This is a genomic window from Azospirillum sp. TSH100 (genome assembly GCF_004923295.1).
Lineage (GTDB): Bacteria > Pseudomonadota > Alphaproteobacteria > Azospirillales > Azospirillaceae > Azospirillum.
On record NZ_CP039634.1, the window covers coordinates 335324 to 787957 of the forward strand.

Below are 452634 nucleotides of genomic sequence, written 5' to 3' on the forward strand. Positions count from 1 at the left end.
GCACGGCGAAGGCGGAGTTCATCGCCATGACCGCCGCCCCCCACCGCTACGACCTGCCCGACGATTTGCTGGGCAAGGTGTGGAAAGGCCGCTGGCGCGGACAGGAGCAGATGTGGATGCTGGCCCGCTTCACCGGCACCGAATCCGACATCCGGCTCGACACCGAGCATCCGGAATTCGATGCCTGGAAATGGATCGACGCCGAGGAGCTGCCGGGCCTGATCGTCGCCTTCAAGCGTCCGGTCTATGAATCCGTCCTGGCCGAATTCCGCCCGCTGATCGCGCCGTCGAAGGGCTGACCGCTCCTGCCGGGCACCGGCCATTCCGCCATGTCCCATTTTTGATTGCGGTTATCCCCAACTTACGGCCGCCCCTTCTCCGTCCGAAGCTTGCGGCTTAACGAATCCTTGAGACGCAATCTGGCAACGTCGCTGCTGCAACCGCAATGCGCAAGAATGTGCCTGCCGTAGACGGAGGGGTGGCGTGTCGCTGATCAAATGGACGGAGGAGGATGACGGCCGGCTCCGTCTGGGCCTGCCGAGCGACCTCGATTTGCCCATGGCGCAACCTCTGCTGGACAGCCTGCGCGCCGCCTTCAAGGCGTCGGTCGACGTCACCGTCCAGGCGGAGGCGGTGGAGCGCATCAGTGCAGCCTGCATCCAGGCGCTGGTCGTCGCCGCCCGCGATGCGGCCGACCGCGGGGCCGCCTTTGCCGTCGCCGCCCCGTCCGTAGTCCTGTCCGAAGCGTGCGAGGATCTGGGACTCGCCGCCTGGCTGAAGCAATGGAGCCGAGCGTGAAGAAGAAAGTGATGACGGTGGATGACTCGCGCACCATGCGCGACATGGTGTCCTTCACCCTGCGCGGCGCCGGCTATGACGTGGTGGAGGCCGCCGACGGCCAGCAGGCGATGAGCGCCATCGCCGTCACCAAGGTGGATCTGGTCATCACCGACCTGAACATGCCGGTGATGGACGGGCTGACCCTGATCCGCAGGCTGCGCGCCATTCCAGCCCACCGCACCCTGCCGATCCTGATGCTGACCACCGAGGCGGACGAGAGCAAGAAGGCCGAGGGCCGCGCCGCCGGCGCCACCGGCTGGATCGTGAAGCCCTTCAACCCCGACAAGCTGGTGTCGGTGGTGCAGAAGGTCTGCGGCTGACCGCAAGCCGTCAGGGTTAAGGAGGGCGACAGCCGTGGACGATCTCAGCCGCTTCAAGCAGACCTACTTCGACGAGAGCGCCGAACTCCTGGCCGTCGCCGAGACCGGGCTGCTGCGCCTCGCCCCCGGCGAAATCGACATGGACGAGGTCAACGCGATCTTCCGCGCCGTCCATTCGATCAAGGGCGGCGGCGGCGCCTTCGGCTTCAACGACCTCGTCGCCTTCGCGCACGAGTTCGAAACGGTGATGGACGGCGTGCGCAACGCCGAAATCCCGGTCACCACCGAACTGGTCGACACGCTGATCCGCGCCAACGACGTGCTGGCCCGCCTGCTGGCGCACGCCGCCGACGAAAGCGATGCTCCGGCCGGCACAACCGACGAGTCCGTCGCTTCCCTGCGCCGCTTTCTCGCCAAGGCCGGTGAGCCGGCGATTGACGCGGTCCCAGCCGCCCCATCTCCGGTCGTCTCGCCCGCCGCCACGCTCTACCCCGACGATGAGGATGACGAGGCCGGCATCTTCGGCGACGCGCTGGCCGCGATCCAGGCCGCGCGCGACGACCAGCCGACACCCGCCCCCGCCGGCCCGGTCCCCGCGGGCAAGGTGCGCTGGACCATCGTCTTCCGTCCGAAGGCGGAACTGCTGCTGTCCGGCAACGAGCCGACCTACATGCTGCGCGCGCTGCGCCGGCTGGGCGAGGCGGAGGTCGTCTGCCATCTCGACAAGCTGCCGTCGCTGCGCGACCTCGACGCCGAACTGCTGCACCTGTCCTGGACGGTGACGCTGCTGGCCGACCCGCAGGTCGACCGCGCCCAGATCGACGACGTGTTCGAATTCGTCGCCGACGACTGCGACATCCGCATCAGTGCCGAAGCCCCCCCACCGGCGATCATCCCGCCCGCCATCATCCCGCCGGCGGAACCGGCCGCCACCGCTCCACCACCCGCACCCACCACCCCGGCCGCCACCACGTCAGGCTCGGCGAAGCCAGGTGACGGCGCCAAGCGGACCAATGGCGGCACGGGCGGGGGCGACCATTCCGGACCGACCACCCACACCATCCGCGTCGATCTCGACAAGATCGACCGGCTGGTCAACATGGTTGGTGAGATGGTCATCACCCAGGCGATGATCGCGGAACATCTGCGCGACCTGCCGCCGGGCCAGTTCCAGGAACTGCTGGAGGGGCTGGAAGGCCTCGCCCAGCATACCCGCGAACTGCGCGAAAGCGTGATGTCGATCCGCGCCCAGCCGGTCTCCAGCGTCTTCTCCCGCATGCCGCGGCTGGTGCGCGAATGCGCGGCGATGACCGGCAAGGAGGTGATGCTGGTCACGTCGGGCGAGACGACGGAGGTCGACAAGACGGTGGTCGAGAACCTCGTCGATCCGCTGACCCACATGATCCGCAACTCCATCGACCATGGGCTGGAAGGCCCGGACGAGCGCGAGCGCATCGGCAAGCCGCGTGCCGGCACCGTGCATCTGTCCGCTGCCCACCGGTCGGGCCGCATCGTGATCGAGGTGACCGACGACGGCCGCGGCATCAACCGCGCCAAGGTGCTGTCCAAGGCGATCGAGAAGGGGCTGGTCCAGCCCGGAGCCAGCCTGTCGGACGAGGAGATCGACAACCTGATCTTCCTGCCCGGCTTCTCCACCGCCGATCAGGTGTCGAACCTGTCCGGCCGCGGCGTCGGCATGGACGTGGTGCGGCGGAACATCTCCAGCCTGGGCGGGCGCATCGGGGTCTATTCGACGCCGGGCGAGGGCTCGCGCTTCGTCCTGTCGCTGCCGCTGACGCTGGCGGTGCTGGACGGCATGGTGATCTCGGTGGGGGAGGAGCGCTTCGTCCTGCCGCTGACCAACATCGTCGAAAGTCTTCGCCCGAAGCCCGCCGACCTGCACGGGCTGGTCAACAAGTGCGACGTCATGATGGCGCGCGGCGAATATGTCCGGCTCGTCCATCTGCACCGGCTGTTCGGCATCCCCAAGGCCATCGACGATGCCACCAAGGGGCTGGTCGTGCTGGTGGAGACGGAGGACGGCTCCCGTCTCGGCCTCGTGGTGGACGAGGTGCTGGGCCAGCAGCAGGTCGTCATCAAGAGCCTTGAAGCCAACTTCCGCCGGCTGGACGGCGTCGCCGCCGCCACCATCCTGGGCGACGGCCGGGTCGCCCTGATCCTGGACGTGGCGGGCCTGCGCGAGATGAGCCGCCACGGTTCCGGCGCCGGAAGCTTCGGCAACGCGAACTCCTCCGGCGGCACCCCCCCGTCTTCCCCGTCCCTGCCCGCCCCGGCGGACAGCACCGACCAGCGTCAACGCCAAACGGTTTGAGGTCCAGCGATGAGCAGCTCCACCGCAATCGCCCCCGTCGGCTCCCGCACCGATCTCCAGTCCGCCGGCATCGCGAACGGAATCGAGGAGCAGTATGTCACCTTCACGGTCGGCAGCGAGGAATATGGCATCAACATCCTTGCCGTGCGCGAAATCCGCGGCTGGACGCCGGAGAGCCGCCTGCCGAACCTGCCCGACTATGTCCGCGGCGTCATCAACCTGCGCGGCATCATCATCCCGATCTTCGACCTGCGCGCCCGCTTCGGCGGCGGGCCGACCCAGGTGACCAAGCGCCATGTCGTGGTGGTGATGCAGGTGGGCGAGCGGACCCGCGGCATCCTGGTCGACGCCATTTCCGACATCCTGGCGATCGGCCATGACGCCATCAAGCCGCCGCCCGACGTCGACAGCGGACTGATCGACGCCGAATATCTCAGCGGCCTCTACACTGCCGAAAACCGCATGGTGACGTTGCTGAACGTCGGCAAGCTGTTCGCCGGCGAGCATGTCGACCAGGACGCCGCCGCCCGCGCCGCGCTGGAGCCGACCTGATCCCGGCTGCGCGAGATCGCGCCGGCCACCCCGGTTACGCAAACCGCAACGAGAAGCCATAAGAACGAGGGAACGTCACCGATGGCCACCGACGGAACGATCGCAAAAGCCGGCAGCTTCCTCAGCAACATGCGCATCGCCAAGCGGCTGTGGCTGGTCTTCGGCCTGCTGCTGGTTCTGATCGCCACCCAGTCAGGCACCGGCATCTATGGCCTGGACGGGCTGAACCGCCGCATCGACAGCGTCATCGCGTCGGGCGATCTCGCCGTCTTCGCCAAGGATCTGGAAAGCCGCCTGGGCGCGCAGCGGCTGCAGACCCGCGAATACATCAATCTCGGCTCGACCGAGTCTCTGGACCGGCTGCGCGTCCTGCGCGGGGAATTTGAAACGGCGATGGCCGAGCGGCAGGCGAAGCTGAGGACCTCCCCCCAGGCCGCCGCCTTCGCCGACCTCAACAATCTTCACGCTGCCTACCACGAGAAATTCGACGCAGTGCGGACCGTGCGCGAGCGCGCCGACCGGGCGCTGCGCGAACGCATGGACCCGCTGGGCGCCCAGGTGACCAAGCGGCTGGAGGAGGTTGTTGCCGCGGCCGACTCCTCGGGCGACAAGGACGTCGCCTTCGGCGCGCAGGAGGTGGAGAAGCGCTGGCTGCTGACCCGCTTCTACGCCAACCGCGCCATCGGCCTGCGCGACGCCGCCGCCGTCGGCCAGGTCGAGGCGGAAGGCAAGGCGATGGGTGAGGGCATCGCCCGCCTGTCCGCCCTGCTGTCCAACACCGCGCTGTCCCAGTCCCTGCGCGAGGTCGATGCCCGTGCCGCCGAGTACCGGGCCGCCTTCCGCGAGGCCGTCGCCGCCAACGACGAGGCGAGGCGCCGCACCGACGACCTCGCCGCCGCCGCCACGGCGGTCAACCACGCCATCGACGGGATCGTCGCCGCCATCGCCGCCGGTTCCAAGGCGATCGAGCAGGAGGCCGGCAGCGAGGCCACCTTCACCATCCGCCTGACGGTGGGCCTGGGCCTGCTGTCGCTGGTGATCGGCATCGTCGCCGCCAACCGCATCGCCGCCTCGATCATCGGGCCGGTCACCGGCATCCGCCGGGTGATGACCGAACTGACCGAGGGCAAGCTGTCGGTCAGCGTTCCCCACACCGGCCAGCAGGACGAGCTGGGCGACATGGCCCGCGCCGTCGCCGCCTTCAAGGACGAGGCGGTGGAAGCCCTGCGTTCCCGCATCGCCTTGGAACGGGTTTCAGCCAACATCATGATGGCCGATGTCGACGGCCGCATCCTCTACGCCAACGATGCGATCATGGGCATGTTCCGCCACGCGGAGGCGGACCTGCGCATCTCGCTGCCCGGCTTCGATCCCAACCGGCTGGTCGGGCAGAACTTCGACGTCTTCCACCGCGACCCCAGCCACCAGCGCCGCCTGCTGGCCGACCTGACCCAGACCCACCGCGGCTGGGCGAGGACGGGCGGCCGCACCTTCCAGGTCATCGCCAACCCGGTGGTCAGCCGCCAGGGCGAGCGGCTGGGCACCGTCATCGAATGGCGCGACCTGACCGAGGAGCTGGCGATCGAGGAGGAGATCGGCGCGATGGTGGAGAATGCCGTGCGCGGCGACTTCACCCACCGCATCGCGCTGGACGGCAAGACCGGCTTCTTCCGGCTGGTCAGCGAAGGCATCAACCGCCTGTCGGAAAACATCGCCGGCGTTACCGAGGAACTGGCTTCGGTGCTGGAGGCGCTGTCACGCGGCGACCTGACCAGCCGCATCGACAAGCAGTACGAAGGGGTGTTCCAGCGGCTGAAGGACGATTTCAACGGCACGGTCGGCCGTTTGTCGGAGATCGTGCAGCGAATCGACCGGGCCGCGGGCGCCATCGCCGTGTCCAGCCGCGAGGTGGCGGAAGGCAGCATGGACCTGTCGGAACGGACCGAACAGCAGGCCTCCTCGCTGGAGGAGACCGCGGCCAGCATGGAACAGCTCGCCGCCACCGTCCGCTCCAACGCCGACAACGCCCAGCAGGTCAACGGCTATGCCACCGAGGCGCGTGCCGCGGCCTCGCGCGGCGGACAGGTGGCGACCAGCGCGGTGGAGGCGATGCGCCGGATCGAACAGTCGTCCCAGAAAATTTCCGACATCATCGGGGTGATCGACGAGATCGCCTTCCAGACCAACCTGCTGGCATTGAACGCGGCGGTCGAGGCGGCGCGGGCCGGCGACGCCGGGCGCGGCTTCGCCGTGGTGGCGCAGGAGGTGCGGCAGCTTGCCCAGCGCTCCGCCCAGGCATCGAAGGAGATCAAGGCGCTGATCCTCGACAGCGGCGGGCAGGTGCGCGAGGGCGTCGACCTCGTGCGGTCGGCCGGCAGCTCGCTGACCGAGATCGTGTCGGGGATCGGCCGCGTCGCCGATCTGGTGTCGGAGATCGCGCGGGCGACCGCAGAACAGGCGTCGGGCCTCGACGAGGTCAACATCGCCATCGCCCAGATGGACGAGATGACCCAGAAGAACGCCGCCCTGGTGGAGGAAAGCACCGCCGCCGCCCGCTCGCTGGAGGAGCAGGCCGACCAGCTGCGCCATCAGATGACCTTCTTCACCCTGGACCGCAAGTCCGCCTCCCGCAAGTCCGCCTGAGGATTCCACCGGTGCCGCGATGACCGACCGCTCGCCCGCCTCGACGACCGAACCGGAGACACTCGAACCGGAGACACTGCGGCGCGGCGCGGCCGCCGCGGTCTTCGGCGGCGCGCGCGAGTTCCACTTCGAGCGGCACCATTTCGACCTGATCGCCGGCCTGCTCTATCAACTGGCCGGCATCGCGCTGGCGCCCCACAAGGCCGAGATGGTCTATGCCCGGCTGGCCCGGCGGCTGCGCGAGCTGCGGCTGCCCGACTTCGACGCCTATTGCGCCCTGCTGCAGAGCGACGAGGTGGCGGACGAGATCGGTTTCCTGGTCAATGCCCTGACCACCAACCTGACCAGCTTCTATCGCGAATCGCACCATTTCGACTTCCTCGCCACCACGGTCCTGCCGGAGCTGCGGGCCCGGACCGCCAACCAGTCGAAACCGCGGCTGAGGCTGTGGTCGGCCGGCTGCTCCTCGGGACCGGAGCCCTACACCATGGCGATGGTGCTGGTCTCCACCATGGGGGCGGAGCTGCGGCACTGGGACGCCCGCATCCTCGCCACCGACATCGACACCCACATGGTCGAGACCGCCCGGCGCGGCATCTATCCGCTGTCGGGCGCCACTGGCATCCCGCCGTCGATCCGCCAGCGCTTCACCACCGACACCCGGCTGGATGGCGAGCCGGCGGTGGCTATGGGCGAGGAGCTGAAGCGCCTCGTCACCGTCAAGCCCCTGAACCTGCTGGAACATTGGCCGATGTCCGGCCCGTTCGACGCGATCTTCTGTCGCAATGTCCTGATTTATTTCGACCGCCGTGGCCGGACGCAGGTGATAGAAAACTTTGCCAGGATGCTCCGCCCTGGCGGGTATCTGTTCCTCGGCCACTCGGAGAGCCTGTATGGCGTGTCGAACCTGTTCCGGCAGGCCGGTCCGACCATCTACCGGAGGGATTGAGCGATGAACGCCGCTCCCCTCCCCCGTGACGAGTCGGCCCCCGCCGGGTCCTCCCGCCGTATGGGCAGCGGGCGCTATTTCAACCGGGAATTCAACGCCGACACCATCAAGATCGGCCTCGGCCAGCAGGCGGTCAGCGACCGCCCCGATCTGATGATCGCGACGACGCTGGGGTCCTGCGTGGCGGCCTGCATCCACGATCCCGTCAGGGGAATCGGCGGCATGAACCATTTCATGCTGCCCGACCTGCCGGAAAGCGAACTGGAGGGCGCCGGCATGGCGGCGCGCTACGGCTCCGTCGCGATGGAACGGCTGATCAACGCCCTGCTCGCTGCGGGCGCCGAACGGCGGCGGTTGCAGGTCAAGCTGTTCGGCGGCGGCCGCGTCATCGACTCGAGCTATGACATCGGCGGCCTCAACAGCCGCTTCGCCCTGGACTATGTGCGAAGGGAGGGGCTGACCCTGACCGGCCATGATCTGGGCGGCGGCTCCGCCCGGCGTCTGCATTACTTTCCGCACAGCGGCCGTGCGTTGCGCCGCCTGCTGCGGCCGGAGGCGGCTGCCGAAACCGTGACCCGCGAACAGCGCTTCATCACCCACCTGAGCCAGACCCCCGAGGAGGGCGAGGTCGAACTGTTCACGCCCGCCGATCCGGGAGGGAGCTGACCGATGCCCAGACCGATCCGTGTCGTCATCGTCGACGACAGCGCCCTGATGCGCGAAATGCTGAAGGACATCCTGAGCCACGAGGCGGGGATGGAGGTGGCCGGCGTCGCGCGCGATCCGTTCGAGGCGCGCGAGGTCATCAAAGCCACGAACCCCGACGTCATCACGCTGGACGTCGAGATGCCGAAGATGGACGGGCTGTCCTTCCTGGAAAAGATCATGACCCTGCGGCCGACGCCGGTCATCATGGTCTCCTCCCTGACCCGCGAGGGCTCCGACGCCGCCATCCGGGCGCTGGAACTGGGCGCGGTGGACTGCGTCGCCAAACCCGGCGGTTCCGACGGCCACGGGTTCGAGGCGACGGCGATGGAACTGGTCTCCAAGATCCGCGTCGCCGCCACCGCGCGGCTGACCATGCGCCGACCGGCCGCCGTCCATGGCGTGCTGCCGACGCCGCGGCGCGCCGGATCGGGCAAGCGGCTGATCGCCATCGGCGCCTCGACCGGCGGGGTGGAGCGCATCCGCGACGTTCTGGCCGCGATGCCGGCCGACTGTCCGCCCATCGTCATCACCCAGCATATGGGGCCGAGCTACGTCCCCAGCTTCGCCGCCCGGCTCGACCGGCTGTCGGCCCCGACCGTGCGGGTGGCCGCCCATGGCGACCGGCCGGCCCAGGGGCTGGTGCTGATCGCCCCCGGCGACCGCCATCTTGCCATCGTCCGCGACACCGCCGGCTTCGTCTGCCACATCCAGGACACACCGGCGGTCAGCGGCCACCGTCCGTCCGTCGACGTGCTGTTCGCCTCCGTCGCCAAGGCGGCCGGCAACAACGCCGTCGGCGTCATCCTGTCCGGCATGGGCCGCGATGGCGCCATCGGCATGAAGGCGATGCATGAAGCCGGCGCCTTCACCATCGGCGAACAGGAATCGAGCTGCGTCGTCTATGGAATGCCGCGCGCCGCCAGGGAGGCCGGCGCGGTCGCGGTCGAACTGCCGCTCGCCCAAATCCCCGCCGAAATGCTGCGCGCCTTCGACGCTGTCGGCGAACGCCCCCGCACCGCCCCGACCTGAGCGGGCATCCGGACCCAGTTTCCCCGGGTCCAGTCTTTGCTGGGCAGAGTTTCCCCGGGGGAGAGTTTCCAAGGAGCACCAGTATGTTCAACCCCGCCACCCACGACGCCGTCCAGACCGGCCCCAAGAATGCCGCGCCCCGGGACGTCTCCGCGATGCCGGACGGCGCCGACAAGGTCGCGGTCACCGCGGAGCTTCTGTCGACCTGGCTGGGCTTCGCCGACGTTCAGCGTCGAACGCTCGACGTCGTGCAGGGAGAACTGACGCGCACCTCGGAGCATGTGGAGACCTCCACCCTCGACCTGTCGGAACGCTTCCGCGAACTGGCGCAGAAAGCGCTGGAACAGTCGGAACGGGTGGCCCAGATCGTCGCCATGGCCGGGACGGTCGATATCGATGGCGAACGGGTTCCGCTCGACACGCTGGTCGTCGGCATGCAGGACGTGATCACCGACATGGTGACCAACATCGTCACCCTCTCGCGCCATGCCATGAGCATGGTCTATCTGCTGGACGACGTGCAGAAGGATGTGGCCGAGCTGGAAAAGTCGATCGGAGACATCGACGGCATCAACCGGCAGACCAACTTCCTGGCGCTGAACGCCACCATCGAGGCCAGCCGTGCCGGCGAGGCCGGGCGGACCTTCGCCGTGGTGGCGCAGGAGGTGCGGCACCTCTCCCGCTCCACCGGCGAACTGGCGGAGCGCATGCGCAGCAAGGTCACGGCCGTGGTGAAGGGCGTGCGCAACGGTCACGACATCCTGCGCCAGATCGCCAACACCGACATGTCGCCGCAGATGCTGGCCAAGGAGCGCGTCGACAAGACAATGGACAGCCTGGTGTCGCAGACCACCCATTTCCAGTCAGTGCTTGAGACGGCGGCGTCGGTGTCGTCCGACATGTCCTCCACCATTGCCCATGTCATCACCGGCATGCAGTTCCAGGATCTGACCAAGCAGCGGATCGAGGCGATCAACGACAGCCTCGCCATCATGAGCGCCGGGCTGGGAGAGCTGGAAACCCGAATCCGCGCCCAGGTTCCCCCCGCCATCGGCGCGCGCGAGCCGCAGGAATGGCTGAACCAGCTGATGGGCCGCTTCACGCTGAGCGAGATGCGCGAGCGTTTCGTGCGCAAGCTGCTGCTGGAAGGCACGGCGCTGGATGAAAATGGCGTGCTCGACCTCGATGCCGCAGGGGGAGGCAGCGCGGGCGGTGATATTGAACTCTTCTAGAGTCCGTCCGGTGCTTCAACAAACACCAGACGGACTCCGGCTTTTGGATTTTTTCGTGTGATTCACGCTTCAAGCGATTCCGCTTGAAGCGATCACACTCTGGCGCGGTTTGCCTGCCGCCTGTACAATAATCCACCTTTGCGGAAAGACGGGCCTATGGATTACGGCATAGAAGTGCGCGATCAGGAGGCGGTCGTCCGCCTGCGCGGCCGCCTGACCTTCAACGACCACGCGAAGTTGCGGATCTTGATTGGCGAAATGGGGCAGAACAAGCTCAAGCGTCAGGTGCTTGACCTGTCGTCGCTCGAATTCGTCGATTCCGCCGGCATCGGCATGCTGCTGATCGCACGGGAGGAGATGGACCGCGTCGCCAAGCAGTTCATCCTGCGCGGTGCCGCCGGACAGGTCAAACGGGTGCTGACCGTCGCACAGATCGCCAAGATCGTCCCGATCGAGGACTGATCCCGGTGACGGACGGGACAGCCCAGGACACGGCGCCGGCCTCCAGCTGCCGCACCCGTTTCGCCGGCCTTCTGGCCCCGGGATTGCCGGCCGGGCCGCTGGACGGGCTGGCGCAGGCGCTGCGGCTGCCTGCGGCTGCGGAACCCGCCGGATCGGCGCCTCTGGTCGCCCTGCTCAGCGGACGTGCGACGGTCGCCGGCCCGGCCCCCGACGCGCTGTGGCTTCCCCCCGTCACGGCCTGGATCGAGCCGCCGGCCGGCATGGCTGCATCCGAACCGGTCCTCCAGTCGACCGCCCGGTTGGCCGGGATGCTGACGGAAGCGGCCGGCAACGACCTTTACCTGAACCTGACAACGGCCACAGCGCACGACCTCCAGCTTGGCGGACGGCTGCTGGCCGCGCTGAGCGCCCGCCACCCACTGATCGGCGACCGCCGCGACGATATGGAACTGGCTCTGCACGAGGCGGTCAGCAACGCGTTGGTCCATGGCAACCTGGGCGTCGACGGCATGAAGGAGCTGAGCGCGCAGGAGCTGGCACGCTTTTCCCGCGATCTGGGCGACCGGCTGGCCGACCCGGCGCTGGCGGCCCGCCGCATCGTCATCGCGATCCGGATCGACCCGGCGGAGGATGGCGGGCCGCTGGCAACGGTCGAGATCACCGACGAGGGTGCCGGCTTCACCCCGGGACCGCGCACCAACGCCGGCGCATCGGGACGCGGCCTGGACCTGATCGCCCACATCGCCGAAGGTCTGGAGATCGAGGACGGCGGCCGCCGCATTCGCATGAGGTTCCGGCTGTGACCGCAACGGACCTGCATGTCACCGAAACCGGGAGCTGGGAGCCGGTCCTTCCCGACTGCACCGTTCTGGACTGCCCGATCCTGGTGGTGGACGACACCGCCTTCAACCGCACGCTGATCGGCGCCTTCCTGGCCGAGGCCGGCTTCCGCCGGGTTTCCTTCGCCGCCGGCGGGCAGGAAGCGCTGGCGATGATCGAGGCCGCCCTCCCCGACCTGCTGATCCTCGACATCATGATGCCGGGAATGGACGGGTTCGAGGTCTGCCGCCGCCTGCGCGCCATGCCGGAGACGGCCGATTTGCCGATTCTGGTGCAGACCGCGCTGTCGTCGGGCGAGGACCGCAACCGCGCCTTCGCCGCCGGCACCACCGATCTGGTGTCGAAGCCGCTGGAACGCACGGAGCTGCTGGCCCGCGTGCGCATTCACCTGGAAGACCGGGTGCTGATCCGTCGCCTGCAGGCCTATCGCGCGCGGGTGGAGGCGGAGCTGTCGATCGCCCGGTCGATGCACGAACATCTGCTGCCGACCCCGGCGCAATGCGCCATCGTGGCCGCCGCCGCCGGCTGCCGGCTACGCGCCCACAGCGTGATCTCCCCCCATCTCGGCGGCGATCTGTGGGGGCTGCTGCCGCTGGGGGGGCGGCGCTTCGGCGTCTATCTGCTGAACGTTGCCGGCCGCGGCGTCTCGGCGGCGTTGAACGCCTTCCGGCTGCACACCCTTCTGCAGGAACTGGGTCCCGTCCACGGCGAGGATGCCGCCGCCCTGCTGACCGCGCTCAACGACCGCGCTGCCGGGCTGCTGGCACCGGGCGAGAAGGCAACCATGACCTATGGGGTGGTCGATGGCGCGGCCGGGCGTTTCATCCACGCCTCGGCCGACGGGGCGCCGCCGATGATCCTGAGCTGTGACGGCGGGCCGGCGTTCGGTTCGGCCACCGGCCTGCCGATCGGCATCGCGCCCGGTACCCGCTATCGCAGCGAAGTGATGACTCTGCCACCGGGCGGCGTTCTGGCGCTCTATTCCGTCGCGGTGCTGGAAGCGCTCGACGCCGGCGGGACCGGAATCGGGCTCGGCTGGATGATCGCCCGCGCGGTGGCGGAGGGCGAAGGCTTCGACGCCGTGGTCCGCTCGCTGGGCTTCGCTCTCGGTCAGGTCAGCGGCGACGACCACACGCTGCTGTGGATCGAACGGGAAGCGGCGGAATGAGCGGTTCCCCCTCGCCCGGCCTGCTGCCGATGGAGACGCGCCACGCCTTCGACGGGCTGGCCGGCGCCCGCGTGCTGATCGTCGACGACAACCGGATCAACCGGAATCTTCTGCTGGCCCTGCTGGAACGCGGCGGCATCTCCCTGATCGAACAGGCGGAGGACGGGCAGGACGCGCTGGACCTGATGGAACAGTTCAAGCCTGATCTCGTGCTGCTCGACCTGATGATGCCGCAGATGGACGGGTTCGAGATGTGCCGGCGCCTGCGCGCCGACCCGCGCTGGAAATCGCTGCCGGTCCTGGTGCAGTCCAGCCTGAACCGGGCGGAGGATCGCGCCCGTGCCTTCGCCGCCGGGGCGACCGACTATGTCGCCAAGCCGGTAAACGCGGTGGAGCTGCTGGCGCGCGTGCGTATCCAGCTTCGCAAGCGCGCCATGCTGCGCGATCTGGAACAGTATCACAGCCGTACGGAAAGCGAACTGGAGCTGGCCCGTGCCATGCAGGCCCGGATGTTGCCCGGTCCCGACCGGCTGGCGGAACTGGAGGAGGCGACCGGCATCGCCGTCCAGGCCCACTTCGCGCCCTCCTCCGAACTGGGCGGCGACTTCTGGGGGGTCGAGCGGCTGCCCGACGGTCGGGTCGCCGTCTATCTGGTCGATTTCTCCGGTCATGGCGTCGGCGCTGCGCTGAACACCTTCAGGCTGGATGCCATCTGCCGCCAGATCGGCAGCACGGACCTGACACCGGCGGAATTTCTGGGAGCGGTGAACCGCCGGCTCTGCAGCCTGCTGCCCAGCGGCCAGTTCGCCACCATGCTGACCGGCCTGATCGACCCGGCGGCCGGACTGTTCCATTACGCCTCGGCCGGATCGACGGCGCCGATGATGTGGTGTCCCGGAGACGAGGCGCCCTGCCTGGGCGACGGCAGCGGCCTGCCGCTCGGCCTTCTGCCGGCGGCCGCTTACGACAGCCGGCGGCTGCCGATGCCGCCCGGCGCCAGGCTGTTCCTCTATTCCGACGCTGCCATCGAAATCCCGATCGGCGGCGGGGAGAGCCACGAGGTTCTCGACGAATACGGCCTTGCCACCCTGCTCGCCCGCCGCCTGCACGAGCCTGACGATGCAGACCTGCTGTCCGGCCTGCTCGACGACCTGAGCGCGACCGGGCCCATTGACGACGATCTGACGGCACTGCTGCTGACGCGGCGGCGGTGAGGGATCGGGGCGGCGGGTCCGACACTTGGAAAATACCGCACTCCTGAAAGCAAAAAGGCCGCCCCCCGAGGGAGCGGCCTTTCGCGTTCGGCAGGAGCCGACCGATCAGCGCGAGTAGAACTCGATGACCAGGTTCGGTTCCATCTGGACCGGGTACGGAACGTCGGCCAGCAGCGGGGCGCGGACGAAGCGGCCCTTCAGGGCGCTGCCGTCGACTTCCAGGTAGTCGGGGATGTCACGCTCGCCGGAAGCGGAAGCTTCCAGGATCAGCGCCATCTGCTTGGACTTGGCGCGCACCTCGACGGTGTCGTTGTCCTTGATGCGGGCCGACGCGATGTTCAGGCGGCGGCCGTTGACCAGGATGTGGCCGTGGTTGATCAGCTGACGCGCGGCGAACGGCGTCGGCGCGAACTTCATGCGGTAGACCACGGCGTCCAGACGACGCTCCAGCAGGCCGATCAGGTTCTCGCCGGTGTCGCCCTTGCGGCGGACGGCCTCGGCATAGATGCGGCGGAACTGCTTCTCGCCGATGTTGCCGTAGTAGCCCTTCAGCTTCTGCTTGGCCATCAGCTGCAGACCGTAGTCCGACGGCTTCTTGCGGCGCTGGCCATGCTGGCCCGGGCCATACTCGCGCTTGTTCAGCGGGCTCTTGGCACGGCCCCACAGGTTGACGCCAAGGCGGCGGTCGATCTTGTACTTGGACTCTTGACGCTTGCTCATAACTCTCACGCCTCGTTGGACACGAGTTGATGTTGTCCCGGTAGTTCCGTCCGCCCTGTTCAGGCGGCGGACGGGGCGTCAAAGATTGCGCGCGCCCGCTTTCCCAGGAGGTGAAGGCGCGCACAATACCCATTAGCGCGGCCGAGTCAAGCCCAACGGCATATCCGGAGCCCCCTTGCATGCTCCACCCTTTTGCGGTCCCCTTCCCGGCAGCGCGGGCAGCAGGCGGGAATGACGCGATGGAAAGGGTTGAGTGCGTGGTCGTCGGGGCAGGCGTGGTCGGGCTGGCGGTGGCGCGCCGGCTGGCGCGGGCCGGGCGCGAGGTGATTGTTCTGGAGGCGGCCGACGCCGTCGGGACCGGCACCAGCTCGCGCAACTCCGAAGTCATCCATGCCGGCATCTACTACCCCACCGGCAGCCTGCGCGCCCGGCTGTGCGTGCCCGGCCGCGATGCCCTCTATGAATACTGCGCCGCCCATGGGGTGGAGCATCGCCGCGTCGGCAAGCTGATCGTCGCGACGGAGGAGTCCCACTTGCCGAGGCTTGCGGCGATCCGCGCCCAGGCCGCCGCCAACGGCGTGATCGACCTGACGGAGGTCGACGCCGCCACCGCGCAAGGCTGGGAACCCAACCTGCGCACCGTCGGCGCCCTGCTGTCGCCCTCCACCGGCATCGTCGACAGCCACGGGCTGATGCTGGCCCTGCTGGGGGACGCGGAGGCGGCCGGGGCGATGCTGGCGCTGCTCAGCCCGCTGCTGCGCTCCCACCGCGGCGCCGGCGGTTTCGAGCTGGAGGTTGGTGGGGTGGAACCGATGCGCATCGCCTGCACCACGCTGGTCAATGCCGCCGGCCTGGGCGCCTGGGCCGTTGCCCGCGGGTTGGAGGGGCTGGATGCCACCCATGTGCCGCCACGCGTGCTGGCGAAGGGCAACTACTATGCGCTGGCCGCCGGCCGCTCGCCCTTCTCGCGGCTGGTCTATCCGGTGCCGGTGGAGGGCGGGCTGGGCGTCCACCTGACGCTGGACCTCGCCGGACAGGCCCGCTTCGGTCCCGACGTGGAGTGGCTGGGCGATCCGGAGGGTGCTATCGATTATGCCGTCGATCCCGCCCGTGCCGACTCCTTCTATAGCGCCGTGCGCGCCTACTGGCCGGGACTGCCGGACGGCGCGCTGGTGCCGGCCTATTCCGGCGTCCGCCCGAAGCTGAGCGGGCCGGGACAGCCGCAGGCCGACTTCCTGATCCAGGGGCCGGGCACCCATGGGGTAGACGGTCTGGTCAACCTGTTCGGCATTGAATCGCCGGGCCTGACCTCCTGCCTCGCCATCGCCGACGCGGTGGCGGTGGAGCTTGGCGAAATGCCCGAGATACTTGCCTGAGATCATTAACCAATCCTGAGACGCACAGGGTTCTTGACCGCGGCCGCGGCTCTCCCAATCTATAGACATGGCGGCGCCGGCCGATGCTGGGCCGCCGATCCGCCGGGCGCCGGAAACGGGCCCATCTTCCGCAACTCGCTCCCGTCGTGAGGAGGATGCGTCGTGACGACTCGCCTTTCGCTCTTCAACAGCCCGCTGCTGCTCGGCTTCGACCAATTCGAGCGGACGCTCGACCGGATCGCCAAGAATTCGGCCGAAGGCTACCCCCCCTACAACATCGAGCAGATCGGCGATGACGGCCTGCGCATCACGCTCGCCGTTGCCGGCTTCACCTCCGAGGACCTGTCGGTCCAGATCGAGGACAACCAGCTCGTCATCCGCGGCCGCCAGACCGATGACAAGTCGCGCGTCTACCTGCACCGCGGCATCGCCGCGCGGCAGTTCCAGCGCAGCTTCGTCCTGGCCGAAGGGATAGAGGTGGTTGGCTGCTCGCTCGACAACGGGCTGCTGAACATCGACCTGACCCGCCCGATGCCGGAGCCGAAGGTCCGCACAATCAAGATCGAGCAGCCGAAGAAGACCGCCGCCGGCGCGATGCCCCGCACCATCGACGTGTCCGCCGACGGCCGGGACGACTGATCCCTCTCCTTTTCCTTCCCAAGAGAGTCCGCACACGCGGCCGCCCATGACGGGGAGCCGCCGGGAGACCATGACCATGATGAACGACACCCACAGCCAGCTGCGCCAGCTGTCGACCCAGGATTTCGCCAGCTTCGGCCTGGGCGACGTCGCCTATGTCCGTCCGGTCGAGATGGACGGCACCACCGCCTTCGCCATTCATGCCGCCGACGGCACGCCGCTGAGCGTCGTTGCCGACCGCGAACTGGCCTTCGCCGCCATCGTGCAGAACGACATGGAGCCGGTCAGCGTGCATTGACCGCCCGCCGCGGCCTGCCATGCGGCAATCCGCCACATCTCACTCCTTGTCAGCCCTGACTCCTGTTGTAAGGTGCGCTCTGCGATAATCGGCGGCACAGGACGCGAAGAAAGCATTGGGAGACGGTCGGTTGGACGGTGGGGCAAGCGATACGGCGGCGGATGCGAAATCCGCCGCCGACACGGAACAGCGCAAGGCTTGGGACGACGAGGCACGCGACTCCCTTCACATCCTGCCCCTGTCGGCGATCCCGCTGGAAACGCCCGGTCTTCAGCACGCCCGCCTGATCAAGAATGTCCGGCTGCAGACGGTGGTGGAGATGTTCCGCGACGCCCAGGCCGGCAGCGGCCAGGTGTCCCCCCGCCACATCCCCTCCTATTTCGAGTCCTACAAGGACGAGGTCGAGCGCGACCTCGTCAAGCTGGAGAAGATCGGCGCCGCCTCCAGCTTCGACGTCTATTCCTCGCGGATCGAGCTGCGGCGGCTGAACATCGACGTCAACAACGTCGAATCGTTGACCCTGTCCGACCGCAAGAAGGCCGAGCTGACCAGCTACATGCGGGTCTTCACCCGGCCGCTGATGGAATATGTCTATGGCACGGAGGAGCTTCAGGTCTCAGACGTGACCGACATCATCCAGCTGTTCGCCAACCCAAACCGGGACGAGGCCCTGCGCAACCTGCGCATGATGGCCGACCGGTTGGACATCGGCCTGAACGAAATCCCGAAATTCCTTGAGGAATATGGCGACATCTTCCTGTCGCTGGCCTATTTCCGCAAATGCCTGGACGAGATCGTGCCGGAGGTCCAGCGCTTCGTCGGCTGGATGGGCGAAATCCGCAGCTCCGCCGAGGTCAAGCGCGATTCCCGCCAGATGCGCCTGCTCGACGAGATCGCCCGCGACCTGACCGACATCTCGACCTCCATCACCGGACGGTTCGAGAGCTTCGACAACCGGTCGAAGGATTTCTGGAGCGACATCAACGCCGACACCTTCCGCTCGATCCGCGAACTGATCTCGTCCCACCATGTCACCATCGGCGGAGTGCTGTGCGGTCTGGCGGTGAAGATGAACCTGTGGAAGCACCGCTTCGCCCGCGGCGGCGGCGGTCCCAACCGCCGCATGGAATTCGTTAAGTCGGAGATCCTGCCCGGCCTGTCGCACATCAAGGCGCTGGAACAGTCGGCGCGGACGGGACACCTATAGGCGCGCCCCCTGTTCACCAAACGCCCGTCAATCCATCGACAGCATCTTGCCCACGCCGTTGTCCAGCAGGATGGTGGCGAACAGCGTCAGGATCGGGACCAGGAACATCAGTCCGATAACGCAGCGGACGACCAGATCCTTGCGCCGGGCGGAGCGGCAGAGTGGGCAGTCGTTGGGGCCATGCCCGTAATCGGACCCACAATAGGGACAGGCGGTGGTGTCGACCATGGCAGACGGGCTTTCAGAACGGGCCGGCGGCCCAGGAACCGACCTTATTCTGCTCCCGGCCATAGCCGAACCGTCATGAAATCCCTGTCATAATTAAGGCTTTTTTCCGGCCGTTCATTTTGTCGGCCGCTCAGGCCGCCCGTTCCAGCGCGACCAGCCCGGCAACGCTTTGGCCGAACTGCCCGACAAAGCGCTCGCGGTCGGCGCCGGCCAGGGTGAATGTGACATGCAGGCGGCCGGCACCGCCGCGGTCCAGCGCCCGCACCACGGCAGGCACCGGCTCCACCCCCGGCAGGGCGATGCGCAGCGCGGCCCCTTCCGCCAACCCGGCCCATGCCTCCTGCGGAATGGCGCTCAGCTGGGCGCCGCCTTCGGAGGCATTGTCGACCGTCACCGGCAGGTCACGCCCGCCGACCATCAGCCGGCCGGGACGGTTCAGAGGATAGCGCGGCGCGGAGCGACGATTCACCTCCGGCGTCGCCGTACGGATCGCCTCGATCAGCACGCGGCGGAGCTGGTCGATGCTGGCGGCGACGCGGACGGACAGGGCATTGACCTCGCTGGCGCGCTCGCCGGTGGCGGTCGCCTCCTGCGAGACGGCGGCGATGCGGGTCGCCACCTCCTGTGCAGCGTTGGAAGTCTGGACGACGTTGCGGGCGATCTCGCCGGTCGCCGCCTCCTGCTCCTCGATGGCGGCGGCGACGGTGGCCGACACGGTTTCGACGCCGCGCACCCGATCGGCGATGGCACGCACCGCGTTCACCGCTTCCGCCGTGGTCGCCTGGATGGCGGCGATCTGGCTTTCGATCTCGTCGGTGGCCCGCGCGGTCTGACCGGCCAGCTGCTTCACCTCGCTCGCCACGACGGCAAAGCCCTTCCCCGCTTCGCCGGCACGGGCCGCCTCGATCGTGGCGTTCAACGCCAGCAGGTTGGTTTGGCCGGCGACGTCATTGATCAGGTTGGTCACTTCGCCGATGCGGGTCACCGCCTCGGCAAGACGCTGGATGGTCTCCTCCGCCCGGACCGAGGCGTCGACGGCATCGCCGGTCATCGTGGTGGCGGTGCCGATCTGGGTCGCGATCTCGCGGATGGAGGCGCTGAGCTGTTCCGACGCGGCGGCCACGGTCTGGGCGTTCGACAACGCCTGGGTGGCGGCGGCGGCGACATTCTGGCTGTTGTCGCTGACAGCCTGCGCCGATTCGGCCATGCGGGTGGCGTTGCCGGCCATCTGGCTGGTCTGGCTGGCCACCACGTCGACGGCGTTCGACGCCTCGGTCTCCACCGTTTCGGCCATGCGCAGCAGGGCGGCCTGCTTCTCGCGCTCCGACCGTTCGCGCTCCTCGTCGCGCAGGCGGCGCAGGCGCTCGGCCTCCTCCGCATTCTCCTTGAAGACGCGCAGGGCCTGCGCCATCGCCCCGATCTCGTCGCCACGGTCGGCACTGGGGATGGCGACGGTCAGGTCGCCCTGCGCCAGCGTCCGCATCGCCACCGTCAGTTCGCCCACTGGCCTGACCACCCGGCGCCGGATGCCGAAGACGCCCAGAACCACCACCACCAGAACCAGGGCGGAAACGCCCCATACGGCGGTCATGAACAGGGTCTCGCGGCCGGCGGCATAAACCTCCGTCTCGCTGTTGTAGCGGTTGGCGTCCTCGACGATGCGGTCGACGACGGCGCGGTGCGCTGCATAGGCCTCGGCGATGACCGCGTAGGAGGCACGGGCCGCCGCTTCGTCCTTGCGGGCCAGCGCCGGCAGGAACTTCGTCTCCACCTCGGTCCAGAAGCGCATCACCGGAGCGTGCGAGGTCCGGGTCAACTCGGCGAGAAGGGACGGCTCGAAGCTCTCCTTCAGCCAGTATTCATGGCGATCGTCATAGTCCTTGCGCAATTGCGCCAGCCGCGCCCGGCGCTGATCGGCCGATGCGGGGTCGTTCATCGCCAGCGTCGCCTCCAGATAGGCTTCGATCACATATTCCGGCGGCGGCAGGATATCGGCGATCAGATCCTTGCCCAATACGATACGCTGGTAGATCGGTCCACCCACCTTCAGCTCGCGGATCGCCAGCGCCCCGGTGATGACCACCGCCAGGAAACCCAGCGTCACCAGCACACCGAAAAGGTTGGTGAGCGCGGCGATCCGGAGGTTTTTCAGCATCGTGCAACCCCTTGCGCAAAGACGACAGCATAAGGTTGCTTCTCAAAATAAGGCTAATATGACAAGCAAAAAAATTGCCTGATTATCGGCCGAAACATAAATGATGTTTCGTTATGCGCCTTGCTCGCGAAATGGGCAGAGTCTGCGCAAGGACCAACCAAAGTGCCGGAGCCGATCTCAGGTCAAGACCAAGGTGCCGACCCAGCCGACCAGGGCCAAAATCACCAGCATCACCAGCAACGCGACGATGACCGCGTTGGTGCGGCGAATCGACCGGCAGCGCGGGCATCCTTCCTCGGCGGCGGGATAGCGGTGGGCACAACGATCGCAGCGGACGGTCTGTCCGGTTGCCGTCTGGCCGGTTGCTGTATGGTCAGTCATCGGCGGGTTCCATCTGATCAACAAGGCTTTCAGACGGCATGGATAGCACGCCGGGGCCCCTGCATCCATCGGCCGGCGGCGCGTCAATCCGCTGCGGTCGTCTCGACCGGCGGCACCGCGCGCAGTTCGGTGGCCTGCAGGCGTCGCGGGCTGTGGTCCAGGGGTTCCAGCAGCGGCATCTCCGCCCCGTCGGGCGCGGCGTGCAGGTCGCGGAAGCGGCGGGCGCTGACCAGCACCCGCGATTCCAGCGTGCCGACCGCGCTGTTGTAACAGCCCACCGCCTTGTCCAGCTGCCCGCCCAGCCTCTCCATATGGCCGCCCAGGTCGGACAGCCGCTTGTAAAGTTCGGCGCCCAGCGCACTGATTTCGCGGGCATTGTCGGCCAGCCGCTCCTGCCGCCAGCCATAGGCGACGGCGCGCAGCAGCGCGATCAGCGTGGTCGGGGTCGCCAGGATCACGCGATGGTCGATGCCGGCCTCGATCAGCGCCGGATCCTGCTCAAGCGCCGCCGAGAAGAAGTTCTCGCCGGGCAGGAACAGCACGACGAATTCCGGGCTGTCGTCGAACTGGTCCCAATAGCCCTTGGTGCCGAGCTGCTTCATGTGATCGCGCACATGGCGGGCATGGCGGGCCATGCCGTCGCGTCGCGCCCCGTCGTCGGCCGCCTGGACGCCGTCCAGATAGCCTTCCAGCGGCGTCTTGGCATCGACCACGATGGTCTTGCCGCCGGGCAGCGTGACGATCAGGTCGGGCCGCAGGCGTCCGGCATCCACCGACACCTGCTCGACGAAGTCGCAATGGTCGAGCATGCCCGCTATCTCGCAGACCCGGCGCAGCTGGATTTCGCCCCAGCGTCCGCGTGCCGCCGGGGTGCGCAGCGCGCGGACGAGGTTGCCGGTTTCCGCCCTCAGCGCGCTTTGGGTCTCCACCAGCGACAGCACCTGCTGCTTCAGCCCCTCGTAGGCGCCGGCCCGCGTGCTCTCCAACTCACGGATCTGGCGGTCCATCGCTTCCAGCGTCAGACGCACCGGGTCGACGATGGCGGCGATGGCGGTCTGGCGCTTGTCCAGATCCCCCTTCGCCTGCTCCTGGAAGCCGGCCAGCGTCTCCCGCGCCAGATCGAGGAAGCTGCGGTTGTTCTGGTGCAGCGCTTCCGCCGACAGGGCCTTGAAGCTGTCGGCCAGCGCCGCCTGGGCGCGTTCCAGCAGTGCCATCTTCTCGGCCGCCGCCGTCCGCTCGGCCTCCAGCCGGGTGGACAGCTGGGCGTGACGTTCGCGGGCGTCGGCGACCTCGCCATGCAGGCGGGCGATCTGATGGTCGCGCGCCTCGATCTCGTCACGCAGGTCGTCCTCGGTCCGTTCGGCGAGGTCGAGGCGGGTGGCGAACTCGGCATGCAGGGCGGCTGCCGCAGCCTCCGTCCGGCCGGCGGCTGCACGCAGCACAGCCCAGGCGACGGCGGCGCCCAGCAGCAGCCCGGCCGCAAGCCCGATCCCCAGCGATGCGCCGTCCACCACCATCCCGTTGACCAGGAACTGCGTCACCCCAAATCCCCTCATCGCTGGAATGGGCACAGCCTATCGGAACGAATCAAGAATTGGAACAGGGCGCGAACGCTCGAAGGCGAACGGCGGGCAGCCCGGCTCGCGCTTTCTCCGCTTGCCCAACCAAGGATACGGCGCCATATCGGAGGCTATGCCGAACGACACGCTCCCCGACGACAAGTCCCCCGATTGCGGCCCGAACTGCGGCGGCCCGCGCATTCGCGCCATCCCGCCGGGCGAGGACCGCGAACGGCTGCTATGCCCCGATTGCGGCTATATCGCCTATCAGAACCCGCTGATCGTGGTGGGGGCGGTGGCGACCTGGGAAGATGGCCGCATCCTGCTCTGCCGCCGCGCCATCGAGCCGCGCAAGGGCTATTGGACCCTGCCCGCCGGCTATATGGAGGAGCGCGAAAGCACCCGCGAGGGCGCCGCCCGCGAAGCCTGGGAGGAGGCGCGGGCGCGCATCGACATCGACCATCTGCTGGCGATCTACGACATCCCGCGCATCAGCCAGGTGCAGATGATTTTCCGCGCCCGCCTGCTGTCCCCCGACGTGGAGCCCGGCCCGGAAAGCCTGGAGGTCGGTCTGTTCGCCTGGAAGGACATTCCCTGGGCCGAACTGGCCTTCCCCACCGTCGTCTGGGCGCTGCGCGAACATCACGAGCGGTTGGGTCGCTCCGACTGCGCCCCGGCGGTCAACCCGACGCCCGATGCGTTGGCGCGGTGGGAAAAGATGCTCTAAGGGGCAAGACTTACCTCCCCTCCACCGGAAACTTCGCCACCAACTCCTGCTCCGCCCCGTCGCGCCGGATGGTCAGCGGCAGCCAGGTGCCCGGGGCCTGACGGCGGATCACCGCCACCAGATCGGCGGGTGCGCGGACCGGCGTGCCGGCGGCGACCAGGATGCGGTCGCCGGTGCGCAGGCCAGCCACCGCAGCCACGCTGCCGCTGCTGACCGTCCCCACCGTGATGCCCTCCGGCCCGGGCTCCAGCTGCACGCCCAGTTTCGGCCGCTGCGGCTCCGCATCCTCCCGCGCCAGCCCCAGCCCGAACACGGCGTCGGCGATGCGGCCGTCCAGGTCATCGCAATCACGGTCGGCATCCCAGGGCAGCAGAATGGCGGAGTCAACGATGCCGAGATCGGCCAACTGGTGCGGGACGCCGTCGCGGCGGGCGACATGCCCCTCCCCCAGGATGCCAACCACGCTGCGGCCGGTGGTGCGGCGGGTCTCGGCGATCTTCTCCGCCATCGCACGGTCCCAGACGCCCTGCGCCTCGATGAAGCGCTTGGCCGCACTGTCGGGAGAATCGGCGGGAGCGGTGGAACGGGCCTCGGAGCGGTCGTGTGCCGCCAGCGTCTCGGTCAGGCGGTTGCGGTAGGCCTCCGTCGGAGCGGCCGGATTGCCGACGCCCTCGCGCTCGGCCTCCGGGATTGCGGCCCAGCCGTTGCGGGCGGTGCGGCCGATCAGCGAGCGCTCCACATTCAGCGCCACCACCGGCAGCCGGTGCAGACGGGCGAATTGCAGGATCGGCAGGTAGAATTGCGGGTCGAAGCCCCAGACCGTGCGCCAGTCCGTCGCTTTCAGGAACTCGCCCTCCGTCATCTCCCCCGCCACCCAGCGGTCGAGCACCGGCTGCAACCGGCGCGGCAGCATTTCCATGCCGACGGCAAGCTCGGGGTTCAACGCATGCAGGCCAGCCAGGGTGTGGAGTTGCCAGCGATGATGGTCCGCCCTGTCATGCTGCTCCCCCAGCAGGATCACCGGCGCGTCCGCAACACGGCGCAGCAGCGGGACCGGCTCCACCGCGGCACCGGTGCCGTCTGCCCAGACACCGGGCGGCACGCAGGCGACGCGCTCGGGCTCCGCCGCCCAACCGGCCGAGGTGGCCAGGGACAGCGCGGCGAAAGTCAGCAGGGTGAAGCGGCGGCGAAGACGCGGCGTGACGGGACGGAAGGGCTGGCGCGGCAAGGGCTGGCTCCGTCGGTACGGGGATTCGCCAAGGTTGGCGCTGCCGGGCGCAACGTCAATGGACAAGGCCGGCTATTGCGTCGTTCGGCCGCGGCACAGACCGTTCCCGGGTGCCGACCGCTGGCTCGATATACTGCCGGATGACAGGCGGTGCCGCGCCGGTTAGGATCGCCACAGGCGGTGGACCAGCGGCGGACGAGGGGCCTTCGATGCCCCCGCCCGGAACTCCCGAGGCCGCTCCCAGGGCATCCGCTTTCCCCGCCGACCGCAATCATTCGTGAAGCGCAGCCCCATGCCGCACCGCAAAGTCGTCATTCTCACCGGCGCCAGCCGGGGTATCGGCCACGCCACCGTCACCCGGTTCAGCAACGAAGGCTGGCGCGTGATCTCCTGCTCGCGGGAGGATGTGCCGGCCCATTGCCGCCGCGATCCCAACTGGACGCACCACATCCCGGCCGACCTGTCGGATCCCGCCAGCCGCGCCGCCTTCGTCGAGGAGGCGAACAAGGCGCTGGACGGCGCGCCGCTGCACGCCCTGATCAACAACGCCGGCATCTCGCCCAAGACGCCGATCAAGGAGCGGCTCGGCTGCCTGAACGGCTCCATCGAGGGCTGGCACCGGGTGTTCGAGCTGAATTTCTTCGCCGCCCTGGTCCTGGCGCGCGGCTTCGCCGCCCCGCTGTCGCGGGCGAAGGGGGCGATCGTCAACGTCACCTCCATCGCCGGCCATTCGGTGCATCCCTTCGCCGGCTCGGCCTATTCGACCTCGAAGGCTGCACTGTCCGGCCTGACCCGCGAAATGGCGGTGGAATTCGCGGAGATCGGCGTCCGCGTCAACGCCGTCGCCCCAGGCGAGATCGAAACCGCCATGACCGGCCCGGAATACGACGTGCTGATCCCGCGCATCCCGCTGAAGCGGATGGGCACGCCGGAGGATGTCGCGGCGGTGATCTTCTACCTGTGCGGCCCGGACTCGGCCTATGTGACGGGGACCGAAACCTTCATCACCGGCGGGCAGCATCTGTTCTGAAGGAAATCTGTTCTCAAGACAATCGGGAGCGGGGTGCAGCAAAGCCCCGCTCCCGGTTGCCCGCCTATTTCCCTGCCCGCCAGGCGATCAGCCGCCGCGCGGCCTCGGCGATCGTCGCCTCCGACCCGGCGAAGCTGAAGCGCAGGAAGCGCCGTCCGCGGGCGGTGTCGAAATCGATGCCGGGGGTGCAGGCGATGCCCGTTTCCTCCAGGATCCGCTTCGCCAGCGCCTCGCTGTCGTCGGTCATCTCCGACACGTCGGCATAGATGTAGAAGGCGCCATCGGCCGGGGCCATTTTGGTGAAGCCGGCCTTCGGCAGCTCCTCCAGCAGCAGCGCCCGGTTGCGGGCATAGCGGGCGACATGGCCGTCCAGCTCCTCGGTGCAGTCGAAGGCGGCGACCGCCGAGACCTGACTGAGGGTCGGGGCCGAGATGAACAGGTTCTGCGCCAGACATTCGACCGAGCGCAGCAAATCGTCCGGCACGATCATCCAGCCCAGCCGCCAGCCGGTCATCGAGAAATATTTGGAGAAGCTGTTGACCACCAGCGCCTGATCATTCACTTCGGCCGCGGTGACCGCGTCGGTGCCATAGGTCAGGCCGTGGTAGATCTCGTCCGACACCATACGCACGCCGTTGGCCCGGCACCAGTCGGACAGGGCGGTCAACTCCTCCCGGCTCAGCATCGTGCCGGTCGGGTTGGCCGGGCTGGCGACGATCAGCCCCTGCACCGGCTCGTCCAACGCCTCCAGCAGTTGGATGGTCGGCTGGAAGCGATGCTCCGGCCCGGTCGGCAGCTCAACCGGGACCACCCCGGCGGCGGTCAGCGTGTGGCGATAGGCCGGATAGCTGGGCGACGCCATCGCCACCCGGTCGCCCGGATCAAACGCGGCGAGGAAACCCAGCTGGAAGGCGCCCGACGACCCGGTGGTGACGACCACGCGGCGCTCCGGCACCTCGACGCCATAGCGGTCCTTGTACCATTTGGCGATGGCCGCGCGCAGCGGCGGGATGCCGAGCGCGCCGGTGTAGCCCAGCGGGTCCGTCCCGACCACCGCGGTGGCCGCCGCCTGCACCACGCCCTTCGGCGCCCCGCTGGAGGGCTGGCCCACCTCCATATGCAGGACCTCCAGACCGGCGGCCTCGCGCTCGGCGGCGGCGCGCATCACCTCCATCACGAAGAAGGGCGGGATGGCCCCCCGCTTGGAAACCTTGGGCTGCTTGCTCATGATCGTCCGTCTCTGACTCAATCTTCTGGGCGGGCCGCTCTCGCAGCTCACTCCCGCTGGCGTTCGCTTTCCACGGTCAGCGCAAGGCCGCTGGAGCGCTGGTCGCTCGCCGTCTGGCAATAGCGGATCCCGTTCTCGGTCGACACCCGGCAACCGACGAAGCTGACTCGGCCGGGAATGGATTGCGGACGGGCGGCCAGAATCTGCGGGGCGGTGGACGTCTCCTCCAGACCGGACGGAAGCGCCACCGACAGCAGCGCCGCCGGGCCGGCGGCCGGGCCGTCGTCGCCGTTGGCGGTGCCGACTCCCGCGAACAGGGTACGGCCGATGATGGAGTTGGCGATCAGCGCCGGCGCGCCGAAACCGCCGCGGTCCACGCCCTGGGCCACCAGCATGCCGGTGCCGGGGATGCCGCGGCCGGTGCCGAAAGGCGCACCCTGGGTGAAGGCACAGGCAGCGCCATTCTCGTCCGGATCGATCACCATCACCCCGGCACCGGCGGCCGTCGGACCCTTGCCGGTGGCGCCCAGCAGCTGGGCGGCGCGGGTGGCCCGCTCGGCCGGCGGCAGCGACGCCACCGCCTTCCAGGCCTGGACCAGGGCGGCGCCGGCTTCCGGCTCGCCCAGGTCGGGCACATGCAGGTCGGTGATGTCGAAGGGCACGGTCAGCGTGCCGCCGACGCGCGGCTGGTAAGCGCGCAGCTGCGCCGGGTCGATGCCGGTGCCCTGGGCGACCGTCGCGGCGAGCGGCCCGCTGTAGAAGGCGCCCACCCCCTGGCGGCGCAGCACCGACAGGGTCGCCGCCAGTTCCGGCTGGCCGACCACCGCGCCGACAGTTGGGGTGCCACTGCCAAGGAAGCGGCGGCGCGTGTCCGAGTCGGGCGCCAGCCGGCCGCCGAAGGCGCCAAAATCCTGCACCAGCGCACGGCTGAGGCCGGGGGAGAACTGGGCCAGCTGTTCGGCCGGAGCGACGACTTGTTCCCACCGCATCTTGCCGGTGGCTGACTGGACGGCATACAGGCCACGCGCCATCGCTGGCATGGCGACCCCGCCGGCACCGGCCGGGCGCGGCAGGAAATCGACGGTGCGGGCCTTCTTCGACGCGGCGTCGAAAAGCACGCAGACGCCGCCGCCGGCCAGCCCGACGCGTGACGGCAGGCTGGCGGTCATCGCCAGCGCCATCGCCGCGACCGCGTCGCCGGCCTTGCCACCCTGGGCGATGATGTCGCGCCCGACGCCGGCGGCATAGGGTTCGTCGGCGACAACGAAGCTCTGCACGGTGGCGTCGGTCTTGAACTTGGTGTTGACGCAGCCCGGCAGCAGTGATGCAGCTATGGCAACCGCGCCCAACCGTCGCCAGATTTGCAAGCGAGTGTGTCGCGGCCCGGAGTTCCGCCGGTCGTGCGCGGAGGTCCGCTGTTCAAAGCCGGAGGTCGTCACGGTGCGCAAGCCCAGCAGGCTGGTTTCGGTCGTCGCCATCATGTCCGTATGTCTGATGTCGCTGGTGTGGGGAGCGCCACCGGCGAGCGCGCAGCGCCGGTCGGAGATGCAAATCCTCAGCGACGCCGAGACGGACCATATCATCCGCAAGATGGCCCGGCCAATCTTCCAGGCGGCCGGCATCGATCCGGAATCGGTACAGATTCTGCTGATCAACGATCCGACGGTGAACGCCTTCGTCGCCGGCGGACAGAATATCTTCATCCACACCGGGCTGCTGCTGGACGTCGACAATGCCGACCAGCTGCTGGGCGTCATCGCCCACGAAACCGGCCACATCGCCGGCGGCCATCTGATCCGCGGGGCCGATGCGATGGACAACGCCTTCCTCACCTCGCTGCTCGGCATGGGACTGGGCATCGCCGGCGGGCTGGCGTCGCGCAATGCCGGCGCCGGGGCGGCCGGTGTCATGCTGGGCCAGCATCTGGCGGAGCGGAACCTGCTGTCCTTCTCCCGCACGCAGGAGGCGTCGGCCGACCAGGCCGGCCTGTCCTTCCTGGAGCGGTCGGGCATCTCCGCGATGGGGATGGAAACCTTCCTGGAGAAGCTGGGCGTCAATGATCCGCTGATGACCGACCGCGACGCCGGCTATCGCCTGACCCACCCGCTGACGCGCGAGCGCATCGACGCGGTGAAGGCCTTCGTCGCGCGCTCCCGCTATGCCAATGCCCAGCTGCCGGCGGCGACGGAGGCCGACCTCCAGCGCATCAAGGCCAAGCTTTACGGCTACATCGACCCGCGCGGCGCCCTCCAGCGCTACAAGGCGAACGACCCGTCTCCGGCCGCCCGCTATGGCCGCGCCTATGCCTATTTCCGCCAGGGCGACGTCAAGCAGGCGACGCCGCTGGTCGACGGTCTGATCGCCGACGAGCCGAAGAACCCCTACCTCTACGAGATGAAGGGCGACCTGATGCTGCAGACCGGCCGGGCGCCGGACGCGGTGGCCCCCTATCGGAAGGCGGTGGAGATGGCTGGTTCCGAAGCCGGAACGATCCGTGTCTCCCTCGCGCACGCGCTGCTTGAGCAGCGTGACCCCCGTCTGGCCGACGAGGCGCTGAAGAACCTCCAGATCGCGGCCAAGGGCAAGGCGCAGTCGGCCTTCCTGTGGCGGCTGACGGCGCAGGCCTGGAGCATGAAGAAGAATGACGGCATGGTCGCCTACGCCACGGCGGAGGAGGCGTTGGCGCGCGGCGACATGCCGATGGCCAAGGCACAGGCGGAACGGGCGGAAAAGCTGCTTCCGGCCGGCTCTCCCGGCTGGCTGCGGGCCCAGGACATCCGCGGCCAGACCGGTGGAGCCGACAAGGAGCCGCGCTGACCGGCAAGCTCATATGACCAAAGCGTCCTTCCAGTAACGCAACAGTCATTCAATCGTCCCGGCACCGTCATCGCCGCTTGCTATTCCGCGGACATCAAGCGCGCTCCACTCGATCAGGGCGCGCGATTCCGTCCACGGAGCACATCACATGCCGTCCGCCCGTCTGCCGTCCTGGGGTGGCACCCTGCTCGCCACCGCCGCTCTCCTGTCCGCCAGCCTGACCATTGGCGCGGCCCACGCGCAGGATCAGCAGGCCCAAAGCCCGCAGGCCAAGCGTTATACCGCCACGCTCGCCGGCCATGCCGTGCTGCCGGCCGACACGCTGGTGCAGGCGCCGGCCGATGCCGGACCGCTGTTCGCGACATCCGGCAAATTCACCAATGCCGACCGCAAACGCGTGGACGCCGTAGGCACCATCCGCGCCACTTCCTTCGCTTCCGACCCCAAGATTCCGCGCCAGACCGAGATCATGCTGCCGGTCGCGGGTCAGGCGGTGCAGGGCTTCTCCGCCGTCGTGCCCCAGCCCAATGGCGAGTTCCTGGCGCTGACCGACAACGGATTCGGCAGCAAGGTGAACTCGGTCGATGCGCTGCTGATGGTCCATCGCGTCAAGCCGGACTGGCAGAGCGGTGCCATGCAGCGGCTGGAGACCATCTTCCTGCGTGATCCCGACCGCAAGGTTCCCTTCGCCATCGTCAACGAGAACACCACCAGCCGCTATCTGACCGGTGCCGACTTCGACCCCGAATCGCTGGTGGTCCAGCCCGACCGCCTGTTCATCGGCGACGAGTTCGGCCCCTATATCCTGGAACTGAGCCGCGACGGCGTGGTGATCGCGGTGCACGAGACGGTGGTCGACGGCAAGCCGGCCCGCTCGCCCGACCATTACCGCAACAACGGCCTGCCGGCGGTACCGGGCACGGTCAGCTTCGAGGTCCGCCGTTCCCGCGGGTTCGAACCGATGGGCGTGTCGCCGGACGGCAGGACGCTGTACCCGTCGCTGGAAGGCCCGCTGTGGAACGCCGCTGCCAACGCCTTCGAGGCCAAGGACGGCCGCGCCTACACCCGCATCCTGGAGTTCGACGTCGCCAACCGCACGTACACCGGCAAGTCGTGGAAGTACAGGCTGGAAGACAACGCCAACGTCGTCGCCGACATGGCGATGATCGACGCCGGCAGCGCCCTGGTGATCGAGCGCGACGACACCACCGAAGGGGCCAGGACCCAGGCCTGCCAGGGCGAAGCCAAGCCCGACTGCTTCAACGCCCCGGCCGCCTTCAAACGCGTCTACAAGATCGACATCGCAGGGGCCGACGTCGAGGGCTTCGTCCGCAAGGTCGGCTACATCGATCTGACCGACATCGCCGATCCCGACCACAAGGCCCGCGCCGGTCAGGCCCCGGAGGGCCGGTTCGTCATGCCCCATCTCGGGCCGGAGGGGCTGAACATCGTCGATGCCGACCACATCGTCGTCGTCAACGACAACAACCTGCCCTATTCCACCGGCCGGACCATCGGCAAGGCCGACGGCGACGAGATGGCGCTGCTGTCGGTCGGCGAGTTGCTGCGCGCCCGCTGACGGCTGATCGCGCAAAGGTCCCGATCGCGCAAAGGTGAAGTCCGGACGAGCGCTTTGCACTTGTCCGGACCTGATTGTCGGTCCAGTGTGGGCGGCCTTCGGCCCAATGTCCTTCGTGTTTCGGAGACCGCCCCTCATGCGCCCCGCCCTGCCGTTCCTGCGTTCCGCCCTGCTCGCCCTGCCCGTCGCGGCGCTGGCGCTGTCCGCCACCGCCCCGGCCCATGCGCAATCGGCCAGCTTCGACACCAACCAGAAGGCGGCGATAGAGAGGATCGTCCGCGACTATCTGATGGAGCATCCGGAGGTGATCCTCCAGGCCGTCGAGGCCATGCAGGAACGCCAGAAGACCGCCGAGGCAGAACAGGCCCGCAAGGCGCTGGTGGAGAACAGGCAGGAGTTGCTCCGCAGCCCCGCCGACGTCGTCATCGGCAACCCGCAGGGCGATGTAACGGTGGTGGAGTTCTTCGACTACCAATGCGGCTACTGCAAGGCGGTGCAGGCCGACACCCAGTCGCTGATCAAGGGCGATCCCAAGCTGCGTTTCGTGCTGAAGGAATTCCCGATCCTGGGGCCGGCATCGCTGGTCGCCTCCAAGGCGGCGCTCGCCTCGCGCGGTCAGGGCAAGTACGTCGAATTCCACAATGCCCTGATGGCCCAGCGCGGCCAGCTGGACGAGGCGGTCATCATGCGGTTGGCCAAGTCGGTCGGTCTCGACACCGACCGGCTGAAGAAGGACATGGACTCGCCGGACGTGCTGAAGGTGATCGCCGCCAACCAGGCGCTGGCCGAGAAGCTGAACATCCGCGGCACCCCCGCCTTCGTCTTCGGTGACGAGCTGGTGCCCGGCGCCATCAAGCTGGACGACATGAAGCGGCTGACCGACGCCGCCCGCGCCAAGGGCTGAGGTGGATCGTTTCATGACCGGAATGACCGAGCGGGCCAAGCCGTCCATCGTTGTCTTCGATGTCGGGCAGGTGCTGATCGAATGGGATCCGCGTCATCTCTACCGCGAGCTGTTCGATGGCTATGAAGACCTGATGGAGGATTTCCTCGACCGGGTCTGCACCCCGGCCTGGAACCTGGAGCAGGATCGCGGCCGCCCTTGGAAGGACGCGGTCACCCTGCTGACCGAGGAACATCCGGACTGCGCCGAGCTGATCCGTGCCTATGACGACATGTGGGAACGCATGGTTCCCGGCCCGATCCCCGGCACCCCTGACATCCTGGCGGAGCTGAAGAGCCGCGGCGTACCCGTCTATGCCATCACCAATTTCTCGGTCGACAAATTCGAGCTGACGCGCAAGCGTTTCGACTTCCTGAACGGCTTCGACGGCATCATCGTTTCGGGTCAGGAACGGCTGGTGAAGCCTGATCCGGCGATCTATCGGCTGCTGATGGACCGTTACGGTCTCGAACCGAAGGACTGCTACTTCATCGACGACAACCCCGACAATGTCGAGGCGGCCAAGTCGGTGGGCATGTCGGCGCACCTGTTCCTGGGCGCCGAGGCTCTGCGGCGCGATCTGGAGGCGCTGGGGCTGCTGTGACGCGGTCCCCTACTCCGCCGCCGCCTCGCGGTCGGTGGCGGAGTTGAACGCGTAGGTCTTCCAGGTCGGCTCATAGCTGTCGTCAGCCTGGTTGCCCCAGACCGACCAGTTGGGCCGGGCGCCGCGGGCGAACATCTCAAGATAGGGGCCGGGGCTGCACGCCTCGATCAGTTCATACTGTTCGTCGGGCTTGCGGCTGTGCTCGCGCTTGCGGCTCTCGATCAGATTGACCTGGCTGCGGCCGGGCGGCAGCGTCCGGGCCTTCTTGCCGCGGACACCGAACAGGATCAGTTCGGTCACGTTGCGGAAGTAGAACCCCACCCCGCGTCCGTCGGACCCGCCATCCTTGCGCACCTTGTGCCAGATCAGGTTGGTCTTGTACTCGAAACCCCAGTTGCGCATCACCTGCAAGCCTTCCGGCAGCAGCGCGTTGGGCACCCAAAGATACAGATGGGCGGTCGGAGCGGCGATGTCGGCGACCGGCAGGGCGCAGATGTCCTCCACCGTCATGGTGCCGTAGCGGGACAAGCGGCGATGCTCCGGCGCCATCTTGCCGGTGCGGTTGACGAAGCGCCAGGGCGGGTCCGCCATCACGGTGGCGAAGCGCCGGTCACCAGCGAAGGCCACCAGATCCTGCGCCGGATCCGATGCCGCCGCCACCGTCTTGCTGTCGCCCATCGCTGCCTCGAAATCCTGAACAAATAGGGTACCGGGAGGGGTGCAAACTCGCACGGGGGGACAGCGCCGTCAATCCGGTCTGAACCGCCGCGGCGATGCTGCCACAGCCACCGGCGCCACGATCCCCGTCACTCCTCCTCGCCGGCCTCGGCCATGGCGCGCAGGGACGCGCGTTCGGCGACGCTGACGGTCAGCCCCTGGGTTTCCACGCCGACGGCGCGCAGCTTGGCGAGCGCCCGCGACAGGGTTTCCGGCTGCATGCCCAGGCGGCGGGCGATCAGCGCCTTGTCGAAGGGAAGCTGGAACTGCGCCGGCCCGTCGCCCGGCGGGCAGACGCGCATCAGGAAGGCGGCGACCCGCTGCGGCGCCGGTTGGACCTGAAGCTGTTCGATCTGCGTCACCAGATGGCGCAGGCGGACCGAGAGCGATCCCAGCATGCCGAACGCGATGCGGTCGTCCTCGCGCAGGCAGCGGGCGAATCCGTCAGCGGTCAGGGTCATCACGCGCGCGTCGGTTACCGCCTCCGCACAGACCGGGAACTTGCCGTCGGCGAACATGGCGGCCTCGGCAAAACTCTCCGCCGGGCCGATGACATGCACGACCGCCTCCGTTCCGTCGCGGGTCAGGCGGTAAAGCTTCACCCAGCCATCGAGCAGCACGAAGAAACGGTCGGCCGGCTCGTCCTGGAGAAACAGCGTGGTGCCGCGTGACACCGGCCGCACGATGGCGACGCCGCCGAGCAGTGACACCGCACGGTCGGTCAGCTTGGCGAACAGCGGGATTGCGCGCAGTGCGGCAGCGTCTTCCGACGACAGATTCGAATGCGACAGGTTCGAATGGTTGACGGTCATGACAGCTTCGCCTCCCCGTTCGCCGACGGAATTGGTGTTGCCAAGGGTGCCGGTTGCGGGGGCGCCATCCCGGTGCCGCGCAGCAGCATCCAGGCGTTGACGACGATCCCGGTCAGGTCCGAGATCATCCCCGGCACCGATCCCACCAGACTGTTGTGCACGAACCAGCAGGGCAAAGCCACCAGCATGGTGCCGCGAAATCGCGCAACCTGTGTTTGGTAGCGGGCAAGGCTGATCAGTGCCATTCCCGCCGCGGCGAAGGCCGACGGCAGACCGGTCCATGTGAGCGCCATCACAACGGCGATCACCGGCAGAATCAGCAGATAGGCGATTCGGAAAGCCGCCCGGCCGCCGACCGCCAGCGCCGCCAAAACCTGAATCGCCGCAAGTCCGTTCAGCGCCGCCGCAGTCGGGGCGTCGACCAGGGCGAAATGCAGGGCAAAACACAAGCAGGGCACAAGCTGCACCAGCAGCATGGCGGTTCGACTGTGGAAGAAGGGCCAGAGCATGCCGCCGATCGTGCCGCAAAAACCGAGCAGCTGCGCCACCGACCATCCACCATCCTCAACCGCCTGAAGCAGGTCGGTCAGCAGCTCGCTCATGCCGGATCGCGCCTTACGACAGCTTGGAACAGCGGGTTAAACAACGGGAGGCCGGTCTGAAACAGCGCCAGCCGCCCCGGAGGGCGGCGCCAAAGAGCAGACGGAGAAAGAAGGAAGAAAGAGCGGAAGACACACGCAACGAACAGCCGGGCCATACTGGAGCCACGGCCGGATCACTCACGAGCCAGGACCGCAAATGCAGCAGAACAAAAGACAGGAACGCACGGCGCGCCCCCTGTGAAGGGGGGCACCGTGCGTTGAAAGTCCGGACTCTCACCGGGAAATCCGGGGCCGATTCGGCCCGGGATTTCGTCAGGCTTTTCAGCCAAGCGGAGCCGGCCGGTACGGCGCGCGTCCGGAGAGGACGAACGCCGTGCGGCCGAGGCCCGGGTAACCCGGAGCCTTACAGGTACTCGACCTTGCCCGCTTCCGGACCCTTCTGGCCCTGGCGAACGGTGACGCGCACCTGATCGCCTTCCTGAAGGGTCTGCATGCCCGAACGGCGCAGCACGTTGACATGGACGAAGACGTCCTTGCCACCGGTGCTGGGCGTGATGAAGCCAAAGCCCTTGTCGGCATTGAACCACTTCACGGTGCCGTCGACCTCTTCGCCACCGGCGCCGCCGGCATCGTAGCCGCCGCGGTCATAGCCGCCACGGTCGAAGCCACCGGTCGTCCGCGGACGGGCCGAACGCTGAGCGGTCGACGTATCGACCGTGTGGATGGAGGCCACCTGCGGACCCTTCGGCCCACGGGCCAGATCACAGGTGATGGTGGTGCCTTCGTCCAGCGCGTCGTAGCCGGCGGCCTGAACCGCGGAGACGTGCAGGAAGGCATCGGGCGAACCGTCCTCAGGCGACACGAAGCCGAACCCCTTGGTGGGGTTGAACCACTTCACGGTGGCGGTAACGTTGGACTTGGTGATCTCGGGAGCGCGGAAGCCCTGGCGGGGCGGGCGATCGAACATGTGTCTTCAAGCTCATAGAGTGTGCCGAATGTCTTTTGTCACAGGGATCCGGTCCCAGGTCAAGCCTTCCAAAGGAAAGATGGCCGAATCGCCGCTAATTGCCCCACCCCAGGCTCACGCTTGTCGGTCCCCTCCTGGCGATATCAGGCGGAAGCGGCACCGAAGTGCCGCCCTGCCTGCCGGTTCCGGCACCCCTGTACCGCGCCCCTTGATGCGACTCGGAAGGTTTTGCACGCGCTCCGTGCGCCGCCGGTTCAGGCCGCCGACTGGTTCAACGTGGGATAGTCGGTGTAGCCGTGACGGTCCCCGCCATAGAAGGTCTTCTGGTCCGGTTCGGCCAGCGGAGCATCGATGCGCAGCCGCTCCACCAGATCGGGGTTGGCGATGAAGGGTCGGCCAAAGGCGATCATGTCGGCATGGCCGCTGGCCGCCGCCTGGATCGCCATCGCGCGGTCATAAACGTTGTTGGCCATGTAACGGCCCTTGTAGAGCCCGCGCAGTTCGGCGAGATCGCCGCCGAATCCGGGATGCGGGCCGCGGGTCACGCCCTCGATCATATGCAGATAGGCGAGGCCATAGTCGTTCAGGCGGCGGATCACCGGGCTGAAAGTGCCGACCGGGTCGCTTTCCCGGGCGTCGTTGGCCGGGCTGAGCGGCGACAGGCGGATGCCGACGCGGTCGGCCCCGGCTTCCGCCACCACGGCATCCAGCACCTCGAACAGGAAGCGGGCACGATTCTCCACCGAACCGCCATAGGCGTCGGTCCGCCTGTTGGTGCCGTCGCGCAGGAACTGGTCGATCAGATAGCCGTTGGCGGCGTGCACCTCCACCATGTCGAAGCCGGCGGCCAGCGCATTCCGGGTGGCGCGGCGGTAATCCTCGACGATGCCCGGAAGCTCTTCCACGTCGAGCGCCCGCGGAGTCGGGATGTCCTTGAAGCCATCGACGGTGAAGGCCTTCATCTCCGGCCTGACCGCGGAGGGCGCCACCGGCAGGGCGCCGCCGGGCTGCAGATCGGGGTGGGAGATGCGGCCGACATGCCAGAGTTGGAGGCACATGTGCCCGCCCTTGGCATGCACGGCATCGGTGACCAGCCTCCAGCCCGCCACCTGTGCGTCGCTGTGGATGCCGGGGGTATAGGCATAGCCCTTGCCCTGCGGCGAGATCTGCGTCGCCTCGGCGATGATCAGGCCGGCGCTGGCGCGCTGGGCATAATAGTCGGCGTTCATCGCGGTCGGCACGCCGGTGGCGTTGTCGGTGCGGCTGCGGGTCAGCGGCGCCATGGCGATGCGGTTGGGCAGGGTGTAGCGCCCGATCGTCACCGGCTGGAACAGGGGGGCCGCGTCCTGGCTGTCCGTCATGTCCGATCCATTCTGATGGTTGGGAACTGGACAGGAAAGAGTGGCCCGCCACAAGCGCCCGGCAAGGCTTCGCCGCACCGCAGCAACCCAACGGGCGGCATGGCTGCCATACCGTGCCGGGCCTCCCGGAGGGACCTTTCGCGGGCTCCGGCGGTTATTCCCGGCACAACCCTCCACCGGAAAACGGGACCGTCGATGCAGCACGCGCCGATTCAGCACCCTTGGCCCGAGCGCCTCTGGATCGTCCGCCATGGGGAGAGCGCCGGGAACGTCGCCCGCGACGCCGCGCATGCCGCCGGGCTCGGCCGGATCGACATTGCCGAGCGCGACGTGGATGTTCCGCTCAGCCCGCTGGGCGAGCGGCAGTCCGACGCGCTCGGCCGCTGGTTCGCCGCCATGCCGGCGGTGGAACGGCCGGACGTGGTGCTGACCTCGCCCTACCGGCGGGCGATGCGCACGGCGGAGCGGCTGCACCAGTCCGGCGGGCTGCCCGTCCATCCCAACGACTTCGTCATCGACGAGCGGCTGCGCGAGAAGGAGTTCGGCGTGCTCGACCGGCTGACCACCGCCGGCATCCGCCGGGAATTCCCCGAACAGGCCGAATTCCGCCGCCTGCTGGGCAAATTCTATCACCGCCCGCCGGGGGGCGAGAGCTGGTGCGACGTGATCCTGCGGCTGCGCAGCGCGCTCGACACCGTCAGCCTGCATCATGGTGGCCGGCGGGTGCTGATCGTCGGACATCAGGTGGTGGTGCTGTGCCTGCGCTATCTGCTGGAGAGCCTGACGGAGGAGGAGATCCTCGCCATCGACGCGGCCGGCGACGTCGCCAACTGCTCCATCACCGAGTACCGCTTCGACGCCCAGGCCGGGCCACGGGGCGGGCTGCTGCTGCACCGCTACAACGTCGTCGCCCCGCTGGAGGAGGCCGGCGCCCCGGTCACCGCCGAGCCGGATGCGGCGGTTGCAGCCCGCTGAGGAGACGCGATTGGACGCCCCCATAGACGAGATCCCCGTCACAGCCGGGCTCCTGCGCGGCATGCCCCTGCCCCAGCCGGACGGCGACGGCGACAAGGAAACCCGCGGCCGTGTGCTGGTGGTGGCGGGCAGCGTTCCGGTTCCGGGCGGCGCCCTGCTGGCCGGGATCGGCGTGTTGCGGGCCGGGGCCGGCAAGCTGCAGATCGCCACCGCCGCCAGCATCGCGCCCCATCTGGGTCTGGCTCTGCCGGAAGCCCTGGTCATCGGACTTCCCGAAACCGCCGACGGTGGAATCGCTCCGGAGGCGGCCGAGACGCTGGTCGGGCGCGCCTTACGCTGCGACACCGTGCTGATCGGCCCTGGCATGATGGATGAGGCGGCCGCCGCGGAACTGACCGCGGCGCTGTTGACCCGTCTGGAAACTGACGAGAACGGGCCGCGATTCGTGCTGGACGCCGGTGCATTGGCCGGGCTGGGGCGCGACCCGGCGCCGCTGCACCGGCATGACGGCCGCATGGTCGTCACCCCCCATGCCGGCGAGATGGCCGGGCTGCTCGGCTGCTCGCGCGACCGGGTGGAGGCCGACCCGCTGGGCTGCGCCCGGGCGGCGGCGGCGGTGCTGAAGGCGGTGGTGGCGCTCAAGGGGGGATGCACCCGCATCGTCGCCCCCGATGGCCGCGCCTGGGCCTACCGCGGCGGGACGGTGGGGCTGGCAACCTCCGGTTCCGGCGACACGCTGGCGGGCATCGTCGCCGGCCTGCTGGCCCGCGGCGCCAGTCCGGAACAGGCCGCCATCTGGGGCGTCTTCCTGCATGGCGAGGCCGGCAACCGCCTGAGTCGCCGCATCGGCCCGCTGGGTTTCCTTGCACGCGAATTGCTTGCGGAGATCCCGGCGGTAATGGCGACGCTGGCCAGCGAATCGGACATCGAGCCGGATTGCCGCTGAGCCTTACCGCACCGGGGCGCCGACGCTGGCTGGAGCCGGAGCCGGCGGCAGGGCCGGGGTGGCCGGGGGCGTGGTGCGACGCGGTTGCGACGGCGCCACATCGGCCGCCAGCGCGGCGTCACGGTCGCGGCAGCGGTCGACAACCTTCTGGCCGCAGGCGACGAAGCCCAGATCCTTGTTCAGGCAGATCCGCACCTCCGACACGTCGCGGCGGGAGCAGACGACCGCCACCCCTTCCGCCGTCAGGCCGGGATTGGCATCCAGGAACAGCCGCTCCACCTGGGTCGCCTGCACGGTCGGGCCGGGGGACTTCAGCTGCTCCGGGATCGCCACCTTGGATGCCGCACCGCGCAGCTTGGCGAAATAGTCGGTGGCGTTCAGGCCGGAGCAGGTCCCGTGCTTGCGCCATTCATGCATCATCAGCCCGACGCTGGGCATCACCGACATGGTCTGGTCCACCACCGCCTTCGGCAGGTTGCGGTCGCGGGTGCAGGTGGCCGGATAGCTGCCGTCATTGTATTGCGGCCACAGGCCGTGGACGACGAAGCCGAGCTTCCGGTCACCGCACTGGTCAGGATCGGGGCCGTTCCTGTCGCGGGCGCAATAGGTCGGCGTCCAGGACAGCGACAGGATGTAATAGTCGAAGTTGCCCGGCTCCGCCCGCCTCTGCGCCCAGGAGGGGCTTGCGGCGAACAGTCCAGCAACCAGAACGGACAGGATGACGGCAGCAGCGCTTCTCATGACGGTCTTCCCCAGGGATATGCTTCCCTGCGTTGCATACCATGGAAGGATGTTTGTGTCGCGGGGTCTCGACACCGGCACCACCCGGTCAAATCTCTGTCTGCCGAAGGTTTGCGCGTTCCGTCCCGCCAGAGGGTATAGTGACCGGCATGTTCACCCTGTCCGCCCCGCTTCTGCTGCGCGCCTATGCCGCCGGCATCTTCCCGATGGCCGAGAGCGCCGAATCGCGTGAGCTTCACTGGTTCGACCCGGAACGGCGCGGCATCCTGCCGCTGGATGGTTTCCATGTGGCGCGCAGCCTGCGCAAGACGCTACGCCGCTGCCCGTTCGAGCTGCGGTTCGACAGCGCCTTCCGCGCGGTGATCGAAGGCTGCGCCGAAGCGACGGAGGATCGGCCGAAGACCTGGATCAACGACGACATCGTCCGCCTCTACGGCGACCTGTTCGACACCGGATTCGCCCACAGCGTGGAATGCTGGCGCGACGGCCGGCTGGTGGGCGGGCTGTACGGGGTGGCGATCGGCGGTGCCTATTTCGGCGAGAGCATGTTCAGCCGCGAGACCGGGGCCAGCAAGGTGGCGCTGGTCCACTTGGTCGCCCGCCTGCGCGCCGCCGGCTTCGCCCTGCTCGACACCCAGTTCGTGACCGAGCATCTGAGCCGGTTCGGCGCCATCGAGATCCCGCGCACCGAGTATCGCCGGCGTCTTGCCGCCGCGATGGAGCGCAAGACCGACTTCCGCGGTGTCGACCAGCAGGCGGCGCTGGCCGACCTGCTGGAGTCGGCCGGCATGCCACCCTCCTAGCCGGAAGCGTCGCCCCGCCCTCCCCCTCTACCACGCCCGATCCGTTGTGCGTTGCAACGGGGGCGGCCATCCTCCGCGCATCCACCGCCATGGCTGGAAGGCGCCCATGCGCTTTTGGAACAAGTCCTCGGTTCTGCCCACCCTGACCATCATCCTGGCAGGCCTCCTGATCGGCGCACCGCTGCTGGTGCTGAACGGTTTCCCGCTGACCTTCGACGACACGCCGGGTTATCTGGAGCCGGCCTTCAACATCCTGCACCGCGCAGCCCAGCCGGCCTGGACGCCGCCGCCGGATCTGTCGCCGCACGGTCCCTCCTCGGCCAACATCTTCTTCCTGCGACCCTTCGGCTACATGCTGTTCCTGCTGCCCTTCGCCAGCGGCTGGGGCGTGTGGCTGATCCCGCTGGGCCAGGGGATTCTGGCGGCGGCGGTCCTGCGGGCGGCCCTGACCGCGGCAGGGGTGCCGGAGCGGCCCGGACTGTTCCTCGGCATCGCCGCGCTGCTGGGACTGACGACCAGCCTGTCGCTGCACGCCGCGACGATCATGCCGGACTTCCTCACCGGGCTGGTGATCCTGCTTGTTTATGTCGTCGTCATGCGTGGGCCGGCACTGACCATCCCGCAGCGGCTGCTGACCGTTGCGGCGCTCACCGGCATGATCGTCTCCCATCTCAGCCATCTGGCGATCCTGGGCGGGATGATCGTCCTGCTCGGGCTCTGGGCGCTGTGGCAGGACCGCGCGATGCTGCGGTCGCTGGCCTGGGGGGTGCTGCTGCCGATGGCGCTGGGGGGCGGGTTGCTGGCCGCCTCCAACCTGCTGACCGCCGGCCGGCCGGTGCTGTCCGAAAGTTCCCCCGTCTTCCTGCTGGCCCGGCTGATCGGCGATGGTCCGGCGCGCGACTATCTGACCGAGGCCTGCCGCAGCCGCGATTACCTGCTGTGCGGCAGCCTGGATACGCTGGACCGCAGCGCGCCCGGCTACGTCACCTCCGACTATTTTCTCTGGCATCCCGACGGCGCCCGCCGCCGCTTCGGCGACCAGCCACGCTTCGTGGCCGAGGCGGCGGAGATCGCCCACAACACCATCGCCAGCCACCCGGCCGCGGTCGCCGAACATGGGCTGGCGAATGCCGCCGGCCAATTCGTCGAGATCCAGCCGGACGACACGCTGAACGATCCGGTCAAGCCGCTGACCCGCCGTCTGTTCAGCCGCTTTCCCCCACCGGTCTATGCCGCCTTCGACCAATCGCTGCAGACGCAGGGGCGCTTCCCCCGCGATGGGCTGGCGCTGGTCCAGGATCTGTCGCTGTCGCTCGGCGTGCTGGGGCTCGCCACGCTCGGGCTGGGGCGCTGGCGGCGGGTCGACGGGCGGGTTCGGATGCTGCTTCTGGTGATCGGGCTGGGGCTGACGCTGAACGCCATCGCCACCGGCGGGTTGTCGGCCGTCCATGACCGCTATCAGAACCGCGTGATCTGGCTGGTGCCCTTCGCAGCCCTGGTTCTCCTGGCGTCGGCCCGCAGCCGCGACGCAAGCCGCGACGTCCTGGCAGCCGACCGGGAAAATCAGGCGACGGGATGGAACAGGCCGCCACGCATGGGCGCCGGCACCCCGGTGGTCGCCGGCAAGCTGAGCGGCAGACCAAGCCTGCTGCGCACGGCGAGATAGCCGAAGGCCTGCGCCTCCAGCGCGTCGCCATCCCAGCCGACGAGGTCCGCCGGTTCGACCGGAACGCCCAGCCGGTCGGCCAGCATCGCCATCAGCGTGGCGTTGTGCCGACCGCCGCCGCAGACCAACCAGCGCACCGGCGGCGAAGGCAGGTGTGAGACGACACGGGCGACCGACTCGGCAGTGAAGGCTGTCAGGGTGGCGGCCCCGTCCTGCGGGGACAAGGCCGCCACCGGCGCCGGATCGAAGGCGTCACGGTCCAGCGACTTGGGCGCCGGACGGCCGAAATAGGGATGGGCCATCAGAGTGGCCAGAGCCGCAGCGTCCACCCGGCCCGCCGCCGCCAGCGCCCCGCCGGCATCGAAACGGCCGAGCCCATGGCGCAGCACCCAATCGTCGATCAACGCATTGCCTGGCCCGGTGTCGCAGGCGACCACCTCGGCCTCCCCCTTCGCCGCCTCGGGTCCGATCCAGCTGACATTGGCGACGCCGCCGATGTTGAGGACGGCGAGCGGACGAGGCAGCCCATGGGCCAGCGCCCGGTGGAACAGCGGAACCAGCGGCGCCCCCTGCCCGCCCGCGCACACATCGGCACTGCGGAAATCATCGACCACGGCGATGCCGGTCGCGGCGGCCAGCCGGGCACCGTCGCCGATCTGGCGGGTGATCCGCCGATCCGGGTCATGGTGGATGGTGTGGCCGTGGAAACCGATCAGTTCAACCTCTGCGGCAGCGACGCCGGCCTTGTCGAGCAGGCGGTGCACCGCATCGGCATGGGCGTCGGTCAGGTCACGCTCGACCTCCGCCACCGGACCGTCGCGGTCCGACCTGCCCAGACCGGTTTGGCCGAGACAGCCACGAAGACGGGCACGGAAGCCGTCGTCATAGGGGATGGTCAGGAAGTCCAGCGCCTCCACCCGGTCGCGGCCATCGGTGCGCAGCAGGGCGGCGTCGATGCCGTCCATCGACGTGCCGCTCATCAGGCCGACGACCGTGCGCAGCCCTTCCTTCGCTTCCATCATCCGTTCCGCATCCCCTGTGACGATGCGGGGCAGTCTAGCTCAGCTGATCCAGAGCTGCAGCATCAGCCGCTCGCGGCTGGCCGGCGGGGTGGCGCGGTGGTAGCAGGACGTGTCCTCGATGAAGCCGGTGCCGGCCGGCCCCTCCACCACCAGGATGCGGTCGCGGGCGAAGTGGGTGAACAGCTGCTCGTCGCTGGCGTTGGCCGATCCCATCAGCATGCGCAGCGACTTGCCGTGATGGCTGCCGCGGACCAGCGCATGCTCCCCGGCGCCCGGCCCGACATCGGTCAGGTAGAACTGGGCCGAGCAGAAATGGAAGTCGTGGACGTCGAAATGCCAGTCGATGGTCTGGCCCAGCTGGCGGCGCTCGTCGTCGGTGGCGTCGGTGACGAAGCTCCAGAACAGGCGCGGAATGATCTTGGTGGCGGGGAAGCCGAGGAAAGCCCCGGCACACTCCATCAGCAGCGGGTCGCGGCAGACCCGTCGTACCGCCGGGCAGTCCAGCGGATCGGGGACGATGCCCATCACCGCAGGCGACCCATCCTCCAGCCGGCCGTTGCGGACAGTGTGGCGATAGAACATGCGGTCGTCGCGCAACCGCCGCTGCAACGGGGAGTGGGTGGCGAACTCCACCATCTCCTCCACCATCGACCAGGGCAGGTCGAAACCGAGCGCGATGGAATCGCGCCGCAGATCGGCCAGCGCGCGGTCCACGGTCTGACCGGCGAACAGGGTGGCCGGCAGCGGAGGCAGGGCGATGGGCGGGCCGGCCGGCGCCCGCTGGCGCGACCGCGGAGACAGGCGGCGCAGGGCACTGTAGCCGCGCCGCACCGATTCGAACCGGCCCAGCGCATAGTGAAGCTCTCCGGCGACGAGGCGCCGGGCAATGTTCGCAACGTTCATGGCGTGTGCATCCCTGGGGGCAGCCGAAGGACCAAAACCGCGGTGGGTTGCGCGGCCTCTGGTGCCGGAATGCACGAAGTGTAGGCAGGTTTGGGGCGTTTCTAAAAATACCCTTGTGGCGTACGCCCACACGCCGGGGGAATAGCCGGGCAGGCAGAGCGTCCTTCCCCTACGGTCCATGCCGGGAGAAAAAGGCGCCCTGCCCTCCCGCTTAAGATTAGAGCGCCTGCACGGCCTTCAGCACGGCGGCGACATGGCCGGTGACCTTCACCTTGCGCCAGACGTTGCGCACCACGCCATCCTTGTCGATCAGGAAGGTGGCGCGGTCGATGCCCATGTACTTGCGGCCGTACATGCTCTTCTCGACCCAGGTACCGTAAGCTTCGCAGACGGCGCCGTCGGTGTCCGAGGCCAGGGTGAAGGTCAGCTCATGCTTCGCCTTGAACTTGTCATGGCTTGCGACGCTGTCCTTGGAGACGCCGATCACCACCGCATCGATGGCGGAGAAGTCGGGCAGCTGGTCGCGGAAGCCGCAGGCCTCCGACGTGCAGCCCGACGTGTCGTCCTTCGGGTAGAAATACAGAACCACCGGCTTGCCGCGCAGGGCCGACAGCGTGACGCTGCCCCCGCCGTCGGTCGGCATGGTGAAATCCGGGGCGGGCGTTCCGACGTCTACGGTCATGGCTGCTTGACTATCCTTCTTCTTGCCGGCTGGGGAAACGAGTCCTCAAGCCGGAGGCGTGGTGGTGGGTGGGGCCAGACGGCTCGCCGGTTCCTCGACCAGGGCCTTGAAATGACCATGGGCGCGGGCGGCGACGGCACGGATTCTGTGGTCCAGTTCGGGGAAGTCAACAGCGCCAGGCTCACGCTCGCCCTGAAAGTCGGCAGGAAAGGCGGCGCGGACCAGCCCGGCCAGCAGGCTGGGCGACACCTGGTTGGGGTCGAGCACCCCGGCGGTGGTCAGCCGCAGGAAGCCCTGCACCCGCCGCCAAAGCCGCAGCGTCGATTCCAGCTCTTCCGCCACGTCCCCAGTCAGCGCCCCCGTCCGGGCGGCGCATCCCAGCGCCTTGGCGGTGCCGATATGCAGGATGTCCGGCCTCTCATGGCCGAAGCGCAGTTGCAGGTACTGGGCGATGAACTCGATGTCGATCAGGCCGCCGCGGGCGTATTTGACGTCCCAGACATTGGTGGTCCCGAACTCCTTCTCGATCCGACGCCGCATGTCGGCGACGTCCCACAGCAGCCGGTCGGCATCGCGCGGCGCGGTCAGCACCGACCGGATCGCCGCCGACACCCGCCCGGCCAGCTCGGGATCGCCGCCGATAACCCGGGCCCGGGTCAGGGCCATGTGCTCCCAGGTCCAGGCGTCGGTGGCCTGATACTTGACGAAGGCATCCAGCGAGGTGGCGAGCGGCCCGGCATTGCCCGACGGGCGCAGCCGCATGTCCACTTCGTAAAGCCGCCCGTCGCCCATCGGCGCGGTGATGGCGTTGGTCAGGCGCTGGGTCAGCTTGATGTAATACTCGTTGGGCGACAGCGGTTTGGCGCCATCCGAAAGGCGCGGCCTATCGCCCGGCGCCACGTCGTAGATGACGATCAGATCGATGTCCGACGTGATGGTCAGCTGCCGGCTGCCAAGCTTGCCCATCGCCACCACCACCCAGGCGCCGCCGGGAATATGGCCATGGCGCTGGGCGAATTCCTCCTCCACCCGGCGGGCGAGGTCGGGGACGACGATGTCGGCCAGATCGGCCAGGAAGGCGCCGCAGCGGTCGCCGTCGGTGATGCCGCGCAGGATATGCACCCCGGCGCGGAAGCGCTGGTCGTTGGTCCAGCGCCGCGACAGGGTCAGCGCGTCCTCGAAATCGCGGGCCGCCGCCATCACGCGGGCATGGTCGTCGGCCAGCCCGTCATCCCGGCCCGGCAGCGGATCGAAGAAGTCCGGCGACAGCACGGCGTCGAGCAGCGACGGGTTGCGCGACAGGGTGTGCGCCATCTGCGGCGCGATGCCCATGATCTCCGCCACCAGCTCCAGCAGCCAGGGATTGGCGACGAACAGCGAGAACAGCCCGACGCCGGCCGGCAGCTTGCCGAGGAAATCGTCGAAGTTCATCAGCGCCGAATCGGGCGCCGGCGTCTTGGCCAGCGCGCTCAGCAGGGCCGGCGTCAGTTCCGTGAGCAGTTCCCGCGCGCGGCCCGACCGGGTGGCGCGGTAGCGGCCGCGATGCCAGGCCGACACCACGCTGATGACGCGGGCCGGATCGGCGAAGCCCATGCCTGTCAGCGTCTCCACCGTTCCGGGATCGGGGTCGGTTCCGGTGAAGACCAGATTGCCGGGGCCGGAGAGCGACGGCGCCTCCTCGAACAGTTCGGCATAGCGGTCCTCGACCTGCCCCAGCGTCGCCAGCAGCTCCGCCCGGAAGGCGGCGGGGTCGTCATAGCCGAGGAAGGTCGCCAGATGCGCAACCCCGGCATCGTCGGCGGGAATACGGTGGGTCTGCTGGTCGTCGATCATCTGGATCCGATGTTCGACACGGCGCAGGAAATGATAGGCCCCGGCAAGCTCCTCCACCGTCTGCGGCGGCACCCGGCCGACGTCGCGCAGCGCCTCGTTCGCCATCAGGGTCGGGGCGATGCGCACGCGCGGGTCGCGCCCGCCGAAGATCAGCTGCTGGGTCTGGGCGAAGAACTCGATCTCCCGGATGCCGCCGCGGCCGACCTTGATGTCATGGCCGTTGACCGTCACCTCGCGGTGGCCCTTGTGGGCGTTGATCTGGCGCTTGATCGAATGGATGTCCTGGATGGCGGCGAAATCCAGGTTGCGGCGCCAGACGAAGGGCTCCAGGAAGCGCAGGAAGGAGGCCCCCGCTTCCGGATCGCCGGCGATGGGGCGGGCCTTGATCATGGCCGCGCGCTCCCAGTTCTGGCCGACGCTGCCGTAATAAATTTCGGCCGCGGAGACGGAAACCGCCAGCGGCGTGGCGCCCGGATCCGGCCTAAGCCGAAGGTCGGTACGGAAGACGTAGCCGTCCTTGGTCCGTTCATCCATAATGCGGACAAGATCGCGTGCGAGCCTGATGAAGGTTCGCGCGAGGTTGTCCGGCTGGGGCGTCTGCACAACAGCGTCGTCGTACAGGACGATCAGGTCGATGTCGCTGGAATAGTTGAGTTCGCGCCCGCCAAGCTTACCCATGCCCAAAACGATCAGGCCCGAACCGACCCACGGTCGCTGCGGATCCGGCAGCGTCAGCGTCCCCGCCTCTCCGGCGCGGCGCAGCAGGAAATTCGCGGCCAGCTGGACCCCCGTCTCCGCCAGCTCCGACAGGGCGCCGGTGACGCGGAACAGCGGCCACGCCCCGGCGATGTCGGCCAGCGCGATCAGCAGCGCCGCCCGCCGCTTCGCCACCCGCAGGCCGGCCATCAGCCGGTCCATCGACGTCTCCTCGCCGTGCTCGGCATGGAGCGAGGCGATCAGCGCGGCAAAGGTGGCATCGAAACCGTCCCGCACCGTCCGCGCGACGAAGGGCAGCTCCCGCGTCAGGCTGTGGCCGAGATACGGGCTGTTGCCGCACACCGCCTCGATCAGCGCCCGGCCCGCTCCCGAATCGGCGAAGGCCTCCGCCCAGGCGCGGGCCTCCGGCTCGGCCGCGGCAGCCTGCTGGCGCCAGCGCTCCATCCCCAGCGCCGCCTGCGCGCTGTCGAAGGGCTTCGGCAAAGGGCCTGAGAACGCGATGGGGCCGGGGGCGGGGCTGGACATGTCGGCGATCTTTCCTGCTCAAAACATGAGCAGAAAGCTGCACGTCTCAGGCGATAAGGTCAATCGAGCCGATTCGCGCGCATCCCACGATGGTGCCCGATGATCCGGCGCACCGCGAGGATTCTCGGCCTGTCATTGACCGGGGTCGGCGCCGTGGCTCTGGCGGCCGGTGGGCTGTTCGCGTGGCGGCTGTCGCAGGGACCGGTCGCGCTCGATCCGCTGATCCCCTATGTCGAACGGGCGCTGAGCGACCGCGACGGGCGGTTCCACGTCGGCATCGGTGAACTGGTGCTGTCGCTGGAGGACGAGGACGGGCTTGAGGGAGCCGGCCGCCGTCTCGACCTGCGCGCCCGGCGGGTGCAGGCGCTGAACGCCGATGGGGCGGAACTGGCGGCGGTGCCCGAGATGGGCATCGGCTTCTCCATCCCGGCCCTGTTCCGCGGCACGCTGTCGCCGACGCGCCTCGATCTGGTCAGGCCCCGCCTGTCGATCCTGCGCCGGGCCGACGGCAGCCTCGCCTTCGACGTGCGGTCCGACACGCAGTCCGCCCGCAAGCCCGATGCCCAAACTCCCGATGGCGGCAGCCCCGACCTGATGGACGAGGCGCTGGACAGCCTGCGCCGCCCGCCCGACATCGACCGGCCGCTGGGCCTGCTGCGCCGGCTGTCGGTGACCGGCGCCGACTTGCGGGTCGAGAACCGCATGCTCGATCTGGCCTGGCACGCCACCCGCGCCGACGTGGTGCTGACCCGCGACGCCCAGGGCGCCCAGGGCCGTGCCCGCGTGACGTTGGACCTGGGCAACGCCGGTGGAGCACCGCAGGCGCGCGCCGTGACCATCACCGCCGCCGGCCGCTACAACATCGCCGACACCACCAGCGACCTGTCCATGTCCGTCGACGGGCTGGAACCGGCGGCGCTGGCGGATTTCGGGCCGGCCCTGGCACCGCTGTCGGCGGTGAAGCTGCCGCTGTCCGGAACGGTCTCGGCGCGACTCGACGATCGCCTGGAACCCCTGAGCGTCGACCTCAAGCTGCGCGGCGGTGCCGGCACCGTCGCCCTGCCCGCCCTGCGGCCGGAACCGGTCGCCGTGCAGAGCCTGGAACTGCATGGCGGACTGGATGTGCCGGGCCGGCGGCTGCGGGTCGACGGACTGTCGCTGACGGCGGCCGCCCCGGACGGCGGCGAGCCGCTGGCGCTGAGCGGCCAGGGCCAGCTGGCCGAGACCGACCGGGGCCGCGATCTCCAGGCCCGCCTGTCGCTGACCGCCGGCGGCCGCACCGCCGGATTGGAGCTTTCGGGGTGGCAAGGACCGGACAAGGCCGGCCAGGCGACCGCAAGGCTGTCCGGCTTCACCCCCGCCGCCATCGCCAATCTCGCCCCGTCGCTGAAGCCGCTGAAGACGGCGGAGCTGCCGCTGTCGGGAACGGTCGAGATGGCCTTCGACCCGCTGCTTCAGCCGACCGCCGGCAAGCTGGACATCGCCGCCGACCGCGGCCGGCTGCTGCGGCCCGATCTGTTCGAGGGGCCGGTGCCGGTGGAGTCGGCCCGGCTGCGCCTGCACGGCGACCGCGACCGCATCGAGTTGGACGGGTTCAGCGCCGTGCTGGGCGAAGCCGGCAGGCCGCAGCCGCGGCTGGAGGCCACCGCCAGCGCCCAGCGCCAGGGCGACCGCATGTTGGTGGAGACGCAGGCGACCGCCCTCGGCGTTGCCCTGGACGAGCTGCGCCGCTATTGGCCGACCTTCGCCAGTCCGAACGCGCGCGAATGGGTGACCAAGAACCTGTCGCATGGAACGGTGACGCAGGCGCGGGCCGAGGCGGCGCTGTCCGTGCCGCTCGACACGCAAGGGAAGCCGGCGGGAGAGCCGGACCTGACCCGCTTCCTCGCCACCATCGCCGGCGAGGACGTCAACGTCCGCTATTTCCACAACCTGACGCCCGTCACCGGCGCGGCCCTGGAGGCGACCACAGACGGCAAGACCTTCACCGTCCTGACCAGGGGCGGCCGGATCGCCGATGCCAAATCGGGCGACATCGAAATCGGCGACGGCAAGGTGGTGATCGGCGGGCTGGACATCGGCAAGGAGACGATGGACATCCGCCTGCCGGTCCAGGGGCCGGTGCGGTCCATCCTGACCCTGATCGACATGCCGCCGCTGGGCTATCCCACCAAGCTGGAGATGGACCCGAAACGCACCCAGGGCACGGCCGAGGCGCAGCTGCATTTCGCCTTCCCGCTGCTGGCCGACCTGAAGGTGGAGCAGCTCGACCTCGACGTGACCGGCAAGCTGCACAAGGTCGGGGTGGAGAAGGTGGCGGCCGGGATGAACGCCACCGATGGTGAACTGTCGCTGGCGCTCGACCTGAAGGCGATGCAGATCAAGGGTGCCACCAAGCTGGACGGCATCCCGGTCACCATCGACTGGAACGAGTCCTTCGACAGCGCGGCCAAGGGACCTCGCACCCGCATCGCAGTGAAGGGCGACGCCACCGCCGACGATCTGCGCGCCCACGGCATCGATCTGGAAGACCGGGTGCAGGGCCCCTTCGGCGCCGACATCCTGTTCACCGTGGACCGCAAGCACAAGCTGCTGCTGACCGCCGGCCTCAATCTGGAGAGGACCCGGCTGTCGATCGAGGAACTGGGCTGGGCCAAGCCGCCCGGCAAGCCCGGCACCGGCAAGCTGACGCTGGAGTTCGACAAGGACCGCCCGACCCGGATCAGCAACCTGACCGTCGACGCCGGCGGGCTGAAATCCGTCACCAACCTGGAACTCGCCGATGGCGGCAAGCGGGTGGCGCGGGTGCAGACCCCCAGCTTCAAGCTGGGCCAGACCGACCTGCGCGCCGACCTGACCGTGCTGCCGCCGGCCAAGCCCGGCGGACCAGCTGGAGGCCCATCATCCGGCGGCTATGCCGGCACCATCACCGGCACCAGCCTTGATGCCCGCGGCCTGACCGGCAAGACACCCTCGGGCGAGGGCGCGATGACGCCGCCGCCCAAGAAGGCGCCGACACCTGCCGACGACGGCCGCAAGACCCCGCTGGACATCGCCATCAAGTTCGACTCGGTGGTGTTCGGCGACGGCCGGCGGCTGCGGCAGGTCGCCGGAGCCATGAAGCGGGACGCCACCGCCTGGACCCTGCTGGACCTCACCGGACGCAGCGAAGGCGGCGGCGTTTCGCTGAAATGGCGGCCGGGGCCGCAGGGCGTCTACGATCTCGCCATCACTGCCGAGGATCTGGGATCGGCCTTGCAGGCGATGGACCTGAACGACCGCATGCGCGGCGGCCGGTTGACCCTGACCGGCCGGTCGGCCGCACCTCGCGCCGATGCCGCCATCGTCGGCAAGGCGGAAATCCGCGACTACACGCTGATCGACGTTCCGGCCCTGGCCCGCATCCTGAACGCCATCTCGCCGTCCGGCTTCGCCGAGCTGCTGGGCGGCGGCAAGGGCATCGCCTTCGGCCGCATGTCGGCGGATTTCCGCAAGGAAGGCCGGCTGCTGACCCTGAAGGATCTGCGCACCTCCGGTTCGGCGCTCGGCCTGACGCTGGAGGGCCAGATCGACCTGGAGACGGAAACCGCCAATCTCCAGGGCACTATCGTGCCGGTCTATGGCCTCAACCGTCTGATCGGCCAGATTCCGCTGCTGGGCGACGTTCTGAGCGGCGGCGAGGGCCAGGGCATCTTCTCCGCCACCTGGCATGTCCAGGGACCGCTGTCCGACCCCGACGTGTCGGTCAACCCGCTGGCGGTGCTGGCCCCCGGCTTCCTGCGCAACCTTTTCTTCCTCGGCGGCGAAGGCTCTCCGGCGCCGGACACAAAGCCGTCGCCGGAGTCGCACATGCGGTGAGGAGCCGCTGCGCCTCCCACCCGCCTCTGTCTTACGCCACCTTCACCAGCGCATGACGCTTCTTGCCAGCGCTGAGCTTCACCACGCCATCGGCGTTCAGGTCCGCCACGGTCGCTTTCGCAGTTTCATCCGCGATCGGCCCGTCGTTGAGCTTGGCGCCGCCGCCCTTGATCAGGCGCCGCGCCTCACCCTTCGACGCGGCAAGACCGGCCGACACCAGCAGGTCGACCACCGGCAGGCCGGCCTCCAGATCAGCGCGGGCCACCTCGATGCTGGGCAGCCCCTCGGCCGCGGCCCCTTCCTCGAAGGCGCGGCGCGCGGTCTCGGCGGCCTCCAGCGCGGCGGCCTCGCCATGGGCGAGCTTGGTCACCTCGTTGGCCAGGATCTTCTTGGCCTCGTTGATCTCCGCACCTTGCAGGCTTTCCAGCCGGGCGACCTCGTCCAGCGGCAGCTCGGTGTAGAGGCGCAGGAAGCGGCCGACATCGGCATCCTCGGTGTTGCGCCAATACTGCCAGAAATCATAGCTGCTGAGCTTGTCGGCGGTCAGCCACACCGCGCCGGCCGCCGTCTTGCCCATCTTGGCGCCCGACGAGGTGGTCAGCAGCGGCGTGGTCAGGCCGAACAGCTCCGCCCCGTCGGTGCGGCGGCCGAGTTCGACGCCGTTGACGATGTTACCCCACTGGTCCGACCCGCCCATCTGCAAGGTGCAGCCGTAGCGCCGCTTCAGCTCCACGAAATCATAGGCCTGGAGGATCATGTAATTGAATTCCAGGAAGGTCAGCGGCTGCTCGCGCTCCAGCCGCAGCTTGACCGATTCGAAGGTCATCATGCGGTTGATGGTGAAATGCCGGCCGATGTCGCGCAGCAGCGGGATGTATTTCAGCTCGTCCAGCCAGTCGGCGTTGTTCGCCATCACCGCGTCGGTCGGACCATCCCCGAAAGTCAGGTAACGGCCGAAGATGCGCTTGATGCCCGCCATGTTGTTGGCGATGACCTCGTCGGTCAGCAGCTGGCGAGCCTCGTCCTTGCCGGAGGGGTCGCCGATCTTGGTGGTGCCGCCACCCATCAGCACGATCGGCTTGTGGCCGGTCTTCTGCAGCCAGCGCAGCATCATGATCGGCAGCAGGCTGCCGACATGCAGGCTGTCGGCGGTGCAGTCGAAGCCGATATAGGCGACGATCGGCCCCTTCTGCGCACGCTCGTCCAGCGTGGCGAGATCGGTGCACTGGTGGATGAATCCGCGCTCCTGAAGGGTGCGCAGGAACTCCGAGGCGGGAGCCGAGGGGGTGGTCGTCGTCATGGCCGCAATCCGGCTGTCGTTGGAATGAAGGGCGGAAAAATCCCGCGGTCTGTTAGCACGGAACGGCCCCTGCCTCAATCCGGCGCCCCCGATCGGCGTGATCGGAACCGGCAAACCGGTCGGCCTGTTGCCGCCTTCAAGCATCGCTGCACCGCCGCAAGTCTAAAACCGCAATCCAAGCCGGGGAATTCGCTGAAATCCTCCATTGCCGCAATTGACATTGATTCGCAAAGCAGGGATGGGACCATGACTGTATTTTAGGCGACCCTCATCAGCCGCCAAATGATAGTGACTATCAACTACATCTTTGTTTCAATTGGAGATTTTTATTGTGCGAGTCCTTCAGCTGTGCCAAGGTGCGACAAATCGTCTATTTCGGAGTATCGCATCATGCAAGGCGATCAAGGGGTCCTTGACCGTTTGAACACGCTGCTCACCGGCGAGCTGAGCGCGGCCGACCAGTATCTGTCCCATGCGCGCTCCATGGAGGACATGGGCCTCAAGGCGCTGAGCGAACGCATCTCGCACGAGCGGATGGAAGAGCTGGAGCATGCCGACAAGCTGATCCGCCGCATCCTGTTCCTGGAAGGCACGCCCGACGTCGCCAGCCGCGACCCGCTGCACATCGGCAAGACCGTGCCGGAGATGCTGCGCAACGACCTGAACCTCGAATATGAGGTGGTGGCCGCCCTGAAGGAGGCAATAGCCTATTGCGAGCAGGTGAAGGATTACGACACCCGCCGCATCCTGCTGGAACTGCTGGTCGACACCGAGGAAGACCATGCCCACTGGCTGGAACAGCAGCTTGGCCTGATCGACATGCTCGGCCTGCAGAATTACCTGCAGTCGGCCATGGGCGGCTTCCCGAGCTGAGCGGAGGACGGATCATGAAGGGCAACAGCGACGTCATCGCCCAGCTGCAGATCGTCCTGAAGGACCAGCTGACGCAGATCAACCAGTATTTCCTGCACGCCCGCATGCTGAAGAACTGGGGTGTCAAGGCGCTCGGCAAGTGGGAATATCACGCCTCCATCGAGGTGATGAAGAGCGCGGACGAGATCATCGAACGCATCCTGTTCATCGAGGCGATCCCCAACCTCCAGGATCTCGGCAAGCTGCGCATCGGAGAGGATGTGCCGGAGATCCTGGCCAGCGACCTCGCCGCCGAGCAGGAGGCCCGCGACCGCATCGCCCATGCCATCGCCGTGTGCGAGGAGAAGGCCGATTACGTGTCGCGCGACGAGCTGTCCGAACTGCTGGAAGAGTCGGAGGAGCGCATCGACTATCTGGAAACCCAGCTGAGCCTGATCGACGACATCGGCCTGCCCAACTACATCCAGTCGGCGATGGGTGAGGTCAAGGACTGAATGGTTCGGGGGGCGAGTGCAGCTTGCCCCCTCAAACCCGCCGCAGAATCTCTTCCGCCAGCGCCTGCATCTCGGCCGCCGCCTGGGTCTTGCGCGCGGCCTCCGTCACCGACAGGCCGGTCATCAGCGTTCCGGCATAGGCGGTGCGATTTCCCACCTGGGCCGTCGCCAGTTCCACCGCAGGCGGGGCGACCAGTTCATGGACCTTGGCGACCAGCTCATCGGCGATACGGGCGCGCGGCGGCACGCGGTTCAGCACCAGCAGCAGGCGGCGCTTCTCCTGCGCCGCCAGATCGATGGTCGGATGCACCGCCCACAAATCCATCGGGCTCGGCTGCACCGGCGCCACCACCAGCGTGGCGGCGCGGACGGCGATACGGGCCTCGGTCTGGGCATGGGGCGGGCTGTCGACCACGACGATGTCGTGGCTGCGCGCCAGCTTCTCCACCTCCGCCTGGGTACGCCAGCCGGTGATCTGCACATGGGTGAAGCCGGGCTCGCCGCTGGTGGCTTCCGACCGCACGGCGTGCCAGCGGGTCAGGCTGCCCTGCGGATCGATGTCGACGGTGGCGACCTTGTGGCCGAGCTGCGCCCAGGCGATGGCGAGATGCGCGGCCAGCGTGGTCTTGCCGGCGCCGCCTTTCTGCTGCGCCACGGTGAAGACCTTGCCCGTCATGCCCGCACCCATCATGTTGTGTTGGTTGATTGCGCACTCCCCCTCATAACCTTGGGCATGGCACCGGTGCAACCGCGCGAATTGACACCGGGGCTGCACGGGCTAGAAAGACGCCGTGACCGACCATTCCGCACCCGATACCGGTGAGAAGCGCCCGACGCTGATCCCGGCCACCCCGACCGGCATCGCCCGCGCGGCCGAACTGTTGCGCGCCGGCCGTCTGGTCGCCTTCCCGACCGAAACGGTCTATGGGCTGGGCGCCGACGCCACCGACGACCGCGCCGTGGCCGCCATCTTCGCCGCCAAGGGCCGGCCGCAGTTCAACCCGCTGATCGCCCATGTCCCCGATCTGGTCGCCGCCCACTCCTGGGGCCTGTTCGACGATCGCGCCCACGATCTGGCGACGCAATTCTGGCCCGGTCCGCTGACCATGGTCGTGCCGCGCCCGGCCAACTCCGCCCTGTCGCTGCTGGTCAGCGCCGGGCTGGACAGCATCGCCATCCGCGTGCCCAACCACCCGGTGGCCCAGGCCATCCTGCGCGCCGCCGGCAAGCCGATCGCCGCGCCCAGCGCCAACCGCTCCGGCGCCGTCAGCCCGACAACGCCGCACCATGTGCTGGAAAGCCTGGGCGACCGGGTGGACGGCATCGTCACCGGCGGCAAGTGCATGGTCGGCCTTGAATCCACCGTCATCGACCTGACCGGCCCCGAGGCGGTGCTCCTGCGTCCCGGCGCCGTGCTGCCCGACGAGATGGAGCGGCTGATCGGCCCGGTCCGCCTGTCGGCCGGCGACCCGACCGCGCCGAAGTCGCCCGGCCAGCTGGAAAGCCACTACGCCCCCAACGCCGCGGTGCGCCTGAACGCCTCCTCGGCGGAGGAGGACGAGGCGTTCCTGACCTTCGGTCCCGACCGCTTCGTCTTCGGCGGCACCACGCGGCTGAACCTGAGCCTGGAAGGCGACCTGAACGAGGCGGCGGCCAACCTGTTCTCCCACCTGCGCAGCCTCGACCAGAGCGGAGCCCGGCGCATCGCCGTGATGCCGATCCCTGAGGTCGGGCTTGGCATGGCGATCAACGACCGCCTGCGCCGCGCCGCCGCCCCGCGCAGCTAAATCCTGGGGTGGCGGCTGGTCTGCGCAACAGGTGCATGGAAATGGGGGCGGCTAGATTGTAGAAGTGTCGCGCTTCACTGCGCCAACCTTCTGCCGGACTCCGCGCCATGACCACCATCGCCGCTGCCCTCGACCAGATCCGCGCCATCGTCGGCCCGTCCGGCATCCTCACCGACGCCGCCGACATGGCTCCCTACCTCGCGGAGTGGCGCGGGCGCTTCAAGGGCAACAGCCCGGCGGTGGTCCGTCCGGCCAGCACCGGGGAAGTGGCGGCGGTCGTCAAAATCTGCGCCGAGGCCGGGATCCCCATCGTGCCCCAGGGCGGCAACACCAGCCTCGTCGGCGGCTCCATCCCGTACGAGGAGGGGCGCGAGATCGTGCTCAGCCTGTCGCGCCTGAACCGCATCCGCGACATCGACACGCTGAACTACACCATGACGGTGGAGGCCGGCGTCGTGCTGACCAGCGTGCAGGAGGCCGCGGCCGACGCCGACCGCCTGTTCCCGCTGAGCCTGGGCGCCGAGGGCACGGCGCAGATCGGCGGCCTGATCTCCACCAACGCCGGCGGCATCAACGTCCTGCGCTACGGCAACACCCGCGATCTGGTGCTGGGGCTGGAGGTGGTGCTGGCCGACGGTCGCGTCTGGGACGGCATGCGCCGGCTGCGCAAGAACAACACCGGCTACGACCTGAAGAACCTGTTCATCGGCGCCGAGGGCACGCTGGGCATCGTCACCGCCGCCGTGCTGAAGCTGTTCCCGCGCCCGCGCCAGTCGATCACCGCCTTCGTCGCCGTGCCCAGCCCGGCCGCCGCCATCGAGCTGCTGGCCCGCCTGCGCGCCGCCTCCGGCGACGCCGTGTCTGCCTTCGAGCTGATGTCGCGCCGCTGCCTGGACTTCGCGCTGAAGCATGTCGCCGGCACAATCGACCCGCTGTCGGAGCCGTCGCCCTGGTATGTGCTGACCGAGCTGACCGCCGGCACCCAGTCCGATGCCTTCCAGGAGACGGTGGAGACCGCGCTGGGCGAGGCGTTCGAGGCGGATCTCGCGACCGACGCCACGCTGGCCCAGTCGGATGCCCAGGCCAAGCAGCTGTGGTTCATCCGTGAAGCCATCGTCGAGGCGCAAAAGTTCGAGGGTGGCTCGATCAAGAACGACGTGTCGATCCCGGTCTCCCGCGTCGCCGAGTTCATCGAACTGGCGGAAGCGGCGGTGGCGCAGGCCTGCCCCGGCATCCGTCCGACCCCCTTCGGCCATGTCGGCGACGGCAACATCCACTTCAACCTCAGCCAGCCCGAGGGCGCGGATACCAAGGCCTATCTCGACCGCTGGGACGAGATCTGCCACGTCGTGAACGAGGTGATCTTCAAGCTCGACGGCTCGATCTCCGCCGAACATGGCGTCGGCCGCTTCAAGAAGGACGAGATGCCGGCAATCAAGGGGCCGGTGGAGTTCGACATGCTGCGCGCCATCAAGGCGACGCTCGACCCCAAGGGCCTGCTGAACCCCGGCAAGATGCTGCCCTGACCGCCCTCACCGGCCGCCCCTCATCGGCCGCCAGTGTCATAATATTGCGGGGGACAGGCTTGCGACGACAGACGTAGCGCGATGCTTGTCCCCGGCACGACACAAGGCTATGGTGCGGCCTCCGTTTCTTCTGCGCCTGTCGTACCGCGAGAGAGAGTTTTTCCGATGTCCAAGCCGCGCACTCTGTTCGACAAGATCTGGGACAGCCACGTCGTGCATCGCCAGGACGACGGCACCTGCATCCTCTACATCGACCGCCATCTGGTCCATGAAGTGACCAGCCCGCAGGCGTTCGAAGGACTGCGCGTCGCCGGCCGCAAGGTGCGGCGTCCGGAAGCCACTCTCGCCGTTCCCGACCACAACGTCCCCACCACCGACCGCTCCAAGGGCATCACCGAGGAGGAGAGCCGGATCCAGGTGGAGACGCTGGACAAGAACGCCCGCGACTTCGGCGTCCGCTATTTCCCGATGGACGACGTCCGCCAGGGCATCGTGCACATCGTCGGCCCGGAACAGGGCTTCACCCTGCCCGGCGCCACCATCGTCTGCGGCGACAGCCACACCGCCACGCATGGTGCCTTCGGCGCGCTGGCCTTCGGCATCGGCACGTCGGAGGTGGAGCATGTGCTGGCCACCCAGACCCTGCTGCAGAAGCCGGCCAAGAACATGCTGATCCGCGTGGACGGCAAGGTGAACCCGGGCGTCACCGCCAAGGACATCGTGCTGGCCATCATCGGCAGGATCGGCACCGCCGGCGGCACCGGCTACGTCATCGAGTTCGCGGGCGAAGCCATCCGCGACCTGTCGATGGAAGGCCGCATGACGGTCTGCAACATGGCGATCGAAGGCGGCGCCCGCGCCGGCCTGATCGCCCCGGACGAGAAGACCTTCGAGTATGTGAAGGGCCGTGCCCTGGCGCCGAAGGCCGGCGCCTGGGAGCAGGCCGTCCAGTACTGGAAGACGCTGCCGTCGGACGAGGGCGCGGTCTATGACGCCACCGTCGTGCTGAACGCCGCCGACATCGCCCCGCAGGTCACCTGGGGCACCAGCCCGGAAGACGTGCTGCCGATCACCGCGACCGTGCCGAATCCGGCCGAGATCGCCGATGCCGGCAAGCGCGCTGCCGTCGAGCGTTCGCTCGCCTACATGGGCCTGACCCCCGGCCAGCCGTTGACCGAGGTGAAGGTCGACACCGTCTTCATCGGCTCCTGCACCAACGGCCGCATCGAGGACCTGCGCGCCGCCGCCGAGGTCGCCAAGGGCCGCAAGGTCGCCGAGGGCGTGCGTGCCCTGGTGGTTCCCGGTTCGGGTCTGGTCAAGGAGCAAGCCGAAGAAGAGGGTCTGGACAAGATCTTCACCGAGGCCGGCTTCGAGTGGCGCGAGCCGGGCTGCTCCATGTGCCTGGCGATGAACGCCGACCGTCTGGCTCCCGGCGAGCGCAGCGCGTCCACCTCCAACCGCAACTTCGAGGGTCGTCAGGGCCGCGGCGGCCGCACCCACCTCGTCAGCCCGGCGATGGCCGTGGCCGCGGCGGTGACGGGGCATCTGGCCGACGTGCGCGCTCTGGCATAAGCGGGTTCGGTCTTTCGGACCGGGTGCTGTCGTAACGCGGGCGGGAGTGCTGACACTCCCGCCCGTTTTTTGTCCGGCCTCGACCCGCCATGACGACAGTGATCATCGAGGCAAGTGAAGGAGACGAGCCGATCATGCGGGTGCTTGCGATCTCCGGCAGCCTGCGCGCCGCCTCCACCAACAGCGCGTTGCTGCGGGCCGCAGCTGTTGCGGCACCGGAAGATGTGACCGTCACGATCTTTGCCGGGTCGGATGGACGTGGCGTCGGCAGCCTGCCGCCGTTCAACCCGGATGAGGACGGCGACCCCGCCCTGCCGGCGGTGAAGGACTTTCGTGATGCGCTGACCGCAGCGGATGCGGTCGTGATCGCCTGCCCGGAATACGCCCATGGCGTACCCGGAGCCTTGAAGAACGCCTTGGATTGGGTGGTGGCCAGCGGCGAGATGGTGGACAAGCCCGTTGCGCTGCTGCACGCCTCGTCGCGTTCGACCTACGCACGGGAAGCATTGACCGAGATTCTGACGGTCATTTCAGCCCGATTGATCGAGGAAGCCAGCGTCACCGTGCCTCTGACGGGAAAAACCTTGGACGAAGCCGAAGTGATTCTTGAACGCCCCGAAAGCCTGGCGGTATTGCGGAGCGCTCTTGCCGCTATCGAGGCCGTTGTGGCTGTCAGCACAACGCAATAGGAATCCGTCCGTTTTCCTAGCCGCTCAGTCGCCCCTGCCCCGCGCCTGCCCCAGCAGCCCCTGCGGCCGGTAGATCAGGAACAGCGTCAGCAGCCCGAACGCCACGATGTCCTTGTAGGCGAGCGCGAAATAGGCCGACCAGAAGGTCTCGACCAGCCCCAGCAGGGCCCCGCCCAGCATAGCACCCGGCACCGAGCCGATGCCGCCGACCACCGCTGCGGCCAGCGCCTTGAAGCCGATCAGGTAGCCGGTGAAGAAGTTCACCCCGCCGTAATAGAGCGCGATCACCGCCCCCGCCGCCGCGGCCAGCCCGCCGCCGATGGCGAAGGTCGCCGCCACCGTGCGGTTGACGTCCACCCCGACCAGTTCCGCCGCCGCGATATCGTCGGTGCAGGCCCGATGTGCCCGGCCGAAGGCGGTGCGCTGCATGATCCCCCACAAGCCCGCATAGAGCCCGCCGGTCAGCGCCAGAATCGCCAGTTGGGCCATCAGCGCGGTGACGGTGAAGGCACCATCGCTCGCCAGAGTGAAGCGCTCGGTCAGCACCGGCGTCGGCCACCAGTCGCGCGCGCCATGCAGCAGCCGCACCCCCTCCTGATAGGCGATGGACAGCCCGACCGCGACGATCAGCGGCGTGTGGCTGCGCACCCCGCGCAGGCGGCGGAAGACGAGACGATCCATCGTCCAGCCCTGTACCGCGGTGAAGCCGATCACCAGCACCAGCACGCCCAGCAGGGCCGGCGGCCATGTCGCCCAGCCGGCCATGCCGAGCCCGGCCGCCGCCATCGCCGTCAGCATGGCGCCGACCATGGTCAGCTCGCCCATCGCGAGATTGATCTGGCCGAGGATGGCATAGACCAGCGTGTAACCGAGGGCGAGCAGCCCATAGACGCAGGCGACGGTGGCGGCGTTGATGATTTGCTGGGCCAGGAAGAGGAAAGGCGTCCAGCGGGTCGGCTGCGGCCGATCAGCCTCCACCACGCCGCCGACGGCATCGCGCGGCGGCTTGATGCGCAGCCATTGCTGCAGCATCGCGAAGCGGATGTCGGTCAGCCAGCCATTGCGGTCGGTCGCCACCCCAACCAGGGTCCGCCGCCCCTCCTCCATCGAGGTGCCGGCGAAGCGGCAGGCGATCCAATGGGATTGGCCGCCGCTGCGGTAATCGACGCGCAGCACCCGCTTATCTTCGGCATAACTTCGGGTGGACAGGTCGGTGACGCGGCCGGAGTCGAAGGCTGGGATCAGCTTCCGGCACAGCACATCCTGGTCGGCATCGACGCCGCACCCGGTGAGCATCAGCAGAACGAGGCACAACAGCGGCAGGATGCGGAGCACGGAACCGCCCGGTCAGGTGGGATGGTTCAGCCTACCGACAATTTGGAAGGGTGGGAAGCACCGCCGATCCGCCCCCACCCGCTCCCTCACTCCACCATGTAATCGCGCACCAGAAGCTCGGCGATCTGCACCGCGTTCAGCGCGGCACCCTTGCGCAGGTTGTCGGCGACGCACCAGAAGGACAGCCCGTTCTCCACCGTGATGTCGTCGCGGATGCGGCTGACGAAGACCGGGTTGTCGCCGGCGACCTCCACCGGGGTGACATAACCGTCGCCGGTCTGCTGGTCGACCACCGACACGCCGGGGGCGGCGCGCAGGATGATGCGGGCCTCCTCGGCGCTGATCGGTTCCTCAGTCTCGATGTTGATCGATTCAGCGTGGCCGATGAAGGTCGGCACGCGGACGCAGGTGGCGGCGACCTTGATCTTCGGATCGAGAATCTTCTTGGTCTCCACCGTCATCTTCCACTCCTCCTTGGTGGAGCCGTCCTCCATGAAGGCGTCGATGTGGGGGATGACGTTGAAGGCGATCTGCTTGGGGAAGACGCTCTTGGCGATGGGATCGTTGACGAAGATGGCGCGGGTCTGGGTGAACAGCTCGTCCATCGCCTCCTTGCCGGCGCCCGACACCGACTGGTAGGTCGACACCACGACGCGGCGGATCTTGAAGCGGTCGTGCAGCGGCTTCAGCGCCACCACCATCTGAATGGTGGAGCAGTTGGGGTTGGCGATGATGCCGCGCTTGCGATAGCCGACCACCGCCTCCGGGTTCACTTCCGGCACCACCAGCGGCACGTCGGGGTCCATGCGGAAGTGGGAGGTGTTGTCGATCACCACGGCCCCGGCGGCGGCCGCACGCGGCACATGGACGGCCGAAACCTTGGCGCCGGGCGACGACAGCACGATGTCGACGCCGTGGAAGTCGAACTTGTTGAGATCCTGGACCTTGAGGATGTCGTCCTCGCCATAGGACACCTCCTGGCCGATCGACTTCTCGGAGGCCAGGGCGATGACCTTGTCGGCCGGGAACTTCCGCTCGGCCAGCGTTTGCAGGATCTCGCGCCCGACATTGCCGGTGGCGCCGATGACCGCGACGGTATAGCCCATGACGGTGGTTTCCTTCTGCCGAATATCCGCGAAAACAAGAATGGTGCCGGAGGGCGTTAGGAGCTAGGCACTTTCCCCGCGAATTGCAACCCGTCCAACATCAAAGCTGCCCTCCGGCTGGGTTGACATACCGGGGAAGGCGGCGGGAAGATTCCATCCCTCAACAGTGCCCCGAACGGGCCTCCAGGGAGACTTCACGGATGACCAGCTTCAAGCGCGGCCTTATTGCGCAGACTGTTCTTGGTGCCGCCGCTCTCGCCCTCGCCGGTTTCGCCGCCCCCGCTCTCGCCGACACGCCGAAGGACGCGCTGGTGATGGCGTGGCAGTTCGACGACATCGTCAGCCTCGACCCCGGCGAGATCTTCGAGCTGTCGGGTGCCGAGTACAGCGCCCAGGTCTATGACCGCCTGATCCATTTCGACGTCAACGACGTCAGCAGGATCGAGGGCGAGGCCGCCGAAAGCTGGACCGTGTCGCCCGACGGCAAGACCTTCACCTTCAAGATGCGCGACGGCATCGCCTTCCATTCCGGCAACCCGATGACGGCCGAGGATGTGGCGTGGTCCTTCTCCCGCGCGGTGAAGATGAACAAGGGTCCGGCCTTCATCCTGACCCAGTTCGGCCTGACGCCCGAGACTGTCGACCAGATGGTGCGCGCCACCGACCCGAAGACGCTGGTCTTCACCACCGACAAGGTCTATGCGCCGACCTTCGTGCTCTACTGCCTGACCGCCGACGTCGCCTCCATCGTCGATTCCAAGCTGGTGAAGAGCAAAGAGAAGGACGGCGATTTCGGTGCCGGCTGGCTGAAGACCAACTCCGCCGGCTCCGGCCCCTTTATCCTGAAGCAGTGGAAGGCGAGCGAATTGCTGACCTTCGACGCCAACCCGAAATACTGGCGCGGGGCGCCGAAGCTGAAGCGCGTGCTGATCCGTCATATCCCGGAACCGGCGACGCAGCGCCTGCTGCTGGAGAAGGGCGACGTCGATGTCGCACGCAACCTGAAGCCGGAACAGTTCGAGCCGCTGAAGTCGAGCGACGCCATCCGCCTGGTCCAGGCGCCGAAGGGCACTCTGTGGTATCTCAGCCTGAACCAGAAGAACGCCGCCCTGGCCAAGCCCGAGGTGCGCGAGGCCTTCAAGTATCTGGTCGATTACGACGCCATGGCCGGATCCATCATGAACGGCATCGGCGCCGTTCATCAGGCCTTCCTGCCCAAGGGCTTCCTGGGTGCCGTCAACGACAACCCGTACAAGTACGATCCGGCCAAAGCGAAGGAACTGCTGGCGAAGGCCGGCTATCCCGACGGCTTCACCGTCAGCATGGACGTGCGCAACACCAACCCGACACAGGACATGGCCCAGGCGATCCAGGCCAGCGCCGCCAAGGCCGGCGTGAAGATCGAGATCATCCCCGGCGACGGCAAGCAGGTGCTGACCAAGTATCGTGCCCGCAACCACGAGCTGATGATCCAGCAGTGGGGCGCCGATTACCAGGATCCGCATTCCAACGCCGAGACCTTCGCCTCCAACCCGGACAACAGCGACAACGCCAAGTCCAAGACACTGGCCTGGCGCAACGCCTGGGACATTCCGGAGCTGACGAAGAAGACCGCCGCCGCCGTGGAGGAGCGCGACAGCGCCAAGCGCGCCCAAACCTACGAGGAGCTGCAACGCTCGGTCCTGTCCGATTCGCCCTTCGTCGTCATGTTCCAGCAAACGGAAATGATCGCCGAGCGGAAGAGCGTCAACGGCCTCGTCTGGGGTCCGAGCTTCGACACCAACTACTATTGGAAGGCCGAGAAGAAGTAAGGATGCGGGGGGCTCGTCGCCCCCCTCTCCCTCAACCCCAGGCTCTCACGTCCTCCACCACCACGGCGAGGCTGTCGGACAGGCCTGTCAGCACGCCGCGCTGGACGTCGGCCGCCGGCACCACGCCGCCCTTGCCGTCCGGCAGGTCGCGGGTGGCGGTGGCCGACGCCACGACCGTCACCCGCCAGCCATGATCGACCGCCGACCGCGCGGTGCTGCTGACGCAGTTGTGGGTCATGAAGCCGGCGATGATCATTTCCGTCCGCCCGCTGTCGCGCGCCACCGCCTGCAAGTCGGTCCCGGCGAAGGCGTTGGCGAGCTTCTTGACGATCACCGGCTCGCCCTCGCGGGGTGCCACCTCCGGGATGATCTCCGCCATCGGCCCGCTGGGGTCGAACACCGGCGCGCCCGCCGCGGTGTGGTGGACGATGTGGATCACCGGCACGCCGTTGGCGCGGGCAAGGGCCAGCAGTTCCGCCGCCCGCTCCACCGCCGCATCGACTCCCGACAGGCGCAGGGCGCCGTCGGTGTATTCGCGCTGAAGGTCGATCAGCACCAGAACCGCCTTGTCCAGAGGGGCGGGAGTGACCGGCGCGCCGACGATCTGGCGCAGGGTCCGGGCAGTTTGGGTCGTCATCGGGAGATACTCCGCTGTCGCTCAAGGTTGATGCAGGTGATGTTGCTCTGTTCACCGATGCGCGGCCATCCGCTATCCTCGCACGATGACTGTTCAAAAACTCACAGGCCCGCCCGACTGGGACGACCTGCGCGTCTTCCTGGAACTGGCGCGCGCCGGCAGCCTGTCGGCGGCGGCGCGTGCCCTGCGGCTGAGCCATGCCACGGTGGGACGCCGGCTGGCAGCACTGGAAGCCACCCTCGGCCGCAGCCTGATGGAGCGGCGGCCCGACGGCTATCTGCTGACCGAGGAGGGCGAAAGCGTCCGCGCGCTCGCCGAGGCGATGGACGAGCGGGCGCAGGCGATCCGCCGCCGCGAGGGCGATTCAGCCGGCCTCAGCGGCACCGTGCGGCTGACCATGACCCAGGCGCTTGCCGACGTCTTCCTGATCCCGCGGCTTGGCCCGCTGCGGGCCGCCAATCCGGCGCTCGATCTGGAAATCATCGTCGACAACCGCACCCTCAGCCTCGCCCGGCGGGAAGCCGATCTGGCGATCCGGCTGGCACGCCCGCAGCGCGGCGATCTGGTCGGGCGGCGGCTGGCGACGCTGGGCTATGGGCTCTATGCCGCGCCGGACGCACCCGACACGCTGATCGCCTATGACGAGTCGATGGCGGAGTTGCCGGAAGCCTTGTGGCTGGACCGTCATGGCGGCGGCCGGCGCGTCGCCTTCCGGTCCAACAGCGTGCAGGGTCAGCTTGCGGCGGCGGTCGCCGGCTTCGGCATCGCCTTCCTGCCCGTCATGCTGGCGGACGGCGTGCCGGGACTGGAGCGCCTCCCCCTCCCCGGCCCGCGGCTGACCCGTGAGGCGTGGCTGCTGGTCCACCGCGACCGCCGCGAGGTGCCGCGGGTGCGGGCAGTTATCGAGCATCTGGTGACGGTCTTCACCACTGAACGAGCGCGGCTGGAGGGAACCGCGCCGCTCAGTACCGCGCCGCCATGAAATAGAGCCCGTCCGGCGGGCAGGTCGGCCCGGCCTTGGCGCGGTCGCGGGCTTCCAACGCGCGGCGGACATCGTCCGCCGTCCATTTGCCGGAGCCCACCAGTTCCAGCGTGCCGACCATGTTGCGGACCTGATGGTGCAGGAAGGACCGCGCGGCGGCATGGACGCGAATCTCGTCGCCCTGCCGCTCCACCGCCAGCCGGTCCAGCGTCTTCACCGGCGACTTGGCCTGGCACAGCGCGGCGCGGAAGCTGGAGAAGTCATGCTGGCCGACCAGCACCTGCGCCGCCGCGTGCATCGCTTCGGCATCCAGCGGGCGGGTGACGTGCCATGCCCGGCCGGCGTCGAGCGCCAGCGGCGCCCGGCGGTTGACGATGCGGTAGACATAGGCGCGGCCGGTCGAGGTCAGCCGAGCGTGGAAGTCCTCGGTCACCGCCTCCACCTCCAGCACGGCGATCGGCGCCGGCTTCAGGTGGAAGTTCAGGGCGTCGCGCAGCTTCAGCCCGGTGAAGGGCTTTTCCAGGTCGAAATGGCAGACCTGCCCCAGCGCATGCACCCCGGCATCGGTGCGGCCCGAGCCGTGAACCCGCACAACCTCGCCCGACAGGCGCTGCACCGCCTCCTCCAGGCTCTGCTGGACGGAGGGGCCGTTGTCCTGCCGTTGCCAGCCGACGAAGGGACGGCCGTCATACTCGACGGTCAGTTTCCAGCGCTGCACGACGGTCAGTCCGCCACTGCTTCAGAGGAGGTGGGGGCGGAGACCGGTTGTCCGACCGCCAGCGCGAAGCCGCGCAGGAAGGCCGCCCCATCGACCGGCGCCTTGCCCGGACGCTGCACCTTGGTCAAGCGCACCGCGCCATCGGCGCAGGCGACCGTCAGCCGGTCGTCCAGCAAGGTGCCGGGGGTGCCGGTGCCGGTCGCCGGTTCGGCGGCCAGAACCTTGATGCGCTCACCATTCGCTGCATCGAACCAGCAGCCGGGCCAGGGGGTCAGGGCGCGGACCTGCCGCTCGACGTAAGCGGCGGGCTGCGTCCAGTCGAGCCGCCCGTCCTCGCGCGTCAGCTTGGCGGCGTAGGTGACGCCCTCTTCCGGCTGCGGCACGGCGGCCAGCGTGCCGGCGGCAAGACCGTCCAGCGCCGGGACGATCATGCGGGCGCCGAGCGCCGCCAGCTCGTCATGCAGGCTGCTGGCGGTGGTGGCCGGGGTGATCGCCACCGCCTCTTTCGACAGCATGGCGCCGGTGTCGAGCCCGATGTCCATCTGCATGATGGTGATGCCGGTCTCGGCATCACCCGCCAGGATGGAGCGCTGGATCGGCGCCGCACCGCGCCAGCGCGGCAGCAGCGAGCCATGCACGTTGACGCAGCCCAGCTGCGGCGCGGCGAGGATCGGCTGCGGCAGGATCAGGCCGTAGGCGGCGACCACGGCGACATCGGCCTTGAGGTCGGCGAATTCCGCCTGAGCCTCGGCAGTGCGCAGGCTTTTCGGCGTGCGCACAGGGATGCCGTGCTCCTCGGCGAAGCGGTGGACGGGCGATTTCTGCACCTGCTGGCCGCGGCCGGCCGGGCGGGGCGGCTGGCTGTAGGCGCAGACGACCTGATGCCCCGCCTCGATCAGCGCGGCAAGGCTGGGCACGGCGAAATCCGGCGTGCCCATGAAGACGAGACGAAGCGGGGTCATCATTGAATCGAGGCTGGTCAGGCCGTCGCCTTCTGCATCTTCTGGACCTTCTTCAGCAGGATGTTCCGCTTCAGCATCGACAGATAATCGACGAAGAGGACACCGTTCAGATGGTCGATCTCATGCTGGAGGCAGGTGGCGAGCATGCCGTCCGCCTCAAGCTCCTGCTGCTGGTTCTTTTCGTCCAGATAGCGGACGCGGATGCGCACCGGCCGGGTGACCTCGGCATACTGCTCCGGCACCGACAGGCAGCCTTCCTCGCACACCGCCTTTTCATCGGAAGACCAGACGATTTCCGGGTTGGCGAGGCGGATCGGGTTTGCCGGCTCGCCCTTCTCATGGACGTCGACGACGATGACGCGGTCGAGCACGCCGACCTGCGGAGCGGCCAGACCGATGCCGTTGGCGTCGTACATGGTCTCCACCATGTCGTCCATCAACTTGACGACGCGCGCATCCACTTCGGCGACGGGTTGCGCCTTGCGCTTCAGGATCGGATGCGGGGCGACGAGGATCGGAAGACGGGCCATGGGTGCTCGATGCTGATAGGGGGAGTTCAAACGGACAAAGTAGGCGGACCGGGTGTTCCGGTCAAGGAATCGGACCTGTGCAAACGGTGCGGAACCGCCCGCCGTGTAGGGTTGCGCCGGACGCCGGTTGGGCGTAGTCGATGCCGATCATGCCCGATGCCACGACCGTTCCTCCCCCTCCGCCGCGCTGGACCCAGGACGCCGCCCTGGCGCTGGTGTTCCTGACCCGCCTGCCCCTTCCTCCCATCGGTCCACTGAATGGTCCGCTGGCCGAGGGTGCCTCGGCGCGGGCGATGGGATGGTTTCCGCTGGTCGGCGCGCTGGTCGGATTGACGGGCGGCGTGGTGTTCGCCATGGCGGCTCTGCTGCATCTGCCGCCTCTGGCGGGCGCGCTGCTGGCGCTGGCGGCGACGGTGCGGCTGACCGGCGGCCTGCACGAGGATGGCGCGGCCGACGTCGCCGACGGCTTCGGCGGCGGACGCGATCTGGCACGCAAGCTGGAGATCATGCGCGACAGCCGGGCCGGCAGCTATGGCGTGCTGGCGCTGGTCTTCTCGGTCGGCATCCGCGCCGCGGCACTGGCCGCCCTGCCGGTGCCGGCGGCGGTCTCGGCTCTGGTGGCGGCCGGGGCCCTGTCGCGCTGCGGGCTGGCGATGATGGCTCGCGTCCTGTCCCCGGCCCGCCGCGACGGGCTGGCGGCGGCACAGGGTCGGCCGGCGATGGCGACGGTGCTGCTGGCTCTGGCGTTCGGCATCGCCATTGCCGTGGCGGCGCTCGGTGGGCTGGCCCTGCCGGCGCTGGCGGCCTCGCTTCTGGCGGTGATCGCGGTGTCCGCGCTCGCCCGCAAGCAGATCGGCGGGCACACCGGCGACGTCTTCGGCGCGGCGCAGCAGGTGGCGGAAACGGCGGTGCTGCTGACCCTCTCCGCCCTCATGGGAGCATCGGCATGAGCGCGGTAAGCCTCACCCCCCTGACCGTCACCCGCTGGTGGCTGATCCGCCACGCGCCGGTCCACAACCCCGACGCCGTCATCTGCGGATCGAGCGACCGCGAGGCAGACACCGGTAACCGCGCCGCAGCCGCGGCCCTGGCGGCAAGCCTGCCCGCCGACGCCCTGTGGCTGACCAGCCCGCTCCGCCGCAGCCGTCAGACCGCCCAGGCGCTTTGGAGCCGCAATCCCCGGCTTGCCGGCACCGCCGTGGTGGAACCGGCGCTGGCCGAGCAGGATTTCGGCGACTGGGAGGGGATCAGCCACGATACCGCGGCGCTGCGCGACCCCGAAGCGGCGGCGCGCTTCTGGCGCGACCCCGCCCGCCATGCCCCGCCAAACGGCGAGAGCTTCGCCATGGTGATGGAACGCACGGCTGACGCGCTGCGGCGGTTGACCGACCTCCATGCCGGACGCGATCTGGTTGCGGTGATCCATGCCGGCAGCATCCGCGGCGCACTGGCGCTGGCGCTGGATCTGACGCCGGAGGCGGCGCTGCGGCTGCGGATCGACCCCTGGTCGCTGAGCCGGATCGACCACCACCACGCCGGGACCGGGGCCTGGTCGGTCGGTGGAGTGAATCTGCAGTGCGGAACTTTCTGACCGCTGCCGGCGTTCCCCAGTCTCCGTTGGGCTACCGAACGAGAGGCAGACCATGGTCCATAGCACCACCGCCGGCCACAGCCCCGACCAGGGCGAAATCAAGAAGCTCTGGGAGATGATGAAGGGCGTCCAGGTCGCGATGATGACGACGCTGGACGACAACGGCCGGCTGAACTCCCGTCCGATGGCGACGCTGTCCCATGCGGGGTTCGAAGACGGCACCTTGTGGTTCTTCACCCGTGCCCATTCCGAAAAGGTGGCGGAGATCGACCGCCACTGGCGCGTCAACCTCGCCTATTCCAATCCGGACAAGCAGGATTACGTGTCGGTTTCCGGCATCGCCGAGGTCGTGCGCGACCGCGACAAGATCCGCTTCCTGTGGCGCGACATCATGAGCACCTGGTTCCCCCAGGGGCCGGACGACCCCGAGGTCGCCCTGCTGAAGGTGTCGGTCGATCAGGCGGAATATTGGGACAGCCCGTCCAGCACCATGGTCTACGCCTATGGCTATGTGAAGGCGAAGCTGACCGGCCAGTCACCGGATCCGGGCGACAACGCCAAGATTGCGTTCCAGTAAAGGACCGGCCGAAGCAGGCCGTCCCGACATGAAAAAGCCCTCCCTGCCGACCGCGAGGCCAGCAGGGAGGGCTTTTTCGTTCAAGGCGCGGAAGCGTCAGGGACGCTGCTGGTTACCAGCTCTTCGCACGGGCCGCGGGCTTGCCGTTGCCGTGGGCTTCGCGGCGGGCATGACCATGGTCCGGGCGGGCGTCGCCGCGGTGGTTGTCGTTGCGGGCATAGTCCGGACGCGGACCACGCGGAGCGTGCGGGCCCTTCGACTCGCCGTTGCGGTGCCACGGCTTGCCGCCGCCACCCGGACGGCCGTTGCGCCCGGCCGGACGGCCGGCACCGCCGGTGGTGAAGGGGCGCGTCGGCTCCAGGCCGGGCACCACATGCACCTCAAGCGTCGCCTTCGTGTAGCGCTCGATGCGGACCAGGGTCTCGCGGTCGGCGCGGGCGGCGAAGGAGATCGCAACGCCCGAGGCGCCGGCACGGCCGGTGCGGCCGATGCGGTGGACGTAATCCTCCGCCGAGCGCGGCAGGTCGAAGTTGATGACATGAGTGATGTCGCGCACGTCGATGCCGCGGGCGGCGACGTCGGTGGCGACCAGCAGGCGGACCTGGCCGGTGCGCAGGCGCTGGAGCGTGCGGTTGCGCTTGGTCTGATCCATGTCGCCGTGCAGGGCGGCGGCGGCATGGCCGGCGGCGCTCAGCTCCTCGGCCAGCGTGTCGGCATCACGCTTGGTGGCGGCGAAGATGATCGCCTTGCCGACCTCTTCCTGGGCGGCGAAATGCTGCAGCAGGCGGCGCTTGTGGTCAAGGTCGTCGGCATGGTGCAGGCGCTGCTCGACATTCACCGAAGTGGCTTGGCTTTCGACGGCCACGCGCTCCGGGTTGCGCAGCAGGTTGCCGGCGAGCTGCGCCATGCGGCGGTCCAGCGTGGCGGTGAACAGCATGGTCTGGCGCGTCGGCGGGCAGCACTTGGCGATGGTCTCGACATCGTCGAGGAAGCCCATGTCCAGCATGCGGTCAGCCTCGTCGAGGATCAGCACCTCGACCTCGTCCAGGGCGATGCGGCGGCGGGCGACATGGTCCAGCAGGCGGCCCGGAGTACAGACGAGCACGTCGACCGGACGCGACAGCAGGCGCAGCTGCTCGCGGTAGGGCATGCCACCGACCACGTCCACGATGTTCAGCTTCATGAACTTCGCGTATTTGCGGGCGGCGTCGGTGACCTGCTTGGCCAGCTCGCGGGTCGGGGCCAGCACCAGCACGCGCGGGGTGGCGGCGCCGTTCAGCGGCAGCTCGGCGGTGCGGGTCAGCGCCGGCAGCATGAAGGCGGCGGTCTTGCCGGTGCCGGTCTCGGCGGTGGCAAGGATGTCGCGACCCTGCAGCGCCGGCGGAATGGCGGCGAGCTGGACCGGGGTCGGGGTGGTGTATTCGAACGCCTCGAGGGCCTTCAGGACGAGCGGGTGCAGGCCGAGTTCGGAAAACGTCAAGTCGGAACAACCTTCTCAAAGCAACACGGCACGACCCCGCGCGCCCCGATGGCGGGCGTGGGACATACCGGCGGACTCGCCGGGAGGAGGTCGATAGAGGGAGAGGCGTCTATCCGATGCAGCGGCCAGAGCGTCCCTAGAACACCGGGACGTTTACCCCCTAGGGGGTTGCCGTTGCGCAATCACAGCGCGTCTCGCTCAAGAGACGCGCGAGCCTCCAGCGATCAAGACGCCCTACATAGGCTATTGCGCCGCACAAAACAAGACTCATCGCAGGACGAGCCCCGCGTCGATCACTTGACGACCATGCGTTCGATGTAGATGTCGCGGAACAGGCCGGTCCCGGCCTCGCGGTTCACGGCCTCCTTGATGCGTGCCTTCAGAACCTCGGCGGAGCCGGGGCCGGTCAGGGTTTCGCTGTCAATCCGGCTTACGGTCTGGAACAGCCGGTCGGCGATGCGGTCCTGGTAGCGCAGGATGCGGTCGGGCTCCACCTTCGGTGCCAGCACCAGCGAGACCTGCATCTCCACTGCCCGTACCCCGCCCAGCGGAACCTCGATCGCCGGCAGCTGCGCCAGCCGCGGCTTCGGCCCCATCCGCGCTTCGATCCGCCGCTGGTCCAGGATGCGATCGAGAGCGACACCGCCGCCATAGGCAAGCCCGGCCAGAGTGAACAGAGCGATCAGGACGATGATCAGAAGCCGGGTGGGATGCGCCGGTTCCGGCTGAGCTTCATGATGGGGCGCCAACTCCTCACGCAATGGATCGGGAGGCGGGGTCGAAAACAGCGGTCCGTGAAGCGTACGATGCGTGGCCATGATCGGCCTCCTGCGGGCCGGGCGGCGGGAGCGGGATCGAGTGTAGCGCGGTAGCGGTTAAGATTCCGTGGAAGGCGCCGTCCCTTGCCGCCTCACCGCACGCACTCGGCCAGCCCGTCCCGTCGCACCAACGCCATCCGCCGCTCGATCACCCCGGCCCGGCGGGCGACATAGGCGCTGGGCCGGGTCGGCGACCAGTTGCGCGGACTGGGCAGCACCACCGCCAGCAGCGCCGCCTCGCGCCGGGTCAGCGCCGCGGCGGACTTGCCGAAATGGCGACGCGCCGCCGCCTCCGCGCCATAGACGCCGTCGTCCCACTCCACGATGTTCAGATAGACCTCCAGGATGCGGCGCTTGCTCCACAGGCTTTCGATCAGCAGGGTGAACCAGGCCTCCGCCCCCTTGCGGGTCCAGCTGCGGTCGGGCCAGAGAAAGGCGTTCTTGGCGGTCTGCTGGCTGATGGTGCTGCCGCCGCGCAGCCTCCTGCCGTCCTCATTCTCCTCGAAGGCGTCCTCGATGGCCGCCCAGTCGAAGCCGCCATGGCCGCAGAAGCCAGTATCCTCAGAGGCGATGACCGCCTCCACCAGGGCCGGCGAGATACGCTCCAGCGGTTCCCAGTCGCGCGACAGGCCGGAGCCGCCCAACGCCCGGATCAGCATCAGCGGGGTGGCCGGCGGCGGCACGACCCGGTAGATCGCCGCCCACAGGATGGTGAAGGCAACCAGCCCCGCCACCCCGATCAGCGCCCAGCGCAGCAGTCTTCGCATAAGGCCCCGTCTCCGCTCGGCTCCCCAGGACTTCCCTCAATGGGGGGGAAGCGGCGGGCCGTCAACATCCCGCGCTCGCTTTGAGGCGGCCGGCCACCATATAGTGCCGCCGATGGACCTGACCGCCGATCCCACCCCGCTCCACAGTCTCGACGACGCGCCCGCCATGGTGGCCGGCGCGCGCCGCGTCGTGTCGCTGACGCTCGACGGCGAGGTGGAGGAGCTGTCGCTGGCTGCCGCCGCCTCGAAGGTGCGCCGGCAGCCGCCGCTGGTCTGCCATGCCCGCGCCTTCGCCCGCCGACTGGGAATCGACGGCTTTCCGGCCTTCGACGTGCTGGAACTGTTCGCCTTCGTCCACCCCGCCCGCTTCTGCGTCCCCACCCCGCGCGGCATCGCCGAGGCGCTCGACCTGCCCACCCCTGAGGGGCATGAGGCGGAGGCGCTGGCCCTGCAACGCGCCGTGCGCCGGCTGCTGGGCGATCTGGGGGCTCCCCAAACCCCTGGCGGACGCGAGGAGTCCTCCGACCCCGTCGCCTTCGCCTGGGAGATGGGGCGCGCCGGCTGGCCGTGGGCGCCGGCGGTGCTGGCCGCACTCGGCAAGCCCGATGGACCGGAAAAGGGTGCCGCCCGTTCGGGCCTGCGCGTCTGGACCCGCATCAAGGAGTGGGAAGAGGGGGCTCCCCCGCCGCCACCCGCGCAGAATCCGGTGGAGCCGGAAGAGGCGCGCCGCCGCCTCGCCGCCATGCTGTCGGCCAACGTGCTGGGCAAGGTGGCGGAGCCGCGGCCGCAGCAGGCCGATTACTCCAGCGCGGTGTCCGCCGCCTTCGCCCCGCGCCAGCTTCCCGACACGCCGAACGTGGTGCTGGCGGAGGCCGGGACCGGCGTCGGCAAGACGCTGGGCTATCTGGCGCCGGCCACGGTGTGGGCGGAGAAGAATGGCGGAACGGTGTGGATTTCCACCTACACCCGCAACCTCCAGCACCAGATCGATGCCGAACTGGACCGGCTCTACGCCGACCCGGCGACCAAGGCGCGCAAGGTGGTGCTGCGCAAGGGCCGCGAGAACTATCTGTGCCTGCTGAACCTGGAAGAGGCGGTGCGCGCCATGCCCTTCCAGCCGCACAACGCCATCGGCGTCGGGCTGATGGCGCGCTGGGCGGCGGCGACGCGCGACGGCGACATGACCGGCGGCGACTTCCCCGGCTGGCTGGTCGACATCGCCGGGCGCGGGCCGACCATGGGGCTGGCCGACCGCCGCGGCGAATGCATCTATTCCGCCTGTGACCATTACGCCCGCTGCTACATCGAGAAGAGCGTGCGCCGCGCCCGCCGGGCCGACATCGTCATCGCCAACCACGCGCTGGTGATGGTGCAGGCGGCTCTCGGCGGCGGCGAGGAGCCGACGCTGCCCAGCCGCTACGTCTTCGACGAGGGGCACCATGTCTTCGACGCCGCCGACAGCGCCTTCGCCGGCCATCTGACCTGCCGCGAGACGCAGGAGCTGCGGCGCTGGCTGCTCGGTGCCGAGGAGACCGGACGCAGCCGCGCCCGCGGCCTGAAGCGCCGGCTGGAGGACATCGTCGCCAACGACGAGGAGGCTCTGCGCCATCTCGACGACATCCTGATCGGCGCCCGCGTGCTGCCCGCCGACGGCTGGTCGGCGCGGCTGGCCGCCGACAACCCGCAGGGGCCGACCGAGCGCTTCCTGCTGCTCGCCCGCCAGCAGGTCTATGCCCGCACCGCCGGTCAGGGCGGCCCCTACAGCCTGGAGGCCGACAAGGCCTATCCGGTCGATGGGTTGCTGGAGGCGGCGGCGGAGTTGGAGCAGTCCCTGGTCCGCCTGTCCGAACCGGTGGAGGCGCTGGCCCGCCGGCTGGCCCAGCGGCTGGAGGATGAGAGCGCCGAACTGGATTCCGACCAGCGCCGCCGCATCGACGCATTGTCGCGCAGCCTGCACCGCCGCGGCACCCTGACGGTGGAGGCGTGGCGCGCCATGCTGCGCACCCTGCCAACCGAAACACCCTCCCACTTCGTCGACTGGTTCGCGGTGGAGCGGATCGACGGTCGCGATGTCGATGTCGGGCTGTACCGCCATTGGGTCGATCCGACGGTTCCCTTCGCCGAGGCGCTGGCCGGCCCCGCCCATGGGCTGGTGGTGACCTCCGCCACGTTGACGGACGGCACCGGCGATGTCGGACAGGACTGGCGCGCGGCGGAGGACCGTTGCGGCGCCAGCCATCTGCCGGCCCCGGCGATCCGCGCCCAGGTCCCCTCCCCCTTCGACTATCCCAACCGCACCCGCGTCTTCGTCGTCAACGATGTACGCAAGGACGATCTGGGGCAGGTCTCGGCGGCCTACAAGTCGCTGTTCCTGGCGGCGGGTGGCGGCGGACTCGGCCTGTTCACCGCGATCAGCCGGCTGCGCGCCGTGCGCGACCGCATCGCCGAACCGCTGGATCAGGTCGGCATCCCGCTCTATGCCCAGCATGTCGATCCGCTGGATGTTTCGACCCTGATCGACATCTTCCGCAACGAGGAACACGCCTGCCTGCTGGGCACCGACGCGGTGCGCGACGGGGTGGACGTGCCGGGCCGCTCGCTGCGCCTGATCGTGTTCGATCGCGTGCCCTGGCCGCGGCCCGACATCCTCCACCGCGCCCGGCGCGACGCCTTCGGCCGCCGCCGCTACGAGGACATGATCACCCGCCTGCGCCTGAAGCAGGCCTTCGGTCGGCTGGTGCGCCGCGCCGACGACACCGGCGTCTTCGTCCTGCTCGACCCGATGATGCCGAGCCGGCTTGCCGGCGCCTTCCCGGACGGGGTGGAGATGCGGCGGGTCGGGTTGAAGCAGGCGGTGGAAGAGACGGCGGAGTTCCTACGGGGCTGGTGATGGCGCGGGGGGTGGGACGAGCCCGCCCCCCGCTCTTCCCCGCTCTTGTTAGGCCGCGCGGACGGACGCCAGGAAATCCTGGACTTCCCGGCTCAGGCGTTCGGCGTTCTGCGACAGCTGACCTGCGGCGTCGAGAACTTGGCCGGCGGCGTTTCCGGTCGCCTCTGCGCTCTGCGTCACGCTGCCGATGTTGCCGCTGACCTGCTGGGTGCCCTGGGCCGCCTGCTGGACGTTGCGGGAGATTTCCCTGGTAGCGCTTCCCTGCTCCTCGACCGCCGAGGAGATGGTGGTGGAGATGCCCTGGATCTGCTCGATGATGTTGGAGATGCTCTGGATGGCGGAGACGGTGTTGCGGGTCTCCTCCTGAACGGCAGCGATCTGCTGGCTGATGTCCTCTGTGGCGCGGGCCGTCTGGTTGGCCAGGCTCTTGACCTCGCTGGCGACGACGGCGAAGCCCTTGCCGGCCTCCCCGGCACGGGCCGCTTCGATGGTTGCGTTCAGGGCCAGCAGGTTGGTCTGGCCGGCGATGGAGTTGATCAGGCTCACCACCTCGCCGATGCGGTCGGCCGCCGCCGTCAGCTTGCGCACCAGTTCGTTGGTGTTGGCGGCTTCGACCGACGCCGTGTTGGCGACGCGGGCGGATTCGGCGACCTGCCGGGCGATCTCGCCGATCGAGGAGGACAGCTCCTCCGTGGCGGCGGCGACGGTCTGGACGTTGGCCGAAGTCTGCTCGGCGGCAGCGGCGACGGTGGAGGCGGCTGCCGTCGATTCGTCGGCAACCGACGACATGGTCTTCGCGGTGCTCTGCAACTGACCCGACGACGACGAGACCGCCGTCACCATACCCATGACCTTCTGCTCGAAGCTGTCGGCCATCCGGTTCATGGCGCGCTTCTGCTCCTCGGCGGCCTGGACCTTCTGCGCCTCCTGCTCCTGGCGCAGGCGCTCGACCTCCAGGGCGTTGGTCTTGAACACCTCGACCGTCCGGGCCATCGCGCCGATCTCGTCATGGCGGGCGGTTCCCGGGACCTCGACGGCCAGTTCGTTGCCGGCCAGCCGTTCCATCACCCCGCACAGGGCGTTGACCGGCCCGGTGATGCCGCGCCCGATCAGCCACGCGGTCAACGCGCCCAGCAGCGTTCCGGCCACGCCGGCGATGATCGCGGCAGAAGAGGCCCAATCGATGCGGCTGCTGATGTCCTTCGCCGTGTCGGTATTGAGACGCTCGACATAGGCGCTGGCGGTGTTGTTGGCATCGGCATAGCGCTTGGCGGCGGCATTCACCTCGGCGATGGCCTTCTGATAGTCGGGCGAGGCGCCATCGACGCCCTTGGCCTTCAGGTCGTTGAAGCTGCGGGCCTTCGCCTCGAAATCGACGATCGACTCCTCGAACGCCCTGACCAGCCTGTGGCCCTCGTCGGTGACGATCAGGTTCTGAACGGCCTGCAGCTGGGCGCGGGCCTGGGCGAACGCCTCGTCACGGCTCTTGAGATAGCCGGCGTCGCCGGTGGCCGCATAGCTCCAGGCCATGACGCGCCCCTGCCTGACGCTCAGGTAGGAGTCCTTCATGCCGATCACGACCGCGGATCGGTTCTGCGACAACGCGGCATAGTCCCCGAGACTCTCGAACTGGGACATTGCGAAGGCCGCGAGGGCGATGATCAAGGCAACTAGAAGCCCAAATCCCACCATCAGACGAGCGGAGATGTTCAACCTAGCGAGCACCGTTCTTCTCCACGTTCAGAGAGCTTGTCATTTTTCGCGGCAGGCCAAGGGAAACCAAAGTCACCGAGAGCCTCCATGCGCATCCGCAAGTTGGAGGTGCTGGAAATGCGGATTCCTAAAGAGCACGGACACCATACCGGAAATATATTAATGTACGGATAAGCGCAGAAACTCCTGCCACGCTCATAATGCAACGCTGCAATAAATTTAAGTCCATATTTATTGATATAAAGTTGCAAATATTCTAGATTTGCCTTTTGGAAAATAACAACGCCGCAAATCATTACACTCCTGTGTCGCCAGCAATCTCAAATCGGATTGTTGGGATTTCTTCTTTCAGCAGGACAGCCCGTTCCTCCGGACCGAGATGAGCGGCACCGCCGAGCTTTCCTGTCAACTTTCACAATCGCCTGCTCGTCGAAGAATGGCCTCTTGAACGGCATGGCGGTAAGACCGGGAAAGTCCGCGTCAGCACGTCCCGGCAGGATCGAAGCCGGTCCCGGCGATCCGTTTCAGGCATTTCCGCAAATGCGTCGGGACGGCGTCCGCGCGAAAGCGCGGCCGCGATGTCGGCAGGCGGCACCCGACAGGCAAGCCGATAGCCCTCAGGTCGAAGCCTCCGGATTGCAGAACGAGGACCGGTATTATGCCCCGGTGAACGCGAACTCCGGATCGGTCCATTGTCGGCTGCGCAGGAAGGCGGCGGCCTCGTCGATCGGGACGGGCCTGCCCACCAGATAACCTTGCAACAGATCGCACCCGTTGGCCTTCAGGAACTGGCGCTGTTCTTCGGTCTCCACGCCCTCGGCGATGGTTTCCAGCTTCAGGCCCCGCGCCAGCAGGATGATGGTCTCCACCAGACGGGCCGCCGCCTCGTTGCTGCCGGCATCCACGATGAAGGAGCGGTCGATCTTCAGCGTGTCGAACGGATAGCGCTGCAGATAGCTCAGCGACGAATAGCCGGTGCCGAAATCGTCGATGGACAGCCGGACGCCGAGCCCGCACAGCGCGCTCAGGGTGTTGGCGATCTCCGGAGCCTCATCCATGATGACGCCCTCGGTGATCTCCAGGTCCAGGCGCTCCGGCGGCAGACCGCTGGCCGCCAGCGCCCGCGTCACCTTGGCCTTGAAGGACGGGACGCGCAATTGGCGCGGCGACACGTTCACCGCGATTCGGGGAGTGCAACCGGGCACCGTGAGGATCGACGCCGCCTCGCGCACTGCGGTCTCGATCACCCAGTCGCCGATCTCGCCGATCAGGCCGATTTCTTCGGCCACGGTGATGAACTGACCCGGCGCGATCAGGCTGCCGTCAGGCTGGCGCCAGCGCAGCAGGGCCTCGAACGCGACCGGCGCGCCGGTGTCCGTCGCCACGACGGGCTGATAGTGCAGCACGAATTCGCCGCGCTGAACGGCACCGCGCAACCTGTTTTCCAGGGTCAGGCGACGCTGCACCCGTTCGTTGATCGCAGCGGTGTAGAATTCGTAGCGGCTGCGCCCCTGCTCCTTCGCCCGGTACAGGGCGAGGTCGGCGTTGCGCAGAAGCTCCGGCCCGTCATCCCCGTCGGTCGGATACAGGGCGATGCCGATGCTGGCGGTCACGAAATGGTCGTGGCCGTTGATCGTGAAGGGAATGGAGAAGGCCCTCACCACCCGTTCGGCCACCTCGCGGGCGGCACCGTTGCTGGCGATGCACGGCAGAATGACGAGGAACTCGTCACCGCCCATGCGCGCCAGGGTGTCGCCCTGCCGGATGGACGCCTTGAGGCGTTGCGCCGCCTCGCGCAGCAGCGCGTCGCCGGCCTCGTGGCCGAGGGTGTCGTTCACGTTCTTGAAATGGTCGAGATCGATGAACAGCAGCGCGCTCGGCACCTTGTTGCGGCGGGAGTTCACGATCGCCTGTTCCAGACGGTCGCGCGTCAGGAGCCGGTTGGCCAGACCCGTCAGTTCATCGTAATGTGCCTGCCGGTACAGTTGCTCCTCGAAAGCCTGACGCAGGGCCATGTCGCGCTCCAAAGCCTCGTTGGCGCCCGCCAACTCGCGATTGGCGGCATAGAGATCGCCGGACATGTCGTTGAACGAGCGCACGAGCTGATCGAGTTCGTCGGGATGCTCCCGCTTCGGACGGTCAAGGGTCAGCAGCGGCGGGGCCGCCCGGACGTCGTGCCGCCGCATATAGTCGGCCATCGCCATCAGATGGCGCGTCACCAGACGGTGGAAGATGAAGAGGATGAAGGCCGAAACCAGGAAAGTCTTGATCCCCTGGCTGACCAGGATCACTTCCGCCGTTCCGAGCAGGCGGCTATAGACACCGGTCAGGGTGGCTTCCACCCGCAGGATGCCGATCACCTGCGGTCCGTTCGCGGTCATGCGCGTCAGCGGCATCTCCGCAGCCAGGACGGATTGGACCTGAGGCTGGCCAAGCTTGATCACCAACGGTTTCCTGACACCCGTGACGACCTCCCGAACCTCCGCCATCCTGACGTCGGGCAGCCGCATGATGCCGTCGAGCACCAGGGTCAACTGATCGCTGTCGAACTGCCACAGACTGCCGCCAAGGCTCGGAACGGTGCTGAGTTCGATGTCGCGGAAACGGGCGTGGATGCCGTCGACCTCACGGCGGAAATCGAAATAGAGCTGCACCAGTGTCGAAATCAGGGTGACCAGGGAGCTGAACAGAACGATCGACGCCAGCACGCGCGTGGCGATCCCGGCGCGCAACGGTGTCGAGCCGAAGCGATCCCCCGGCGCCGCGGCAGCCGATCCGGCATGGAACGGGCCGGAATCCGATGGGCTCGTTTCCGATCGGGACGATGCCACACCGACCTGCTCCACTCCCTCCGCCATAGACGTCCCCCGTCTGCACCATGGAACAGGCTACTCCAAGCGGATGGGCGGGGGAATAAGGGACGAGACTGAGTTGCATCGGCCGTCGACAGGCACAATGACACACAAGATTCACATGTTCACTACAGACTGAATTTCAGAGCTTTGCCAGAAGCAAAAAGCCGGATTTCCGAAGATTGCTTGTTCCGACAAGAATTTTTTAAACACCTGCGCAATTCCCGCACGGCGCGGCTTGGAAACATTCGCGGTATTGTGAAACTTTATCAACCTGCAGGGGCATATACCGCAAGCAATCCTGAAAGCGTCACCACGCTCAGCACGGTCGAAACCAGGATCGCCGAAGAGGTGCGCTCCACATAGGTCTGGTACTGGGTCGCGACCACGAAGGTCAGGGCGCCGGTCGGCAAGGCGGCCAGGATCACCGCACTGCCGGTCCAGAAGGGGTCCATCGGAAACAGGGTCTGCGTCAGCACCCAGGCCAGGGCGGGATGGACCAGCAGCTTCAAGGCGCTGATCCACCCGGCCTCCGCCAGCCCGGCGGTCAACCGCTGCGAGGCCAGGAACAGACCGATGGCGAACAGCGCGCAAGGGCCGGCTGGGGAGCCCATCAGTTCGCAGAAGGTGGCGATCGGCTTCGGTACCGCCACGCCAGGCAGAAGCGCCGACCAGGCGAGGCCGGCGGCTGTGGACAGGATCAGCGGGTTCCTGGCCAGCGCCCGGCCGACATCGCGCAATGCCTTGCCCAGCCCATTGCCGTGGCTGTTGGCGAACTCCATCCAGATCACGGCGATGCCGACCATGATGGCGCTCATGATGACGGTCGCCAGGATGGTGGGGGCGAGACGGTCCGGACCGAAGGCAGCAAGGAACAGCGGAATTCCCATGTAGCCGGTGTTGGAGAAGGCGGAGTTCAGCCCCTGCATGCACTGGACCTGGGTGCGCTCGCGATGGACGAGGCGGCCGATCACCGCCCCCAGCGCATAGACCAGCAGCATCGACCCCAGAAAGGCGCCGATGAAGGGGCCGTTGAAGATTTCCGGGATGGAACGCCGGGCGGTGCCCAGGAACAGCACCGGTGGCAGAGCCATCCAATAAACGAACTTGTTCAGCGCCTCCGACGAGGCGGCCCCCAGCAGCTTCGACTTCCCGGACAGGAAGCCGGCCAGGATGATGGCGAATACGGGAAAAGCGACATTGAGGACGACGTTCATGGTGCGCGACAATAGGCAACGCCAACCGTCGCGTCGAGCAGCCGACCCCTCCGCTCCCGGCATGGCACCCTTGACGCCGCCTTCGCGGCGTCAGACGCCAAGCTTGACGCCGCGATGGCGGCGTTCGAGATTGCCGACCTTACACGCGACCACTCCTTAACGGGAGACCGCCCCCATGAGAAAGCCGACCGATTCCATGATCGACCACCACAGCGCACTCATCTACGTCATGGTCCTGGTGTCCGCCTGTGACGGCGACATGACCGACCTCGAACTGGAAGCCATCGGCGAGAATGTGCGCTACCTGCCGATCTTCAAGGATTACAGCGGCGATCAGGTGATGGCCGCCACCCGCGAATGCACCGCGATGCTGGCCGACAGCGACGGGCTGGACACCGTGCTGACCATCATCGAACAGGCGTTGCCGTCCAAGCTGCGCGAGACCGCCTATGCGGTGGCCTGCGACATCGCCGCCGCCGATCCCAAGGCCTCGCAGGAGGAACTGCGCATGCTGGAACTGATCCGCCACCGGCTGGGGGTCGACCGGCTGTGCGCCGCCGCCATCGAACGCGGCGCCCGCGCCCGCCACATGCGCCTGTGACCGCCTCAATAGCTGATTGAAAGCACCGCCATGACCGAAGACACCACGCGCCCCGATCTCGCCGGCCAGCGCATCGGCTTCATCGGGCTCGGCCTGATGGGCAAGCCGATGGCCCGTGCGCTCGCCCGTGCCGGCGCGGAGCTGGTGGTGACCAGCCGCAGCCCGGGCCCCGTCGCCGAACTGACGGCCGAAGGCATGATCGCCGCCACCGGCCCCGCCGCCGTCGCCGGACAGGCGGAGACCATCATCCTGATGCTGACCGACACCGCGGCGGTGGAAACGGTGGCCGGGGCGCTGCTGCCGGTCCTGCGGCCCGGCCATCTGGTGATCGACATGGGCACGACCGCCGTCGCCGCGACGCGCGCGCTGGCGGAGCGCATCGCCGCCACCGGGGCGGCGTGGCTGGACGCGCCCGTCTCCGGCGGGACCGTGGCGGCCGAGAGTGCCGTTCTGACCATCATGGCCGGCGGGTCCGAGACCGCCTTCATCCGTGCCCTGCCGGTGCTGCAGGCCATGGGCCGGCGCATCACCCATGTCGGGACCAGCGGTGCCGGCCAGATCGCCAAATCAGCCAATCAGGTCATCGTCGCCCTGACGATCGGCGCGGTGGCGGAGGCGCTGGCGCTGGCCAAAGCGGCCGGCGCCGACCCGGCGAAGGTGCGCGACGCCATCCGCGGCGGTTTTGCCGAATCCCGCATCCTCGACCTGCATGGCGGCCGGATGGTCAGCGGCGACTTCACCCCCGGCGGCCGGGTCACCACCCAGGTCAAGGATCTGCGGCAGGCGGAGGAGCTGGCCCAGCAGTCCGGCATCGACCTGCCGACGCTCGGCCTGTCGCTGGAGCTGTTCGAGATGCTGGTCGACCAGGGTGACGGTGGGCTGGACCATTCCGCGCTCTACCGACTGTTCGCCCGCTGATGCCGCAACCGCCAAGGGCCTGCCACACTCCCATAATCCTTTAGCATGAGAGACAATACTTAAGGGCCGCCCCTGATTGCCGCCTCTTGGTGCATAACCGCATATTCGCTGAGCTTGTGACAATACAATGACAGCGGAAGCGGAGACGGCGAATGACGATAACCCTGCGGGCCACCTTGATCGGGGCTTTCGTCATTCTGGGAGCCATGCTCGGGCTCGAAGCCCTGAACTCGGTGACGACCCTGAGGTCGGCGAACGAACGGATGAAATCGGTCTACGAGGACCGCGTGGTGCCCTTGCGCGATCTCAAGATCATCTCCGACGCCTATGCCGTCCTGATCGTCGATACGTCCCACAAGCTGCGGTCAGGCGCACTGCCCTGGCCGGACGGCGCCGCTTCGGTGCGCAAGGCGCAGGCAACGGTGCGGGAGCGTTGGACCGCCTATACCGCCACCAGCCTGACCGCCGATGAGGTGAGGCTGGTGGCCCTGGCCCGTTCGGCGATGGACAGGGCCGACGCCGCGGTGGCGACCCTGCTGCGGATTCTCGATGCCCAGGACAAGGCGGCGCTCGACCGCTTCGTTGTCCAGGATCTCTATCGGAACATCGATCCGGTGACCGATCAGGTGAGCGCCTTGATCGACCTTCAGGTCACGGTCGCCGCCGAGGACTTCAAGGGCTCCCAGCAGCTCTACCTGCAGGAAGCCCGGCAGTCCTGGCTTCTGCTGGCCGCGGCGGCGGTTCTGCTGGCCGCCGGTATCGGAGTCGTGGTCCGTCGTGTCATCGCCCCGCTTCGTCAGATGACCGAAGCGATGGATCGCCTGGCGGCGGGCGACGTGTCGGTCACTGTGCCGGCGGCCGGGCGCCGGGACGAGATCGGCCAGATGGGCCGCGCTGTCGCCGTCTTCAAGGACAACGCCATCGCCAAGCAGCGCATGGAGATGGAACAGGAGCAGGCCAAGCAAGCCATCGAGATCGAACGCCGCCGCATGATGGCCGAACTGGCAGACCGGTTCGAGCTGGCGGTGCAGGGCGTTGTCGCGCAGGTTGGATCGGCCGCCGGGCAGCTGACCGCCAACGCGCAGTCGCTGTCGGGACTGGCGGAGCAGAGCCGTGCGCAGGCCTCGGCGGTGGCGGGTGCCACCGAGCAGACCTCCGCCAACGTGCAGACCGTCGCCGCCTCGGCCGAGGAGATGGCCACCTCCATCGGCGAGATCACCGGGCAGGTCGGCAACACCGCCGACGTCGCCCGCCAAGCCGCCGAACGGGCCGGCCGGACCGACGCCACCATCCGCCAGCTGGCCGACCATGCCAAGGCGATCGGCGACGTCGTCCAGCTGATCAACGCCATCGCCAGCCAGACCAACCTGCTGGCCCTGAACGCCACCATCGAGGCGGCGCGCGCCGGCGAGGCCGGCAAGGGCTTCGCCGTGGTGGCCGGCGAGGTGAAGAACCTCGCCACCCAGACCGCCAGGGCCACCGAGGAGATCGCCAGCCAGATCGCCAACATGCAGGGGGTCACCGGCGAGGCGGTGGAAGCCATCTCCGAGATCGGCCGGACCATCGACGACATCAACCGCATCGCCGCCTCCGTCGCCGCCGCCATCGAACAGCAGGACGCCGCCGCGCGCGAGATCGCCCGCAACGTCCAGCAGGCCGCGGTGGGGACGGAGGAGATTTCCACCAACATCGTGTTGGTGCGCCATGCGGCCGAGGACACCGGTGTCGCCGCCGAGGACGTGCTGGGTGCCGCGCGGACGTTGTCGGGTGATGCCGACCGGCTGTCGGCGGAGGTCGAGCGCTTCATCCGGCAGGTGCGCGCCGCCTGATCGGCGGCCCGCCTCCGGCCGCAAATCCCGTCCGTTGCGGCAAAGCTCCGCTTTCCGCAAGTTTCTTGTCAAAACGGTTGAGGATAAGCGCCGCATCGTCCATTCTCGCGGCTTTCCACAGGATGGCAAAGCACTGCCGATCCCAATGTCCACAGGGCACTCGACAGGTCAGGCGGCGATGACGGGCGAACGCATCTATCTCTACGACACCACGCTGCGCGACGGGGCGCAGACCCAGGATGTGGATTTCTCGGTCGCCGACAAGATCGCGATTGCCAAGGACCTCGACCGTCTGGGCATCGATTACATCGAAGGCGGCTGGCCGGGCGCCAATCCGACCGACGACCAGTTCTTCGCCGAGGCGCCGGAACTGAGCCGCGCCACCTTCACCGCCTTCGGCATGACCCGCCGCCCCGGCCGCAGCGCCGCCAACGACCCGCAGCTGACCGCGCTGGCGCAGTCGCGCGCCAAGGCGGTCTGCATGGTCGGCAAGAGCTGGGACTTCCATGTCGACGTCGCGCTGAACATCCCGCGCGAGGAGAATCTCGACCTGATCCGCGACAGCATCGCCGCCCTCCATGCCGCCAAGGGCGAGGCGCTGTTCGATGCCGAGCATTTCTTCGACGGCTACAAGCGCAACCCGGCCTATGCGGTGTCCTGCATCAAGGCCGCCTTCGAGGCTGGTGCGCGCTGGATCGTGCTGTGCGACACCAACGGCGGCACCCTGCCGCACGAGGTCGACGCCATCGTCCGCGAGGTGGTGGAGACGCACGGTATCCCCGGCGACCGTCTGGGCATCCACTGCCACAACGACACCGAGAACGCGGTCGCCAACTCGCTGGCCGCGGTGCGGGCCGGTGCCCGCATGATCCAGGGGACCATCAACGGGCTGGGCGAGCGCTGCGGCAATGCCAACCTCGTCTCGCTGATCCCGACGCTGATGCTGAAGATGGGCTACGAGACCGGCATCCGGCGCGAGGATCTGCCGCTGCTGACCCAGCTGAGCCGCGCCTTCGACGACCGGCTGAACCGCGCCCCCAACCGCCACGCCCCTTACGTCGGAGCCAGCGCCTTCGCGCACAAGGGCGGGCTGCATGTCTCGGCGGTGGAGAAGGATCCGGCCTCCTACGAGCATGTCGCCCCCGACGCCGTCGGGAACAGGCGCCAGATCGTCATGTCGGATCAGGCCGGCCGCTCCAACCTGATCGTGCGGCTGCGCGACATCGGCATGGCGGTGGACGCGAAGGACGACCGCCTTGCCGGCCTGCTCGACCTGGTGAAGCAGCGCGACAGCGACGGCTACGCCTACGACACGGCGGAGGCCAGCTTCGAGCTGCTGGTCCGTCGTGAACTGGGCGAGGTGCCGCGCTTCTTTGAACTGCTGCGCTTCCACGTCACCGACGAGCGCCGCTACAACGCGGTCGGCAAGCTGGTGGTGGAATCGGAGGCGGTGGTGCGCGTGCGCGTCGGCGACGCCGTGCGGATGGAGGTGGCGGACGGCAACGGCCCGGTGCATGCGCTCGACGTCGCCATGCGAAAGGCGCTGGAACCGGCCTATCCGGCGCTGACCAAGGTCAGCCTGTCCGACTACCGCGTCCGCATCCTGGCGGCCAAGGACGGCACCGGCGCCATGCCGCGCGTGCTGATCCGCAGCGCCCGGACCGACGGCGCCGAATGGTCGACGCTGGGCGTGTCGACCAACATCATCGAAGCGTCGATGGAAGCGCTGGTCGACAGCTACACCTACGCGCTGATGAAGGGCGACGCGACTCCGGTGTGACGGACCGGGGGAAGGACCACGCGGCACCTTCCCAGCATGGCCATGTTCTGTTAGCTAGAGCGGTTTCTCGGGGCGCTCGCATTCACGCGGGGACGGCTCCGGTCATCAGCGCCCGTATTGCCGCGGGTCCGCTCTCGGAGGATCATCGCCATGCTCTGGCTCGCCGCCTATATCGGCAGCATTCTTGCCATCAACTTCGCCTTCAGCCTGTATCCGCACTTGGATCTGGTCTGGTCCTGCTGGGCCGGTCTGATCTTCATCCTGCGCGACATGGTGCAGGTGCGTTTCGGCCATTGGGCGCTCGCCGCCATGCTTGGCGGCACCGTGCTGTCCTATCTGCTGACCGATCCCTTCGTCGCCACCGCCAGCGTCGTCGCCTTCGCCGTGTCGGAAATGATCGACTGGGCGGTCTTCACCATCACCCGCCGCCCGCTGCGCGACCGGCTGTGGATCAGCGCCGCCCTGTCGGTGCCGGTCGACACCGCCATCTTCTTCGGCATGCTGGACGTCTGGGATCCCGCCGTCTGGGCCGCCAGCTTCGCCTCGAAGCTGCTGGGCGTCTCGGCGGTCTGGCTGCTGATGCGCGCCCGCGACGGGCGCATGGCGGTCGCGGCATAATCAAGCCTTCAGGTTCCGCCACCCTCTCCCTCTCCGGCATGCCGCCGGGGGAGAGGGTGGCGCGCTTCCTCAGAACCTCTTCACGAACCGGTTGAACAACCGCCCCAGCGGCCCGGTCATCCGCAGCCCGCCGATGGTCGTGGCAAGGCACAGGCAGCCTTCCGGGTCGGACACCGGACGGTGGACCAGCGACGGGTCGCCGATGGCGATGTCGCCGGGCAGGAAGGCGCCGAGTTCGTCGGAGAAGCCGCCCTCCAGAACCACGGTCAGTTCGATGCCGCCATGGGTGTGCTTCGGCACGCCGACACCGCCCTTCATACGGATCAGCCGGGTGGTCCCCTCCGGGCCGGACAACAGATCCAGGCTGCGCATGCCCGGCTGGAGGAAGCGCCAGCCGCTGTCGCCGATGCACCCGTCGCGGTCCAGGCGTCCGCGCAGATAGCTGCGCAACGGTTCCGGATAGCGCGACTGCTCAGCCGACGGCTTGGCAGCCGGGCGGCAGGGCGCCGGCCGCTCATGGTCCAGGCGGGCCATCAGCGCCTCCAGACAGCCGGCGGACAACGGTTCCGGCTCCAGATCGTCCAGCATTGCGCCGCCGATCGCCTCCATCTCGGCCACGGCATGGCGGCAGGCGGGGCAGAAGGCCATGTGGGTGGCGACAGCCAGCGACGCGCCCTCGCACAGGGCGCCGCCGGCATAGTCGATCAGCAGGGTGTCGCCGGGGTGGTGGCTCGGCCGGTTCATCGGAAATGCCTCATCCGATATCCTTCAGCGACCGGCGCAGGCGTTCCATCGCCAGACGCAGGCGCGATTTGACGGTGCCGAGCGGGATGCCGTGCTCAGCGGAAATGACGCTGTGCGGCTTGTCCTCGAAATAGGCCATGCGAAGAAGCTCGGCCTGTTCCGGCGGCAAATCCTTCAGCGCCGCCCGCAGGCGACCGCTGCTCTCCTTCGCCTCGATTCGGCGGTCGGCGGCCTCGTCGGGTTCCGGCACCAGGGCGGGATCGTCGGGGTCGATCTCCGGACGCTGTTCGCGGCGCAACACATCGATTCGCTTGTTGCGGGCGATGGTGAACACCCAGGTTCCGGCCGAGGCGTGGATCGGATCATAGGTTTCGGCACGACGCCAGACCAACAGCATGACCTCCTGAGCAAGCTCTTCCGCCGCACCGGAGTCGCATCCCAACCGGCGCAGATACGTCTTCAGCCGCGGCGCGAAGTGGCCGAACAGTATCCCGAACGCCTGTTTATCCCGCTCGCGCCCAACGGCGACGAGCAGGTCTTCCAGGCTGGGGGCCATATCGGCCGCGGGGGTGTGCTGGTCCTGCATCGGCCCATTCAAGGGGAACATCGGCCGTCGCACAAGCCGGGGATGGCACCCAGTCCCGGATTTCGCGGCAGCATCCCCTTTTTCAAGGCCCCTGCGTCAATCCTGCACCCTGATCTACACCGTGTCCTGCACGCCTCCGGCCTTCACGCCGGGCTGTATGTCGCATCGTGATCCCCGATACGCAACCGCCCGGCCGTTGGATCACGAAAAAACCGGGCCCGCGGCATTTTGTCGGGGCTTGCCGGAGGATTGGGTGTGGCGCTATCGGATGAACCCCATGGAGCGCAGGGCTTCCGCCACCTCCGGCATCTCCAGCGCCTCGACGAAGCGGCGGACGGCCGGACGGTCGCGCCGGGCGGCGGGAATGACGAAGTCGTAATGCTCCTCCTGCAACGGCAGGAAGCCAAGCCCATAGAGGTTCGCCGCGGTTTCGATGGCGACGCCCCAGTCGGCGCGGTTCTGCGCCACCGCGACGGCGACGGCATTGTGCGACTTGGCCTGCGTCCAGTATCCGGTCGGCCGCGCCGCCCCGAGCAGCCGGTCGGTCAGGATCCTGGTGCCGCTGCCGGCATTGCGGTTGATCAGGATGCAGTCGGCCTCACCGGCGACCGCGCCGACCGCCTCTTCCGCCGTCCTGCCCTCGAAGCGCGGGTCGCCGCGGCGGAAGACGATGCCCTGCATGCGGCGGTAGCCGGTGACAAGCTCCAGTCCCGGCGCCAGGAAGGGCGTGTTGTAGATGCCGGTGGCGGGGTCCATCAGGTGGACGGGGGCGATGTCGCACTCCCCGCGCCGCGCCGCCGCCAGCCCACCCATCGAGCCGACATTCAGCGCCTTGACCGTCATCCCGTCGCCGATCAGGCGGCCGAGCACGGCGTTCAGGCCGATGCATTGGCTACCCACCACGATCAGGTCGGCGGGCGTCAGCGAACGGCCGAGCAGCTGGACCGACACTGGCGTGCCGGCCTCCACCGCCTCGGCCTGGGCGTCGATGGCGAGGAAGCCGTCGGCATGGCTGAAGGCGGTGACGGCACCCGATCCCTTGGACAGCGGATAGGCGACCAGTTCGTCCTCGTTGGCGCCCCCACCGGCACCCCCACCGGCACCATGGACCAGCGAGACCATGACATATTCGGTGCGCCCGCGCTCCGACCCCAGCCGCACCGGCAGGGTGGCCGCCACCTCCTCCGCCAGCGCCGGCGGCAGGCCGGCCATGGCGCGGATCACCGGGGCGACGAAGCTGTGGAAGGTGAACATGGCCGAGGTCGGGAAGCCCGGCAGGATCACCACCGGCTTGCCGCCGGTCACCGCGAGACACAGCGGCTTGCCCGGCTTCAGCGCCACGCCATGGGCGACGATGCCGGGATCGGACAGCTGCGCCACGATGCGGTGGGAGCGGTCGCCCGCCCCCTTCGAAGTGCCGCCCGACAGCAGCAGCGCATCGCACTCCAACCCCTGGGCGACCAGCCGTTCCAGCGCATCGTCCTCGTCCGGGGCGATGCCCAGGGCCACCGGCTCGCCGCCCAGTTCGGACACCGCGGCGGCCAGGATGGCGCCGTTGCTGTCATAGACCGCCCCGGTGCGGATCGGCTGGCCCGGCGCCACGATCTCGTCGCCGGTGGACAGGATGGCGATGCGTGGCCGGCGCACCACCGGCACCTCGGCCAGCCCGATGGCGGCGAGCACGCCGATCTCACGCGAGGTCAGGGCCTGGCCCCGGCGCAGCACCACCTCACCCCGGCCGATGTCGGAGCCGGCGGCGGCGACGAAGGCGCCGGGCGTGGCCGGACGGGTCAGCATGACGAACAGGCCGTCAGGCCGCTCCACCGCCTCGGTCGTCTCCACCATCACCACGGCGTCGGCGCCGCGCGGCAGCATGCCGCCGGTGGCGATCACCGTGGCGGTGCCGGGCTCCACCGTCAGTTCAGGGGCATGGCCGGCGGTCAGCACCTCGTCGTTCAGGCGCAGGGCAACCGGCCCGTCCTCCGCGGCGCCACCCGTGTCGGCGGCGCGCACAGCGAAACCATCGACCACCGAGCGGTCGAAGCCCGGCACATCCACCTCCGCCACCACGTCGGCGGACAGCACGCGGCCGAGCGCGGCCGACAGCGGCACCCGCTCCTCCCCCCGTGGAGAGAGGTCGAGATGGCGGTGGAAGCGGGCCCGCGCCTCCTCGCCGCTGACCACCTCCAGGAACTGGTCCTGGCGGGCGGCCTGGGCGACGAAACGGCGGATGTCCTCTCGGCTGCGGTCGGAGCTGTGCACGCGGCAAACCCTTGCTGAATAGGATCAGTCGAACCTGTACATGGTGACGGGTACGCCGTCCGGCACGCCTTCGCTGTCCGCCCCGATCAGGACGAAGCCGTCGGCCCGCGCCGCCGCCGCCAGCCCCGGCCAGCCGGGCGAGGCCACCGGCTCCACCCTGCCGTCCTCATCCAGCCGGACCCGGTGCAGGTCGAGACAGCCGATCTCCGACACCAGCTTGCGCGCCGTCACCGCCTGGACGGTCGCATGGGGCAGACCGGCCGGCAAGCCGGCAGCACGCCGCACCGCGCGCCCGGCCAGCAGTTCGTACGCCGCCAGCACCGCCATCGGCTCGCCCGGCAGCAGCAGGACCGGAATGCCGCCGGCGAGGCCCGCCCCGGCGCTGCCGCCCGGCCGCATCGCGATGCCATGCAGGTCGAGGCTGCCGGCCCGCGCCAGGGCGGGCGGCGCCACATCGTCCGGGCCGGCGCCGGTGCGCCCGGCGGACAGGATCAGATCGGCGCCGGGCCGAACAAGGGCCTCGGCGAGAACGTCGATCCCGGCCGCCGGCGTCTCGACCGCCGCAACCACGCCACCGTCACGCCGGACCAGCGCCGCCAGCATGGCGCCGAGCTGCTCCGGCGCGCCGGCCTTCGGGCCGCCGGCCAGCAGAATGCGCACCCGCGGCGCCGGAAGGACCGGCACGGCGTCATGGCCGGCGGCGGCGAGCAGGCCGAGATCGGCGGGACGCAGGCGCCGCCCGGCCGGCAGAAGCGGACGTCCGGCTGCGGTCCAGGCCCCCCGCCGCTCCACCCCGCTGCCGGGCGCCACCGCGTCGATGGCCTCTATGAAGGGACCGACGGCCTGCGCCGCCTCATAGGGGATCACCGCGTCGCAGCCCGGCGGCAGCGCATCGCCGGCGCTCACCGCCACCGCCGCGGTCAGGGGAACCGGATTGTAGGAGCCGGCACCCAGCGTATCGGCCGCCGCCACGGCATAACCGTCAAGTGCGGCACGGTCGGCCGGCGGCCAATCACCGACCGCCGCGACCGCGTCGGCCAGCCGCAACCCGGCACAGTCCGACAGCGGCAAAAGCCTTACGGCGGGTGCGGCGACCCGGTCGTCGATCCAGGCCCAGCCCTCGGTCAACGGCGACCGGCGGGCAAAGCCGCGGCCGCGGACATCATGCAGAGGCGAAGCGGGCTCCCGCACGGTCACAGCGCCGGCACCGTGGCGTCCTGCACGCGGTTGCGGCCGCCGCGCTTGGCTCGGTAAAGCAGCTGGTCGGCCATCTCCGCCAACTGGTCGGGGCTGCCCTCGGACGACGGGATCACGGTGGCGACGCCAAGGCTGATGGTGACATGGGGGGCGACCGGCGACTGGGCGTGCGGGATCCCGCGGTCGGCGACGCCGGCCCGGAAGCCTTCCGCGACGCGGGTGGCGCCGGGCCCATCGGTCTCCGGCAGCAGGCAGACGAATTCCTCGCCGCCATAGCGGGCGACGAGGTCGCTCGGCCGCCTTGCGCGATCCGACAACACCTCGGCCACCACGCGCAGGCATTCGTCGCCGGCCTGATGACCGTAATGGTCGTTGTAGGCCTTGAAATGGTCGACATCGAGGATGACCAGCGACAGAGGCAGATGCGACCGGGCGCAACGCCGCCACTCCCGCGTCATCGTGTCGTCGAAGCGGCGGCGGTTGGCGATCCCGGTCAGCCCGTCGAGGAAGGACAGGCTGCGCAGCAGGTCGGTCTGCCGTTTCAGCAGCAGATGGTTGCGCACCCGCGCCTTGACGATGGGCGGGCTGATCGGCTTGGTGATGAAGTCGATGGCGCCGACCTCCAGCCCGCGGGTCTCGTCCTCCACCTCGCTCTTGGCGGAGATGAAGATGACGGGGATATCGTGGGTGGCGGGGTCGGACTTGATGCGGCGGCAGACTTCGTACCCGTCCATTCCCGGCATCATGATGTCCAGCAGGACGAGGTCGGGCATCCGCGCCTGGACCAGATCCATCGCCTTTTCGCCGTCGGTGGCGAAATAGATGTCGTAATCGTCCTTCAGGATGCGGCTCAGCACATGGACGTTGGACGGGATATCGTCCACCACCAGGATTTTCGGGCGGGGGTCGGCCATGGGCGCGTTCAGACCGTCGGTAACGTAAGGCCGAGGTCGCGTGCGATCCGCCGCACGATCCCCAGCGCCTTGGTGAAGTCCAGACCATCGATGGCGGCGGACAGCCCCTTCATCGTCGAAGGCTCGATCCAGTCCGCCAGCAACGGCGCCAGCATAGCGAACTCTTCCGCCGCTGCGAAGTTGCTCTCGTGCAACAAGGTCGCGAATTGCGGCAGGCGGTCGGCCAGCGCCGCCCGGCTCTCCGCCGAAGGGCCGGAGGTCGCCGCCTCATCCGCCGCTCCCGCCGCCCTGCCCGCGGTGTTGGCCCGCAGCCGCTGCGCACTGTCCAGCACCTGCGCCAGTTCGGAGCGCAGCACCGGCACCTCGGCCGCCGCCGCCGCCACGTCGCCACGATAGGCGGCGATCTGCACCGCGTCGGCGGCGGCCGACAGGCGGCGCGCGCCGACATTGCCGGCGACGCTTTTCAGCTCATGCGCGATGGACTTGGCTGTCACCAGATCGTTGCCCTCCAACGCGTCGGCGATCCGTTCGACGATGTCGCCATAGCCGTCGGCGAACTGGCCGATGAAGCGGCGGAACAGGCCGGCATCGCCGTCCAGCCGGTTGAGCGCGTCGGCAAGGTCGATGCCCGGCAGATGATGGGGCAGATCGTCGGATGGACCAGCCGGCCGGCTGAGCGGCAGCAGCGGAGCAGCGGCCGTCAGCATGGCTTCGCCCTGCGGCGGGATGGGCCCGGCGCCGCAGGGTGCGCAGGGGCGAACCGCCACCAGCGGCGGACCGATCCAGCGGGCCAGCGTGGCGAACAGCCGCGGCAGGTCGAGCGGCTTCGGCACATGATCGTCCATTCCGTTGTCAAGGCAGCGCTGGCGGTCCTCCGGCAGGGCACTCGCGGTCATGGCGATGATCGGCAGCCGCCTTGCACCCGGCAACGCACGGATCGCGGCGGTCGCGGCGAAGCCGTCCATGTCCGGCATATGCAGGTCGAGCAGCACGGCGTCGAACGGCCGGTCGGCCACGCGCACGCACTCCACCGCCTGCCGCCCCGTCGTTGCCGCGGTGACCGACGCGCCGGCCCGTTCCAGGATTTCGCAGGCGACCTGCCGGCTGATGGCATTGTCGTCGGCCAGCAACAGCCGGCGGCCATGCAACGCCCGGCTGACGTCCCAGGCGGGTCCGCTCAGGCCGCCGGCCGGCGCGGGAACCGGAGATGGCAGAGGATACACGGCAAGAGGATTCACGGCGTCCGGGCCGGATCCCCCATGGCCGGCCCCATCAAATCCGGCGCCGCCGAACCTGTCTTTCGCATAGGCGATGGTGACGGCGTCGAGCAGGGTCGAGGCGGTGACCGGCTTCATCAGGAAGCCCGAAATCCCGTCCTCCTCGAAGCGGGCGCCCACCCGATCGCGGCCATAGCCGCTGATGACGATGATCATCGGGGTGCCGGCACGGGCATCGGCACGGATGCGGCGCGCCGCCTCGATGCCGTCCATCCCCGGCATCTTCCAGTCCATCAGCACCACGTCATAGGCATGGCCGGCGGTGGCGGCACGTTCCAGCTCGGCGATGGCGCTCCGCCCGTCGGCGCAGGCGGTGACGGTCCAGCCGAAGGCGGTGACGATCGCGCCCAGCACCTCGCGCGCGGTCGGATTGTCGTCAACCACCAGCACCTTGAGGTCGCGCGGCACCGGCCGCAGCCGGGAGCCGGGCCAGCCGGTACCCGCTTCTCCGCCGGATTGCCTGCCGGCCGCGGCGGGATGGCGGCCGAACTCCGCCTGGAAGCGGAAGACGCTGCCCTTGCCCGGGTCGCTGTCCACCTCCATGGTGCCATTCATCAGCCGGACCAGCCGGGCGCAGATCGCCAGCCCGAGCCCGGTGCCGCCGAACCGCCGGGTGGTGGAGCTGTCGCCCTGGCTGAAGGCCTGGAAAATCCGGTCGCGCTGTTCCGGCGGGATGCCGATGCCGGTGTCGCGCACGGCGAAGTCGAGCACGGCGCCCCCGGCGCTCAGCGACCGCACCCCGACCGACACCACCACCTCGCCGGCCTCGGTGAATTTGATGGCGTTGCCGGCCAGATTGATCAGGACCTGCTGCAGGCGCAGCGGATCGCCGATCAGATCCAGCGGCACATCCGGCGCGACGGAGAACAGGACGTCGATGTCCTTTTCCTGCGCCGCCGACCCGACGATCACCGCCAGCGTCTGCAACAGGTCGTCCAGCCGGAAATCGACCCGCTCCAGCTCCAGCTTGCCGGCCTCCACCTTGGAGAAGTCGAGGATGTCGTTCAGAATGCCGAGCAGCGACTGCGCCGAAACCCGCACCTTCTGCACATAGTCCGCCTGCCGGTCGGTCAGGTCGGTCTGTTGCAGCAGATGGATCAGCCCGAGGATCGCGTTCATCGGCGTCCGGATCTCGTGGCTCATATTGGCCAGGAATTCGCTTTTGGCCCGGCTCGCCGCCTCCGCCGCCAACCGGGCGCGCTGCATCGCCGCCTCCGCCCGCTTGCGTTCCGCGATCTCGTGGAAGACCAGCACGGCGCCCTCGACCTTGCCGTCGGCCAGCATGGGCGAGGCCGTGTATTCGACCAGGAACGGCTTCCCCGCCTTGTTCCAGTAGGTGTCCTCCAGCCCGCGCCGGCTCTCGCCGCTCAGCAGCACCTCCGTCACCGGGCATTCCAGCGCCGGGAAATGGCTGCCGTCGGGCCGGCGGGAATGGATCAGCGCATGCAGGTTGCCGCCCAGCAACTGCTCGTTGGAATAGCCGGTCAGCGCCGAGGTCGCCGGGTTGGCGAAGGTGATCAGCCCGTCGCGGTCGACGCCGCAGATGCTGTCGGATGCCGAATGCAGGATCAGGTTCAGCCGGCGATTGGCGCTGGCGAAAGCCTCGTTGGCCGTTTCAAGCTCGCGTTTCTTGGTGTCGAGTTCGGCATTGGTGTCGGCCAGCCGGCGACGGCCTGCCACCTCGCGCTCAAGGCTGCGCAGCGCCGCATAGGCCAGTCCGGCGCAGGCCAGAACCGCCAGCCCGACCAGGATGCTGCCACGGATCGTGCGTTCCCGCCAGGCGGCCAGCTCCGTCCGCTCAGACAGGGCGACGAAGACGACCAGCGGCAGCGTCGGCACCCTCTGGTAGGACAGGATGCGCTTCTCGCCCGGGACCGGTCCATCGGCCAGGAAGGTTTCGGTCGCGGCTTCAGCCGCATGACGCAGCACGTCCGCCCCGTCGGGACCGTCCAGCGGCTCGCTGGCGGGGAAACGCAGCACGGGCTTTCCGTCGCTGCGGTAAACCGCAATCGCCGAACCACCCCCGAGATCCAGGCCATCGTACAGCTGCCTGTAATAGTCGAGATCGACATTGGCATGGACGACGCCCTGGAAGCGGCCTTCCAGCATGATTGAGCGGCTGACGGTGAAGAATTCCGTTCCCGTGACCCTGCCGGTGATGCGCTCGCCGACATGGAATTCGGTACCGTCAAGATGCACCTTGAAAAAGCTGCGGTCCGCGGCGGTGACCCGGGGGGTCGGGAACTGCCGGCTGGTCAGCACGGCGTCGCCGGCCGGACCATCAACCCACAGCGCCGCGATCTCCGGCAGACTTTCCACCATGTCACGGATGGTGATCCAGGCATCGCGGTTGGTGGCCAGGCCGGGCATGCCGTAATGGCGGATGAGATCCTGCGCCCGGTTGATGGCAAGGTCGGCGGTCGCCACCGTCCGCCGCACATGCTCCTGCAGCAGGCGGGCGGTGGACTGCGCCTGTTCCCGGCCGTGGCGCAGCGTCTCTTCCCGGTCGGCCCAGACGACATAGCCCCAGAATCCGGCGCCGAGCAGAGCGATCAGGGCAAAGGCTGCAGCCAACAGCAGGCGGGTGCGCGTGGGCGAGAGCGTCAGGGCCGCTGCGTCGATCGGGTGTCTGTCCATCATTGCCGAGTTGTCGCCGCACTGCCGCCATCAACCGCCGCCGGCAGCCGGCGACACCCGGCGGCCCTTCCGCCTAGATCGGTCGGAGTATGGGCTCCCGCCGGTAGCGACCGCAAGCAACTTGATATGCGCAAGAGCGATGTTCGCGACGCCCGGCACTTGCGGGGAACCCCTACGGTACAGCCCCCCTTGCCCCGCCTGCCTTTGTCCCCCGGCTGCGGCATCGTCCCCATATTCACGTCCAATATCTGTCATGCGCGCTCCGTACCCGCCTCCCTCGCCCCCGCCCGTGAAAGCGCCCGTCCGATGGCCGACCGCCGCCTCCTGTCGCACAAACCTGCCCGGCTCGCCAAACTGCTGGTGCTGACCGTCGGCGCCGCCCAGTCCCAGCTGGTTCTGTCCCAACTGGTCCTGCCCCGATCGGCCCTGGCCCAGGCGGCGCTGACTGGCCCGGTGCGGTCCGACCCGATGCAGACGGTCGGCGCCGAGGTCCATGTGCGGATCGAGACCTTGCCGAAGCCCTACGCCACCCCCGCCGTCGCCAACGAGGCGGTGCTGGTGCCGCGCCCCGGCGACCAGCCCCTGCGCGCCCCGCGCGGCTTCACCGTCACCCTGTTCCGCGACCATGTGGAGAATGCGCGCAACCTGCTGGTCCTGCCCAACGGCGACGTGCTGGTGGCGCGGGAACGGCCGGGCACCCTGACCCTGCTGCGCGACGCCGACGGCGACGGACGGGCGGAGATGGCGCAGGTCTGGGCCGAGGGCTTCGACCACCCCTTCGGTCTCGCCTTCCAGGACGGGGCGGTGCTGGTCGGCGATCTGGCCGGGGTGTGGCGGCTGCCCTGGACCGCCGGGACCGTCCAGGCGGGCGAGCGGCGGCGGCTGACGGCGGAGGGCGCCTTCGGCAAGCGCGGCGGCCATGCCACGCGCTCCATCGCGGTGGCGCCGGACGGGCGGCATTTCTATGTCGGGATCGGATCGGAAGGAAACATCGGGGTGGAGCCGGAACCGCGCGCCACCATCCAGGAGTTCCGCAGCGACGGCAGCGGCCAGCGCACCTATGCCGCCGGCCTGCGCAACCCGGTCGGCCTCGCCTTCAAGCCCGGAACCGGCGACCTCTATGCCGTGGTGAACGAGCGCGACGGGCTGGGCGACCAGCTGGTACCCGATTTCCTGACGGCGGTGAAGCCGGGCGGCTTCTATGGCTGGCCCTATTCCTACATCGGCGACAACCCGCAGCCGGACCTTGCCGGGCGGCGCCCCGATCTGGTCAAGGCGGCACTGACGCCGGGCCTGCTGTTCCAGGCCCATTCGGCGCCGATCGGGCTGGTGTTCGGCGACGCCACCCACTTCCCGGAACGCTACCGCATGGGCGCCTTCGTCTCGCTGCACGGATCCTGGAACCGCTCGCGCCCGACCGGCTACGCCATCGCCTTCGTGCCTTTCGACACCGCCCCCTTCGACAAGAGCAAGCCGACCGGCACCTACGAGACCTTCGTCACCGGCTTCCGCGTGACCGGCCCCGCCGGGACCGCAACGGGAAGCGCCGCGGAGGGCGACGAGACCCCGAAGGTCTGGGGCCGGCCGAGCGGTCTGGCGGTGACCGCCGACGGCGCCCTGCTGATCGCCGAGGACGCCTCCGGCAGCATCTGGCGCGTCGCTTACGCCGCGGCGGACAAGGACGCCGAGAAAGAGCCGGCGACAAAGCCGTGACGGCTCAACAGCACTCGTCCTCCAGCTGACGCAGCATCGCCAGCCCGTCCTCGTCGTCATGTTCCTCGAACAGGTCGGCGATGTAATAGATGTTGGCGCAGAGCAGGCACAGCCCGTCGGCCTGCCGCTTCAGCGGGTCCTCGGCGACCGCCAGCTTGGCACGGAACCGCTCCCAGAAGGCGTTTGTCTTGGCGGGATCGTCGATGTGCATGTACAGCCGTTCGATGATGCGGCGGCTGTTGCCCTCGCAGTCGATTCCCTTGAACGAAACATAGCGGTCGGGCGCGTCGATGCTGTCCACGGAGGCGGTCTCCTCTTGCCGGTTGCCGGAGGTGGGGGAACATTGCGCCGATGCTCTCCGTCCGCGCCCCTGTCATCAAGCCGCACTGCACCAGCGGCAGTCCGCCCGCGCGAATGGCGGGATCGCTGCATGAATGGCGGCGGTTACAGCGCCAATCGCTTCTTCAGCGCATCGGCCCGGTTGCGGCTGACCGGCACGCGGGGGGCGCCGGGGGCGGCCATGACGAAGGCGGCGCGGCCGTCCTGCCGCTCCACCGCGCGGGCATGGCGCAGGTTGACGATGTAGCCGCGATGGGTGCGCACGAAGGACCGGGCGTCGAGCCGCGCCTCCAGTTCCGACAAGGGAAGGCCACAGAAGAAGGCGCCGTCGGCGGTGTGGACCGTGGTGTAGTGGCCGTCGGCCTGGAGATAGACGGCATCCGCCGGGTCGAGCAGCACGATTCCCTGCCCCTTTTCCACCGGCAGCTTGACCAGCGGTTCAGGTGACTGCGATGCGGGAACCGGTGATGTGGGGATTTGCGCATCGGCCGCCGCAGGCCGCGCCGCCTCCATCAGCATCAGGGCGGTGACGGCACTCCCCTCCCCCACCGCCGTGGCGGGCGCCAGCGCGGTCGCCTTCACCACCAGCACCCGGCCGGGCAGCGCCACCATCATCGAACAGGCCGAGGCCGGCGCGGCGGGCTCGCCGGCCGCGGCCAGCAGCAGTTCCACCTTGGCGCGGTGCGAGGGCGGGTGCAGGTCGTGCAGATAGGCGCCGACCAGCCCGGCGGCACGCTCGCCAAGCAGCCGCACCGCCGCCGGATTCAGGGCCAGCACCCGCCGCGCGCTGTCCAGCAGCACCAGCCCGACGTCCATGTTCTGCAACGCATAGTCCATGGACGCCCACTATAGCGGCAATTCCCGCCTTAGCTCCCGCCTTTCCGCTTGTCGCCCTGAACCAGGGCGGCGACGACGCCGTGGAGGGTGCGGACCTCCTGCTCGGTCATCTCCATCCGCTCGAAGGCGTTGCGGAGCGTGCGGACCATCGAAGGGCGCTTTTCCTCGCTGGTGAAGAAGCCGGTGCGGTCCAGCGCCGCTTCCAGCCGTTCGAAGAAGTTCACCCGCTCCGCCATCGTCGCCGGGCGGGTCTGTCCGGTGTGCAGGAAGCGGTCGGGCGTGCGGTCGCCGGCCTGGAACCATTCATAGCCGATCAACAGCACCGCCTGGGCCAGATTGAGCGAGGAGAAGGCCGGGTTCAGCGGCACCGTCACCAGCGTCTGGGCGAGGGTCAAATCGTCGTTGAACAGTCCGGTGCGTTCCGGCCCGAACATCACGCCGACCTTCTGCCCGGCGGCATAGCGTTCCCGCATCTCACCGGCCGCGACACGCGGGGTGACGAAGCGCTGGATCATGTCGCGGGTGCGCACCGTGGTGGCATAGACCGCCTCCAGATCGGCGACCGCCTCGGCCGTCGTCTCGAAGATCCTCGCATTGTCGATGACGAGGTCGGCGCCCGAGGCGGCGGCATTCGCCTTCGGGTTCGGCCAGCCGTCCCGCGGCTTGACGAGCCGCAGGTCGGTCAGCCCGCAATTCAGCATCGCGCGCGCGCAGGCGCCGATGTTCTCGCCGAGCTGCGGCTGCACCAGGATGACGGCCGGGCCGCCAAGGATGGATTCACGGGTGGGGTTCTGGCCGGAGGTCATGGGAAGGATTGTGGTTGAACGATGACGGGCGAAGACGGCCGGATCGCCGCCTATTCCTGCTGCTCCGCCGGCTCCGCCTCGGCCTTCGCCGGCCCGCCGTCGATGGCGGTCAGGCGCTTCTTCAGGTCGGAAACGTCGGCATACAGGCGCTTCAGGCGGGCGAGGCCCTTGTATTGCTCGAAGGCGCGGGCGCGCGGCACGGCGGGATAGCCCATCCACACCGATTTCGGCGGGATGTCCATGCCGACGCCGGAATTGGCGGCCACCACCGCGTCGCTGCCGATCTTTACATGGTCTGCGACGCCGACCTTGCCGGCGAGAACCACGCGGTCGCCGATCACCGTGCTGCCGGCGATGCCGACATGGCCGCACAGCATGCAGTTGGTGCCGACCTGGACGTTGTGGCCGATCTGGACAAGGTTGTCGATCTTGGTGCCGTTGCCGATGCGGGTTGCCGTCACCGTGCCGCGGTCGATGGTGGCGCCGGCGCCGACCTCGACATCGTCGCCCAGCACCACCGTGCCGATGGAGTTGACGCGGCGGATCAGCACGTTGGTGCCGACGACGCGGCCGGTGGTCTTGGCCGATTCGACGCTGCCCGGCTCCGGCGTGACGAAGCTGAAGCCGTCATTGCCGATGGCGGCGTTGGGATGAACGATGCAGCGCGCGCCCATCTCCACCCGCTCGCCGATGCGGGCACCGGGATGCAGCAGGCTGCCGTCGCCGATCACCGCGTCGGCACCGACCGTGACATGCGGCAGGATGACCACCCCGGCCCCGATGCGGGCACGCGGACCGACATAGGCGAAGGGGGCGATGGAGGCATCGGGCGCCACCACCGCGTCTGGCGCCACATAGGCCTGCGGCGACACCCCCGGCTCGGCATGGACCGGCTTCTCGAACAGATCCAGCATCCCGGCCATGGCGTAGCGCGGGCGCTTGACCACGATGCGGCCCTTGACCGTGTCGGGCACCTCGACTCCTTCGGCGACCACGGCGGCGATCGCCTTGCTGCCGGGCAGCAGGGCCAGCAGGTCCTTGTCCATCGCCAGCGCCAGATCCTCCGGCCCCTCCGCTTCCGACGGATGGACGGCGCGGCGGATGGTGAGGGAGCCGTCGCCTTCGACCGCGGCGCCCAGCGCTTCGGCGATCTCGGTGAGGGTACGGGGGGCCTGGGTGATGGCCTGGGTCATGGAGCGCACCAGCATCAGAGTCTTGCACGGAGGCCGTCCCGACGGACGGCGCGGCGGACCCTAACACGGGCGTCCGGCGGATGGCGAGGTGTCAGAACGCGGTGCCGGGCCGCGCACGGCCCGTCTGCCCGTTCGCCATCTCCCCATTCGCCTTATCGGGCCGCAGCCAGCCCTTCACCCGCGCCTTCATCCGGCGCAGCAGCGGCTGGCGCGCCTGGACCGCATAGTATTTCCGCACCGTCTCCAGGATCTCCCAGGTGCCGGTGAAGCCCATCGGCAGCACCAGCGCGTCACCCGCCTTGTATTCCCGCGGGCTTCCGCCGTCGGGGGTGATGATGACCCGGCCCGACAGCAAGACGCAGAACTCGTGATAGGGCCAGTCCTTCATCGCCACGAGCCCCGGCGTGCATTGCCACACCCCCGACCGGAAGCGGCTGTAGTCGCCTTCAAAGATGTTGCGGTGAATCTCCAGCGGCTCGCCGGACAAGATGTCGCCGAAGACCGCCGGCTTCCCGACCTCGTCGTCGGCGATGCGGTTGCTGTCGATGGGGATGGGGGTGTGGTCCGGCATCGGCTCTCCCGGCGGGATGTTGGAGGGTCGGTGGGCGTGAAGGGCACAGCCCCATGGCGCTCCTGCGCAACACCCCATGCCGGCGAAGGTTCCCGGCGGATCCGAAAAATTTCAGCCGCCCAGATTGACGATCTCCACCCGCCGGTTGGCCGCCGCCTTCGGCTGGTCGGGCAGCAGCAGCTCCCGTGCGCCCATGCCCGAGGCTTCCAGCCGGTCGGCGCGGATGTGGTGGCGCGACACCAGATACTCGACCACCGCCGCCGCCCGCCGTTTGGACAGGGCGAGGTTGGCCGCGTCGCCGCCGACCGCGTCGGTGTGGCCGACGATGCGGAAGCGGGTGGTGCCGGCAGCTCCCATCACCGCCGCCACCTTGTCCAAAATTGGTCGCGAGTCCGGTCGGATGACGGCGGAGTTGAAATCGAACTCCACCCGGAAGGCGGCCCGCAATTCCGGCGCCTGCATGGCGGTCGGCCCGGGCAGCGGCGGCACCGTCACCGGCCCCGGCCGATCCGCCGGAGGCGTGGCCGGCGGCGGGGCGGCGGGGCGCTGCATCGCCACAGGCGGGCAGTTGGGTCCGGTGGTGCCGAGCAGCGCCGCCTGGATCTCGCACTCGCTGGGATTCGGCCCCATCGGAGTCGCCGGGCCGGGCAACCCCTGGGCCAAGGCCGCTGCAGGCAGCGCCAGCCAGACACAGGCGCCCAGCGTCAGGCCCAGCCGCATGGCCGCATTGTTCGGACCGCGGACGGTCGCTTCAAATTGCGCGTGGAACAGTCCTGCGTGCATCTGTACGATCCCGGTCCGTATCTTTCGTATAGGGCGCTTGGGAGGAAACAAGCATGAAATCGCTGAAGGCTCTGCTCGCCGGCATCGCGCTGGCCGCGCTGACGGTTCCCGCCGTGCTGGCCGGTGCTGCGAACGCTGCCGACTACAAGGCGGAGTACAAGCTTTCGACCGTTCTGGGCAAGCCCTTCCCCTGGGGTGTCGGCGGCGACCGCTGGGCCGAGCTGGTCAAGGAGAAGACCGGCGGGCGCATCACCATCAAGATGTATCCCGGCACCTCGCTGGTGAACGGCGACCAGACCAAGGAATTCACGGCACTCCGCCAGGGCACCATCGACATGGCGGTCGGCTCCACCATCAACTGGTCGCCGCAGGTGAAGGAGCTGAACCTCTTCTCCCTGCCCTTCCTGATGCCCGACCACAAGGCGCTCGACGCCCTGACCCAGGGCGAGGTCGGCAAGAAGCTGTTCGACCTGCTCGCCACCAAGGATGTCGTGCCGCTGGCCTGGGGCGAGAACGGCTTCCGCGAGATCTCCAACTCCAAGCACCCGATCCGCACGCCGGCCGACCTGAAGGGCCTGAAGATCCGCGTCGTCGGCTCGCCGCTCTATCTCGACACCTTCACCGCACTCGGCGCCAACCCGACGCAGATGAGCTGGGCCGACGCGCAGCCGGCGCTGTCCACCGGCGCCGTCGACGGGCAGGAAAACCCGCTGGCGATCTTCGTCGCGGCCAAGCTGGCGACGCTGGGCCAGAAGAACCTGACCCTGTGGGGCTATGTCGCCGACCCACTGATCTTCGTGGTCAACAAGGAGGTTTGGGCCAGCTGGTCGAAGGAAGACCAGGAGGCGGTGCGCGCCGCCGCCGTCCAGGCCGCCGCGGAAGAGGTCGCGATCTCCCGCAAGGGCATCACCGCCGAGGACGACAGCCTGCTGAAGGAGATCACCGCCCAGGGCGTCGAGGTGGTGCGCCTGACGGCCGACCAGCAGAAGGCCTTCCAGACCGCCACCCAGCCGGTCTTCGACAAGTGGGCCAAGCAGATCGGCCCCGATCTGGTGAAGTCCGCCCAGACCGCCATCGCCGAGCGGAAGTGATCGTCCGTTCGCTTTACCGATGAGTGACGGCGCCCTTCGGGGCGCCGTTTTTTTCAGGCCCGGCCCTTTTAAGTCCGCAAGACACTTGCTTGTGATGCGTGCCAGTGCGGATTGCGCTACAACTCCTCCAACTTGGCCGGATGGTTTGCGGAGCGGGCGCGTATGACGTCGGAAATGCTGCTGGCGCTGTTCAGCATCGGCGCCACCCTGCTGTTCCTGGGGATCCGCCGCGGACTGCTCCTGCGGACGGAGCGGGAGATTCGACGCTGCGGCGCGACCCTGGCCGCCGAACGCGACGCACTGGAGGCCCAGGCCAACGAGCTGGAGGCCATGCAGGCCGAGATCGAAGCGATGAAGACAAGGCTGGCGGAGCTGTCGACCGACAAGCTGGTCCTCAGCCGCCGCAGCGGCAAACGCATTGCCGCCACCCGCCGGTTCATCCACGAGATCGGCCGGCATGAGCCCGGGCGCAACCATTTCACCTTCCGTCTGGCGATGGCTCCCGGCTTCACCGCACGGCCCGATGCCAAGGCGGTGGTCCACCCCGCCATCTGGCGTTTCGCCAACGAGGCGCAGGTCTGGGCCTCCGATTTTGCCGCTGCCCAGATGCTGACCCGCAACATCTTCCACGACGGGGTGGGCGTCACCGTCTCCGGCGAGGATGCCGACGACAAGGCTCCCACCGGATTGGAGGCCGGAGCCGGGGCCGGAGTTGGCGCGCCATGAACAGCATCTGGGTTCTGGGAGCCGTCGCCAGCCTTGTGATCGGCCTGCTCGGCGAACGGATCCTCGGCGCCCGCGCCCGCCGTCAGACGGAAAAGCTGACCGCGATGAAGGAGCGGCTGGACGTCTACGCCAACTACGCCAAGCTCGCCTCCCTCCGCCGGGCGGAGACGGAGGAGACGCTGGCCGGCCTGCACCGCGAGGCGGCGGAGATGGAGGGAGACATCCAATCCCTGCAATCGGCCGTCACCGACGATGCCGCGCTGACGCCGATGGAATTCTACTGCGTCGACCGGGTCGCCCGCCCCGGCGGCCCGCTGTGGTATGTCGCGGTGGAGGCGCTGGACGCCAGCGCTCCCTGGACCGGCATCCGCACCTATGCCGTCGCCGCGGAGAGTGCCGAGGACGCCCGCAAGCGGATCACCGAACGCCACCCCTCCCCGACCTCCTTCGCCATCTCGCCCGCTGTCCCGCTGGTGCTGCCGGAACGCTGAGGAAAGCCCGTTTCCGGCCAGGGAAGGCAAAAGCCGACAAAGAAAAGGGGGCGCTCCCGCCGGAGCGCCCCCTTTTGCATCAACCCGCCAATCAGGCGTTGTTCATGCGGTTGTCGATCAGGTCGGTCACCACGCCCGGATCGGCGAGCGTCGAGGTGTCGCCCAGGCTGTCATGCTCGTTCGCGGCGATCTTGCGCAGGATGCGGCGCATGATCTTGCCGGACCGGGTCTTCGGCAGGCCGGGCGCCCACTGGATCAGGTCGGGCGAGGCGATCGGGCCGATCTCCTTGCGGACCCAGGCGACCAGCTCCTTGCGCAGCTCTTCCGTCGGGGTCTCGCCGGCATTCAGCGTGACGTAGGCGTAGATGCCCTGGCCCTTCAGATCGTGCGGATAGCCGACGACCGCGGCCTCGGCGACCTTCGGGTGGGCGACCAGCGCGCTTTCGACCTCGGCGGTGCCCATGCGGTGGCCGGACACGTTGATGACGTCGTCGACGCGGCCGGTGATCCAGTAATAACCGTCGGCGTCGCGGCGGCAGCCGTCACCGGTGAAGTACTTGCCCGGGAAGGTCGAGAAGTAGGTCTGGACGAAGCGCTCGTGGTCGCCATAGACCGTGCGCATCATGCCGGGCCAGGCGTCGGCGATGCAGAGGTTGCCTTCGGTCTCGCCGTCCAGGATCTGGCCTTCATTGTCGACGACGACCGGCTGGACGCCGAAGAAGGGCTTGGTCGCCGAGCCCGGCTTCTGGCCGATGGCGCCGACCAGCGGGGTGATCAGGATGCCGCCCGTCTCCGTCTGCCACCAGGTGTCGACGATCGGGCAGCGGGCATCGCCGACCACGTTGTAGTACCACAGCCACGCTTCCGGATTGATCGGCTCGCCGACCGAGCCCAGCACGCGGAGCGAGGCGCGCGAGGTGTTCTTCACCGGGCCCTCGCCTTCACGCATCAGCGAGCGGATCGCGGTCGGGGCGGTGTAGAAGATGTTGACCTTGTGCTTGTCGATCACCTGCCAGAAGCGCGAGACGTCCGGGTAGGTCGGGATGCCTTCGAACATCAGCGTGGTGGCGCCGTTGGCGAGCGGGCCGTAGACGATGTAGCTGTGGCCCGTGACCCAGCCCACGTCGGCGGTGCACCAGTAGACCTCGCCGTCCTTGTAGTCGAAGACATACTGGTGGGTCATCGACGCATAGACGAGATAGCCGCCGGTGGTGTGCAGCACACCCTTCGGCTTGCCGGTGGAACCGGAGGTGTAGAGGATGAACAGCGGATCCTCGGCGCTCATCTCCTCCGGCGGGCAGTCGGCGGAGACGCTCTCCATCTCCTCGTGGTACCAGAGGTCGCGGCCCTCGGTCCAGGCGACGTTGCCGCCGGTGTGCTTGACGACCAGCACATGCTTGACCATCGGCGCGCCGGCCACCGCCTTGTCGGCGTTGGCCTTCAGCGGCACCTTGCGGCCGCCGCGCAGGCCCTCGTCCGAAGTGATGACGAAGTGGCTGTCGCAGTCGACGATGCGGTCCTTCAGGCTGTCGGGCGAGAAGCCGCCGAAGACGATGGAGTGGATGGCGCCGATGCGGGTGCAGGCCAGCATCGCGTAGGCGGCCTCCGGGATCATCGGCAGATAGATGGTGACGCGGTCGCCCTTCTTGACGCCGTTCTTCTTCAGCACGTTGGCCAGCCGGCTGACCTTCTCGTGCAGTTCCTTGTAGGTGATGGCCTTGGAAACGCCGGGGTCGTCGCCTTCAAACAGGATCGCGGTCTGGTCGCCGCGGGTCGCCAGGTGACGGTCGATGCAGTTGGCGGAAACGTTCAGCGTGCCGTCGTGGAACCAGCGGATATGGACGTCGTCGTTGAAGTTGACGTCCTTCACCTTGCTGTAGGGCTTGATCCAGTCGAGCCGCTTGCCCTGCTCGCCCCAGAACGCCTCGGGGTCCTTGACCGACTGCTCGTACATGCGGGCGTAGGCTTCCGCATTCACGTGGGCGGTCGCCGCGATCTCGGGCTTCACCGGAAAGAAGCTGTTGTCGGTCATGAGTGCGATTCCCCCGTGGTGCTTCCGAATTGGCCGGAAGATGATTGGAGGGCGGCGGGCCGCCGCCCGGAATTGAGCGGCATTATCCACACAAGTTGCGGGACGAACAAGCAAATCGGCCCCCGCAGGCCCCCCGACCAAAGGAGGATTGTGTCGCTGATTTTGCAGCGCGAGACTGTTTCTTCCCCAAGCATACCAACGCACACAGGATCTCCTGCCCGTCAGGCCGGAGATGTCCTGTTCAGCCGCCGCGACCATCCGCCGCGCCGCGGCGCAACATGCGGCGATGTCGATCCTGTAACGGACGATCCCCTGCTTAACCCGACCTTAACCGACGGGCAGCTATAGAGTTGCTGCATTACGGTAACGATCATCGGCGGCAAGGATCGCAATGCCCAGAATTACGAACGCGGACGATCTTCCGGATACCGGCGACCGCAATGACCGCCTCGCCGAACTGGCCGACCGCACCAGCCTGATGGCCATCGACACCACGCTGCGGGCGCTCGGCAGCCCCGTGGGCGCCATCTCCGCCGCGGGCGTAGCGGACATCGCCCGGCGCATGATGCAGGCGACCAACGATTTCCGCGCGGCGATGCAGGACGCCGCGGAGTAAGTTTTCGATCAGGTGCAAGGTGGGTGGGGCGAGTGTGACCTCACCCCACACGGCCGTCAGGCTGGCACCCCGACCCCCGCCAGATCGCACACCCGCGCCCACTCGTCATCGCTGACCGGACAGACCGACAGGCGCGACTGGCGGACCAGCGCCATCGACTGCAACAGCGGATCGGCCTTGATCTGCTTCAGCGTGACGGGCGTCTTCACCGGCATCACCGGCGCCACGTCGACCATGCCGAAACGGCCGGACTCGTCGCTGGGATCCGGGTAATAGGTGCGGACGATCTCGACGATGCCGACGATCTCAAGCCCTTCGTTGGAGTGATAGAAGAAGGCGCGGTCGCCCACCTCCATCGCCTTCAGATTGTTGGATGCCTGGTAATTGCGCACGCCGTCCCAATGGGTCCGGCCATCGGCGACCATGCGGTCCCAGGAATATTTGAACGGCTCGGATTTCACCAGCCAGTAGGCCATCGCCGTCGCTCTCCCGCTCAGGCCTTGGGGTAGACGCGGCGCCAGGGCCGGATCGTCACGCTGTCGAACAGGCCGGCCTTGGCATAGGGGTCGCCGGCAGCGAAATCCTGGGCGGCGGCGGCATCGGCGCACTCGACGATCAGCAGGCTGCCGACCATGCCGCTCTGATCGTCGGACAGCAGCGGCCCGGCGGCGAAAAGGCGGTCGGCGTTGGCTTCCAGATAGGCCAGATGCTCGGCGCGGTTGGCGACGCGGACATCGGCGGCACCAGCCTTGTCGACGCAATGGAACATGAACAGCATGCGGTTCGCTCCTCGATATGGTGGAGCGGGAGCCTAGATCGGATCGCGAAAAATCGGAATCGATTTGAAGCGTGAAGCCGACCGCAAAAATTTGAACGCGGGGGAAGCCGGCGGGAAAGCGCCGGCTGACGCCGACCCGTCACGCCACCACGCGCGGGCGGCGCGGCGGCGCCTTGCCGCCCTTGCACGGGCTGTAACCGCCCGGAGCGATCCGGCCGGGATTGATCCCCGTGCGATGGATTTCGCCGAAGCCGCGCAGCCCCATCTCCTGCGCCGCGGCCAGCGCGATGCGGCCGCAGGCCTCGGCGTCGCTACCGGCATGGTGGTGGTCCAGGGCGATCCCCAGAAAATCGGCCAGATGGTTCAGCCGGTGCGCGGTCAGCGTCGGCCAGGCCCGCCGCGCCATCACGACGGTGCAGAGATAGTCGCAAGCCGGCCAGTCCAGCCCGTAATCACTCAGGGTATGGCGCAGCACGCTGATATCGAAGGCGGCGTTGTGGGCCAGGATCAGCCGGCCCTGCACCCGCTCGCGCAACGCCGCCCACACTTCCGGGAATTCGGGGGCGTCGGCGACATCCTCCGGGCGGATGCCATGAATTGCGCTGTTGAAGGAGTTGAAGCGCAGTTCACGCGGGCGGATCAGATGCTCCTCCGTCCCGACCACGCGGCCGTTCTCGATCCAGGCGACACCCATGGAGCAGGCGCTGGTGCGGGTCTCGTTGGCGGTCTCGAAATCGATGGCAACGGCGTGGCCGGAAATGACGGTCATGGAGGTCCGCGAACTGGGGTTCAGGCAGGCAGGTCAGGAACGGATGAGGCGGGCGAGATCCTCGGGCAGCGCCTCTTCCGCCGCCAGCACCCGCAGCTTCAACAGGCTGGCCACCGCCATGGCGTCGCTGATGGCGCCGGCCAGCACCATGTCGATGACCTCGGCGAAGGGCACACGGCGCACCGCCAGAACCTCGGTCTCGTCAGGGGCGGACTCGCCCTGCTCCAGATCCCAGGCGACGAAGGTGTGGGCGACCTCGTCGGTGATGCAGTTCGACAGGTGCAGCTTCATCAACGGCATCCAGCGCCGCGCCGTCAAGCCGGTCTCCTCGCGCAACTCGCGCGCTGCCGATTCCTGTGGCTCCACGCCCTTGCGCCCACCGCCTTCCGGGATTTCCCAGCTGTATTGCTTCAGCGGGAAGCGATACTGGCCGACCAGCGTCACCGTGCCGTCGTCGTGGATCGGCACCACGCCGGTGGCGAGGCTGCGGGGATGGACGACGCCATAGATGCCCGGGGCGCCCTTCGGGGTCAGAACCTTGTGTTCGACCACCTCCATCCAGGCGTTCTCGTATTTCATCGTGCTGGTCAGCACGGTCCAGGGATTGCCGGTGGGATCACCGGTTTCGATCGGCACGCGTCGCCCCTCCGTCGGTTGCGACCGGAGTATAGGGAGGCGTCCCGGTTGCCGCAATGGGCACACCCAGCAGGCGGACAGACAAAAACCGGTAAAATTTTCCGACAATTGACGAAAACGAAGATGAAATCGTTAAATAATGGTTTCTTGACAGACAAATCAGCTGACCCTACTTCTAAATCACGGCGCCGAATGTCGATGTCATATCCGAAAGTGGTAGATTGCCGGTTCGCCGATTGACCTGGAAAGGGCAGATGCGTGGTTCCGCAGATCAGTCCGCAGGATTTGGAGCGGTGGCGTAACCCCGACTGGCGCATCCGTTTGGCCGCCTGGTGGGAAGGCTATGACCTGTCCCGCCTGCCCCGCGTTTCGACCCGGCCTGACCTGCGTAACTTGGCCCCGTATAATCAGGCAGGCCGCCGCCACCCCGGACCAGTGGACGCGGTCGGTACGGCTTCCCTTTCGGGCCCACCGAGCGCGACCGCGTCACCAGACACGCCCCCGGACCCGGCCCTGACCGGCGGAAATCCGGAACTGGACCGGCTGGCGTTGATGCAGCTCGACCGTCATGGCGAGCCGGTCTGGTCGCCCGCGCGCAGCGAGGGGGCGCAGCTTCTCTGGGGTCAGGACATGACCGGGCCGGAGGAGGCGTCCTGGATGGTCGACTCCGTCCGCTCCTTCGGGCTGAACCCGGCCAAAAGCGTGCTGGATCTGTCGGCCGGCCTGGGCGGCACAGCCCGCGCGCTGGTGGAAAACTGCGACACCTGGGTAACCGGGCTGGAGCCGTCGCCGTTGCTGGCGAAGCTGGCGATGGACCGGTCGAAGGCGCTGGGGCTGTCGAAAAAGGCGCCCATCACCCATTACGACCCGGAGCATTTCAATCAGGCCGGCAGTTTCGACCTCGTGATGGCCGACCGTATCGTCCACCGCGTGCGCGACAAGGATCTTTTCCTCGATCGCCTCGGCGACTGCGTGAAGCCCAAGGGCGGCATCGCCCTGTTCGATTACGTGATCGACGGCACCCCCGGTTCCTGGGACAGCTGGAACGGCTGGCGGGATGAGGAACCTATGGAGGTCTATCCCTGGACCGCCACCCGCATGGCCGACGAACTGACCCAGCGCAACCTGGACCTCCGCATCAGCGAGGATCTGACCCAGCTGCACCGTCGCCACATCATCGACCGGGTAAGGAAGCTGGCTGACACGCTGGCCGCCGCCGTGCCGCCCGCCCCGGTACTGGCGGCGCTGAAGCGCGAACTGGCGCTGTGGTGGGCGCGGCTGCGGGTTCTGGGCAGTGGCCTGCGCTTCGTCCGCTATGTGGCGATGAAACCGGCGTAACACCTTCCCAATGTTCATATGAGTAAAGAAGGAACCCCCGGAGACGTCATAGCATGATCGAGGGGAACGGACCGCCGCCGCCCGCAAGGCGGGCTGCGGCACTGCAATCCATGCCCCGCCTATGTTCGTGCTTTCTTGGAGCCATGCGTTTGATCTGCCGGGGGCCTCGCCCTACATCTTGCCTGCATGACTTGCGGGCGCCCACGGGGCTGCCTCAGTCTTTTGGATGATCCTCAGGTCATTTGACCGATCGTCCTGCGGACCGTCATCACCTGAACCGTAACCGAAGCACTCTCCCAAGCGCCGCCCAAGGCGCACGCCAGACCCAATCGCCAAGGAGGCTTCCCGTGACCACCTTCACCGGTCAGGACTCGCTCAAGACCCGCCGCTCGCTCAGCGCGGGCGGCAAGAGCTACGACTATTTCAGCCTGAAGGCCGCCGAGGAGGCGGGTCTCGGCGATCTGTCGCGGCTGCCGTTCTCGATGAAGGTGCTGCTGGAAAACCTGCTGCGGTTCGAGGACGGGCGCACCGTCTCCGTCGAGGACGTGAAGGCGGTGGCCCGATGGCTGGTCGACAAGCGGTCCGACCGTGAAATCGCCTATCGCCCGGCCCGCGTGCTGATGCAGGACTTCACCGGCGTGCCGGCGGTCTGCGATCTGGCGGCGATGCGCGAGGCGATGGCGTCGCTGGGCGGCGACCCGACGAAGATCAACCCGCTGGTGCCGGTCGATCTCGTCATCGACCATTCGGTGATGGTCGATTACTTCGGCGGCGCCGACGCCTTCCAGAAGAATGTCGACCTGGAGTTCGAGCGCAACCTGGAACGCTACGCCTTCCTGCGCTGGGGCCAGAAGGCCTTCGACAATTTCCGCGTGGTGCCGCCGGGCACCGGCATCTGCCATCAGGTCAACACCGAATACCTGTCGCAGGTCGTCTGGACCGACAATGACCCGTCGGGCAAGCCGGTGGCCTATCCCGACACGCTGGTCGGCACCGACAGCCACACCACCATGGTCAACGGCCTGTCCGTGCTCGGTTGGGGCGTCGGCGGCATCGAGGCGGAGGCCGCGATGCTGGGTCAGCCGATCTCCATGCTGATCCCCGAGGTCGTCGGCTTCAAGCTGACCGGCCGGTTGAGGGAGGGCACCACCGCCACCGATCTGGTGCTGACCGTCACCCAGATGCTGCGCAGGAAGGGCGTGGTCGGCAAATTCGTCGAGTTCTTCGGGCCGGGCCTCGACAGCATGACGCTGCCCGACCGCGCCACCATCGGCAACATGGCGCCGGAATATGGCGCCACCTGCGGCATCTTCCCGATCGACGCCGAGACCATCCGCTACCTGACCTTCACCGGCCGCGATCCCGACCGCGTGGCGCTGGTCGAGGCCTATGCCAAGGCACAAGGTATGTGGCGCGAGCCGAACAGCCCCGATCCGGTCTTCACCGACGTGCTGGAGCTGGACATGGGCACGGTCGAGCCGTCGCTTGCCGGGCCCAAGCGGCCGCAGGACCGCGTCGCCCTGTCGGCGGTGGCACAGGGCTTCGCCAAGGACATGACCGAGGCCTACAAGGCCGACGACCCCAAGAAGGCGGTTCCGGTGAAGGGCGCCGACTACAGCCTGGAACAGGGGGCCGTCGTCATCGCCGCCATCACGTCCTGCACCAACACCTCCAACCCGGCGGTGCTGGTCGCCGCCGGCCTGCTGGCCAAGAAGGCGGTGGAGAAGGGGCTGGCGCAGAAGCCGTGGGTCAAGACCTCGCTGGCGCCGGGCTCCCAGGTGGTCACCGACTATCTCGCCAAGGCCGGACTGCAACCCTATCTGGACCGCATCGGCTTCAACATCGTCGGCTATGGCTGCACCACCTGCATCGGCAACTCCGGCCCACTGCCGGACGCCATCGCCGCGGCTGTGGAGGAAGGCAACCTCGTGGTCGGCGCCGTGCTGTCGGGCAACCGCAATTTCGAGGGCCGTGTCAACCCGCACACCCGCGCCAACTATCTGGCCTCGCCGCCGCTCTGCGTCGCCTACGCACTGGCCGGCAACCTGAACATCGATCTGACCAAGGACCCGATCGGCACCGGCAGCGATGGCCAGCCGGTCTATCTGAAGGACATCTGGCCGAGCAACCGCGAGGTGCAGGACGCCATCGACGCCTCGCTGACCGCCGAGATGTTCCGCAGCCGCTATTCCGACGTCTTCAAGGGTCCGGAGCAGTGGCAGACCATCGCCACGGCGGAGGGCCAGACCTACCAGTGGCAGGACGGCTCCACCTATGTGAAGCTGCCTCCCTTCTTCAGCGGCCTGACCAAGACGCCGGACCCGATGTCGGACGTGCGCGGCGCGCGGGCGCTGGCGGTGCTGGGCGATTCGATCACCACCGACCACATCTCCCCCGCCGGCTCGATCAAGAAGACCAGCCCGGCCGGCGAGTATCTGCTGAGCTATCAGGTCCGTCCGCAGGACTTCAACAGCTACGGCGCCCGCCGCGGCAACCATGAAGTCATGATGCGCGGCACCTTCGCCAACATCCGCATCCGCAACGAGCTGATCCCCGGCGTGGAAGGCGGCGAGACCAGGCATTACCCGTCGGGCGAACGGCTGCCGATCTACACCGCCGCCATGCGCTACGCCGACGAAGGCGTGCCGCTGGTGGTGGTCGCCGGCAAGGAATACGGCACCGGGTCGAGCCGCGACTGGGCGGCGAAGGGCACCAAGCTGCTGGGCATCCGCGCGGTGATCGCCGAGAGCTTCGAGCGCATCCACCGCTCCAACCTCGTCGGGATGGGCATCCTGCCGCTGCAGTTCAAGGACGGCACCACCCGTGCCGATCTGAAGCTGGACGGGTCGGAACGCTTCGACATCGACGGGATCGAACAGGATCTGTGTCCGCGCAAGGACGTCACCCTGACCCTGACCCGCGCCGACGGCAAGACGGAGACCTACCCGCTGCTGCTGCGCATCGATACGCTGGACGAAGTGGAGTATTACCGGAACGGCGGCGTGCTGAACTTCGTGCTGCGGAATCTGGCGAAGTAAGGCTGCCGGACTTCGGATGGGACAAGGGCCGCTTCCCGGTGGGGAGCGGCCCTTTTCGCTGTCGGCGCTACCGAAGCCGGCGCTTTACGCCGCGCCGGCGCTCGCCATCATGCGACGGAGGTCGTTGGGGAAAACCGGCTTGTGCAGGATACGGAAGCCGCGGCGCTCGGCCTCCTCCTGGCGCTCGCTGCTGGTGTCGCCGGTCAGGATGATGCCGGGAACCGACTGGCCCAGCATGGTCTGGACGGCGCTCACCGCCTCCGGGCCGGTGCGGCCCTGCTGGAGCTGGTAGTCGGCCAGCACGATCTGCGGGCAGCGGCCATCGGCGCGCAGCCGTTCCAGCGCCTGATCGCCCGACTTGGCGGTCAGCACGTCATAGCCCCAGCCCTCCAGGATCGCCTTGAGGCCGAGCAGGATGATCGCCTCGTCGTCGATCACCAGTACCATGCCCTTGTCGGAGCCGCCCGTGGCCGGGGGCGCCACGACGGGCGCGGCAGCAGCCGTCTTCATGGCCGTCCCTCCGCTCCGCCCACCGCCGAAGGCGCTGGCGATGGCGCTGATCGCCCGCCCCCGGTCGTTCGCGGCCTCGTTGGCGGCCGCATCATTGGCGACCGCATCATTGACGATGGACCGGCGCGCCAGCGTCGCCGCGGCGGCGGCGGTGCCGCTGGCCGGACGCGCGTTGCCCAGAATGACCCGCGGCAGTTCCACCGCGAAGACCGAGCCCTTGCCTTCCCACGAGCGCACCGTCACCGGATGGCCCAACAGTCGCGACAGGCGCTTGACGATGGCGAGACCCAGGCCGAGGCCACGTTCGCTGCGCTCGCCCAGCTGGGTGAACTCCTCGAAGATGTCCTCCAGCCGGTCGGCGGGGATGCCGGCGCCGGTGTCCCACACCTCCACCCGCATGCCCGACGGCGTCCGGCGGCAGCCCAGCAGCACCTTGCCCCTGCTGGTGTAGCGCAGCGCGTTTTCCACGAGGTTGCGCAGGATCCGCTCCAGATGGGCCGGATCGGTGCGGACCCAGGCGCGGGTCGGCACGGCGCGCAGCACCAACCCCTTCTGGGCGGCGCGCGGTCCATATTCGGCGACCAGCCGGCCAAGCAGCTGGTTCAGCCGCACCTCGACCGGGGTGGCGACGATCTTGCCGGATTCCAGCCGCGACATGTCCAGGAGACCGTCCAGCAGGCTCTTCAGCGTGTCCAGGCCCTGGCGGATGTTGTCGAGGATCGGCAGCGCCGTATGACCCTGCAACCGGTCGCTCAGCGCGGCGGTGAAGAGATAGAGCGACTGCACCGGCTGGCGCAGATCATGGCTGGCGGCGGCGAGGAACTTGGACTTGCCGTCATTGGCCTGATCGGCCTCCTCCCGCGCGCGGTGCAGCTCGGCCTCGGCCTTCTTGCGGTCGGTGACCTCGACGGCGGCGCAGGTGACGCCCTCCACCCGGCCGGAGGGGCGGCCGGACGGATCGAGCAGCGGGTCGACGGTCAGGTCGAAGAAGCGATCCTCGCCCTTGCAACGGATGCGTACCTCTTCGCGGGCGCCGACGCCGCTCTCCATCACCCGGCGCTTGAGCGCCATCATCCCGTCAGCATCCTCGCGCTGGCTGCACAGGTCGGCGTCGGTGCGGCCGATCAGGGCGTCGGGCGCGAAGCCGAGCCATTCCGAATGGGCCCATGTGTAGCGCAGCTCCAGGTCCTGGTTGAACACCACCACGCCGGAATTGCGCAGGCCGGTGCGCACGCGTTCCTCGGCGACGCGCAGCGCCTCCTCGGTGCGCTTGCGCTCGGTGATGTCGATGCCGGTGGCGATCAGATGGGTGACATGGCCGTCGCCATCGACCATCGGCGTCAGGTTGACATCCACCGTCATCTCACGGGGCGCGCTATCCCGCGCGCCCGAGACGCGCAGCCCGGCGTCGAAGCGGGAGGATCGCCCACCAGCTCCCAGCGCCAGCGCCTGACGCAGGCGCTCACGCCCGGCCTCGTCGAAGGACAACCAGCAGATCTCGTCGAAGGGGCGGCCGATGATGCGCGCGGCCGGCAGCCCGGCGGCATCGGCGGCGGCGCGGTTGACCTGGGCCACCGCCCCGTCCGGCGTCAGCACGCCGACATAGGCCGGCAGCGCATCCAGCACGGCGCGGATGTGCCCTTCGGACTGACGCAGCGCCGCCTCGCGCGCCTCCAGCCGGTCCGCCATCATGTCGAAGGCGTGGCCGAGCTGGCCGATCTCCGACGAGCGGTCGGACAGCTTGACGCGGGTGGCGGTCTTGCCCTCGCTCCAGTCGCGGGCGGCGCAGACCAGTGCATCGACCGGGCGGCGGATGAACAGGGTGCCGCCGATCCAGGCTGCTGCGGCGGCGACCAGAAAGCCGGACAGCGTCATCAGCAGCCCGTCGCGGGTCGCCCGGTCCACCACCCCCATGGCAGCGCCACGATCGACGCCGATGCTGATGAACAGGTCGCGGATGCCGGCAGACGGTGGCGAAAAGGCCAGGATGCGCGACACGCCGTCCAGCCCGGGCAGCATGGTCACGCCGGTCTCCCGCTCCGCCAGAAGCCCCAGATAGCCGTCCGGCAGCCGTTCGCCGGCACGGCCCTGGGTGCCCGGCAACTTCACCAGGATGGTGCCGGCGCGGTCGGCGACGGTCAGGCTGGTGTTCTCCGGCATCGGACGGGCGGCGAAGATGGCGGACAGCCGCTGCACGTCGAGCGACAGGGCGACCACACCGCCCCGCCGGCCATTGCTGTCGGAATAGGGGGCCGCGACCGGCAGCTCGCCGCCGTCGGCACCGGAATGGGTGATCGTCCACTCGCCGACGGCGAAACGCCCCTGCGCCATCGCCCTGCGGAAATGCGGCTGTGCGCCCAACGAGGAGCCGACGCGCGACGGGTCGGCGCTGCACAGGATGCGCCCGTCGGCATCGGTGATCGACAGGGTACGGTAGTCGGCGGAGCGGGTGGCCAGCCGTTCCAGATAGTTCTGGCAGCTGTCGATCTCGCCCCGGCGGAGGAACTGCGCCTCGGTCACCGCGGTGACCATCAGGCGGGCGCTGTCGATCAGGCGGAAATGCTCGCTTTCCACCTGCCGCAGAAGCCGTTCGGCCTGGAGCGTCACCTCTCCCTCGCGCTCCGCCCGCTGTTCGAGCACGCTGTAGATCTGGATGCCGATCGCCGGCAGAACCGCGAGCAGGACCAGGATGAAGAGGCGTGCCAGAAGGGTCATGGCGTGGACGAGGCTCCTCCGCGAAACCGACCGGATGGAACGCCAGATGCTCCACCCTGCGGCATGCCTGAATGCGGCATGCCCATCGCTATCGCACTTATGGTTAAGCGCCGGTTAATTTGAAAAAGAATGAGCCAGGACAGCGCGAAGAACCTGAGCCAATCACGGATGTCTTCTCCAAAATTTCTGGCCGCCACAGAGCATTTACATCAAAAACCAGAACATACCACCATCGAGCGGCTATGGACGAAAGGGGTATGCCTGCCCCACTTGCTTGCCTTGTTGTCATTGCGGCGTTCCTGGACTTGTCTCGCACCTGCGGTTCTGCGTGGGGGCAAAGACGGGAACAGCATGGGGCGTCGGCTGTTGAAGCCTTGCAATGACCACACCCTTCCTCCTCCCCCCGCTCCGCACCACGTCCCAGGGCACGCCGCGCCGCGTGGGGGTGGAACTTGAATTCGCCGATCTGGACGCGCCGTCGGCAGCCGCCTGCGTGCACCGGCTGTTCGGCGGCACCGTCACCGTCGAGAACCCGCATCGGTGTCTGGTGACGGACACCCGGCTTGGCGACTTCACCGTGGAACTGGATATGCGCTCCGCCCACAAGGGCAAGGGGGGGAATGCGATCCTCGACCCGCTGCGGCCGCTCTGGGGCAACATCGGCAGTCTGGTGATGCCCTTCGAGATCGCCGCCCCGCCGGTGACGGTGGAGCAGATGCCGGAGCTGGAGGAGATGGTCGCCCGCCTGCGCGCGCTGGGCGCGGCGGGGACGGAGGCAAGCCCGCTGTTCGCCTTCGGCCTGCATTTCAATCCGGAGGTGGCGCGGACCGACGACGATTACCTGCTGGACACGCTGAAGGCCTTCCTGCTGCTGGCCCCTTGGCTGCGGCGGGAAATCCGGGTCGACGTCACCCGGCGCCTGTCCGGCTTCATCGCCGCCTTCCCGACACCCTATGCGGCCAAGGTGGTCGATCCCGCCTATCGCCCCGAGCTGGGCGGGCTGATCGACGATTACTTGGCCGACAACCCCACCCGCAACCGCGAGCTGGACCTGTTCCCGCTGTTCGCCCATCTCGACCGCGACCGGCTGGCTTCGACGCTGGAGGATCCGCATGTCCGCCCGCGCCCGACCTTCCATTACCGGTTGCCCAACGCGCGGCTGAGCGATCCCGGCTGGTCGCTCGCCGCCGACTGGAACCGCTGGGTGGCGGTGGAGCGGCTGGCCGCCGACCGCGCCCTGCTGGACGGTCTCGGCACCGATTACCGCCGGGCGGCCGAGGCGCAGCAGCTGGACGGCTGGGCCGGGCGCATCGACGCGGTGCTGGCCGCCAATCCGGGCATTCATCCAGCCATTCAGGGCATTGCCGGGCCGGACGAGGAAGCCGGCGGCCCGACCCGTCAGGCCGGCTGAAGGAGCTTTCCGAAGGAGTTCTCCATGGCAGCCATCGTCGGCAGGTCCCGGCCGCTGGTCGGCATCACCGCCTCGATCCATGGCAGCCGCATCGCCGCCATGGCCAACCGGCTGGCCCTGTGGCGGGCCGGCGCGTCGTCGGTCCGCATCACGGCCGACGCCCCCTTTCCCATCGACCGTCTCGATGCGCTGGTCGTCGGCGGCGGCGACGACATCGACGCCTCGCTCTACGGCGAATCCGCCCGCCCGCAGATCCGCATCGATCCCGAACGCGACCGGCTGGAGATGCGGGCGCTGGACTGCGCCGCGAAGATCGCGCTGCCGGTGCTGGGCATCTGCCGCGGCTCGCAGATGATCAACGTCCACCGCGGCGGCTCGCTGCACGTCGACATCCATGAGGTGTACGAGGAAGCGCCGCACATGCGCACCGTGCTGCCGCGCAAGCGCATCCGGATCGAGCCGGACAGCCGGCTCTACCGCATCCTCGGCATCGCCGAATGCCGGGTGAACGCCCTGCACCACCAGTCGGTCGACCGTGTCGGCGACGGGTTGCGCGTCGTCGCCCGCGAACGCGCCGGCGTCGTCCAGGGCATCGAGGCGCCGGAAGAGCCCTTCCTGATCGGCGTGCAGTGGCATCCGGAATATCTGGTCACCGACAGCCGGCAACAGGCGCTGTTCCGCCGTCTGGTCGCCACCGCCGCCGGCACCGCGCCGCTGGATGATTTCGCGGAGGCCTCGCCGCACCACACGCTCCGCGCCCCCGGCTGACCTTTCCGGCGCTTCGCCCTATAGCGGCCACACCTCGGCACATCATGACGGTGGCACATCATGACGGTCAAAACGACGCGGGCGCCGCCGGAGGGATGGCTCCGGGGCGCCCGCAATTTTGCCGCAACAGGGGTGTTACTGGCTGCCGCCGTTGTCCGGGCCGCAGTTCGGGGTGCCCGGCGGGCAGTGGGTGCCGGTGGCCGTCTGGTTGTCGCGCGGGATGTTGCTGCCGGTGTTGTTGCCCATGCCCGACGGCGCGGTGGTCACACCCGGCACCGGCGAAGTCGAGGAACCGGACATGGTGCTGCCGGAGGTGCCGGTCGAACCGGACGTGCCGGTACCGCCGGTCGTGGAGCCGGCCGACGGCGAGGTGGTGGCGCCCGGCGGGGTATGGACGACACCGTCCGGGCCGACGTTGGTGCTGCCGGCGCTCGGGCTGGTGGCGTAGGCGCCGCTGCCCTTGAGGGTGCCGGGATTGGCTTGCTGAGCGGTCTGGGCCATGGCCGGGGCAGCCATCAGGAGAACCGCCGAAACGGCACCGATCATCAGGTTACGCATCCTCGAACTCCTTGCATGGTGGCAACGCCTCGCGTTTGGGCGTCTTTGGAACGGGACGGAGGCCATATCCGGAGCCGCAATGCGGCGTCCGGCCGGGGTTTCGCGTCTTTCATGGGTTAGAACAGGGCAATCCGGTCATGATCTCGGTCGGTGCCCGTGCTTTTTTGGAAATCGGCAGCGAAAAGTCGACAAAACCCGGCCTTCGGGCCTTATCGCGTCTCGGCGACCCTGCCGTCGTCGGAGATGACGATCTCGACGCGGCGGTTCTGTTGGCGGCCGGCGTCGGTGCCGTTGCTCGCCACCGGCTGCGCCTCGCCCATGCCCTGGGTGACGATGCGGGACGGCGAGACGCCGCGGGCAGTCAGGGCGTCGCGGACGGAATTGGCGCGGGCTTCCGACAGGCGCAGGTTGGTGGTGTCGCTGCCGGTGCTGTCGGTGTGGCCCTCGATCCGGATGGTGCGGCCGGGCTGGGATTGCAGGAACTGGGCGAGCCGTTCGATGCGCTCGTAGGCGCCGGGGGTCAGCTCCGCCCGGCCGGTGGCGAACAGGATGTCGCCCAGCGTCATGACCAGACCGCGCTCGGTCCGCTGCGCCTGAAGGTCACGCAGCTGCTGCTCAAGCTCGGTGTTACGCGCCTGCAGGCGATAGGTGTCGGCGTTGGCGACCACGGTCTGGGCGCCCTTCACCCCGGCCGTCTCCTGGGCGATCTGCACCCGGCGGCTGACGATGTAGGCCTGATGGTCCACCTCGGCGGCGTCGGCGCCCTGGTCGCGCATCGCCTCGGCGCGTCGCAGCGCCTGCTCGGCATCGCGCAGCTGCAACGGAGCATTGCCGGCGACCTGCGGGTTGGCGGCGGCAAGGCTGTAATCCTGGCGCGCCTGGGTCAGGGCGGCGCTGTCGGTCGGCTGGGTGGCACAACCGGCCAGCCCGAGGCCGAGACCCGCAAGGACAAGAATGGTGCGGGGAGCGAGCGCGGTCATTGACGGACCTCCGGATAGCTGTAGCCCCAGCTGTTGCCGGCGCTGGTCCCGTTGATCGTGCCGAGGGAGCCGGCCGGCGCCGGCGGAACGGCGGACGGGGACGGGTAGCTCGAACCGCTGGGATCGGACGGCGGCGTGCTGCCGAGGGTCGAACCACTGTAGACCGGAGCCACATTCGGCGCGGCGGCGGACCGCGGGGTGTTGGGGACCGCGGACTTGGCCACCGCGCTGGCGGCCTGCTGGGTCACCGCGCGCTGCGAGGTCACGGTCGCCAGCTCGGCATCGACGCGGGCCTCCTCGGCGAGGCGGCGGGCGCGGGTACGCTCATCGGCGCGCATCGCCTTGTCGGCGGCGGCCAGCTTGTCGCGGGCGCTCTGCAATGCCACCGGGGCATATTGCAGGGCGTTGGCGCGCTCGGCCTCCTGCACCGCCTGGGACGCGGCGCCGAGCTGCGCGGTGGGCGGCGGCACGTCGGTGGCGCAGGCGGCCATGCCGAGCGCCGCCGACAGAACGGCGGCGGCACGCCACCGGATCGTCGTTGCGGATTTGCGGGTCATCTGGTCGGTTCCTTTCGGATCGGGCTTCACGCCGGAAACCGGGGGCTGGCCGAGGTCAGGTCCTTGGGTCGCGGTCCTTGGATCTTGGTTCCTGGGCCCTGTTCCTACGGCCATGTCCTTTTGGGACGTCTCGCGCCTCCAACGCACCAGCCGGGGCGAAGGTTCCGCAGGGGCTCAGCCGCCGCTGCGTGAAATGCTGCCGCGAGCCGACCGGCGGCTTTCCCGGCGATGGCGGACCAGCCGCAGCACATAGGCGGCCAGCAGGACGATGAACAGCGCCAGCGCACCCGGCACCATCCAGTCGGCGATCCAGGGGAAGCCGACCCGCACCAGATAGCCGGTGACGGCCAGCACCAGCGACCACAGCGACGCTCCGGCGGCGGCATAGAGCAGGAACACCCCCATCGGCAGCCCGCAGGCTCCGGCGGGAACGGAGATCAGCGTGCGCAGTCCCGGCAGCGGCTGGCACAGCAGAACGGCGACGCCGCCGCGCCGGGCGAACCATCCGGTGGCGCGGTGGACCTGCTCCGGCTTCACCGTCAGCCAGTGGCCGTGGCGGCGCAGGAAGGCCTCGAACCGCTCGCGCCCCATCCGGTGGGCCGGCAGGTACCAGACCAGTTCCCCCACGGCGGAGCCCGTCCCGGCCGCCAGCGCCACCAGCAGCAGGTTGAACTCTCCCGTCGCGGCTCCCATGCCGGCCAGCGGGATCACCGTCTCCGCCGGCACCGGCGGCAGCACGCGGGCCAGGATCAGCATCAGGAAGATGCCGAGATAGCCGAACTGCTGCACGATCTGGATGATCCACTCGGTCATAAGGTCCACGACGGTTAGGGAACCGGGGTTGGGGAACTGGGCAGGCCGTCCCTTGTGAACCGTGCGGACCTTGCGGGCGTTCCCCGTTTTTCGTTCCCTTGCCCCCAAGCTCTTTTGACCGGAGTCAAGGCGCCGGTCGTTCGTCCACGGTTTAGTGTCTCCATCATGACCGCATCCCTCGCCCTCGCCGCCGCCCTGCTGTTCCTCAGCCATGCCCTGCCGTCCTGGCCGGGGGTGCGGCCCGCCCTGATCGCCCGGCTCGGCCGCGGCGGTTTCGTGACGATCCATTCCCTTGGCTCGCTGGTGACGCTGGGCCTGTTCGTGCTGGCCTACCGCGCCGCCGACGGCGGAGACGTGGTGTTCACCCCCTTCGACTGGGCGGCCCCGCTGGTGGCGGTGGTCATGCCCATCGTCTTCCTGCTGCTGGTCGCCCGCGTCACCACCCGCTTCGGCAGCCAGAGCGCGCCCAACCCGCCGCGCGGCATCTACCGCCTGACCCGCGCGCCGGGCAGTCTGGCGCTGCTGCTGTGGGCGCTGGCCCATCTGAACGCCACCGGCGATGGGCGCCGCGTGCTGCTGTTCGGCACCATGGCGGCCATCGCCCTGTTCGCGCTGGTGAAGAACGAGATCGTGCTGCGGCGCAGCCCCGCCGGCCGCACCTTCCGGGCGGAGACCGCGCTGCTGCCGCTGACCGGGCGGCAGGGCTGGCGCGGCGCCCTGCGTGGACTGGTGGAAATGGGACCGGCGCGGCTGGCCGGCGGACTTGCCGCTTACGGGGGCATGCTGATGCTGCACCCCCTGCTCTTCGGGGTGGATCCACTCTACTGGGTAGGTTGAGCGGGACGGCGGGACGGCGCATCTGTTGGGAACGGGACAGACGTACCGCGCTCCTCTTCCACTGTGCCCACCGCCATTGCGCCCGCTGCCATTGCCTCAGGAAGCCCCCGCATGAAAATCCGCGAGATCATGACCCGCGACGTGCAGACGGTACGGCCCGACGACAGCATCCGCCGGGCCGCACAGCTGATGGACCAGTTGAACGTCGGCATCCTGCCCGTCTGCGACGGACGGGATCTGGTCGGCGTGGTCACCGACCGCGACATCACCGTCCGTGCGATCTCCGCCGGAAAGCAGCCGGACCGCACCAGGGTGTCGGAGGTGATGACCGCCAATCCCCGCTATTGCTACGAGGACGACCCGGTCGGCAGCGTGACCGAGCTGATGGCCGGACAGCAAATCCGGCGGGTGCCGGTGGTGGACCGCAACGACCGGTTGACCGGCATCGTCTCGCTGGGCGACCTCGCCACCGATGCCAAGAACGACCGTGCGGTTCAGGACGCGCTGGAACGGATTTCCTCCCCCTCCCAGCCGGACCGGACCTGATCCGGCCAGCCCCCCTTCACCATCGGGAACCGATCATCATGGAACATATTCTGGGTCCGAACGACCCCCGCGTCCGTGAACGGGCCTATCGGATTTGGGAAGAGGAGGGGCGGCCCGACCACCGCCATCTCGACCATTGGGCGCAGGCAACGTGCGAGATCGAGGAGGAGGACCGCCGCAATGCCGGCGGCCCCCACGTCAACAGCCCGGAGGCGGGGCTTGCGGTTCCCGATGACGCCGCCGCCCGCAACCAGCGGGAAGCGGCGGCGCATCTGGGGCAGTCAGCCGTCCCATCGGATGGCTGACGGAAACAGCTGACGGGACGGCCGAAGCGGTCACTCGACCTTGAGGCTGACCGCTTCCATGCCCTTTTCGGTCTGGCGGACGGTCATGCGCACGCGCTGCCCGTCATCCAGCCCGCGCAGGCCGGCGCTTTCCAACGCACGGGCCGGAATGAAGACGTCGCGCCCGCCATCGTCCGGCTGAGCGAAGCCATAGCCCTTGCCGCCGTTGAACCACTTCACCGTGGCGCCCATCTCGCTGGTCGGACCGCTGGCCTGCTGCGGCCGGCGGGGGCCGCCACGGTCCTGATACCCGCGATCCTGGCCGCGATCCTGGAATCCGCGATCCGGCCCACGACCCTGGAAGCCGCCCCGGTCACCGAAATTGCGGTCGCGCGGAGCGCCGCCATCGCGGCGCGCGCCAAAGCCGCGATCCCCGCCCCGGTCGCCACCCCGATCGCCAAACCCGCGGTCGCCCCGGTCGCCGAAGCCACGCTCGCGCCCCTGCGGACGGGCCGGGGCGGCGGTGGAGAGGTCGACGGAATGCAGGACGCTGACCTGCTGGCCCTTGCGGTCCTCGACGATGTCGACGACGACGGTGGCGCCGTCCGGCAGCGTGGTGTGGCCGGCCGGCACGACGAGCGAGGCCGGCAGCAGGGCGTCCTTGCCGCTGTCGCCGACCTTGACGAAGCCGTAGCCGCGTTCGGGGTTGAACCATTTCACGGTGGCCGTCACCTGGGTGGCGACGACGTTGGGCTGACGATAGACGTGGCTGCGGGGCGGCTGATTGTGCATGGGAAACCCGAACTCCGACAAACAGAAGCGGCGCCCTTGCCAGCCCATCTGCGGACCGGTGGACGCCAACCCCTGACACATCGCCCGTCCGGGCGCTCTTGGCAAGTCGGGACCGCTCCGAATGCGCCGGACGGGCCTGGAAATCACACCCGCAGGCGCAGGCCGACGGGAATCAACCCATCAGACGGTCCATCAGACGGTCGGGCGCCGGCGGCGGTTCGCGCGGAGGAACCGGGATCGGTCCCGGCGGCTCCCCCAGCGGCGGGCGCGCCGGATCGCCCGGAACCGGCATCGGTTCGTCGGGCACCGACGGCTCACGCGGCGGCGAGGGCGGATAGGGTCCAAGCTGGAAGGTCATGCGCAGTTCCTCAAATCCTTGACAGGCAATCGGCTTCAGTCCCGTCGGCCGCCCCGATCAGCCACCATGCCCGCCGGGGGCGGTCCGCGACAGGCGGCGGGCGTCGTTCAGGCTGTTCATGCAGCGGGTCTCGTCGCCGTCGCGGGCGGCGCTGCGGGCGGCGGTGACCAGCGATTCGACCTGGGCGTTCCGTGCCGCCTGCCCCATCAGACCGTCGCCGCCGCCGGAGGCGCCGGGACCGCTGTCAGGCGCGCTGCGCGAATTGGCCTGCGGGGTGACGGACGGGGCGGTCGGCATGTTGCTGCCGATGGCCGGCGGTTCGACCACCGACCGGTCGCCGACGGCAGGCGGCGCCACCATCCCGCCGGACTGGGCCAGCTGCTCGCTGCCGCTGCCCGACCCCAGCTCGTCGCGCGGGGTGGAGCCGGACAGGCCGGGCGTCCCGCTGCCGTTACCGCTGCCGGGAACGGCGACCGGCGGCGGTTCGGTCGACAGGCCCATGTCGGCGGCGAACTGGTCCACCATCGCGCCGCAGCCGGCCGGGGTCGTTCCACTGGTCTGGGCTGCCGCCGGCTGAACCGCAAGGAGCCCGGTCGCCATGGCGAGGGCGACGGGGCCAAGCCTGAAGAAAGATGTCCGCATCGGTCGGGTGCTCCTCGGATCGGCCATGCCACAGGGTGACTGCTTCAACCGAATCAACGGCGGGAAACCGGACACGGTTCCGGCCGATGGACGGAAGATCGGCCCGGCCATGCATCTTGCTCATTTCGCAGGCAGCAGGGGGCGGCTGTAGAGTGCCTGTCCTTCTGCTCGCCCCTCCCCATCCTCAACCAACGGTCCGCATTTCCATCATGATTGCCAACATGGCCGCCCTGGGTGCGGCGCTGTGCTGGGCCGCGGGCGGCCTGATCGCCATCGGACCGGTACGGGTGCTGGGTTCCATCGCCTTCAACCGCGTCCGCCTGACCATCGTCGCCGCGGCCCTGCTGGTCGCCACCACGCTGATGGGAGGCTGGCAGACGCTGGATACCGGCGCCGCGCTGACCCTGGCGCTGTCGGGGCTGCTGGGGATCGTGGTCGGGGACATGGCGCTGTTCTGGTCGCTCAGCCGGCTGGGACCGCGCCGCAACGTGGTGATCTACGCCGCCAACGCGCCGCTGACCGCCCTGCTCGCCTATGCCCTGCTGGGGGAGGCGCTGGGGCCTTGGACCGTCCTGGGCGTGGCGCTGGTCACGCTGGGGGTGATGCTGGCGGTGGCGCTGCGCTCCGGCTCCACCCACAGCTGGGAGGCGATCCAGGGCAGCCTGCTGGCCGGCGTGTCGGTCTGCCTGCTGGCGGCGGTCGGACAGGCCGCCGGCTCGATCATCGCCAAGCCGGTGATGGCGGCGGGCGCCGACCCGGTCGCCTCCGCCGCGGTGCGGGTCACCACGGCGGCGTTGATGTTCACGGCGATCGGCATCCTGTCGGCGCTGCGCGGCGGTACGGCGGTGGAGGGTGCCGGAGGAGTCGGCAGTGGGTTGGGCGCGCTGCTCGTGCCGCGCGGACTGACGCCGAAGCTGATGCTGCAGATCGCCGGAAACGGACTGCTGGGCGTCGGGCTGGGAATGACCCTGCTGCTGGTCGGGCTGGCCCATGGCAATGCCGGGGTGGTTGCCACCCTGTCGGCGCTCAGCCCGGTGCTGATCCTGCCGATGATGTGGCTGCTGACCGGCCAGCGCCCGTCACTTGGTGCCTGGGCCGGCGCCGCGGTCGCCGTCGCCGGCGTCGCCCTGATCGTCAACCGGTAAGGGACGGCCTCAGCGCGCCGTCTCCACCGCGACGCCCAGGGTCGGCAGCGCCGCCTGAAGCGTGGCGGAGGCGCGGTTGACCGCATCGCGCAGTTCGGTCTTCAACACCGGCACGTCCGGCCGCTGCTGCTCGCAGGCATGCTGAAGCTTGCGGGCGGCGCGCGACAGCTCCAGCAGGCCGACATTGCCGGCCAGCGACACCATGGCGTGGGCGTCGGCCGCTGCGGCCTTCGCCGACTCCGCCTCGCTGATCCGGTCGGTGCGCAGGGCCAGTTCGGACAGCGTCCCGGCGATGAAACGGGGCAGCACGTCGGCCCCCAGCGTATCGGCCAGCGTGTCCAGCGTGGCACGGTTCAGCACCGGCACGCTGTCGGACACCGGCGCCACCCCGGCCAGAACCGCCGCTTTCTCTTCCATGCCGTCCCCCTCCGACAGCTCCGCCGTCACCTTGGCGTCGAGCCAGCGGTCGACCGCGGATAGCAGGGTGTCGCGCTCGATCGGTTTGGTGACATGGTCGTTCATGCCGACATCCAGGCAAAGCTGCAGCTGATCCGCCAGCGCATTGGCGGTCAGCGCGATGATGGGCACGGCCCCGCGCCGCCCGCCAAGCTGACGGATCGCCGCGGTCGCCTGCAAGCCGTCCATCCGCGGCATCTGCATGTCCATCAGGACGAGGTCGAACTCGCCCCTGCGCATCGCCTCCACCGCCAGGATGCCGTCCTCCGCCACCTCGACCGTATGGCCGGCCTTGCAGAGGATGGAGGAGGTGACGATCTGGTTCATCGGCACGTCTTCGGCCAGCAGGATGCGGGCGCTGCGCGGCGCCGCGGCCTCGTTGCGCTGGCCCTCCGATGCCGCAATGGACAGTCCGGGGGCGGCGGCGACCGGCAGCGGCAGCTCGAACCAGAAGGTGCTGCCGACGCCGGGGCTGCTCTGCACGCCGATCTGCCCCCCCATCAGTTCCGACAGCTGCTTGGAGATGATGAGGCCGAGCCCGGTGCCGCCATAGCGCCGGGTGGTGGAGCGGTCGCCCTGGCTGAAGCGCTGGAACAGGTTGGCCTGATCGGCCGCCGGAATGCCGGGGCCGGTGTCGCTGACCGCCAGACGGACTTGAGCGACCCCGTCATCACCGCCGTTATCTCCACCGCTTTGCCCCGACAGAAGCCCGGCCGACACCAGCACGGACCCGCGTTCGGTGAACTTCACCGCGTTGCCGACGAGGTTCAGCAGGATCTGGCGGATGCGCGCCTCGTCGCCCCGGACGAAACGCGGCACGGTGCCACCCAGCGACAGCTGCAGCAACAGCCCCTTCTGCGAGGCGGCGTTGCTCATCAGGTCGCGGCAGTCACGCAAAAGCCGGTGCAGGTCGAAGGGGCGCTCCTCCAGTTCCAGCTTGCCGGCTTCGATCTTCGAATAGTCAAGGATGTCGCCGATGATCGCCAGCAGTCCACGCCCGGCCTCGCGCTGGAGCGCCACATACTGGCGCTGCTCCGCGGTCAGTTCGGTGGCAAGCAGCAGGTCGGCGAAGCCGATGACACCGTTCAGCGGCGTGCGGATCTCGTGGCTCATCGAAGCGAGGAATTCCGACTTCACGCGGTTGGCCGCCTCCGCCTCGGCGCGGGCGGCGGACAGCTCCTCCTCATAGCGCTTGCGCTCGGTCACGTCGCGGACGACGCCGACCACCACGAACTCCCCGTCGGAGCCCACCGTCGGGCGCATGCTGGATTCGACCCACAGGTAATGGCCATCGCGGTGGCGCAGCCGGTGCGTGAAGGTGACCGGGGGCGATCCCGGCTGCAGGCCGGCGAAGGCGATCGCCGCGCTTTCCAAGTCCTCGGGGTGCAGCAGGTTGGCCGGGGCGACGCCGACGATCTCCGCCGGGTCGTGGCCCAGGATGTCGCGCACCGACGGCGACAGGTAGCGCACCGACCCGTCGGCCTTCATCTCCAGGATCATGTCGGTGGCGTTGTCGGCCAGCAGGCGGTACCGCGCCTCGCTCTCGCCAAGCCGCTGTTCGGCATCGTGATGGCGCTGCTCGCGCAGCAGCAGGGCGCCCAGGAACAGGGTGCCGAGCGGAACGATGGCCAGCAGCGCCGGCGCCGTGCGCTGTCCCACCTGCAACGCCAGGTCCAGGGTGGGCAGCAGCAGCAGGGTCGACAACGACACCAGCGTCAGCAGCAGCCCGAATCCCAGCAGCGGACCGGCACCCAGCACCACCCCGCGCCGCTTCACCCACAGCGCGAAGCCGACGCCGGTCAGGAAGGACAGCAGCGCATTGGCGACGCCGGCCTCCATGCCCGCCCCGCCCAGGAAGATGCGGTAGCCGGCAACCGTCACGGCGGTGATGGCGGCGGACAGCGGACCGCCGAACAGCGCGCTCAAGCCGATCAGCGGAGTCCGGGCGTCGATGAAGATGCCGGGCCCGATATGGATCGGATGCACCATCGAGAAGATGGCGGTCAGCGCCATCACCGTCCCGAAGACGATCTGGCGGGTGTTCAGGCTGCAACCGCCGGACCGGCGGATCAGGAAGGTATAGGCAAGGACGACGAAGGCGCTCGCCGCGATGTTCTCGGCAAGATCATACGCCATCGAGGAAAAGTTGCCCCACATCACCCGGCCATCGTCCCCACACGATCTCCCATTACCTCTATACCACGGAAGGATGTCGCGAAACCGCTAACACCATCGGGCGTGATGTGATCTGGCGGGGACAAAAGCCGGACTTGCGGTGGGAACCTGCGGGTTGCCGTTCAGGCCTCCGCATCAGGCTGGCGGGCCGGAGCGGCGTCGGCGAAGGCCGGCAATGCGCGGCAGGCCTCGTCGATGCGCAGCAGGGTGGGATAGTCCTCCAGCGGACAATCGAGCCGGCGGGCGTTCGCCATCTGCGGCACCAGCAGGATGTCGGCCAGCCCGGGTTGGTCGCCATGGCAGAAGCGCCCGGTGCGCGGATCGCCGGCCAGCTGCGCCTCCAGCGCGGTCAGCCCGACGGCGATCCAGTGCCGGTACCAGCCGTCGACGTCCTCCTGGCTATGGCCCATCGTCTTCAAACGGTTCAGAACCCGCAGATTGTTCAGCGGATGGACGTCGCAGGCGATCGCCAGCGCCAGCGCCCGCACCCGCGCGCGGCCCAGCGCATCGGCCGGCAGCAGCGGGGGCGTCGGGCGCGTTTCGTCGAGATACTCGATGATGGCGAGCGACTGGGTCAGCACATGGTGCCCGTCCGGCCCGTCGACCTCCAGCGCCGGCACCAGATGTTCCGGGTTGAGGTCGGCATAGGGCGGCTTGGCCTGTTCGCCCTTGCGCAGATGAACGAAGGCCTGGTCCGGCGCCAAACCCTTCAGGTTCAGGGCGATGCGCACGCGGTAGGCGGCGGAGGAACGGAAGTAGGTGTGGAGTTTCACGGGATTGGGTCCGTCTTGGTTTTGCGGCGATCCGGTACCGGAGCCTGTCACAGCCCCAGATAAGCCTGCCGCACCCGTTCATTGCTGAGAAGGGCGGCACCGCTGTCGCTCAGCACGATCTCGCCGGTCTCGATCACGTAGCCGCGGTCGGCGATGGCCAGCGCCGCGTGGGCGTTCTGCTCCACCAGCAGGATGGTGGTGCCCTCGCGCTTCAGCCGCTGCACGGCGTCGAAGATCTCCGCGACCAGCAGCGGCGCCAGCCCCATGCTGGGCTCGTCGAGCAGAAGCACGCGCGGCTTCGCCATCAGCGCGCGCCCCAATGCCACGATCTGCTGCTGGCCGCCCGACAGGGTGCCGGCGGGCTGGTCGCGCTTGACCTTCAGCACCGGAAACATCTCGTACAGGCGGTCGATGTCGTCGTCCGGCCTGCCGCTGCCGCGGCGGTAGGCGCCGAGGCGAAGGTTGTCCTCCACGCTCTGCGGGCCGAACAGCTGCCGGCCCTCCGGCACCTGCACCACCCCTTCGGCGACGCGGCGCGACGCCTTCATCCGGGTGATGTCGCAGCCGTCGAAGGTGATGCGCCCGCTGCTGGCGGGATGGACGCCGGACAGGGTGCGCAGCAGCGTCGTCTTGCCGGCCCCGTTGGCACCGACCAGCGCCACCAGCTCGCCTTCCCGCACGGTCAGGCTGGCCGATTTCAGCGCGTGGATGCGGCCGTAATGACTGTTGAGGCCCTCGATCTCCAGAAGCATGGGGGCTCTCCTTACGGTGCGGCGCCGAGATAGGCGGCGATGACGTCCGGGTTGGCCGCCACCTCCTGCGGCGTGCCTTCGGCCAGCATGCGGCCCTGGTTCAGCGCGGTGATCCGGTGCGAGATGCCCATCACCATCTTCATGTCATGCTCCACCAGGACGATGGTGACGCCGGTCGCGGCGACGGTCTTGATGACCTCGTCGATCTCGCGGCTTTCGGTGGCGTTCAGGCCGGCCGCCGGCTCGTCCAGCAGCAGAAGCTTCGGCTCCGACGCCAGCGCGCGGGCGATCTCAAGCCGCTTCAGCGCGCCGTAGGGCATGGAGGCGGCGTCGGCGTCGATGTATTTCTCCAGCCCGACCTCGGTCATCAGTTGCGCCGCCCGCTCCTTCGCCTCGCGGTCCTTGCGCACCAGCGACGGGAAGCGGAACAGCGCCGGCAGCAGCCGGGTGTTCAGGTGCAGGTGCCGCCCCACCATGACGTTCTCCAGCGCCGTCATGTTGAAGAAGATCTGCAGGTTCTGGAAGGTGCGCGACATGCCGCGGGCGGCCAGCCGGTAGGGCGCCATGCCCGAAACGTCGGCCCCGTCGAACAGCACCCGGCCGCCCGACGGCTTGTAGACGCCGGTCACCAGATTGAACAGCGTGGTCTTGCCGGCACCGTTCGGCCCGATGATCGAATGGATGTCGCCGGCGGCGATGGTGAAGCTGAGATCGCCGATGGCGAGCACGCCGCCGAACTCGCGGCTGAGATGCTCCACCTTCAGGATCGGCGGGCCGACGCGGCGGGCCTGCGCCGTGGTATCGGGGGAAAGGTCTGTGGTCGCCAGCATCTTCATGCCCGCCTCCGCGCCGGGATCAGCGCCGCCAGGGTGGGAAGCAGCCCCTTGGGCATGAACACCATCGTCGCCATCAGGATGCCGCCCAGCACGATCTGCTGGTAATCCTGGAAAATCGTCAGCGCCTGCGGCAGCAGCGTCAGCACCACCGCACCCACGACGGCGCCGAAGGTCGAGGCCATGCCGCCGAACACCACCATGGTCACCAGCTCGATCGACTTGAAGAAGTCGGCCTTGGCCGGGGTGATCAGGCCGGCATAATGGGCGAACAGGCTGCCGGCCACGCTGGCGAACACCGCCGACAGCACGAAGACCAGCACCTTGAAGCGGGCGGTGTCGACGCCGACCACCTCGGCCGCCACCTCCGAGCCATGGACGGCGCGCAGCGCACGGCCCATCGGGCTGTCGATCAGGTTCAAGGACAGCCAGACCACGCCGACCAGCAGCACGCCGACCACCCAGTACCAGACCTTCTCGCCATACAGCTCGACGCCGAAGATCCTGAACGGCTCGACCATCATGCCGTCGGGACCGCCGGTCAGGCCGCTTTCGGTGCGCAGCACGATCGACACGATGATGCCGATGCCGAGCGTCGCCATGGCGAGGTAATGGCCCTTCAGCCGCAGGATCGGCTTGGCGACCAGGAAGGCCAGCAGCCCGACGAAGGCGGCGCCGGCCAGCAGCGCCACGACCGGCGGCCAGCCGTACGTGCCGACAAGGACGCCGGAGGCATAGGCGCCGATGCCGAAGAAGCCGGCATGGCCCAGGCTGATCTGCCCGGCATAGCCGATCAGCAGGTTCAACCCGACGCAGACCACGGCGTTGAAGCCGGCCAGGATTGCGATGTCGAGATAGAAGTTGTTGGGCAGGAAGGCCGGCAGGATCGCGATCACCGCGCCCAGCGCCAGAAGCCCGGTCAGCCGCCCGTGAAGGAGTGCGTTCATCGGAGGGAAATCCTTACACCCGTTCGGTGCCGCGCTTGCCGAACAGCCCGTTCGGCATGAAGAGAAGGACGGCCAGGATGATGACGAAGGCCACCGCGTCCTTGTAGGCCGAGGAGATGTAGCCGGCGCCCAGCGCCTCGGCGATGCCGACGATCAGCCCGCCGGCCACCGCGCCCGGCCCGTGGCCGAGGCCGCCCAGCACCGCGGCGGTGAAGCCCTTCAGCCCCAGCATGATGCCCATCTCGGTGTAGGAGAAGGTGATGGGGGCGACCACCGCACCACCGACCGCGCCAAGCGCCGCCGACAGCGCGAAGGAGGCGAGCACCACCCGCTTCACGTCGATGCCGACCAGCTGTGCCGCCAGCCGGTTGTGCGAGGTGGCGAGGATCGCCTTGCCGGTCAGCGTCCTGGCAAAGAACAGACCGATGGCGACGATCAGCACGCCGGCCGTTCCCACCACCCACAGCGACTGCGGCTGCATCGAGGCGCCCAGGACCTGGATCGGCGTCTCGCCCGAAAAGGCGTCCAGCCGCTTGAAATCCTTGCCCCAGACCAGCTCGGCGACGCCGCGCAGGAAGATCGACGCGCCGATGGTGATGATGATCAGCGTGACGGTGGAGGCGTTGCGGGCGCGTTCGACCGCGAATTTCGCCACTAATACGCCCACCAGCATGGCGCCGCCGCAGCCGATCAGGATCGCCAGCGGCAAGGGCACGCCCGACGCGGTCAGGGTGGCCGACGCCATGCCGCCGATCATGATGAACTCGCCCTGGGCGAAGTTGATGACGTGGCTGGCGTTGTAGATGATCGAAAATCCGAGCCCCGCCAGCGCATAGATCGCGCCGATGGTCAGCCCCGACAGCAGATATTGCAGCAGTTCCGCGAACATCGTTGGGTTCCTGATGTTCCTCTCCCGCGCACATCTCCCCCTCTCCCCCCCGGGGAGAGGGTCGGGGTGAGGGGGATGCACTGCGAGGATTCAGTAAAAAGCGGAGATTGCGCGGTTCTTGAGAATCCTCGCCACGCATCCCCCTCACCCTAACCCTCTCCCCGCTTTCGGCGGACCTGAGGTCCGCCTGTCGCGTCAGCGCAAACGAAGTTTGCGCGTGAGCGGGGGAGAGGGGATAACAGGGGATCGGCGCCTTACTTCACCAGCGCCCAATCGCCCTGCTTCACCTCCACCATGTGGAAGGCGTCCAGCGTCAGGCCCATATGGTCCTTGGCGCTCATGGTCACGGTGCCGCCGGTGCCGACATAGCCCTTGGTCTGCTCGATGGCGTCGCGCAGCTTGGCCTTGTCGGTGCCGCCGGCGCGCTTCACCGCGTCCAGCGCGATCATCAGCCCGTCATAGGCATGGCCGGCGAAGGTCGAGACCTCGGTGTTGAAGCTGTCCTCGTAGACCTTGGTGAACTCGGTCACGACCTTCTTCTGCGGATCGCTGTCGGCCAGCTGCGCGGCGACGACCAGACCGGCGGCCGGCAGGCGGACACCCTCGGCGGCACCGCCGGCCAGCCGGATGTACTCCTTCGACGCCACGCCGTGCGACTGGTAGAGCGGCAGCGCGATGCCAAGCTGGCGGTAATTCTTGGTCACCACCGCCGGGCCCTGGCCCAGGCCGAACACCAGCACCGCCTGGGCGGAAGCGTTGCTCTTGATCTTGGTCAGCTGCGCGGTGACGTCGGTGTCCTTGGCGCCATAGGTCTCGTCGGCGACCAGTTCGATCCCACGCTCCTTGGCGACGGCAACGGTCTGCTCGCGGCCCGATTTGCCGAAGCCGCTGTCCTCGGACAGCAGAGCCAGCTTGGTCAGCCCGCGCTTCTTCATGTCCTCCATCACCTTTTCCGCGGCCATGCGGTCGGTGTGCGGGGTCTTGAACACCCACTTCTTCACCGGCTCCACGATCACCACCGCGCCGGCCAGCGAGATGAAGGGCACGCCGGCCCGCTCCACCAGCGGCACCGCCGCCATGGTCGCCGCGGTCGTCGTGCCGCCGACGATCACGTCGACGCCGTCGCTCTCGATCAGGCGTTTGGTGAAGGAGGCGGCCTTGTCGGCGGCGCCGCCGTCGTCATAGACGGTCAGCTGCACCGGACGGCCGTCGACGCCACCCGCCTTGTTGATGCGGTCGGCATACAGCTCCAGCACCTTCTTCTCCGGATCGCCGAGGAAGGAGGCCGGGCCGGTGGCCGAGACGATGGCGCCGACCTTGATCGGGTCGGCGGCCTGGGCGGCCCCGGACAGCAGGCCGGACACCGCAGTCGTGGCGGTGAAAGCGGCAGTGAAAGCAATGGTGGCAAGCAGGCCTTTGCGCATCATGTCCTCCCGAGTGCTGCCCCGCTTGGAGCCGGACCGGGCGGCGGCCCGATTCCGGCGCTGCGGAACGATTTGCGTTGCATAATGTTTCAAACGAAATGGTTTCGGAAGAAAAATTTTGGCGGACGCAACCACAATCTAAGTACGGATGTTGCCGCCCGCCTCCCCTTTCCTTTGCGATCCCTCCGGCCTGGACCCAGGGAATCGTCATTTGGTTTTATGACACAGATTTCCTTTGAAGTTCCAACCTAGTGTATCACATTAATGATTGTCAAACGGAAAGTCCGGAAAGCCCGCTATCGAATGCCGGCCGGCTGGCCTGCACTGTCGTGGGACTGGCCCAACCGGCTCCGGGTTTCGTATACAACTCCCTCGCTCCACCCGACTTCGCTTCACCTCCACTGCAAGCCGCACCGACAAGGACGCCCCCACCGCATGGCTCGCCCGCGCCGCCCCGAAGACCTTGCCGCCCAGCTGACCGAGACCATCGCGCCGCGGGCGAAGTCGCTGATCATCACCGTCTATGGCGATGCGGTGCTGCCGCATGGCGGATCGCTGTGGCTGGGCAGCCTGATCGAACTGATGGACCGGTTCGGGATGAGCGAGCGGATCATCCGCACCTCGGTCTTCCGGCTGTGCAAGGACGACTGGCTGACCAACACCCAGATCGGCCGGCGCAGTTTTTACCGTGTCACCGACAGCGGGAAGGAACGCTTCGCCGCGGCCGAACGGCGGATCTACGCCCCGCTGGCGCGCGAATGGGACCGCGGCTGGGACCTGCTGATGGTGCCGCCCAACGCGCTGGATGCCGAGACGCGCGACGCCCTGCGGCGGGAGCTGACCTGGCAGGGCTTCGGCGCCGCATCGGCCACCGTCTATGCCCATCCCAACTGCGACGAGGCGGCGATGCACCGGTCGCTGGCCGAACTGGGGGTCGCCGACAAGATCGTCCACATGAAGGCCAGCCTGGACCGGACGGAAGGGTTCGGCGCACTGCGCGATCTGGTGCGCGGCTGCTGGGACATCGACCAGCTCGAACACGACTATGCGGCGTTCCTGGATCACTTCCGTCCGGTCTGGGCGGCGATCGACGCCGCCGAGGCGCCGGACCCCGCCGCCTGCTTCGTCCTGCGCACGCTGATGATCCATGATTTCCGCCGCATCCTGCTGCGCGACCCGATGCTGCCGCCCGACCTGCTGCCGGCGGACTGGCCGGGCCAGGAATCGCGGATGCTGACGCGCAATCTCTACCGCCGCCTCGCCGGCCCGTCGGAATCCTTCCTGATGCAGGCGGCGACCACCGCCAATGGCCCGCTGCCCGACGCCCAGCCCTCCTTCCACGGCCGCTTCGGCGGACTGGAGAGCGTCACGGCCGGCTGACGCCCGGTCTTTTGATACCCAAACACCGATAAAAATCCGCTTTGCGAACGAATTGATCTGGATCAATTCGGTGCATTCGCACGTATTCCTTTTGAAATCAGATGGTTAATAGAATTCATCCCAGCCGACAACGTGATACAGGAATTGTTGATAATGCAAAATTCTTGTGTCATATAAAGACCACAGGGCGCCGATGGTAATGTGAGCGCCCGCGGAATGCTCCCGGAGGAAACGCCCCCATGTCCAAGGACTACACCCCCATCGCCAACACGATGGAGTTGCCCCCCGCCACGCCGCAGCCGAACGTCTATCCGCTGTCCTGGGTGTCGCAGACCAAGAAGCTGGAAGAGGTTTATGCCGCCGCCCAGCGCGAGAACTGGGACCCGGCCAAGCTGCCCTGGGACAGCTTCGACGTGTCGCGCTACAGCTGGGAGGAACGGGAAGCCATCGCCTATTGGTGGACCATCCTGTCGGTGTTCGACGCGTCGGCCCCGCCGGTCTTCGCCCATGCGCTGATCAAGACCTACGAGGTGCATGAGGAGGACCCCGTCCGCCGCTGCTTCTTCTCCGTCACCCGTGACGAGCAGAACCACGAGCAGATGTGCGGCCTGGCGATCACCAAGCTGCTGGAAGCCACCAGCCCGCTGACCTATGAGCCCAAGACCGATCTCGGCCGCCGGCTCCAGAAGAACGCCCATTGGCTCTACTACAATGGCGGGCGCTATTGGGACGGCTACAAGAAGGCGGTTCCGAAATACTCGCTGGCCGTGCTGTTCAGCTCCTTCCTGATGGGCGAGATCGCGGCGGCGACCATCTTCCACCAGATGGCGGCCGGCTGCAGCGAGCCGGTGTTCAAGGAGGCCTTCCGCAACATCGGCCGCGACGAAGGCCGCCACATGGCGATCTGCATGTCGGTGATGGAGCGCGACTATCCCCATCTGGCGGTGGAGGACCGGTCGATCATCACCAAGCAGATCCGCGCCGGCTACCTGTTCCTGTCCGCCGTGCTGTTCGAGCCGCCGCCCCAGTTCTGGGACCTGCCCGACGACTTCATCGCCACCCAGCGCGAAGCCGAGGCCATCGCCCGCAACGCCGGCTTCCACATCCCGGATTACGAGGCGAAGAAGGAGAACTGGCGCAACGCCATGCTGAACCTGAAGGGCGTGCTGGACCGCTACGGCATCCCCTTCCCGGCGATCCCGGAGGTCGGCATCACCGGCGAGGAAGTGCGGGACGTCGATATGGACGAGATCATTCCGGTGTTCTGACCAGGTCTGCCCGACCTTTCCTGTCTTCCCCCTCCCTCCCTCTCTATCGAGGGTCAGGGAGGGGGATTACATCCCAACGTCTCCAATCCCGCCCAAGGATCCCCCGGTGAGCCGCATCCGCCTCCACCCCTCCGGCCGCACGGTCGAGTGCCGTGACGGCGAGACCGTCCTGTCGGCGCTGGAACAGGCCGGCTACGCCCTGCCCAACAACTGCCGTGCCGGCGCCTGCGGCGAATGCAAGGTCAAGGTCCTCAGCGGCCAGTTCGACCAGGGCATGGTTCTGGACATGGCGCTGTCCCAGCCGGAGCGGAAGGACGGCTATGGCCTGATGTGCATGGCCAAGCCGATCTCCGACGAGCTGGTGATCGAATACGGCACCGCCGATGCCCAGCCCAAGCTGTTCCCGCCGCGCGAAAATGTGCTGTTCATCGTCACCGACCGCATCCCGCGCACACCGCGCATCGTGGAACTGCGCCTGCGCCCGCTGGGCCAACCGCTGCGCTACTGGCCGGGCCAGTATGTGATGCTGGGCGACGCATCGGCCGGTGCGCCGCCGCGCTGCTATTCCATCGCCAACGCGCCCCGTCCCGATGGCGAGATCGTGCTGCAGGTGACCCGCGTCGACGGCGGGCCGACCAGCACCTGGATCCACGACACGCTGACGGTCGGCAGCATGGTCAAGCTGTCCGGCCCCTACGGCACCTTCATCGGCGACCCGTCGGTGGACAGCCCGGTGCTGTGCATGGCCGCCGGCTCCGGCCTCGCCCCCATCCTGGCGCTGACCGACGCGGCGCTGCGCCGCGGCTACCGCCCGCCGGTGACGCTGCTGTTCTCCGCCTGCACGCTGGCCGACGTGTATGAGATGGGGCTGCTCAGCTACTGGCAGGCCAAATACCGCAACTTCAAGGTCAAGGTGACGCTGACGCGCGAAGAGGCCGCCGGCCATCTGACCGGCCGCATCCCCGCCATACTGCCCGGCTTGTTCCCCGACCTGTCCGGCCATGCCATCTTCACCGCCGGCAGCCCGGCCTTCGTCGAGTCCTGCGTCACCGCCGCCCGGGCACTGGGCGCCAGGGACGACCAGATCCACAGCGAAGGCTATGTCTCCCAGCACATTCCGGAAACGCTGCCGGCCGACCGGCTGATGGCGGTGGGGTAACGGGAAACAGGCCCCTCACGCCTCGCGGACACCAGCGATGAAACCGTCGATCTCGCGGGTCAGATCCTTGGACTGCCCGGCCAGAGCGGCGGCGGCGGCGAGCAGCTGGTCGGCCGCCGCCCCGGTTTCGCCGGCGCCCGCCCGGATGTTGCCCATGCCGCCGCTGACCTCCTGCGCCCCGTCCGCCGCCCGGATCACGCTGCGGGCGATCTCCTGGGTCGCCGCCGCCTGCTGATCCACCGCCGCGGCGATGCCCGAGGCGATACGGCTGACTTGGGCGATGGTCTCGCTGATGCCATGGACGGCGGTCACCGCCTCCTGCGTGGCGTCGCGGATGCCCTTGATCTGGCCGACGATGTCCTCGGTCGCCCTGGCGGTCTGGTTGGCGAGGCTCTTCACCTCCGACGCCACCACGGCGAAGCCCTTGCCGGCTTCACCGGCCCGCGCCGCCTCGATTGTGGCGTTCAGCGCCAGCAGGTTGGTCTGGCCGGCGATCGAGTTGATGAGTTCCACCACGGCACCGATCCGCTCCGCACTGTCCGCCAGGACGGCGACCGCCTCGTCGGCCCGCTTGACGTCGGACACCGCGGCGTCGGCTATACGGGCTGAGTCCGCCACCTGCCGGCCGATGTCCTGCACCGAAGCGGACAGCTCCTCCGTCGCCGCGGCGGCGGTCTGCACGCTGTCGGCGGCAGCGCTGGCGGAAGCAGCCACCTGTTCCGACCGGTCGAGGCTCTGGTCGGCAATGCCGGTCAGGGCGCGGGCGGTCGATTCGAGCTGCTGGGCGGAGGAGGCCAGCGCCCCGGTCAGGCCGCCGACCCGATGCTCGAAGGTCTTCTGCAGATCGGCCAGCGCCGCGGCGCGGGCTTCCTTGGCATGCCAGTCGGCCTGCTGCTGGCGATCGAGTTCCCTGGCCCGGACCAGCCCCTCCTTGAACACCTCGACGGCGCGGGCCATGCCACCGGCCTCGTCGTCGCGGTCCGCACCCGGCACCGCCACCTCCAGATCGCCGGCCGCCAGCCGGTCCATGGCGCCGGTGACGGCGGTGACCGGCCGGGCGATGCCATCGCCGACCCTCCAGGCGACCAGACAGCCCAGCAAGACGCAGCCCAGGCTGACCAGCACGGTCAGCCGGGTCAGCCGGTTCGCATCGGCCATCACGCTGGATTGCGGCGCCGCCACCAGGAAGGACCAGGCGCCCTCCGCACCGGAGAAACGGACCGGGGCCAACCGCAGATAGTGCGGTGCGCCGGCCAGCGTGACGATCCCGTCGAAGGCCCGCCCTTCGGCGACGGCGCGGCGGGCGGCCTCCGGAAGATCGTCGGCGGGCTTCGACAGCCTGCCGCCGTCGGGATGGGCGACATAGAGGCCGGACCCGGTCAGCACCGCGGCAAAACCATCGCCATAGGGCTTCACCGAGCGGACGAGGTCGGTCAGGCCGGTCAGCGCCATGTCGACCCCGGCGACGCCGATCACCCGGCCGCCGCCGGCCGGCCCATCCATCACCGGCGCCGCCGCACTGGTCATCAGCCGCTTGGTGAGGTCGTCGAGATAGGGCTCGGTCAGCACCGGCTTCCGCGCGGCGGCGGCCGACTTGTAATATTCCTTCTCCTGCACGTCCGCGAAGGGATAGCCCTCGCTGTCGTCGGCCTGCACCCCCTTCCCGCCTGGCAGCCACAACAGGCTCATCCGGCCGGTCTTGGGCAGGCCGAGGATCTCGGTGGAGCGGTCATGGTCGGCGAACGCGGCATCCCGGCCGTCGAAGCCGTCGTCGGCCATGTCGACCCAGACCCCGGCATAGAGCGGGTTGGCTTCGGCGACACGGCGCAGGTAGCGGTTCACCGTTTCGCGCCGGGGGGTTCCGGTCGACCGTTCCACCTCCACAAGTGCAGCGGCTGCCCGGGCGGCGTCGAGCGCCGCGGAGAGATCGGCGGCGACCTGCGCCCCATGATGGTCGGCCATCTCGGCGGCCAGGGTCTGGGCGGCCTTGTGCCCGGCGTCGCGCGACAGGGTGAGAGACACCGCCGTCACCGCGGCGGTACCCGCCGCCAGAACCGCCGCCACACCGATGATGATCTTCGTCCTGAACCGAGCCTTCATGCCGCACGCCTTCGTTCGGTCCGCCAAATGTTCTGGAGTGAACACAAGACGGCGCCAAATAGGGATAAGGGGCGGCACCTTATAATCGATAACGATTGGAAGGCACGTCAATTCTCGGGACTGCGCGGCATGCGGCTCAACCGCAATCCGGTTTTCAGACTTGTTGGCGATGCCAATCAAGCCGGCCGGTCGATATTGCTGCAACCGCGAAAAAAGACGCCGACGAAGCAATCGCATGCTCCGCCGGCGTCTTTCCCACAACCTCAAATCAGTCGAACGGCGCTGTGGATGCCCTGTTCACGCCCCTTCGTACAGCACCACCTGCTGATCGATGGCGCCGAACACGCTGGCGCCGTCCTTGTCGAACAGCTCGATCCGCACGCGGTCGCCGAAGCGCATGAAGGGGGTCTTCGGCGCGCCATGCTCGATGGTCTCGATCATCCGCAGCTCGGCGAGACAGGAATAGCCGACGCCGCCGGCCGTGACCGGCTTGCCGGGGCCGCCGTCGAGCTTGTTCGACACCGTTCCCGAGCCGACGATGCTGCCGGCCGCCAGATGACGGGTTTTGGCGGCATGCGCGATCAGCGTCGGGAAGTCGAAGGTCATGTCGACCCCGGCATCCGGGCAGCCGAAGGGCTCGCCGTTCAACGTCGTCACCAGTGGGCGGTGCAGCTTGCCGCCGTCCCAGGCCTCACCCAGCTCGTCCGGCGTCACCGCGACGGGGGAGAAGCTGGAGGCCGGCTTGGACTGGAAGAAGCCGAAGCCCTTGCCCAGCTCCGCCGGGATGAGGTTGCGCAAGCTGACGTCGTTCACCAGCATCAGCAGCCTGATCTGCCCGCGCGCCGCCTCGGTCGAAACGCCCATCGGCACGTCACCGGTGATCACCGCGATCTCCGCCTCGAAATCGACGCCCCAGGCTTCGGTCGCCGCCGGGATCGGGTCGGTCGGGGCCAGGAAGCCGTCGGAACAGCCCTGATACATCAGCGGATCGGTCCAGAAGCTGGGCGGCATCTCCGCACCGCGCGCCTTGCGGACCAACTCCACATGGTTGACGTAGGCCGACCCGTCCGCCCACTGGTAGGCGCGCGGCAGCGGCGAGGCCGCCGCTGCCGGGTCGAAGGGCCGGCCGGCCGCCGGATCGGCGTTCAGCGCGCGATAGGCCTCCTCCAGCTTCGGCGCCAGCGCCGTCCAGTCGTCCAGCGCCGCTTGCAACGTGCGGGCGATCTCCGGCACCGGGATGGCACGGGTCAGGTCGCGCGACACCACGACCAGGGTGCCGTCGCGCCCGCCCGCCTTCAAACTTGCCAACTTCATTGGTCTCTTCCCTTCCTTGGAATTCAGCGTCCGGCGACCTTGATCCTTGTTTCCGGGTGGCCGCTCATTTCGCCTTCCAGCTGTCGGCGTAGCCGCCCCATTCGACGCCGTCCATCGCCTGATAGACATCCAGCGGATCGCGGGTGTCGATCATCACCGCAACCTCGTCGGTCTCCTTGCGCTCGAACTTCTGCGCCACCTCATAGGCCTTCGGATGCGGCCCGTGCGGGAAGCCCGAGGGGTGGTAGGTGACCATGCCGGGATGGATGTTGTCGCGCGAGAAGAACTGTCCGCGGTGATAGAACAGCACCTCGTCGAAATCCTCGTTCGAGTGGTAGTAGGGCAGCTTCAGCGCCTCCGGATCCGACTCGATCGGCCGCGGCACGAAGGTGCAGACGATGAAACGCCCCGCGATCCAGGTGCTGTGCGCCGACGGCGGCAGATGGTAGCGGTGGCTCATCAGCGGCCGGATGTCGCGCCAGTTCAGCCGCACCGGCGCCAGATCGCCGTGCCAGCCCACCGCGTCCAGCGGGTTGAACGGATAGGTCATGGCGCAGAGCTGCCCGCGCTTCTTCACCCGCACCAGGGTCTCACGCTCGTGCTTCTGCGCCTGGAAGGCGTCGTCCAGCGCCGGGACGTCCAGCACCGCCGGGTCGAAGATGGCGTGGGTACCGACCAGCCCCTTGTGCGGCAGCTTGTAGGCGTCTCCGGTGGCCTCCACCATCAGCACCATCACCGCCTCGTCGGTCTCCAGCCGCCAGCAGGTGTTGCGCGGCAGCACGACATAGTCGCCTTCCCGCACCTCAAGATGGCCATAGTCGCAATAGAGATGGCCGCCGCCCTGGTGGAAGAACAGCAGGTCGTCGCCGTCGGCGTTGCGGACGAGATGGTCCATCCTGCCCTTGAAGCGCCACAGCCGCACCTGGGTCGACCCGTTGCCCATCAGGGCCGGCGCCTCCAGCGGACTGTTGGGCATATGGTCGAGATGATTCAAATCGAAGGCACGCGGTCGCAGCGGCCCGTCGAAGCTGGTCCAGCCTGTCGGCGGATGGGCGTGGTGCATCTGGGTCGCCGGGCCGAAGAAGCCCTCGCGCCCCAATTCGCGTTCATAGGTGCCGGCGGGGAGCCGGACATGGGCCTGGCGCGACGCGGTGCCCTCGACCTTCGGAAACGAAATCCAGTTCTTCATGGCGCTTCCCCCTCTATGCCGCCGGACGCGCCGACATCGCGCGCAACGGCAGGCTTGTTCCGTTGCCGCCATTTTAGTTTCGTTTGAAACTGTTGCAAGAGCCAAATTACAGCGCAGGATGGGGCAGCCGCGACACTCCCCTACAGACGATGCCCCGCCGATGCCGCCTGCCCGCCGTTCCCGCACCGCATCCTCCAGAACCACCTCAGGCAAAGCCGCCTCAGGCCCGGCGGAACTGCCGGCGCTGCATCTGACGCGTTTCCTGCCCTACCGGCTGTCGGTGCTGGCCAACACGGTCAGCCACACGCTGGCCAAGCTGTACGAGAAGCGGTTCGGCATCACGATTCCGGAATGGCGGATCATCGCCGTGCTGGGCGGCGGCGAGACGATGAGCGCGGGAGAGATCGCGCAACGCACGGCGATGGACAAGGTGCAGGTCAGCCGCGCCATCAGCCGCATGCTCGATTCGGCATTGATCCTGCGCGAATCGGGCGACACCGACCGTCGCAAGGCCCTGCTGACCCTGACGCCCAAGGCGCTGGCGATCTATGCGGAGATCGTGCCGATGGCGCTGACCTATGAGGAAGAGGTCACCGACGCCCTGTCGATCGACGAGCGGGCGCAGCTCGACACCCTGCTGTCGAAGCTGCAAGCCCGCGCCGACCAACTGGCCGCCCGCCCGGCGCCGGTGGGGGCGCGGGCGGCAGCGGAGGCAGTGGCGGAGGCAGTGGCGGAGGCAGGGAACGAGTAAGGAAGCGGGGCTCAGCCCCCCTTCACCTTGTGCAGCGGCTGGCCGGTGCCGGCATCGACGCGGCCACGGCCCGGCTCCTCCGCCTCCAAAGGTGCACAGGCGACCATGGTGGCGAGCGAGCGGCGGGCGAGGCGCTGGTATTCCTCCGTCCCCTCCGACTTCCAGGCGACCTCGTCGGGACGCAGCTCGCGCACCACCTTGGCCGGCAGGCCGGCCACCAGCGTGCGCGGCGGCACGACGAAGCCGGCCTTGATGAAGGCCATGGCGGCGACGATCGACTCCTCGCCGATTTCCGCCCCGTCCATCACCACCACATTCATGCCGACCAGCGCGTTGCGACGGACGATGCAGCCGTGCAGCACCGCGCCATGGCCGACATGACCGTCCTCCTCGACGATGGCGTCATGACCGGGAAAGGCGTGGAGCGTACAGTTGTCCTGCACATTGCTGCCCTTGTGCAGGACGATCCTGCCGAAATCGCCGCGCAGGCTGGCGCAGGGGCCGACATAGCAGCCCGGCCCGACCACCACGTCGCCGATCAGCACGGCGGAGGGATGGACGAAGGCGGTCGGGTCGATGACGGGAATCACGCCATCGATGGCATAGACGGTCGGGCGCGGCAGGGTGGGATCGGTCATGATCGGACTTTCCTCGGTGTCGCCGACCGGAGTTCCTGGTCCGGCCTTTTCCGGCGAGGCTACACCGCCGCGCGCTGTACGCGATACTGATTTTCCGTCATAGTAATCATACCTGTATCGCTTCCGGGATGTTCTCTCCGCCCCTCAGGATCAGGGCTTGATTGGTATCAAATGAAACTGTATCGTTGGCAACCATAACGGTTCACCCAAGCCGGCCCGCCGCGCGCCCATATGCCGGAGCGCTCGGCCAAAATGTCCGATCACGGTTTCCGGGGGAGGAAACGCTCAATGCATGCGACCTTCAGCTATCCGAAATACAGCTTCACACCCTCCGACGAACAGCGCAGCGGAACCGTCCGGCGCCATCCGGTGGTGATCATCGGCGCCGGCCCGGTCGGACTGACCGCGGCGCTCGACTTCGCGCGCAAGGGCGTTCCGGTGGTGGTGCTCGACGCCGAAGACACCGTCAGCGTCGGCAGCCGCGCCGTCTGCTATGCAAAGCGCGCGCTGGAGGTGTGGGACCGGCTGGGCGTCGGCCAGCGCATGATCGACAAGGGTGTGGTGTGGAAGATCGGCAAGGTCTTCAACGGCGACCGCATGGTCTACCAGTTCGACCTGCTGCCGGAGCCGGATCACAAGATCCCCGCCTTCATCAACCTCCAGCAATATTACCTGGAGGATTTCCTAGTTTCGGAAGCCCTGAAAAGCGACCTGATCGACCTGCGCTGGCTGTCCCGCGTCATCTCGGCCAAGCAGGAGGCCGACCATGTCCTGCTTCAGGTGGAGACGCCGGACGGCGTCCATGCGGTGGAGGCAGGCTGGGTCATCGCCTGCGACGGCGCCAAGTCGTCGGTGCGCAAGATGCTGGGGCTGGAATTCCAGGGCGAGGTGTTCAAGGACCGCTTCCTGATCGCCGACGTGGTGATGAAGGCCGATTTCCCGGCGGAGCGCTGGTTCTGGTTCGACCCGCCCTTCCACCGCAAGCAGTCGGCGCTGCTGCACATGCAGCCCGACAATGTCTGGCGCCTGGACTTCCAACTGGGCTGGGATGCCGACCCGGAGGAGGAGAAGAAGCCGGAGCGCGTCATTCCGCGCGTCCAGGCGATGCTGGGCGCCGACACGCCGTTCGAACTGGAATGGGTGTCGGTCTACACCTTCCAGTGCCGCCGGCTGGAGCGCTTCCGCCATGGCCGCATCCTGTTCGCCGGCGACAGCGCTCATCAGGTCTCGCCCTTCGGCGCGCGCGGCGCCAACAGCGGCGTGCCCGATGCCGACAATCTGGTGTGGAAGCTGGCGCTGGTGCTGGACGGCAAGGCGCCGGAGTCCCTGCTGGACAGCTACAGCGACGAACGGGTGGCGGCGGCGAAGGAGAACATCCTGAACTCCACCCGCTCCACCGACTTCATCACGCCGAAAAGCGAGATGAGCCGTGTCTTCCGCGACGCCGTGCTTGAACTGGCCGTCGACCAGCCCTTCGCCCGCTCGCTGGTCAATTCCGGCCGGCTGTCCACCCCCACAACCTATGGCGACAGCCCGCTGAACACGCCCGACCGCGACGCTTTCGCCGGAAAAATGGTGCCGGGGGCCCCCGCCACCGACGCGCCGGTGGAGCGTGACGGCCATGCCGGCTGGCTGATGGAGGCGCTGGACGGCCGCTTCACCGTGCTCTACACCGCCGCCAGCGACGAAACGGGCGGACCGGTCCCGGCAGAGGTGGCGGAGGCGCTGGACAGTCTCGCCGCCGGGCCGCTGCCGCTGGCGTGGCATGCGGTGACCGAACGGCGCCGTGGCATCGCCGGGGAACTGGTCGACAGCGCCGGCCGCCTGCGCGAACGCTACGACCTGACGCCGGGCTGCGTCTACCTGATCCGCCCCGACCAGCACATCGCCGCCCGCTGGCGCCGCTTCGACGCCGCGGCGCTGTCCGCCGCGCTGGAACGCGCGGTTGGCCGCGCAGTTGGTCGCTGATTCCCCGATATTTCCGGAGCCCTTCCCATGGCCAGACTGATGACCGAGCAGCGCTTCGCCAGCCCGGACGATGTGTACCAGTTGCTGATCGACAGCCATCGCGACCTCACTCCCGAGCAGAGCACCCGCCTGAATGCCAAGCTGATCCTGCTGCTCGCCAACCACATCGGCGACGCGGAGGTTCTGGCCGAAGCGCTGCGCGTGGCACGGCAGGGGGTGGAGTAAGGAGAGAGGCCGGGGGGCAATCACCGGCCCCCCACCCACCTCCCCGCTGACGCCAAGCACAAGATGGCGTACAAAGGCGCAAGAGCCCTTCCCCTCGCGGAGACTGCGCCAGTCATGATCCTGCGCCGCCTGTTCGCCCTGCTCTTCCTGCTGCTGTGCTCCGGTCCCGCCCTGGCTGAAGGGCTGACGCAATCGGCGCTGTCGATCCCCGCCCGCTTCCCCGACGGCAGTTCCGCCATGCTGGAGGCGATGGTGCTGCGGCCGGACGGCCCCGGACCCTACCCCATCGCCATCCTCAGCCACGGCGCGCCGCGCAACCCGGCTGACCGGACACAGATGACGCCGCTGCGCTACCTGCCCGAAGCGCGCGAGTTCGCCCGGCGCGGCTGGGCGGTGGTGACGGTGATGCGGCGCGGCTATGGCGGATCGGACGGCCCCTACAGCGAGTCGACCGGCCCCTGCGACAACCCCGACTACATGCGGTCCGCCCGCCAGAGTTCGGAGGATCTGCGGCAGGCCATCCGCTATGTCGCTGGCCAGCCCTTCGCCGACGCCAGCCGCATCCTGGCGGTGGGCGTGTCGGCCGGCGGCCTCGCCAGCGTCGCACTCAGTGCCGATCCGCCTCCGGGGCTGAAGGCGGTCATCAGCTTCGCCGGCGGCCGCGGTTCGGTCGCCGACAATCAGGTCTGCGTGGAGGACCGGCTGGTCGGCGCCTTCGGCACCATGGGTCGCAGTTCCCGGGTTCCCACCCTGTGGATCTATTCGGAAAACGACCTGTTCTTCGGCCCCGACCTCGCCCGGCGCATGTGGGCGGCCTTCACCCAGTCGGGCGGCCGGGCCGAGTTCATCGCCGCTCCCCCGAACGGCAAGGACGGGCATGGCTTCTTCAGCGCCGCCATCCCGGAATGGACCCCGATGGTCGACCGTTTCCTGACGAACAACGGGCTGGCCCAGCGCGGCACGCCGATCGCGCTGTCGCTGCCGGCACTGCCGCCGCCGCCGGAACTGTCGGCTGCCAACCGGGCCAAGTTCCCCGCCTATGTCGAAGCCGGCGGCAACAAGGCCTTCGCCGTGTCACCCGACGGCGCTTATGGCTGGAAGTCCGGCATGCGCAGCCTCGACGAGGCGCAGAAGGGCGCGCTGGAAACCTGCATGTCGCACAGCCAGAAGGGCTGCCGCATCGCCTATCTCAACGACCGGCCGGCGGGCGCCGGCGCCGACATGGCGGCTGCGGCACCGATGGCCCCCCCGCAGCAGGGTCCGCGCAGCACGCGTGTCCGCCTGGAGCCGCCGCCGGAACTGTCGGACTCCGGACGCGAGAAGTTCGACGCCTATGTCTCGGCGGCCGGACGCAAGGCCTTCGCCGTGTCGCAGGACGGCGCCTTCGGCTGGAAATCCGGGATGTCCAGCGAGGACGCCGCCCGCCGCGGCGCGCTCGACAACTGCGCCAAATTCACCCGCCACACCTGCTATGTCGTGATCGTCGACGACCAGCCGCTGCGGTGAGATACCGCCTCATGCCGCTCCATACCGACAAATGAAAAGGCCCGTCCGGTATCCCGGACGGGCCTTTTCCGTAACGTCCCCCCGGCGTCAGCGCGGGGCCAGCACCATGATCATCTGGCGGCCTTCGAGCTTCGGCATCTGCTCGACCTTCGCCAGTTCGTCCAGCGCGTCGCGGACGCGGACCAGCACATTCATACCCAGATCCTGGTGCGCCATCTCGCGGCCGCGGAAGCGCATGGTCACCTTGACCTTGTCGCCTTCCTCAAGGAAACGGCGCGCCGAGCGCATCTTCACGTCATAGTCGTTGTCATCGATGTTCGGCCGGAGCTTGATCTCCTTGACCTCGATGATCTTCTGCTTCTTGCGGGCCTCGTTCGCCTTCTTCTGCGCCTCGTACTTGAACTTGCCATAGTCGAGGATTTTGCAGACGGGCGGTTCGGCCTGGGGAGCGACCTCGACCAGATCGAGACCGGCATCCTCGGCAGCCAGCAGAGCATCACGCAACGACACCACCCCGATCATCTCGCCATCTGCGCCGACGAGACGAACGGAACGAGCCGATATCTCCCGGTTAACCCGCGGTCCATCGCGGGTCGGGGCGGCTTCGGACGGGATCCTGGCTATGGACGCTTCTCCATGGTCTGAAACCACGCGGAAACCGGCCGTCCAGAGGAGCGGCCGGCGGCGTCGCGCGGTCGGTTAAAACGGCGAATCGGTCGCGGTCTCGCCGGCCGGCGATCTCGCTTCCTCCACCAGTTTAGCCACCGCCGCGTCGAGGGCAAGAATTTCCTGATCCTTGCCACCCAGCACGCGCAGCGCGACCGTACGCTCTTCCGCTTCCCGCTTTCCGACAACCAGCATCAGGGGAACCTTCTGCAGGCTGTGCTCGCGGACCTTCAGATTGATTTTCTCGTTGCGGGTGTCGAGTTCGACGCGCAGGCCCTTGCTCTTCAGCAGCTTGGCGACTTCCTCGGCATAGCCGTCGGCCTCGCTGGTGATGGTGGCGACGGTCACCTGGACCGGCGACAGCCACAGCGGGAACTTCCCAGCGTAATGCTCGATCAGCATGCCGATGAAGCGCTCCATCGAGCCCAGGATGGCCCGGTGCAGCATGATCGGCCGATGGCGGGCGCCATCCTCGCCGATATAGCTGGCATCGAGCCGTTCCGGCAGGTTCGGATCATACTGCAAGGTGCCGCACTGCCAGGTCCGGCCGATGGCGTCGGTCAGGTGGAACTCCACCTTCGGGCCATAGAAGGCACCCTCGCCCGGCAGCTCCTCATACTCCAGCCCGGCGTCGCGCAGCGCCTGGGCCAGCGCGCCCTCGGCGCGGTCCCACAGCTCGTCGGCACCGGTGCGGACGTCCGGACGCAGAGCCAGCTTCACCGAGATCTTGTCGAAGCCCAGGTCGCGGTAGACGCCGAGCTGCAGCTTGAAATACTCGGCCGCCTCGCTCTGCACCTGGTCCTCGGTACAGAAGATGTGGGCGTCGTCCTGGGTGAAGGCGCGGACGCGCATGATGCCGTGCAGCGCCCCCGACGGCTCGTTGCGGTGGCAGGCGCCGAACTCCGCCATGCGGATCGGCAGGTCGCGGTAGGAGCGCAGGCCATGGCGGAAGATCTGGACATGGCCGGGGCAGTTCATCGGCTTGATGCCCAGCAGCTTCTCGCCGCCGTCGGCCTCCACCTTGAACATGTTGTCGCCATACATGTCCCAGTGGCCCGACGCCTTGAACAGCGAGCTGTCGATCAGCTGCGGCGTCTTCACCTCGACATAGCCGGCCGACTTCAGCTTGGTGCGGATGTAGGTTTCCAGCGTCCGGTAGAGCGTCCAGCCCTTCGGATGCCAGAAGACCGAGCCGACCGCCTCCTCCTGGACATGGAACAGGTCGAGTTCCTTGCCCAGCTTGCGGTGGTCGCGCTTCTCCGCCTCCTCGATCTGGTGCAGGTAGGCCTTCAGCTCCTTCTCGTCGCGCCAGGCGGTGCCGTAGATGCGCTGGAGCATCGGGTTGCGGCTGTCGCCGCGCCAATAGGCGCCGGCCACCTTCATCAGCTTGAAGCCCTGGCCGACCTTGCCGGTGGTCATGGCGTGCGGTCCACGGCACAGATCCAGCCAGTCGCCCTGGCGGTAGATCGACACCGGTTCGCCCTGCGGGATCGCCTCGATCAGCTCGGCCTTGTAATGCTCGCCGAGCTTCTTGAAGTAGGCGACCGCCTCGTCGCGGTCCCAGACCTCGCGGACGATCGGGATGTCGGCCCCGACGATCTCGCGCATCTTCGCCTCGATCTTCTCCAGATCCTCGGGCGTGAACGGCTCTTCACGCGCGAAGTCATAGTAGAAGCCGGTGGCGATCGACGGGCCGATGGTGACCTGCGTGCCGGGATAGAGCTTCTGCACCGCATCGGCCAGCACATGGGCGGCGTCGTGGCGGATGACCTCGAGAGCGTCGGCGTGGTTGCGCGTGACGATCTCGATCTTGGCGTTGGTAGTGACGGTGGTGGTGAGGTCCTTCACCGTGCCGTCGATCTTGACGGCAAGCGCATCTTTGGCCAGGCGCGAACCGATCGACTGGGCAATCTCAAGCCCCGTCACCGGCCGGTCGAACTCCCGCACGCTGCCGTCGGGCAGCGTGATGGCGATGTTGGACGTCACCGAAGTCACCATTTCACTAGTGTTGGTCTCACCCGCATCGGGTGCCCGGACTCGGCCGGGAACGCGAAATTTCCATCGCCGCGTGGGGGAATGTCAAGCGCGGCGGGGGAAATCAAGGGTATGGACAGGCCAACGCTGCATTGCCGCCACAACTCGGCATTGGTCCCATGCGGACAGCTGCCTCCCCCTCACTCCGGCTTCCGGCTCAGCCGCGGTTCGCCGAACAGATAGCCCTGGCCGAAGTCGAAGCCGGTGTCGAGCACGTCGACCAGCTGGTTCTCCGTCTCGATCTTCTCGACGATCAGGTCGATGCCCTCGGCGGCGCAGCGGTGGCGAAGCTCGCGGATGCGTGCGGCGTTGGCGGGATCCAGCACCAGGGCGCGGTCCAGCTTGATGCAGCGGAACTCGTGGCGCAGCAGCCGGTCGAGGTCGATGGAAAGGTCCGTCACCTGATCCATCGAGAAGCGGAAACCCAGCCGCGCCAGCTGGGACAGGATGCCCATCGTCACCGCCCCGCCGGCGCGCAGGTCATGCTGGCTCAGCTCGAACAACAGCTTGGGCACCAGGGCATGGTTCTGCGCCATCATGTTCAGGAACTGGCGCATGAACTCCGCATCGGCCAGCGTCGCGGCGGAGATGTTGGCGAAGAAGCCGATGGCGTGCTGGCGCCGCTCCGTCTCGCGGATCAGCTGGACGCAGCGGACCAGCAACAGATTGTCGATGGTGGAGATCAGCCCTTCGCGCCCGGCGATGTCGAGATAGCGGTCGGGCATGATCTGATGCCCGTCGGCGGCCCGCACGCGCGAGAACACCTCGTAGAAGCGGTGCTTGCGCTGCGGCAGGCTGACAATGGGCTGGAGATAGACGTCGATGCGGTCGGCCTTCAGCGCGTCGCGCACCGCCTCCAGCACCGCCGCATCGTCCATCGGGACCGGCGCGGAGGGAGCGGCGGCGCCAAAGGGCGAGCCAGAAGGCGCCGCAGAGTGTGTGGCGGGTGGCGGCGGATGGCGCTCCGCACTCGCGGCCGGCGGGCGGGGAGCGCGCCGCTCGGTCAGGCGGGCGACCAGCGATTGCAGAAGCTTCACCTCCTGCATCACCGCATCGTAGCGGACGGCACCGTCAGGCTGTGCACCGGAGTCGGTGGCAAGCCGCTGCTCCAGCAGCTGGGCCAGCTCCTCCACCCGCTCGTTCAGGCCGGCGATGCGGCGGGTGGCCTTGCGCTCGCGCTCCAGCCTTGTCACCACTTCATGCGCCAGCGCGCCGGCCAGCACCACGAGGGCGCCCACCAGCCACGCCACCAGCGGATCGGCCTCCGGGCGCAGCGCCCACAGCGCCGCCCCGGCCGCAACCCCGGCGATCAGATAGGCCAGCGCATAGACGAGGTGCGTCAGCAGGGTCATCGCGGGAACCAGGGTGGTGGGAACGGCCGCGGTGGAGACGGCGGTTCCGAGGCGAAGATCGGCGGTCAGGGCCTTCACGGCTGCGCGGCCTCCGGCAGGAGCATGACACCGAACCGTGGCGGGCTCCTCACTGTCGGGAGACCCGCTTGACGATCCGTTAATGCTACGCCCCTGCCTCTCGCATCCTGCGCGGCCTCGGTGCTGATCCCTCAGCGGTGATCCTTCAGCGGTGATCGGCCCCCACCGCCTCGGCGACCGAGCGGAAACCGTCGCGGCGCAGCAGTTCCGCCAGTTCGCGGCGGATGCGGTGGACCACCGCCGGCCCGGCATAGACCATCGCCGAATAGAGCTGCACCAGCGAGGCGCCGGCCCGGATCTTGGCATAGGCGTCCGCGCCCGTCGCCACCCCGCCCACCCCGACGATCGGCAGCTTGCCGCCGGTCAGCGCGTAGATCTCGCGCAGGACGGAGGTGGAGGCCTCGAACAGCGGGGCGCCGGACAGGCCGCCCGCCTCGCCGCGCATCGCCGCCGGGATGCTGTCGGGCCGGGCGATGGTGGTGTTGGAGACGATCAGCCCGTCGATGCCGCTCTCCAACGCCACCGCGGCGATGTCGCTCTTGTCCTCCACCGTCAGATCGGGGGCGATCTTCAGCAGCAGCGGCGGATTGCGGGCCAGTCCGCAGGAGGCCCGCGCTTCCAGCACCCGTTCCAGCAGGGCCCGCAGCGGGTCGCGGCCCTGGAGCGCGCGCAGGCCCGGCGTGTTGGGCGAGGAGACGTTGACGACCAGATAGTCGGCCAGCGGCGCCAGCCGGCGCACGCCGATCACGTAATCATCGGCGGCGTCGACGGTGTCCTTGTTCTTGCCCAGGTTGGCGCCGACGATGCCGGGCGCCCGTTTGCCGGAGTCGCGGCGACGCTCCAGCCGCTGGGCGAAGGCCTCCAGCCCCTCGTTGTTGAAGCCCATTCGGTTGATGACCGCCCGCTGCCCGATCAGCCGGAACAGGCGGGGGCGCGGATTCCCCGGCTGGGGCCGCGGGGTGACGCTACCGGGTTCGACGAAGCCGAAACCCAGATTCAGCATGGCGTCGACCACTTCGGCATTCTTGTCGAAACCGGCGGCCAGCCCGACCGGGTTGGCGAAGTCCATCTCCCACACCCGGGTGTGCAGCGCCGGCTCGTCCTTGCCGCGGGCCGGCGGGACCAGTCCGGTCTTCAGCGCCTTGATGGTCAGGCCATGCGCGGTCTCGGGGTCGAAGCGGAACAGCAGCGGCCCGGCAAGCGGATAGAGGTCGATCACGGAACGAGGTCCTGAAGGGTGAAGGGAAAGCCGGCGGGGAAGACATGGTGCCCGTCCGGCCCCAGCGGCAGCGGATCGACACGCAGCACGGCATCCACCGGCAGCGGTCCGTAAAGATGCGGGAACAGCTGCCCGCCGCGCGACGGCTCCCAGCGCAGGGCGTCGCCCAGCCGGTCGGCGTCCACCGTCAGCAGCAGCAGGCCGTCCTGGCCGGCGCGATGCTTGGCGGCACTCTCCACCACCTGTGCGGCGGTCGAAAAATGGATGAAGCCGTCCTGGACATCCTGGGACGAGCCGGGATAGCGGCCGGCCGGGCGGGCGGCATCCCACTCGTCCGCGCGGCACATGTGGTGAATGATGCGGTCGGTCATGGCGGTGGGACACTAACGTAACGCGCGGCCAGCGGCCAGAGACCTCGACGCCGCAGTGTCGCAGCGCTCCGGAACCGCACCGCTCTGCTCTGTGGAACACAACGCTGGATCGCTTTTCCGAATGCAATTCCGCACGCTTCGCGCGTTGCATTTTGCAAAGCACACCCGAAACTATTCGGCATTTTGCGGGTATTTTTGAAGTTTGCCGGAGATGTGCTGCGCCGGATCGGCGTCTTTCCCCGCGCAACTCCCGCGATTCCCGGGACTTGGGCTGCCGCCAGCGGTTGGCACCGCTTTTGCTGTGACAGTTCCAAGTCAACGGAGGACCCGCCATGAACGCGATTTCCATGAGCCTGATGAAGAAGACCAAGTCCTGCGACACGGATCTCGGCGGTTCCCTGGGCGCGTCGATCACCGCGATGGGCGCGCTGTGCGAGCCGGGTCAGACCGCGGTCCCGCTGAAGCCGAGCGCCACCATGCTGGCTGCCGGTGCGCGGGCCGGCGGCGTGTCGGTGGAAATCGCCTGGAAGATCTACCAGGCGATGATCCACCACGCCGACTGAGCCGGCCACCCCTCAGCGCCGTCCGCCTTCAAAGGGCATGAAGCCCGAATCGAGCTTGGTCTCGATTCGCAGGAGATGGTCGGTCAGGCGCTGCTCCACGTCCTTGAGCGTCGCGAAGGACACATAGGTCTTCGCGACCTCCAGCTTGTATGCGGCCAGGCCCTCGCGCACCTGCGCCTGGGCCTCCTCCGCCCGGTTGCGCAGATCGTCCAGCGCGCTGTCGGCATCCCTGCGCACCCGCGCGATCAGCCAGAACAACCCGCCCATCGCCGGCAGCTCGACCGCGGTGATCCACCAGGCGAGATCAAGGCCTCCAGTCAGGGCATCATGCATCGGGGTCTCCCGTTCCTTGTGATGTGAGGAAAACTCAAAGTTCCCAGTCCGCCGGCGCCACCATGGCACCGGCACCGCGCCAGTCGGGCCGGCGCTCGGGCGCGGCCGTGCAGCGGTCGAAGCGGTAGGGTTCTGCCCCCAGGCAGCCGGCGACCGCATCCAAACCGTCATCGGGTCCGCGATAGCGGCCATCCGGGCGCCAGTCGCGCATTTCGCGGATCAGCGGCGTCCCCCAGACCTGCCGATGGGCCAGCAGGCGGCGGTCGGCGAGCAGGGCGTCGAAGGCCTTGATGATACGCTCCGCCTTGGGCGTGCGGCTGTTCTGCTCGACAACCCCGGCGGCCAGCCGGTCATCGCGCAGCCGCTTGCGCAGCAGTCCGGGCAGGAAACGGCCGAGCCCATTGATCTCGATGTGGACCGCCGGCAGATGGTTGTCGGCCAGGAAGCGGGAGACCTGCCGGCATTGCTGGTCGGCCTCGGTGTCCTCCGCCCTGGGATCGACGGCCAAGTACTGCACCCGGTGCAGGTAGAACCGCTCGTTCTCCCCGGCGAAGACCGCGGCGACCACACTGCCGTCGCCGCCTTTCGACCTGCCGTCCGCTTCCCCCGCCGGCCGGGCGAAGGCCGGGTCCCACCAGCAGGTGGCCGATAGCAGCCTCACCCCATCCAGCGTCAGAACGGCGCGGCCCAGCGCCTCGCGATACTCCAGCTCCGCGTCGTAGCGGCCGAGCTTGCCGACATCCAGCACCCCGTCGGTGACGCTGACCGGGCGCAGCAGCATCTGGCTGGTGAACTTGTTCGGGCCGGTGGATTTGCGGATGCGCGCGACATGGGCCTCGCCGAAGCGCTCCTTCCAGGTGTAGCTGCGGTTTCCTTCGGAATCCTCGGTGTAGACCGGCAGCACCAGCCGCTCGAACCCGTCCAGGAAGGGCGGGCTGCCGTCGTCGGTCTCCCCGGCATAGAGGCTGTCCTGCGCGTGCGGCGTGCCGACATAGAGCTGCGCCCCGCCCGGCACCAGCACATACTCCAGCTCCGACAGCCGTTCGCGCAGGGCCGCGCGCTTCACCGCGGTGTCGGCGTTGCGCGGCACCTCGACATCGTCGCAGATCACCACGTCGGCGCGGCTGCCGGTGATGTTGCCGCCGATGCCGGCCGCCGCCATCGACGGGTCGCGCAGCTCCATCGGCCGTACCACGGTGAAGCGGTCGGCCGCCCACTGGTCGCGCTCCCTGGTGGGCGGCTTCAGATGGCCGCAGTCGGGATGACGCTCCAGGATGCGTTTGACGTTGCGCACCATCTTCATCGCCAGCTTCAGGTCCGCGGCCAGCACCAGCAGCCGGCGGTTGGGATCGCGCAGCAGCAGCCAGGCCGCGAACAGCCCGACCAGAGTCGATTTGCCGGATCCACGGAAGGCCATCAGCAGCATGCGCCGGTTCTGCCCGGCCATATGATCCTCCAGCCAGCGCGCCATCCGCGCGTGGTGGGCCGGCGTCCTCAGCTCCACCATGGCGTTCCAGCCCTGGACGAAGGTGCCGAAGCCGTCATCGTCCTTTTCCGTCATGGGTTCCGCCCCAGGATGTGCCAGCCGGCACCGTTCGACATCGCCGTCACCGCATGGCCCTGCCCGGTCAGCGCAATGGCCTCGCTGTCCGGCCCGCCGCCGCCGGCTTGGGTGACGGTGACGCGGTTGCCGCCGGTGTCGGACTTCTTGACGGTGACCGCGCGCCCGACCGCATGGGGGGCCGACGGCGACGGCAGCCGCACCTCCACCGCCCCGTTCCAGGCGCTGACGAGATAGAGTTGCTGGTTCAGGTCCGGCTCGAACAGGCCGGGGGCCTCATGATAGTGGGCATTGCCGGGCTGGCTGTTGCCGGCGACGATCCACCAGCCGGCGCCGTTCGACACCAGCGTCACGAAGTCGTAGCGGTTGCCCAGCGACAGCACCCGCCCGTCCGGCCCCGGCCCACCGGTCTCGGTCACCGTCAGCGGGTTGATCGAGGCATCGGTGCGCTTGATCGTCACCGCGTGGCCGTTGGCGTCCTCGGCCTTCGGCAGACGCAACTCGACCGCCCCGCCAAAGGCGCTGGCCAGATAGACCGAACTGGTCAGGTCCAGCGCCACCACCCCGCCATGGGCCGGCTCCACATAGTCGGTGTCGTAGCGCAGGGCCTCCACCACCAGTTCGGTGACGCGGCTGCGCTGGAGCCTGTTCTTCTCGGGATAGCCGGCATTGACCGCCGTGTATTGCCCGCCCGAGCGGTCGAGGATCGCCGGTCCGGCGGCGGCGGAGAACAGGTTGACGACCGCCGTCTCGACCGACCCGGCATCCAGTTGCAGGTTCGGCAGCGCCCCCAGCGATTCGGCGTAGAAATTTACGATCAGCGTCTTGTCGGTGACGGCGCCGACGCGGAAACAGGCCTCCGCCTGCGACCACAGATTGGCTTCGCAGTCGAAGAAGGCGTTGTTGAAGCGTCCCTGCTCGACGAAGAAGCCGCAGCCGCTCATCGGCGCCGACAGCGAATAGACACGCACCGCGTGGAAGCGGTTGGCGTTGGGTGTGTCGCCGGCCCCCGTCCGTGTCAGCCACACGCCATGGCGCGACGGCCGCGCCACCAGCACGCGGGCGATGTTGTTCCAATAGCAGGGCAGGTTCGGGTCGATGTAACCGTCGAACAGCAGCCCGACCTCCGGTTCCCACAGCGTCAGGTCGATCAGACTGTTCTGCACGCAGGGGCCGTCGCGTCCGAACAGCCGCACTCCCGCCTTGCCCTGCTCCAACCGCAAGGCCGACAGGGTGGCGTAGCCGTCCGGCAGATGGATCAGGTCGAAGCCGTTCGACGCCCCCCGGATAACCGACGCCTGTCCCGCCCCGTAGAGCGTCTGGCCATGGCCGAGCGTCAGCGTGTTGATGATGCGGTAGGTTCCCGGCGGCACGAACACCGCGCGGGCGGAGGTCAGCGCCGCCTGCAAGGCGAGCGTATCGTCGACCAGCCCGTCGCCCACCGCGCCGAAATCCTTCACCGAAACGAGATCGGCCAGCTTGTCGCGCACCGGCCGGGCTGTCGCCCCGGCACCCGGCGGCACATAGGTCGCCAGCGCTTCCTCGTCGACCGGCGGGCGTACGGTGGGGTTGCCAACGCTGTCGAAGGCCAGCAGCTTGCCCTGGCGCAGACCGCGTTCCGGCAGCAGGGGAGAGGCCGGGAGGTCGCTGTCGCCATAGCGCAGCATCAGCTCCTGATCGCCCGCCACCTGCTGGAGCATTGCCGTCAGCCGGTCCAGTTCGCCATTGAGGGCGGCGGCCGGCAGGGGCCCGCTTTCGCCGAAGTCGCTGCGCCGTTCGATCGACAGGTGGCGGCGCAGCAGGACGATTGTCCCCTCCGGCGGAGCGGCGGCAAAGGTCACCGCCCCGCCGGCGCTGGCTCCGGCGCCGCCGACCGCATAGCCGGTGCTCTGAAGGGCGGCACCCAGGAAGACCTGGAGATCCTCGTCGGCGAAGATCGGAAACGGGTAGGTGAAGACCCGCTGCGCGCCGTCGGCAAGATACTGCACGCGCGGGGTGCCGCGTGGGATGAGAAGCGACGTGGACATCGGAGGGTCTCCGGTTGATGGAGCCGTTCCTCAGAAGAACTTGCTCATATATTCCAGGCGCTGACGGTCGGCGAGTTGCGACAACTCAAGCAGATTGCGGCGCTTGGCCTCGTCCAGGCTCTGCTGGATGGCGGCGCGTTTCAGCTGATCGGTCGCCTGGGCGTCCTTGCGTTCGGTCTCGCTGGAGTTGGTCAGCCCCAGCAGGATCGCCTCGCCCGAGCCGTCCTGCGCCGTGACGCCCCGCGCCCCCAACCCGGCGCGGGTCTTGCTCACCGCCTGACGCAAGGCGGCAAGCCGGCGCTGCTCGGCCGCATCCGCCGCCGCGGTCAGCTGGGAAAGCTGGGTCTGCGCGTCGGTCTCCTTGCCGCGGACGGCCTCCTCCTGGCTGGCGCGCAGCTGGGCCAGCGTCTGTTCCTGGCTGGAGCGGAAATCGTCCATCTCCTTGGCCCGCGCCGCCGCAGCGGCTGCCGCCGAAGCCTCGTCCTTCTGGCGCTGAAGCTCCTGCTCCTGTTGACGCAACTCGGCGTCATGCGCCCATTGGCGGGCCTGCGCCTCGGCCTCCAGCTGGGCCTGCTGCTGGCGGGCGGTGGCGGCGGCCTGGGCGCTGCGTTCGGCCGCCGCCGCTTCCTCGCGGTATTTCTGCTCCAGCGCCGCTTGCGCAGCCGCAGCCTGCGCCGCGTCCTGCTGGCGCTTGTACTCAAGCTCGGCAGCGGCCTGTTGCGCCGCCGCCTGCTGCGCGGCGGCGCTGGACTGGCCGGTGCTGGCAGTGCGCACGGTGCCGATGACGGAGTTCGCCAGCGGCAACGCCGTCGTCACCAGGGGAGTTATTCCACCCATCAGTCATTCACCTTCAGTTCCATGGTCACGGAAAGCAGCGTGAAAGGCAGCGGCGCATCCTGTTCGATGCGCCAAAGCGGCAGGTCGGTGTCATGGCGCCAGCCGAGCGCCCGCAGCCGGCGGTCGCCGGACACACGCGGCGGCACCCCGCCGGCCGGTTGCGGCCCGAGCCGGTGAAGCGGAAGTTCCTGCAACCCGCGCCCAAGATCGACGCGCAGCGCCGCCGTCTCCTCCAGCCGGAAGGTGACGGCGACCAGCCGGACGAGGTCCGCCCCGGTCGCCTGCCCCAGCAGGTTGGGCGGCAGCGGCTCGATCCGGTGGGTGTAGGGCAGCCCGATCTCCACCTTGCGGGCCGGCGGGTCGAGCGTGACGCTGCCGGCCTGGATGGTGGCGGGATTGCGGATCACCCCGTCGGCGACGATGGCGACCGTCCGCCCCTCCAGATGCGCCAGCCCGCTCCAGACGGCAGTGGCCTCAGCCCGTTCCGCCGTGATCGCGGCGTCGAGATTCAGCGTGTCGTCGAACCGCTCGACGGTCCAGACGCCGCGCCGCTCGACCAACGCATAGACCTCGTCCCCCACCGCTGCGACGGAACGCACCGCCCCGTCGGTCTCCAGCAGGGTCCAGGCAGTGACGTCCTCCGCCCGGTAGGCGGTCAGCGCCCCCAGCGTGCCGTCCTCCATCGCCACGAACAGCAGCCGGCGGTTCTGGTCGTAATCCTGGTCTCGCGGGCTCGCCACCAGATGGCGGGCCAGCAGGGCGAGGTCGTTGGCCTGATAGGCCGCCTCGGTGTCGGTGTAGAGGAATTCGCGGATTTCGCGCCGGTTGCGCGGCACGAACAGAGTCGCCCCCTCCACGTCGCGCGGCGGGATGGCGCGGTCCATCGGCGAACCGATGCGCGTCTGCCGGTTGACCTGCATGCTCTGCGGGGTCAGCGGGTCGCCGGTCACCATATATTCGGCGCCCGAGGTGAAGACCTGCAGATGCCGGCCGGAGAAGACGGCGCGCACCGCGTTCACCTGATCGGACAGGATGCCGAACTCGATGGCCTGATCGTCCAGTCCCTCCCCCAGATCGAAGTTCCAGATCTGGGCGGAGCGCGACAGCCACAGCCGGTTGGGCAGGTCGCGCGAGCCGCCGATGACCAGCCGGTCCTGATGGAAGGCCGCCGACACCGGCCAGCCCCGCAAGGCGGAGAAGGCCTGCTCCTCCCACTGCGTCGTCGGCTGGGTGTCGGCCAGCGCCTCCTTCACCGTCGCGTTGACCTGCGTCGCCGACACCACGCCGGTCACCAGCAGCTGCTTGCCCTTGATGCGGAGGCGGGTGCCGTCCTGGCGCGGATCGAACACCGGAGCCGACGCGGTGACGGTGATGGCCCCCGTCGTCCCTGACGGCGTCAGCGTCACCGCCGGATCGCCGAAGCGATGGAAGGGGATGCGCAGCAACTCCCCCTCCACCGCGAAGGCCCACTCCGCCAGCGTCCAGATCCCATCGTCGCCACGCATCAGCTTGCGCGGCGGCAGGTCGGGATGGCAGACCAGCAGCGTATCGGCGCTCTGCGTCCAGGTGATCTGCGCCAGTTGCGTCAACGTCCAGGGTGCTGCGACCGAGACGAGCTTCGACCCGCCCTGGAACACGTCGATCCGACGGTCGGTGAAGACCAGCAGATAGGTCTGTTCGCTGTTGCGCTCGAACGCCACCAGCCGGCCGTCGCCGGGGGCCAGCGCGGTGAAGGCGAGCCCCGACCGCCGCGTCACCCCGCCGGTCGGGTCGATGAACAGGTTGCGCAGCGCCAGCGCGCCATTGTCGTAAGCCTTGAGATCGCCGCGCCCCAGCAGGCGGCGCGACACCTCGCCGGCGGTGAAGTTGGTCTTCACCTGATGCAGCCGCCCCATCACGCTCTCGCGTCGATCAGGGTGAAGTCCTCGAAGCCGGGCTGGCTGTCCTGCTGGGCGTCGATCTGGCGGGCGCGACGGAATTCGCTCTCGGCCTGTTGGGCCAGCAGTTCCGCCCGTGTCGAGCTTTCGGTCAGCGGCAGGCAGAACTCGGCGGCCAGCCGGGCGATCAGCGCCTGATCGAAGAAGGCGGGGAACTCCTCCGCCGCCGGGCGGCCGATGTAGGACAGGGTGACGGTGCCGGCATCGCACAGCAGGGCACGGCCATTGATGCGATAGGACAGGCCGCGCCCCCGCCCGTCGCCGCCCGCCCCCAACGCCCGCAGGAAATCGGCCGGCAGCTGGAAGGCGTTGGCATAATCGGCGACCGGCGGCTCGGCCAGCCGCGGCAGCGTGGCCAGCACGCTGGCGAAGCTCCAGGCGTTGGCCGACAGCAGCGCATCGCGCGTCGGGCCGTAGAGGGCGGCGGCCACCTCCGCCTCGGCGGATCCGTCGTCGAAGGAAGCGATGGCGGTGGCGCCGAGTTTGATCAGTGCACGGCCGCACAGGCCGATGGCGGTCAGGGCCATGGACGGTCTCCCGTTGCGGGGTTTGCGGAGGCACCGGCGATCCGGCGCCGCCGCCTCGACGGATCAGTCGCTGTTGACGCTACCGAACGGCGTCAGGTTAGCGACATCGACCGTCCCGTTGGCGCTGGCCGCCACCACCAGCATGCCGGTGGCGGGGGCGGCGCTGCCGACAGCACAGTTGGCCAGCAGCATGTCGCCCACCCGCAGCAGATCGGCCGCCCCGTTGAAATAGCCGGCGGTGTCGACATCGGTCGCCACGTCACGTGTGGTGTAGTGCCAGAGCGTGAAGCCGTTCGCATAGGCGAGCACACTCAAATCCTTGGACGCATAGGCCATGGATCGAAGTCTCCGGATTGTATGGGGATGCGGGAGGGAGGAGGGATCACCCTCCTCCGCTCAGCTTTCCAGGCAGCGCAGGGTCACCACCCCGGTGGTGTCGATCAGCGCGGCGCCCTGGCTCATCATGTTGTTGACGAAGTGCGCCGCGCGGTCGCCGTGCCAGGTGATGTCGGTCTTCACGTCGGCACCGGCCGCGTGGCCGACCGCCGTCTTGTGATACCAGTGGCAGAGCCGGACATTGCCGCTCAGCGTCAGGCCGGAATGCGGCAGCCACAGCGTGCCGAGCCAGCGCTTGGCCTGGGTGCCGCGCCAGGGCAGCTCGTCGGTGCCGACATAATCGGAACTGGCGAACTCCTCGATGCCCAGCAGTTGGCTCCACTGCTTCCAGCCGACGACGGCATAGCGCTGGCCATCGTCCGGCACGTCCGCTTCGCCCATCATCTCGAAAGCGGTCAGGATCTTGGCCTTGGTCAGCCCGTCGGCAGCGCTGGCGGCGTAGTTGACGGATTTGTTCAGTTCGGCGATCAGCAGTTCGTCGGTCTTGCGGCCCAGCGCATAGGCGCCGGCATTGGCGATGATCTGGCGCTCGTCGATGTTGGTCTTCAACTCGTCCAGCCGGTCGACCCAGTCGCCGGCATAGAAGTCGTACAGCGCGCATTCCACCGGCGTGTGGTCCAGATTCATCACCGGAACCGCACCGTGGCGCGACTTGGTGGAGGCGGCACCCTTGCCCACCTTCTGGAAGACGGTGGAGGCGCCCTGGACATTGTTCTTGCTGCGCACGGTGTTGCGCAGCTTGGAGCCCATGCGCTGATAGGCCTCGTGGACCTCGCGCTCGAACTGCTTGACGAACGCCTGGGCGATCGTGGTCGACATGGGTGTGTTTTCCTTTCGCGTTCCTGCGGATCCCGCGGGGAGAGTGGCGGGGGACTCGTTCCGCCACCCGGTTGTCGGGGGTGCGTGCGGGACGCAGCGCCGGCCGCGGGCGGAACGCGAAAACGAAAAGGGCCGGCCGGACTTTGAAGTGTCCGGCCGGCCCTTTTCGGACCGAAGCGAGGGGGGAGCTTTGGAGCTGTCGGGCGGCTGGTCCGAAGGGGGGACCGGTCGCCTTGACAGGAGTGGTTTTAGGATTTTATGCGGATCCGATCAAGGACTATTTTCACACGTCAATGCCGGACCGGCCCCGCCACCCAATGGCTGACGATGGTCTCCGCCTGAGCCGGCGGGATCTCCGGATGGTGGTAGCGGTACACGGTCACCGCCGCCTCCAGCGCATAGCGTTCCGGCTGGCCGCAGCGACACAGGCCGGAGTAGCAGCGCTGAACCGCATCACGGCAGGCGATGGCGTCGGCGATCGGCTGGTCGGCCTCAGGAAAACGGGGACCGGTCATGGACGCTCCTCCTCTTCCCGGATGCCGTCGGCCGCGTCGTCCAGCGGCACGCCGTAGATTTCCAGCCGGTGGCCGACGATCTTGTAACCAAGCTCGCGCGCGATCCGCTCCTTCATCGCCTCCAGTTCCGGGCTGGCGAATTCGATGATCCGGCCGGTGCGGGTATCGATCAGATGGTGGTGGTGGTCGGCCGTCGCCTCCTCGTACCGCGCGCGGCCGTCGCCCAGGTCGACACGCTCGATCACCTGCGCGTCCTCCAGCAGCCGCATGGTGCGGTACACCGTGGCGATGGAGATGCGCGGGTCGATCTGCACGGCGCGGCGATGCACCTCCTCGACGTCGGGATGGTCGTCCGCCTCCGACAGCACCTGCGAGATGACCCGGCGCTGACCGGTCATCTTAAGCCCCTTCTCCATGCACAACGCTTCCAGACGCGACGTCATAACCCCAACCCTGGTCTTTGCTTGCCGATACCCCCATCATACTGAAAACCGTTCGCAATCCCAGAGCGGTTTCGCAGCGGCGCAAAGTCGCGAACCCGCCGGCACCGTCTCGTGTCGGCCCAGGACGCCAACAGTCAAACGGAGGACCCACTGGAATGCCCCGTATCCTGTCCCTTACCCCGGCCCTGCTGGTTGCCGGCTTCTGCCTGGCGGGCACACCGGCCCTGGCGCAGCAGTCCGCCCCCGCACCGGCTCCCGCCGCCCAGGCCGCCATCGCCGATGCGCAGGGCAAGCCGCTGGGCACCGTCACCTTCACCAAGTTCCCGCATGGCATCCTGGTGCATGGCCAGTTGGAAGGGCTGCCGCCGGGCTGGCACGGCATCCACATCCATGAAAACGGCGCCTGCACCCCCGATTTCAAGGCGGCCGGCGGCCATTTCGGCGCCCAGGGCTCCAAGCACGGGCTGGAGGCCGAGCACATGCACTATGGTGAGCTTCCCAACATCTGGGCCAACGAGTCCGGCAAGGCCGGGTTCGAGGCGATCACCCACATGGTGACCCTGACCGACGGCGCCGACGGCCTGTTCAAGCAGGGCGGCACCTCGATCATCATCCACGCCCAGCCCGACGATTACCTCAGCCAGCCGGCCGGCAATTCCGGCGACCGCCTCGCCTGCGGCGTCATCAAGAAGCCGTAAGCGTCGGCGGACGGCACCAGGGCGCGGCCATATGCCGCAAAAGCGCGGCGGCGGCTCGCGCCCTCTCCCTTCCGGTCCGACCTCCGCCGGCTCAATGCGAATCGGGGCGAATCGGGCGGCGCACCCCTGCCGCGCGCCGAGTTTGCTTGCCAAATCAAGCCGCCGGCCCTATCTGTCCGGGGTCGGACGGCGCCCGGCGCCGCGCGAGCCCGCGCAGGCACCTGATCGCCCGCCGCCCGACGGCTCCGCGCCAACCCGCCGCGGAGCGCGCAAGCCCGGCCGCTCCCTCCTGGCGCGGCCCCCATTCTGGTGACCAGGACCATCGCTTCCATGACCGAATTTTCCGGCCTCGGCCTGATCGAGCCTCTTCTGCGCGCCGTCGCGGAGGAGGGATACTCCACGGCCACGCCGATCCAGGCCGGCGCCATCCCGCTTCTGCTGGCCGGCCGCGACGTGCTGGGCCTCGCCCAGACCGGCACCGGCAAGACCGCCGCCTTCACGCTGCCGATCCTGCAGCGGCTGTTCCAGAACAAGAAGCGCGTCGCCGCCAAGTCGCCGCGCGCCCTGATCCTGACCCCGACGCGCGAACTGGCGCTCCAGATCGGCGACAGCTTCACCACCTACGGCCGCCATCTGCCGATCCGCCGCACCGTCATCCATGGCGGCGTCGGCCAGAGCCCGCAGGTCGCCGCCATCGCCCGCGGGACGGAGGTGCTGATCGCCACCCCCGGCCGCCTGCTCGACCTGATGGCGCAGAACCACGTCAATCTCGGCGGCATCGAGCTGTTCGTGCTGGACGAGGCCGACCGCATGCTCGACATGGGCTTCATCCGCGACGTGCGGAAGGTGGTGGCGGTGCTGCCGAAGGAACGGCAGACTCTGCTGTTCTCCGCCACCATGCCCGACGCGGTCGTCGATCTCGCCAACAGCATCCTGACCGATGCCGAGCGCATCGAGGTGACGCCGCAATCGACCACGGTGGAGCGCATCAACCAGCGCGTCCTGTTCGTCGACCGCGCCGACAAGCGCCGCCTGCTGGCCGACCTGCTGGCCGATTCGGCGATGGCCCGCACCATCGTCTTCGCCCGCACCAAGCATGGTGCCGACCGCATCGCCGACCATCTGAAGAAGGCGGGCATCACCGCCGACGCCATCCATGGCGACAAGTCGCAGTCGGCCCGCGTCCGCGCGCTGGAGAGCTTCCGCAACGGCGAGCTGCGGGCGCTGGTGGCGACCGACATCGCAGCCCGCGGCATCGACATCGACGGCATCAGCCACGTCATCAACTTCGACCTGCCGAACGAGCCGGAAAGCTACGTCCACCGCATCGGCCGGACCGCGCGCGCCGGCACCGACGGCAGTGCCGTGTCCTTCTGCGACCATGAAGAGGTCGGCTATCTGAAGGACATCGAGAAGACGATCCGCCAGCCGATCCCGGCCGACACCACCCACCCCTATCACGCGGTGGAGGTGGCGCAGATCCACGCCTCGTCCAAGCCGCCGCCCCGCCCCAAGGCGCCGGGCAGCAACCGCAACCAGAACAACCGCAACCAGCAGCAGGCCCGCCCCGCTGCCGCCCCGAAGGCCACTCCGCGGGCCGCACAACAGCCTGCCAAGGCCCCGCAAGCGGCCAAGGCTCCGCAGAAGGCGGGCAAACCGGCAGGTGTGCCCCGTCCGGACGCCGCCCGCAACGACCAGAACCGCCACGACCGTCGCCCAGCTCCGCACGCCGTGTCGCACGGCACCGGCAGCGGCAAGCAGGCGCCGCGCGCGGCTGGCACCCCCGGCGGCAACACCCCGATGCGCCGCAAGCCCAGCGCGGCTTGATCGCGGCGACGCCCGCAAGGAAAAGGCCCCGTCTCTCGCGAGACGGGGCCTTTTTTCATCCACCAGACCGACTGGCTGTCAGCCCTGGGCTTCGGCGGCATGAGCCGCCTGCACCGCCGGGCGGGCGGCGACGCGCTCGGCGAAGACCACCAGATTCGGGAAGGGAGACAGGTCGAAACCAATGCGCGGCAGCCAGCTCAGCACCGTGTAGGCATAGGCGTCGGCGACCGTGAAGGTCTCGCCGGTCAGATAAGCCTTGCCCTCCAACTGCTTGTTCAGCACCGCCAGCTTGCCGCCCAGCACCTTGCCGGCGAACTCGCGGTAGCTGTCGGGCACGAACTCCTTCAGCATCGGGAACAGCGGGACGACGCCCTTGTGCAGCTCCGTGGCGATGAAATTCAGCAGTTCCTGCACGCGGTAGCGCTCCATCGTGCCCGCCGCCGGGATCAGACCGCTGTCCGGCGCCTTGTCGGCAACATACTGGACGATCACCGCCACCTCGGTCAGGATTCCCGCCTCGCCGAACGCCAGGGTCGGCACTTGTCCCTTCGGGTTCACAGCGCGGAAGTCGCTGCCATCGGCCAGCGTCTTGGTGACGAGATCGACCTTGACCAGATCGAAATCCAGACCGGCCTCGCGCAGCACGATGTGCGGCGCCAGCGAGCAGGCGCCCTGCTTGTAATAGAGCTTCATGTCTCCAGAACCCTCTTTTTGGGTGGTTGGCACCCCCATGGCTACCCCAAAGGGACCAGCGACGCCAACCTTTCCCGACAGGGACTCAGACTGCCTGCGCCGCCAGCTTTCGTGCCTGACGATCGATGAACCACCAGGCGCCGCTCGACGCCATCTGGCACAGGCGGGTGTGTGGCTTCAGCCCGCAAGCCTTGAACACCATGGCGATGGCGCGGTCGACATGCTTGCGGCGATAGCGGCCGAAGGCGCGGCGCTTGTAGGCGGCGTTGTAGAGCTTGTGCTCGTACGCGGCCTCGGCCGGGGCGTTGGCGGCATAGTAGGCATAAGCCAGCTCGTCGTCTTCCGACTCGCCGATGCGCGACAGCGCCACCTTCAGCCGCTGGACCTTGTTCAGCCCTTCGCGGTCCAGGTACTTCTTGGCGTAGGTGTAGAAGATCTTGTAGTGGCGCAGCTCGTCGGCGGCGATGTTGCGGCAGATCTCCTTCAAAACCGGCTCGTCGGTCGAATCGCCGATGGCGGCATAGTAGGAGCTGGTGCCGGTCTCGACCATGCAGCGTGCGATCATCTCGCCGGTGCGCGAGCCGCGGACCGAGGCATCGAGGTCGATCGGCACGCGGTAGCCGGCACGGAAACGCTCGACCGCCGCCCGGAAGTCGAAGCTGGGATCGACCAGTTCGGCCCAGCGGCCCAGCGCCTCGCCATGCTGGACCTCCTCGACCGCCCAGCCGCGGGCGGCCTCCTGGAACTCCGGATCGTCGCTGAAGACATTGCACAGATAGGCGGTGTAGTCGTCGGCGTTGAACTCCACCAGTGCCGCCGCCTTGATCAGCGGAACCAGATCGGGATCGATCTTGCTGGAATCGAAACGGTCCCAGGGAAGCTCGTCGATCCGCCAATGCGCACGCACCATGATCCGCTCTACCGCCTCGTCTTGGGCCGCATCCTTGGCGGCCGGGTCATATCGGGAAAGGGTTCGCCGCCCCGTATCCCCGCCAGTTCCATAAGCTGCGGCAGGGTTCACGGTCCAGGCCTTCGAATGTAATCGGTCTTCGCCGCGATGCAACCAAGTCGCAAAGCAAACGGGCGGCCTGGATGCCCAAGCCGCCCGTTAGACCGAAGAGATATATGCCGTTTGCCCTGTTGTCAGAGCCGACGGCCATCTCCGCTCAGTGAGCGGAGGCCTGGGTCAGCGCATCCAGCTTGGCGCGCGCGACCGCCAGCTTGGACTCGGCAGCGGCGCGCTCGGCATCCGACTTGCTGTCGTCCAGATCCTCGGACAGATCCTTGATCTGCTTCTCGACCGCGGCGCGGTCCAGGTCGGTCAGCGCCACCGCTTCCTCGGCCAGAACGGTGCAGCGGGCCTCGGTGACCTCGGCGAAGCCGCCGGCGACGAATACGCGGTCTACCACGCGGTCGCCCTCATAGACGTCGATGACACCCGGACGCACGGTCGAGATCATCGGCGAATGACCGGCGAGCACGCCGAAATCGCCTTCCGAACCCGGCACCACGACCATGTCCACGGGCTGCGACTTCAGCAGCTTTTCCGGCGAGACCAGCTCGAATTCGACTTTATCGGCCATGGGTTTCCTGGTGCCTCTTCATAGGAACCCCCTCCCCCGCTGACGGGGGGAGGGGGTGTGCTGATGTCGATTTCCGCCCGGCCGTCTCACGCCTCTTCACAAGGCCGATGGGGCCGGGTCGGAATGCCGCGATCCCGGCCGGGATCAAACGACAGGATCAGGCGGCGGCCAGCTTCTTGGCCTTGGCGATCGCCTCGTCGATGGTGCCGACCATGTAGAAGGCGGCCTCCGGCAGGTGATCGTAGTCGCCGTTCACGATGCCCTTGAAGCCCTTGATGGTCTCCTCGAGCGGGACCAGCACGCCCGGGGTGCCGGTGAACACCTCGGCGACGTGGAACGGCTGCGACAGGAAGCGCTGGATCTTGCGGGCGCGGGCCACGACCAGCTTGTCCTCTTCCGACAGCTCGTCCATGCCCAGGATGGCGATGATGTCCTGCAGCGACTTGTAGGTCTGCAGAACCTTCTGCACCGAACGGGCGACCGAGTAGTGCTCCTCACCGACGACGCGCGGGTCGAGGATGCGGCTGGTCGAGTCGAGCGGGTCCACGGCCGGGAAGATGGCCATTTCGGCGATCGAGCGCGACAGCACCGTGGTGGCGTCGAGGTGGGCGAAGGAGGCGGCCGGGGCCGGGTCGGTCAGATCGTCCGCGGGCACGTAAATGGCCTGCACCGAGGTGATCGAGCCCTTCTTGGTCGAGGTGATGCGCTCCTGCAGGGCGCCCATGTCGGTGCCCAGCGTCGGCTGGTAACCCACCGCCGACGGGATGCGGCCCAGCAGAGCCGACACTTCCGAACCGGCCTGGGTGAAGCGGAAGATGTTGTCCACGAAGAACAGCACGTCCTGGCCTTCCTCGTCGCGGAAATATTCCGCGAGGGTCAGGCCGCTCAGCGCGACACGGGCGCGGGCGCCCGGCGGCTCGTTCATCTGGCCGTACACCAGGGCCACCTTGGAGCCCGGGCCGTCGAGCTTGATGACGCCCGACTCGATCATCTCGTGGTAGAGGTCGTTGCCCTCACGGGTACGCTCGCCCACGCCGGCGAAGACCGACACACCACCGTGCGCCTTGGCGACGTTGTTGATCAGCTCCATGATCGTCACGGTCTTGCCGACGCCGGCACCGCCGAACAGGCCGATCTTGCCGCCCTTGGCGTAGGGGGCCAGCAGGTCGATGACCTTGATGCCGGTGATCAGCACTTCGGCGTCCGTCGACTGGTCGACGAAGTCCGGGGCCTGGCGGTGGATCGGCAGCGAGCGGGCGGCGTTGACCGCGCCGCGCTCATCGATCGGCTCGCCGATGACGTTGATGATGCGGCCGAGCGTCTCCGGGCCGACCGGAACGGCGATCGGCGCGCCGGTGTCGACCACCTCGGCGCCGCGCACCAGACCGTCGGTGCTGTCCATGGCGATGGTGCGGACCGTGCTCTCGCCCAGGTGCTGCGCCACTTCCAGAACGAGGGTCTTGCCGTCGTTCTGGGTGTGCAGCGCGTTCAGGATCGCCGGCAGGTCGCCGTCGAACTGCACGTCCACGACGGCGCCCGTGACCTGCGTGATCTTGCCGACAGAATTGGTGGTGGCCATGGAGTAAAGCTCCCTAGGAACTCGGTAAGTGTCGGTATGCCGTCGCCGGCGCAAATGGGCTGAGCCCTACGTGTCGGATGCGGCCGTTACAGGGCTTCGGCACCGGAGATGATCTCGATCAGCTCCTTGGTGATGTAGGCCTGGCGCGTCCGGTTGTAGGTGATCGTCAGCTTGTTGATCATGTCGCCGGCGTTGCGCGTCGCGTTGTCCATCGCGGTCATCCGGGCGCCCTGTTCGGACGCGGCGCTCTCCAGGAGGGCGCGGTAGATCTGGATGGACAGGTTGCGCGGCAGCAGTTCGGCGAGGATCTGCTCCTCGTCCGGCTCGAACTCATAGAGCGGCTTCACCTCGTCGGTGGCCGCGGCAGCCTCGCCGGGGACGGCGAAGGGAATGAGCTGCTGAACCGTGACGATCTGGGAGATCGCCGACTTGAACTTGTTGAAGACGACCGAGCAGACGTCGAACTCGCCGGCGTCGAACATCGCCAGCACCTTCGTCGCCACCATGTCGGCATCGCTGAAGCCGAGCCGGCGGCGGCCGACATCCTCGTAGCTCTCGACGATCAGCGAGGCGAACTCGCGGCGCAGCTGGTCGCGGCCCTTGCGGCCGACGGTCAGCAGCTTGACGGTCTTGCCCTCGCCCTGCAGGCGCGTGATCTGGCGCTTGGCCTCGCGGACGATGGAGCCGTTGAAGGCGCCGCACAGACCGCGGTCGGAGCTGATGACGACCAGCAGATGCACCTTGTCGGCGCCCGTCCCGGTCATCAGCTTCGGCCCGTTGCCGCTGTCCTGCACGTTGGCGGCCAGCGACGACAGCATGCGGCCCATACGCTCCGCGTAGGGACCGCTGGCTTCCGCCTGCTCCTGAGCGCGGCGCAGCTTGGAAGCCGCGACCATCTTCATGGCCGAGGTGATCTTGCGCGTCGACTGGACGCTCGAGATCCGGTTCTTTAGGTCCTTGAGGTTAGGCATGCCGGCCCTTCAATTCCGCTCGAGGTCGTTCCGTGACCGTCTCTGCAAGACGGTGGGGGGCGGTTTCCCGCCCCCGCGCGCGGTCGGTCAGGCGAAGACCTTGGCGAAGCCGTCGAGGAACGCCTTCAGCTTCTCTTCGGTCGCCGAGGTGATCTGCTTGTCGGTGCGGATCGCCGCCAGGATATCGGCGCCCTTGGCGCGGATCTCCGACAGGAACTTGGCCTCGAAGCGGTTCACGTCCTCGACGCGGATGGCGTCCAGGTAGCCCTTCACGCCGGCGAAGATCGACACGACCTGCTCTTCCACCGGCAGCGGCTGGAACTGGCCCTGCTTCAGCAGCTCGGTCAGACGGGCGCCGCGGGCCAGCAGGCGCTGGGTCGAGGCGTCGAGGTCCGAGGCGAACTGGGCGAAGGCGGCCATCTCGCGGTACTGCGCGAGTTCCATCTTGATGGTGCCGGCGACCTGCTTCATCGCCTTGATCTGGGCGGCGGAGCCGACGCGGCTCACCGACAGACCGACGTTGATGGCGGGACGGATGCCCTTATAGAACAGGCCGGTTTCCAGGAAGATCTGACCGTCGGTGATCGAGATCACGTTGGTCGGAATGTAGGCGGACACGTCGCCGGCCTGGGTCTCGATGACCGGCAGGGCGGTCAGAGAGCCGTTGCCATGGGCATCGCCCATCTTGGCGGCGCGCTCCAGCAGACGGCTGTGGAGGTAGAACACGTCGCCCGGATAGGCTTCGCGGCCCGGCGGACGGCGGAGCAGCAGCGACATCTGGCGGTAGGCGACGGCCTGCTTGGACAGATCGTCGTACACGATCAGGGCGTGCATGCCGTTGTCGCGGAAATACTCGCCCATCGTGCAGCCGGTGTACGGCGCCAGGAACTGCAGCGGAGCCGGCTCCGACGCGGTGGCGGCGACGACGATGGAGTATTCCATGGCGCCGGCGTCTTCCAGGGTCTTGACGATCTGGGCGACGGTCGAACGCTTCTGGCCGACGGCGACGTAGATGCAGTAGAGCTTCTTGCTCTCGTCGTCGCCCTGGTTGATCGGCTTCTGGTTCAGGAAGGTGTCGATGACGACGGCGGTCTTGCCGGTCTGACGGTCACCGATGATCAGCTCGCGCTGGCCGCGCCCGATCGGAACCAGGCTGTCGACGGCCTTCAGGCCGGTCTGCATCGGCTCGTGCACCGACTTGCGCGGGATGATGCCGGGGGCCTTCACCTCGACGCGCTTGCGCTCGACGTCGACCAGCGGACCCTTGCCGTCGATCGGGTTGCCGAGGCCGTCAACCACGCGGCCCAGCAGGCCACGGCCGACCGGAACGTCGACGATGGTGCCGGTGCGCTTGACGGTGTCGCCTTCCTTGATGCCGCGGTCGTCGCCGAAGATCACGATACCGACATTGTCGGTCTCGAGGTTCAGCGCCATGCCCTGCAGGCCACCGGGGAACTCGACCATTTCGCCGGCGCGGACGTTGTCCAGGCCGTGCACGCGGGCGACGCCGTCACCCACCGACAGGACCTGACCAACCTCGGCGACATCCGCCTCGGTCCCGAAATTCGCGATCTGCTGCTTGAGGATCGCAGAGATTTCTGCGGCGCGGATATCCATCAGACTGATCCCCCTGAGGCCTTCATGGCGAGTTGCAATTTGTTCAGCTTCGTGCGCACCGAGGTATCGACCATGCGCGAGCCGAACTTAACGATCATGCCGCCGATCAGCTCCGGATCGACGGAGGTGTTCACCAACACCTTGGAACCGATGGACGCCTTGAGCGCGTCGATGACGGCGTTGCGCTGGGCGTCGCTCAGCGGCTGGGCCGAGGTGACCTGCGCCGTGACCTCGCCGCGGCGCCGGGCCAGTTCGGCCAGGAAGCCTTCGATCATCCCGTCGATCGCGAACAGGCGGCGGTTGGCCGCCACCAGCCCGATGAAGCGCTTGGTCAGGTCCGACAGGCCGGCGCTGTCCATGACAGCGGCCATGGCCCTGCCCTGATCGGCACGGCTGATGACGGGGCTACGGACGAGGCGGCGGAGGTCAGCGCTCTCGGCCAGGATCTGCTTCAGCGTGGTCAGGTCGCTCGCGACCGTGTCCAACGCCTGGTTTTCGTCCGCAAGCTCGAACAGCGCGGTGGAGTAACGCGCGGCGAGTTCGGATACGCCTGTTCCTTCGGATGCCACCTGATCCCTCGAATTGAGTTCGGTAGACGGTGAATTCGGCGGCCTTATAGGGTGTCAACCCGAGGCACAAACACCCCGGCCGCGAAAGCGAGCGGTCCAATATCACAGGAATCGCGCCCACGCAACGGGGTCTGGACAATTTGGCTGCGGCGTTTTGAGCAACTGCGGAATCATTGGTCGCAATTGCGTTCGCCGAGGACTCGGGCGCCGCTCGACTGGTCATACCGGCTGTGACTTCGATGTGGCCCTATAGCCTGTTTAATTCAAGGTTAACCAATCTGATCCACGGTCGGCCCGAACCGCGCGGGCGGCCGATCCGACCTTGGTTTCCCGTCATTTCGCCCCGCCGCAGCCGGTCCAGGCGACCAGGGACTTATCCGCGATGACCATCCTGCCGACGACCGACACCGTTGCGACCGCTGCGGTGGATTCCGACGCGAGCGCCGCCGCCGGCCCCGGTTTCCGCGGGGAGGAGCGCGCGGCGAACGTCATCCAGTTCTGCCGCGCCCGCTTTACCCCGGACGACCTCGACGCCTTCGCCACCGTGGCCGAACCGAAGATTCGCGACGGCCATTGGGCCGGTGTGCTGCGCGAGTCGGGACGCGATCATGACCGGCTTCTGGTGCTGCTGCCCGAAGTCGACCGCCCGGTCTTCCGCTTCGAGCGCGACGCCAAGGGCCGCTACAGCCTGTCCTTCCATGACCGTTCGGGCTGGTATGGCATCGGTGCCGGCGACAGCGCCGCCGACTGCCTGTCGATCTGGCGGCCGCGCCGCCCGCGGACGTCCTGACCTCCCCTGGATTTGGCCGCGGTAATTTTCACCATGTAAAAAACCGGCCTGCGGCATCCCGCCGCAGCGGTTTCACAAACGCCTCAGCGATAGACCCCGACCGCCAGCATGTAAGGCTTGCCGTTCAGGACCAGACGGCGGGCGTGCATCGTCTTGCGCGCGACTTGGCCCGTCAGCGGATCGATCCATTGATAGGTGACGTCGGTGCGGCCGTCGCGCGCCACCCCGTCCAGCGCCTCGCGGATGAAGGGCTTGCCGTCGACATCGTGCAGGTCCTTCAGGTCCGACCCGTTCAGCGTCGCGGTCCAGCCATGGGCGACCATCACGCCCTTGTCGTCCAGCAGCATCGGGTAGAGGTCGCGGTCGGTGAAAGCGCTATCATGGCCGGCAAACGCTTCGGCCGCCGCGTCCGGACCGATCCGCTCCAACAGCTGCTGGGCCCGGTCGATCATGGTCAGCGCTTCGGCATCGGTGCCGCGGGTGCGGGCCGGGGCGCCGGCGGCGAAGGCGATGACCACCAGCAGCAGAAGGACCGGCAGCACGGTCAGCAGCGTTTGCCGCTGAACACGCAGACGAAGCTTGGAGATCACGCCGACCATCAGCCAGAACCTGTGCCTATGGATGTTTGGGTCCGTTGGCTCGGACCCGGGAGGGATGTTTCGGTTCGGAACCATCCTGGCCGTGGTAATACCATGCCCCACATCACGCAATGGGCCAAACGTCACAGGTGCCATGTCTGACCGGCCCGGCGACCGGATCGTGTCAATTCGCCGCAGCCTGCCCGGTCCAAGCCAAAGCCTTTGAAGGAAGCTGCCTACAGGAAGCTGTAGGGGTCCACGTCGATCTGGACGCGGATGGCCGGCGGGATCTCCACCTTGTCCAGCCATTCGGCGATCAGCGGCTGCACCTGGGTGCTGCGCGGCGCCTTCAGCAGCAGGCGGCGGCGGTGCCGCCCGCGCAGCAGGGCAAGCGGCGCCGGGGCCGGCCCCAGCACATGGACCGTGTCGCTGCGCGGCGCCGCTCGGCCGAGCGCCATCGCCACCCGTTCGACCAGGGTCGGATCCTCGCCCGACACGATCAGCGCCGCCAGCCGCCCGAAGGGCGGCATGCCGGCCTCCAGCCGCATCTCCGCCTCCAGCTGGTAGAAGCCGTCGCGGTCGCCGGCGGCCAGCGCCTGCATCACCGGATGCTCGGGCATGAAGGTCTGCAGCATCACCCGCCCCGGCCGCTCGCCGCGACCGGCGCGCCCGGCCACCTGATGCAGCAGTTGGTAGGTGCGCTCCGCCGCCCGCAGGTCGCCACCGTTCAGACCCAGATCGGCGTCGACCACCCCCACCAGGGTCAGCATCGGGAAATGGTGGCCCTTCGCCATCACCTGGGTGCCGATGATGATGTCCAGCTCGTGCCGGCCGATGCTCTCCACCATCTCCTGGATGGCGCGCGGGCCATGCAGGGTGTCGGACGCCATGATGGCGGCGCGGGCGTCGGGGAACAGCTCCGCCACCTCCTCGGCGATGCGCTCCACCCCGGGACCGCAGGCGGCCATGGCGCCCTCCTCGCCGCATTCCGGGCAGGCATGCGGCAAGGGCTGCTGCAGGCCGCAATGGTGGCATTGCAGCTTGCGGGCGAGCCGGTGCTCGACCAGCCAAGCCGTGCAGTTCGGGCATTGCATGCGGTGGCCGCAGGCGCGGCACAAGGTCAGCGGGGCATAGCCGCGGCGGTTCAGGAACAGCATCGCCTGCTCGCCGCCGGCCAGCGTGTCGGTCAGCGCCTGTCGCAGGCTGGGCGCCAGCCAGTGCCGGGCCGGCGGGCGGTCGCGCCGCAGGTCGACCAGTTCCACGTCGGGCAGCACGGCGCCGCCATGGCGGGACGGCAGCTCGATCCGGGCATAACGGTGGCTGTCGGCATTGACCTTGGTCTCCAGCGACGGCGTGGCGGAGACCAGGACGATGGGCAGTCCGCCCAGATGCGCCCGCGCCACCGCCATGTCGCGGGCGTGGTAGATCGCGCCCTCCTCCTGCTTGTAGGCGGAGTCGTGCTCCTCGTCGACGACGATGACGCCCAGATCGGGATAGGGCAGGAACAGCGCCGAGCGCGCCCCCACCACGACCGGCACCTCGCCCTTCGACACCGCGCGCCAGGTGTCGCGGCGCTGCGCCCCTGTCAGTTCGGAATGCCATTCCGCCGGCGGCGCGCCGAAGCGCCGGGCGAAGCGGTCGAGCCACTGGGCCGACAGCGCGATCTCCGGCAGCAGAACCAGAGCCTGCTTGCCCTGCTCCAGCGCCGCCGAGATCGCCTCGTAATAGACCTCCGTCTTGCCCGATCCGGTGACTCCGTCGAGCAGGACGGTGGAGTAGCGCCCCGACGCCACCCGCCCGCGCAGGTCGTCGGCCGCCGCCCGCTGGTTGGTCGACAGGGTGGGACCGGGCCGCCGCCAGTCCGGCCGGCCGAGGCGTGTCGGCTGAAGCAGCATCGGCTCCAGCAGCCCGGCCTCCGCCAGCCCGCGCACCACGGTGATGCCGCAGCCGGCCTCCTCCGCCAGCTCCGCGGGCGTGCGGGGAGGCCCATCCTCCAGCAGCGCCAGGATACGCTTACGCGGGTCGGTCATCTTGAAGCCGGGCGGCGGCTCCGCGTCATGCTTGCGCAGATAGGCCAGCATCGGCTTCGGCGGCTCCAGCGCGGACGGCACGCTGACCGCCATGCGCAGGACGAAGCCCGGCGGCGTCATGGTGTAGGCGGCGACCCATTCGACGAAGCGGCGGCCGACCCCGGTCATCGGCGGCACCTCGAACCGGCGCATCACCGGCTTGAGCCGGCCGGACTCGAGCGCCCCGGCGCCGGGGCCCCAGACGACGCCGATCACCCGGCGCGGCCCCAGCGGCACTTCGACGAAATCGCCGGGAACCAGTTCCATGCCGTCCGGCACGCGGTAGTCGTAGGCCTCGCGCAGTGGCAGCGGCAGCAGGACGGCGACGCGGCGGTCGGACCCGTGACGCTGCGGCTTTTCCGGCAAATCTGCGGAATTGCCCCTGGAATCGGCTGCGGAATCGCCTTCGGGCTGCCCCGTTTCGGGCGCGTCCCCAAGAAGATCCCCCTGGAAGCCCGGGGCGGAACTGGCGGAAGTCGAACGCATCGGCTAGAGTGGCCTCATGTCCCGGGCACCGGGCGGGACGGCGCGTCGGTCAGCTTTCCGGCGCGGCCGGTTCCGGTCAACATCAGCAAGCATGGACCCTTCGTCATGAAGTTCTTCGTCGACACCGCCGACATCGCCGAGATCCGCGATCTGGCCGATACCGGTCTGCTGGACGGTGTTACCACCAACCCCTCCCTGATCGCCAAGTCCGGCCGCAAGTTCCTCGACCTCGTGGCGGAGATTTGCGACGTCGTCAACGGTCCGGTCAGCGCCGAGGTGGCGTCCACCGACTTCGAGACCATGCTTGCCGAGGCCCACAAGATCGCCAAGATCTCGCACCGCGTCGCGGTGAAGGTGCCGCTGACCCCGGCCGGCCTGAAGGTCTGCAAGATCATCTCGTCCGAAGGGACGATGGTCAACGTCACGCTGTGCTTCTCCCCCGCCCAGGCGATCCTGGCGGCCAAGGCCGGCGCCAGCTTCGTGTCTCCCTTCGTCGGCCGCCTGGACGACATCGGCCAGGACGGCATGGGCATCATCACCGACATCTGTGAGATCTATCGCAACTACGACGCCTTCAAGACCGAGGTGCTGGTGGCGTCGATCCGCAACCCGATGCACATCGTCAAGGCCGCCCGCCTGGGCGCCCATGTCGTGACCGCCCCGGCGTCGGTGCTGAAGCAGCTGTTCAACCACCCGCTGACCGACAAGGGTCTCGCCCAGTTCGTCGAGGACTGGAAGAAGACCGGCCAGTCGATCCTGTAAGGCGGGCCGGAGCGATCATGGCCGACTGGGGCCGCGAACCGGGCCACACACCGCGACAGGCGTCGGCGCTCTCTTCGGAGGATGTGCGCGCCTATCTGCGGACCCACCCGGACTTCCTGGCCCAGAATGCCGATCTGGTCCACCACCTGACCCCGCCGTCGGTCGACCGCGGGCGGGGGGTGGTGGACCTCCAGGCCTTCATGGTTGACCGGCTGCGCGCCGAGGTCCGCACCCTCAAGGACCAGCAGCGCGAGCTGATCGGCACCAGCCGGGCCAACCTGAACAGCCAGAACCGCATCCATGCCGCGGTGCTTTTCCTGCTCGACGCCCAGAGCTTCGAGCAGCTGATCCAGACCATCACCACCGACCTCGCGGTCCTTCTCGACCTCGACGTCGCCTGTCTGGTCATCGAATCCAACGGCACCGACATTCCCCATGTCCACCGCTCCGGCGTGCGGGTGGTGGAGCCGGGCGCCATAGCCGACCGGCTGGGGCGCGCCGACGTGGTGCTGAACACCGACATCCAGGGCGATCCCGAGATCTACGGCCCCGGCGCCGGCCTCGTCCGCTCGGAGGCGCTGATCCGCATCCAGGTCTCCAGCGAGACGCCCGACGGCCTGCTCGCCTTCGGCAGCCGCGAACCCGACACCTTCCACAGCGGCCAGGGCACCGAACTGGTCGGTTTCCTCGCCCGCGTCATCGAGCGGGTGATCCGCGGCTGGCTGGAGCTGCCGGCGTGACCGAGCCAGTTCCCATTGCTCCAGGTTTGGGTTTTTCCGCCAGGCCCGACGTCCAGGACGTGCTGGCCCACTGGCGGCGTTGGATGGAGAGCGAGAAGGCGGTCTCCCCTCACACCCTGTCGGCCTACACCGCCGACGTGGGCGAGTTCCTGCGCTTCCTCACCGAGTTCCGCGGCGGCTCGCCGCCCTCGCTGAACGATCTGGGCGACCTGAAGGCGGCTGATTTCCGCGCCTGGATGTCCAGGCTGGCGATGGACGGGCTGGTCGGCGCCAGCCGGGCCCGCAAGCTGGCGGCGGTGCGCAACCTGTTCCGCTGGCTGGACCGCAGCGGCCGGCTGCACAATCCCGCCATCGCCACCCTGGCCACGCCGAAGGTCAAGCGCCCGGCCCCGCGCCCATTGACGGAAATCGACGCCGACCGCCTGCTGGAGGAGGCCGAGCGCGACCGCGAGGAGCCCTGGATCGGCAAGCGCGACCGTGCCCTGTTCACCCTGCTCTATGGCTGCGGCCTGCGCATTTCCGAGGCGCTGGGCCTGGCGCGCAAGGATGCGCCGCTGGGCGACACGTTGCGGGTCACCGGCAAGGGCCGCAAGGACCGCGTGATCCCCGTCCTGCCGGCGGTGACGGAGGCGGTGCGCGCCTATATCGACAGCTGCCCCTTCACGCTGGCGCCAGACGGCCCGCTGTTCGTCGGCACCCGCGGCGGCCGGCTGAACGCCAGCGTCGCCCAGCACCAGATGCAGAAGCTGCGCGCCCTCATGGGCATGCCGGACAGCGCCACCCCGCATGCCCTGCGGCATAGTTTCGCGACCCACCTTTTGGCGGACGGCGGCGACCTGCGCGCCATCCAGGATCTGCTCGGCCACGCGTCGCTGTCGACCACTCAGCGTTACACGGACGTCGAAAACGAACAGCTGATGAACGTGTACCGCAACGCCCATCCCCGGGCGCGCAAGGGCTGACGGAAACCAGTTCCCCCAATCACACAATACATAACAGGGTATTCACGCTGTCCGATTTCATGACAGGCTGGTGATACCCTCGCTTACCGGATGCGACGTGGCGGAATTTGGATTATAAACACGCAATCAAAATTCATTTTCCACTTCAAAAGCAACTGGTATATCTGTTTACAGACTTCTCCAAACTAACATCAGACGTCATACTTTAGGTGCAAAGACCAGAGATGGACCCCTATTGGTCGTTTACGCTTCGTTAATCAGCAAAATCCAAAGCTTCCTCCGTCGCAAGAGTTAATCGGGGGAAGTCGTCATGCAAATAAAGTCTATCCAGTCAAAAATTGCGATGCTGTCGGGGTTCTGCCTTGCCGGCACCGTTGCCGTGCTGGTCGGGTTCGCCGTCCTGTCGACGCGCTCCAGCAACGAGTTCGTTACCGGGAACGTCGAACGCATCCTCGAAAGCAAGACGACGGAGTCCCTGCAGAATCTCGCGGCGACCCAGGCCGGCCTGCTGCGGTCGGAATTCGACACCGCGTTGAACGCGGCGCGGACGATGGCGAACAGCTTCTCCAGCCTTGCCGACGACGGCTTGCCCGGCAATGTGCCTGCTGAAAGGCGGCGTGAGGCGTTCAACGGCGTGCTGCTGTCGGTCCTGAAGCAGAACCCGCTGTTCAACGGTACCTATTCGGCCTGGGAGCCCGACGCGCTCGACGGCCGGGACGAGGAGTTCCGCAACCGCCGCGAAACCGGCACCGACGCCACCGGCCGCTTCATCCCCTATTGGAACCGCGACCAGAACGGCCGCATCGCCATGCAGCCGCTGGTCGAGTACGACAGCCGCGACCGTCATCCCAACGGCGTCATGAAGGGCGGCTGGTACATCGGCCCGCAGGAGAACGGACGCGAAAGCGTGCTCGACCCCCTGCCCTACATCGTGCAGGGCAAGCAGGTGTTCCTGGCGACCCTGTCGGTGCCGGTTGTCATCGGCGGCAAGTTCCGCGGCGTGGCCGGCGCCGACTTCAACCTCGATTTCGTGCAGCAGCTGTCGACCAAGGTCAGCGCCGCCGTCTTCAACGGCCGCAGCCAGGTGGTCATCATCAGCAACATGGGTCTGATCGTCGCCCACAGCGCGCGGCCCGACCTGATCGGCCAGTCGATCTCCACCTTCGACAGCTCCTGGCAGGCCGATCTGGCGGGTGTCCAGGCCGGCAAGCCGCATGTCGACATCGACTCCTCCACCAACATGCTGCGCAGCTTCGCGCCCATCACGCTCGGCAACACCGAGAAGCCGTGGGCCGTGCTGGTCCAGGTGCCGAAGGACATCGTGCTGGCCGACGGCATGGCGCTCTCCACGGAAATGGGTGAGCGTGCCAACTCCAACATCCTGTGGCAGGTCACGGTCGGCGCGCTGGTCGCGCTGGGCGCCGTGGCGATCATGTGGGTGGTGGCCGGCGGCGTCGCCCGGCCGATCCGCGCCAGCGTCTCCTTCGCCGAAGGCATCGCCGCCGGCCGCTTCGACCAGACGCTGGACATCCGGCAGGCCGACGAGGTCGGCGCGCTGGCCGATGCCCTGCGCAAGATGATGGCCGACCTGAAGCGGATGATCGACCAGCGGGCCGAGGATCAGGCCAAGGCCGACGCCGAACGCCGCAAGGCCATGCTGCAACTCGCCGACAATCTGGAAGCCCAGGTGATGAATGTGGTGGACGGCGTCGACCGCGCCGCCCAGTCGATGACGGGCACCGCCCAGACCATGACCGCCACCGCGACCCAGACCAGCCAGCAGGCCGGCGTGGTCGCCAACGCCTCCGAGGATGCCAGCAGCAACGTGCAGACCGTCGCCAGCGCCACCGAGGAGCTGTCGGCCTCGATCCAGGAGATCGGTCAGCGCGTCAACCGCTCCGCCCAGATCGCCCGCGAGGCGGTGGAAGCGGCCCAGCAGGCCAACGGCCAGGTTCTCAGCCTGACCGCGGCGGCCGAGAAGATCGGCACGGTGGTGCAGCTGATCCAGGACATCGCCAGCCAGACCAACCTGCTGGCGCTGAACGCCACCATCGAGGCGGCCCGCGCCGGTGAGGCGGGCAAGGGCTTCGCCGTGGTGGCGCAGGAGGTGAAGAGCCTCGCCAGCCAGACCGCCCGTGCGACGGAGGACATCGCCAGCCATGTCAGCGGCATGCAGCGCGTGACCGAGGAGACGGCCGGCGCGATCAAGGGCATCGGCGGCATCATCGCCCAGATCGACGAGATCTCCACCGCCATCGCCGCCGCGGTGGAGGAACAGGGCTCCGCCACCGCCGAGATCGCCCGCAACGTCCAGCAGGCGGCCAGCGGCACCCAGGAGGTGACCAAGACCATCGCCGACGTCCGTGTCGCCGCCGTCGAGGCCGGCCATTCCGCCGAGAACGTCCTGACGGTGTCGGGCCAGCTCGCCAACGACGCCGGCCGCCTGCGCAACGCGGTGAACGGCTTCCTGTCGACCATCCGCGCCGCCTGACGGGCTAGCCATCGCTCAAAAGCGAAAGCCTTCTCCGTCAGCCGATGGGGAAGGTCTTTTGCGTTAGAAACCTTGGAGTCTACGGATGAGATATGCAGCGCGTGATCATCCGCCCCTCGCGCCACTTCCCGTTCCACAGTCCGACGTTATACGGAAGTGAAAAAGCCGCCGCTAACGAGCGCTTATTGCAACGGCCACCATTGAAGGCGCAAGGGGTTATCCGGCAACCCGAAACATGAGACCAAACTCTCTGATTATGCGTTCACAACGTCATGTCACATATTTTTAGTTGAATATCGATTGGGCGCGCGATATTTTTCTTTCATTCAAAATTCCAAAGCCATCGGAAGAATTCAATCATGTCGTCTCTTGCAACAAGATATCAGGTATTTGTCGCTTACGCATACTCGCTATATCCAAAAGAAGACTACAGAAAGGTTTTCACTGAAATCGAAGCAAATTATCCAGTCAGCTTTATATTTGCCGATGAAAAAATAACCAATATGCATATTATGCAGAAAATCATTAGCTACATAAAGTCATCAACTTTTTCTGTTTTTGATATTTCAGGATGGAATGCAAACGTCACTCTTGAGCTAGGGTTTGCAATGGCAACCAGCGAGAACTGGTATATCGCTCATAATCCAAAGCACACTCCAACAGAAGAGGTCCCATCTGACATTCGGGGCATAGACAGAATACAGTATACATCTCTGACTGAATTAGCCGGGAAACTCTTAGCGTTAATGGACCAGCGATTCCCAAAAATTACTCCTCGCGGCAATATCAGCGACCACATCGAATCAATGCAGACAGATTTAATTACTCTTCTACGTCGATCTCCTGGCATGAAAATTGCCGAAATTGCGGACATTTTGAAGGTTGATGTTAAACTGGCTCAGGTTGTAGTGGCGCCGCTTATCGGTGAACTACTTGAGTCTACGGGAACAAGAAAAGGAACTCGCTACTACTTAAAGGGCATGACGCCAAAATAAAGTTAACCAACCAACAAACATCGATCAATATCAACCAAAGGATTTAAAGCCCCCTCCCGGTCGCGGGAGAGGGCTCTTCTTCAGAGAACTATCAGATGTGCAGCGGACGGCCGTCCACCGCCAGCGCCGCTTCCTTGACCGCTTCCGACAGGGTCGGGTGGGCGTGGCAGGTGCGGGCGACGTCTTCGGCCGACGCGCTGAACTCCATGGCCAGCACCAGCTCGCCGATCATCTCCGACACGTTCGGGCCGATCATGTGGACACCCAGCACCTGATCGGTGGAGGCATCCGACAGGATCTTCACGAAGCCGTCGGTGTTGCCGCCGGCACGCGCGCGGCCGTTGGCGGTGAACGGGAACTTGCCGGCCTTGTAGGCGACGCCCGCGGCCTTCAGCTGCTCCTCGGTCTTGCCGACGGCGGCGACTTCCGGCCAGGTGTAGACGACGCCGGGGACGAGGTCGTGGTTGACGTGGCTCTTCTGGCCGGCCAGCTGCTCGGCCAGGGCGACGCCCTCCTCCTCGGCCTTGTGGGCCAGCATCGGGCCTTCGACCACGTCGCCGATGGCGTAGATGCCCGGCACGTTGGTCTGGAAATGGCCGTCGATCTTGACGCGGCCGCGCTCCAGCTCGACGCCGACCGCCTCCAGGCCCAGCCCTTCGGTGTAGGGGCGGCGGCCGATCGCGACCAGCACGGTGTCGGCCTCGATGGTCTGCGCAGCACCGCCGGCGGCGGGCTCGACCGTCAGGCTGACGCCGGTCTCGGTCACCGCCGCGCCGGTCACCTTGGTGCTCAGCTTGAAGTCCATGCCCTGCTTGGCGAAGATGCGCTGGGCCTGCTTCGACAGCTCGTTGTCCATGGTCGGCAGCACGCGGTCGAGATACTCGACCACCGTCACCTTGGCGCCCAGCCGGCCCCAGACCGAGCCCAGCTCCAGGCCGATCACGCCGCCGCCGATGACGACCAGATGCTTCGGCACCTCCGGCAGCGACAGGGCGCCGGTGGAGGACACCACGCGCTTCTCGTCGATGGCGATGCCCGGCAGCGGGGTGACGTCGGACCCGGTGGCGATGACGATCGCCTTCGACGCGGTGATGGTGCCGACGCCCTCGACCTCGACCGTGTTGGCGGCGGTGATCTTGCCGGCGCCCTTCAGCCAGGCGACCTTGTTCTTCTTGAACAGGAACTCGATGCCGCCGACGTTGTCCTTAACGACCTTGTCCTTGTGGGCCAGCATGCCCGGCAGGTCGAGGTCGACGCTGCCGACCTTGATGCCGAACTTGGCGAGGCCGTGGGCCGCTTCCTCGAACTTCTCCGACGCCGCCAGCAGAGCCTTGGACGGGATGCAGCCGACATTCAGGCAGGTGCCGCCCAGCGTCCCCCGCTTTTCCACGCAGGCGACCTTGAAGCCGAGCTGCGCCGCGCGGATCGCGCAGACATACCCGCCGGGACCGCCGCCGATCACAACGACGTCAAAAGTGCTTTCAGCCATGAGAGGCTTTCCTTTCGCCATTCTTGCTCGTTGCCAAAAGCCGTCCCATCCAGCGGGGAGGGCACGCGGGTTCTTCCGCGGGGCGATTTATGCCCGCGCTCACGCCGCGTGGCAACGGGACACTTCGTCTCTGGACACAGGGTTTCCAGATGGGCCGAGGTCGGCCCCCCGGTCACCCCATCCCGTCGCGCAAGCGAAGGGCACCACCTTTGCGCAGGCTCCCTCCCCGATCGGGTTCGGAAACCTTCACGGCCCCGCTTGCGTTCCCATCGGCATCACACAGCCACCGCAATGGAGACCGACCATGACCACCGTCAAGAAGTTCACCCTGCTCGCCGTCCTGGGCACCCTGCTGGGCACCACGCTGGCCGCCTGCAACACGGTCGAGGGCGCCGGCCAGGATGTGCAGGCCGGCGGCCGCGCCATCGAGCGGGGCGCCGACAACGTCCAGAAGAAGATGTGAGTCTGCCATAGGCCGTAACCGCAAGCTGTTCTGCGAACTTCTCTTTAGAAACAAGCGCCGCCGCCTTGTTTCCCTCATGGCTCCCCCTGCAACAGCCGCTCCCCGGAAGCCGACATGCCCAACATGTCAACGGGATGGGTGACGCAGGTGGAGCCATGTTCGTTTGCGGGGAGCGCCGCCCTTCCCCCCGGGGACCCAATCGCTGCCGGTCCAGGCGCTTCAGACCACGCCGAGGCGGGCATGCGGACTTGAGGCCTCGCCGGCCGCCGCCGGCCTGATGCGGAACCATGCCGCGTAGAGGGCGGGGAGGAACAGCAGGATCAGCACCGTGCCGACCGCCGTGCCGCCGATCAGCGTGTAGGCCATCGACCCCCAGAACACCGAGTGCGTGAGGGGGATGAAGGCCAGCACCGCGGCAAGGGCGGTCAGGATCACCGGCCGTGTCCGCTGCACCGTGGCCTCGATGACGGCGTGGTAATCGTCGAGACCGGCCGCCTGGTTCTCCTTGATCTGCTCGGTCAGGATCAATGTGTTGCGCATCAGGATGCCGGCCAGCCCGATCAGGCCCAGGATGGCGTTGAAGCCGAAGGGGTGGTTGGAGGCGAGCAGCATGGGCACGACGCCGACGAGACCGAGCGGCGCCGTCAGCAGGACCATGGCCATCATCGAGAAGGACCGCACCTGCAGCATGATGAAGATCAGCATGGCCGCGATCATGACCGGGAAGACCTTGCCGAGCGCCGTGTTGGCCTTGAGGGCTTCCTCGATCGATCCGCCCATTTCGATGCGATAGCCGGCCGGAAGCGAGGCGATCAGCGGCTGAAGAGCCGTCATGATCTGCTTGGAGACCTCCGGAGGCTGGGTTGCCTCATTGATGTCCGACCGGATCGTGATGACGGACGTCCGGTCCCGGCGCTTCATCATCGGTTCTTCCAGCCGGATTTCCGCATGGCCGATCTGGTCGAGCGGGATTTGCTGGCCGGTCCGGCTCGTCAGCGAGAAATCCGCCAGACGCGTCGGGTCCAGGCGCTCGTCGCCGGCGCTGCGCGCCACGATCGGCACATTGCGGATGTCCTCGCGGACCTGGGTGACGGCGATCCCGGTGAGAAGGAACTGGAGCTGCTGGCCGACCTCGGCCGGCGAAAGCCCGATGAGGTTCAGGCGATCCTGGTCCGGCGTGAAGCGGAGCACGGGCGTGCGGTTGCCCCACTCCCGGTTGGCCTGCCGCACATCCGGCACGCTCCGCATGATGGCGAGGGCCTTTTCGGAAATGCCGTAGAGCTGGGCCGGATCGGGACCCATCACCCGGAATTCGACCGGGAACGGCGTGTAGGGGCCGAACACGAGCTGGGTGACGCGCACATAGGCTTCGGGCACCAGTCCCTGCGCCACATTCTGCCGCAGCCGGTGCTTCAGGGCCTCGCGCGCCTCGGCGTCCGGCGTCAGCACCACGATCTTGGCGAAGGCGGGATCGGGCAGTTCCGGTGCCATGGCGAAGAAGAAGCGGGGAGCGCCCTGGCCGATATAGCTGGTGACGATCTTCGCCTCCGGCTGATCGGCCAGCCAGCGTTCGATCTTCTCGACCGAGGCCGTCGTCGTCTCGATGCTGGTGCCTTCCGGCAGACGGACCTCCACCAGCACCTCGGGGCGGTCGGAGGTCGGGAAGAACTGCTGCTTGACGCCGCCCATGCCGACGACGGCGGCGGCAAAGGCGATTCCGACGACCCCGCAGGTCACGAACTTGTGGCGCACGGCGAAGCTGATGATTCCCCGCAGCCGCCGGTAGTTCGGGGTGCCGTAGATCGCCTCGTGGCCGCCGGGGACCGGTCTGATCGCCGGCAGCATCCTGACGCCCAGATAGGGCGTGAAGACCACCGCAACGATCCAGGAGACGATGAGGGAGAATCCCACGACCCAGAAGATGTTGCCGGCATACTCGCCGGCGGTCGAGCGCGCGAACCCCACCGGCAGGAAGCCGGCGACCGTCACCAGCGTTCCCGACAGCATCGGCGCCGCCGTGTGGCTCCAGGCATAGGCCGCCGCCTTGATGCGGTCGACGCCCTCCTCCATCTTCACCACCATCACCTCGATGGCGATGATGGCGTCGTCCACCAGCAGACCGAGCGACAGGATCAGCGCGCCGAGCGTGATGCGGTCGAAGAAGCGGCCGGTTTCCAGCATGATGAGGAAGACGACGGCGAGCGTCAGCGGCACGGCCGCCGCCACGACGATGCCGACGCGCCAGCCGAGGCTGAGCAGGCTGACCAGCAGCACCACGCCCAGCGCCATCGCGAACTTCAGCATGAATTCGTCGACCGCCGAGGTGATGTTGACGGCCTGGTCGCTCACCTTGTCGAGCGTCATCCCGAGCGGCAGCGACCGCGCGATGCCGGCCGCCCGCTCCTCCAGCGCCTTGCCGAGCGCGAGGCCGTCCCAGCCCTCCTGCATGACGGCCGCCAGCATGACAGTGGGTTCGCCCTGGTGGCGGATGATGTAGGTCGGCGGATCCTCGTAGCCGCGGCGGACCTCGGCGATGTCCGACAGCTTCAGCGTCCGCCCGGCCGCGACGATCGGCGTGTCGGCGATCGCCTGCACCCCGTCATAGGCGCCATCGATGCGGATGAAGACCTGCGGCCCCTGGGTGTCGATGGACCCTGACGGCGTGACGCTGTTCTGCCGCTGCAAGGCGGCGATGATGTCCTGGGCCGACACGCCGAGGGTCGCCAGCTTGGCATAGGAGAATTCGACGAAGATCCGTTCCGGACGCTCGCCCAGGATGTTGACCTTCTTGACGCCGGGCACATGCAGCAGATCCTGGCGGATCGTCTCCGCCTGCCGGGCCAGTTCGCGCATCGGCAGGCCCTTGGCCTTCAGCGCATAGAGCGCGAAGCTGACGTCGGAATATTCGTCGTTGACGAAGGGGCCGAGCACACCGGACGGCAGGTTGCGCGTCTCGTCGCCCATCTTCTTGCGGGCCTGGTAGAATTCCTCCTGCACCCTGGCCGGCGGTGTGCTGTCCTTCAGTGTCAGGGTCATATAGGCATAGCCGGGCCGCGTGGTCGTCTCCACCCGGTCGTACCAGCTCAATTCCTGAAGGCGCTTCTCCAGCGGCTCGGCGACGAGATCCTGCATCTCGCGCGCCGTGGCGCCCGGCCACACGCTGGTGACGGTCAGGGTCTTGATGGTGAAGGAGGGGTCCTCCGCCCGGCCGAGCATGACGAAGGCGAAGGCGCCCCCCGCCGCCAGCAGGAGGATGAAGAACAGGGTGACGGCCCGTTCGCGGACGGCGATGGCGGAAAGGTTGAGGCTCATCACCGGCCCCCGCTCTCGGCGGCCGTCCTGACACGGACCCCGTCCTGGAGAAGATGGGCGCCGAGCGACACCACCGGGTCGCCGAGGCCGAGCCCGGCGATCACGGCGGTGTCGCCGCTCACCCGGACCAGCCGGACCGGCTGGAAGCGCACCGTCGAGTTGGCGCGGTCCAGGGTCCAGACACCGGTTTTCCGGCCGTCGTCCAGCACGGCGCCCAGCGGCACCTGCATGTCCGCCTGACCGGTCTGCCCTCCCAGCCGGCCCGCCGTCCATCCGGTCAGCCTGATGGTGACCGTCGCGCCGAGCGGTGCCGAGGCGGCGTCGCCGTCGAGCACATAGCGCGCCTCATAGGTGCGGGTCTGGGCATCGGCGGCGTCCGACAGCTGGCGCAGATGCGCGCCGTAGCGCTGCCCGTCTACGCCATAGAGGCTGGCCTCGGCTGGCGAGCCGATCTGCGGCCGGATCGTTTCGGGCAGTGCCACCACCGCCTCGCGCGGGCCGGCCTGGGCGATCCGGACGACGGTCTGGCCGGCGGCGACGACCTGTCCCGGCTCGCCGAGCGTTTCGACCACCGTGCCGTCGCTGTCGGCCACCAGGACCGAGTAGGTCGCCTCGTTCTCGGCCACCCGGGCGTCCGCCTCGGCGCTGGCAAGCTGCGCCCGGGCGGTGTCCAGCGCGGCCTTCGCCTGTTCATGGCGCTGGCGGGAGGCCCATCCGTCGTTGAGCAGGCTGGCGTACCGCCGCTCGTCCGCCTGGGTCTGAACGAACGCCGCACGCGCCGCGGCGACGGCGTTGCGCTTCGCCGTGAGGGCGAGGCGCAGGTCGGTCTCGTCGATGCGCATCAGCGGCTGACCGGCCTTGACCGGCTGGCCGACCGTCGCCAGTCGTTCGATGATCTTGCCGGGAACGCGGAAGCCGAGATTGCTCTGCACCCTCGCCCCGACGACGCCGGTGAAACCGCGGTCCGATCCGGCCACCGGCACCGCCGCGGCAAGCCGGACGATCGGTGCCTCCTGCCGGGGATCGCTCACCGCCGACGCCTCCTGTGTGTGCATGGACAGCGTCACGACTGCGGCCGCGCCCAACGCCGCCGTCAGAACGCCGCCCACCACGACCATGGGTCTCTTTTTCATGCCCGCCGCCTCAGTCAATTTAGATTGCGTACGACATCTATATCGATTATAGAGGTCGAACGCAATCTAAATGACAGGGCATTCTTGCGCGGCGACGCCGCTTGCAAGCCCGATCCCCGGCACGAAGAAGAAAGTGGACTCCATGGATAAGACCAATCGCGGCATCGCCCTGGTGACGGGCGCATCGTCCGGTATCGGCTACGCGGCGGCCGAGGCCCTGCGCGCGGCAGGGTTCGAGGTGTTCGGGACCAGCCGTCTTGCGGGCGCCGAAGGGCCTGACGGCGTCACCATGCTGACCTGCGACGTCACCGACGACGCGTCCGTGGCGGCCCTGGTCGACGAGGTGCTGGACGACGCCGGCCGCATCGATCTGCTGGTCAACAATGCCGGTGTGGGCCTCTTCGGTGGTGCGGAGGAATCCTCGCTCGCACAGGCGCAGGCGCTGTTCGACGTGAACATGTTCGGCGTCATCCGCATGACCAATGCGGTGCTGCCGATCATGCGGCGCCAGAAAAGCGGCAGGATCATCAATCTCAGTTCGGCGCACGGATTCATTCCGGCCCCCTACTTCGCGCTCTATGCGGCGACGAAACATGCGGTGGAAGGCTACTCCCAGTCGCTGGACCATGAACTGCGCACGCTGGGCATCCGGGTCACGCTGGTCGAGCCCGCCTATACCCGAACCTCGTTCGACGGGAACCTCATCAAGCCGGATCGGTCGCTCGATGCCTATGCGTCCGCGCGCGCCGGTATGACCGTGGCCGTCGAGGACGCGATCAGGAAGGGCGACACACCCGAGACCGTGGCCGAAACCATCGTGAAGGCCGCGACGGACTCCGAACCGAAGCTGCGCTACCCGGCAGGGAAGCTGGCGCGCCAAGTCAGCCTGCTGCGCCGTTTCGTCCCGGCTGCCGCCTTCGACAAGAGCCTGCGCAGGATGCTGCGGCTGCCGGTCTGAGCCATCACCGGGAACAGGCTCGCCACCCCCGGTCTCTGAAGGAAATCCCATGACCGCCCTGCTCCGTCAGGAGGGTCCGGCAGCCCCGGCACCCGCCTACAAACTGCCGCCCGGCGTTCTCGACGGGCCGGTGGTGTCGACGATGCTCCGCCTGGCGGTGCCGACGATCCTGGTGCTGGTCGTCCAAACGCTGGTCGGGGTGGCCGAGACCTGGTTCGTCGGCTTTCTCGGCACGGACGCGCTCGCTGGAGTCGCCCTGGTCTTTCCCGTGCTCATGCTCATGCAGATGATGGCGAATGGCGGCATCGGCGGCGGTGTCTCCTCGGCCGTCGCACGGGCCTTGGGAGCGAAACGCCGCGAGGATGCCGAAGCGCTGATCTGGCACGCGGTCGTCCTGGCCGGCGCATTCGGCATCCTCTTCACCGCGGCGGCTCTCCTTGCCGGACCGCACCTCTATCGGGCGATGGGAGGAACCGGGCCAGCGCTGGCGGCGGCGCTCACCTATTCAGGAGTGGTGTTCGCCGGCTCCATTCCGGTCTGGGTCACCGCCCTGCTGTCGTCGGCCCTGCGCGGCGCCGGGAATGTGAGGGTGCCGGCACGGGTGATCTCGTCCGGCACCGTGCTCCTCCTCATCCTGTCGCCGGCCCTGATCTTCGGCTGGGGCCCCTTTCCCCGTCTCGGCGTCGCCGGCGGCGGTGTCGCGGTGGTCGCCTACTACCTGTTCGCGGCACTTGCGCTGACGCTGTATCTGCGCTCTTCGAGGAGCCTGCTGAAGCTCAGGGTCGTTCCCCTGCGCGTGGGTCTGTTCAAGGACATACTCGGGGTGGGTTTCCTGTCGGCGGTCGGCACCGTCCAGGTCAATCTCACCGTCACCCTCGTCACCGCAGCGGTCGGCCGGTTCGGCGCCGATGCCATCGCCGGGTACGGCATCGCCTCGCGCCTCGACTACATCCAGATTCCGCTGATCTTCGGGCTCGGCACCGCCATGGTCACCATGGTCGGCCACAACATCGGGGCCGGCCAGGTGGCGCGGGCGCGCAGCTTAGCCTGGATCGGGGCCGCTCTCGCCTTCGGAACGACCGAGGTCATCGGCCTCGCCGCCGCGATCTTCCCGCAAGCCTGGATCGGCCTGTTCAGCGACGATCCCCAGGTATTGGCGATGGGCACCCTCTATCTGCGGACCGTGGCGCCGGCTTACGGTGCGGCCGGGCTGGGATTGGCGCTCTATTTCGCCAGCCAGGGAGCGAAGCGCGTCCTGCTCCCCGTCCTGGCCGGCACCGCCCGCATGATCATCGCGGCCTTCATCGGCTGGTCTGCGGTCATCTGGTTCGATGCCGGACTGTCGACCCTGTTCCAGATCACAGCCCTGGCGGCGGTCTCCTACGGCCTTCTGACGGCGGCAGCGATGATCGGCGGAGCCTGGGGCCGGCATCACGCTCCCCATCCGCTGCCCCTGAGAAATCCCGCGCAATAACCCGGTGGTGGAGAATTGTGTCCGTCATCCATATCTCCTATAGAGGTTGGTTAAAATCTAAAAGGGGCATACCATGCGTGTGAGTCGCGTTCAGGCTGAGGAAAACCGGCAGACTGTCATCAACGTGGCGAGCCGTCTTTTTCGGGAGCACGGCTTCGACGGCATCGGCCTCAAGGATTTGATGGAGGCGGCGGGCCTGACCCAGGGCGCCTTCTACAAGCAGTTCGCCTCGAAGGAGGATCTGGCGGCTCAGGCATCAAGCCGGGCGCTGGAGAGCGCGTCTTGCCGCTGGACGGCGGCGGCCACGGCGAATCCCGGGGATCCGCTTGGTCCGGTGATCGACTTCTATCTCAGTGCCGGGCACCGCGAGGAAAGGACCGACGGCTGCCCGATCGTGGCGCTCGGTTCCGATGTCGCCAGACACGGCGTTGCGGTGAAATCGTCGTTTGAAGCCGGGATCAGGACCCATCTCGACATCCTCGAACGCCTGATTTCGGAAACGCGGGGTGACGAGTTCAAAAGCAAGGCGATGGCGATTCTCTCGCTGATGGTCGGCGCGCTGACACTCTCGCGTGTCGTCAACGATCCCGCCCTTGCCCAGGCCTTTCTGGATACGGCCGCTGCCCAGGTCCGCAATATTGCCGCCGCGTGACCGGGCATGACCACATTGGAACCTGCTCGCTCGGAGGATGCTCGATCATGACAGTCGGCACATCCGCCCGACGGACGGCGATCCTGAAGATTGCCGGCCGGACCTTTCTCCGGCACGGCTATGCCGATGCCTCGATGGACGGCATCGCCGCCGAGGTGGGCGGATCAAAGAGCACGCTCTATCGCTATTTCCCGTCCAAGGCAGCCCTGTTCGCCGCCTATGTCGAGGAAATCGGGACGTTGGCCTGGACCGCTCTTGCCGCTGTGGACGAGGAGGGCAAGGATCCCGAGGCCGTTCTGCAGGATACGGCGCGAGCTTATCTGGATCTGATATTGTCCCCTTCCACGCTCGCAGTGACCAGGCTCGTGATGGCTGAAACCGGTCGTTTTCCGGAAATCGGCCGTCTCTTCTACGAGCGCGGCATCCGGCGCGCGGAACAGCAAATCGCAGCGATCCTGCATCGCCTGGCCGAACGGAGCGCCACGCCGGACCGGAGCTTTCTGGCACTGCCCGGCGCCGCCGCCCATTTCCGGTCCCTCTGTGAAGCCGGCCTCCATGAAGAATGCCTGTGGGGCGTAGACGAATCCGCTTCCCGCGAAGACGTCATCCGCATTGCCCGGCAGGCGGCTGCCTGCTTCCTGCGCGGCTGGCCGGGACAGCTGCCACGCGGTGTCGAGCCGGTGCCCGTCAGCCCTTCATGCGCTTGATGGTGTTGGTCGTGCTCTGGCCCTGGACCAGCTCTGCCAGCACCACCGTCCCGCCATAGCTCTGGACGAAATCCGCCCCCACCACCGTCGCGATGGTGTAATCGGCCCCCTTGACCAGCACGTCGGGCCGCAGGGCGTGGATCAGCATTTCCGGCGTATCCTCGCCGAAGATCACCACCAGATCGACGCAGCCCAGCGACGCCAGCACCGTGGCGCGCGCCGTCTCGTTCTGCACCGGCCGGCTGTCACCCTTCAGCCGCTTCACCGACGCGTCGCTGTTCAGCCCGACCACCAGCACGTCGCAAGCCGCCCGCGCCTGCTTCAGCAGCGAGATATGGCCGGGATGCAGCAGGTCGAAGCAGCCGTTGGTGAAGCCGACCCGCTTGCCGCGCAGGCGCCATCGCTCCGCGCGCTCCGCCGCGGCGTCGCGGGTCAGCACCTTCTCCTCGCCATGGCGCCATTGCTGCTCGTGCAGGCTGGACAGCAGCTCGGCCGAGCGGACCACCGCGGTACCGACCTTGCCCACCACGATGCCGGCGGCCAGATTGGCCAGACGCGCCGAATCGACCAGACCGATCCCCACCGACAGGGCGGCGGTCAGCGTCGCCACCACCGTGTCGCCGGCGCCCGACACGTCGAACACCTCGCGCGCCTCGGCCGGCAGATGCACGGCGTCCTCGGCCGTGACCACCGACATGCCCTGTTCGCTGCGGGTGGCGACGACGGCGCCGACGCCGCAGGTGGCGATCAGGTGGCGGGCGGCGGCGATCACCTCCTCGTCGGTGCGGGCCGGCAGGCCGGTGGCCTCCATCAGCTCCTTGCGGTTGGGCGTGACGATGTCGGCCCCGCGATAGCGGCGGTAGTCGCGCCCCTTCGGATCGACCACCACGGTGCGCCCGGCCTGCCGGGCGGCGGCGATCACCGCCACCACCAGCTCGTCGGTCAGCACGCCCTTGCCGTAGTCGGACAGGATGACGCCGCCCACTTCGGGCAGCAGCGCGCGCACGCGGTCCAGAACGCGGTCGGCGACGGTGATCGGCACCACCGTCTCGATGTCGGTGCGCAGAAGCTGCTGCTGGCCGGCGATGAAGCGGGTCTTCACCGTGGTCTGGCGGCCGTCCTCCACCACGATGGCACCGTCGCTGACGCCCTCGCGCCGCAGCAGGGCCAGCAGGTCGGTTCCGACACCGTCGCGTCCGACCACCGAGACGAAGCGGCAGTCGGCCTCCAGCGCCACCAGATTGGCGGCGACATTGCCGGCGCCGCCCAGCTTGGGCACCTCGCGATCCACGCGCAGGACGGGGATCGGCGCCTCCGGCGACACCCGGTCCACCGAACCATAGACGAAACGGTCGAGCATCACGTCGCCAAGGCACAGCACGTTGGCGCGCGACAGGGTGTCGATGTGACGGGCAAGGTCGCTCATGGCGTTTCTCTTACCAACGCCAAAGCGGTAACGCCAGAGGACAAGTTTGCGCCGGAGGAATGCCGGCGTCAGGAGAATGCCGGAACGTCCCGGCGGAGATCGCCGGTTCCCTGTGTGAAGGTGAGCGTGATCGCCCCGTTCACCTCCGCCGCGGCGCCACGCCCCGGCGCCGGATCGACCTTCAGGCCGGCATCGGCCAAGGCGGTTTCAAACGCGCCGGTGCGGTCGCCCGGCAGCGCGAAGCGGATGGTCGCCATGATGTCGGAGAACAGCGTGTGGTCGACGACCCAGCCCCCGGCCGCCCCCAGCGCATCGGCAACCGCGGTCAGCGCCGCATGGCGGTCCATGGCGACCACCGCCTCGTACTTCAGAAAACTCCGCATCGCACGTCCCCCGGTCCCGCCGCTCCCGACATCGGACATCGGATATCCGAGCCGCGAATGGCCATCCTGTGTACCAGCCCAGTGTATTAGCATGGATGTCCCGCGCGTAAGCTCACGCATTCAGCATCCCGGCACGCCCGGCACATTGCGAGCCACCATGCCCCGCCCCACCGTCGCGACAAGCCTGTCGGCCAAGCTTCTGCTGCTCACCATCCTGTTCGTGCTGCTGGCGGAGGTGCTGATCTACGCCCCCTCCATCGCGCGATTCCGCATGAGCTATCTGGAGGAAAGGCTGGCCGCCGCCCACATCGCGGCATTGTCGGTGGAGGCCGCCCCCGACCTGATGGTGACGAAGGAATTGCAGGCCAAGCTGCTGGCCTATACCGGCACCCACGTCATCGACCTGATCCAGCCGGGGGCGCGGGTCTACATGCTGTCGCGCCCGATGCCGCCACAGGCCGATGCCGTGTACGACCTGCGCGGCACCGGCATGGGCATGCAGTTCGTCGATGCCGGCAACGCCCTGTGGCTCGCCATGGAGGGCGCCCTGGGGGGAGCGATTGGGCCGCAGCGCGACCGGGTGATCCGGGTGATCGACCGCTCGCCCAACGACCCGGCCCAGCGCGTCGAGGTGACGATGGACGAGCGGCCGCTGATCGACGCCATGCTGGACTTCTCCCGCCGCATCCTGGCTGTGTCGGTCGCCATCTCGCTGATCGCGGCGATCCTGGTCTATGTCACGCTGCATGCCCTGCTGGTGCGGCCGATGCGGAGGCTGACCGCCGAGGTCGTCGCCTTCCGCCGCGATCCCGACGGCGCCCCGCCGCTGGTGCCCGGCACCCGGGCCGACGAGATCGGCGTGGCGGAGCGCGAGCTTGCCGCCATGCAGGGCACGGTGCGCGCGGCGCTGCGCCAGCGTGAACGACTCGCCACGCTGGGCACCGCGGTGGCGAAGATCAACCACGACCTGCGCGGCATCCTGTCCACCGCCTCCCTCCTGTCGGAGCGGCTGACCGAGAGCGCCGATCCGGAGGTGCGGCGGGTGACGCCGCGGCTGGTCGCCTCGCTCGACCGGGCGGTGGAGCTGTGCGGCCAGACCCTGTCCTTCACCCGCGACGGCGTCCTGCCGCTCTCCCCCGCGCCGGCCGAGCTGCGCCGGCTGGTGGAGGACGCCGGGGCCGAGGTTCTTGCCACCGCCCGTCCCGACGGCGGCCGGGTGGAGGCCGAATGGATCAACGAGGTTCCCGTCGGCACGCCCGTGACGGTCGATGCCGCCCAGCTTGGCCGGGCCCTGGTCAATCTCGGCCGCAACGCGGTGCAGGCCGGAGCCGACCGGGTGCGGATCTCCGCCGAGGCCGGACCGTCGGGACGGCTGACCCTGACGGTCGCAGACAATGGTCCCGGCCTCGCCCCGCGGGCGCGGGAAAACCTGTTCCAGCCCTTCGCCGGATCGGCCCGGGCCGGCGGGGTCGGCCTCGGCCTCGCCATCGCGCGGGAGGTGCTGCGCGCCCATGGCGGCGACCTGCGGCTGGTGGAAAGCGCCGCCGCCGGGACAACCTTCGCCCTTGACATACCGCAATGCAACGTGGACATCGGTGCGATAGCTGTTGCAGGGCACAAGTCGTTTGTGTCGCATTGATTCGGCGGGCTCCCTCCCGCAGAATTCCTTCAATGATGAAGCGTTCGCGGGCAGCCCGGCGGGGCGGAAGGCGGGCGCTCTCCCACCATCAACTCCACTGGCAACTCCACTGCCAACGCCTCGTTCTGAAAGGACTTCGCGACGTGAAAGCCTTCTCCTTCTGGATCAACCCCATCCTCGCCGGCATCATGGCCTTCGTCGGGCTGCTCGCCTCTTCGCGCGCGGCGGACGAGGGCTTCGCGGCCGGCGGCCTGATCGTTTTCATCGCCTGCGTGCTCTTCATCTTCGCGTCGATCGGCCGCTATTTCGACCGTATGGGCTCCGCCCACTAAGCGTCGCATCAAGCGACCGGTACCGCGAAGGCCGGGTTGAACGCCCGGGGGCAGGCGCCCAACGAAGCGGGTGCCACATGACACTCAGTCTGGCATGGGACCCAACCGCCTTCGCGACGATTGACGTCCTGCGCCGCCGTCCGGTCATGGACCTGACGGCGGCGCTTCCCCTCTCCCTGATGCCCCGCACCATCGTCGATCTCGGTTGCGGTGCCGGACAGCTGTCGCGGCTGCTGGCGGGGCGCTGGCCGCTCGCCGACGTGCTGGCGGTCGATCATTCACCTGCGATGCTGCGCTGGGCCGCCGACACGCCGTCGCGCGTGCGCTACCGGCAGGCCGATCTGGCGGTCTGGCGTCCGCATTGGCCGGTGGACCTCGTGATCTCCGCCGGCGGACTGCAGCATGTGGCCGGGCACGAGCGGCTGTTCCCCGACCTGTTGCAATCGCTCGGTCCCGGCGGCGTCCTGGCCGTCGCCCTGCCCCGGCCGCAGGACCAGACCGCACACCGCCTGCTGCTGGAGACGGCCGCCGATGGTCCCTGGGCCGACCGGCTGCGCGACGCCTGGCCCACGGCCGAGGACGTGGGCCAAAGGTACGGTTCCCAGGATTATTACGACTGGCTCGCCCCCCAGGGCGCCGTGGTCGATTTGTGGGAGACCGAGTATTTCCACGCGCTGGACGGCGACGTGCCGCTTCTGCAATGGCTGCATCAGTCGGCGATCGTCCCGGTGATGGACCGCCTGACCGGCCCCGACCTCGACCAATTCCTCGCCGCCTACCGCCACCGGCTGGAGAGGGCATACCCACAGCATTCCAGCGGCAGCGCCCTGGTCCCGACCAAGTGGCTGTTCCTGCTGGCGCGGGTGTAGACGCGACAGCCACCTTCACTCCACCAGCCTGATCTCCGTCGTCGTAATCCCCGAGGCACCGACCGCCACCGCATAGTCGTCGAACCCGGGCGGACCGAAGCTGCCGCGGGCGGAACGGCTGAAGCCGTGCGGTTCGGCCGGAATGCCGAACAGACCGGTGGCCATCTCCCCATTGTTGTCCAGATCCTGGAAGGCGATCAGCCCATAGTGGCCGGCCGGCAGATCGGGGAACACCACCTGCACCTCGGCCCCCAGCGCCGCGGCGAAATAGCCGGCTCTGGGCCGCTTCGCCATTTCCGCCTCGACGCTGTCGAACAGCGCGACCATCACCTTGCCCTGATTGGGCTTGACGTTGCGGACGGTTGCGCGAAGCTCCCCGGCAGCGGCCGTTCCCACGGCGGTCAGCGCCAGCAGCGTAACCGTTACCGGGGCGATCATCCTTGCCGACCAACGCGCACCCCAACGCCGGACCCTCATCGCCCAGTCTCCCCTGGCAATCGCAGCCCGTTCCCTACGGCCGCCGCGTGCTGCGGCGGCGGCTGCCGATGCTGACGCTCTCCATCCTAGCATTGGCTCTGCTGGGACCGTTCGGCACCTTCCGGGACATGGGCTTCGCCTTCCGGCTTGCCTATTGGGGCGGCCTGATCGCCACCGGCTGGTCGATGTTCGAGCTGGTGGTGCTGGTCGCCCGCCGCGTGCTGCCGAACCTGGAACGCACATGGCCGCTGATGCTGGGCGCCGCCTACCTGACCGTCGGCATCCTGCAGACCCTGGTGGTCGCCCTGCTGGAAAGCCGGCTGCGCGGCCAGGATTTCCTCACCGCCGCCGGGCTGGCCGAGATGTTCGGCTATGTGCTGGTCATCACCCTGCTGGTGTCGGCCCTGCCGGTTTGGCTTGAACTGCGCGATCACGGCGTTATCGGCCAGCAGCCGCCCGCCCCGCGGCCAACGCAGGAAACCGGGAGCGGTCCCGGCCGCCCCGCCCCCTTCCTCGACCGCATCCCGGCGAAGCTCGGCCACGACCTGCTGGCGCTGGAGATGGAGGACCATTATGTCCGCGTCCACACCGCGCTCGGCAGCGACCTGATCCTGATGCGGATGCGCGATGCGGTGGCGGAACTGGCGGGCCTCGACGGCCGACAGGTCCACCGCTCCTACTGGGTCGCGGCATCGGCGGTCGCGACGGTGGAGCGCAAGCCCGACGGCAAGCTGTCGCTGCGCCTGACCAACGGCCTGCTGGTCCCGGTCAGCCGCACCCATGCGCCATCGGTGCGCGCCGCCGGCTGGACCGAGAAAGCCGTCTCTTAAACGCCGCTAAACACCCTCTCCACGGAACGGCCGCGACAGCAGCCCCTCGATGGTCTCGTCCAGCCCGGCGCCATGATTCAGGATGGCGTCCACCGCCGTGCAGATCGGCATGTCGACGGCCAGCTTGGCCGCCAGCCCAACCACCGCGGCGGCGGTATAGACGCCCTCCGCCACCGACCGGCGCACCGCCAGGATCTCGGCCAGCGCCTTCCCTTCGCCCAGGGCCGCGCCCAGCGACATGTTGCGCGATTGCAGGCTGGAGCAGGTCAGCGTCAGATCGCCAAGCCCCGACAGCCCCATCAGCGTCTCCGCCCGGCCGCCCAGCGCCAGCGCCAGCCGGGTGATCTCCGCCAGCCCGCGGGTGATCAGCGCGGCGCGCGCATTGTCGCCCAGCCGCCGGCCCTCGACCACGCCGCAGGCGATCGCCAGCACATTCTTCACCGCCCCGCCGATCTGCGAGCCGACGACATCGTCCGAGCGATAAGGGCGGAAGGTGCGGCTGCCCAGCGCCGCCACCAGCGCCGTACCGAGATGATGGTCGGCACAAGCCAGCGTCACCGCCGTCGGCAGTCCGCGCGCCACCTCAGCCGCGAAGGTCGGGCCGGACAGGATCGCCACCGGATTGCCGGCCGGCAGCGACGCTGCGACCGCCTCGCTCATCAACGCGTGGCTGTCCAGCTCGATTCCCTTGGCGCAGACGACGACCGGAGTCCCCGGCGTCAGCAGCGGCGCCATCCGCGCGGTGACGCTGCGCGCATGCTGGGCCGGCGACACCAGCAGCACGGCATCGCACTCGCCGAGATCAGCCAGGTCGCCGGTGACCCGCAGCGCATCGGGCAGCGGCACGCCGGGCAGGTAGTCGCGGTTCTCTCGGCGGATGCTCATCGCCTCCACCACCGCCGGCTCGCGCGCCCACAGCAACGTCTCCCGCCCGGCCCGCAACGCCGCCAAGGCCAGCGCCGTTCCCCAGGCGCCGCCACCGACGACGCCGATGCGGTTGAGGGGGGAGGGGGGCATCGTCTTCATCTCACCACGTATCCGTTCCGGTCAAAGCCCTCTCCCGCCCCGGGAGAGGGAGATTTTCACGCCTTCACCCCCGCACCCACCCCCGCGCGCCCGATCACCGGCGCCGCGTTCGGGTCCAGTGGCCAGCGCGGACGCGGCGCGAAGTTCAGCGGATCGCTCTCGCCCAGCCGGAAGCGTTCGATGCCGGCCCAGGCGATCATCGCCGCATTGTCGGTGCACAGGCGCAGCGGCGGCGCGACGAAGGGCATGCGCTGCTTCTCCGCCAGGGTCGCCAGCCGGCTGCGGATGGCCTTGTTGGCGGCGACACCGCCGGCGACCACCAGGGCGCCACCCTGCGGATGGTCTTCCTTGAAGCGGCGGATGGCGCGGGCGCAGCGGTCGGCCAGCACCTCCGCCACTGTCGCCTGAAAAGCGGCGGCGAGGTCGTCGCGATCCGCCTCCGACAGGACGCCGCCCAGCTCCTCGACATGCCGCCGCACCGCGGTCTTCAGCCCGGAGAAGGAGAAATCGCAGCCCGGACGCCCCAGCATCGGCCGCGGCAGCTCGAAGCGCGCCGGGTTGGTGGCGCGCGCCGCCGCCTTCTCCACCAGCGGCCCGCCGGGATAGCCCAGCCCGAGCAGCTTGGCGGTCTTGTCGAACGCCTCGCCCACCGCATCGTCGATGGTGGTGCCGAGCCGGCGGTACCGCCCGACCCCCTCCACCGCCAGCAACTGGCAATGGCCGCCCGACACCAGCAGCAGCAGATAGGGAAAGGCGACGTTGTCGGTCAGCCGGGCGGTCAGCGCGTGGCCTTCCAGATGGTTGACGGCGACGAAGGGCAGCCCGCGCGCCGCGGCGATGGCCTTGGCGGTCATGACGCCGACGATGACGCCGCCGATCAGCCCCGGCCCGCCGGTGGCAGCCACCGCGTCCAGATCGCCGAAGCCGATCCCGGCCTCCGCCATGGCGCGGCGGATCAGGCCGTCGAGATGTTCCAGATGGGCGCGGGCGGCGATTTCCGGGACGACGCCGCCGTAGGGCGTGTGGTCGTCCAGCTGCGACAGCACCACGTCGGCGCGGATCTCGCGCGCGTCGGTGACGATTGCGGCGGCCGTCTCGTCGCAGCTCGTTTCGATTCCAAGAACGATCATGGCGCCAAACTAGCCGCCTTGGCCGTCCGGGTACAGGATGGAGTTGCGGACACGCGCGCGCGTCAAATTTGATCCGCCTCAATCTTACGTATGAAGGGCAGACGAATCCTTGCAAAGCTGCGCGGATCCCCTAGAACTCGGGCTTATGACGACCCACCCGCTCCGTATCGGGACGCGCGGCAGCCCGCTGGCGCTGGCGCAGGCCCATGAAACCCGCGACCGCCTGATCGCCGCCCATCCGCATCTCGCCGCGCCCGGCGCCATCGAGATCGTCGTCTTCAAGACCACCGGCGACCGCATCCTCGACCGTACCCTGGCGGAGGCCGGCGGCAAGGGCCTGTTCACCAAGGAACTGGAGGAGGCGCTGTTCGACGGCCGCGCCGACCTTGCCGTCCATTCGATGAAGGACGTGCCGACCCAGCTTCCCGACGGGCTGGAGATCGCCACCCTGCTGCCGCGCGAGGATCCGCGCGACGCCTTCTTCTCCCGCTCCGGCGGCGGGCTGGCCGATCTGCCGGCCGGCGCCGTGGTCGGCACAGCCGGCCTGCGCCGTCAGGCCCAGGTGCTGGAGCTGCGCCCCGACCTGACGATCTTTCCGCTGCGCGGCAACGTGCAGACCCGTCTGTCCAAGCTGGACGCCGGCGAGGTGGACGCCACCCTGCTGGCCCTGGCCGGCCTGCGCCGCCTCGGCCTGACCGAGCGCATCACCGCGGTGCTGGAACCGGAAACCATGCTGCCGGCAGTCGCCCAGGGCGCCATCGGCATCGAGATCCGCAGCGACGACGACGACACCCGCGCCCTGCTGGCCCCGCTGAACTGTGCCGAGACCATGGTCCGCGTCACGGCGGAGCGCGCGCTGCTCGCCGCCCTCGACGGCTCCTGCCGGACGCCGATCGCGGCGCTGGCTGTGCTGGACGGCGACGACCTGCATCTGCGGGCCAAGGTGCTGTCGACCGACGGCCGCATCATCTTCCGGGCGGAACGCCGGGGCAAGGCGTCCGACGCCGAGTCGCTGGGCGCCGACGCCGGGGCCGAGATCCGGGCGCAGCTGCCGCCCGATTTCTTCGTCGCCGCACCGCACTGATCCCCCCCTCCGGTCAGGTTTTCCGCATGACGGAAAAGCAGCCCGAACCATCGTCGCATCCCCCCTGTACGCGCCTGCTGGTGACCCGCCCGGCGGAGGATGCCGAGCCTTTGGTCCGCCGGCTGGAGGCGCTCGGATTCGAGGCGGCGGTGGAACCGATGCTGTCGATGGTCTGGCTCGACGGGCCGGAACCCGACCTGTCGGACGTACAAGCGCTGCTGTTCACCAGCGCAAACGGCGTACGGGCCTACACCAAACGTACGAGCCGGCGCGACCGTCCGGTGCACGCCGTTGGAGACGCCACGGCGCGGGCGGCACGGGCGGCCGGCTTCGCCGACGTCGACAGCGCGTCGGGCGACGTGTACGCGCTGGCGGAGCGCGTCCGGGCCATGCGCAATCCGTCCGCCGGTACACTCCTGCATGTGGCGGGAAGCAAGGTGGCGGGCGACCTTGCCGGCCTGCTGGAGGCGGCAGGCTTCACCCTTCGGCGCAGCGTTATGTACGATGCCGTACCCGCACTAACCCTCTCGGAGGATACCGCGACATTTTTGCGTACGTCCGCACTCGACGGCGTGCTGTTTTTCTCTCCCCGTACCGCCGCATCCTTTGTTAGGCTGCTGGCCGAGTCGGAACTGGTCGACTGTTGTCGTACGGTCGATGCGTTCTGCCTCAGCCCCGCGGTCGCGGAGGCTGCCCGTGCGTACGGCGAAAAGGGAGCGATGCCGTGGCGAAGCGTACGGGTGGCGGCTCGGCCGGAGCAGGATTCCCTGCTCGATCTGTTGCCGGTCGCCGGGTAACTCCGGTGCGGTCCGGCCGTACGGCTTACGCCTCCGGTGCTTCCGGATGGGTCTGGCAGCCGTACGGGGGACGAGGGGGACCGGTCAGGGGGCTGTGACGTTACAACGAACAACAGCGAACCGAAGGTACAGCCCATGACCTCTCGTCCAGGCTCCGAACGCCCCGGCACCGACCGTGACGGCGACGGCGCCAGCACCGGCAATGCGGCGGTCGACCGCATCGTCGAACGTTTCGGCGGCATCCGCCCGATGGCCCACAAGCTGGACACTCCGGTGACGACGGTCCAGGGCTGGAAGAAGCGCGGCGCCATCCCGCTTGCCCGCCATGCCGACCTGCGCGCCGCCGCCGCCAAGCACCGCATCAAGCTGGACGACGCCGACCTGGACGCGGCCACCCCCAGCGAGGACCGTCAGACCGACGCCGCCGCCGCGGCCATCACCATCGACGCGGTTCCGGTGGTGGAACCGATCCCGGCCGCCTCCTCGGCCGACACCATCCCCGGTGCCGATACCCCGGCGCCCGGCGTGACCACCGGTGCGGTGACCGAACTGCAATCCGCCGACGCCCTGATCCCGCCGGCCACGCCGGTCGGCGCGACCGACAGCCTGACCGGCACGCCGAAGAGCGACGCGGAGAAGGCCGAAGAGGCCAAGGCTGACGAGCCGACGACCACCGGCTCGACCGCCAGCTGGGCGTCCTCCGGCACCACCGGCAGCGCGGGTTATACCCGCAGCGCCGATGCCGAGCCGGTGCGTCCGACCATCGCCCCGACTCCGTCCTACCTTGAAGAGCCCCGCTCCGGCGGCGGTTTCGCCACCGCCCTGTCGGTGGTGGCATTGCTGGTCGGCGCCGCCGCCCTGTCGGAGCCCTGGTGGGGTCCGGCCCTGCCCGGCTGGCCCGCCACCTCGGCGCCCGCCGCCTCCGGCACTGCGTCAGCCCCGGCCGATCCGGCCCTGCGCGCGCAGATCCAGCAGCTGACCGACCGCCTCGCCAAGCTGGAGCAGCGTCCGGCCGCCGGCAATGGCGGCGGCGTCGACGTCTCGGCTCTGACCCAGCGGATCGACGCGCTGGAGAAGCGCCCCGCCGCCGACACTGGCGCCGCAGATGCCCAGAAGGCGTTGGCCGACCGCCTCGCCGCGCTGGAGCAGAAGGTCACCGCCGCCTCCGGCAGCGCCCAGACGGCGCAGGAGCTGCGCGGCGAGGTCGATGCGCTGAAGCAGCAAGTCACCAGCGTCAACCAGGCCGTCAGCGAGCGGCAGGATGCCGCCACCGCCGCCCAGGCGCTGGTGCTGGCCGCCGGTCAGCTGCGCGCCGCCCTGTCCGGCGGCCAGCCGTTCCAGCAGGATCTTCAGGCGGTCCGCGCGCTCGGCATCGCCGACGCGGGCGTGACCCAGCCGCTCGATTCCGTGGCGCCCTATGCCGCCAAGGGCATTCCGACCCGCGCCCAGCTGACCGACCGCTTCCAGCCGCTGGCCGGCGAGATCGTTCGGGCCGAGGTGCGCGGCGAGGGCAACAGCTGGATCGACTCGGCGGTCGGCAAGCTGTCGACCCTGGTCACCGTACGCCGTGAGGGCGGCGGGGTGGTCGGCACCACCGCCGACGCCGTCGTCGCCCGCGCTGAGGCCGCCCTGAACGCCGGCAACCTGGCCAAGGCGGTGGAGGAGCTGTCGACCCTCCAGGGTCCGGCCGCCCAGACCGCGGCCCCGTGGCTGGCCGACGCCAAGGCGCGTCTGGCCGCCGATCAGGCCGCGCGCCAGCTGAACGACCGCGCCATCGCCCTGATGACCACCGCCGCCGGCGGGAAGGGGACGGCCCAATGATCCGCGCCCTCTGGTTCCTTCTGAAGGTCGCGGTCGTCATCGCCGCTGCGATCTGGCTCGCCGACCGTCCCGGCACCGTCAGCGTCCACTGGCTGGGCTACGCCGTCGAAGCGCCCTTCTGGGTCGCGCTGCTGGTCACGCTGGTGGCGCTGGGCATCGCGGCGCTGGGCTACCGCCTGCTCCGCGGCACGATCCGCCTGCCGCAGCGTCTGCGCCGCCACAGCCGTGCCCGCCGCCGCGAACGCGGCTACCGCGCCCTGACCCAGGGCATGGTCGCCATCGCCGCCGGCGACGCGCCGACCGCGCGCAAGATGGCGCGCAAGGCCGACGTGCTGCTGAACGAGCCGCCGCTGACCATGCTGCTGTCGGCCCAGGCCGCCCAGCTGCAGGGCGACGAGCGCGCCGCGAAGCAGTATTTCACCGCCATGCTGGAGCGGCCGGAAACCGCCTTCCTCGGCATGCGCGGTTTGCTGACCCAGGCGATCAAGTCGGGCGACCGGGTGGAGGCGCTGAACCTCGCCCGCAAGGCGCGCGGGCTCCAGCCCAACACCCCCTGGCTGCTCGGCACGCTCTATGACCTGGAGGCGCAGGCCGGTGACTGGGCTGCGGCCGAGGGCACGCTGCAACAGGCGATCCAGGCCGGGGCGATCCCGACCGAGGAAGGCCGCCGCCACCGCGCCGTCCTGCTGCTGGAGCGCAGCTTCGAGGCAGAGCGCCGCGGCCGTGCCGAGGCCGCCCTGTCGCACGCCCAGGCGGCGCACGACATCATGCCGGGCTTCGCCCCCGCCGCCGTGCGGCTGGCCCGTCTCCAGGTCGCCGCCGACCGGCTGAAGCCGGCCGCCAAGGTGGTGGAGCGGACGTGGCGCCTGTCGCCGCATCCGGAGCTGGCCGACGTCTATCGCGGCATCGTCTCCAGCTACGACGCGCTGACCCGCGTGCGTCTGTTCCAGAAGCTGGTGCGTCAGGCCCCTGATTCGGCCGAATCGCACCTCGCCGTCGCCCAGGCCGCCATCGAGGCCCAGCTGTGGGGCGAGGCGCGCCAGCACCTGAACCGCGCCATGGAGATCGGCCCGACCCGCCGCACCTACCGTCTGATGGCCGAGCTGGATCGCGGCGAGCGCCATGACGAGGCCGCGGCGAAGGACTGGCTGGCCAAGGCCGCCAACGCGCCGGAGGATCCTGTGTGGACCTGCGGCTCCTGCGGCGCGGTCAGCCACAATTGGGGCGGGCTGTGCGGCCATTGCGGCGCGTTCGACAGCCTGAACTGGAAGACCCCGACGGTCGCCGTCCCGCTGATGGAACCGACCGACATCCCCCCGGCGCTGGCCCGTCCGGCGACCGCGTAAGGGATCGTTGCAAGGTGAAAGAAGAAAGCGCCCTTCCTCAGCGGGAAGGGCGCTTTCTTCGTTTCGGGTTTTTGCCGGCTCCGACGGTCTCCCGTCCGCCGAAGCCGACGTTTCCTGTTCGGCGCCTCTACCCTACCGCATCCCCTCCGGCCCGACGCGGTCCAATGGCAGTTCCTTCATCGCCACCAAACGGTCCAGCAGACGCCCCCCGGCAGGCGGAGCGGCCGCGCTGGCGGCGCTGGCGATGCCGGCGGCCTCGGCGACGGGAGCGGCATTCTCCAATCGGGTGTTGTCGATGCGGTAGTCGCCACCCGACAAACTGTTGACCAGCTGTTCCTTCGGCGACGGGCCGGCCACCACGTTGCCGTCGGCGACGTTGCCGTGCATCCGCCCGGCCGGGCCGGCGCTGGGCACCCATTCCAGCCGCAGGAAGCGGTCCTTCCCGTCATTCATCACGGTGACGTTGTCGGCAACCCGGTTGTTGTCGCCACCATGCAGGAAGATCGCCGCCATGCCGGTGTTCTCCAGCAGATTGCCCTGCACCGTCACCCCGCTGGTCATGTCGTCCAGATAGATGCCGAAGCCCTTGTAGCGGACCAGCCAGCGCCCCTGAGCGTCGGTGGCGAGGCCGCCGGTGTCGCGGATGTCGTTGAAGCGGATGAAGCTGCGGGTGTCGTTGCCGCTGCGGCCCAGCATTTCGATGGCGCCGGCGTCGGCGGTCCGGCGCGCGGTGTCGCGGATGCGGTTGAACTCGATCGTGTTGTCGCTGTTCACCGTCTGCGGGTTCCAGTTCTTGATCGAGATGCCGTAGCGCGCCGACCGCCGGATGTCGTTGTGGGCGATCAGCGTGTTGCGGATGCCGGCCCCCATGACGCCGCCACTGAAGAAGCGCACCTCGCCGATGTCGCTGATGCGGTTGGCGAGGATGCGGTTGTCGCTGCTCCCCGGCGCCAGCACCACGCCGGAACGGCCGAGATGCTCCATCCGGTTGCCCGACACCTCGGTGCGGCTGGCGCCGTCCAGCATCACGGCGGTGCCGACCAGGGCGAAGCGGTTGCCGGCGATCCGCGCACCGCTGCCGCCCTTCACCACCACCGCGTTGCCGTCCCACGGCACATCGGTGAAGGTCAGCCCCTCCACCGACACGTTGCGGGCATTGTCCAGCCGCAGCAGCACCGGTTGCCGCGCCACCACCAGATCCGCGCCTGCGGCGTTCAGCCCGGTGGGCGGCTTGACCAGCAGACGCTTGGCCCTGGCGTCCCAGGCGAACTCGCCCGGCCGTTTCAGGAAATCGGGATGGCCGAGCAGCCGGACGGTCGAGCCGTCGCGGTACGGATACTGCCCGTCATTGTCGAAGCTCAGCAGTCCGCCGGGATCGGCCGACACCACCCCCAGCAGGTCGTCGGACAGCCGCTCGCGGTCAAGCGCCTGCGCCCGCACCCCCGGCCCGGCCCAGCCGGCCTTCAGCAGGCCGGGGGGCAGCCGCATCTGCCGCTTGCTCCCCTGGCTCTTGGCATCGGACTGCACACCATTGGCCGGGAACCAGCCGCTGCGCGGATCGCCGGGCGTGAAATCGCCACTGCGCGCCGAATCCAGGCGCAACCTTTCACCGGGGCCGCCGATCGACACGTCCAGCACCGGATCGCGCGCCAGCGGAGCCGACAGCACGCCGTTCGCCATCTGCGCGCCGCCGACCGCTTCGCCCCCCGACAGCACCGGCTGCTCGCCGTCCACCGCTGTCAGCCGCAGTCCGGGCAGCGACGCATCGACCACGAGCGGCGCCGTCAGCCGATAGGTGCCGCCATGCAGCCGTACGGTGGCCGGACCGCTTCCCTTGGCAGCGGCCAGCGCGCGGGCCGGCGTGGCGAACGGACCGTCGCGCCCGTCCGGCGACGGCAGGGACAGGCGCCCCGACCAGCGATCATTGCCGTTGGGCGAGACGTAGAAGGTCGTTTCGGCAGAAGCGGCCTGCGCCGCCACCACCGGCCCCCATCCGGCGGCGGCGAACAGAAACGCGGACGTCAACAGAACCCGAGGCAGGATTTGGGCCGCTCCACTCTGAAGGCGAGGTTGGGAACGGAACATGGGAGAACCTCCTCCAAAACAGCGGCAGAGGCCGCCGAAGGGGGGAGACTGACCCAGACCCGCCGGCCCGGCAAAAGCGCGAAGGAGGTGTGCGGGTGCGAAGGGGCCACGCCCTCTGCACCCCTGCCGGTCCGGGACGGGACGTATAGGCTGGCTTTTCATCCTGGCCTGACCGGCCGGTCGTACCCGCTTGACCGCGGAGCGCCCGTTGGTTCAGGCGGAGCCTACAACCGGGGACGGTTTGCCGATGATCGAAATGGCGCTGATCGCGCAGGTCCTGGTGCTGGTGCTGGTGACCGTGGTGTATCTCAGCTCCGGCAGCGCATCGATGTTCCATCCGATGACGCTGTACCTGATCTTCCACACCCTGGTCTTCGTCATGCGGCCGATCCTGGTCCACACCCAGCATTTCGACGATGTCTGGCTGTTCATGGGCTTCTGGCCGGACGAGAAGCAGTTCGTCATGACGCTGGTCGTCAGTTCGGTGGGGCTGATCGCCTTCGCCGCCGCCTGCATCTGGGCCGGGCTGGTCCGCCCCGACTGGAGCCCGAACGGCGAGCCGGCGCCGACCTTCACCTTCGACCGCGTCGACATCGTCGCCTTCCTGACCACCGCCGCGCTGCTGGCCCCGCTCGCCATCTATTCGGCGGTCCAGCGCCAGGCCGGCGCCAGCTTCGACGGCACCGGCGACGTGCAGATGGAGCGCGACCCGCTGACCGGCCAGCCGATCTACACCAACACCACCGGCTACATCGCGGAGGCCCATTCGATGGGCCTGCCGCTGACGCTGGGGCTGATCTGGGTCTGCCGCTTCCACCCGCTGTCCTTCATCCCCTTCGCCGGCTTCGTCGCCTACCGCGCCTATCTCGGCTGGGGCCGCTGGGCGATCATCATGGGCATCCTCGGGCTGGTGCTGCTGATGCTGTACCGCAGCCGCACCAGATGGTTCCGGCTGTGGCATGTGCTGGCCGCCATCCCGGTGATGGGGCTGTTCACCGTGCTGGGCAACAACCGCGACGCCTTCCGCGATGTGCTGGCCGGCGACGCCCCGGTCTCGGTCCTGCTGAAGTTCAACGGCGGCAGCGGCAGCGGCCGGGCGCTCGACGCGCTGGCCGGCCAGGATCTCGCCAACTTCGACTTCCTCGCCTACATCCTGTGGGTGGTGCCGAAACAGTCGGCGACCTACACGTGGTTCACCCAGTATCTGCAGCTCTTCACCGAACCAATCCCGCGCCTGTTGTGGCCGGGCAAGCCGGTGGGCGCGCCGGTGAAATGGGTGGACCTGAACGATTACGGCGTCTTCTACAACCTGACCACCTCGCTGCCCGGCGACGGCTGGATGAGCGCCGGCTGGATCGGCATGGTCGTCACGATGGTGGTGGTCGGCCTGATCCTGGGCCGGATGCACCGCTGGTTCTGGACCAGCGGATTCCGCAACCGCTACGCCGTGCTGTTCTATTGCGCCTTCCTGCCGCTGTGCCTGCAATGGTTCCGCGACGGCAACATCACCATCGTGAAGTTCGGCTTCTTCTCGCTGCTGCCGATCCTGCTGTGGATCGCGCTGACCCGCGCGCTGCGCGCCTGGGGCATCCTCGACGACGACCCGCTGGGTCCGGTGGTGGCACCCCCCCATCTCGCCCGAAGGGAGCCGTCATGACGCTGACCGTCAGCGCCGTCATCGCCACCTACAACCGCGGGCCGGAGCTGCGCATCGCGCTGACCCGGCTGATGGGCCAGACCACCCCGCCGATGGAGATCATCGTCATCGACGACGGTTCCAGCGACGGCACTGGCGCCATGATGCGGGCGGAGTTTCCCACCGTCCGCTACGTCCGCCAGCCGCACAATGGCGGGCTGATCCTGGCCCGCAACTTCGGCTTCGTGAACACCACCGGCGACTGCATCCTGTCGGTCGACGACGACAGCTGGTTCGAGGATCCGGACGGTCTCGCCCGCTGCGTCGCCTATCTGGACCGGAATCCGGAGGTCGCCGCCGTCGCCTGCAACATCGAGACGCGCGACGGGCTGGTCTATTTCCCCAAGGGCGCCGCCCCCTTCGATGTGCCCTGGTATGTCGGCTGCGGCCACCTGCTGCGCCGGAGCGCGGTGGAGCAGGTCGGCCTCTACATGCCCGAACTCTACCGCCAGGGGGAGGAGAAGGACCGCTGCCTGCGGCTGGTCGGCGCCGGCTACCGCGTGGTGGCCCTGCCCGACGTCATGGTCTACCACGACAAGAGCGAGAAGGGGCGCAAGCCGGGGATGGAGCGTTTCTACAACCACCGCAACGACCTGATCCGCGAGGTGGCGCGCTGCCCGTCCCCGCTGATGGCGTGGCGGCTGGCGCGCAGTTGGGCCGGCAACAGCTGGAAGAACCTGCGCCACGGCCCACGCCTGACCGACCTGAAGGTGCTGCTGGCCCTGCCGCAGATCCTCCGCATCGGTCTGAAGCACCGGGCGCCGGTCAGCGTGGAGGCCTATCAGCGCTGGCTGCATCTGGCGAAGACGGCGGCCCCGTCCAGCGCTCCGCCTGCCGAAAAGCCTGTCAGCCGGGCTGCATCCCGCCCAGTTGCAGCAGAACGGCCCAGCCCAGCACGATCAGATTGACGGTCAGCGTCATCGCCATGCCCGGTGCCCGCGCGAAGGGATGCACAAGATACCCGGCCCAGAACAGCAGCCGTCCAAGCACGAACAACCCGGTCGCCACCATCGCCGCCGCCAGCGATGGCTGCGGCAGGGTGGCGATCAGGGCCGCGAGTGCCGGTATGAAGACGGCGGACTGCTCCACACTGTTGGCCAGCACCCGCTGGCAGACGCGCTGGCAGCGCGATTCGGGGTCCTCGATCGGGTTGAAGGCCTGGGTTCGGCCCCGCATCGCCATGACACCAAGGACCATGCCGAACAGCACCAGCGCCGGCCACAGCGCCAGCCGCGCCCAGTACGCCATCCGCGCGCCGGGCGCGTTCAGCCCCATCGGCGGCGCCACCAGCGACAGCAGCAGGATGAACAGCAGCACCGTCACCACCGCCGACGCCCCATTCAGCATCAGGGCACCACGGATCAGGGATTTGCGCCGGCGGGAGGCACGGGGCTGAAGGCTGCTCTCGGACATCGGGGCGGGGCTCCGTCAAAGGCCTGGGCAAAGGTCGGGGCAAAGGTCGGGGATTCGACAAAGGCGCGCGCGCTTCCCATCTGGAAAAGACCGCACCCTGTCCTTTCGTCCAATAACGGCCCAGCCCGTGATTTGGATCAAGGCCCGGACAGGGCTGCGGGTGTCCCATAGCGGTGTGACTTAGGGAAGACCGCAGTGGCGGAGATGTTGTCAGCCTCTCTTTTCGCTACCATGTTGTAACCATCTGCTTCACCATGTGGGTGAAGGCAGGTATCTCGATGGTGGAGGGCCTATGATGGATCTCGTTCTGCTCGGTGGTGCGGTGGCGACGGCTGCGGCGTTGGCCGGTCTGATCGCCACGATGCCCACGCCGAAACCGATTCCGATCCGCATCCGCGACCGGCGGCGCCAGCGGCGCTGATCCGCTTTCCGATCGTCAGGGAGCGATGACGGCGGTCGCCGCCTTACTGCGGCGGCAATGCCGACCGCAGGAAGCCGACGATCAGGTCCGAGACCTGATGGTGGATGGCTTCCCGGTTCCGACCGTCACGATCACGGCAGATCATCCCGTCCCCGGGCGTTGCCGCCTCCAGCAGCGGAACGGCTTCGGTCTTGCAAATGTTCAGAAAGCTGAAATGGCTGGCATCGCGGATTTCCACATAGCGCGTCCGGCCGGCCGGCAGCAAATCCGCCAAGTGGCGTGATTCCAGTTCGACCGGCATTTTCCGATCGCCCGGACCGGCGCCGATGACCAGGAACGGCTTGTCGATCCCGCCGAGACTGGCCGGATCGAATCCCTGCGCCAAACCCAGATCCAACGTTACGAACGCCTCGATCCGCTCGTCGGCCATCGGCGTCGCAACCCAGGGGCGCCGCGCCGTTCCCTCCTCATCCAATCCACCGATCTCCGGCCCGCAGGCCGCCATCAGCGGATGGGCGGCGCAGGCGGCCTCGTGTCGCGATGGATCGAACCGAGCGCCGGCCAGGGCGACAGCGGTCCACCCGCCAAGCGAATGGCCGATCACCGCGGCGTGTCCGGAAACGACCAGCGCGGACCAGAGGGGGCTCCCGTTCAGCCAGTCGATGACCCGGGAGACATCCCCGGGGCGTTTCCACAGCATGGTCGCGCCCGGCGGAGCCATGTCGCGGCTGGTCGATCCGGGATGGTTGGGCGCCGCGACGAGATAGCCCTGCGCCACCAGATCGGCGGCCAGCCATTGCTGGTTGGTCCAGTTTCCGCCATAGCCGTGCGAGAGGACCACCAGCCGATGCCGGCCCGCCTGCGGCGGAGCGTCGACCCGGGCAGCCACACCGGCAAAGACTCGGTTGTCGCCGACCAGGGTGGGCTCCCCCACCGCCTCCGCCGGATACCAGACCGCAACCTCCAGCGCGCGATACCGGTCCGTCGCCGGCAGGGCCAGTCTTTGAAAGCCGACGGACGGCTGCTCGGCCCGGGCGGGCACTGCAAACCCGGCTGCCATGGTCAGCGCCAGGAGCACGGGAAGGACGCAAGGCTTCATGTCGGTGCTCCGCCTGCCTGCGGCGATCCTGCCGCGATCAGCGGTCCAGATCGCGGATCGCGCGGTTCAGTTCAAACTCCTTCGAGGCGACATAGGCCTCCATCCCGACGATCCGCTTCTCCATGTCGCGGAAGCGCTGGGTCAGGCCGGCGAGCGTACGATCCGGCTTGGTCGACACCGTGCGCCAGAACGCCTCCTCCTCGGCATCGCGATACAGCTGCGGCGGACGCACCGGCAGCACCAGCAGCGCGATGACATAGGCGATCACCAGCGGCACCGAAAAGAAGAACAGGGCGAACAGCATCGCCAGCCGGACGACGGCCGGCTGCACGCCGAAGTAATCGGCGATGCCCGTGCACACCCCGCCCAGCAAGCCGCGCTGCGGATCGCGGTAGAGCCGGTGCGGATTCGGCGAGTCGTAAGGGGACGCGCGGTCCATGACTCCTCCCAGGAATTTCCCAATCATTGAGTGGCTTGCGTCATCCCCATGAAGGCGGGGATGAAATCGGCTTGGAAGGACAATCGCCCCTCAAGCCACCGTCACAGCTTGTTGCGCCAGTTCGGCGCCTCGGCGTCCAGCACGCGTTCCAGCGCATGGACGCGGGTCTCCAGCCGGTTGGAGATCTCCCACAATTCGGCCAACAGCCGTTCGTCCTGGGCGGACAGCCCGCGCTGCGAGCGCCATTTGGTGATGTAGTGGAAGACGATCCAGACCGGCGCCACCACCACCATGAACAGCACCGCGAGGACGAAACCCATGAACCCCATGGTCGTCGGACCTTCTTATTGTCGTGAGGGGAACGGGCGGGGCGTCACCGCCCCACCCTGGCAGCCACATCCAGCCGGTTGCCGGCCGGCCGCCGCTCAACCGTTGCGGCGGGAGGCGATGCGGGCCTTCAGCGCAGCCAGATCCTCCTCGACCTTCTGGCTCGCCTCGAGCTCGGCGATCTCCTCGGTCAGGCTCTTGGTGCGGCCGATGTCGTAGGACTCGACGCGGCCTTCCATCTCGTCGAGGTTGCGCTCGACCTGCTCGAAGCGCGACAGGGCGTCGTTGATGCGCTCGTCATGCAGCGCGGTGCGCAGCTTGACCCGGTTGGTTGCCGTCTGGGTGCGGGCGACCAGCGCCTTCTCGCGGGTCTTGGCGTCGGTCAGCTTGGCCTGGAGGCGGGCGATGTCCTCGTTCGCCTTGGACAGAGCGGCCTCGACCTGAACCAGCTGCGCGGTCAGCGCGTCGGCCTGCTCGACCAGCTTGGCCTTGGCCATCAGGGCGCCCTTGGCCAGATCCTCGCGGCCGGCGGTCAGCGCCACCTCGGCCTTGCGGTCCCATTCGTCGCGCTCGCGATGGAGGTCGACGACGCGGCGCTCGATCTCCTTCTTCTCCGCGATGATCTTGACGGTGGAGGAGCGCACCTCGACCAGCGTGTCCTCCATCTCCTGAACGATCAGGCGGATCAGCTTCTCCGGCTCCTCGGCGCGGTCGAGCAGGGAATTCAGGTTCGACTGCACGATGTCGGTCAGGCGCGAAAAGATGCTCATGATGGATGTCCCGTCAATCAGCCGAGGATGGCGCCGGCGATGATGCCGGCGAAGAAGAACAGCCAGCTTTCCGCCGGCCGGGTCGCGAGATAGCTGCGCACGCGGCGGGCCAGCGGACGGGCCTGCGCGGTGTTGAAGCGGTCACCGCCATAGCGGCGGCGGAAATCGCTGAAGTCGCTCATGGATGACCTCCTTGCCATGCCACAGCTATCGCAACCGCCGTGCCAGACGGACAAAATGGGCTCCAACCCATTGAAGGGACTGGATATCAGGCGGTTTGACCGAATGGACGCCTCGGATTGCCACATCGCCATATAGGCGATACCATCGCCATATAGGCGAACTCCTGGTGAAATACGCGATGGTGGCCACTCCCCCCTCCCTCCTTGGCGAATCGCCGGCCTTCCTGGCGGCGCTGGCGCATGTGTCGCGGGTGGCGCCGCTGGAGCGCCCGGTGCTGGTGATCGGCGAACGCGGCACCGGCAAGGAGCTGATCGCCGCCCGCCTGCATTACCTGTCGCAGCGGTGGGACCGCCCCTTCGTCAAGGTGAACTGCGCCGCCCTCCCTGAGTCGCTGCTGGATTCGGAGCTGTTCGGCCATGAAGCCGGCGCCTTCACCGGCGCCACCCGCCGGCAGATCGGCCGGATCGAGCAGGCCGACGGCGGCACCCTGTTCCTCGACGAGATCGCCACCGCCTCCCCCGCCGTTCAGGAGAAACTGCTGCGCGCCGTCGAGTATGGCGAGATCGAGCGGGTCGGCGGCCGCACCGCCACCGTCGATGTCCGGGTGGTCGGCGCCACCAACGCCGACCTGCCGGCCCTGGCCGCCGCCGGGCGGTTCCGCGCCGACCTGCTGGACCGTCTGGCCTTCGATGTGGTGACCCTGCCGCCGCTGCGCGCCCGGCCCGACGACATCCCGCCACTGGCCGAGCATTTCGCCCTGGGCATGGTGCGCGAGTTGCGGCGCCCGCTGTTCCCCGGCTTCACCGAAGACGCCCTCGACCGGCTGTGCGGGCATGACTGGCCCGGCAACGTGCGAGAGTTGCGCAACGCGGTGGAGCGCTCCGTCGCCGCCGCCGACCCGGACGAGCCGCTCGACCACATCGTCCTCGACCCTTTCGAGTCGCCCTGGCGCCCGGCCACCTCCCCGATCGCGCGTCCGGAGCCGGCCCGTCAGGAAGCGCCCGGTCTCCCGGCAGCGCCACCTGCTCCGCCCCCCGCCCTGCCCCCCGCCCCCGTCCCCACCCTCGACGGCGGCATCCTCGATCAGGTCCGCGCCTTCGAGGCGTCGATCCTGCGCGACTCGCTGGAGCGTCACCGCTTCAACCAGCGCCAGACCGCCGAGGCTCTGGGGCTCGGCTATCACCAGCTGCGCGGCATGCTGAAGAAGCACGGGCTGATCCCACCCGCCCATCTGCGACCTTAGGCCGTCCCCGGACCCCATGGTTCCCGTGTTATACCAGTTGCCCAACCGCCGAGAGAGCGGTTCGCCATGATACGGGATGGGGAGCAGCACGATGGCCACCAGCATGTCCGGCCCAGTCATTTCAGGCCTTGAAGTCCGTGCTCCGATCAAGCCGGGTTTCGAGGAGATCCTGACGCCGGAGGCGATGGCCTTCCTGGCGGAGCTGGAGGGGCGCTTCGGCGGCGAACGGCTGCGGCTGCTCGATGTGCGGACCAAGCGGCAGGCGCTGCTCGACCAGGGCCACAAGCCCGACTTCCTGCCGGAAACCCGCGCGATCCGCGAGGCCGACTGGACCATCGCCCCGCTGCCCGTCGAACTGCTCGACCGCCGGGTGGAGATCACCGGACCGGTCGATCGCAAGATGGTCATCAACGCGCTGAACAGCGGCGCCAAGGTCTTCATGGCCGATTACGAGGATGCGACCTGCCCGACCTGGACCAATCTGGTCGAGGGGCAGATCAACATCCGCGACGCCGTGCGCCGGACCATCAGCCACGAGGATCCCGCCAGCGGGAGGAAATACCGCCTCAGCGACCAGACCGCGGTGCTGAAGGTCCGGCCGCGCGGCTGGCATCTGGAGGAGCGCCATGTGCTGATGGACGGCGAGCCGATCTCCGGTGCGCTGTTCGACTTCGGCCTGCATGTCTTCCACAATGCCAAGGAACTGCTGGCACGCGGCAGCGGCCCCTACTTCTACCTGCCCAAGCTGGAAAGCCATTTCGAGGCGCGGCTGTGGCGCGAGGTCTTCCTGGTGGCGGAGGAGTATCTCCACCTGCCGCACGGATCGATCAAGGCGACGGTGCTGATCGAGACCATCCTCGCCGCCTTCGAGATGGACGAGATCCTCTATGAGCTGCGCGAGCATTCCGCCGGCCTGAACTGCGGCCGTTGGGACTATATCTTCAGCTTCATCAAGAAGTTCCGCAAGGACCCCTCCGCCGTCATGCCCGACCGGGCGGAGGTGACGATGGCCACGCCCTTCCTGTCGGCCTACAGCCAGCTGGCGATCCGGACCTGCCACCGCCGCGGCGCCCCGGCCATCGGCGGCATGGCCGCCTTCATCCCGGTCAAAGACAATCCGGAAGCCAACGAGATCGCCTTCTCCCGCGTCCGTGCCGACAAGGAGCGCGAGGCGTCGAATGGCCATGACGGCACCTGGGTCGCCCATCCCGGGCTGGTCCCGGTGGCGCGCGAGGTGTTCGACACCTACATGCCGACGCCAAACCAGATCGGCCGCAAGCGCACCGACGTGACCGTCACCGCCGCCGACCTGCTGGCGGTGCCCGCCGGACCGAAGACGGAGGCCGGTCTGCGCAACAATGTGGCGGTCGGCATCGGCTATATCGAGGCGTGGCTGCGCGGCCAGGGCTGTGTCCCGCTGTTCAACCTGATGGAGGATGCCGCCACGGCGGAGATCAGCCGCACCCAGGTCTGGCAGTGGGTCCACACTGGCACTGCGCTGGACGACGCGCGTGTCGTGACGCTGGACCTCGTCGACCGCATCATCGCCGAGGAGCTGTCGGCCTGGAAGACCCGCGTCGGCGCCGATGCCTACGCCAAGGGCCGTTACGCCCACGCCGCGGCCCTGTTCCGCGATCTGGTCGCCCGCGACGACTTCACCGACTTCCTGACCCTGCCGGCCTACGAGCGCGTGGTGGCGGAGGGAGCGTAAAGGAGGGGGCGCAACGCCCCCTACCCCACCCGCCCCAGCCGGACCGTCAGCGGCCAGCGGATCCGCCGCTCCGTCTCCGCATCGCCCCACAGCGGCGCGATCTCCGCCGCGAAGTCTTCCAGCGGGTTGCGCCCCAGCAGCTTGGTCGCCGCCTTCACGCCCGACCAGGTGTTCATGTAGCCGAGCAGCCGCGGCAACGACCACACCGCCTCCATCGCCAGCGACGGGGCGGGCTGCTCCGGGAACGGAAACTCCAGGTCGCGGTAGCCGTTCACCACCTTCCAGCGGTCGGCCGGCCAGTAGGGAGCGAGCGTGCCGTTGTGGAACCGCTCCACCACCGCATCGAGCACCGGGTCCTCCAGCTGCTGCAAGGCGTAGCAGACCAGCGCCACCGCCGCGCCCGGCTTCGCCACCCGCCGCGCCTCGGCATAGAAGCGCCCCAGGTCGAACCAGTGCGCCGCCTGCGCCGCAACGATCAGGTCGCAGCAGGCATCCGGCAGCCCGCCGTCCTCCGCCGGAGCGACGGCATAGCGGACCCGTGGATGCGCATCCGCCTGGGCGACCTGCTCGGCGCTGGCGTCGGTGGCGTGGACCGCCACGAAGTGATCGGCCAGCGCCACGGAGAACTGCCCGTTGCCGCAGCCGACGTCCCAGGCGAGACCCCGCGACGGTGCCGCATCGGCCAGGGCGGCGGCCAGACCGGGCGGATAAGTGGGGCGGAAGGCACGGTAGTCGCCGGCATGGCCGGAAAAATGGTCCTGGAAGGATGGGGGGAAGAGCGACATGCAGCGATCCGCCTCGCACGGTCCGGACAACGATTAGGCTTGGAATTTCCCGGCGGATGAGGATAAACCCTGTGGGTTCGTCGCGGAACCCTTCCCAGGCCGTCCCGCATCTTTCCGCTGTGGCGCAGGCGCGCCGGGCGTGCTACCAAGCGCGCGTTTTTTCGTGCGCCTCGCCAACCACCCGTGTCCGGCATGCAGACCTTCCTGGAATTCGAAAAGCCGATCGCCGAGCTTGAAGGCAAGATCGAGGAGTTGCGGCATCTGACCAACGCCGGCGACATCAACATCGCCGACGAGGTCGCCAAGCTGCAGGCCAAGGTCGACAAGCTCCTGCGACAGACCTACGCCAAGCTCACGCCCGCGCAGAAGGTTCAGGTGGCCCGCCACCCCAATCGGCCGCACTGCCTGGACTATGTGCATGGCCTGATCGAGGACTTCACGCCGCTGGCCGGCGACCGCCATTTCGCCGAGGACCGTGCGGTCATCGGCGGTCTCGGCCGCTTCCGTGGCCGCTCCGTGGTGGTGATCGGCCAGGAGAAGGGCAACGACACCGAAACGCGCGTCCGCCACAATTTCGGCATGGCGAAGCCGGAAGGCTATCGCAAGGCCCAGCGCCTGATGGATCTGGCCGACCGCTTCAAGCTGCCGGTCGTCTCGCTGGTGGATACCGCCGGCGCATTCCCCGGCGTCCAGGCGGAGGAGCGCGGCCAGGCCGAGGCCATCGCCAAGAGCATCGAGCGCTGCCTGCGGCTGAACGTGCCGATGGTCGCCTCGGTGATCGGCGAGGGCGGCTCGGGCGGCGCCATCGCCATCGCCACCGCCGACCGCGTGCTGATGCTCGAACACGCCATCTATTCGGTGATCTCGCCGGAAGGCTGCGCGTCGATCCTGTGGCGCAGCTCCGACATGGCGGGCGAGGCGGCCATCGCGCTGCGCCTGATCAGCCAGGATCTGAAGGAACTGGGCGTCATCGACCAGGTCGTGAGCGAGCCGATCGGCGGCGCCCACCGCGACCCGGCCGAGACGATCAGGAAGCTGGGCGACTGTATCGAGGAGTCGCTGGGCGAACTGGACGGCCTGGACGGCGCCACACTGCGCGCCAAGCGCCGCGAGAAGTTCCTGGAGATGGGTCAGAAGGGTCTGGGCTGAGGCCCTGGCCCATACCCGCCCTCCCCCGCAATCGCGGGGGAGACTCTCCTCTATAGCAGGAACACCGAAGCCAGCCCCAGGAAGGCCAGGAAGCCGACGACGTCGGTCACCGTCGTCAGGAACACCGCACTCGACACCGCCGGGTCCACCCCCAGCTTTTCCAGTCCCAGCGGGATCAGGGCACCGCTCAGGCCCGCCACCACCAGATTGATGATCATCGCCAGACCGATGACGACCCCGATCAGCGGGCCGTACCAGACCAGCGCGATCAGCCCGACCATCACGGCGAAGATGCCGCCGTTTATCAGCCCGACCAGCAGTTCCTTGCCCACCACGCGCAGCGCGTTGGCCGACGACAGCTCGTGCGTCGCCAGCGCGCGGACGACGACGGCCAGCGTCTGGGTTCCGGCATTGCCGCCCATCGAGGCGACGATCGGCATCAGCACCGCCAGCGCCACGATCTGCTCGATGGTGCCCTCGAACAGCGAGATGACGCCCGACGCCAGGAAAGCGGTGGCGAGGTTGACCGTCAGCCAGCCGACGCGGCTGCGGGCAATGTCGGCGATGCCGCTGAACACGCCGGTATCGCCCGACCCGCTCAGCTTGCGCAGGTCGTCCTCCGCCTCCTCGTCGATGATGCGGACGACGTCGTCGACGGTGATGACGCCGATCAGACGGCCGGCGGCGTCGACCACGGGGGCGGAGACCAGGGCATATTGCCGGAACAGGTTCGCCACCTCCTCCCGCTCCATGGTGGCGGGGATGGCGTCGACCTCGCCGGTCACCAGATCGGCGATGCGAACCGCCCGGCGCTGGCGCAGCAGGCGCGACAGCGGCACCGCCCCCACCACCCGGTGCATCGGGTCGACGATGAAGATGTCGTAGAAATCCTCCGGCAGCGTGTCGGTCGCCGCCCGGACGAAGTCGATGGTCTTGCCGACCGTCCAGAATTCCGGCACCGCGACCAGCTCGCGCTGCATCATGCGGCCGGCGCTGTCCTCGTCGTAGGTCAGGTTCTCCTGAACCAGCGCGCGCTCGGCGTCGGGCAGCTTCGCCAGGATCTGCGCCCGCGTCTCCGCGTCCAGATCCTCGATCAGTTCCACCGCGTCGTCGGTGTCGAGATCGGCGACGGCGTCGGCCAGCTCCTGCGGCTCGAACCGCCCGATCAGCGATTCGCGCAGGTCCGGGTTCAGGTAGGACAGAACCTCGCCGTCCAGTTCCGCCGGCAGCAGGTCGATCAGGTCGGCGCGCTCGGCCGGCTCGGCCTGTTCGATCAGGTCGGCGATGTCGGCGGCATGCAGCCCGTTCAGCCGGGCCAGCACGGCATCGCGTTCGCGGGCACGCAGCAGGCCGGCGATCTCCTCCACGAAGTCCGGCTCGACGCCGTAGCGACGCTCGTCCTCCGCCTCATGCGGATTGCCTTGAGGCTGGGCGGCGACGTCCGGCTCCAAATCGGACCGCGGATCAGGCGTGCGGGGATCGGTGTGCATGCCGGCACCCTCCCTTCGACGATGCATTCCCCGACTGCCGTTTCTCACTGTCGGCAAGGCAACGGCGGGACGGCTCCGCGACATCGGACGGTGGCCGGCGGCGTTCGGGGTTTGCGGGTTGTGGAAGGCTTCCGGCCGGGGCCCCGGTGCCCAGGGATCCGTACCAAGGGACCAGCGCCGACGGAAGCGCCCCCGACATAGAGGCGCCGTTCCGGTTTGTCCAGCCCGCTTCGCCACCGGCCGGCCGGCTCCGCCGCTTTTGCCACCACGCCCTTGCACCGCCGCGACCCTTCATGCTCCCATGGGGCCGCGGTGCATCGCTGGCGCCGCATCACGGGGAGAGGGACCGGACGCGCCGATGGAGTATGCCTTCACCACCGTCGGCGGTTGCGACGGCATCCTGTTGTCCGGCCGTTGCACCTACGAGGACGGCACCCGCTTCCATGACATGCTGCGCGACTGGGACTTCGCAGCCAGCCCGGTGGTCCCGATCGACCTGCGTTTCGTCACCTTCATCGATTCCGCCGCCATCGGCATGATGTTCATACTGGCCAACCGCTGCCGCGAGGCCGGCGGCCACATCGTCGCCAGCGGTGCCGCCCCTCACATCATCCGGGCGCTGCGCCGCGCCACGCTGGACCGCTACATCGAGTTCCGCTGAAAACGGCGAAGGGCAGTGCCCCATTGTGCACCGCCCCTCGTCCAGGCCGATCCTGAAAGCCGATCAGGTCGCGTTCGGAACCGCCGCCGCATCGATACCGAGTTTGGCGCAGGCCAGACTGTTCAGCGCCTCGGTATCGGCGAAGACATAGCCGGATTCGATCAGCTTCGAGGTGTAGTGCTTGTTGTAGAGAAAGGCGGCGATGATCCCGGACAACCCTCCGGTGAAGAAGTACAGAATGGTCAGAATCAATCCCACTGCCCAGTCGCCACGGAACAGGGCGGGAAGGCCGCCGAAGAACAGGGTGGTCCAGCTGAACCCGACCAGCCCCTTCTTGGTAAGCCCCGTCTGCGGGTGCTTCATCATCACGACGGTCGCCATCAAATCCCCCATGAAATCCGTCTCAGGAATGGTTGGTCACAGCACCATTCATCCCGCTTTTCGCAATGCAGGATATTACCCCTTTCGATAGTCATCAAGAGCAGGACAGACGAATAATGACCCCATCATTCTCTATGGACATCATTCCGGCGATGACATTTTCTTCATATTATCGAATGGGATATTAAATACTGCGCCATCTCATGATCACTCCGGCTGTCCGCCGCTGATGGCCAAGGTCCGACATCGCAGGCAGGCACCGGCGGGAGGGGCACCTCAAAGCCTCCACCCTGCCCCGTAGGGCGCCTTCCGATGCGCCGTTGACCGCCCTTGTCATAAAACCGCAACACTGGCGCCTATCTCCGATCCATCAGAGGAGCCGCCTTGGAGTTCCTGCATCGTCTCGACCAGACGCTGCTGCTCTGGCTGAACCAGTTCGCCGGACACAGCGCGACTTTGGACATGGCGGTGCGCGGGATCGCCAACATCTATCTGGTCAAGCTTGGCCTGTTCAGCGCCGCGCTGTGGTGGCTGTGGTTCCGCCGGGAAGAGACGGGGGCCGGGCGCCGGCTGGTGGTGGACGCCATCGCCGCAGTCGTGCTGGCGGTAGCGGCCTCCATCCTGATCCAGGCGGTGATGCCGGCCCGCCCCCGCCCGCTGCATGACGCCGGCATTCCCTTCGTCCCGCCGATCGGCCAGAGCCGCGAGGCGCTGAAGAACTGGAGTTCCTTCCCCAGCGACAATGCCGCCCTGGGCTTCGCGCTGGCCGCCACCTTCGTCCGCGCCTCGCGCCTCTGGGGGCTGCTGGCCTGCCTGTGGGCGGCGCTGGTGATCGCCCTGCCGCGGGTCTATCTGGGCCTGCATTACCCCGGCGACGTCACCGGCGGCGCCCTGCTGGGCATCCTCGCCGCCATCGCGGTCGCCCGGCTTCTGCCGATGGCCGGCATCCATCGCTTGGTCGGCCGGGCGGAGGAACGCTGGCGCCCCTGGTTCTACAGCGGCGCCTTCCTGGCGGTCTACGAGATGATGGTGCTGTTCGAGGATGTCCGCCGCGCCGCAGGAGGAGCATCGAAGCTGCTGCACGCGCTGGCCGGCTAGAGTCCTGAGGCCGAAGCCGGGATACGAAAAAGCCCGCTCGGTCTTGCGACCTGCGGGCCTTTCGTCTTTCCCGTATCCCCGGGATGGTCCCAACTGCTTGGGAGTGGTGCGGTCGAGAAGACTCGAACTTCCACGGGTTGCCCCACAGCGACCTCAACGCTGCGCGTCTACCAATTCCGCCACGACCGCATCAGGCTGGTAGTTCCCGACGCTCGCTTGCGCGCCTCATCGGGTGGAGCGGGTAGATATCAGCTTCCCGACGGGCGATCAAGCGCTACAATCATCATCTGCGAAGAAAAATTCGGACCGGCCCGCCGGCCGCTATCCCCGCACTGTTACCGACACGGTTAGAGACCCCATCGAATGACCTCCCCGACCAGCCTGTCCGCCAGTCATCCCCAGTCCGACACCGTCCCCCCGCGCCAGCCGATCGAGTGGCGCATCTCCGACGAACCGGTCCCCTACCCCGACGCCATCGCCGAGATGGAGGCGCGCGTCGAGGCGATCCGCGCCGGCACCGCACCGGAACTGGTCTGGCTGCTGGAACATCCGCCGCTCTACACCGCCGGCACCAGCGCGCGAGACGAGGATCTGCTGGAAGCCGACCGTTTTCCCGTCTACCGCAGCGGGCGCGGCGGCCAGTACACCTACCATGGGCCGGGGCAGCGGGTTGCCTACGTCATGCTGGACCTGAAGGCGCGCGGCGCCGACATCCGCGGCTTCGTCCGCGACCTGGAGGAGTGGATCATCCGCACGCTCGCCGCCTTCAACATCAGGGGCGAGCGGCGTGAGGGGCGCGTCGGCATCTGGGTCGACAAGCAGCCCTACGGCGGGCTGAAGGGACAGGAGGACAAGATCGCCGCCATCGGCGTGCGGGTCCGCCGCTGGGTCAGCTTCCACGGGATCGCCCTGAACGTGGAGCCGGACCTGTCCCATTTCGGCGGCATCGTCCCCTGCGGCATCGCCGAGCATGGAGTCACCTCCATCGTGGCCCTGGGCCAGCTGGTGACGATGGAGGATGTCGATTCCGCCCTGATCGCGGCCTGGCCGGAGGTGTTCGGCGGCCCGATGCGCGGCGGGTCCGAAGCCTAATACTTCTTGAAGCCGCCGGCGGCCGGGGTGGTGGCCGGATTGCCGGCGGGGTTCACGCGCGGATCCTGGTTGTCCAGCGACTGCACGGTGCAGTTGGTCGAATCGCCGTTGCGGAACAGGTAGATCTTCTTGCGGTCGGCCTTCTTGCCGGGATCGTGCAGGTTCAGCCCATGGCCGAAGGCGACGCCCAGCACCTCGCCCTTGTAATAGGCGCGGAAACGCATCGGTTCGATCTCGTTGAAGCGCAGGGCGGCGCAGTCCTTGCTCAGCTCCTTCTCGAAGCTGCCGGCCTTGCGCCAGTCCTCCTTGGAACGGATCGTCATCCATTGCGAGGGCAGCGCATACTGCACGATCGGCGGCGCGACGGGCAGGCTCGCTCCGGGTTGCGGCGGCGCCTGATGGCCGGGCTCCGTCCGCTCCAGGGCAGCTGCCCATGCGGGCGCGGCCCCCAGCAGCGTCAGCCCGCACAGCCAGACGGCGGCCAGACGGCGCAGGTCAAATCCGCACATCGAACCCACCGTCCTTGAGATCGCCAACCTTTAGATCGCCAACCGGCTTCTCCGTCGCCCTGACGGGTTTCACCGATGCCGCAGCAGCAGTCTCCCCCAGCCGGCGTCCGAGCGACAGCGACAGCTCGATCCTGCCGCCATCGGTCGGACCAGCCAGCGGCGTCAGCGTCACCGTGCCTTCCAGCCCCTGCGGCGGCGCGGTCATCGCCGCGGTCAGCGCATCCATCACCGGGCCCAGATCGTCAATGGCAACCCGGTCGGTCTCGACCGTCAGCCCCTTGCCCGGCCGGATGGCGGAGCGCAGGACGCCGAGCATGGCGGCCAGCCCCTCCCCCTTCTCCTCCGCCGGCACCCGCGCCAGCAGCAGGGCCGCGCCGTCCAGCCGCACCTCCACCTGCCCGGCAGCCAGGGCGAGGCCGATCCCGCTCACCTCGACCGCGACATCCTGCCGGGCCTCCCCGGCCAATGGCCGCAACCCGCCCGCCGGCCCGTCCAGCGCGGCGACGGCAGCCCGGCGCTCCCTGTCGCCGAAGCGGGCGGCCAGCGCAGCCTCCGCCGCTGCGGCATCGCTCCCATCCATCCCGAAGGCGGCCAGCAGCCGGCCCAGGTCGCGCGCCAGCGCCTGGATCGCCGGTTCGAGCCGGTCGGCAAAATCCGGTTCGGACGGCCTTGCCGGCGCATCCTCCGCCGCGTCCGGCCCCAGGCTGAGGCGGACCGCCGGATCGCGGTCCGGCGCAGCCGGAGCTTTCCGCGCCGGGGCCGCCCCTGCCGGGCGCGCAGCCTTGCCCTTCGCCTCCGCCGCCTTGGCGAAGACGCCGGTGAGCATGGCCTTCATACCGGCCACATCCGACTTGCTGGCGGTCATCCCGGCTGTCGTCCCTTAACCGCGTCCACCACAAGCATGCCGCCGTCATGGTTAGCGGAAGGCTAACGCGACGCTCACACCGTCGGCCGCTGCTCGAACCCCGCCATGCCCGGATCCTGTTCCGGTTCGAACACCAGATCGCGGACGATGGCCGAGGGCGGGCCGCGGCGGCAGGCCTCCAGCATGCGGTCGACGGCGTCGGCCGGGCCGGCGAACAGGGCCTCCACCGTGCCGTCGCCGCGGTTGCGCACCCAGCCGGTCAGGCCGAGCCGGCCGGCCTGATCGACGGTCCAGCCGCGATACCACACGCCCTGCACCTTGCCCTGGATGCGGACGCGCACCGCCTTCCGGTCGACAGCACTCATGCGCGGGCTCCGTCGGCGCCGGCGTTGCGCTTGCCCTGCTCCTCGTCCAGAAGGGCCTTGCGGGACAGTTTTCCGATCATGGTCTTGGGCAGCTCCCGGCGGAATTCCACGAACTTCGGCATCTCGATGGGCGACAGCTTGTCCTTCAGGAAGGCGATCAGCTCGTCGGCGGTCAGGTCCTGCCCGTCGTCCAGCCGGACATAGGCCTTCACCGTCTGGCCGCGATACTCGTCCGGCACGCCGGCCACCACGCATTCGGCGACGGCCGGGTGCAGGTAGATCGCCTCCTCCACATTGCGGGGATAGACGTTGAAGCCGCTGCACAGGATCATGTCCTTGATGCGGTCGACGATGGTGGTGTAGCCGTCCCCGTCCATCACCCCGACATCGCCGGTGTGCAGCCGGCCGTCGACCAGCGTCTGCGCCGTCTCGGCCGGGCGGCGCCAATAGCCCTTCATCACCTGCGGCCCGCGGATGCAGACCTCGCCCTTTTCGCCGGGCGGCAGCACGCGGCGCGGCTCCTCCAGGCTGACGATCTCGATGACGGTGCCGGGCAGCGGCAGGCCGATGGACCCCTTCTTGTCCGAATGCAGCACCGCCGGGTTCACCGTGGCGACCGGCGAGCATTCCGACAGGCCATAGCCCTCCACCAGCGTGCAGCCGGTGGTGCGCTCGAACGCCTCCTTCACCTCCAGCGGCAGCGGCGCCCCGCCCGACATGCAGAAGCGGATCGAGGACAGATCGTAGTCCTTCAGGTGTTTGTGGTGGTTGATCGCCGTGTAGATGGTCGGCACGGCGGGGAACAGGGTGATCCGCTCCTTCTGCAGGGTGCGCATCACCTGCTCCAGCTCGAAGCGCGGCAGCAGGACGATCTCCGCCCCCTGGTGCAGGCCGAAATTCATCACCGCGGTCATGGCGAAGACATGGAACAGCGGCAGCACGCCCAGCATGCGCTCCTGCCCGTCTTCCGCGCCGCCCTCCCCCGGCTTGCGCTCCTTCGCTGCGTACCAGGTCGCGCACTGGATGGTGTTGGCGTAGAGGTTGGCGTGGGTCAGCATCGCACCCTTCGGCACGCCGGTGGTGCCGCCGGTGTATTGCAGAACCGCGACATCCTCGCGCGCGTCGATGGCGACCGGAGCGGGCCGGCCGCCGTTGGCGATCAGCCGGGCGAAGGGAATGTGGCGGTCATCGCGCGGGATCGCGGCGATCTCCGCCTTCTTGGCGATGGGGAACAGCCAGTTCTTCGGGAAGGGCAGGATGTCGGCCATGCGGCAGATCACCAGCCGCTTCAGCCCGGTCTCGGCCAGCATCCGCGCCATCTTGTCGTAGAGCAGCTTGAGGTCCAGCGTGACCATCAGGTCGATGTCGCTGTCGCCGATCTGGTGGACCAGTTCGCGTTCGGCATAGAGCGGGTTGAAGTTCACCACCGTGCCGCCGGCCTTCAGGATGGCGAAGAAGGCGACGACGTAATAGGGCGTGTTGGGCAGGAACAGCCCGACCCGCGTCCCCTTCCCCACCCCGATCGCCTGGAAGCCGTGGGCAGCGCGGTCGACCAGCCGCCCAAGCTCGCGATAGCTGGTGCGCTTGCCCAGGAAATTCAGGCAGGGCCTGTCGCCATGGCGGGCGACGGCTCCCTCCAGCAACTCGGTCAGCGGACGGACCGGGATGGGCATCGCCCAATCCACCGTCGGCGGGTACGAGGCCAGCCATGGATACTCGGACAGCTTGCGGGCGGCATCTCCCATCGCGCGGTTCCTCCCCTGAGGTCTTGTTCCCGGTTGCCGGTTTCGCCCGGCACCGCCTTCCCCCCAAGCCTATGCCAGGAAGCAGGGCCGGGGAGGGGGAATTGTCCCCTGGAGAGGAGATGGGATCGCCGCAACCATGAACAAGCAGGGGATGAACAAGCAGCAGATGTGGTTCCTGCCCTCCTATCGCCCGCCGCGCAGGCGGTGCAGCACCTCCACCGCCATCCATTCGGCGAGGCTGCCGTCCTCGCCATCCAGGAATACGGCGACGGAGACCGGGATCGGCCCCGGCGTGTGGTAGGCGGCAGGCGTCACCCCAGGACCGCCGCCGGTGTGTCCCCAATAGGGCCCCGCCGCCGGGTCCAGCTCCACCATCATGCCCAGCCCATAGGATGGCTCGACCCAGGGCCGCCCGCCCATCGGCTCTCCAACCGGCAGGCCGTCGCGCATCCGCCGCAGCAGCGCGCCCGGCAGATACTCCTCGGTCAGGCCGTGAACGAGACGGCAGGCATCCGCCGCCGTCATCGCCACCACCCCATGCGACACCCAGCCGGGATGATAGGCCCCGGGCACCGGCGCCTCGCCGAAGGTCGGGCTCAATCCGAAGAACAGCCCGTCGAGGTCGGCGCGGTCACGCAGCAGCGCGGCGCTGGTCAGACCGAGCGGGGCGAAGACTTCCCGCCCCAGCACCTCCGCCAGCGGGGCGCCACCCGCCCGCTCCAGCAGCCGGCCGATCAGCAGATAGCCGATGTTGGAATAGGCGAAGCTGCCGACCGGCGGCCCCTTTCCCTCGGCAACGCCGCAGCGGGCCAGATACTCGTCGCCGCTCCAGGGCTCCGCTCCGGCGGCGACCGAGGCATGGTAATCGGGCCGGCCGCCATAATCGGGCAGCCCGGCGCGGTGGGTGAGGATCTGCGCCACGGTGACCGATCCCGGACGGCCGGCCAGTTCCGGCAGCCAGCGCTCCGCCGGCCCGTCCAGCTCGACCATGCCGCGCGCGGCCAGCCGCAGCACGGCGGCGGCCAGGATGGTCTTGGTCAGGCTGTAGACCAGGGCGCGCCGGTCGGCCAGATCGGCCGCCGCCCCGCCGCGCGCGATTTTGCGCGGCAGCACCAGCGTGCGGACCGGCTCCGCCGCGGCGCCGCGGCCGCGGGTGAAGGCGACGATGGCGGTCCTGGCCGGGGCGGGGCTCGCACTCTCCTCCGCCAGCAGGCCGGCCAGCGCGGCGGTCAGCAGGTCCAGTCCGGCATCCGCACCGGTCATCCCGTTGTTGTTCCTGTCCCTGCCCATCGCTCGTCCGCTCCCGCTACCCGCCCTGTTTGTCACCGCAGATAAGAAGACACTCACAGGGCAAAGGGAAATCGGGTCCGCTCCTACTGGGGCGCCCCGCAAGTCGGCCGTTAACCACAACTGTCGGCTGTCGCACGGTCGCGACCTGCGTTATCCTTGGCGATACCGCCCCGATGGAGGGACGCGCCATGCCCGTGAAGGATGCCGACCAGCGCCGGAAACTGGAAGACCAGCTGCTCCGCAAGGCGGAGGAGGCGGTGCGGACCCTGCGCCGGGAGGCGGAGAGCGGCGACCCGGCCCGCGTCGATTCGCTGGCCGAGGGGTTGGCCGGGCTGCTGAAGACCCGCGAATTTCCCAGCCTGCGCGCCGCCGAGTTCCGGGAACTGACCCGCGTCATCCAGCGCGGTGCCTACCAGCGCAGTGTCGATTCGCTGCTGGTCCAGGCCGAGCGTTGCGGCCATCGCGGCGACGAGAAGGGGCGCAACGCCCTGCTGACCCAGGCCAAGGATCATTTCGCCAAGGCCCTGCGCTTCGGTGCCGACGACGAATTCCGCCACGGCGTCGAACGGCGGGTGCAGGCGACGCTGATGACCAGCAAGGACGGGGTCGACGACCGCACCAAGCAGGCGGCCAAGCGCAAGCTTGAGCAGCATGACATCGGCGCCAAGCCGCCCAACGGCGTCGAGCGCCGGCGCGCCATCCGCTATATGGACCCGGTCCTGGCGGTGGAGGCGGAGGGGCGGCGCTGCACGACGATCAACTGGTCGACCCGCGGCCTGCTGGTCGATCTGCCGCCGGAGGAGTTCGCCCACGCCGTCGGCGGCAAGCTGCGGCTGGAGCTGCATTGTCCGGAGATCCCGGAGCCGACCGGCCCGGACAAGGGCAATCATCGGGTCGGCGGCCGGCAGATCGCCCATGTGGTGCGCCTCGACCCCGAGCGCCGTGCGGTGGCCCTGTCCTTCCCCGACATCAGCACCGTGATGCTGGACCTGATACACGCGATGAAGGAGGCCGGCATCAAACCCGAACCGGAGCGATGACGTCCCCCTTCCCTCTTCGCGTCACACCACGCCGATCCCGCTGGGCGCCGTCACGGCATGTTCCTTCAGGATCGCCTCGGAGATCGCCGACACCTCGATCAGCTGCACCTCGTAGCCCCACAGGTTGGCGATGTGGCGCAGCACCGCCTTGGCGTCGCTCTCGTCCAGCAACACGCCGTTGGTGACGCGGTGCTGCAGGATCAGCTTGCGGTCGCCGGCAAGGTCGACGTCGACGATCTGGATGTCCGGCTCCAGATAGCCGAGGTCGTACTGGCGGGCCAGCTTCTTGCGGATGTCGCGGTAACCCCGTTCGTTGTGGATGTGATCCACCAGCAGATAGGGGTCTTCGGCGTCGTCGCGCACGCTGAACAGCTTCAGCTTCCGCATCAGGTGCGGGCTGAGATATTGCAGCACGAAGCTCTCGTCACGGAAGTTGGCCCAGGCCTCGCGCACCGCCGCCATGCCATCGCCACGGCCGGCCCAGTCGGGGAACCACTGGCGGTCCTCGTCGGTCGGCTTTTCGGCGATGCGGGCGATGTCCTGCATCATCGCGAAGCCCAACGCATAGGGGTTCAGCCCGGAGAAGCGCTTGTCGTCGAATTCCGGCTGGAACACCACCGAGGTGTGCGAGTGCAGGAACTCCAGGAAGGCGCCTTCGCTGATCTGGCCGGTCTCGTGCAGGCGGCTCATGATCTGGTAATGGACGTAGGTGGCGCAGCCCTCGTTCATCACCTTGGTCTGCTTCTGCGGATAGAAATACTGCGAGATGTGGCGGACGATGCGCAACAGCTCGCGCTGCCAATGCTCCAGCCGCGGCGCCTTCTTCTCCAGGAAATAGAGGATGTTCTCTTCCGGCAACCCCAGCAGCTTCTTGCGTTCCGACACCGACTTGGCAGGGCGCGGGCCGGCGGCGGTCTTGGGCACGGTGCGCCACAGATCGTTGAAGGTCTGGTCCTGATATTCCTGGCGCTCGCGCTCGCGCCGCTGTTCGGTGCGCAGGTCGGAGCGCTTCTTCGGGTACTTGTGCACGCCCTGGCTCATCAGCGCATGGGCGGCGTCCAGCACCCGCTCCACTGCGGCATGGCCGTAGCGTTCCTCGCAATGGGCTATGTAGGTCTTGGCGAATTCCAGATAGTCGAGGATGCCTTCGGCATCGGTCCATTGCTGAAACAGCTGGTTGTTCTTGAAGAAATGATTGTGGCCGAAGGCGGCGTGGGCGATCACCAGCGTCTGCATCGTCATGGTGTTCTCTTCCATGATGTAGCTGATGCAGGGGCTGGAGTTGATGACGATCTCATAGGCCAGGCCACGGTAGCCCTTGCGGTACATCATCTCGTCGCGGGCGAAATGCTTGCCGAAGGACCAGTGCTTGTACATCAGCGGCATGCCGATGGACGAATAGGCGTCGAGCATCTGCTCGGCGGTGATGACCTCGATCTGGTTGGGATAGACGTCGAGGCCCATCTCCTTCAACGCGATGTGCTCGATGGCGTCGTAGACGCGCTTGATCTTGTCGTAATCCCATTCGACGCCGTCATACAGCAGCGCCTCGGGTCTGGTGATCACAGCGGTCATTCTCGATCTCCCCCTACCGCCCCCGATGGGGGCGGGGTTTATCCCCATGCCCCTTACGCCCCCGCCTTCTCGCGGGCGAACAGCTCGCGGAAGACCGGGAAGATTTCCCGGCGGGAGCGGACGCGGCGCATCGCCAGCGGGCGTTCCGGGCTCTGCACCTGCTTGTAGGTGCGCCACAGCTCGGTCTCGCGGCCCAGCGCCGACAGGCCCATGTTGTGTTCCGCCGCCACCTCGATGTAGGCGAAATACTGGCACATCGGCAGGATGACGTCGCGCAGCAGGGTCGCCGACTTGGCGTTGTCCGACGACATGTTGTCGCCGTCCGAGGCCTGGGCGGCGTAGATGTTCCATTCATTGTGCGGATAGCGCTCCTGCACCACCTTCTGCATCTCCTCCAGCGCCGTCGACACCACGGTGCCGCCGGTCTCGGTGGAGTAGAAGAAGGTTTCCTCGTCCACCTCCTTGGCTTCGTGGGTGTGGCGGATGAAGACGATGTCGACCGCTCTGTACCGGCGCTTCAGGAAGAGGTAGAGCAGCATGAAGAAGCGCTTGGCCAGATCCTTCATATGTTCGGTCATCGAGCCGGACACGTCCATCAGGCAGAACATCACCGCCTGGGCGATCGGCTTCGGCACCGTCTCGAACCGGTTGTAGCGGACGTCGATCGGGTCGATGAAGGGGATGCGCTTGGAGCGCAGGACGATGCGCTCCAGCTGTTCGCGCAGCGCCTGGATCTGCTCGGCATCCTCGCCCGATTCCTCCGCCTCGCGGAGAAGCTCCTCCATCTCGCGGATCTCGTCGCGCTTCGGGCGCTTCAGCGCGATGCGGCGCGACAGGCTGTTCCGCATGGTGCGGACGAGGTTCAGGTTGGCGGGCGACCCCGACACCGAATAGCCGGCCCGGGTCAGCGTGTGCGATTCCGATTGCTTGACCTTCTGCTTCACCAGATCGGGAAGCTCCAGATCCTCCAGGAAGATGTCGAGGAACTCGTCGCGCGACAGGACGAAGCGGAACTCGTCCTCGCCCTCGCCATCGGCGCTGCCCTCGCTGCCGCGGCCGCCACCGCCGCCGTCCGGGCGCTGGATGGTGTCGCCTTCAACATATTCCTTGTTGCCGGGCACGACATAGTCGCGCACCCCGCCCTGGCTGGCGCGGTGAAAGGATGGCTCGCGCACGCCGCCGGCGGCGATCGTCACCTTCTCGCCATTCTCGATATCCTGGATGCCCCGTTTTCCGGAGGCGTCGCGGACCGCCTTGACCACCTGTTCCTTGGCACGGCGAAGGAAGCGCTGGCGGTTGGCCAGGCTCTTGCCCTGCGGGTTCAGGCGACGGTCGATGATGTTCATCAAGGGGCTAGCCCTCCCACCCGTTTCGTCACGCGGCCTTCACACTCTGACAGCATTCTATGACAGTGGGGTTGCCGCGGGGCGTTGCAACACCCGCCCCGCGGCAATTAAGCCCCCCTTCAGTCCACCGGACTCAGCCGACCACGCTCAGCCCGCCTGCTTCACCCGCATGTACCACTCGACCAGCCGGCGGACCTGCCGCTCGGTGTAGCCGCGCGTCATCATGCGCGAGACGAACTCGGTGTGCTTCTTCTCGGTCTCGCCGTCCTTCTTCGAGCCGAAGCTGATGACCGGCAGCAGATCCTCGACCTGGCTGAACATCCGCTTCTCGATCACCTCGCGGATCTTCTCGTAGGAGGTCCAGGACGGGTTGCGGCCGGCATTGGCCGCCCGCGCCCGCAGGGCGAACTTCACCACCTCGTTGCGGAAGTCCTTCGGGTTGGCGATGCCCGCCGGCTTCTCGATCTTGGTCAGCTCCTGGTTCAGCAGCTCGCGGTTCATCAGCTGGCCGGTGTCGGGATCCTTGAAATCCTGATCCTCGATCCAGGCATCGGCATAGTCCACGTAACGGTCGAACAGATTCTGGCCGTAGTCGGAGTAGGATTCGAGATAGGCCTTCTGGATCTCGTTGCCGATGAACTCGGCATAGCGCGGGGCGAGTTCGGCCTTGATGAACTCGACGTATTTCTTCTCGGTCTCCTCCGGGAACTGCTCGCGCTTGATCGCCTGTTCCAGCACATACATCAGATGCACCGGGTCGGCCGCGATCTCGGTCGAGTCGTAGTTGAAGGTCGAAGCCAGCACCTTGAAGGCAAAGCGGGTGGAGATGCCGCCCATGCCCTCGTCGACGCCGGCCTGGTCCTTGTACTCCTGCATCGACTTGGCCTTGGGATCGGTCTCCTTGACGCTCTCGCCGTCATAGACCCGCATCTTGCTGTAGAAGCTGCTGTTCGGATGCTCGCGCAGACGCGACAGCACCGAGAAGCGGGCCAGCATCTCCAGCGTCGACGGCGCGCAGGGGGCGGTCGCCAGATCGGAGCCGCGCACCAGCTTGTCGTAGATCTTCTGCTCCTCCGCCACCCGCAGGCAGTAGGGAACCTTGATGACGCAGATGCGGTCGATGAAGGCTTCGTTGTTCTTGTTGTTCTTGAAGGTCTGCCACTCCGCCTCGTTGGAGTGGGCCAGAATCACGCCCTGGAAGGGGATAGCGCCGATGTTCTCGGACCCGACATAGTTGCCCTCCTGCGTCGCGGTCAGCAGCGGGTGCAGCATCTTGATCGGCGCCTTGAACATCTCGACGAATTCCAGCATGCCCTGGGTCGCCCGGTTCAGGCCGCCGGAGAAGCTGTAGGCGTCGGGATCGTTCTGGCTGTAGATCTCCAGTTTGCGGATGTCGACCTTGCCGACCAGCGACGAGATGTCCTGGTTGTTCTCGTCGCCCGGCTCGGTCTTGGTCACGCCGATCTGGCGCAGCTTGCTGGGGTGCAGCTTCACCACCTTGAAGCGGGTGATGTCGCCGCCGAACTCGTCGAGTCGCTTGACCGCCCACGGGCTCATCAGCCCGGTCAGCCGGCGCTTGGGAATGCCGAAGCGTTCCTCCAGCTCGTCGCCGATCTCGTCCGGGTTGAACAGGCCGAGCGGGCTTTCAAAGATCGGGCTGATCTCCTTGCCGGCCTTCAGGACATAGATCGGGCATTTCTCCACCAGCGACTTCAGCCGCTCCGCCAGCGACGACTTGCCGCCGCCGACCGGGCCCAGCAGGTAGAGGATCTGCTTGCGCTCCTCCAGTCCTTGCGCGGCGTGCCGGAAGAAACCGACGATCCGTTCGATCGTCTCCTCCATGCCGTAGAACTCGGAGAAGGCGGGATAGACCTTGATGGTCCGGTTCATGAAGATGCGGCCCAGGCGCGGGTCGCGGGCCGTGTCGACCACCTCCGGCTCGCCGATGGCGGCCAGGATGCGTTCGGCGGCCGAGGCGTAGGACATCGGGTCGTCGCGGCACAGCTGGAGATAGTCCATCAGGGACATCTCGGTCTCGCGGCGGGTCTCGTAATTCTGCGTGTAGCGCGTGAACAGTTCGTCGGCCGGGAACATTCGTCGCTCCGTCTTATCTGGTCCGATGCGCCGGGGCGCCGCCGGTGGCTGCGGCGGCAGGCCGCGGCGCATGCCGCGATCCAAGGGGCACTCCAGGGAAGGCGCGGACCGGTTGGGGTCCGCAGCCTCCCCGCTCAGCGGTAGAAGCCAGCGGTCTGGTGTAAGGAACGGTCCTGTGAAGGCCGGGAGCCGTCCGTCTTGCAACGCGGCGTCCCCCGAACGAGTCATTTTTGAATGTAATGCTCCACCTGGAGCTTTCCAGGCACTCAGGCTCCATAGCCGGAAAGCCCGCGAAGGGGCCGGCCTCAGCCATAGGACCTAGGTCCCACGGCCGGTGTGGGTGCGGCGAGCGCACCGGCTCAACCCGTGCGCGTATCAGCCGCGCATTCGGAAGGTTCGGTGAAAGGCGTGTGGCGGTGTCGGCGGAAGACGGCGTGAAACCGGCGGCAATCATCGTTGCCCGTCCGATCGGTAAGAACTGCCCAGTGCGATGCGACCCATGCGGGTTCCATCGGGCGCTCCTGGTCACGCCATCGGCCTCCTCAAGCAGACGCGCCGCCTCGACCAAGCACGGCGCAGGGATTTACCGTCGATGCTGCACTCCAAACCTTAACAATATCCAGTAAGGGGTGTTGCGGTCTGCCGCAGTGTCGGCCACAGGGCCAGAACACCTCGCCCCAACACTTCCCGGAGATCATGTTGCGTCCCAATCGTCCTCATCAACAAGGCGGAAATTGGGTGGGGATGCGGCTCCGGCGTGGCGCGGTCAAGGATGACCGCTCGATTGCCGAATTGTTTCAATGGCTTGGCAAGCTTGCCACGGGGCGGGAAATTTTCAGGAGCGGGCCGCGCGCCCCTGTCCGCCGCTGTCGGCAGGAGCAATCGCAGGCGGTGAACCGGACTTTCGCACAGCGGCTCAGGCCGGCTGCCCCGCCTTCAGCCCTGCGCCCAAGGCGATCCCCAGCGCGTCGCGCAGGCTGGCGGGGGTGACCGGCTTGGCCAGCACCGCGTCGGCGCCGCTGGCGTGCGCCTGGGCCTTGCGGTCGTCATCGACGCGGCCGCTCATGAACAGGACCGGCAGGGTGCGCTGGCGCGAATCGGCACTGGCGCGCAGCGTGCGGACGAAACCGAAGCCGTCCATCGGCTGCATTTCCACGTCGCACAGCACCAGATCGGGAGCGTGGGCGGCGACGGCCGCGAGGCCCGATTCGCCATCGGCGGCCTGATGCACGGCCTTGACGCCCAGCGTGCCCAGCATCTTCGCCAGCACCATGCGGGTGAAGGACTCGTCCTCGACCACCAGGACCGACAGGACGCCGAACGGCGTCTCCGTCTTGCCCGCCGCTGCGCTCTCAGCCGACCGGTCAGCCACCACGCCCTGCCCTTTCGCTTGAGCGACCCCTGGCGGACTGGCGCCGGTGGTCATTTCGTGACCGGACCTGTGTACGATGGCAACCAAAACCACGCAAGATGTCCAAAACATCAGGCTTCGGACTGCCCTGGATGAGCGGTTGCGCCCACCCCTCCGCCCCGCTTAGATGGACCGCATGAGCTTCCTCGATCACATCCGCGCGTGCAACGCGCATGACCTGTCCGGCTTCCGCCCGTTCGAGCTGGACGGCCACACCGTGGGCTGGGTGCGCCATGCCCTGGCCGAGGCGCTGCCCGGGGTCGATCCCGGCTTCGTCGTCACCGCCGACCGGCTGACCATCGCGCCCGGGATCCGGGATTTCGAGGCGCGCTCATCGCTGCTCGACCATGCCGCCGCCTATCTGGTGGAACAGGGCACGGTCAAGGCGCTGCGCGGCGAATATTACCCGATCCTGCCGCGCTGGGGGGCGGAGCCGCTGGCCCGGCTGGACCGCGCCGCCGTCGGCGCCTTCGGGATCGAGGCTTATGGCCTGCACATCAACGGCTTCGTCCGCGATCAAGCCGGCGGCCTTCTGCTGTGGATCGGCCGCCGCGCCCGCGACCGCGAGGTGGCGCCGGGCCAGCTCGACAACCTGATCGCCGGCGGCCAGCCCATCGGCCTGAGCCTGCTTGAGAATCTGGAGAAGGAGGCGGCGGAGGAGGCCGGGCTCGACGCCGAGACCGCGCGCCGTGCCGTGCCGGTCGGCGCCATCAGCTACACCATGGAGACGCCGGCCGGTCTGAAGCGCGACCGCCTGTTCGTCTACGATTTGGAACTGCCGCCCGGCGTCACCCCGGTCAACACCGACGGCGAGGTGGAATCCTTCGAGCTTTGGCCGCTGGACAAGGTCGCGGAGTCTGTGCGCGGCACCGCCGACTGGAAGTTCAACGTGAACCTCGTGGTGACCGATTTCCTGATCCGCCACGGCTGGCTGACCCCGGAAAACGACCCCGACTATCTGGAGATCGCCTGCGGCCTGCGCCGGTAGACGCGGACTCCGGTCGAACAAAAGGCCCCGCCCTCTTGCGAGAGCGGGGCTTTTTTCTTCCGGCCGCGGCGGCGCCCGGTACCTTTTCCTGAACGTTACTGCGGCAGCGGCTGCGGGCTGTCGGCCAGCGAGCGCAGATAGGCGATGACGGCGGCGCGGTCGTCGTCCTTCTTCAGGCCGGCGAAGGTCATCTTGGTGCCCGGGGCATAGGCCTTCGGATCGTAGAGGAACTTGTTCAGCTCGTCATAGCTCCAGCTGCCGCCGGTCTTCACCAGCGCATCGGAGTAGCCGAAGCCCTGCATGTGGCCCTTCGGACCGCCGACGACGCCATACAGGTTCGGGCCGACCTTGGCGGCGCCGCCCTTGTCGAAGCTGTGGCAGGCGGCGCAGGCCTTGGCGACCTTCTGGCCGGCGTCCGGGCTGGCGGCGGCGAGCAGCGGCGCGATCGGCGCCGGACCGGTGGGAGCGGCACCCTTGTCGGCGGGCGCGCTGGCCCCCTCGGGCGTCGCGACGACATAGACGCTCTTTTCGAGCGGCTTCGAATGAACCAGCACCTTGGACGCGAATCCCGCCAGCATCGCGATCAGCCCGGCCAGCAGCACGGCGCCGAAAATCTTGTTCCACTCCATGCTCATTGATGAGCCCCTTTGTTCCCTGATTTCAGTACACTCGGCGTTTCTCCCGCCCGCGGCTGAACGCGCCGCGGCTACCATAGCCCGCGGTCCGAAGCTTGTCATAGCCCGGCGGACCGCGAAAAAAGGTCGCATACAAATTTGTCGCAGTCACCAACCACTTAATTTCCTTGCGCATTACGCTGCATCGCAAAACAGCGCCAATCCGACCATGACGGCTCCCATGGCGTCCTCCATGCTGCCCCTTGACGCCGCCCCGGCGTCCGTGGTTCACCCGCGCCAGTTCAGCGTCACGAATCTGTGATCTCCCGGACCTTCCACCGGAGTTTTCGAGCATGCCGACCGCCGCCAGCCCCTCCACCGATTCCCTTGGCACTTCCCTTGGTGGCCGCCCCACCAACCCGGTCGTGGTGATCCCGGCGCGCATGGCCTCCGTCCGGCTGCCCGGCAAGCCGCTGGCTGACATCCTCGGCGCGCCGATGATCGTTCATGTGCTGCGCCGCGCCATGGAGGCGGAGATCGGCCCGGTGGTGGTCGCCTGCGCCGAGCCGGAGATCGCCCGCGCGGTCGAGGCGGCCGGCGGCACCGCGGTGCTGACGCGGCCCGACCATCCCTCGGGCTCCGACCGCATCTTCGAGGCGCTGCAGCTGATCGACCCGGAGGGACGGCACGACGCGGTGGTGAATGTGCAGGGCGACCTGCCGACCATCGAGCCGGACAGCGTGCGCGCCGCCTTCGCCCCGCTGGCCGACCCGGAGGTCGACATCGCCACCCTGGTCGCCGAGATCACGCGGGACGAGGAGCGGACCAACCCCAACGTGGTGAAGGCGGTGCTGGAGCTGCCGGCAGGATCCCGCCAGGGCCGCGCACTCTATTTCACCCGCGCCACCGCGCCGACCGGCGACGGGCCGCTTTATCACCACATCGGCCTCTACGCCTACCGCCGGGCGGCGCTGGAGCGCTTCGTGTCGCTGCCGCCCTCGGTGCTGGAGCAGCGCGAGCGGCTGGAGCAGCTGCGCGCGCTCTCCAACGGCATGCGAATCGACGCGGCGGTCGTTGACGCGGTTCCGCTGGGTGTCGATACTCCCGCCGACCTGAAGCGCGCCTGCGCACTCCTCTCCAGCCGTCAGGCCGGCTGACGCCGGATATATCGGCCTTTTATTCAGATCCGCTTATTCAGATCCGCCGGGGGAACACCGCTCATGGGCACGTCCAACATCATCGCCTTCCAGGGCTTCCCCGGCGCCTATTCCGATCTGGCCTGCCGCAACGCGCGGCCGACCATGACGACGATGCCCTGCGCCACCTTCGAGGACGCCTTCTCCGCCGTGCGCGAGGGCCGCGCCTCGCTGGCGATGATCCCGGTGGAAAACTCCATCGCCGGCCGCGTCGCCGACAACCACTATCTGCTGCCCGAAGGCGGGCTGCACATCATCGGCGAACATTTCCAGCGGGTGAACCACCAGCTGCTGGCGCCGAAGGGCGCCACGCTGGAGAGCATCAAGACGGTGCGCAGCCATATCCAGGCGCTGTCGCAGTGCCAGACCGCCATCCGCGGCCTGGGCCTGCAGGCGATCAACCATGCCGACACGGCCGGGGCCGCGAAAGAGATCGCGGCGATGAACGACCCGCGCCATGCCGCCATCGCCTCCTCTCTCGCCGCCGAGATCTACGGCCTCGACATCCTCAAGAGCGGGATCGAGGACGCCACCCACAACACCACCCGCTTCCTGATCCTGGCGCGCGAGCCGAAGCTGCCGGCGCTGGGCTCCTGCAAGACGATCACCACCTTCGTCTTCCGCGTCCGCAGCGTTCCGGCCGCGCTCTACAAGGCGCTGGGCGGCTTCGCCACCAACGGCATCAACATGACCAAGCTGGAAAGCTACATGGTCGGCGGCCATTTCACCCAGACCCAGTTCTACGCCGACGTCGAGGGCCATCCCGACGAACGCCCGTTGCGCCTCGCCCTGGAGGAACTGGACTTCTTCGCCCGGGAGGTGAAGATCCTCGGCGTCTATCCGGCCAACCCGTTCCGCTATCAGGAAAGCCAGCGCGTCGGCGAGGACTGAGTCCCTCCCGCAACGCCGCAAGTCTTTTCGCACACGCCACAAGTCGCGCGTCATTCCGCCGCAGCGACGCGACTTAGCCGTGGTCGCGAGCGGTCGGCGCTGGGCAAGATTAGCGGAAATTGTTATACAGAAAAGACCGGCAGAGACCGGCTCCACAATTTTTCGACGACCGGAGTGTGATCGCTTCAAGCGGAATCGCTTGAAGCGTGAATCACATGGAAAACCAAAAGCTCAGAGTCTGTCCGGTGCTTCAATAAGCACCGGACAGACTCTGAAAGAACCACGGCGGCTGACGGGTGAGACCCCGCCGACGGCCATGGCGCCACGGATGGAGGTTGCCATGCTCACGATGGAAGATTGCTTGGGATTGGCCAATCTGGAGGCGGAGGAGGTGGCGCAGATCGCCGCCCACGAACATCTCCCCTTCATGACCGCCCTGGAAAAGGGTGCTTCTCTTCTGCACGAGCCCTGGGGCGATGCCGCCGTCCGCCAGATGGTGTGGGACAATCTGTGCAGCGCCAATTGCCGCCGCCCGGACGAGGCGGCCTCCCTGATGGCGCTTTACAACGACACCTGCACCCGCCACCCCAACCCCTTCGACCGCCGCCGCTCGCCCACCCGCATGGCGGGACCGCAGCGGCGGCATTGAGGGGGGCGTGCAGGACGGCGGTCGCCCCCTCACCCCTCCGCCATCCATTCCCGGATCAGGCGGTGGGCGATCGAATCGGAGCGGGCGAGGCGGAAGGTCTCGTCCGGGGTGTGGGTCCGCAGGAAGGCGCGGTCGAACCAGCCGGCGCTTTCCAGCTCGTCGTTGCCGGTGTCGATGTCGAAGCTGGTGGCCCGCGCGGTGAAGCCCAGCATCAGCGACGACGGGAAGGGCCAGGGCTGCGACGAGCGGTAGCGGATGTCGGTCACGGTCAGCCCTACCTCCTCGAACACCTCGCGGGCGACGGTGTCCTCCAGGCTCTCGCCCGGCTCGACGAAGCCGGCCAGCACCGAATGCATGCCGGGCGGGAAGCGGCTCTGCCGGCCAAGGACCGCCCGGTCGCCGCCGTCATGGACCAGCATGATGACGGCCGGATCGGTGCGCGGGAAATGGTGGGTGGCGCAGCCGGGATTGGTGCAAATCCGCACATGCCCGCCTTCCGCCGTCGCCGCCGGGGAGCCGCAGACGCCGCAGAAGCGGTGGCGGGCATTCCACCACACCATGCCGCGGGCATAGGCGCACAGCGCCGCCTCCCCTTCCGGCATCAGCGGCCCGGTGACGCGCAGATCCTCGAAGCGGCCATGGCCGCGCAGGGCCGGCAGCGCGTCCGGATCCTCCACCATCGACAAATCGACGGTGAAGACCGGCGTGCCGTCCATCAGACCGAGAAAGATCGGTACGGCGTCCAACCCTTCCGTCGGCAGCAGGACGGCGCGCGGCGCATCCTCCGGCCCGGCGACGAAGCTCTTGGTCTGCCAGACCGGCAGGACACGGGACGCGGGAGCGAGCCAGGCCTCCGTCAGCCAATCCTCGTCCTTGCGGCGGAGGGAGGCGCGGTCGATCGGCGTGGCGGCGTAGATGTTGGGTCGGTTCGTCATGGCCGGTCGAGGCTGCCACAGGACGCGGCGGGCGGAAAGCCCTCCCGGCGGATGAGCAGCCCGGCGGAAAGCGGGACCTCTCCTCAAGCCGAAGCGGGAGCCTTTCGGGTTTTCGCAACGGACCGGCGCCGTTAGGATGCGGCACCCATCTCGACAAGAGCCTCAAGGAGCGACCATGACCGAACCCTGCCCCGCCCCGATGGTGGCGCTCGCCCAGCGGTTGGCCGACTCCAGCGGCAGCGTGGTCCGCCGCTATTTCCGCACGCCCGTCGCCATCGACGACAAGGCCGACGCCTCGCCGGTCACCATCGCCGACCGCGAGGCGGAGCATGTCATCCGCACCATCATCGAAAGCCAGCGCCCCGACGACGGCATCTATGGCGAGGAGCACGGCACCAAGAATCTGGACGCCGAATGGGTGTGGGTGATCGACCCGATCGACGGCACCAAGTCCTTCATCACCGGCCGGCCGATCTTCGGCACGCTGATCGCCCTGCTGCACCATGGCCGCCCGGTGCTGGGCATCATCGACCAGCCCATCGTCGGCGACCGCTGGATCGGCGTCGAGGGGCGGCCGACCACCCACAACGGCCAGCCGGTGCGCGTCCGCCCCTGCCCCGGGGGTCTCGGCGCCGCCATGTTCGGCACCACCTCGCCCGACCTGTTCCCCGGCAGCGATTACGATGCCTACCGCCGTGTCGCCACCAGGGTGAAGACGGCGTCCTATGGCGGCGACTGCTACAGCTACGGCCTGCTGGCGTCGGGCTATTACGACCTCGTCGTCGAGTCGGGGCTGAAGCTGTACGATTTCGCGGCGCTGGTGCCGGTGGTGACCGGGGCCGGCGGGCTGATGACGGATTGGGAGGGCAAGCCGCTCGACGCCAACTCCACCGGCCGGGTGATCGCCGCCGGCGACCCGCAGACCCACCAGGACGCCATGAAGGCGCTGGCCGGCTGACCCTCTGACGAAAACACCCGTTCGGATATCGAAATGATTGCCATCGCCCCGCCCGCCCGGTCCGTTTTTGAAACCTCGCCCGAAAAGCTTCGCCCCTTTCTGGAGGGGCTGGCGGCACGGGTGTCGGCGGGGTCGAACTGGCTGGTGCGCAAGAAGACCGTCTGCGACCTGCTGCTGGGGCTCGACGCCTTCTTCGCCCTGCCCGCCGCCGAGCGGCAGGCCCTGATGACCGACGGCGCCGCTCCGGCCGACAGTGCGGATGTGGAGGGTGGACCGGAGGATTTCCGCAGGGTCCTGCCGATCTATGTCGGCGCCATTCTGGAGCGTTTGGCGGAAACGTCTGTTTCGGCTCCGGAGCAGGCGGCCATCTACCTGCTGTCGATCCATCCCGAGCATCAGTCGGCGGCGGAGGCCTGGATGTTGGCCGACCCGCGCAACGGAAAGTCGGTGCGCAAGCTGATGCGCAGCGACCGCCGCTATCGCCAGTTGATGGACCGCATGGCCGACCATTGGCGCACGGTGCGAAGCACCTGACTTGAGAACCGGAATCCCGCTTGATCGCGGCGCGGGCATGGCAATCTAACCAGAACGTCCGCTCCCCACACAGGACCGCCGATGCGCCGCCTTCTCGTCCTTGCCGCCACGATCCTGACCCTGTCCGCGCCGGCGATCCTGACACAGGCCCAAGCGGCCACCCGGACCGTCACCGCGCTGAAGCAGTTCGGGGAGCCGCAGTTCAAGCCCGGCTTCACCCATTTCCCCCACGTCAATCCCGACGCGCCCAAGGGCGGGTCGGTCGGGCTGGCTGGGTCGCAGCCGGGCAGCTACGACAGCCTGAACACGCTGATCCTGCGCGGGGTGCGTCCGCGCACGCTGGGGCTGATCTCCGACACGCTGATGGTCGGGTCCGGCTGGGAGCTCGACGCCGCCTACGCCCATCTGGCGGAAAGTGTCGAAGTGCCGGACGATTACGGCTGGGCCATCTTCACGCTGCGCCAGGGCGCCCACTGGCATGACGGCACGCCGATCACCAGCGCCGACATGGTCTTCACCTGGGACGCCATCCAGGCCCATGGCGCGCCCTTCCTCAAGTCCTTCCTCGACCACATCGCCAAGGTGGAGTCGCTGGACGACCGCCGCTTCAGGATCACCCTGACCGGCACCGGGGAAATCAAGCCGATCATCGACTTCGCCACCACCTTCTCGCCGCAGCCCAAACATTGGTGGACCGCGAACGGCCGCGACATCTCCAAGACGACGCTGGAACCGGTGCTGGGCAGCGGCCCCTACCGGATCAGGACGGTCGATGCCGGCCGGTCGATCACCTATGAGCGGGTGGCGGACTGGTGGGCGAAGGATCTGCCGACCGCGCGCGGCCTCTACAATTTCGACGTCGTGAAGGAGGACTTCTACCGCGACGACGATGTCATGTTCGAGGCGTTCAAGGCCGGCGCCTACGACTTCCGCGGCGAATACCGGGCACAGCGCTGGACCACCGGCTACGACTTCCCCGCCATGAAGGACGGCCGGGTCCAGAGGCTGGAGGTGCCGAGCGAGCTGCCGCTGGGCGCTCAGGGTTTCCGCCTGAACACCCGCCGCGACAAGTTCGCCGACCCGCGCGTGCGCGAGGCGCTGGCCCTGCTGTTCGACTTCGACTGGATTCAGAAGAACATCCTGTACGGCCAGTACAAGCGGACGCTCAGCAACTTTCCCAATTCCGACTTCGGCGCCAAGGGTCCGCCCGGCCCGGCGGAGCTGGCCCTGCTGGAACCATTCAAGGCGCAGCTGCCGGAGCGGCTGCTGACCCAGCCCTTCACCCTGCCCACCACCGACGGCAGCGGCAACAACCGCGCCCAGGTGCGCGAGGCGACCCGCCTGTTCAAGGAGGCAGGCTGGGAGACCCGCAACGGCAAGCTGACCAATGTGAAGACCGGCGAGGTGATGGCGATCGAGTTCCTCGACGGCACCGGCGCACTGACCCGCGTCACCCAGCCCTATGTCGAGACCCTGCGCCGCGTCGGCATCGACGCGTCCCTGCGTCTGGTCGACACCGCCCAGTATCAGGCGCGGCTGGACGAGTTCGATTTCGACGCCACGGTGATCAATCTCGCCTTCTTCACCCCGCCGGGCACCGAGCTGCGCAGCTATTTCGGCTCCGCCGCCGCCGGCCTGAAGGGATCGGCCAACTATTCCGGCATCCATGACCCGGTCGCCGACGCGCTGATCGAGAAGGCGCTGGCGGCCAAGGATCTCGACTCGGTTCAGGCCGCCACCCGCGCGCTCGACCGCGTGCTGCTGTGGGGCTTCTACATGGTGCCGCAATGGCACAACGCGGAAAGCTGGATCGCCCACAAGGCGTGGCTGGCCCATCCGGCGGTCTGGCCGAAATACGATCAGGGCTATCGCAGCACCAATTTCCCGGCAACCTGGTGGGTCGATCCGGCAAAGAAAGCGGCGCAGCCTTGATGACGCCCCATTGCGGGGCTAACTCCATCAAGCTGAACGGTTTTCAGGAAAACAGGCGAGGGAGGGGATCGGGCATGACGGGTCGGATGCGGTGGCTGGGCACCGGTATGGCGGCGGCGGTGGCGGGGCTTCTGCTGATAGCGTGCCCGCTTGCGGCGCAAGAAAAGGGCAGCCACGCCCTGGCCCTGCACGGCAAGCCAAAATACGGGCCGGACTTCCAGCATCTCGACTATGTCAATCCCGACGCCCCGAAGGGCGGCGAGGTCAAGATGATGGCCTTCGGCGCCTTCGACAACCTCAACCCCTTCATCCTGCGCGGACAGGCCGCCGCCGGCTCCGGGCTGGTGTTCCAGACCCTGACCACCGGCAACGGCGACGAGACGGGCACCGAATACGGTCTGATCGCGGAAAGCATCGAGGTCGCTCCGGATCGCAGCTGGGTCGCCTTCACCCTGCGGCCGGAGGCCCGCTTCCACGACGGCCAGCCGATCACGGCGGACGACGTGATCTGGAGCTTCGACACGCTGAAGGAGAAGGGTCACCCGCTCTACCGCACCTACTACGCCGACGTGACCAAGGCGGAGAAGACCGGCGAGCGGACGGTCAAGTTCTCGTTCCGGAATAGCAACAACCCCGAACTTCCGGTCATCATGGGCCAGCTGCCGGTGCTGCCCAAGCACGCCTTCGCCAGCCGCGACTTCGCCACCACGACGCTGGAGCCGCTGATCGGCAGCGGTCCCTACAAGGTGGCCGACATGCAGCCCGGCCGCGCCATCACCTACGAACGCGTGAAGGATTGGTGGGCGAAGGATCTGCCGATCAATCGCGGCCGCTATAATTTCGACCGCATCCGCTACGACTATTACCGCGACCTCGACGTGGCCTTCGAAGCGTTCAAGGCCGGTGCCTATGATTTCCGGCAGGAGAATGTTTCGAAGAACTGGACCACCGGCTACAATGTGCCTGCGGTGCAGAATGGCCAGATCTTGAAGGAAGAGTTGAAGAACGAGGACCCGCAAGGTATGCAGGCCTTCGTCTTCAACATCCGGCGCCCGATCTTCCAGGACCGCCGCGTGCGCGAGGCGCTGAATTACCTGTTCGATTATGAATGGACCCAGACGAACCTGTTCTATGGCCTGTACCAGCGGACCAAGAGCTATTTCGCCAACACCGAACTTGCCTCCAGCGGCCTGCCCTCACCGGAGGAGTTGAAGCTGCTGGAACCGTTGCGCGGCCAGATCCCGGACGAGGTGTTCACCAAACCCTTCGAGCCGCCGAAGACCGACGGCAGCGGCAACATCCGCAACAATCTGCGCACCGCGCTGGGCCTGCTGAAAGAGGCCGGCTGGGAACTGAAGAACGGCAAGCTGGTCAATGCGCAAGGCCAGCCCTTCCGCTTCGAAATCCTGCTGGTCCAGGCCGATATGGAGCGCGTCGTGCAACCCTTCCTGCGCAATTTGGAACGCGCCGGGATCGAAGCGCAAATCCGCGTGGTCGACAGCGCCCAGTACCAGAACCGCAGCGATAATTTCGATTACGATATGACTACCGAGCGCTTCCTCCAATCGTTGTCACCCGGCAACGAACAGCGCGATTATTGGGAATCGTCGCGCGCCGACCTGCCGGGCAGCCAGAATGCCATCGGCATCAAGAACCCGGCGATCGACAAGCTGGTGGAGACGCTGATCGCCGCCCCAGACCGCGAGGCGCTGATCACCGCCACCCGGGCGTTGGACCGCGTGCTGCTGTGGAACTGGTACGTCATCCCGCACTGGTACGACAACGTCTACCGGGTCGCCTATTGGAACCGATTCTCCCATCCGGCGGTTGCCCAGAAATATGGCCTGGGCTTCCTCGACAACTGGTGGGTCGATGCGGACAAGAACGCGAAGCTGGCCAACAGCCCGCGCCGTACGGGACCGTGAACCGCGCTCTGATCTAAGCTACCGTTTCCTTGAGGATTGGGGAGGGTCGGGACACCCGCGATGCTGGCCTACATCATCCGCCGCCTGTTGCTGATCATCCCCACCCTGTTCGGGATCATGGTGATCAATTTCCTGATCGTGCAGATCGCCCCCGGCGGCCCGATCGAGCAGATGATCGCTCGTGTCCAGGGCACGGCGGTCGAGGCGACGTCGCGCATCGGCGGCAGCGCCGGCGGCGACGCCAACGCCGCCGCCCAGCGCCAGAACCAGACCGGCGGCGACAGCGGCGGCAAGTATCGCGGCGCCCAGGGGCTGGACCCCGCCTTCATCAAGCAGCTGGAGAAGGAATTCGGCTTCGACAAGCCGCTGCACGAACGCTTCATCCACATGATGTCGAACTACATCGTGTTCGATTTCGGCACCAGCTACTTCCGCGACCGCCGCGTCGTCGATCTGGTGCTGGAGAAGATGCCGGTGTCGATCTCGCTCGGCATCTGGACGACGCTGATCGTCTATCTGGTCTCCATCCCGCTCGGCATCGCCAAGGCGGTGCGCGACGGCCAGCCCTTCGACGTCTGGACCTCGGGCGTCGTCATCGTCGGCTATGCCATCCCCAGCTTCTTGTTCGCGGTGCTGCTGATCGTGGTGTTCGCCGGCGGGCGCTATCTCGACTGGTTCCCCCTGCGCGGTCTGGTGTCGGACAATTGGAGCAGTCTGCCCTGGTACAAACAGGTGCTGGATTACTTCTGGCACATGGCGCTGCCGGTGCTGTCGATGGTGATCGGCGGCTTCGCCGGCCTGACCATGCTGACCAAGAATTCCTTCCTGGAGGAGATCGGCAAGCAGTACGTCATCACCGCGCGGGCCAAGGGCCTGACCGAGAACCGCGTGCTGTACGGCCATGTCTTCCGCAACGCCATGCTGATCGTCATCGCCGGCTTTCCCGGCGCCTTCATCGGCATCCTGTTCACCGGCGCCATGCTGATCGAGGTGATCTTCTCGCTCGACGGGCTGGGGCTGCTGGGATTCGAGGCGGCGATCAACCGCGACTATCCGGTGATGTTCGGCACGCTCTATTTCTTCACGCTGCTGGGGTTGATCATGAATCTGGTCGGCGACATCACCTATGTGATGGTCGATCCCCGCATCGACTTCGACTCGCGGAGGGTGTGATGACTCCGCTGACCCGGCGCCGGCTAGCCAATTTCAAGGCGAACCGCCGCGGCTTCTGGTCCTTCTGGATCTTCCTGGTGCTGTTCACCGTCTCGCTGGGGGCGGAGTTCATCGCCAACGACAAGCCGCTGCTGATCGAATACGAGAACCGCTATTACTGGCCGGTCTTCCACACCTACCCCGAGACGACCTTCGGCGGCGAGTTCGAGACCGAGACCGATTACCGCGACCCCTATGTCCGCGACCTGATCCAGGCCAAGGGCTGGATGGTCTGGCCGCCGATCCCCTACAGCTACCGCACCATCAACTACAATCTGCCGGTCCCCGCCCCGGCTCCGCCGTCGGCCGACAACTGGCTCGGCACCGACGATCAGGGGCGCGACGTGGTGGCGCGGCTGATCTACGGCTTCCGCATCTCGGTGCTGTTCGGGCTGGTGCTGACCGCCTTCTCCTCGGTCATCGGCGTGGCGGCCGGTGCGGTCCAGGGCTATTTCGGCGGGCTGACCGATCTCTTGTTCCAGCGCTTCATCGAGATCTGGCAGGGGCTGCCCACCCTGTTCCTGCTGATCATCCTGGCCAGCGTGGTGACGCCGACCTTCTGGTGGCTGCTGGGCCTGCTGCTGCTGTTCTCCTGGACCGCCCTCGTCCATGTCGTGCGGGCGGAGTTCCTGCGGGCGCGGAATCTCGATTACGTGCGGGCGGCCAAGGCGCTGGGGGCCGGCGACGTGACCATCATGGTGCGCCATGTGCTGCCCAACGCCATGGTGGCGACGCTGACCTTCATGCCCTTCATCCTGAACGGCTCGATCACCACCCTGACCGCACTGGACTTCCTCGGCTTCGGCCTGCCGCCCGGCTCGCCGTCGCTGGGCGAACTGCTGGCCCAGGGCAAGGCCAATCTCCAGGCGCCCTGGCTCGGCCTGACCGCCTTCTTCGTGCTGGCGATCATGCTGAGCCTGCTGATCTTCATCGGCGAGGCGGTGCGCGACGCCTTCGACCCGCGCAAGACCATCGCCCAGATGTCCACCGCGCTGCCCGGCGAGGCCGCCGCGGCGACGGCGGCGCGCAAGGAGGCGGCGGAGTGACCATGACGACCCTCAAGAGCCCGACATGAGCCTGATGCCCCCCAACCCCGACCTGTTGTCCGTGCGGGGCCTGCGCGTCGATTTCCGCTCCGGTGCCGGCGCGACCCAGGCCGTCAAGGGCGTCTCCTTCGACATCCAGAAGGGCGAGACGCTGGCGCTTGTCGGCGAATCGGGCTCCGGCAAGTCGGTCACGGCGCTGTCGATCCTGCAGCTGCTGCCCTACCCGATGGCGCACCACCCCGCCGGCTCGATCCGCTTCCGCGACACCGAACTGCTGGGCGCCGAGGAGCGGACTCTGCGGCAGGTGCGCGGCAACCGCATCGCCATGATCTTCCAGGAGCCGATGACCTCGCTGAACCCGCTGCACAGCATCGAGCGGCAGATCAACGAGACCCTGTTCCTGCACAAGCGCCTGTCGTCCGGCGCCGCCCGCGCCCGCACGCTGGAGCTGCTGCGCCTCGTCGGCCTGCCCGACCCGGAAAAGCGGCTGACCGCCTACCCGCACGAGCTGTCGGGCGGCCAGCGCCAGCGCGTGATGATCGCCATGGCGCTCGCCAACGAGCCCGACCTGCTGATCGCCGACGAGCCGACGACGGCGCTCGACGTCACCATCCAGGCGCAGATCCTGGCCCTGCTCAAGGATCTGCAAAGCCGCTTCGGCATGGCGCTGCTGCTGATCACCCACGATCTCGGCGTGGTGCGCAAGATGGCGGACCGCGTCTGCGTGATGAACCAGGGCGAGATCGTCGAGCAGGCCAAGGTCGACGACCTCTTCATCCGCCCGCGCCACCCCTACACGCAGAAACTCCTGTCGGCCGAGCCGCGCGGCAACCCGCTGTCGCCGCCCGACGATGCCGCCGAGGTGATGACCGCCGACCGGCTGAAGGTCCATTTCCCGATCAAGAAGGGCCTGCTGCGCCGCACCGTCGGCCATATCAAGGCGGTGGACGGCGTCGATGTCGCGGTTCGCCGCGGCCACACCGTCGGCGTCGTCGGCGAATCGGGATCGGGCAAGACGACGCTTGGCCTCGCCCTGCTGCGGCTGCACGCCAGCGAGGGCGCCATCCGTTTCGACGGCACCGACATCCAGGGCTGGCAGCCGAAGCGGCTGCGCGGCCTGCGGCGCGAGATGCAGATCGTCTTCCAGGATCCCTATGGCAGCCTGTCGCCCCGCCTGTCGGTCGGCCAGATCATCGGCGAGGGGCTGGGCATACACGGCATTGGCGACGCCAAGGAACGCGAGGCGATGGTCGCCCGCGCACTGGAGGAGGTCGGCCTGCCGCCGGACGCGCGCAACCGCTACCCGCACGAGTTCTCCGGCGGCCAGCGCCAGCGCATCGCCATCGCCCGCGCCCTGGTGCTGAAGCCGAAATTCGTCGTGCTGGACGAGCCGACCTCGGCGCTCGACATGTCGGTTCAGGCGCAGATCGTCGATCTGCTGCGCGACATCCAGGCCCGCCACAACCTCGCCTACCTGTTCATCAGCCACGATCTGCGGGTGGTGCGGGCGCTGTCCAGCCACGTCATGGTGATGAAGGACGGCAAGGTGGTCGAACAGGGACCGACCCAGCGCATCTTCGAGGAGCCGCGCGAGGAGTACACCCGCGCCCTGCTCGCCGCCGCGCTGAACCTGGAGGCGGTGGAATCGCCGGCGGTGCGGACCTGAGGCGGACACTTTATCCCAAGCCGCTGCGCGGGTAGGGTACCGCTCCCCTCGCACAGACCGATACCGCCGCCATGACCGACACCGCCCCGCAAGACGCCGCCCGCCTCGCCGACCAACTTGCGGGGGCCGTCCGGTCGGGGGACCGGCGGGCGCTGGCCCGCGCGATCACGCTGATCGAATCGACGCGCGCCGACCATCGCGCCACCGCCGACGCACTGCTGGCTGCGCTGCTGCCCTATACCGGCAACTCGGTGCGACTCGGCATCTCCGGCGTGCCGGGGGTGGGCAAGTCGACCTTCATCGAAGCCTTCGGGCTGCATGTCATCGGGCTTGGTCACAAGGTCGCGGTGCTGGCGGTCGATCCGTCGTCGCAGCGCACCGGCGGCTCGATCCTGGGCGACAAGACCCGCATGGTCGACCTGTCGCGCGAGCCCGACGCCTTCATCCGCCCCTCCCCCGCCGGCGCCACTCTGGGCGGCGTGGCGCGCCGCACCCGCGAGGCGATGCTGATCTGCGAGGCCGCCGGCTTCGACGTGATCGTGGTGGAGACGGTCGGTGTCGGCCAGTCGGAAACCGCCGTTGCCGACATGGTCGACCTGTTCATGCTGCTGCTGCTGCCGGCCGGCGGGGACGAGTTGCAGGGCATCAAGAAGGGCATCGTCGAGCTGGCCGACCTCGTCGTCGTCAACAAGGCCGACGGCGACCTCGCCGCAACCGCCCGCCACACCGTGGCCGACTACCGCCATGCACTGGCCCTGCTGCGCCATGGCGACTGGCGGGTGCCTGTGCTCAGCTGTTCCGCCTTCCGGAAGATCGGCATCGACACGGTGTGGAACACCATCGGCGAGCACAAGGCCGTGACCGAGGCCAACGGCGCCCGCGCCACCCGCCGGGCGGAGCAGGCCCGCGCTTGGCTGTGGAGCGAGATCCGCGAGACGCTGATCGACCGGTTCCGCGCCCATCCGGCCGTCCGCGCCGATCTGGCGCGACTCGAGGCGGAGGTCACCGCCGGCACCACCATCCCGACGGCGGCGGCCCACACCCTGTTGGGGCGCTTCCTCGACCGGACGGAAGCCACCTGATCCGAAGGCGCATAACCCGTTCAGCTTATGTTGCACCGCAACAAATCCGTTGCGCCGCACCAACCGTAGGGCTATTCTGCACCGGGCGGGAAAGGGGCGGCCTGCGCCGATTCGAGCTGTTTCGAGTCGCGTTCGTCGCTTGGGCCGGGGTGCCCGCGGTCTCCTGGGGTTACGCCGGAGCGGCCTTTCCGTTTCCGCCAATATGCCTTGCTCTACGGGAGACAACGCCATGACCGCTCAGCCGACCCCCGCCAACGTCCTGAACCTGCTCAAGACCAACGCCCAGACCACCGCAGCCAAGTCCGCCCGCGTCGCCACGCTGGTGCAGGACGGCTACCGCCGCTGGTTCGACGGCGTGACCGCTTCGGTCACCGACGCCAGCCGTCTGGCCGCCGGGCTGGGCAAGGCCCGCAGCCCTGCCGATCTGGCGGCCCTGCAGCGCGACTGGCTGTCCACCACCCAGGCCCGCGTGACCGAGAGCGTGCAGGGCTTCCTGGACGTCTCCACCAAGATCGCCGCCGAGATCACCGCCCTGCCGACTCCGGCGGCCGAATCCGCTCCGGCGACCGCCCCTGCTCCCAAGGCCGAGGCGCCGAAGCCGGCCCCGGTTGCGGTCGCCGCGCCGAAGGCCGAGGCCCCGAAGGTCGAAGCCCCGGCCCCCGTCGTCGAGGCTCCCCAGGCCGCTCCGGTTCCGGCCCCAGTTCCGGCCCCGGCTCCGGCCAAGGCTGCGGAGACCGTCCCGGTTGCCGCCACCGTCGCCGTTCCGGCCGCAAAGCCGGCCGAGGTGCCGGTGAAGCAACTGGTCGAGACGGTGAAGGCCGAGACGGCCGCCCCCGCCGCGGCGATCGCCGCCGAGGCGAAGGCCGCCGCCAAGCCGGCGCCGCGCCGTGCCGCCAAGCCGGTCGCTGCCAAGCCGGCGTCGAAGACCTCTCCGACCGTGAACTGATACCGGTCACGGCAAGATTGGCGCGGCGCGTCTCTTCGTCAGATCGAAGAGGCCGCCGCGCTTCGACTCTCCACTTTCCTGCGACGACTCCGGTTTTGACGGTTTCTTCGCGGATCCCGGCTTGAAGACAGGCTTGACGACGGCGCTTTTGTTCGACTATATAGCGGCCTCCTTCGGGCGGCAGGCCGTCCGTTACCGGGTTTCATTTGCTAAAATAAAGGATCAGTCCGATGGCACGTCGGTGCTCCGTGACCGGCAAGGGCACGCAGTTTGGCAACAACGTCAGCCACGCCAACAACAAGAATCGTCGCCGCTTCCAGCCGAACCTCCAGGAAACGTCGCTGCTCAGCGACAGCCTGGGGCAGCTGGTGCGTCTGCGCCTCTCGGTGAACGCGATCCGCTCGATCGAGCACAAGGGCGGCCTCGACGCCTTCCTGCTCGATGCGAAGGACGCCGTGCTGAGCCTGGATGCCCGTCGCATCAAGCGCCGGATCTCCAAGGCGCAGGAGAAGCAGCAGGCCGCGGCCTGATCGCTTCCCCGATTCTGGGGCGCGTTTGGTGTGCTGACGCGGGGCGCTTGCCGCTCCGCTGAAGAAGTTTAGGACGCGTACAGGACGATTCCGACTCCCGGTAAGAGAGCGGCGCGCGACATCCGAAAGGGTGCCGCGCGTTTCGTCGTTTCCGGGCCGGTCGTTTCTGTGAGACGTGAACCATGGAACATCTCCGGGAAGATGTTCCACGATGTTCCATCGGCTTCACTCCCCCAGCAGCTCGTCCGGATCCTCGGCATCGACCACCCGCCGGGCGATCTCATAGCCGAAGCCGGCCCGCCCCAGCGCCGCCATGTCCTTCTCGCGCTGCGCCTCGCGCTGCTCCGGCCGCCGGTACGGCCCCAGCCGCCGCCGCTTCGCCAGGGCCAGCGCCGCCGTCAGATCCAAATCCGGCCCGACATCCTCGCGCAGGCTGTCCAGCGCCTTGTCGGCCTCGTCGCGGCCAATGCCCTTGCCGGCCAGCTTCTGGGCGATCAGCCGCGTCGAGGCGCCGCGACGGTGCAGGCTTTCGCTGCGCATGCGGGCATAGGTCTCGTCGTTCAGCAGGCCGCTGCGGACATAGCGGGCCAGCAGCTCGTCGACCCAGCGGGCGCCCTCCTCGCGGTCGGTGCCGTGGGCCTTGGCCGACAGATCGACCTTGCGCATCAGAACGCGGCGCAGGTTGGCGGTCGAACTGGCGAAGCGCTCCAGGTAATGCAGCGCCGCATTTTCCAGATATTGCGGCGTGACCCGCTTCGGCGGCTTCCCCGCCGGCGACCGGGCGGCGGGAACGGAACGCTTGTCGTCGGTGTTCATGGCAGTCCCTTCGGCGGCGGCGGTTGCCGGACGGGCGGGCCGCACGTACAGTCCGTGGCCTTGTACCGGCCGGTTCCCAACAGGCAGCCCGACAGGCAGCCCAACAGGCAGTTTGTGACGCGATGACCCTTCCCCTTCCTCCCATGCCGCGCAATGTCGGTTCGGTCAACTGGATCGGCCTATGGACGCTCTACGCACGCGAGGTGCGGCGCTTCATCAAGGTGCACCAGCAGACCGTCTGGGCGCCGGTGGTGACGACGCTGCTCTATTACGCGGTGTTCGCCCTGTCGCTGGGGTCTGCGGTGCGGATGGTCGGCGCGACACCCTACCTGGAATTCCTGGCGCCCGGCCTGATCATGATGGCGATGGTGCAGAACGCCTTCGCCAACACCTCCTCCTCGGTGGTGATCGCCAAGGTCCAGGGCAACATCGTCGACATCCTGATGCCGCCGCTGTCGCCGATGGAGCTGGTCAGCGGCTTCGTCTTCGGCGGCATCACCCGCGGTGTCGTGGTCGGTCTGGTGACGGGCCTCGCCATCTGGGCGGTGATCCCGCTGCACATGCCGCATCCGGGATTCGTGCTGTTCCACGCGGTGATGGCGTCGATGCTGCTGTCGCTGCTGGGTCTGGTCGGCGGCGTCTGGTCGGAGAAGTTCGACAACATCGCCGCGGTGACCAACTTCGTGGTGACGCCGCTGTCCTTCCTGTCCGGCACCTTCTATTCGGTCGACACCCTGCCGCCGGTCTTCTGGTGGGTCGCCCATTTCGACCCCTTCTTCTACATGATCGACGGCTTCCGCTACGGTTTCATCGGGGTGTCGGATGGGGCGCGCTGGCTGGGTGTCGCCGTGATGCTGGGTGTGAATGCCGGGCTGTGGTGGCTGGCCTGGCGCATGTTCAAGACCGGCTACAAGCTCAAGGCGTGAAGACTCCGCGAAACCAGCGCGCTTTCACCCCTATCCGTTGACAGAACCCATCAATCTCCGGATATTTGCCGTTCCCGGCGGCCAGCCATGGCCGCCGGATTTTCCATTTTGGGAGACCGAGCCGTGATCCCCGTCGTTATGCCCACATACGCCCGCGCCGACGTCGTGTTCGAGCGCGGTGAAGGTCCGTATCTGTACGCGACCGACGGGCGACGATTCCTCGACTTCGCCGCCGGCGTCGCGGTGAACGCCCTGGGTCACGCGCATCCCTATCTGGTGGAAAAGCTGACCGAGCAGGCGAAGAAGCTGTGGCACACCTCCAACCTGTTCCGGGTCGCCGGGCAGGAGAGCCTGGGCAAGCGCCTGACCGAGGCCACCTTCGCCGACACCGTGTTCTTCACGAACTCCGGTGCCGAGGCCTGGGAATGCGGCGCCAAGACCGTCCGCAAGTACCATTATGACAGCGGCAACCCGCAGAAGAACCGCATCATCACCTTCGAGCAGGCCTTCCACGGCCGCACGCTGGGCGCCATCTCGGCCGCCAAGCAGGAGAAGCTGGTGCATGGCTTCGACCCGCTGCTGGACGGATTCGATCAGGTGCCGTTCGGCGATCTCGACGCCGTGCGCGCCGCGATCACGCCCGCGACCGGCGGCATTTGCGTCGAGCCGATCCAGGGCGAGGGCGGCATCCGCGCCGGCTCGGTGGAGTTCCTGCGCGGCCTGCGCGCGCTGTGCGACGAGCATGGCCTGCTGCTGTTCCTGGACGAGATCCAGTGCGGCATGGGCCGGACCGGCAAGCTGTTCGCCCATGAATGGGCCGGCATCACCCCCGACGTCATGTGCGTCGCCAAGGGCATCGGCGGCGGCTTCCCGCTCGGCGCCTGCCTCGCCACCGAGCGTGCGGCGTCGGGCATGACCGCCGGCACCCATGGCTCGACCTATGGCGGCAACCCGCTGGCGACCGCGGTCGGCAACGCCGTTCTCGACGTCGTGCTGGCGCCGGGCTTCCTGGACGGCGTCCGGAAGACCTCCGCCACTATGCAGGGCCGTCTGGAGGAGCTGATCGCCAAGCATCCGTCGCTGTTCCTGGAACTGCGCGGCCAGGGCCTGATGCTGGGCCTGAAGCTCGGCCAGCCGGTGGGCGAGGTGGTGGCCAAGCTGCGCGCCAACGGCCTGCTCTCGGTTCCGGCCGGCGACAATGTGGTGCGGCTGCTGCCGCCCCTGAATATCGGCGAAGCCGAAGTGAATGAAGCCGTCGCGATCCTCGACCGGACGGCGCAGGAGTGTGTGGGATGAGCGGCGACAACAAGACGGTCCGGCATTTTCTCGACATCGACCGGTTGGACGGCGCCACCCTGCGCCGCCTGCTCGACCATGCCGTGCGCATCAAGGCCGACCTGAAGAAGGATCGGCTGGCCCACTCGACCCTGCTGGCCGGCCGCTCGCTGGCCCTGATCTTCGAGAAGCCCTCGACCCGCACCCGCGTGTCGTTCGAGGTCGGCATGCAGCAGTTCGGCGGCAATGTCGTGGTGCTGAAGCCCGACGACATGCAGTTGGGCCGCGGCGAGACCATCGGCGACACCGCTCGCGTGCTGTCGCGATTCGTCGATGCGGTGATGGTCCGCACCACCGGCGAGGAGCGGGTGCACGAGCTGGCGGCCCATGCCAGCATCCCGATCATCAACGGCCTGACCGACCAGACCCACCCCTGCCAGATCATGGCCGACCTGATGACCTTCGAGGAGCATCGCGGTCCGATCAACGGCCGGACGATCGCCTGGATCGGCGACTGCAACAACGTCGCGGTCAGCTGGGCCCATGCCGCCGTCCGCTTCGGCTTCGAGCTGCGTCTGGCCTGCCCGACCGTCTACGGCCCGTCGCCGGAGCTGCTGGCCTGGGCGGAGCGCGAGGGCAGCGGCCGTCTGGTCGTCACCGACTCGCCCGAGGAGGCGGTGCGCGGAGCGGAATGCGTCATCACCGACGCCTGGGCCTCGATGCACAACACCGACGTGGACGAGCGCGCGGCGATCCTCGCCCCCTATCAGGTGAACGAGGCGCTGATGGCGCACGCGCACCCCGAGGCGCTGTTCATGCACTGTCTGCCGGCGCACCGGAACGAGGAAGTGACCGACGGCGTGATCGACGGCCTCCATTCGGTGGTCTGGGACGAGGCGGAAAACCGCCTGCACGCCCAGAAGGCCATCCTCGGCTGGTGCATGGGCGTTCTGGACTGACGCTCCGCGCCCGATACAGCCTGTCATGTTTCGATTTGGCCCTCTCCCGCCGCCGGGGGAGGGCCAAACTCGCATGGGTGCCCTGCCGGTCTTGATTCGGCCCCTCCCTGTCCCGATCTTCGGCCCTACGCCTGCATAACCGGTCTCTGTCTTAAGGAATCTGCCCTATGGACGATCCGTCCGTCCGCCCGCTCACCGATGATTTCGTCCTGCCGTTCCAGATCGAGGCGTCGCGCCTGCGCGGCCGCATCGTCAAGCTGGGGCCGGCGATCGACGAGATCCTGACCCGCCACGACTATCCGCCCACCGTCGCCCGCTTCCTGGCGGAGACGGCGACGCTGGCCGTGCTGCTCGCCAGCATGCTGAAATACGAGGGCATCTTCACCCTCCAGACCAAGGGCGACGGCCCGATCCGCCTGATGGTGGCCGACGTCACCTCGGTCGGCGACGTGCGCGCCTATGCCCAGTTCGATCCGGAAGCGCTGGCCAAGGCCGAGCGGGACGTCGACATCGCCCCGGCGGCGGCGCTGCTCGGCAAGGGCTACATCGCCTTCACGGTGGACCAGGGCCCCGACACCGACCGCTACCAGGGCATCGTCGAGCTGTATGGCAAGACGCTGACCGACTGCGTCCAGCATTACTTCCGCCAGTCCGAGCAGATCGATACCGGCCTGACCGTCTCGGTCGACCGCGCGGCGCTGCCGGACGGCACCTTCGGCCCCTGGCGCACCGGCGGCATCATGGTCCAGCGCCTGCCGCAGGAACAGGGACTGACCGCGTCGGACAACGAGGACGACTGGCGCCGCGCCATGGCGCTGATGGCCAGCGTCACCGGCGACGAGCTGCTGTCGACCGACCTTGCCGCCTCGGACCTGCTCTACCGCCTGTTCCACGAGGACGGGGTGCGCGTCTACGAGGGCCACGCGTTGCGCTTCGGCTGCCGCTGCTCGCGCGAGCGGGTGGAGACCATGCTGCGCAGCCTGCCGCGCGAAGAGGTGCAGGAGTTGAAGATCGACGACGGCCGGGTCGAGGTGACCTGCCAGTTCTGCTCGACAGACTACCACTTCACCGACGCGGATCTCGACCGCGTGTATGGCGCGTAAGGACTGCGAAGACGGCCGGTGCCCACGGGCGCCGGCCGCCATTCAAGTCGAGAATTGCCTTAGCGGATTAAAGCTCTCAAGCGCCTCTAAAAATTCGATCTGCGTCGCCGCGCAATCGGATTGCAGAGCATTCTTTAGAGTACCATCACACCCTCTCGCGGCAACCAAGCGGACACGAATGGCTTCCAGCCCGTGATGCTGCACGACAGCTTTTAGACAATCCTCGAAGCAGATCAACGATCCGCGCAGTATAGCGAAATCCTCAGGAAAATTTGACGCCATACCAGCCACAAAGCGCTTATCACCGGAAATCAGCAAATTCGGATCAGGCCGGGACAGCGTTATGATCGTCAACTGCGCCTCGCCGACATCAATGTTCAGACCCGGTGCGATCATGGCGTTGAAACGCGGGTCGCTGCCGCACTCCATGAACCAAGCTTCCGGAATTACTTCGACCTTTTCCTGCAACACGCGAAGACGCTCCAAAAACGCATCCTGCACCGCCGCGGCAGGTTGCCAACGCCGAAGCATTCCTCGGGCTCCAGACACTGTAGCGGACGGCAGCCGATAAGATCGGGCGATGCCCAGTACGCCAATCGTCTCATCAAACAGGTCGCAAGCGGCCAGCTTCAGGAACACGTCCCGGTCAAACAGCGCATTATGCCCGACCATGATCTATAGGACGCCGAGCCGCTCAAGAAAGTCGAGACTGTCGTCGGAAAGCGAATCGAGGTCGACGTGACACCGCAAAGCGCCACGGCATGATACCGCGGGATCACTCCCTCCTGAAGTCAATCGGCCCAACGCTGCGTTTCCCAAAGGCCAAAGCGACTTTCCATCCCTTTTCGTATTTCTGACGGCGTTCAGGATAACGTGCCCGGGATCAATGCCGTGCTGCCGCCCATACATACGGGCGGCATTCGCCAAGGCATCAGCCGCCATAAGGTGGTTGAGCTTCAACGCTTGATGCCCGTTCCCGGTCAGGAGTCTGAGAGCGTAGCGATTGGCCTCGTGCTCCTGCCCGTCAGCGAAAGCATCATCTTCTGAAATGCTTTCATCGACGATCGTGCCACCGGCACTCGTATCCAGATGCCCAAGCGCGAGGTGTCCCATCTCATGGGCAAGGATGAACAGCATCCAGGCGGGATGCGACACCTTCTTGGTGACGACGATGACGGGCCGGTCACCGCACATGGTGACCATGCCATCCATCTTAGGCTGACTGACCGGCAATTTCGGCACATAGACGACGGGAACACCACGTTCCCAACATGCGCTCAACAGTTCATCAATCCCAACCCATGGCTTTCCCGACCGGGCGATGAACGCTTCTCGCAATTCTGCGGCGGAAGGCAGCACCCCGGCCCAAGGGGGCACCGCCGCGTTCGCGACGATGTGGGCAACTGCCGTTGCCAGAGCACGGGCAGGCGCGACCACAGATACGTCAGCGCCGGTCCGGGTCTTGAAGCAGGCGGATGGAAGCGATCGCGTCTGCAACTCTCCGCCTGGACCGATGGCCAATCCGTAATGCTTGGCCACGAAGCCGCGCACTTCGTAAATCCCGGACGGATGAGCCAAAGCGTCCTTCCACCAGTCGGGGAGGCTCTTGAGCACGTCTGTCGCCTTCAGACCGACAGCTGCGAATTCTCTCTTCAATCGGCTCAACGGAGAGTTGGACTGCGCAGAGGGAGAGGCGATCTTCGTAGTCACAGCCAGCCTCCCTTTTCTGCATCGCTCTAGACGGAATCACATATAGCATCACACTGCGGAAGAGCAATCGAAAGACTCCTATCCGGTTGCATCAAGTCCTTGGGAATCACCAAACCGGATGTGATGCACCCCTCCGCCTTGGCGGCTATAGTGCCGCCGCAATCGTCCAACCACCCTCCCTCAGCCGGAGCCATCATGCTGTCGCGCCGCCTTGCTCTTGCCGCCGGAATGGCCACCCTCCTGCTTGCCGCCTGCCAGAGCGCGCCGCCGCGGCCGGCGCCGCGGCCGGTCGATTTCTCCAATTTCGGACCGATCGTGCTGAATGCCGGAACCATAGACGTGGTCGACGCCTATCGCCCGATGGGAGGCAAGCATGTGGAGGGCCGGTCCGCCGTCCCGCCGGCCGAGGCGGTGCGGCGCTGGGCGGCGGAGCGGTTGCAGGCGGCCGGCGGGACGGGCCGCCTGCGCGTCACCATCCGCGACGCCAGCATCGTCGAGGTGGCGCTTCCCACCAAGAAGGGCATCACCGGCTACTTCACCAACGACCAGGCCCAGCGCTATGACGGCCGGATCGAGGTCGAGATCAGCGGCGAGGTGCCGGACACCGGCAATGGCGGCTTCCGCGGCGTGACCCGCTCCACCGTCACCCATTCCACCAGCGTGGCGGAGAACATCTCGCTGGCCGACCGCGAGGCCACCTTCCTCGACATCACCCGCCGGATGATGGAGGACCTGAACGCCCGTCTCGATGCCGGCATCCGCAAGGATCTGGCTCCGATGGTCCGGCGCTGACGGTCCGGCGCTGATCCCTTCGTCAGAGTTGGCCCGGCCTTTGCGGTGGGGCACCCGACGTTTCGTCAGAACGGAGAGTGCCCATGCCGAAATTCGACCTCTACGTCGTCCGGCCGCCGGAGGGATCGGCCACCATCACCGCAATTCCCGAGGAAAAACAGCAGGCGTCACAGGCGGCGCTCCGCAATCTCAGCCGCTCCGGCTGCGTGGTGAAGTCCTTGGGCGGCATCGATCTGTCCTTCGTCAAGAAATCGGAGGCGCAGATCAAGCTGGAACTGGCGGTGCGACAGATGTTCGCCGCCTCCGCCTACAAACCGCCGGTATCGATTGTCTGGTGACGTCCATCCGGTAGCGGCATGAGGCGGGCGGCCTTCGGGCGGGGGCGGCAGAAACTGCCCCCGCCCGCCGCCTCACCGGTAAAATCTGGCCGGCAGAACCTGCCAGCCCCCGATATGGACTAGATCTCCAGCTGCATGCCCAGCTCGACCACCCGGTTGGGCGGGATGCAGAAATACTCCGACGCGCTGGACGACAGCTTCGACAGGAAGATGAACAGCGGCTCCTGCCAGCGCGGCAGGCCGGCTTTGCCGTGGCTGCGGATCAGCGTCTCGCGGCTGACGAAATAGGTCGTTTCCATCGGCTCGAACGGCAATCCTGGGATGCGCCTGATCTCCAGCGCCTGCGGAATGTCCGGCTCGTCCTTGAAGCCGAAATGGACGATCAGCCGGAAGAAGCCGGCCGACAACGCCTTCAGCTCGAAGCGCTGGTCGTCCGGCACATGGGGCACGTCCTCGATGTCGACGGTCAGCAGCACGACGCGCTGATGCAGCACCTTGTAATGCTTCATGCTGTGCAGCAGCCCCGGCGGCAGGCCGCGCGGGTTGCCGGTCAGGAAGACGGCGGTTCCCGGAACCCGCTGCACCGACCCGCTCTTCAACCGCTCCAGCAGCATGTCGAAGGGGAGCGCGTCCTCGGCCAGCCGCTTGCGCACCACCTCGCGGCCGCGCCGCCACGTCGCCATCAGCAGGAAGACCAGGGCGCCGACCACCAGCGGGAACCAGCCGCCCTCCTCCACCTTCACCAGATTGGCCAGGAACAACGCCATGTCGACGGTCAGGAAAACCGCCAGCGCCAGCACCGCCTGCCACAGCTTCCAGCGCCCCAGCGAGCGCGCGACCTTGTAGGCCAGCAGAGTCGTCGCCACCATCGTCCCGGTCACCGCGATGCCATAGGCGGCAGCGAGGTTGCTGGAGGTCTGGAAGCTCAGCACCAGCAGGATGACCCCGGCCAGCAGCAGCCAGGTCAGCTGCGGCATGTAGATCTGGCCCTTCTCATGCTCCGACGTGTGCATCACCTCCATCCGCGGGAGATAGCGCAGATGCATCGCCTGCAAGGTCACCGAATAGGCGCCGGAGATCACCGCCTGTCCGGCGATGATCGTGGCGGCGGTGGCCAGCAGCAGCAGCGGCACCTGCGCCCAGTCCGGCGCCAGATGGAAGAAGGGATTCTCGATCGCTTCCGGCTCGTGCAGCAGCAGGGCGCCCTGGCCGAAATAGCACAGCAGCAGCGACGGCAGCACGATCGTGTACCAGGCGCCGCGGATCGGCTTGCGGCCGAAATGCCCCATATCGGCGTAGAGCGCCTCCGCCCCCGTCACCGCCAGCACCACGGCCCCCAGCAGCAGGAAGCCGTGCCAGCCATGATTGAACAGCATCTCCACCGCATGGCCGGGCCACACCGCCCCCAGAACGCCGGGATAGCGGACGATCTGCCCGATGCCCAGCGCCGCCAGCGTCACGAACCAGACCAGCATCACCGGCCCGAACAGCTTGCCGACCCTCTCCGTCCCGAATCGCTGCAGGACGAACAGCCCGACCAGGATGGTCAGCGTGATCGGAATGACGTAGCTGTCCAGGGCGGGGGCGACGACATGCAACCCCTCCACCGCGCTCAGCACCGAGATGGCGGGGGTGATCAGGCTGTCGCCATAGAACAGCGAGGCGCCCATCACGCCGATCGCCATGACGACCCCGGTCCGCCGGTGTCCCGGCCGCATGCCGCGCAGCGCCAGCGCGGTCAGCGCCAGGATGCCGCCCTCGCCCTGGTTGTCGGCGCGCATGATGAAGATGACGTACTTCACCGTCACCGTGATGATCAGCGCCCAGAAGATCAGCGACAGCACGCCCAGGATGACTTCGGGCGTCAGCGGGAAGCCGCCGCCCTCGGTCAGGCATTCACGCAGCGTGTAGAGCGGGCTGGTGCCGATGTCGCCATAGACGACACCCAGCGCCCCCAGCGCGAGCGCGCGCAGCTTGGCCGCATGCTCCCGCCCATCCATGCTTGCTTCCATACCCGGTCAGCTCCGATCATTTCTACGCACACTGCCATGCCTAAGGTGGCGTGGCCACGCAAGCACCGAATGGCGAAACGCGCCATCGGCGGGACCGATCCCCCGTCATTTCCTCCCAAAAGGTGCAAAACCATATAGCGCAGGCGCGGCACTCGGCACCATTGCATCGCGGTCGAGCCCGTGCTTCCATCCATGCGTGTACCGTGGACAGTCCCGAGCCGACAGCCATGTCCAATGATTTCCTGTTCGCCTCGGACGAGTCTCTCTTGCCGCAGAGTGCCCCGGACGGTACGGACGGCGGCCATCCTGCCGATCCGGCGGCCCCCCCTGGCTGGTTCTGGTCGCCGATGACGAGCCGGAGGTGCATGCCGTCACCCGGCTGGCGCTCGCCCGGCTGCGCTTTCGCGGCCGTCCGGTCCGCCTGCTCGACTGCACCAGTGCTGCGGAGGCGGAGCGCATCCTGCGCTCAACCCCGGACATCGCCGTCATCCTGCTCGACGTGGTGATGGAGACCGAGGATGCCGGCCTGCAGCTGGTCCGCCGCATCCGCGAGGATCTGGGCAACCGCGCCATCCGCATCGTCCTGCGCACCGGCCAGCCAGCCCGCGTGCCGGAGGAGGAGCTGGTGCTCGCCTATGAAATCGACGGCTACACCGCGAAGACGGAGCTGACGGCGCGCCGGCTGTTCACCGGCATGGTGACGGCTCTGCGCGCCTACGCCGATCTGGCGGCGCTGGAACGGCAGCTCGCCGAACGCGGCCGCGCACTGGAGGAGACGACCGTCCGCCTGAACCGCATGGCGATGCTGGACCCGCTGACCGGCGTGTGGAACCGCCGCCGCTTCCTGGACCTGGCGGCGGCGGAACTGGCGCGGGCGCGGCGCTACGGCCGGCATCTCGGCCTCTTCCTGATCGACCTTGACGGCTTCAAGGCGGTCAACGACACCCATGGCGACGCCATCGGCGACGCGGTGCTGCGCGGGGTGGTGAAGCGGGTCCGGGCGGCGCTGCGCATCTCCGACCACATCGCCCGCTCCGGCGGCGAGGAGTTCGTCGTGCTCCTGCCGGAAACCGACAGCGCCGGCGCCGCCGTGGTGGCGGAACGGGTGCGCGCCGCCCTGGCGGACAGCCCGATCCTGGTGGACGACCGGGCGATCTCCATCACCGCCAGCATCGGCGTCGCCAACTGGCTGTCCTTTGAACCCGGCGTCGAACAGACCCTGCATCGCGCCGAACATGCCCTGCAAGCCGCCAAGCAGGCCGGCCGCAACCGGGTCGAACGCGCGACGGGGTGAAGCCGTTCCCCACGCTGCTCCATGTTTTCTGTGTAATATCGTTACAGCGCAGTGATTGAACGGCGGCAAGCGAGGGGTTACTCCTATCGCTGGAAGCATCCAACCGGATGGCAGTCCCGATCGGGGGTTCGCACATGTGGCAGGACTACAGCAACGCGCTGATCACCGCCTTCGGGCTGGCCGGGCTGGGTTTCGGCATCGGCAAACTCGTCATCGTGATGGGCGAACGCGCGATCGAACGCCGGCACGGGTCGGAGGGGGTGCGCGACATCATCGCCCGCCGCGCCAAGCTGGAGACCAAGCTCGAAGCCCGCCGCGCCGACCGCGTGCGCGAGCTGAAGGAACTGGACGGCGCGGTCGAGGATGTGCTGCGCCGCCGCAAGGTGCTGGAACGCCAGATCGAGGATTCTCGTCAGGCCGGCGAACGGCTGGTCCGCCAGATCGGCGAGGAGGTCCAGGGCTGCCCCTGCTATGTCGCCATGGTGGTGAACAAATATGTCGGCACCGGCGCCGTCCAGCAGAGCCAGCATGCGCTGGTCGATCCCGGCTGGGCGCAGCCGCAGATGATCGAGGTTTGGGCACGCTCGATGGCGGAGGCGCGGACGGAGATCGAGCGGCGTTACCCACCCGCCTTCGGCTATGCGGTGACGCGGATGCAGGAATTCCTGTCCGCCGACACCCCGGTCGCCAAGGCGAGCTGAGAGACGAGGACAGGCTATGGACAGCATGCCCTACATCTTCGCCGGTCTGGTCGGCCTCTCCTCGCTGGCGGTTTCGTTGCTGCTGGCGTTGCGCCGGCTGAAGACGTCGGAGGAGCGGATCGCCACCGCCGTGTCGCGCAAGCAGGCGCAGGTGGAGCGGATCAAGAAGGTTGCCCGCGTCACGCTGCAACAGGCCCGCGACCTGCGCGACGCCAAGCGCCGCAAGGCGATGGCCGAACTGGGCTGCGAGGATCTGGAACATCGCCTGAAGGCCACCGGCGCCAGCGACCGCCGCATCTATGTGCTGGACGACCGCCGCACCCAGAAGGATGAGGGCTGGCTTCTGCGGGTGGTCAACATCGAATACGCCTCCCGCGTCAACGCCCACCTTACCCCCACCGCGCTCGACAGCTGGAAGCGCGGCCGGCGTTTCCTGGTTTGGGCCCTGGACGAGAAGAAGGCCCGCGAAAAGGTCAACGCCCGCTTCCCGGAGAACAAGGGCTTCACGGTCATGGGCGTCGAGTCCTATCTGGGGTAGATGAGTTTGTCGCGGTTTTGCCCCCAGGACACGACATTCCGCCTGCCGAGGCCGAAGCACGTTATACCAACGGCTTTTGATCCTGACTTGTGAGGGGCAAAAGCTTCGGCGGCATGACTCAGCCAAAGCGGCCTCCGGGAAACAAGGGGGCGGTTCACCCGCCGCAGCATTGCCGAACGGATCGGCGTTCACATGCGGCTGATCCCGTGCCTCCGATAGGTACGCCGCAACTTTTCCCACATAGACTGATTCAATTGATCAATTCTTGGATCTTAAACAATCGTAGAAAATTATCTACGGTGGTTCCCACTTTTGTTTCTACACGCTTTCTTGCCGCGTCCAAGCCATCGGCTTTCACAGGAGAGATGAAATGACTGATTACAGCATAAAATTTACATTCAATAATTCTACATCTCACAAATTAACCTTGATCAATGCAGAGCTTTTTGCAGGGTCTTGGGATGATAACATGTCTCCCCAAACCGATATTTTAGCAGGTTATACATGTTATTTTAAAGCTTCTTCAAACAGCTCCTCAACGGGAATTTCAGGACGTATTTACTACAATTCCGAAGATGGAATGGTTATGCTCAGCTTTTTGAATCCATCTTCGGACGGTGATGGTGCCGGTGGAACCTCTCCGCCACAGTACGATCTGAGCTGGACTGATAGTGGCGGCGACAACGCGGCTATCGTTTTCACTCTGACGCACGCATCATCATCCTGAAGTGTCGTTCACGTTAGCCCCGCTGTAGGTCGGCATTTGGCGGGGCCATCTTTTCATGGCCGCCCGGTTTAGAATCTGTCCGGTGCTTATTGAAGCACCGGACAGATTCTAAACTTTCGATTTTACGCGCGTTTCACGCTTCACACGATTCAGTCCGGGCGATCGCGCTCTAATCAGCGTCATAGCCAGTTCGATGCCGATCCGCGGTGGCACCGATGATAACGGCCGTGTTTTACCCCCATGGTGCTGCCGGCGCGCTGGCTGCCGCCACGGCTCCAGCCATCCCGCCGCGTTGACAACCGTCTCGTATTCCGCTCGGCAGCCAATCGTTGGAAGGCCCAAGCCCGGCATGACGGCTCCATACCGGAGGACCGGCGCGAAGCGTGCGATCTGGTGTATCCGTTACGCGAGATGTTGCTGGTGGTACTTTGCGGCACCTTGAGAGTCCCATCCGCCAGCGCCGGGGAACCTTGCCATGGTCCGTTACGCCGAATTGCAGGTCGCCACCAGCTTCAGCTTCCTGGAGGGGGCGTCACACCCTGACGAGTTGGCGATGACGGCGGCGGCACTCGGGCTGGCGGCGGTGGGGGTGACGGACCGCAATTCGCTGGCCGGGGTGGTGCAGATGCACATTGCGGCGAAGAAGTTCGGGCTCCGGGTGCTGATCGGCTGCCGGCTCGACCTGACCGACGCCGACAGCCTGCTGGCCTACCCGACCGACCGCGCCGCCTATGCCCGGCTGTCGCGGCTGCTGACTCTGGGCAAGAGGCGGGCGCCGAAGGGAGACTGCTTCATCGCCCGCGCCGACGTGCTGGCCCATGCCGAGGGCATGCTGTTCCTGCTGATCGGCCCCGACCGGCGTGACGAGTCGTTCCTGCGCGAACTGCGCGCCTGGCGCAGCGGGCTGGCGCGCGGACAGCTCTATCTGGCGGCGAGCCACCGCTACCAGGGGGACGATTCCCGCCGGCTGCGCTGGCTGGCCGGGCTGGCGGAGGCGGAGGGGGTGCCGCTGGTCGCCACCAACGACGTGCTCTATCACGGCGCCGGACGGCGGGCTCTGGCCGACGTGATGACCTGCATCCGCCACCACACCACCATCGACGAGGCCGGCTGGCGCCTGTCCGCCAATGCCGAGCGCCACCTGAAACCGGCCGTCGAGATGCGCCGCCTGTTCCGCGACCAACCCGACGCCGTCGCCCGCACGGTCGAGATCGCCGAGGCCTGCCGCTTCTCGCTGGACGAGCTGCGGTACGACTATCCCGACGAGGTGGCGGAGGGCCGCGACCCGCAGGAAACGCTGGTCGCCCTGACCTGGGAGGGGGCGGCCAAGCGCTATCCTGGCGGCATCCCCGACGCGGTGCGCCACACGGTGGAACGCGAACTGGCCCTGATCGCCGACCAGCGCTACGCCCCTTACTTCCTGACCGTTCACGACATCGTCCGATTCGCCAGGGAACAGGACATCCTGTGCCAGGGCCGCGGCAGCGCCGCCAACTCCGCCGTCTGCTATTGCCTGGCCATCACCTCGGTCGATCCCACCGAGGTCGATCTGCTGTTCGAGCGCTTCATCTCCAGCGCCCGCGGCGAGCCGCCGGACATCGACGTCGATTTCGAGCATGAGCGACGCGAGGAGGTGATCCAGCACATTTATAAGAAGTATGGACGTCACCGCGCCGGGCTGACCGCCACCGTCATCCGCTACCGTGCCCGCAGCGCCCTGCGCGAGGTCGGCAAGGCGATGGGGCTGTCGGCCGATCTGGTGGCGCGGCTGACCGGCTCGATCTGGGGCTGGAGCCGCGACGGCGTCGACGAGGAGCGCGCCCGCAAACTCGGCGTCGATCCTGACGACCCGAGGCTCAAGCGCACGCTGGAACTGGCCCAGGAGCTGATCGGCTTCCCCCGCCACCTGTCGCAGCATGTCGGCGGCTTCGTCATCACCCGCGGCCCCCTGTCCGACCTCTGCCCGGTCGCCAACGCGGCGATGGAGGACCGCACCACCATCGAGTGGGACAAGGACGACATCGACGCGCTGGGCATCCTGAAGGTCGACGTGCTGGCGCTCGGCATGCTGACCTGCATCCATCGGGCCTTCGACCTGATCGAGCGGGTGCATGGGCAACGCTGGACGCTCGCGACCGTACCCCAGAACGATCCCGCGGTTTACGGGATGCTGGGGCGGGCCGACAGCCTGGGCGTCTTCCAGGTCGAAAGCCGCGCGCAGATGAGCATGCTGCCGCGGCTGAAGCCGAAGGAGTTCTACGATCTGGTGATCGAGGTCGCCATCGTCCGCCCCGGCCCGATCCAGGGCGGCATGGTCCACCCCTACCTGCGCCGCCGCAGCGGAGCGGAGCCGGTGACCTATCCGATGCCGGAGCTGGAACCGGTCCTCAGCAGAACGCTGGGTGTCCCGCTGTTCCAGGAGCAGGCGATGAAGGTCGCAATGGTCGGCGCCGGCTTCACCGCCGAGGAGGCCGACCAGTTGCGCCGCGCCATGGCGGCCTTCCGCAAGACCGGGCAGGTCCAGCGGTTCCGCGACAAGTTCATCGCCGGCATGACCGCCAAAGGCTGCGACCCCGCCTTCGCCGAGCGCTGTTTCAAGCAGATCGAGGGGTTCGGCGAATACGGCTTCCCGGAAAGCCACGCCGCCAGCTTCGCCCTGCTGGTCTATGTCTCCGCCTGGATCAAGCACCACCATCCCGCCATCTTCGCCGCCGCCCTGCTGAACAGCCAGCCGATGGGCTTCTACGCCCCCGCCCAGATCGTCCGTGATGCGCGCGAGCATGGCGTGACGGTGCTGCCCCCGGATGTGAACCTGTCGGAATGGGATTGCGCGGTGGAGGGCTTCTCGTCCCTCCGTCTCGGCCTCCGCCTCATCAAGGGGTTCACCCCGGAGCACGCCGAGTCGATTGTCCTTTCCCGCGCCGGCGGCTATCGCGACCCTTACGACCTGTGGCGCCGTGCCCGCCTGCCGGTCGCGGTGCTGGAAAAACTCGCCAAGGCCGACGCCTTCCGCTCGGTCGGGCTCGACCGCCGGGCGGCGCTGTGGGCGGTGCGGGCGCTGGGCGACACGCCGCTACCACTGTTCGAGAGACTTGATGGCCCGATGGCGGAAGAACCCGAAGCCCCCCTGCCCGCCATGGCGCTGGGCGAGCATGTGGTGATGGATTACGGCAGCCTGTCCCTGTCGCTGAAGGCCCACCCGCTGGCCCTGCTGCGCGACGGCCTGCCCGGCATCACTCCGGCGGAGCGGCTGGCCCAGACGCGCGACGGCCGGCGCCTGACCGCCGCCGGCCTCGTCCTGGTCCGCCAGCGGCCGGGCAGCGCCGAGGGCATCGTCTTCCTCACGCTGGAGGACGAGACCGGGATCGCCAACCTCGTCGTCATGCCCGACGCCTTCGAGACCTTCCGCCGCCCGATCATGACCGCCCGGATGCTGGCCGCCACCGGCCGGGTACAGAATCACGACGGGGTGGTGCATCTGCGCGTGGAAACGCTGATCGACCTGACCCACCGGCTGGCAGAACTGACCGGCGAGGACCGCCCCGCCGCCGGCCCCTTCCCCAAGGGCCGCAATTTTCATTGAGGGGACCGATTGCTCCTGACATCACGCTGTCAGGAGGAGGTGTGCTATCAAGAGGGCGTGCCGGCACGAACCACGAACATCTCCCTCCCCTCTGTCAGGAGCCACTCCGATGACCATCCCGCACGTCGTCACCTGGTTCGAGATTCCCGTCACCGACCTCGCCCGCGCCGTCCGCTTCTACGAGACCGTCTTCGCCACCAAGCTGGTCCAGGAACCCTGCCCCAGCGGCATGACCATGGCCGTCTTCCCGGCCGAGGGCACCGCCGTCAAGGGCTGCCTGATCCAGCATGAGGGCTGCAAGCCCAGCGCCGACGGCACCACCGTCTATCTGAACGGCGGCGACGACCTGTCCGCCCCGCTGGCCCGTGCCGAGCAGGCCGGCGCCCGCATCGTCGTGCCGAAGACGCTCATCACCCCCGAAATCGGTTATTTCGCCCAGCTCATCGACAGCGAGGGCAACCGCATCGGCCTCTATTCGATGCACTGATCCTCCCTGCCGGAACCGCCGCCATGCGCCGCGCCGACCGTCTGTTCCAGATCGTCCAGCATCTCCGCAAGGGGCGGCTGGTGACGGCTGCCGAGCTGGCGCGGTGCCTGGAGGTGTCGGAGCGCACCGTCTACCGCGACATGCGCGACCTCGCCTCCTCCGGCGTGCCGGTGGAGGGCGAGGCCGGCGTCGGCTATCTGCTGCGCGACGGCTACGACCTGCCGCCGCTGATGTTCACCCGGGACGAGGTGGAGGCGCTTGTCGTCGGCGCCCGCCTCGCCCGCGCCTGGGTCGGCGGCGCGCTGGCCGATGCCGCCGCCCGCGCGCTCGACAAGGTGGAGGCGGCGGTGCCGGAGGCGCGGCGGCGCGAACTGGCCGACAGCCGCGTCTTCGTCCCCGATTTCTCCTTCCCCGCCGCCCTGCGCGACCGGATGGACGTGCTGCGCTGTGCCATCAACGCCAGACGCGTGGTGATGTTCGACTACCGGCGCCAGGACGGCACCCATTCCGCCCGCGCGGTCCAGCCGCTGGGCCTGTTCTTCTGGGGGCGTGTGTGGACGCTCGGCGCCTGGTGCGAGCTGCGCGAGGAGTTCCGCAGCTTCCGCATCGACCGCATGGACAGCCTGCTGGCGCTGGAGCGCCGGTTCGACGAGATCCCCGGCCGCGGCCTGGACGATTATCTCGCCCGCTGGCGGCAGGAGGGCTGTCCGCAGGGGTGAGGCCCTTGTGCCTGCCCCTCAGACCCCGTCGATGTAGCTCAGCAGCGGCTGCCAGTCGCCGCGATGCTCGGCGGCGCGCTTGCCCGGCATGTCGAACAGGCTGAGGCCGCTTTCGGCCGCGTCGGCATAGATCTGGCTGTCGCGCAGCCGCGTCACCACCTGATGGCCGATGCCGCCCAGGAAACGGTCGAGCCGGTCGGCGGCCTTGGTGCGGGCGCGCATGCGGTTGCCGACCACCGCCACCGTTGTCTTCTTCTTGGCGATCCGCTTCAGCTCGTCGAGCTTGACCAGGAAGCGCTGGGTCGCCTGTTCGTCGAAGGCGCCGGGCAGCACCGGCAGCACGACGATGTCGGCCATCTTCACCAGATCCTCGATCTGCTTGGTCTTCAGCGCGGCGGGCGCGTCGATCACCAGCCGCTTGGTGCCGCGCGGCGTGTCGGTGAAGTCCTTGGCCCAGTCGAGCCCGACCAGGGCCGGCGCCTTCTCCGGCCGGCGCTCCAGCCAGCCGAGCGAGGAGCGCTGACGGTCCACGTCGGCCAGCACGGTGGACAGGCCGGCCGCGGCGGACGCGGCGGCGAGATGGGTGGCGACGGTCGTCTTGCCGCAGCCGCCCTTGATGTTGGCGACGAGGATCGTGAGCATGGCCGTGGACTCTACACCCCGGCGTCCGGCTTCGACCAGAAATGCTTGGTGTCGATGAAATCATGCCACAGGGCGACCAGCGCCGCCTCGGTGTCGGCCACCCCGCGGGCATGCCAGCCGATGACGATGCCGGCGGCGCGCGGCTCGCCGGGGGCCGAGCGGCTGCCGTCGTCATGCAGTTCGTGCAACAGCCGGGTCGCCGTCGCCACGTCGTTCAGATGCCCCAGCGCGTCCTGGAAGGCGGCCATCTGCTGGATGTAGCGGCGCACCGGCTTGTCGTCATACAGGCTGCGGAAGAACTCCACGGCATAGCGCAGCTTCTTCAGGGCGATGCGCAGCTGGTGGCGCTGGGCCACCGGCAGATGGGCGAAGCCGTGGCCGGCCCGCTTGGCCTTCTTGTGGCGCTTGTTCAGCAGATGGTCGGCCAGCCCGATCACCGGCTGGAACAGCCGCACCGATTCCTCGCTGACCGGCTGGTCGCGCCAGCCGCGCTTCTCCACCCAGCTGCCGACGCCCAGCAGGAAGGCGGTGTAACGGTCCGACCGGATCGCCTCGCGCACGCCCTCATAGGCGCGCAGCCGCTTGGCCTCGGCCGCCGCCGCCAGCGCGTCGAGATCCTCGACCGCCGAACGGCCATGCCCGTCGGCCTTGTGGAAGGCGTCGCGCACCGGTGCCAGCAGCTCCTCGCCGAACACGTCCCAGTCACGCGCCGGCCCCAGGCTGCCGGCCAGCCATTTGATCTCGCCGACCAGCCACAGATATTGCGTGGCCGGAATGAAGGGCCGGAACAGCGCGGTGGCCGAGCGCAGCCGGCGCAGCGCCACGCGCATCTGGTGGACGCCCTCCGGATCCTCGCCGGCCAGAGTCACCGCCTCGTTCGCCACCATATGGGCGATGCAGGCGCGCACGATCCGACCCACCGCACCCTCGACCGTGGTTTCGGGGTCGAGCAACAGCTTTTCCGCCTTCAGGGCCTTTTCGGCCAAGCCGCTGGCCAACGCGTGGCCGCGTTCCGCCTTGGTCCGCATCTCCAGCCGCAGCGGTGCGGCCTGCGCCAGTTCCTGCGCCAGATCGTAGAGCGCGGCGGGCATGCCGCTCTTGAGTTCAAGTTCGACCTCGCACAGGTCGCGCGACTGCCCGTCCGGCAGCTCGATCCGGCCACGGTCGAAAGCGATCTCGATCACGGTGGCGTCGTCGCCGTCGCCCAGCCTCACGTCCTGGGTGGTGCGTTCGACGATGGAGGTGAAGACCGGCCGCAGGTCCGAGTCACTGAGCGAGCCCAGCAACTCGATGGCTTCGGCATCGGCGATCAGCGTCAGGTCGGGAACGGCGGAGGTCACCGCGCATTCCCATTCGCCGCGCCCGAGACCGTCCTCGTCCGGGGCCGACTTGACCGTCTGGACGAAGCCGTCGCCGGTCTTGCGCACCCGCAGCGTCACCTTGCGCGCGGCGAGCCGGCGGTCCTCGGTGTCGTAATAGGTGCTTTCCAGGGTCCGTGTCGCCGCCGGGCCGGTGGCCCGGTCTGCGATGGCGGAAGCGGCGCGCAGCCTGTCGAAGTCTTCCGGCTTCGCCGCCAGCTTCAATTCCGTCTCGCGGTTGATCTCGGCCTCAGCCATCGCCTGCGCTTCAACCCCCGTTTTGCGGCCCAATGGCCTACAGTTGGGTGTTTGCACAGCCCATGGACAGGGTCAAGTTACCGAAATGTTGCAGGAGCCTGCGGTTGCAGTGCCCCCATGCCCTGCATCCCGATCCGTTCCGGAGCAGCCGGACCATGGCTTCGTACAGGTGGTTGCAGGGTCATTATGCCCCATTTCACCCCACCCCTGGGGCGTTGCAAAGCGTGCAGGCCTGTGGTTGGGTTCCCGCAAACTGAAACGGCCTGTTCCGATGGGACCGGCCATAATTGGGGAAGTGTGACGATGACCGATTTCAACACGATCGACGACCTTGAGGTCAGCGGCAAGACGGTGCTGGTCCGCGCCGACCTGAACGTTCCGATGCAGGACGGCAAGGTGTCCGACACCACCCGCATCGACCGCCTCGCCCCCACCCTGAAGGAGCTGTCCTCCAAGGGCGCCAAGGTCGTGGTCCTGTCGCATTTCGGTCGCCCGAAGAACGGTCCGGACGCCAAGAACTCCTTGCGCAACGTGCTGGACGCTCTCAGCGCCGCCGTCGGCCAGAAGGTCGCCTTCGCCGAGGATTGCGTCGGCGACAAGGCCAAGGAGGCCATCGCCAAGGTGCATGACGGCGCCATCGTCCTGCTGGAGAACACCCGCTTCCACGCCGAAGAGGAAAAGAACGACCCGGCTTTCGCCAAGGAGATGGCCGCGTTGGGCGACCTCTACGTCAACGACGCCTTCTCCGCCGCCCACCGCGCCCATGCCTCGACCGAGGGCGTCGCCCGCCTGCTGCCGAACGCCGCCGGCCGCCTGATGGAAGCCGAGCTGAAGGCCCTGACGCTGGCGCTGGAGAAGCCGGAGCGCCCGGTCGCCGCCGTCGTCGGCGGTGCGAAGATCTCCACCAAGCTGGAGTTGCTCGGCAACATGGTCCGCAAGGTGGACCTGCTGGTGCTGGGCGGCGGCATGGCCAACACCTTCCTGTTCGCCCAGGGCACCGACGTCGGCGCCTCGCTGTGCGAGAAGGACATGGCCGACCAGGCCCGCGCCATCATGGCGACCGCCAAGGACGCAAACTGCGAGATCCTGCTGCCGAAGGACTTCGTCGTCGCCAAGGAGTTCAAGGCCGGTGCCGCCAACCGCGTCGTCGCCTTCGACGCCATCGGCGCCGACGAGATGGCGCTGGACATCGGCCCGGCGACCGTCGAGTTCCTGGGCGTGAAGCTCCAGGGCGCCAAGACCATCGTCTGGAATGGTCCGCTCGGCGCCTTCGAGATCCAGCCCTTCGACGCCGGCACCAACGGGGTGGCCGGTCTGGTGGCGGCCCGCACCGAGGCCGGCGGCCTGCTGTCGGTCGCCGGCGGCGGCGACACCGTGGCGGCGCTGGCCCATGCCGGGGCCGAGGACAAGTTCACCTACGTGTCCGCCGCCGGCGGCGCCTTCCTGGAATGGCTGGAAGGCAAGGAGCTGCCGGGTGTGGCGGCGCTGAAGAAGTAAGGGGCGTTTGATCCCACGCAGTCGAGAAGGGGGGGGGTGCCGCGGCATCCCCCTTTTTCATTGGTCCTGGCCGCCCGTGGGAGGACAAAGGCTTCCACAACCCCCTTTATGACCGATTATGGCTGGAACCATAAATTACAGTCCGAAAAATAATTGCCCATAATCCGCCACGCTGCCCTGACCCACGACCCGTTTCCCCTTGCATCCCGCCGCGCGAATGCCCATAACAGCGGCGGGAGACTGGCGTCGGACGAGTCCCTCGCCAACCCGGTCAGGTCCGGAAGGAAGCAGCCGCAACGAGTTACGGCTCGGGTCGTTCGTCCAGTCTCCCACCCTCTGCAAAAATTGCCAGCACGAAACAGACGGCGACAGCGCGGTGCCGGGACGCTATCCTGCGGCCCGAAATTCCCCTCCCGTCGTTTCGACAGGCCAGCCGCGTGACCGATACCACAGCCGAAATCACCGCCGCCTCCGCTCCCGCCACCGGGCAGGCTTACCGGGTGCTGGCGCGCAAATACCGGCCGAAGACCTTCGACGAGTTGATCGGCCAGGACGCGCTGGTCCGCACCCTGACCAACGCCATCCAGTCCGGCCGCATCGCCCAGGCCTTCATGCTGACCGGCGTGCGCGGCGTCGGCAAGACCACCACCGCCCGCATCATCGCCCGCGCGCTGAACTGCACCGGCCCGGACGGCACCGGCGGGCCGACGGTCAGCCCCTGCGGCGTCTGCGACAATTGCCGCGCCATCGCGGAAGACCGCCACGTCGACGTGATGGAGATGGACGCCGCCAGCCACACCGGCGTCGACGACATCCGCGAGATCATCGACGGCGTGCGCTACGCGCCCGTTTCGGCCCGCTACAAGCTCTACATCATCGACGAGGTCCACATGCTCTCCAAGAGCGCGTTCAACGCGCTCCTGAAGACGCTGGAGGAACCGCCGAGCCATGTGAAGTTCGTCTTCGCCACCACAGAAATCCGCAAGGTGCCGGTGACGGTGCTGTCGCGCTGCCAGCGTTTCGACCTGCGCCGCGTCGACGCCCAGGTGTTGAAGGAACATTTCACCCGCGTCACCGCCCTGGAAGGCGCCGACATCGAGGGCGACGCCGCCTCGCTGATCGCGCGGGCCGCCGACGGGTCGGTGCGCGACGGTCTGTCGCTGCTCGATCAGGCCATAGCACTCGCCGCCGGCACCGTCACCGCGCAGCAGGTGCGCGACATGCTGGGACTGGCCGACCGCACCCGCGTCATCGACCTGTTCGAGGCCGCCGTCTCCGCCAAGCCGGCCGAGGCGATGGACATCCTGGCCGACCTGCACCGCGTCGGCGCCGATCCGGTGGTGATCCTCCAGGATCTGCTCGACCTCGTCCACAATCTGACCCGCCTGAAGGTGGTGCCGGACAGCGCCAACGACCCCTCCCTGCCGGAAGCCGAGCGCACGCGCGGCGCCTCGCTGTCGACCAAGCTCGGCATGCCGGCGCTGACCCGTGCCTGGCAATTGCTGTTGAAGGGGCTGAACGAGGTGCAGGCCGCCCCGGTGCCGCAGCAGGCGCTGGAGATGGTGATCGTCCGCCTGTCCTACGCCGCCGACCTGCCGACCCCGGGCGAGCTGATCCGCCAGTTCCAGGCCCAACAGGCCTCCGGTGGAGCCGGCGCCCCGATGGGCCGTGGTCCCGGCGGCAATGGCGGACCGGTTGCCGTCGCCACCCAACCTTCCTCCATGGCGACCCACGCCGTCGCCCGCTCCATGGGCTCCGCCCAGCCGCAGAGCGCTCCGGTGGCGCAGGCGGCACCCGCCCCCATGGCCACTCCGGCCCCCATTGCGGCCGGAGAAGAACTGTCGCCGATGCCGCACGACTTCCGTGCGCTGGTGCAGCTGTTCTCCGAGCAGCGCGAGGGCGCGCTCTACGGCTATCTGATGGAGACGGTGCAGCTGGTCCGCATGGAGCCGGGCCGGCTGGAGCTGAAGCTCCGCCCGGCCGCCCCGCCGACCCTGCCGGCCAAGGTCGGGCAGTTCCTGACCGAATGGACCGGCCAGCGCTGGATCGTCGCGCTGTCGGACGGCCCGGCGCAGCCGACGCTGGCCGAGCAGGATCAGGCCGAAAAGAACCGCGCCTGGGCCGAGGCGGAGGCCAACCCGGTGGTGCGCGCCGTGCTCGACGCCTTCAGCGGAGCGAAGATCATCGACGTCCGCGACCTCGCCGAAGTTGCCGCGGCGGAGAGTGCGGCGGTTGCGGATGACGGCGAGACACCCGATTTCATGGTTCAGCAGCAGGACGATGGGGTGTATTACCCCCTCGACGACGAAGGAGAGTACTGACCGATGAAGAATATCGGCAACATGATGAAGCAGGCCCAGCAGATGCAGGCCAAGATGCAGGAAATGCAGGCGAGCCTGGAGCAGGTCGAAGTGACCGGCCAGAGCGCCGCCGGCATGGTCGTCGTGACCGTCAACGGCAAGAGCGAGATGAAGAAGGTCAAGCTCGACAAGTCCGTCGTCGATCCCGAGGACGTCGAGGTTCTGGAGGACCTGATCGTCGCCGCCTTCAACGACGCCAAGAAGAAGGTCGAGCAGCACGTCGCCGAGGAGACCTCGAAGATGATGGGCGGCCTCAAGCTGCCGCCGGGCATCAAGCTGCCGTTCTGATCCAATAGTCTTTTGTGAGAATCCCCTCTCCCCGGAGGGGAGAGGCGGATTTGCACATCGATGATCGGACCTGAAATCGAACGCCTGATCCAGCTGCTGTCCAAGCTGCCGGGGCTAGGTCCCCGGTCGGCGCGGCGGGCGGCGCTGCATCTGATGAAGCGGCGGGACAGCCTGCTGGTGCCCCTGTCGGAAGCGATGGCGGCGGCCGGCGAATCGATCCGCGCCTGCTCCGTCTGCGGCAATCTGGACAGCCGGGATCCCTGCACCGTCTGCTCCGACCCCACGCGCGACCGGTCGGTCATCTGCGTGGTGGAGGATGCCGGCGACCTGTGGGCGCTGGAGCGCACCCGCGCCTTCCGCGGCACCTATCATGTGCTGGGCGGCCTGCTTTCGGCCTTGCAGGGCGTCGGTCCCGACGATCTGAACATCGCCGGCCTCGCCGAGCGTGCCAAGGACCCGGCGGTGCGCGAGATCATCCTGGCGCTGAACGCCACCGTCGACGGCCAGACCACCGCCCATGTGGTGACCGACCGCCTGACCGACTCCGACGTGTCTGTCTCCCGCCTCGCCCATGGCGTCCCGGTCGGCGGCGAACTGGACTATCTCGACGACGGCACGCTGACCGCCGCGCTGAAGGCACGGCGGCCGCTGTAATCCACGTCTTTGTAGTCCTTTACCGCTCGAACAGCCCGACCAGTTCCACATGGGCCGACCACAGGAACTGGTCGACCGGCCAGACCTTCACCAGACGATAGCCGCCATCCACCAGAACCCGCGCGTCGCGGGCGAAGCTGGCGGGGTTGCAGGACACCCCCACCACCCGCGGCACCTTGGCTCCGGCGAGCGTTCCCGCCTGGGCCGCCGCACCGGCGCGCGGCGGATCGAACACCACGGCATCGTAACGATTGAGTTCCCTGGCGCTCAGCGGGTTCTCGAACAGGTCGCGCCGCTCCGCCGTCAGCCGCAGCCCCTGCACCGAACGGCCAAGCGCCGCCACCGCCGCCTCGTCGCCTTCGACCGCATGGACCGCAGCCTGTTGCGCAAGCGGAATGGAAAAGGTGCCGATGCCGGCGAACAGGTCGGCGATGCGGGCGGCCTGCCCCACCCCGTCACGCACCGCGGCGACCAGGGCCGCCTCACCCTCGGCACTCGCCTGGAGGAAGGCGCCGGGCGGCGGCTGGATCGGAACGCCTGCGAAACGGATGAAGGCCGGCCGTCGGTTCGCCACCGGCTCCGCTGCCGCGCGGTCGGTCGGCTGCCAATTGATGCGGGCGACGCGCTGCGGCTCGAACCCGACCAGCGCCTCGCGCGCCGCACGGTCCAGGCTACGCGGCCCGACCAGCAGCAGGTCCACCCCGCCCTCCAGATCGGTCAGCACGACGTCGGCATCGCCGCCGTCCGGCAGCAGGCCGTTCAGCAGGGTCCGCAGAGGCTCCACCAACGCGAACAGGCGGGGCGCCAGGACCGGGCACTCCTCCAGATCGACCAGCCGGTGGCTCTGCCGCTCGTTGAAGCCGAACCAGACCCGTTTGCCCCGCTTCAGCGCCGCGAAGCGGGCGCGGCGCCGGGCCCCGGCCGGCGTCCGCGCCAGCGGCTCCATCGCGACATCGCCCAGCCCCACCCGCTCCAGCGCCCCGCGCACCATCCCGACGTTCCAGCCGGCGTACGTCGCATCGTCCATCTGCTGGAGCGTACAGCCACCGCAGCGGCCGAAATGCCGGCAGGGCGGTGTCTGGCGGCCGGGGCCGGGTTCCAGCACCTCCAGCAGTTCGGCCCGTACGCCCTCGCCTTTCCCGTCGCTTTCGGCAACACGTACGCGCACGCGGTCGCCCGTCACCGTATAGGGCACGAACAGGCGCAAGCCGTCAGCGAACGCCAGCCCGTCACCGCGCGCACCGACGTCGGTGATGGACACCTCCATCTCCCGCGCCTCGACAGGCGGCTGGGCGGTCTTGCGGGTCGGCTGGCGTCCCTTGGTGAAAGGGCGCTTGGCGGGGCGGGTCATGGTGGATGTCCGTGGGGAGATGCAGAGCGACAACGCCCCCCTTTACGCCTCCAGCAGCTTGGCGCGCAACGGTTCCGGGATCGGCGTCGGACGATGGGCAGCCTTGTCGACGATCACCGCCACCGCTTCCTGGGTGGCGATGCAGCGGTCGCCCAGGAAGATGGCGCAGCCCAGCGTGATCGAGCTGGTGCCGACCCGCAGTGTCCGCGCCCCGATCCGCACGGTGTTGGGATAGAGCAGCTCCGCCTTGTATTCGATCAGGCTCCGGGCCAGCACGACGGTCCAGGGATCCTCGTCGCGGAAGCCGCCGGCGCCATGCAGCAGGGCGATGCGCGCCTGTTCGAAGAAGACGCCGATCGCGTTGTTGTTGACGTGCCCGACCGCGTCCAGGTCGTTGAAGCGCACGCGCTCCTCCCACCAGAAGCGATAGAGGCCGGGGCTGGTCAGGTCGGGCGTGCCGGTCATGCCGTCTTCCTTACCGTATAGGTCAATGCATCCCCGGACTGTGGCGTATGGTCCGGAGCGGCGCAAGCCCGGCTTCCCGCTTTACGGCCTCAATTCGCGCCATATTTCCAGTGGACCCCGCGAATTCCCGCGCCAATCCCCGATGGGCCGTGTTATTGGAGTCGGACCAACCCCTCCGCAACGGACCGGACGATGAGCAAGGACACCACCAACCAGACGGCCGAGGCGCTGTTCGAAAAGGCGCTGTCGATCGCCGAAAAGCATCTGGATGAGGCGATCAAGGAAGGTGGCCCGCTCGGCCCCTACATCGCCGTCGCCATGATCGAGGCCGCGGTGAACGCCGCCGTGGACGAGACCAGCCACGAAGACGTCATCGACATGCTGCGCGACCTCGCCGCCCAGATCGAGGCGGACGCCGACGAGGCGGAAGAAGACTGACGCTTACGCCGGCTCCAAAGCCGCTGCGGCCCCTGCCTGCCGGCGCGCCTCGCGCCGGCGCAGGATCTCGTAGACGACGGCGCCCAGGATGGTCAGCGCGATCAGCACCAGCGAGAGCGCGTTGACCGCCGGGGTCAGGCCGGTGCGCACCTTGGTCGCGATGTAGACGGTCAGGGTGGTGTCCAGCCCGCGCACGAACAGCGTGGTGTTGTAGTTCTCGAAGCTCTGCAGGAACGCCAGCAGGGCCGCCGACAGGATCGCCGGCATCAGGTACGGCAGCGTGATGCGCCGGAAAACCTGCCCATGCGTGGCGCCGAGGTCGAGTGCCGCCTCCTCCAGCAGCGGATCGAACCGCTCCAGCCTTGCCGAGAACAGCAGCATGGCATAGGCGGCGATGAAGCTGGACTGCGCCACCACGGTCAGGAACAGCCCGCCGCTGACCCCGAACCATTCCCGCCAGAACACCAGGGTGGAGATGCCGACGATCACCCCCGGCGTCAGCAGCGGCGACACCATCAGCGCGTAGAGGAAGGTCTTGGCCCGGCTGTGCAGCCGGTCGAGCAGCAGGGCCGCCGCCAGCCCCAGCGGCACCGCCAGCGCGATCACTCCCGCCCCGACCAGCAGGCTGGTGCCCAGCGCCGCCCACATGCGCTGGTCGTCCCACAGCGCCTGGAACCAGCTCAGCGTGAACCCCATCCAGGGCGTCACGGTGGGAAAGCGGCTGCTGTTGAAGGTCGCCGCCGCCATGATGCCCAGCGGCAGGAACAGATAGCCGAAGAACAGGACCAGATAGGCGCCGGTCAGCAGGCGGCGGAGGCGGGCTGCGGTCATGATTGCGGGCTCACTTCGCGATGGCTCATTTCGCAATATCGGCCAGCCCGACACGGAACAGCCGCATCGCGCCCAGGATGAAGCCGATGCACAGCACCAGCAGGATGAAGGCGTAGGCCGCCCCCTGGTTCCAATTCCCGCCCTCGAAGAACCAGTTGTAGATGATCTCGGTGAACCAGCGGCTGTTCGGCCCGCCCAGCAGGGCGGGCACGGCATAGCTGCCGGCGGCCAGCATGAAGGTCATGATGCTGCCGACGGCGATGCCCGGCTTGGCATGCGGCAGCACGATCCGGCGGTGGATGCGCAGCCAGCCGGCACCGAGGTCGCGTGCCGCCTCGATCTGGTTGCGGTCCAGCGACTCGATGGCGTTGTACAGCGGGAAGACCATGAACAGGATGTAGACATAGACCATCCCGACGATCACCCCGGCGTCGCCGCCCAGGAAGCGCTGCGGCTCGTCGATGATGCCGAGCCACAGCAGAATCGCGTTCAGCGGTCCGTTGAAGGCCAGGATGATGTACCAGGAGAAGGTGCGCAGCAGCTCGTTGATCCAGAAGGGCACGATCAGCATCAGGATCAGCAGAGGCAGGCGCCGCCTGGGCGCCACCTGTGCCAGATAGAAGGCGACCGGATAGCAGACGGCCAGCGTGGTCGCGGTGACGAGCGCGCTTGCCCAGATCGTCTTCAGGAAGATCACCAGATGGATCTGGTTGGTCCACAAGGTCAGATAATTTTTGACCGTGAACACATCCTCCGGCCCGCCGAGCTTGGACGGCGGCAGCGACGGCCGGAAGGAGAAGCCGATCATCATCAGCTGCGGCAGCACCACCAACAGCACCAGCCAGACCGCCACGGCCAGCAGGATCACCCCGGTCAGAACCGGGCCGTACCGGCGAAGAACCTCCGTCATTCGGGCGCTGCTCCAGCCTGTGGGACCGATTCGACGCCTAACATGGAGATTCCCGCCGACGCAAGCGCGGCTATGTGACGATGACGTTCAGCAGAGGGGTCTCAGCCCAGATTGTGCTTGGACACCACCGCGGCGAAGTCGTCGCCGAAATGCTCGCCGACGCGGATGACGGAGACGCCATGGGGAATCTCCTTCAGCGACGGATGGTCGAGATTCAGCGAGGTCAGCAGCGCCATCGGCACATGCTGGGTCACGCTCATCGCTCGCAGGCCGCGGATCAGGTCCAGGCCGGACAGACCGTCCATCACCATCGAGGCGATGACCATGTCCGGCGGCACGCGCACGGCAAGGCTGATCGATTCGATCGGGTCGGTCACCGTCATGGTGCGGAAGCCGCAGGCGGCCAGTTCCGTCCCCAGCTTCTTGGCGACGACCTTGGACGGGGTGACCAGCATGATCTCGACGTTGCGGACATCGACATCGGTGACCTGGAATTCATAACGCACCGGCAGGGCGCGGATGATGCGGTTGGTCTCGGCCAGCAGCGGCTGTTCGGCGCGGTCGACCAGCTCGGAGATGCGGTCGATGAAGATTTGGGCGTCGACCAGCTCCTTCTCGTCCAGCCGCTTCAGGCCACTGAGGTAATCCTCCAGACGGTGGGCGACGAGGCTGACCGTGGGATAGCCGAAGCTGGTGCCCATGCCCTTGAAATTATGAGCTTCCAGCCGCAACACGCCGATGGTCTCGGCATCGCTGCGCTGGCCCTTCACGCGGCCCGCCAGCGTCGCGTTCATCAACTCCAGCCGATCGCGCGCGTCGTCCACGAACTCCATGCGCAAGCGGTCTTCGAGGTCGTCGGTCGACAGGTACGAGGCCATGGAGCGGATTCCGGATGAGGAAAGAGGTACCCCCGAAGGTACACCAAAACCGGACGCCGAAACAGACGCGGCGCGCCCCTATTCCAAGGGACGCGCCGCCAAGCTGAAAACCATTGGTTTTAAAGGGATATCACAGGCGGGCGAGCAGCCCCTGGAACCAAGCCAGACGCTCCTCCGCCTGGGCGATGTCCAGTTCCAGCCAGGAGGCGAAATGCCCGTCGCCGCCGACATCGGCGCGCTTCAGATCGCCCAGCCGCGCCAGCTCGGTCTCGCAGAGCGACACGAGATTGTCGATCTGGTCGCGCTGCGACTCGACGTCCAGCAGGTGGAGGAAACGCAGCTTCAACGCGATGACCAGCTTGTTCAGCCCGTCGGCCGACGGTGCGCGCACATTGGCGCGCATCAGCGTGTCGAACTCCGCCCGGCCGGCCCCGGTCGGGCCGAGCAGGGCATTGTCTTCCATGCCGCTGCCGTCCAGCGCCTCGATCAGCCCCTCGTAGCGCAGCATCTCCAGCGAGGTGCCCATCAGGTCCAGCGACGGGCCCATGATGCGGTCGAGGAAATGGCGGACGGCGCCTGCCAGATCGGCATAGCGCAACGGACCGCCCTGGATCAGCGTGCCCAGGACGACGAGGCGCACGGCCTCCTTCGGCATCAGCGAGTTGTCACGGTACATGGCGAACCCCCTGGGCGAAGCCCCGGATGACAGGATGGACGGACAAGGTAACGGCTGGTCCGCAGCGAGCACACTGCGAACCGATCGCAACACTATCCCTCAAAGTAGGGATGTGCGCCCCGTCTGTCCAGAGGACAAAACGTCCTTACCGCCGAAGGGGGTTTCCCGGGTCCGTCTCCAGGGGCTCGCCTCAGGCGGCAAGCCGCAGGTCCAGCCGGCTCCACACGTCGAGCAACGCGTCGACCAGCATGCCCATCTGCGCGTCGGTGTGCAGCGGGGTCGGGGTGAAGCGCAACCGCTCCGTTCCGCGCGGAACGGTGGGGTAATTGATCGGCTGGACATAGATGTTGTGCCTATCCAGCAGTTCGTCGGACGCCCGCTTGCAGCGATGGGCGTCGCCGACCATCAGCGGCACGATGTGGCTGACCGACGGCATCACCGGCAGTCCGGCATCGGCGAACATGCGCTTCAGCGTGGCGGCACGCTCCTGGTGCAGCGTCCGCTCGGTCTGGCTGTGCTTCAGGTGGCGGATGGAGGCGAGCGCGCCCGCCGCCATAACCGGCGACAGCGAGGTCGAGAAGATGAAGCCGGCGGCGAAGCTGCGGACACAGTCGATCAGCGCGGAAGAACCGGTGATGTAGCCGCCCTGGACGCCGAAGGCCTTGCCAAGCGTGCCTTCGATGATGGTCAGCCGGTCCATGGCATCGTCGCGCTCGGCCACGCCGGCGCCGCGGGCGCCATACATGCCGACGGCATGGACCTCGTCGAGATAGGTCATGGCGCCATGCTTGTCGGCCACGTCGCACAGGTCATGGATGGGGGCGATGTCACCGTCCATCGAATAGACGCTTTCAAACGCCACCACCTTGGGGCGGCCGGGGGCGATGCCCGACAGCAGCTCGTCCAGATGCTTGGGGTCATTGTGGCGGAAGATGTGCTTCTCGGCACCGGAATTGCGGATGCCGGTGATCATCGAGTTGTGGTTCAGCGCATCCGACAGGATCACGCAGTTGGGCAGGATCTTGCCCAGCGTGGTCAGCGTCGCGTCGTTCGACACATAGCCCGAGGTGAAGAGCAGGGCCGCTTCCTTGTGGTGAAGGTCGGCCAGTTCGCGTTCCAGCAGCACATGGTAGATGTTGGTGCCGGAGATGTTGCGGGTGCCGCCGGCGCCGGCGCCGACCTGATCCAGCGCATCATGCATCGCCTTCAGCACGTTCGGGTGCTGGCCCATGCCGAGATAGTCGTTGGAGCACCAGACCGTGACCGGACGCTCGCGACCATGGGAATCGCGGAAGGTCGCCGTCGGGAAATTGCCCGCATGGCGCTCCAGATTGGCGAACACGCGGTAGCGGCCGTCCTGCTTCAGGGTCGCAATCTGGTTGCGGAAGAAAGTCTCGTAATCCATCGCGCGTTTCCGTTCGCGTTCATTCACACGGTCGGCTGCACCGGGTTCGGACTTAGTGGCTAAGCCATTTGTCCGGCGCGTCGAAGAGGATGGCATGATCCTTCCCGGCATGCCACCCGGCATTGATCGAAATCAAGCCGCCGCCACATGGGACCTTCGCACAAGTGGCAGGTTCCCATGTCCTGCGGATGACGCATGTCGGTGTCCCGCGAACAGGCCGTCGGCCAAGCCGTGACTTGAATTCGTCGGCATCAATATGGATCGGATGTCCCGGATAACCATGGGCGGGGTCGGGGAATACGTGTGCATCTCTGCAATGAACGGGTGAGCCGACCTCCGGCCCCATCCGCCGGGCGCGGAGTTGCATCACATCACCACGCACGTTTTTGGGTTGCGATTGGTTTCAATTAATCTGTTGAAGGGGAAAAAGATTCATCACCATCATCCCAAACGCGCAGTCTCGTGGTTGGGAGAGCAAGATGGGCAAGCGGATCGTCCTGTGTTTCGACGGCACCTGGAACACGCCGGGGAGCGGCGACGACCCCGATCAGAACAGGAAATCGACCAATGTCTGGAAGTTCTACAAGTCGGTCCTCGCCGAGGCCGGCGACGGGACGGCTCAGGTCAGCTTCTATGACTCCGGGGTCGGCACCGACGAGAAGGGCGGCATCGTCCACGACTGGCTCAACCACATCGTCGGCGGCGCCTTCGGCCTGGGGCTCGACAAGAAGATCAAGGACGGCTACCGCGCCCTCGCCAGACAATATGTGGATGGCGATGAGGTCTTCATCCTGGGCTTCTCGCGCGGCGCCTACACCGCCCGCAGCCTTGTCGGGCTGATCCGCAACGCCGGCCTGCTGCCGGCCGACAGGCTGGACCAGACCGACGCGGCCTATGCGCTGTACCGCAAGCGCGACGACGGCCCCGATGTGGAGGAGGCGACGCGGTTCCGCGAGGCCAACGGCTCCCGGCTGATCCCGATCCATTTCCTCGGCGTCTGGGACACGGTGGGCGCGCTGGGCGTGCCGCTCGGCATCTGCGAACATCTGGACCAGGAGCTTTACGGCTTTCACGACACCGAACTCAGCGGTCTGGTCCACAACGCCTTCCAGGCCCTGGCGATCGACGAGCACCGCAAGACCTTCGCCGCCTCCGTCTGGGATCCGAAGAACAAGCCGAAGCAGCGGCTGGAGCAGCGCTGGTTCATCGGTTGCCATGCGAATGTCGGCGGCGGCTACGAGGACGACCGGCTGTCGAACATCAGTCTGAAATGGATGATGGAACGGGCCGCAGACTGCGGACTGGGGCTCGACGCGGAATGGATGCCGCCGGTGGCGCCGGAGAACGCGCTGGGCACCATCGTCGACTCCTACGCCCGGTTCCTGGACGGCCTCGGCAAGCTGGCGGAGCCGCGCTATTACCGCCCGGTCTGCGTACTGCCCTACAGCGAGGAGAACCTGCACCCATCGGTGCCGCAGCGCGCCGCCGGCGATGTGGGCTATGCACCTCCCAATGTCGGTTTCCGCAAGGCGCTGGTGCGGTTCGACGCCGGATCGCAGTGACGCGCAGAAAAACGGGGCGGTGCCGTCCTGCTGCACCCGCCCCGTTCTACAATGCTTCGAACAATGCTTACTTGGTGCCGAACATGCGGTCGCCGGCATCGCCCAGGCCGGGGACGATGTAGGCATCCTCGTTCAGGTGGCTGTCCAGCGCGGCGGTGAAGACCTTCACGTCCGGGTGCGACTCGTGGAAGCGGCGCACGCCCTCAGGCGCGGCGACCAGCGCCATGAAGCGGATGTTGTGGTCGTCCACGCCATGGCGGTTCAGCACGTCGCAGGCATGGGCGGCGGAGTTGCCGGTCGCCAGCATCGGGTCGACGACGATGAACAGCCGCCCCTCGGCCGGCGGCAGCTTCACCAGATATTCGTGCGGCTGCTTGGTGTCATGATCGCGGTAGAGGCCGATATGCCCCTCGCGCGCCGACGGCACCAGTTCCAGCAGCCCGGCCGACATGCCCAGTCCGGCGCGCAGCACCGGCACCACCGCCAGCTTCTTGCCCAGGATCACCGGGGCGTCCATCGGCTGCAGCGGCGTCTCGATCCGCTCGGTGGTCAGCGGGATGTCGCGCGTCAGCTCATAGCCCATCAGCAGCGAGATCTCGCGCAGCAGGGTGCGGAACCCGCCGGTCGACCGTTCCTTGTTCCGCATATGGGTCAGCTTGTGCTGGATCAGTGGATGGTCGAGGACGAACAGGTTGGGAAATTCGGGCAGGGTGCGCATGGAATCCGGATCGCGGCTGACGGTGAAGTTGCCCCGATCCTAGCGCGCCTCGGGGGCCGGGGCCAAGGGGGCTGACCGGAGGGGCGTCGCTTCGCCCTACCGCCCCGCCTTCGCCACCGCCGGCTTGGCTTCCGGGCGGTCGATGCCGTAGCGGATCACGCGGTTGCGGCCGGAATTCTTGGCCTGATAGAGCGCGCGGTCGGCGCAGACCACCAGATCGTCGACGGTCAGGTCGGCCACCGCCTCCACCAGCCCGAAGGAGGCGGTGACCGGGATCACCCTGCCGTCGGGCAGCACCACCGGCGAGCGCATCAGGTCGACGCGCAGCCGCTCGATCACCGCATAGCCCTCGTCCAGACCGGTTTCCTTCAGGCAGACCAGGAACTCCTCGCCGCCCATGCGGAAGGCCTCGTCGAAGCTGCGGACACCCCGGCTGATGACGGCGGCGGTGGCGGCCAGCACCCGGTCGCCGATGTCGTGGCCGTAGCTGTCGTTGATGCCCTTGAACTTGTCGATGTCGCAAAGGGCGACGCAGAAGGGCTGTCCGGTGCGGCGGTAGCGGTTGTGCTCGCGCTCCAGCGCCTCGCCCATTCCGCGCCGGGTGCGCAGGCCGGTCAGCGGATCCAGGCCGGAGGCGGCGGCGGCAAAGGCGCGCTCCATCCGCCGCAGATGCAGCATGAACTCCTCGAAGCGGCCGATCACCCCCTCATACTCGCTCTCGGTCGGCAACTCGCCGCCGGATGCCTTCAGCAGGATCAGCCGGGCCTGCCGGTGCATCTGTTCATGCAGATTGGCCAGCTTCTGCACCGCCGGCTGTTGGAGCAGATCGTCGCGGCGGGCGGCCTGGCACCAAGCCTCGAAGGAGGCCGGGGCCGACGACCGCTCCCCGCCGCGGCCCTCACGGTAGAAGACGGCGCGCTGCCACTGGCCGATCCAGCGCAGATGCTCGTCGAGCACGGCGCCGAGCGCCTCGGTTGTGGACGGAGTGGTCGAATCGCTCATGGGCGCATCCTACCCGACGGCGCGGAGTCCCGCCATGCGATCAAGATAAGCCGAAGCATTCGTCTAAAACAGGGCGCTATCCCGCCGAACCGGCCATACCCAAATCGACGTTACAGCGCCGCGACCGCCGCCAGGAAGGCGCGGACCAGCGCCGGATCCTTGTGGCCGGGACGATCCTCCACGCCGGACGACACGTCGACCTCGGTGGCGCCGGTGACCCGCACCGCCTCCGCGACGTTCTCCACCGTCAGCCCGCCCGACAGCATCCAGGGCCGCGGCCAGCGGCGCCCGGCCAGGATGGTCCAGTCGAAGGCGATGCCGTTGCCGCCGGGCAGCGCCGACACCTTGGCTGGCGGCTTGGCGTCGAACAGCAGCCGGTCGGCGACCTCCGCCGCCTCCAGCGCCAGGGTCAGGTCTTCCGGCCCGCCGATCTTGACCGCCTTCATCACCGGCAGGGCATAGCGGGCCTTGATCTCGGCGATGCGGCGCGGCGTCTCGGCCCCGTGCAGCTGGATCAGGTCGAGCGGAACCTGCCCGGTGACATGTTCCAGGAACTCGTCGTCGGGATCGACGAACAGCCCGACGGAGCGCACGCCGGTCGGCAGCAGCCGCGCCAGCTCCGCCGCCATCGGCGGGGCGATGGCGCGCGGGCTGCGCGGGTAGAAGACGAAGCCGACATAGCGCGCCCCTCCGGCCACGGCGGCGCGCAGGCTTTCGGGCTCGCTCAGCCCGCAGATCTTGGCGGCGACGGTCATGCGGCCCCTCCGGAACTGGCCTCGATCTCGGCGACGATGCGGCGGGCGGCGGCGGCCGGGTCGGGCTCCGCGGTGATCGGCCGGCCGATCACGAGATGGTCCGCACCGGCGGCGAGCGCCTCCGCCGGGGTCATGAAGCGCTTCTGGTCGTTGGTGGCGGCCCAGGCCGGGCGGATACCGGGCACCATCAGGATGAAGTCGGGACCGCAGGCCGCGCGCACCAGCGCCACCTCGGCCGGCGAGCAGACGACGCCGTCCACCCCCGACGCCTTGGCCAGCTTGGCCAGCCGCACCACCTGCTCGGCGACCGGCACCGACTGCCCGACCGCGCCCAGATCGCCCTCGTCGAGGCTGGTCAGCACGGTGACCGCCAGGATCTTCGGCCGGTCGGCGCCGGCGGTCGCCGCCGTCTCCGCCGCCGCCCGCATCATCGCCGGCCCGCCGGAGCTGTGGATGGTCATGAAAGCCGGCTTCAGCGGCAGCGCCGCACGCACGCCGCCGGCCACCGTGTTGGGAATGTCGTGCAGCTTCAGGTCGAGGAACAGCGGCGGGCCGTCCTCCCCCACCACGGCGCGGACGCCGGCCGGCCCCTGGGCGATGAAGAACTCCAGCCCCAGCTTGATGCCACCGACGGCCCCGGTCACCTGCCCGGCGATGCGGCGGGCGGACTCGATCTCGGTGGTGTCGACGGAGCAATAAATGCGCGAGGCTGGCGCGGTCATGGGAAGGCGGTCTCCAGAACCCGGATGAGAATGGTCCGGCACCCTAGATCGGATCGCGTAAAATCGGAATCGATTTGAAGCGTGAATCCGATCGCCAAACATGATGCCATGGATTTGTGCGTTTCACGGAACCGCACAAATCCATGGCAAGGGATGCGCCGGCGCGCCAGCATGGGGGATGGGGTCAGGTCTCCTGCTCCGCCGGCCGGTTGTCCAGTGTCCATCGCTCCAGCGCTGCGAACAGCCCGGCGGCGGTGGCGCAGGCGGTGGCGAGCGCCGCAGGATCGGCAAGCTCCTGCTCCAGCCGCAGCATCAGCGCCTTCCAGGCTCCCGCCATGTCCAGCCCGTCCGACGCCAGGAAGCGCGCGCCGCGCCGGCCGTCATACCCCAGCGCCCGGGTGATCCCCGGCAGCATCGCCCGCCCGCCATGGGCCGAACCGTCCAGCACATAGCGCGCCGCCAGCCGGGCCGGCGCACTGTCCAGCGGCGGCAGGCCCGCCATCTCCGGCAACGCGTCGGGGTCGGCGCCGAGCACCCGCAGATCCTCGCGCAGCAGGTCCAGCCGCACCGCGCCGTCTCCGCCGGCGTCCGTCAGCCCCCGCTCCACCGGCGCGTTGAAGCCGTAGAGCACGGCCAGCGCGCGGGCATATTGCGGCCGCGTGATGTCCGGCCGGACCAGCGGCTGCAACACCGCGGCCTTGTCCAGGCGGTCGTGGCTTTCCCGCGTCGCGTCGCGCAGCGCCTGCCTTGCCGGTCCCATTGTGCGTGTTCCCGCTTCCGCTCAGGTCGAGGCCAGCACGCCCGGCAGCGGCGCCGGGCCTCCGGCAGATGCCTCCACAGATGCCCCGGCGGATGCCTGGCTGGCCTCCTGCTGCCGCGCCCACAGGGCGGCATAGGCGCCGCGGGCGGCCAGCAGGTCGGTGTGGTGGCCGCGCTCGATCACCCGGCCGGCCTCCAGCACCAGGATCTCGTCGGCGTCGATCACGGTGGACAGCCGGTGGGCGATCACCAGCGTGGTGCGGCCGCGGCTGACCTCGCGCAGGTTTGCCTGGATTTCCCGCTCGGTGTGGGTGTCGAGCGCGCTGGTCGCCTCGTCGAACAGCAGGATCGCCGGATCCTTCAGGATGGTGCGGGCGATGGCGACGCGCTGCTTCTCGCCGCCGGACAGCTTCAGCCCGCGTTCGCCCACCGTGGTCTGGTAGCCGTCGGGCAGCGCCATGATGAAGTCGTGGATGTGGGCCAGCCGCGCTGCACGCTCCACCTCCGCCGGGCTGGCCCCGGGTCGGCCATAGGCGATGTTGTAGAAGACGGTGTCGTTGAACAGCACGGTGTCCTGCGGGACGATGCCGATGGAGCCGCGCAGCGAGGACTGGGTGACGGCGCGGATGTCCTGCCCGTCGATCAGCACCCGCCCGCCATTGACGTCGTAGAAACGGAACAGAAGCCGGCTGATGGTGGACTTGCCGGCCCCGGACGGTCCGACGATGGCGACCGTCTTGCCGGCCGGCACGGTGAAGCTGACATCCTTCAGGATCGGCCGGCGCGCGTCATAGCCGAACTCCACCCCCTCGAAGCGCAGCTCCGCCCCCTCGACCGCCAGCGGCCGGGCATCGGGACCGTCGGCCACCTCGCGGTCGACCGCCAGCAGGGTCACCATCGATTCGATGTCGATCAGCGACTGCTTGATCTCACGGTAGACGACGCCGAAGAAGTTCAGCGGCTGGTAGAGCTGCAGCAGATAGGTGTTAACCAGCACGAAATCGCCCAGCGACATGCTGCCGTCGACAATCCCTTTGGCGGCCATGCCCATCACCACCGCCAGCCCCAGCGAGATGATCGCCGACTGGCCGACATTCAGCAGCGACAGGCTCTGCTGGCTGCGCACCGCCGCCTTCTCGTAGCTCTGGAGGGCGCCGTCGTAACGGCGGGCCTCATGCTCCTCGTTGCCGAAATACTTGACCGTCTCGTAGTTCAGCAGGCTGTCGATCGCCTTGGTGTTGGCCTTGCTGTCGGTGTCGTTCATCTGGCGGCGGAACTTGATGCGCCATTCCGACACGAAGAAGGTGTAGAGGATGTAGCCCATCACCGTGACGAAGGTCGCCAGCGCGAACCAGACGCTGAACAGCTTCCACAGGATGGCGCAGACCAGCGCGATCTCCACCAGCGTCGGCACGATGGAGAAGAGCGTGTAGCGCAGCAGCGATTCGATGGCGCGGGTGCCGCGTTCCAGCGAGCGGGTCAGGCCGCCGGTCTGGCGCTCCAGATGGAAGCGCAGGGACAGCGCGTGCAGGTGACGGAACACCGACAGCGCCACCTTGCGGATGGTCCGCTGCGCCACGGTGGCGAAGACGGCGTCGCGCAGCTCGGCGAAGACCAGCGAGGTCACGCGGGCAAGGCCATATGCGACAATCAGTCCCAGGGGGATGGTCACCGCGGCACCCGGCCCGACGCTGCCGCCGGCACTCACGGGCGTCAGCGCGTCCACCGCATGCTTGTAGAAGATCGGCACATAGACGTTGGCGACCTTGGCGCCGATCAGCAGCAGCATCGCCAGCACCACCCGCACCCGCGTTTCCACGGAATCGCGCGGCCAGATGTAGGGGCCGAGCGAGCGGATGGCGGCCCGCAGGTCGCCGGACGGACGGGTGACGGCACTGGAATCGGAGGTCGGCGGGAGGCTGCGGCGCATCGGAGTTTTCAGAGGCCTTTACGGTGATTTCTGCGGGTCTTTCCGCGGGTCGGGGAAACAGGTTCCCGAAGGACTGTCGCCCGAAATGCTGTACAGGCGACCTAACCTAGGGACCGCCGCGGCGTCGTCAAAGCCCCGCGTCACGGCTTTGACACGATTTTGCCGCGCCCCAGGGACGCCTTCCTTGCATTTCCCTACGTCATGGCAACGGACTGGAAACCACTTTCCTCTACCCTGCCGGGCGTATCGCGTTCGACCCGAACCGCAGACCAAGGCATTTGACCATGCAGAACGCCAGCTTCGCCGGCCGTTTCAAGGTGGGCACCCGCATCCAGGTGGGGTTCCTTCTGATCCTCGCCCTTCTCGTCCTGGTGGCAGCGCTGGGCGTCCGGTCCTTGTCGACGGTGGAGGACGGCTTCAACCGCTACGCCTCGATCTCGGACAACTCGCTCCGGCTTTCCGAAATCGACGGCTCATTCTCGGACATGCGCCGCAGCGCGCTCAACTACTCCTTCACCGGCAACAACGCCGTCATCGCGCCGATCCAGGCGCAACAGAAGAAGCTGGTCGATCTGCTGCGCACCGCCCGGGACGCCACGCTCGATCCCGGCCGGCGCGCCAACGTCGAACGGATGATCGAACGGATCGAAAGCTACAACGCCCACTTCACACAGCTGGTCAAGCTGCGCGAACAGCGCGACCGGCTGATCGCGGACGAGATGATGCCGCTGGGCGTGAAGGCGCGGGAGGGGCTGAGCGCCGTCGTCACCAACGGCATCGCCGCCGGCGACTTCGAATCCGCGGCCTATGCCGGTCAGGCGCTGGAAACGCTGATCCTCGCCCGCCTCAGCGCCCAGCGTTTCCTGACAGAACCGACGGACAAGTGGGCGGAGGAGATGCGCGGCAGGATGGATGGCTTCATGAAGACCACCACCCTGCTGGCCAGCCGGCTGACCGATCCGGTCCAGAAGCGGGCCGCCGAGGAGTCGGTGCAGACCGCCGCCCGCTATCAGGAAAGCTTCAGGCGCGTGGTCGCCGCCGTCAACGACGCCCAGTCGCTGGCGTTCGGCATCATGCCGAAGGAGGCGGAGGAGTTCGCCTCCCTGGCGGAGAAGACCATCACGCTGCAATCCGACGCCCGCACCGCGACGCTGACCGGCGCGCAGACAGATATGGAGAGCACGGCCAAGCTGCTGATCGGCATGGCGGTCGGCGCGCTTGCGCTCGGCATCCTGATCGCCCTGGTCACCGCAAGGTCGATCGTCCGCCCGGTGGTGCAGATGACCGGCGCGATGACCGATCTGGCCGCCGGCAACCTCACGGTGGACGTGCCGGCACTCGGCAACCGCGACGAGATCGGCAGCATGGCCAAGGCCGTGCTGGTGTTCAAGGAGAACGCCATCGAGAAGAAGCGCATGGACGAGGCCGAGCGCGAACGGCTGGAGGCCGAACGCCGCGCCGCCGAGGCCCAGCGCGCCCGCGAGCAGGCGATCGGCGAAGAGATCGCCACCCTGATCGACGCCGTATCGAAGGGCGATCTGGAGCGCCGCATCGATCTGGCCGGCAAGGACGGCTTCTACAAGACGATGTCGGAGGGCATCAACCGCCTGACCGATACGGTGGAGGCGGTGATCGCCGACCTGGGCGAGGTGCTGGCGGCGCTGGCCCAGGGCGACCTGAACCGCCGCGTCACCCGCGATTACCAGGGCGCCTTCGAGCGGGTGAAGACCGACGTCAACGCCACCTCGACCCGGCTGGCGGAAATCGTCGGCCAGATCACCCAGGCGGCCGAAACCATCGCCGCAGCCGCCGCCGAGGTGTCGCTCGGCTCCTCAGACCTCGCCGACCGCACCGAACAGCAGGCCTCCTCGCTGGAGGAGACCGCGGCCAGCATGGAAGAGCTGGGGGCGACCGTGCGCTCCAACGCCGAGAATGCCCAGCGCGCCAACGTGATGGCATCCCAGGCCCGCAGCTCCGCCGAATCCGGCGGCGGCGTCGCCGGATCGGCCATCGAGGCGATGCGCCGGATCGAGGAATCCAGCCGCAAGATCACCGACATCATCGGCGTGATCGATGAGATCGCCTTCCAGACCAACCTGCTGGCGCTGAACGCGGCGGTCGAGGCGGCGCGGGCCGGCGACGCCGGGCGCGGCTTCGCCGTGGTGGCGCAGGAAGTGCGGCAGCTCGCCCAGCGCTCCGCCCAGGCGTCGAAGGAGATCAAGGGCCTGATCCTGGACAGCGACGCCCAGGTCAAGGACGGCGTCGATCTGGTCAGCAAGGCCGGCGACGCGCTGCAAGGCATCGTGTCCGGCGTGCAGCAGGTGGCGACCCTGATCGCCGAGATGGCCTCGGCCTCCGCCGAGCAGGCGACGGCGCTGGACGAGATCAACTCGACCGTTGCCAACATGGACGAGATGACCCAGAAGAACGCCGCGCTGGTGGAGGAGACCACCGCCGCCGCCCAGGCGATGAGCGGTCAGGCCACCGACCTGAAGTCGCTGGTCGGCTTCTTCAAGTTCGAACAGGCCGGTGGCTTCGGCGGAACGGGCTTCGGCCATGCCGCGGCGCCGCGCGCGGCCGTCGCCGTCCACGCTGCTCCGGCGGTCGCGACCACGCGCCGCGCTCCGGCTCCCACCCGTACCGCCGCCAAGCCGGCCGCGAAGCCGGCCCCCCGCGGCAACGGCACGGCCCATCCGGTCGCCACGGCCAAGCCGGCCGCCCGTGCCGATTCGTCGGCACGCACCACCGCGGTCCCGGTCCTGAAGCACAGCGTCAGCGACGACGACGACTGGAAGGAGTTCTGAGCGGACGAGAAAGCGCGTCCGTTCGGCAGGTTTGAAACGAAAAAGGCGTCGGGCCGATAATCCGACGCCTTTTTCCATTCCGGCTGCCGCCGGACGGACTGCCGGACGAGCTACTGCATGAACCAGCCGTGGCTGACGACCAGCGACTGGCCGGTCAGCGCGTTGGACCCGAAGGAGGCGAAGAACAGGGCGGCCTGGGCAACGTCCCCGACCGTGGTGAACTCGCCGTCGACGGTCTCCTTCAGCATCACTTTCTTCACCACGTCCTCTTCGGAGATGCCGAGTTCCTTGGCCTGTTCGGGGATCTGCTTCTCGACCAGCGGGGTGCGGACGAAGCCGGGACAGATCACGTTGGCGCGCACACCGTGCGCCGCCCCTTCCTTGGCGACCACCTTGGCGAGGCCGATCAGCCCGTGCTTGGCGGTGACATAGGGCGCCTTCAGCGCCGACGCCTCCTTGGAGTGGACCGATCCCATATAGATGATGCTGCCGCCGCCCTGCTCGTACATCGTCCGCAACGCAGCGCGGGTGGTCAGAAAGGCGCCGTCCAGATGGATGGACAGAAGCTGCTTCCACTTGGCGAACTCGAACTGCTCGACCGGCGCCACGGTCTGGATGCCGGCATTGCTGACCAGGATGTCGATGCGGCCGAAGGCGGCGACGGCGCGGGCCATTCCGGCATCGACCTGGGCCTCGTCGGTCACGTCCATGGCGACGCCGAGCGCCCGTTCCCCGCTGGCGTCGAGGCTGGCCGCCGCCGCGTCGGCACCGGCCTGGTTCAGGTCGGCGATGACGATCTTCGCGCCCTCGCGGGCGAAGGTCCGGGCGATCTCCAGCCCGATTCCGCTGGCCGCCCCGGTGACGACGGCGACTTTGTCCTGCAAGCGCATGGGTCCGCTCCTTCTCGATCAGGATGTCGGTTACGGGTGTGTCTTGTCGGTGATGGCCGGCTCAAGCCGGCGGTCAGGCCGGCTTTCCGTCGTCGCGCAGCACGTCGTGCGTGACCGGGCCGTCCAACCGTGACGGCATCGCCAGCCATTCCGGGTGGGCAAGCGTGGCGAGGGTGTCGGCAAGGCCGCTCTCCCAATGCTCCCGCATGCCGGCGTTGGAGAACTCGTAATCCTTGCTGTCGCGCTCGTAGCTTTTGCGGCGGTAGATCAGGTGGATGATGTTGACCGCCGCCCCGCAGGCGGCCCGCCGCAGCGCCCTGGCCTCCGGCGTGTCCCGCAGATCCTCCGGCAGCCGGTCGAGCAGCGTGACGAGCTGGTTGCGCAGCGTCTGCTCGTAGGTGACCTTGTCGGTGTTGAATCGGGTGCGGCTGGAATAGGTGATGTCCTTCTGCCGCTCCAGCACCTCCGACAGGCGGCGCGGCACCTGACCGGTGGCGCTCCACAGATCGACCTGGAAGACCAGCGTGTCGCGGCGCGGCTGATCCTCCAGCACATGGTCGAGCGGCGTGTTGGAGACCAGCCCGCCGTCCCAATAGAAGTCGCCGTCGATCTCGACGGGTGCGAAGCCGGGCGGCAGGGCGCCGCTGGCCATCACATGCTCCGGCCCGATCCGATGGGTCTCCGTATCGAAATAGATGGAATTGCCGGTCCGCACATCGACCGCCCCCAGCGACAGCCGGATATCGCCCCGGTTGATCCGGTCGAAATCGATCAGATCCTCCAGCGTCTTCTTCAGCGGTGCGGTGTCGTAGAAGCTGGTCGGCCCGGCGAAGGGGCCGGCCGCCGCCCATTCCACCGCCGGCCGCGGCCGGAAGAAACCGGGCTGGCCGGACAGCGCCGTCCGCCACGCGCTCCATTGGTTGAGGACGGCAATCGACGGGCCGTCGGGATCCAGCCGCCGCCACAGCGCCTCCGCCCCTTCCCAGGGCGAGGGCGGGGCGACACGGCTCCAGAACTCCGACAGTGCGGCGCAGCGCAGGCCCGGCGGGTTGCCGGCGATCAACGCAGCGTTGATGGCGCCGATCGACACGCCGGCCACCCAGGTCGGGTGGATGTCGTGCTCGAACAGCCCCTCGACCACGCCCGCCTGATAGGCACCCAGCGCCCCGCCGCCCTGAAGGACGAGGGCGACCCGATCATAGGAGGTAACAAGATCGGCAAAGGACTTTTCGCGCATCTCAGACTTTCCCAATCAGTCGATCGATCGCAGAGGTTTTTTTTCAATCGCCAAGCCAGATATGGGAGCGCAATCGACCGCGACCATGGAGAAAAACCCCTGCAATACAGAGGATCCTTCATGCCAGCCATGCTATTTTCTTTTAACGAGGACGCAGTCTTGCGGATAACTGCATCAAGGTATTACACCGCCATGAATTACTTTTCATAGTCGGCATCGGCGAAATGCCACTGCGGCAAGACATTGCGCAGGAGACGGAATTCACGGCTGTTGCGCCAAATGCCCGCATTAACGTTTCGGTTGGGATTGCGTGTTGCAATCACCCCGGTTTCGTTTCCGTGTTCGGTTTTCTGGAGGACGCCATGTCCCGCCGCTTCACCCCGCGCCGCCAATTCGCGTATGCCGCCCTGCTGCTGCTGAGCGCTTGCCTGAGCGGCTGCGGTGCCGTTGCCGGCGTGGCCAGCGGTGCCGCCAGCATCGCCGGCACGGCGGTGGACGTGGCCGGCACCGTGGCGGAGACCTCCGTCGACGTGGTGACCGCCCCGCTGCGTTAAGTCTTCGCTCCTACCCCGCCACCATCGCCGCCAGCGTTTCCAGCCGGTCGGCCTCGTGCGCGGGCTTGTCCCAGCGGATGCGGTGGATGCGGGGAAAGCGCATGGCGAGCCCGCTCTTGTGCCGATTGGACGGATGGACGCTGTCGAAGGCGACCTCCAGCACCAGCCCGGCCTCCACCTCGCGCACCGGGCCGTAGCGGCGGGTGGTGTGGTTGCGCACCCAGCGGTCCAACTCGATCAGTTCGGCGTCGGTGAAACCGGAATAGGCCTTGCCGACCGGCACCAGCTCCTCGCCGCGCCAGACGCCGAAGGTGTAGTCGGAATAATAGCTCGACCGCTTCCCGTGGCCGCGCTGGGCGTACATCATCACGGTGTCGAGCGTCAGCGCCCCGCGCTTCCACTTGAACCATGGCCCCTTCGGCCGTCCGGCCAGATAGGCGCTGTCGCGCCGCTTCAGCATCAGCCCCTCGATGCCGTTCTCCCGCGCGCCCTCCCGCAGCGCCACCAGTTCGTCCCACTGGTCGAAAGGCACCAGCGGCGACAGGTCCATCCGGCGCGGCTGGACCGCCTCGTACCAGCGCTCCAGCCGGGCGCGGCGCTCGATGAAGGACAGGCCACGCAAGTCCTCGTTGCCGTCGAACAGGATGTCGTAGAGCCGCACCCAGGCCGGCCCGTCGCGCAGCATCTGCGCCGTCACCGTCTTGCGGTTGAGGCGCTGCTGCAAATCGTTGAAGGGCGCCACCACCCCGTCGCGCGCCACCAGCAGTTCGCCGTCCAGCACCGCGTCGAAATTCATGTGATCGACGATGTCCGGGAAGGCCCCCGACACGTCGTCGCCGGTGCGGCTGTAGAGCCGCCGCTCGCCACCGCGCGCCACCAGCTGCACGCGGATGCCGTCCCATTTCCATTCGGCGGCATAGGCGGCGGGGTCGAGCGCCGCTCGGTCCTCCTCCTCCAGCGGGTGGGACAGCATCATCGGGCGGAAACCGGCGCCGGACCCGGTGGCCGGCCGCTCGGACCGGCCCTCCAGCCAGGCGAACAGCTCCGGATAGGGCGCGCTCAGCCCGTGCCAGACCTCCTCGACATCGTCGACGCTCACCTCCGGCAGCACCGCCTTGCCCCACTCCGCCAGCGCCGTCTTGGCGAGCCGGGCCGATACGCCGATGCGCAGCGCCCCGGTGATGAGCTTCAGCAGGGCGAATCGTCCCGACGAATCGAGCGTGTCGAGCCAGCCCTCCACCAGCCCGATCACCTGCCCGCGCCTGGCGGCCTGCAAGCCCTCCACCACCTCGTCCAGGCTGGGCGGCAAACTGTTCGCCCGCTCCGGCCGCTCCGGCCAGATCAGCGCCACCGTCTCCGCCAGATCGCCGACATAATCGTAGGACAGCGCCAGCAGCTCCGGATCGACCCTGGTCGCCGCCAGCTCGCGGATGGCGGCGGGCTTGGCCTCGCGGAAGCTCAAGGCGCCGGTCAGTGCCGCCAGCGCCCAGCCGCGCTCCGGATCGGGCGAGGTGGCGAAATGCTCGACCAGCAGCCGGATCTTGCCGTTGCGCGACGGCATGAAGACCAGCGCGTCGATCAGCGCGGCGAAGCGGTTCACGGCGCCTCTCCTTCCCCGGCCTTCTCCGGCATCCCCTCCGAATCCTCGTCCTCGAAGCCGATCAGCGCCAGGGCGCGGGCGCGGATGCCGCGGCCGGTGGCATAATGGACCAGCGCCTCCTCCCGGCCATGGGTCACCCAGACCTCCGGCGCACCGACATCCTCCAGCGTCTGGCACAGCTCGTCCCAGTCGGCATGGTCGGAGATGACCAGCGGCAGCTCCACCCCGCGCTGGCGGGCGCGCTGGCGCACCCGCATCCAGCCCGACGCCATCGCCACCACCGGATCGGCCAGCCGCCGCGCCCAGCGGTCGGCCACCGCCGCCGGCGGAGCCAGCACCAGCGCCCCCTTCAGATCCTCCTTCGCCGCCACCGTCGCCGGCCGCAGCTCCCCCAGCTCCACCCCAAGACTGCCGTAGAGCCGGCACAAGGGCTCCAGCGCGCCATGCAGCCAGATCGGCCGGTCATAGCCCGCCGCCCGCAGCAGCGTGATCAGCCGCTGGCATTTGCCGAGCGCATAAACACCCACGACATGGCTGCGCTCCGGGAACAGCGCCATCGAATGCAGCAGCTTCTGCACCTCCCCCAGGTCGGGCGGGTGGCGGAACACCGGCAGGCCGAAGGTCGCCTCGGTCACGAAGACGTCGCAGGGCACCGGCTCGAACGGCGCACAGGTGCGGTCGAGCCGCCGCTTGTAGTCGCCCGACACCACCACGCGCGACCCGGCATGCTCCAGCACCACCTGGGCGCTGCCCAGCACATGGCCGGCCGGCACCAGCCGCACCGCCACGTCGCCGATGCGCAGGCCCTCGCCATACTCCAGCGCCTGCAGGCTTCCCCCCACCCCCTCGCCCATCCGCTGCCGCATGATGGCGAGCGTGCCGGGCGTCGCCAGCACAGCGCGGTTGCCCGGCCTGGCATGGTCGGAATGGCCGTGGGTGACGACCGCGCGATCCACCGGGCGCACCGGGTCGATGTAGAAGCCTCCCGGCTCGACATACAGCCCCTCGGGCAGGACCCTGATCCATGTGTCGGGATGGGGACGATCTTGATTGGATTGGTGTGCAGCGGACATGCGTCCTAATATAGGGCGTTCCCAGCGGAGACCCAGCGCATGCACCCGATCCTGCTGCCGACCCCCGAGATCGCCGACGCGCTCGCCGCAAGACGCCCGGTGGTGGCGCTGGAATCGACGGTGATCTCGCATGGCATGCCCTATCCGCAGAATCTACAGACCGCCCGTGCGCTGGAGGCGGAGGTGCGGGCGGCCGGTGCCATCCCCGCCACCATCGCGGTGATGGACGGCCGCATCCGCATCGGGCTGGACGACGAGGCGCTGGAACGGCTGGCGACCGCCGGCGCATCCGCGCGCAAGCTGAGCCGCCGCGACCTGCCGGTCGCCATCGCCACCGGAGCCCTGGGCGCCACCACCGTGGCGGCGACGATGATCGGGGCGCGGCTGGCCGGCATCTCCGTCTTCGCCACCGGCGGCATCGGCGGAGTCCATCGCGGAGCGGAGAGCAGCTTCGACATCTCCGCCGACCTCGACGAACTCGCCCGCACCTCGGTCTGCGTGGTCTGTGCCGGCGCCAAGTCGATTCTCGACCTGCCCAAGACGCTGGAGGTGCTGGAGACGCGCGGCGTCCCGGTTCTGGGATTCGGCACCGATGAATTTCCCGCCTTCTACAGCCGCCGCAGCGGGCTGCCCGTCGATCATCGCTGTGACAACGTGACCGAGGTGGCGGATATCCTGCGGGCGAAATGGCAACTTGGCCTGGAAGGCGGCGTTCTGCTCGCCAACCCCATCCCGCCGGCCGACGAACTGGACGCCGACATGATGGAAGCGGCGGTCACCCGGGCGCTCGCCGAAGCGGACGCCAATGGAATCAAGGGGAAGGACATCACCCCGCACCTGCTGGCGGCGCTGGAGCGCATCACCGGCGGGCGCAGCCTGACCGCCAACATCGCACTGATCCGCAACAACGCCCGGGTCGCGGCAGGGGTCGCCGCCGCCCTCGCCGCCCCCTAGAACCGAATGGATAGACCTACTCCTGCGGGGGTAAGGCTTTAGCCCCGGTACCGGCTTAAGACCCCGTTAACCGCCTGCGCGCAAATCTGTCGTCATCGAACGAGCGGAGGCTTCAATGCGCGCACCCAGCAGCACCTCGACCCTGGTTTCCCGGATGATCGCGATGGCCGGCCAAGGCGACGAGGCGCCGGGTATGGCGGAGATGAAGGAGCCCGCACACGTCAAGCGCATCGTCTGGGCCTCCCAGGCGGCCAAGCTGCGCGTGTCGCTGTCGTCCCGCTCTATCCACGAGATCGAAGCCGCGGTCACCGCCGACCTGGACAGCATGGAACTGCCGGAAGTGTTCTTCACCTCGGTCGAGGTCGGCGGCCATGTGGTGACCTGCGATCTGGACGCCTCCGGTACCGCCTCGATCTTCGGCCTGATCGAAGCCCACGAATATGACGACCTGGTGGAAGAGGCCGGCGACGATGCGCTGTTCGGCGTCGACTGGGACGGCGTCTACATCACCCCGGCCCGCACGCGGCACTGAGCCCGGCACCCGCCTCAGACAAGCCCCGCCTCCGAAAACGCCCCGCAGCCCGCCTGCGGGGCGTTTTGCGTTATTCGTATCCTCAAGGAGTTTTATCGACCGTCATCCCCGCGGAAGCGGGGATGACACGACGTTCTTTCATAGCAATGGCTTGGCGCTTCCCACCCGAACTCACGACACCGGCGAGGTCGGCCGGTTCGCTCCGGCGGAGGACATGCCGACCACCACGTCGCCACGAGTCACCGGCAGGCCGGCCCGACGCTCCTCCCAGGCCGCCAGGAAGGCGTCGATGCGGTCGGCCGGCAGCGGGCGGCTGATGAAATAGCCCTGGATCAGGTCGCAGCCCATCAGCGAGAGCACCTCCCACTGGGCGGTCTCCTCCACCCCTTCCGCCACGACGCTGCGGCTCAGGTCATGGGCGATGCGCGAGATCGACGACACCATGCTGCGCGCGTCGGGCCGGCGGTGGACGTCGTTGATGAAGGCCTTGTCCAGCTTCAGCGTGTTGATCGGCAGCGTCCGCAGATAGGTCAGCGACGAATAGCCCGTTCCGAAATCGTCCAGCGCGATGTGGACGCCGGCCTGCCGCAGCGCGTTCAGCTTGCCGACGGCGGCATCGAGCGAGCCGATCATCTGCGACTCGGTGATCTCCAGCTCCAGCCGGTGCGGCGGCAGGCCGGTGCGGGACAGGATTTCCAGAACCCGCGGCACGAAATCATGCTGGGCCAGCTGGACCGCCGACATGTTGACGCTCATCGTCACCTCGCCCGCCCCGCGGCAGGCCAGCCCGACCGCCTCGATGCAGGCGGTCTCCAGCACCCAGAGGCCGAGCGGGACGATCAGGCCCGAATCCTCGCAGACCGGGATGAAGCGGTCGGGCGACACCGGCCCCAGTTCCGAATCGGTCCAGCGGATCAGCGCCTCGAAGCCGCGGACCCTGCCATCGGATGTTCCGACCTGCGGCTGGTAATGCAGGGTGAAGGCCTGACGGTCGAAGGCCAGCCGGGCGCGGCTGAGCAGCCGCATACGCTCCACCACATTGCGGTTCATGTCGGCGGTGAAGGTGCAGATGCGCCCGCGCCCGCTGTCCTTGGCCCGGTACATGGCGGTGTCGGCATTCTGCAGCAGATCGTCGAAACAGCGGCCGTCCCAGGGATAGCGGGCGATGCCGACGCTGCACGAGACGAAGAAATGCTGCCCTTCGACCGGGAAGGGGATGGCCAGCGCCTGCTCCAGCCGCCGCGCGGCGTCCGCCGGGTCGCCGGCCTCTCCACCGTCGACCACCACCACGAATTCGTCGCCGCCCAGACGCGCGATGAACAGCCCGTCGCCGACGGCCTTCTGGATACGCTGGCCCAGCAGCTTCAGCAGTTCGTCGCCCGCCTTGTGGCCGAATCCGTCGTTGATGAACTTGAAATTGTCCATGTCGAGGAACAGCAGCGCCAGCGTCCCGGCATTGCCCGACGCCTTCTTGCCGGCGATCAGCCCGTCGACATGCTGTTCCAGAGCCAGCCGGTTTGGCAGGCCGGTCAGCGAATCGAAATGGGCCAGATGGTCGAGCCACGCCTGCTGCTGCTTCTGCGTGGTGATGTCGGTGTAGGAGCCGGCCATGATCGTCGGCTTTCCCTGGTCGTCGAACAGCGCCTTGCCGGTGGCGTACAGCCACAGATAGCTGCCATCGCGGTGGCGGACCCGGTATTCCACCCGGTATTCCGGCAGTTCGCCGGACAGGTGGCGCTGAAGCGCCTCTTCCGCCTGCGGGCGGTCTTCGGGATGGATGCGGTCGAACCAGGCCGCCCGCGTGCCGATGCTGAGGACATCCAAGCCCAGCAACTCCTCGACACGGCCCGACAGGACGCGGCAGTCGTTGGCGATGTCCCAGGTCCAGATGATGTCGCGCGAGGCCTCCGCCACCAGCCTCATCCGGCGTTCCCGCACGCGCAGGGCCTCCTTGCTGGCGGTCAGCTCCTCGATCTTGGCTTCCAGCTCCCGGCGCGACTCGCTGAGCGCCTCGTTGCTCAGTTGCAGCGCCGCCTCGGCCACCCGCCGTTCGCGCAGCGCGAAGGACAGCACCAGAACCATGCCGAACAGCAGCAGCAGCACACCGCCGACCGTCACCACCAGCCAGCGGTAGGTCTCTATGAAGGAAAAGGGCTTGTTGATCAGCCGGTCGAGCGGGACCAGCCGCGTGGTGTCGAGCCCGTAGCGCTCCATCTGCCGGTAGTCGGCGGCACGGATGACCGACTGGCGCCGCTCCGCCGACAGGCCGGGGAACGGCATGCCGTTCACCAGGGCCGCCGCCAGCCGGCCGACCGCGCGGCCATGCTCCTGCGCGCTCAGCAGGCTGCCGCCGACGATGCCATGCCCCAGCAGATATTCCTGAAAAGCGTAGATCGGCACGCTGCTCTTCTCGCTCATCAGTTCCAGGAACTGTTCGGGCGGCAGGACCAGGCCTTCGGGATCGGTGGCGTAGGTTCCCAGCAGCACCGCGCTGTCCGGCGGCAAGGCGGCCAGCCGCTCCTCCAGCCGGGCGAAGGGCAGTTCGGGCAGGGTCAGCCGCTCCACCCCGGCGGGGAAGCGGCCGGCCATCGCCAGCGCATTGATCTCGGCATCCAGCCCGACGCCCGTCTCGGTGTGGTCGCGCAGGATGTACAGGCGTTTCAGCCGCGGATTGGCGGCCACCGCCATGCGCGCGGTGCCTTCGACGTCCTTCGCTTCATCCACCCCGACGATGTTGATCTCGCCCTCGGTCAGCCGCCGCGCCGCGATCGGCAGCACGCCGCCATGCACCAGCGGAACCGGACCATAGATCTCCCGCCGCAATTCCAGGGCGAATGACAGCGCGGCGTCGTCGGTTGAGACGATGGCGTCGACCGTGCCCTTTGGATGCCGGTAGGCGATCAGCGCCCGCAGGCGCTCTATTCCGCTGGGGTCGGGAAAACGCTTCCAATCCAGGTAGTAGGGGATCACCAGCGCATTGGGCGCCCCCGATGCCAGCATGCCGGAGATGCCGGCAGCCTGCTCGTCGGTCCACTCATAGCCCTGATGGTAGGAGTGCAGGACCAGCACCGTCCTGTTCGGCGGAGTCGCCCGCCCGCCCGCCGGCACCGACAATGCCGCCAGCAGAAGCAGTCCCAACATCAGAACGCGGCTGCGCGTCCATATGGCGGACCAAGTGACGAGCCGTCCGGTCATGGTGCACCCCTTGGTCGGTTAGCCGGCCACGCTCTTCATTTGCCCCCCCGTCGACAGACGAGCGGGGCTTGAAGACATCCGGCCTTCCCTGATCAAAGGATATGCAGCGCAGTCATTTCAGCGCCAGAGGCTTTTGGTCAGGAGTTCCCCAGGATATATGGTTAATTTTCCATAGAAAATTGGGAATCCTGCCAGTTCCTCGCGCGCAGGACGCGGATGAATATTTGTATGCCGTCAATTCTTTTTTTGCATCGCGATCTGCGGGATGGGACGAGTCTTCTCGCACCTGCACACAGAGCGCCCTGGGCGTCGCGGAACCGACGATGATTGCGGCTGTTGTCCCGGCTGTACACCGCCCTTTCCCCCTTCGGAAGCCCCGCCCGTGCCCTCCGCCATCCAGCCCGCGACTCAAGCCAGTCCCCTGCCCTACACGCCGTCGGCCGAAAAGCCGGGTCCAGACGAAGCCCGGCTCTTCGAGGAACTCGCCGAAACGATGCTGTCGATCAGCGCCAGGACCTTCGAGGACAGCGGCCATGCCGACCGCAGCGTCCATGCCAAGAGCCATGGGCTGCTGATCGGCCGGCTGGACGTGCTGGACGATCTGCCGGCGGAACTCGCCCAGGGTCTGTTCGCGCGGGCGGAGAGCTATCCGGCGATCCTGCGGCTGTCGACGACGCCGGGCGACATTCTGCCCGACAGCGTGTCGACTCCGCGTGGTCTGGCGGTGAAGGTGCTCGGCGTGTCCGGCGACCGGCTGCCGGGATCGGAGGACGAGGCCACGCAGGATTTCGTGATGGCCAACGCGCCGGTCTTCTCGGCCCCCGATGCCGGACAGTTCCTGTCGACGCTGAAGCTGCTGGCCGCCACCACCGACCGGGCGGAAACCGCGAAGAAGGTTCTGTCGGCCGGCCTGCGCGCCGCCGAACGGGTGGTCGAGGCCTTCGGCGGCGAGAGCGCCACGCTGAAGACGCTGGGCGGCCACCCGGAAACCCACATCCTGGGTGAAACCTTCTACAGCCAGGCAGCATTGCGCCATGGCGACCACATCGCCAAGCTGTCGATCGTCCCGGTCTCGCCGGAGCTGACCGCGCTGGCCGGTGCGCCGCTGAGCGTCAACGGCAAGCCGAACGGCCTGCGCGACGCGGTGGTGGAGTTCTTCCGCGACCATGAGGCGGTCTGGGAACTGCGCGCCCAGCTGCGCACCGACGAGGCGCGCATGCCGGTGGAGGATGCCAGCGTGCTGTGGCCGGAGGATCTCAGCCCCTACCGCACAATCGCCCGCATCACCGTGCCGCCGCAGACGGCCTGGAGCGAGGAACGCTCGCGCGCCGGTGACGACCGGCTGTCCTTCAGCCCGTGGCACGGGCTGGCGGCACACCGGCCGCTCGGCTCGATCATGCGCGCCCGCCGCATCGCCTACGACCGCTCCGCCGCATTCCGCATGGAGCGCAACGGCTGCCCGATGCGGGAGCCCGCCACCGGCTACCGGCTGCCAGGGTAGGGGCGTCGCCTCATTGCAGGCTGCGCTGCATCTCCTCGAAGGTGCGGGAGAAGCCGTTCAGCGGAAAGTCGATGTCGCGCTTGCCAACGCGGGAGTTGACGCGGACCAGGATGGTCGAGCCGTTGCGGAACTGGTCGGCGACGCGGCCGGACACGAAGTTCGGGAACATGCACATGTTCAGCGTCGCCACATGCGATTCGATGCGCGGCTGGCGGTCGACACGGATGGCGCAGCGGTCGATCAGCCCCTGGCTGGTGGTCAGGAACAGGTGGAAGTCGTTGCCGGTGGGGATGATGCTGAGCGCTATGAAGCCGACATCCTTCCCGTCGTCGAACAGGCGGTAGATCATCAGCCGGCAGGTCTTGCTGTCGGTCATCCGGTCGATGTCGCACTGGTTGGTCCAGGCGCCCTCCGGCCCGAAATCGGCCGCGGCCTTGGAGGCGTCCAGCGCGGCGGCCGGCTTGGCCGTCATCGGGGCCGCGGCCATCGTCACGGCCAGCAGCGCCGCGGCGACCGCCGCCTTGACCCCACCCAACAGACCCTTTGCACGCATCGCCCCGTCCCCGCCGTCGTTCGTGTTAACACGGAATGCGCCATGATAACCGGCGGCGGCGGGGGTGCAAGGAACGAGATGCCGCGCAGGAGGCGTTCAAGCGGCCTTCTGCGCGGCATCTGGCGGTCAGATGCGCCCTTCCTCGAAGTCGCGGAAGGCCTGCATCACCTCCTCCCGCGTGTTCATGACGAAGGGACCGCCCCAGGCGATCGGCTCGCCGATCGGTTCGCCGGCCAGCAGCAGGAAGCGCGCGCCCTCCGGCCCGGCAACTGCCTCCACCCGCTCGCCGTCGCCCAGCACGATCACCCGCGGCCCCGAAAGCGGCCCCTCGCCGCCGACATCCAGCGTGCCCTCGAACAGCACGAGGAAGGCGGTGTAACCCGTCGGCAGTGGCTCGGCGAAGGACACCGACGGCGGCAGCGCCACGTCGAAATAGCGGGCGTCGGTCGCCTCGGCCCGCACCGGCCCGGCGGTGCCGCGGGCGGTGTCGCCGGCGATCACGGTGACGGTCGCCCCGTCCTCGCGCCGCTCCAGCGGGATGGAGGCGGCCGGGAACTCCTGATAGCGCGGGTCGGTCATCTTCAGCCGGGCCGGCAGGTTGATCCACAGCTGGAAGCCGCGCATCAGCCCCTCGGTCTGCTCCGGCATCTCCGAATGGATCAGGCCGCGGCCGGCGGTCATCCACTGGACGCCGCCGGTCTCGATCACGCCCTCATGCCCGTGATTGTCGGCATGGCGCATGCGGCCGGCCAGCATGTAGGTCACCGTCTCGAAGCCGCGGTGGGGATGGTCGGGGAAGCCGGCGAGATAGTCGGTCGGCTGGTCCGACCCGAACAGGTCCAGCATCAGGAAGGGGTCGAGCGTGCGCAGGCGCGGCGTGCCGAGCATGCGGGTCATGCTGACCCCGGCGCCGTCGGAGGTGGCCATGCCCTCCACGGCGGCGAGCACCGGGCGGACACCGGGGGTGGCGGGCTGGGTGGACATGGCGAAAACTCCCGAACGAACGAATGCGATGCACCAGAGGTAGTCCTCCCCGGCCCCGCCGTGAAGCCGGCACGCCTGCGCCACAGCGTTCCGCCCCGCACAACAATCGAAACGAAAAAGGCCGCCGGAGAACCGGCGGCCTTCTCGAAGAGACCCGTGGGAAAGGGATTTTCTTAGTGGATGCTCTCGCCATGCAGGGCGAGGTCGAGACCGTCGCGCTCCACATCCTCTTCGACGCGCAGGCCCATGACCACATCGACGACCTTCAGCAGGACGAAGGTGGCGATGGCGCACCAGGCGACGGTGTAGGCGACGCCCTGGACCTGGATCCACACGGCGGCGGCGTTGCCTTCCAGCAGGCCCAGCGTGGCCTTCGGGTCGGCCTGCAGGACGGAGGCGAAGCCGCCTTCGCTGTTGGACACCGACATCTTGGCGAAGACGCCGGTCAGGATGGCGCCGATCAGGCCGCCGACGCCGTGCACGCCGAAGGCGTCCAGGCTGTCGTCATAGCCCAGCATGTGCTTCAGGCTGGTGGCCGACCAGAAGCAGACCACGCCGGCGACGATGCCGATGACGATCGCGCCCGTCGGGTCGACGAAGCCGGCGGCCGGGGTCACCGCGACCAGGCCGGCGACGGCGCCGGAGATGATGCCGAGGATCGACGGCTTGCCCTTGACGATCCACTCCGCGAACAGCCAGCCCATGGCGGCGCCGGCGGTGGCGATGTGCGTGGCGGCCAGCGCCATGCCGGCGCGCGGACCGGCGGTCAGGGCCGAGCCGGCGTTGAAGCCGAACCAGCCGACCCACAGCAGCGAGGCGCCGATCAGCGACAGCACCAGGTTGTGCGGCATGAAGGCTTCCTTCGGGTAGCCCTTGCGCTTGCCGATCACCAGCGCGGCGACCAGACCGGCAACGCCCGCGTTGATGTGCACGACGGTGCCGCCGGCGAAGTCCAGCACGCCCAGGCCGAACAGGAAGCCCGACGGATACCAGACCCAGTGGGCGATCGGCGCATAGACCACGATCGACCACAGGGCGGTGAAGACCAGCAGCGAGGAGAACTTCATGCGGTCGGCGAAGGCGCCGGTGATCAGGGCCGGGGTGATGATCGCGAAGGTCATCTGGAACATCATGAAGACCGGCTCGGGGATCGTCGTCGGGACACCCGACCCCGTCGCCTCGCCCAGCACGAAGGCCTTCGTGAAGTCGAGCCCGTTGAGGAACAGCCGGTCGAGACCGCCGACATAGGCGCCGGTGCCGGTGAAGGCCAGGCTGTAACCGATCACGTACCACAGGACGCTGACCAGGCAGGTGATGGCGAAGCTCTGCATCACCGTCGCCAGCACGTTCATCTTGCGGACCATGCCGCCGTAGAACAGCGCCAGGCCGGGGATGGTCATCATCAGCACCAGCGCGGTGGAGATCAGCATCCAGGCGGTGTCGCCGCCATTCAGCGCCGGAGCCGCCGGCGCGGCAGCGGTGGCGGCGGCAGCCGCAGCGGCGGCCGCGGCAGCGGCGGCAGCCGCCGGATCCTGGGCAAGGGCTGCGGCCGGCATGCCGACCGCGCCCAGAGCAACCGCCATCATCGGTGCGGCCATAAGGAACAGACGGTTCATCGAGGCTCCTCTTTCTCCAAAATCGCTCCCACCCCTGGACGGCCGGCGCGGGACCGGAGGTCTTCCGCGCACTGGGCACCGCACCGGGGCGACCCCGTCCCGGTCGCCCCGTCCCCGGCAAAGACGGGGCGGCGGACGGGACCAAGGACGCCACCAGCATTACAAGAAGCGTGCCATTCGAAAACGGCTTGGAATCGTCAGGGTTGTCCCGGGCCGGGACCCTCGAACGGGCACCCTCCGACGAGTCGCACCCGGTGTTTGCACAGGAAACAGGCAGATTTCGGAACCGACATTTCGCCGCAAATTCCGGGCTTTCGACCGAATGGCAGGGCCGATGGCCGCATTTCGCGCCGCTTTCGCCCGGCATTCTGGCTGTCATTCCGGCATATGATGAAAATTTAGGCAGCATATGGCCCGCAAGGCGGTCAAAGCGCAGGCATCGGAGCGGAAGCCGCCCGCCCGCCTCCCCCTTCGATCCAAGCCGTTCGGCCAAGCGCCGCATAGGCCCCTCTTTCCTCCTAGGCCCGCGAAGAGGGGGTGTGGCGGGTAAGCCGATACGAGCCCACCGCCGGGCCTATTGGACATGGCGGCGAGTTGTGGCACCGTCAACGCCTTCCTATGAATTGGCCGCTCGCCCGCGGCCGCAAGAATAAGGCAAAGGGGGTAACGGCCATGCTCGACAAACGGGATCTGCGCCTCGCACCGCGACGTGCGGTGGCGCTGGTGCTGGCCGGGGGACGCGGAAGCCGTCTGAAGCAGCTGACCGACCGGCGGGCCAAGCCGGCGACCTATTTCGGCGGCAAGTACCGCATCATCGACTTCGCGCTGTCGAACTGCGTCAATTCCGGCTTCCGCCGGATCGGCGTGCTGACGCAGTACAAGTCGCACAGCCTTCTGCGCCATCTCCAGCGGGGCTGGAACGTCTTCCGCGGCGAGATGAACGAGTTCTGCGACCTGCTGCCGGCCCAGCAGCGCGTCAGCGAGACGGAGTGGTACCAGGGCACCGCCGACGCGGTGTACCAGAACCTGGACATCCTGCGCGACCACGAGCCGGAATATGTCCTGATCCTGGCCGGCGACCACATCTACAAGATGGATTACGGCGCGCTGCTGCTCGACCACATCGACCGCAAGGCCGACGTCACCGTTCCCTGCATCGCCGTCCCGCGCGATCAGGCGACCGGCTTCGGCGTGATGCACATCGACGAGGACCGCCGCATCATCGACTTCGTCGAGAAGCCGGCCGATCCGCCGCCGATGCCCGGCCGTCCCGACATGGCGCTGGCCAGCATGGGCATCTACGTCTTCAACGCCCAGTTCCTCTACGACCAGCTGGAGCGCGACGTCGCCACCCCCGGCTCCAGCCGCGATTTCGGCAAGGACATCATCCCGCATCTGGTGAAGTCGGGCGCCCGCATCATCGCCCATGATTACGCCGACAGCGCCATCATCGACGCGCCGGACGACGCCCCCTACTGGCGCGACGTCGGCACCATCGACGCCTATTGGGAAGCCAACCTCGACCTCTGCCACGTCACGCCGCAGCTGAACCTGTACAACCGTGACTGGCCGATCTTCACCTATCAGGAGCAGCTGCCGCCGGCGAAGTTCGTCTTCGACGACGAGAACCGCCGCGGCATGGCGGTGGACAGCCTGGTGTCGGGCGGCTGCATCATCTCCGGCTCCACCGTGCGGCGCTCGCTGCTGTTCAGCTCCGTCCGCGTCAACTCCTACAGCGAGCTGCACGAGGCGGTGGTGCTGCCGGAATGCGACATCGGCCGCCATTGCCGCCTGAAGAAGGTGGTGATCGACCGCGGCGTCAGCATCCCCAACGGCCTCGTCGTCGGCGAGGATCCGGAGCTGGACGCCAAGCGTTTCTACCGCAGCGAAGGCGGCGTCGTCCTGATCACCCGCGAGATGATCGAGAAGCTGCCGAAGGAATAAGGCGGCATTTCGCCGCCCGTCTTCCGCGCCGATGCGCTCCGGCTCCCCACCGGCCCCGCATCGGCGCTATACCCTGTCCACACCCTCCCGCCTTTCACCCCTCCCGCCTATCGCCGAGTGCCTTCCCGATGCGCGTCCTCTACGTCACGTCCGAATGCTACCCGATGGTCAAGACGGGGGGGCTGGCGGATGTGTCCGCCGCCCTGCCGCCGGCCCTGAACGCCGCCGGCGCCGATGTCCGCCTGCTGCTGCCGGGCTATCCCGCCGTTCTGAACAGCCTGCAGAACCTGCACGAGGTCGGCGACCTGATCACCGACCTGCCCGGCTGCGACCGCGCCCAGCTGTGCATCGGCCGCACCGCCGACGGGGTTCTCGCCTATGCGCTGAAAGCGCCGTCGCTGTACGACCGTCCCGGCAACCCCTATCTCGGGCCGGACGGCAAGGACTGGGCCGACAACGCCCTGCGCTTCGCAGCCCTCGCCTGGGTCGCCGCCGGCTTCGCCGCGGAGAAATCCTATGACCCGTGGTGGCGGCCCGACATCCTGCACGGCCATGACTGGCAGGCGGCGCTGATCCCGGCCTATCTGACCCTGCGCCCCGACCGTTTCGCCGGCCCCTTCCGGCCGGGCACGGTGCTGACCATCCACAACATCGCCTATCAGGGCCTGTTCGGCCCCTGGATGATGGGCGACCTCGGCCTGCCCTCCTCCAGCTTCCGCGTCGATGGCGTCGAGTATTACGGCAACATCAGCTTCCTGAAGGCCGGTTGCTTCTATGCCGACCGCCTGACCACGGTCAGCCCGACCTACGCCAACGAGATCCAGACGGCGGAGCACGGCACCGGCCTGCAGGGCCTGCTCGCCAGCCGGTCCGACGTGCTGACCGGCATCCTGAACGGCGTCGACTACGCGGTGTGGGACCCGGCGACCGACCCGCATCTGCCCGCCCGCTACACCCCCGACGATCTCGGTGGCAAGGACGCCTGCAAGGCCGACCTGCAATCCGCCTTCGGCCTGGACCGCCGCCCCGACGCCCCGCTGGCCGCCGTGGTCAGCCGCCTGACCTGGCACAAGGGCCTCGATCTGGTGCTGGAGGCAGCGGGCCAATGGGTGTCCTGGGGTGGCCAGCTGGTGGTTCTGGGCAGCGGCGACGCCTCCAGCGAGGCCGGCTTCCGCCAGCTCGCCCAGTGGCATCCGCAGTCCATCGGCGTGCGCATCGGCTATGACGAGCCGCTGTCCCACCGCATCCAGGCCGGTGCAGACCTGTTCCTGGTGCCGTCCCGCTCGGAGCCCTGCGGCCTGACCCAGCTCTACGCCCTGAAATACGGCACCCTGCCGCTGGTCCGCCGCACCGGCGGCCTCGCCGACACGGTGATCGACGCCAACCCGGCCGCCAGCGCCGACGGCAGCGCGACGGGGTTCCAGTTCGTCAACGCGACGGGGCAGGAGCTGGTGTGGGCTTTGCGCCGGGCGATGAGCGTCTACCGCAAGCCCGACCGTTGGCAGGCGATGCAGCGCCGCGCCATGACGCGCGACTTCGGCTGGCACGGGCCGGCGGAGGAGTACATGGAGCTGTATCGGGGACTCGGGGAGCGGTAGAGGGGCGGGCCGGCTCGCCACCCGTTTGCCTGGGGATCGCCACGGGAGGCGGTTTGATGACGCCCGAGACCAGCACCGCCCGTGTCACCCGACCCTGGCTTATATCTTTTTACGATATACAATGATGCCATATTGAAGCATATATCAGTGAGCGATATATGGTTGATGAAGCGGTTGAGCGCCTTCTCGGATATCATCGGCGGCGCTACTGGCTGGAGAATGGGTGGAGCCTGCGGTTTCGCCTCTGGCGAACGCCGGTCACGGCGGAGAAGCCCCACGGCATGCGCTATTCGCTGACCCTGCATGATGTGGACGGCATCCGCCTGATGGGCTTCGACAACGCGCATGGAGTCGGCCGGGAAACGCGCTTCGACCATGAGCATCGTTATGGCCGCGTGGCCGATCCGGTTCCCTACGCCTTCACCGGAGCGGACGCACTGCTGAGCGATTTCTTCGCTGCGACGGAGCGCGCCTGCCGGACGGCAGGTGTCGCGCTGACCATCGCGATGGAGGACACCGAGGATGACGACGAAGGAGGGACCGGCGATGCGGACCTTGCATGATTTGCGCGACGAGATGCTGGCAGTCGCCCAGGGCACCCGCCCGGTTCCCCCGGTGCAGTCCGTGACGGATGGCGAGTCGGTCTCTGGCCTTCTCGGTGTGCTGACCCCGGCCAACCGCGCGTTGATGCACCTGATCGCCACCGAGCGCCCGGAGACGGTCTCCCGCCTCGCCCAACTCGCCGACCGCGCCCAGCCCAATGTCTCGCGCGCTCTGCAAGACTTGGCGAAGCACGGTCTTGTGCGACTGGTCCGCGACGGCATGAGCATCCGGCCGGAACTGGTCGCGGCGGAAATCGACGTCGATCTGGTGCGTGGGACTTGCCGGGTGGTGCCGATGGCGGTGGCGGCGGAGTAGAGGGCGGTTCCGCGTTGCCGCCGACCAAAGTCCCCTCTTCCTGCCACTTGTCGACAGCAGAGTCTATTGACCAACTTATCTCCCAAGCAGCCAATCGATCTCTTTCTATATTCCTGTGCTTTCCATCTCATCAGTTTCTTCTGGAGTCCGCGCAGCACCAAGTCGTCGGCTGATGCTTCGGTAGGCCGTGGTAACAGCATCCCGCCAACCGTCTGCTGCTAAGCTTAGGCTCTCTGGCTCTAGCGCTTTTTTTACGTCTTCGGAGGTCCATTCGCGAATAAGCTGCTTTGCCTGAGCATAAACTACAGCGTAACCCACGCGGCCCATTATCAATCTCTCGGACCATTGCCTCGCCAACTCGCGAACAATCTCAGTGTCATCATAGGTCGCATATCGGAGCCTAAGATGATCTTGTACTGCTCCAACAGCAGAATAGGTTAGATTTACGAATAGCTGGTTTGTTTCGCGAACGTAACGAGCTGCCTTACCAGCGATGCCCTTTTCAGCGACCTCTTCCTCATCTCTCAGCGCTATTATCTCAGGAGCTTGCTCTAAATTCTTGGAAATGCTGGCTCGCTTTGCGCCTGCTGGATTGAAGATGAGGTCAGTTGGACTGGTTGGGATTTTGCCGCTGTCCCCATCGGAGCTATTTCTTTGATCCGGACGAGAACCTCTTGCTCCACCCTCCTCGACAAGGTGAATCCCATCTTTATTCTCACGCGGGCTGTCTGATCTAACTCGCAACTCATTCAGTAGGTCTTGCAACTCTTTCCGAAGGTCATCAGTAGACGCAGAGGATTTAGGAGCTAGAGAGTTAATTATATCTATCAGCCAATCTGGACGGCTCCGAAAAACTATTTCCGAAAAGTCCTCAACAACAATTTGTCGTTGGTCTGCACTTGCTAGCTGAATAAAGCGACGATACGGCTCGTGCCGAACTGAAAATGTATCGGGCAACTCCACATGAATAGAAATGTGCCGCGCACCAAACGGAATACCAAATGCTGGCGCATCAGCTGCCCATTTCCGCCCTTTCCGCACATCGTACATCTCACCACGGAATATTATTGCACATGTGCTAAGCGAAGATGTAAGCGAACCTGAAATCGATTTGTTATGCCCACCGTCTTGATAGGCAGGATCATATAAATAATGGATTCGGACACCCTCACCAACATCGACTGCTTCAACACGCTCAAATGCATCGGCTCGCTCAGGAATAGGCTTAAACTGGCGCCGGCCATCCCGAGGATGCGTTCCTTCATGAAGATAAATTTCTACGCCGGGCGGTAGATGGTAAAAACGGTGATACAGGTAAGTTGTAATCCATTGACGATCTTGTTTTGGGTCGCCTGCGTAGGGGTCGGCTACCGTATCCTGCTCCGGATGGGAACCATAAAGGACAACTTCAGTCCAATCTTCCTCAAGCCGATATTCTTCCTCTTGACGCACAGTCTCTGTAACGTCAACAACTTCTTCAAATGAATCTTCAACAGGAACCAATAGTTTTCCATAGACGCCGTCGCGTTTTGCGAGAATCACTTGGCTAACTGTACCATCTCTACAAGACCGATAGCGCATACCAAGGGCATTTGATGGCAGTGAAGCTACTTTTGCCCCCATCCCAAAATTTCCTTCCAGCGCCATGTCCTTTCCAAGCGACGCGGCAAGGTCGCAAATATGGTCAAGCTCACTACTACTAAGTCCAGGGCCGGTGTTCCAGATTGTCAACTTTCGAGCACTACCGCACTCTTCAACATTTTTCCCTAAAATCTTAACAATCCGTTTCCCGGCAGGCGCTTTAGCGGCTGCTTCAATAGCATTCATAACTAACTCCCGGAGCATCATTGTCTTCGGGCATTGTTCAATTTGGCGTGAAACTGTAAAATCAATGTCGCGGATCGTAATTGGCGTTATCTTTCTAACACTCATCGCTTGCTCCATTAACTCTGCAAACCAATTTTCTCGCTCTGGTTGATCATATCGGAAAAATTCAAAAACTTTGTTCAAAGGTGGCGTGCAAACGCTCTCGGGAAAGGGAGATAATCAATCGGCATGCGTATGGCATGGCAAAATTATTCACGTCACACTCCTTCCACGAACTAAAACATCTTTTCACGCTACCCTGGAAAAATAACTGCAAAAGCGGGAGCATCGCAATGGAGAGCTTCATTCCTGTCTTGATGATCTGAGTGGCTGATGCGGTGGTGGCACGGGGCACAGAACCACCCCTGGCGCAGCCCCACCGGCAAACCGCCACGCCTTTTCCACGCCTCCCTTACCGCCAACCGCCATCCATGATAGGACTATAAGCCTCAACCGCCCGAGGAGTGTCCTGCATGCATCGCCACTGGTGCCACGCCCCTTGCGTCCGTCCTCCCGCGCACCCGCTCCGCCGAATGGAACAGTGAACACACCCGCGAAAACCGTTCCAACCTGTTCCAAACGTTCCATCCGACTACCGCCGCCCATGCCCGGCGGTACCGCGTGGAACACTGAACAGTCCCCCGAAACCTGTTCCACGCTGTTCCACCCACCCCACTCCACCCCGAAAACGAAACGGCCCCCTTCCCTTGCGGGAAGAGGGCCGTCGTCGTTTCAGCTACCCGGTTCGGCTCAGTCGCGCTTGACCGTGTCGCTGTTCAGCGCCGCCTGCGCCGCCGCCAGACGGGCGATCGGCACGCGGTAGGGCGAGCAGGAGACATAGGTCAGACCGACCTTCTCGCAGAAAGAGATCGAGGCCGGGTCGCCGCCATGCTCGCCGCAGATGCCGAGCTTGATGTCCGGACGGACCTTGCGGCCGCGCTCGGTGGCGATCTCCACCAGTTCGCCGACGCCGGTGACGTCCAGCGACTGGAACGGGTCCTGCTCCAGGATGCCCTGGCGCTGGTACTCCGGCAGGAAGCTGCCGGCGTCGTCGCGCGACAGGCCCAGCGTGGTCTGGGTCAGGTCGTTGGTGCCGTAGCTGAAGAACTCGGCCGATTCGGCGATCTCGCCGGCCTTCAGGGCCGCCCGCGGGATCTCGATCATCGTGCCGGTCAGATACTCCACCGTCACGCCGGTCTCGGCCTTCACCTGCTCAGCGGCGCGGTCGATCACCGCCTTGAGGATGTCGAACTCCTTGCGGGTGATGATCAGCGGGATCATCACTTCCGGAATGACGGCCTCGCCGGTGGTCTTGGCGACCTCGGCGGCGGCGGCGAAGATGGCGCGGGCCTGCATCTCGTAGATCTCGGGGTACGAGATGCCCAGACGGCAGCCGCGATGGCCCAGCATCGGGTTCGCTTCATGCAGCTGGATGGTGCGGTGGCGCACCCGCAGCGGATCGGTGCCGGTGGCCGCCGCGACCTCCGCCATGTCCTCTTCGGTGTTCGGCAGGAACTCGTGCAGCGGCGGATCGAGCAGGCGGATCGTCACCGGCAGGCCGGCCATGATCGTGAACAGCTCGACGAAGTCCTTCTTCTGGAAGGGCTCCAGCTTGGCGAGCGCCTTGCGGCGGCCGGCCTCGTCCTCCGCCAGGATCATCTCGCGGACGGCCAGGATGCGCTCCGGGTCGAAGAACATGTGCTCGGTGCGCGACAGGCCGATGCCCTCGGCGCCGAACTTCCGCGCGGTGCGGGCATCCAGCGGGGTCTCGGCGTTGGCGCGGATCTTCATCCGGCGGATGCCGTCGGCCCAGCCCATCAGGGTGGCGAAGTCGCCCGACAGTTCCGGCTGGATTGTCGGAACCTCGCCCAGCATCACCTCGCCGGTGGAGCCGTCGATGGTCAGGATGTCGCCTTCCTTCACCGCGACGCCGCGCACCGACATCTGCTTGGTCTTGTAGTCGATGCGCAGGTCGCCGGCGCCCGACACGCAGGCGCGGCCCATGCCGCGGGCCACCACCGCCGCGTGGCTGGTCATGCCGCCGCGGCTGGTCAGGATGCCGCGCGCGGCGTGCATGCCGTGGATGTCCTCAGGCGAGGTCTCGATGCGGCAGAGGATCACCGACTCGCCCTTGCCGGCCATCTGCTCGGCCTCATCGGCGGTGAACACCACCTTGCCGGACGCCGCACCGGGGGAGGCCGGCAGGCCCTTGGCGATGACCTTGCGGTCGGCCTTGGGGTCCAGCGTCGGGTGCAGCAGCTGGTCGAGCGAGGCCGGATCGATGCGGCGGACCGCCTCGTTGCGGTCAATGACGCCCTCGTTCGCCAGATCGACGGCGATCTTCAGCGCCGCAGGCGCCGTGCGCTTGCCGTTGCGGGTCTGCAGCATGAACAGCTTGTTCTGCTGGACGGTGAACTCGATGTCCTGCATGTCGCGGTAGTGCTTCTCCAGCGTGAGGCGGACCTCGTTCAGCTGGTTGAACACCTCCGGCATCACCTCCTCCATGGCGGGGAGGTCGGACTTGTTGGCGATCTTGCCGGCGACGGTCAGATGCTGCGGCGTGCGGATGCCGGCGACGACGTCCTCACCCTGGGCGTTGACCAGATACTCGCCGTAGAAGGCGTTCTCGCCGGTCGACGGGTTGCGGGTGAAGGCCACGCCGGTGGCGCAGTCGTTGCCCATGTTGCCGAAGACCATGCACTGCACGTTGACCGCGGTGCCCCAATCGGCCGGAATGTCGTGCAGCTTGCGGTAGGTGATGGCGCGGGCGTTCATCCAGGAGCCGAAGACGGCGCCGATGGCGCCCCACAGCTGCTCCTGCACATCCTGCGGGAAGGGCTTGCCCAGCTCGCGCTCGACCGCCTTCTTGTAGTCCTCGATCACCGCCTGCCAATCCTCGGCCGACAGGTCGGTGTCGAGGTTGTAGGACTTGTCGCGCTTGTGGTTGTCGAGGATGTCCTCGAAATGGTGATGCTCAACGTCGAGCACGACGTTGGAGTACATCTGGATGAAGCGGCGGTAGCTGTCGTAGGCGAAGCGGCCGTCACCCGACCGCTTGGCGAGGCCGGCGGCGGTGGCGTCGTTCAGGCCCAGGTTCAGGACGGTGTCCATCATGCCGGGCATCGACGCGCGGGCGCCGGAACGGACCGACACCAGCAGCGGGTTGACCGGGTCGCCGAACTTGGCGTCCATCGCCTGTTCCAGCCGCGCGATGGCGGCATTCACCTGCGCCGTCAGCTCCGGCGGATAGGAGCGGCCGTTGGCGTAGAAATAGGTGCACAGCTCGGTGGTGATCGTGAAGCCCGGCGGAACGGGCAGGCCAAGATTGGCCATCTCGGCCAGATTGGCGCCCTTGCCGCCCAGCAGGTTCTTCATATCGGCCCGTCCTTCGGTGGCACCGGCCCCGAAGCTGTAGACCCACTTGGATTCACCCTGGCTCGCCATCGCGGATTTCCTCTCGCCCCATGGTCGTCCGGCATGCGGGTGCTCCCCTTGTGCTCCACGGGCGATCCACCGGGCGGGTCTTTTCCGCTCAGCGAAACACCGTGGTCAGTTTGCTTGACCGCACATGCCGCTGAGTGGACCTTCTATCGCCCCAAACGTTGGGACACAAGACAGTCGCGTGGTCTAGAACAGGATGACCTGTGCTTCGCCAGCAAAGGAGCGTTGCGACTATATCGTATTGCCCGGATCCTTGCCCGGATCCCCATTACTCCGGCGGATCCGCATAACACCGATTCGAAGCGTGAATTACGCCCGAAGTACCCCGTAAATCCAAAGAAAAACCGGACCGTTTCCCCTGCAAATGTTTCAGATGCTGAAACAGGCTGCGGCCGGACACTCGACCCACTGCTTGCCCTCCCCTGCCAGCCAGTCGGCCAGCGCCGCCGCCGGCATCGGTCGGGCAAAAAGATAGCCCTGGCCGATGGCGCAGCCCTCCGCTTCCAGCATACGGTGCTGGGCTTCACGCTCGACCCCTTCGGCGACGACGGTCAGGCCCAGCGACTCGCCAATCTGGATGATGGCGCGGACGAGCGGCCGGTTGGCGGCGTCGATGTCCAACTCCTTGACGAAGCTGCGGTCGATCTTCAGTTCGCCGACGGGAAAGCGCTTCAGATAACTCAAGGACGAATAGCCGGTGCCGAAATCGTCGATCGACAGGGTGACACCCAGTGCGTGCAGGGCGTCGAGCGCGTCATGGACGCCGACCTCCTCCGTCATCATCAGCCGTTCGGTGATCTCCAGCGTCAGGTCGTTGGCCGGAATGCCGTTGGTGGCCAACGCGGCGCGGACCTGATCCGGCAGGTCGCCGCGGGCGAAGCGGACGGCGGAGACATTCACCGCCATTCCCGGCACCGGCACCCCCGTCGCGCGCCAGCAGCCGAGCTGCGCCACCGCGGTCTGCAACACCCAGCTGTCCAGCCGGTCGATCAGCCCGCACTCCTCGGCCAACGGCACGAATTCGACCGGCGACACCGCCCCCCAGCGCGGGTGGGTCCAGCGGATCAGCGCCTCCACCCGGTACAGGCAGTTCGGCTTCAGCCGCACCTGCGGCTGGTAATACAGCTCGAACGGCGCATCGCCGTCCGGACAGCCGGCCTCCTGCCGGTCCAGCGCCTCGCGCAGCGCCGCCTCCATCTCCAGCCGGCGCACCGCCTGTTCGTTCATGTCGCGGCGGAAGAAGTGACAGCGGTTGCGGCCGGCCTGCTTGGCCCGGTACATCGCCGCGTCGGCCTGGCGCAACAGCGTGTCGAAATCCATGCCGTCGTTGGGATGAACGGCGATGCCGATGCTGGCTGTCGGGGTCAGCGTCAGGTCGGCCACCGTCATCGGCACCGACAGGGTGGCCAGCACCCGCTCGGCCAGCAGCGAAGCGTGTGCGGCATCACATCCCGGCAGGAGGGCGACGAACTCATCACCGCCCAGCCGGGCCAGCGTATCGCCTTCGATGAACAGCTGTTTCAGCCGGGTCGCCACCTCCACCAGCAGTTGGTCGCCCACCGCATGGCCGAGCGAATCATTGACGGTCTTGAAGCGGTCGATGTCCAGGAACATCAGCGTCACCGGCTGCCGTGTCCTCCCGGCCAGTGCCAGCGCCGCAGTGGCACGGTCAGCCAGAAGCTGGCGGTTGGGCAGGCCGGTTAGGGTATCGAAATAGGCCAGCCGGTTGATCTCGGCCCGCGCCCGGTCATGTTCGATGGCGAGCGCGCACAGATGCACGCAGGCCTCCACCAGTCGGCGGTGGAAGGGGGCGGCGGAACGCGGCTCGCGGTAATAGAGTGCGAAGCTGCCCAGCATCCGGGCGTCCCGCCCCTTGATCGGATTGGACCAGCAGGCGGCCAGCCCATTGGCCAGCGGCACCTCGCGATAGGGAGCCCAGCGCGGATCTTCGGCAATATCGACGGACATCACCGCTTCGCCCCGGCTCATCGCGCTGCCGCAGCAGCCGACGTCGGGGCCGATGGCCAGCCCGTCGATGGCGCTGGCATAGACGGCCGGCAATGATGGGGCGGCGGCCACCCGCATGCGGTTCTCGTCGTCGCGCAGCATCACCGAACAGGCGACCTCCGGCGCGCAGGCCTCCACCTGCCGGCAAAGGAAATCCAGAACCTGTTTCAACGACCGTCCGGCCGCCACCAACTCCAGAACATTCTGTTGCAGGCGGGCCACCGCCTCCGCCCGCTCGCGCTCGTCGAAGTCGCGCATCTCGCAAAGGAGCAGGACATCATCGCCGTCGGTCAGATGCTGCCAGCGCAGATCGACCGGAACAGGATCGCGACGGGGAACACGCAGGCTGCCGGTACCGGGGGGCAGATGATCGCCCCGCGCTCCGTCCCAAACCGCCTGCCAGTCGCGCCCGCCGAGATCAAGCAGGCCGGACAGAGAGCGGCCGACCAGCGCCTCCAGCGGAACACCGGCAAGTCGGGCGAAACCGGGATTGGCACCGACGATGGTTCCGTCCGCCGACATCCAGACCAAGGCCGCGCTCCAGTGCGCGGCGGTCGCCCGCAACAGGCGATCGGACGGCAGACGGTCGTCCAGCGCGGTCCCGGCCGAATCCATGACCCTGATCCCTCCGGACATACTTCGGAAACGCCGCGCCGGCGCCCCCGGGAGAGTCAGCTAACATGAGCACACGCTGCACGGTCAAGGCTCGTAACGCTCCGCCCGCCCCATTGCAGTCATACAAGAATGGTTCTAATTCGCACCCAAAGAAACCAATCGTATGCAAAGAAAAGGGAGGAAGCAGTCTCCTGCTCCCTCCCCTTCCTCAGTTCGTCCCCCCGTCGTATCCCGGACGGAACACGGTCTGCCGGATCAGCTGCAACCGGTGGTCGATCCACAGCTGTCGCACTTCAGGCAGGTGCCATTGCGGACAAGCGTCATGTTGCCGCACTCGCCGCAGGGATCGCCCTCGTAACCGCGGGCGCGTGCCTCGCGGATGCGGTCGAAGCGCTGGTCACTGGTGCTGCCACCATAGGCCGTGCCGGTGGCCGCGGTGGCGGCGACATGGCCCTGGGCGGTGGCGGCGGCGACTGCCGGGCTGGCTGACATGGCCGCCTGGGCGGAGACCTGCGTACCGGCCGAGGCGGTGACGCTGACGGCCGCTGTGTCGGTGCCGGTGGCGGCGAAGGCAGCCGCCGCGCTGGCACGCTGGGTCTGGCCACCATGCAGGACGCGCAGGTTGTTGCGGACATAGCCGGTCGACGCGATGCGGCGGACGATGTCGGACGGCTGCACCTGGGTATCCGGCAGGTCGCCCTGCTTGTCGCCGCTGCCCACCGTGAAGGGCACCAGATCCTCCGGTGTGGCGTGCGCCAGATCGGTGCGGTTCAGGTAGGAAATGGCGATCTCGCGGAAGATGTAGTCGATGACCGAGGTCGCCATCTTGATGGTGTCGTTGCCGGTCACCATGCCCGACGGCTCGAAGCGCGTGAAGGTGAAAGCCTCCACGAACTCCTCCAGCGGCACGCCATATTGCAGGCCGATCGACACTGCGATGGCGAAGTTGTTCATCAGCGACCGGAAGGCGGCGCCTTCCTTGTGCATATCGATGAAGATCTCGCCCAGACGGCCGTCCTCATACTCGCCGGTGCGCAGATACACCTTGTGGCCGCCGACATTGGCCTTCTGGGTGTAGCCCTTGCGGCGGTGCGGCAGACGCTCGCGCGAGCTGCTCTTCCGCTCCACCACCCGCTCGATCACCTTCTCGACGATGCGCTCGGTGACCATCTGGGCACGGACGGCAGCCGGCGCCTCGATCACCGCCTCGACCGCCTCGCCATCCTCCTCGTCGTCGAGCAGGGCGGCCTGCAGCGGCTGACTCAGCTTGGAGCCGTCGCGGTACAGCGCGTTGGCCTTCAGGCCCAGGCGCCAGGACATCAGATAGGCGTCCTTGCACTCGTCGACCGTCGCCGAGTTCGGCATGTTGATGGTCTTGGAGATGGCGCCGGAGATGAAGGGCTGCGCCGCCGCCATCATCGTGATGTGCGATTCCCAGGACAGGAAGCGCTTGCCGATGCGGCCGCAGGGGTTGGCACAGTCGAACACCGGCAGATGCTCGTCCTTCAGGAAGGGAGCGCCCTCCAGCGTCATGGCGCCGCAGCAGAAGGTGTTCGCCGCCTCGATCTGCGCCTTGGTGAAGCCGATGTGGCTCAGCAGGTCGAAGCCCGGGGCGTCCAGCGTCTCGGCCGGGATGCCCAGCGTCTGGGTGCAGAAGTCGGCGCCGATGGTCCAGCGGTTGAAGACGAACTTGATGTCGAAGGCGGTGGTCAGGTTGCCTTCCAGACGCTCCAGCAGCTCGTCGGTGAAGCCCTTGGCCTTCAGCGACTCGTGGTTCACACCCGGGGCGTTCTTCAGCGTGCCGTGGCCGACAGCGTAGAGCGCGATCTCCTCGATCTGGTCCGGAGTGTAGCCGAGCGTCTTCAGCGCCTCCGGCACCAGCCGGTTGACGATCTTGAAGTAGCCGCCGCCGGCCAGCTTCTTGAACTTCACCAGGGCGAAGTCCGGCTCGATGCCGGTGGTGTCGCAGTCCATCACCAGACCGATGGTGCCGGTCGGGGCGACCACGGTGGCCTGGGCGTTGCGGAAGCCGTGGGCCTCGCCCAGTTCCAGCGCCTCGTCCCACACGCGGACGGCGGCCAGAGCCAGCTCCTGGTCGGGGCAGAGGTCGGCAACGAAGGGCACAGGCTCGACCGCCAAGCCTTCATAGCCGTTCATCTCGCCGTTGGCGGCGCGGCGATGGTTGCGGATGACCCGCAGCATGTGGTCGCGGTTGGCCTCGAAGCCCGGGAAGGTGCCCAGCTCCTGCGCCATCTCGGCCGAGGTGGCATAGGCGACGCCGGTCATGACGGCGGAGATGCCGGCGCAATAGGCGCGGCCCTCGTCCGAGTCGTAGGACAGGCCCGACGCCATCAGCAGGCCGCCGAGGTTGGCGAAGCCCAGGCCCAGCGTGCGGAACTCGTAGGAGAGCTGGGCGATTTCCTTCGACGGGAACTGCGCCATCAGCACGGAGATTTCCAGCACGATGGTCCACAGCCGGCAGGCATGCTCGAACGCCTCGACGTCGAAGGAACCGTCCTTCAGACGGAACGACATCAGGTTCAGTGACGCCAGATTGCAGGCGGTGTCGTCGAGGAACATGTACTCCGAGCACGGGTTCGAGGCGTTGATGCGCCCCGAGGCCGGACAGGTGTGCCACTCGTTGATGGTGCTGTCGAACTGCACGCCCGGATCGGCGCAAGCCCAGGCGGCATACCCGACCTTGTCCCACAGGTCGCGGGCGCGGACGGTCTTCACCACCTTGCCATTGGTGCGGCCGATCAGATTCCAGTCGGCATCGTCCAGCACCGCCTGCACGAACTCGTTGGAGATGCGCACGGAGTTGTTGGAGTTCTGGCCGGAGACCGTCAGGTAGGCTTCCGAATCCCAGTCGGTGTTGTAGGTCTTGAACTCGATCGAGGTGAAGCCCTGGCCGGCGAACTGGATCACGCGCTGGATGTAGTTCTCCGACACCTGATCCTTGCGGGCGGCGAGGATCGCCTTCTTGAGCTCCTTGTTCTCCTTCGGGTCCAGGCCCGACTGGGCGGCCGCCATCACCGAAGTCAGGTGCTTCTGGCAGATCTTGGAGCCGGTCACGAGCGCGGCGACCTTCTGCTCCTCGTTCACCTTCCAGTCGATGTAGCCTTCGATGTCCGGGTGGTCCATGTCCACCGTGACCATCTTGGCAGCGCGACGGGTGGTGCCGCCCGACTTGATGGCGCCGGCAGCGCGATCACCGATCTTCAGAAAGCTCATCAGGCCCGACGACTTGCCGCCGCCGGCCAGCTTCTCGCCCTCGCCGCGCAGCTTGGAGAAGTTGGAGCCGGTGCCCGAGCCGTACTTGAACAGGCGGGCCTCACGCACCCATAGGTCCATGATGCCGCCTTCGTTGACGAGGTCGTCGGCGACGGACTGGATGAAGCAGGCGTGCGGCTGGGGATGCTCGTAGGCCGAGGCGGACGAGGTCAGCAGGCCGGTCTTGAAATCGACGTAGAAGTGGCCCTGGCTCGGACCGTCGATGCCGTAGGCCCAGTGCAGGCCGGTGTTGAACCACTGCGGGCTGTTCGGGGCCGCCATCTGGGCGGCCAGCATGAAGCGCATCTCGTCGAAGAACGCGCGGGCGTCGGCCTCGCCGTCGAAATAACCGCCCTTCCAGCCCCAATAGGTCCAGGTGCCGGCCAGACGGTCGAAGACCTGGCGGGCCGAGCTTTCACCGACGAAGCGCTTCTCCTTCGGCAGGGCGGCCAGCTTCTCCTGGTCCGCTTCCTTGCGCCACAGCCAGGACGGGACGGTATTCTCCTCCACGGCGCGGAGCGCGGCGGGCACGCCGGCCTTGCGGAAATATTTCTGGGCCAGGATGTCGCTGGCGACCTGCGAGAAGTTGTCCGGCACCTCGATGCCGGTCTGCTGGAAGACGATCGTCCCGTCCGGGTTGCGGATCTCGCTGGTCGCCTGGCGGAAGCCGAGGCTGGCGTAGGCGTCCTGACCTTCGTGCGTGAAACGACGCTCGATCCGCATGATGAGACTGTCCCCTGCTTGGAGCGCGCCACGGCGCGCTCGAATGGAAATGTGGTGCGACCCGTCCCGATCCGAAGCAGCCGACGGACTCAATCCGCCGTCCGGCCCGGCAACGCAGATGGCGCCGTACAAACAGGGGGCTCGATGCCCGGCTGTCCGCCGTCGCCGCTGTGCTGCCGACCGGGGCCGCCGCAAGGGGCCGGCCGGGTCACGTGGGCGGCATCCTAGCCAGCGCGACCGGGGCAGGCAAGCCCCACTCTTCTAGATATTGTGGTTGACATCGCCGAACCCCTCAAAACCTTGATCTTGTGGTTTCAACCCGTGACCGGGGATCCTGTTCCCGCCTGCCAAGCAATTTTTTCGGGGGGCGGTGGCGGACCGCATCGCGGCCTTGAGGCACAAACTGTAGGCACTCAGATCACCGCCGATGCCTGACCGGACGGCGCCACGTCCCGATTAGAGCGCAAAACGCAGCCGGCCGCCAGTCCTTCGTTACGGTGAAAATCAACATCTTGTTGCCTATGCACCGTTGTACCCACCACCGATTCGCCACGGACCGACTCGGCGGAAGCTCGCAGAATCAAGGGCCGACTCGAAAAATCGGGCCGGCGGCATCCCCGAGTCGCCGCCGCCGCCCCGAGAGGATCGACACGGAAGGGGGCAAGGGCGGCCATCACGCAACTATTTCACGCTCGTCCGGTTGACGCGTAGAGCCAAGGTGGATCCCATGCAACTCCACGCGACCCTTGGGGGGAGGAGAGGCACCCATGCTGAAGATCACCCACAAGATGTGGGTCACGCTGCCCACGCTGGCACTGCTGGTCGGTATGGCGACTCCGCCGAGAGCCATAGCCCAGACCGTCATCATCGACGGTTCGACTCCGGCCTTCGGTGCGGTGGTGGAACGCAAGACCGCCCCCAGCGTCGACCAGTTGATGAATCGCACCGTCTTCGGTGCCGACGGATCGAAGATCGGTACCGTCACCGACGTGATCCTCGACGACAAGGGCGAGGCTCAATACATCGTCATCCATTCGGGCGGCCTACTGGGCTTCGGCGGCAAAGATATCGCGGCCGACCTGACCCTGGCCGACCTGCGCACCCGCACCGAAGCGATCCATCTGCGCGAGGTGACCGCCGCCAGCGTCCGCGACATGCCGGCGTTCCGCTACGACGACAGCATCACCTCCCTGACCCGCAGCCCGGAGCCGCGACGGCATTAGCGAAAGGGAGGAACGAGAAAGGCCGCGCCCCAAGCGGGACGCGGCCTTTCTCTTACCCTTCCGGGAGATCACGAAGCCCCCCTCCCCCACGTCGCCGTGAGGGAGAACGACATCAGACGATCACTCGTCGTTCTGCTGCTTGCGCTTCAGAGCGGCGCCCAGGATGTCGCCCAGCGAGGCGCCCGAGTCGGAGGAACCGAACTCGGCCATCGCCTGCTTCTCTTCCTCCATCTCGCGGGCCTTGATGGACAGCGAGATGCGGCGGGAAGCGCGGTCGATCTGGGTGACCTTGGCGTCGACCTTCTCGCCGACGGCGAAACGGTCCGGGCGCTGTTCGGAACGGTCGCGGGACAGGTCCGACTTGCGGATGAAGCCGGTATAGCCCTCGCCGACGGACACTTCGATGCCGCCGTCCGTCACCTGCGTCACGGTGCAGGTCACGACCTCGTTCTTCTTCAGACCGGCGGTGGCAGCCTCGAACGGGTCGTTCGCCAGCTGCTTGATGCCCAGGCTGATGCGCTCCTTCTCGACGTCGACGTCGAGAACCTTGACCTTGACGCGGTCGCCCTTCTTGTACTCGGCGATCGCCTCTTCACCCGACTTGTTCCAGTCGAGATCGGACATGTGGACCATGCCGTCGATGTCGCCCGGCAGACCGACGAACAGACCGAACTCGGTGATGTTCTTGACTTCGCCTTCCAGCTCGGTGCCCGGACCGAACTTGTCGGTGAAGGTTTCCCACGGGTTGTCCAGGCACTGCTTCAGGCCGAGGCTGATGCGGCGCTTCTGCGGATCGACGTCCAGGACCATGACCTCGACTTCCTGCGAAGTCGACACGATCTTGCCCGGATGGACGTTCTTCTTGGTCCAGGACATTTCCGAAACGTGGACCAGGCCCTCGATCCCCGGCTCCAGCTCCACGAAGGCGCCGTAGTCGGTGATGTTGGTGACGCGGCCCTTGAACTTCGCGCCGACCGGGTACTTGGCCTCGACGCCTTCCCACGGGTCGGCTTCGAGCTGCTTCATGCCCAGGCTGATGCGCTGGGTTTCCGGGTTGAAGCGGATGACCTGGACCGTGACGGTCTGGCCGATCTGCAGGGCTTCCGACGGATGGTTGATGCGACGCCACGCGATGTCGGTGACGTGCAGCAGGCCATCGACGCCGCCCAGGTCGACGAACGCACCGTAGTCGGTGATGTTCTTGACGACGCCCTGGAGGATCTGGCCTTCCTTGAGGTTGGCCACCAGTTCCGAACGGGCCTCCGCGCGGCTCTCTTCGAGCACGGCGCGGCGCGACACGACGATGTTGCCGCGCGAGCGGTCCATCTTCAGGATCTGGAACGGCTGCGGGGTGCCCAGCAGCGGGGAGATGTCGCGGACCGGACGGATGTCGACCTGCGAACCCGGCAGGAAGGCGACGGCACCCGACAGGTCGACCGTGAAGCCACCCTTGACGCGGCCGAAGATGACGCCGGTGACGCGGGTCTGGTCGTTGAACGACTTCTCCAGCAGGGCCCAGGCCTCTTCGCGCTTCGCCTTCTCACGGCTCAGCATCGCCTCGCCGTTCTTGTCTTCCATCCGCTCGAGGTAGACCTCGACGGTGTCGCCCGCCTTCAGCTCGGGCGGCTGGCCGGCAACGGCGAATTCCTTCAGCGCGACGCGGCCTTCCGACTTCAGACCGACGTCGATGGTGACCATGTCGTTCTCGACGGCGACGACGCGTCCCTTGACGACCGTACCTTCGAGCGACTCGGCCGCGCCCAGCGACTCTTCAAGCAGAGACGCGAAGCTTTCCTTTTCGACCGTGCGGGCCAGTGACTGTGCCATTGAAACTCCTAAAGGTGGCGCGAAAGCGGCCCCGTTCCGGTCCCTCCCGCGGCAAAACGGGTGGGACCTCGACCGAACCGCCGCGCCGGGCACCACGCCCGGCGACTTGGTTGATGGTTTTCCATGGAGGGAGTCGGACCCGTTCGCGCCGCCACCGGCGGCCCGTCAACGGAGGTCGGAAGCGGCGATGCTACGCCGTGGGCTTCAGACCGGTTTTCGAACCGATGTGGGCGACCGCCATCGAGAACACCTGATCGGCATCGAGAGCGGACGTATCAAGCACAAAAGCGTCGACAGCCGGACGGAGCGGGGCCACCGCTCTCTGGCTGTCGCGCGCATCACGAGCCTTCATGTCCTCCAGGACATCGGAGGATATAGCCGGAATCCCCCGTCTCTGCAACTCCTTGAGTCGCCGTTCGGCCCTGACCTCCACCGAAGCGGTAATGAACAGTTTGGCCTGGGCATCGGGGCAGACCACCGTTCCGATGTCGCGCCCGTCCAGAACCGCCCCCGGTGCGCCGCCCGGCGGATGGGCGGCGAAACGCCGCTGGAAGTCGAGCAGCGCCGCCCGCACCTCCGGCACCGCCGCCACCTTGCTGGCCGCCTGGGCCGCTTCGTCGGTGCGCAGCGCCACCTCCTGCAGGATCGGGTGTTCAGGGTGCAGCTCGTAGGCCGCGCGCGCCGCCGCCGCATTGTCGGCCGGGTCGCCGCCGGCCCGCAGGACCGAGACGCCGACCGCGCGATACAGCACGCCGGTGTCGAGATGGGCGAAGCCGAAGGCGTCGGCGATGCGCTGCGACAGGGTGCCCTTGCCGCTGGCGGCCGGGCCGTCGATGGCAACGACCACGCTTCCGGCGGGAGCCGGCTGGTTGGAAAGCGGCTGCGTCATCGCCTCACGCCTCCACGATCGCGGCGCCGAGCCCGTTCATCAGCCCGACGAAGCCGGGGAAGCTGGTGTCGATGAAGGCGCCGTCATCGACCGACACCGGCTGTTCGGTCGCCATGCCCAGAACCAGGAAGCTCATGGCGATGCGGTGGTCCATGGCGGTGAGGACGGTGGCGCCGCCCTTCGGCGGCTTGCCGGTGCCGTGCACCGTCAGGCTGTCGTCGGCCCCGACCTCCACCGACACGCCGCAGCGGGTCAGCCCCTCCGCCACCATGGCGAGGCGGTCGCTCTCCTTCACCCGCAGCTCCTTCAGGCCCAGCATCACCGTGGTGCCCTCGGCGCAGGCGGCGGCGGCGGCCAGGACCGGATACTCGTCGATCATGCTCGGCGCGCGGTCCGCCGGCACCACTATGCCCTTCAGGGCGCTGTGGCGAACCCGCAGGTCGGCCACCGGCTCGCCCGCCTGGTCGCGGCGGTTCTCGAAGGCGATGTCGGCTCCCATCTCCACCAGCGTGTCGTAGAGGCCGGTGCGGCGCGGGTTCATGCCGACGTCGCTCAGCAGCAGCTCCGAGCCCGGCCGCAGCAAGGCGGCAACCGCCGGGAAGGCGGCGCTGCTGGGATCGGCCGGCACATGGATGGTGCGGCCGGTCAGTTCCGGCTGACCGGTAACGGTGACGGCCAGCGCCCCATCCTCAAGCCGCTCGGTCGTCACGGTGGCACCGAAATGGCGCAGCATCAACTCGGTGTGGTCGCGGGTCGGCTCCGCCTCGATCACCGTGGTGGCGCCGGCGGTGTTCAGGCCGGCCAGCAGGATCGCCGACTTCACCTGGGCCGACGCCACCGGCAGGCGGTAGGTGATCGGGACCAGATCGCCGCTGCCGACCACGCTCAAGGGTAGCCGCCCGCCGGAGCGGCCGACGAAGCGGGCGCCCATCTCCTCCAACGGCTTGGTGACGCGGGCCATGGGGCGCTTGTTCAGCGAAGCATCGCCAGTGAAGACGCAGGTGATCGGATGGCCGGCGACCAGCCCCATCAGCAGGCGGGCGGCGGTGCCGCTGTTGCCCATGTCCAGCACCTGGGCCGGCTCCTGCAACGCGCCCAGCCCGACACCGCGCACGCGCCAGACGCCGCTCCCCTGGCCGTTGTCTTCGCGCTCCGCCTCGGCCCCCAGAAGGCGCATGGCCGCCGCGGTGTGCAGCACATCCTCGCCCTCCAGCAGGCCGTGGATCACCGTCTCGCCCACGGCGATGGCGCCCAGCATCAGCGACCGGTGCGAGATCGACTTGTCGCCGGGCACACGGATGCTGCCCCGGATCGCGCCGGTGGTGGTGGAGCGCAGCGGCCTTGCGTGCGTCATGGGACGGGTCCTTCGGATCGGAACGGAAAGCGGTTGTGGCCGCCGTTCCTATCACAGCCCCCGCCCCGATGCGAGAGGATGGACCTCCTTCCGTCCCCTCCCGGACCTGTGCGATGCACAAATGAAAAGAGGCCGCCCGAAGGCGGCCCCGAGTTCAAGGAGGAAACCAAATGGAGGAGTTGCACGGTGTGCAGGTCCGTTCTAGCGAGTTATGGTTAACGCCGTGTAAAGGCAACCCCTGCCCGGGCGGGATACCTCTTTCCCCCAACCTGTTCGTCAGGTCCTCCGACCCTGCGGGCGACGGTCCGTCTCATCTTTTTTTTGACAAGCGCCGCGGGGCGTGGCAAAGGGCGCCTCTTGAGAACCCCCCTGATTTTTGTGACGGAGGACGTGGCGTGGCCAAACCCGAATGGGGCGTCAAGCGCATCTGCCCGAGCTGTGGCGCTCGTTACTATGACATGCGCAAGGACCCGCCGGTCTGCCCGAGCTGTGGCGCGCAGTTCGATCCCGAGGCTCTGCTGAAGTCCCGCAAGGCCCGTCCGGCCCCGGCCGACGACACCAAGAAGGTGGCGGTCGTGGCGGAGGACGAGGAGGAGGCCGAGACCGAGGCCGAGACTCCGGAACTCGAGGATGTCGAGGACGACATGTCCGTCGATGACATCGAGGAAGCCGATGACGCCGCCGAGGATGAGGACGACGTCCTGATCGAGGACACGTCCGAACTGGGCGAGGACGATATGGACGAGGTCGTCGACGTCGAGGGCGAGGACGAGGAGGAGCGCTGACCGGCGCCCTTTCCGGTGACTGCTTTCCGGTGAGGGCGGTAGGGTCGGCGGAGTGGTGAAAAAAAGCGCGAAAGGACGAATTTTCCGCTTGCATCACTCCGCCGCCTGACTATTATCCCGCTCCACCAAGGCCGGACGGAAACGACCGGCCCCCAGAGTTAAAGGGGCCATAGCTCAGCTGGGAGAGCGCTACAATGGCATTGTAGAGGTCAGGAGTTCGATCCTCCTTGGCTCCACCAAATTGATCAAGGGCCCGGTGATTACTCGCCGGGCCCTTGATGTTTTTGCGCCGTGCTTCTGGCATACATGAAAATGCCGCCGCGCATGTGGACGGCGCGACGGCACCCCATAACTACAGGGTCCCTACTTCAGCCAGCGATCGAACACCGCCTGATACTGCCCGGTCGCGACGGTCTGGTGCAGCCACTGGTCGACCCACAGCTTCAGCACAACGTCACGCGGCAGGAGGAAGGCCTTCTCCGAGAAGTCGAAGGGCTGGTCCGGATGAACGGCGCACAGTTCCGGGTGCAGTTTCTGCTGAAGCCGCGTCTCCACCGCGTCGGTGATCATCAGGTCGGCCTTGCCGGCGACGATCTGGTCGAAGATGGTGACGTTGTCGGGATGCACCTCGATCTGTGCGGTGCGGATGTTGGCGCGGGCGAACTTCTCGTTGGTGCCGCCGGGATTGACGATCAGGCGGACGCCGGGCTTGTCGATGTCGGCAACCGTCTGGAAGCGGTCCTTGTTCTCGCAGCGGGTGATCGGCGTCTTGCCGTCGCGCATCAGCGGATCGGAGAACAGCGCCTTCTTCTGCCGCTCCAGCGTCACGGAAACACCGCCGACGGCGATGTCGTACTTGTCCGCCAGCAGATCGGGCAGCAGGGTGCCCCAACTGGTCTTCACGAACTCCACCTTCACGCCCAGCGCCTTGCCCATGGCTTCGGCGAGGTCGATGTCCATCCCCTCGAATTTCTGGGTCTGGGGGTTCAGGTAGGTGAAGGGCTTGTAGTCGCCGGTGGTGCCGACACGCAGCGTGCCGGCAAACAGAACGGCATCCAGCCGGGATGTTTCGGCAGGCTGCGCAGCGGCCGGTGCCGATGGAGCGGTCTGCGCTAGGGCTCCGGTGGTGGAAAGGGCGGTGATGGCAGAGACCAGAACCGCGCCGACGGCGGCGGCAAGGCTCCGGCCGCTGCGACGCAGAGTGCGGACAGGCATGAAGTTCCTCCCGATGCTTTGTTTGCCGACCGGATGGTACGGCGCAGGGAGGAGGCTGGCGAGGGGCTGTGGTCCGGAAAGGCAGAGTTCAGATATGCAGCCTTCCAAGGGATGCGGCAGCCGCAAAACGGCGAAGGCCGCGAACCCGTTTCGGTTCGCGGCCTTCAGAATGGTGGGCGGTACTGGGATTGAACCAGTGACCCCTACGATGTCAACGTAGTGCTCTCCCGCTGAGCTAACCGCCCACTGTAGCGACCGGCAGAGGAACGCTTGGCGTCGTTCCGTCCGGCGTGGGCGGGTGTATACCCACCCAGGCGCGGACGTGCAAGCCCTTTCATCGCGCCAGCTGCTTTTTTTATCCGCCCGCCGCAGAGCAACGGGCGGTCCCGTGACAGACGCGCCTGTGTCCATTACATCATTCGACCATGGATGCCTCCTTCGACGCGCAACGGGACGCCGGTGCCGGTCCCGATCCGGCCGCCAACGCCCCACGGACCAACGCACCGGCCTTCGAGGTTCTGGCCCCGCAGAGCCAGAGGCTGCCGCTCGTGCTGGCGTCGCCACACAGCGGAAACGCCTATTCCACCGCCTTCCTGGCCTCGTCCCGCCTGGATGCCCGTGCGTTGCGCAAGTCGGAGGACTGCTTCGTCGACGAAATTTTCGCCTTCGCTCCCGGATTCGGCGTGCCGCTGATCCGCGCCTTGTTCCCGCGCGCCTACCTGGACGTGAACCGCGAGGCGTACGAGCTGGACCCGGAGATGTTTGCCGATCCGCTGCCGGCCTATGTCAACACCCGCTCGCCCCGGGTGGCGGCGGGGCTCGGCACCATCGCCCGCGTGGTCGCCAATGGCGAGGACATCTATAAGGGCAAGCTGCGCTTCGCCGAGGCGCTGGACCGCGTCAACCGCTGCTACACCCCCTATCACAACGCACTGCGCCAGCTGGTGGACGCCACCCGCGACGCGTTCGGTCACGTGCTGCTGATCGACTGCCACTCCATGCCGTCGGGCAGCGTCACCACCACCGGACGGGGCGGCGGGCGCGGCGGCACCCATCCCGACATCGTGCTGGGCGACTGTTTCGGCAACGCCTGCGCCCCGGCGGTGATCGACGCGGCGGAGGATCACCTGCGCGGACTGGGTTACGCGGTGAGCCGCAACAATCCCTATGCCGGCGGCTACACCACCCGCCATTATGGCCGGCCGCGCCAGGGCATCCACACGCTTCAGATCGAAATCGCCCGCGACCTCTATATGGACGAAGCGGCCCTGACCCGCCTGCCCTATCTGGACACTCTGGCACGCCACATGACCGAACTGGTCGACACGCTGGGCCTGCTGCCGCCCGATGGGCTGGGTCCGCGCTGAACCAGCCGCACCCAAGCTGATCAGCAGGTGCAATCAAGCCAAAAAAAGGGCCGCGGGCGAACCCGCGGCCTTCAGTCTAGGGAGGAAACGCCCAAGAAGTGCGTTACGCCAGCGTCCACGCCGAGGCGCGACCGTTGCCGCACTGCACAATATGAGCGCGCAGCCTCCCGTCTTCAAGCCAAAAAAGAATTTCCCATTTATTACATTGCGTTAATCGAAGCAGGAGGTATCGCGAACCGGATAGTCCCTGACAGGTTCTGTTGCGATGCAGCATAACCGTTTGCAGCAGGACCTGCCCAAAAGGACAAAAGCGCCAGACCTTCGGACCGCTATCTTGAGCGTGACGGCGGCAGCTCGGAACCAAGGCCGCCCTTGGTCGTTTCGCAGTGGTCCCATATCGGGTGTCCGCCACGGCGGCCCTGCCAGTGCGGACTGCGGAACGCCCGGCCGGCGGCCAAAAAGGAGAAGAAGATCGTGAGCAGGCTCGTCGTCGTATCCAACCGGGTGGCCCTGATGGAAGAGGGCAAGCAGGCCGCCGGCGGTCTCGCCGTCGCCATCCTGGCGGCGTTGAAGAAGACCGGCGGCATCTGGTTCGGGTGGAGCGGAAAGGTCGTCGACGGCGACTCGCAGGCGGAGCCGACCCGGACGGACGCCGGCAAGCTGACCTATGCCACGCTCGACCTCGGCCGCCGCGACCATGACGAGTATTACAACGGCTTCGCCAACCAGACCTTATGGCCGCTGTTCCACTACCGGCTGGGGTTGATCTCGGTGAACCGCCGTACGCGCGATGGCTATTCGCGGGTCAACGCCTATTTCGCCGACAAGCTGGAGCCGCTGCTGCGCCCCGACGACATGGTCTGGGTCCACGATTATCACCTGATCCCCTTCGGCGACGAACTGCGCCGCCGCGGCTGTTCGCAGCGCATGGGTTTCTTCCTGCACACGCCCTTCCCGCCGCCCGAGCTGCTGACCGCCCTGCCCAACCATCGCGACCTGATTCGCGAGCTGTGCGCCTACGATCTGGTCGGCTTCCACACCGTCACCGACCTGCGTAGCTTCTGCGACTACATCCGCACCGAGACCGACGGAACGGTCGAACAGCGCGGCGCCTACGGCACGGCGATGATCCGCGCCTTCGGCCGCACTCTGCTGGCGAAGGTGTTTCCCATCAGCATCGACACCCCGGCGCTGGAAAGCCTGGCCCGCACCGCCGGCCGCTCGCGCCAAGCGGAACGGTTGCGCGAAAGCCTGGTGGGCCGCCGCCTGATCATCGGCGTCGACCGGCTCGACTATTCCAAAGGACTGCCCCAGCGTTTCGCCGCCTTCGAACAGCTCCTGGAAAGCTATCCGGAGCATTGCAACCGCGTCTCCTTCCTGCAGGTCGCCCCGCCCTCGCGCGAGGATGTACCGGAATACATCGCCATCCGCCGCGAGTTGTCGGAGATGGCCGGCCGGATCAACGGCCGTTTTGCCGAGTTCGACTGGCAGCCGATCCGCTATCTGAACCGCAGCTTCGGTCAGCGCGTTCTGGCTGGCTTCTACCGCTTGGCCAATGTCGGGCTGGTGACACCGCTGCGCGACGGCATGAATCTGGTCGCCAAGGAGTATGTCGCCTGCCAGGACGCGGACAATCCGGGCGTGCTGGTCCTGTCCCAGTTCGCCGGAGCCGCGCATGAGATGGGCGAGGCACTGATCGTGAACCCGTTCGACATCGAGGGCGTCGGCGACGCGCTGCAACGGGCGCTGACCATGCCGCTGGGCGAGCGCAAGGAGCGCCACGCGGCCCTGATGCAGACCCTGCGGCGGCAGGACATCAGTTGTTGGCGCGAAAGCTATGTAGACGCATTGACCCGGGCACCGTATGACTTTCCGGTCACCTGAGCATCCGCTCGACCCACCACCACCGCAGATCCGGATCCATGGCCGCCGACCTCTCCTCCGCCATTCCCGGCACCGCCGGTAACGCCGCTCCCACTGCCGCCCCCATTCTGGTCGCCGACATCGGCGGCACCAATGCGCGCTTCGGCCTGATCGACGGCCGGATCGTACGCGACACCCGCGTGCTGCGCTGTGCCGACTACGCCTCGATCGAGGATGCGGCGACCGCCTATCTGTCGGCGGTCGGGCTGGCGGCGGTCGGTGCTCCCGGCCGGCCGCGGCGCGGCGCCTTCGCGGTGGCGGGGCCGGTTACCGGCGACCACATCGCCATGACCAATCTGGTCTGGCAGTTCTCCGTCAACCGGGTGCGGGACGCCCTGGGGCTGGACGGGCTGGTCGTCATCAACGACTTCACCGCCGTCGCCCTGTCGGTGCCGCGTCTGGCCGACGAGGACCGGCGCCAGATCGGCGAGGGCGCGCCGCAGGCGGGCGCCGTCGTCGGCGTGCTGGGTCCGGGCAGCGGATTGGGTGTGTCCGGGCTGGTCCCCGGCGCCAACAACCGCTGGACCGCACTGTCGGGCGAAGGCGGCCATGTCACCATGGCGCCGATCAGCGACCGCGAGAGCGCCGTTCTGGGCCAGCTGCGCAAGAGCTTCGAGCATGTCTCGTCCGAGCGGGTGCTGTCCGGTCCGGGCCTCGTCAACCTCTACGGCGCGCTGTCGATCCTGGACGGGCGGGAGCCGGCCGCCCTCAGCCCGGCACAGGTGGCGGACAATGCCCTGGCCGGCAGCGAGCCCCATTGCGCCGAAGCGGTTGAGATGTTCTGCGCCATGCTGGGCACCGTGGCCGGGAACCTTGCCCTGACGCTGGGGGCGCGTGGCGGCGTCTATATCGCCGGCGGCATCGTGCCGAAGCTGGGCACGATGTTCACCCACTCCCGCTTCCGCAAGCGCTTCATGGAGAAGGGCCGGATGCGCGACTTCCTGGCGCCGATCCCCACCTACGTCATCACCCACGAACTGCCCGCCTTCCTGGGGCTCGCCGAGGCCGCCGGAGCAGACTGACGCCTGACGGCGAACAAGCCTTGGAGAGCCACTGAAGGGGTGCGACCGATTGCGCACTCCATCAGTGGCTTCCCCTATTGCGCGACTTGTCGCTTGAACCGGCGTGGCAGCCCCCACATGGTTGTTCCTATCCTTTTTCGGATTCACATCGGAACATCATGCCCGCCGACCTTCGTGTCCGTTTCCTGCACCCGTCGGGCGCCATAGGCCCCGGCAAGATCGCCCTGCTGGAGGCCATCGACCGCACCGGCTCGATCTCCGCCGCCGCACGGTCACTGGACATGACCTTCCGCCGGGCCTGGTTCCTGGTAGAGACCATGAACACCGCCTTCCGCGAGCCGGTGATCCGCACCAGCGTCGGCGGGCGGGAAGGCGGCGGCGCCGGCCTGACCCCGCTGGGCCAGGAGGTCGTCGCCCGTTACCGCCAGACCCAGGAGGAGGCGCGAAAGGCCGCCGAACCGCATCTGCGCTGGCTGGAGGAGGTGCTGAAGGACGACACGAGCGGAGAGCCGGTCGCCGGGACGGAGCCGCCGGCCGGCTGAGTCCAGCCTGTTTGGTTGTCAATTGATCGGGCCAGGCACCGCAAGTCGCAGCCAAAACCTGCCCAAGCACTGACGTCTGTTTTTTCTTCCATGCGCGCGGTGCAGCCCAGAGCGACGGGAAGCCCGATGGTGCGGCGCGGCAAGGCATCTTACATATGGCTCTGTTGCAGCTCGGCTCCAGCGTGACCGGACGGCAACACCCCATTCTCCCGATCTCATCAGGCATCCGGACGGACCGCAGTCGTGGCTCCGCACCGCCATGCCTTTGCCCGAGCCGATCCCCCGCCATGCTGTCCCTTCCCCTGCCCATCACCGCCGCCGACGCTTTCGGCGGCGCCGCCTTCGCCGGTTCGTGCCTGTGGCCGCTGATGAAGAAGCGCCGCGCCCTGCTGGCCGGGCAGGCCGCCACCAACCTGATGTTCATCACCCACTATGTGCTGCTGGGCGCGCACACCGCCGCGGCGCTTTGCCTGCTGGTGGTGGCGCAGGCTCTGGCAGCGCTGCCGGAAGGGCGCAGCCGCTGGCAGACGGCGGTCTTCGCCGCCACCGTGCCGGGCATCGCCGCCATCGCACTGTTCACTTGGTCCGGCCTGCCGTCGGCGCTGTCCAGCCTGGGCATCACCTTCTCCACGCTGGCACGCTGGCAGTCGGACGCGGTGCGCATGCGCCTTCTTCTGCTGGTGGCCGGCGGTTTCTGGGTCAGCCACAACGCGCTGGTGATGTCGCCCTTCGCGATGGCATCGGACGCCTTCTGCGCCGCCGCCAACCTGCTGCGACTGCGCGGCGAACTGCGCAAGAGCAAGGTTCCGGCGCCGGTGCCAGCTGTCAACGCCACTGCCAACGCCAACGCGCTACCCTCAGGCGCTGCTGCCGCCTGAACCGGCTCCACTGGAACGGGCTAACGCCTCCGGACGGGTTCTCCCTGTCCGGAGGCGGTCGAATTGGGCACTGGCGCACCGGCACCGTCGCGCCTAAAAGAGGCCTCGTGCACCGCAACGGCAGCGACGAAGGACGGCCCATTCATGCTGAAGCGTCTTTACGACTGGACCATGGCCAAGGCCGCGTCGAAGGATTCGACCGCCTGGCTGGCCGGGGTGTCCTTTGCCGAAAGCTCCTTCTTCCCGCTGCCGCCGGACCTGCTGCTGGTGCCGATGGTCATCGCCAACCGCAAGGCGGCGTGGAAGCTGGCGACGATCTGCACGCTGGCCTCGGTGGTCGGCGGCATCGCCGGCTACATGATCGGCTATTTCCTGTACGAGACAATCGGCCGCTGGGTGATCGACTTCTATCACCTGACCGACAAGTTCGAGCAGCTGCGCCACACCTTCGTCGAGTACGGGGCGGAGATCCTGATCATCAAGGGCATGACGCCCATCCCCTACAAGCTGCTGACCATCACCGCCGGCGTGGCGCACCTGCCGCTGTGGGTGTTCATCGGCGCCTCGATCATCTCGCGGTCGATCCGCTTCTATCTGGTGGCGGCGCTGCTGTATTTCTTCGGTCCGCCGATCCGCGCCTTCATCGAAAAGCGGCTGACGCTCGTCACCAGCGTGTTCGCGGTGGCGCTGATCGGCGGCTTCCTGGTGGTGAAGCTGCTGTAAGCCGCCACCTCTTTACCAGACAGACAGGACCTCCATGCCTCCGCGCGGGCGCCCGCCCCATCCCAGCCGTGCCCGCACCCGGACCGCCGCCCCCGTCTCCCCGTCCGTTCCGGAGCCTACCGAGTCGCGCAAGCTGTTCCGCGTCGCCGGACTGGCCGCCGTGTCCGCCCTGTTCACCCATGAGCCGGAGCGGGTGGAGCGCCTGTTCTTCGACGAGCGGCTGAAACCGGCGGTGGGCGCCTACTGCAAGGCGATGGCGGCGGCCAGAAAGCCCTACCGCATGGTGGAGGCCGACGAGCTGGCGAAGGTCGCCGGCACCGTTCTGCACGGCGGGGTGGTGGCGCTGATGGCGCCGCGGACACTATCGTTGTTCGATACCGAGACGGCGCGCCGGACGGCGGAGCCGCTGCTGATCCTGGACGGCGTCGGCAACCCGCACAATCTCGGCGCCATCCTGCGCACCGCCGCCTTCTTCGGCCTGCCCCGCGTCCTGGTCTCCGACCATCCCGGCCAGGCCATGCCGTCGGAGGCAGCCTACCGCGTGGCGGAGGGCGGCTTCGAGTGGGTGACGCTGGAGCGTGCCCCCACCCTGCCCGCCCTGCTCAAGCGGCTGCGCGCCAGCCATCGGGTGTTCGGGACGGCACTGGACCAGAGCCGGCCGACGGTCGATGCCAGCGCGCTGACGGGCTGGCGCGGCAAGGCGAATACCAAGCCGCCGGCGGTCGTGCTGGGCAACGAGGAGGACGGCATCCCGCCGGCCACGCTGGCGGCCTGCGAGGCGGTGCTGACCATCCCCGGCAGCGGGCGCGTCCAGTCGCTGAACGTCGCCGCCACCGCCGCCATCCTCATCCACGCCCTGGCCGCTGGGTAACGCCCATTACCCGAGCGCTGCGATCAGCACCACCGCAACCAGGGCGACCGACGCCAGCGGCAGCATTTCCACTCCGTTGCGTGTCCAGGTCGGCGCGGCGCCATGGTGGTTGCCGCCATGGCCGCTGCCGACCTCGTCGGCCCAGCCATGACGCGATGGTATCGCACCGGGGGCCGACACAGCAGGGGCCGCCGGACTCGCCATGTCGACAACGCCGTCGCCGCGACGATAGTCGCCGGCCTGCCGTGCCAATGCCGGGTTGGGCCGGCCCTGCGTCAGGCGGGAATCGTCCAGTTCGACCTCGACCCCGGCCGCCTCGACCCGCTCGATCACCGCGGCGGTCTCCTCCGGCGTCATGGTATCGACGGGCAGGATGCCACCCAGCGCCTCGGCGCTCAGCCGGTTGCCATTGCGGCGGCCATGGTCGATCAGGGACTGGATCAGGCGCTCGTCGGTGGTACTGGCCATGAAGGCTCTCCTTCTTTCAGAATCCTCGCGGGACAGAGCATCAAACGCGCGGACCCGCCCGAAGGTTCACCGGCACACCCGTTCCACCTGCGCGCACTCTGCGCCATCTTGCCGCGGCCCGGCCGCCACCCGACATAAGAGGTCCCTCCAACGGACCGTCATGATGGGAGACCCGACCATGCTGGGGCATTTTCTGCGCAAGCCGGCGACGCTGCCGACGCCGGAGGAGGCGCTGCCCGGCCGCAGCCAACCGATCCCGGTTCCCGAGCAGCATCACGTCAACCGCCATCGCCTGACCGGCCCCTACCCGCCGGGGCTTGAGGTCATCGACCTCGGGCTTGGCTGCTTTTGGGGGGCGGAGCGCAAATTCTGGCAAGTTAGCGGTGTCTGGGTGACCGCCGTCGGTTATCAGGGCGGGCATACCCCGAACCCGACCTATGAAGAGGTCTGCTCCGGCCGCACCGGCCATACCGAGGTGGTGCGCGTTGTCTACGACCCGGCGATGGTGAAGGTCGAGGACCTGCTGCGCGTCTTCTGGGAATCCCACGACCCGACCCAGGGCATGCGCCAAGGCAACGACGTCGGCACCCAGTATCGCTCAGCCGTCTACACCCACAGCCCCGCCCAGCAGGCGGCGGCGGAGGCGACGCTGGCAGCCTATCAGGGGCGGCTGGCCCAGGCCGGCTATGGTCCAATCACCACCGAGATCCGCGAGGCCCCGCCCTTCTACTTCGCCGAAGGCTATCACCAGCAGTATCTCGCCAAGAATCCCAACGGCTATTGCGGCCTGGGCGGGACCGGCGTCACCTGCGCCGCCTGATGAAGCGCGGGTAAACAAGGGCGGTGCGGCGCCCGGCCGGGCTTGGCCCTTGCGGTTGCACCACACCGGCCCTTGCGGGTATGGTTCGGGCGGCTCTTGAAAGCTCCGGCGGCGTCATTCCGCAGGAGCGCCGCCCGTCCAGCTGCGATTGTCATGACCAAGGAAAGAACCGAGCTGGCGACGCCGTCTCTCAGCGGCCTGCTCGAATTCTGGCTCACCAAATCCGTCGCCGGCCGGCCGCCGGTCCCCAGCAGCATCTCCCCGGCCGATCTCCGGCCGTGGAAGGACAACATCGCCGTCTTCGAGGTGATCGGGGAGGAAGCCGGCACCTTCGTCTATTCCTATTATGGCAAGGCACTGGCCGCCGCCTTCGGCCAGTCGCGCCTGGGTGCCACGCTGGACGATCTGCCGCCGGAACAGCGGGCATTGCTTCAGCCGGAATATGAGACGGTGCGCCGCGAACGGCTGCCCGTCGCCCGCGTCCACACCGCCGTCTTCGGCGGGCGCACCCGCAGCTTCGAACGGCTGGTGCTGCCGATGTCCAGCGATGGGGTCGGCATCGACAAGCTGCTGGTCGCCGCCTACGAAATGACGCCACGCGAACTGGCGGCGCGCACGCCGATATACTCCCCGGGCCCGGCACCGGCACCGGGCTCCTCCTCCGGCCCGATCCCCCTCACCGTTCAGAAGCCGGGAGCCTCGGCATGACCCCGCGTATGCCGCATCTCGCCGCCCCGCCCACCCAGGCGGGCGTGGTGACCGCCGACGAGTTCAATCTGTGGTGCGCGCTGAACGGCCGTCCGTTCAACCTCGTCCCCAACCCGCGCCCCGACGGCCGCGTGATGTGGGACGTGGAGGTTCTGCCCGGCACGCCGCGCGCCGGTACCGTCTATTCCACCAACCTGTCGGACGAGGCGCTGGCGGTGGTCGCCGGCTTTGCCTTCCTGTCGGGTGTCGAATGGGCCTATGAGGCGCGCGAACCGGCCGAGGCGCCTGCCCCCTGCGAGGCCACCCCGGTGGCGGAAGCCACGGCTCCCTGTGCGCCTGCCGCCACTCCCGGCGCTGCGCCGGCCATGCCGGTGCCCGCCACGCCGCCGGAGCCGGTGGAATACCCCACGGTCTATTCGCTGCCAACCGTCTCGCTGCTGCAGACCCCGCCGCCGCGTCCGGTGCAGCAGCATGACGAGTCGGTGCTGGCCCGCAACGCGCGGATGCTGGAAACCGTCCTGAAGAATTTCCGCGTCCGCGGCGAGATCATGGACGTCCGCCCCGGCCCGGTGGTGACACTCTATGAATTCGAGCCGGCGCCCGGCACCAAGTCGGCGACCGTCATCAACCTGACCGACGACATCGCCCGCTCGATGAGCGTGGTCACCGCCCGCATCGCCATCGTCCCCGGTCGCAGCGTCATCGGCGTCGAGCTGCCGAACCCGGTGCGCGAGATGGTCTACCTGCGCGAAAGCTTCGACCACGACGCCTTCCGCAACACCACGGCCCAGCTCGCCATCGCGCTCGGCAAGGACATCAGCGGCGAGCCGGTGGTGGCCGACCTCGCCCGCATGCCGCACCTGCTGGTCGCCGGCACCACCGGCTCGGGCAAGTCGGTTGCGATCAATACGATGATCCTGTCGCTGCTCTACCGGCTGCCGCCGGAGCGCTGCCGCTTCATCATGGTCGACCCCAAGATGCTGGAGCTGTCGGTCTATGACGGCATCCCACATCTGCTGACCCCCGTCGTCACCGATCCCAAGAAGGCGGTGGTGGCCCTGCGCTGGGCCGTGCGCGAGATGGAAAGCCGTTACGAGGCGATGTCCAAGCTCGGCGTCCGCAACATCGAGGGCTACAACGCCCGCATGGCGGAGATGATCGCCAACGGCGAGAAGATGCCCCGCCGCGCCCCGGCGCCGGGCGAGCCGGAGAATGTCTTCGACCTGACCCCGTCGGAACCGACGCCGCTGCCCTATATCGTCGTGATCGTCGACGAGATGGCCGACCTGATGCTGGTGGCCGGCAAGGAGATCGAGGCGGCGATCCAGCGTCTGGCCCAGATGGCGCGTGCCGCCGGCATCCATCTGATCATGGCGACGCAGCGCCCGTCGGTCGACGTCATCACCGGCACCATCAAGGCGAATTTCCCGACCCGCATCAGCTTCCAGGTCACCAGCAAGATCGACAGCCGCACCATCCTGGGCGAAGCCGGGGCGGAGCAGCTGCTGGGCCAGGGCGACATGCTGTACATGCAGGGCGGTGGCCGCATCACCCGCGTCCACGGCCCCTTCGTCTCCGATTCGGAGGTCGAGGAGATCGTCCAGTATGTGAAGGCCCAGGGCGCTCCCAACTACGTCACCGCCATCACCGAGGAGGAAGAGGAAGCCGCCACGGTGGAAGACGAGGACGGCGGTTCCGCCGCGACCGGCGACGACCTCTACATGCAGGCCGTCAACCTCGTGGTGCGCGAGGGCAAGGTGTCGGTCAGCTTCATCCAGCGCCAGCTCCAGATCGGCTATAACCGCGCCGCCCGTCTGGTGGAGCGGATGGAGACCGAGCGAGTCGTCGGCCCCGCCAATCACCAAGGCAAGCGCGAGGTCCTGCTCTCCCCATCCGGCCTGTCGGCCAAGCGCGCGGGAGTGTGATCGTTCCTCCTTCTCGCGGAGCGGGAGAGGGCAAGTAAGCAAGCAAGAGGCTCCCCATGGACCCCAAGCCGCATTTCGAGACCCTCGCCCGCTACAACCGCTGGGCCAACCGCCGCCTGTACGAGGTTGTGTCTCAGCTTTCCGATGCGCAGTACCGCGAGGATTGCGGCGCCTTCTTCGGTTCGATCCGCGGCACGCTGAACCACATCCTGGTCGCCGACCGGGTGTGGCTGGAGCGGATCGAGGGAACCGGGCCGAAACCGTCCTCGCTCGACGAGATCCTCCATGACGATTTCCCCGGCCTGCGCGCGGCCCGCGAGGCGGAGGACGAGCGCATCCTACGCGTCCTGGCGGAAATCCCGGCGGAGCGGTTCGAGTCGGTCCTGTCCTACCGCAGCATGGCCGGCACGCCGCACGAGCTGCCTTTCGTCCAGGTCGTCACCCACATCTTCAACCACCAGACCCACCATCGCGGGCAGGCGCATACGCTGTTGAGCCAGTTCGGGCTGGACGCGCCGTCGATCGACTTCGTCTATTTCCTGCTGGACCCGAAATGAGCCGGCCGGGAAGCAGGCCCGTCACCGATCTCGCCGCCCTGGAAGCCCTCTATGGCGAGCCGGCGGCTCCCTCCATCGCCAAGGAGGTGCCGGCACTGACCCCCGGCTACTGCGCGCTGATCGAGGCGTCGCCCTTCTTCGTTCTCGCCACCAGCGGACCGGGCGGGCTGGACGCCTCGCCGCGCGGCGACGGCCCCGGCTTCGTCCGGATTGCCGACGACCACACCCTGCTGATCCCCGACCGGCGCGGCAACAACCGGATCGACAGCCTGCGCAACATCCTGGCCGATCCGCAGGTCGGACTGCTGTTCCTGGTGCCCGGGCTGAACGAGACGTTGCGGGTCAACGGCCGCGCCGTGATCGACACCGACCGGGATCTGTGCGACAGCTTCGCCGTCGACGGCAAGGTGCCGAAGTCGGTGCTGGTGATCACCATCGACACGGTGTTCTTCCAGTGCGCCCGCGCCCTGCTGCGCTCCCGCCTGTGGGATCCGGCGGCACAGGTCGAGCGCCGCAGCCTGCCCTCGGTGGGCGCCTTGCTGGCGGAGGCCAGCGCCGGGCGCGAAGGCGGCGATGCCTATGACCGGTCGTTGGCCGAACGGATCCCGAAAACGCTCTATTGAACCGGCAACGGGTCCGCCCCTGCCGGGACGGCGGCATCGTCGCTCTCCGGTTCCCCGACCGCGGGCAAACGGATGGTGAAGACCGATCCGACACCGAGCGTGCTGTCCACCGTCAGCGCACCGCCATGGGCGGCGGCGATCCGCTGCGTCATGTAAAGCCCGAGACCGGACCCTTTGGTTCCGCGCGAGGACGAGGCACGGAAATAGATCGAGCCGATCCGCTCGACCTCCTCCGGGCTCATGCCGTGGCCCTGGTCGGCGACGCGGATGACAAGGTCTTGCCCCGCCAAGTGCGCCGTCACCCTGACCACCGTATGGGGTGGCGAATAGCGCAGCGCATTGCGCACGAGATTGGCGACCGCCACCCCAAGGAAGGACAGGTCGACCCGCAACATCCGGTCTGTCGGCTCGACCGTCACCGACAGCCTGGTCTCATTCTCCGCTCCGGCCAGCCCGTCCAGCGCCTCGTCCATCAGCAGGTCGAGCGGCACCACCTCCGGCTTCAGCGCCAGTGCTCCCTGGTCCAGCGCATCCGCCGACAGGAACAGTTCCACCAGGTCGGACATGCGCCGCGTGGTTTCGATGATGCGGCGCACGCGGGATTGCATCGACGGCGCCCGCACCTCGCCCGACAGCTCGATCATCTGGGCCGCTCCCTGGATGGCGGCCAGCGGGGTGCGGAACTCATGCGACAGCATGGCGACGAAGGTGCGCTGTTCCTCCGCCCGCTTGGTGGCGAAAGCCGACTCCTCCTGCGCCCGCACCCGCTCGCGTTGCAGGTCGCGGATGCGCAGCGCCAGACCGGACCCCAGGCACAGCATCGTGCCCAGCACGGCGATCTGATAGGGATCGGCGAACAGCAGATCCACCGGCAGGGTTCCACGCACCGTGAACTGGGTCAGTGTGTTGCCGGTGATCGCGATCAACCCGCTGGCGGCGTAATAGCGGGCGCTGGTGTCGGCGGGATTCCTGACCGCCTGCACGATCGACAGGACTGCCCCGACCAATGTCCCCACCGTGGCGAACAGCAGCACGATCGGATTGGTGATCGAATAGGTCCAGGAGACGGCGCTGGGAAGCGACAGGAGCGCCATCCAGCGGATGCCGACATAGAACCAGTGCAGACGCGGATGGCGGACCCGCAGGTCGAGGATGCGGTCCCACATCCACGCCGACGCGGCGACGCCGAGAAAGGCGCTGCTGCCGACCACCAGATTCTGCAACCAACCCGGCATATCGGGCAGCAGGATCGACGCCACCCCTCCCGAGAACAGGTAGAAGACGAAAACGCTCCCCGCATAGCCGGTGAAGGCCAGCAGAGCCCCGTCGCGCAGAAGCAACCCCAGCGACACATATCCCATGATCAGGATGGCCAGCACGCCGAAGAATAGGCCCAGGAACAGCAGGTTCGTGACCTGGAAGCCGGCATAGGCCGGAACGGCGTAGACCGCCGCCCGCATGGTGATGGAACTGACCGACTCGACGCGGAGATAGAGGGAAACCGGCTTGCCCTCCGGCAGGGTCAGCCGCGTGGTGTGCAGCCGGGTCTTCATCGGCCTCTGGCTGAAGGGAACGAAATCGCCCATGCGGATGATGCTGTAGCCGGCCGCATCGCCGGCCATGGTCCGATCGGGAACATAAAGGTCGAGGTGATCGATGTAGGCTTCACCCAGTTCGATGATCCAGTCAGCCGGTGCACCGGGTTCACGCAGCAGGTCGAACCTGTACCAGTGGATGTCGGGCGTCTGACCGGCACCGCGGAAGATCGTCTGCGGCTCGAACCGTCCTTCCGCATCGGCCTTCAGCACGTCGCCGAAGCCGAGCGCATGCTCGCGGTCGATCAGTCGGGCGAAATGGCCGGCGAGCGATGCACGGTCCGTCGACACCGTCAAACGCAGGGGATCCGCCGCCTGCACCTCGGCTGGGGCCGCCGTCTGCGTCCCTGTCTGCGCCCATGCGGCGATCGGCAGGGCGAACGTCACAATCCACAGGGTCAGGCCGAAAAGCCGGATATGCCGGAAAGCCGCAGCCAGCAGACCTGTTTGCCCGATCACATGCGGCATTCTTCGCCTGGCGGCCCGGTCGACGATCATCCCCTCCCTTGAACCGATGCTGGATCACCCACGAAAGTGATACGCACAAAGGATATAAGATAACATATTGGGCCAGGGACGCAATGCGAACAGTTATCAGAAACGATCACTTGGCGAGGGGATGGCCGGCTTCCGGCGGTCCGTCCGTCACAGGCAAGCGAATGGTGAAGACGGAGCCCTGGTCGCGCAAGCTCTCCACCGACAGGGTTCCGCCATGGGCGGCAACGATCTTCTGCGTCATGTAGAGCCCCAGCCCCGATCCCTTGGTCCCGCGCGAGGACGAGGCGCGGAAATAGATCGAGCCGATGCGCTCCACCTCCTCGGCGCTCATGCCGCGGCCCTGGTCGGCGACGCGGATGACAATGCGGTCGCCATCTTCACCGGCGGTCACCCGGACCGGCGTGTCCAGCGGCGAGTAGCGCAGCGCGTTCTGCACCAGATTGCCGATGGCAACCCCCAGGAACGGCGCGTCGACCAGCAGCGGACGATCGGGGATATCGATGGACAGATCCAGCCGTTCCTCCGCTCCCGTCCCTTCCAGCCCGCCCAGCACCTCGTCCATCAGCTGGCCCAGCGCCACCGGCTCCGGCTTCAGGGCCAGCGCTCCCTGGTCCAGAGCATCGGCGGACAGGAAAAGCTCCACCAGTTCCGCCATCTTGCGGGTGGTGCCGCGAATGCGCTGCAGGCGGGCCAGCGAAGACGGCGACTCCACGGCACCCGACAGCTCGATCATCTGGGCGGCGCTGTCGATGGAAGCGAGCGGAGTACGGAACTCATGCGACAGCATGGCGACGAAGCTGCGCTGCTCCTCAGCCCGCTTGGTGGCGAAGGCCGATTCCTCGCGGGCGCGCAGCCGCTCCGACTGAAGCCTGCCGATGCGCAGGGCGAGACCGGTGCCCAGCACCAGCACCGCCAGCATCGACGAGATCTGATAGGGGTCGGCGACCGCGAAGTCGGCCGGCAGAACGCCACGCAGCGACATCTGCGTCAGCAGCAGGCCGACGAGCGAGATCAGCGTGCTGGCCAGATAGAAGCGCGGAGTCGGATCGCCGGGGTTCGCCCAACTCATCCGCGCCGTCAGCACCAGGGCGATCACCACGACGACCAGCGCCGACACCGTCACGATCGGGTTGGTCAGGGTATAGAGCGGCGAAACCGTCGACGGCAGCATCAGCAGGGCCAGCAGCGCCAGCCCCCGGTAACAGCGGTGAAGCCAGGGGGCGCGGGTCTTCAGGTCGAGGATGTAGACCCACATGGTGAGGGCGGCGGCAAAGCCCAGAAAGCCGCTGCTGCCCACCATCATGTTCATGAACCAGCCCGGCAGGTCCGGCAGCAGGATGGCGGCGATGCCGTTGGCGAACAGGTAATAGCACAGCACCGTGGCGACATAGCCGGTGTAGGCCAGCAACGCCCCATCGCGCAGAAGCAGGCCCAACGCAACATAACCCAGCGTCAGGATGCCCAGCACCCCCAGGAACAGGCCCTGGAACAGCAGATCGGTGGTCTGATGGCCGATATAGGCGGCCGGCGCCCACATCCGTGCCGACAGCCGGATGGCGCTGACCGAGTCGACGCGCAGATAGAGCGAGACCGGCCTTCCCTCCGGCAGGGTCAGCGGCAGGCTATGCAGCCGGGTGCGCATCGGCCGCTGGCTGAAGGGAACGAAGTCGCCGAGCCGGACCAGCCGATAGGCGGCGGGGTCCTGCGGCCGGCCCGCAGTTCCGCCGGCTGCACCGGTCGCTTTCGGAATGAACAGGTCGAGATGATCGATATAGGCCTCGCCCATCTCCAGCAGCCAGTCGGCCGGGGCACCGGGTTCGCGCAGCAGATCGAAGCGGTACCAGTGGATGTCGCGGGTCTGGCCGGCACCACGGAAATCCTCCCGCGGCTCCATCCGGCCTTCGGCGTCCGCCTTCAGGAGGGTGGCGAAATCGAGCTGGCGGTCGGGATCGACCAGCCGGGCGAAATGGCCGGCCAACGTGGCGCTGGCGGTAGATGCCCCCAAACGGAGCGGTTCGACATCAGAAACCGCCGCGATCGCGGAACCGGCGGCATTCCCGACGAACGGCAGAAGAAGCACCACCAGCAGCGCGATCAGCCCCGCCATCCGGCAAAGACGGACGAAGGCCGAAGCCAAGGGGCTTCCATTGCGCCTGCCGCAGCCGGTGTGCCGGGCCGGCAGGCGGCCCGTCCAGCCCTGGCGTTCCCTGCGGTTGTTCGCATCCTTCATCATCGCAGGCTGTCGATATAGATAAAGTTTTAGGAAAAGATTAAGCTGGTATGCATTTCGTCCTCCATCCCATCTGCGTCTGTCTCCGTCCTTCCGCTCGCTTCAAATACGCGAGGGGGACAGCTTGAACTCCACCACCGTGTCGGTCGAGGCGAGGGCGCTGACCAGCGCCATCGGATCGGGGTCGCCCTTGCCCTGAAGCACCAGCTGGCATTCGAATTGGCCACTGCCGTTGGCGAGGTGGAAGGCCCAGTCGACCACCTCGAAACCATGTTTCTTGGCCTGCATCCGCAATTCCTCCGGTGGCGGCGCCTTGTCGCGCGGAAACACCAGTGTCAGATGGACCACCGACTGGTGGGGCAGCAGGCGCTCGACCGGCCGCAGGAAGCTCATCACCAGAATGGTCAGCAGTGCGGCGGCAATGGCGACCGCATAGAAGCCAAGCCCGATGGTGATGCCGATCGCCGAGGTCGCCCAGATCGAGGCGGCTGTGGACAAGCCGCGGATCGACAGCCCTTCGCGCATGATGACCCCGGCGCCGAGGAAGCCGATGCCGGTGACGATGCCCTGGATCACGCGCGTCGGATCCCCGGTCAGGGCAACCCCATGCGCACCCCCCCGCGTCCCGATGCCGCCATACCACATCGAAGGATAGGCGTTGACCACCGTCAGCGCGGCCGACGCCAGACAGACCAGTCCGTAGGTCCGCATCCCGGCCGCCCGCCCGTGATAGCTACGCTCGTACCCCAGCAGCAGCCCGACCGCCAAAGCCCCCAGAAGATGTAGGAGAATCAGCCCGTTGGTCACCAGTTCGGCCGGCGACCAGTAAGAGCGCAGCAAGTCCATGACCCATTCCATTCCCGGCCAGGGCTTCGGTTGAAGACCTCCGCGGCAGTCTAGCGCAGCAAAAGCCGCAGCGCCTGCGCGGCGAAAGGCGCCATTCCGTCACAGGCAACAAACGGCCCCGCTTGACCTGTGTCAATTGCAGCCCACCGGAAAGTATCGATACTAAGGGCCGAAAACCGGTACCTAAGGACCAACCCGAAGGGTTGGCATCCGGGGCCGGCCTGACCCATTCCCGCTCCGACCGAGAGTGCCGCCATGAGGCCCATCAGTTCTCCCGTCCTGTCCCATCCGTCCGACCGGAAGGCGACCGACTCAGCACCGGCCCCGACCCGCCGGGCCGAGGGGCTGATGTTCCTGTGGCTGGCGGTGCTGGTCTGGCCGGTGATCGCCGTCGGCACCGTCGCCGCCTACGGCTTCTCGATCTGGATGTACCAGATCCTCACCCACTGAGTCCGCCGCCCCCCGAGGACCGATATGCCCCGCGCCCCCGAAGTCCACATCTCCAGCCTCGTCATCCAGCACAGCCCCGACCGCACCGACGCGGTGCGCGAGGCGGCGAACGCCGTCGCCGGACTGGAGTGGTGCGCATCGGAGAACGGCAAGGCCGTCGTGACGCTGGTCACCGCCAGCGCTGCCGAGGTGGTGGACCGCATCGCCGTGCTGAACGCCGTCCCCGGCGTGCACACCACCACCATGGTCTACCACCACTACGAACCCGCGGACGCGATCGACGCTGCCTGACGGCACCTCCTGACCGGTGTCCTCCGGGCGCGCCGCATCCGCCCATTTCCGACCGAATTTCCTCCGAGACTGGAGTTCCCCGCATGTTTCTGTCCCGCCGCGATTACCTGAAGGCGCAAGCCGCCGCTGCCGCCGCCGCGGCGGCCGGAATTTCGCTGCCCGCCTCCGCCGCCAACATCCTGACCGGTGAGGGCGCCAAGCTGAACTGGTCGAAGGCCCCCTGCCGCTTCTGCGGCACCGGTTGCAGCGTGATGGTCGGCGTCAAGGACGGCCGCGTTGTCGCCACCCACGGCGACGTGAAGGCCGAGGTGAACCGCGGCCTGAACTGCGTGAAGGGCTATTTCCTGTCCAAGATCATGTATGGCGAGGACCGGCTGAACCAGCCGCTGCTGCGCATGAAGGACGGGAAGTTCGACAAGGACGGCGAGTTCGAGCCGATCAGCTGGGACGCCGCCTTCGACATCATGGCCGCCAAGTGGAAGGAGACCCTGAAGAAGAAGGGTCCGACCGCCGTCGGCATGTTCGGCTCCGGCCAGTGGACCATCTATGAGGGCTATGCCGCCTCCAAGCTGATGAAGGCCGGCCTGCGCTCCAACAACCTCGACCCGAACGCCCGCCACTGCATGGCGTCGGCGGTTGCCGGCTTCATGCGCACCTTCGGCATGGACGAGCCGATGGGCTGCTACGACGACATGGAGCAGGCCGACGCCTTCGTGCTGTGGGGCTCCAACATGGCGGAGATGCACCCCATCCTGTGGACTCGCGTCACCGACCGCCGCCTCAGCCACCCTGGCTGCAAGGTCGCCGTCCTGTCGACCTACGAGCACCGCAGCTTCGACCTCGCCGACATCGGCCTGGTCTTCACCCCCGGCTCCGATCTGGCGATCCTGAACTACATCGCCAACCACATTATCAAGACCGGCCGGGTGAACAAGGAGTTCGTCGAAAAGCACTGCAACTTCAAGCGCGGCCGCGACGACATCGGCTACGGCCTGCGTCCCGACAACCCCTTGGAGAAGAAGGCGAAGAACGCCGACAAGGCCAACGACTCCGACCCGATCAGCTTCGAGGAGTTCGCCAAGTTCGTCGAGCCCTACACGCTGGACAAGGCGCATGAGCTGTCGGGCGTGCCGAAGAACCGGCTGGAGGCGCTGGCCGAGCTGTATGCCGACCCGAAGGTGAAGGTCGTGTCCTTCTGGACCATGGGCTTCAACCAGCATGTCCGCGGCGTCTGGGCCAACAACCTCTGCTACAATATCCACCTGCTGACCGGAAAGATTTCCCAGCCCGGCAACGGCCCCTTCTCGCTAACCGGCCAGCCGTCGGCCTGCGGCACCGCGCGCGAGGTCGGCACCTTCTCCCACCGGCTGCCGGCCGACATGGTGGTGACCAACCCCGAGCACCGCCGCCACGCCGAGGAAATCTGGAAGCTGCCGGAGGGGACCATCCCCGACAAGATCGGCTATCACGCCGTCCAGCAGGATCGCATGCTCAAGGACGGCAAGCTCAATGCCTACTGGGTCATGTGCAACAACAACATGCAGACGGCCCCGAACACGGCGAAGGAGACCTTCCCCGGCTACCGCAACCCGGAAAACTTCATCGTCGTCTCCGACCCCTACCCGACCGTCACGGCGCTGGCCGCCGACCTGATCCTGCCCACCGCCATGTGGGTGGAAAAGGAGGGCGGCTACGGCAATGCCGAGCGCCGCACCCAGCTGTGGCGCCAGCTGGTCGATGCGCCGGACGGCGCGCGGTCCGACCTGTGGCAGATCATGGAGTTCTCCAAGCGCTTCCGCATCGAGGAGGTGTGGCCGGAGGAACTTCTGAACAAGAAGCCGGAATATCGCGGCAAGACGCTGTACGAGGTGCTGTTCCGCAACGGTCAGGTCGACCGCTTCCCGCTGTCCGACCTCGACCAGAACTACAATAACTTCGAGGCCAAGGACGCCGGATTCTACGTCCAGAAGGGGCTGTTCGAGGAATACGCCTCCTTCGGCCGCGGCCATGGCCATGATCTGGCACCCTTCGAGCTGTACCACCAGGAACGCGGCCTGCGCTGGCCGGTGGTGGATGGCAAGGAGACCAAGTGGCGCTACCGCGAGGGCTCCGACCCGTACGTCAAGGCGGGCGAGGGCATGCGCTTCTACGGCAACAAGGACGGCAAGGCGAATGTCTTCGCCCTGCCCTACGAGCCGCCGGCCGAGGCGCCCGACGCCGACTATCCGTTCTGGCTGTCGACCGGCCGCGTGATCGAGCATTGGCACAGCGGGTCGATGACCATGCGGGTTCCCGAACTGCGCAAGGCCTTCCCGAATGCCGTGGTGTTCATGCACCCTGACGACGCCAAGGAATTGAATGTCCGGCGCGGCCAGGAAGTGCGCGTCACCTCCCGCCGTGGCGAGGTGCGGGTGCGGGTCGAGACGCGCGGGCGCAACAAGCCGCCGCGGGGTCTGGTCTTCGTTCCCTTCTTCGACCAGACGGTCCTCATCAACAAGGTGACGCTGGACGCCACCGATCCCATCAGCAAGCAGACCGACTTCAAGAAATGCGCGGTCAAGATCACGCCCGTCGTGAACGCCTGAGGAGTGCCGGCATCATGAAGACCCGTTTCCTGATCGCCGCGCTGGCCCTGCTGGCCGGCATCCCGGCCCTGACCATCGGCGTCGCCACCAGCGGCGTGGCCGCCGACAAGCCCGCGGTTTCCAGCGGCACCGGCACAGTGGGGGGGATCAAGGTCCCCTCCACCAACCATCCGATCACGCTGGACGTGCCAGCCGAGGCGACCCACCGCGAGATCACCGACGACCAGAAGCGCGTGCGCAACTACGCCGACCAGCCGCCGCTGATCCCGCATGCCATCCGCGACTATCAGATCGACCTGAACATCAACAAGTGCCTGACCTGCCACGACCGCCGCAACACGGCCGGCTCGCAGGCGCCGATGCTGTCGGTCACCCATTTCCAGGACCGTGACGGCCAGACGCTGGGCACGGTGGCGGCGCGCCGCTACTTCTGCACCCAATGCCACGTGCCACAGACCGACGCCCAGCCGATCGTTCCCAACAGCTTCCAAGACTTCGACTCGGTCCTGGGCCATGCCCAAGGCGGCCAGAAATGAAAATCCGCGACGCAGTGCTGTGCCTGTGGCGGCTGTTCGCCCGCCCCAGCGTCCATTTCGGCCTAGGCTTCCTGACGCTGGGCGGTTTCATCGCCGGCGTCGTCTTCTGGGGCGGCTTCAACACCGCTCTGGAGGCCACCAACAAGGAAGCCTTCTGCATCAGCTGCCACGAGATGCGCGACAATCCCTATGAGGAGCTGAAGCAGACCATCCACTTCACGAACCGCTCCGGCGTGCGCGCCAGCTGCCCGGACTGCCACGTCCCGCACCAGTGGACCGACAAGATCGCCCGCAAGATGCAGGCGTCGAAGGAGGTCTGGGGCAAGATCTTCGGCACCATCGACACGCGCGAGAAGTTCCTGGACAAGCGCCGCGAACTGGCCGAGCACGAATGGGCGCGGCTGAAGGCGAACAACTCGCTGGAATGCCGCAACTGTCACAGCGCCGACTCGATGGACATCACCAAACAGAATCCGCGCGCCGCCAAGATGCACGAGACCTATCTGTTCACCGGACAGAACACCTGCATCGACTGCCACAAGGGCATCGCCCACCACCTGCCCGACATGCAGGGGATTGAGCCGGGCTGGAGCATGAAGACCAGCCAGAAGTAAGCGTCCGAGCAAGGCAACAGCCCCGCTTCCGGAAGGAGCGGGGCTGTTGCCGTTTCACGGGAAACGCCGCCGGCGAGACGGGCGAGCGGGAGTCAGGGAGTTTTGCCCCGGACAAACAACAGCAGGCGGATGTCGCGGTCGGGAACGAAATCGGTGATCGTCGATTCGAAGGTCGTCGGACCGGTCTTGATCAAGCCATTCCAACACAGAGATACGATGTTTTCCGGAGCGCCCTTGTCGATGGTCAGGTGGAAGCGTCCGATCGGGCCGCGCCAGTTGCGGGCCGTGGTCAGGATATATTCGATCTCCGCAGCGCCATAGGGCATGGCGGGCGGCGGATATTTCGCCTGGACCGTCGCCACGGTCCGCCGCGTCGCCGCATCCAGGCAATAGCGGTCATCTCCCGTCGCGTTCACTGTCCCGGTCACCTCTCCGACAAGCCGTCCGACCACGCCGCGGCCGTCGATCTCGTTCACATCGCCGAGAAGGGAATGACCCAGGAAGGTCCGGTAGACATGGCGGACCCGCACATCGCGCCCCGGCGGAAAGGTCTGCGTCCAGAAATAACGGGTGCGCAGCGTCCATTGCGGGTTGTTGTCATCGTCGCCATTCCGGATCAGGCCGGCATCGCGCAGCCGGGCCAGCGCCGCCGGATCCAGTGTCCGCGCGTAGCCGTCATAGGCGCCCGGCGCCCAGGGCGTCATGCCCAGCGCCCCCGCCGCCTCCACCGTCGCCGTCACATCCCGGCCTTGGAAGATGGCGCGCCGCTCCAGAGAGGGCCGCACCGGCCGGTCATCGATCCACAGGCGGAAATCGAGGAAATCATCGGCCGGCTTGGGAAAGGTCCAGGCCGACGCCGTCAATCCCGGCGACAGGTCGAGATCCGGAAGCGGAAAGGCCACCAGCGTTTCGACCGGATGGTCGCTGACATTGCGGAAGACGTAGGAGACGCGGATCTCGTCCATCCCGATCGACAGATCCTCCGACCGCATCTCGATCACGTCGGTCCTGGTCAGCTCGATTCCGCCAGTGCCTTGAAAGCCGGTGCTGTCGTTGGCCGACGCGTCCTCCCCCATCATCGGCAGAAACAGTATCGCCAGAAGAGCGCTCCACCCGATCGCCTTGCCAATTCCCTTGCCAGCCATCCCCCGCTCCCCCGAATCCGCAGGTGTCACCGATAGGAAATGGCGACCCCTTGCATGAAATTTTCGCGCTGAACGATGTTCTGCCCGTCGAAGGCCTTCGTACCATCGAAGGCGGCGATCTCGACGGTCGCCGCGTCGATCCATCTGACCTGCAAGCCATGCCGGCCCCGCACATGCAGGAATTGCTTGCTGTTTTGCGGATCGGTTCCCTCGCCTGCCGGAATCAGGCCGGCCCGGGTGTCGAAGCCGGCGGTCGCGCCACAGTCGATCGAATATACGACCACCGACAACCTGCCATCCGGCGAAGGATTCGCCCCGAACGTTTCGACCTCGCACATGTCGAAAAACAAATTCGCATAGACATAAAAGTAGAAGAACGACCCCGCCAGAACAGCCGATACAGAAACCAACAGGCAGAGAGCAATCACCCTCAATCCATTTTTACCGGAACCATTCATCATCAGGGCGCCATCATCACCCCAGCATCGCCACCACCGACAGCGCCAGCAGCGTCACCAGAACCGCCTCGCCAAGTCCAACCAGTCCGCGCAGTGCCAGCGCCACCCACCAACTCGCCCAATCGCGCCGATGGCGCACCTCCTTCAGCAGGCGTTCCTGGATGCCGGCGACGGTGCGGCGGGCAGACAGGCTGGCGATGCCGCCGACCAGTGCCACCAGCCCGGTGCCCAGCACGAAGTACAAGGCGCCCTTCCAGCCGGCGAAATGGTCGGGATCGTTCAGGTAATGCCCGGCACCGACGATGATCCACACCGCCGCCGGCCAGACGCCGACGATCTCCGGCCCTGGGCCTTCCCCCTTCGGTCCTTCTCCCCTTTGCGCGCCGTCCATTGCCCCCCCCTCAACCACCCGGCACATGGCGGTACGCCAGCACACGCGTCGCCGGACCGCCCTCGACATCGGCCAGCGGCAGCAGCAGTTCGACGAACTTCGACCCCGGCAGCATCGGGTCGTCGCGCACCAGCAGGCAACGCGGCTCGCCACTCTCCAGACAGGCGCGCAGGTCGGACAGCCAGCGCTGCGCCGCCTGCTCGGGATGGCAGTCGCTCACCCGCCGCGTCGTCGGCCGTTCGGCCAACCGGCGTTGCAGGGCGCGGCCGCAGGACTTGTAGACGAAATCGCTGCCGTCGGCGGTCGGCTCCATCAGGGCGATGCGCGGCACGCTTTCGCGGACCTGGGCAGTGTCGATCTCCGTCGCCAGCGGCATGCGGCGCTTGCGCTTCAGCCGCACCCAATGAGTGTAAAGAATGCGGACCTGAGGCGTCTGCTCCACGTCGATCACGTCCGCCCGGCAGGGCGGCGGCGGCAGGTCCAGCATCGGAGTCGCCACCGGCACCGAAGCGAAGGCCGCTGCCGCCGGCACCGGCTGGGAGACCGGTTGCAGGATTGGCCGCGAAGCCGCCGCGGTGACCGGAGTGTGCGCCTGCCCGGCCGGCGTGTGGCCGATCCGTCCGCCATGCTTCTTCAGCATCGGCAACGGCGCCCAGGCGGTGCAGGTATGATAGCCCTTGGTGATGCGGCGGTAGTCCTGGCTGCTGGCGGTGCGGCACTCCCCTTCCACCCCGTGGCGGGCGACGTACACCAGCGTGTTGTCCTCCGACAGCGCGCGCTCGCCGCCCCACGAGACGCAGGCGGCGCAGGCGCGACTGTCCTTGGCGAATGCGTGGCTCATCGGGGCATATCTCCAATGGGTATGCGAAGCGGGAGAATGGGAATTGATGCGTCCCTTTCCCCATCGGTTCAAGGGCCGCATGGGCCGGAGGTGCCGCGCCCGAGATTCAGTCATGCGAGGGTGACATCCATGCCACCCCTTCCCCCCCGGCCCCGAACCCCCTATAAGGGGGCCTTGCACGACATGCCCATCCCCGCTCTCCGTCTCCGGTCCCCCGGCGCCGGGGGGTTTTCGGCTGACCACACTTCAGAGAAGCGGACCCATGCCCAAACGCACCGACATCAAATCCATCTGCATCATCGGCGCGGGTCCGATCGTCATCGGACAGGCTTGCGAGTTCGACTATTCCGGCGTCCAGGCCTGCAAGGCGCTGCGCGAGGAAGGCTACCGGGTCATCCTCGTCAACTCCAACCCGGCCACCATCATGACCGATCCCGGTCTGGCCGACGCCACCTACATCGAGCCGATCACCCCGGCCGTCGTCGCCAAGATCCTGGAGAAGGAGCGTCCTGACGCGCTCTTGCCGACCATGGGCGGCCAGACCGCGCTGAACACGGCGATGGCGCTGTCCGACGACGGCACGCTGGAGCGGCTCGGGGTGGAGATGATCGGCGCCAAGCGCGACGTCATCGCCAAGGCCGAGGACCGCATCCTGTTCCGCGACGCCATGGACAAGCTGGGCCTCGAATCGCCGAAGTCGCGCATGGTCCGCACGCTGGACGAGGCGATGGACGCGCTGGAATTCGTCGGTCTCCCCGCCATCATCCGTCCCAGCTTCACGCTGGCCGGCACCGGCGGCGGCATCGCCTACAACCGGGCGGAGTTCGAGGACATCGTGCGCGGCGGCCTGCGCGCCAGCCCGGTCGGCGAGGTGCTGATCGAGGAATCGGTGCTGGGCTGGAAGGAATACGAGATGGAGGTCGTGCGCGACGGCGCCGACAACTGCATCATCGTCTGCGCCATCGAGAACATCGACCCGATGGGCGTCCACACCGGCGACTCGATCACGGTGGCGCCGTCGCTGACGCTGACCGACAAAGAATACCAGATCATGCGCGACGCCTCGATCGCCGTGCTGCGCGAGATCGGCGTCGACACCGGCGGCTCGAACGTCCAGTTCGCGGTCAACCCGGCCAACGGCCGCCTGATCGTCATCGAGATGAATCCCCGCGTGTCGCGCTCCTCGGCGCTGGCGTCGAAGGCCACCGGCTTCCCCATCGCCAAGATCGCCGCCAAGCTGGCCGTCGGCTACCGGCTGGACGAGCTGACCAACGACATCACCGGCACCACGCCCGCGAGCTTCGAGCCGACGATCGACTACGTCGTCACCAAGATGCCGCGCTTCACCTTCGAGAAGTTCAAGGGCTCGGAGCCGCTGCTGACCACCTCGATGAAGTCGGTGGGCGAGGCGATGTCGATCGGCCGCACCTTCCAGGAATCGGTGCAGAAGGCGCTGCGCTCGATGGAGACCGGCCTGACCGGCTTCAACGAGGTGAAGATCGGCGGGGAGGAAAATCCGGACCGCACCGCCATCCGCGGCGCGCTCGCCACGCCGACGCCTGACCGCCTGCTTGTGATCGCCCAGGCCTTCCGCCACGGCTTCACCGTGGACGAGGTCCAGGCCGTCTCCAAGTACGACCCGTGGTTCCTGGAGCAGATCAAGGCGATCACCGACCGCGAGGCGACGATCCGCGCCGACGGCCTGCCGACCGACAAGGCCGGCTGGCTGAAGCTGAAGCAGATGGGCTTCTCCGACGCCCGTCTGGCCGAGCTGGCCAAGACCACCGAAGCCGCCGTCGCAGCATCCCGCCGCATGGCTGGCATCACCCCGGTCTACAAGCGCATCGACACCTGCGCCGCCGAATTCGCGTCGGCCACCCCCTACATGTACTCGACCTACGAGACCGATGGGACCGGCGAGGCCGAGTGCGAGTCCGACCCGACCGACAAGCGCAAGGTCGTCATCCTCGGCGGCGGTCCGAACCGCATCGGCCAGGGCATCGAGTTCGACTATTGCTGCGTCCATGCCGTCTACGCCCTGCAGGAGGCCGGCATCGAGACCATCATGGTCAACTGCAACCCGGAGACCGTCTCCACCGACTACGACACCGCCGACCGCCTGTATTTCGAGCCGCTGACGGCCGAGGACGTGGTGGAGCTGGTGCGGGTCGAGCAGCGCAACGGCACCGTGCTGGGCTGCATCGTGCAGTTCGGCGGCCAGACCCCGCTGAAGCTCGCCGCCGCCCTGGAGGCCGCGGGCATTCCGATCCTGGGCACCTCGCCCGACGCCATCGACCTGGCCGAAGACCGCGAGCGCTTCCAGAAGCTGCTGCATGAGCTGAACCTGAAGCAGCCGGCCAACGGCCTCGCCCGCTCGCTGGAAGAGGCCGAGGCGGTCGCAGCCCGCATCGGCTTCCCGGTCGTCATCCGTCCGTCCTACGTGCTGGGCGGCCGGGCGATGGAGATCGTCCACGACATGGCCGGGCTCCAGCGCTACATGGGCACCGCCGTGCAGGTGTCGGGCAAGAACCCGGTGCTGATCGACAGCTATCTGCAGGACGCCATCGAGGTCGATGTCGACGTCGTCTGCGACGGCACCGACGTCTATGTCGCCGGCGTGATGGAGCATATCGAAGAGGCCGGCATCCATTCCGGCGACAGCGCCTGCGCCCTGCCGCCCTACACGCTGCCTGCCGACACCATCGCCGAGATCAACCGCCAGTCGGATGCGCTCGCCCGCGCGCTCAAGGTGGTCGGCCTGATGAACGTGCAGTTCGCGGTCAAGGCCGGAACCGTCTACATCCTGGAGGTCAACCCGCGCGCCAGCCGCACGGTGCCCTTCGTCGCCAAGGCCACCGGCACCGCCATCGCCAAGATCGCCGCCCGCGTCATGGCCGGGGAGAAGCTGTCCTCCTTCACCCTGAACGGTCCGACCCCCCCGCACACCGCGGTCAAGGAAGCGGTCTTCCCCTTCGCCCGCTTCCCCGGCGTCGACATCGTGCTCGGCCCTGAGATGAAGTCGACAGGCGAGGTCATGGGCCTCGACCACAACTTCGCGCTCGCCTTCGCCAAGGCGCAGCTTGGCGCCGGCGTCACCCTGCCGGTCAAGGGCAGCGTCTTCGTCTCGGTCAAGGACCACGACAAGCCGGCGCTGGCGGTGATCTCCAAGAAGCTGCACGAGATGGGCTTCCGCATCCTCGCCACCTCCGGCACCGCCAAGGTGCTGAGCGAGGCCGGCGTGCCGGCGGAGACCATCAACAAGGTGGTCGAAGGCCAGCCGCACATCGTCGACGCCATGATCAACGGGAACGTGCATCTGGTCATCAACACCACGGAAGGCGCCCAGGCGCTGTCCGACAGCTTCAGCCTGCGTCGCACCGCGCTGACCTACAACATTCCGTACTATACGACGGTGGCAGGAGCACGCGCGGCGGTGGAAGCGATTGCCGCACTCCGGAACGGCAGCCTTGAAGTCGCCCCGTTGCAGTCGTACCTTAGCGGATCGTATTAAGGACGGACGACGGCGCGGCGGACCTCCTCCGCGCCGTCTTCGTCCTTGATGTCGCTTTGGACAGGTCGAACGACTGCAAGCGGTGATGGACCGAACATGGAAAAAGTTCCGATGACAGCGGCGGGCTTCAACCGCCTCCAGGAGGAATTGAAGCACCTTAAGATCACCGAACGCCCGGCGGTCATCAAAGCCATCGCGGAAGCCCGCGAACATGGCGACCTTTCGGAAAACGCCGAGTACCACGCGGCGCGTGAACGTCAGAGCTTCATCGAAGGCCGCGTGCTTGAGCTTGAGGACAAGATCAGCCGCGCCGAGGTCATCGACCCGGCCAAGCTGACCGGCAGCACCGTGAAGTTCGGCGCGACCGTGACCCTGGCCGACCAGGACACGGACGAGGAGACGACCTATCAGATCGTCGGCCAGGACGAGAGCGACATCAAGAACCGCCTTCTGTCGATCCAGGCGCCGCTGGCCCGCGCCCTGATCAACAAGTCCGTCGGCGACAGCGTCGAGGTATCTACCCCCGGCGGTTCCAAGCTGTACGAGATCGTTTCGGTCGAGTTCCGTTAAGGGTTTTTTACTCCTCCCTCTCCCACCCCGGGAGAGGGAGAAAACCCGCTCTTCACCCCCCAAGCTTTTCCTTGAAGAATTCGTTCACCCGCCGGATCGCATCCGAGCGGGCGTCCTCATCCGTGCCGACATGGGCGGTGCCGCCGGGCGCGGTGGCAAGGTTCTTGCGCTTGCGCACCGGGGCGTCCGGCGAGTCGAAACCGTGATAGGCGTCGGGGTAGACCACCAGATCGACCTTGCCCTTGACCCCGTCGCGGCCGGACAGTTCGACGCAGCTCTCCGGCGGGGTCCAGTCGTCCTTGCCGCCGACCAGCAGCAGCAGCGGGCCGTCGGGCTGCCAATCCTCGTTGCTCAGCGCCGCCTTGCAGCCGGGATAGAAAGCCACGGCGGCGCGGAAGCCGCTCTCCTCGGTTCCGGCCGGTCCATCCTCGCCGGCACCATAGGCGGCCATCACCGTGCCCGCTCCCTGCGACCAGCCGATCAGGCCGATGCGCTCGTGATCCACCTCCGGCCGCTTGCGCAGGAAGGCCAGGGCCGCCCAGGCATCACGCTTGCGCTCCACCGTGGCACGGACGGTGCGATCCTTCAGCGCGGTGGTGCAGACCTCCTCCACGTCGCGCGGGCCGAAGCTGTCGACCATCAGCACCTCGTAGCCCTGACGCTGCAAATGGGTGGCCCACCAGACATGGCGCGGCGACACCCGGCCGTTGCGGGCATAGAGGCCGCCGCAGCCATGCAGCATCACCACCGCCGGATGCGGGCCGTTCCCCGCCGGGCGCAGCAGCCGGCCGCTCAGCATCGTCGGCGCGCCACCGGTCAGATCCCCGTCGACGGAGGGAAACCGCACAATCTCCTCGGCATGGACGCCGACCGCGGCCTGTGCCGGCCCTGCGGACAGGGTCAGCCCGCCAACAGTGCTCACCCCGACACCGGCACACAGCGCCGCCCCCAACACAGCCGCAAGACCGCGGGTGGAAGCCTTCATTCTGCAGCGTCCCCGACTTCCGGCGCCGGCCCCGACGGCGGCGCTCGCGGTTGCAATATTAAACCTCTGCGATGCGGAAGGCCATGGGCGCCCGGCAATTGTCCCCAATGGCGATTCCGCCCGATGGCGAAGGCTGCGCTGTTGCCGTGTTTACGCTAGGCTGCTCAACCATGAGCGACTCCCCATCTCCCCATCCGTCCACCGCCCCCTCCCCCGCTCCGCCCTTCTTCACCTTCTGTCTCTACTGGCTGCGGCTGGGGCTGACCAGCTTCGGCGGGCCGGCCGGACAGATCGCGATGATGCAGAGCGAACTGGTCGACCGCCGCCGCTGGATCGACCAGACCCGGTTCCTGCACGCGCTGAACTTCTGCATGCTGCTGCCGGGACCGGAGGCGCAGCAGCTCGCCACCTACATCGGCTGGCGGATGTATGGCGTGCGCGGCGGGCTGTTGGCTGGCGGGCTGTTCGTTCTGCCGGGTGCCTTGGTGCTGCTGGCCCTGTCCTGGATCGCCGCCGCCCATGGCGACACCGGGCTGGTCGGTGCGCTGTTCGACGGCATCAAGCCGGCGGTGGTGGCGATCATCGCCGCCGCGGTCTGGCGGCTGGGCCGCCGCACGCTGAAGGGGCCGCCCGCCGTCGCCATGGCCGGTGCCGCCTTCCTGGCACTGGCGTTGCTGCACCTGCCCTTCCCGCTGGTGATCGGCGCCGCGGCGGTGGTAGGGGGCGTGGCGGCGCGTCTGGGCCATCACTGGTTCGCCCATCCCCATCCGGTGGCCGATGACGATGACGCCGCCGACCTGACGGCGGAGCCGGCCCCCAGGACAGGCCGCCTGCTGGTCCTGCTGGCGCTGGGCGTGGTGCTGTGGGTGGTGCCGGTTGGGGCGATCCTGCTGGCCTTCGGACCCGATCCCTGGCGCGGAGTCGCGGCGCTGTTCACCAAGGCGGCCTTCGTCACCTTCGGCGGGGCCTATGCGGTACTGCCCTACATCGCCGGGCAGGCGGTGGACAGCTATGGCTGGCTCAGTTCGCGGGAGATGATAGACGGTCTGGCGCTGGCCGAGACGACTCCGGGGCCGCTGATCCTGGTCACGCAATATGTCGGCTTCTTCGCCGGCTGGAACCGGCCGGGCGCTCTGTCGCCGGCGCTGGCGGGGACGCTGGGGTCGGCGCTGACGACCTACGTCACCTTCCTGCCCTGCTTCCTGTTCATCTTCGCCGGCGCCCCCTATCTGGAGCGGCTGATCCACAACCGTCTGGCCGCAGGGGCGCTGGCCGCCATCGCCGCGGCGGTGGTCGGGGTGATCCTGAATCTGGGCGTCTATCTGGGGATGGCGGTGCTGATGCCGGACGGGCAGCATACGGCAGGCAACCTGATCTGGGCCTGGGCGATCATGCTGACAGCGCTCTACGCGCTGACCCGCCGGAGCGTGGCGATCCACTGGGTGGTGGCGGGGGGAGCGGCGGCGGGCCTGATCCAGGCGCTCGCCGCATCTTCCTTCTAAAGCAGACTTGTAGGTCCCGCTCAGCGCCGGGTGGCGCGTGCGGGCGTCTCTGCCTCGTCCTCGGCGTAATCCTCGTCCTCGTCGTCCTCCGTCCCTTCCGGGATGTCGGGCGAATCGACGTCGATGGGAACGCCGGGGGTGTGCTTGCTGGTGCGGATCGACAGCGCCGACTTCACATGGGCGACGTTTGGCGCCGCCGTCAGCTTGGTCGTCAGGAAGCGCTGGTAGTCGTCCCAGTCCTCCGCCACGATCTTCAGCACAAAATCATATTCGCCGGCCAGCATGTTGCACTCACGAACCAGCGGCCAGCTGTTGACGAGCTCCTCGAATTTCTTTAGGTCCGCTTCGGCCTGGCTGCTGAGGCCGACCTGGGCGAACACCGTGACGCCGAACCCCAGTGCATCGGGGTTGACGTCGGCGTGGTAGCCACGGATGAATCCCGCCTCCTCCAGCGCGCGGACGCGGCGCAGGCAGGGCGGAGCGGAGATGCCGGCACGTCGGGCAAGCTCCACATTGGTCATCCGGCCGTCGTTCTGCAGATCGCGCAGAATCCGACGGTCAATTCGGTCGAGTTTGACCCGCCGCATGGTTTTACTCGGTCGCTCCGGGGGTGATTTGGAGAAAGGATATTACACGGGCATGGTGTCTACGCCAAGACGGAAACCCCCGCAAGGGCAAGCAACCCGGATGACGGTCTTTTCGCCGCAACACCCTTCGCAGCTTCAACGATCCGAGTTCTCATGCAACCTTTGACCAGCCCCCCCCTGACCTGCTGGGTCGTGTCGGACGGCAAGGCCGGCATGGAAAACCAATGCATCGGTCTGGCGGAGTCGCTTGGCCTGACGCCGATCGTCAAGCGCGTGCACCTGCGCACGCCCTGGCGCCAGCTGACCCCCTACCTGCGCGTCGGCAACCGGTTCGCCGCCGGTCCCAAGGGCGATCCGGTGGAGCCGCCCTGGCCCGACCTGCTGATCGGCACCGGACGGCAGTCCATCGCTGTCTCGCTGGCCGTCCGCAAGCTGTCTGGCGGCCGCACCTTCACCGTCCAGATCCAGGATCCGGTGATGAACCCGCGGCATTTCGACCTGATCGTCGTGCCGCGCCACGACAAGCTGCGCGCCGAGAACGTTATGGTGACCCGCGGCGCCCTGCACCGGGTGACGCCCGCCACCCTGGCCGACGCGGCGGAGCGGTTCGGCCCCCGTCTGGCCCATCTGCCGCACCCGCGCATCGCCGTGCTGATCGGCGGCGACAACGGCGTCTACCGCCTGACGCCGACCATCATGGGTGACGTGGCCGAACGGCTGGCCAACCTGACGCGCAGCCATGGCGCCGGGCTGATGGTCACCCCGTCGCGCCGCACCGGCGCCGACAACGAGGCGATCCTGCGCGCCCGCCTGTCCGACCTGCCGGCGGAGGTGTGGGACGGCAGCGGCGAGAATCCCTACTTCGCCTATCTCGGCCTTGCCGACGCCGTGGTGGTGACCTGCGACAGCGTGTCGATGATCTCGGAAGCCTGCTCCACCGGCAAGCCGGTCTATGTGATCGAACTGGAGGGCGGATCGCCCAAGTTCCGCGCCTTCCATGACGGTCTGTACCAGGATGGCATCGCACGGCCCTTCGACGGCTCGCTGGACCAGTGGGACTATCAGCCGCTGAACGAGACGGAGGTGGTGGCCGACGAGGTGCGCCGCCGCCTATCGGCTCACCGCAAGCGATTCGGGCTGTCCTGACCAGCACGCGGGGTGCGGCGCGACCAATGCGCGCACCCCGCTGGTACGACCAGTTTGGAGGCAGAGTTCCGCCGCGGACCGTGCCATAAGCGCTGGCAAACCGGCCGTCTCACAGACACGGTCCGGGGCCGTCCTTCCATCCGGAACTTCCGCCACCATGACCACCCCCGACGCCGTTTCCTCCTCCTTCCTGCGTTGCCTGGAGAACAGCCGGCTGTTCGACCAGCCGTACAATCACTGGCTGCTGTCCGAAGCGCTGCCGGTAGAGGCCGCCGACGCCATCGCGGACCTGCCCTGGGGCCCGCCCCCGGTGTCCGACACCTATGGCAAGCGCGAGACCAACAACGCGTCGCGCACCTATTTCGGCGCGGAGAACCGCGCCAGATACGCGGTGTGCGAGACGGTGGCCCAGGCCTTCCAGAGCCGTCCGGTGGTGGACGCCATACAGAAGACCTGCGACGTCGACCTGACCGGCACCAGCCTGCGCATCGAATATTGCCAGGACACCGATGGCTTCTGGCTGGAACCGCACACCGACATCGGCGTCAAGAAATACACGATGCTGATCTATCTCTCGAAAGGGCCGAACTGCTCGCACTGGGGCACCGACGTGCTGGACGACAGCCGGACGGTGGTCGCCCGCGCGCCCTACGCCTTCAACGAGGGGCTGATCTTCATCCCCGGCAGCAACACCTGGCACGGTTTCGAGAAGCGCCCAATCGACGGCGTGCGCAAATCGATCATCGTCAACTATGTCGGCCCCGAATGGCGGGCGCGGCAGGAACTGTGCTTCCCCGACAAACCTGTTGCATAATGGCTCCGCCGTGGTTAAGTGACGCCGGTTTTGGGGGGCAAAGCCACCGTCGGCACGCTCTTTGGGAGTTTCCTACCCATGTCCATGCTTGATCTGGACAAGTTCCGCGCCACCCCCCTGCAGCACGATCCCTATGATTTCCTGTGCGTTCCGGGGTTCGTGAAGCGGGAGTATCTTGAAGAGCTGCACCGCGACTATCCCAAGGTCGACCGGCCGGGCTCGATCCCGCTGGGCGTCTTCCCCCAAGGGCCGGCCTTCGATCGGATGATCGCCGAACTGAAGGGTCCGGAGGTCTGCAAGGCCTTCTCCGACAAGTTCAATCTGGACCTGTCAAAATACCCGACCATGTTCACGGCGCGCGGCATGTGCCGGCCGACCGACGGCAAGATCCATCCGGATTCGGCCAGCAAGATCATCACCGTGCTGATCTACATGAACCCGCCCTGGGAGGCGACCGGCGGTCGCCTGCGCATCCTGCGTTCCCAGAATCTGGAGGACTACGCCGCCGAGGTTCCGCCGGAGGAAGGCACCCTGATGTGCTTCCGCCGCAGCGACACCTCCTGGCACGGCCACTATCCCTTTGAAGGCCAGCGCCGTGCGATCCAGATGAACTGGGTCAAGGGCAGCGTCTATATCTGGCATGAACAGTGGCGGCATCGCGTCGGCGCCTGGGCCAAGGGCGTCTTCGGCGCCCAGTCTGCCGGCTATTGAGAGACATGGTGAGGGGCGATGACGCCCCTCACTTCTGTGCCCCTCAGTCGATCAGATCCTCGACCTCGCGGATGCGGCCGCTGTCGATCATAAATTGAACCAGTTCGGGGCGCTGCTTGCCGAGCGTGCGGTGGCGCTGACGCACAGCGGCGATCAGGTCGCCGTTGCGGCCGAGGATGTCGTCGGCGAATTCGATCATGCGCAGGTTGGGCCAGGTTTGGGCCCGGATGGCGACCACCGCCCCCACCGCGTCGGCTGCCGGCAGGTCGGGACGGGCCTGGGCCAGGATCATCGTCAGCGCGGCGGTGGAGCGCGACACGCCGGCATGGCAGTGGACCAGCAGATGGCGGCAGTCCACCGGTTCGGCCAGCAGGTCGCGGCCGAAGGCCAGGATGCGTTCCACGTCCGACCGTTCCGGCGCGATCTGTCCCTGGGTCGGTTCGATGACGTCGTGGAAGCGCAGTTCCAGCCGCTCATGCTCGCCGTAATCGCCGAAGTCGCTCGGCTCCGTCATATCGGGGTCGAGGATCGACAGCACATGGCTGACCTTGCCGCCGCCGAAATTGCAAAGCTCGCTGAGACCGCAGACCGTCAGGCCGAAAGGCACGAAATCGCTGGCCATCATTCTCTCGTTCGATTGCGGGAGGAGGGAGACTGGGGGAGCTGGGAAGCCGCATTTGGCACCCGCCGCCCCGCCGCCGTCAACCCGACAACCGTTCGTACACGAGATCATCACATTCGGGGCCAGCGCCCTTCTCCGGACCCGTCACGCTTCTCCGCCGACCTCCCCCTCACCTTCGGCCTCGGCTGCATCGCCGGCCGGCGGCTGCGTCGGCTGCGGGCGGCGGGTGCGCAGCTTCTTCAGCAGCAGCGAGAAGGGCTTCAGCGCGGTGTCCATGATGGTCTGGTCCCCCTCCAGCCGTGACAGCAGGAAGGCACCAGCCTCCAGCGTGGAGACGCTGTCGCGCCGCGGCTCCTTGCGCGCCTGCCCATAGAGCGAGCGGAACTGCGGGTTCAGCACGATGCGGCGGCATTTCAGCAGCCAGGCATTGCGCCACCAGAGGGTCTTGGCCTGGCTCCAGGTGCCGTCCAGGACGATGACGCCCTCCAGATCCTCCAGGATCTCGGCACTGTCGCGCAGCGGCTGGCCGTTCTTGTCGACCACCGCCACCTCCGCCCTGGGAGCGCCGCCCTCCTTCACCGGGCCGAGATACAGCACGCCCCAGCGCTTGGGATCGACCTCCCGCCCCAGGATGCGCTTCAGGCCCGGCCAGCTCAGCCCGACCTTCACCATCGAATTGGCGAATTGCAGATGGGCGATCTGGGCGGTGCCCAGATTTTCCCGCTTCTCCTGCGGATGCTGGAGGATCAGCAGGAACACGCCGTTGTCGATCGGCTGCACTGCCTCACAAATGCACAGGTGATTAGGCTTTAGGCAGTTCGGGCAGGAATCGGGTGCGGTGGCGCTGTGCATGGGAGGTACGCATTCCTTGAAGGGGATTGGCCGCGAATATGGGTTGGAACGACGCGGAAGGGAACACATCTCACACGGGACAGCGGCGATGCCCGATCGAAGGGCGATGTCCGCCACGGCGTGTACGACAGATCCCCCAGATTCCCCAGCGTCATACCGGTTCATGTGGGTTCGAGTGGCTTCGTATAAACCGTTTGTAGAGACTTAGTCGTGTGTCATGGAACTCGTGTGACGCGCTTAACAGCTGGCCTGGAACTTGCGTAGTTATTATCCAGGCAAACAGGACGACGGGTGGGCCAGGACCGGCCTTAGTCAGGCTGATCCGCGGTGCCATCCGGCGCTCAGAAGGAGACCTGCCATGCTGCCCGCCCACCTTGCCGACCGCCTGCTGAAGCAGCGCCGCGATGCCGACAGCGCGGAATTCGCCCGCCAGTTGCCGCTTTACGCCCCGCTGGATGCGGATGACCCGCGCTGGATGACCGAGCCGGACGGCACGGAGCAGCCCGGCCGCCGGGAGCCCGATTGGGCCACCAACTACTGACCGGCACTCAACGCGCCCTGGCTGGGGCAATGGCCACTTTGCGGTGATCCGACAAGCGAATCTGTCGGTTGTCGGACATCGGCTGCCTGACCGGCCATAGCGCCGAGTTGCTTTGCGCGGCTTGCCCAAGGCCGCTTCCATTCCATTTCGCCACGTCGCGCCACCCAACACCGTCCCAGGCAAGCGTCCAGTCGCCCGGACGTCCGCCGCGGCACCGCTCCAGCGCGACCGACCAGCACGGCATGCCCAGCACCGGCGGGACGCCGACGGCGCGTGGAGCCGTATCCTCCTCCTCATCCAGGCTGGGAACGGCTTTCAGCCGCCAGCGGGTCACCGCGGCGCTCAGCCCTTCCGACCGCCGGTGGCGTCCGCCCGGCGCGGCAGCGCCCAAGTCCAGCAGGAAACCGGTCACTCCCGACGACTCGGCGGCCAGTTGCAGCCGCCGGCTGGCGGTCAGGTCCAGCCCCTCCAACTCGCCCAGCACCGCCGCCAAGGCGGAGCAGCGCAGCGCCTCCTCCATCGCCCACTGCGCATCGATCGCCCGCACCGCCCGCACGGCCACCAGACGGTCCGGGGTCAGGCCATAGGCGACCAGCCCCGGGGCATACAGGTCGCGCCCGCGCAGGATCCACAGCGCCGGCGTCCTCGGAGTCGCCAGCCGGGCCAGCAGCGCCGCGGCGAACCCGGTGCCCGCCCCCGGAGCCTCCGCCGCCACCGCATGGAGGCAGCCCAGCGGCAGCCCGCCGTCGGGCAGATGATTGTCGATCGACTCGACGCCGAACGGCAGGGTCCGCCCGCCCTCCCCGCCCGCTCCCTCGATCCGCCGGATGCGTGCGCGCAGATCGGCCAGCACGCCAGCACGATCGCGCGGCGCAGTCTCCGCGGACGAGGATGGGGGCGACGGCACAGGCATGACTCGGCTCCGTTCGGCAGGCTTATGTTCCCGATATGTTCTATCATGAACAGCTGCCAAGGGGGAGTCTGCGACTCCTGTCTTGTTCTGTGACCAACCGCCTCGAAATCAGTTTGCAATGGGCGTGGCGCCGATCTTTCCGCGCGGGGCCGCCTTGATGGTAGGACCGGCATTGTCGGCGGGCTTAGCCACGGTGGTGGAGGTGCCGCGGCTGCCGCGCGGGGTGTTGCCTTTCAGGCTCAGCAGATGCAGCCGGACATAGGCGGTGGACCCGCCGACCTTCACCGCCACCCAGTCGCTGTTGCGCACCCGGCCCAGCGTGGTCACCCCCTGGCCCGCCCCCAGCGTGGCGACGACGCCTGAACCGCCCGCCGGTTGGGCATAGGCCGGCGTCGGCTTGTCCACCTGCCACTCCCCATAGATCGGCTCCAGCCCGGTCCCGGTGTCGGGCGCGGTGCGCACGGTCGGCGGATTGGGAACCCGCTGGTACGGCATGCAGCCGGGAACCATCAGCGTGGCCAGGGCCACCATCAGGGGAAGGGTACGCAGACGCCGGATCATCGCTCACCTTGGAGATGGAACGGTGCTTTGCAGGAGCGGGACAAACAGGGGCGGCAAACAGGGGAGTTGAGGACCTTCGGCGCGACCATACAGGAGGCTGCCCCCTCTTCGCCACCGCAGCGCACCCAAATTCGCTATGCGCTTTTTGGGGCAGGCCGCCCGGTTCTGAAAAATTATCTCAAATTCGATATTTCTCGTTCCACCTCCGCGCAGGAGTCACGAGCCACCCTGCGTATCTTGACCATCGAGACGCCCGAGACAAGCCCCACCGGCGCCGGTCAAAGGACGTCACCGCCAGAACGGCAGTCCATCACGACGCACTTCATGGGGGCACCGGCCATGATCTCCTCCCTCGGCAGTTCCAGCACAGCCGCGACACTGCAGAAATACTTCACCAAGGCGGACGCCAACGGCGACTCCTCGCTGTCGAAGGACGAGCTGCTGAGTTCGCTGGAAGGCACCTCGGCCTCGTCCGACAGCGACAAGCTCTCCTCGGCGGTCGACAGTCTGGTCAGCAGCCTGGACAGCGACAAGGACGGCTCGCTGAGCGCGACGGAGTTCAGCTCCTTCTCCAGCCAGTTCGATTACGCCAGCGGCAGCACCCTGCTGGCGGCGCAGGAGCAGGCGAGCAGCATGCAGCAGCAGCTCGCCCAGAACCTCTACTCCAGCCTGGACAGCGACAGCAGCGGCGGCATCAGTTCGGACGAGCTGACCTCCGCCCTGACCTCCGCCGGCCAGTCCAGCACCGACGCCGCGTCGCTGTTCAGCAGCCTCGACAGCGACGAGGACGGGTCGATTTCCGAGGACGAGCTGACCAACGCGCTGAAGGAGGCCGACGACAACCGTCCGCCGCCGCCACCGCCGCCCGCCAATGACAGCAGCACCACCAGCGCTTCGGACAGCGGCAGCACGGACTCGACCTCTTCCAGCTCGTCATCCTCGTCGTCTTCGTCCGCATCCTCGTCGTCCAGCACCGCATCGGCGGGCGGCACGACCAGCTACGATCCGCTGGACACCAACAAGGACGGCTACGTCTCGGAACAGGAGCGGATGGCGGCCTATGGCGGCTCGCAGCAGCAGACGGGCGGCGTCACGTCCAACCGCCTCAGCGGCGACATGCTGCGGACATTGATGCAGGGCATCAACGAGGTTGCCGCGTAGCCTGTGGGTTCGGACGCGCGGCACGGGAAAAGGCGGTCGGCGGGTGGCGCCGGCCGCCTTTTCTTTTCAGCCGCCTTTTTTCCCGAACGGCATCAGACCGCCCGGCTGTGCCGCCCCGCGCCCTTGGAAAGGTGTGTATCAAAACGGGCGGCGACGATGCGCATCAGGGGACGGGCGGTCTCCGGCACATGGACGCGTCGGCCGTCCACGACCGCGACCCCGTCGGCGACCAGATCGGCCATGCCCTCCAGCTCCGCGTCGAAGGCGGATTCGGGCAGGTCGTGAGCACGGGCGATGGCGGCGGTGTCGACCGACAGGTCGCACATCAGCCGCATGATCAGGTCGCGCCGCACCTTGTCGTCCCGGGTCAGCGCGATGCCCTTGCCGGTCGGCAGGCGGCCTTCCTCGATTGCGGTGGCATAATGGTCGAAGGGCACGGCGTTCTGCACATAGCCCTGCGGCAGCGCGCCGATGGAGGACGAGCCGAAGCCCAGCAGCACCTCGGCATCGTCGGTGGTGTAGCCCTGGAAATTGCGGCCCAGCCGCCCTTCCTCCTGCTGCACCGCCAGTTCGTCGCCGGGGCGGGCGAAATGGTCGAGCCCGATGGCGCTGTAGCCGGCGGCGGCCAGCGTGTCGCCGATGGCGGCGAACTGCTCCCAGCGGCCGAGCGAACCGGCCAGAACCGACTCGTCGATCTTCTTCTGGTGGGTCTTCATCCACGGCACATGGGCGTAGCCGAAGACCGACAGCCGGTCGGGCGCCATCTCAAGCGCGATCTCGGCGGAGCGGGTCACGCTCTCCACCGACTGGTGCGGCAGGCCGTACATCAGGTCGAGGTTGACGCTGGTGATGCCGGCGTCCTTCAGCCAGGCGAGCGCCTGTTCGGTGACGGCGCGCGGCTGGACGCGGTTGATCGCCTGCTGCACCGTCTCGTCGAAATCCTGCACGCCGAGCGAGGCGCGATTGACCCCGGCGCGGCCCAGCGCCGCCGCCATCTCCGCCGTCAGGGTGCGGGGGTCGATCTCCACCGCCAGTTCGGCATCGGCGGCGACGTCGAAGCGGGCGCGCAGCAGCGCGATCATCGCCTCGAAATCGCCCGGCGCCATCATGGTCGGGGTGCCGCCGCCGAAATGGATGTGACGCACCGCCAGCCGGCCGGGAATGCGGTCGGCCACCATGGCGATCTCGCGCCGCATATGGCCGAGATACTCGGCAATCGGCTCGTAGCGCGCGACGATCTTGGTGTGGCAGCCGCAGTACCAGCACATCTTCTGGCAGAAGGGCACATGCAGGTAGAGCGATCCCGAGCGGGACGGCTCGATCGCCTCCAGCCAGCCGCCATAGACGTCGCCGTTCACCTCGGGCGTGAAGTGCGGCGCGGTCGGGTAGCTGGTGTAACGCGGCACCCGCAGCCCGTCATACTTGGCGAGCAGCGCGGGATCCACGCCGTGGGCGACACCATGGGAATGGGACGGGTTGGCGGGGGCCGGCTTTACGGCCAGGGCGGATATGGCGTTCATGAGCGACAGAGTGCCGCAGCACCCCCACCCCCGCCTTGATCCACGTCAAGATCGCAAAAGCGGCCTTTTCATCGCTTCGCGGCAGCGGCGGCCAGACGCTGTTCCAGATGCTCGTGCAGCAGGTTCAGGTTCATCCGGTTGGCCTTGAAGGCGATGTCGAACACGGTGCCCAGCACCGGAACCGACCCGCCCGCCCAGTCGAGCAGGACGTTGAAGACCATGCGGGCCACCAGCGCCTTTGGCAGGTCGAAGCGGGCGGCCTCCATGATGATGTAGGCGGACACGGCCGCCGTCACGGTGTCGCCGGCCACCGGCACCAGACTGGCGATGCCGTCCAGACCGACCGGGATGCGGGTGAAGGGAATGCGCCAGCGGGTGTCCATCAGCCGGGCCAGACGGCGCAGCCGCTCCAGCCGCTGGAAATCGATGGGGACCGAGCCGCCCGGTCCGCCCGGCGGCGGTTCTTCGGCAATGGCGTGCCGGCGTGTGCGGATGGCGTCGATCATCGCATGTCCCCCGATCAGTCGGTCCCGCGCCCGCAGCGCGACTCCCCGCAAGGGAAGAACCCGCCGCTGCACCCCCAGGTTCCACCCCTCCGGAACAAAGTTCGCACCACCAACAGATACCATGAATGACTATCGTCCGCGATAATCCTGAGCCGGCAAGCCTCAGCTTGCCCTGGCCGTCGCACGCCCCCGCACGGTACCGGCGGCATGGAGCAGCGCGTAGCCGGCCAGCGCCGAGGCGAGCGAGCCGGTCAGCACGCCCAGCCGCACCGCGACCGCATGCTGCGGATCGGCGAAGGCCAGCGTCCCGATGAACAGGCTCATGGTGAAGCCGATGCCGGTCAGCACGGCGACGCCATAGATCTGCGCCCAACTGGCGCGGGCCGGCCGCTCCACCACGCCGGTCTTCACGGCGATCCACACCGCCAGGAAGACGCCGGCCTGCTTGCCCAGGAACAGACCGAGCGCGATACCCAGCGGCACCGGCTCCAGCAGGCTGGCGGGGGTGATGCCGTCCAGCGGCACGCCGGCATTGGCCAGCGCGAAGATCGGCATGATGAGGAAGGCGACCCAGGGATGCAGTGCATGTTCCAGGTGATGAAGCGGAGCGTCCTGCGCCCTCTTGCCGTCACGGTCCTCGACCCGCAGGGGAATGGCGAAGGCCAGCACCACGCCGGCCAGCGTCGCATGGATGCCCGATTTCAGCACGCACACCCACAGGACCAGCCCCAGCAGCAGATAGGGCGCCAGCGAGCGCACCCCCGCCCGGTTCAGCAGCCACAACCCGACCGCCGATGCCGCCGCCAGCCCCAGCGCCAGCGGCACCAGCCCATGGCTGTAGAAGACGGCGATGATCACGATGGCGCCCAGATCGTCCATGATCGCCAGCGCCAGCAGAAAGACGCGCAGGCTGCCCGGCACCCGGTTGCCCAGCAGGGCCAGCACGCCTAGCGCGAAGGCGATGTCGGTGGCCGCCGGGATCGCCCAGCCCTGCAAGGCGCCCGGCTCGGCCTGGGCGAACAGGCAATAGACCAGCGCCGGCACCGCCATGCCGCCCAGCGCCGCGATACCCGGCAGCATCGCCTTGGCCGGGCTGGACAGCTCGCCTTCCAGCACCTCGCGCTTGATCTCCAGCCCAACCAGCAGGAAGAAGACCGCCATCAGACCATCGTTGATCCACAGGATCAGCGGCTTGTCCAGGCCGACGCCGCCGGCCGTCACCGCCACCTTCATCGCCAGGATCGCATCGTACAGCGGGGCCGCCGGCGAGTTCGCCCAGATCAGGGCGAGCACCGCCGCGATCATCAGGACGACGCCACTGGCGCTTTCGGTTTTCAGGAAGGTGGCGAGGCGTCTCAGCGTCATCGCGTCTCGTCTTTCCGCACAGTTGGCCGAAAGGAACAAATGGCACCGTCAGGCTTCCGTTGGAAGATGCGAATGTCGAAAAATGCGTATGCAAACCATTGAGCGGGCATCGCGGCGAATTGACGCGCCTGTGCATCTAAGCTGCTGCTGCCACTCCAAGTTTCGGCGTCGAATACTTGAGGTCGACCGACCTTATGTCTTTTGATCGCTGGCGATGCCTGAGACAAGTCGACACAATTCATCCAACAGCATCAGCAAAGCCGCCGGCCGATGGCCCAAGGCTGTGGGCAAGGCCGGCAAACGGCCGCCCGTTCCGGAGGAAACGACCATGACCACGCTCTACTGCGCCTGCTGCGGCAGGCCATTCGTCCGCACGTCCGCCCGCGGCCCTGCTCCCTTCTACTGCTCCCAGGATTGCCGGCTTCAGATGGCGATCCGCCGGCGCGCCTGGAATGACAGGACGGCCAGCGACAGGACGACCACACGACGAACTGTCGAACGGCACGAGATCGAGCAAACCGACCAGCCCCTCTTTGGCCGCCTCCCCGCCACAGCGGTCAGACAACGGACCACGGCCTCCTGGAGATGAAACGTACTCTCTGCGGATCGGTGGCAAAACGGCGGTAACAAAGCGGCTGACTGGCGGCAAAATAGAACTGGCCCCTCTTGCAGCGGGCCGCGGCCGACCTCATGTGGTCGCGGTCACGCTGGCGCCACGCGGTGCCGGCGTACAGCCTGTCGACTGTACCCCTTTGACTGCCGCCCCCATCTGACCGCCGGAGCCCCGCCCCTTCATGCTCGACCTGCTTGCCGACCCGAATGTCTGGGCCAGCCTTCTGACGTTGACCGCGTTGGAGATCGTGCTGGGCATCGACAACATCATCTTCATATCGATCATGGCGTCGAAGCTGCCGCCCGAACGTCAGCACAGCGCGCGGCGCGTCGGCCTGGCGCTGGCGCTGCTGACCCGCCTGGCCCTGCTGGCTTCCATCGCCTGGGTGGCGCAGCTGACACAGCCGCTGTTCACCGTAGCCGGCTGGGAGGTGTCGGGCCGCGACCTGATTCTGATCCTGGGCGGCCTGTTCCTGCTGGCCAAGGGCACGCTGGAGATCCACCACACCGTCGAAGGCCATGAAGAGGGCGGATCGGCGCCCAAGCACGCCACCTTCACGTCGGTCGTCGTCCAGATCATGTTCCTGGACATCGTCTTCTCGCTGGACAGCGTCATCACCGCGGTCGGCATGTCGGACCATCTGCCGGTGATGATCGCCGCCGTGGTCATCGCCATGGCGGTGATGCTGTTCGCGTCCGGCCCGGTCGGCGATTTCGTCAACCGTCATGTCACGGTGAAGATGCTGGCGCTGTCCTTCCTGCTGCTGGTCGGCGTGGCGCTGGTGGCCGACGGTTTCGGCTTCCACATCCCCAAGGGCTATCTGTATTTCGCCATCGCCTTCTCCACCCTGGTGGAGGCGCTGAACCTGCTGGCCCGGCGCAAGCGCAGCGCGGCGCACTGACGGCAATGAACGAGAGGGGCACCGCTGTCGGCGCCCCCATTTCCACCCTCACGCCTCGGCGCGTTCGGCCATCAGATGTTCGTAGGCGACCTTGAACAGGTCACGGATCGACACGATGCCGACCGCGCGCTTGCCCTGGGTGATGGGCAGGTGGCGGTAATGCTTGTCATGCATCAGCTTCAGCGCGTCGACCGCGTCGGCGTCGGGCGGCAGGCTGTCGGGGTTGCGGGTCATCACCGAACCGACCTCCACCGCCGACGGGTCGAGATCCTTGGACAGCACCTTGTTGTTCAGATCGCGTTCGGTGACGATGCCGACCAGCGCGCCGTGATTCACCACCAGCACGGCGCCGATGTTCTTGTCGGCCATCATCTTCGACACGGTGGCGACGGAAGTGTCCTCCGGCACCAGGATCAGCTCCTGCGACTTCACGACGTCCGGAACCAGCTTGCGTTTCATGTTTCCCCCGGAGATCTGGTTGTTGTGGACCAGACTGTAGCCAATGCTGACGATAGGGGAGAACAAGGGCATCGCAGCAAATGTGGCGCCGATTGTCGCAGGCAGATCTTTTGAATACTTACGAAGCTTTGAGCCCTCACGATATTTTGGGAGAGGCGAATGCCGGTCCGGGCGAGGACTGCCGTCCGGCGATCACCATGCCCAGCACCAGAAGAAGCGCGCCCAGCACGACCGCGGCGGCGGCCCCCAGAAGTGCGGCGTTGAAGCTGCCGGTGCGCGTCACCACGAGCCCGGCCGGCAGCGGCCCGATGATCTGCCCAAGCCCATAGGCGGCCGTCAGCGCCCCGACCACCCGCGCCGAGGCGCCGGCCGACAGTTGCCGACCAAGCGCAAAGGCCTGCGACACGATTCCGACGAAGGTACCGCCGAACAGCAGCGCCGAGACGACGGCCACCGTCGGCGACCCGGTCATCGGCAACAGGATGGTGACGGCTTGCGTCAGGTGCGCCAGGATCAGCGACCACCAGCTGTTCGACCGCCGGGCGACCGCGGCCCAGAACACGCCGGCGCCCATCGCTCCCAGCCCGGCGACCATCCAGGCCGCCTCGCCAACCACGGCGGTATTGGGATCGGTCTTCAGGATCGACACCAGGAAGGTGGCCGAGACGATATAGCCGCCGCCCTCCAGGAAATAAGCCAGCGTCAGCAGCAGCAGCGGCGCCGACAGCCCTCGCCGCCGAGCCGTGCCGGCATCCCCGGCCGCCCCGGCCACAGCAGCCTTAGGCTGTGGCGCCGGATCGCGCACCCAGAGGCCGGGCAGCAGTCCCAGCACGGCACAGATCGCCCCCAGCGCCAGCCAGTCGCCCGCCCAGCCCAATCGCCCGCCGAACAGCGTGACGAACAGCCCCGACGAGGCGATGCCCAGCCCGACCCCGGTGTAGAGCCAGCCGGCGAAGCGTTCGCCGCCCTGACGCGCCAGCGTGTCGAGCACCATGGCAATGCCCAGGATGAAGATGCCGGCGCTCGACACCCCCGACAGGAAACGCAGGACCAGCCAGGCCGGCATCGCCTGCCCGGCGTCGCCGAGGTCGAGCCCCATCGCTGCGGTGGTGACGGCGCTGAGCAGCAGCGACAGCCGGTAAACGGCGGTTCGCACCCCCCCGTGCGGTACCAGCCCGGCGCCGAGCGCGCCGACGAAATAGCCGAGATAGTTCAGCGAGGCGAGCAGCCCGGCCCCGTCGGCACGCAGGCCGGTCGCCTCCTGCATCGCCGGCAGGATCGGGGTGAAGGCGAAGCGCGCAACACCCATCGCGATGGCAAGCCCGATCAGGCCGCCGACCAGCACCCGCACCATGATCTACGCCCTCTCGCTTTTCGGCCGGCTCGTTGAAACGGGAACTGTTCGGCAGGCCGATTGATCTGACGCCCATCATGAGCGCGGCACAGCCCTCATTTCCAATGAATTGTTCTGATGATAAGCTCCACTTTCAGTGATGGGTGCCATGCGTCGGCGGTTGGGGAGATGGGGCGATGGATCTGGCCGGTTTGCGGGTGGTGAAGGCGGTGGCCGACACCGGCAGCGTCAGCCGGGCGGCGGAGGCGCTGAACTGCGTGCAGTCCAACGTCACCGCGCGGATCAAGCGGCTGGAGGAAGATCTGGGCGTCGATCTGTTCCTGCGCCTCAGCCGCGGGATGGAGCCGACGCCGGCCGGCCGGGTCCTCAGCGGCTATGCCGACCGGGTGCTGCGGCTGGTCGCCCAGGCCCGCGACGCGGTGGCGGAAGCCGCCGGACGCGGCGGCCGGTTGGCGGTGGGAAGCATGGAATCGACCGCCGCAGTGCGGTTGCCGCCGGTGCTGGCCCGCTTCCACCGCGACCATCCCGATGTCGAGCTGACCATCACCCCAGGCCCGACCGAGACCCTGTTGGCCGACGTGCTGGCCGGACGGCTGGATGGCGCCTTCGTCGGCGGCGAGGTGGAGCATCCCGACCTGATCGCCCGGCGCATCTTCGATGAGGAGCTGGTACTGGCCGAACCTGCCGCCGGGCTGACCACCGAGGCCGCACGCCGCACCCTGATCGCCTTCGGCCGGGCCTGCGCCTATCGCGGCCGGGCGGAGATGGCGATGCGCGAGGCCGGGCGCGTGCCCTTCCGCGTCATGGAGTTCGGGGCGCTGGACGCCATCCTGGGCTGCGTCGGCGCCGGCATGGGAGTGACGGTCATGCCGCGTTCGGTCGTGGAGCGCGATCCCTGGCGCGACCTGCTGGTCGCCCGTCCGCTGCCCGACGTGCTGGCCCGCATGCCGACCCAGTTCGTCCGCCGCGCCGATGCCATCGAGACTGTCAGCCAGCGGGCCTTCCTGAAGGCGTTTTCCGAGGACTCCTGTTCAGACATGCCCATGAAGGCAGCCGCCGCGGGTGCGACAGGGACGCCCACATCACGCACAGGGTTGAACGGTTCGTCGGCGGCGTGCTAGGCAGGCGCGGGTTGGCCATCCGGCCCGGTGCCATGCGCGTGCCCAACTCCTGGGTAACGGCTCCGATCAGCCCGATGGGCGCTGGCGGGACCATGGACGCACAGGCGGCACCGCCGGCCGGAACAGCGGAGAAGAGATCATGCCCTACGTCGTCACCGACGGCTGCATCAAGTGCAAGTACACCGACTGCGTCGAAGTCTGCCCCGTGGATTGCTTCTACGAGGGTGAGAACATGCTGGTCATCCACCCGGACGAGTGCATCGACTGCGGCGTGTGCGAGCCGGAATGCCCGGCCGAGGCGATCGTCCCCGACACCGACGACCGCGCGACCAAGTGGCTGGAGCTGAACCGCGACTATTCCGGCCAGTGGCCGAACATCACCCGCAAGAAGGACGCGCCGGCCGACGCCGACGAGTTCAAGGGCGTCGACGGCAAGTTCGAGAAGTTCTTCTCGCCCAAGGCGGGCGGCTGAGACCAGACCAGCGGATGCGGCCCGATTTTTTTCGAGTCGGGCCGCATCAACCGATTGCGTCCGCCCATGTTGCTATGCAAAATCGACGGGGCGGCCATGGCCGGGCGATGGACGATTTCCGCCCGGTGGATTGCGCGTTCCCTTTGTAACTCGGGCGTAACATCGCTATAATGCGCGCCCGGAGCCGGCCTTCGCGCCATTGCCGGTTTTCCCGTCGTTCCAGGACTCGTGGCTTTTGTGATCGTCGTGGATGGGTCCCATCCCCACGGCGCCATAACTGTCCGGGGTCCTTTTTCGTCCCTTCCACCGGGGCGGCAAAATGGCGTGATCGCGAGAAGTGAGAGCCAATCCACATGTCGAACAAGCTTGACTTCGAAGCCGGTGACTTCGTCGTTTATCCGGCTCATGGCGTCGGTCGGGTCGAGGGGATCGAGACCCACAGCATTGCCGGACTCGAGGTTCAACTCTACGCGATCACGTTCGAGAAAGAGCGCATGACGCTCAAGGTTCCGGTCACCAAGGCCCGCAACGCCGGCCTGCGCCGCCTGTCCTCCAAGGACCGCATCAAGGTCGCGCTGGAGACCCTGCAGGGCCGGTCGCGCGTTCGCCGCACGATGTGGAGCCGCCGCGCCCAGGAGTATGAGGCCAAGATCAACTCCGGCGACCCGGTGTCCATCGCCGAGGTGGTGCGCGACCTGTACCGCGGCGCCGACCAGTCCGACCAGTCCTACAGCGAGCGCCAGATCTATCAGGCCGCCCTGGAGCGTCTGGCCCGCGAACTGGCCGCCGTCGAGAAGATCGACGAGACCAAGGCGACCGAGCGTCTGGAGTCGGTGCTGTCCAAGGCCGCCTGATTTCGGGTCCCGGTTTCCGGGCCGCCCATGGACGTCCGTGACACGAACGGGCGCGCGGCTGCTACGTCACGCCGCGCGCCCGTCTCGTTTTTCGCCTTTGTTTCCGTAGCATGACACGCCTAAACTCCGGCCGCCTTCCGGCGGACAGCGTCGGAACGGGTTCGCGAACGACGCCGAAGGGGATCGAGTTTGGGTCTGCCGCCGCGCCTTGGTCTTCCCAACCGCCAGACCAACCGACATGCCGGATCCAGTGTCGGCGCTCTTGAGGATGACAGCCGTTTCGCCTTGCTCGGCCGGCCGCGCCGGGTCTGGGCCGTCGGCGCCATCCATGCGCAACCCGACCGGCTGGACCTGATTCACCGCGCCATCGGCCAGCGCTTCCGCCCCGGCGACCGGCTGGTCTATCTCGGCAACATGATCGGCGTCGGCGAACAGGTGGTGGAGACCATCGACCGGCTGCTGGCCTTCCGCATCGCCCTGCTGGCGATGCCGGGCATGATCGCGTCGGACATCGTCTATCTGCGCGGCCAGCAGGAGGAGATGTGGCAGAAGTTGCTGCAACTCCACTTTGCCCCCGATCCCCGCACCGTGCTGGACTGGATGCTGCGACAGGGCGTGGCACCGACGCTGGCCGCCTATGGCGGGCAACAGGATACCGGGATGGCGGCGGCGCGTGGCGGAGCGGTGATGCTGGGGCGCTGGACGCGCGAGCTGCGGCAGGCGGTGGCGGCGAGGCCCGGCCATGAACAGCTGTTCAACGCGTTGCGCCGCGCTGCCTACACCGGCGGTCCGGCCGCCCGGAGCGGGGCGACGAATGACGGCATGTCGGGCGGGGAAGATTGGACCGGCAGCAATCGTGGCGGCGGAAGCCTGCTGCTGGTCAGTTCCGGCATCGATCCCCGCCGCCCGCTGACCGGCCAAGGCGATGCCTTCTGGTGGGGCAGCGCCGGCTTCGCCCGGCTGGAGCAGCCCTACGGCGGCTTCAGCCGTCTGGTGCGCGGCTACGACCCCAATTGGACGCCGGAAAGCCCCGGCGTCGACGGCGGGCCGGTGACGGTGACGCTGGATGGCGGCTGCGGCCGCGGCGGCCATCTCGTCTGCGCCTGCTTCGATTCTTTTGGCGAGATGCTGGACCTTTTTCAGGCGTGATCCACCTTTTGGTTCAGCCTGACCTTTCATCCCGTCCTCCCCCTCCCCCCGTATAGGTCCGGCCACACGTCGGGCAGCCGTTCCACAGGCCGCCGACAAAATTCCTCCGTCCCTTGTGATCCGGTCCCCCTACACCTGCGTATGATTCCGCAACAGGGCGCGCTCATGCTTGTTGTTTAACCCGACGGCATCGACCGGGGGCAGGCGGCAAGGCGGCGAAGACCCGATAGTACGGGGATATGCGAAGGAACACGATGCCGCCCAGACGGGAAGGAAGGGACGGATGGCATACATCGACGATCCGGAGACTCAGCGTGCAAATCTGAGCTTCATCAAGGCATCCATGCGCGAACCTCTGCTGTCGCGCGACCATGAATTCGACCTCGCCCGAAAATGGCGCGAAGGCAACGACGAACGCGCCCTGCATCAGCTGGTCCGGGCCTATACCCGTCTGGTGGTGGCCACCGCATCGCGTTTCCGCAATTACGGTCTGCCGATGGGCGATCTCGTCCAGGAGGGCAATGTCGGTCTGATGCAGGCCGCCAGCCGTTTCGAGCCAGATCGCGAGGTGCGCTTCTCCACCTACGCCGCGTGGTGGATCCGCTCAGCCATGCAGGACTACATTCTGCGAAATTGGTCGATCGTGCGGACCGGCACAACCGCCGCGCAGAAATCGCTGTTCTTCAACCTGCGCCGCCTGCGCGCCAAAATCGACAGTGCCACCCAGAACGGCAGCGGCGCCCCCCTGACCAAGGAGGGCCGCGAGTGGATCGCCAGCGAACTCCAGGTCGAGGTGGCCGAGGTCGAGGCCATGGAAATGCGGCTGTCCGGCGCCGACCAGTCGCTGAACACGCCGGTGGCCGACGGCTCCGACGACGACTGGCAGGACTTCCTGGCCGACCAGCGCCCCTCGCCCGAGGATGTGGTGATCGGCATGCGCGACGCCAACACGCGGTCGCAATGGCTGGCGGACGCGCTGGGCGAACTGAGCCCGCGCGAACGCACCATCATCCGCGAACGCCGCCTGCGCGAGGAAGGCGCCACGCTGGAGGAACTCGGCCGCGAACTGGGCGTCAGCAAGGAGCGCGTGCGCCAGCTGGAGCATCGGGCGCTGCTGAAACTGCGGCAGTCGATGCTGAAGCGGGTCGAGGATTCCGACGACCTGCTGGCGGAAGCGTGAGGCAAAGCCCTCTCCCCGCAACGGGAGAGGGCTTTTTTTACAGCATCAATGCCGGAAATGCCGCATTCCGGTCAGCACCATCGCCAGACCCTTCTCGTCCGCGGCGGCGATCACGTCGGCGTCGCGGATCGATCCGCCCGGCTGGATCACCGCCGTCACACCCGCTTCCGCCGCGGCCAGCAGGCCGTCGGCGAAGGGGAAGAAGGCATCCGACGCAACCACCGAGCCCTTGGTCAGCGGCTCCGACAGGCTGGCGGCCTTGGCGGCTTCGGCCGACTTGATCGCGGCGATGCGGGCGGAGTCGACACGGCTCATCTGACCGGCGCCGACGCCCACCGTGGCGCCGTTCTTGGCATAGACGATTGCGTTCGACTTGACGTGCTTGGCGACGCGGAAGGCGAACAGCAGGTCGGCCAGTTCCTGTTCGGTCGGCGCGCGCTTGGTGACGACCTTCAGCTCGGCCGGATTGACACGGCCGCTGTCGCGATTCTGCAGCAGGAAGCCGCCGGACAACTGCTTGATCATCATACCGGGCTCGGCCGGGTTCGGCACGTCCTTGGTCAGCAGGACGCGCAGGTTCTTCTTGGTCGCCAGCAGGGCGCGGGCAGCCTCGTCGGCGTCGGGGGCGATCACCACCTCGGCAAACAGCTTGGAGATTTCCTCGGCCGTCTCGGCGTCCAGGCTGCGGTTGACCGCGATGATGCCGCCGAAGGCGCTGACCGGGTCGCACAGCAGGGCCGACTTGTAGGCTTCCAGCAGATTGGCACCCTGGGCCACGCCGCAGGGGTTGGCGTGCTTGATGATGGCGACGGCCGGCTGCTCGAACTCCGCCACCAGCTCGAAGGCGGCGTCGGTGTCGTTCAGGTTGTTGTAGGACAGCTCCTTGCCCTGAAGCTGCACGGCGGTGGCCACACCCGGACGCTTCTCGCCGGTGACGTAGAAGGCCGCCTGCTGGTGCGGGTTCTCGCCATAGCGCAGGGTCTGGGCAAGCGAACCTGACAGGGTGGTGCGCGGCGGGAAGGTCTCGCCAAGCTGGCCGGCCAGCCAGGTCGAGATGGCCGCGTCATAGGCGGCGGTGCGGGCGTAGGCGCGCTGCGCCAGCTTGCGGCGCAGGGCCAGCGTGACGCAGCCGTCGTGGGTCGCCAGTTCGTCCATCACCGCCTCGTAGTCGGACGGCTCGGTGACGATGGCGACGAAGTCGTGGTTCTTGGCGGCGGCGCGGATCATGGCCGGCCCGCCGATGTCGATGTTCTCGACGCAGTCGTCATAGGCCGCGCCCTTGGCGACCGTCGCCTCGAACGGGTAGAGGTTGACCACCACCAGATCGATGCCGGGGATGTCGTGCTGCGCCATCGCGTCGGCATGGATGTCGCGGCGGGCCAGGATGCCGCCATGGACGCGCGGGTGCAGCGTCTTGACGCGGCCGTCCATGATCTCAGGGAAGCCGGTGTGGTCGGAGACCTCCTTCACCGGCACGCCGGCCTCGGCCAGACGCTGGGCCGAGCCGCCGGTCGACAGGATCTCGACGCCGCGGGCGGCGAGCGCCTTGCCCAGTTCCACCAGACCGGCCTTGTCGGACACGGAAATCAGGGCGCGGGTGATGCGGACCTTGTCGGGGGCGGGAGCGTGGTTGGCTTTGGGCGGGCTCATGGCGTCATCCTGATCGCTGCGGGTGTTGCATAGGGCCGCAGGCAACCGGGGAGACCCGGACAAGCACGGAAGAAGAAAAGCACGGACGGCCACGGAAATGCTGCTCAGCCGTGCTTATCCCTACCCGTCCCACGGCAATATCGGCCCGGACGGACATGGATAAGCACGGCGAGACGAGTCCCGTGGTCGTCCGTGCCGCAAAATCCCGTGTTCATCCGTGTTTCCACGCCCTCTCCCGAAGGAAATAGGCCCGGCCACCGCGGATGGGCGCGATTTACGCCGCCTTGCGCTCGCGGCGCAAGGCCCATTTCACCGTCAGACCCTCGGGTCCGCATTGTCCCTGCATCATGATCTGCCGGGTGCGGCGCGGTTCCTCCCCGCTGCCGAGATAGACGCTCTCCGCCACCTCCAGCACGGCGCCGGTCACCCGCATGCGCCACGCATTGCCGCTGGGCAGGCGCAGCAGGACCTGATCGCTGCCGCCATTGCCCTGTGCCTGAACCGGAACGACCTGGACGTTGGGATGCAGGTGGAAGCGGATGGCATAGGGCTGCGGCTGCGGCGTGGCGCCGATCACCGGTTCCAGCGTGTCCTCGCCGCGCAGATCCTCGCCATTGTCTGCCAGATAGACCCGGCGGCGGTGGAGCAGGCCGAAGCCCTTGCTGTAACCGTTGTGGGTGGCGACCACCAGCATGGCGCCGTCGGATTCCTGCCGCTCGCAGCCGACATGGGTCGGCCGGCGACCCAGCCCGCCCTTCTCCAGCACTTCCGACGAATTGGTATCGGCGACCACCATGGTCGAATGGGCGGATGTCCCGGCCAGCGCCGCGCGCCAGGGACCGCGCTGGGACGGGTGGCTGCCGCAATTGACGATCAGCCGCTCCTTGTTGACGGAGACCTCCATCGACAGGGTGCCGGCATGGGCGGTGCGGTCGAGCCCGACCGGCGGCGGCGCGCCGGTGTCGAGCAGCACCAGCGTGCGTCCGGCGAGCAGACGCTCGAAGCCGGTGTGCGGCGCGCTCTTCAACGGGCGGCCGCGAGCGTCGGCCTGGGCCAGCACGGTGTCGATCAGCCCCGGCTCCTCCTCCCGCCCACCATTGAACAGGGCGAGCCCGCCATCGACGTGGCGGAAGAAACGGAGCGCCGGCGTCATGCGGTCGATGGCGTGCTGGAGGGTTTCAGGCACCTCCTCCTTCGCGACGCGCAGCACGGCACGCATGTCGATCAAGTCGCGCAGCACACGCATCTGGATCGACGGGTTGCGCTCCACATGGCCGCCATCGGGCAGGATCTGGCGCGGCAATTCCTTGTCGAGCAGGCGCAGGGCTTCGCGCGCCGCCTTGTCCTGGTCGGGCAGGCAATAGCCGCCATAGAGCAGGCCCTTGATCGCACCGATCAGCCGTTCGCCGTCCAGCTTGGCCGGGGCAACCCGCAGCAGATGACGAAGCTGGCGGGCCATGCTCTCGAACACCCGGGCGCGGAACTCGTCGTCGGCCGACGCACAGTAGAAGTCGTGCAAGCCGATCCAACTGGCCAGCCGCACGCCCAGCACGTCGGGCGCCCAGCTCTGCGACTGCCAGCCGCCATTCTGGTCCAGCCATGACCATACCAGCACCCGCGCCCGCCGCCTTGCGGTGTCGCCACCGACGGCGCGCAGGTCACGCAGCCATTCAAAGCCGTGGGCGGAACGCAGCCAGCCGGGGCTGGCACCCTGGGGCCTCCAGTTGGGGGCACCGTTGGGATCGACCGTGATCGGCTGCCCGGCGAAGCTCATCCGACCGGCCAGCATCGCATTGCCGTTGTCTGTGTCACCCGGCCAGGGATCGGGCGGGACCACCGCCAGCGCCCCCGGCGCCTTGCCGCCCAGCATCAGGGCGTAGAGGGGATTCCCATAGGCAAGGCGCGCCATGCCGCTGCGAAACCGTCCGTTCCCGTCGCCCATCTGCGCCGACTCCTTCAGGACCGCGAGCGGCGTCGGCGGCCGGCGGAGGGTGATGATGCGGTGCGGGAGAACGCGGACGGAAGCATGGATCGTGTCGTATCAATTCGCCGCCCGCACCGCAAGACAGGGCTGGGATTTATCCCGCGGTACGGACCGGCCAATTCAGATCGGCCAACTCAGATCGGATAAGGCTTCAGTCCGGCCGCCGGCGAAGGCGCGCCACGAAGAAGCCGTCGATTCCGCCAAGATCGGCCAACATCCCCGGAAGGCTGCGGACCTCTCCGGCCTCGTTGATCGGCTCCAACAGGCCGCCAAGTTCGTCGGCGGTCACAGGCCAACGCTCCACCCGCTTGTCCTGTTCCAGCAGGTGGGCGACCTGCGCCTCCCCTTCCTCCGGCTGGATCGAGCAGGTGCAGTAGATCAGCGTGCCGCCGGGCTTCACCAGTTCGACCGAGCGGGCAAGGAGCCGAGACTGGGCGCGGGCCAGCTTGGCGATGTCGTCGGGCGTCTTGACCCGCAGGATATCCGGATGGCGCCGGATCGCCCCGGTCGCCGAGCAGGGTGCGTCGAGCAGCACCGCGTCGGCCGGTTCCTCTGGTTCCCAGGTCGCGGCGTCGGCGGCCATCACCTCGGCCTCCAGACGCAGGCGTTTCAAATTCTCCGTCACCCGCTCCAGCCGGCGGGCGGAACGGTCGATGGCGGTGACATGCGCCCCCTGCACCACCAGCTGCGCCGTCTTGCCGCCAGGGGCGGCGCACAGGTCGAACACACGCTTGCCCCGCAGATCGCCGAACAACTTGGCCGGCAGCGAGGCGGCGAGATCCTGGACCCACCATTCCCCGTCCTCGAAGCCCGGAAGCTCGGTCACCGACCCGCCGGGCGGGCGGCGCAGCGACCCGGTCGGCAGCAGGGTGGCGCCCAGCCGCTCCGCCCAGCCTTCCGGGTCCGACTTCACCGTGACGTCCAGCGGCGCCTCGTGCAGGTGCGCCTCGACGATGCCGCGGGTGCGGGCGGTGCCGTAGGCGGAACGCCAGGACAGCCACAGCCAGTCCGGCGTGTTCAACCGTCCGGCGTCCTGCCGCGCCGCCATCTCCGCTCCCTCGCGACCGATTCGGCGCAGAACGGCATTGATCAGCCCCTTGTAGGGGGCCGCGTTGCGGGCAGCCGCCAGTTCCACTGCGGTGTCGACCGCGGCATGGGCCGGGGTGTTAAGGAACACCAGCTGCGCCGTGCCCAGCCGCAGCATGTCGTGGATCGCTGCCTTGGGGAGGCCCGGCTTGGCGAGGCTGGCCTGGATCATCTCGTCGATCTGGCCCAGCCGGCGCAGAACGGTGGCGACCAGCAGGCGGACGAAGCCGCGGTCGCGCGGCTGCAACGCCGCCAGTTCGGGATGCGCGTCGAACGCGTCGTCGAAGGGAACGGACTTGCGCAGCACGTCGCGCAGCAAGTCGAGCGCAACGCCGCGGGCGGCGAGGGAAGTGTCGGTCATGGCTATGGATCTAGCGCGCCGGACGGCCAGTGTCGATACGGGATGCCCGGTGTTTCCGGGCTGTGGAGGCCAAAAAAGCGAAGGGCCGGTGCGTTTCCGCCCGGCCCTTAGGTCTTCGCTTCTCTACCGGAGAACTGGAGCGGGCGAAGGGATTCGAACCCTCGACCCCAACCTTGGCAAGGTTGTGCTCTACCCCTGAGCTACGCCCGCGCTCCCGTCGTCCGGGAGCCGCTTTCTACGGAAACACGGCCTCCGCCGCAAGAGGAAAATTCACCCTCCCCTCACTTTTTTGCGGGCGCCCCGTCCTGTCCCCAAATGCGCTGCGGCATCAGGCGCCTTGCGTCCCATCTTGTGTCCGGACGGCGGAACGCTATGGTACGCGACCATACGGCAACGGATGGAGAGTGCGGCATGGCCGGCACCATCACCTTGACCCGCGATGGAGCTGTCGCGACCCTGACCCTGTCCAACCCGGACAAGCTGAACGCCTTCGACAAGCCGATGTGGCACGCCCTGATCGGCCATCTGAAGGAACTGGAAGCCGACGAGACGACCCGCGTCGTCGTGATGCGCGGCGGCCCCGGCTCCAACGGATCGCGCAGCTTCTCCCCTGGCGCCGACATCTCGGAATTCGAGAGCGAGCGCAACAGCCCGGAACAGGGCGCCAGCTACGGCGACCTGATGGACGAGGGGCTCGATGGATTGCGCGCCCTGCGCCAGCCGGTGCTGGCCGCCATCGATGGCCCCTGCTGCGGCATCGGTCTGGCGGTGGCGCTGGCCTGTGACCTCAGGGTCTGTTCGGAAAGCAGCCGCTTCGGCGTGCCGGTCAGCCGGCTCGGCATCTCCATGGGGCCGACGGAACTGAAGCTGGTCGCCGATGTCGCCGGCGGCCCGGCGGCGCTGGAGATCCTGCTGGAAGGCCGCGTCTTCGGTGCCGCCGAGGCCAAGGACAAGAACCTCGTCCACCGCGTGGTTGAGGATGAAGGCTTCGAGGCGGAGATCGCCGCCACAATCCAGCGCATCGCCGCCGGCGCGCCGCTGGCCGCGACCCTGCACAAGCGCTACGTCCGCCGCCTGTCCGACCCGGCGCCGCTGACCGACGCCGAGATCGCCGCCTGCTACCGATGCTTCGGCACCGAGGACTTCCGCGAGGGCTACCGCGCCTTCCTGGAAAAGCGGAAGCCGGTGTTCACCGGACGGTGACATGGTAAGGCTCGTGCAGCCACCCCGAACGAGCAGCCCATAAGGAACCCGGCCACGATGACGACCCGTCCCCCCATCCGCCCTTTGCCGCAGAAGACCATCGGCGTGCTCGGCGGCATGAGCAACCAGGCCACAGGCGAATATTACCGTCTCCTGAATGACGGACTGAACACCCGGCTGGGCGGCTGGGACAACGGCGAGATCATCATCGTCAGCGTGAATTTCGGCAACATCGAGCATTTCGTCCGCACCGGCGACTGGAACGCCGCCGAGCGCTATCTCTCCGGCAAGGTCGATGCGCTGGAGCGGGCGGGCGCCGATCTGGTCATCTGCGTGTCCAACACCATGCACCGGGTGGTCGAACCGATCATGGCCGGCCGCACAACCCCCTTCATCCACATTGCCGACCCGACCGGCGAGGCGATCGTGAAGAGCGGGCTGAATCGGGTTGGTCTGCTCGGCACCGCGGCGACCATGCGCTCGGAACTGCTGGTGGAGCGGTTCCGCGAGCGTTTCGGCGTCGAGCTTCTGGTGCCCGACGACGCTGACCAGACCATCGTCGACCGCATCATTTTCGACGAGCTGGTCCGGCGCGACCTGCGGCCCGACTCCAAGGCGGAGTATCTGCGCATCGTCGAGGATCTGCGCCGCCGCGGCGCCGGGGGCGTGATCCTGGGCTGCACCGAGATCTTCCTGCTGATCGACCAGCCCGACCTGCCGGGCTTCCCGGTGTTCGACACCACGCGGCTGCACACGCAGGCGGCGGTGGATTTCGTCTCCGAGGGCGGCTGACCCGATTCCAACCGCACTTACGCATGGCAGGGCTTTCGCCTGTGCGATGGTCAATGCGGCGGAAGGCCTCACATTCGTAGGGTTCCGCTCCCTGCCTGACGGTCCGTCATGTCGCGCGTCACCCCGCTCATCATCGCCTGCGCCCTGTTCATGGAAAACCTCGACTCGACGGTGATCGCCACCGCGCTGCCGGGGATCGCACAGTCGATGGGAGAGGATCCGCTGCGGCTCAGTCTGGCGATGACCTCCTACATGCTGGCGCTGGCGGTGTTCCTGCCGGTCAGCGGCTGGGCGGCCGACCGCTATGGCGCCCGCACCGTCTTCGCCAGCGCCATCGGCGTCTTCATGGCGGGGTCGATTGCCTGCGGTCTGTCGAACGGGCTGGTGGAACTGGTCGCCGCCCGCATCCTCCAGGGCATGGGCGGAGCGATGATGGTGCCGGTTGGCCGGCTGATCCTGCTGCGCACCGTGCCCAAGGACCAACTGGTGACGGCGATGGCGCGGATGACCCTGCCGGCGCTGATCGGCCCCGCGCTGGGTCCGCTGGTGGGGGGCGCCATCACCACCTATGCCTCATGGCGCTGGATTTTCTTCATCAACGTGCCGATCGCTCTGGTCGGCATCGCCCTGGTGCTGATGCTGATTCCCAACCTGAAGGAGGAGCAGCGCGACCCCTTCGACAGCCGCGGCTTCCTGTGGAGTTCGATCGCGCTGGCCGCCTTCATGTTCGGCTTCGAGAATGTCGGGCGCGACCTGCTGCCGGCTTCCGTAGTTGCGGTCCTGCTGGCGGTGGCTCTGCTGGCGACGGTAGCCTATCTGCGCCATGCCCGACGGGTGGCGCGGCCAGTGCTGGACCCGGCGCTGTTCCGGCTGCAAACCTACCGTGCCTCGGTCCTGGGCGGCACGCTGTTCCGCATCGGCATCGGCGCCGTACCCTTCCTGATGCCGGTGATGCTGCAGATCGGCTTCGGCCTGACCGCCTTCGAGTCGGGGGCGCTGACCTTCGCCGGGGCGGCAGGGGCGCTGACCATGAAGGCGCTGGCCGGCCCGATCCTGCGCCACTTCGGCTTCCGTCCGGTGCTGACGCTGAACTCCATCGTCAGCGGCGTGATCCTGGCCAGCTACGGCGCATTCCGTCCCGACACGCCGCATCTGGTGATTTTGGGCGCGCTGCTGCTGGGCGGCTTCTTCCGCTCCCTGCAATTCACAGGCATGAACACGCTGAGCTATGCCGAGGTGCCGCAGCCGATGACCAGCCGCGCCAACACCCTCGCCAGCGTGATGCAGCAGTTGTCGATGAGCCTGGGCGTCGCCGTCGGTGCCACCGCACTGCACCTGACGGTGCAGTGGAGCGGCACGCTGACGCCGGCCTCCTTCGTTCCCGCCTTCCTGACGGTGGGGTTGATGGCCTGCGCCTCCAGCCTGCCCTTCTGGCGCCTGCCCGCCGATGCCGGCGACGAGATCAGCGGCCATATCGGCCGCCGCAGTGCGGACAAGCCGGCGGGCGACACCCATACGGCGACGGTCAAGGCCGCCGCCCTGACTGACGCCGCGGATTAGCAAAACGGGGGTGAAACGCCACCGTCCCGTTTCCGAGCATCGCAAACATCCCCATCCATTATACGGATATGCCCGGATCGCTGTGACTTCGGATGAGAATAACTCCGGCGATCATGATTAATTTTCGTGCGAGTCGCTTTTACTAGGGCGTGCGTTCCGGGCGCGTTCCCGCTATAAACATGCATGGCGGCCATGCGCCGTCCTCAAGATAAATGGGAGGCTCCGGGCGGCTGCGCACCGGGGCGGGACAGCATGATGGATTGGGACAAGCTTCGGGTCTTCCACGCGGTGGCCGAAGCCGGCAGCTTCACGCATGCCGGCGAGACGTTGAACCTCAGCCAGTCGGCGGTCAGCCGCCAGATCAGCGCGCTTGAGGAAAGCCTGGGCGTTCCACTGTTTCACCGCCACGCCCGCGGGCTGATCCTGACCGAACAGGGCGAGCTGCTTCACCGCACCGCCCGCGACGTCTTCGCCAAACTGTCGATGACCGAGGCGATGCTGACCGAAAGCCGGGAGCATCCCAAGGGTCCGCTGCGGGTGACGACGACCGTCGCCTTCGGATCGACCTGGCTGACGCCGCGCATCAACGAATTCATGTCGATCTATCCCGACATCCAGCTGACGCTGCTGATCGACGACAACGAACTGGATTTGGCGATGCGCGAGGCGGACATTGCCATCCGCATGAACACGCCGCGCCAGCCGGACCTGATCCAGCGGCACCTGATGTCGATCCGTTTCCACCTCTATGCCAGCCAGAGCTACCTGAAGAAGAAGGGGACGCCCAAGACGTTGGCGGAGTTGGACAACCACGATCTGATCACCTACCCGCCCGACGTGCGGGCGCCGATCCCCAACGTCAACTGGATCATGGAGATGGGCGACCCCTCGCCCAACCGGAAGCCGATCCTCCAGGTCAACAGCGTCTACGCCATCTACCGGGCGGTGGAGAGCGGACTTGGCATCGGCGCGCTGCCTGACTTCCTTGTCGACAGCTTTTCCAAGGATGTGACGCGGATCCTGCCGGATGTCGACGGACCGAAGGTCGACGCCTATTTCGTCTATGCCGAAGAATTGCGCCATTCCAAGCGCATCGCGGTCTTCCGCGACTTCCTGGTCAAAAAAGTGGCAGAAACTCCGTTCTGACCACGAACATTTTCAGTATCTGTTAAGAGAATTGCCGAAATCGACAGCGCTGCGCCGACTATCCGGGGCGGCGCTGTCGATTTTGGCATTTTTATTAGCCTTCTAAGCGTCCTTTGAAGCCATGCGTGTCTTGCATGGTAGATTTATACATTTGTGCCTGGAAAGTTGGCAGCGGAATGGTCAAATTTTGATCGTTGGATGTTGCGACGCAGCATCCGATGTTTCGTCCCGGAGGTCTCCCCTCCGGGGTTGGGTCCTCGGACCCAGCGTCTCCCAGACGTGAAGCCTCCCTGTTCAACTCGCCGCTAATCCAACGGGTTAGCGGCGGTTTTTTTATGTGGGCAGGGTCCGGCTCCTCTTCTGGCGCCTCTTGGCCCCCTTCCCGTGCTCGATAGCCTGCCCGGCAAGCAAACTGCGGACTGTCCTCAAACCTTTTCGATCGCTCCGGCCTGCTCGGCGCGCTTGTTCAGGTTCGCGCGGATTTGCTCCAGCGCAGCCAGTGGAATGTCGATCTTTACGCAGGGGTCCTGAACGCGCGGATCATCCCCCGGATACAGCACCTCATACTCGGCGGCATTGTCGTAGGTATGACGGTTATCGGCTTCGAGATAGGTTTCGACCGGCAGTCCTTCCGCATACATGCCGTCGTGGCTGTCGAGTTCGATGTGGAAATACTCGATCTCCTCCATCGCATCGACCTGCCGGATCGACGAGCCGTTGATCAGCAGGCGGGCCGAAATACCATAGTCGCCGATCAGCAGAGCGTGACCGGGAGAGATATAGAGGTCGCGGGCGGGCAGGCCGCGGGCAATGGCGTCGCGGGCGATCCGGACCGGCAGATGGATCTTGCGCAGATGCTCGGTATCGAAGGATGACCCGGCCAGCAGGCGCCAGCCGATCCAGCGGATCGAACGGAACTCACCGGTCACCGACGACTTGATCAGATCGCCGATCTTCAGGTTTTCCACGGGCACATCGCCGAACATGGAACGAACATAGGTGCCACGGAGAATGCAGTTCGGAGTCGGGAGCGGAGTCATTGTGTGGGAAGTCCCATTTCGGTTCGAGAAGCCCGCCACCCGCTGTGCCTGATTTTTCAGCGCCCGTCACGCTGGCGGCAGGCGCAGAAGGTTACTCTTCTAAACAATTTGGAGGGCGGTCAAGTTGTGCAGAATTACGACCACTGGTGACCAATTGTCTCAAACCTGTGGGTGTAGGGACGCCCCCTCATCGCCCCGGCGGGCCACCGTCACTCCGCCAAGACTGCGGCATTTTGTCCCCGTCCTGCTCATCCAGTGCCGCTCGGGCAATGGCGAGGATGTTGTCCAGACGGATCACCAGTTCATTCTCACACAAAGCGGACCGTGCCGATGCCGCTTCGCTTATGATCGCGCGCAGGGCGTCGTTGCGTCGTGTCATGCCAATCTCCGATCCTATGGTGGGCGGTTGTCCCATGCCGTGGTGTCCCTTGCCCCAGTTGTCCCTTGAACGGCGTTCCGCCCGGCAGGCCATTTTTCCCTGTGAAGAACTTCACAGCACGCACCCCGTCGTTTCGCATACTCATTTATGCGTCAGCAATGGAGGGCTCTCCCATGCACATGCGCAACATCAGGGTGAACGGCAAGCGGACCAGCATGAAGCTGATGCCGGTCGAGTGGGAGTCGCTTGAGGAAATCTGCACCCGCGAGAACATGACGATCAGCGAGCTAGTGTCGAAGATCGATGCCGAACGCCAGGATTGCGACAATCTCACCGGCTGCGTCCGCGTCTATGCGCTATGCTATTTCCGCAAGGCCGCCAGCCTGTCGGACCTGATGCCGCGCCACCGCCCCGCCACGGCCGTGGCCTTCGCCGCGGAGTAACGGAATGGCGGCAAGATGCCACCGATCTGTCCCGCATAAGCGTTTAGCGAAGCATCTGCCGCCTGTGTCTCCCCATCGGACAGGACCGGTGGCGCGGCCGCAGCAGGCACACCATGTTCGACGCAGGCTCCTTTCTGGCAGCCACCCTCCTTCCCTGCGTCGACCGAAGCGGTGCGCCAATGCCGGACGCCCACCAGTTTCCCGTCTACAGCGCCGGTGAGCGGCGTGCCGATGCCGCCGTCCATGCGATCGGCGTCACCTCCGGGGTCGCCGGTTTCATCTGGCTGCTGAGTGCCGGTGTGTTTTCCGGTGCCGTACCGATCCATACGGCGCTGGCGCTGGTCATCTATGGTCTGGGGCTGGTGGGAATGCTGACGGCCTCGGCCGCCTACAACCTCGCCCCGCCCGGATTCGGCAAGGCGATGCTGCGGCGGATCGATCATGCCATGATCTTTGTGATGATCGCCGGCACCTACACGCCCTTCACCCTCGGGCTGGGCCCGGGAATAGGCCAGGGGATGGTCGGCCAAGGGATCTGGCTGGGCGCTGCCGTCTGGGGAGGAGCCGCCTTCGGCGCCACGCTGAAGCTGCGCTTCCCGGGACGGTTCAACCGGCTGGGGCTGACGCTCTATCTCGGGCTGGGCTGGGCGGTGGTCACGGCGCTGGAACCGCTGGGATCGGCACTGTCCACCCCCGCCCTATGGCTGCTGATCGTCGGCGGGCTGGTCTACACCGTCGGCGTCGTCTTTCACCTGATGGAGCGCATGCCCTACAACAACGCCGTCTGGCACCTGATGGTGCTGGCCGCCGCCGGCTGCCATTTCGCCGCCGTCGCCGTGGCGTTTCTTTGAGCGGCATTCCTCTCAATTGCCCGGGCCGCAGAAGACAAGCCGCTGCGGATTCCGTATCTTCCGCGGATCACAGTCCCTGGAAGGCATGATGGGCCGGGCAGTTATGCACAAGAAGAACGGAAAGCAACCGGTTGCCGGCGGGATGCTCGCGGCCGCAGCGCTGGCGCTCTCGATCATGGTCGCCGGCGGCTCTGCGCGGGCGGAGCCGTCCTTCGACTGCAAGGCGGCCTCCACCCCGGTGGAGAAGGCGATCTGCGCCGATCCCAATCTGGCAGACGCCGACCGGGAGATCGCCGGTCTTTACAAGACCTTGCAGGATTTGTCCCCCGCCGCCGACCGTGACCGGCTGCGGACGGAGCAGCGGGCATGGCTGGCCCAGCGCAATCAATGCACGACCGCTGCGTCCCCCGGCACCTGCCTCGGTCCGGTGATGGATGCCCGGCGCAAGGCACTGTCCGACCTGATGCCGAAGGCGATCGACGCGGTCTCCGCCATCGTCGACGGTATCGCCGCCGATCCGGCCGGAGCCACCAAGCGGCTTGCCGAGCTCCGCGGCGGACTGGGCAAGGGGTGGAGCGCCTATCTGCTGCGCTTCGGCCCGTCCCCCGACCGCGCCAAGGCGGAGGCGCTGCTGCGCGACGCCATTGCCGGCATCGAGGATTCCTATGCCCGTGAGACCGCGGCCGGCGTCGATCTCACCACCGACGAAGGCTTCCTCACCGCGCTCCGCGTCGTCAGCGACGATGTGGAGATGGCATGGCCCTGTTCGGTGATGGAAAAGCGCGGAGCGGCGGCATGGAAGGCGATGGAGCCGCTTTATGGCAGCAACCGCGACAATTTCGGCGCCTATCCCGCCTGCCCCGACGACAAGGCTCTGCTCGCGTCCCCAACCTGGAAGGCGGTCGACGATCTCCTCGCCCCGATGCTGGAGGCAGCCTCCAACCGCACCGGCACCATCCGCTTCGCCACCTATCGCCAGATGGGCATCGACCGTCTGAAGTCGGCGGTCGATCCGCGCCTGTTCGTCGCCGATCGGGGCGCCGATCAGGGTACCGATGCGCCGCAACTGGCCCAGCTGCTCAAGGACACCGCCGGCTGGTCCAACCCGCGCTGGATCACCCCCGGCTGGGGCGACCACCTGCGCAACGCGGTGGATGCCGCGGTGACGGCCTGGACTCCGCAGATCGCCACGCGCTACGGCGTCCCTACCGCTGAGGCGAGGAAGGTTGCGGAGGCTGTTGCGGCCCAGGGGCTGAACGGCGGCATCGGCCTGATCACCGACAATCTGGAGGTCCAGAAGGACACGCGCCTGCCGGATTGGCTGCGCGGCACCTGGAGTTGGAGCGGCGGCGGGTCGGACGATGCGCCCTTCAACGCCCCCACCGGAAAGACGCGCATCGACGAGGCCAACATCTGCATCGGCAACGAATGCGTGGGCTATGACGTCGCCGGCCAGGGAGAGGACGCGACGTTCGAGCCCAAGGAAGTCCCCAGCGGGGTGAAGCTCGCGGCCAACGCCGCCAAGCAGGCGGTCAGCCTCGCCCCGGTGTCGGCTGGCGGCAGCATGACTGTCGTCCCGCTCGCCGACGGCAACCTGCTGGTCACCGGCACCGCCAAGCCGGTGGTGCTGAAGCGCGAAGGAAAGTAGGCCGGCATCGGTGCCATCTCCTCCGCCGGGAACCGCAAGGTCCCGAACGCGAAAGTCTTGCCTGCATCGTTCGGGTAAGCGACACTTCGCGGCGCGTGCTGCGGTTGCGGAACCGCACGCGGCTTTCCGGGGGGAGGCATGGCACGGAACCTCAAGGCGCTCGGGTTGTGGCGCACCGCGCTGGTCGCCAGCGTCCGCAAGGACGCGCCGGACCTGTCGGCGCGGCAATTGGCGATCCTTCTCCAGGTCTATCTGACCGACCCGCCGCACACCGTGCGCGGTCTGGCATCCCTCCTGAACATTTCCAAGCCGGCGGTGACCCGCGCGCTCGACCGCCTGTCGGTCCTGGGCTTCGTCAAGCGCAAGCGCGATGCCGAGGACAAGCGCAACGTGCTGGTCCAGCGCACCGTGAAGGGCAGCGTCTATCTGTCCGATTTCGCCGAACTGGTGATCGCGGCCGGCGCCGTGGCGCCGGAGGATATGGTCCGCATCCGGGCCGACGAGGAGCTGGCTGCGGCCGCCAAGGCAAGGCTGCAGGCCGAATTGCAGGACGTTCCTGTGCGGGAGACCGCCACGCTGGAAGCCTCCGCATCCTGACGAGCCCCTTCCCCCGTCGAAGGGGAAGGGAGCTTCCTTCCTACAGCAGCGCTTCGAGCACGCGGTCGGGCGGGGCGTGGCCGTCGGTGAAGGTCTTGATGTTGACCACCACCTTCTCGCCCATGTCGATGCGGCCTTCGATGGTGGCGGAGCCCATGTGCGGCAGCAGGACGACATTGTCCAGCCGCAGCAGCTTCGGGTTGACCGCCGGTTCATGCTCGAACACGTCCAGGCCGGCGCCGGCGATCTCGCCCTTCGACAGCATGCGGGTCAGCGCCACCTCGTCGATCACCTCGCCACGCGAGGTGTTGACGATGTAGCAGTGCGGGCGCAGCAGCTTCAGCCGGCGTTCCGACAGCAGGTGATAGGTGGCCGGCGTGTGCGGGCAGTTGATCGACACGATGTCCATCCGCGCCAGCATCTGGTCCAGGCTGGACCAGTAGGTCGCCTCCAGCTCCTGCTCCAACTCCGGATGGACGCGGCGGCGGTTGTGGTAGTGGATCGACATGCCGAAGGCACGGGCCCGCTTGGCCAGCGCCGAACCGATGCGGCCCATGCCGAGGATGCCCAGCCGCTTGCCGCTGATGCGGTGGCCCAGCATGGTGGTCGGGCCCCAGCCGGTCCACTGGCCGGAGCGGACCAGACGCTCGCCCTCCGCCACGCGGCGCGCGGTGGCCAGCAGCAGCGCCATGGTCATGTCGGCGGTATCCTCGGTCAGGACGCCGGGGGTGTTGGTGACGATGATGCCGCGCTCGCGCGCCGCCTTCAGGTCGATGTGGTCGACGCCGGTGCCGAAGGAGGCGATCAGCCGCAGCTGCGGCCCGGCGGCCTCGATCAGCGCGCGGTCGATGCGGTCGGTGACGGTCGGCACCAGCACTTCGGCGACATTCATCGCGTCCTGCATCTGGGCGGGGGTGAGCGGCACGTCGTCCGGATTGAGCCGGGTGTCGAACAGCTCCATCATGCGCGTCTCGATGACGTCCGGCAGCTTGCGGGTGACGACAACGAGCGGCTTCTTCTTGTCGGTCATCGGTGCTGGTCCTCCCTTGCCCCGGCCAACCCGCATCACACGATCTTTGCTGGGCTGCTCCGGTCCATGGTTGCCATACCAAGCGGTCGGTGGACTGTCCAGAAGTCCGTCACGAAAGGCCGTCCTGCGGCAGGCTGTTCGCCCCCTCCCTCCCCCTCCAATCAGGGGTGGCGGCGCTTGCCCTATCGAACGGGTGGTCTCTATAGTGCGGCCCGGTTTTCCCCTGTCCAAGCTCCGGTGCCGCCATGCCTGTCCGCCGCTCCGTCCTTGCCTCTCTGGCCCTGATCCTGGGGTTGGGGGTGGGGTTTTTCGCGGGCTGCGGTGCCCCCGCCATGGCGGCGGAAGGCAAGGATCCGACCCACGCGTCGGGCCTGCCGATTCCCCGCTTCGTCACTGTCCGCGTCGGCGAGGTGAACCTGCGCTCCGGCCCCAACGGCAGCTACCCCATCGAATGGGTGTTCAAGCGCAAGGACATGCCGGTGGAGATCATCCAGGAATTCGACACCTGGCGCCGCATCCGCGACTGGGAGGGGGCGGAAGGCTGGGTGCACCAGAGCGCGCTGTCGGGACGCCGCGGCGTGCTGATCGTCGGCCAGACCCGCGCGATCTACGAGTCTCCGCGCGGCGACAGCGGCGTGGTGGCGCGGGCGGAGCCGGGCGTCATCGGATCGCTGAAGAAATGCCGCGACGAGTGGTGCGAGGTCGACGTGAAGGGCTATCGCGGCTGGATGAAGCGCGCCGATTTCTGGGGCACCTACCCCGGCGAGAAGATCGAGTAGGCGGGGCTTGAAGGCGGGCGGGAAAGGCCGTACGGTCGCGGCCTTACCTTTCTCTACTGCAAGAGCAGTCCCATGAGCGGCGCGTCCGGCAAACAGATCAAGAAAGTGGTGCTCGCCTATTCGGGCGGCCTCGACACCTCGGTCATCCTGAAGTGGCTGCAGGAGACCTATTCCTGCGAGGTGGTGACCTTCACCGCCGACCTCGGCCAGGGCGAGGAGCTGGAGCCCGCCCGCAAGAAGGCCGAGCTTCTGGGCATCAAGCCGGAAAACATCTTCATCGACGATCTGCGCGAAGAGTTCGTGCGCGACTTCGTCTTCCCGATGTTCCGCGCCAACACGCTCTATGAGGGCACCTACCTGCTCGGCACCTCGATCGCCCGGCCGCTGATCGCCAAGCGCCAGATCGAGATCGCCAACATGGTCGGCGCCGATGCGGTCGCCCATGGCGCCACCGGCAAGGGCAACGACCAGGTCCGTTTCGAGCTGGGCTACTACGCCCTGCGGCCCGACATCACGGTCATCGCGCCGTGGCGCGAATGGACCCTGAACAGCCGCACCACGCTGCTGGACTACGCCGAGAAGAACCAGATTCCGATCGCGAAGGACAAGCGCGGCGAGGCCCCCTACTCCACCGACGCCAACCTCCTGCACATTTCCTACGAGGGCAAGGCGCTGGAGGATCCGTGGATCGAGCCGGATGAGGACATGTACACCCGCTCCGTCGCCCCGGAAAAGGCGCCGGATACCCCGACCTACATCGAGGTCGAGTTCAAGAACGGTGACGCGGTCGCCATCGACGGCAAGGCGCTGTCGCCGGCAGCCCTGCTGACCGAGTTGAACCGGCTGGGCGGCGAGAACGGCATTGGCCGCCTCGATCTGGTCGAGAACCGCTATGTCGGCATGAAGTCGCGCGGCGTCTACGAGACCCCGGGCGGCAGCATCCTGCTGGTGGCGCACCGCGCGATGGAGAGCATCACGCTCGACCGTGGCGCCGGCCACCTGAAGGACGAGCTGATGCCGCGTTACGCCGAGCTGATCTATTGCGGCTATTGGTGGAGCCCGGAGCGCCTGGCCATCCAGGCGCTGATCGACCAGACCCAGTCGCTGGTCAACGGCACGGTCCGCCTGAAGCTGTTCAAGGGCAACGTCACGGTCGTCGGCCGCAAGTCGCCGAACTCGCTGTACCGGATGGACTATGTGACCTTCGAGCAGGACAGCGTCTACAACCAGAAGGACGCGGAAGGCTTCATCAAGCTGAACGCACTCCGTCTGCGTCTGGGCGCGATGGCCAAGCAGAAGCTGGGCTGATCGATCGTCCGGACTTCCGGATGATGGTTCCAAACCCGCCGGCGGTTTTCCGCCGGCGGGTTTTTAATATCCAGCAGGCCTGCCGGGGAGCAATTCGTTGGTCGGCTCCCGAATAGGCAGGCACATAAGAAAAAATTTCTTTTAATTAGCGTTAAATTGCTTCTTTTGCCGAACCAGGGGCGGATCATCCCAACGTCTCTTTCCTGCATGCCGTTTCGGCTGGAGCACATCAAAGCTTATGAATGAAAATTGAACGTTTACTCATTATTTAACTTTTTAGCTCCCTAAGTGCGGCCTTGAGGATTTTTGCGCGAACATTTGTGCGCCAAATACATCATTAAGGGTCGTATCAATGGTTGAAACGCTGAATGGCCGTCGAGCCGTCGGTATCGTGGTTTCCGTTCTGGCCTTGCCGGCCGCACTCCTGGCCGGAAGCGGACCTGCGGCCCTGTCCAGCTGGGGCTTCTGGCTGGCGTTGGTTGTCGGGTTGGCAATTCTGACAGTCGGATTGCTGCTGGGCCGGGAAAAGGGGAACGCTCCGGCCGAGAGCGCCCTCTCTCCCGAAGATTCGATGAGCCTGATGGCGTTCGAGAAATCGGCCGACCCGATCCTGGTCGCGACCATGGAGGGGTTCTGCGCCTGCAACGAGGCTGCCGTACGCTTCCTGCGGGCGACGTCGCGGAACGACATCGTCGGCATGCAACCCTCCGCCCTGTCGCCGACGACGCAGCCGGACGGGCGCTCGTCGCAGGAGGCGGCGGTGCAATACATCACCAAGGCGGCCAGGGACGGCTTCGTCCGCTTCGACTGGCACCATCGCCGTCTGGACGGCAGCCTCGTTCCGGTGGAGGTGACGCTGGTGGCCTGCAAGCAGGGGAGCAAGGACTACGTCATCACCTATTGGAAGGATCTGACCGTCCTGCTGGAGGAACGCCAGCGCAGCCACATGCTGGCGGAGGAGGTGTCGGAGCTTGCCAACCGGTCGGCGACGATGGCCACCGACATGCAGACCATCGCGCATTCCCTGTCCGGCCTGTCGCAGGAGGGCGAGGAGAAGATGGAGCAGGCGACCGTCTCCGCCAATCAGGTGTCCGCCGACACGCAGGCCGTTGCCACCGCGACCGGGCAGCTCGCCGGCTCGATCAACGAGATCGCTCAGCGGATCAGCGAGGCGGCCGGCATCTCCAACAGGGCGGCGGATGAGACCGGGCGGGCCGACGCGATGGTCCAGGGGCTGGCGGAAAGCGCCAGCAAGATCGGGACGGTGGTCAAGCTGATCCAGGACATCGCCAGCCAGACCAACCTTCTGGCGCTGAACGCCACCATCGAGGCCGCCCGCGCCGGAGAGGCCGGCAAGGGCTTCGCCGTCGTCGCCGGCGAGGTCAAGAATCTGGCGAACCAGACCGCGAAGGCGACGGAGGACATCACGGGTCAGATATCCCTGGTTCAGGACCAGACCCGGCAAACGGTCGAGGCGATCAAGAACATCGGGCTGGTGATCACACAGGTTCGCGAGATTTCGTCCGCCATCGCCGCCGGCACCGAAGAGCAGGGGGCAACCACGCATGACATCGCCCAACGGGTGCGGTCGGTCGCGGACAGCACCCGGATGGTCGCCGCCCACATCGACGCTGTCGCCCATGCCGCGGCAAAGAGCGGCGAGATGTCCGCCGAGGTTCTGTCTTCCGCCAACAACCTGAGCGGGACCTTCGATCTGCTGAAGACCAAGGTCAAGGAGTTCGCAGCCGCCGACGCACGGTGAAATGCCGAGGTTGATAGAGGGGCCGGCTCCACCGCCCGCCAGCCGGGCGGTGGAGCGTCCAACCGCCTATTGCGCCGCCAGCAGGTCCCGGCGGATTTCCACCGCCCGGTCGGCCGCCTTGCCGACCACCTCCTGAAGCCGCTCGAATTCGGCGCTGTAGCTGCCGACGCCAAAGGTCAGAGACCGCAGCTCGACGATCAGATCCTGCATGTCGGCCTGTGGCATGCACGCCTTGACCTCGTCCCAGCCGGGCCAGCCCGGCCGCGCGTCGAAGCCCAGCAGCTGGCCGCGCCGGCCGCTGACCAGACGCTGCACCTTGGGCGTGAAGGCGCTGGGCACCGCGATGGTGACGGTCAGGATCGGCTCCAGCAGAACCGGCTCGCATGTCGGCAGCGCATCGGCCATCGCCTGCCGTGCCACCGTCTTGAAGGCCATGTCGGAGCTGTCGACGGCATGGAACTGACCGCCGGTCAGCGTCACCGCGAAATCCACCACCGGAAAACCCAGCGGCCCGCGCACCGAAGCCTCGCGGACGCCCGCCTCCACCGCCGGGATATACTGGCGCGGCACGGCGCCGCCGACCACCCCGTCCTCGAACTGGATGCCCGCCCCCCGCGGCAGCGGCCGGATCTCGACATGGATGTCGGCGAACTGGCCGTGGCCGCCGGTCTGGCGCTTGAAACGGGCATGGTGGCTGGTGCCCTTGCGGATCGTCTCCTTGTAGGGGACCTGGGGCGGCTGGCCCTTCACCGCGACGTTGAAACGGCTGCGCAGCCGGTCTATCGCCAGCTTCAGATGCACGTCGCCCTGGCCCCACAGCACCAGCTCGCCGGTCTCGGCCGACTGGTCGAGCGTCAGGGACGGATCCTCCTCCCGCAGCTTCTGCAATGCTGCGGACAGCTTCACCTCGTCATTGCGGTTCTCGGCACGGAGCGCCAGCCCGTGCACCGGCGGAGCGGCGGCCGGCCAGTCGGCGGGCGGGCCAAGGTTGGCCTTCTCGGTCAGCCGGTCGCCGGTCGCCGCCTTCTCCAGCCGGCCGAGCGCCACGAGGTCGCCGGCGACCGCCTGGGGCACCTTGGTCTGGTCGCGACCGAACAGCTGGAAGACGCCGGAAACCCGTTCACCGCCCAATATCATGCCGTCGGTGACGGTGCCACGCCAGATGCGGGCGAGGCTGAGCTTGCCGGCATGGGAGCCCATCATCGTCTTCACCACCTGGACCGCCGCCGTATCGGCGTGAAGGTCGATACGGGCCACGGTGGTGGCGACCTCAGGCCCCTCGTGCCGCAGGGCCTTCAGCAGGCGGCGGATGCCGTTGTCCTTCTCCGCCGACCCGAAGAAAACGGGGACGATCAGGTCGTCGGCCAATTCATGCGCCAGCGTCTCGTACAGCTCGGCGCTGTCGGGAGCCATGTCCTCCAGCAGCTTTTCCAGCAGGCCATCGTCGAAGTCGGCGGCCGATTCCAGCATGGCCTGCCGGGCCTCGGCCTCCCAGTCGCGGGCGCTATCGGGCAGGGCGACCAGATCGGAAGGCTTGTGAGGGTTGAAGCGCCAGGCACGCTCGCTGACCAGATCGACCAGCCCGGTGATCTGGCCGTTCTCGCGCAACGGCACCTCGCGCAGCACCAGCTTGCGGGCCGAGACCTCCTGATAGGCGGCGACGACGTCGCGCACCCTGATATCGCCCAGCGTGTCGATCTTGTTGATGAACAGCAGGTGCGGGATGCGGTGATCGTCCAGCACCTTGAACAGCGGGGCCAGCAGCACCGCCTTCTCGGGCGCTGCCTCCGCCACCACGATGGCGATGTCGGCGGCCATCAGCGCCGCCTGCGCCTCCCCCGTCAGTTCCACCGAACCGGGGCAGTCCAGGACCGACCAGCGTTCCCCAAGGTAATCGAAGGAGGCGACATTCAGCTCGGTGCTCATTGACCGGGCCTTCGCCTCCGGCGAACTGTCGCCCACGGCATTGCCGTCACGCACGCTGCCCTTGCGGGTGACGGCCCCGGCAGCGAACAGCAGGCTTTCCAGCAGTGTCGTCTTGCCGGCGAGATAGGGGCCGACCAGCGCCGCGCAGCGCGCCGTCCGGATTTGCGTATGCGGCATTCACACCTCCCGTCGAAGCTTCGGACTGTCGTGACCGGGGACGGAGCCTGGGCCGGAAATCGGGCCGCCGGCGCCGGCCGCCGGGGCGGCCCGTTCGCGTATGGCTCTCTCAGACTGGCACGTTAAAAACCTGGCACTTCCGGAATACCGGTGTCCGGACCGGGCGACGGGCGGCGGCGGACGGGCGCTGGAACAGCGCATCGGGTCCGGGGCCGGCGGAGCGCCCGCATCGGACTTTCAATGCTCCACCCGAACGACGCGGCTGTCGACGGAAAAAAGGGGCGGCAAACCGTCACGCGCAGGCTGCGGCAGTCGGCGATGCGTCGATAAGCCGCAGAGACGGCCGGATGGCCGATCCATCCCCGCTTGGTCCCCGTGCGGCCGCACGGGCTGCACGGATAATTCGTTCAAATGTAATATGATACCGCCTGAAGGCGCAGGGTGGGGTCATTCATTCGCAATATTGCTATGCTGCAATGCAGTATGATCGCGGCGAAATGCAGCGGACAAATGCATGAAACCTTCTGCTAGTAGCCTTACGGGAAAATGGCCGCACGTGAAGGCGATGACGGCCGGACAAAGCACTCTGGGGCGCCCGGCATCCGCCGGCCGCCCCGCATCCTTTGGGGAAAGAGCACATGCGCCTGTGGTTCCGTTTGCTGACGGCCGTCCTGATTGCCCTGGGGACTGCCGTTTCCGCCCCGCTGTCCACCCCCGCCGTCGCCCAGGAGGCCAAGCCGACGCAGGAGGACGCCAAGTCCATCACCCTGCAGGCTGCGGACCTGATCGCCGCCAAGGGCCTGGACGAAGCCGCAAAGGCCTTCAACGCCGACGGTCCGTTCAAGCACGGCGAGATCTACGTCAACGTCATCGACTTCACCGGCGTTTGGAAGGTCTATCCGCCACGCCCGGCCGGCGTCGGCCAGAGCGTCATCAACGTCAAGGATCCGGACGGCCGCTTCATCGTCCAGGACGTGCTGGCCGTCGCCAAGGACAAGGGCGAGGGCTGGGTCGAATATCGCTGGCTGAACCCCGCCAGCAACAAGATCGAACCGAAGATCACCTACGTGAAGCGCGTGCCCGGCCAGGAACTGGTCGCCTATGTCGGCATCTACAAGTGACGACGGCGGCGTAAGACGGTGATCGGCGGATAGAGCCGTTGGGGCGGAGCTGTTGGGGGTGAGCATGAGCGGCGGTGTCTTTGCGCGTCTGTCCGGTCTGCCTGTGGCAGGCCGTGTGTTCGCAGCACCCCTGATGGGGATTGTCCTGACGGTGGCGGCACTGGTGCTGGCCGACCGCCAGTCGGAACAGGCCCTGGGTGCCGTGAACGCCATCCACGGCGAAGCGGCGGAACGGCTGGGCCGCATCGACCGGCTGGTCGCCATCGCCTATGTCATCCACAGCGACGTGTCCCGCCATCTGGCATTGTCGGGCTCCGGCATCGAGGAGGCGAAGCTCCAGGCGATGCGCGACGCCATCGCCGCCAACCTGGGCAAGGCACGCACCGCCATCGCGGAATTGCGCGCCATGCCGTTGGCCGAAGCGGAGCGGGCGATGCTGGACGAGGTGTCGGTGCGGATCGGCGCCTATGCCAAGGCGGTCGACGAGATGAACCAGATGGCGGCGATCGACCGCCTGATCGGCATCCCGATGATGGCCCACACCGACGACCAGTTCGCTGCCCTGACCGCGAAGGTGATGGAGACGCAGGCGGCCATCGGCCGTTCCACCGCCGCCGCCACCCAGGCCACCCGCGATGCCGCCGCCTCGGCGCGCCGCGATTTCGCGCTGGTGATGGCCGGACTGCTGCTGGCGATGATGGCGGCAGGGCTGCTGCTCGCCCGCTCGATCACCCGGCCGCTGCAAAGGCTGTCGAGCAACACGGCCGATCTGGCCGCCGGAAAGCTCGACACGGTGGTCGAGGGCGGCTGGATGCGCAACGAGATCGGCGCAATGGCCCGCGCGCTGGAGGTGTTCCAGACGAACGCCCGTGAGGTGGAGCGGCTGACCGCCGACCAGCAGCGCCAGAAGGCGGAGGCCGAGGCGGAGAAGCGCCGCGCCATCCAGGAACTGGCCGACCTGTTCGAGGCCCGCGTGGCCGAAGTGGTGCAGTTGGTCGGCTCCGGCGCCCATCAGGTCCGCAGCAACGCCGCCGGCATGCTGGAACGGGCCAACAGCGCCAACCGGCAGGCCGCCACCGTCGCCGCCGCCAGCGCCCAGGCCGGCGCCAGCGTCCAGACCGCCGCCGCCGCGACGGAAGAGATGTCGGCCTCGATCGCCGAGATCGGCGATCAGGTCCGCCGGTCCTTCGACATGGTGCGCGGCGCCGTGCGGGCGGTGGAGGAGACCAACGCCCATGTCGTCGGCCTCTCCGACGCCGCCCACCGCATCGGCGAGATCGTCGGGCTGATCAACTCCATCGCCGCCCAGACCAACCTGCTGGCGCTCAACGCCACCATCGAGGCGGCCCGCGCCGGCGAGGCGGGCAAGGGCTTCGCCGTGGTGGCGAGCGAGGTGAAGAACCTCGCGACCCAGACCGCCAAGGCGACCGAGGAGATCGGCACCCAGATCGCCACCATGCAGGAGGTGACCGGGGCCGCCGTCACCGCGATCAAGGGGGTCGGCGAGACGGTGGTCGGCATCGACGAAATCGTCGGCTCCATCGCCGGCGCGATGGAACAGCAGGCCGCCGCCACCCAGGAGATCACCCGCAACGTGCAGGAGGCCGCCGCCGGCACCTCCGAGGTCTCGCAGACCATCGCCACAGTGTCGACCAGCGCCGGCGAGACCGGCACCGCCGCCGGCGAGGTGCTGCGCGCCGCGGAACTGCTGGACGGTCAGGCGGTGACGCTGAACCGCGAGGTGACCCACTTCATCGGCCGGCTGCGGGCGGGCTGAAGGGGGCGGGCTGACGGGGCATATGCCGGAGCCGCATCGCTCACCTGCGAAATCCGGCCGCGAAGTTTGGTCGCATCGTACTTGAAACGACCCGCCTGCGCCCAAGCTGTTGTGCCGGGACCGCGGGGCGCCGGCTGCTGACGGCGGCGCCAGTGCCGGGGTATGATGCTGGACCCAACAAGAAGGATCGAAGTATGAAGATCGACATCGGGATCTCGGACGCAGACCGCAAATCCATCGCCGAAGGGCTGAACAAGGTTCTGGCCGACACCTTCGCGCTCTACATCAAGACCCATTCGTTCCACTGGAACGTCACCGGTCCGATGTTCAACACGCTCCACACGATGTTCATGACCCAGTACACGGAGCTGTGGACCGCGCTGGACGAGATCGCCGAGCGCATCCGCGCTCTGGGTTATCCGGCGCCGGGCAGCTTCTCGCAGTTCGCGCAGTTGGCCTCCATCAAGGAAGAGGCGGGCGTGCCGAAGGCGAACGACATGATCCGCCAGCTGGTCGAAGGCCACGAGGCTGCCGCCCGCACCATCCGCAGCGTCTTCCCGCTGGCCGAGAAGGGCAGCGACGAGCCGACCGCCGACCTGCTGACCCAACGTCTGCAAATCCACGACAAGACCGCCTGGATGCTGCGCAGCATGCTGGAGTAGCCGCGGCGCCGCTCTCGCAGCGGTTCGGTCAAAGCGTCAGGGCCTCCCCGTCCGGCAGGATGGGGAGGCCCATTTCATGTGCAGCCCGCACCTCCCTTACGCCGCGGTCTTGGCGTGCTGGCGCACCGGCAGGTTGGGGATGGTCAGGGTGAAGATGGTGCCGCCGTCGCGCTCGATCTTCAGCGTGGCACCGGCTTGGTGCGACAGCGCCTGCACCAGATTGAGGCCCAGGCCGCTGCTGGCGCCGCCGCGCACAGGACGCTTGTGCTGGCTCGGCATGCCGGCGGGCAGACCGACGCCGTCGTCACGCACGACCAGCCGCATGCCGTTCTCCTCACGCTCCAGCAGCACGCGCACGGTGCCGGGATGGCCATGTGGAAAGGCGTGCAGCAGCGCGTTGGACACCAGTTCGCTGGTGGCGATTGCCAGGGGCGTGGCGCGGTCGGCATCGACGATCCAGTCCTGTGCCTCCAGTTCCAGCCGGGCGGCGGTCGGGTTGTCGGAGCGGACCAGCCCGTCGCACATCTGGCGCAGCGCGTCGGCGAAGTTGATGTGCGCCGGCTCGGTCGAGCGATGGAGAAGTTCGTGCAGCAGGCTCATGGTCTGGATGCGGCGCAGGCTTTCGTCGAAGCCACGACGCGCCCGCTCATCGATCCGGGCGGCTTGCAGGCGCAGCAGGCTGCAAATGACCTGAAGGTTGTTCTTCACCCGGTGCTGAACCTCCTTCAGCAGCACCTCCTTGTCGGTTACCGCGGCTTCCAGCTGGGCGTTGGCACGCTCCAACTGGGCAGTGCGCTGGTGGACATGCTCCTCCAGCGTGTCGTAGGCGTGTTGCAGGGCATCCTCGGCCTCACGCTCGCGCCGGGCACGCTGGATGGCGAGCGCGCCGATCACCGCGACGGTGGCGCAGGCCGCGGCGGCAAAGGCGGCATAGATCCACAGCCGCTCGCTCCAGCGCCGCAGCACGCTGCCGGTGGCGATGGTCACCATGGCCGACAGGCCGGTGTCGCCGACCGGGCGGGTCACGGTGATGTCGTCGGCATGGCTGCCGACCTCGTCCCCGGCAGTCCCACCTATGGTGCCGCCGCCCTCCGGCTCGCGCAGCAGCGGCGTGCCGTCCGGCTGAAGGATGGAGATGCTGTGGCCATAGCCGACGTCGAGCGAGCGGTAGACGTCGCGGAAGGCCCGCGCGTCGAGACCGGCCGTCGCCCAGCCGCGTGGTCTGGCACCGGCGGAACCACCCGGCAGCGGCTGCGCCAGGAACACCACCGCGCGCCCACCCATCCGACCGCCCATCCGGCCGCTGCCGATGGTCATGCCGTCCGGCCTCAACGCCGGCAGGGCTGCGCCGGGTAGGGCGTCCGGCAGCGTCGACAGGCGCAGGGCGCTGGCGGCGTCACGGATCTCCAGCCCGACCACATGGGGGGCGCTGGCCGCCAGCAGGCCCATACGGTCGCGGGTCGCCGCGTCGTCGGGCAGCGGCGTGCCGGGCGGACCGGCCAGCGTCGCCGTCTGGGTCAGCAGCAGGTCGCCCGACTCGATCAGCCGGGCGGCATGTTCGGCCGCCAGCAGCCCGATGTTGCCGGCGACGCCGGTCGCCTGCTGGACCGCCTCGTTGCGGTCACGCCAGGCAAAGACGGCCGACAGCCCGATGGTCAGCAGAACCGCGGCGGTGCAGGCAATCAGGACCAGCGCCGAACCGGGCAGCCGGTAGAGCGGTGAGGATTGGGAACGCAGCGCGCGCAACGGCATCGTGTCGGAAACCATATCGGGATGCGGCCACTTCATGCTTAGCCGGAAACGGTAACACCGTCCGGCGGGTACGGTTCCGCCGAACGCTACCCGTGATGAAGCAGCGGCGGCCACGGCCTATTGCGAGGTGCCGAAAAAGGCATCCCGCCTTGGTAAGGACAGGGCAGGACTCCGGCAGCGATGGGGAGGATGGTTTTATGCGGATCGACGGTGCGGCCTACGCGCCATCCCGCCCCGGCCTATGCCCGCGTGCCACCGTCAGGGGCGACGGTCGGATAGCAGGCGCCGCAGCAACGGCCATCCCAGCTGGTGCGTGCCGTCTTCGGCATTCTTGGCATCAAGCCATTGATCGGCCAATTCACGAACCTGCCAGTCGCCAAGAAAGCGGTCGCAGTCTATGGCGGTATAGAGTCGCACCCGCTCTTTTCCGAGCCTTTCGAAATAGGCAAGCGTTCTTTGGCGGTCGATGTCTTCCATAGGCCCCAATGAAGCGGAGATTGCGGAACAGCCGTTTCTGACGTCCACCGATGCTCCGGATATTGGAAGAAGCCCACCGCCTGCGCAACTGTCCGTTCGTCGCGATTCCATCCCCCGGAAGGAGAGTCCGCCATCTCCCGTCGTGGTCGGCCACCGGCGGTTGACCGATGCCGGCCGGCTATCGATGGCCTGGGTCGAGTCGGCCGGTGTGGACGACGATGTCCGACAGCGGGATGCCGGCCTCTGCCGCCGCCTGTTCCAGCGACCTGCGGTCCGGCCAGCAGAGCCGCCCTCCAACCTCCTGCAGCACGCCCCGGCACCGGATGACCCACAGGCCGGTGAAAGCCATTTCAATGACCCGCCCCATCGGCGGAGAGGAGGATTGACGGGATGGGTCACCCCAGTCTGATGTTGTGTCGTCAAACGCCATCTCTGATTTTCCTTGTGCCGGGCTTTCTTCACGACCCGTCGCCAAACCCAGGCCAGGAGACGATCTTTGCCCAACAAACACACAATGCTTTGAACCCGAAGCTTTTCTCCTAACCAAGTCATCGGGGTTTTTCATCGACAAAGTTGAGTCCATTTGTAAACGCCGGTACACAATTTAAGTGGTCTTACCAAAATTTTGGTAACCATAGTTACAGAAGGGAAATGTCGGAAATTGATGTGATGTCGTCTTGGCCACGCCTTCGTCTGATCTCCAAAACCCTTCTGACAGGAAAGAGGCAACCCAAACCGATCAGGTGGTACCGATACCTCGAAATGGTCACAGCAAGCTGCCGCGCCACTCACCAAACATAAGCTTGGCCACCTCGTCCCGCCTGACCGCAGGCTGGTGGTCGGCTTATCGACGTGCCTATGCTTGAAGGAAGAGACCGATGAAGACCACGATGCGGACATTCACCACCGGGACGATGGCGCTGCTGATCGGCGCGACGCTGCTCGGCGGCTGTTCGAACCTGAACCATCGCGAGAACCGCGCGCTGACCGGCGGCGCTATCGGTGCAGCCGGCGGTGCGGCCATCGGTGCCGTCACCGGCGGCAGTGCGATCTATGGCGGATTGCTGGGCGGGGCCGCCGGTGCGGCGGTCGGCGCGCTGACGGCGGACGAGGGCAAGCACCGTCACTGAACGGGCAAAGGGGGGCGGTGCCGGCCACCGCCTTCCCTCGCTTACTCCTCCTCGTCGTCCTCGAACTGGTCGAGGCTTAGCGAACGGACCTCGGTGCTGGGGTTCGGTGCCGGCGGGGCGGACGGCGGCATGGCGGCCGGCCGGGCCGTGGCCAAATGGGCGGCGGCCGGGTGGGCGGCGGCCGTGCGGGTAGCGGTCCGGCCCGGCGGCAGATGGGCGTTGGGGCCCTTCAGCGGGCTGTTCAGCGTGCCGCGCGGGCCGATGCTGGGTTCGTCACCGAAATCGGGCAGCGGCGGGATGCGGTCCATCACCCGGCGGATCAGGGCGGCGATGCGGTCGGCCTCGCTGCGCAGGGCCTGTCCGCGCTCCCCCTCATAGAGCGGGTCATCAAGGAACTTGCGGATCTCCAGGACGCCGCGCAGTTCCACCCCGCACATCTCATGGGTGCCGATCGGCAGCGCCTTGACCCGGGCGAAGCTGGAGAAGAAGGCGGCGCTGCCCTCGACGAACTGGACCACCATGCGGGCGTGCAGACGCTCCAGCGCAGTGGTCATGGGGTCGATCAGATCCTCCATCTCGTCCGGTGCCGCATCCAGCCGTTCCTGGGTCAGGGCGGCCAGCGCGAAGAAATCGCGCACCCGACGGCTGAAGCGGCGGTAGCGGGCCAGCCCGCCGACCGACACCCGCTCGCGCGCCGTCTGGGCCAGCTCCGCCGACTGCTTCAGCATGGCGTCGAGCCGCATCAGCAGCGTCGCGATCTCGCGCTGGCGCTGGGCCGCGCTGCGGCCGGGCGTGGGCGCCGGCGGAGCGGCCGGACGGCGGGGAGGGGTGGAACGCATCATGCCGGTACGGGGTGGCTCCTCACGGGTGGGCTTGCATCAGCGCTGGGTGCGGACGGTAACCGACTTTTGCCCGCCCTCGCGCACCACCGTCAACTGCACCGGCGTGCCGACGCGCAGAAGACCGATCCGGTTGCGGAAGTCGGTGGCGCTGCGGATGGGCCGTCCATCGACCGCGACCACCACGTCGCCGCTGCGCAGTCCGCCGCTGTCGGCCGGCGATCCGCGCTCGATCTTGGCGATCAGCGCGCCTTCATCGCCCTTCAGGCTCAGACTTTCCGCGAGGTCGGGCGTCAGATCCTGGATGGCGACGCCCAGCCGGCCGCGCCGCACCTCGCCATATTCGCGCAGCTGTTCCATCACCGACCGTACGATGCTGACCGGGACGGCGAATCCGATTCCGACCGAGCCGCCGGCCGGGCCGATGATGGCAGTGTTGATGCCGATCAGCTCACCCTGGAAATTGACCAGCGCGCCGCCGGAATTGCCGGGATTGATCGAGGCATCGGTCTGGATGAAGTCCTCGTACCCCTCGATCTTCAGACCGCTGCGGCCGAGTGCCGAGACGATGCCGGAGGTCACCGTCTGCCCCAGGCCGAAGGGGTTGCCGATGGCGACGACGAAATCGCCGACCTTGGCGCGGTCCGAGTCGCCGATCGTCAGCGCGGTCAGACCCTCGGCCTTGATCTGCAACAGCGCGATGTCGGTGGCGGCGTCGCGGCCGATCAGCTTGGCGCGCAGGCGGCGGCGGTCCTTCAGGGTGACCGCGATCTCCTGCGCGTTCTCCACCACATGGTTGTTGGTGACGACATAGCCGTTGCGGGCATCGACGATCACCCCCGAGCCGGCACTGACCTGCGGCTTGGACTGCGGCATCTGGTCCGGCAGGTTGAAGAAGCGGCGGAAGAACGGGTCGCGCAGCAGCGGATTTTCCGCCTGAGGCGCCTGGCTCAGCACCGAGATGTTGACGACGGCCGGCGTCACCTGCTCCAGCATCGGGGCGATCGTGCCACCGCCGACCGCACCCAAGGGAAGTGCCGCTTCCGCCGGCGAGGCGCCGAATCCGATGGCGGAGCCGGCCCGGCCCAGCGCCGAGTCGGCCGGTGCCACCAGCGCGCCGCCGGCCAGCGCCGCCATCCCGACCGCCGCCGCAAACACCACCGGGCGCACCGCCATCTTCATTGCCTGTTCCTTTCCTGCTGGGAATTTCTTGTGGGGATTGTCTTCGACCGGGCTGATTTGGGACAAGACCGAATGTGGTTCAAGCCCGCCAGCCGCCTGGGTCCCCCCGATGCCTCCCGCCGGCGCCTCCCGCCGGCTTCGGCCCGTCGGGATCGAGGATAACGCTGACCCGGCGGAAACTCCCGGTAAAGAAATTCGATGCTATAGGACAAGGTCGACGCAGCACCACGGGCTTGCCATGAAGGCATGTCCGTCGAGAACGGGTTGAGCGCAATGAGCGGCGGGTCACTGCTCGAACTGACCGAGCAAGAGTATCTGCAGATGGAGGAGGCCCTGTCGCAGACCGCGCGGGGCCGGGCCTTCCTGCGCATGCGCGACCGGCGCAGCCGCGTCGTCGCCTCGGACGAGTTCCACCGGCTGGTCGACAAGCTGGAAACCCAGGTCGACCGGCTGAGCGGCACCTCGCCCAGCGCCTTCACCGCCTTCGCTCCCGGCGAGGATCCGCGCATCCAGCAGGAGCTGACCGCCATCACCCAGGTGGTGCGCGAGGCGCGCAGCGACATCGCCGCCCTGAAGGCGACCGATACCGGATCGAACCGGATCGAGGCGGCGACCGGCGAGCTGGACGAGATCGTCGCCGCAACCGAACGCGCCACCACCGACATTCTGAACGCGACGGAGAAGATCCAGGAAATCACCATGTCGATCCCGCGCGACGACGCCGATCTGGCCGAACGGATCGACGCGATCGAGGCGTGGTGCATCGAGGTCATGACCGCCTGTTCCTTCCAGGACATCACCGGCCAGCGCACCACCAAGGTCGTCAACACGCTGCGCTACATCGAAGAGCGCGTGAACACGATGATCGAGATCTGGGGTGTCGAGCGGCTGGCCGTTGCCGATTCCCAGCAGAACACGTCGGGCGAGGTGTCCTCGCACCGCAAGCTGGGCGACACCCGGCCGGACGCGCATCTGCTGAACGGGCCGCAGCTGGGCGGGCCGGAGGTCAGCCAGGACGCCATCGACGCGCTGTTCGACAGCGTGCCGGGCGTGGCGGAACGGGCGGAACCGTTGCCGACCGACGTGGCCCCCTCCCCTCCTCCACCCCCGCCGCCTCCCCCTCCCCCCGTCGCGAAGCCGGCCCCCCCGCCGCCCCCACCGCCTGCCGATCCGGGCGGCGATGGAGGCGGTGCGATCTCCCAGGCCGACATCGACGCCCTGTTCGCGTGACCGGCCATGGCGCAAGACGGCAAATCCCGCATCCGCCTGACCCAGGACCAGCTCGACCGCGTGTGCGAGCGCCATGTCCGATTCGCTGAAGGGCGTCCGAACGGCGCCCGCGCCAACCTGCCCTTCTTCGACCTGTCCGGCCTGTCGCTGGCCGGCCGCAACCTGACAGGCGCCCATCTGGCCGGCGCCATCCTCCGTGACGCCGATCTGCGCGGCACCGTGCTGGACCATGCCGACCTCTATGGTGCCGATCTGCGCGGGGCCGACCTGTCGGAGGCGCGGCTGTTCCGCACCGACATGCGCGGCGCCAATGTTCGCGGCGCCAAGCTCGACGGCGCCACCATGGTGGAGGTCGACCTGCGCGACGGCAGCATGGTCAACCGCAACAGCGCCGGCGAACTGAAGGTGGTGGGATTCGATCCCGGCCCGGCCGACATGGCGTCGGCCCGGCTGACCAACGCCGACATGGCGCGGGCCAAGCTGTCCGGCAGCTTCGCGCGGGCGGCGGACTTCACGAACACCCGGCTGGCCGGCGCCCGGCTGGACCGCACCGATCTGCGCGACGCCAATTTCTCCGGCGCCGATCTGCGTGGGGCGGACCTCAACGGGTCCGATCTGCGCGGCGCCATCCTGGAGGGGGCAAGCCTGGACGAGGCCGGTCTGGAACTGGCGATCCGCACCGACGAGCAGGCTCACGTCGCCCGTCAGGTGGCATCCCAGCCTCCTGCCCCCGATCCGGAGCCCGAGGAGGAGACCGCCGCCGAGCTGCCGGCCCTGCCGGTGGAGCAGTTGGACAGCATGCTGCGCCAGCACATGATCTGGCTTGGCACCAGCGGCAAGCAGGGCTGCCAGCTCGACCTCACCGGGCTGAACCTGGAAGGGGCGGATCTGACGGGCAAGATCCTGACCCTGGCCAAGGGCAGCGGCGCCCGTCTGCGCCATGCCCGGCTGAACGGAGCCCAGCTGCAGGCCGCCCAGTTCGACGGCGCCGACCTGCGCTCCGCCGATCTCAGCCGCGCCGACCTGCGCGGGGTGAAGCTGGACCGCGCCATCCTGATCGACAGCCGGCTGGACGGCGCCAACCTGGGAATGCTGCTGGTCAGTGCCGGAGCCAAGGTGATGCGCGCGTCGCTGGTGCGGGCGCGGCTGGCCGGCGCCTCGCTGAGCCAGACCAACCTGAAGGGCAGCGACCTGACCCTGGCCGACCTGACCGGCTGCGACCGCTCGTCGGCCGTCCTGGAAGGCGCCATCCTGGAAGGGACCCGGCTGAGCGGAGCCTGAGCCGCGGCCGGACTTTCTTTCGCGAAGCCGTTGATTGCTTTCAAATTTCCGTCATGAACCATGCCGGAGATTGCCGCCCGCGCATTTGGCCGGAGCCTGGTCATTGGTGGCAGAACGCCTTCCACCGTCCGGAAAAACGATTGTGCCGTAACGGTTTAGCACCGCGGGTGGGGCTTGACGCCTTATGCTGCCGGTGGCACGCTGCTGTCCAAGCGCGGCGCGGTCCGACCATAAGCGCCCGCATCGAATGGGGGAACGTCAACGATCATGACCAAGTCGGAACTGATCCAACGGCTGGCGGAGCGGAACCCGCACCTCTACCAGCGCGACATCGAGAAGATCGTCGGCACCATCTTCGACGAGATCACCGAGGCGCTGGCGCGTGGCGACCGGGTGGAGTTGCGAGGCTTCGGCGCCTTCTCCATCAAGAAGCGGGACGCGCGAACGGGTCGCAACCCCCGGACCGGAGAATCGGTTGACGTCGGCGAGAAATGCATCCCTTTCTTCAAGACCGGCAAGCAGCTTCGCGAGCGTCTGAACACGGAGTGAGCGCCGGCCCGGCCATTCTCTCCGCCGCATCACTCAAGGAACCTTCGCCTTGCGCCATCTTTCCTGGATCGTTACCATTCCCGTGGCCCTCGTCGCGATCCTCTTCGCGATCTCCAACCGCGGTGTCGTGACCCTGTCGCTGTGGCCGCTGCCCTTCACGCTCGAAACCCCGGTGTATCTGGCCACTCTGATCGCGCTGGTGGTGGGCTTCATGGCCGGCGGCTTCGTCGTCTGGAACAGCCAGCGCCGCCACCGCCGCCGCGCCCGCCGCGAAGGCAACCGCGTGCTGTTTCTGGAGCGTGAACTGAAGGAAGCGCAGGCCCGCGCCGCCGCCGCCGAAAAGCGTCTGGCCGAAAGTACCCGTCCGGTTTCCGGCCCGGCCGGCACGCTGCCCGGTTCCACCCTGCCGGTCCCGGCCCAGGGCGCCGCTCCGACCGTTCACTGAGCGTCGCCGGTCAGAGTCCTAAGTTCCAAGGTCACCAGCAGTCAGTGTCATCCATCCACGGGTTTCGCCCTTTCCACCGGGGCGGAACGGGATGCAGGCCGGCGGGAGGGGGTTCCATGCGCACCGTCAGCGGCGCCGAGCTTCGATCCGTTCTGCACCACCGCATGCTGGTCGAACGCCTGCGGCAGAGCTTCCGCGCCGGCGTGGAAACTCCGCCGGCCCACCGCCATCGGGTCGAAACCTATGGCACCAGCGACGCCGCGCTGCTGCTTGCCCCCGCCTGGCAGGTCAATCAGGCGCTTGGGGTGCGCATCGACACCGTTTTTCCCGACAATGCCGGCAGCGACCTGCCGCAGAGCCAGGGCGTCTATCTGCTGATCGACGGCAAGACCGGCGTGCCGCAGGTGCTGATGGACTCGTCCGCCACGCTCGGCCGGCGCAGCGGTGCCGCATCCTCCGCTCTCGCCGCCTCCTATCTGGCGCGGCCGGATGCCGAGCGGATGCTGGTGGTCGGCACCGGTCCGCTGGCGCTGGAACTGGTGGAGGCCCACACCGCCGTGCGGCCGCTCCGCCATGTGCTGGTCTGGGGCCGCGATCCCCAGAAGGCGCGCAAGCTGGCCGCCCGCTTCCACCGGCCGAAATTCCGCATCGAGGCGACCGCCGACCTGGAGGGAGCGGTGCGCGGTGCCGACATCATCGTCTGCGCCACCGCGGCGCGCGACCCGCTGATCCGCGGCGACTGGCTGCAACCGGGTCAGCATCTGGATCTGCTGGGCGGCGTGACGCCGGAGATGCGCGAGGCCGATGACGAGTGCGTCCGCCGCGCCCGCGTCTTCGTCGACAGTCGCGACCGCACCCAGGTCGAGGCCGGAGACATCGCCCAGCCGGTTGCCGCCGGCGTTCTGACTCCCGACGACATCGCCGGCGACCTGTTCGAACTCGGTCGCGGCGAACGGGCCGGCCGGCGCTTCTATGACCAGATCACCCTGTTCAAGTCGGTCGGAACCGCGCTCGCCGATCTGTGCGCCGCCCGGCTGGCGACGGAGATGGTTCTGCACAACGACTCGATCCGCTGACCTGTCACGTCCGGTCCAGGCGCGGTTCAAGCGTGGCCTTGAGCATCCGAAAGATGAGGTTACGGGCAGTCCTGCCTGCGCTACTATTCCAGGATTGTTCCCGCGCCTCCGGCGACCGGCATGGCGGTTTGCACCGATGGGAAAGGAACGGCCGATTGAATGGCCCCACCCTCCCCCCGTTTTCCGACGACTCCGCCGGTTCCGGACGCAACGCTGCGGACGGCGCGCAGCCTTTCCGCAAGCCGCGGCTGGAGGCTGCCATCGGCTGGCTGGCCGCCTGCGGCTTCCTGTTTCTTGCCGTCGTCACCGTGGTCGTCGGGGGGCAGTCGCGCCAGCGGGCCATCGACGGGGCGCAGGAACGGGCACGGGCGGCCGTCCGCGTCCTGGCGGAACACGCCGCCCGCCTGTTCGATGCCGCCGACCTGCTGGTGGAGTATGCCGCCCAGGAAAGTGCCGGCCGGCCGTGGGACGAGGTTGCCCAGTCGCGCGCCCTGTGGGACAGGCTGAACGCCCAGCGGGCCCGGCTGCCCTTTCTGGACGCCGTCTGGCTGAACGATGCGACAGGGCTGCTGCGGCTGACGACGGCGGCCTTCCCGGCCCCTTACTCCGATGCGTCAGACCGCGAGATCTTCCTGTTCCATCAGCGTAATGCGCGGCAGGGCCACGCCGTCGACCAGCCCCATATCGGCCCGCGCATCATCGGCCGCGTGACCAACAAGGCGACCTTCCTGCTCAGCCGCCGGCTGTCCGAAGCGGATGGCGGCTTCCGCGGCATCGCCTCCGTCACCATCGATCCCTCCTACCTGTCCGGCTTCTACAAGGAGCTGGATGTCCCGCACGAACCGGTGACCATCCTGGTGCGGGCCGGCAGCCTCGACGTGCTGGTGCGCGAGCCCACCGAGCCCGCCGGGTCTGCTGGGTCTACCGAGCCGGTCCCCCTGTCCGACACCGCTCGCCGGGCGATCCAGGCGCAGCCGGACGGCGGCGTCGCCCGCGACGACACCACCATAATTGCCCACCGCCGGGTCGACAGTTGGCCCGTCCATGTCGTTGTGCGGCTGGATCTGGCGCCGGTTCTGGTGTCCTGGCAACGGGTGATCGCACCCTATGCCGGACTGGCGGCGGCGGCGGCCATGGCGCTGGCCGCCCTTTCGGTCTTCGGCTTCCGGCAGGCCGGTGCCGCCCGGCAAGTGCGGCGCGAGCTGGAGCGCCGGGTGCGCGAGCGCACCGCCTCGCTGGAAAAGACCATCGGGGAACGCGACGCGGTGCTGGCGCAGAAGGATTTACTGATGCGCGAGGCCAACCACCGCATCAAGAACAGCCTGCAGGTGGTGTCCAGCCTGATGAGCCTTCAGAGTCAGGCGGTCGGCGACCCGCGGCTGAGCGACCATCTGCTGGAAGCCGGACGGCGTGTCCAGGCGATCGCCGACATTCACCGGCTGCTCTACCGCGTGGATGACGTCCATTTCATACCCTTCCACGATTATCTGACCGAGCTATGCAGGGAACTGGAGCGCTCCGCCCGCTCCGAAGGCGGCGACTGGCGGCTGGAACTGGTGGTGGAGCCGGTGGAGGTACCCACCGACCACGCGGTGCAATTGGGCCTGCTCGCCAACGAACTGGTGATGAACGCCATCAAGCATGCCTATCGGCCGCTTGCCGCCACCATGGCGGGCACGGTGGCCGGGCCGCAGGATGGCGATCCCGACACCACCCCGGCGGCGGCCAACGTCATCTTCGTCGGCCTGCGGCGGGATGAAGACGCTCTGCGGCTGATCGTCGGAGACCGCGGCGTCGGGCTTCCGCCCGATTTCGACTGGCGCCAAAGCCGCAGCCTGGGCATGCGGCTGATCCATACCCTGTCCAGACAGCTGGGGGCGGTGCTTGCCATGGAAAACACAAACCCCGGCGTACGCTTTACCATCCGTCTGCCGCACCGCACCACCGACGGCGGCAACCCGGAATAGAGCCGGGGCGGGCAAAAACCATAAATTCCGCAAGATCGAAAGTATTGCCCGTCATACGGGAGTATTATCGCCTCCCACTTCCGTATTTTGCTTGCGCCGGATAGATTTTCTCCAGAGGATCATCGCTGCGGCGCTGGCCGCGGGTGGTCTGACCGCAAACATCCCGAATACAGTGATGCCTGCGCCAACGCCACCTGTTGCAAGCCAGACCGGACCATCCGCCAACGGCTTGCCAGGGACGACTGATCGTGACCGTCTCCGCCTCTTCCGTAGACGCGCCCCCCCAGTTGCAAGCGCCATCGAACCAGCTTCTGCTTGGCGCCGGCTTCATGCTGCTGTCGGCGCTGCTGTTCGGGATCGGCAACACGGCGGTGCGCTGGGCCTCGACCGTGATGGACCCGCTGGAGGTCGTGTTTTTCCGCAACCTGTTCAGTCTGCTGTGGATGCTGCCCTGGGCACTGACGGCCGGTGCTCCCGCCTGCGGGGCAGTCCTGACGGAGCGACGGCTGGGTCCTTACGTGACACGGGCGCTGACGACGCTCTGCGCCATGTCCGCCTGGTTCTATGCGATCCTCCACATTCCGCTGCCGACCGCGACGGCTGTCAGCTTCGCCATCCCCCTGTTCGTGGCGGTGGGAGCGGCAGCGTTCCTGGGCGAACGCGTGCGGCCACGGCGCTGGGCGGCCGTCTGCGTCGGCCTGGCCGGCGTGACCATCGTGCTGAGGCCGGGGTCGGCGCCGATCGATCTGTCCTTTCTGGCGCTGGTCATCCATTGCATCGCCGCCGCCGGCACCATCCTGCAGATGCGGCTGCTCAGCCGGAAGGACAGTCCGCCGGTGATCGTCACCTTCCTGGGCCTGCTGGTCACCCCGATGGCACTGGTTCCGGCGCTGTTCGTCTGGACCTGGCCGAGTTGGAGCGTGCTGGGCGGGCTGGCGCTGCTGGGCGGGGTGCTGACGCTGGGACAGCTGGCGATGACCAAGTCGCTGGCGCTGGCCGAATCCTCGGCGATGATGCCCTATGATTATGCCCGGCTTCCTTTAACTGCCATCGTCGCCTGGATCGTCTTCGGCCAGACGATGGACGTGTGGGGCTGGGTGGGCGCCCTGGTGATCGCCGGCTCAGCCCTCTATTCCATGCACAGGGACGCGGCTGACGGGCGCAAAGCGGCAAGACTGTAGCGCAGGTCAGCCGGCCTGTTCAGTTTCGCCGGCCCCAGTCACGCCCTCCCCCGTTTCGGCACTCAGAGCCTGCTTCGCCCGTGCCCAATGGGCTGGCGTGAGGTTCGTCCGCACCGTCTGCACGGCGGCGGCCAGCACCGCCGCATCGTCGGTAAAGCCGGCGATCAGCAGCCAGTCCGGCACCGCATCGACCGGCAGCACGAAATAGGCCAGCGCCCCCAGCAGGATCGCCTTCGCCCGATAGGGGGTTGCCGGATCGGTTGCGCAGAAATAGGCGGCCACCAGTTCTTCCAGGAAGGGAATGCGGTGCAGGTTGGCGCGAAGCTTTTGCCAGAAGCGGCGGCGCACCAGCCGTTCGTCGCGCTCGACCCGGCCGGGATCGGGAACCGTCAGCGTGGCGCCGTCGCCAAGGGAGGGGGAAACGGACGATGCGGTCATGGACGCAGAAATCCCTTTCGGAAATGACCCTTCAGGAAACGAGGCACGGCATCCCTGACGGCATGATGCCTCCCACCATACGGTGTGGTATGGTGCGCCGGCCATCTGGTAAACAAGCCATCTGGTAAACAACAAGTGCGATCGCATCCTGTTGGACACAAGGCCGGCACCCTCGGCGGACCGGCCGCAATTAAGGAGGAGATGCCATGAACATCCAGGGTCTGTCCGCCATTGTCACCGGCGGCGCCTCGGGCATGGGGGCGGCGACGGCGCGTCATCTGGCAGGTCTCGGCGCCAAGGTGACCGTGCTGGACATCAACGAGGACGCGGTGCTGAAGACCGCGCATGAGATCGGGGGACTGGGGTTGGTCTGCGACGTCACCGACGGCGCTTCCGCCGAGCGGGCGTTCGATCAGGCACGCTCCGCCCACGGCCCGGCCCGCATCGCGGTCAACTGCGCCGGCATCGCGCCCGCCCAGCGCATCGTCGGCCGCGACGGGCCGATGCCGCTGGAGAATTTCCGCTCGGTGATCGAGATCAACCTGATCGGCAGTTTCAACATCCTGCGGCTGGCCGCGGCCGACATGGCGAAGCTCGACCCGCTGGACAGCGGCGAGCGCGGCGTGATCGTCAACACCGCCTCGGTCGCCGCCTATGAGGGGCAGATCGGGCAGGCCGCCTATGCCGCGTCGAAGGGCGGCATCGTCGCCCTGACCATCTGTGCGGCCCGCGACCTTGCCCGCAACGGCATCCGGGTGATGACGGTGGCTCCCGGCCTGATCGGCACGCCAATGCTGCTGAACATGCCGCAGGAGGTTCAGGACAGCCTGGCCGCAACCGTTCCCTTCCCCAAGCGCTTCGGCAAGCCGGAGGAGTACGCCCGCCTCGTCCAGCACATCCTGGAGAACGAGATGCTGAACGGTGACGTCATCCGTCTGGACGGCGCAATTCGCATGGCGCCGCAGTAAGGATCATGCTGGAGACGGAGTGGCTCTTCCGCAGGGGCCGCTCTTTTCCCTTCAGGCTTCGGCCATGGCGGCTTCGTCGGCACGTTCCGCCTCGCCCAACAGGTCGATCAGCAGGGTGGTGCAGTGCTGAAGCCGCTGGTCGGCCGTGGCGGTCGCCATGTCGCGTCCGGTCATCTCCTGCCATTCCTGCAGCATCAGTGCCAGATGCTTCCTGACGTGATCATCCCGATCCAGTCGCCGCGTCGCCATGTCGCTTTCCCTTCCTTCCGATCCGCCCGAGCCAAAGGCCAAAGCCGATGGGCGCGCCCGGTTGCGCCTCCCACCCTTTGTGTGCCCTCTAAGTAGGTAGTCATCCAGCCTGTCAACAGCTGGAACCCAAGATGGTCACAGCCTGCCTGCACCGTCCGTCCGGCTCTGTGCCGACGACAAATCGGCCATGACCTGTTGGAAAGCTCGACCTGCACCGACCATCTCAGCGCCGTGGTATCCATTGAATGGCCCGGAAGGCCCCCGGTTGAAAGACACTGGACGAACTGAGGAAAGGCAACCGCTTCATGACCGATGCAACGGTGCGTGCCAAACTGCTGGGCCTGCCCGGCAGCCTGCGCAGCAACTCCAATTCGCTGGCCATCCTGCGCGGATTGCAGGACGCCCTGCCGGCCGGGGTCAGCATGGACATCCGCGACCTGCGCCTGCCGCTCTACGACCAGGACATCGACACGCCCGACGCCCCGGCGGAGGTCCATGCCTTCCGTCAGGCCATCGCGGACGCCGACGGCGTGCTCATCGTCACGCCCGAATACAATTACGGCATGCCCGGCGTGCTGAAGAACGCGCTGGACTGGGCCTCGCGTCCCTACGGCAAGTCGGCACTGATCGGCAAGCCGGTGCTGGTCATCTCCAACTCCCCCGCCTTCACCGGCGGCGTGCGGGCACATCAGCAGGTGAACGACACGCTGCTGGCGCTTCCCGCCAAGCTGTTGGGTGGCCCCCAGGTGGTCGTCGGCGGCGTCGGCGAGAAGATCAAGGAAGGCAAGCTGGCCGACGAAGCGGTACTGAAATTCGCGCTCGGCGCCATCGACAGGATGCTGGCGGTGAAGTAACGCCCGCATAAGGAAAAGGGCCGGCACCCTACGGCGCCGGCCCTTTTCCTTGTTCAGGTTCTGCGGACGCTATCAGTCGCGCAGGTTGCCGCAGGCGCGCTGGATGCGCTTGCACGCCTCTTCCAGCGCTTCCGTCGAGGTCGCGTAGGAGATGCGGAAGTGCGGGGCGAGGCCGAAGGCCGAACCCTGGACGACGGCGACGCCTTCGGACTCCAGCAGGTAGGTGACGAAATCCTCGTCGGTCTCGATCACCTTGCCGTCCGGGGTCGTCTTGCCGATGGTGCCGGCGCAGGACGGATAGACGTAGAAGGCGCCTTCCGGCTTCGGGCAATGCAGGCCCTTGGCCTGGTTCAGCATCGAGACCACCAGATCGCGGCGCTGGCGGAAGGCCTCGCCACGCTCCTTGATGAAGTCCTGCGGACCGTTCAGCGCCTCGACGGCGGCGGCCTGGGCGATGGAGGTGGGGTTGGAGGTCGACTGGCTCTGGATGACGCCGATGGCCTTGATGAGCTCCTTCGGGCCGCCGGCATAGCCGATGCGCCAGCCGGTCATTGCGTAGGACTTCGACACGCCGTTGACGGTCAGGGTGCGGTCGTACAGCGACGGCTCGACCTGGGCCGGGGTGACGAACTCCAGGCCGTCATACAGCAGGTGTTCGTACATGTCGTCGGTCATCACCCAGACATGCGGGTGCTTGACCAGCACCTCGGTCAGCGCCTTCATCTCGGCGCGGGTGTAGGCCGCTCCCGACGGGTTCGACGGCGAGTTCAGGATCAGCCACTTGGTCTTCGGCGTGATCGCCTTTTCCAGGTCGGCGGGCTGCAGCTTGAAGCCCTGCTCGGCCGGGCAGGAGACGAAAACCGGCGTGCCTTCCGCCAGTTCGACCATGTCCGGATAGCTGACCCAGTAGGGGGCCGGGATGATGACCTCGTCGCCCTGGTTCAGCGTCGCCATCAGGGCATTGTACAGCACCTGCTTGCCGCCGACGCCGACGGTGATCTGCTCGGGCGTGTATTTCAGGCCGTTCTCGCGCTCGAACTTGGCACAGATCGCCTTCTTCAGAGCGGGCGTGCCGTCCACCGCGGTGTACTTGGTGTCACCGGACTCGATCGCCTTGATGGCGGCGGCCTTGATGTTGTCGGGGGTGTCGAAGTCCGGCTCGCCGGCGCCCAGGCCGATGACGTCGCGACCGGCCGCTTTCAGTTCGCGGGCTTTGTTGGTCACGGCGATGGTCGGCGACGGCTTGATGCGCGAGAGACGGGACGCGATAATCGACATGGCGGCGGGCCCCCTCAGGGCTATGGAGACGGTGTGGCGGAGACGTCGTTCGACGCCTGCCCCTCCGGGTGGAAGGCGCGAGGCCGGACCTTACTTCCGCTCTACCCCGGTTGCAAGGCCGGTCGGGCGGTGAAAACCCCGTGGTTCAGCGGTTTTTCCATCCTGTGGCGGTGCCGTACCGGGCCGCACCGGCCGATATTCCCTGCCATCCGCTGGTCAAGGTGCCAGCACCTGCAAATCCCGTCTTTAATCCTCCGCAGCATTATTCATCACCGCACCAATCGACGCCATGACGGCACGGCTCTGTCACGCCTGCTTCACTTGACAGCTTTGGTGGAGCAGCGTGTAAGGTCTGGCGTCGGGGGCGAAATTCGACGAAGGGATGAGAACCGTGTTTTCCCGTATGGTGCTTGCGGCGTCGGCCGCGCTGATGCTGACCGGCGGCGTTGCCCTGGCCCAGGACGTGATCCAGACCCGCAAGGCCGGGTTCGAGGACTTCAAGAATGCGATGGGTGAGATCAAGAACGCGGTGGGCAAGGGCGACCTCGCCGCCGTCGGCCCGGTCACCGACCGCATCGACGCCTTCGCCGCGAAGATCCCCAGCCTGTTCCCGCCCGGCTCCGACAAGGGCAGGACGGCGGCCAGGGAACTGATCTGGGCCAACTTCCCGGACTTCACCGCCAAGGCGCAGGGCCTTCAGGCCTCCGCCCAGGCCCTGAAGGTCGCCGCCGCATCGGGCGACAAGGCCGCGACGGCCAAGGCGTTCGGCGCCATGGCCGACAGCTGCAAGGCCTGCCACCAACGCTATCGTTCCGAATAAGCGGCCGGTCAGCCCCCGAACTCAACCGGCAGCGCGCAGCACCAGAAAGACCAGCCCGGCCGACGCCGCCAGGATCGCCAGCGCCAGCCCCGTCGGGGCGCGCCTCGGTTCCGACGCCACCAGCCGCGCCGGCAGGATCTTGCGGCCGGTGACCATCGGGCGGATCAGGTTGTCCTTCCTGACCAGCAGATGGAAGAACACCGCCGCCACATGCAGTCCGATCAGCACGAAGATGCCATTGGCGAGCAGCCGGTGCAGCGAACTGAGCAGCGCCACGGTGGCGCCGGAGATCAGATGCACCAGCGGCCCATCGACCAGGATATCGTCGCTGGTGAACAGGCCGCAGCCGGCCTGGACCAGCAGCACCAGCAGAATCGCCACCACCATCAACGCGCCCAGCGGATTGTGGCCCAGGATGAGGGCGGCCTCCCCACCCGCGCGTGAGCGCTTCAGATAGTCGCGGATGGCGGCAGGTCCCTTCACGAAATCGGCGAAGCGCGCGGTCTGGCTGCCAACCACGCCCCAGCCCAGTCGGAACAGCACGAGAATCAGGACTGTTTCACCCGCCAACATATGAACGGCAAGCACACCAAGCTCGGCCGACAGAATCGCAACCATAACGGCGGCGACCAATGCCCAATGAAACAGACGGGTCGGCAGGTCCCAGACCCGCAGCTCCCGCACATGTTTCTCCCGAGTCGCGGTATGACCACTTGCCATCGCTCGATCCTTGCAGTGTTCGGCCGTGTTTTAGGTCCCTGTCATCTGCGGCAAATGAACGGATTCTTTATCCTGATCCTGAAAACGCCACGGTTCCGTGGTGGCAAAGGCCGATGAGCGTGTCAACAGGCTTGAAGCGCCGGCCGGACGACGGATATGAGAATGCGACGCATCAGCCGGCCTGCCGGCGCAAAGACAGCCATAACTCCCCAATCCCCCCGCTTACAAGGACCCCGCCATGCCCGACAAACAGCTCCTCCACCTCGTGTTCGGCGGCGAACTCGTGCGTCCGGACACGGACCAGTTCGTCGATCCGTCGAAGCTGCACATCGTCGGCATCTTCCCGAGCTATGACGAGGCCTACAAGGCATGGCGCGGCGCTACTGGCCAGACCATCGACGACGCCCACACCCGCTATTACATCGTCCACCTGCACCGCTTCCTCGACCCGGCGGCGGACGACCATAAACATTGAGCGCGGATCCGCCGGCGCGCCCGAAGCGGGTTCCTGATTGTGGGAACCGCCAGCGGCGCGCCGACGTTGACCTGCCGATGACCGTCTATTTCACCAGCGACACCCATTTCGGCCATGGCGGCGCCCGTGGCCGCTTTCGCCGTCCCTTCGACTCCACCGCCGAAATGGACGCGGCGATGGAGGCGAACTGGAACGCCACCGTCGGTCCCGACGACGAGGTCTGGCACCTCGGCGACTTCGCCCTGCACATGAAGCCCGACACCATGGCGGCGCTGCTCGGCCGGCTGAACGGCACCAAGCACCTGATCGCCGGCAACAATGACGGCCCGGCAACGCTGGCGCTGCCAGGCTGGGCCAGCGTCGGGTATTATGCCGAACTGACGCTGGACGGCACCGATCTGGTGCTGTGCCACTACGCCTTCCGCACCTGGAACGGCATGCACCGCAAGGCGCTGAACCTGCACGGTCACAGCCACGGCCAGCTGAAGCCGCAACCCCGGCAGATCGACGTCGGTGTCGATGTCTGGAGTTTCCGCCCGGTCACGCTGGGCGAACTGATGCTTCCCCGCGCGCGGCGGAAGACGGCGCCCGTCTCAGGCGGCGCCTAGCTCCGCCTGACGCAACCGCTCCATCAGCAGGCGACAGGCAGCCTCGGCCGGTACCGGGCGGCCGGTCAGCCAGCCCTGGACCTGGGTGCAGTTGTGGTGGCGCAGGAAATTGGCCTGCTCGGTCTTCTCCACCCCCTCCGCCACCACATGGAGGCCCAGCATGTCGGCCATGGCGATGATGGTGGAGACGATGCCGGCGTCCTCGCGCTCGTTCGGCACGCCGTTGATGAAGGAACGGTCGATCTTCAGCGTCGTGATCGGCAGACGCTTCAGGTAGCTCAAGGACGAATGACCGGTGCCGAAATCGTCCACCGCCACCCGGATGCCCATCGCCTTCAGCGCCGCCAGCACGGCCAGCGCATGGTCGAGGTCCTGCATCACCGCGCCCTCGGTGATCTCCAGCTCGATCAGGCCGGGCGGCAAATTGTGACGGTCGATGATCCGCCGGAAATCCTCGGCGCTGCGGTTGCGCAGATGCTTGGGCGAAATGTTGACGGCCACCGGCACCGGTTCCATCCCCGCATCCAGCCACTCGCGCATCTGGCGGCAGGCCTCGTCCAGCACCCAGTCGCCGAGCGGGACGATGAAGCCGGTCTCCTCCGCCACCGGGATGAACTCGCCGGGCGGGATCATCACACTTTGCCCCTGCCCCAATCCGTGCCCCGGCTTCTCCCAGCGCAGCAGGGCCTCGAACCCCTCCAGCGAATAGTCGATCAGCGACACCTTGGGCTGGTAATGCAGGCGGAACTGTTTCAGCGCCAGCGCCGCCCGCAGATCGCCGTCCAGCGCCAGTTGCCGCCGCGCCTGTTCGGCCAGTTCGGGTCGGAAGAATGCGTGGCGGCGTCCGCCCATCCGCTTGGCGGCATAGAGCGCCGTCTCGGCCGCGCGCAGAAGCGCCTGCGGGTCGTCGCCGTCTGCAACGCTGTCCGCAACGCCCTCCCCGGCGAGGTCGGTCGGATAGACGGCGATGCCGACCGCCGGGCGGACATAATGCTCGCAGCCCGGCAGGGTGACCGGTGCGTCGAAGGCGTCCAGGATGCGTCCGGCGATGATCGCCGCTTCGTCGGCATCGCGGATTTCCTCCAGCACGACAGCGAAATCGTCGGTGCCGATGCGGCCGACCAGATCGGCGGACCGCACCGAGGCGACGATCCGCCGCGCCACCTCCTGCAGCAGCGCGTCGCCGGCCTGATGGCCCAGCGTGTCGGTGATCAGCTTGAAGCGCGACAGATCCAGGCACAGCACGGCGAAGGGCCGCCGGTAACGGCGGCTGCGCTCCACCGCCGCCTCCAGCAGCGACTCGATCATCGCCCGGTTGGGCAGGCCGGTCAGCCGGTCGCGGGTGGCCAGCCGCATCAGTTCGCGTTCGTGGCGCAGCCGCTCGGTCACGTCGGCCAGCGCGCAGACGAAGCCGCGCCGGCCCTGCACCACCAGCGGCGACACGCTGAGCGAGGCGTCGATCCGCTCCCCCGTTCCGGCGCGCACGACCCCCAGCGCCTCTTCCCGCACCGGTTCGGGCACGTCGGCATCGGCAGCCATGGCGGCCAGCAGCGTATCGATCCGCGCGCGGTCGGGCGGCGCGAACAGTCCGGAGAGCGGCCGGCCGCGCAGGTCGCCGGCAGGCACGTCGAACAGGGCGACGGCGGCGGGATTGTGCTCCTCGATCCGGCCACGGGCGTCGACCAGCAGGATCGCCTCGCCGACATTGTTCATGATGCCGGCCAGCCGCTCGTCCCGTTCGATCAGGGCGACGGCGGCGCGACGGCAGAACTCCATGGCGCGGGCCATGGCGCCGAATTCGTCGCGGCGGTCGCAGCCGGGAATGTCGATGTCGGTCCGCCCCTCCGTCAGCAGGCGCATACGGTCCGACAGCGCCTCCAGCGGTCCGACCACATGCTGCGACAGGAACATCGCCCCCGGCCAGCTCAGCACCAGCAATGCCGCCAGGAACAGCAGGAAGCCCGACGCCTCGACCAGGAAATCGCGGTCAAGATCGCCGATGTCGCCGGCGGCGGCGATGGCCCAGCCCCAGGGCTCGAACCGCCCCTCCGCCGTCACCGCACGGTCGATGTCCGGCCAGCCCGCCGGGATGACACCGTCTGTGAAAATCCTGACATGAAAGGGCTTGGCCGACAGGGCCAGCAGCACCGTCCGCGCCCGGTCGCGCGCCTCGTCGCCGGAGATCTCGCCGGAGGTCGCCGACCGTTCCAGATCGCGCAGAAGCAGCCCCGCCGAGTCCACCAGGGCGGCAGCGACCTGCCCCCGCTCGGCGATCATGCCCTGCCGAAGCAGGTAAAGCGCGGGGATCGCCGCCATCAGGCAGCCGATCAGGCCGATCCAGGTCAGCCAGCGAATCTTGCGGCGCAGCGTCATTGGGCTTGGCGTCGCTCTCTTGTCCGTTCGGTAAACGGACGGTTAGTCGTCAGGAAGGGAAAGTGACGACTTCGTTTCAATCGTGCAATTCAATTTTTCTTCGCACGCGCAACAGATACCTGTCCAACCCATACGAAGGTTGCATGCTGCGGCGCTTTGTCCCTGTTCTGCCCTTTGCCCCGGCCACCGGTCCCTCCGTAACGCTGTAGAAACGAGGGAATGGCGGCCGGGACCTGTTCATCTCACTCCCGATCACCCCTGGCCGGGATAAAGGCGCTGAAATCCTTCGGTGACACGGGCGATCACCGAAGGGTCGCGGTCGCGCCAATAGCGCGGGTCGCGCATCAGGGTGCGCAGTTCGGCCTCGCCCTCGCCGCCGCCGGTCCGGTTTCCCGCCATTGACAAGGCCGCCGGCTCGCTGCCGGTCATCATCGCGTAAAGCGCCATGACACCTTCGTAGGTGGTCGCCAGCCCTTCCACCGCGGCCGGCGGCAGGGCCTTGCCGGCCCAGGCCAGCAGTTGCCGCGACACCTCGCGCCAGCGCTCCTCGCCGCCGAAGCGGGCGACCAGCCGCTCGACCTCGCGCTCCGCCTGGAATTCGGCGGCTATGGCCTGGATCAGCGGCATCATCCGCTCGGCGGCGAGATCATAGAGAAGCTGCGCCTGATCCGGGGTATAGCCGGCCTGATGCAGGCGGCCGTTGATCTCCGGATCGGGCTGGAACAGGCCGTGGTCGCAAGCGATGCTGTAGCCGTCCGGCGTCTCCGGCACACCCAGCAGGCGGCGGAGCTGTGCCGGATCAAGGCTGGCCGGATCGAAGGGGGCGGTTTCGGAGAGCGACTCGGACGCGGCATCCGGCGGCGCCTGCCGGGTCTGGCCCTGCGACGACAGGCGACGTTCCAGTTCCAGATAGGATTTCAGCAGCGCCTCGACACGCAGGGCGCCGGTCCTGGGATCGCGGAACTTGTCCGGAATCGGCAGCGGCGGGACCATGTCGGCGGGAGTCACGGCGGATTCGGTCAGCAGAGTGTCGGCCATCATCAACTCCTGCAAGGAAGGGAAAGGAGGAAGGCGCCACCGGTCAGCCCACCCGCCCGCGCACGACGAGCGCGAGGATGGTGGCGACCAGCTGACGCTGTCCTTCGAGGTGACGCAGCGCCGCCTCCGGCGCGTCGGGCCCCAGCGCGCGGTCGAGCGTCATCGCCCGCAGCACCGCGAGCACCCGCGCCCCATCGTTTCCGGCGAAGCAGCGGGCGAAGCTGGGAGCCGGATCGGCTTCCGGTGCCGTGGCGTTATCGAAACCGCAGGCAGACGGTGGCTCCAGCCAGTCCCAGCCGCCCTGCTCGACCATCGGGCCGTCAGCCATTGGAACCACCGTCAGTGGAGAGGCCGGCAGCAGAAAGGCCGGCGCTGGTCCCGGCAGCTGCGACCTCCGCCCGCATCAGCTTGGCCGGCACGCCGAAGGCCTCGCCAAGCCAGTGGGCGGTCGCCGCAGCATCCACCGTGGCCTCCGCATCCGGTCCCAGCGCCTTGACGCTGTCAAGCCAGCGCAGCGTCGCCTGGACGTCGCGCTGGGCCTGGGCCTGGGCGAGCGGGGAGCGGTGCTGCAACTCCACCAGCCGGCCGTCGACGGTGATGTCGGGGATCTCGCCGCGCCGACGCAGGATCGACACCGCCCGCAGCACCAGCGGCGTCATCAGTTCCGCCTGCAACCGTCCGTAGGTGGCACCGAGCAGCCGCGCCATCTCCACCGAGCGTTCCAGCACCTCGGTCGCGGTCATCCGCGCCGACTCCACCGGCCCCAGCCGGTCGACCAGCAGCGCGTGGCGGATGCGCCCGCGCAGATCGTCCAGCACCAGCTGCGACACGTCGAACCGGCCGGGGTTGGCCAGCGGCGTCAGCCCGGCGGACCCCACCGCCTTGGGAATGATGGTGCCGGGCACCAGCCGGATGGTGGTGGGGTTCAGCACCCCGTCGTCGTCGGCCTGCCAGATGCCGGTGACGGCGATCGAGGCGTTCTTCAGCACCAGTTCCACCACCTTGTTGGCGGTCTTGATGTCGGGCAGCGCCTTCATCACCGGCGAGCGGCCATAGGTCTCGCCTGGTGCCTTCAGCCAGCGGAAATTGACGAAGGGCGATTGGGCGAAGCGCCCCTGCGCCAGCCAGGACGGCTCGGCCAGCCCGCTGTCCAGCACCACGCCCCAGCGATAGGCCGTGCCGTCGGGCAGCACCGCCTCGACCAGGGGGAAGCGGCTGTCGGGATCCTCGGCCGTCTGTTTGCGCAGTTCGTCCGGCAGCTCGGCACCGGGGAAACGTTGGAGGATCTGGGCCAGCGTCGCCTCGCTGCGGCGGAAGGTGGCGTCCAGCCGGCCGTCCGGCCCCTCCTCCAGCACCGCTTCGGCCAGCGGCACGGCGGTGAAGCGCAGGCTGGACGGGGCGCCGGGCGCGGCCTCCTCCATCAAGAGACTGGCGGTGCCGACGGCGACGAGGTCGAGGAAGGCCTGATGAATCTCCACCGCGAAGTTGGAGCGGTCGAAATGGGCCTGGACGATCCCGGCGGCACGGTCGAGCAGCGGGGCGACACGGTCGCGCTCCGCCCCGGTCAGGGTCGGGCCGGGCTGGAAGCCGAACCAGCGCGACCAGGGCGGCGTCAGTTCCGACAGCAGGCTGGCCGCCAGTTGCTCCACCGCATCGGGAGCGGTACCGTCGAACAGCCGGTCGACCCGGCGTTCGCCCGGCGTGCCGCCGCCGCGGAAGGGCCGGCCGTTGGGCAGCGCATGGTCGTAACACTCCTGCCAATGGCTTTCCCACACGCTGCGCCGTTCGCGGGCGACGCGATAGCGCTCCAGCAGGGCTTCGGGCTCCGTCAGGTCACCCTTCCTGCGGGCGAGCGGCTTCACGGCTGTGGATGCGGGCATGCGCGGTCTCCTCCAGTCAGATGGCGGTGCAATTGCCAGGGGGTCAGCACCCCGCGGGCGCGCAGGCCGATCAGGCGCTTGACCGCCTCGACGCAAGTGAAGGGTCCCCAGGGAGCGGGACCGGCCGGGCGGCGCAGCGGGGCGGCATCGACCGTCAACCCCTGGGAGCGGTACCAGCCCGGCAGGTCGAAGCAGGCCGGCAGGTCCAGCACTGCGATATCGGTAAAGCCCGCAAGTGGATCGACAGCCACCCAGCGCCGCCCGTCGGTCAGCAGGGCGAGGCAGTGGCGGAAGCCCGGCTTCAGCAGCCGCAGCCACCACAGCGGCGCCTCGCCGCGATAGACCACCCAGGCCGCCGTCCAGGGGGTGGGAGTCATCGCGCGATGCCCCGGACGATGCCTTTGTTGCGCAGGGCCGGGGCGATGAAACCGAAGGCCTCCTGCCACAGGGCATGAGCGCGTTGTTCTCGGAAGCGCTCAGGTTCCGGCGCGCTCTGGCGGCGGCCGTAATGGACCAGCACATGCAGATGGTCGCGCAGCAGCTTGCGCGTCCGGTACAGCCGGTCGACCACCTGAAGAACGTCCTGCGGCTCGCACGGCCGCGCGATCTGCCCGCAGCCGGCGACGATCCGTGCCCCGGCCGCCTTGGCGTCCTGCGCCTGCACCGCCCAGAACCAAGCCTCCTCCGCACCGGCGAAGGGTTCGCCCTCGACGCTGTAGGGCTCCGCTTTCAGGGGAACGGCCCGGGAAAGGCGGGGGGCGGGCAAAGCGGGGGCGGCCGGACTCAGCATGCTGGTCTCCTTGCGGCTTTGGATTTTGAAAGGGATGGCATCGGCTCTGGCCCAGTTGGCCTCGATCGTGGCGGCGCCATCTGTTTGCGTTATGTTCCGCCCACCGCCTGGGGTCAATGGTTTTATGAAAAAGTTCCTAGGGACGCTGTCGCCGCTTTATGAGATTATCGTCCCATGCTGAAACATACGGACATCTGGCGGGCCATCGACCGCCTCGCGGCACAGCACGGGCTCTCCGCCTCCGGGTTGGCACGGCGCGCCGGACTGGATCCGACGACTTTCAACAAGAGCAAGCGCACGACCAGCGACGGCAAGCTGCGCTGGCCGTCGACGGAAAGCATCTCCAAGGTGCTGGACGCCACTGGCGCGTCCTTGTCCGAATTCGTGTCGTTGGTCGGCGACGGTGCCGGCAGCACCCCGCTTCAGCGGGTTCCGGTGATCGGCTATGCCCAGGCCGGGTCAGCCGGCTATTTCGACGATGCCGGCTTCCCCGCCGGCAGCGGCTGGGACGAGCTGCTGTTCCCCAGCCTGGGCGACCCGCACGCCTACGCCCTGGAGATCTCCGGCGACAGCATGGAGCCGGTCTATCGTGACGGCGACACCATCATCGTCTCTCCGGCTGCCCAGATCCGCCGCAACGACCGCGTCGTCGTCCGCACCAAGGGCGGCGAAGTGATGGCCAAGCAGCTGATCCGCGAGACGGCGACCAAGATAGAGCTGCTGTCGATCAACCGCGCCCACCCGGACCGTAGCATCCCGCTGTCGGACGTCGCCTGGATGGCCCGGATCATCTGGGCAAGCCAATGAGGGTGGGGGTAAACACCTCCCCGCCCGGTGCGCGATCCTAGGAAAAATTTCCCTTTACCGGCCGCTCGGACAGGCGCTACTGTCCATCCCATGGACCGAGCCGCTCGCCTGGACAGCCTTCATCGTACCCATGACACCCGGCCGCCAAGCCCTGAGCTTCGTGTCGCCCTGCTCGGCGGGGTAGACCGCGCCAACGCCATGAAGCGCGCCGCAACGCTCCGTCTGCACAGCACGCTCGCGGCCGAGGCCCGGCTCTCCACTGCCCGGCGGCGCAGCGCGCTGACCGCCGCGACCTGCCGGAGGGACGCGTGGCTGAGCCGTCTGACCGCCACGCTGGCCCATCACCGCCGGGCGGCGGTGGCTCTGCTCGATCAGCGGAACGCGTATTCCCAATAGAGCGCCCGCGCCCGCTGGAACAGCGGCCCGGCGGCAAGGCTGCGGTCCTCCACCTTGATCACCGGCACGCATTTGGCGTGGTTGCCGGTGGAGAAGACCTCGTCGGCGTCCAGAATGTCCTGCGGGGTCAGGGTGCATTCCTCCACCGTCACGCCGTCGTTGCGCAGCAGGGCGATGACACGCTGGCGGGTGATGCCGTTCAGGAAGCAGCCGTTCGGCACCGGGGTCCGCACCACGCCATCCTTGGCGATGAAGATGTTGGAGGTGGCGAACTCCGCCACATTGCCGATGGCGTCCAGCATGATGGCATTCTGGAAGCCGCGCTTGCGCGCCTCGGTCAGCGCCAGTCCGGCGTTGGGGTAGAGGCAGGCGGCCTTCGCCTCGGTTGGGGCCATAGTCGGGATCGGGCGACGGCGGGTGGAGATGCAGGCGGCGAAGCCGGTCGGCTTCGGCATCGGGTCCTCGTAGATCGACAGGACGAAGCGCGTGCTCTCCGGCGCCGGAGCGACGAAGCCGTCATCGGCGTAGAACATCGGGCGGATGTAGAGCTCCGCCTCCTTGGGGAAACGGCGGATGCCGTCCCAGCACAGCTCCTCGATCTCACCGGCAGTCACCATCGGCTCCAGCCCCATCACCTGGGCGGAGCGGATGGCGCGGGCGCAGTGAAGGTCAAGGTCGGGGGCGACGCCCTGGAAGGCGCGGGCGCCGTCGAAGACCGTCGAAGAGAGCCACAGCGTGTGGGACAGCGGTCCGACGATCGGCGGATTGCCCTCCACCCACTCGCCCTGGATCCAGCTCCACGCCTGGCCTGCCATGCCGCCCATGATTGGTCCTTCCCTAGAAAGAAAATGTGTCCCTACGCTGGGCGCCGCCGGCCGGCACCGCCCATTCGTGGTTCGTCGTCGTTGGTGATCTCCCGAAGAGCATACCCCCTCGCCGCCGCCGGTCAACCGGTGCGCACGCAATCGTCCCGTGCGAGGGAGCGGATTGCGGATTCGGCCGTTGATACGGGAGAGCGTGCAACCGCGAACAACCGACAGAGGGAAACCACCGCATGCCGATCACCGATCCCGGCCTCAGCACCGCCCCGCCCAACCCCTTCCCCGGCCCGCACGAGGACATCCCCGGCACCAACCTGCCGGGCACCGACAACCCGGACCTGCCCGACCCCGGCGGCCCCGGCACCACCGACAGCCCGGTGCCCGGCAACGACCTGCCGCCGTCGCGCCCGACCGACCCGGATTTCGCCTGAAGGACCGGAAACGAAAAGGGCGCCCCCGAGGGGGCGCCCTTTCCATGTCGCAGACACTGCCCGCGATCAGCGGCGCGCAACCATCAGCTTCTTGATCTCGGCGATGGCCTTGGCGGGGTTCAGACCCTTCGGGCACGCCTTGGTGCAGTTCATGATGGTGTGGCAGCGGTAGAGGCGGAACGGATCCTCGAGGTTGTCGAGGCGCTCGCCCGTCATCTCGTCGCGGCTGTCGGCGATCCAGCGATAGGCCTGGAGCAGGATCGACGGGCCGAGGTAGCGGTCGCCGTTCCACCAGTAGCTGGGGCAGGAGGTCGAGCAGCAGAAGCACAGGATGCATTCGTAGAGGCCGTCCAGCTTGGCGCGGTCCTCCGGCGACTGCAGCCGCTCACGGCTCGGGGCCGGCGACTGCGACTGCAGCCACGGCTTGATCGAGGCGAGCTGGGCATAGATGTGCTTCAGGTCGGGGACCAGATCCTTCACCACCGGCATGTGCGGCAGCGGATAGATCTTGACGTCGCCCGGCACGTCCTCGATCGCCTTCAGGCAGGCCAGCGTGTTCGTGCCGTCGATGTTCATCGCGCACGATCCGCAGATGCCCTCGCGGCAGGAGCGCCGGAAGGTCAGCGTGCTGTCGACCTGGTTCTTGATGTAGATGATCGCGTCGAGGATCATCGGCCCGAACTTGTCGAGGTCGACCACATAGGAGTCGACGCGCGGGTTCTGGCCGTCGTCCGGGTTCCAGCGGTAGATCTTGAAGGTCTTGGCCCGCTTGGCGCCGTTCGCGACGTTGACGGTCTTGCCGACACCGACCTTGGAGTTGGCTGGCAGGTTGAATTCAACCATGGCTGATTTCCTTTATCCGGCGGGCCTTAGTACACACGGGCCTTCGGCGGGAAGACCTCGACCTCATCGGTCAGCGTGTACATGTGGACCGGGCGGTAATCGATCTTCGTCTCGCCATTGTCCGCGACCCAGATGACGGTGTGCTTCATCCAGCCTTCATCGTCGCGGTTCGGATAGTCCTCACGGGCATGGGCGCCGCGGCTTTCCGGACGGTTCTGGGCGGAATGCAGGGTGGCGACCGCCTGGCCCAGCAGGTTGTCCAGCTCCAGCGCCTCGACCAGATCGGAGTTCCAGACCAGCGAGCGGTCGGAAATGGCGATCTCGCCCTTCTTGGCATAGACCGCGTCGATCTTCTTCACGCCCTCGTCCAGGACCTCGCCGGTGCGGAAGACGGCGCAGTTGTTCTGCATCGTCCGCTGCATCTCCAGCCGGAGGTCGGCCGACTTGATCGAGCCCTTGGCGTTGCGGATGCGGTCGAACCGCTCCAGCGCCTTGTCGCAAGCATCCGGCTTGACCGACGGGGCCTTGCCCGGCTGGACGATCTCGGCGGCGCGGATGGCGGCCGCACGGCCGAACACCACCAGATCGAGCAGCGAGTTGGAGCCCAGGCGGTTGGCACCGTGGACCGACACGCAGGCGGCCTCGCCGATCGCCATCAGGCCCGGGACCACCTGGTCCGGGTTCTCCGCGGTCGGTGACAGAACCTCGCAGTGAACGTTGGTCGGGATGCCGCCCATGTTGTAGTGGACGGTCGGCAGAACCGGGATCGGCTCCTTGGTCACGTCCACGCCGGCGAAGATCTTGGCCGTCTCGGCGATGCCGGGCAGGCGCTGGTGGATGATCTCCGGCGGCAGATGCTCCAGATGCAGGTGGATGTGGTCCTTGTGCTCACCCACGCCGCGGCCCTCGCGGATCTCGATGGTCATCGAGCGGGACACGACGTCGCGCGACGCCAGATCCTTGGCCGACGGGGCATAGCGCTCCATGAAGCGCTCGCCGTTGGAGTTGGTCAGGTAGCCGCCCTCGCCGCGCACGCCCTCGGTGATGAGGCAGCCGGAGCCGTAGATGCCGGTCGGGTGGAACTGCACGAACTCCATGTCCTGGAGCGGCAGGCCGGCGCGCAGGACCATGCCGCCACCGTCGCCGGTGCAGGTGTGGGCCGAGGTCGCCGAGAAATAGGCGCGGCCGTAACCGCCGGTCGCCAGCACCACCAACTGGCCGCGGAAGCGGTGCAGCGTGCCGTCGTCCAGGTTCCAGGCCAGCACGCCCTTGCAGACGCCGTCCTCCATGATGAGGTCCAGCGCGAAGTATTCGACGAAGAACTCCGCCTCATGCTTCAGCGACTGCTGGTAGAGGGTGTGCAGGATGGCGTGGCCGGTGCGGTCGGCGGCGGCGCAGGTGCGGTAGGCCTGGGTCTTGCCGTACTGCGCGGTCATGCCGCCGAAGGCGCGCTGGTAGATCTTGCCTTCCGGCGTGCGCGAGAAGGGCACGCCGTAGTGCTCCAGCTCGATGATCGCCGGGATGGCCTCGCGGCACATGTATTCGATGGCGTCCTGGTCGCCCAGCCAGTCCGACCCCTTCACGGTGTCGTACATGTGGTAGCGCCAGTCGTCCTCGCCCATGTTGCCGAGCGCCGCCGAGATGCCGCCCTGCGCCGCCACGGTGTGGGAGCGGGTCGGGAACACCTTGGTGATGCAGGCGGTCTTCAGGCCCTTTTCGGCCATGCCGAAGGTGGCGCGCAGACCGGCGCCGCCGGCGCCGACGACGACGACGTCATAGGTGTGGTCGATGATGTTGTAGGCGGTCGCCATGGTCGTCAGGCTCCGATGAAGATCTTCACGACGGCCAGCACGCAGGCTGCCGCCAGGGCGAAGGACAGGAACTTGACGCCGATGATCAGCGCCATCTTCTGCCATTCGGCATGCACGTAGTCCTCGATCACCACCTGAAGCCCGGACTGGGCGTGGTGGAAGGTGACCACGGCGGTGAGGATCATCATCACGGCCGAGAAGGGCGACTTCATCCAGGCGACGAAGGCGGCGTGATCGGCACCGAGATGGCGGATGACGCCGAAGACGAACCAGACGGTCAGCGGGACGAGCGCGATCGCGGTCAGGCGCTGCGACCACCAGTGTTCGGTGCCATGCTTGGCGGAACCCAGACCGCGCGCGACCTGCAGCGGCGAGCGGAGGGTCTTGCTATTGGACGCCATGTCTTATCTCCTCACCACACGGCCAGGCCGACGATCCAGGTCAGCACGGTCAGCACCGCCGTCGCGCCGAGGACGACCTTGTTGTTGCGGTCGGCATCGGTCAGCTCGAACGACTTGCCGGCGTCCCAGACCAGATGGCGGATGCCGTTGCACAGGTGGTAGTACAGCGCCGCCGACCAGCCGAACATCAGGAGCAGGCCGAAGAAGGAGCCGATGAAGCCCTGCGCGCGCGCGAACGCCTCCGGACCGGCGGCGGCGGCGACCAGCCACCAGACCAGCAGAAGCGTGCCCACAGCCAGCCCCACGCCCGTGATGCGGTGCGTGATGGACATGACTGCGGTCAACGGGAGTTTGTAGACTTGAAGGTGCGGGGAGAGCGGCCGACCGCTGCCGTTTGCCATTGCGTCGTCCTCTGTTCGCGGCCGGACGCGGCGCAACATGACGATTGCCGCGGCGGCTGGGTGGTGCGTGCCCTTTTGAGACGGCTGTCCCGTCCTATTGGTTGGCGCAATGAATTACGCTCCCGCAGCATCCGAGTCAACGGCGGGGGGTGGCCGAAAGTGCTGGTGTGACGATTTTGGCGCAGCGCGGGAAGTGGCTGAAAAGAAACGGGCTTCCGGTCCTGTGGTAATACCAGCGAACGAGGCCAGTTGCAGGCCGTCGCGCCTGCGCTGTCGCTACTTGTCGAAGCGGCGCACGTTCTCGACCATCATCGAGTACATTTGCGTAATCAATTCAGTCGGACGAAGACGGCCGAACGGAATGTTGTCCTTGGCCCATTCGACCAGTCCCGGCGGCGGCTTCAGCGGCGCCACCTCATACCCCGCCTTCTTCAGCGCGGCGGTCACCGCCTTCGCCTGCTTGGCATAATCCTCGTTGAAGAAGGACTTGTCGGCGTCCTTGATCGCCTTGGCGATGATGTCCTCAATGGGGGCGGGCATGCCGATGCTTGGGCCGGGTCTGGTTGGCGGGTGCCGACACCCTGTCACAGCACCGCGCCCTTCGCAATTCCCGGAGGCTGGAGCTTTTCGGGAAGCCGCATCGCCGCGGACAACAACGCCTGCGCATGGCAGAGCGCCTGCTTAGGTGCTTACGACGCCAGCGCCGCGTCCTTCTCTGCGATGACGGCGGCAATGGCGGCGCGTTCGGCGGCGGTCATGCGCAGGCTGGCGCTCTTCAGCTGGCCGCAGGCGGCCATGATGTCCTCGCCGCGCGGGGTGCGCACCGGGCTGGCGTAACCTGCATTGTTGACGATGTCGCCGAAGACCTGGATCGCCCGCGCGGTCGACCGCTCGTACGGAGCGCCCGGCCATTCGTTGAAGGGAATCAGGTTGATCTTGGCCGGAACGCCTTCCAGTAGCTTGACCAGCGCCCGCGCATCGGCCGGCGTGTCGTTGATCCCCTTCAGCATCACATACTCGAAGGTGATGCGGCGGGCATTGGACAGGCCGGGGTAATTGCGGCAGGCCTCCATCAGATCCCGCAACGGGTATTTGCGGTTGATGGGCATGATGATGTCGCGCAGCTCGTCGGTCACCGCATGCAGGCTGACCGCGAGGTTGACGTTCAACTCCTGGCCGCAGCGCTCCATCATCGGCACGACGCCGGAGGTCGACAGCGTGATGCGCCGCTTGGAGATCGAAATGCCGTCGCCGTCCATCACGATCTTCAGCGCCTTGGCGACGTTGTCGTAATTGAACAGCGGCTCGCCCATGCCCATCATGACGATGTTGGACAGCATGCGTCCGTCGGGCGGCGCCGGCCATTCGCCCAGCATGTCGCGGGCCAGCATCACCTGCGCCACGATCTCCGCCGAATCGAGGTTGCGCACCAGACGCTGAGTGCCGGTGTGGCAGAAGCGGCAGGTCAGGGTGCAGCCGACCTGGGAGGAGACGCAAAGCGTGCCGCGATCCTCCTCGGGGATGTGGACGCTCTCCACCTCCTGCCCGTCGGGCATGCGCAGCAGCCACTTGCGGGTGCCGTCCGCCGATTTCAGGTCCTTCACCACCGTCGGCCGCGCCACGATGTAGGCGTCGGCCAGCTTTTCCCGCACCGGCTTGGCCAGCGTGGTCATCTCGGCGAAATCGGTGGAGCCGCGGTGATAGATCCAGTGCCAGAGCTGGCGTGCCCGGAATTTCTCCAGGCCGACCGACAGCATCTCGGCCTCCAGCTCTTCGCGGGACAGGCCGACAAGGTTCTTGCGTCCGTCGGCATCGGTCGCCGGCAGAACGAAGGCGGAAGCATGATTGGAGGCGCTCATGGCCCCATTACATAGGGCCATGAGCGCGCGGAGTCAAAAGACTCGAGGGGAAAAAGACCGAGTAAACCGCTGCGGCGATCAGCGCTTCACGCCGCAGGCCTCGTTGATGGCGTCATAGGCCTGCCCGACACCGGCCAGGCTGTAGGTGTCGGTCGTCTTGGTGCCGCGGCCGGACACGCCCTTCACCACCATCTGCTTGCCGTTGCGCAACGCCGTCGTCACGGCGCGGTCGGCATCGGCGTCGCGGGCCCAGGCGGTCTCACCGTCGGTGAACAGCTTGAAGTCCTTGCCGTCGATGCTGACCTCGGCCTCGCTGCCCTTCTTGAACGGATAGCCGACGATGATGCTGACGACGTCCAACGCCTTTTCCGCCGGACGGTGGGTGACCAGCGTGTAGATGTCGCCGCGCTTCGCCTTCGGCTCCGACTTCTTGGGCTGGCTGGACATATAGCACACCTTCTGGCCCTTCTCCTCGAACAGGAAGGCATTCCAGTCCTTGAAGGTGCCGAGATGGCGCGGGTCGGCAGCGGCGGCCGGCGCGGCGGTCATACCGGCAGCCATCAGTCCGGCAGCGGCAATGGAAGAGACGACAGAACCGGCAAAGACGGCCCCGGCAAATCGGCGGACGGCGTTGGGAAGCAACATCGGTCTTGCGTCTGCTCGTTGTTGGTCCGTGGGGTGCCGGCGGACACTACCCCAAACGGACGGACCATTCCAAGGCCGCCGGACCGGGCAAGACTCGTTTCTCACAGCTTTCCCGTTTCTCACAGCCAGCCCGTTTCTCGCGGCTTGACCTGCTCGCCGCGTGACATTCTGACGCGCATGGGGACAATGGGGAGTCATAAACTTGCCGCTGGCGTAACCGGGGGTTCCCGCTATACCTGCGCCCGGCATGAACGCGACGGGGACTGGCATGGCCAAGCTTTTGGTGGTGGACGACGATCCGGTCACGCGCAATCTGATCCGCGCGATCCTGACCCGCGAAGGTCATGACCTGACCCTGTGCTCCAGCGCCCCGGAAGCCATCGGTATCCTGTATGTTGAGCAGTTCGACCTCGTCCTGACCGACATCATCATGCCGGACCACGACGGGTTCGAGGTCATCAAGGCCGCCCGCGACCTGCGACCGGAGATGCCGGTGGTCATCCTGTCGGCCATCGACGACAAGGTGCCGGCCGAGCTGACCTCCGCCGCCTTTGCCAAGCTTGGGGTATCTCGGGTCATCTCCAAGCCGGTGAACCCCAGCCTGCTGGCATCCGAGGTGGTGGCGGCACTTGTCGCCGGTTGAATGAATCGTCTGATGGGATTACTTTGCCGGACGCGCATCACACACGCGCAACCGCTGGGAATGCCATGCTCCACGACGATGCACGGCCGGAGATGGCCGGTCCGGTCGCCAAGCCACCGTTCAAGCTTCTGGTCGTCGATCCCGATCCGTCGCTGCTGGTCACCGCCCGGTCAGCACTCAATGGGCTGTCCATCGACGGCGCCGGAGTCGAGCTGACCGGCGCCAGCTCGGCCGCCGAGGCGCGCGACGCCCTGCAGCGGCATCCCGACACCGCCCTGATCCTGCTGGAAACCGCGCTGGAAGGTCCGAGGACGGGTCTGGAACTGGTGGCCTATCTGCGGCGCGAGTTGGGCAACCAGCGCACCCGCATCCTGGTCTGCACCGACGACCGCGAGGCTGAAACCGGGAGCGGGGATACCGGAAACGAGGATGAGGCCATCGCCGCCAACGACGTCGGCGACTGGCGGGCGAAGGCCGAGCTGACGCCGCGCGCCCTGCGCACCGCCGTCGCCGGCCAACTGCGCACCTTCGCCAGCCTCCAGGCGTTGGCAGCCGGGCGCAAAGGGCTGGCGCGCATGCTGGTCGCCACCACCGGCCTCTTGGAGATGCGCACGCCCGACGTGCTGTTCCCCAACATCCTGCCGCGCGTCGTCGGGCTGCTCGGCATCGGCCACCATGCGCTGCTGTGCATCCAGGGCGACACGCTGCCGCGCGACCGCAAGATCCGCGTGCGCGCCTCCACCGGCCGCTTCGCCAAGTGGAAGGATGTCGAGGTCGCGGAACTCGGCGAACCGCGGGTGGAGGCGGCGCTGGAGCGGCTGTCGCCCAGCAGCGAGACGGTCATCGAGCCGGATTTCTGCGCGCTGCGCCTGCGCGCCAACGGCGGCATCACCGGTATGATCTATGTCGAGGGCCGCAACGACGGCACCGCCCGTGAATGGCAGCTGATGGAGCTGTTCCGCAACAAATGCTCGATCGCCTTCGAGAACGCCCTGCTGATCGAAGAGCTGAACACCTCACAGAAGGCCACCGTCCTGGCGATGGGCGCACTGGCCGAATACAAGGACAATGCCGCCACCGGCCACCTCCAGCGCATCGAGAAGCTGGTGGGCTCCATCGCCCGCGAGCTGCACCAGCGCGAGAAGTTCCGGGACGAACTGGACGCCGATTTCGTCGAGAAGGTCGGGCTGGCGGCCCTGCTGCACGACGTCGGCATGCTGAGCGTATCGGACGAGACGCTCGGCATGCCCGGCGAGCTGACCGGCATCGACATGCAGATGATCCAGCGCCACACCGAGATCGGCCACCGCATCCTGGCCGAGGCGGCGGTGCCGCTGCGCGGCCGCTCGCTGCTGTCGATCGCGGCGGAGATCGCGCGCTACCACCATGAACGCTACGACGGGTCGGGCTATCAGGAGGGGCTGCGCGGCAACGCCATTCCGATCGGCGCCCGCATCATGGCGGTGGCCGACGTGTTCGACGCGCTGATCACCAGCCGCCAGTACCGCAGCGCCTGGGCGGTGGAGGATGCGATCGCCTGGATCGTCGAACGGTCGGGCCGCGACTTCGACCCCGACGTGGTCGACGCCTTCGTCCAGGTGGTCAGCCGCTTCCAGACCGACGATCCCGGGTGGTTCCCAAAGGCGGGCGGAGGCCACGGCATGCTGGGCGGCGCCATCGGCCGCAAGCTGCGCGCCCTGTTCGGCCGCCGGGCGGAGGCGATGTAGTGTCCCCGCGGGGACAGGCGATCACTTTGGCAGGATCTTGACGCCCATCGGCATCCACGCCACTCACCCCGGCGCGCGAGGCCCGCTATCCTCCACGGTGCATCCCCCAACCGGAGACCGCGCCATGCTGGACCTGCGCCCCAATTGCGAATGCTGCGACCGTGACCTGCCGCCCGAGGCGACCGACGCCTATATCTGCTCCTTTGAATGCACCTTCTGCGCCGGCTGCCGCGCCCGGCTGCCGGGAGAACGCTGCCCGAACTGCGGGGGCGAGCTGGTGCGGCGGCCAATCCGCCCGGCGGCGAAGCTGGCGGCCAATCCACCCACGGCGACCCGCCTCGTGAAGCCGGACGGCTGCGCGTCGCTGTTCTGAACCGCTGCCGGATTGCGAGTGCTGTCGCTGGCGTTCGCCGCGCAAATCAGCCAGACTGGCGCCATCGCTCCCGGGATCCGGCCCCGGACGGAGCGCAGGGACCGTCACAGCATGCTCACGCTCTACAGCTTCCCCACGCCCAACGGACACAAGGCCTCAATCCTGCTGGAGGAGTTGGGGCTGCCCTACGCCGTCCACCGCGTCGATCTGGCGGCAGGCGAGAACAGGCGGCCGGATTTCCTGGCGGTCAGCCCGATCACCAAGATTCCGGCACTGGTGGAGGAACTGCCGGGCGGCCGGGTGCGGCGCCTGTTCGGCTCCGGCGCCATCCTGCTGCATTTCGCCGAGCGCACCGGCCGGCTTCTGCCCGAGGACGAGGACGACCGGGCGGAGGCGATGAGCTGGTTCATGCTCGGCATCAGCGATCTCGGCCCCACCGCCATCGACATGCAGCGCTTCGCCGCCCGCTCCCCCGACCGCATTCCCCACGCCATCGACCTGTACAAGGGCGAGCTGATGCGCTGCTACGCGGCGCTGGAGGAACGGCTGGGCATGGCGGAGTATCTGGCCGGAACGTCCTATTCGATCGCCGACATCGCCTGCTTCCCCTTCATCGCCGCCGCGGCGGTGGCGGGCGGCGGGCTGCTGGAACGCTTCCCCAACCTGAAGCGCTGGCACGACGCCATCGCCGCAAGACCGGCGGTACAGCGCGGCATGATCATTCCCGATATGACCACCTCCGGCTGAACCGCCGGTCTTCGCCCCTCATCCTTCCTCACCCGGTTCTCCCCGAACGCGATCCAGCCGTTCCAACCAGACGTTAGAGACATGCCGATCAACAACCGCATCGCCGCCTTCCAGGACGATATGACCGCGTGGCGGCGCGACATCCATGCCCACCCTGAACTGGGGTTCGAGGAAAACCGCACCTCCGACATCGTCGCCGCGAAGCTGGCGGAGTTCGGCATCCCGGTGCATCGCGGGCTGGGCGGTACCGGCGTGGTCGGCACGCTGACCGGGCTCGGCACCGGTAGCGGCCGGGCGATCGGCCTGCGCGCCGACATGGACGCGCTGCCGATGCCGGAGGCCAACGACTTCGACCATGCCTCACGCCATGCCGGCAAGATGCACGCCTGCGGCCATGACGGCCACACCGCCATGCTGCTGGGCGCCGCCCGCTATCTGGCGGAGACCCGCAACTTCGATGGCACCGTCCACTTCATCTTCCAGCCGGCCGAGGAAGGCCTGGGCGGCGCCAAGCGGATGATCGACGACGGGCTGTTCCAGCAGTTCGACTGCGAACAGGTCTATGGCCTGCACAACTGGCCGGAATTGCCGGCCGGCCAGATCGCCGTCCATCCCGGCCCGGTGATGGCCGCCGCCAACCAGTTCGAAATCCATGTGACCGGGCATGGCGCCCACGCCGCCATGCCCCACCGCGGCATCGACCCGGTCCTGGTGTCGGCCCACATCATCACCGCGGCGCAGAGCCTGGTCAGCCGCGGCACCAACCCGGCCGAGAGTGCGGTGGTTTCGATCACGGTGGTGGAGGCCGGGACCGCAGCCAACGTCATCCCCGACAGCGCGCGGATGCTCGGCACAATGCGCACCTTCTCGGAAGAGAACCACCGCCGCATCCAGGAGCAGTTCGGCCGCCTCGTCTCCAGCATCGCCGAGGGGCTGGGCGCCAAGGCGGAACTGCGCTTCCGCCCCGGCTACCCCGCCACCATCAACAGCGAACCGGAGGCACGCGTCGCGGCAAGCGCCGCCGCCAGGGTGGTGGGGGAGGAGAATGTGGTCTGGGCACCGCCACCGACCATGGCGGCAGAGGATTTCGGCTATATGCTGAAGGAACGGCCGGGCGCCTACATCTGGCTCGGCCATGGCGGCCATCGCGGCCCGGCCTGCCGCCTGCATAACCCGCATTACGACTTCAACGACGCGATCCTGACCACCGGCGCCAGCTATTGGGCGTCGCTGGTCGAGACGATCCTGCCGCGGAGCGCCTGAACGTCCCATGAAGCCGCCGTCCCGTCCCCGTCCGATCTCACGTCTGATCCCGCTGCTGTTCGCTCCCGCGCTGCTTTTGGCCTCCTGCCAGTCCGGTGGCGGCACCGACGGCAACCTGCTGCCGGCCCAGGCGGAGGCCGGCACCGTCTGGCAGGGCGATCACAGCAGCGCCGCCGAGCGCGCCTATGTCGTCGCCCGCGACCCCGGTGAATGGAACGCATTGTGGGCACGGGTCGGCGAGCCGGCTCCGTCCTCGCTGCCCGGCGGGCGGATGGCGGTTGCGGTGTTCCTGGGACCGCGCGATACCGCCGGTTATGGCGTCGCCATCGACAGCGTGCAGCAGAAGGGCGCCGACCTGATCGTCGGCTATCGCGAGATGGTGCCCGGCCCGGCCCAGGCGGTGGCGCTGAACCGCACCAGCCCCTACGCCATCCGCCTGCTGCCCAGCGCGGCCGGGACGCCGAAGTTCGTGCGAGGGAAGTGAGTTTGGTGGAACCGTGTTTGGGAAGGTGGCGTTAAACCGCCACCCTCACCGCGGCATCTGCCACGGCAATTCCCCACCGACCAGCTTGCCCGCGTCGGCCGCCGGCAGCGGACGGGCGAAGTGGTAGCCCTGGCCGTAGTCGCAGGCCAGCGCGCGCAGCAGGTTGGCGTCGGCGCTGGTCTCGATGCCCTCGGCGATGACGTCGAAACCGAGCAGGCGCGCCAGATCCATGATGATGCGGACGATGGCGCGGTTTTCCTCCGACTGGTGCATGGCCGAGACGAAGGACCGGTCGACCTTCAGGCTGTCGATCGGCAGCTTGTGCAGGTACGACAGCGACGAATAGCCGGTGCCGAAATCGTCGATCGACAGCTTGATGCCCAGCGCCCGCAGGTCGCGCAGCAGGCGGATCGACTGTTCCGCCTTGTCCATCACCGCGCTTTCCGTCAGCTCCAGCTTGATCCAGGACGGCTCCACCCCGGTTTCGCGCAGCACATCGCGCACGACCTGGACAAAGTTGGGGTCGGACAGCTGGTGGGTGGACAGATTGACGCTCATGAACAACGGGGCGGAGCCCGGTTCTCGCCGGTCCTGCCATTCAGCGATCTGCAAACAGGCCTGCCGCAGCACCCAGGTGCCGAG

414 protein-coding genes, 4 tRNA genes, 1 other RNA gene and 1 pseudogene (2 of these 420 only partly in view) are annotated in these 452634 nt (G+C 67.7%); 211 read left to right on the forward strand and 209 right to left on the reverse strand.

The genetic code is table 11. From position 1 onward, the window contains the following. From E6C72_RS01680 to E6C72_RS01745, 14 genes and pseudogenes are all read left to right on the forward strand, one after another. Positions 1 to 299: the 3' portion of an RNA pyrophosphohydrolase gene (locus E6C72_RS01680; RefSeq protein ID WP_109443098.1), read on the forward strand. Its footprint begins 193 nt before the window's first position; 299 of the gene's 492 nt are visible here — the last part of the coding sequence; its start codon lies off the left edge, out of view; it ends in the stop codon at positions 297 to 299. A gap of 184 nt (positions 300 to 483) precedes the next feature. Next, positions 484 to 798 carry an STAS domain-containing protein gene (locus E6C72_RS01685; protein WP_109443099.1) on the forward strand — a complete coding sequence of 105 codons (315 nt, stop codon included), beginning with the start codon at positions 484 to 486 and terminating at the stop codon, positions 796 to 798. Continuing rightward, positions 783 to 1160: a response regulator gene (locus tag E6C72_RS01690; protein ID WP_109443100.1), complete on the forward strand. Its 378-nt coding sequence runs from the start codon at positions 783 to 785 to the stop codon at positions 1158 to 1160. The genes E6C72_RS01685 and E6C72_RS01690 overlap by 16 nt, the downstream gene beginning before the upstream one ends. Before the next feature lie 34 nt (positions 1161 to 1194). After that, a complete protein-coding gene (locus E6C72_RS01695) occupies positions 1195 to 3492 on the forward strand; it encodes a chemotaxis protein CheA (protein WP_109443101.1) in 2298 nt (765 codons plus the stop codon). 9 nt (positions 3493 to 3501) lie between these two features. Next, positions 3502 to 4044: a chemotaxis protein CheW gene (locus tag E6C72_RS01700; RefSeq protein WP_109443102.1), complete on the forward strand. Its 543-nt coding sequence runs from the start codon at positions 3502 to 3504 to the stop codon at positions 4042 to 4044. Positions 4045 to 4125: 81 nt separating this feature from the next. Beyond that, on the forward strand, positions 4126 to 6687 hold the full coding sequence (locus E6C72_RS01705; RefSeq protein WP_109443103.1) for a methyl-accepting chemotaxis protein: 2562 nt from the start codon (positions 4126 to 4128) through the stop codon (positions 6685 to 6687). A gap of 19 nt (positions 6688 to 6706) precedes the next feature. Next, positions 6707 to 7636, forward strand: coding sequence for a protein-glutamate O-methyltransferase CheR (locus E6C72_RS01710; RefSeq protein WP_109443104.1), 930 nt, complete (start codon positions 6707 to 6709; stop codon positions 7634 to 7636). Between the two features lie 3 nt (positions 7637 to 7639). Beyond that, on the forward strand, positions 7640 to 8302 hold the full coding sequence (locus E6C72_RS01715) for a chemotaxis protein (RefSeq protein ID WP_109443105.1): 663 nt from the start codon (positions 7640 to 7642) through the stop codon (positions 8300 to 8302). A gap of 3 nt (positions 8303 to 8305) precedes the next feature. Then, entirely contained in the window at positions 8306 to 9373 is a 1068-nt protein-coding gene (locus E6C72_RS01720; protein WP_109443106.1) for a chemotaxis response regulator protein-glutamate methylesterase, read from the forward strand. A 551-nt stretch (positions 9374 to 9924) separates the two neighbouring features. Continuing rightward, positions 9925 to 10605: pseudogene (locus E6C72_RS32685) on the forward strand (methyl-accepting chemotaxis protein); the annotation flags it as partial. A gap of 156 nt (positions 10606 to 10761) precedes the next feature. After that, on the forward strand, positions 10762 to 11067 hold the full coding sequence (locus tag E6C72_RS01730; protein ID WP_109443108.1) for an STAS domain-containing protein: 306 nt from the start codon (positions 10762 to 10764) through the stop codon (positions 11065 to 11067). A 5-nt stretch (positions 11068 to 11072) separates the two neighbouring features. Further along, a complete protein-coding gene (locus E6C72_RS01735; RefSeq protein ID WP_109443109.1) occupies positions 11073 to 11870 on the forward strand; it encodes an ATP-binding protein in 798 nt (265 codons plus the stop codon). Then, positions 11867 to 13075: a response regulator gene (locus E6C72_RS32590; RefSeq protein ID WP_109443110.1), complete on the forward strand. Its 1209-nt coding sequence runs from the start codon at positions 11867 to 11869 to the stop codon at positions 13073 to 13075. The genes E6C72_RS01735 and E6C72_RS32590 overlap by 4 nt, the downstream gene beginning before the upstream one ends. Further along, positions 13072 to 14289, forward strand: a complete 1218-nt coding sequence (locus E6C72_RS01745) for a PP2C family protein-serine/threonine phosphatase (protein ID WP_247875954.1) — start codon at positions 13072 to 13074, stop codon at positions 14287 to 14289. The genes E6C72_RS32590 and E6C72_RS01745 overlap by 4 nt, the downstream gene beginning before the upstream one ends. A gap of 105 nt (positions 14290 to 14394) precedes the next feature. Here the strand turns inward: E6C72_RS01745 and rpsD are convergent, their stop codons facing one another. Further along, complete coding sequence (gene rpsD / locus E6C72_RS01750) at positions 14395 to 15009, reverse strand: 30S ribosomal protein S4 (protein ID WP_109443111.1); 615 nt, start codon at positions 15007 to 15009, stop codon at positions 14395 to 14397. A 239-nt stretch (positions 15010 to 15248) separates the two neighbouring features. Here rpsD and E6C72_RS01755 point away from each other — a divergent pair, with 239 nt between their 5' ends. The 4 genes from E6C72_RS01755 (at position 15249) to E6C72_RS01770 (ending at position 18529) form a co-directional block, all read left to right on the forward strand. Next, positions 15249 to 16385 carry an NAD(P)/FAD-dependent oxidoreductase gene (locus E6C72_RS01755; RefSeq protein WP_109443112.1) on the forward strand — a complete coding sequence of 379 codons (1137 nt, stop codon included), beginning with the start codon at positions 15249 to 15251 and terminating at the stop codon, positions 16383 to 16385. 162 nt (positions 16386 to 16547) lie between these two features. Further along, positions 16548 to 17024 (forward strand): Hsp20 family protein, encoded by a 477-nt coding sequence (locus E6C72_RS01760; RefSeq protein ID WP_109443113.1) that lies wholly within the window; start codon positions 16548 to 16550, stop codon positions 17022 to 17024. A 76-nt stretch (positions 17025 to 17100) separates the two neighbouring features. Beyond that, on the forward strand, positions 17101 to 17322 hold the full coding sequence (locus E6C72_RS01765) for a DUF1150 family protein (protein ID WP_109443270.1): 222 nt from the start codon (positions 17101 to 17103) through the stop codon (positions 17320 to 17322). Between the two features lie 130 nt (positions 17323 to 17452). Beyond that, positions 17453 to 18529, forward strand: a complete 1077-nt coding sequence (locus E6C72_RS01770; RefSeq protein ID WP_109443114.1) for a hypothetical protein — start codon at positions 17453 to 17455, stop codon at positions 18527 to 18529. A gap of 27 nt (positions 18530 to 18556) precedes the next feature. On the opposite strand, the gene E6C72_RS01775 is transcribed toward E6C72_RS01770, so the two are convergent. The 4 genes from E6C72_RS01775 to rmuC form a co-directional block, all read right to left on the reverse strand. Then, on the reverse strand, positions 18557 to 18757 hold the full coding sequence (locus tag E6C72_RS01775) for a hypothetical protein (RefSeq protein WP_247875955.1): 201 nt from the start codon (positions 18755 to 18757) through the stop codon (positions 18557 to 18559). A 130-nt stretch (positions 18758 to 18887) separates the two neighbouring features. Further along, entirely contained in the window at positions 18888 to 20912 is a 2025-nt protein-coding gene (locus E6C72_RS01780) for a methyl-accepting chemotaxis protein (RefSeq protein ID WP_109443115.1), read from the reverse strand. A gap of 177 nt (positions 20913 to 21089) precedes the next feature. Continuing rightward, on the reverse strand, positions 21090 to 21293 hold the full coding sequence (locus E6C72_RS01785) for a hypothetical protein (protein ID WP_109443116.1): 204 nt from the start codon (positions 21291 to 21293) through the stop codon (positions 21090 to 21092). A gap of 83 nt (positions 21294 to 21376) precedes the next feature. Next, positions 21377 to 22834 carry a DNA recombination protein RmuC gene (gene rmuC, locus E6C72_RS01790; protein ID WP_247875956.1) on the reverse strand — a complete coding sequence of 486 codons (1458 nt, stop codon included), beginning with the start codon at positions 22832 to 22834 and terminating at the stop codon, positions 21377 to 21379. Positions 22835 to 22985: 151 nt separating this feature from the next. Here rmuC and E6C72_RS01795 point away from each other — a divergent pair, with 151 nt between their 5' ends. Continuing rightward, a complete protein-coding gene (locus E6C72_RS01795; protein WP_109443117.1) occupies positions 22986 to 23579 on the forward strand; it encodes an NUDIX hydrolase in 594 nt (197 codons plus the stop codon). A 10-nt stretch (positions 23580 to 23589) separates the two neighbouring features. On the opposite strand, the gene E6C72_RS01800 is transcribed toward E6C72_RS01795, so the two are convergent. Further along, entirely contained in the window at positions 23590 to 24807 is a 1218-nt protein-coding gene (locus tag E6C72_RS01800) for a ChaN family lipoprotein (protein WP_247875957.1), read from the reverse strand. Positions 24808 to 25099: 292 nt separating this feature from the next. Between E6C72_RS01800 and E6C72_RS01805 the strand changes: the two genes are divergently transcribed. Beyond that, positions 25100 to 25837, forward strand: coding sequence for an SDR family NAD(P)-dependent oxidoreductase (locus E6C72_RS01805; RefSeq protein ID WP_098739178.1), 738 nt, complete (start codon positions 25100 to 25102; stop codon positions 25835 to 25837). A gap of 64 nt (positions 25838 to 25901) precedes the next feature. Here the strand turns inward: E6C72_RS01805 and E6C72_RS01810 are convergent, their stop codons facing one another. Together E6C72_RS01810 and E6C72_RS01815 are read right to left on the reverse strand one after the other, a co-directional pair. Then, a complete protein-coding gene (locus tag E6C72_RS01810) occupies positions 25902 to 27065 on the reverse strand; it encodes a pyridoxal phosphate-dependent aminotransferase (RefSeq protein ID WP_109443118.1) in 1164 nt (387 codons plus the stop codon). 47 nt (positions 27066 to 27112) lie between these two features. Next, the gene (locus E6C72_RS01815) at positions 27113 to 28432 is read right to left on the reverse strand and encodes a gamma-glutamyltransferase (protein ID WP_247875958.1); all 1320 of its coding nucleotides are present in this window, start codon (positions 28430 to 28432) and stop codon (positions 27113 to 27115) included. 73 nt (positions 28433 to 28505) lie between these two features. Here E6C72_RS01815 and E6C72_RS01820 point away from each other — a divergent pair, with 73 nt between their 5' ends. The 4 genes from E6C72_RS01820 to E6C72_RS01835 all read left to right on the forward strand — a co-directional run bounded on the left by E6C72_RS01820 (position 28506) and on the right by E6C72_RS01835 (position 33008). Beyond that, a complete protein-coding gene (locus tag E6C72_RS01820; RefSeq protein ID WP_247875959.1) occupies positions 28506 to 29882 on the forward strand; it encodes a M48 family metalloprotease in 1377 nt (458 codons plus the stop codon). A 148-nt stretch (positions 29883 to 30030) separates the two neighbouring features. Continuing rightward, the gene (locus E6C72_RS01825; protein ID WP_109443121.1) at positions 30031 to 31461 is read left to right on the forward strand and encodes an esterase-like activity of phytase family protein; all 1431 of its coding nucleotides are present in this window, start codon (positions 30031 to 30033) and stop codon (positions 31459 to 31461) included. A 136-nt stretch (positions 31462 to 31597) separates the two neighbouring features. After that, positions 31598 to 32365 (forward strand): DsbA family protein, encoded by a 768-nt coding sequence (locus tag E6C72_RS01830; RefSeq protein ID WP_109443122.1) that lies wholly within the window; start codon positions 31598 to 31600, stop codon positions 32363 to 32365. 13 nt (positions 32366 to 32378) lie between these two features. Further along, on the forward strand, positions 32379 to 33008 hold the full coding sequence (locus E6C72_RS01835) for an HAD family phosphatase (protein ID WP_247875960.1): 630 nt from the start codon (positions 32379 to 32381) through the stop codon (positions 33006 to 33008). A 9-nt stretch (positions 33009 to 33017) separates the two neighbouring features. On the opposite strand, the gene E6C72_RS01840 is transcribed toward E6C72_RS01835, so the two are convergent. The 5 genes from E6C72_RS01840 to E6C72_RS01860 all read right to left on the reverse strand — a co-directional run bounded on the left by E6C72_RS01840 (position 33018) and on the right by E6C72_RS01860 (position 37467). Further along, the gene (locus tag E6C72_RS01840; protein ID WP_109443123.1) at positions 33018 to 33686 is read right to left on the reverse strand and encodes an MT-A70 family methyltransferase; all 669 of its coding nucleotides are present in this window, start codon (positions 33684 to 33686) and stop codon (positions 33018 to 33020) included. A 128-nt stretch (positions 33687 to 33814) separates the two neighbouring features. Next, a complete protein-coding gene (locus E6C72_RS01845; protein ID WP_247875961.1) occupies positions 33815 to 34537 on the reverse strand; it encodes a Crp/Fnr family transcriptional regulator in 723 nt (240 codons plus the stop codon). Continuing rightward, the gene (locus E6C72_RS01850) at positions 34534 to 35085 is read right to left on the reverse strand and encodes a YgjV family protein (protein ID WP_247882069.1); all 552 of its coding nucleotides are present in this window, start codon (positions 35083 to 35085) and stop codon (positions 34534 to 34536) included. The genes E6C72_RS01845 and E6C72_RS01850 overlap by 4 nt, the downstream gene beginning before the upstream one ends. A gap of 457 nt (positions 35086 to 35542) precedes the next feature. Next, complete coding sequence (locus tag E6C72_RS32595) at positions 35543 to 36106, reverse strand: cold-shock protein (protein WP_042695755.1); 564 nt, start codon at positions 36104 to 36106, stop codon at positions 35543 to 35545. A 254-nt stretch (positions 36107 to 36360) separates the two neighbouring features. Next, entirely contained in the window at positions 36361 to 37467 is a 1107-nt protein-coding gene (locus E6C72_RS01860) for an alkene reductase (RefSeq protein ID WP_109443125.1), read from the reverse strand. A 195-nt stretch (positions 37468 to 37662) separates the two neighbouring features. Here E6C72_RS01860 and E6C72_RS01865 point away from each other — a divergent pair, with 195 nt between their 5' ends. Together E6C72_RS01865 and E6C72_RS01870 are read left to right on the forward strand one after the other, a co-directional pair. Then, positions 37663 to 38442: a histidine phosphatase family protein gene (locus E6C72_RS01865; RefSeq protein WP_247875962.1), complete on the forward strand. Its 780-nt coding sequence runs from the start codon at positions 37663 to 37665 to the stop codon at positions 38440 to 38442. Positions 38443 to 38452: 10 nt separating this feature from the next. Beyond that, the gene (locus tag E6C72_RS01870; RefSeq protein ID WP_247875963.1) at positions 38453 to 39388 is read left to right on the forward strand and encodes an NAD(P)H-hydrate dehydratase; all 936 of its coding nucleotides are present in this window, start codon (positions 38453 to 38455) and stop codon (positions 39386 to 39388) included. Between the two features lie 3 nt (positions 39389 to 39391). On the opposite strand, the gene E6C72_RS01875 is transcribed toward E6C72_RS01870, so the two are convergent. Further along, positions 39392 to 40129 (reverse strand): ribonuclease T2, encoded by a 738-nt coding sequence (locus E6C72_RS01875; protein WP_109443127.1) that lies wholly within the window; start codon positions 40127 to 40129, stop codon positions 39392 to 39394. A 149-nt stretch (positions 40130 to 40278) separates the two neighbouring features. Here E6C72_RS01875 and aat point away from each other — a divergent pair, with 149 nt between their 5' ends. Beyond that, positions 40279 to 40932, forward strand: coding sequence for a leucyl/phenylalanyl-tRNA--protein transferase (gene aat / locus E6C72_RS01880; RefSeq protein ID WP_109443277.1), 654 nt, complete (start codon positions 40279 to 40281; stop codon positions 40930 to 40932). Positions 40933 to 41038: 106 nt separating this feature from the next. After that, positions 41039 to 42598 (forward strand): hypothetical protein, encoded by a 1560-nt coding sequence (locus E6C72_RS01885; RefSeq protein ID WP_109443128.1) that lies wholly within the window; start codon positions 41039 to 41041, stop codon positions 42596 to 42598. On the opposite strand, the gene E6C72_RS01890 is transcribed toward E6C72_RS01885, so the two are convergent. From E6C72_RS01890 to E6C72_RS01905, 4 genes are all read right to left on the reverse strand, one after another. After that, entirely contained in the window at positions 42496 to 43620 is a 1125-nt protein-coding gene (locus tag E6C72_RS01890; protein WP_109443129.1) for an anhydro-N-acetylmuramic acid kinase, read from the reverse strand. The genes E6C72_RS01885 and E6C72_RS01890 overlap by 103 nt on opposite strands. Before the next feature lie 39 nt (positions 43621 to 43659). Then, on the reverse strand, positions 43660 to 44523 hold the full coding sequence (locus tag E6C72_RS01895) for a hypothetical protein (protein WP_109443130.1): 864 nt from the start codon (positions 44521 to 44523) through the stop codon (positions 43660 to 43662). Between the two features lie 217 nt (positions 44524 to 44740). Beyond that, positions 44741 to 45205 (reverse strand): thioredoxin-dependent thiol peroxidase, encoded by a 465-nt coding sequence (gene bcp, locus E6C72_RS01900; RefSeq protein ID WP_042695749.1) that lies wholly within the window; start codon positions 45203 to 45205, stop codon positions 44741 to 44743. Positions 45206 to 45250: 45 nt separating this feature from the next. Then, entirely contained in the window at positions 45251 to 48280 is a 3030-nt protein-coding gene (locus tag E6C72_RS01905) for a bifunctional [glutamine synthetase] adenylyltransferase/[glutamine synthetase]-adenylyl-L-tyrosine phosphorylase (protein WP_109443131.1), read from the reverse strand. A gap of 99 nt (positions 48281 to 48379) precedes the next feature. Here E6C72_RS01905 and E6C72_RS01910 point away from each other — a divergent pair, with 99 nt between their 5' ends. Further along, a complete protein-coding gene (locus E6C72_RS01910) occupies positions 48380 to 52138 on the forward strand; it encodes a DUF3971 domain-containing protein (RefSeq protein WP_109443132.1) in 3759 nt (1252 codons plus the stop codon). A gap of 31 nt (positions 52139 to 52169) precedes the next feature. Here the strand turns inward: E6C72_RS01910 and tyrS are convergent, their stop codons facing one another. Next, positions 52170 to 53438 carry a tyrosine--tRNA ligase gene (tyrS, locus tag E6C72_RS01915; protein ID WP_109443133.1) on the reverse strand — a complete coding sequence of 423 codons (1269 nt, stop codon included), beginning with the start codon at positions 53436 to 53438 and terminating at the stop codon, positions 52170 to 52172. Positions 53439 to 53828: 390 nt separating this feature from the next. Here tyrS and bfr (E6C72_RS01920) point away from each other — a divergent pair, with 390 nt between their 5' ends. Next, positions 53829 to 54311, forward strand: a complete 483-nt coding sequence (bfr, locus tag E6C72_RS01920; protein WP_109443134.1) for a bacterioferritin — start codon at positions 53829 to 53831, stop codon at positions 54309 to 54311. A 14-nt stretch (positions 54312 to 54325) separates the two neighbouring features. Next, positions 54326 to 54805, forward strand: a complete 480-nt coding sequence (gene bfr, locus E6C72_RS01925) for a bacterioferritin (protein WP_109443135.1) — start codon at positions 54326 to 54328, stop codon at positions 54803 to 54805. A gap of 31 nt (positions 54806 to 54836) precedes the next feature. Here the strand turns inward: bfr (E6C72_RS01925) and parA are convergent, their stop codons facing one another. Next, positions 54837 to 55481, reverse strand: a complete 645-nt coding sequence (parA, locus tag E6C72_RS01930) for a ParA family partition ATPase (protein ID WP_109443278.1) — start codon at positions 55479 to 55481, stop codon at positions 54837 to 54839. A 115-nt stretch (positions 55482 to 55596) separates the two neighbouring features. Between parA and E6C72_RS01935 the strand changes: the two genes are divergently transcribed. The 4 genes from E6C72_RS01935 to E6C72_RS01950 all read left to right on the forward strand — a co-directional run bounded on the left by E6C72_RS01935 (position 55597) and on the right by E6C72_RS01950 (position 60379). Continuing rightward, positions 55597 to 56592, forward strand: a complete 996-nt coding sequence (locus tag E6C72_RS01935; protein ID WP_109443136.1) for an L-threonylcarbamoyladenylate synthase — start codon at positions 55597 to 55599, stop codon at positions 56590 to 56592. A gap of 107 nt (positions 56593 to 56699) precedes the next feature. Then, entirely contained in the window at positions 56700 to 58118 is a 1419-nt protein-coding gene (locus tag E6C72_RS01940; RefSeq protein ID WP_109443137.1) for an FAD-binding oxidoreductase, read from the forward strand. Positions 58119 to 58283: 165 nt separating this feature from the next. After that, positions 58284 to 59690 carry a 3-isopropylmalate dehydratase large subunit gene (leuC, locus tag E6C72_RS01945; protein WP_109443138.1) on the forward strand — a complete coding sequence of 469 codons (1407 nt, stop codon included), beginning with the start codon at positions 58284 to 58286 and terminating at the stop codon, positions 59688 to 59690. A gap of 89 nt (positions 59691 to 59779) precedes the next feature. Continuing rightward, entirely contained in the window at positions 59780 to 60379 is a 600-nt protein-coding gene (locus E6C72_RS01950; RefSeq protein WP_199228871.1) for an NADPH-dependent FMN reductase, read from the forward strand. Between the two features lie 24 nt (positions 60380 to 60403). On the opposite strand, the gene E6C72_RS01955 is transcribed toward E6C72_RS01950, so the two are convergent. Both E6C72_RS01955 and E6C72_RS01960 read right to left on the reverse strand, forming a co-directional pair. After that, a complete protein-coding gene (locus E6C72_RS01955) occupies positions 60404 to 61714 on the reverse strand; it encodes a branched-chain amino acid ABC transporter permease (RefSeq protein ID WP_109443140.1) in 1311 nt (436 codons plus the stop codon). A gap of 86 nt (positions 61715 to 61800) precedes the next feature. Further along, positions 61801 to 62820: an aspartate-semialdehyde dehydrogenase gene (locus E6C72_RS01960; RefSeq protein WP_109443141.1), complete on the reverse strand. Its 1020-nt coding sequence runs from the start codon at positions 62818 to 62820 to the stop codon at positions 61801 to 61803. 200 nt (positions 62821 to 63020) lie between these two features. Here E6C72_RS01960 and E6C72_RS01965 point away from each other — a divergent pair, with 200 nt between their 5' ends. After that, complete coding sequence (locus E6C72_RS01965) at positions 63021 to 64631, forward strand: ABC transporter substrate-binding protein (RefSeq protein ID WP_109443142.1); 1611 nt, start codon at positions 63021 to 63023, stop codon at positions 64629 to 64631. Between the two features lie 31 nt (positions 64632 to 64662). Here the strand turns inward: E6C72_RS01965 and E6C72_RS01970 are convergent, their stop codons facing one another. Further along, a complete protein-coding gene (locus E6C72_RS01970; RefSeq protein ID WP_109443143.1) occupies positions 64663 to 65268 on the reverse strand; it encodes a cysteine hydrolase family protein in 606 nt (201 codons plus the stop codon). A gap of 85 nt (positions 65269 to 65353) precedes the next feature. On the opposite strand from E6C72_RS01970, the gene E6C72_RS01975 reads away from it, so the two are divergent. Continuing rightward, positions 65354 to 66250 carry a LysR family transcriptional regulator gene (locus E6C72_RS01975; protein WP_109443144.1) on the forward strand — a complete coding sequence of 299 codons (897 nt, stop codon included), beginning with the start codon at positions 65354 to 65356 and terminating at the stop codon, positions 66248 to 66250. On the opposite strand, the gene truA is transcribed toward E6C72_RS01975, so the two are convergent. Genes truA through def form a run of 3 tightly spaced genes read right to left on the reverse strand, consistent with a single transcriptional unit; the run spans position 66231 to position 68460 of the window. Next, positions 66231 to 66968 carry a tRNA pseudouridine(38-40) synthase TruA gene (gene truA / locus E6C72_RS01980; RefSeq protein ID WP_109443145.1) on the reverse strand — a complete coding sequence of 246 codons (738 nt, stop codon included), beginning with the start codon at positions 66966 to 66968 and terminating at the stop codon, positions 66231 to 66233. The two genes, E6C72_RS01975 and truA, sit on opposite strands and share 20 nt — an antisense overlap. Positions 66969 to 66973: 5 nt before the next feature. Then, positions 66974 to 67930 (reverse strand): methionyl-tRNA formyltransferase, encoded by a 957-nt coding sequence (gene fmt, locus E6C72_RS01985; RefSeq protein ID WP_109443279.1) that lies wholly within the window; start codon positions 67928 to 67930, stop codon positions 66974 to 66976. Positions 67931 to 67947: 17 nt separating this feature from the next. Further along, positions 67948 to 68460 carry a peptide deformylase gene (gene def, locus E6C72_RS01990; protein ID WP_109443146.1) on the reverse strand — a complete coding sequence of 171 codons (513 nt, stop codon included), beginning with the start codon at positions 68458 to 68460 and terminating at the stop codon, positions 67948 to 67950. A 140-nt stretch (positions 68461 to 68600) separates the two neighbouring features. Between def and cobS the strand changes: the two genes are divergently transcribed. From cobS to E6C72_RS02005, 3 genes are read left to right on the forward strand one after another with little or no spacing between them, the layout of a single operon-like run. Continuing rightward, the gene (cobS, locus tag E6C72_RS01995; protein WP_109443147.1) at positions 68601 to 69410 is read left to right on the forward strand and encodes an adenosylcobinamide-GDP ribazoletransferase; all 810 of its coding nucleotides are present in this window, start codon (positions 68601 to 68603) and stop codon (positions 69408 to 69410) included. Further along, positions 69407 to 70051, forward strand: a complete 645-nt coding sequence (locus E6C72_RS02000) for a histidine phosphatase family protein (RefSeq protein WP_109443148.1) — start codon at positions 69407 to 69409, stop codon at positions 70049 to 70051. The genes cobS and E6C72_RS02000 overlap by 4 nt, the downstream gene beginning before the upstream one ends. A gap of 52 nt (positions 70052 to 70103) precedes the next feature. Continuing rightward, a complete protein-coding gene (locus E6C72_RS02005) occupies positions 70104 to 70628 on the forward strand; it encodes a pyridoxamine 5'-phosphate oxidase family protein (RefSeq protein ID WP_109443149.1) in 525 nt (174 codons plus the stop codon). A gap of 112 nt (positions 70629 to 70740) precedes the next feature. On the opposite strand, the gene E6C72_RS02010 is transcribed toward E6C72_RS02005, so the two are convergent. The 3 genes from E6C72_RS02010 to mtgA all read right to left on the reverse strand — a co-directional run bounded on the left by E6C72_RS02010 (position 70741) and on the right by mtgA (position 73693). Then, entirely contained in the window at positions 70741 to 72108 is a 1368-nt protein-coding gene (locus E6C72_RS02010) for a DEAD/DEAH box helicase (protein ID WP_109443150.1), read from the reverse strand. Positions 72109 to 72401: 293 nt separating this feature from the next. Next, on the reverse strand, positions 72402 to 72926 hold the full coding sequence (locus E6C72_RS02015) for a flagellar basal body-associated FliL family protein (protein WP_109443151.1): 525 nt from the start codon (positions 72924 to 72926) through the stop codon (positions 72402 to 72404). A 92-nt stretch (positions 72927 to 73018) separates the two neighbouring features. Then, complete coding sequence (gene mtgA / locus E6C72_RS02020) at positions 73019 to 73693, reverse strand: monofunctional biosynthetic peptidoglycan transglycosylase (protein WP_109443152.1); 675 nt, start codon at positions 73691 to 73693, stop codon at positions 73019 to 73021. A 112-nt stretch (positions 73694 to 73805) separates the two neighbouring features. Between mtgA and E6C72_RS02025 the strand changes: the two genes are divergently transcribed. Beyond that, a complete protein-coding gene (locus E6C72_RS02025) occupies positions 73806 to 76583 on the forward strand; it encodes an ATP-dependent DNA helicase (RefSeq protein ID WP_109443153.1) in 2778 nt (925 codons plus the stop codon). Positions 76584 to 76631: 48 nt separating this feature from the next. Here the strand turns inward: E6C72_RS02025 and E6C72_RS02030 are convergent, their stop codons facing one another. The 3 genes from E6C72_RS02030 to E6C72_RS02040 form a co-directional block, all read right to left on the reverse strand. Next, positions 76632 to 78248: a methyl-accepting chemotaxis protein gene (locus tag E6C72_RS02030; protein ID WP_169055120.1), complete on the reverse strand. Its 1617-nt coding sequence runs from the start codon at positions 78246 to 78248 to the stop codon at positions 76632 to 76634. A 704-nt stretch (positions 78249 to 78952) separates the two neighbouring features. Further along, the gene (locus E6C72_RS02035) at positions 78953 to 81127 is read right to left on the reverse strand and encodes a bifunctional diguanylate cyclase/phosphodiesterase (protein WP_247875964.1); all 2175 of its coding nucleotides are present in this window, start codon (positions 81125 to 81127) and stop codon (positions 78953 to 78955) included. 290 nt (positions 81128 to 81417) lie between these two features. After that, positions 81418 to 82365 carry an AEC family transporter gene (locus E6C72_RS02040; protein ID WP_109443156.1) on the reverse strand — a complete coding sequence of 316 codons (948 nt, stop codon included), beginning with the start codon at positions 82363 to 82365 and terminating at the stop codon, positions 81418 to 81420. A 175-nt stretch (positions 82366 to 82540) separates the two neighbouring features. On the opposite strand from E6C72_RS02040, the gene E6C72_RS02045 reads away from it, so the two are divergent. From E6C72_RS02045 to E6C72_RS02065, 5 genes are all read left to right on the forward strand, one after another. Further along, positions 82541 to 82966 (forward strand): tellurite resistance TerB family protein, encoded by a 426-nt coding sequence (locus E6C72_RS02045; protein ID WP_109443157.1) that lies wholly within the window; start codon positions 82541 to 82543, stop codon positions 82964 to 82966. A gap of 30 nt (positions 82967 to 82996) precedes the next feature. Continuing rightward, positions 82997 to 83884 carry an NAD(P)-dependent oxidoreductase gene (locus E6C72_RS02050; protein ID WP_109443158.1) on the forward strand — a complete coding sequence of 296 codons (888 nt, stop codon included), beginning with the start codon at positions 82997 to 82999 and terminating at the stop codon, positions 83882 to 83884. A 152-nt stretch (positions 83885 to 84036) separates the two neighbouring features. Next, positions 84037 to 85713 carry a methyl-accepting chemotaxis protein gene (locus tag E6C72_RS02055; protein WP_109443159.1) on the forward strand — a complete coding sequence of 559 codons (1677 nt, stop codon included), beginning with the start codon at positions 84037 to 84039 and terminating at the stop codon, positions 85711 to 85713. A gap of 178 nt (positions 85714 to 85891) precedes the next feature. Then, positions 85892 to 87493 (forward strand): citramalate synthase, encoded by a 1602-nt coding sequence (cimA, locus tag E6C72_RS02060; protein WP_109443160.1) that lies wholly within the window; start codon positions 85892 to 85894, stop codon positions 87491 to 87493. A gap of 150 nt (positions 87494 to 87643) precedes the next feature. Further along, a complete protein-coding gene (locus tag E6C72_RS02065; RefSeq protein ID WP_109443161.1) occupies positions 87644 to 88111 on the forward strand; it encodes a preQ0 transporter in 468 nt (155 codons plus the stop codon). A gap of 69 nt (positions 88112 to 88180) precedes the next feature. On the opposite strand, the gene E6C72_RS02070 is transcribed toward E6C72_RS02065, so the two are convergent. The 6 genes from E6C72_RS02070 to E6C72_RS02095 all read right to left on the reverse strand — a co-directional run bounded on the left by E6C72_RS02070 (position 88181) and on the right by E6C72_RS02095 (position 97731). After that, on the reverse strand, positions 88181 to 88855 hold the full coding sequence (locus E6C72_RS02070) for a ChrR family anti-sigma-E factor (protein ID WP_109443162.1): 675 nt from the start codon (positions 88853 to 88855) through the stop codon (positions 88181 to 88183). 10 nt (positions 88856 to 88865) lie between these two features. Further along, a complete protein-coding gene (locus E6C72_RS02075; protein WP_109443280.1) occupies positions 88866 to 89441 on the reverse strand; it encodes a sigma-70 family RNA polymerase sigma factor in 576 nt (191 codons plus the stop codon). A gap of 261 nt (positions 89442 to 89702) precedes the next feature. After that, positions 89703 to 91703 (reverse strand): molybdopterin biosynthesis protein, encoded by a 2001-nt coding sequence (locus tag E6C72_RS02080; RefSeq protein WP_109443163.1) that lies wholly within the window; start codon positions 91701 to 91703, stop codon positions 89703 to 89705. Between the two features lie 24 nt (positions 91704 to 91727). Continuing rightward, entirely contained in the window at positions 91728 to 92894 is a 1167-nt protein-coding gene (locus E6C72_RS02085; protein WP_109443281.1) for a molybdopterin-binding protein, read from the reverse strand. A gap of 2 nt (positions 92895 to 92896) precedes the next feature. Continuing rightward, positions 92897 to 93814: a diguanylate cyclase domain-containing protein gene (locus tag E6C72_RS02090; protein ID WP_109443164.1), complete on the reverse strand. Its 918-nt coding sequence runs from the start codon at positions 93812 to 93814 to the stop codon at positions 92897 to 92899. Positions 93815 to 93822: 8 nt separating this feature from the next. Beyond that, entirely contained in the window at positions 93823 to 97731 is a 3909-nt protein-coding gene (locus E6C72_RS02095; protein WP_109443165.1) for a response regulator, read from the reverse strand. A gap of 303 nt (positions 97732 to 98034) precedes the next feature. Between E6C72_RS02095 and E6C72_RS02100 the strand changes: the two genes are divergently transcribed. Beyond that, entirely contained in the window at positions 98035 to 99441 is a 1407-nt protein-coding gene (locus tag E6C72_RS02100) for a sorbosone dehydrogenase family protein (RefSeq protein WP_109443166.1), read from the forward strand. A gap of 4 nt (positions 99442 to 99445) precedes the next feature. Here the strand turns inward: E6C72_RS02100 and cowN are convergent, their stop codons facing one another. From cowN to E6C72_RS02130, 6 genes are all read right to left on the reverse strand, one after another. Then, positions 99446 to 99742: a N(2)-fixation sustaining protein CowN gene (gene cowN, locus E6C72_RS02105; protein WP_109443167.1), complete on the reverse strand. Its 297-nt coding sequence runs from the start codon at positions 99740 to 99742 to the stop codon at positions 99446 to 99448. A 143-nt stretch (positions 99743 to 99885) separates the two neighbouring features. Next, a complete protein-coding gene (locus tag E6C72_RS02110; RefSeq protein WP_109443168.1) occupies positions 99886 to 100617 on the reverse strand; it encodes a LytTR family DNA-binding domain-containing protein in 732 nt (243 codons plus the stop codon). A gap of 29 nt (positions 100618 to 100646) precedes the next feature. Then, positions 100647 to 101423, reverse strand: coding sequence for an RNA methyltransferase (locus E6C72_RS02115; protein ID WP_109443169.1), 777 nt, complete (start codon positions 101421 to 101423; stop codon positions 100647 to 100649). Between the two features lie 50 nt (positions 101424 to 101473). Continuing rightward, on the reverse strand, positions 101474 to 102631 hold the full coding sequence (gene lpxD, locus E6C72_RS02120) for a UDP-3-O-(3-hydroxymyristoyl)glucosamine N-acyltransferase (protein WP_109443170.1): 1158 nt from the start codon (positions 102629 to 102631) through the stop codon (positions 101474 to 101476). 76 nt (positions 102632 to 102707) lie between these two features. Then, positions 102708 to 103187, reverse strand: coding sequence for a cupin domain-containing protein (locus tag E6C72_RS02125; protein WP_109443171.1), 480 nt, complete (start codon positions 103185 to 103187; stop codon positions 102708 to 102710). A gap of 111 nt (positions 103188 to 103298) precedes the next feature. Continuing rightward, complete coding sequence (locus E6C72_RS02130) at positions 103299 to 103970, reverse strand: OmpA family protein (protein ID WP_109443172.1); 672 nt, start codon at positions 103968 to 103970, stop codon at positions 103299 to 103301. A gap of 53 nt (positions 103971 to 104023) precedes the next feature. Here E6C72_RS02130 and E6C72_RS02135 point away from each other — a divergent pair, with 53 nt between their 5' ends. From E6C72_RS02135 to E6C72_RS02145, 3 genes are all read left to right on the forward strand, one after another. Further along, the gene (locus E6C72_RS02135) at positions 104024 to 105061 is read left to right on the forward strand and encodes a DctP family TRAP transporter solute-binding subunit (RefSeq protein ID WP_109443173.1); all 1038 of its coding nucleotides are present in this window, start codon (positions 104024 to 104026) and stop codon (positions 105059 to 105061) included. 162 nt (positions 105062 to 105223) lie between these two features. Then, positions 105224 to 105787, forward strand: a complete 564-nt coding sequence (locus tag E6C72_RS02140; RefSeq protein WP_109443174.1) for a hypothetical protein — start codon at positions 105224 to 105226, stop codon at positions 105785 to 105787. Further along, positions 105784 to 106278: a hypothetical protein gene (locus tag E6C72_RS02145; protein ID WP_109443175.1), complete on the forward strand. Its 495-nt coding sequence runs from the start codon at positions 105784 to 105786 to the stop codon at positions 106276 to 106278. The genes E6C72_RS02140 and E6C72_RS02145 overlap by 4 nt, the downstream gene beginning before the upstream one ends. 91 nt (positions 106279 to 106369) lie before the next feature. Here the strand turns inward: E6C72_RS02145 and acs are convergent, their stop codons facing one another. Beyond that, entirely contained in the window at positions 106370 to 108310 is a 1941-nt protein-coding gene (gene acs, locus E6C72_RS02150; protein ID WP_109443176.1) for an acetate--CoA ligase, read from the reverse strand. A 391-nt stretch (positions 108311 to 108701) separates the two neighbouring features. Between acs and E6C72_RS02155 the strand changes: the two genes are divergently transcribed. Then, positions 108702 to 108926 (forward strand): hypothetical protein, encoded by a 225-nt coding sequence (locus E6C72_RS02155; protein ID WP_109443177.1) that lies wholly within the window; start codon positions 108702 to 108704, stop codon positions 108924 to 108926. Between the two features lie 56 nt (positions 108927 to 108982). Here the strand turns inward: E6C72_RS02155 and E6C72_RS02160 are convergent, their stop codons facing one another. The 4 genes from E6C72_RS02160 to E6C72_RS02175 all read right to left on the reverse strand — a co-directional run bounded on the left by E6C72_RS02160 (position 108983) and on the right by E6C72_RS02175 (position 111109). Then, on the reverse strand, positions 108983 to 109402 hold the full coding sequence (locus E6C72_RS02160; protein WP_109443178.1) for an EVE domain-containing protein: 420 nt from the start codon (positions 109400 to 109402) through the stop codon (positions 108983 to 108985). A gap of 17 nt (positions 109403 to 109419) precedes the next feature. Further along, positions 109420 to 109704, reverse strand: coding sequence for a YciI family protein (locus E6C72_RS02165; protein ID WP_109443179.1), 285 nt, complete (start codon positions 109702 to 109704; stop codon positions 109420 to 109422). Positions 109705 to 109843: 139 nt separating this feature from the next. Beyond that, a complete protein-coding gene (locus tag E6C72_RS02170; protein WP_109443180.1) occupies positions 109844 to 110473 on the reverse strand; it encodes a 3'-5' exonuclease in 630 nt (209 codons plus the stop codon). 33 nt (positions 110474 to 110506) lie between these two features. After that, on the reverse strand, positions 110507 to 111109 hold the full coding sequence (locus E6C72_RS02175) for an NUDIX hydrolase (RefSeq protein WP_109443181.1): 603 nt from the start codon (positions 111107 to 111109) through the stop codon (positions 110507 to 110509). Between the two features lie 552 nt (positions 111110 to 111661). Between E6C72_RS02175 and E6C72_RS02180 the strand changes: the two genes are divergently transcribed. Continuing rightward, on the forward strand, positions 111662 to 112447 hold the full coding sequence (locus E6C72_RS02180; RefSeq protein WP_247875966.1) for a bifunctional 2-polyprenyl-6-hydroxyphenol methylase/3-demethylubiquinol 3-O-methyltransferase UbiG: 786 nt from the start codon (positions 111662 to 111664) through the stop codon (positions 112445 to 112447). 347 nt (positions 112448 to 112794) lie between these two features. Further along, positions 112795 to 115485, forward strand: a complete 2691-nt coding sequence (gene acnA, locus E6C72_RS02185) for an aconitate hydratase AcnA (RefSeq protein WP_109443183.1) — start codon at positions 112795 to 112797, stop codon at positions 115483 to 115485. 84 nt (positions 115486 to 115569) lie between these two features. On the opposite strand, the gene E6C72_RS02190 is transcribed toward acnA, so the two are convergent. Continuing rightward, positions 115570 to 118710: a PAS domain-containing protein gene (locus E6C72_RS02190; protein WP_109443184.1), complete on the reverse strand. Its 3141-nt coding sequence runs from the start codon at positions 118708 to 118710 to the stop codon at positions 115570 to 115572. Positions 118711 to 119089: 379 nt separating this feature from the next. Between E6C72_RS02190 and E6C72_RS02195 the strand changes: the two genes are divergently transcribed. Together E6C72_RS02195 and E6C72_RS02200 are read left to right on the forward strand one after the other, a co-directional pair. Continuing rightward, positions 119090 to 120121 (forward strand): amidoligase family protein, encoded by a 1032-nt coding sequence (locus E6C72_RS02195; RefSeq protein WP_109443185.1) that lies wholly within the window; start codon positions 119090 to 119092, stop codon positions 120119 to 120121. Positions 120122 to 120145: 24 nt separating this feature from the next. Continuing rightward, positions 120146 to 120889, forward strand: coding sequence for a gamma-glutamyl-gamma-aminobutyrate hydrolase family protein (locus tag E6C72_RS02200; protein WP_109443186.1), 744 nt, complete (start codon positions 120146 to 120148; stop codon positions 120887 to 120889). 135 nt (positions 120890 to 121024) lie between these two features. Here the strand turns inward: E6C72_RS02200 and E6C72_RS02205 are convergent, their stop codons facing one another. The 4 genes from E6C72_RS02205 to E6C72_RS02220 all read right to left on the reverse strand — a co-directional run bounded on the left by E6C72_RS02205 (position 121025) and on the right by E6C72_RS02220 (position 123797). After that, positions 121025 to 121447 (reverse strand): hypothetical protein, encoded by a 423-nt coding sequence (locus tag E6C72_RS02205; protein ID WP_109443187.1) that lies wholly within the window; start codon positions 121445 to 121447, stop codon positions 121025 to 121027. A 209-nt stretch (positions 121448 to 121656) separates the two neighbouring features. Then, positions 121657 to 122427: an OmpA family protein gene (locus E6C72_RS02210; RefSeq protein WP_109443188.1), complete on the reverse strand. Its 771-nt coding sequence runs from the start codon at positions 122425 to 122427 to the stop codon at positions 121657 to 121659. Then, positions 122424 to 122984: a DUF4398 domain-containing protein gene (locus tag E6C72_RS02215; protein ID WP_109443189.1), complete on the reverse strand. Its 561-nt coding sequence runs from the start codon at positions 122982 to 122984 to the stop codon at positions 122424 to 122426. The genes E6C72_RS02210 and E6C72_RS02215 overlap by 4 nt, the downstream gene beginning before the upstream one ends. A 174-nt stretch (positions 122985 to 123158) precedes the next feature. Beyond that, on the reverse strand, positions 123159 to 123797 hold the full coding sequence (locus tag E6C72_RS02220) for a DedA family protein (RefSeq protein WP_109443190.1): 639 nt from the start codon (positions 123795 to 123797) through the stop codon (positions 123159 to 123161). A gap of 165 nt (positions 123798 to 123962) precedes the next feature. On the opposite strand from E6C72_RS02220, the gene E6C72_RS02225 reads away from it, so the two are divergent. The 3 genes from E6C72_RS02225 (at position 123963) to E6C72_RS02235 (ending at position 125485) form a co-directional block, all read left to right on the forward strand. Next, positions 123963 to 124634 carry an NnrU family protein gene (locus E6C72_RS02225; protein WP_109443191.1) on the forward strand — a complete coding sequence of 224 codons (672 nt, stop codon included), beginning with the start codon at positions 123963 to 123965 and terminating at the stop codon, positions 124632 to 124634. Between the two features lie 111 nt (positions 124635 to 124745). Then, on the forward strand, positions 124746 to 125180 hold the full coding sequence (locus E6C72_RS02230; protein ID WP_109443192.1) for a CBS domain-containing protein: 435 nt from the start codon (positions 124746 to 124748) through the stop codon (positions 125178 to 125180). Positions 125181 to 125218: 38 nt separating this feature from the next. Beyond that, complete coding sequence (locus tag E6C72_RS02235) at positions 125219 to 125485, forward strand: DUF2934 domain-containing protein (RefSeq protein ID WP_109443193.1); 267 nt, start codon at positions 125219 to 125221, stop codon at positions 125483 to 125485. A gap of 30 nt (positions 125486 to 125515) precedes the next feature. Here the strand turns inward: E6C72_RS02235 and E6C72_RS02240 are convergent, their stop codons facing one another. From E6C72_RS02240 to E6C72_RS02250, 3 genes are all read right to left on the reverse strand, one after another. Continuing rightward, on the reverse strand, positions 125516 to 126256 hold the full coding sequence (locus E6C72_RS02240; protein ID WP_109443194.1) for a cold-shock protein: 741 nt from the start codon (positions 126254 to 126256) through the stop codon (positions 125516 to 125518). Between the two features lie 172 nt (positions 126257 to 126428). After that, positions 126429 to 126614, reverse strand: a complete 186-nt coding sequence (locus tag E6C72_RS02245; RefSeq protein WP_109443195.1) for a hypothetical protein — start codon at positions 126612 to 126614, stop codon at positions 126429 to 126431. Between the two features lie 57 nt (positions 126615 to 126671). After that, positions 126672 to 127256, reverse strand: coding sequence for a hypothetical protein (locus tag E6C72_RS02250; protein WP_109443196.1), 585 nt, complete (start codon positions 127254 to 127256; stop codon positions 126672 to 126674). 209 nt (positions 127257 to 127465) lie between these two features. Between E6C72_RS02250 and E6C72_RS02255 the strand changes: the two genes are divergently transcribed. Then, a complete protein-coding gene (locus E6C72_RS02255) occupies positions 127466 to 128401 on the forward strand; it encodes a DMT family transporter (RefSeq protein WP_109443197.1) in 936 nt (311 codons plus the stop codon). A gap of 9 nt (positions 128402 to 128410) precedes the next feature. Here the strand turns inward: E6C72_RS02255 and E6C72_RS02260 are convergent, their stop codons facing one another. From E6C72_RS02260 to E6C72_RS02295, 7 genes are all read right to left on the reverse strand, one after another. Beyond that, positions 128411 to 130993 (reverse strand): ATP-binding protein, encoded by a 2583-nt coding sequence (locus E6C72_RS02260; RefSeq protein WP_109443282.1) that lies wholly within the window; start codon positions 130991 to 130993, stop codon positions 128411 to 128413. Between the two features lie 161 nt (positions 130994 to 131154). After that, positions 131155 to 131805, reverse strand: a complete 651-nt coding sequence (gene maiA, locus E6C72_RS02265) for a maleylacetoacetate isomerase (protein WP_109443198.1) — start codon at positions 131803 to 131805, stop codon at positions 131155 to 131157. A gap of 47 nt (positions 131806 to 131852) precedes the next feature. After that, positions 131853 to 132557, reverse strand: a complete 705-nt coding sequence (locus E6C72_RS02270; protein ID WP_109443199.1) for an ABC transporter ATP-binding protein — start codon at positions 132555 to 132557, stop codon at positions 131853 to 131855. An 11-nt stretch (positions 132558 to 132568) separates the two neighbouring features. Further along, positions 132569 to 133393, reverse strand: coding sequence for an ABC transporter ATP-binding protein (locus E6C72_RS02275; protein ID WP_109443200.1), 825 nt, complete (start codon positions 133391 to 133393; stop codon positions 132569 to 132571). Then, positions 133390 to 134337: a branched-chain amino acid ABC transporter permease gene (locus E6C72_RS02280; protein WP_109443201.1), complete on the reverse strand. Its 948-nt coding sequence runs from the start codon at positions 134335 to 134337 to the stop codon at positions 133390 to 133392. The genes E6C72_RS02275 and E6C72_RS02280 overlap by 4 nt, the downstream gene beginning before the upstream one ends. A gap of 13 nt (positions 134338 to 134350) precedes the next feature. Further along, entirely contained in the window at positions 134351 to 135226 is an 876-nt protein-coding gene (locus E6C72_RS02285; protein ID WP_109443202.1) for a branched-chain amino acid ABC transporter permease, read from the reverse strand. Positions 135227 to 135480: 254 nt separating this feature from the next. Next, complete coding sequence (locus tag E6C72_RS02295; RefSeq protein WP_109443283.1) at positions 135481 to 136650, reverse strand: ABC transporter substrate-binding protein; 1170 nt, start codon at positions 136648 to 136650, stop codon at positions 135481 to 135483. Positions 136651 to 137085: 435 nt separating this feature from the next. On the opposite strand from E6C72_RS02295, the gene paaX reads away from it, so the two are divergent. The 3 genes from paaX to E6C72_RS02310 all read left to right on the forward strand — a co-directional run bounded on the left by paaX (position 137086) and on the right by E6C72_RS02310 (position 140457). Continuing rightward, positions 137086 to 138030, forward strand: a complete 945-nt coding sequence (gene paaX, locus E6C72_RS02300; RefSeq protein WP_109443203.1) for a phenylacetic acid degradation operon negative regulatory protein PaaX — start codon at positions 137086 to 137088, stop codon at positions 138028 to 138030. A gap of 239 nt (positions 138031 to 138269) precedes the next feature. Further along, positions 138270 to 139298, forward strand: a complete 1029-nt coding sequence (locus E6C72_RS02305; protein ID WP_085090207.1) for a hypothetical protein — start codon at positions 138270 to 138272, stop codon at positions 139296 to 139298. Positions 139299 to 139404: 106 nt separating this feature from the next. Then, entirely contained in the window at positions 139405 to 140457 is a 1053-nt protein-coding gene (locus tag E6C72_RS02310) for a 2Fe-2S iron-sulfur cluster-binding protein (RefSeq protein WP_109443204.1), read from the forward strand. A gap of 15 nt (positions 140458 to 140472) precedes the next feature. Here the strand turns inward: E6C72_RS02310 and E6C72_RS02315 are convergent, their stop codons facing one another. The 3 genes from E6C72_RS02315 to E6C72_RS02325 all read right to left on the reverse strand — a co-directional run bounded on the left by E6C72_RS02315 (position 140473) and on the right by E6C72_RS02325 (position 145060). Next, positions 140473 to 142557 carry a methyl-accepting chemotaxis protein gene (locus E6C72_RS02315; RefSeq protein WP_109443205.1) on the reverse strand — a complete coding sequence of 695 codons (2085 nt, stop codon included), beginning with the start codon at positions 142555 to 142557 and terminating at the stop codon, positions 140473 to 140475. 297 nt (positions 142558 to 142854) lie between these two features. Then, entirely contained in the window at positions 142855 to 143871 is a 1017-nt protein-coding gene (locus E6C72_RS02320) for a fumarylacetoacetate hydrolase family protein (protein WP_109443206.1), read from the reverse strand. A gap of 64 nt (positions 143872 to 143935) precedes the next feature. Beyond that, entirely contained in the window at positions 143936 to 145060 is a 1125-nt protein-coding gene (locus E6C72_RS02325) for a homogentisate 1,2-dioxygenase (RefSeq protein WP_109443207.1), read from the reverse strand. A 160-nt stretch (positions 145061 to 145220) separates the two neighbouring features. Between E6C72_RS02325 and E6C72_RS02330 the strand changes: the two genes are divergently transcribed. Further along, the gene (locus E6C72_RS02330) at positions 145221 to 145811 is read left to right on the forward strand and encodes a MarR family winged helix-turn-helix transcriptional regulator (RefSeq protein WP_109443208.1); all 591 of its coding nucleotides are present in this window, start codon (positions 145221 to 145223) and stop codon (positions 145809 to 145811) included. An 11-nt stretch (positions 145812 to 145822) separates the two neighbouring features. On the opposite strand, the gene E6C72_RS02335 is transcribed toward E6C72_RS02330, so the two are convergent. Further along, a complete protein-coding gene (locus tag E6C72_RS02335) occupies positions 145823 to 146449 on the reverse strand; it encodes a transferase hexapeptide repeat family protein (RefSeq protein ID WP_109443209.1) in 627 nt (208 codons plus the stop codon). 288 nt (positions 146450 to 146737) lie between these two features. On the opposite strand from E6C72_RS02335, the gene E6C72_RS02340 reads away from it, so the two are divergent. The 3 genes from E6C72_RS02340 (at position 146738) to E6C72_RS02350 (ending at position 150148) form a co-directional block, all read left to right on the forward strand. Further along, the gene (locus tag E6C72_RS02340) at positions 146738 to 148417 is read left to right on the forward strand and encodes an FAD-dependent oxidoreductase (RefSeq protein WP_109443210.1); all 1680 of its coding nucleotides are present in this window, start codon (positions 146738 to 146740) and stop codon (positions 148415 to 148417) included. 27 nt (positions 148418 to 148444) lie between these two features. Continuing rightward, on the forward strand, positions 148445 to 148642 hold the full coding sequence (locus E6C72_RS02345; protein WP_109443211.1) for a DUF2783 domain-containing protein: 198 nt from the start codon (positions 148445 to 148447) through the stop codon (positions 148640 to 148642). Between the two features lie 114 nt (positions 148643 to 148756). Then, positions 148757 to 150148, forward strand: coding sequence for a CocE/NonD family hydrolase (locus tag E6C72_RS02350; protein WP_109443212.1), 1392 nt, complete (start codon positions 148757 to 148759; stop codon positions 150146 to 150148). Between the two features lie 87 nt (positions 150149 to 150235). Here the strand turns inward: E6C72_RS02350 and infC are convergent, their stop codons facing one another. The 5 genes from infC to E6C72_RS02375 all read right to left on the reverse strand — a co-directional run bounded on the left by infC (position 150236) and on the right by E6C72_RS02375 (position 155868). Further along, positions 150236 to 150799 (reverse strand): translation initiation factor IF-3, encoded by a 564-nt coding sequence (infC, locus tag E6C72_RS02355; RefSeq protein ID WP_244442475.1) that lies wholly within the window; start codon positions 150797 to 150799, stop codon positions 150236 to 150238. A gap of 48 nt (positions 150800 to 150847) precedes the next feature. Further along, the gene (gene thrS, locus E6C72_RS02360; protein ID WP_109443213.1) at positions 150848 to 152812 is read right to left on the reverse strand and encodes a threonine--tRNA ligase; all 1965 of its coding nucleotides are present in this window, start codon (positions 152810 to 152812) and stop codon (positions 150848 to 150850) included. Positions 152813 to 152988: 176 nt separating this feature from the next. Further along, positions 152989 to 154278, reverse strand: coding sequence for an EAL domain-containing protein (locus E6C72_RS02365; protein ID WP_247875967.1), 1290 nt, complete (start codon positions 154276 to 154278; stop codon positions 152989 to 152991). Positions 154279 to 154423: 145 nt separating this feature from the next. After that, positions 154424 to 155497 (reverse strand): quinone-dependent dihydroorotate dehydrogenase, encoded by a 1074-nt coding sequence (locus E6C72_RS02370; protein ID WP_109443214.1) that lies wholly within the window; start codon positions 155495 to 155497, stop codon positions 154424 to 154426. Next, positions 155494 to 155868, reverse strand: a complete 375-nt coding sequence (locus E6C72_RS02375) for a DUF952 domain-containing protein (RefSeq protein WP_109443215.1) — start codon at positions 155866 to 155868, stop codon at positions 155494 to 155496. The genes E6C72_RS02370 and E6C72_RS02375 overlap by 4 nt, the downstream gene beginning before the upstream one ends. Before the next feature lie 332 nt (positions 155869 to 156200). Here E6C72_RS02375 and E6C72_RS02380 point away from each other — a divergent pair, with 332 nt between their 5' ends. Further along, complete coding sequence (locus E6C72_RS02380; protein WP_109443216.1) at positions 156201 to 156431, forward strand: hypothetical protein; 231 nt, start codon at positions 156201 to 156203, stop codon at positions 156429 to 156431. Between the two features lie 12 nt (positions 156432 to 156443). Here E6C72_RS02380 and E6C72_RS02385 read toward each other — a convergent pair whose 3' ends face one another. The 10 genes from E6C72_RS02385 to E6C72_RS02430 form a co-directional block, all read right to left on the reverse strand. Continuing rightward, positions 156444 to 156764: a hypothetical protein gene (locus E6C72_RS02385; RefSeq protein WP_109443217.1), complete on the reverse strand. Its 321-nt coding sequence runs from the start codon at positions 156762 to 156764 to the stop codon at positions 156444 to 156446. A gap of 34 nt (positions 156765 to 156798) precedes the next feature. Then, complete coding sequence (gene terL, locus E6C72_RS02390; RefSeq protein WP_109443218.1) at positions 156799 to 158325, reverse strand: phage terminase large subunit; 1527 nt, start codon at positions 158323 to 158325, stop codon at positions 156799 to 156801. Next, positions 158322 to 160352, reverse strand: a complete 2031-nt coding sequence (locus E6C72_RS02395) for a glycosyl hydrolase family 28-related protein (RefSeq protein WP_109443219.1) — start codon at positions 160350 to 160352, stop codon at positions 158322 to 158324. The genes terL and E6C72_RS02395 overlap by 4 nt, the downstream gene beginning before the upstream one ends. A gap of 30 nt (positions 160353 to 160382) precedes the next feature. Further along, complete coding sequence (locus tag E6C72_RS02400; protein ID WP_136700630.1) at positions 160383 to 161189, reverse strand: hypothetical protein; 807 nt, start codon at positions 161187 to 161189, stop codon at positions 160383 to 160385. Continuing rightward, on the reverse strand, positions 161189 to 163084 hold the full coding sequence (locus E6C72_RS02405; protein ID WP_109443221.1) for a hypothetical protein: 1896 nt from the start codon (positions 163082 to 163084) through the stop codon (positions 161189 to 161191). Before E6C72_RS02405 ends, E6C72_RS02400 begins: the two co-directional genes overlap by 1 nt. Then, positions 163084 to 163653, reverse strand: coding sequence for a hypothetical protein (locus tag E6C72_RS02410; protein WP_109443222.1), 570 nt, complete (start codon positions 163651 to 163653; stop codon positions 163084 to 163086). Before E6C72_RS02410 ends, E6C72_RS02405 begins: the two co-directional genes overlap by 1 nt. Before the next feature lie 63 nt (positions 163654 to 163716). Beyond that, positions 163717 to 163989 carry a hypothetical protein gene (locus E6C72_RS02415; RefSeq protein WP_109443223.1) on the reverse strand — a complete coding sequence of 91 codons (273 nt, stop codon included), beginning with the start codon at positions 163987 to 163989 and terminating at the stop codon, positions 163717 to 163719. 60 nt (positions 163990 to 164049) lie between these two features. After that, positions 164050 to 164868, reverse strand: a complete 819-nt coding sequence (locus tag E6C72_RS02420; RefSeq protein WP_109443224.1) for a phage capsid protein — start codon at positions 164866 to 164868, stop codon at positions 164050 to 164052. A 290-nt stretch (positions 164869 to 165158) separates the two neighbouring features. Beyond that, entirely contained in the window at positions 165159 to 165383 is a 225-nt protein-coding gene (locus tag E6C72_RS02425; protein ID WP_109443225.1) for a hypothetical protein, read from the reverse strand. Then, the gene (locus E6C72_RS02430; protein ID WP_109443226.1) at positions 165380 to 165826 is read right to left on the reverse strand and encodes a Fur family transcriptional regulator; all 447 of its coding nucleotides are present in this window, start codon (positions 165824 to 165826) and stop codon (positions 165380 to 165382) included. The genes E6C72_RS02425 and E6C72_RS02430 overlap by 4 nt, the downstream gene beginning before the upstream one ends. A gap of 155 nt (positions 165827 to 165981) precedes the next feature. Between E6C72_RS02430 and E6C72_RS02435 the strand changes: the two genes are divergently transcribed. Both E6C72_RS02435 and E6C72_RS02440 read left to right on the forward strand, forming a co-directional pair. Continuing rightward, positions 165982 to 166524 carry a superoxide dismutase family protein gene (locus E6C72_RS02435; RefSeq protein ID WP_109443227.1) on the forward strand — a complete coding sequence of 181 codons (543 nt, stop codon included), beginning with the start codon at positions 165982 to 165984 and terminating at the stop codon, positions 166522 to 166524. 330 nt (positions 166525 to 166854) lie between these two features. Further along, complete coding sequence (locus E6C72_RS02440; protein ID WP_109443228.1) at positions 166855 to 168351, forward strand: DEAD/DEAH box helicase; 1497 nt, start codon at positions 166855 to 166857, stop codon at positions 168349 to 168351. A 78-nt stretch (positions 168352 to 168429) separates the two neighbouring features. On the opposite strand, the gene gstA is transcribed toward E6C72_RS02440, so the two are convergent. The 7 genes from gstA to E6C72_RS02475 form a co-directional block, all read right to left on the reverse strand. After that, positions 168430 to 169044: a glutathione transferase GstA gene (gstA, locus tag E6C72_RS02445; protein ID WP_109443229.1), complete on the reverse strand. Its 615-nt coding sequence runs from the start codon at positions 169042 to 169044 to the stop codon at positions 168430 to 168432. 85 nt (positions 169045 to 169129) lie between these two features. Next, positions 169130 to 169954: an acyl-ACP desaturase gene (locus tag E6C72_RS02450; RefSeq protein ID WP_109443230.1), complete on the reverse strand. Its 825-nt coding sequence runs from the start codon at positions 169952 to 169954 to the stop codon at positions 169130 to 169132. Between the two features lie 256 nt (positions 169955 to 170210). After that, entirely contained in the window at positions 170211 to 170627 is a 417-nt protein-coding gene (locus tag E6C72_RS02455; protein WP_109443231.1) for a F0F1 ATP synthase subunit epsilon, read from the reverse strand. 157 nt (positions 170628 to 170784) lie between these two features. After that, positions 170785 to 172206 (reverse strand): F0F1 ATP synthase subunit beta, encoded by a 1422-nt coding sequence (atpD, locus tag E6C72_RS02460; protein ID WP_109443232.1) that lies wholly within the window; start codon positions 172204 to 172206, stop codon positions 170785 to 170787. An 86-nt stretch (positions 172207 to 172292) separates the two neighbouring features. Continuing rightward, positions 172293 to 173177, reverse strand: coding sequence for a F0F1 ATP synthase subunit gamma (locus E6C72_RS02465; RefSeq protein WP_109443233.1), 885 nt, complete (start codon positions 173175 to 173177; stop codon positions 172293 to 172295). An 87-nt stretch (positions 173178 to 173264) separates the two neighbouring features. After that, the gene (atpA, locus tag E6C72_RS02470; protein ID WP_109075927.1) at positions 173265 to 174794 is read right to left on the reverse strand and encodes a F0F1 ATP synthase subunit alpha; all 1530 of its coding nucleotides are present in this window, start codon (positions 174792 to 174794) and stop codon (positions 173265 to 173267) included. After that, positions 174794 to 175363 (reverse strand): F0F1 ATP synthase subunit delta, encoded by a 570-nt coding sequence (locus tag E6C72_RS02475; RefSeq protein WP_109443234.1) that lies wholly within the window; start codon positions 175361 to 175363, stop codon positions 174794 to 174796. Before E6C72_RS02475 ends, atpA begins: the two co-directional genes overlap by 1 nt. Before the next feature lie 382 nt (positions 175364 to 175745). On the opposite strand from E6C72_RS02475, the gene E6C72_RS02480 reads away from it, so the two are divergent. Beyond that, the gene (locus tag E6C72_RS02480) at positions 175746 to 176153 is read left to right on the forward strand and encodes a hypothetical protein (RefSeq protein WP_109443235.1); all 408 of its coding nucleotides are present in this window, start codon (positions 175746 to 175748) and stop codon (positions 176151 to 176153) included. 83 nt (positions 176154 to 176236) lie between these two features. Here E6C72_RS02480 and E6C72_RS02485 read toward each other — a convergent pair whose 3' ends face one another. Further along, positions 176237 to 176752: a cache domain-containing protein gene (locus E6C72_RS02485; protein ID WP_109443236.1), complete on the reverse strand. Its 516-nt coding sequence runs from the start codon at positions 176750 to 176752 to the stop codon at positions 176237 to 176239. A 215-nt stretch (positions 176753 to 176967) separates the two neighbouring features. Next, a complete protein-coding gene (locus E6C72_RS02490) occupies positions 176968 to 179286 on the reverse strand; it encodes a primosomal protein N' (protein ID WP_371298428.1) in 2319 nt (772 codons plus the stop codon). 105 nt (positions 179287 to 179391) lie between these two features. On the opposite strand from E6C72_RS02490, the gene fsa reads away from it, so the two are divergent. The 5 genes from fsa to E6C72_RS02515 all read left to right on the forward strand — a co-directional run bounded on the left by fsa (position 179392) and on the right by E6C72_RS02515 (position 185236). Next, positions 179392 to 180048 carry a fructose-6-phosphate aldolase gene (fsa, locus tag E6C72_RS02495; protein WP_109443238.1) on the forward strand — a complete coding sequence of 219 codons (657 nt, stop codon included), beginning with the start codon at positions 179392 to 179394 and terminating at the stop codon, positions 180046 to 180048. Positions 180049 to 180065: 17 nt separating this feature from the next. Then, complete coding sequence (locus E6C72_RS02500; RefSeq protein WP_109443239.1) at positions 180066 to 180788, forward strand: DUF484 family protein; 723 nt, start codon at positions 180066 to 180068, stop codon at positions 180786 to 180788. Further along, entirely contained in the window at positions 180785 to 181750 is a 966-nt protein-coding gene (locus E6C72_RS02505; protein WP_109443240.1) for a tyrosine recombinase XerC, read from the forward strand. Before E6C72_RS02500 ends, E6C72_RS02505 begins: the two co-directional genes overlap by 4 nt. Positions 181751 to 182060: 310 nt before the next feature. Continuing rightward, on the forward strand, positions 182061 to 184241 hold the full coding sequence (locus E6C72_RS02510; protein ID WP_109443241.1) for a methyl-accepting chemotaxis protein: 2181 nt from the start codon (positions 182061 to 182063) through the stop codon (positions 184239 to 184241). Positions 184242 to 184600: 359 nt separating this feature from the next. After that, positions 184601 to 185236, forward strand: a complete 636-nt coding sequence (locus tag E6C72_RS02515; protein WP_136700631.1) for a hypothetical protein — start codon at positions 184601 to 184603, stop codon at positions 185234 to 185236. Between the two features lie 91 nt (positions 185237 to 185327). Here the strand turns inward: E6C72_RS02515 and lpdA are convergent, their stop codons facing one another. After that, entirely contained in the window at positions 185328 to 186725 is a 1398-nt protein-coding gene (gene lpdA / locus E6C72_RS02520) for a dihydrolipoyl dehydrogenase (RefSeq protein WP_109443242.1), read from the reverse strand. 304 nt (positions 186726 to 187029) lie between these two features. Here lpdA and E6C72_RS02525 point away from each other — a divergent pair, with 304 nt between their 5' ends. Continuing rightward, positions 187030 to 187188 (forward strand): entericidin A/B family lipoprotein, encoded by a 159-nt coding sequence (locus E6C72_RS02525; protein WP_109443243.1) that lies wholly within the window; start codon positions 187030 to 187032, stop codon positions 187186 to 187188. 219 nt (positions 187189 to 187407) lie between these two features. Here E6C72_RS02525 and E6C72_RS02530 read toward each other — a convergent pair whose 3' ends face one another. Together E6C72_RS02530 and E6C72_RS02535 are read right to left on the reverse strand one after the other, a co-directional pair. After that, positions 187408 to 190500, reverse strand: a complete 3093-nt coding sequence (locus tag E6C72_RS02530) for an efflux RND transporter permease subunit (RefSeq protein WP_109443244.1) — start codon at positions 190498 to 190500, stop codon at positions 187408 to 187410. Beyond that, positions 190500 to 191633: an efflux RND transporter periplasmic adaptor subunit gene (locus E6C72_RS02535; RefSeq protein ID WP_109443245.1), complete on the reverse strand. Its 1134-nt coding sequence runs from the start codon at positions 191631 to 191633 to the stop codon at positions 190500 to 190502. Before E6C72_RS02535 ends, E6C72_RS02530 begins: the two co-directional genes overlap by 1 nt. Before the next feature lie 142 nt (positions 191634 to 191775). On the opposite strand from E6C72_RS02535, the gene E6C72_RS02540 reads away from it, so the two are divergent. The 4 genes from E6C72_RS02540 (at position 191776) to E6C72_RS02555 (ending at position 195424) form a co-directional block, all read left to right on the forward strand. Then, positions 191776 to 192591 carry an oxidoreductase gene (locus E6C72_RS02540; RefSeq protein WP_109443246.1) on the forward strand — a complete coding sequence of 272 codons (816 nt, stop codon included), beginning with the start codon at positions 191776 to 191778 and terminating at the stop codon, positions 192589 to 192591. 49 nt (positions 192592 to 192640) lie between these two features. Then, on the forward strand, positions 192641 to 194065 hold the full coding sequence (locus E6C72_RS02545) for an MATE family efflux transporter (RefSeq protein ID WP_109443247.1): 1425 nt from the start codon (positions 192641 to 192643) through the stop codon (positions 194063 to 194065). Between the two features lie 73 nt (positions 194066 to 194138). Beyond that, positions 194139 to 194717, forward strand: a complete 579-nt coding sequence (locus E6C72_RS02550) for a TetR/AcrR family transcriptional regulator (RefSeq protein WP_109443248.1) — start codon at positions 194139 to 194141, stop codon at positions 194715 to 194717. 47 nt (positions 194718 to 194764) lie between these two features. Continuing rightward, entirely contained in the window at positions 194765 to 195424 is a 660-nt protein-coding gene (locus tag E6C72_RS02555; protein ID WP_109443249.1) for a TetR/AcrR family transcriptional regulator, read from the forward strand. Here E6C72_RS02555 and rfaE1 read toward each other — a convergent pair. Then, positions 195405 to 196850 (reverse strand): D-glycero-beta-D-manno-heptose-7-phosphate kinase, encoded by a 1446-nt coding sequence (gene rfaE1, locus E6C72_RS02560; protein ID WP_109443250.1) that lies wholly within the window; start codon positions 196848 to 196850, stop codon positions 195405 to 195407. The two genes, E6C72_RS02555 and rfaE1, sit on opposite strands and share 20 nt — an antisense overlap. Positions 196851 to 196918: 68 nt before the next feature. Beyond that, entirely contained in the window at positions 196919 to 197233 is a 315-nt protein-coding gene (locus E6C72_RS02565) for a hypothetical protein (protein WP_109443251.1), read from the reverse strand. Between the two features lie 157 nt (positions 197234 to 197390). On the opposite strand from E6C72_RS02565, the gene E6C72_RS02570 reads away from it, so the two are divergent. The 3 genes from E6C72_RS02570 (at position 197391) to E6C72_RS02580 (ending at position 200073) form a co-directional block, all read left to right on the forward strand. Further along, a complete protein-coding gene (locus tag E6C72_RS02570) occupies positions 197391 to 198872 on the forward strand; it encodes a HAMP domain-containing sensor histidine kinase (RefSeq protein WP_109443252.1) in 1482 nt (493 codons plus the stop codon). 143 nt (positions 198873 to 199015) lie between these two features. Further along, on the forward strand, positions 199016 to 199204 hold the full coding sequence (locus tag E6C72_RS02575; RefSeq protein WP_109443253.1) for a hypothetical protein: 189 nt from the start codon (positions 199016 to 199018) through the stop codon (positions 199202 to 199204). 77 nt (positions 199205 to 199281) lie between these two features. After that, positions 199282 to 200073 carry a methyltransferase domain-containing protein gene (locus tag E6C72_RS02580; RefSeq protein ID WP_247875968.1) on the forward strand — a complete coding sequence of 264 codons (792 nt, stop codon included), beginning with the start codon at positions 199282 to 199284 and terminating at the stop codon, positions 200071 to 200073. A gap of 15 nt (positions 200074 to 200088) precedes the next feature. Here the strand turns inward: E6C72_RS02580 and E6C72_RS02585 are convergent, their stop codons facing one another. After that, a complete protein-coding gene (locus E6C72_RS02585; RefSeq protein WP_158280214.1) occupies positions 200089 to 200511 on the reverse strand; it encodes a DUF2141 domain-containing protein in 423 nt (140 codons plus the stop codon). Between the two features lie 2 nt (positions 200512 to 200513). Here E6C72_RS02585 and E6C72_RS02590 point away from each other — a divergent pair, with 2 nt between their 5' ends. Continuing rightward, positions 200514 to 201380, forward strand: a complete 867-nt coding sequence (locus E6C72_RS02590) for a LytTR family DNA-binding domain-containing protein (protein ID WP_247875969.1) — start codon at positions 200514 to 200516, stop codon at positions 201378 to 201380. 6 nt (positions 201381 to 201386) lie between these two features. On the opposite strand, the gene E6C72_RS02595 is transcribed toward E6C72_RS02590, so the two are convergent. Together E6C72_RS02595 and tsaD are read right to left on the reverse strand one after the other, a co-directional pair. Then, positions 201387 to 202406: an NAD(P)H-dependent glycerol-3-phosphate dehydrogenase gene (locus E6C72_RS02595; protein ID WP_109443254.1), complete on the reverse strand. Its 1020-nt coding sequence runs from the start codon at positions 202404 to 202406 to the stop codon at positions 201387 to 201389. Positions 202407 to 202462: 56 nt separating this feature from the next. Then, the gene (tsaD, locus tag E6C72_RS02600) at positions 202463 to 203536 is read right to left on the reverse strand and encodes a tRNA (adenosine(37)-N6)-threonylcarbamoyltransferase complex transferase subunit TsaD (protein WP_109443255.1); all 1074 of its coding nucleotides are present in this window, start codon (positions 203534 to 203536) and stop codon (positions 202463 to 202465) included. Positions 203537 to 203681: 145 nt separating this feature from the next. Here tsaD and hemC point away from each other — a divergent pair, with 145 nt between their 5' ends. The 4 genes from hemC to E6C72_RS02620 all read left to right on the forward strand — a co-directional run bounded on the left by hemC (position 203682) and on the right by E6C72_RS02620 (position 208584). Continuing rightward, positions 203682 to 204620, forward strand: coding sequence for a hydroxymethylbilane synthase (gene hemC, locus E6C72_RS02605; protein WP_109443256.1), 939 nt, complete (start codon positions 203682 to 203684; stop codon positions 204618 to 204620). Positions 204621 to 204646: 26 nt separating this feature from the next. Continuing rightward, entirely contained in the window at positions 204647 to 205417 is a 771-nt protein-coding gene (locus E6C72_RS02610; RefSeq protein ID WP_109443257.1) for a uroporphyrinogen-III synthase, read from the forward strand. Positions 205418 to 205552: 135 nt separating this feature from the next. Next, complete coding sequence (locus tag E6C72_RS32520) at positions 205553 to 207238, forward strand: mitofilin family membrane protein (RefSeq protein WP_109443258.1); 1686 nt, start codon at positions 205553 to 205555, stop codon at positions 207236 to 207238. Then, a complete protein-coding gene (locus E6C72_RS02620; RefSeq protein WP_109443259.1) occupies positions 207235 to 208584 on the forward strand; it encodes a heme biosynthesis protein HemY in 1350 nt (449 codons plus the stop codon). The genes E6C72_RS32520 and E6C72_RS02620 overlap by 4 nt, the downstream gene beginning before the upstream one ends. A 132-nt stretch (positions 208585 to 208716) precedes the next feature. Here the strand turns inward: E6C72_RS02620 and E6C72_RS02625 are convergent, their stop codons facing one another. After that, entirely contained in the window at positions 208717 to 210609 is a 1893-nt protein-coding gene (locus tag E6C72_RS02625; protein WP_247875970.1) for a right-handed parallel beta-helix repeat-containing protein, read from the reverse strand. A 307-nt stretch (positions 210610 to 210916) separates the two neighbouring features. Here E6C72_RS02625 and E6C72_RS02630 point away from each other — a divergent pair, with 307 nt between their 5' ends. Next, positions 210917 to 212326 carry a hypothetical protein gene (locus E6C72_RS02630; RefSeq protein WP_109443261.1) on the forward strand — a complete coding sequence of 470 codons (1410 nt, stop codon included), beginning with the start codon at positions 210917 to 210919 and terminating at the stop codon, positions 212324 to 212326. Continuing rightward, positions 212323 to 213273: a glycosyltransferase family 2 protein gene (locus E6C72_RS02635; RefSeq protein WP_109443262.1), complete on the forward strand. Its 951-nt coding sequence runs from the start codon at positions 212323 to 212325 to the stop codon at positions 213271 to 213273. The genes E6C72_RS02630 and E6C72_RS02635 overlap by 4 nt, the downstream gene beginning before the upstream one ends. On the opposite strand, the gene E6C72_RS02640 is transcribed toward E6C72_RS02635, so the two are convergent. After that, entirely contained in the window at positions 213212 to 213778 is a 567-nt protein-coding gene (locus tag E6C72_RS02640; RefSeq protein WP_109443263.1) for an MAPEG family protein, read from the reverse strand. The two genes, E6C72_RS02635 and E6C72_RS02640, sit on opposite strands and share 62 nt — an antisense overlap. Before the next feature lie 292 nt (positions 213779 to 214070). Here E6C72_RS02640 and E6C72_RS32525 point away from each other — a divergent pair, with 292 nt between their 5' ends. Next, positions 214071 to 214199 (forward strand): hypothetical protein, encoded by a 129-nt coding sequence (locus E6C72_RS32525; protein WP_014246717.1) that lies wholly within the window; start codon positions 214071 to 214073, stop codon positions 214197 to 214199. A 43-nt stretch (positions 214200 to 214242) separates the two neighbouring features. Here the strand turns inward: E6C72_RS32525 and E6C72_RS02645 are convergent, their stop codons facing one another. From E6C72_RS02645 to E6C72_RS31665, 5 genes are all read right to left on the reverse strand, one after another. Then, on the reverse strand, positions 214243 to 215277 hold the full coding sequence (locus tag E6C72_RS02645) for a CocE/NonD family hydrolase (RefSeq protein ID WP_247875971.1): 1035 nt from the start codon (positions 215275 to 215277) through the stop codon (positions 214243 to 214245). A 58-nt stretch (positions 215278 to 215335) separates the two neighbouring features. Beyond that, complete coding sequence (gene pspC / locus E6C72_RS02650) at positions 215336 to 215737, reverse strand: envelope stress response membrane protein PspC (protein WP_109443265.1); 402 nt, start codon at positions 215735 to 215737, stop codon at positions 215336 to 215338. 101 nt (positions 215738 to 215838) lie between these two features. After that, on the reverse strand, positions 215839 to 216057 hold the full coding sequence (pspB, locus tag E6C72_RS02655) for an envelope stress response membrane protein PspB (protein WP_247875972.1): 219 nt from the start codon (positions 216055 to 216057) through the stop codon (positions 215839 to 215841). Positions 216058 to 216162: 105 nt separating this feature from the next. Beyond that, the gene (gene pspA / locus E6C72_RS02660; protein ID WP_109443267.1) at positions 216163 to 216834 is read right to left on the reverse strand and encodes a phage shock protein PspA; all 672 of its coding nucleotides are present in this window, start codon (positions 216832 to 216834) and stop codon (positions 216163 to 216165) included. 17 nt (positions 216835 to 216851) lie between these two features. Beyond that, positions 216852 to 217016 (reverse strand): hypothetical protein, encoded by a 165-nt coding sequence (locus E6C72_RS31665; protein WP_169055121.1) that lies wholly within the window; start codon positions 217014 to 217016, stop codon positions 216852 to 216854. Positions 217017 to 217195: 179 nt separating this feature from the next. On the opposite strand from E6C72_RS31665, the gene pspF reads away from it, so the two are divergent. Together pspF and aceB are read left to right on the forward strand one after the other, a co-directional pair. Beyond that, positions 217196 to 218260 carry a phage shock protein operon transcriptional activator gene (gene pspF, locus E6C72_RS02665; protein WP_136700633.1) on the forward strand — a complete coding sequence of 355 codons (1065 nt, stop codon included), beginning with the start codon at positions 217196 to 217198 and terminating at the stop codon, positions 218258 to 218260. Positions 218261 to 218351: 91 nt separating this feature from the next. Next, positions 218352 to 219971 (forward strand): malate synthase A, encoded by a 1620-nt coding sequence (aceB, locus tag E6C72_RS02670; RefSeq protein WP_109084945.1) that lies wholly within the window; start codon positions 218352 to 218354, stop codon positions 219969 to 219971. 20 nt (positions 219972 to 219991) lie between these two features. Here aceB and E6C72_RS02675 read toward each other — a convergent pair whose 3' ends face one another. Beyond that, positions 219992 to 220756 (reverse strand): class I SAM-dependent methyltransferase, encoded by a 765-nt coding sequence (locus tag E6C72_RS02675; RefSeq protein WP_109084946.1) that lies wholly within the window; start codon positions 220754 to 220756, stop codon positions 219992 to 219994. Positions 220757 to 220948: 192 nt separating this feature from the next. On the opposite strand from E6C72_RS02675, the gene E6C72_RS02680 reads away from it, so the two are divergent. Next, a complete protein-coding gene (locus E6C72_RS02680) occupies positions 220949 to 221905 on the forward strand; it encodes an acetyl-CoA carboxylase carboxyltransferase subunit alpha (RefSeq protein WP_109084947.1) in 957 nt (318 codons plus the stop codon). 50 nt (positions 221906 to 221955) lie between these two features. On the opposite strand, the gene mgtE is transcribed toward E6C72_RS02680, so the two are convergent. After that, positions 221956 to 223395 carry a magnesium transporter gene (gene mgtE, locus E6C72_RS02685; protein ID WP_109084948.1) on the reverse strand — a complete coding sequence of 480 codons (1440 nt, stop codon included), beginning with the start codon at positions 223393 to 223395 and terminating at the stop codon, positions 221956 to 221958. A 358-nt stretch (positions 223396 to 223753) separates the two neighbouring features. Between mgtE and E6C72_RS02690 the strand changes: the two genes are divergently transcribed. Further along, entirely contained in the window at positions 223754 to 224056 is a 303-nt protein-coding gene (locus tag E6C72_RS02690; protein ID WP_109084949.1) for an STAS domain-containing protein, read from the forward strand. A gap of 63 nt (positions 224057 to 224119) precedes the next feature. On the opposite strand, the gene E6C72_RS02695 is transcribed toward E6C72_RS02690, so the two are convergent. After that, on the reverse strand, positions 224120 to 224437 hold the full coding sequence (locus tag E6C72_RS02695) for a hypothetical protein (RefSeq protein ID WP_109085081.1): 318 nt from the start codon (positions 224435 to 224437) through the stop codon (positions 224120 to 224122). Positions 224438 to 224821: 384 nt separating this feature from the next. On the opposite strand from E6C72_RS02695, the gene E6C72_RS02700 reads away from it, so the two are divergent. Beyond that, the gene (locus tag E6C72_RS02700) at positions 224822 to 225535 is read left to right on the forward strand and encodes a phosphatase PAP2 family protein (RefSeq protein WP_158280125.1); all 714 of its coding nucleotides are present in this window, start codon (positions 224822 to 224824) and stop codon (positions 225533 to 225535) included. 104 nt (positions 225536 to 225639) lie between these two features. Here E6C72_RS02700 and E6C72_RS02705 read toward each other — a convergent pair. Further along, positions 225640 to 225724 (reverse strand) — tRNA-Leu (locus E6C72_RS02705). Between the two features lie 174 nt (positions 225725 to 225898). Here E6C72_RS02705 and lipB point away from each other — a divergent pair. Beyond that, positions 225899 to 226627, forward strand: a complete 729-nt coding sequence (gene lipB / locus E6C72_RS02710) for a lipoyl(octanoyl) transferase LipB (RefSeq protein WP_109084951.1) — start codon at positions 225899 to 225901, stop codon at positions 226625 to 226627. Here lipB and E6C72_RS02715 read toward each other — a convergent pair. From E6C72_RS02715 to E6C72_RS02735, 5 genes are all read right to left on the reverse strand, one after another. Next, positions 226624 to 227136, reverse strand: a complete 513-nt coding sequence (locus E6C72_RS02715; RefSeq protein ID WP_109084952.1) for a hypothetical protein — start codon at positions 227134 to 227136, stop codon at positions 226624 to 226626. The genes lipB and E6C72_RS02715 overlap by 4 nt on opposite strands. After that, the gene (locus E6C72_RS02720; protein WP_109084953.1) at positions 227123 to 228001 is read right to left on the reverse strand and encodes a hypothetical protein; all 879 of its coding nucleotides are present in this window, start codon (positions 227999 to 228001) and stop codon (positions 227123 to 227125) included. The genes E6C72_RS02715 and E6C72_RS02720 overlap by 14 nt, the downstream gene beginning before the upstream one ends. A gap of 74 nt (positions 228002 to 228075) precedes the next feature. Beyond that, positions 228076 to 228366, reverse strand: a complete 291-nt coding sequence (locus tag E6C72_RS02725; protein WP_109084954.1) for an acylphosphatase — start codon at positions 228364 to 228366, stop codon at positions 228076 to 228078. Continuing rightward, positions 228363 to 230111 carry a long-chain fatty acid--CoA ligase gene (locus E6C72_RS02730; RefSeq protein WP_109084955.1) on the reverse strand — a complete coding sequence of 583 codons (1749 nt, stop codon included), beginning with the start codon at positions 230109 to 230111 and terminating at the stop codon, positions 228363 to 228365. The genes E6C72_RS02725 and E6C72_RS02730 overlap by 4 nt, the downstream gene beginning before the upstream one ends. 183 nt (positions 230112 to 230294) lie before the next feature. Beyond that, the gene (locus tag E6C72_RS02735) at positions 230295 to 231374 is read right to left on the reverse strand and encodes a serine hydrolase (protein ID WP_169055122.1); all 1080 of its coding nucleotides are present in this window, start codon (positions 231372 to 231374) and stop codon (positions 230295 to 230297) included. Between the two features lie 215 nt (positions 231375 to 231589). Here E6C72_RS02735 and E6C72_RS02740 point away from each other — a divergent pair, with 215 nt between their 5' ends. Continuing rightward, positions 231590 to 232441: a hypothetical protein gene (locus E6C72_RS02740; RefSeq protein ID WP_109084956.1), complete on the forward strand. Its 852-nt coding sequence runs from the start codon at positions 231590 to 231592 to the stop codon at positions 232439 to 232441. A 21-nt stretch (positions 232442 to 232462) separates the two neighbouring features. Here the strand turns inward: E6C72_RS02740 and E6C72_RS02745 are convergent, their stop codons facing one another. From E6C72_RS02745 to E6C72_RS02760, 4 genes are all read right to left on the reverse strand, one after another. Continuing rightward, a complete protein-coding gene (locus E6C72_RS02745) occupies positions 232463 to 234016 on the reverse strand; it encodes a SpoVR family protein (protein ID WP_109084957.1) in 1554 nt (517 codons plus the stop codon). A gap of 53 nt (positions 234017 to 234069) precedes the next feature. Further along, a complete protein-coding gene (locus tag E6C72_RS02750; protein ID WP_109084958.1) occupies positions 234070 to 235362 on the reverse strand; it encodes a YeaH/YhbH family protein in 1293 nt (430 codons plus the stop codon). 147 nt (positions 235363 to 235509) lie between these two features. Further along, complete coding sequence (locus E6C72_RS02755) at positions 235510 to 237456, reverse strand: PrkA family serine protein kinase (RefSeq protein WP_109084959.1); 1947 nt, start codon at positions 237454 to 237456, stop codon at positions 235510 to 235512. Positions 237457 to 238372: 916 nt separating this feature from the next. Beyond that, positions 238373 to 238828, reverse strand: a complete 456-nt coding sequence (locus E6C72_RS02760) for a response regulator (protein WP_247882071.1) — start codon at positions 238826 to 238828, stop codon at positions 238373 to 238375. 175 nt (positions 238829 to 239003) lie between these two features. On the opposite strand from E6C72_RS02760, the gene E6C72_RS02765 reads away from it, so the two are divergent. Continuing rightward, a complete protein-coding gene (locus tag E6C72_RS02765; RefSeq protein WP_109084961.1) occupies positions 239004 to 239855 on the forward strand; it encodes an NUDIX hydrolase family protein in 852 nt (283 codons plus the stop codon). Positions 239856 to 239950: 95 nt separating this feature from the next. Here the strand turns inward: E6C72_RS02765 and E6C72_RS02770 are convergent, their stop codons facing one another. Continuing rightward, a complete protein-coding gene (locus E6C72_RS02770) occupies positions 239951 to 240490 on the reverse strand; it encodes a cytochrome c family protein (protein WP_109084962.1) in 540 nt (179 codons plus the stop codon). 422 nt (positions 240491 to 240912) lie between these two features. Between E6C72_RS02770 and E6C72_RS02775 the strand changes: the two genes are divergently transcribed. The 3 genes from E6C72_RS02775 to E6C72_RS02785 all read left to right on the forward strand — a co-directional run bounded on the left by E6C72_RS02775 (position 240913) and on the right by E6C72_RS02785 (position 243205). Continuing rightward, positions 240913 to 241626, forward strand: coding sequence for a 3-deoxy-manno-octulosonate cytidylyltransferase (locus E6C72_RS02775; RefSeq protein WP_247875593.1), 714 nt, complete (start codon positions 240913 to 240915; stop codon positions 241624 to 241626). Positions 241627 to 241689: 63 nt separating this feature from the next. Then, the gene (locus tag E6C72_RS02780; protein WP_109084964.1) at positions 241690 to 242556 is read left to right on the forward strand and encodes a prephenate dehydratase; all 867 of its coding nucleotides are present in this window, start codon (positions 241690 to 241692) and stop codon (positions 242554 to 242556) included. Positions 242557 to 242896: 340 nt separating this feature from the next. After that, positions 242897 to 243205, forward strand: a complete 309-nt coding sequence (locus tag E6C72_RS02785; RefSeq protein WP_109085083.1) for a hypothetical protein — start codon at positions 242897 to 242899, stop codon at positions 243203 to 243205. Positions 243206 to 243234: 29 nt separating this feature from the next. On the opposite strand, the gene nudC is transcribed toward E6C72_RS02785, so the two are convergent. Beyond that, positions 243235 to 244140: an NAD(+) diphosphatase gene (gene nudC, locus E6C72_RS02790; RefSeq protein ID WP_109084965.1), complete on the reverse strand. Its 906-nt coding sequence runs from the start codon at positions 244138 to 244140 to the stop codon at positions 243235 to 243237. A 175-nt stretch (positions 244141 to 244315) separates the two neighbouring features. Here nudC and hisN point away from each other — a divergent pair, with 175 nt between their 5' ends. The 10 genes from hisN to rpmB all read left to right on the forward strand — a co-directional run bounded on the left by hisN (position 244316) and on the right by rpmB (position 255971). Beyond that, positions 244316 to 245098: a histidinol-phosphatase gene (gene hisN / locus E6C72_RS02795; RefSeq protein WP_109084966.1), complete on the forward strand. Its 783-nt coding sequence runs from the start codon at positions 244316 to 244318 to the stop codon at positions 245096 to 245098. 33 nt (positions 245099 to 245131) lie between these two features. Then, positions 245132 to 245632 (forward strand): hypothetical protein, encoded by a 501-nt coding sequence (locus tag E6C72_RS02800; protein WP_109084967.1) that lies wholly within the window; start codon positions 245132 to 245134, stop codon positions 245630 to 245632. A gap of 81 nt (positions 245633 to 245713) precedes the next feature. Further along, positions 245714 to 247564 carry an extracellular solute-binding protein gene (locus tag E6C72_RS02805; protein WP_109084968.1) on the forward strand — a complete coding sequence of 617 codons (1851 nt, stop codon included), beginning with the start codon at positions 245714 to 245716 and terminating at the stop codon, positions 247562 to 247564. 74 nt (positions 247565 to 247638) lie between these two features. Continuing rightward, positions 247639 to 249489, forward strand: a complete 1851-nt coding sequence (locus E6C72_RS02810) for an extracellular solute-binding protein (RefSeq protein WP_109084969.1) — start codon at positions 247639 to 247641, stop codon at positions 249487 to 249489. Between the two features lie 60 nt (positions 249490 to 249549). Next, on the forward strand, positions 249550 to 250662 hold the full coding sequence (locus tag E6C72_RS02815; protein ID WP_109084970.1) for a microcin C ABC transporter permease YejB: 1113 nt from the start codon (positions 249550 to 249552) through the stop codon (positions 250660 to 250662). Next, entirely contained in the window at positions 250662 to 251747 is a 1086-nt protein-coding gene (locus tag E6C72_RS02820; protein ID WP_109084971.1) for an ABC transporter permease, read from the forward strand. Before E6C72_RS02815 ends, E6C72_RS02820 begins: the two co-directional genes overlap by 1 nt. A gap of 25 nt (positions 251748 to 251772) precedes the next feature. Further along, positions 251773 to 253413 carry an ABC transporter ATP-binding protein gene (locus tag E6C72_RS02825; RefSeq protein WP_109084972.1) on the forward strand — a complete coding sequence of 547 codons (1641 nt, stop codon included), beginning with the start codon at positions 251773 to 251775 and terminating at the stop codon, positions 253411 to 253413. 71 nt (positions 253414 to 253484) lie between these two features. Then, the gene (gene meaB, locus E6C72_RS02830; RefSeq protein ID WP_109084973.1) at positions 253485 to 254495 is read left to right on the forward strand and encodes a methylmalonyl Co-A mutase-associated GTPase MeaB; all 1011 of its coding nucleotides are present in this window, start codon (positions 253485 to 253487) and stop codon (positions 254493 to 254495) included. Positions 254496 to 254724: 229 nt separating this feature from the next. After that, on the forward strand, positions 254725 to 255441 hold the full coding sequence (locus tag E6C72_RS02835) for a phasin family protein (RefSeq protein WP_109084974.1): 717 nt from the start codon (positions 254725 to 254727) through the stop codon (positions 255439 to 255441). Between the two features lie 230 nt (positions 255442 to 255671). Then, complete coding sequence (gene rpmB / locus E6C72_RS02840) at positions 255672 to 255971, forward strand: 50S ribosomal protein L28 (RefSeq protein ID WP_012973047.1); 300 nt, start codon at positions 255672 to 255674, stop codon at positions 255969 to 255971. 225 nt (positions 255972 to 256196) lie between these two features. On the opposite strand, the gene E6C72_RS02845 is transcribed toward rpmB, so the two are convergent. Continuing rightward, positions 256197 to 256787 (reverse strand): regulatory protein RecX, encoded by a 591-nt coding sequence (locus E6C72_RS02845; RefSeq protein WP_109084975.1) that lies wholly within the window; start codon positions 256785 to 256787, stop codon positions 256197 to 256199. Between the two features lie 122 nt (positions 256788 to 256909). Between E6C72_RS02845 and E6C72_RS02850 the strand changes: the two genes are divergently transcribed. The 4 genes from E6C72_RS02850 to E6C72_RS02865 all read left to right on the forward strand — a co-directional run bounded on the left by E6C72_RS02850 (position 256910) and on the right by E6C72_RS02865 (position 261050). Further along, positions 256910 to 257713, forward strand: a complete 804-nt coding sequence (locus E6C72_RS02850) for an ABC transporter permease (protein WP_109084976.1) — start codon at positions 256910 to 256912, stop codon at positions 257711 to 257713. Positions 257714 to 257836: 123 nt separating this feature from the next. Then, positions 257837 to 259009, forward strand: a complete 1173-nt coding sequence (locus E6C72_RS02855; protein ID WP_109084977.1) for an aspartate aminotransferase family protein — start codon at positions 257837 to 257839, stop codon at positions 259007 to 259009. Continuing rightward, positions 259006 to 259947 carry an ornithine carbamoyltransferase gene (argF, locus tag E6C72_RS02860; protein WP_109084978.1) on the forward strand — a complete coding sequence of 314 codons (942 nt, stop codon included), beginning with the start codon at positions 259006 to 259008 and terminating at the stop codon, positions 259945 to 259947. The genes E6C72_RS02855 and argF overlap by 4 nt, the downstream gene beginning before the upstream one ends. A 167-nt stretch (positions 259948 to 260114) precedes the next feature. After that, a complete protein-coding gene (locus E6C72_RS02865) occupies positions 260115 to 261050 on the forward strand; it encodes an Hsp33 family molecular chaperone (RefSeq protein ID WP_109084979.1) in 936 nt (311 codons plus the stop codon). A gap of 42 nt (positions 261051 to 261092) precedes the next feature. Here E6C72_RS02865 and E6C72_RS02870 read toward each other — a convergent pair whose 3' ends face one another. Then, positions 261093 to 261722 carry a hypothetical protein gene (locus tag E6C72_RS02870; protein ID WP_109084980.1) on the reverse strand — a complete coding sequence of 210 codons (630 nt, stop codon included), beginning with the start codon at positions 261720 to 261722 and terminating at the stop codon, positions 261093 to 261095. 3 nt (positions 261723 to 261725) lie between these two features. Next, entirely contained in the window at positions 261726 to 262760 is a 1035-nt protein-coding gene (locus E6C72_RS02875; protein ID WP_136700634.1) for an ImmA/IrrE family metallo-endopeptidase, read from the reverse strand. 195 nt (positions 262761 to 262955) lie between these two features. On the opposite strand from E6C72_RS02875, the gene E6C72_RS02880 reads away from it, so the two are divergent. Further along, positions 262956 to 263552: a hypothetical protein gene (locus E6C72_RS02880; protein WP_109084982.1), complete on the forward strand. Its 597-nt coding sequence runs from the start codon at positions 262956 to 262958 to the stop codon at positions 263550 to 263552. 83 nt (positions 263553 to 263635) lie between these two features. Further along, positions 263636 to 263890 (forward strand): hypothetical protein, encoded by a 255-nt coding sequence (locus E6C72_RS02885; RefSeq protein WP_109084983.1) that lies wholly within the window; start codon positions 263636 to 263638, stop codon positions 263888 to 263890. A gap of 119 nt (positions 263891 to 264009) precedes the next feature. Here E6C72_RS02885 and E6C72_RS02890 read toward each other — a convergent pair whose 3' ends face one another. Next, complete coding sequence (locus E6C72_RS02890; protein WP_109084984.1) at positions 264010 to 265902, reverse strand: potassium transporter Kup; 1893 nt, start codon at positions 265900 to 265902, stop codon at positions 264010 to 264012. Between the two features lie 361 nt (positions 265903 to 266263). Here E6C72_RS02890 and E6C72_RS02895 point away from each other — a divergent pair, with 361 nt between their 5' ends. The 7 genes from E6C72_RS02895 to E6C72_RS02925 all read left to right on the forward strand — a co-directional run bounded on the left by E6C72_RS02895 (position 266264) and on the right by E6C72_RS02925 (position 273951). Next, the gene (locus tag E6C72_RS02895) at positions 266264 to 267196 is read left to right on the forward strand and encodes a GGDEF domain-containing protein (RefSeq protein ID WP_247882073.1); all 933 of its coding nucleotides are present in this window, start codon (positions 266264 to 266266) and stop codon (positions 267194 to 267196) included. Between the two features lie 107 nt (positions 267197 to 267303). Beyond that, positions 267304 to 267897 (forward strand): hypothetical protein, encoded by a 594-nt coding sequence (locus tag E6C72_RS02900; RefSeq protein ID WP_247875574.1) that lies wholly within the window; start codon positions 267304 to 267306, stop codon positions 267895 to 267897. A 16-nt stretch (positions 267898 to 267913) separates the two neighbouring features. After that, positions 267914 to 268435 carry a hypothetical protein gene (locus E6C72_RS02905; protein WP_109084987.1) on the forward strand — a complete coding sequence of 174 codons (522 nt, stop codon included), beginning with the start codon at positions 267914 to 267916 and terminating at the stop codon, positions 268433 to 268435. Between the two features lie 370 nt (positions 268436 to 268805). Next, complete coding sequence (locus E6C72_RS02910; RefSeq protein ID WP_136700636.1) at positions 268806 to 269162, forward strand: hypothetical protein; 357 nt, start codon at positions 268806 to 268808, stop codon at positions 269160 to 269162. 475 nt (positions 269163 to 269637) lie between these two features. After that, positions 269638 to 272745 carry an error-prone DNA polymerase gene (locus E6C72_RS02915; RefSeq protein WP_109084988.1) on the forward strand — a complete coding sequence of 1036 codons (3108 nt, stop codon included), beginning with the start codon at positions 269638 to 269640 and terminating at the stop codon, positions 272743 to 272745. Positions 272746 to 272854: 109 nt separating this feature from the next. Beyond that, a complete protein-coding gene (locus E6C72_RS02920; RefSeq protein WP_109084989.1) occupies positions 272855 to 273232 on the forward strand; it encodes a VOC family protein in 378 nt (125 codons plus the stop codon). A 23-nt stretch (positions 273233 to 273255) separates the two neighbouring features. Then, complete coding sequence (locus E6C72_RS02925) at positions 273256 to 273951, forward strand: YafY family protein (protein ID WP_109084990.1); 696 nt, start codon at positions 273256 to 273258, stop codon at positions 273949 to 273951. A gap of 18 nt (positions 273952 to 273969) precedes the next feature. Here the strand turns inward: E6C72_RS02925 and E6C72_RS02930 are convergent, their stop codons facing one another. Then, positions 273970 to 274593, reverse strand: a complete 624-nt coding sequence (locus E6C72_RS02930; protein WP_109084991.1) for a ParA family protein — start codon at positions 274591 to 274593, stop codon at positions 273970 to 273972. A gap of 11 nt (positions 274594 to 274604) precedes the next feature. Continuing rightward, positions 274605 to 276209, reverse strand: a complete 1605-nt coding sequence (locus E6C72_RS02935) for a CYTH and CHAD domain-containing protein (RefSeq protein ID WP_109084992.1) — start codon at positions 276207 to 276209, stop codon at positions 274605 to 274607. A 303-nt stretch (positions 276210 to 276512) separates the two neighbouring features. Here E6C72_RS02935 and pgk point away from each other — a divergent pair, with 303 nt between their 5' ends. The 5 genes from pgk to recR all read left to right on the forward strand — a co-directional run bounded on the left by pgk (position 276513) and on the right by recR (position 281008). Next, on the forward strand, positions 276513 to 277706 hold the full coding sequence (gene pgk / locus E6C72_RS02940) for a phosphoglycerate kinase (protein ID WP_109084993.1): 1194 nt from the start codon (positions 276513 to 276515) through the stop codon (positions 277704 to 277706). Between the two features lie 235 nt (positions 277707 to 277941). After that, positions 277942 to 278039, forward strand: an RNA gene (gene ffs / locus E6C72_RS02945) — signal recognition particle sRNA small type. A gap of 104 nt (positions 278040 to 278143) precedes the next feature. After that, positions 278144 to 280027 (forward strand): DNA polymerase III subunit gamma/tau, encoded by a 1884-nt coding sequence (locus E6C72_RS02950; RefSeq protein WP_109084994.1) that lies wholly within the window; start codon positions 278144 to 278146, stop codon positions 280025 to 280027. Between the two features lie 3 nt (positions 280028 to 280030). After that, positions 280031 to 280354 carry a YbaB/EbfC family nucleoid-associated protein gene (locus E6C72_RS02955; RefSeq protein ID WP_063635355.1) on the forward strand — a complete coding sequence of 108 codons (324 nt, stop codon included), beginning with the start codon at positions 280031 to 280033 and terminating at the stop codon, positions 280352 to 280354. 60 nt (positions 280355 to 280414) lie between these two features. Continuing rightward, complete coding sequence (gene recR, locus E6C72_RS02960) at positions 280415 to 281008, forward strand: recombination mediator RecR (RefSeq protein ID WP_042688608.1); 594 nt, start codon at positions 280415 to 280417, stop codon at positions 281006 to 281008. Positions 281009 to 281027: 19 nt separating this feature from the next. On the opposite strand, the gene E6C72_RS02965 is transcribed toward recR, so the two are convergent. Continuing rightward, on the reverse strand, positions 281028 to 282359 hold the full coding sequence (locus E6C72_RS02965) for a class I SAM-dependent RNA methyltransferase (RefSeq protein ID WP_109084995.1): 1332 nt from the start codon (positions 282357 to 282359) through the stop codon (positions 281028 to 281030). A gap of 42 nt (positions 282360 to 282401) precedes the next feature. Beyond that, complete coding sequence (locus E6C72_RS02970; RefSeq protein ID WP_109084996.1) at positions 282402 to 282824, reverse strand: thioesterase family protein; 423 nt, start codon at positions 282822 to 282824, stop codon at positions 282402 to 282404. Between the two features lie 192 nt (positions 282825 to 283016). On the opposite strand from E6C72_RS02970, the gene E6C72_RS02975 reads away from it, so the two are divergent. Next, positions 283017 to 283262, forward strand: a complete 246-nt coding sequence (locus tag E6C72_RS02975) for a hypothetical protein (protein ID WP_014248877.1) — start codon at positions 283017 to 283019, stop codon at positions 283260 to 283262. Positions 283263 to 283265: 3 nt separating this feature from the next. Here the strand turns inward: E6C72_RS02975 and E6C72_RS02980 are convergent, their stop codons facing one another. The 5 genes from E6C72_RS02980 to hemA all read right to left on the reverse strand — a co-directional run bounded on the left by E6C72_RS02980 (position 283266) and on the right by hemA (position 287962). Continuing rightward, a complete protein-coding gene (locus tag E6C72_RS02980) occupies positions 283266 to 284093 on the reverse strand; it encodes an ABC transporter permease (RefSeq protein ID WP_109084997.1) in 828 nt (275 codons plus the stop codon). A 25-nt stretch (positions 284094 to 284118) separates the two neighbouring features. Further along, entirely contained in the window at positions 284119 to 285003 is an 885-nt protein-coding gene (locus tag E6C72_RS02985) for an ABC transporter permease (RefSeq protein WP_109084998.1), read from the reverse strand. Positions 285004 to 285104: 101 nt separating this feature from the next. Further along, the gene (locus tag E6C72_RS02990; RefSeq protein WP_109084999.1) at positions 285105 to 285881 is read right to left on the reverse strand and encodes an Hpt domain-containing protein; all 777 of its coding nucleotides are present in this window, start codon (positions 285879 to 285881) and stop codon (positions 285105 to 285107) included. 130 nt (positions 285882 to 286011) lie between these two features. Further along, positions 286012 to 286557, reverse strand: coding sequence for a hypothetical protein (locus E6C72_RS02995; RefSeq protein WP_109085000.1), 546 nt, complete (start codon positions 286555 to 286557; stop codon positions 286012 to 286014). A 190-nt stretch (positions 286558 to 286747) separates the two neighbouring features. Next, positions 286748 to 287962, reverse strand: a complete 1215-nt coding sequence (gene hemA, locus E6C72_RS03000; RefSeq protein WP_109085001.1) for a 5-aminolevulinate synthase — start codon at positions 287960 to 287962, stop codon at positions 286748 to 286750. A gap of 479 nt (positions 287963 to 288441) precedes the next feature. On the opposite strand from hemA, the gene E6C72_RS03005 reads away from it, so the two are divergent. Next, positions 288442 to 289524, forward strand: coding sequence for a DUF2235 domain-containing protein (locus E6C72_RS03005; protein ID WP_109085002.1), 1083 nt, complete (start codon positions 288442 to 288444; stop codon positions 289522 to 289524). A gap of 67 nt (positions 289525 to 289591) precedes the next feature. Here the strand turns inward: E6C72_RS03005 and upp are convergent, their stop codons facing one another. From upp to E6C72_RS03035, 6 genes are all read right to left on the reverse strand, one after another. After that, complete coding sequence (upp, locus tag E6C72_RS03010; protein WP_109085003.1) at positions 289592 to 290242, reverse strand: uracil phosphoribosyltransferase; 651 nt, start codon at positions 290240 to 290242, stop codon at positions 289592 to 289594. Positions 290243 to 290338: 96 nt separating this feature from the next. Next, the gene (locus tag E6C72_RS03015) at positions 290339 to 291244 is read right to left on the reverse strand and encodes a diguanylate cyclase (RefSeq protein WP_109085004.1); all 906 of its coding nucleotides are present in this window, start codon (positions 291242 to 291244) and stop codon (positions 290339 to 290341) included. Positions 291245 to 291354: 110 nt separating this feature from the next. Further along, complete coding sequence (locus tag E6C72_RS03020) at positions 291355 to 291999, reverse strand: phosphoribosylanthranilate isomerase (protein WP_109085005.1); 645 nt, start codon at positions 291997 to 291999, stop codon at positions 291355 to 291357. Continuing rightward, positions 291996 to 292721: an orotidine-5'-phosphate decarboxylase gene (pyrF, locus tag E6C72_RS03025; protein WP_109085006.1), complete on the reverse strand. Its 726-nt coding sequence runs from the start codon at positions 292719 to 292721 to the stop codon at positions 291996 to 291998. The genes E6C72_RS03020 and pyrF overlap by 4 nt, the downstream gene beginning before the upstream one ends. A gap of 184 nt (positions 292722 to 292905) precedes the next feature. Further along, the gene (locus tag E6C72_RS03030; protein WP_109085007.1) at positions 292906 to 293481 is read right to left on the reverse strand and encodes a biliverdin-producing heme oxygenase; all 576 of its coding nucleotides are present in this window, start codon (positions 293479 to 293481) and stop codon (positions 292906 to 292908) included. Between the two features lie 21 nt (positions 293482 to 293502). Then, positions 293503 to 295410, reverse strand: a complete 1908-nt coding sequence (locus tag E6C72_RS03035; RefSeq protein WP_247875576.1) for an ABC transporter ATP-binding protein/permease — start codon at positions 295408 to 295410, stop codon at positions 293503 to 293505. 284 nt (positions 295411 to 295694) lie between these two features. Here E6C72_RS03035 and E6C72_RS03040 point away from each other — a divergent pair, with 284 nt between their 5' ends. Next, positions 295695 to 298214 (forward strand): methyl-accepting chemotaxis protein, encoded by a 2520-nt coding sequence (locus tag E6C72_RS03040; RefSeq protein ID WP_109085084.1) that lies wholly within the window; start codon positions 295695 to 295697, stop codon positions 298212 to 298214. Between the two features lie 110 nt (positions 298215 to 298324). Here the strand turns inward: E6C72_RS03040 and E6C72_RS03045 are convergent, their stop codons facing one another. Together E6C72_RS03045 and E6C72_RS03050 are read right to left on the reverse strand one after the other, a co-directional pair. Beyond that, a complete protein-coding gene (locus E6C72_RS03045; protein ID WP_109085008.1) occupies positions 298325 to 299104 on the reverse strand; it encodes a 3-hydroxybutyrate dehydrogenase in 780 nt (259 codons plus the stop codon). A 73-nt stretch (positions 299105 to 299177) separates the two neighbouring features. Then, positions 299178 to 300341: a patatin-like phospholipase family protein gene (locus E6C72_RS03050; protein WP_109085009.1), complete on the reverse strand. Its 1164-nt coding sequence runs from the start codon at positions 300339 to 300341 to the stop codon at positions 299178 to 299180. A gap of 338 nt (positions 300342 to 300679) precedes the next feature. Between E6C72_RS03050 and E6C72_RS03055 the strand changes: the two genes are divergently transcribed. Further along, the gene (locus tag E6C72_RS03055) at positions 300680 to 300895 is read left to right on the forward strand and encodes a hypothetical protein (protein WP_109085010.1); all 216 of its coding nucleotides are present in this window, start codon (positions 300680 to 300682) and stop codon (positions 300893 to 300895) included. Between the two features lie 10 nt (positions 300896 to 300905). On the opposite strand, the gene E6C72_RS03060 is transcribed toward E6C72_RS03055, so the two are convergent. Both E6C72_RS03060 and E6C72_RS03065 read right to left on the reverse strand, forming a co-directional pair. Next, positions 300906 to 302495: a cisplatin damage response ATP-dependent DNA ligase gene (locus tag E6C72_RS03060; protein WP_109085011.1), complete on the reverse strand. Its 1590-nt coding sequence runs from the start codon at positions 302493 to 302495 to the stop codon at positions 300906 to 300908. Then, a complete protein-coding gene (locus E6C72_RS03065; protein ID WP_109085012.1) occupies positions 302492 to 303568 on the reverse strand; it encodes a ligase-associated DNA damage response exonuclease in 1077 nt (358 codons plus the stop codon). The genes E6C72_RS03060 and E6C72_RS03065 overlap by 4 nt, the downstream gene beginning before the upstream one ends. Before the next feature lie 39 nt (positions 303569 to 303607). Between E6C72_RS03065 and E6C72_RS03070 the strand changes: the two genes are divergently transcribed. After that, positions 303608 to 304522, forward strand: a complete 915-nt coding sequence (locus E6C72_RS03070) for a pseudouridine-5'-phosphate glycosidase (RefSeq protein WP_109085013.1) — start codon at positions 303608 to 303610, stop codon at positions 304520 to 304522. A 115-nt stretch (positions 304523 to 304637) separates the two neighbouring features. Beyond that, a complete protein-coding gene (locus E6C72_RS03075) occupies positions 304638 to 305054 on the forward strand; it encodes a hypothetical protein (protein WP_109085014.1) in 417 nt (138 codons plus the stop codon). A gap of 171 nt (positions 305055 to 305225) precedes the next feature. On the opposite strand, the gene E6C72_RS03080 is transcribed toward E6C72_RS03075, so the two are convergent. Further along, positions 305226 to 308195 (reverse strand): GGDEF and EAL domain-containing protein, encoded by a 2970-nt coding sequence (locus E6C72_RS03080; RefSeq protein WP_247875577.1) that lies wholly within the window; start codon positions 308193 to 308195, stop codon positions 305226 to 305228. Positions 308196 to 308631: 436 nt separating this feature from the next. Between E6C72_RS03080 and E6C72_RS03085 the strand changes: the two genes are divergently transcribed. Then, positions 308632 to 309750, forward strand: a complete 1119-nt coding sequence (locus tag E6C72_RS03085; RefSeq protein WP_247875579.1) for a catalase family protein — start codon at positions 308632 to 308634, stop codon at positions 309748 to 309750. 10 nt (positions 309751 to 309760) lie between these two features. Here the strand turns inward: E6C72_RS03085 and E6C72_RS03090 are convergent, their stop codons facing one another. From E6C72_RS03090 to E6C72_RS03100, 3 genes are all read right to left on the reverse strand, one after another. Next, a complete protein-coding gene (locus E6C72_RS03090; RefSeq protein ID WP_109085017.1) occupies positions 309761 to 310303 on the reverse strand; it encodes a hypothetical protein in 543 nt (180 codons plus the stop codon). 126 nt (positions 310304 to 310429) lie between these two features. Next, positions 310430 to 311287: a pirin family protein gene (locus E6C72_RS03095; protein ID WP_109085018.1), complete on the reverse strand. Its 858-nt coding sequence runs from the start codon at positions 311285 to 311287 to the stop codon at positions 310430 to 310432. Between the two features lie 173 nt (positions 311288 to 311460). Next, positions 311461 to 312903, reverse strand: coding sequence for an ammonium transporter (locus E6C72_RS03100; RefSeq protein WP_109085019.1), 1443 nt, complete (start codon positions 312901 to 312903; stop codon positions 311461 to 311463). A gap of 672 nt (positions 312904 to 313575) precedes the next feature. On the opposite strand from E6C72_RS03100, the gene glgC reads away from it, so the two are divergent. The 4 genes from glgC (at position 313576) to E6C72_RS03120 (ending at position 317363) form a co-directional block, all read left to right on the forward strand. Beyond that, the gene (gene glgC, locus E6C72_RS03105) at positions 313576 to 314847 is read left to right on the forward strand and encodes a glucose-1-phosphate adenylyltransferase (protein ID WP_109085020.1); all 1272 of its coding nucleotides are present in this window, start codon (positions 313576 to 313578) and stop codon (positions 314845 to 314847) included. Positions 314848 to 314975: 128 nt separating this feature from the next. Further along, entirely contained in the window at positions 314976 to 316445 is a 1470-nt protein-coding gene (gene glgA, locus E6C72_RS03110; protein ID WP_109085021.1) for a glycogen synthase GlgA, read from the forward strand. Positions 316446 to 316603: 158 nt separating this feature from the next. After that, positions 316604 to 317008: a DUF6516 family protein gene (locus E6C72_RS03115; protein WP_158280126.1), complete on the forward strand. Its 405-nt coding sequence runs from the start codon at positions 316604 to 316606 to the stop codon at positions 317006 to 317008. Further along, positions 316968 to 317363: a helix-turn-helix domain-containing protein gene (locus E6C72_RS03120; RefSeq protein ID WP_109085023.1), complete on the forward strand. Its 396-nt coding sequence runs from the start codon at positions 316968 to 316970 to the stop codon at positions 317361 to 317363. The genes E6C72_RS03115 and E6C72_RS03120 overlap by 41 nt, the downstream gene beginning before the upstream one ends. 105 nt (positions 317364 to 317468) lie before the next feature. Here the strand turns inward: E6C72_RS03120 and E6C72_RS03125 are convergent, their stop codons facing one another. The 4 genes from E6C72_RS03125 to E6C72_RS03140 all read right to left on the reverse strand — a co-directional run bounded on the left by E6C72_RS03125 (position 317469) and on the right by E6C72_RS03140 (position 329288). Further along, positions 317469 to 319373 carry a hypothetical protein gene (locus E6C72_RS03125; RefSeq protein ID WP_136700637.1) on the reverse strand — a complete coding sequence of 635 codons (1905 nt, stop codon included), beginning with the start codon at positions 319371 to 319373 and terminating at the stop codon, positions 317469 to 317471. A gap of 606 nt (positions 319374 to 319979) precedes the next feature. Beyond that, positions 319980 to 322673 carry a pyruvate, phosphate dikinase gene (gene ppdK / locus E6C72_RS03130; RefSeq protein WP_109085025.1) on the reverse strand — a complete coding sequence of 898 codons (2694 nt, stop codon included), beginning with the start codon at positions 322671 to 322673 and terminating at the stop codon, positions 319980 to 319982. 366 nt (positions 322674 to 323039) lie between these two features. After that, positions 323040 to 325292 (reverse strand): bifunctional diguanylate cyclase/phosphodiesterase, encoded by a 2253-nt coding sequence (locus tag E6C72_RS03135; protein ID WP_109085026.1) that lies wholly within the window; start codon positions 325290 to 325292, stop codon positions 323040 to 323042. 255 nt (positions 325293 to 325547) lie between these two features. Next, a complete protein-coding gene (locus tag E6C72_RS03140; RefSeq protein ID WP_109085027.1) occupies positions 325548 to 329288 on the reverse strand; it encodes a vitamin B12-dependent ribonucleotide reductase in 3741 nt (1246 codons plus the stop codon). A 767-nt stretch (positions 329289 to 330055) separates the two neighbouring features. Between E6C72_RS03140 and E6C72_RS03145 the strand changes: the two genes are divergently transcribed. After that, complete coding sequence (locus E6C72_RS03145) at positions 330056 to 330511, forward strand: PRC-barrel domain-containing protein (protein ID WP_109085028.1); 456 nt, start codon at positions 330056 to 330058, stop codon at positions 330509 to 330511. A 120-nt stretch (positions 330512 to 330631) separates the two neighbouring features. Here the strand turns inward: E6C72_RS03145 and rpsA are convergent, their stop codons facing one another. From rpsA to aroA, 3 genes are all read right to left on the reverse strand, one after another. Further along, on the reverse strand, positions 330632 to 332338 hold the full coding sequence (gene rpsA / locus E6C72_RS03150) for a 30S ribosomal protein S1 (RefSeq protein ID WP_109085029.1): 1707 nt from the start codon (positions 332336 to 332338) through the stop codon (positions 330632 to 330634). Positions 332339 to 332528: 190 nt separating this feature from the next. Then, positions 332529 to 333185: a (d)CMP kinase gene (gene cmk / locus E6C72_RS03155; protein WP_169055170.1), complete on the reverse strand. Its 657-nt coding sequence runs from the start codon at positions 333183 to 333185 to the stop codon at positions 332529 to 332531. A 46-nt stretch (positions 333186 to 333231) separates the two neighbouring features. Then, positions 333232 to 334581, reverse strand: a complete 1350-nt coding sequence (gene aroA, locus E6C72_RS03160; RefSeq protein ID WP_109085031.1) for a 3-phosphoshikimate 1-carboxyvinyltransferase — start codon at positions 334579 to 334581, stop codon at positions 333232 to 333234. A 395-nt stretch (positions 334582 to 334976) separates the two neighbouring features. Here aroA and E6C72_RS03165 point away from each other — a divergent pair, with 395 nt between their 5' ends. Together E6C72_RS03165 and E6C72_RS03170 are read left to right on the forward strand one after the other, a co-directional pair. Further along, positions 334977 to 335366 (forward strand): TIGR02300 family protein, encoded by a 390-nt coding sequence (locus tag E6C72_RS03165; RefSeq protein ID WP_109085032.1) that lies wholly within the window; start codon positions 334977 to 334979, stop codon positions 335364 to 335366. Positions 335367 to 335529: 163 nt separating this feature from the next. Beyond that, positions 335530 to 335605 (forward strand) — tRNA-Ala (locus tag E6C72_RS03170). Positions 335606 to 335729: 124 nt separating this feature from the next. Here the strand turns inward: E6C72_RS03170 and E6C72_RS03175 are convergent. Both E6C72_RS03175 and E6C72_RS03180 read right to left on the reverse strand, forming a co-directional pair. Then, positions 335730 to 336581 (reverse strand): transporter substrate-binding domain-containing protein, encoded by an 852-nt coding sequence (locus tag E6C72_RS03175; protein WP_109085033.1) that lies wholly within the window; start codon positions 336579 to 336581, stop codon positions 335730 to 335732. Between the two features lie 170 nt (positions 336582 to 336751). After that, a tRNA-Val gene (locus E6C72_RS03180) sits at positions 336752 to 336826 on the reverse strand. Positions 336827 to 337006: 180 nt separating this feature from the next. On the opposite strand from E6C72_RS03180, the gene E6C72_RS03185 reads away from it, so the two are divergent. The 7 genes from E6C72_RS03185 (at position 337007) to E6C72_RS03215 (ending at position 343907) form a co-directional block, all read left to right on the forward strand. Beyond that, a complete protein-coding gene (locus E6C72_RS03185; protein ID WP_109085034.1) occupies positions 337007 to 337948 on the forward strand; it encodes an N-formylglutamate amidohydrolase in 942 nt (313 codons plus the stop codon). A 474-nt stretch (positions 337949 to 338422) separates the two neighbouring features. Then, positions 338423 to 339832 (forward strand): alpha,alpha-trehalose-phosphate synthase (UDP-forming), encoded by a 1410-nt coding sequence (gene otsA, locus E6C72_RS03190; RefSeq protein ID WP_109085035.1) that lies wholly within the window; start codon positions 338423 to 338425, stop codon positions 339830 to 339832. A 38-nt stretch (positions 339833 to 339870) separates the two neighbouring features. Next, a complete protein-coding gene (locus E6C72_RS03195) occupies positions 339871 to 340893 on the forward strand; it encodes a glucokinase (protein WP_109085036.1) in 1023 nt (340 codons plus the stop codon). A 158-nt stretch (positions 340894 to 341051) separates the two neighbouring features. Beyond that, positions 341052 to 341435: a winged helix-turn-helix domain-containing protein gene (locus E6C72_RS03200; protein WP_109085037.1), complete on the forward strand. Its 384-nt coding sequence runs from the start codon at positions 341052 to 341054 to the stop codon at positions 341433 to 341435. Between the two features lie 287 nt (positions 341436 to 341722). After that, the gene (locus E6C72_RS03205; RefSeq protein ID WP_109085038.1) at positions 341723 to 342313 is read left to right on the forward strand and encodes a YgjV family protein; all 591 of its coding nucleotides are present in this window, start codon (positions 341723 to 341725) and stop codon (positions 342311 to 342313) included. 144 nt (positions 342314 to 342457) lie between these two features. Further along, positions 342458 to 343036, forward strand: a complete 579-nt coding sequence (locus E6C72_RS03210; protein WP_109085039.1) for a YqaA family protein — start codon at positions 342458 to 342460, stop codon at positions 343034 to 343036. 34 nt (positions 343037 to 343070) lie between these two features. Continuing rightward, entirely contained in the window at positions 343071 to 343907 is an 837-nt protein-coding gene (locus E6C72_RS03215; protein ID WP_109085040.1) for an RNA methyltransferase, read from the forward strand. A 6-nt stretch (positions 343908 to 343913) separates the two neighbouring features. Here the strand turns inward: E6C72_RS03215 and E6C72_RS03220 are convergent, their stop codons facing one another. After that, positions 343914 to 344375 (reverse strand): hypothetical protein, encoded by a 462-nt coding sequence (locus E6C72_RS03220; protein WP_109085041.1) that lies wholly within the window; start codon positions 344373 to 344375, stop codon positions 343914 to 343916. Positions 344376 to 344553: 178 nt separating this feature from the next. Here E6C72_RS03220 and msrA point away from each other — a divergent pair, with 178 nt between their 5' ends. The 5 genes from msrA (at position 344554) to E6C72_RS03245 (ending at position 349008) form a co-directional block, all read left to right on the forward strand. Then, positions 344554 to 345195 carry a peptide-methionine (S)-S-oxide reductase MsrA gene (msrA, locus tag E6C72_RS03225; protein ID WP_109085085.1) on the forward strand — a complete coding sequence of 214 codons (642 nt, stop codon included), beginning with the start codon at positions 344554 to 344556 and terminating at the stop codon, positions 345193 to 345195. 153 nt (positions 345196 to 345348) lie between these two features. Next, positions 345349 to 345903 (forward strand): PAS domain-containing protein, encoded by a 555-nt coding sequence (locus tag E6C72_RS03230; protein ID WP_109085042.1) that lies wholly within the window; start codon positions 345349 to 345351, stop codon positions 345901 to 345903. Further along, a complete protein-coding gene (locus tag E6C72_RS03235) occupies positions 345900 to 347828 on the forward strand; it encodes a DNA translocase FtsK (RefSeq protein WP_109085043.1) in 1929 nt (642 codons plus the stop codon). Before E6C72_RS03230 ends, E6C72_RS03235 begins: the two co-directional genes overlap by 4 nt. A gap of 56 nt (positions 347829 to 347884) precedes the next feature. Then, entirely contained in the window at positions 347885 to 348385 is a 501-nt protein-coding gene (locus E6C72_RS03240; protein WP_109085044.1) for a DinB family protein, read from the forward strand. Beyond that, positions 348382 to 349008 (forward strand): pyridoxamine 5'-phosphate oxidase family protein, encoded by a 627-nt coding sequence (locus tag E6C72_RS03245; protein ID WP_109085045.1) that lies wholly within the window; start codon positions 348382 to 348384, stop codon positions 349006 to 349008. The genes E6C72_RS03240 and E6C72_RS03245 overlap by 4 nt, the downstream gene beginning before the upstream one ends. On the opposite strand, the gene E6C72_RS03250 is transcribed toward E6C72_RS03245, so the two are convergent. The 3 genes from E6C72_RS03250 to E6C72_RS03260 all read right to left on the reverse strand — a co-directional run bounded on the left by E6C72_RS03250 (position 349002) and on the right by E6C72_RS03260 (position 354177). Next, a complete protein-coding gene (locus E6C72_RS03250; protein ID WP_109085046.1) occupies positions 349002 to 351071 on the reverse strand; it encodes a sensor histidine kinase in 2070 nt (689 codons plus the stop codon). The two genes, E6C72_RS03245 and E6C72_RS03250, sit on opposite strands and share 7 nt — an antisense overlap. Before the next feature lie 136 nt (positions 351072 to 351207). Then, the gene (locus tag E6C72_RS03255; RefSeq protein WP_109085047.1) at positions 351208 to 353334 is read right to left on the reverse strand and encodes a sensor histidine kinase; all 2127 of its coding nucleotides are present in this window, start codon (positions 353332 to 353334) and stop codon (positions 351208 to 351210) included. A gap of 99 nt (positions 353335 to 353433) precedes the next feature. Then, on the reverse strand, positions 353434 to 354177 hold the full coding sequence (locus E6C72_RS03260) for an MgtC/SapB family protein (RefSeq protein WP_109085086.1): 744 nt from the start codon (positions 354175 to 354177) through the stop codon (positions 353434 to 353436). Between the two features lie 255 nt (positions 354178 to 354432). Here E6C72_RS03260 and E6C72_RS03265 point away from each other — a divergent pair, with 255 nt between their 5' ends. The 5 genes from E6C72_RS03265 (at position 354433) to E6C72_RS03285 (ending at position 358653) form a co-directional block, all read left to right on the forward strand. Continuing rightward, positions 354433 to 354627 (forward strand): periplasmic nitrate reductase, NapE protein, encoded by a 195-nt coding sequence (locus E6C72_RS03265; RefSeq protein ID WP_109085049.1) that lies wholly within the window; start codon positions 354433 to 354435, stop codon positions 354625 to 354627. Positions 354628 to 354651: 24 nt separating this feature from the next. Beyond that, on the forward strand, positions 354652 to 354918 hold the full coding sequence (locus E6C72_RS03270; protein WP_109085050.1) for a chaperone NapD: 267 nt from the start codon (positions 354652 to 354654) through the stop codon (positions 354916 to 354918). 83 nt (positions 354919 to 355001) lie between these two features. Beyond that, a complete protein-coding gene (gene napA, locus E6C72_RS03275) occupies positions 355002 to 357503 on the forward strand; it encodes a nitrate reductase catalytic subunit NapA (protein WP_109085051.1) in 2502 nt (833 codons plus the stop codon). Between the two features lie 14 nt (positions 357504 to 357517). Beyond that, positions 357518 to 358039 (forward strand): nitrate reductase cytochrome c-type subunit, encoded by a 522-nt coding sequence (locus tag E6C72_RS03280; protein ID WP_169055123.1) that lies wholly within the window; start codon positions 357518 to 357520, stop codon positions 358037 to 358039. Further along, a complete protein-coding gene (locus E6C72_RS03285; protein ID WP_109085053.1) occupies positions 358036 to 358653 on the forward strand; it encodes a NapC/NirT family cytochrome c in 618 nt (205 codons plus the stop codon). Before E6C72_RS03280 ends, E6C72_RS03285 begins: the two co-directional genes overlap by 4 nt. A 92-nt stretch (positions 358654 to 358745) precedes the next feature. Here E6C72_RS03285 and E6C72_RS03290 read toward each other — a convergent pair whose 3' ends face one another. The 4 genes from E6C72_RS03290 to E6C72_RS03305 are packed head-to-tail and all read right to left on the reverse strand — an operon-like array spanning position 358746 to position 361488. Further along, positions 358746 to 359798 carry a DUF4424 family protein gene (locus E6C72_RS03290; protein ID WP_109085054.1) on the reverse strand — a complete coding sequence of 351 codons (1053 nt, stop codon included), beginning with the start codon at positions 359796 to 359798 and terminating at the stop codon, positions 358746 to 358748. 26 nt (positions 359799 to 359824) lie between these two features. Continuing rightward, positions 359825 to 360259: a hypothetical protein gene (locus E6C72_RS03295; RefSeq protein WP_136700641.1), complete on the reverse strand. Its 435-nt coding sequence runs from the start codon at positions 360257 to 360259 to the stop codon at positions 359825 to 359827. 13 nt (positions 360260 to 360272) lie between these two features. After that, complete coding sequence (locus tag E6C72_RS03300; RefSeq protein WP_136700643.1) at positions 360273 to 360647, reverse strand: hypothetical protein; 375 nt, start codon at positions 360645 to 360647, stop codon at positions 360273 to 360275. A gap of 10 nt (positions 360648 to 360657) precedes the next feature. Further along, positions 360658 to 361488 carry a hypothetical protein gene (locus E6C72_RS03305; protein WP_109085057.1) on the reverse strand — a complete coding sequence of 277 codons (831 nt, stop codon included), beginning with the start codon at positions 361486 to 361488 and terminating at the stop codon, positions 360658 to 360660. A gap of 262 nt (positions 361489 to 361750) precedes the next feature. On the opposite strand from E6C72_RS03305, the gene carB reads away from it, so the two are divergent. Together carB and greA are read left to right on the forward strand one after the other, a co-directional pair. Further along, positions 361751 to 364999: a carbamoyl-phosphate synthase large subunit gene (gene carB / locus E6C72_RS03310; RefSeq protein ID WP_109085058.1), complete on the forward strand. Its 3249-nt coding sequence runs from the start codon at positions 361751 to 361753 to the stop codon at positions 364997 to 364999. 96 nt (positions 365000 to 365095) lie between these two features. Further along, positions 365096 to 365569 (forward strand): transcription elongation factor GreA, encoded by a 474-nt coding sequence (gene greA / locus E6C72_RS03315; RefSeq protein ID WP_012972887.1) that lies wholly within the window; start codon positions 365096 to 365098, stop codon positions 365567 to 365569. A 52-nt stretch (positions 365570 to 365621) separates the two neighbouring features. Here the strand turns inward: greA and E6C72_RS03320 are convergent, their stop codons facing one another. After that, positions 365622 to 366554: a dienelactone hydrolase family protein gene (locus tag E6C72_RS03320; protein ID WP_247875585.1), complete on the reverse strand. Its 933-nt coding sequence runs from the start codon at positions 366552 to 366554 to the stop codon at positions 365622 to 365624. Between the two features lie 170 nt (positions 366555 to 366724). Here E6C72_RS03320 and chrA point away from each other — a divergent pair, with 170 nt between their 5' ends. Next, positions 366725 to 368056, forward strand: coding sequence for a chromate efflux transporter (chrA, locus tag E6C72_RS03325; protein ID WP_109085060.1), 1332 nt, complete (start codon positions 366725 to 366727; stop codon positions 368054 to 368056). Positions 368057 to 368076: 20 nt separating this feature from the next. Here chrA and E6C72_RS03330 read toward each other — a convergent pair whose 3' ends face one another. Next, complete coding sequence (locus tag E6C72_RS03330) at positions 368077 to 368643, reverse strand: Lrp/AsnC family transcriptional regulator (RefSeq protein ID WP_109085061.1); 567 nt, start codon at positions 368641 to 368643, stop codon at positions 368077 to 368079. 153 nt (positions 368644 to 368796) lie between these two features. Here E6C72_RS03330 and E6C72_RS03335 point away from each other — a divergent pair, with 153 nt between their 5' ends. The 3 genes from E6C72_RS03335 (at position 368797) to E6C72_RS03345 (ending at position 371314) form a co-directional block, all read left to right on the forward strand. After that, positions 368797 to 369789 (forward strand): mitochondrial fission ELM1 family protein, encoded by a 993-nt coding sequence (locus E6C72_RS03335; RefSeq protein WP_109085062.1) that lies wholly within the window; start codon positions 368797 to 368799, stop codon positions 369787 to 369789. Between the two features lie 157 nt (positions 369790 to 369946). After that, positions 369947 to 370603: a 2OG-Fe(II) oxygenase gene (locus E6C72_RS03340; protein ID WP_109085063.1), complete on the forward strand. Its 657-nt coding sequence runs from the start codon at positions 369947 to 369949 to the stop codon at positions 370601 to 370603. A 78-nt stretch (positions 370604 to 370681) separates the two neighbouring features. Further along, positions 370682 to 371314, forward strand: coding sequence for a 2OG-Fe(II) oxygenase (locus E6C72_RS03345; RefSeq protein ID WP_109085064.1), 633 nt, complete (start codon positions 370682 to 370684; stop codon positions 371312 to 371314). A gap of 43 nt (positions 371315 to 371357) precedes the next feature. Here E6C72_RS03345 and E6C72_RS03350 read toward each other — a convergent pair whose 3' ends face one another. Then, a complete protein-coding gene (locus E6C72_RS03350; protein ID WP_247875586.1) occupies positions 371358 to 371939 on the reverse strand; it encodes a tyrosine phosphatase family protein in 582 nt (193 codons plus the stop codon). A 141-nt stretch (positions 371940 to 372080) separates the two neighbouring features. Then, the gene (locus E6C72_RS03355) at positions 372081 to 372716 is read right to left on the reverse strand and encodes a DTW domain-containing protein (protein WP_247875587.1); all 636 of its coding nucleotides are present in this window, start codon (positions 372714 to 372716) and stop codon (positions 372081 to 372083) included. A 430-nt stretch (positions 372717 to 373146) separates the two neighbouring features. Between E6C72_RS03355 and E6C72_RS03360 the strand changes: the two genes are divergently transcribed. Then, entirely contained in the window at positions 373147 to 373329 is a 183-nt protein-coding gene (locus E6C72_RS03360) for a hypothetical protein (RefSeq protein WP_109085066.1), read from the forward strand. A 7-nt stretch (positions 373330 to 373336) separates the two neighbouring features. On the opposite strand, the gene E6C72_RS03365 is transcribed toward E6C72_RS03360, so the two are convergent. Both E6C72_RS03365 and E6C72_RS03370 read right to left on the reverse strand, forming a co-directional pair. Further along, entirely contained in the window at positions 373337 to 374242 is a 906-nt protein-coding gene (locus tag E6C72_RS03365; RefSeq protein ID WP_109085067.1) for an ImuA family protein, read from the reverse strand. A 108-nt stretch (positions 374243 to 374350) separates the two neighbouring features. Then, on the reverse strand, positions 374351 to 374803 hold the full coding sequence (locus E6C72_RS03370; RefSeq protein WP_109085068.1) for an SH3 domain-containing protein: 453 nt from the start codon (positions 374801 to 374803) through the stop codon (positions 374351 to 374353). A 339-nt stretch (positions 374804 to 375142) separates the two neighbouring features. Between E6C72_RS03370 and xopAW the strand changes: the two genes are divergently transcribed. After that, positions 375143 to 375964, forward strand: coding sequence for an EF-hand domain-containing protein (gene xopAW / locus E6C72_RS03375; RefSeq protein ID WP_158280127.1), 822 nt, complete (start codon positions 375143 to 375145; stop codon positions 375962 to 375964). A gap of 92 nt (positions 375965 to 376056) precedes the next feature. Here the strand turns inward: xopAW and hemN are convergent, their stop codons facing one another. The 3 genes from hemN to nhaA form a co-directional block, all read right to left on the reverse strand. After that, complete coding sequence (gene hemN, locus E6C72_RS03380; protein ID WP_199228713.1) at positions 376057 to 377484, reverse strand: oxygen-independent coproporphyrinogen III oxidase; 1428 nt, start codon at positions 377482 to 377484, stop codon at positions 376057 to 376059. Positions 377485 to 377552: 68 nt separating this feature from the next. Then, the gene (locus E6C72_RS03385; protein ID WP_109085070.1) at positions 377553 to 377990 is read right to left on the reverse strand and encodes a DUF4112 domain-containing protein; all 438 of its coding nucleotides are present in this window, start codon (positions 377988 to 377990) and stop codon (positions 377553 to 377555) included. Between the two features lie 162 nt (positions 377991 to 378152). After that, on the reverse strand, positions 378153 to 379355 hold the full coding sequence (gene nhaA / locus E6C72_RS03390) for a Na+/H+ antiporter NhaA (RefSeq protein WP_109085071.1): 1203 nt from the start codon (positions 379353 to 379355) through the stop codon (positions 378153 to 378155). Between the two features lie 794 nt (positions 379356 to 380149). Here nhaA and E6C72_RS03395 point away from each other — a divergent pair. After that, positions 380150 to 380869, forward strand: coding sequence for a TerC family protein (locus E6C72_RS03395; RefSeq protein WP_109085072.1), 720 nt, complete (start codon positions 380150 to 380152; stop codon positions 380867 to 380869). Positions 380870 to 380917: 48 nt separating this feature from the next. Here E6C72_RS03395 and E6C72_RS03400 read toward each other — a convergent pair whose 3' ends face one another. Together E6C72_RS03400 and E6C72_RS03405 are read right to left on the reverse strand one after the other, a co-directional pair. Beyond that, positions 380918 to 381328 (reverse strand): cyclic nucleotide-binding/CBS domain-containing protein, encoded by a 411-nt coding sequence (locus E6C72_RS03400; RefSeq protein WP_247875592.1) that lies wholly within the window; start codon positions 381326 to 381328, stop codon positions 380918 to 380920. 136 nt (positions 381329 to 381464) lie between these two features. Then, entirely contained in the window at positions 381465 to 382682 is a 1218-nt protein-coding gene (locus tag E6C72_RS03405; RefSeq protein ID WP_109085074.1) for a YbfB/YjiJ family MFS transporter, read from the reverse strand. 176 nt (positions 382683 to 382858) lie between these two features. Here E6C72_RS03405 and E6C72_RS03410 point away from each other — a divergent pair, with 176 nt between their 5' ends. The 5 genes from E6C72_RS03410 to E6C72_RS03430 all read left to right on the forward strand — a co-directional run bounded on the left by E6C72_RS03410 (position 382859) and on the right by E6C72_RS03430 (position 387458). Then, on the forward strand, positions 382859 to 383803 hold the full coding sequence (locus E6C72_RS03410; protein ID WP_109085075.1) for a LysR family transcriptional regulator: 945 nt from the start codon (positions 382859 to 382861) through the stop codon (positions 383801 to 383803). A gap of 139 nt (positions 383804 to 383942) precedes the next feature. Next, positions 383943 to 384275 (forward strand): ferredoxin FdxA, encoded by a 333-nt coding sequence (gene fdxA, locus E6C72_RS03415; protein ID WP_042693590.1) that lies wholly within the window; start codon positions 383943 to 383945, stop codon positions 384273 to 384275. Positions 384276 to 384628: 353 nt separating this feature from the next. Beyond that, positions 384629 to 385129 (forward strand): CarD family transcriptional regulator, encoded by a 501-nt coding sequence (locus E6C72_RS03420; protein WP_014248912.1) that lies wholly within the window; start codon positions 384629 to 384631, stop codon positions 385127 to 385129. A 189-nt stretch (positions 385130 to 385318) separates the two neighbouring features. Continuing rightward, positions 385319 to 386278, forward strand: coding sequence for a hypothetical protein (locus tag E6C72_RS03425; RefSeq protein WP_109085076.1), 960 nt, complete (start codon positions 385319 to 385321; stop codon positions 386276 to 386278). 283 nt (positions 386279 to 386561) lie between these two features. Next, entirely contained in the window at positions 386562 to 387458 is an 897-nt protein-coding gene (locus E6C72_RS03430) for an RNA polymerase factor sigma-32 (protein WP_109085077.1), read from the forward strand. Positions 387459 to 387503: 45 nt separating this feature from the next. Here the strand turns inward: E6C72_RS03430 and purH are convergent, their stop codons facing one another. From purH to E6C72_RS03450, 4 genes are all read right to left on the reverse strand, one after another. Then, complete coding sequence (gene purH / locus E6C72_RS03435) at positions 387504 to 389108, reverse strand: bifunctional phosphoribosylaminoimidazolecarboxamide formyltransferase/IMP cyclohydrolase (RefSeq protein WP_109085078.1); 1605 nt, start codon at positions 389106 to 389108, stop codon at positions 387504 to 387506. Positions 389109 to 389382: 274 nt separating this feature from the next. Continuing rightward, the gene (locus tag E6C72_RS03440) at positions 389383 to 391050 is read right to left on the reverse strand and encodes a heparinase II/III family protein (protein WP_109085079.1); all 1668 of its coding nucleotides are present in this window, start codon (positions 391048 to 391050) and stop codon (positions 389383 to 389385) included. Between the two features lie 193 nt (positions 391051 to 391243). After that, a complete protein-coding gene (locus tag E6C72_RS03445; RefSeq protein WP_109085080.1) occupies positions 391244 to 392539 on the reverse strand; it encodes an RsmB/NOP family class I SAM-dependent RNA methyltransferase in 1296 nt (431 codons plus the stop codon). A gap of 135 nt (positions 392540 to 392674) precedes the next feature. Next, positions 392675 to 392749 (reverse strand) — tRNA-Gly (locus E6C72_RS03450). 201 nt (positions 392750 to 392950) lie between these two features. On the opposite strand from E6C72_RS03450, the gene E6C72_RS03455 reads away from it, so the two are divergent. The 4 genes from E6C72_RS03455 (at position 392951) to E6C72_RS03470 (ending at position 397240) form a co-directional block, all read left to right on the forward strand. After that, complete coding sequence (locus E6C72_RS03455; protein ID WP_158280220.1) at positions 392951 to 393742, forward strand: enoyl-CoA hydratase/isomerase family protein; 792 nt, start codon at positions 392951 to 392953, stop codon at positions 393740 to 393742. A gap of 57 nt (positions 393743 to 393799) precedes the next feature. Next, positions 393800 to 394534, forward strand: coding sequence for an aspartate/glutamate racemase family protein (locus E6C72_RS03460; RefSeq protein WP_109443522.1), 735 nt, complete (start codon positions 393800 to 393802; stop codon positions 394532 to 394534). Between the two features lie 108 nt (positions 394535 to 394642). Next, on the forward strand, positions 394643 to 396094 hold the full coding sequence (locus E6C72_RS03465) for a DHA2 family efflux MFS transporter permease subunit (protein ID WP_109443521.1): 1452 nt from the start codon (positions 394643 to 394645) through the stop codon (positions 396092 to 396094). Between the two features lie 255 nt (positions 396095 to 396349). Continuing rightward, entirely contained in the window at positions 396350 to 397240 is an 891-nt protein-coding gene (locus E6C72_RS03470; protein ID WP_109443520.1) for a LysR family transcriptional regulator, read from the forward strand. 425 nt (positions 397241 to 397665) lie between these two features. Here the strand turns inward: E6C72_RS03470 and E6C72_RS03475 are convergent, their stop codons facing one another. Then, the gene (locus tag E6C72_RS03475) at positions 397666 to 398319 is read right to left on the reverse strand and encodes a Hint domain-containing protein (RefSeq protein WP_136700645.1); all 654 of its coding nucleotides are present in this window, start codon (positions 398317 to 398319) and stop codon (positions 397666 to 397668) included. Between the two features lie 148 nt (positions 398320 to 398467). Continuing rightward, positions 398468 to 398659, reverse strand: coding sequence for a hypothetical protein (locus E6C72_RS03480; RefSeq protein ID WP_136700647.1), 192 nt, complete (start codon positions 398657 to 398659; stop codon positions 398468 to 398470). 173 nt (positions 398660 to 398832) lie between these two features. Here E6C72_RS03480 and E6C72_RS03485 point away from each other — a divergent pair, with 173 nt between their 5' ends. The 4 genes from E6C72_RS03485 to E6C72_RS03500 all read left to right on the forward strand — a co-directional run bounded on the left by E6C72_RS03485 (position 398833) and on the right by E6C72_RS03500 (position 402198). After that, positions 398833 to 399102, forward strand: a complete 270-nt coding sequence (locus tag E6C72_RS03485) for a ribbon-helix-helix domain-containing protein (RefSeq protein ID WP_109443518.1) — start codon at positions 398833 to 398835, stop codon at positions 399100 to 399102. Positions 399103 to 399215: 113 nt separating this feature from the next. After that, the gene (locus tag E6C72_RS03490; protein ID WP_199228915.1) at positions 399216 to 399953 is read left to right on the forward strand and encodes a hemolysin III family protein; all 738 of its coding nucleotides are present in this window, start codon (positions 399216 to 399218) and stop codon (positions 399951 to 399953) included. A gap of 142 nt (positions 399954 to 400095) precedes the next feature. Next, on the forward strand, positions 400096 to 401601 hold the full coding sequence (locus E6C72_RS03495; RefSeq protein ID WP_109443524.1) for a lysozyme inhibitor LprI family protein: 1506 nt from the start codon (positions 400096 to 400098) through the stop codon (positions 401599 to 401601). Between the two features lie 138 nt (positions 401602 to 401739). Further along, positions 401740 to 402198: a MarR family transcriptional regulator gene (locus E6C72_RS03500; protein WP_109443517.1), complete on the forward strand. Its 459-nt coding sequence runs from the start codon at positions 401740 to 401742 to the stop codon at positions 402196 to 402198. A gap of 40 nt (positions 402199 to 402238) precedes the next feature. On the opposite strand, the gene E6C72_RS03505 is transcribed toward E6C72_RS03500, so the two are convergent. After that, positions 402239 to 403228: a D-glycerate dehydrogenase gene (locus E6C72_RS03505; RefSeq protein WP_109443516.1), complete on the reverse strand. Its 990-nt coding sequence runs from the start codon at positions 403226 to 403228 to the stop codon at positions 402239 to 402241. A 245-nt stretch (positions 403229 to 403473) separates the two neighbouring features. Between E6C72_RS03505 and E6C72_RS03510 the strand changes: the two genes are divergently transcribed. From E6C72_RS03510 to E6C72_RS03520, 3 genes are all read left to right on the forward strand, one after another. After that, a complete protein-coding gene (locus tag E6C72_RS03510; RefSeq protein WP_247875997.1) occupies positions 403474 to 404007 on the forward strand; it encodes an SH3 domain-containing protein in 534 nt (177 codons plus the stop codon). Positions 404008 to 404079: 72 nt separating this feature from the next. Further along, positions 404080 to 405315, forward strand: a complete 1236-nt coding sequence (locus tag E6C72_RS03515) for an argininosuccinate synthase (protein ID WP_109443514.1) — start codon at positions 404080 to 404082, stop codon at positions 405313 to 405315. A gap of 352 nt (positions 405316 to 405667) precedes the next feature. Next, positions 405668 to 407077, forward strand: coding sequence for a methyl-accepting chemotaxis protein (locus E6C72_RS03520; protein WP_109443513.1), 1410 nt, complete (start codon positions 405668 to 405670; stop codon positions 407075 to 407077). Positions 407078 to 407143: 66 nt separating this feature from the next. Here the strand turns inward: E6C72_RS03520 and E6C72_RS03525 are convergent, their stop codons facing one another. Further along, positions 407144 to 409180, reverse strand: a complete 2037-nt coding sequence (locus E6C72_RS03525; protein WP_109443512.1) for an elongation factor G — start codon at positions 409178 to 409180, stop codon at positions 407144 to 407146. A gap of 638 nt (positions 409181 to 409818) precedes the next feature. On the opposite strand from E6C72_RS03525, the gene E6C72_RS03530 reads away from it, so the two are divergent. The 3 genes from E6C72_RS03530 (at position 409819) to E6C72_RS03540 (ending at position 412740) form a co-directional block, all read left to right on the forward strand. Beyond that, entirely contained in the window at positions 409819 to 410301 is a 483-nt protein-coding gene (locus E6C72_RS03530; protein WP_109443511.1) for a cache domain-containing protein, read from the forward strand. A gap of 115 nt (positions 410302 to 410416) precedes the next feature. After that, positions 410417 to 412078: a methyl-accepting chemotaxis protein gene (locus E6C72_RS03535; protein WP_247882075.1), complete on the forward strand. Its 1662-nt coding sequence runs from the start codon at positions 410417 to 410419 to the stop codon at positions 412076 to 412078. Between the two features lie 194 nt (positions 412079 to 412272). Further along, complete coding sequence (locus tag E6C72_RS03540; RefSeq protein WP_109444000.1) at positions 412273 to 412740, forward strand: Dps family protein; 468 nt, start codon at positions 412273 to 412275, stop codon at positions 412738 to 412740. 96 nt (positions 412741 to 412836) lie between these two features. Here E6C72_RS03540 and E6C72_RS03545 read toward each other — a convergent pair whose 3' ends face one another. From E6C72_RS03545 to E6C72_RS31670, 3 genes are all read right to left on the reverse strand, one after another. Continuing rightward, positions 412837 to 414507 (reverse strand): sensor histidine kinase, encoded by a 1671-nt coding sequence (locus E6C72_RS03545; protein ID WP_109444006.1) that lies wholly within the window; start codon positions 414505 to 414507, stop codon positions 412837 to 412839. Positions 414508 to 414750: 243 nt separating this feature from the next. Further along, positions 414751 to 414969, reverse strand: a complete 219-nt coding sequence (locus tag E6C72_RS03550) for a hypothetical protein (RefSeq protein WP_136700649.1) — start codon at positions 414967 to 414969, stop codon at positions 414751 to 414753. Positions 414970 to 415147: 178 nt separating this feature from the next. Continuing rightward, on the reverse strand, positions 415148 to 415318 hold the full coding sequence (locus tag E6C72_RS31670; RefSeq protein ID WP_158280234.1) for a hypothetical protein: 171 nt from the start codon (positions 415316 to 415318) through the stop codon (positions 415148 to 415150). A gap of 529 nt (positions 415319 to 415847) precedes the next feature. On the opposite strand from E6C72_RS31670, the gene E6C72_RS03555 reads away from it, so the two are divergent. Then, complete coding sequence (locus E6C72_RS03555) at positions 415848 to 416099, forward strand: hypothetical protein (protein WP_109444002.1); 252 nt, start codon at positions 415848 to 415850, stop codon at positions 416097 to 416099. A 41-nt stretch (positions 416100 to 416140) separates the two neighbouring features. Here the strand turns inward: E6C72_RS03555 and E6C72_RS03560 are convergent, their stop codons facing one another. Further along, complete coding sequence (locus E6C72_RS03560; protein ID WP_109444003.1) at positions 416141 to 416941, reverse strand: hypothetical protein; 801 nt, start codon at positions 416939 to 416941, stop codon at positions 416141 to 416143. A 36-nt stretch (positions 416942 to 416977) separates the two neighbouring features. After that, on the reverse strand, positions 416978 to 418120 hold the full coding sequence (locus tag E6C72_RS03565; RefSeq protein WP_109444004.1) for a Do family serine endopeptidase: 1143 nt from the start codon (positions 418118 to 418120) through the stop codon (positions 416978 to 416980). Between the two features lie 246 nt (positions 418121 to 418366). Here E6C72_RS03565 and E6C72_RS03570 point away from each other — a divergent pair, with 246 nt between their 5' ends. From E6C72_RS03570 to E6C72_RS03600, 7 genes are all read left to right on the forward strand, one after another. Further along, positions 418367 to 419350, forward strand: a complete 984-nt coding sequence (locus E6C72_RS03570) for a hypothetical protein (RefSeq protein WP_247882076.1) — start codon at positions 418367 to 418369, stop codon at positions 419348 to 419350. A 6-nt stretch (positions 419351 to 419356) separates the two neighbouring features. Beyond that, positions 419357 to 420631, forward strand: a complete 1275-nt coding sequence (locus E6C72_RS03575) for a pentapeptide repeat-containing protein (protein ID WP_109443449.1) — start codon at positions 419357 to 419359, stop codon at positions 420629 to 420631. A 267-nt stretch (positions 420632 to 420898) separates the two neighbouring features. Further along, a complete protein-coding gene (gene ihfB, locus E6C72_RS03580; protein WP_085090428.1) occupies positions 420899 to 421180 on the forward strand; it encodes an integration host factor subunit beta in 282 nt (93 codons plus the stop codon). Between the two features lie 49 nt (positions 421181 to 421229). Continuing rightward, on the forward strand, positions 421230 to 421625 hold the full coding sequence (locus E6C72_RS03585) for a lipopolysaccharide assembly protein LapA domain-containing protein (RefSeq protein ID WP_109443450.1): 396 nt from the start codon (positions 421230 to 421232) through the stop codon (positions 421623 to 421625). Positions 421626 to 421741: 116 nt separating this feature from the next. Next, on the forward strand, positions 421742 to 422701 hold the full coding sequence (locus tag E6C72_RS03590) for an ornithine cyclodeaminase family protein (protein WP_109443451.1): 960 nt from the start codon (positions 421742 to 421744) through the stop codon (positions 422699 to 422701). A gap of 155 nt (positions 422702 to 422856) precedes the next feature. Next, positions 422857 to 424668 carry a sensor histidine kinase gene (locus tag E6C72_RS03595; RefSeq protein WP_109443452.1) on the forward strand — a complete coding sequence of 604 codons (1812 nt, stop codon included), beginning with the start codon at positions 422857 to 422859 and terminating at the stop codon, positions 424666 to 424668. Between the two features lie 248 nt (positions 424669 to 424916). Further along, complete coding sequence (locus tag E6C72_RS03600; RefSeq protein ID WP_247875992.1) at positions 424917 to 425849, forward strand: DMT family transporter; 933 nt, start codon at positions 424917 to 424919, stop codon at positions 425847 to 425849. Between the two features lie 6 nt (positions 425850 to 425855). Here E6C72_RS03600 and E6C72_RS03605 read toward each other — a convergent pair whose 3' ends face one another. Further along, positions 425856 to 426287, reverse strand: coding sequence for a YkvA family protein (locus E6C72_RS03605; protein ID WP_109443453.1), 432 nt, complete (start codon positions 426285 to 426287; stop codon positions 425856 to 425858). A 206-nt stretch (positions 426288 to 426493) separates the two neighbouring features. Here E6C72_RS03605 and E6C72_RS03610 point away from each other — a divergent pair, with 206 nt between their 5' ends. Next, a complete protein-coding gene (locus tag E6C72_RS03610) occupies positions 426494 to 427255 on the forward strand; it encodes an SDR family NAD(P)-dependent oxidoreductase (protein WP_109443454.1) in 762 nt (253 codons plus the stop codon). A 51-nt stretch (positions 427256 to 427306) separates the two neighbouring features. On the opposite strand, the gene E6C72_RS03615 is transcribed toward E6C72_RS03610, so the two are convergent. Continuing rightward, positions 427307 to 427504: a hypothetical protein gene (locus tag E6C72_RS03615; protein ID WP_109443455.1), complete on the reverse strand. Its 198-nt coding sequence runs from the start codon at positions 427502 to 427504 to the stop codon at positions 427307 to 427309. Between the two features lie 305 nt (positions 427505 to 427809). Here E6C72_RS03615 and E6C72_RS03620 point away from each other — a divergent pair, with 305 nt between their 5' ends. Then, positions 427810 to 428358, forward strand: a complete 549-nt coding sequence (locus E6C72_RS03620; RefSeq protein WP_109443456.1) for an NADPH-dependent FMN reductase — start codon at positions 427810 to 427812, stop codon at positions 428356 to 428358. Between the two features lie 72 nt (positions 428359 to 428430). On the opposite strand, the gene E6C72_RS03625 is transcribed toward E6C72_RS03620, so the two are convergent. After that, positions 428431 to 429636, reverse strand: coding sequence for an aspartate transaminase (locus E6C72_RS03625; RefSeq protein ID WP_109443457.1), 1206 nt, complete (start codon positions 429634 to 429636; stop codon positions 428431 to 428433). Between the two features lie 382 nt (positions 429637 to 430018). On the opposite strand from E6C72_RS03625, the gene E6C72_RS03630 reads away from it, so the two are divergent. After that, positions 430019 to 430456 (forward strand): cytochrome c, encoded by a 438-nt coding sequence (locus E6C72_RS03630; RefSeq protein WP_109443458.1) that lies wholly within the window; start codon positions 430019 to 430021, stop codon positions 430454 to 430456. A gap of 21 nt (positions 430457 to 430477) precedes the next feature. Here the strand turns inward: E6C72_RS03630 and E6C72_RS03635 are convergent, their stop codons facing one another. Continuing rightward, positions 430478 to 431176, reverse strand: coding sequence for a cytochrome b/b6 domain-containing protein (locus E6C72_RS03635; RefSeq protein ID WP_109443459.1), 699 nt, complete (start codon positions 431174 to 431176; stop codon positions 430478 to 430480). A gap of 238 nt (positions 431177 to 431414) precedes the next feature. Here E6C72_RS03635 and E6C72_RS03640 point away from each other — a divergent pair, with 238 nt between their 5' ends. Both E6C72_RS03640 and E6C72_RS03645 read left to right on the forward strand, forming a co-directional pair. Next, complete coding sequence (locus E6C72_RS03640) at positions 431415 to 431651, forward strand: DUF4170 domain-containing protein (RefSeq protein WP_109443460.1); 237 nt, start codon at positions 431415 to 431417, stop codon at positions 431649 to 431651. A gap of 77 nt (positions 431652 to 431728) precedes the next feature. Continuing rightward, positions 431729 to 432259 (forward strand): metallophosphoesterase family protein, encoded by a 531-nt coding sequence (locus E6C72_RS03645; RefSeq protein WP_109443506.1) that lies wholly within the window; start codon positions 431729 to 431731, stop codon positions 432257 to 432259. Here the strand turns inward: E6C72_RS03645 and E6C72_RS03650 are convergent. From E6C72_RS03650 to E6C72_RS03675, 6 genes are all read right to left on the reverse strand, one after another. Further along, positions 432245 to 434632 (reverse strand): bifunctional diguanylate cyclase/phosphodiesterase, encoded by a 2388-nt coding sequence (locus E6C72_RS03650; protein ID WP_109443461.1) that lies wholly within the window; start codon positions 434630 to 434632, stop codon positions 432245 to 432247. The two genes, E6C72_RS03645 and E6C72_RS03650, sit on opposite strands and share 15 nt — an antisense overlap. A gap of 252 nt (positions 434633 to 434884) precedes the next feature. Continuing rightward, on the reverse strand, positions 434885 to 435670 hold the full coding sequence (locus E6C72_RS03655) for a hypothetical protein (RefSeq protein ID WP_109443507.1): 786 nt from the start codon (positions 435668 to 435670) through the stop codon (positions 434885 to 434887). Between the two features lie 43 nt (positions 435671 to 435713). Next, positions 435714 to 435998 (reverse strand): hypothetical protein, encoded by a 285-nt coding sequence (locus E6C72_RS03660; protein ID WP_109443462.1) that lies wholly within the window; start codon positions 435996 to 435998, stop codon positions 435714 to 435716. Beyond that, positions 435991 to 437550: a portal protein gene (locus tag E6C72_RS03665; RefSeq protein ID WP_247875993.1), complete on the reverse strand. Its 1560-nt coding sequence runs from the start codon at positions 437548 to 437550 to the stop codon at positions 435991 to 435993. The genes E6C72_RS03660 and E6C72_RS03665 overlap by 8 nt, the downstream gene beginning before the upstream one ends. Further along, complete coding sequence (locus E6C72_RS03670; protein ID WP_109443463.1) at positions 437529 to 437927, reverse strand: hypothetical protein; 399 nt, start codon at positions 437925 to 437927, stop codon at positions 437529 to 437531. Before E6C72_RS03670 ends, E6C72_RS03665 begins: the two co-directional genes overlap by 22 nt. Then, complete coding sequence (locus E6C72_RS03675; protein ID WP_109443464.1) at positions 437924 to 438340, reverse strand: hypothetical protein; 417 nt, start codon at positions 438338 to 438340, stop codon at positions 437924 to 437926. Before E6C72_RS03675 ends, E6C72_RS03670 begins: the two co-directional genes overlap by 4 nt. Positions 438341 to 438514: 174 nt before the next feature. Here E6C72_RS03675 and E6C72_RS03680 point away from each other — a divergent pair, with 174 nt between their 5' ends. Together E6C72_RS03680 and E6C72_RS03685 are read left to right on the forward strand one after the other, a co-directional pair. Then, positions 438515 to 439147: a helix-turn-helix transcriptional regulator gene (locus E6C72_RS03680; protein ID WP_109443465.1), complete on the forward strand. Its 633-nt coding sequence runs from the start codon at positions 438515 to 438517 to the stop codon at positions 439145 to 439147. 90 nt (positions 439148 to 439237) lie between these two features. After that, on the forward strand, positions 439238 to 439543 hold the full coding sequence (locus E6C72_RS03685; RefSeq protein WP_109443466.1) for a hypothetical protein: 306 nt from the start codon (positions 439238 to 439240) through the stop codon (positions 439541 to 439543). Here E6C72_RS03685 and E6C72_RS03690 read toward each other — a convergent pair. Then, the gene (locus E6C72_RS03690) at positions 439519 to 440367 is read right to left on the reverse strand and encodes a branched-chain amino acid aminotransferase (protein ID WP_109443467.1); all 849 of its coding nucleotides are present in this window, start codon (positions 440365 to 440367) and stop codon (positions 439519 to 439521) included. The genes E6C72_RS03685 and E6C72_RS03690 overlap by 25 nt on opposite strands. Before the next feature lie 230 nt (positions 440368 to 440597). Here E6C72_RS03690 and E6C72_RS03695 point away from each other — a divergent pair, with 230 nt between their 5' ends. Further along, positions 440598 to 440795 (forward strand): hypothetical protein, encoded by a 198-nt coding sequence (locus E6C72_RS03695; protein ID WP_109443468.1) that lies wholly within the window; start codon positions 440598 to 440600, stop codon positions 440793 to 440795. A gap of 66 nt (positions 440796 to 440861) precedes the next feature. Here E6C72_RS03695 and E6C72_RS03700 read toward each other — a convergent pair whose 3' ends face one another. The 7 genes from E6C72_RS03700 to E6C72_RS03730 form a co-directional block, all read right to left on the reverse strand. Further along, on the reverse strand, positions 440862 to 441638 hold the full coding sequence (locus E6C72_RS03700; protein WP_109443469.1) for a succinate dehydrogenase iron-sulfur subunit: 777 nt from the start codon (positions 441636 to 441638) through the stop codon (positions 440862 to 440864). Positions 441639 to 441664: 26 nt separating this feature from the next. Beyond that, positions 441665 to 443449 carry a succinate dehydrogenase flavoprotein subunit gene (sdhA, locus tag E6C72_RS03705; protein WP_109443470.1) on the reverse strand — a complete coding sequence of 595 codons (1785 nt, stop codon included), beginning with the start codon at positions 443447 to 443449 and terminating at the stop codon, positions 441665 to 441667. A gap of 5 nt (positions 443450 to 443454) precedes the next feature. Further along, positions 443455 to 443850 carry a succinate dehydrogenase, hydrophobic membrane anchor protein gene (gene sdhD, locus E6C72_RS03710; RefSeq protein ID WP_042701290.1) on the reverse strand — a complete coding sequence of 132 codons (396 nt, stop codon included), beginning with the start codon at positions 443848 to 443850 and terminating at the stop codon, positions 443455 to 443457. An 11-nt stretch (positions 443851 to 443861) separates the two neighbouring features. Continuing rightward, a complete protein-coding gene (gene sdhC / locus E6C72_RS03715; protein WP_098738833.1) occupies positions 443862 to 444251 on the reverse strand; it encodes a succinate dehydrogenase, cytochrome b556 subunit in 390 nt (129 codons plus the stop codon). Between the two features lie 276 nt (positions 444252 to 444527). After that, entirely contained in the window at positions 444528 to 444791 is a 264-nt protein-coding gene (locus E6C72_RS03720) for a hypothetical protein (RefSeq protein ID WP_063635482.1), read from the reverse strand. A 149-nt stretch (positions 444792 to 444940) separates the two neighbouring features. Further along, entirely contained in the window at positions 444941 to 446110 is a 1170-nt protein-coding gene (rlmN, locus tag E6C72_RS03725) for a 23S rRNA (adenine(2503)-C(2))-methyltransferase RlmN (protein WP_109443471.1), read from the reverse strand. 78 nt (positions 446111 to 446188) lie between these two features. Next, positions 446189 to 446659, reverse strand: coding sequence for an invasion associated locus B family protein (locus tag E6C72_RS03730; RefSeq protein ID WP_247875994.1), 471 nt, complete (start codon positions 446657 to 446659; stop codon positions 446189 to 446191). A gap of 364 nt (positions 446660 to 447023) precedes the next feature. Between E6C72_RS03730 and E6C72_RS03735 the strand changes: the two genes are divergently transcribed. The 6 genes from E6C72_RS03735 (at position 447024) to E6C72_RS03760 (ending at position 451992) form a co-directional block, all read left to right on the forward strand. Beyond that, positions 447024 to 447398 carry a response regulator gene (locus tag E6C72_RS03735; RefSeq protein ID WP_109443473.1) on the forward strand — a complete coding sequence of 125 codons (375 nt, stop codon included), beginning with the start codon at positions 447024 to 447026 and terminating at the stop codon, positions 447396 to 447398. 65 nt (positions 447399 to 447463) lie between these two features. Further along, positions 447464 to 449125, forward strand: a complete 1662-nt coding sequence (locus E6C72_RS03740; protein ID WP_109443474.1) for a response regulator — start codon at positions 447464 to 447466, stop codon at positions 449123 to 449125. Positions 449126 to 449249: 124 nt separating this feature from the next. Further along, entirely contained in the window at positions 449250 to 449498 is a 249-nt protein-coding gene (locus E6C72_RS03745; RefSeq protein WP_109443475.1) for a DUF1272 domain-containing protein, read from the forward strand. A 111-nt stretch (positions 449499 to 449609) separates the two neighbouring features. Then, entirely contained in the window at positions 449610 to 450245 is a 636-nt protein-coding gene (locus E6C72_RS03750; RefSeq protein WP_109443508.1) for a glutathione S-transferase family protein, read from the forward strand. 81 nt (positions 450246 to 450326) lie between these two features. Beyond that, on the forward strand, positions 450327 to 451508 hold the full coding sequence (locus E6C72_RS03755; RefSeq protein ID WP_109443476.1) for a M20 aminoacylase family protein: 1182 nt from the start codon (positions 450327 to 450329) through the stop codon (positions 451506 to 451508). A 7-nt stretch (positions 451509 to 451515) separates the two neighbouring features. Further along, a complete protein-coding gene (locus E6C72_RS03760; protein WP_109443477.1) occupies positions 451516 to 451992 on the forward strand; it encodes a protease complex subunit PrcB family protein in 477 nt (158 codons plus the stop codon). A gap of 45 nt (positions 451993 to 452037) precedes the next feature. On the opposite strand, the gene E6C72_RS03765 is transcribed toward E6C72_RS03760, so the two are convergent. Continuing rightward, a protein-coding gene (locus E6C72_RS03765; protein WP_109443478.1) for a bifunctional diguanylate cyclase/phosphodiesterase crosses the window boundary here: on the reverse strand, positions 452038 to 452634 show its final stretch. 1149 nt of this gene lie beyond the right edge of the window; only the last 597 of its 1746 coding nucleotides appear in the window; its start codon lies off the right edge, out of view — the gene reads right to left on this strand; it ends in the stop codon at positions 452038 to 452040.

What these genes read in the sequence shown, in the direction of transcription:
- E6C72_RS02555 (WP_109443249.1), top strand. Translation starts at nt 194,765, where the DNA reads ATGACAGTCGGCACATCCGCCCGACGGACGGCGATCCTGAAGATTGCC.
- E6C72_RS03070 (WP_109085013.1), top strand. Translation starts at nt 303,608, where the DNA reads ATGCACCCGATCCTGCTGCCGACCCCCGAGATCGCCGACGCGCTCGCC.
- E6C72_RS03360 (WP_109085066.1), top strand. Translation starts at nt 373,147, where the DNA reads ATGCTGCCCGCCCACCTTGCCGACCGCCTGCTGAAGCAGCGCCGCGAT.
- E6C72_RS01765 (WP_109443270.1), top strand. Translation starts at nt 17,101, where the DNA reads ATGATGAACGACACCCACAGCCAGCTGCGCCAGCTGTCGACCCAGGAT.
- E6C72_RS02385 (WP_109443217.1), bottom strand. Translation starts at nt 156,764, where the DNA reads ATGCATGATGCCCTGACTGGAGGCCTTGATCTCGCCTGGTGGATCACC.
- E6C72_RS03575 (WP_109443449.1), top strand. Translation starts at nt 419,357, where the DNA reads ATGGCGCAAGACGGCAAATCCCGCATCCGCCTGACCCAGGACCAGCTC.
- E6C72_RS02040 (WP_109443156.1), bottom strand. Translation starts at nt 82,365, where the DNA reads ATGAACGTCGTCCTCAATGTCGCTTTTCCCGTATTCGCCATCATCCTG.
- E6C72_RS02200 (WP_109443186.1), top strand. Translation starts at nt 120,146, where the DNA reads ATGGCAGCCATCGTCGGCAGGTCCCGGCCGCTGGTCGGCATCACCGCC.
- greA (WP_012972887.1), top strand. Translation starts at nt 365,096, where the DNA reads ATGGAAAAAGTTCCGATGACAGCGGCGGGCTTCAACCGCCTCCAGGAG.
- E6C72_RS02275 (WP_109443200.1), bottom strand. Translation starts at nt 133,393, where the DNA reads ATGAAGATGCTGGCGACCACAGACCTTTCCCCCGATACCACGGCGCAG.
- E6C72_RS02225 (WP_109443191.1), top strand. Translation starts at nt 123,963, where the DNA reads ATGACCGCATCCCTCGCCCTCGCCGCCGCCCTGCTGTTCCTCAGCCAT.
- E6C72_RS01700 (WP_109443102.1), top strand. Translation starts at nt 3,502, where the DNA reads ATGAGCAGCTCCACCGCAATCGCCCCCGTCGGCTCCCGCACCGATCTC.
- E6C72_RS03440 (WP_109085079.1), bottom strand. Translation starts at nt 391,050, where the DNA reads ATGGGCGACGGGAACGGACGGTTTCGCAGCGGCATGGCGCGCCTTGCC.
- E6C72_RS01890 (WP_109443129.1), bottom strand. Translation starts at nt 43,620, where the DNA reads ATGATGGAAGCGAAGGAAGGGCTGCGCACGGTCGTCGGCCTGATGAGC.
- E6C72_RS03525 (WP_109443512.1), bottom strand. Translation starts at nt 409,180, where the DNA reads ATGCCGCATACGCAAATCCGGACGGCGCGCTGCGCGGCGCTGGTCGGC.
- E6C72_RS03400 (WP_247875592.1), bottom strand. Translation starts at nt 381,328, where the DNA reads ATGAAACGCAAGCTGGTTCCGGACGTCGTGAAGTCGCAGGAGCTGATC.
- E6C72_RS02850 (WP_109084976.1), top strand. Translation starts at nt 256,910, where the DNA reads ATGACCCTTCCCCTTCCTCCCATGCCGCGCAATGTCGGTTCGGTCAAC.
- E6C72_RS03245 (WP_109085045.1), top strand. Translation starts at nt 348,382, where the DNA reads ATGAGCCGGCCGGGAAGCAGGCCCGTCACCGATCTCGCCGCCCTGGAA.
- E6C72_RS02455 (WP_109443231.1), bottom strand. Translation starts at nt 170,627, where the DNA reads ATGGCCGATAAAGTCGAATTCGAGCTGGTCTCGCCGGAAAAGCTGCTG.
- E6C72_RS02825 (WP_109084972.1), top strand. Translation starts at nt 251,773, where the DNA reads ATGAGCCTGATGCCCCCCAACCCCGACCTGTTGTCCGTGCGGGGCCTG.
- E6C72_RS03660 (WP_109443462.1), bottom strand. Translation starts at nt 435,998, where the DNA reads ATGGCTGACGGCCCGATGGTCGAGCAGGGCGGCTGGGACTGGCTGGAG.
- E6C72_RS03235 (WP_109085043.1), top strand. Translation starts at nt 345,900, where the DNA reads ATGACCCCGCGTATGCCGCATCTCGCCGCCCCGCCCACCCAGGCGGGC.
- E6C72_RS03655 (WP_109443507.1), bottom strand. Translation starts at nt 435,670, where the DNA reads ATGGCCGACACTCTGCTGACCGAATCCGCCGTGACTCCCGCCGACATG.
- E6C72_RS02285 (WP_109443202.1), bottom strand. Translation starts at nt 135,226, where the DNA reads ATGTTCGCGGAACTGCTGCAATATCTGCTGTCGGGGCTGACCATCGGC.
- E6C72_RS03565 (WP_109444004.1), bottom strand. Translation starts at nt 418,120, where the DNA reads ATGAAGATGGCGGTGCGCCCGGTGGTGTTTGCGGCGGCGGTCGGGATG.
- E6C72_RS03500 (WP_109443517.1), top strand. Translation starts at nt 401,740, where the DNA reads ATGGCACGGAACCTCAAGGCGCTCGGGTTGTGGCGCACCGCGCTGGTC.
- E6C72_RS02985 (WP_109084998.1), bottom strand. Translation starts at nt 285,003, where the DNA reads ATGACGGAGGTTCTTCGCCGGTACGGCCCGGTTCTGACCGGGGTGATC.
- E6C72_RS02865 (WP_109084979.1), top strand. Translation starts at nt 260,115, where the DNA reads ATGGACGATCCGTCCGTCCGCCCGCTCACCGATGATTTCGTCCTGCCG.
- E6C72_RS03020 (WP_109085005.1), bottom strand. Translation starts at nt 291,999, where the DNA reads ATGACCGTCGCCGCCAAGATCTGCGGGCTGAGCGAGCCCGAAAGCCTG.
- E6C72_RS03740 (WP_109443474.1), top strand. Translation starts at nt 447,464, where the DNA reads ATGCTCCACGACGATGCACGGCCGGAGATGGCCGGTCCGGTCGCCAAG.
- E6C72_RS02330 (WP_109443208.1), top strand. Translation starts at nt 145,221, where the DNA reads ATGCCGCCTGCCCGCCGTTCCCGCACCGCATCCTCCAGAACCACCTCA.
- E6C72_RS03615 (WP_109443455.1), bottom strand. Translation starts at nt 427,504, where the DNA reads ATGGCGACGCGGCGACTGGATCGGGATGATCACGTCAGGAAGCATCTG.
- E6C72_RS03465 (WP_109443521.1), top strand. Translation starts at nt 394,643, where the DNA reads ATGTCGCGCGTCACCCCGCTCATCATCGCCTGCGCCCTGTTCATGGAA.
- E6C72_RS02925 (WP_109084990.1), top strand. Translation starts at nt 273,256, where the DNA reads ATGCGCCGCGCCGACCGTCTGTTCCAGATCGTCCAGCATCTCCGCAAG.
- E6C72_RS01690 (WP_109443100.1), top strand. Translation starts at nt 783, where the DNA reads ATGGAGCCGAGCGTGAAGAAGAAAGTGATGACGGTGGATGACTCGCGC.
- E6C72_RS02920 (WP_109084989.1), top strand. Translation starts at nt 272,855, where the DNA reads ATGACCATCCCGCACGTCGTCACCTGGTTCGAGATTCCCGTCACCGAC.
- E6C72_RS01730 (WP_109443108.1), top strand. Translation starts at nt 10,762, where the DNA reads ATGGATTACGGCATAGAAGTGCGCGATCAGGAGGCGGTCGTCCGCCTG.
- E6C72_RS02970 (WP_109084996.1), bottom strand. Translation starts at nt 282,824, where the DNA reads ATGACCGGCACGCCCGACCTGACCAGCCCCGGCCTCTATCGCTTCTGG.
- E6C72_RS02775 (WP_247875593.1), top strand. Translation starts at nt 240,913, where the DNA reads ATGGCCTCCGTCCGGCTGCCCGGCAAGCCGCTGGCTGACATCCTCGGC.
- E6C72_RS03305 (WP_109085057.1), bottom strand. Translation starts at nt 361,488, where the DNA reads ATGAGCCACGCATTCGCCAAGGACAGTCGCGCCTGCGCCGCCTGCGTC.
- E6C72_RS03560 (WP_109444003.1), bottom strand. Translation starts at nt 416,941, where the DNA reads ATGATGCGTTCCACCCCTCCCCGCCGTCCGGCCGCTCCGCCGGCGCCC.
- E6C72_RS03255 (WP_109085047.1), bottom strand. Translation starts at nt 353,334, where the DNA reads ATGATGAAGGATGCGAACAACCGCAGGGAACGCCAGGGCTGGACGGGC.
- E6C72_RS02565 (WP_109443251.1), bottom strand. Translation starts at nt 197,233, where the DNA reads ATGCGGAGTTTTCTGAAGTACGAGGCGGTGGTCGCCATGGACCGCCAT.
- E6C72_RS03685 (WP_109443466.1), top strand. Translation starts at nt 439,238, where the DNA reads ATGGACCGAGCCGCTCGCCTGGACAGCCTTCATCGTACCCATGACACC.
- E6C72_RS03090 (WP_109085017.1), bottom strand. Translation starts at nt 310,303, where the DNA reads ATGCGTGCAAAGGGTCTGTTGGGTGGGGTCAAGGCGGCGGTCGCCGCG.
- E6C72_RS03140 (WP_109085027.1), bottom strand. Translation starts at nt 329,288, where the DNA reads ATGCGGATCGAGCGTCGTTTCACGCACGAAGGTCAGGACGCCTACGCC.
- E6C72_RS02230 (WP_109443192.1), top strand. Translation starts at nt 124,746, where the DNA reads ATGAAAATCCGCGAGATCATGACCCGCGACGTGCAGACGGTACGGCCC.
- E6C72_RS02580 (WP_247875968.1), top strand. Translation starts at nt 199,282, where the DNA reads ATGACACTCAGTCTGGCATGGGACCCAACCGCCTTCGCGACGATTGAC.
- E6C72_RS02785 (WP_109085083.1), top strand. Translation starts at nt 242,897, where the DNA reads ATGCTCACGATGGAAGATTGCTTGGGATTGGCCAATCTGGAGGCGGAG.
- E6C72_RS03720 (WP_063635482.1), bottom strand. Translation starts at nt 444,791, where the DNA reads ATGCCCGCCCCCATTGAGGACATCATCGCCAAGGCGATCAAGGACGCC.
- E6C72_RS02525 (WP_109443243.1), top strand. Translation starts at nt 187,030, where the DNA reads ATGACCACCGTCAAGAAGTTCACCCTGCTCGCCGTCCTGGGCACCCTG.
- E6C72_RS03200 (WP_109085037.1), top strand. Translation starts at nt 341,052, where the DNA reads ATGCCCGCCGACCTTCGTGTCCGTTTCCTGCACCCGTCGGGCGCCATA.
- E6C72_RS03045 (WP_109085008.1), bottom strand. Translation starts at nt 299,104, where the DNA reads ATGCGCTTGCAGGACAAAGTCGCCGTCGTCACCGGGGCGGCCAGCGGA.
- pspA (WP_109443267.1), bottom strand. Translation starts at nt 216,834, where the DNA reads ATGAGCATCTTTTCGCGCCTGACCGACATCGTGCAGTCGAACCTGAAT.
- E6C72_RS02070 (WP_109443162.1), bottom strand. Translation starts at nt 88,855, where the DNA reads ATGAACCGGCCGAGCCACCACCCCGGCGACACCCTGCTGATCGACTAT.
- E6C72_RS03075 (WP_109085014.1), top strand. Translation starts at nt 304,638, where the DNA reads ATGCGCGCACCCAGCAGCACCTCGACCCTGGTTTCCCGGATGATCGCG.
- E6C72_RS02585 (WP_158280214.1), bottom strand. Translation starts at nt 200,511, where the DNA reads ATGATCGCCCCGGTAACGGTTACGCTGCTGGCGCTGACCGCCGTGGGA.
- parA (WP_109443278.1), bottom strand. Translation starts at nt 55,481, where the DNA reads ATGACGGGCAAGGTCTTCACCGTGGCGCAGCAGAAAGGCGGCGCCGGC.
- E6C72_RS02090 (WP_109443164.1), bottom strand. Translation starts at nt 93,814, where the DNA reads ATGGCCGACCCCCGCCCGAAAATCCTGGTGGTGGACGATATCCCGTCC.
- E6C72_RS03750 (WP_109443508.1), top strand. Translation starts at nt 449,610, where the DNA reads ATGCTCACGCTCTACAGCTTCCCCACGCCCAACGGACACAAGGCCTCA.
- E6C72_RS03405 (WP_109085074.1), bottom strand. Translation starts at nt 382,682, where the DNA reads ATGGTGCGGGTGCTGGTCGGCGGCCTGATCGGGCTTGCCATCGCGATG.
- sdhD (WP_042701290.1), bottom strand. Translation starts at nt 443,850, where the DNA reads ATGGCGTCCAATAGCAAGACCCTCCGCTCGCCGCTGCAGGTCGCGCGC.
- E6C72_RS02210 (WP_109443188.1), bottom strand. Translation starts at nt 122,427, where the DNA reads ATGACCGCGCTCGCTCCCCGCACCATTCTTGTCCTTGCGGGTCTCGGC.
- E6C72_RS03635 (WP_109443459.1), bottom strand. Translation starts at nt 431,176, where the DNA reads ATGGCAAGTGGTCATACCGCGACTCGGGAGAAACATGTGCGGGAGCTG.
- E6C72_RS02890 (WP_109084984.1), bottom strand. Translation starts at nt 265,902, where the DNA reads ATGGAAGCAAGCATGGATGGGCGGGAGCATGCGGCCAAGCTGCGCGCG.
- tsaD (WP_109443255.1), bottom strand. Translation starts at nt 203,536, where the DNA reads ATGATCGTTCTTGGAATCGAAACGAGCTGCGACGAGACGGCCGCCGCA.
- rpsA (WP_109085029.1), bottom strand. Translation starts at nt 332,338, where the DNA reads ATGGCACAGTCACTGGCCCGCACGGTCGAAAAGGAAAGCTTCGCGTCT.
- E6C72_RS03210 (WP_109085039.1), top strand. Translation starts at nt 342,458, where the DNA reads ATGCTGAAGCGTCTTTACGACTGGACCATGGCCAAGGCCGCGTCGAAG.
- E6C72_RS03665 (WP_247875993.1), bottom strand. Translation starts at nt 437,550, where the DNA reads ATGCCCGCATCCACAGCCGTGAAGCCGCTCGCCCGCAGGAAGGGTGAC.
- E6C72_RS03050 (WP_109085009.1), bottom strand. Translation starts at nt 300,341, where the DNA reads ATGCGCGAAAAGTCCTTTGCCGATCTTGTTACCTCCTATGATCGGGTC.
- ppdK (WP_109085025.1), bottom strand. Translation starts at nt 322,673, where the DNA reads ATGGCGAGCCAGGGTGAATCCAAGTGGGTCTACAGCTTCGGGGCCGGT.
- E6C72_RS02345 (WP_109443211.1), top strand. Translation starts at nt 148,445, where the DNA reads ATGGCCAGACTGATGACCGAGCAGCGCTTCGCCAGCCCGGACGATGTG.
- E6C72_RS02675 (WP_109084946.1), bottom strand. Translation starts at nt 220,756, where the DNA reads ATGTCGCTCTTCCCCCCATCCTTCCAGGACCATTTTTCCGGCCATGCC.
- E6C72_RS03120 (WP_109085023.1), top strand. Translation starts at nt 316,968, where the DNA reads ATGACGACGAAGGAGGGACCGGCGATGCGGACCTTGCATGATTTGCGC.
- E6C72_RS02995 (WP_109085000.1), bottom strand. Translation starts at nt 286,557, where the DNA reads ATGTACCGTGACAACTCGCTGATGCCGAAGGAGGCCGTGCGCCTCGTC.
- E6C72_RS03630 (WP_109443458.1), top strand. Translation starts at nt 430,019, where the DNA reads ATGAGAACCGTGTTTTCCCGTATGGTGCTTGCGGCGTCGGCCGCGCTG.
- E6C72_RS02280 (WP_109443201.1), bottom strand. Translation starts at nt 134,337, where the DNA reads ATGAACGCACTCCTTCACGGGCGGCTGACCGGGCTTCTGGCGCTGGGC.
- E6C72_RS02515 (WP_136700631.1), top strand. Translation starts at nt 184,601, where the DNA reads ATGTCGTCTCTTGCAACAAGATATCAGGTATTTGTCGCTTACGCATAC.
- E6C72_RS03730 (WP_247875994.1), bottom strand. Translation starts at nt 446,659, where the DNA reads ATGACCGCCGCGCCGGCCGCCGCTGCCGACCCGCGCCATCTCGGCACC.
- pspB (WP_247875972.1), bottom strand. Translation starts at nt 216,057, where the DNA reads ATGGGTTTCGTCCTCGCGGTGCTGTTCATGGTGGTGGTGGCGCCGGTC.
- E6C72_RS03215 (WP_109085040.1), top strand. Translation starts at nt 343,071, where the DNA reads ATGCCTCCGCGCGGGCGCCCGCCCCATCCCAGCCGTGCCCGCACCCGG.
- E6C72_RS02530 (WP_109443244.1), bottom strand. Translation starts at nt 190,500, where the DNA reads ATGAGCCTCAACCTTTCCGCCATCGCCGTCCGCGAACGGGCCGTCACC.
- E6C72_RS02095 (WP_109443165.1), bottom strand. Translation starts at nt 97,731, where the DNA reads ATGATGGACAGACACCCGATCGACGCAGCGGCCCTGACGCTCTCGCCC.
- E6C72_RS03340 (WP_109085063.1), top strand. Translation starts at nt 369,947, where the DNA reads ATGACCACCCCCGACGCCGTTTCCTCCTCCTTCCTGCGTTGCCTGGAG.
- E6C72_RS01845 (WP_247875961.1), bottom strand. Translation starts at nt 34,537, where the DNA reads ATGACCGTCAACCATTCGAACCTGTCGCATTCGAATCTGTCGTCGGAA.
- E6C72_RS03100 (WP_109085019.1), bottom strand. Translation starts at nt 312,903, where the DNA reads ATGAACCGTCTGTTCCTTATGGCCGCACCGATGATGGCGGTTGCTCTG.
- E6C72_RS02165 (WP_109443179.1), bottom strand. Translation starts at nt 109,704, where the DNA reads ATGCTGTTCATGTTCCATTGCGTCGACAAGGCTGGTGCCGCCGATGTC.
- E6C72_RS03530 (WP_109443511.1), top strand. Translation starts at nt 409,819, where the DNA reads ATGCGCCTGTGGTTCCGTTTGCTGACGGCCGTCCTGATTGCCCTGGGG.
- E6C72_RS03290 (WP_109085054.1), bottom strand. Translation starts at nt 359,798, where the DNA reads ATGGCTGGCAAGGGAATTGGCAAGGCGATCGGGTGGAGCGCTCTTCTG.
- E6C72_RS03265 (WP_109085049.1), top strand. Translation starts at nt 354,433, where the DNA reads ATGAGGCCCATCAGTTCTCCCGTCCTGTCCCATCCGTCCGACCGGAAG.
- E6C72_RS02500 (WP_109443239.1), top strand. Translation starts at nt 180,066, where the DNA reads ATGGCCGACTGGGGCCGCGAACCGGGCCACACACCGCGACAGGCGTCG.
- terL (WP_109443218.1), bottom strand. Translation starts at nt 158,325, where the DNA reads ATGACGGAAAAGGACGATGACGGCTTCGGCACCTTCGTCCAGGGCTGG.
- atpD (WP_109443232.1), bottom strand. Translation starts at nt 172,206, where the DNA reads ATGGCCACCACCAATTCTGTCGGCAAGATCACGCAGGTCACGGGCGCC.
- E6C72_RS02340 (WP_109443210.1), top strand. Translation starts at nt 146,738, where the DNA reads ATGCATGCGACCTTCAGCTATCCGAAATACAGCTTCACACCCTCCGAC.
- E6C72_RS02400 (WP_136700630.1), bottom strand. Translation starts at nt 161,189, where the DNA reads ATGGGTGGAATAACTCCCCTGGTGACGACGGCGTTGCCGCTGGCGAAC.
- E6C72_RS31670 (WP_158280234.1), bottom strand. Translation starts at nt 415,318, where the DNA reads ATGGCTTTCACCGGCCTGTGGGTCATCCGGTGCCGGGGCGTGCTGCAG.
- E6C72_RS02425 (WP_109443225.1), bottom strand. Translation starts at nt 165,383, where the DNA reads ATGACCGGTCCCCGTTTTCCTGAGGCCGACCAGCCGATCGCCGACGCC.
- E6C72_RS32525 (WP_014246717.1), top strand. Translation starts at nt 214,071, where the DNA reads ATGATGGATCTCGTTCTGCTCGGTGGTGCGGTGGCGACGGCTGCGGCG.
- E6C72_RS01905 (WP_109443131.1), bottom strand. Translation starts at nt 48,280, where the DNA reads ATGTCCAGCCCCGCCCCCGGCCCCATCGCGTTCTCAGGCCCTTTGCCG.
- E6C72_RS03135 (WP_109085026.1), bottom strand. Translation starts at nt 325,292, where the DNA reads ATGGATTCGGCCGGGACCGCGCTGGACGACCGTCTGCCGTCCGATCGC.
- ihfB (WP_085090428.1), top strand. Translation starts at nt 420,899, where the DNA reads ATGACCAAGTCGGAACTGATCCAACGGCTGGCGGAGCGGAACCCGCAC.
- E6C72_RS03115 (WP_158280126.1), top strand. Translation starts at nt 316,604, where the DNA reads ATGGTTGATGAAGCGGTTGAGCGCCTTCTCGGATATCATCGGCGGCGC.
- E6C72_RS03065 (WP_109085012.1), bottom strand. Translation starts at nt 303,568, where the DNA reads ATGTCCGCTGCACACCAATCCAATCAAGATCGTCCCCATCCCGACACA.
- E6C72_RS03005 (WP_109085002.1), top strand. Translation starts at nt 288,442, where the DNA reads ATGGGCAAGCGGATCGTCCTGTGTTTCGACGGCACCTGGAACACGCCG.
- E6C72_RS03300 (WP_136700643.1), bottom strand. Translation starts at nt 360,647, where the DNA reads ATGGACGGCGCGCAAAGGGGAGAAGGACCGAAGGGGGAAGGCCCAGGG.
- E6C72_RS02915 (WP_109084988.1), top strand. Translation starts at nt 269,638, where the DNA reads ATGGTCCGTTACGCCGAATTGCAGGTCGCCACCAGCTTCAGCTTCCTG.
- E6C72_RS02815 (WP_109084970.1), top strand. Translation starts at nt 249,550, where the DNA reads ATGCTGGCCTACATCATCCGCCGCCTGTTGCTGATCATCCCCACCCTG.
- E6C72_RS01960 (WP_109443141.1), bottom strand. Translation starts at nt 62,820, where the DNA reads ATGGGCTATACCGTCGCGGTCATCGGCGCCACCGGCAATGTCGGGCGC.
- E6C72_RS02540 (WP_109443246.1), top strand. Translation starts at nt 191,776, where the DNA reads ATGGATAAGACCAATCGCGGCATCGCCCTGGTGACGGGCGCATCGTCC.
- E6C72_RS02050 (WP_109443158.1), top strand. Translation starts at nt 82,997, where the DNA reads ATGACCGAAGACACCACGCGCCCCGATCTCGCCGGCCAGCGCATCGGC.
- E6C72_RS01965 (WP_109443142.1), top strand. Translation starts at nt 63,021, where the DNA reads ATGACCAGCTTCAAGCGCGGCCTTATTGCGCAGACTGTTCTTGGTGCC.
- E6C72_RS03480 (WP_136700647.1), bottom strand. Translation starts at nt 398,659, where the DNA reads ATGACACGACGCAACGACGCCCTGCGCGCGATCATAAGCGAAGCGGCA.
- E6C72_RS03610 (WP_109443454.1), top strand. Translation starts at nt 426,494, where the DNA reads ATGAACATCCAGGGTCTGTCCGCCATTGTCACCGGCGGCGCCTCGGGC.
- E6C72_RS03095 (WP_109085018.1), bottom strand. Translation starts at nt 311,287, where the DNA reads ATGTCCACCCAGCCCGCCACCCCCGGTGTCCGCCCGGTGCTCGCCGCC.
- E6C72_RS03350 (WP_247875586.1), bottom strand. Translation starts at nt 371,939, where the DNA reads ATGATGGCCAGCGATTTCGTGCCTTTCGGCCTGACGGTCTGCGGTCTC.
- E6C72_RS02235 (WP_109443193.1), top strand. Translation starts at nt 125,219, where the DNA reads ATGGAACATATTCTGGGTCCGAACGACCCCCGCGTCCGTGAACGGGCC.
- thrS (WP_109443213.1), bottom strand. Translation starts at nt 152,812, where the DNA reads ATGGTGACTTCGGTGACGTCCAACATCGCCATCACGCTGCCCGACGGC.
- E6C72_RS02810 (WP_109084969.1), top strand. Translation starts at nt 247,639, where the DNA reads ATGACGGGTCGGATGCGGTGGCTGGGCACCGGTATGGCGGCGGCGGTG.
- E6C72_RS03445 (WP_109085080.1), bottom strand. Translation starts at nt 392,539, where the DNA reads ATGACCGACACTTCCCTCGCCGCCCGCGGCGTTGCGCTCGACTTGCTG.
- E6C72_RS02680 (WP_109084947.1), top strand. Translation starts at nt 220,949, where the DNA reads ATGCAGACCTTCCTGGAATTCGAAAAGCCGATCGCCGAGCTTGAAGGC.
- E6C72_RS02420 (WP_109443224.1), bottom strand. Translation starts at nt 164,868, where the DNA reads ATGTCGACCACGATCGCCCAGGCGTTCGTCAAGCAGTTCGAGCGCGAG.
- E6C72_RS03460 (WP_109443522.1), top strand. Translation starts at nt 393,800, where the DNA reads ATGACGACCCGTCCCCCCATCCGCCCTTTGCCGCAGAAGACCATCGGC.
- E6C72_RS02270 (WP_109443199.1), bottom strand. Translation starts at nt 132,557, where the DNA reads ATGCTTCTGGAGATCGAGGGCCTCAACAGTCATTACGGCCGCATCCAC.
- E6C72_RS02695 (WP_109085081.1), bottom strand. Translation starts at nt 224,437, where the DNA reads ATGGCGACCGTCGTGATGATGAAGCACCCGCAGACGGGGCTTACCAAG.
- E6C72_RS03555 (WP_109444002.1), top strand. Translation starts at nt 415,848, where the DNA reads ATGAAGACCACGATGCGGACATTCACCACCGGGACGATGGCGCTGCTG.
- E6C72_RS03690 (WP_109443467.1), bottom strand. Translation starts at nt 440,367, where the DNA reads ATGGGCGGCATGGCAGGCCAGGCGTGGAGCTGGATCCAGGGCGAGTGG.
- E6C72_RS02750 (WP_109084958.1), bottom strand. Translation starts at nt 235,362, where the DNA reads ATGAACATCATCGACCGTCGCCTGAACCCGCAGGGCAAGAGCCTGGCC.
- rpmB (WP_012973047.1), top strand. Translation starts at nt 255,672, where the DNA reads ATGGCACGTCGGTGCTCCGTGACCGGCAAGGGCACGCAGTTTGGCAAC.
- E6C72_RS03285 (WP_109085053.1), top strand. Translation starts at nt 358,036, where the DNA reads ATGAAAATCCGCGACGCAGTGCTGTGCCTGTGGCGGCTGTTCGCCCGC.
- E6C72_RS03430 (WP_109085077.1), top strand. Translation starts at nt 386,562, where the DNA reads ATGGCATACATCGACGATCCGGAGACTCAGCGTGCAAATCTGAGCTTC.
- mtgA (WP_109443152.1), bottom strand. Translation starts at nt 73,693, where the DNA reads ATGCGAAGACTGCTGCGCTGGGCGCTGATCGGGGTGGCGGGGCTGGTT.
- E6C72_RS02180 (WP_247875966.1), top strand. Translation starts at nt 111,662, where the DNA reads ATGCAGCTCGACCGTCATGGCGAGCCGGTCTGGTCGCCCGCGCGCAGC.
- E6C72_RS03505 (WP_109443516.1), bottom strand. Translation starts at nt 403,228, where the DNA reads ATGACCGACAAGAAGAAGCCGCTCGTTGTCGTCACCCGCAAGCTGCCG.
- recR (WP_042688608.1), top strand. Translation starts at nt 280,415, where the DNA reads ATGATCGGACCTGAAATCGAACGCCTGATCCAGCTGCTGTCCAAGCTG.
- E6C72_RS03645 (WP_109443506.1), top strand. Translation starts at nt 431,729, where the DNA reads ATGACCGTCTATTTCACCAGCGACACCCATTTCGGCCATGGCGGCGCC.
- pgk (WP_109084993.1), top strand. Translation starts at nt 276,513, where the DNA reads ATGACCGATTTCAACACGATCGACGACCTTGAGGTCAGCGGCAAGACG.
- hemA (WP_109085001.1), bottom strand. Translation starts at nt 287,962, where the DNA reads ATGGATTACGAGACTTTCTTCCGCAACCAGATTGCGACCCTGAAGCAG.
- E6C72_RS02545 (WP_109443247.1), top strand. Translation starts at nt 192,641, where the DNA reads ATGACCGCCCTGCTCCGTCAGGAGGGTCCGGCAGCCCCGGCACCCGCC.
- pyrF (WP_109085006.1), bottom strand. Translation starts at nt 292,721, where the DNA reads ATGACCGCGCCAGCCTCGCGCATTTATTGCTCCGTCGACACCACCGAG.
- E6C72_RS02140 (WP_109443174.1), top strand. Translation starts at nt 105,224, where the DNA reads ATGACGTCGGAAATGCTGCTGGCGCTGTTCAGCATCGGCGCCACCCTG.
- rlmN (WP_109443471.1), bottom strand. Translation starts at nt 446,110, where the DNA reads ATGAGCGCCTCCAATCATGCTTCCGCCTTCGTTCTGCCGGCGACCGAT.
- E6C72_RS02145 (WP_109443175.1), top strand. Translation starts at nt 105,784, where the DNA reads ATGAACAGCATCTGGGTTCTGGGAGCCGTCGCCAGCCTTGTGATCGGC.
- E6C72_RS02305 (WP_085090207.1), top strand. Translation starts at nt 138,270, where the DNA reads ATGTCCAAGGACTACACCCCCATCGCCAACACGATGGAGTTGCCCCCC.
- E6C72_RS02155 (WP_109443177.1), top strand. Translation starts at nt 108,702, where the DNA reads ATGCCCAGAATTACGAACGCGGACGATCTTCCGGATACCGGCGACCGC.
- gstA (WP_109443229.1), bottom strand. Translation starts at nt 169,044, where the DNA reads ATGAAGCTCTATTACAAGCAGGGCGCCTGCTCGCTGGCGCCGCACATC.
- E6C72_RS02980 (WP_109084997.1), bottom strand. Translation starts at nt 284,093, where the DNA reads ATGACCGCAGCCCGCCTCCGCCGCCTGCTGACCGGCGCCTATCTGGTC.
- E6C72_RS01835 (WP_247875960.1), top strand. Translation starts at nt 32,379, where the DNA reads ATGACCGGAATGACCGAGCGGGCCAAGCCGTCCATCGTTGTCTTCGAT.
- sdhC (WP_098738833.1), bottom strand. Translation starts at nt 444,251, where the DNA reads ATGGCAAACGGCAGCGGTCGGCCGCTCTCCCCGCACCTTCAAGTCTAC.
- E6C72_RS01715 (WP_109443105.1), top strand. Translation starts at nt 7,640, where the DNA reads ATGAACGCCGCTCCCCTCCCCCGTGACGAGTCGGCCCCCGCCGGGTCC.
- E6C72_RS03640 (WP_109443460.1), top strand. Translation starts at nt 431,415, where the DNA reads ATGCCCGACAAACAGCTCCTCCACCTCGTGTTCGGCGGCGAACTCGTG.
- E6C72_RS02465 (WP_109443233.1), bottom strand. Translation starts at nt 173,177, where the DNA reads ATGCCTAACCTCAAGGACCTAAAGAACCGGATCTCGAGCGTCCAGTCG.
- E6C72_RS03280 (WP_169055123.1), top strand. Translation starts at nt 357,518, where the DNA reads ATGAAGACCCGTTTCCTGATCGCCGCGCTGGCCCTGCTGGCCGGCATC.
- E6C72_RS02510 (WP_109443241.1), top strand. Translation starts at nt 182,061, where the DNA reads ATGCAAATAAAGTCTATCCAGTCAAAAATTGCGATGCTGTCGGGGTTC.
- E6C72_RS02110 (WP_109443168.1), bottom strand. Translation starts at nt 100,617, where the DNA reads ATGGACTATGCGTTGCAGAACATGGACGTCGGGCTGGTGCTGCTGGAC.
- purH (WP_109085078.1), bottom strand. Translation starts at nt 389,108, where the DNA reads ATGAGCCCGCCCAAAGCCAACCACGCTCCCGCCCCCGACAAGGTCCGC.
- E6C72_RS02260 (WP_109443282.1), bottom strand. Translation starts at nt 130,993, where the DNA reads ATGGCGTATGATCTTGCCGAGAACATCGCGGCGAGCGCCTTCGTCGTC.
- E6C72_RS01830 (WP_109443122.1), top strand. Translation starts at nt 31,598, where the DNA reads ATGCGCCCCGCCCTGCCGTTCCTGCGTTCCGCCCTGCTCGCCCTGCCC.
- E6C72_RS02190 (WP_109443184.1), bottom strand. Translation starts at nt 118,710, where the DNA reads ATGACCCTTCTGGCACGCCTCTTCATCCTGGTCCTGCTCGCGGTTCTG.
- E6C72_RS02805 (WP_109084968.1), top strand. Translation starts at nt 245,714, where the DNA reads ATGCGCCGCCTTCTCGTCCTTGCCGCCACGATCCTGACCCTGTCCGCG.
- E6C72_RS03520 (WP_109443513.1), top strand. Translation starts at nt 405,668, where the DNA reads ATGGTTGAAACGCTGAATGGCCGTCGAGCCGTCGGTATCGTGGTTTCC.
- glgA (WP_109085021.1), top strand. Translation starts at nt 314,976, where the DNA reads ATGCGCGTCCTCTACGTCACGTCCGAATGCTACCCGATGGTCAAGACG.
- E6C72_RS03240 (WP_109085044.1), top strand. Translation starts at nt 347,885, where the DNA reads ATGGACCCCAAGCCGCATTTCGAGACCCTCGCCCGCTACAACCGCTGG.
- E6C72_RS03410 (WP_109085075.1), top strand. Translation starts at nt 382,859, where the DNA reads ATGGATCTGGCCGGTTTGCGGGTGGTGAAGGCGGTGGCCGACACCGGC.
- E6C72_RS02620 (WP_109443259.1), top strand. Translation starts at nt 207,235, where the DNA reads ATGATCCGCGCCCTCTGGTTCCTTCTGAAGGTCGCGGTCGTCATCGCC.
- E6C72_RS03735 (WP_109443473.1), top strand. Translation starts at nt 447,024, where the DNA reads ATGGCCAAGCTTTTGGTGGTGGACGACGATCCGGTCACGCGCAATCTG.
- atpA (WP_109075927.1), bottom strand. Translation starts at nt 174,794, where the DNA reads ATGGATATCCGCGCCGCAGAAATCTCTGCGATCCTCAAGCAGCAGATC.
- E6C72_RS03700 (WP_109443469.1), bottom strand. Translation starts at nt 441,638, where the DNA reads ATGGTTGAATTCAACCTGCCAGCCAACTCCAAGGTCGGTGTCGGCAAG.
- E6C72_RS03760 (WP_109443477.1), top strand. Translation starts at nt 451,516, where the DNA reads ATGAAGCCGCCGTCCCGTCCCCGTCCGATCTCACGTCTGATCCCGCTG.
- E6C72_RS02130 (WP_109443172.1), bottom strand. Translation starts at nt 103,970, where the DNA reads ATGCACGCAGGACTGTTCCACGCGCAATTTGAAGCGACCGTCCGCGGT.
- E6C72_RS03385 (WP_109085070.1), bottom strand. Translation starts at nt 377,990, where the DNA reads ATGATCGACGCCATCCGCACACGCCGGCACGCCATTGCCGAAGAACCG.
- E6C72_RS02000 (WP_109443148.1), top strand. Translation starts at nt 69,407, where the DNA reads ATGAGCGCGGTAAGCCTCACCCCCCTGACCGTCACCCGCTGGTGGCTG.
- E6C72_RS02315 (WP_109443205.1), bottom strand. Translation starts at nt 142,557, where the DNA reads ATGAAGGCTCGGTTCAGGACGAAGATCATCATCGGTGTGGCGGCGGTT.
- E6C72_RS02640 (WP_109443263.1), bottom strand. Translation starts at nt 213,778, where the DNA reads ATGTCCGAGAGCAGCCTTCAGCCCCGTGCCTCCCGCCGGCGCAAATCC.
- E6C72_RS03650 (WP_109443461.1), bottom strand. Translation starts at nt 434,632, where the DNA reads ATGACGCTGCGCCGCAAGATTCGCTGGCTGACCTGGATCGGCCTGATC.
- E6C72_RS02245 (WP_109443195.1), bottom strand. Translation starts at nt 126,614, where the DNA reads ATGACCTTCCAGCTTGGACCCTATCCGCCCTCGCCGCCGCGTGAGCCG.
- E6C72_RS02820 (WP_109084971.1), top strand. Translation starts at nt 250,662, where the DNA reads ATGACTCCGCTGACCCGGCGCCGGCTAGCCAATTTCAAGGCGAACCGC.
- tyrS (WP_109443133.1), bottom strand. Translation starts at nt 53,438, where the DNA reads ATGACGACGACCACCCCCTCGGCTCCCGCCTCGGAGTTCCTGCGCACC.
- E6C72_RS03755 (WP_109443476.1), top strand. Translation starts at nt 450,327, where the DNA reads ATGCCGATCAACAACCGCATCGCCGCCTTCCAGGACGATATGACCGCG.
- E6C72_RS02725 (WP_109084954.1), bottom strand. Translation starts at nt 228,366, where the DNA reads ATGAGTGCTGTCGACCGGAAGGCGGTGCGCGTCCGCATCCAGGGCAAG.
- E6C72_RS02435 (WP_109443227.1), top strand. Translation starts at nt 165,982, where the DNA reads ATGCCCCGTATCCTGTCCCTTACCCCGGCCCTGCTGGTTGCCGGCTTC.
- meaB (WP_109084973.1), top strand. Translation starts at nt 253,485, where the DNA reads ATGACCGACACCGCCCCGCAAGACGCCGCCCGCCTCGCCGACCAACTT.
- pspC (WP_109443265.1), bottom strand. Translation starts at nt 215,737, where the DNA reads ATGGACCGCGCGTCCCCTTACGACTCGCCGAATCCGCACCGGCTCTAC.
- E6C72_RS02740 (WP_109084956.1), top strand. Translation starts at nt 231,590, where the DNA reads ATGCCCGTGAAGGATGCCGACCAGCGCCGGAAACTGGAAGACCAGCTG.
- E6C72_RS02405 (WP_109443221.1), bottom strand. Translation starts at nt 163,084, where the DNA reads ATGGGGCGGCTGCATCAGGTGAAGACCAACTTCACCGCCGGCGAGGTG.
- E6C72_RS01895 (WP_109443130.1), bottom strand. Translation starts at nt 44,523, where the DNA reads ATGAACGTTGCGAACATTGCCCGGCGCCTCGTCGCCGGAGAGCTTCAC.
- E6C72_RS01875 (WP_109443127.1), bottom strand. Translation starts at nt 40,129, where the DNA reads ATGAGAAGCGCTGCTGCCGTCATCCTGTCCGTTCTGGTTGCTGGACTG.
- bfr (WP_109443135.1), top strand. Translation starts at nt 54,326, where the DNA reads ATGAAGGGCAACAGCGACGTCATCGCCCAGCTGCAGATCGTCCTGAAG.
- E6C72_RS01865 (WP_247875962.1), top strand. Translation starts at nt 37,663, where the DNA reads ATGCAGCACGCGCCGATTCAGCACCCTTGGCCCGAGCGCCTCTGGATC.
- E6C72_RS02990 (WP_109084999.1), bottom strand. Translation starts at nt 285,881, where the DNA reads ATGGCCTCGTACCTGTCGACCGACGACCTCGAAGACCGCTTGCGCATG.
- E6C72_RS02765 (WP_109084961.1), top strand. Translation starts at nt 239,004, where the DNA reads ATGAGCTTCCTCGATCACATCCGCGCGTGCAACGCGCATGACCTGTCC.
- E6C72_RS03185 (WP_109085034.1), top strand. Translation starts at nt 337,007, where the DNA reads ATGGATGCCTCCTTCGACGCGCAACGGGACGCCGGTGCCGGTCCCGAT.
- E6C72_RS03625 (WP_109443457.1), bottom strand. Translation starts at nt 429,636, where the DNA reads ATGTCGATTATCGCGTCCCGTCTCTCGCGCATCAAGCCGTCGCCGACC.
- E6C72_RS03695 (WP_109443468.1), top strand. Translation starts at nt 440,598, where the DNA reads ATGCCGATCACCGATCCCGGCCTCAGCACCGCCCCGCCCAACCCCTTC.
- E6C72_RS03745 (WP_109443475.1), top strand. Translation starts at nt 449,250, where the DNA reads ATGCTGGACCTGCGCCCCAATTGCGAATGCTGCGACCGTGACCTGCCG.
- fsa (WP_109443238.1), top strand. Translation starts at nt 179,392, where the DNA reads ATGAAGTTCTTCGTCGACACCGCCGACATCGCCGAGATCCGCGATCTG.
- E6C72_RS02025 (WP_109443153.1), top strand. Translation starts at nt 73,806, where the DNA reads ATGGACCTGACCGCCGATCCCACCCCGCTCCACAGTCTCGACGACGCG.
- E6C72_RS03365 (WP_109085067.1), bottom strand. Translation starts at nt 374,242, where the DNA reads ATGCCTGTGCCGTCGCCCCCATCCTCGTCCGCGGAGACTGCGCCGCGC.
- paaX (WP_109443203.1), top strand. Translation starts at nt 137,086, where the DNA reads ATGGCTCGCCCGCGCCGCCCCGAAGACCTTGCCGCCCAGCTGACCGAG.
- E6C72_RS02450 (WP_109443230.1), bottom strand. Translation starts at nt 169,954, where the DNA reads ATGGTGCGTGCGCATTGGCGGATCGACGAGCTTCCCTGGGACCGTTTC.
- E6C72_RS02910 (WP_136700636.1), top strand. Translation starts at nt 268,806, where the DNA reads ATGACTGATTACAGCATAAAATTTACATTCAATAATTCTACATCTCAC.
- sdhA (WP_109443470.1), bottom strand. Translation starts at nt 443,449, where the DNA reads ATGGCGACCGCCTACAACATCATCGACCACACCTATGACGTCGTCGTC.
- fdxA (WP_042693590.1), top strand. Translation starts at nt 383,943, where the DNA reads ATGCCCTACGTCGTCACCGACGGCTGCATCAAGTGCAAGTACACCGAC.
- E6C72_RS31665 (WP_169055121.1), bottom strand. Translation starts at nt 217,016, where the DNA reads ATGAGCGACTTCAGCGATTTCCGCCGCCGCTATGGCGGTGACCGCTTC.
- E6C72_RS02250 (WP_109443196.1), bottom strand. Translation starts at nt 127,256, where the DNA reads ATGCGGACATCTTTCTTCAGGCTTGGCCCCGTCGCCCTCGCCATGGCG.
- bcp (WP_042695749.1), bottom strand. Translation starts at nt 45,205, where the DNA reads ATGACCGTAGACGTCGGAACGCCCGCCCCGGATTTCACCATGCCGACC.
- E6C72_RS03205 (WP_109085038.1), top strand. Translation starts at nt 341,723, where the DNA reads ATGCTGTCCCTTCCCCTGCCCATCACCGCCGCCGACGCTTTCGGCGGC.
- nudC (WP_109084965.1), bottom strand. Translation starts at nt 244,140, where the DNA reads ATGACGAACCGACCCAACATCTACGCCGCCACGCCGATCGACCGCGCC.
- E6C72_RS03295 (WP_136700641.1), bottom strand. Translation starts at nt 360,259, where the DNA reads ATGATGAATGGTTCCGGTAAAAATGGATTGAGGGTGATTGCTCTCTGC.
- E6C72_RS02295 (WP_109443283.1), bottom strand. Translation starts at nt 136,650, where the DNA reads ATGCGCAAAGGCCTGCTTGCCACCATTGCTTTCACTGCCGCTTTCACC.
- E6C72_RS03145 (WP_109085028.1), top strand. Translation starts at nt 330,056, where the DNA reads ATGCTGAAGATCACCCACAAGATGTGGGTCACGCTGCCCACGCTGGCA.
- E6C72_RS01775 (WP_247875955.1), bottom strand. Translation starts at nt 18,757, where the DNA reads ATGGTCGACACCACCGCCTGTCCCTATTGTGGGTCCGATTACGGGCAT.
- E6C72_RS01970 (WP_109443143.1), bottom strand. Translation starts at nt 65,268, where the DNA reads ATGACGACCCAAACTGCCCGGACCCTGCGCCAGATCGTCGGCGCGCCG.
- E6C72_RS02380 (WP_109443216.1), top strand. Translation starts at nt 156,201, where the DNA reads ATGAACGCGATTTCCATGAGCCTGATGAAGAAGACCAAGTCCTGCGAC.
- upp (WP_109085003.1), bottom strand. Translation starts at nt 290,242, where the DNA reads ATGCGCACCCTGCCCGAATTTCCCAACCTGTTCGTCCTCGACCATCCA.
- E6C72_RS03540 (WP_109444000.1), top strand. Translation starts at nt 412,273, where the DNA reads ATGAAGATCGACATCGGGATCTCGGACGCAGACCGCAAATCCATCGCC.
- napA (WP_109085051.1), top strand. Translation starts at nt 355,002, where the DNA reads ATGTTTCTGTCCCGCCGCGATTACCTGAAGGCGCAAGCCGCCGCTGCC.
- xopAW (WP_158280127.1), top strand. Translation starts at nt 375,143, where the DNA reads ATGATCTCCTCCCTCGGCAGTTCCAGCACAGCCGCGACACTGCAGAAA.
- E6C72_RS02335 (WP_109443209.1), bottom strand. Translation starts at nt 146,449, where the DNA reads ATGACCGATCCCACCCTGCCGCGCCCGACCGTCTATGCCATCGATGGC.
- E6C72_RS02755 (WP_109084959.1), bottom strand. Translation starts at nt 237,456, where the DNA reads ATGTTCCCGGCCGACGAACTGTTCACGCGCTACACGCAGAATTACGAG.
- E6C72_RS03545 (WP_109444006.1), bottom strand. Translation starts at nt 414,507, where the DNA reads ATGGTTTCCGACACGATGCCGTTGCGCGCGCTGCGTTCCCAATCCTCA.
- E6C72_RS02485 (WP_109443236.1), bottom strand. Translation starts at nt 176,752, where the DNA reads ATGGTCGGCGTGATCTCCAAGCTTCGTCTGCGTGTTCAGCGGCAAACG.
- E6C72_RS03470 (WP_109443520.1), top strand. Translation starts at nt 396,350, where the DNA reads ATGGATTGGGACAAGCTTCGGGTCTTCCACGCGGTGGCCGAAGCCGGC.
- E6C72_RS02845 (WP_109084975.1), bottom strand. Translation starts at nt 256,787, where the DNA reads ATGAACACCGACGACAAGCGTTCCGTTCCCGCCGCCCGGTCGCCGGCG.
- E6C72_RS02045 (WP_109443157.1), top strand. Translation starts at nt 82,541, where the DNA reads ATGAGAAAGCCGACCGATTCCATGATCGACCACCACAGCGCACTCATC.
- hemC (WP_109443256.1), top strand. Translation starts at nt 203,682, where the DNA reads ATGACGACCCACCCGCTCCGTATCGGGACGCGCGGCAGCCCGCTGGCG.
- E6C72_RS03080 (WP_247875577.1), bottom strand. Translation starts at nt 308,195, where the DNA reads ATGTTGGGACTGCTTCTGCTGGCGGCATTGTCGGTGCCGGCGGGCGGG.
- E6C72_RS01795 (WP_109443117.1), top strand. Translation starts at nt 22,986, where the DNA reads ATGCCGAACGACACGCTCCCCGACGACAAGTCCCCCGATTGCGGCCCG.
- E6C72_RS02835 (WP_109084974.1), top strand. Translation starts at nt 254,725, where the DNA reads ATGACCGCTCAGCCGACCCCCGCCAACGTCCTGAACCTGCTCAAGACC.
- E6C72_RS02535 (WP_109443245.1), bottom strand. Translation starts at nt 191,633, where the DNA reads ATGAAAAAGAGACCCATGGTCGTGGTGGGCGGCGTTCTGACGGCGGCG.
- E6C72_RS03345 (WP_109085064.1), top strand. Translation starts at nt 370,682, where the DNA reads ATGTCCATGCTTGATCTGGACAAGTTCCGCGCCACCCCCCTGCAGCAC.
- E6C72_RS02965 (WP_109084995.1), bottom strand. Translation starts at nt 282,359, where the DNA reads ATGACCCGCCCCGCCAAGCGCCCTTTCACCAAGGGACGCCAGCCGACC.
- cimA (WP_109443160.1), top strand. Translation starts at nt 85,892, where the DNA reads ATGACGGGCGAACGCATCTATCTCTACGACACCACGCTGCGCGACGGG.
- E6C72_RS03495 (WP_109443524.1), top strand. Translation starts at nt 400,096, where the DNA reads ATGCTCGCGGCCGCAGCGCTGGCGCTCTCGATCATGGTCGCCGGCGGC.
- E6C72_RS03030 (WP_109085007.1), bottom strand. Translation starts at nt 293,481, where the DNA reads ATGGGACCGGCAAGGCAGGCGCTGCGCGACGCGACGCGGGAAAGCCAC.
- E6C72_RS02015 (WP_109443151.1), bottom strand. Translation starts at nt 72,926, where the DNA reads ATGGCCACGCATCGTACGCTTCACGGACCGCTGTTTTCGACCCCGCCT.
- E6C72_RS03605 (WP_109443453.1), bottom strand. Translation starts at nt 426,287, where the DNA reads ATGACCGCATCGTCCGTTTCCCCCTCCCTTGGCGACGGCGCCACGCTG.
- E6C72_RS03195 (WP_109085036.1), top strand. Translation starts at nt 339,871, where the DNA reads ATGGCCGCCGACCTCTCCTCCGCCATTCCCGGCACCGCCGGTAACGCC.
- glgC (WP_109085020.1), top strand. Translation starts at nt 313,576, where the DNA reads ATGCTCGACAAACGGGATCTGCGCCTCGCACCGCGACGTGCGGTGGCG.
- E6C72_RS02610 (WP_109443257.1), top strand. Translation starts at nt 204,647, where the DNA reads ATGACGGAAAAGCAGCCCGAACCATCGTCGCATCCCCCCTGTACGCGC.
- aceB (WP_109084945.1), top strand. Translation starts at nt 218,352, where the DNA reads ATGGCCACCAGCATGTCCGGCCCAGTCATTTCAGGCCTTGAAGTCCGT.
- E6C72_RS02900 (WP_247875574.1), top strand. Translation starts at nt 267,304, where the DNA reads ATGGCAGTCCCGATCGGGGGTTCGCACATGTGGCAGGACTACAGCAAC.
- lpdA (WP_109443242.1), bottom strand. Translation starts at nt 186,725, where the DNA reads ATGGCTGAAAGCACTTTTGACGTCGTTGTGATCGGCGGCGGTCCCGGC.
- E6C72_RS01805 (WP_098739178.1), top strand. Translation starts at nt 25,100, where the DNA reads ATGCCGCACCGCAAAGTCGTCATTCTCACCGGCGCCAGCCGGGGTATC.
- E6C72_RS01780 (WP_109443115.1), bottom strand. Translation starts at nt 20,912, where the DNA reads ATGCTGAAAAACCTCCGGATCGCCGCGCTCACCAACCTTTTCGGTGTG.
- mgtE (WP_109084948.1), bottom strand. Translation starts at nt 223,395, where the DNA reads ATGCACACCGATCCCCGCACGCCTGATCCGCGGTCCGATTTGGAGCCG.
- E6C72_RS02160 (WP_109443178.1), bottom strand. Translation starts at nt 109,402, where the DNA reads ATGGCCTACTGGCTGGTGAAATCCGAGCCGTTCAAATATTCCTGGGAC.
- E6C72_RS02570 (WP_109443252.1), top strand. Translation starts at nt 197,391, where the DNA reads ATGCCCCGCCCCACCGTCGCGACAAGCCTGTCGGCCAAGCTTCTGCTG.
- E6C72_RS02955 (WP_063635355.1), top strand. Translation starts at nt 280,031, where the DNA reads ATGAAGAATATCGGCAACATGATGAAGCAGGCCCAGCAGATGCAGGCC.
- E6C72_RS02745 (WP_109084957.1), bottom strand. Translation starts at nt 234,016, where the DNA reads ATGACCGCTGTGATCACCAGACCCGAGGCGCTGCTGTATGACGGCGTC.
- E6C72_RS02325 (WP_109443207.1), bottom strand. Translation starts at nt 145,060, where the DNA reads ATGAAGAACTGGATTTCGTTTCCGAAGGTCGAGGGCACCGCGTCGCGC.
- E6C72_RS03220 (WP_109085041.1), bottom strand. Translation starts at nt 344,375, where the DNA reads ATGGCCAGTACCACCGACGAGCGCCTGATCCAGTCCCTGATCGACCAT.
- acs (WP_109443176.1), bottom strand. Translation starts at nt 108,310, where the DNA reads ATGACCGACAACAGCTTCTTTCCGGTGAAGCCCGAGATCGCGGCGACC.
- E6C72_RS02375 (WP_109443215.1), bottom strand. Translation starts at nt 155,868, where the DNA reads ATGACCGACCGCATCATTCACCACATGTGCCGCGCGGACGAGTGGGAT.
- E6C72_RS01705 (WP_109443103.1), top strand. Translation starts at nt 4,126, where the DNA reads ATGGCCACCGACGGAACGATCGCAAAAGCCGGCAGCTTCCTCAGCAAC.
- E6C72_RS03620 (WP_109443456.1), top strand. Translation starts at nt 427,810, where the DNA reads ATGACCGATGCAACGGTGCGTGCCAAACTGCTGGGCCTGCCCGGCAGC.
- E6C72_RS02885 (WP_109084983.1), top strand. Translation starts at nt 263,636, where the DNA reads ATGCCGAAATTCGACCTCTACGTCGTCCGGCCGCCGGAGGGATCGGCC.
- E6C72_RS02930 (WP_109084991.1), bottom strand. Translation starts at nt 274,593, where the DNA reads ATGCTCACGATCCTCGTCGCCAACATCAAGGGCGGCTGCGGCAAGACG.
- E6C72_RS02905 (WP_109084987.1), top strand. Translation starts at nt 267,914, where the DNA reads ATGGACAGCATGCCCTACATCTTCGCCGGTCTGGTCGGCCTCTCCTCG.
- E6C72_RS02320 (WP_109443206.1), bottom strand. Translation starts at nt 143,871, where the DNA reads ATGAAGTTGGCAAGTTTGAAGGCGGGCGGGCGCGACGGCACCCTGGTC.
- E6C72_RS02075 (WP_109443280.1), bottom strand. Translation starts at nt 89,441, where the DNA reads ATGCAGGACCAGCACACCCCCGCGGCCGATATGGCCCCCAGCCTGGAA.
- E6C72_RS03330 (WP_109085061.1), bottom strand. Translation starts at nt 368,643, where the DNA reads ATGCGGCGGGTCAAACTCGACCGAATTGACCGTCGGATTCTGCGCGAT.
- E6C72_RS01940 (WP_109443137.1), top strand. Translation starts at nt 56,700, where the DNA reads ATGACCACCATCGCCGCTGCCCTCGACCAGATCCGCGCCATCGTCGGC.
- E6C72_RS03485 (WP_109443518.1), top strand. Translation starts at nt 398,833, where the DNA reads ATGCACATGCGCAACATCAGGGTGAACGGCAAGCGGACCAGCATGAAG.
- E6C72_RS03675 (WP_109443464.1), bottom strand. Translation starts at nt 438,340, where the DNA reads ATGCTGAGTCCGGCCGCCCCCGCTTTGCCCGCCCCCCGCCTTTCCCGG.
- E6C72_RS03420 (WP_014248912.1), top strand. Translation starts at nt 384,629, where the DNA reads ATGTCGAACAAGCTTGACTTCGAAGCCGGTGACTTCGTCGTTTATCCG.
- E6C72_RS02195 (WP_109443185.1), top strand. Translation starts at nt 119,090, where the DNA reads ATGACCACACCCTTCCTCCTCCCCCCGCTCCGCACCACGTCCCAGGGC.
- E6C72_RS02490 (WP_371298428.1), bottom strand. Translation starts at nt 179,286, where the DNA reads ATGCGTTCGACTTCCGCCAGTTCCGCCCCGGGCTTCCAGGGGGATCTT.
- E6C72_RS03570 (WP_247882076.1), top strand. Translation starts at nt 418,367, where the DNA reads ATGTCCGTCGAGAACGGGTTGAGCGCAATGAGCGGCGGGTCACTGCTC.
- E6C72_RS02635 (WP_109443262.1), top strand. Translation starts at nt 212,323, where the DNA reads ATGACGCTGACCGTCAGCGCCGTCATCGCCACCTACAACCGCGGGCCG.
- E6C72_RS02100 (WP_109443166.1), top strand. Translation starts at nt 98,035, where the DNA reads ATGGCCGACCGCCGCCTCCTGTCGCACAAACCTGCCCGGCTCGCCAAA.
- E6C72_RS03320 (WP_247875585.1), bottom strand. Translation starts at nt 366,554, where the DNA reads ATGAAGGCTTCCACCCGCGGTCTTGCGGCTGTGTTGGGGGCGGCGCTG.
- leuC (WP_109443138.1), top strand. Translation starts at nt 58,284, where the DNA reads ATGTCCAAGCCGCGCACTCTGTTCGACAAGATCTGGGACAGCCACGTC.
- E6C72_RS03670 (WP_109443463.1), bottom strand. Translation starts at nt 437,927, where the DNA reads ATGACTCCCACCCCCTGGACGGCGGCCTGGGTGGTCTATCGCGGCGAG.
- hisN (WP_109084966.1), top strand. Translation starts at nt 244,316, where the DNA reads ATGACCGAACCCTGCCCCGCCCCGATGGTGGCGCTCGCCCAGCGGTTG.
- E6C72_RS02480 (WP_109443235.1), top strand. Translation starts at nt 175,746, where the DNA reads ATGACCATCCTGCCGACGACCGACACCGTTGCGACCGCTGCGGTGGAT.
- E6C72_RS02055 (WP_109443159.1), top strand. Translation starts at nt 84,037, where the DNA reads ATGACGATAACCCTGCGGGCCACCTTGATCGGGGCTTTCGTCATTCTG.
- nhaA (WP_109085071.1), bottom strand. Translation starts at nt 379,355, where the DNA reads ATGACGCTGAGACGCCTCGCCACCTTCCTGAAAACCGAAAGCGCCAGT.
- aroA (WP_109085031.1), bottom strand. Translation starts at nt 334,581, where the DNA reads ATGACGCACGCAAGGCCGCTGCGCTCCACCACCACCGGCGCGATCCGG.
- E6C72_RS02975 (WP_014248877.1), top strand. Translation starts at nt 283,017, where the DNA reads ATGAGCAAGGACACCACCAACCAGACGGCCGAGGCGCTGTTCGAAAAG.
- E6C72_RS02430 (WP_109443226.1), bottom strand. Translation starts at nt 165,826, where the DNA reads ATGACGTCGCGTCTGGAAGCGTTGTGCATGGAGAAGGGGCTTAAGATG.
- E6C72_RS02730 (WP_109084955.1), bottom strand. Translation starts at nt 230,111, where the DNA reads ATGGGAGATGCCGCCCGCAAGCTGTCCGAGTATCCATGGCTGGCCTCG.
- E6C72_RS01975 (WP_109443144.1), top strand. Translation starts at nt 65,354, where the DNA reads ATGACTGTTCAAAAACTCACAGGCCCGCCCGACTGGGACGACCTGCGC.
- E6C72_RS01755 (WP_109443112.1), top strand. Translation starts at nt 15,249, where the DNA reads ATGGAAAGGGTTGAGTGCGTGGTCGTCGGGGCAGGCGTGGTCGGGCTG.
- E6C72_RS02415 (WP_109443223.1), bottom strand. Translation starts at nt 163,989, where the DNA reads ATGGCCTATGCGTCCAAGGATTTGAGTGTGCTCGCCTATGCGAACGGC.
- chrA (WP_109085060.1), top strand. Translation starts at nt 366,725, where the DNA reads ATGAGCGACTCCCCATCTCCCCATCCGTCCACCGCCCCCTCCCCCGCT.
- E6C72_RS02870 (WP_109084980.1), bottom strand. Translation starts at nt 261,722, where the DNA reads ATGGTCGGGCATAATGCGCTGTTTGACCGGGACGTGTTCCTGAAGCTG.
- E6C72_RS03250 (WP_109085046.1), bottom strand. Translation starts at nt 351,071, where the DNA reads ATGCCGCATGTGATCGGGCAAACAGGTCTGCTGGCTGCGGCTTTCCGG.
- rfaE1 (WP_109443250.1), bottom strand. Translation starts at nt 196,850, where the DNA reads ATGAGCGACCTTGCCCGTCACATCGACACCCTGTCGCGCGCCAACGTG.
- E6C72_RS03015 (WP_109085004.1), bottom strand. Translation starts at nt 291,244, where the DNA reads ATGAGCGATTCGACCACTCCGTCCACAACCGAGGCGCTCGGCGCCGTG.
- E6C72_RS02240 (WP_109443194.1), bottom strand. Translation starts at nt 126,256, where the DNA reads ATGCACAATCAGCCGCCCCGCAGCCACGTCTATCGTCAGCCCAACGTC.
- lipB (WP_109084951.1), top strand. Translation starts at nt 225,899, where the DNA reads ATGACCTCCCCGACCAGCCTGTCCGCCAGTCATCCCCAGTCCGACACC.
- E6C72_RS02780 (WP_109084964.1), top strand. Translation starts at nt 241,690, where the DNA reads ATGGGCACGTCCAACATCATCGCCTTCCAGGGCTTCCCCGGCGCCTAT.
- E6C72_RS02410 (WP_109443222.1), bottom strand. Translation starts at nt 163,653, where the DNA reads ATGGCCCTGACCGCCATCGGCCTGTGCGGCCGTGCACTGATCAAACTC.
- E6C72_RS02255 (WP_109443197.1), top strand. Translation starts at nt 127,466, where the DNA reads ATGATTGCCAACATGGCCGCCCTGGGTGCGGCGCTGTGCTGGGCCGCG.
- E6C72_RS01785 (WP_109443116.1), bottom strand. Translation starts at nt 21,293, where the DNA reads ATGACTGACCATACAGCAACCGGCCAGACGGCAACCGGACAGACCGTC.
- E6C72_RS03680 (WP_109443465.1), top strand. Translation starts at nt 438,515, where the DNA reads ATGCTGAAACATACGGACATCTGGCGGGCCATCGACCGCCTCGCGGCA.
- E6C72_RS02395 (WP_109443219.1), bottom strand. Translation starts at nt 160,352, where the DNA reads ATGTCCACGTCGCTTCTCATCCCACGCGGCACCCCGCGCGTGCAGTAT.
- hemN (WP_199228713.1), bottom strand. Translation starts at nt 377,484, where the DNA reads ATGAACGCCATATCCGCCCTGGCCGTAAAGCCGGCCCCCGCCAACCCG.
- def (WP_109443146.1), bottom strand. Translation starts at nt 68,460, where the DNA reads ATGGCCCGTCTTCCGATCCTCGTCGCCCCGCATCCGATCCTGAAGCGC.
- E6C72_RS03230 (WP_109085042.1), top strand. Translation starts at nt 345,349, where the DNA reads ATGACCAAGGAAAGAACCGAGCTGGCGACGCCGTCTCTCAGCGGCCTG.
- E6C72_RS01745 (WP_247875954.1), top strand. Translation starts at nt 13,072, where the DNA reads ATGAGCGGTTCCCCCTCGCCCGGCCTGCTGCCGATGGAGACGCGCCAC.
- E6C72_RS02630 (WP_109443261.1), top strand. Translation starts at nt 210,917, where the DNA reads ATGATCGAAATGGCGCTGATCGCGCAGGTCCTGGTGCTGGTGCTGGTG.
- E6C72_RS01860 (WP_109443125.1), bottom strand. Translation starts at nt 37,467, where the DNA reads ATGACGGACAGCCAGGACGCGGCCCCCCTGTTCCAGCCGGTGACGATC.
- E6C72_RS02800 (WP_109084967.1), top strand. Translation starts at nt 245,132, where the DNA reads ATGATTGCCATCGCCCCGCCCGCCCGGTCCGTTTTTGAAACCTCGCCC.
- E6C72_RS02935 (WP_109084992.1), bottom strand. Translation starts at nt 276,209, where the DNA reads ATGGCTGAGGCCGAGATCAACCGCGAGACGGAATTGAAGCTGGCGGCG.
- E6C72_RS02125 (WP_109443171.1), bottom strand. Translation starts at nt 103,187, where the DNA reads ATGCCGGACCACACCCCCATCCCCATCGACAGCAACCGCATCGCCGAC.
- E6C72_RS01825 (WP_109443121.1), top strand. Translation starts at nt 30,031, where the DNA reads ATGCCGTCCGCCCGTCTGCCGTCCTGGGGTGGCACCCTGCTCGCCACC.
- E6C72_RS02690 (WP_109084949.1), top strand. Translation starts at nt 223,754, where the DNA reads ATGGAGTATGCCTTCACCACCGTCGGCGGTTGCGACGGCATCCTGTTG.
- E6C72_RS02220 (WP_109443190.1), bottom strand. Translation starts at nt 123,797, where the DNA reads ATGACCGAGTGGATCATCCAGATCGTGCAGCAGTTCGGCTATCTCGGC.
- E6C72_RS03260 (WP_109085086.1), bottom strand. Translation starts at nt 354,177, where the DNA reads ATGGACTTGCTGCGCTCTTACTGGTCGCCGGCCGAACTGGTGACCAAC.
- E6C72_RS01840 (WP_109443123.1), bottom strand. Translation starts at nt 33,686, where the DNA reads ATGGGCGACAGCAAGACGGTGGCGGCGGCATCGGATCCGGCGCAGGAT.
- E6C72_RS03550 (WP_136700649.1), bottom strand. Translation starts at nt 414,969, where the DNA reads ATGGAAGACATCGACCGCCAAAGAACGCTTGCCTATTTCGAAAGGCTC.
- E6C72_RS02720 (WP_109084953.1), bottom strand. Translation starts at nt 228,001, where the DNA reads ATGACCGCCAGCAAGTCGGATGTGGCCGGTATGAAGGCCATGCTCACC.
- fmt (WP_109443279.1), bottom strand. Translation starts at nt 67,930, where the DNA reads ATGACCCCGCTTCGTCTCGTCTTCATGGGCACGCCGGATTTCGCCGTG.
- E6C72_RS02440 (WP_109443228.1), top strand. Translation starts at nt 166,855, where the DNA reads ATGACCGAATTTTCCGGCCTCGGCCTGATCGAGCCTCTTCTGCGCGCC.
- E6C72_RS32520 (WP_109443258.1), top strand. Translation starts at nt 205,553, where the DNA reads ATGACCTCTCGTCCAGGCTCCGAACGCCCCGGCACCGACCGTGACGGC.
- rpsD (WP_109443111.1), bottom strand. Translation starts at nt 15,009, where the DNA reads ATGAGCAAGCGTCAAGAGTCCAAGTACAAGATCGACCGCCGCCTTGGC.
- E6C72_RS03270 (WP_109085050.1), top strand. Translation starts at nt 354,652, where the DNA reads ATGCCCCGCGCCCCCGAAGTCCACATCTCCAGCCTCGTCATCCAGCAC.
- E6C72_RS03035 (WP_247875576.1), bottom strand. Translation starts at nt 295,410, where the DNA reads ATGCGCCGCAGCCTCCCGCCGACCTCCGATTCCAGTGCCGTCACCCGT.
- E6C72_RS03040 (WP_109085084.1), top strand. Translation starts at nt 295,695, where the DNA reads ATGCAGAACGCCAGCTTCGCCGGCCGTTTCAAGGTGGGCACCCGCATC.
- E6C72_RS02550 (WP_109443248.1), top strand. Translation starts at nt 194,139, where the DNA reads ATGCGTGTGAGTCGCGTTCAGGCTGAGGAAAACCGGCAGACTGTCATC.
- E6C72_RS02215 (WP_109443189.1), bottom strand. Translation starts at nt 122,984, where the DNA reads ATGACCCGCAAATCCGCAACGACGATCCGGTGGCGTGCCGCCGCCGTT.
- E6C72_RS03490 (WP_199228915.1), top strand. Translation starts at nt 399,216, where the DNA reads ATGTTCGACGCAGGCTCCTTTCTGGCAGCCACCCTCCTTCCCTGCGTC.
- E6C72_RS01885 (WP_109443128.1), top strand. Translation starts at nt 41,039, where the DNA reads ATGCGCTTTTGGAACAAGTCCTCGGTTCTGCCCACCCTGACCATCATC.
- E6C72_RS02005 (WP_109443149.1), top strand. Translation starts at nt 70,104, where the DNA reads ATGGTCCATAGCACCACCGCCGGCCACAGCCCCGACCAGGGCGAAATC.
- E6C72_RS02735 (WP_169055122.1), bottom strand. Translation starts at nt 231,374, where the DNA reads ATGACCGGTGCGGATGCCGGACTGGACCTGCTGACCGCCGCGCTGGCC.
- E6C72_RS01710 (WP_109443104.1), top strand. Translation starts at nt 6,707, where the DNA reads ATGACCGACCGCTCGCCCGCCTCGACGACCGAACCGGAGACACTCGAA.
- pspF (WP_136700633.1), top strand. Translation starts at nt 217,196, where the DNA reads ATGGTGGCCACTCCCCCCTCCCTCCTTGGCGAATCGCCGGCCTTCCTG.
- E6C72_RS03455 (WP_158280220.1), top strand. Translation starts at nt 392,951, where the DNA reads ATGGCCGGCACCATCACCTTGACCCGCGATGGAGCTGTCGCGACCCTG.
- E6C72_RS02065 (WP_109443161.1), top strand. Translation starts at nt 87,644, where the DNA reads ATGCTCTGGCTCGCCGCCTATATCGGCAGCATTCTTGCCATCAACTTC.
- E6C72_RS02135 (WP_109443173.1), top strand. Translation starts at nt 104,024, where the DNA reads ATGAAATCGCTGAAGGCTCTGCTCGCCGGCATCGCGCTGGCCGCGCTG.
- E6C72_RS02715 (WP_109084952.1), bottom strand. Translation starts at nt 227,136, where the DNA reads ATGTGCGGATTTGACCTGCGCCGTCTGGCCGCCGTCTGGCTGTGCGGG.
- E6C72_RS03590 (WP_109443451.1), top strand. Translation starts at nt 421,742, where the DNA reads ATGCGCACCGTCAGCGGCGCCGAGCTTCGATCCGTTCTGCACCACCGC.
- E6C72_RS03395 (WP_109085072.1), top strand. Translation starts at nt 380,150, where the DNA reads ATGCTCGACCTGCTTGCCGACCCGAATGTCTGGGCCAGCCTTCTGACG.
- E6C72_RS02205 (WP_109443187.1), bottom strand. Translation starts at nt 121,447, where the DNA reads ATGCGTAACCTGATGATCGGTGCCGTTTCGGCGGTTCTCCTGATGGCT.
- E6C72_RS02170 (WP_109443180.1), bottom strand. Translation starts at nt 110,473, where the DNA reads ATGACCGTCATTTCCGGCCACGCCGTTGCCATCGATTTCGAGACCGCC.
- argF (WP_109084978.1), top strand. Translation starts at nt 259,006, where the DNA reads ATGAGCGGCGACAACAAGACGGTCCGGCATTTTCTCGACATCGACCGG.
- cobS (WP_109443147.1), top strand. Translation starts at nt 68,601, where the DNA reads ATGCCGATCATGCCCGATGCCACGACCGTTCCTCCCCCTCCGCCGCGC.
- aat (WP_109443277.1), top strand. Translation starts at nt 40,279, where the DNA reads ATGTTCACCCTGTCCGCCCCGCTTCTGCTGCGCGCCTATGCCGCCGGC.
- E6C72_RS02350 (WP_109443212.1), top strand. Translation starts at nt 148,757, where the DNA reads ATGATCCTGCGCCGCCTGTTCGCCCTGCTCTTCCTGCTGCTGTGCTCC.
- E6C72_RS03335 (WP_109085062.1), top strand. Translation starts at nt 368,797, where the DNA reads ATGCAACCTTTGACCAGCCCCCCCCTGACCTGCTGGGTCGTGTCGGAC.
- E6C72_RS03510 (WP_247875997.1), top strand. Translation starts at nt 403,474, where the DNA reads ATGCCTGTCCGCCGCTCCGTCCTTGCCTCTCTGGCCCTGATCCTGGGG.
- E6C72_RS01910 (WP_109443132.1), top strand. Translation starts at nt 48,380, where the DNA reads ATGATCCGGCGCACCGCGAGGATTCTCGGCCTGTCATTGACCGGGGTC.
- msrA (WP_109085085.1), top strand. Translation starts at nt 344,554, where the DNA reads ATGCTGGGGCATTTTCTGCGCAAGCCGGCGACGCTGCCGACGCCGGAG.
- E6C72_RS03175 (WP_109085033.1), bottom strand. Translation starts at nt 336,581, where the DNA reads ATGCCTGTCCGCACTCTGCGTCGCAGCGGCCGGAGCCTTGCCGCCGCC.
- E6C72_RS01810 (WP_109443118.1), bottom strand. Translation starts at nt 27,065, where the DNA reads ATGAGCAAGCAGCCCAAGGTTTCCAAGCGGGGGGCCATCCCGCCCTTC.
- E6C72_RS03370 (WP_109085068.1), bottom strand. Translation starts at nt 374,803, where the DNA reads ATGATCCGGCGTCTGCGTACCCTTCCCCTGATGGTGGCCCTGGCCACG.
- E6C72_RS02115 (WP_109443169.1), bottom strand. Translation starts at nt 101,423, where the DNA reads ATGACCTCCGGCCAGAACCCCACCCGTGAATCCATCCTTGGCGGCCCG.
- E6C72_RS02770 (WP_109084962.1), bottom strand. Translation starts at nt 240,490, where the DNA reads ATGAGCATGGAGTGGAACAAGATTTTCGGCGCCGTGCTGCTGGCCGGG.
- bfr (WP_109443134.1), top strand. Translation starts at nt 53,829, where the DNA reads ATGCAAGGCGATCAAGGGGTCCTTGACCGTTTGAACACGCTGCTCACC.
- E6C72_RS02880 (WP_109084982.1), top strand. Translation starts at nt 262,956, where the DNA reads ATGCTGTCGCGCCGCCTTGCTCTTGCCGCCGGAATGGCCACCCTCCTG.
- lpxD (WP_109443170.1), bottom strand. Translation starts at nt 102,631, where the DNA reads ATGCTGGTGCGCTCCATGACCCAGGCCATCACCCAGGCCCCCCGTACC.
- E6C72_RS01950 (WP_199228871.1), top strand. Translation starts at nt 59,780, where the DNA reads ATGACGACAGTGATCATCGAGGCAAGTGAAGGAGACGAGCCGATCATG.
- E6C72_RS01720 (WP_109443106.1), top strand. Translation starts at nt 8,306, where the DNA reads ATGCCCAGACCGATCCGTGTCGTCATCGTCGACGACAGCGCCCTGATG.
- carB (WP_109085058.1), top strand. Translation starts at nt 361,751, where the DNA reads ATGCCCAAACGCACCGACATCAAATCCATCTGCATCATCGGCGCGGGT.
- E6C72_RS32595 (WP_042695755.1), bottom strand. Translation starts at nt 36,106, where the DNA reads ATGTTCGATCGCCCGCCCCGCCAGGGCTTCCGCGCTCCCGAGATCACC.
- E6C72_RS03515 (WP_109443514.1), top strand. Translation starts at nt 404,080, where the DNA reads ATGAGCGGCGCGTCCGGCAAACAGATCAAGAAAGTGGTGCTCGCCTAT.
- E6C72_RS02595 (WP_109443254.1), bottom strand. Translation starts at nt 202,406, where the DNA reads ATGAAGACGATGCCCCCCTCCCCCCTCAACCGCATCGGCGTCGTCGGT.